This window comes from Rhizobium sp. IY2 (assembly GCF_047532935.1).
GTDB classification, from domain to species: Bacteria; Pseudomonadota; Alphaproteobacteria; order Rhizobiales; family Rhizobiaceae; genus Rhizobium; species Rhizobium anhuiense.
The window spans coordinates 111,569-572,941 of record NZ_JBLKNU010000002.1 but is presented as its reverse complement, the minus strand read 5'-3'; the positions used below and the strand labels follow the sequence as shown (position 1 = coordinate 572,941).

Below are 461,373 nucleotides of genomic sequence, written 5' to 3'. Positions count from 1 at the left end.
CCATCTGGCGCTGCAAGGCCGGCGGTCGCCGCGGCGGTGAAAGGGCCGCCACGGCGACCGACAGGCCGTCGTTACTGGCAATCTCCGGTGGCCCGGCGGTGAACGTCGTCGTCGCCAAAAACCGGCGCGGTTCTTCGTAACCTGGCTGGCGGAATGCCAATGGCTGGGAATAGCGACGGGCGAGCCGTAGCGGCGGGGCCTGATTTTGATGTGCCTTCGATCGGGCTGCTGCACGTTCAAGGAAAGGCGATGCAATGCGGCACGCCCATCTGGCCATCCCTTGAACGCCAAACTGTCCAATCTCACGCGAAGGAAAAGATGGCGGGCCCGAAGCAATATGGCGGGGGCACGCGCATGCGTCGCGGTGAAAAGAGGGCAGCCCATGATCAGGACGCAGGCCGCATAACGGATATATTGGCACCGCCGCACGAAAAGCTTGCATGCAAGCTATAAATCGGATGTCCTGAAAAAGGCTTCTGTGATGTTGGGCGACTCCGAATGAAAACCCTCGACGCGCGAATTCGGTTTACAGGTGAGCGGCGACAGGTCACTGCCCTTTTCTATGACATTGTCGGCTCGACGGAGCTCTTATTGCGGAGCGAGCCGGAGAAATTCTTTCGTTCCGTTTCGGCATTACATCAGAATGCCGAAACGATCATAAAAAAGCATGGAGGTTTTCTTCATCAACGGCTCGGTGATGGGGGATGCTGTTTCTTCGGATATCCCGACCAATCCGAAGATGCGGCTGAAAGTGCGGTGCAGGCTTCTTTGGAATTGTTAGGCATTGCAGCGAGCACCAAGGGCAAGGCGCGCACAGCTTTCAGGCTGCGGATCGGGGTTGCCACCGGTCTTGTCGTCTTCTCCGCGCAAGGAGACGAGATTGTTGGCACAGCACCGGTGCTGGCGGCTCGCTTGCAGGCAGAGGCCGAACCGAATTCCGTTCTGGTCGCAGATTCGACCGTTCAGCTCACCCGACACAATTTCGACTATAGCCTGGTGCGGAAGGCCAAACTCAAAGGCTTCGAAGAGCCGGTTGCGCTCTGGCGTCCGCAGGAACGTGATCGCTCAACGTCTGCGCTGTCGCCATTCAGCGAATGGGATCGGCCGATAAGAGGCAGGGAAAGAGAACTTGCCGCTCTTTCGAGCGCCTGGAATTCAGCTCTCGACGGCAGGGGCAGTTCAATCACCGTGGTCGGAGAGGCGGGCATCGGCAAATCCAGACTGATCGGCGAATTCGCCCGCAGCCTGTCCCATACTTCGCACGAGACCCTGATCTTTCAGTGCGGCAGGCGCCTGGAGAGCCAGCCGCTGCACCCCTTTATGTCGTTTCTCGAGAGGCTTGTGGCCGAACCCTCTGTTCTGAAGAATGGCGATAGCGGGGCTTTCATGCAGGCCCTTCAAACATCCGGCCGAGCCTTAGGGGCAGACATCGTCGACACCATTCTCTCATTTACATCAGACCGATCGCCGGCGACCTCGCGCAATATTCGCGTGTCGGATCTGTCGGGGCGGGCATTCAGGCGGAAGGTCATCGAAGCCGCTGCCGACATCCTGACCTGCAAGGCGACTGGCGTTCCGACGCTCCTCGTCTTCGAGGATGTCCACTGGGCTGACGGCATGACGTTGGAGCTGATCGATCGGCTTGAATCACTCGCAGGCACGTTGCCGATCCTCGTGGTTCAGACATCGAGGATCAGACGATCCCTGGCACTGGCGACCGAGATAGAATTATCCGGATTGGCCTCTGCGGCGGTTCGCGATCTCGTCGCCTCGGTCTGGCGTGAGCGCCCCCCGCCGGGCCTGTCCGATTTCATTCTGGATCAATGCGATGGCATGCCGCTCTACGCCGAAGAACTGGCCAACTTCTTCCTGGAAAGGCAACCCTTGGGCAAGGCCTTATCCGAATGGAAAGGGCTGCTTCTGGAAGGTGGCGTCAGCTCGCTGAATGATCTGCTTTCCGCCAGACTCGCGGCGACCGGTTCCGCACGACGGGCAGCGCAATTTGCGAGCGTCATCGGTCGCGAATTCAACATCTCGCTGCTCGCCTACCTTCTCGAAGGGGTCAGCCGGCAGACGGTGGAGATCGCGGTCGAGCGGCTTGTTTCCCAAGGCATCATCGAGCCTTCTGCCGACACGCCCGGCTCCTTTCAGTTCCGGCACGTACTCACCCAGGAAGCAGCCTACAGCAGCCTTCTCAAAAGCGACAGACGACGCATACACAAGCGGATCGCCGAACTCCTGATCGGAGAAGCAAAGCCCAGTCTGCCGGCTGCCATCGCTGCCTGGCAGTGCGCCGAAGCAGGCTTGCACGACGCCGCGGCCAGGTTTGGCCTGGCCGCGGCGGAGGCGAGCGTTCTGCGCTCCGCCATGCACGAGGCGAACGTGTCGCTCGAACTCTGCGCCGAGGAGGTCGACAGCCTTTCCCGGCGCCATCCCGATCGCACCGAACTGGCATTGGGCCTGCTCGAACTTCAGGGGGTCGTTGCGACCGCGCTCGAGGGAGAGGGCTCGGAAAGCGCGCGCCGGGTCTATTCCCGCGCAATGCAGCTTCTGAGGAAACAGGCCTCGGCTGTCCGGTCGAAACATTTCCCGGTCTATTGGGGATGGTGGTTCACGGCACCCAACATTCTGACGCAGCAGTCTCGCGCGCGCATCCTCGTCGGCGACATGCAAACCGTCGAAGATCAGGAGACGCGGCTTCAATCCTATCACTGCGGATGGGCGACGAGCTTTCACGCCGGCGAGCACGAATTCTGCCTCGATTGCGTCGCCAGAGGCCTTGATCTTTACGATCCGGAAAGAGCGGTCAGAAATCGCGCCTTTTTCGGCGGACATGACGCCAAGGTCTGCGGCTTGGGCGAGAGCGCCTTGTCCTACCTGCTTCTCGACAATGCCGACGCCAGTGAACATGCGATCGGACAGTGCCTGGACTGGGCGGCCTCGACCGATCACGCCGGAAGCATGGTTCACGCGCTTTATTACGCCATCGTCCTGCGCCGCTGCCAAAGCCGATATGACGATGTCCATGACCTCGGCGAACAAATGCTGGCGCTTGCCGAGCGACACGGCCTCGCCGCCAGCCAGGCGCGCGCCAACATGTATTGCGGCTGGGCGGAGCTGATGACGTCGTTTGCCGAACGGGGCGAAGAGCGATTCCAACACGGTCTGCTGCTCCAGCAGCAATTGGGCACCGACGATAATTTTTCCATGCACAGCGACATGCATGCGCAGGTGCTGCAGCGGCTCGGCAAACCTGCTGAAGCCCTGGCGACCATTCACAATGCGATCAACGTTGGCCGCAACAGCGGTCAACGGTTCTGGCTGGCCGAACTCTACCGCCTCAGCGCAAGACTGAGACGAGATCTGGACGACCCTCCATCCTTGATAAGAAGAGACCTGACGAGGGCGGTGCAGATTGCCGAAGGACAAAAGGCCGCCTGGCTGGCCGAAAGAGCAAAGCGCGCCTTGGACGGCCTGCCAAGGTCGTAGGGCCAGGAGGAGGCGATGGAGAACGGGGTGCTCGACAACATCTTTGATGCCCCTAACCTCTCGCCCCCTGATCCCTGGCAGACGGTGCAGCGCATCCTGGCCAGCAAGCACGAATACGGGATCACCAGGCTGGGCTCGGTCACGGAACTCGACCGGATCGGGATCCCCGTCGTCCAGGTTGTCAGGCCGCGGTCCCTTTCCGTCGCCGTCAGCCAAGGCAAGGGTTTGAGCTTGCCGCTTGCGGCGATATCGGGCCTGATGGAATCCCTGGAGGGATGGGCCTCGGAGCGGATTGCCCCGGAGCGCGTCTTCGGAGCGCCTTTCCGCGGGATGAACGAGCAGAAATTCTGGTCGCACCTCGGCGTCGGACGAGAGGCGGAGAGGCTTTCCTGGATCGAGGGGCTGGATCTCTTTTCAGGCCGGAGAACCCCTGTCCCGCTTGCCCTTGTCGACTCCGCCTACACCCTCCCCTCGCCTCATCCGCATTGGATGCCGAGAGACACAACGGGTCTGGCGGCCGGCACCAGCCTGCAAAGCGCGGCCTTGCATGCCTGCCTGGAGATTCTGGAGCGGCAGGCGCGATGCACGGCGATGAAGACGCCCCATTTCTTCGACCGCTTCCAGATCGACTCGCGCTCCGTCCGCTCAGGCAGCGCCGGGGAGATCATGCAACGGCTGGCCAAGGCGGGTTTCGTCGTCGGCATCTGGAAAATCCCGGCGTCGCATGCGCTGCCGATCTACTGGTGCCACGTGATGGAAGATGCCGGCCGCGCCCCCTTTGCGCCCTTGCCGGCCGAAGGCTTCGGCTGCGACTTCAGCCACGATCGGGCGCTGACGAGCGCATTGCTCGAAGCGTGTCAATCGCGGCTGGGGGTGATTTCGGCTGCGCGCGACGATATCAGCAGCGAAGTCTACGCATATGCCGATGCTTCGGAGCTCGCCGCTTGGCGCGCGCAACTCGTAAAGGGCGGCAGCTCCTACCTTCCCGATGAAGGTCATGGCGCCAGCGGCCGCCCCATCCTGGCGATCGTCGAGGCGTTGAGGCTGGCCGGCGCGAAGGCGGCGATCCTTGTGGTTCTTCATTCCGACGATCGCGTCCCTCTTCACGTCGTCCGGGTGGTTGCCCCTCCGCTAGAAACAAATCCGGAGGCGGATCTTGCGTGACGATATCGTGGTCTTTCTCGGCCCCACCCTCTCCGCGACGGAAGCGCACAAATATCTGGAGGCGATCTATCTGCCTCCCGTCGGCTGCGGCGATGTCGTGCGCGCCGTGGCGGACTACGCGCCATCGGCGGTCGTGCTGATCGACGGCGTCTTCGCGCAGCGCCCCGCCGTTCGCCACCAGGAAATTCTCTGGGCGATGGCCCGAGGGCTCCGCCTATACGGTGCGGCCAGCATAGGCGCGCTCAGAGCAGCGGAGCTCGCTCCCCAGGGAATGATCGGGCATGGACTGATCTACCGGTGGTACAGACGGCACTCGCTCGCCGACGATGCCGACGTCACGGTGCCGATGGCTCCCGTCGAACTGGGCTCGCGCGCATTGGGTGATGCTCTCATGGACATCAGGCTCAGCCTGAAAAAAGCGGAACGCGTCGGGGTCATCGAAAGACGACTGAGACATCAGCTTGAGTCACTGGCACGCTCGCTCCACTTCAGCGAAAGGTCGTTCGCCAGGCTTTTCGCAGCGGCAGAAAACAATCTCAGCGCTGCCAACCAGATCGCAGTTCTAAAGGCGTGGCTGAAAGCCGGAGCCATAAACCAGAAGCGAACCGACGCTGTAAATCTCCTGAGATATCTGGCCGATCACAAGATAAATGGTCTGAAAAAATCTCCTTCTTTCGAATTTGAACTTACGGAATCATTCGCCAATGACATGGAGTACTGTGGAATGCTCGACACGCTATTGTCGAAATGCCCGTAGTACTGGTATAGTGAAAGATCGCTCGGCGTTGGGCAGAGAGCGGTGGGGGCAGCTTTGGATGCCATCACACATTCGCAGGGAGCAGGCGACGGGTCGGCTTTGGAGCGGCCGCTCGGAACGCGTTTCCTTGTCTTTCCGCAGCCATCCTTCATTCCCGGTTATGAAAAGCCCGAAGTGGTGTGGATCGGACCTTCGGGGGGACCCATCCTGGCAGGGCCGTCCGACAGCCGGATCTATGTGGCAAATCCCATCGAACCGAAATCGCCCTATGCCGCGCCTTATATCCCTCCCTATCCCGGCCTTTTGCAGCCGCCCGCAGAGCCCGGCCCCGACGGGCATTTCGATCACATAGGGCCTGGCTCGCCGGCATTTCTTTCAACCCACAGCTATGCCTGCGCCCGCCGGGTTCTCGATATCTGCGAGGGCTATGCCGGGCGCCCGATCAACTGGTTCTTCGAGCCGACGCTGGAACGGCTGGAAATCGTTCCCCGCATTCCCCATTGGCAGAATGCGCAATCCGGCTTCGGCTTTCTGGAGCTCGGCGAAAGCGAACCGGAAGGCCCGACATCCTGTTTCGCGCTGAATTTCGACGCGGTTGCCCATGAAATGGGACATCTCATTTTGCTGAGCGAACTTGGGATCCTCGAAGGCGACGGATCCGGCAGCGACTTCTTTTCCTACCACGAAGCGATCGCCGATTTCATATCGCTCCTGGGATTGCTGCAATTCGATACCGCGCTGGACCGGCTGCTTCGCCGCACAAGAGGCAACCTGCTCCTGCACAACGAACTCGACAAATTTGCCGAGCTCAGCGACGAAAAGCAGCTCAGATCGCTCAACAACTCGCTTCGTGTCAGTGATGTCAGCCAGGAAGTGCACGACCAGTCGAAGCCCTTTGCGGCAGGCCTCTTCGACTGCCTGATCGAGGTCTACCAATCACTGCTGTTCGAGCGCGGACTGTCGAAGATCAATCCCAGGAAGTTCAGCGACCTTCGCCAGCAGATGGCGCCGGCGCTGATAGAAGAAGGATTTCGGGCATCGGCGACATCCTATGAGCTGACGCATTTCGCCGCGAAAGCCGCCCTGCAGGAGGCGCGCGACGTGATCGGCGAGGCGGTCACCCGTTCCTGGACATATCTCGACCCGGATAGTCTGACCTTCGAGGCTGCGGCTTCGGCCTTTCTCGAGGCCGCCTGGCGGGGGCGCGGGCGCGCTTATATCGACCAGCTCGAAGATTGCATGAGGTGGCGCGGCATTCTTTAACCAAAGACGGGAGGCATCGATGATAGACGACAGCGTTCCAGCACCTTCACTTCCTGGACTCCCCTACGTGGCGGGCCAGATCATACTCTACGGCGTAGACTTAAACGACACCAATCGCATTACGCACCTGGATGTCGGGATGGCGGGAAAGGCGGAACTGCAGATAAAACTCGCAAGCGGAGTCGGCATAACGGGATCGACGGTCCTCGCTTACGGCTATGCGTTCGAGGGTCACTGCTACAGGCTGGATTCCAACCGCATTTTCGTTGTCACAGGTCCGCATGCCGAGCCTGCAGCCGGCTGCGGCTTTGACCCCGCGTTGGGGTACAAAATGTGGCGGCTGACGGCATCCACACAAATCCTGGAGATCTCGACGGCTTTCGGCGACGCCAGGACGCTTATTCTGGATGCCCAGTTGCCCGGCAAGAGGTCTCCGAGCTCCTACGCTATCACACTCAGAATGGCCCATCGCAACGGTCGCCTCAGCAACGATTAAACTTCCAACGGGGGAGAACAATCATGCCATGTGACGTGACAATAGATGTGACGGAAGCGCTCACCGCTTTCACAGTGGACGATGGGCTTAGTCCCTACGTGGACAAAAACAATCAAAAGCTTGAGAACTTAGCTGTGGGGGCCGCAACCTTCGACATATCGGTTGCGCTCGATAGCAACAATGAAGCTATGGTCTTCGTCCGGGCGACGGATACCAAATCCACAAAGTGGATCTTCAAATACAGCATTCCCGATGAACTCGATGGCGGGGGTAAGATCTATGTTCCCAAGAGAGTGCCGACATCGCAAGCCGCATCGCAGGCGGACCTCGATAAGCTTGCGCAAGAGGTCGAGAGCTTGAAGGAGAGTATTGCAGGCGGTCCAAGGTAGCGAGTTACACATCCCCGCCGTCCCGCCAATTATACGCAAAAACCCCGCGGTGTGTTGCCACCGCGGGGCTCTTTGACGCCCGACCCGGGAGAGAGGGTCAGGCAGCCTGAACCTTGCGGCTGGTGCGCGCCCATTCGGGCAGCCAGTCGCCGTGGGTGGCGAGCAGATCGTCGACCAGCGACCAGATTTGGTCGAGGTCGAGTTCGGCTGCCGTATGCGGGTCCATCATCGCGGCGTGGTAGATGTGCTCGCGATTTTCCGTCATCAGCGCCTGCACCGTCAGTTCCTGCACGTTGATATTGGTGCGGATCAGCGCCGTGAGCTGCGGCGGCAGGTCGCCGATGAAGGTCGGCTGGATGCCGGAGGCATCGACCAGGCACGGCACTTCGGCGGCGCAGTTGGTCGGCAGCGAGGTGATGCAGCCGTTGTTGCGGACATTGCCGTAGATCACCGAGGGTTCGCCGGTCCAGACCGAGTTGATGATCGAGGAGGCATATTCCTTCGACGGCTGAACCTCGATCTTGTCGGCCGAACGATAGGCCTCCGCCTGCCCCTTCCAGCGCTCGATCTGCTCGATGCAGCGTTTGGGATATTCATCGAGCGGGATGCCGAATTTCTCGATCAGGTCCTCGCGGCCCTCCTTGATGAAATAGGGCGTGTATTCGGCGAAATGCTCCGAGCTTTCGGTGACGAAATAGCCGAGCCGGGTCAGCATCTCATAGCGCACCTTGTTCGGGCAGCGCGGGTTCCAGCCGGGCTTCGGCGCCCTGCCCTCGCGATAGCCGCGCAGGAGATCGGGATAGAGGTTGCGATAGGACCCGTCCGGCTGGCGATGCTCGAATTTGAGATAGAAGGCCATGTGGTTGATGCCGGCCGCGCGGTAGCGGATCTCCTCGTAGGGAATGTCGAGGTCGTGGGCCAGCTCCATCGCCGTGCCCTGCACCGAATGGCAGAGACCGACCTGGCGAATTGTCGGGTATTTCTCCGATATCGCCCAGGTGTTGATCGCCATCGGGTTGACATATTGCAGCATGATCGCCTCGGGGCAGACGGCGAGCATGTCCTCGCAGACCTTCCAGAGATGCGGCACGGTGCGAAGCCCGCGCATGATGCCGCCGACGCCGAGCGTATCGGCGATCGTCTGGCGCAGGCCGTATTTCTTCGGCACCTCGAAATCGGTGACCGTGCAGGGCTCATAGCCGCCGATCTGGAAGGCGACGACGACGAAATCGGCGCCGGCAAGCGCCTTGCGCTGGTCGGAATAGGTCTCGGCCTTCGCCTTCACGCCGAGCGTCGAGATCAGCTTGTTGACGACGATGGCGCTTTCTTCCAGCCGCTGCGGGTTGAGATCCATCAAGGCGATCGTCGCGCCCGACAGGGCCGGACGCTGAAGCACGTCGCCGACGATGTTCTTCATGAAGACGGTGGAGCCAGCTCCGATGAACGTGATTTTGGGATTTGCTGCCATTATAACCTCCGGCATTCGGCAATCATGCTACCTCGAAAGCGGCTTTGACGAGCCGTTCGGTGTAGGCGGTCTTGGGATGGGATAGAACTTCGTTGACGGGGCCCTCTTCGACGATCTTGCCATGCTGCATGACGATGACGCGATGGCAAAGAGCCCTGACGACCTTGAGATCGTGGGAAATGAACAGGTAGCTTAGGCCCCGCTCGTCCTGCAGCTTGCGCAGGAGTTCGATGATCTGCGCCTGGACGGAAAGGTCGAGCGCTGATGTCGGCTCGTCGAGCAGAATGAATTCCGGCTCGAGCGCGATGGCGCGGGCAATGGCGATGCGCTGGCGCTGGCCGCCGGAAAATTCGTGCGGGAAACGCGACAGGATATTGCCGGGCATGCCGGCGGCAATCAGTGCTTCGCGCACCCGGTCCTGCCGTTCGGCCTTGGTCGCCCCCAGCCTGTTGACGACGAGACCTTCCTCGATGATCTGGCCGATCGTCATGCGCGGGTTGAGCGATGAGAAGGGATCCTGGAACACCACCTGCATGCGGGCGCGCAACGGCCGCATCTCGGCTCGGGAAAGGCCGTGGATCGGCTGATGGTCGAAATGGATCTCGCCGCTCTCGGGCGTGTTCAACCGCAGGATCGCCTGGCCGAAGGTCGTCTTGCCGGAGCCGGATTCGCCGACGAGACCGAGCGTCTCGTGACGGCGCAGCGTCAGGTCGAGGCTGTCGACGGCGACAAGCTCACGCATCGCCGGCTTGAGAAAGGTACCGTGACGCATCATGAAGGCGACGCGCACGCCCTTGGCATCGAGGATGACATCCGATCCCTCCGGCAGCGGATTGGCCTGGCCGCGCGGCTCTGAGGCAAGCAGATGCTTGGTATAGGCGTCCTGCGGATTGGCAAACAGAGCTTCGGTGGTGTTGTGCTCGCGCACTTCGCCAAGCTGCATCACATAGACGTAATCCGAGAACTGCCGCACCACGGTCAGATCGTGAGTGATGAGGATGACGGCCATCCCCAACTCCTTCTGCAGGTTGCGGATCAGGTTCAGGATCTGCGCCTGCACGGTGACGTCGAGCGCCGTCGTCGGCTCGTCGGCAATCAGCACGTCCGGATCGTTGGCAAGCGCCATGGCGATCATCACGCGCTGGCGCTGCCCGCCGGAGAGCTGATGCGGATATTGCATGAGCCGCGCGGCAGGATCAGGGATCTGCACATGTTCGAGCAGTTCGAGCGCACGCTTTTGCGCATCCCTCTTGCTGATCCGGCGATGGACGCGGATCGCTTCGACGATCTGGCTACCGATCGTATAGATCGGGTTCAGCGAGCTCATCGGCTCCTGGAAGATCATCGAGATGCGATCGCCGCGCAGCTTGCGGCGCGCCCGCTCGGAGAACTTCAGGATATTGCTGCCGTCATAGGCGACCGTCGATGCCTCGGAGACGACGGCGCGCTTCGACAAGAGCCCCATCACCGTTCGCGCCGTCACCGATTTGCCCGAACCGGATTCGCCGACGATCGCGATCGTCTCGCCGCGATAGAGCTGGAAGGAGACGTCCTTGACGGCTTCGACCATGCCGTCTTCGACCTTGAAATTCACCGCCACATTGCGGGCGTCGATGATGGGCGTGTCCGAACGGCCATCATGGTCGTGGCGGACGGGCGGGGCGAAGGAATTGACCAGTGCAAGAGCCATATCAATCACCTCAATAAGGATCGACCGCGTCGCGCAGTCCGTCGCCAAGCGCATTGAATGCGAAGACGGTGACGAGCACGAAGCCGACGGGGGAGAGAATCCAGGGATAGGAGCCGATCACCGAATAGGTCGCCGTATCCTGCAGCATCAGCCCCCAGGAAATCAGTGGCGGCTTGACCGCGAAGCCGAGGAAACCCAGGAAGGATTCCAAGAGCACGACGCTCGGTATGGCGAGCGTCACCGCGACGATGACATGGCTCATCACGTTCGGGAAGATGTGCTGCATGATGATGCGCATGTCGGTGGCGCCGACGGCCATCGCCGCCCGGACATAGTCGATACGGGCGAGCGCCAGCGTCTTGCCGCGCACCTCGCGCGACATCTGCGCCCAGCCGAGCGCCGACATGACGGCGATGACGAAGGCAAGGAAGACGTTGGTCGGCGCCGTCACCGGGATGAGCGAGGTCAGCGCCAGATAGAGCGGCAGTTGCGGGAAGGCGAGCACCAGTTCGACGAAACGCTGCAACCAGATATCGAATGTGCCGCCGAAATAGCCGGACACCATTCCGACGGTCGTGCCGATGATGGTGACGATGAAGACCACCGTCAGGGCGATCGTCAGCGAAATGCGCGAGCCGATGATGGCGCGCGACAGCACGTCGCGGCCGAACTTGTCGGTGCCAAGAAAATGCACCGGCTGGCCGTCAGTCGAGCCGAAGAAATGCCGGTTGGCCGGGATCAGGCCGAAAAGCCGGTATTCAGCGCCCTTGACGAAGAAGCCGAGCAGCCGCGGGTTGTCGTAATCCACGCCAACGATCGGCTGGAAGGTGACCGGGTCGAGCTCCTCGGAATCCGACAGCGCATAGACACGCGGCTGGAAGACGAAACCTCCGTCCTTGTCGTGGAAGCTGATCATCTGCGGCGGCGCGAAGCCGACATCGGTTGCCTTCGGGTCCATCGGCGCAAAGAAATCGGCAAAGATCGCCATGACGATCAGGAGCACGACGAGCACCAGCCCTGCCATGCCGGTCCAGGAGCGTCTCAGCCGGCGCCAGACAAGTGCGATGTAGCTTTCATGCCCACGCGATGGCTTGTTGATGGAAAGTTCTGTCGTCGGCGGAGGCGGCGCGGAGTCGAAAGCCAGCATCTCAGGCTCCTCCATACTGGCGGACACGGGGATCGAGCAAAGCGAGCAGCATGTCGGCGATGATGTTGCCGACGATCAGCGTCGCCGACAGCACCATCATGAAGGTGGCGGTGACATAGACGTCGCCGACCGCCATCGAGCCGACGATCGCCGGGCCGACGGTGGGCAATGCGAAAATGATCGCGGTTTCGATCTCGCCGGTCAGCATGTAGGGCAGCACGACGCCCTGGTACATCACCAGCGGGTGCAGCGCGTTCGGCACCGCATGGCGCATCACCACGGCGGCGCCGGAAAGCCCCTTGGCCTTGGCCGTCTCGACATATTGGGCATTCAGCGTATCGAGCAGATTGCCGCGCATGACGCGCATATTGTAGGCGAGCCCGCCGAAGGTGGCGATCGCCACGACCGGCCAGACATGGCGAACCAGATCAGCGAATTTCGCCCAGGACCAGGGCGCCCCGCCATATTGCGGCGAGAAGAAGCTGCCGATTTCGGAGACGTTAAGCTGGAAGACCAGCAGATAGACGATGATCAGCGCCATCAGGAAGCGCGGCACCGTCATGCCGAGGAAGGAAATCGCCGAAAGCGTGCTGTCGATCCAGCTATACTGTCGCGTCGCCGCCCAGATGCCGAAGCCGATGCCGAGCACCGAGGCAAAGAGATGGCAGACGAGCGCCAGAAGCAATGTCCGCGGCAGGCGTTCACCGACGACATCGGCGACCGGCTTGTTGTAAAACATGCTGTAGCCGAAATCACCGCGGGTCACTATACCGCCGATCCAGTTGACGTATTGGATGACCAGCGGCTTATCGAGGCCGTGCTCGACCCTGTAGAGCTGTGCCTGCGCTTCGGCCTGGGCATAAGATGCGCCGCCCTGGTTGATCAGCTGGGATCTTATATAATCGGCGTAGTCGCCGGGCGGTGCCTGGATGATCGCGAAAGTCACCACGCTCAGGATGAAGAGAATGGGGATCGCAGAGGCTATGCGCACGAGCAGGAATCGTAACATCGAACGGTTCGCTTCTCCTTGCCGCCAGTCGCTGCTTGTCAGCGCGGCCGGCTTGTTGGTCATATCAGGCCGCGCGCCACGCGCGGCCTGAATCTCACTTCAGCTGGGAGGGAACTCTCCGGCGTCGCATCACACGCGACGCGCTCTAGCTCTTTGTGTCCTGATGACACGCATCAGTTGATCGGGCCCTTGTCGCCGGGCTTGCCGGGCAGCTGCTCGGGGAACAGCTCGTATTTGCCCTGCTTGTCGGCAGCCACCCACACGCGTTCGCGGATGATGGAGTCTTCAGCCCAGTTGAACATGAAGATCGGCGTACCCTGGGGCACGTTGGAGAACCGCTTGTTGATGATCAGCGCGCCCGGATATTCTGTCAGGCCGACGGTGTTGACGTGCTCCGTCGAGATCTTCTGATACTGCTTCATCAGATCGACGCGCTCGTCATTACTCTGGCTCGTCGTGAACTTGTTGACGACATCGACAAGTTCCTTTTCGAACGGCATCAGATCGAGCTGATCGTCCTTGCCGGCACGATGGTGCCAGCTGGTGCGCGGACCGACAGGGGCAAGCTGTTCGGTATTCTGCACCACCGACGACAGTTCCGTCGTATTGCGCTGGATCAGCCAATCAAAGCGGCCGGCATAATGCGCTTCGTCGCGCTTTGCACCGTCGAGCCCATTGAGGATGACCTTCAATCCGAGCTTTTCCATCTGGCCGACGACACCTTCGGCGAGGCTCTTGTCTGTCGTGTAGTCGTTGTTGACGAGCATGACGATTTCGACATTCTTGCCGCCTTGCGTGCCGGACGGGAAGTTCACGATGCCGTCGCCATCCGTATCCTTGAGGCCGGCCTTGGCGAGTTCCGCCTTGGCACCCTTAAGATCATAGGGGTAGTAAACGGTCGAGTTGCGGTCGTAGAAGCTGGTGCCGGAGGAGAGCCCACCGGGATAGATCGCGGTAAACGGTCCCTTGACCAGCGAGTCGCCGATTGCCTTGCGGTCGAGCGCCATGGTGACGGCCTTGCGGAAGTCCTCGTTGCGGTTCAACTCGCGGATCGCCTCACCGCGCTCGTCCGGGTTGCCCCAGCCGTTGGCGGAGAAGTTCATGCGCAGATTGTAGCCGATTAGGCGCGGGCCGAAGGCAAGGCGGGCGGGTGCGGTCTTTTCGGCGGCTCGCTTCAGCGACGCGACGAAGTTTTCCGGCTGCTCGAGGTTCGAGATGTCGGCGGATCCGGCCACGGCCTGAACGTCACGGTCGGCCCAGGTCGAGAGCTTGTAGTGCAGCTCATTCAGATAGGGCAGTTGATCGCCCTTCTCGTCGACCTTCCAGTAATAGGGGTTGCGGCGCATGACGATGATGTCGTCCGGGCGATATTCGACCGGTACCCAGGCGCCCATCACCGGCATGTTCATGAACTCGGGCGGGAAGGCGTTCTTGAACTGGTCGTAGGTGTTCTTCGAATATTTCGGATGCTTCGACTTCAGGATGTGCGACGGACCCGGGCAGAAATTCGGGTAGGACATCGTGTAGAGATATTGCTTCGGGAAGGCCTCCTTGAAGGTCCATTCGACGGTGTAATCGTCGACCTTCTTCAGCGTCGTGCCGACGCCGAAGGCTTCCGGCGAGGCGCCGCCGCCGAGCGGCGAAACGTTCGGGTCGATGACTTCGTCATCCCAGTAGAACATGATGTCGTCGGCATTGAATGGCGCGCCGTCAGACCATTTGGCGCCTTCGATCAGGTGCATGGTCAGCTTATGGCCGTCTTCGGACCAATCCCAGCTCTTGGCGAGGTTCGGCAGCGGCTCGGTGTCTGAGGCCTGTACCTGGAACAGCGGCGCGGTGCGCGTCAGGCATTCGGAAAGGCCGATATCGATGCCGCCCCAGCCCTGCGTCTGGCCGGCGCCGTAGTTCCAGCCTTCCGGCCGGCCGCCGATGACGTGGCGCATCGTATCGCCGTAGACACCGATGCCGTCGGGCATATTGCCCGTCTTGAAGACCAGCGGCTCCTTCGGCAGCCGGTCCTTGACCGGCGGCAGCTTGCCGGTGGCGACGAAATTTTTCGTGACCCAATCCGGCTCATGATATTCGGGCAGCGCCTTGAACTCCAGGATGGAGTCGCGCGCCACATATTTGATCTTGCCTTCGGCCGGAAAGTCCGCCGGCGCCGGCGGGATGGTTGCCTCGGAAGCATATGCATTCAGCGCCGCGGCCGAGACGCTGAGCGCCAGCCCGGCAAGAATGCCCAGATTGCGGAAATTCATCATCGTTTCTCCCTCTGTTCCGGAGCGCGGGTCACACGGCTCCTTTTCCTCGCACGACATGAAAGCGGGCTTGATGTCATGGATTTCCCTCCCGGAAACCCATGACGACCCAACCTTCACAAAACTTAGACGGCCTGCTTCAGCGCCGCCTTTTCGGCGCGCAACTCCTCGATCGAGCGGACGTTGCGGCGCGCAGCCCCCGCCCAGTCGCGGGTCTGCACCTTCGATTTGGACAGCCGCTCCTTGGCGGCCGGCACGGCATCGGCATATTGCGGCAGCCAACGTGCCTGGGCAACGACCATCTCGTCGACCATCTGCCAGACTTCCTCAGGCGTCGAGACGGCGCCGACCAGCGGATCGTGCAGCACGGCGAGCTTCAGGAGATCGATGTCGCCTGAAACAGCCGCATGCACCGACATGCGCTGGACGTTGATCGAGGCAATGCAGGTGGCGGCACAAGCTTCCGGCAGGGTGACGCCGGAAACCATGTTGATGCCGAAGCGGTCGACGAAGCCGGGCGATTCGATGATCGCATCGGACGGCAGGTTGGTGATGACGCCATTGTTCTTGACGTTGAAATGGCCGCGATAGACCCGGTTCGTCTCCAGCGCCTCCAGGATGTGGCTGGCGTGTTCGTTCGAGCGCTTGGCAGGATCGATCGGCTTGGCGGCCGATTCCAGGAATTGCGGATATTCCGTCTCGAACCAGTTACGCGTTTCGGTGGAGTGGCGGAGATAGCCGCCGGTCTCGCCGTGGATCCAGTCGGACATATCGATCCAGCGGGTGATTTCGTCCGGCCGTTTGCGATACCAGGGCAGGTATTCCGAGAGATGGCCGTTGCTTTCCGTGGAATAGACGCCGAAACGCTTCAGCACGTCGATGCGCAGCTTCTCCTGCTGCGAATAGACGGGGTGCGCCTCGAAGGCGGCAACCAGCTCGTCCTTGCCGATCTTGCGGCCGTTGAGGCGCAGGTCGATGAACCAGGTCTGGTGGTTGATGCCGGAGCAGATGTAATCGAGTTCGCTCACCGACTTGGCGCCCAGCACCTCGGCGATCTGTTCGGCGCCGTGCTGGACACCGTGGCAGAGGCCGACCGTGTCGACCTTGCCGTATTCGATCGCCGCCCAGGTGTTCATCGCCATCGGGTTGGCATAGTTCAGGAACTTGGCACCCGGCTCGGCGACTTCCCTGATGTCCTTGCAGAAGTCGAGGATCACAGGGATGTTGCGCTGGCCATAAAGGATGCCGCCGGCGCAGATCGTATCGCCGACGCACTGGTCGATGCCGTATTTCAACGGGATGCGGATATCGTCGGCATAGGCTTCGAGGCCGCCGACCCGGACGCAGCTGATGATGTAACGTGCGCCTTCCAGCGCCTTGCGCCGGTCGGTCGTCGCCGTGACTTTCGTCGGCAGTCCGTTCGCCTCGACGACACGATCGAGGATCGCCTTGATCATTTCGAGATTGTGCTCGCTGAGATCCGTCAGCGCGAATTCGATGTCGCGAAACTCGGGAACGCACAATATGTCGGTAAACAGCTTCTTGGTGAAGCCAACGCTGCCCGCACCGATGATAGCGATTTTGAAACTCATGATCTTCACCTCGACCCAATCGAATGCTAGAGAAAAGATGGCTATGGAGGATCAGGCCGCATGCCGGCGCATGTGGTTGAAAAAGCCGTAAAACTGCCTGTTTTCCTCCCGGCCGCTCTAATCGGCCGTGGTCTCTTCCTTCTTGTCGACCGGGATTATGCCCGAAATCGTCGGGGCGACCAGAGAAGGATTATGCTTTCAGGGGTAATTTTGTGCTGCAGGATTTAATTGCCAATGGACAGTCGATGAGGACGGTTTCGCTGCCCCGCGGCCGCCAGCGATTGCACGCCATGCCGACCAGTACCGGCTATGAGGTGCGCGAGAACGAGACCTATGACTGGGATGGCCGACGGCGCGGCCAGACGCCCTTCACGGTGCTGCAGCACACGATCAGCGGCAGCGGTCGGCTGCGCTACCAGAACCGCAATTATCGGCTTCAGGGCGGCGATACGCTGCTGGTGCTCGTCCCGCACAATCACCGCTACTGGCTGGAGAAGGGCGACCGCTGGGAATATTTCTGGATCTCGATGAATGGCGAGGAGACGCTGCGCATCCATCAGCTGGTGCTTTCCACGTCAGGCCCGGTGTTGAAGCTGCAGCCCTCGACCATCGATCATCTCGCCGATTGCAGCCTGCGCCTCGTCAGAGGCGCGACGTCGCCAGGTGCTGCCTCGGCGATCGCCTATGAGGCGGCCATGGCGCTCTACGACGACGTCTTCGGCTCGCCGGCCTTTGCCGCCGAGCTCAGCCTGATGCAGCCGGTGATCGACCATATCAACGCCAATCTCGACAAGCCGCTGCCGGTCAGCGAACTCGCCGGCATCGTCGGCCTCAGCCGCGCGCATTTCTCGCGCAGCTTCGCCGAAAGCGAGGGCATGCCGCCCGCCGAATTCGTGCTGCAGCAACGCCTGCAGCGTGCCGTCAAGCTTCTGACCAAGGCCGACTTCCTGCCGGTCAAGGAAGTCGCCATCATGTGCGGCTTCGAGGACGCCAACTATTTCTCGAAAGTCTTCCGCCGCGTCTACGGCACCAATCCGACGGAATTCCGCACGACGGGCATGTATGCCAGCATCGGCAAGCTGAAATAGCGGATCATCCCAAATCGCGTCAGGCCCGCACCTCGAACACCATGTTGAATGGTGTTTCCGTCGCCCGCCGGAAATGTGTGAACCCGGCGTCGAGCGCCACCTTTCGAAGCTTCATTTCTCCCGCCTGTGCGCCGAGCCCGAGCCCGACCTCCTGGGAGAGCGATGCTGGCGTGCAGATCATCGTCGATGCTCCATAAAAGACGCGGCCGACCGGGTTGAGATTGTCCTTGAGATGGTCATGGGCAAAGGGCTCGACGATCAGCCACGTGCCGTTCGGCCCAAGTGTTTCCTTGACATGCCGGCCGGCGCCGACCGGATCGCCCATGTCATGCAGGCAGTCGAACATGGCAACCATATCATAGCCGCCGCCTGGAAATTCCGCAGCCGAGCCCTGCTTGAACGTCACGCGGTCGGCGACACCCGCATCTTCCGCGGCGGCCTTTGCCCTTTCGATCGATGGGCCGTGATAGTCGAAGCCGGTAAAGCGGGACGCGGGATAGGCCTGTGCCATCAGGATGGTCGAGGCGCCATGACCGCAGCCGACATCGGCGACGCTGGCGCCGGCCTTGAGCTTTTCTTCGACCCCCGCAAGCGCCGGAATCCATTCGTTGACGAGATGGCTGTTGTAGCCCGGGCGGAAGAAGCGCTCGGTGCCCCGGAAAAGGCAGGTGCTGTGCTCATGCCAGCCAAGGCCCTTGCCGGTGCGGAAGGCATCGGCGACCTTCGGCTCGTCCATCCACATGGATTGCACGACCTCGAAGGCCCCCACGAAAAAGGCCGGGCTGTTTTCCTCGGCAAACACCATCGCCTGTTCCGGCGTCAGGCTGAAACGATCGGTTTTTTCATCGTAAGCGACATAGTCCGCAGCCGCCTGGGCGCTCAGCCATTCCCTGAGATAACGCTCCTTCACCCCCGTTTTCGCTGAGAGTTGCTGGACGGTCATCGCCGTTCCGTCGGCCATCGCCTTGAACAACCCAACCTTGTCGCCAAGCACGACCAAGGCCCCTGACATGGCCGCGCCGACGTCCCCAACCAGACGACCGACGAGTGCATCGAGTTTTTGCATATCTGGCTCACGCATTGTTACCTCCCGGGTGCGTGATGAAGATAATCTAAATTAGCCTTTAATAATATTCAGTCAATCAACCTTCCCGTTTCACCAGATGAGCGCGGAGTATTGACGATCGAGGGAATGTAAAAGGCGGCGTCAAGGCGCGGCTCCATTCCGGCGCAATTTACGCGTGACTACACAATCCGGGGAGATTGCCATTCTACGAGAAGACCAACGTCAACCGCTCAAAACATCTTGTGTCGTCATGCGCTTGCTCTCATCATCGCTTGTATCGAGATTACATTTTTCATATCATCCGCGGGAAGCAGCGCTGCACTTTTGATGCAAGGTTATTGTTTTGAGCCTATCTTCCGCCCAATGCCGCGCCGCGCGTGCCCTGCTGGCTTGGTCTCAGGACGACCTCTCATCGGCCTCAAAAGTCGCCAAAGCGACGATTGCCAATTTCGAGGCCGGGAAGCGTTCACCCTATGAGCGCACCCTTCAGGATATGAAGCACGCCCTGGAAGGCGGCGGGGTTGTTTTCATCCCGGAAAACGGCGGCGGCGCCGGTGTCCGCCTGGCAAAACGCGCAAGCCCCTCGATCGACACGAATGAGACCGAAACGGTTCAATATGAAGAATATCTCGAAAACGACGCACCGCCCGGTGCGGGTGGCTGAATGATGGCAAAAAAAGAGAAGCTCGAACATTCCGAACTGGCGGGAGAATTCACCGATGACGGGATCACCGTGCTCGTCGATATCTTCCGCACATCGGGCAGCAATGAAGACTGGACGATGGAAGTGGTCACGCAGGCGGAGGATCTGATCCGCTGGGACGAGCCGTTTGCGACCGACCGGGAGGCTTTCGACGAATTCCTGGCCGTCGTCGCCAAGGACGGCATTCGATCGTTTCTCGAAGATGAAGAGCCATCCGTGCATTGAGGAAGATTCGTGAAGAGCATCAATGATCTAGTCGCATCGGCGAAAACCGTCTGCGATCGATACCGGGCCGGTCGGATGGAGCGCGAGACCGTGCGGGAATGGGTTCTCGGACTCGGCGCCTATCCGCCGCCGCATGGCGAGCGTGTACGGGAAGCGGCGGAATGGTTCCGATTGCACAATCGTGAGCCCGTTTCCGAAGATATCGTGCTCGCGGACATCGACCGGCTCAAGGCGATTTCAGCGCCGTGATCCCGGGGCGTGCGAACGACAGGCGGCCGGCTCAGCTCCTGCTTCGCATTTTCCTGGAATAGCTCCAGCCTCGCGGGCTGGCGCAATCACGCCGGTACTCGGCGGCGTAGGACCAATGACGATCATGAGCATGATGCATAATACCGCCATCGCAGCTTTCATGCGAAGAGGTCTGGAGGTTCCGCAGCAGAGCGGTATGGCGCTTCCGTTGAAAGCTGAGCCGCTCTAGCCGCGAAGCGCAGGTCGAGCGCGGCTACTGCAATTCAAGGTGTTGCAGCGTCCTTTGCGCGTCCTATCAGACTCGCGGCGCTGCAGGTAAATTTTAATTCGTCCGATAGGCAGAAGGGACAGTACGTGGCCACATTTCCGGAAAAGGCAAAGGTCGTCATCATCGGGCTCGGCGGTATCGTCGGCGCCTCCATCGCGCATCATCTCGTCGAGCGCGGATGGGACGATATCGTCGGCATCGATAAGTCGGGCATCCCAACCGACATCGGCTCCACAGCCCATGCCTCGGACTTCTGTTACACCACGAGCCACGACTATCTGTCGGTCTGGACCACACAATATTCGATCGATTTCTACGAGAAGATGGGCCACTACGCCCGCATCGGCGGCCTCGAAGTGGCGCGGACCGGCGACCATGCCTGGATGGAGGAAATCAAGCGCAAGCTTTCCTCGGCACGCGCTTTCGGCACGCGCGCCCATTATGTCAGCCCTTCCGAGATCAAGGAAAAGTTCCCGCTGATCGAGGAGGATCAGGTAATGGGCGGCCTTTACGATCCGGATGCCGGCCTCGTCATTCCGCGCTCACAGACCGTTGCCGGCAAGCTGGTCGACGCCGCCGAAAAGGCAGGCAAGCTGCAGGTATTCGGCAACACGCCGGCAAAGTCGCTGATCGTCGAAGGCGGCCGCATCAAGGGCGTCGTCACCCATCGCGGCACGATTATGGCCGACCACGTCATCGTCTGTGCCGGCCTCTGGGGGCGCCTGATCGCGGAGATGGTCGGCGAAGACCTGCCGGTCATGCCGGTCGACCACCCGCTCACCTTCTTCGGTCCCTATAACGAGTTTGAAGGCACAGGCAAGGAAATCGGCTTCCCGCTGCTGCGCGACCAGGGCAACTCCGCCTATATGCGCGATACCGGCGACCCGGCGACGACGGAGGGCGGTCAGATCGAGTGGGGCTATTACGAAGCCACCAATCCGCGCATGTGCCATCCGCGCGATCTTCTCGAAAAACACGAAGCACGCCTTTCGCCTTCGCAGCGCGACCTCGAGATGGAACAGATCATCGAGCCGCTCGAGCGCGCCATGGAACTGACGCCGATCCTCGGCGAACTCGGCTATAACGAAGGTCACTCCTTCAACGGCCTGCTGCAGGTGTCCGCCGGCGGCGGCGCATCCTGCGGCGAGAGCCAGAAGGTGCGTGGTCTCTGGTATTGCGTTGCCATCTGGGTCAAGGACGGCCCAGGCTACGGCAAGCTGATCGCCGACTGGATGACCGATGGCCGGACTGAAATCGATCACAACAGCATCGATTACGCCCGCTTCTATCCGCATCAGTTGACGGAAGAGTTCATCGAAGGCCGCTGCTACGAAGCCGCCCAGAAGATCTATTTCCCGGCCGTTCACACCCGCGAACCCTATGCATCCGGCCGCAACGCCAAGCGCTCGCCCTTCTACGAGCGCGAAAAGGAGCTTGGCGGCTACTTCATGGAACTTGGCGGCTGGGAGCGCGCGCACGGCTACGCCGCCAACGAGCACCTGCTGGAGAAATATGCCGACCGCGTCCCGCTTCGCGAGAATGAATGGGACAGCCGCCATTTCTGGCGCGTGTCGAATGCCGAGCATCTGGCGATGAGCGAGGATTGCGGGATCGTCAATCTCAGCCATTTCCACATGGTCGATATCGAAGGACCCGACCATGTCGAACTGATGGAATGGCTGTGCGCCGCCAAGGTCGGCGGCGATGCAAACATCGGCAAGGGCATTTACACCCACTTCCTCGACGACGAAGGCATGGTGCGCGCCGACTTCACCGTCTTCCGCATGGCCGACCGCTGCCGTCTCGTCAACGGCGCCGATGCCGGCCCGCGCGACCTGCACTACATGAAGCGCGTGGCCCAGGACCGTGGCCTTGACGTCACCATCACGGACGTCTCGGAAAAATTCGTGACGATCGGCATCTGGGGTCCGAACGCGCGCGACACGCTGAAGAAGGCTGTCGCCGATCCGGCCGGGCTCGACCAGGAAAACTTCGCCTTTGCGGCGATCAAGCCGATCGAAATCGCCGGTAAGCCTGTCACCGCCTTTCGCATCTCCTATGTCGGCGAGCAGGGCTGGGAACTGCACATGAAGTATGAAGACGGCCTCGCCGTCTGGGATGCGCTGCGCTCGACCGGCGTGATGGCCTTCGGCGTCGAGACCTATGCAAACTCGCGCCGCATGGAAAAGAGCCTGCGCCTGCAGAATGCCGACCTCCTGACCCAGTACAATCTGATCGAAGCCGATCTCGCCCGTCCGAAGGTCAAGGAAGCCGATTTTCGCGGCAAGGCAAAACATCTGGAATACAAGGCGCGCGAGCACCAGCCGGCCATGCTCTGCACGCTTGTCATGACCGAGAATACCGACAAGTCGGGCGTGAAGCGTTATCCCCTCGGCAACCTGCCGGTTATCGATCCCGCCACGGGAGAGGTTCTGGTCGACGAGCTTGGCCGTCGGTCCTACACGACCTCGATCGCCTACGGCCCGACGGTCGGAAAGAACATTGCCTTGGCCTATTTGCCTTGGTCGCATTGCCAGGTCGGACGCAGGCTGAATATCGAGTATTTCGCCGAGAGTTATCCGGTGGAGGTTGTCGGCGTCGGGTACAAGCCGATCTACGACCCAGAAAATCTGAAGCCGCGCAGCTAGAGCAGCTCAGCTTTTAACGGAGCACCGAACCGCTCTATCATTTTGTTCTTACGCAATTCCGGGCAAATCCGCTTCGCGCTTTGCCTGGAATTGCTCAAAGCACCTCTAGGCAGATGTGGCGCCACAACGGCGGCTTGATAGGCTCGCTCGAAACGCAGATCCGTCATCTGTTCCCGGCGCCCGCAAAAACTTGCTTGGAATTTCGCTGAAACACCGTCGCTGTCACCGTTTCCCAACGTCCATCGCATCGTCAGGGGCGGCTCGGAACGCGCCGCTTTGAGACCAGCCAGCAGCCAATCGCCCAGAGCGTGCCGTGCGCCGCCGAGTGACGTCCGCACCCGTTTCCGACGCTGTCGGCGCTGGCGCTATTTTAAGGTTGCCTCGCAGCCGGATTGGAAGTCAGGATGCGGCGAAGCCGTCTAGACGCGCTTTGGAATTCAATAGCGAGCCATGATGTTGCACGAAAACCGCTCACACTCTTCGGCATCATGCTCCGGCAAATGGACGGTCGATGCTTGATACTCTCACTTGGTCCGCAGTGCTTGCCGATCCCATCGTCCAGGCCGGGACCCTGGCAGTGGTCGGCGCGGTCGTTACGCGCATAGCGCTTCGGCCCTTCCCGAGCTGGAAGCTTGCCGGCCAGGTGTTTTTTTTCGCGGTACTGACCGTCCTGCTGCTCTATCACGACATCGTGCCCTACGAAGTTGGGCCGACGCCCGCATCGACCTTCGAACGCGTCTTCATCGCCCTTGCCAAGGTGGTCTGGTGGATCAATGCCGCCTGGGCACTGATCGCCTTCGTTCGCGTCTTCCTGATCTTCGAGCGGCAACCGCGCGAAGGTCGCCTCGTTCAGGATCTGGTCATCGGCCTGATCTATCTCGGCGCGATCCTCTCGGTGGTCGCTTACGTCTTCAGCTTTCCCGTCGGCACGCTAATCGCCACCTCGGGTGTCTTTGCCATCATCCTCGGCCTTGCGATGCAAAGCACCCTGAGCGACGTCTTTTCGGGCATCGCGCTCAATCTCGGCCGGCCATATACGATCGGCGACTGGATCGTGCTGAATGATGGCATCGAAGGCCGTGTCGTCGAAACCAACTGGCGTTCCACCCATCTGCTGAACGGCTCGAACGACCTCGTCGTCCTACCCAACAGCTTCCTCGCCAAGGTCGGGCTGACCAATCTCAGCAGTCCCGACCGCAGCCACGGGGCGACGCTGATGGTCCGCGTCGTGCCGACGATCGGGCCGTCGGCGATCGTCGACGTCATGCGCACAGTCCTTTTGAGCAGCAACTCGATCCTGACCGAACCGAAACCCGGCGTGCAGATCAAATCGCTTACATCGGATGCAATGGAACTGGAACTCTCCTTCCGCGTCAGGGATATCGGCCAGGTCGGGCCAGCGAAGAACGAGATTTTTGACCTCATCTACCGTCACATCAAGGCCGCAGGCCTCACCTTGGCCCGACCGATCGATGCCGCGGGGCCGCTGCCCGACCGCCTGCAGTCGGAGGAGATGGCGAAGCCGCACCGGCCGACGCCGCTCAAGCTTCTCGACGCCATCCCGCTCTTTTTCTCGCTGACCGAAGACGAGAAGGAAACGCTCGCAGCATCGATGACGCGACGCACCTACAAGAAGGATGCCATCCTCATCGAACAGGGCGATACGGTCGCATCGCTGATGATCGTGCGCAGCGGCGCCCTTGTCGCCACGCGGCGGGAAGGCCACAAGGAAATCGAACTCGGCCGGCTGGCGCCGGGCGACTATTTCGGCGAAAGCGGACTGCTGATCGGCCTCGGCGAAGCCGCCAGCCTGCGGGCGCTGACCTTCGTCGTCGTCTATGAGATCGCCCAAGCAAGCCTGACGCCGCTGTTACACGACCGGCCAGGCATCGCCGAAGAACTTGCCGCCACCCTGTCGCGCCGAATCGAGACGGGCCAGCACTCCTTCGCAACTGAAGGCGCCACGCTGAACGGCGGCTCGGTGAGCTCGCTGGTGACGCGGATCCGCCATCTGTTCAAGGTGCCGCAGTAGCTCCCTAAATCAAAGAAACGGAGCATGACGTCGTCCGAAACCGCTTCACACTTTTCGGTATCATCATCCAGGCTATTTCCGCTGAAACTTCTTCCGCGCCGCGCGCATCACACTCTCGGCGAGGATCAGCAGGCAGCCGAGGAGAAGCAGAGCGGCGGCGAGCAACGCGTCGGTATGGGCGAATTTCACCAGCACGCCGACGACGGCGATCAGCAGCAGCGCCGCCAGCGCCAGCGCGCCGTCGTCGACGAACATGCCGAAGAATTCCTTGAACGCGACTTTAAGAATATTCGTCATGCGGCGACCTCGGCCTGGGCGTTGAAATACTGGCGCAGCACCCGGACCGCGGCGAAGGAAAAGACGGCGAGCACGGCAAGGATCGCCAGGAGCGAAAGGTCGGCGCCCGGCCACTCTGCACCGATGCCCTCGCCGACCCAGAATATGCCGAAGGCGCTGAGCAGCAGCCCGACGACGAATTTGAGGCTGTTCTCCGGAACCGCTGAAAGCGGTTTGTGCACGAAGAGGCCGATGATCAGCACCAGCAGGCAAGCCGCGGCAGCCCCAAGGCTGGCATAACCGATCATGCCATGTCTGGCGCCGGTGGCGATGACGATGAACACCACTTCGATCCCCTCGAGCAGCACGGCCTTGAAGGCCGCAATGCCCGCCAGCAAATTCGCGCGACGCTCTGCGGATTGGCGCCTCAGGCTATCCGTCTCGGCCGCAAAGGCTTTGTCCTCGTCGTGCAGCGCGATGAAGCCAGAAGCCCTGAGGATCGCCTTGCGCAACCAGCGCAGGCCGAAGAGAACGAGCAGTGTTCCGATGACGAACTGCATCAGTTCGACCGGAATGAGGCCGAGCAACGGACCGAGCGCCAGCACAAGAATGGCCAGAACGCCGAGCGCAAGACCGGTGCCGATGAAGGCCGGTCGCCAGCTTTGCGTGACGCCGACGGCAAGGATGATGGTGAAGGCTTCGACGACTTCGACGAAGGAGCCGAGAAATGCGGCCGTGACCGTCGAGGTGATCGTTGTCAGAGTGGCCATGGTTTTTGTCCATTATGCCGGCGGAGATCAAAGTGCTGTTGATGCCGCAACACTGTGCAACAGCTGCATGAAGGGGAAAAGGCATGCGCTGCCAAAGATTGTGCATGAAGGGCATTGAAGCACGACATCGAAAATCTGAAAGCGGATCGGCCCTGATCGACATCCCCTGTCTCTCCGCCACCTACGCGATGGACGAGACTGGGAGGACTACCTGCTGTCACCATTTTCAGCCTTGGCGGCATCGTCAGGGGCACGGCTTGGAACAAACTGCTTCGAGATCAGCCAACAGCCAAGCGCCCAGAGCGCGCCGGCGCACCATCCGGCGAAGACGTCCGTGGGGTAATGAACACCGAGATAGATGCGGCTCAAACCGACGATGACGGCGAGGAAGACGCCGGCGCCCATGACAAAGATCCGCGTCGACCGGTAACGCTGTGTCCGCGCCAGCAGCGCCCCAAGCGTCAGATAGGTCACTGCCGAAACCATCGCATGCCCGGAGGGAAAACTGAGATCGCTCACTTCGACCAGGTGCGGCACGATATCGGGCCGCGGTCGGGCCACAAGGATCTTCAGCAGCGTGCTTGCCAGCCAGCCTGTCAGCACCGAGGAAAAGACGAAGATCGCAATCGGCCAGCGCCGATCAAGCAGAAGATAGACGGTGACGAGAACCGTCATCAGCGAGAGAATAGTAACGCCGCCGAGGCTGGTGATATCGTCGACGGCATGTGTCAGCCAGGCGGGCCCGATCGGCACGGCAAGTTCGCCTGGTCGTCGCAACGCCAGCAGGATCGCTTCGTCGAAGCGGAATGTCTCGCCCTCCAGGACTTCGCTCGTCAATCGCTGGAGCACGAATAGCCCACCCGCAACGGATGCCAGCACAATGAGCGTCAGCGGCTCATAGGCGGTAAGCCGTGCCAAAAATCCGCGTCGTTGAACCTCGGACATACCTGTCATCAAACTCCGTTCACATGTTGTCGTCCCCCGCCAGATTGGCAATGCAAACCCAGGATTCAAGACCTTGCGGCATTCAAAGACGTTCCCACGGACCGCCGCCGCCGGATCTCCGAGCACTTGGTAGCAAAAGCTCAACCTTCTTTTGCTATCGCTGGAGCCGATTGCGTTGGAGATGGTTCGGCGATGAAAATTCTCACTGCGATGATCCTGATGGCCGCCGCCCTGCAGCCGGTTTCTGCCTTGGGCGAGACCGAATGGATGGGCGGCGCGAGACAATGGTCGGTGGGTTTTGCAAGCGAGAGCCCGCCCTATTGCCGCCTGCGGTGGGACAGCGAACTCGGCAAAACGATGGAATTCCGCCAGAGCGCCACCGAGACCTTCTGGCTGGTGGCAAAGAACAGCTGGGACATTCCGGCCGACACCAAGACCGAGGTGACGCTGACCGATCGCAATTTGACGAAAGTCGTCGCCGCCGAATTCTTCGACAAGACCACGCTCCGCCTCTGGCCTCCGGCGAGCAAAGGAATCGGCGGACTGAAGAAGATCATCAAGAATTCCTTTGCCGGAACCCCTGACGTGCAGCTGACCTTTGCCGGCGACGAAGGCGACTGGACGCTGCCGCTATCGCGTGTGGACCAGCTCTATCCGACCTATCTCCAATGCCTCAAACGCCTCGAGGCGGGCGGAAAGCCCAAACAGGATTCAGAAACCAGCAAGCCGTTCTGACGAGATCAGTCGAGCGGCGGCGCTGTCTCGCGGATCAGGCCGCGCACCGCCTCGATATCGCCGTTGAGCGGCCGCTCGTCGCCATAATGGGAAACATGCTGCCGCACCGCCTGGTAGACAAGGTCAGTGCCGGCCGCCCGCGGCGCCGTCGCCGCCAGGAAATCATGCGCCTGGGCCGCCGCCATCAGCTCGATCGCCAGGATATATTCGGCATTGTCGATGACGGCGAGCAGCTTGCCGGCGGCAGCTGTGGGATGCGCCAGGAAATCCTCCTGCAGGCCGGAGGTCAGCCCGCCGTCCATCGCCGCGGGTGCGGCAAGCCGGCGGTTTTCGTTGCTGAGTGCCGCCGCAGTATATTGGGCGATCATGAAGCCGGAATGGCTGCCGGCATCACTCGCCAAAAAGGGCGGCAGACCGCTGACCAGCGGATTGACGAGCCGATCCATGCGCCGTTCGCTGATCGCGCCGATCTGCGCGAGCGCAATCGCCAGGCTGTCAGCCGCCTGACCGAGCGCCGGGGCGACCGCATGCGCCTCGGAGGAGACGATTGGCTGTTCCGGCGTGCCTGACACAGCCGGGTTGTCGGTCACCGAGGCAAGCTCCTGATCGGCGATGCGGGCGGAACTGTCGAAAACGTCACGGGCGGCGCCATGGGCATGCGGCACCGAACGGAGGCTGAGCGCATCCTGGGTGCGCCGGCCGAAAGCGGCGGCGACAAGGCCGCTGCCGTGGAGCCGCGCACGCAGCGTCGCTCCCACCTTCTCTATGCCGGCCGATGGGCGCAAAGCCAGCACCGCTGCGTCGAAGGCGGCGATCTGGCAGCCTGCCGCTTCCAGCGTCAGCGCCGCGATCGCATCGGCCCAGTCGAGCAGCCGTTCGGCGCGGGAAAGTGCAACGGCCGTCAAGCCGGTGGCGCAGGCCGTACCGTTGACCAGGCTCAAGCCCTCCTTGGCGCCGAGCACCAATGGTTCGAGGCCGATCGCGGCAAGCGCCTCGCGGCCGCTCAGGCGCCGGCCGTCCAGGTGAGCGCTGCCTTCGCCGATCAGAACCAGCGCGGTATGGGCATTGTGGGTGAGGTAACCCGCCGAGCCTTTCGACGGCACGTCGGGAATGCAATCATGTTCCAGCATGGCCGTGAGATGCGCGACAATCTCGCGCCGCACGCCGGAATGGCCATGGGCAAAATTGGCAATCTGGGCTGCGATGATGGCGCGCACCTCGCGGGCATCAAGCAATGGCCCGACGCCGCAGGCATGGCTGAGCACGATGCTGCGCGACAACAGGCTCTGCGAGGCACGATCGACCACCGTATCGGCGAGTGCCCCGACGCCGGTGTTGACGCCATAGGCGCGCACGCCCGTCTCGACGATGCGCGCGACGATGCGGCTTGCCTGCTCGACCCGCGCCCAGGCGGCGGGCGACAGCGACAGCGCCTCCCCTGCCCCGACGCGCGCGACATCGCGCCAGGTCAGCAATGCATCGATGGTGATCGTCATTGACCGCTTCCGAAATGGCCGATGAACTGGCGGAAAGCGGGTGTGGCGCCGCCGGTGAACATGTCGTCCGGCTTGCCGCTGCTTTCGATCAACCCTTCGCGCATGAAGACGACGCGGTTCGAGACGTTGCGGGCAAAGCTCATCTCATGGGTGACGACGAGCATGGTCATGCCCTCCTCGGCCAGCGCGCGCATGACACGCAGCACCTCGCCGACAAGCTCCGGATCCAGCGCCGAGGTCGGCTCGTCGAACAGCATGACCTTCGGTTTCATCGCCAGCGCCCGGGCGATGGCGGCGCGCTGCTGCTGGCCGCCGGAGAGATGGGCGGGATAGGCGTGGCGTTTGTCGGCGATCCCAACCTTTTCGAGCAGCGCTTCGGCCTCGGCGATGCAATCGGCCCGCGGCCGCTTCAGAACGTGGATCGGTCCTTCGATGACGTTCTGCAGGATCGTCATGTGGGACCAGAGATTGAAGGACTGGAACACCATGCCGAGTTCGGAGCGGATATGGTCCACCTGCTTCTGGCTGGCGGGTTTGCTCTTCCCGTTCTGGTGAACCATTTGAATATGCTCGCCGTCGACCCAGATCTCGCCGTCGCTGGCGGTTTCGAGCAGGTTGATGCAGCGCAGGAAGGTCGATTTGCCGGAGCCGGAAGCGCCGAGCAGCGAAATCACATCGCCGTCTTCGGCATCGAGGGAAATGCCGCGCAGGACCTCGTGCGTACCGAAGCTCTTGCGGATATTGCGGACCGAAAGTCGGGTGACGCCTGGCATGAGTGCTCCAATGGTTAGGCCGCTTACGCCTTCAGCGCCTGCGGAATGGCGCGGCGATGTCGGGACAGCGAATATTCGAGCAAGGCCATGCCCTGCAGGATGATGAAGTTCAGGACGAGATAGATGATCGCCGCGCAGAGGAAGACTTCCATCGTGCGGTAGGTCTGCGAGATCAGCCGCTGGGCCACACCGGTGACCTCCCAGACGGTGACGAGGCTTGCGAGCGCCGTCGACTTCATCATCAGCACGATCTCGGTGGAATAGGCCGGCAGCGCATGGCGGAAGGCAATCGGCGCCAGGATGCGGCGCACCAGCAGGAAGCCAGACATGCCGATCGAGCGCGCCGCCTCTATCTCCTTCGGCGAGACGGCACGGATGCCGCCGCGGAAGATCTCGGCCGTGTAGCCGGCCGTGCAGAGCGCCAGCGACAGCACGGCGCAGACCATCGGCTCACGCAGGAACGGCCAGAGGAAGGAGTAACGGATGACGCCGAACTGGCCGAGGCCGTAGAACACCAGGAACATCTGGATCAAGAGCGGCGAGCCACGGAAGACGAAGATGTAACCCTTGGCGAAGCCCGAAAGCACCGGATTGCCGCTGACCCGCATCCAGACGATGACGAGCGCCAGCAGGCCGCCGCAGAGGATCGACAGGGAAAACAGGATGAGCGTTGTCGGTACGGCCTTGAGCAGGGTGACCATGGTCGAGGCGATGAAGGTGAAATCCATCATTCCCTCCTTACGCCTGGCCCATGGCGGATGCCGGCATGCTGCGGTTGGCGCGGCGCTCCGCCCCGTTGAAGATGCGGTCCGAAAGGCTGGTCAGGATCAGGTAGAGGCAGCCGCCGGCGATGAAGAACAGGAAATATTGCCGGGTCGAGCCCGCCGCCACCTGGCTGGTGCGCATCAATTCGGCAAGGCCGGTGACGGAGACCAGCGCCGAATCCTTGAGACTGAGCTGCCAGACATTGCCGAGGCCGGGAATGGCCAGGCGAAGCACCTGCGGCATGATGATGCGGCGAAAGCGCAGGCCGCGATGCATGCCGATCGCCGAGGCCGCTTCGAGTTCGCCCTTGGAGATGGCGAGGAAGGCGCCGCGGAATACCTCCGCCTGGTAGGAGCCGGAAATGATGCCGACGGCAAGCGCGCCGGCGATGAATGAAGGCAGACCGAGGAAGCCCTCGTAACCCATCGCCTGGCCGATTGAGGTGACGGCCGAGGAGCCGCCGAAATAGATGAGATAGATGATCAGCAGTTCGGGAACGCCGCGAAATACGGTCGTATAGACGTTGCCGAGCGTGACGAGAACAAGATTGCCGGAGAGTTTTGCCACCGCGACGGTGGCGCCGAGCACGGCGCCAATCGCCAGCGCCGTCGCCGTCACAGCCAGCGTCATCAAGGCGGCGGCAATGAGCAGCGCGCCCCATCCGGTCGAGCCGAAGCCGAGCAGTTCCAAGCTTGCCATATCGTCCGTTCCCCGTCCGTGGCAGTGTTTTGCGGATTGACAATAACATGCTGTCTCCGGCGATAAAGCCGGAGACAGATGTTTGCGGCCCAAAGGCCGAAACGCTTATTCCTGCGGGCTGACGTCGACCTGGAACCACTTCATCGACAGGTTCTTGACCGTACCGTCGGCAAGCGTCGACTTGATCGCTTCGTTGAACTTGTCGCGCAGGTCCGTATCGGCCTTGCGGATGCCGAGGCCTTCGCCCTCGCCCCAGATCGAGCCGACGATCTCGGGGCCGGTGAAGGCGAGCGTGTCGTTGGCGGTCTTGAACGCGTTGGCGAAATAGACGGCATCGTCGAAGCCGAGGTCGATGCGACCGTTCTGCAGGTCGAGGTCGCGGTCGGCGCCGGTCTTGTATTCGCGGATTTCGGCAATATCGCCGAAATTGTCATAGACGAACTTGGCGTAGACGGTCGCCGCTTGGATGCCGATCGTCTTGCCCTTGAAGGCTGCCTTCAGCGCGTCGATCTCCTTCACGCCGGTCTGGCCGGGCGTCATCTTGATCGTGGCGCCGGTGCCGGCGGCCTTTGCCAGCGGGCTGTCCTTGGCGGTTGCGAAGGCGGCAGGGGTGGCGGCATAGGGAATGGTGAAATCGATCACCTGTTTGCGCTCTTCGGTGATCGACAGCGCATCCATGATGACGTCGAACTTGCCGGCGTTGAGCGCCGGGATCATGCCGTCCCAGTCTGAAGCAACCAACGTGCACTCAATCTTGGCGCGCTCGCACAGCACCTTGGCGAGTTCGGGCTCGAAACCGCCGAGCGTGCCGTCGGCATTGGTGAGGTTCCAGGGCGCATAGGCACCTTCGAGCGTGATGGTCGCCTTCGTCCAGTCCTTGGAAAAGGCAGGCACGGCAAAAGCGGAAAAAGCCGCCACGCCGCAAAACAGGATTGCGCTAAATTTCATTTGTGAATTCTCCTCTGGAGTTGAAACAGACCTTGCGGCACCACGGCCGATCTGCGCCGGCTTGCCCTTTCCCGTCCTATTTCTGTTTTAAGGACCGATTGGGAGGTTGTATATGGTACCATATGAGATATTTTGTGATATGCAAGAGGAAAGTCGCTTTATGCGGCGAATTCCCTTCGTGCAAAAGGAATAGGCAATGAAGCGTTCCGGCGAGATGAAGCGCGAACTGGCGGAAAATGACAGCACGCCGCTCTATGCCGGCGTCAAGCAGGTGATCCTCGACCGCATCCACAGCGGCGAGTGGCCGCCGAAATACCGCGTGCCGTCGGAAAACGAGCTGGTCGTCGAGCTGGGCGTCAGCAAAATGACCGCCAACCGGGCGCTGCGCGAACTTGCCAACGAGGGCGAACTCGTCCGCATCCAGGGCGTCGGCTCCTTCGTCGCCGAGCGCAAGGGTTATTCGGCGCTGTTCGAGGTCCGCAACATCGCCGAGGAAATCGCCGAACGCGGTCATGTCCACGAAGCCTCCGTCGTCGTTCTCGCCCAGGAAACAGCCTCTCCCGAGGTTGCCGACGCGCTGGAACTGCCGATTGGCGCTGCGGTTTTCCACTCGCTGATCGTCCACAGCGAAAACGGCGTTCCGGTGCAGATCGAGGACCGTTTCGTTCATCCGGAGGCGGCCCCGGAATATCTCGACCAGGATTTTTCGACACTGACGCCGAACGCCTATCTGACGGCCGCAGCCCCGCTCAGCGGTTCAGAGCATGTCGTCGAGGCGGCGATGCCGCAGGCCTGGGAATGCAAGTTGCTTACCATCATGAAGAGCGAACCCTGCCTGACGATCCGCCGGCGCACATGGTCGGCAAAACAGGTAGTATCGACCGCCCGCCTCGTCTATCCCGGCCACCGCTACCGGCTGGAAGCGCGCAGCGGCAAGATGTTCGAGGAATGAAAGCAGCGGCCATGTTGTATATGGAACATGGCCCTTATTGTGACGCCGGCGTGAACCGTGCCACCAGCGCGTGACGATCGCCCGGATAGGTGAAGCGCACATGCGTCACCGGCCCGGCGCCGCTCCAGGTGCGGCGTTCGACCACGAGACAGGCGGTGTTGCGTGCTATATCGAGCGCTGCGGCCACTTCGGCATTGGCGGAGACGGCATGGATCCGGTGTTCGGCCGTACTCCAGGGCACCTGGTTGAGCAGCCAGGGACCCGGCGCCATCGCCAGGAAATCGGCATTGGCCGCCTCCGGCACCGTCGCAAGGCTGATCAGTCGCTCCTCCAGGCAAAAGGGCCGCGCGCCGGCATTGTGGATGCAGACGACCTCGACGACCGAGGACGCCACAGGCAGTTCCAGCCGGCGGCTGTCGTCCGCCTTGGCCTTGCGGCTCGTCTTCTTCGATACCGCATAGGAGTAGGGCAGGTTCAGCGACTGCACCTCGGCCTTGATGTCGTGGATTTCGAGAACGGCCGATTGCGCCTGCGGCTGGGTGACGAAGCTGCCGGACTTCTTGCGCCGCTCGATGAGGCCGGCCTTGGCAAGCTGGGTCAGCACCTTGTTCACCGTCATGCGCGAACAGTCGTAGTGCGTGGCGAGATCGACCTCGAAGGGAATACGGTGCCCCGGCGGCCATTCGCCTGAGACGATATGGCCCTCGATGTCGCTCAGGATGCGCTGATGCAAGGTGGGATCCCTGCTTTGGTCCATTACCACGCTCCGGTTGGCTCCCGCTATCTCTTTGTTTTAGCGCAATTCCGGACGCAAACCGCTACGCACTTTTGCTGGAATTGCTCTAATTCGAATATCGGGATGGGAAAAGCTCTTTTTCAGGCGGCAAGCAATTCGCCCATTGCGGCCAGGAACCGCCGGTCGATAGCGTCGCGTTCACGGTGGCGACCGCCTTCCACTTGCTTGCGGCCGCGCGCCCAGACGCAATCGACGGAAACGCCGCCGGCAAACAGCCAGTGGTCGAGGATCTGATCACCCGCGAGATAGGGAACGGCTGAAATATCGAGCGAAACGATATCGGCGTGATGGCCCTTGGCGAGACCTGCCGGCGCTTTCAGCGCGGCACCGCCGCCGGCAAGCGCGTGTGTGAACAGCGAAAGCGCCGTCGAACCGCCGGGGGCTGCGACGACATTGCGGGCGCGAAGCGCCAGGCGCTGCGAATATTCGAGCTGGCGCAGTTCCTCCGGCACGGAGATCAGCACGTTGGAATCCGAGCCGATGCCGTAACGCCCGCCCTCTTGGAGGAAGAGTGGCGCGGCAAAGGCGCCGTCGCCGAGATTGGCTTCGGTGATCGGGCAGAGGCCGGCGATTGCGCCGCTTTTCGCCATTCGCCGCGTTTCGTCTTCGGTCATGTGCGTTGCATGGATCAGGCACCAGCGTTCATCCACGGGCGCATGATCGAGCAGCCATTCCACCGGCCGCGCGCCGGACCAGGCGATGCAGTCCTCGACCTCCTTCACCTGTTCGGCGACATGGATATGGATGGGACCGTCGCCAGCCATCGGCACGAGCCTCGTGAGCTCCTCGGGTGTCGCGGCGCGCAGGCTGTGCGGCGCCAGTCCGAGCTCGGCGCCATCGAGCCGGCCGGTCACTGCCCGGCATCCCTCCATCAGCCTTTCGAAGCTTTCGAGCGAATTGATGAAACGCCGCTGGCCGTCGATCGGCGCAGCGCCGCCAAAGCCGGAATGGGCGTAGAAGACCGGCAGCAATGTCAGGCCGATGCCGGTCTCTGCGCTGGCAGCGCCGATGCGTTCGGCAAGCTCGGCGATATTGTCGTAAGCGCTGCCATCCCTGTCATGGTGGAGATAGTGGAACTCGCCGACGCGGGAAAAGCCGGCTTCCAGCATTTCCGCATAAAGCTTGGCCGCGACGGCCTCGACATGCTCGGGCGTCATCGCCAGGGCAAACTTGTACATAACAGTGCGCCAGCTCCAGAAGCTGTCGTTGGCCGGGCCGCGCACTTCCGCAAGGCCGGCCATCGCCCGCTGGAAAGCATGGCTGTGCAGGTTCGCCATAGCGGGAACGAGCAGCGTGTGGCGTTCATCGCCCTGCTCGGGAGAAACGCCGATTTCGACCCGCGCGATGCGCCCGGCCTCGAGCGTCAGCCGTACATTCTTCTGCCAGCCTTCCGGCGTCAGCGCCGTGTCTGCGTGAAGCGTGGTCATCGCCTTCCCTCTCCTCTTGCCGCGCCGCCGATCTTTCTTTTCCAGAAAAGCGCGCAAAATTTCACTTGTCACCTGTTGATTATGTATATACATGTTTTGGCATAAGGAAAGGCGCAAAGCTGATGACCGGGAACAATTTTTCAGAGGAAGCCTCATCCGCCGACGTCAGGCCGGCGCTTTGGCGCAATGCGCGGCTCGCCACGCTTGCGCCTGGTAAAGAAGGGCTCGGCATCGTCGAAAAGGGCGCCGTGCTGATCGAGAATGGCCGCATCACCTTTGCCGGCGCCGAAAGCGATCTGTCCGCATCGGCCATCGAACATTCCGAGATCGTCGATCTCGAAGGCCGCTGGGTGACGCCCGGCCTCGTCGACTGCCACACCCATATCGTCCACGGCGGCAACCGCGCCCGCGAATTCGAAATGCGCCTTGCAGGCGCCACCTATGAAGAAGTCGCGCGCGCCGGCGGCGGCATCGTCTCCTCGGTGAAGGCGACCAATGCGCTGTCGGTCGAGGAGCTCGTCGCCGAGGCCCTGCCGCGACTCGACACACTGCTTGCCGAAGGCGTGACGACGATCGAGGTCAAGTCCGGTTACGGGCTGAACCGAACCGGCGAAGTGAAGATGCTGCAGAGCGCCCGCCTGCTCGGCCATATCAGACCGGTGCGCGTCGCCACCAGCTATCTCGGCGCCCATGCGACGCCGGTGGAATATAAGGGCCGCAACGGCGATTATCTCGATGATGTCGTCCTGCCAGGTCTCGACGATATGTTTAATCTCGGTCTCGCCGATGCCGTCGACGGCTTCTGCGAGGGCATCGCCTTTTCCACGACCGAGATCGCCCGCGTCTTCGACAAGGCCAAGGCGCTTGGCCTGCCGGTCAAGCTGCATGCCGAACAGCTCTCCAATCTCGGCGGCGCCAAGCTCGCTGCATCCTACGGCGCGCTTTCGGCCGATCACCTCGAATATCTCGACGAAGACGGCGTTGCGGCGATGGCCGCAGCCGGCACCGTCGCCGTGCTGCTGCCCGGCGCCTTCTACGCCATCCATGAGAAGCAGAAGCCGCCGATCGAAGCATTGCGGCGGGCAGGCGTGCCGATCGCAATCGCCACCGACTGCAATCCCGGCACCTCACCGCTCACCTCGATGCTGCTCACCATGAACATGTCGGCGACGCTCTTCGGCCTCACCGTCGAGGAATGCATCGCCGGCGCCACCCGCGAAGGCGCCCGTGCGCTCGGCCTGCTCGACAAGACAGGAACGATCGAGCCCGGCAAGTCCGCCGATCTCGCCGTCTGGAATACCGAAAGCCTCGCCGAACTCGTCTACCGCATCGGCTTCAACCCGCTTCACGCGCGTATCTTCAAGGGCGAAAGGAACGGTCGATGACCATCACGCTCCACCCGGGCTCCGTCTCGTTCAAGGATTTGGAAATCATCTATTGGACCGGCGAGCCGGCAAGGCTCGATCCCGCCTTCGATGCCGGCATCGCCAAGGCCGCCGCCCGCATCGCCGAGATCGCCGCCGGCAATGCCCCGGTCTACGGCATCAATACCGGCTTCGGCAAACTTGCCTCGATCAAGATCGACAGCGCCGATGTCGCGACGTTGCAGCGCAATCTCATCCTGTCGCACTGCTGCGGCGTCGGCGCGCCGCTGCCCGACAATATCGTCCGGCTGATCATGGCGCTGAAGCTGGTCTCGCTTGGCCGCGGCGCCTCCGGCGTGCGGCTGGAGCTGGTACGGCTAATCGAAGGCATGTTGGAAAAAGGCGTCATCCCGCTGATCCCGGAAAAAGGCTCGGTCGGCGCCTCCGGCGATCTTGCCCCGCTTGCCCATATGGCGGCGGTGATGATGGGCGAGGCCGAAGCCTTCTTCGCCGGCGAACGCCTCCCGGGCGCGCAAGCCCTCGAAAGGGCCGGGCTGAAACCGGTGGTGCTCGCCGCCAAGGAAGGCCTGGCGCTCATCAACGGCACCCAGACCTCGACGGCGCTGGCGCTGGCCGGCCTGTTCCGCACCCATCGCGCCGCACAATCGGCCTTGATCACCGGCGCTATGTCCACCGATGCCGCCATGGGCTCTTCGGCACCCTTCCATCCCGATATTCATACTTTGCGTGGCCACAAGGGCCAGATCGATACGGCATCCGCCCTTCGCGCCCTGCTCGAAAACTCCATCATTCGCCAGAGCCATATCGAGGGCGACGAGCGCGTGCAGGATCCCTATTGCATCCGCTGCCAGCCACAGGTCGACGGCGCCTGCCTCGATCTGCTGCGCTCGGTCGCCCGCACGCTCGAAATCGAGGCCAACGCGGTCACCGACAATCCGCTGGTGCTGTCGGACAATTCCGTTGTATCCGGCGGCAATTTCCACGCCGAACCCGTCGCCTTCGCCGCCGACCAGATTGCGCTCGCCGTCTGCGAGATCGGCGCGATTTCGCAGCGCCGCATCGCGCTGCTGGTCGATCCCACCCTCTCCTACGGCCTGCCGGCCTTCCTCGCCAAGAAGCCGGGCTTGAACTCCGGCCTGATGATCGCCGAGGTCACCTCGGCGGCTTTGATGTCCGAGAACAAGCAGATGTCGCACCCGGCCTCAGTCGATTCGACGCCGACCTCGGCCAATCAGGAAGACCATGTCTCCATGGCCTGCCACGGCGCCCGCCGCCTGCTTGGGATGACCGAAAACCTGTTCGCCATCATCGGCATCGAGGCGCTGACCGCCGCCCAAGGCGTCGAACTGCGCGCGCCGCTGTCGACGAGCCCGGAACTGAGCAAGGCGATCGCCGCCATCCGCAGCAAGGTCCCGACCCTCGATACCGACCGCTACATGGCAAACGACCTCGCCGCCGCTGCCGAACTGGTGGCGACGGGCGCGCTGAACGCCTCGGTTTCAACAGGCATATTGCCGGTATTGGAGGGTTGATCGTGATGTATGTGCATTTGGGTATCGCCCGAGACACCGGAGCACTTTGCCCATGACCACACCATACGAAATCCGTCAGGGCACCTCGCCCGTCATCCTCGGCTTCCCCCACACCGGCACGTCAGTGCCGGCTGAGATCGCCGACCGTCTCAACGACAATGGCAGGATTCTCGCCGATACCGACTGGCACATCCACCACCTCTATGACGGGCTGCTCGACGACGTCACGGTCGTGCGGGCCACATTCCACCGCTACGTCATCGATGCCAACCGAGATCCGGCGGGCGTCAGCCTCTATCCCGGCCAGAACACCACCGGCCTCATTCCCGAAACGGATTTTGACGGCAAGGCGATCTGGAAGGATGGAAAGGGACCTGACGAGGCCGATATTGCGGCGCGGCTGCGGGATTTTCATGCGCCCTATCATGCAGCCCTTGCCGCCGAGATCGAGCGCGTGAGAGCGATCCATGGCGTCGCGATCCTTTACGATTGCCACTCGATCCGGTCCCACATTCCTTTCCTGTTCGAAGGAAAGCTGCCGGATTTCAATATCGGGACCGATATGGGCAAGACCTGCGACAGCGCCATCGAACAGGCGACGCTCACCGTCGTCGAAGCCGCCGAGGGGTACGACCGCGCGCTCAACGGCCGCTTCAAGGGCGGCTGGACGACACGCCATTATGGAAAGCCGGAAACCGGTGTGCACGCGATCCAGATGGAGCTTGCGCAATCGACGCATCTCCAGACCGAGGCACCGCCCTTTGCCTATGACGCCGCCAAGGCGGACAGGCTTCGCGTGCATCTCAAAGACATTCTGGTGCGCCTCGAACAGATCGCACCAGGCCTGAAACGCTGACGCCCGAAACCTGACGATTGAAACCTGAGAACAGGGGAACCGCCATGACCAATCCACGCCACAATATCCGTGAAATCCGCGCGCCCCGCGGCAACGATCTCAATGCCAAGAGCTGGATGACCGAAGCGCCGCTGCGCATGCTGATGAACAATCTCGATCCCGACGTCGCCGAAAATCCGAACGAACTCGTCGTCTATGGCGGCATCGGCCGCGCCGCCCGCACCTGGGAGGATTTCGACCGCATCGTCGCGACTCTGAAGACGCTGACGGAAGAAGAAACCCTGATCGTGCAATCCGGCAAGCCGGTCGGCGTCTTCCGCACCCACAAGGATGCGCCGCGCGTGCTGATCGCCAACTCCAACCTGGTGCCGCATTGGGCGACCTGGGATCATTTCAACGAGCTGGATAAGAAGGGCCTTGCCATGTACGGCCAGATGACGGCCGGCTCGTGGATCTATATCGGCACGCAGGGCATCGTCCAGGGCACCTACGAGACCTTCGTCGAGGCCGGCCGCCAGCACTACGGCGGCAATCTCAAGGGCAAATGGATCCTGACCGGCGGCCTCGGCGGCATGGGCGGCGCCCAGCCGCTCGCCGCCGTCATGGCCGGCGCCTGCTGCCTCGCCGTCGAATGCAATCCGGATTCGATCGATTTCCGGCTGCGCACCCGCTATGTCGACGCCAAAGCCGAGACGCTCGACGAAGCGCTTGCGATGATCGACCGCTGGACCAAGGCGGGCGAAGCCAAATCCGTCGGCCTGCTCGGCAACGCCGCCGAAATCCTGCCGGAAATGGTCCGCCGCGGCATTCGACCCGATATCGTCACCGACCAGACCTCGGCGCACGACCCGATCAACGGCTACCTGCCGAAGGGCTGGACGATGGCCGAATGGAAGGCCAAGCGCGAAAGCGATCCGAAGGCTGTCGAAAAAGCAGCGCGCGCCTCGATGCGCGAGCATGTCGAAGCGATGATCGCCTTCTGGAGCGCCGGTATTCCGACGCTCGACTACGGCAATAACATCCGCCAGGTCGCCAAGGAAGAAGGCTTGGAAAACGCCTTCGCCTTCCCGGGCTTCGTGCCGGCCTATATAAGACCGCTGTTTTGCCGCGGCATCGGTCCCTTCCGCTGGGCAGCCCTGTCAGGCGACCCGGAAGATATCTACAAGACAGATGCCAAGGTAAGGGAGCTGACGCCCGGGAATACCCACCTGCACAACTGGCTCGACATGGCCAGGGAACGCATCGCCTTTCAGGGTCTGCCAGCGCGCATCTGCTGGGTCGGGCTCGGCGACCGTCATCGCCTCGCTTTGGCCTTCAATGAAATGGTCAAGAACGGCGAGCTTTCCGCTCCGATCGTCATCGGCCGCGACCACCTCGATTCCGGCTCCGTCGCCTCGCCGAACCGCGAAACGGAAGCGATGAAGGACGGCTCCGATGCCGTCTCCGACTGGCCGCTTTTGAACGCCCTGCTCAACACCGCGTCGGGCGCCACCTGGGTATCCCTGCATCATGGCGGCGGCGTTGGCATGGGCTTCTCCCAGCACTCCGGCGTCGTCATTTGCGCGGATGGCACGGATGATGCGGCAAAGCGTCTCGAACGCGTGCTCTGGAACGATCCGGCGACCGGAGTCATGCGCCATGCCGATGCCGGCTATGAGATCGCCCTCGACTGCGCCCGGGAAAAGGGACTGCGCCTGCCCGGCATTCTCGGGAACTGATCCTCGTGAGGATCCTGCGCGCCGGTGATTGTAAACGCATGCCCTGGAAGAACGGCGGCGGCGAAACGGTGGAAATCGCCGTTTCGCCTGAGAATGCCGGTCTTGCCGGTTTCGACTGGCGCGTCAGTATGGCGACCGTCGCAACCGACGGCCCGTTTTCGATTTTTCCCGGCATCGACCGCACGCTGGCGATCCTCGATGGCAACGGCATGGTGCTCGATATCGAAGGCAGCACGCCGGTGCTGCTGACGACGGCAAGCGATCCCCTGGCCTTCCCGGCGGATATCCCCGTCGCGGCCAGGCTCCAGGACGGCGCCATCACCGATCTCAACGTCATGACCCGCCGCGACGGGCTCGCCCACAGGCTGGTCCGGATCGACGTCGATGGCAGCAGCACCCTGCCGCTGCCGCCCTCGACATGCCTGTTCCTCTGCCATGGCGGCGCGCTCTCCTTCCGGCGGGGCGGCGAGACCGGCGCGCTTGCGGCCGGCGATGCGCTGCTGATTGAGGATGCGGCCGCGATCGCGCTTGAGGTCGATGGTGAAGCCAAATGTTATCTCGCATCGATCACCACAGGCTGACTTTCAAATAACGATTTGAAAAGATTGAACAATCGAGAATTTGGCTAAGCATGCGCATCGACTATCCTGATCTCGGGCCATGGACGTCATTCCTGCTTTCGGTCTAAACTTTGCCCTTCTGATGCAGAAGAAGACCTAGACTGCCCGCAACATGCGGGGAGCAAGGGAGCAGGCGTGACGGATCCATACGATATTCTCGGCGTTGAACGCGATGCGGACGAGGCGCAGCTGAAGGCCGCCTACCGGCGTCTGGCGAAAGTTGCCCACCCCGATTCGGGCGGTGATTCGGACGCCTTTGCCAATTTGCAGAAAGCCTATGGGCTGCTTCTCGATCCGGTCCGGCGCAAGGTCTACGACGATACCGGTTACGACGTTGAATTCGCCGATGCCGCCGAGCTGCAGGCGCTCGTGATGATCGAGAAGCTCGTCACCGACGCCGTGCTCGACGAGCGCGCGCCGGGAAGTTTCGATCCCGTCGCTGTCATGCAGGAAAGCCTTTCCGAAGAACTGCGCAAGGCCCGTTTCAGCAAGAGCGAATTGGAGCGCCACGCCTCGCGCATCGGCCTGCATCTGGAACGGCTCGAAAAGCAGTCCGGCCGCGATGTGCTTGCCCACATGTTCCGTGCCCGCATCGAAGCCATCGCCAAAGCGGTCGCGGAAACCGAGGCGAAGATCAAGGCGACCGAACGCGCCGCCGATATGCTCAGCGGCTATGTCTACGAGATCGATCCGCCGCCGCTGCCGGATGCCGCGGTCACCAACATCGAATGGGTCGAGACCTCCAGAAACCGCTCCACCGGCTGACGGACGACGCGGCCGATCTTAATAGGACAGTTTCGGATACCAGTCCGGCGCCCGGCCTTCGGGCGTCGCATCGAGCACGGTCCAGAGCGGCATCAGATCAGGTGCGCCGCGCGGATCCTCGCCGGGATCGGCCGTCGCTTCGCCCATCTCCTCGCTCCAGAAATGGCGGATGGTGCCGTCGCGCCGCGTGAAGACGTTGAAGGCGGCGCCATCGCTGCCGTCGCTGCCGATCGCGCGATAGTCGCGACTGTAATCGTCCGTCATGTCGGAGTAGAGCGGCAGGTGGTGCCAGCCGCGTTCCTTCTTGAAGGCGAGCAGCCTTTCGATCGGCGAGCGGGCGACGATCGCAAGGGCGGCGCGCTGCTGGATGTCAGGTACCTCGCCGTCCCAGGCCGACAGCAGCGAGGTGCACATTGGGCATGGGCGCTCGCGTTGTGGGCCGAACATGTAGCTGTAGACGATCAGCGTATCCTTGTCGGCGAAGAACTCGGCAAAGGAGATCGGCCCATCGCTGCCTTCGAAGCGGTATTCTTTTGTCACCTCGCCGCCCGGCGGCAGCGCCCGGCGCTGTCTTGCCACGCGCTCGATATGACGGCGCAATTCGATCTCTTCGGCCAGCAGCGCATCGCGGGCGCTGCGATAGGCCTCGCTCTCATTCGGGAAGCGGGCGCCGTTCTTGGCCGCAAGCACTGCGGCGGGTACCAGATGCCGATTATCCATGACGATATCCTCCTTCTGTTGCCGCGCGCCTCAGACGCGCAAAGGACGTGCTGAAGCCACGACCGGGTCGCAGCACATCATTACAAGGACGATCGGCTGATGCGAAAATCGACAGAAGCCGACGGAAAATATTCGCCCCGCGCTTTGGCCGGCCCGGTGCCCGGATCGCCAAAGCCAAGCAGATCAAGATCGCGCGTTCCGAAATGCGGATCATCGAACCAGATCATGATCAGCATTGCGCCCTTCCTAGAGGACGCCGCCCCGAACTCATTTCACCGTCGGCTGCGAAACTCAGTGAACGGTGATCACCGGAATGCCAGCTTCGTCGGCGGCACGGATAAGCGCTGCTCGCGCGTCCTGCGCCGGAATTTCCCCATGAATTGCATGTCGGCACGCGCTAATCGCTATAAGGTACTCTTCTCCGTCGTCGATCGGCCAACCAACTGTCAGCATCTCGGCAGCCTGGAAAAGAGTTGCGACAATCTTGTATTTTTCCGACCCACTCACAACGAACATCAGAGGGGCGAACTCTGCGGATGTGCACCACTTCATGACATTAGGTCTCCCCACAGTAAACATATTAGTAACCGTGCAAGAACCGTTCCGTGATCTTCGCTCGCATGCCGAAGCTCGTTTTGGAGGCCGAATAAAGGAAAGGAGAATATTTCTTAAGGGGCGCTTTAGCCGCCTCGGCATCGCCAGCATCAGCATGGGCACCAGTTGGCAGGGAAACGGTCGCCGGCCTCATTGCCCGCCATGCTGAAGCCACCAAAGCCGCCGACATGCTTATACCAGGCGCCCTTCCCGGTCTTCTGCCTCCTCAGCAAACTCAAACTGCTCCGCGGCGGCATCAGCGAGCGCGGTGTGCCTCTGCAACCGGAAACATTTCATCAGCAGAGCGGCAGAAAGAGATCCCGTAGTCGCCTCCGACTCCGGCACGACAGACGCGGGACTTCCCGCTCTGTTGCCAACGCATGAGTCTCTGTTGCCAACCTACCGGAAGATTGCCTTTGACACATCGCGATAAGTAATATATCTATGCGGTTATATAGCCATGTGGTGATATATGAAAAGCAGCCTCGATGCGATTTTCTCCGCACTTTCAGATCCAACAAGGAGAGCAATTCTTGGGCGGCTTGCTCACGGCAAGGCGACCGTGGCCGAACTCGCAGATCCCTTCGAGCTGTCTCAGCCTGCCATTTCAAAGCATCTCAAGGTCCTGGAACAGGCCGGATTGATCCGCTCCGGCCGTGAAGCGACTTCGCGTCCCCGCGAACTTGAGCCGGACGCATTGAAGAAAATCTCTGATTGGATTGGCGATTACAGACGCTTCTGGGATCAGAGCTTTGATCGTCTCGATGGCTATTTGTCCAAGGTACAAGGATACGAAGATGACAAATCCGGAGACTGATACTAACAACGCCCGCGATCTGGTTTTTGTACGAAGGTTCGATGCCCCATGCGATCTCGTTTTCAGAGCATGGACCGACCCCAAAGCGCTAGCGCAATGGAGCGGTCCTCACGGCTTCAAGGCGGTGGGCGACCAGCTTGAAGTGTGGCCCGGCGGTAGACACCGCGCCTGTCTGATAGCGCCAGATGGAGAGGAGCACTGGGTTAGCGGAAAATACCTTGAAGTCAACCCTCCGCACAGGCTTGTCTTCACACATGCCTGGGAGATCGGAACCGGCGAAAAAAGCCCGGAAACAGTCGTCACCATCACGTTAAAGGAAAGCGACGGAGGAACGGAAATGACATTTCGGCAAAGTGGATTTGAAGACGCATCATCACTTAAGGGTCATGAAGGTGGTTGGTCGCAAAGCTTCGAGCGACTGGGCGTTTTTCTGGGGGCTACGTCCGAAAGGCCGGATCATGAGTAAGGCGGCGATGAAGCTTTACTATTGCGAGACGCTCAATCCTCGGAAGGCCTGCGCCGCCGCCCGTTTTCTTAAAGCCGACGTGGAGTTCATAAGGATTGACCTAGCCAGCGGAGAGCAGCGTACCACGGAATTCCTGGCTCTCAACCCGAACGGGAAAGTCCCTGTGCTGCAGGATGATGCCGGAACCTTGTGGGAAGCGAATGCCATCATGTGCCGATTGTCTGACAGAGTTGGCTCGGATTTCTGGCCGCATGACCACAGGCAGATCGACGTCCTCCGGTGGCTGAGCTGGGACGCGAGTCATTTCACCCGGCACGCGGCAGCCTTGTGGTTTGAATACTTGATCAAACCTTTGTTCGGCGGGGAGCCTGACGTCGCCGTGATCGAAGATGCGAAGACGAGCTTCCGACTACATGCTCGCGTGCTCGACGACCATTTGGCCACTAACAGCGTCGCGGTCGGGAAGACGCTGACTGTCGCAGATTTCGCATTGGCCGCTGCACTTCCTTATGCGACTTCTGCTGAGATTCCACTTTCCGAGTTTACGCATATTCAGGCGTGGTACGAACGGCTTGAACAACTAGATGCGTGGAGAAACCCTTTCCCGGCGTAACAAGGTGCGGCCGCTGTTCCGTGGTTATTATTTCCGCCCACGTTTCTACAAGTCTTGCCGGTAATTCGCGCCACAGGGCCTCGCTTCTCCGTCGCTGGAATCCCTTCCGCCATCAAACGACAAGACGAAAGCGGTGATATGCGCAAGGGCTGTAAAGCAAAAAGGGCGCTCGACCCTTGCGGGGAGCGCCCTTATCCTGTCGGACAACGAACAGTTCGACGACGTCGATACCGCGCGCATCCATTTTTCAGGCAGGGCCGGTATATGGACCTTTTGCGCCCCGGTTTCAAGGGCTATTCGGCAGGACATTGACAAGGTCCGTCAGATGGCAACTCCACTGACGGGATTGACCACCGGTCGTTCGCTCTTGTCCCCGACCCCGGCCGGCTGCACCGCCGGCGGCGCCATCGATTCTGCGTCGGCGGGCTCCGGCTTGTCGGGAACGGCGCCGACATCTTTGGGGCGCCGCTGCTCGGGCTTTACGTTTTGATCATTCGTCGACATTGTCAGTCTCCTTTCAGTGAAGAAGTCACGGCCGTCGACATGGTTCCGACGATGGCATGGAGGATTACCGATGCTTGACAGGTTTCTGCTGCAGGGGCCTCAGGATGCGCGCTTCACGATCCTTCTGGCCCATGGCGCCGGCGCGCCGATGGATTCGGCGTCGATGACAGCAGCGGCAAATGCGCTTGCCGGCGTTGGCTTCCGTGTGGCCCGCTTCGAATTCGCCTATATGGCCGCCCGCCGCACCTCGGAAGGCCGCAAGCCGCCGCCGCGCGCCGAAACGCTCAATCCCGAATATGAGGCGGCCATTGCCACGCTCGGTGCCAGCGGCCCGCTTATCATCGGCGGCAAGTCGATGGGCGGCCGGGTTGCCAGCATGATCGCCGACGATCTTTATCACAGGGGGAAGATCGCCGGCCTGCTCTGCCTCGGCTATCCCTTCCATCCGCCCGGCCAGCCGGAGAAGCTGCGCACCGCCCACCTTACCGGGCTGACGACGCCCGCCTTGATCTGCCAGGGAACGCGCGACGAATTCGGCACACGAGACGAGGTGCCGGGCTATGATCTCTCCGACAGGATCGAGATCCTCTGGCTCGAGGATGGCGACCACGACCTCAAGCCGCGCAAGACGATCTCCGGCTTCTCCAGCGCCGATCACCTCGCCACGATGGCCAAGGCGGCAAAGGCCTGGGCCGAACGATTGCCGGTTTGAGGCTCACCTTGCGATTGCCGATATCAGGCGGCAAGCTTCCTGATATCGATGCGCCGGTCAGTGGCGGAAACGGTGATTTCGAAATGGTCGGCCTGCACGACGTCCCGGATGTTGCGCGGTCTATGCGCGACGATGACCACCCCGCCCCTCAGCCGGACACTGTCATAGAGGATGCCGGCGCCACCGCTCGAGCGGACCTCTTCCCCCAGCACCTGCGACGCCGCATAGCTGGCGCCGTCATAGACATCGGGCCGCAGCAACTCTTCGCCGCGAATGTCGAGGTAATCGCCAATCAGGGTGGCCGCATAGCTTCGATAGGTGCGCGCCATCATCGCCACCCCGCGTGCGACAGCCTCGCGCCGAAGATGGTGGCCGACCTCGGCAGCGGCTGTCCTGAGATCATCGGCGGCATACCAGGCGCCGAGATCAGAGCCGTTGAACCGCATTCCTCCCGGCGCAACATGCAGGAAAGCCGCCATCACGATGCTGGCGTTTGGCGTGCCATAAACCCATTCAGCCTGGGGAAGCCGTTGGATGCGATCGGCGACGAGACGGTCGTTGGTCCAGCCGACGAGTTCCATCACCGCTTCAAGGTCGGACACCCGCGTCACCGTCTCGAAAAGCCCGATCGGTGGAAATTGCGACGGGATCAGCCGGTGTGACGGACGCGGCGCCTCTGCAAAACGATCCCTCACCGGAAGACGATGTCCGCATCTTCGTAAGGCGTGAAGGCTTCGTCGAGCCTGTTCGGCTGCATGTAGAGACCACCGCGCGCGCCGTCGAGAAACCGGCGGACGGTCATCAGCCCGTCCTGGGTTCCGCTGGTCACGATATCAAGCGGTGGATGCCCGCCGAAAACCGGCGCCTGATGCGGCGTGCGCAGCCAGGCGACGCCGGCGCGCTCATCGGCAAAAAGCACGCCGAGTGCCTGATGGATGCCGAGCACCGCCGAGATCCGGGTCAGCGTATCGACGTCAAGCGTGAAAGCGCCGTGCTCGCGCGCCTGTTTGGCCCAATTGTGGTAGGTCGACCGGGAGGGGTAACCGAGTACGAGCAGACGCTGCTCTTCCGTCAGCCCCCAGAGATCGGCGATCGCCAGGAAGGTCCGCAAGGCCGGTGCGCTTAGCCTCTTGCGATTTGCCGGCGCAAAGCGATCCATGTCCAGCCGCTGTGGCCCCTGGTCTTCCCGGTGCTCGGTGCGTCGCGCATGCTGCATAACAGCCTCCTGTCTTGAATTAGACATAGTCCAAATCTAGGCATTCGGCAACAGATTTCAAGAATTGCTCCAATGGAGCCGTCACCATAGCCCAGGCAGCAGCCGGTCGCGGACCTTGCGGCGGTATTCGGCGTAACCCGGCAGGTCTCTTGTCAGATGTTTCTCCTCGTCCAGCAGCCGCGCGACAAGTCCGGCAAAGGCAGGAGGGATGGCCAGCAGGCCCCAATAGGAACCGAGCGACAGCGGTATGCCGACGAAGAGCACCAGCGCCGCCGCATACATCGGATGGCGCACGACGCTGTAGAGCCCGCTTGAAATGACCCGCTGATCCCGGCGGATCTCGACCGTTGCCGAAGCGAAGCTGTTTTGCCGCAGCACGAGGAAGCAGCCGTAAAAGCCGGCCGCCATCAGAACATTGCCGAAAATCACGATCGGCGCCGGAACGGCCGACCAGCCGAACCGGTAATCGAGCGCCGAACCGATGAAGAGCGCGATCAGCACGATGCCGTTGAAAAGCTGAATGCGCTTCTGGGCCGGTTCCCGCTCCGCAGCCGGCCCGACATGCAGCCGCTGTTCCAGCAAGGCGCGGTCATATTTCAGGAAATAGGCCGTCGTCGCGACAATCCAGCCGCCAAAATTGAAAAGGAACAGCCAGCCCTGCCAATAGGACAGCGAGCCCGCCGCGATGAAGATCATCGCCGCAAGCACTGCGACGAATTTCACCGTCGCTTCCGTCGCCCGCCTGCCGAGACTCCTCTTCTGATCCTCCATCGGTCCGTCCTCCATTACCTCAGGAAACCTCGCCTGCCGCCTCCCGGATCGTCTGCATCAGGATCGATTGCGGCAGCGACGGCACGGCATCGGCGCGCATCGTCAATCCGACCGGCCCCTTGGTCTCGCCGGTATCGATCGGCAGAAGCGCCAGCCGCCCGTCGGCGACATCGTCGGCCACCACGCCGTGGGAAATGATCCAGATCGCGTCGTTTGCCCGGAGGAAAGCGCGGCCGAAGGAATCCGATACCGTCTCGATCTGGTTGGGCAGGCTGGCGACGCCATTGGCGATGAGAAAATTTTCGACCACCGGCCGGATGATCGAACCCCGCGTCGGCATCAGCACCGTGTAGTTGCCGAAACCTGAAAACAGCGATTGCCGGCCGTCGAGCAGCGGATGGCCGGGGCGCACGGCAAACACTACCTGTTCGGAATAAAGATGCTCGAAGGAAAAGCCGGCCATCTTCTCGGCGCCTGCCAGACGCCCGACGACGACATCGAGATCGCCGACACGAAGCTGCTCCAAGAGCACCGCATTCTCGCCGGTGACGATCTTCACCCGACTCCAGGTATTCTCCTTGAGGAAGAGCTCCATCGCCCGCGGCATGATTCGCGATGACACCGTCGGCAGCGCGCCGATCCGGATCGGCGGCGCTTCGGAAAACTGCTCCTGCGAGACGGAATCGAGACCCTGGCGCAGCGCCGTCAGCGCCGCACCAGCGTGCCGCAGGAAGACCTCGCCGTAACGGGTGATCTTGATGCCGCGGCCGTCGCGCTCGAAGACATCGACACCCAGCACCTGTTCCAGTTCGCGGATCGTCTTGGTGACCGCCGGCTGGCTGACATGCAGCAATTCGGCGGCCTTCATGACGCTCTTCTGCCGCGCCACCTCGACAAAGGTCTGCAGATGGCGAAACTTGACGCGGCTGTCGATCATCGCTCACATAACTCCGAAGTTATCGAAAAGCCTAAAAATATCATTTTACTTAACCGGATCAAACATTCAATTTCGCCTTCAGGAGGAGAATGACGTGCAATTCGCCCGCATAAACGACGTGACGATCCATTATCAGGTCATCGGTGCACCAGCCGACAGGCCGGTGATCGTCTTTACCAATTCGCTCGGGACGGATTTCCGCATCTGGCGCGACGTCGTGGTGCGGCTTGCCGGCGAATTCCCCATCGTGCTTTACGACAAGCGCGGCCACGGCCTGTCCGATGTCGGCCAGCTCCCCTCATCGATTGCGGATCATGCGACGGATCTCGCCGGCCTGCTCGATCTCTTGTCGGTCAAGAAGGCCGTCATCTGCGGCCTCTCCGTCGGCGGCCTCATCGCCCAGTCGCTCTATCAGCGCCGGCCGGACCTGGTCAGTGCCCTGATCCTGTGCGACACCGCCCATAAGATCGGCACAGCAGAGAGCTGGAACACCCGCATTGCCGCCGTCGAGAAAAACGGCATCGGCAGCATCGTCGACGCCATCATGGAGCGCTGGTTCACGCCGGCCTTCCGCCGGCCCGAAAACACCGCCTATTTAGGCTATTGCAACATGCTGACGCGTCAGCCGGTCGAAGGTTATGTCGCTGCCTGCGCCGCGATCCGCGACGCCGATTTTACCGAAACTGCAAAGACGATCACTGTCCCGACAATCTGCGTCGTCGGCGACCAGGATGGCTCGACGCCGCCCGATCTGGTGCTCTCGACCGCCAAGCTTATCCCCGACGCGCGTTATGAGGTCATCCCCAATTGCGCGCACATTCCCTGCGTCGAGCAGCCGGAAGCGCTAACGGCGGTCATCCGCGCCTTCCTCACATCCATTACGCCTGGAGAAAACAGCCCATGAACGAAACCGCGTCCTCCTCCGAGCGCTATCGCCAAGGCATGGCGACCCGCCGCACCGTGCTCGGCGACGCCCATGTCGACCGAGCCGCCGCCGCATCGACGGAGTTCGACCGTCCCTTCCAGGAATTGATCACCGAAGCCGCCTGGGGCCATGTCTGGTCGCGCCCGGCGCTGACGAAGCGCGAACGCTCGATCGTCACCATCGCTCTGCTCGCGGCGCTCGGCCAGGACGACGAGGTCGCCATGCATGTGCGCGCCACCGTCAATACGGGTGCCTCCCGTGAGGATATCTGCGAGGCGCTGCTGCATGTGGCGATCTATGCCGGCGTTCCCGCCGCCAATCACGCGATCAAGATCGCAAAGCAGACCTTCGCACAGATGGACGCCGACAAGGCGGCCTGAGGGGGAAAAATGTCCGAACGAGCAAATCGCAAACCCGAGACCGGCGCCTTCTTCGGCCGCGACCGTGCCTGGCATGCGCCGGCGCTGACCCCCGGCTACAAGACCTCCCTGCTGCGCGCGCCGCAGCGTGCGCTGCTGTCGCTCGACGGCACGGTTTCCGAAACCACCGGGCCGGTCTTCGGCCATTCGATGATCGGCGAACTCGACAACGACCTGATCCTGAATTATGCGCGCCCCGGCGAAAGCGCTATCGGCGAACGCATCATCGTCCATGGCCGGGTGCTCGACGAGCGTGCCAAGCCGGTTGCCGGCGCCCTGGTCGAGTTCTGGCAGGCCAATGCCGGCGGCCGCTATCGCCACAAGAAGGAAACCTATCTTGCGGCGATCGACCCGAATTTCGGCGGCTGCGGCCGCGCCATCACCGACGAGGAAGGCCGTTACTCTTTTCGCACCGTCCGCCCCGGCGCCTATCCCTGGCCGAACGGCGTCAATGATTGGCGGCCGGCCCATATCCATTTCTCGATCTTCGGCCACGGCTTTGCCCAGCGCCTGATCACCCAGATGTATTTCGAGGGCGATCCGATGATCTGGAAATGTCCGATCGTCGGCACGATCCCCGACAAGGCGGCGATCGAGCAGCTGATCGCGCCGCTCGACTGGGGCAACACGATCCCGATGGATTCACGCGCCTATAAATTCGATATCGTGCTGCGCGGCCGCCGCTCGACGATGTTCGAAAACAGGCTGGAGGGCAACTGACCATGCAGCAGCTCGGCTATCTCAAGGAAACCCCGTCGCAGACGGCAGGCCCCTATGTCCATATCGGCCTGACGCCGAATTTCTGCGACATAAAGGGCGTCTACGACACCGATCTCGGCATCGAGATGGTCAATGACAAGACGCTCGGCGAACGCATCACCGTCACCGGCCGAATCTTCGATGGGGCCGGCGCATTGGTGCGCGATGCCGTTATCGAGATCTGGCAGGCCGACAGCGCCGGCCTCTACAACAGCCCTTCGGAAATGCGCGGAACCGCCGATCCGAATTTCACCGGCTGGGGCCGCTGCCCGACCCGCGCCGAGGATGGCGTCTACAGCTTCGAGACCGTCAAGCCCGGCCGTGTCCCCTTCAAGGACGGCCGTAGACAAGCCCCGCACATCACCTTCTGGATCGTCGCCCGCGGCATCAATATCGGCCTGCATACGCGTATGTATTTCCCGGAAGAGACGGAGGCCAACGCCGCCGACCCGCTGCTGTCCCGCATCGAACATCGCGAGCGCGTCGCAACGATGGTCGCCACCCGCGACGGCGCAACCTGCCATTTCGACATCCATCTGCAGGGTCCCAAGGAAACGGTATTTCTCGATATCTGAGGGTCGGCATGCCGGTGGCTTGTTCGGACAGCCCTGTGCAAGTAGCCTCCCCCTCACCGGACCCTCTCCCCGAGGGGAGAGGGACGTGCCCACGCGAGATTACCTGCCCATAAAGCGCGGACGCCACCGCAGTCCCGTCCCCCCAATAGGGAGAAGGTGGCGGCAGCCGGATGAGGGGCCAGCAAAGCGAGACAATCATGACCGCATCGCCCTTCGACCACCCCTTCCTTTCCGGCCTGCTCGGCGACGGTGAAATCGCCTCCTATTTTTCCGCCGAGGCCGATATCCGCGCCATGCTCTCCTTCGAGGCCGCGCTCGCCAGGGCCGAAGCCGGCCATGGCCTCATCCCCGCCGAAGCAGCAAGGCGCATCACCGAAATCTGCGCCGCCTTCTCGCCCGATCTGGCCAGCCTTCGATCGGCAACGGCAAGGGACGGTGTCGTCATCCCCGAACTCATCAAGCAGCTGCGCACCGCTGTCGGCGAGGAGGCAGCCAAGAGTCTCCATCTCGGCGCCACCAGCCAGGATGTCATCGATACCAGCCTGATGGTCCGCCTGAAGGCCGTCGTCTTCCTGTTTGCCGGCCGGCTTTCCGCCATCCTCAAGAGGCTCGATGCGCTCGACGGCCAGTTCGGCCAAAACGGGCTGATGGGCCGTACCCGCATGCAGGCGGCGATCCCCATCACCGTCACCGATCGCCTCGAAGCCTGGCGCACGCCGCTTGCGACCTATCGCGACCGCCTGACCGAGCAGAGTTTTCCCGTCCAGTTCGGCGGTGCGGCCGGCACGCTTGATAAGCTCGGGTCGCAGGCCGCAGCCGTTCGCGCCTCGCTCGCCCAGGAGCTCGGCCTTACCGACGCAACGCAATGGCAGAGCGGGCGTCTGCCGATCGCCGATATCGCCGGCCTGTTCGCGTCGATATCGGGCAGCCTCGGTAAGATAGGCCAGGATATCGCGCTGCTCGCCCAGGCCGGCGGCGAAATCGAAATTGCCGGCGGCGGCACCTCGTCGGCGATGGCGCACAAGCAGAACCCGGTTTCCGCCGAAGTCCTGATCTCGCTCGCCCGCTTCAATGCCACTGTTCTCTCGGGCATCCACCAGTCCCTCGTCCACGAGCAGGAACGCTCAGGCGCTGCCTGGACGCTCGAATGGCTGCTGCTGCCGCAAATGACCATGGCAACCGCCGCCTCGTTGCGTCTCGCCGCGGACCTCATGGGAAATATCAACAGGCTTGGAACTGCCTGACGCCGCGCTGGCGTGCCACGATCTTGACAAAGGCATGCAGTGGATCTGGGCCTGAGGAGGCAGCAATTGTTTTTTCAATCGCGCGCAACCATCTAATAGGCATGACTTGCGGAAAACGCCCCGCCCCAGCAGCCCGTTTACCGAAAACCAACCAAACCGGCTTGCTTTCCGAAGCGAAAGCCGATTGCTTAGGAAAATCTACTTCTTCTTCCGCTAGCGGTTAGGAGAATGAAAGGGGGCGCAGGCAAACCCGTGGAATTCTACTGCTTCGCATCGGGATAAACAATGACTACGATGGCGACGCGGGAAGGCCGGTTTGAAGAACGATGACGACAGAACTGTTTCAGGTAAAATTTTGGGGCGTCCGTGGCAGTATTCCAGTGTCGGGCCCCGAGTTCGATCGCTACGGCGGTAACACTTCCTGCATCGAAATTCGCTGCGGAAAACATCGGATGATCTTCGACGCGGGCTCCGGCCTGCGCGAGGCGGGGCTTTCGTTGCTCGCCGACGGCGTCAGCGACGTGGACCTGTTCTTCAGCCACTGCCACTATGACCACATCATCGGCCTGCCCTTCTTCAAGGCGATCTATTACCCCTCGATCAACGTCAACATCTGGTCCGGCCACCTCGACGGCAAGATGAGCACGCGGGAAATGGTCGATCAGTTCATCAGCCCGCCCTGGTTTCCCGTCAAGACCGACATCTGTCAGGCGACGATGAACTTCCGCGACTTCCATCCCGGTCAGGTTCTGACCCCCCACGAAGGCATCGCGATCAAGACCTTCATGCTGAACCATCCGGGCGGCGCCATCGGCTACCGCGTCGAATGGCAGGGCCGTTCGATCGCTCTCGTCTATGACATCGAACATATTCCGGGCGCTTATGATCCGGTCTCACTGGAGATGATGCAGGACGCCGATCTCGTCGTCTACGACTGCACCTACAATGAAGACGAGATGCAGCGTTTCAAGGGCTTCGGCCATTCGACCTGGCAGCACGGCACCGAGCTTGCGAAGATGGCGGGCGCCAAGCGCTTCGCGCTCTTCCACCACGCCCCCTCGCGCACCGACGAACAGCTGGCTGAGATGGAAGCGCAGGCGCAGGCCGCCTTCCCCGAATCCTTTGCCGCCCGCGACAATCAGACCGTGGTGATCTAGCAACCCGCGAAACCTCAGCTTGCTGACGGAACAGATGTTGGATCAGGCCGTTTCCCGGCAGGTAAACCATTACGCGGGGACCAGCTATGACCGTGTTTTCCGGAAAGTGCCTTTGCGGGCAGGTGCAGATCTCTGTTCGGGGCGAACCTTTGCGCGTCGGGATCTGTCATTGCACCGACTGCAGGAAAGAAAGCGGTTCGGCCTTTACCTTTTACGGGATCTGGCCAGCCGGCCAATTCGAACATTCTGGGGAAACCGCCGAGTTCCGAGGTCGCCATTTCTGCACCGGCTGTGGTTCGCGGCTGTTTTCCGCCGATGACGAAGAGGCGGAAATCAAGCTCGGTATCCTGTCCGATGCCCCGACGCCCCTCGTGCCGCGCTACGAACTCTGGATCAAGCGCCGCGAGCCCTGGCTGCGGCCGGTAGAGGGCGCCGAGCAGCATGAGGAGGACCGAAAGTGAGCGGCGGCGGCGGAAGCTTCCCGATGTCCGCTCTCGTCCGGCATCGCTCGATCACGGTCGCAGGCATCGAGACTTTTTACCGCGAGGCCGGTCGGCCGGATGCTCCGGTCTTGCTGCTGCCGCACGGTTACCCCTGCTCGTCCTATGAATTTCGCAATCTCATGCCGCGCCTTGCCGACCGCTGGCGCCTGATTGCACCGGATTTCCCTGGCGCGGGCTATAGTGGCACGCCTGACGATTTCGACTACAGTTTCGATGGTTATGCCGCCTGGCTGCGGGCTTTTATCGACGCGGTCAATATCGACCGCTTCGTCCTCTACCTGCACGATTTCGGGTCGCCTATCGGCGCGCGGCTGGCAATCAAAGAGCCTCGGCGCATCGTGGCGCTCATCATCCAGAATGGCGACATCCCCTATGAGGATGCCCTCGGACCCAAGTATGCCGATATCGAGGCGACGTGGACGCTTCCACTATCGGAGATGAGGACGGCGCTGGCGGAAGCGGTCAGCGAGGACACCTTCAGGGATGAATTCCTCAACGATCTGCCGCCGGCTCTGGCCGGTACCATCCCGCCCGATCTCTGGACGCTGCATTGGTCGCTGACCACGCCGCGGCGCAAGGAAATCGCCATCGACCTGATCGCCGGATTGAAGGAGAACCGGGCCTGGTTTCCGGAACACCGGAAATACCTGCGGGAATACCAGCCTGCGACCTTGATCGTCTGGGGTCCCAACGACCACTACATGCCGGAAAAATCGGCGCGAGCCTATCTGCGCGATCTGCCGGATGCCGAACTGCATCTGCTGGGCGGCGGCCACTGGCTGCTCGAGACGCATCTCGATGACGTCGTCGCACTCATGCGAGACTTCCTCGGGCGCGTTCACGCCGCCTGATCTTGTTTTTACGCATGTCGTTATCGCAAAACCGCGGCACACTATTGCGCGACATGCTCAAGCAGCTCCGACGCCGATGACCAGCGGACGGCCGGATGCCGGCCCGTCACTGCAAACAAGGCCGACAGGAAGTCCCATGCGGCCGCATCGTGCACCAGATGGTGAGTGAGCACGCCGACAGGTTCCTCGCTGCCGGCAAACCGATCGCGGAGCTCCGCTACCAGGTCGGCCACCAATTCCGCCTCGCCCCGTCCGCCGCGCGTGCCGTGCCAGTCGATGATGTCGACATGGGTGTTGAGCAGCGGCACCGGGCCATCCTGCCTTGCCCGCCCATAAACCGAAAGGGCGGTAAATCCGAGGCCCGGCAGCGCCGGGATAAGACTAGCGTCGATCCGGTTCCAAGGCGGCACCAGCATCGGCAGGAAGCGGGCCGGATGCAACAGCTGCAACAGCCGGAAGCCTTCCCGCAACTCGCCGAGCACGACATCCGCCGGGCGTTCGCCGCCGAGTTCCTGCTTCTTTTTTTCCGGCCCCACATGGTTCGTATGAGACCAGCCATGCACCGCAACCGTTATGGCTGTTTCCTCCCCTAGGCGCGCGGCCAAGGCCTCGCCGGTCAGGGCGGGAATAACCGCGAGCGTCAGCGGAACGTTGCTTTCGCCCGCGAGCGCCGTCAGTGTCTCCAGTGCCGGCGTCGGTTCGACGGCATCGTCATCCCGCAGCCAGAACCGCGCCACGCGGCCGGCCGCCTGCCAGCGGTCAAGCTCGCGCCGCAAAGGCTCCCAGGCCATCTTGTCGGTCATCCCGTCGCTCCCATTCCCAGATTGTCCTGCAAAATTCCGTTCAACACTCGCGCCGCGTTGGGAAGCGAACGCTCCCTGAGCACGAAGCGCCGTGCCGCCTGCCCCATGGCGTCGCGCCTTTGCCTGTCGTCAAGCAGGGCGGCCACGGCGCCGGCATAGGCCACGACATCACCGTCCGGTGTCAGCAGGCCGGTCACGCCAGCCTCGACCACCGCGGGCACGCCCGCCGTTTCTTGCGCGACGATAGGCAGGCCGGCGGCCTGGGCTTCCAGATAGGCAAGGCCATAGGCCTCGCCGCAGCCGGGCCAGACATAGAGGCCGCCGTGTCCGAGCAACTCGGCGATCTCGACGGCATTCCGCTCGCCCAGCCATTCGACGCGGCCGGGAAGATCGGCAAACAGCGCCTGCACCTCGTGGCGCATCGGACCATCGCCGATGACGGCAAGCGTCCAGGGCCGGTCTTCGATCAGCCGCAATGCTTTTGCGAGCATCGCATAACTGTCTATCTTGTCGCCGGCCCGCATCATCGCGACCGTCATCAGCCGGCGCCGATCGGGCTCCGGCGAAATCGTTTCAAACAGCGTCGTATCGATGAAGGGTTTCAGACGAGCAAGGCGCGCCTGCGGAAAGGCGGAGGCAAGTCCTGCCTGGTCACGCTCGGTGAAGCTGATATTGACCGCCGCCTGCATGATCGCCGCGCCCACGCGCTTCTGCGACGCGGCCCAGCCGCTCGCGTTGCGTTTTGCCGCATAGGAGGCTTCGGCGGTGACATAGGGAATGGCGAATTCGGCAGAGAGGACAGGCCCGAAGGGATCGGGCGATTTGTAATAGGGGTGGTAGCAGAACCAGAGATCCGGCCGCGGCGCGGATTTCCATGCCAACCGCAGCCGCTCCAGTTCGGTGTGGACGGCGGGTTCGAGCTCCGCTGCGGCTTCCGGTGTCGAGGCATAGGCGCGGAATTCGGAAGCGACCTCGACCTCGTGTCCGGCAAGTTCCAGCGCCCGGATCAACAGCCGTGCCATCAGCCGGTCGCCTGACGGCACCGGATGGTTCGGCGATTTCATCGGCGCGTAGAAAGCCACCCGCATTGACACCTCACATAAGACAGACTGTTTACAACCGGCACTCGTGCTATCACGAAAAATTCCGCTATTGTCCCCTTCATTAAAACTTGCGCATAAGCATATGGAATGTGATCGCGATCGAAGCAATTCCGCCTCTTTCTCAATCTCTATGGGCCTGCGGTTACATCGACAAGAACGGGAATGAATGACGACGGTCTCGGCCACAGGGATTTTTTCGGAGCGTGCGATCAGAAGGGCGAGGCTCGGTTCCGGCCTCGTCATTTTCATCTTCGTCCTGCTGCATTTGTCAAACCATGCGATCGGCCTGATTTCGGTCTCCGCCGCCGATAAAGCCGCCCATCTTTTCCTGATGATCTGGCGCAATCCTCTGGGGACGACCATCTTCTATTCGGCGGTCCTCATCCATATCGCGCTGGTGCTGCGCGCCATCTATGTCAGACGCAGCCTCGTGATGCCGAAGGGGGAAATGGCGCAGATCGTGCTCGGCTTGATGATCCCGCTGCTGCTCCTCGATCATGTCATCGGCACGCGTATCGCCCACGAGTTCTACGGCTACATCGATGACTATGAGGCGGTCGTCAGCATGCTCTGGATCAGGAATCCGGCGAACGGATTGCGGCAGGGCTTCGCTGTCGTCGCCGTCTGGATCCATGGCTGCATCGGCATCCATTTCTGGTTGCGCTATCGGCCCTGGTATCCGGATTTTGCGCCCCTTCTGCTGGCGCTTGCGATCCTCGTGCCGGTGCTTTCGTTGCTCGGCTTCGTCGAAATGGGCCGAACGCTCGCCGACCCATCCTACCAACAGGCAATGACGATCAGCGCCTACAAGGAGGGCGTCAACACCCGTTACATCTCAAATCCGGAAGTTCACCGTCAGGTCGCCATGATCCGTGCCGGGCTCTACGGCGCCTTCTCGGCCTCGCTTCTGATCGTCGTCGTCGCCCGCGCCCGGCGCAAGCTGAAGGAGCGGCTTGACCAGGTCGCCGTGAATTATCCGGGCGGCGAGGTGATCCGTGTGCCGCGCGGCTTCTCGGTGCTGGAAGCAAGCCGGCTCGGCGGCTTGCCGCATTATGCCGTCTGCGGCGGCAAGGGGCAGTGCTCCACCTGCCGGGTGCAGATCCTTGGCGATTACGAAAACCTTCCGGCCCCCGACAAGATGGAACAGACGACATTGAGGCGCATCAATGCCGGCCCGGATGTCCGGCTCGCCTGCCAGCTTCGTCCGAACCACAACGTCGCGGTTGCGCCGCTTCTCGTGCCGGCGACCGAGGCCGCTCTTCCCGCCAACAGTCAGGAAACGAGCCCCGGCCGCGAGCGCGAGATCGCCGTACTCTTCGTCGATATCCGCCATTTCACCACGCTGACGGAAACCCGCCTGCCCTTCGACGTCGTCTTCCTGCTGAACCGCTATTTCGCCATAATCGGCAAGGCAGTGGAGCAGGCGGGCGGACGGCTGGACAAGTTCATCGGCGACGGCGCCATGGCGCTGTTCGGCCTCAACACCGCGCCGGAGGAAGCCTGCCGCCAGGCGCTCAACGCAGCAGCAGCGATCGTCGCCGAGATCGAGAAACTCGCCGCAGAGCTCGCCGACGAACTGGCGCTGCCGCTGCGCATCGCCATCGGCATTCACACCGGCCCGGCCGTCGTCGGCACGATGGGATATGGGCGGGTGCGCAGCATGACGGCGATCGGCGATACCGTGAATGTGGCGAGCCGGCTCGAGACCGCCGCCAAGGAATTCGAAGCGGCAATCGTCATCTCCGAGCCGGTGGCGAACCTTTCGGGTGCTGATCTCGCCGGCATCGAAAGCCGTGAAATCAGCGTGCGCGGCCGGGCCTTGCCCTTGAAAGTCTACGTCATTCCGAGAGAGAAAGCGGCAGAACCGCTCGAAGGAAAAGACTGATGCCCGGCAAGCCCTGGCTGACCGCCAAATATTGGAGCCGTCGCCTGCGCAAGGCGCGCAATGCCGCCGCTTCGCGCTTCTTCGACACCCGCTTCGGCCGTCGCCTGCTGATCGAGAATATCGGCCCGCGCGTCGTCTCGATGACGGTCGACGCCGGCGACCATCGGATGACCTTCTCGCCCGCCGACTATATCGGCCGCAAGGTCTTCCGGAAGGGCCATTTCGAGCGCGAGGCCGTCGACCGGCTCATCGTCATCTTGCGCGAGCGCGGCCTGCTCAGAAAGGATGCGACGCTGCTGGAGATCGGCGGCAACATCGGCACCCAGACCGTCTATTTCGCGTTGAGCGATACTTACAGCAAGATCGTCAGCATCGAGCCCGACCCGCGCAATTTCCCGCTGCTTGCCCTCAACATTCGCCAGAACCGGCTGGAGGAGAAGGTCCGGCTCGTCAATTGCGCCGCCGGCGAGAGCGAAGGCGAGATCGACTTTTTTCTCAACCTCAACAATCACGGCAAGAGCAGCGCCATCCGCCAGAGCCCGACGGACAAGAAGATCAGCGTGCCGGTAAAGCCGGTTTCCGAGATCCTTGCCGGCCTTTCGATCGACCCGGCCGCGATCGGCCTCGTCTGGATGGATATCGAGGGTTACGAGCCGGTCGCCTGCCGGTCGATGCAACCTCTGCTTGCCCGCCGCGTTCCGCTCTACATGGAGTTCACGCCGCTCTTCTACGGCCCGGAAGGAACGAAAGCCTTCGTATCAATGCTGTCGGGATTCTACGAGGATTGCCTCGTCCTCTTCGAGGACCGTGAGGAGGAGATGAAGGTGCGGGATCTGCCGGGCGAGTTCGATCAGTACAACGTGCTGTTCTTGCCGTAGGCTTCCTTCCGGAAAACTGATCGTTGGCGCCTACCGTGCGGCCCCCTCATCCGACCCTGCGGGCCACCTTCTCCCCGTTGGGGAGAAGGGATAGCAAGTCGTTCCGACACTGCCAAACGAACCCGCCTGCTCAATCGCACTCCGTCCAATGGGGCGATGACGAAGCGGCATTCTCCCGTTCATTGCCCTTTGCTCCCGCTGTTGCGGATGGTCATGCTCTAGGCAAAGACCTCTGCGCTTCGTTCCGGACGCAGCGGATCCGTCCCGAACTTGTTCGGACCTTCCGTGCCCGGAAGCACGGAAATAACAATGATCGCCGGGACTGTGACCAGAGCGGCATAGGGAACAAAGCTCAGGACAACCAGCGCAAGATACCACCAACCGGAAATGTTGCGGTCATGGAACCGGCGCACCTGCAGGGATATCACCGACAAAAGGATTGCAAGCGTAAACAACAACCAGGCGACCACGGCAAATGAAGCCGGTGACGCGGCGCCCAAGCCCCCACTGAAAAGGATGGCGAGGATACCCGCCAGAATTGCAATAGGGAACAGCGCCAACACATAAAACAGCACGAACCACCAATATTCCGACCGAGAAGCCCTGCCGGAAAAGGTTGCGTATTTCTGCTTCAGAACAGTCCGAACAGCTTCAGTAAAACCCATTGAAATGCCCCCATTTCTGCTTGGTGCAAGCACGGTGATCCACTGTCTCACCATCGTCTTGCTTGATAGTCATTCAGATGAAAACAGCTACAATTCAAACGTAGAAATTGCACTAAGTGGGTTGCATCCGCTCCTTATTTTAAAAGCAATGATTAACGCGTTGAGATTTTCACCGCGAGGATTACGAGGTGGACGAAGGTCCTTGATCTGCTGGGGGAAATTCCACCCTGCGTGCTGTTTCTGCCTTACGCGACCGACTGCATGACCAGCGATTGATGGCAGTGCACGCCGGCGAGCACGCCTGAGGCGGAGGCGAGGGTGGCGTTGTGCATGGCGCTTGCCGCATCGCCGGCGGCAAAGACACCCTTGACGGTGGTTTCCTTGTTATCGGCGATCCGGATGATCGGCCCAAACGGGCCGTCGTCGAAGGCGCAGTCGAGCTGTTCGGCAACAGGGCTCGCCATCGTCGTTTTCGGCGCGACGAACAGGGCGTCCAGCGGCACGACGCGGCCATCGGCGAGGCGAACCGCCTCAAGCTTCGGATTGTCGCCCAACAATTCCACGATAGGGCTGCGTTCGATCCGGACACCCCGGGCAGTCAGCCGCACCAGTTGCTCTTCGTCGGGTTCAAAGAGCGCCTGGGTGAAAAAGGTCGTTGCTCCCCAGTCGGGAATCATCATGGCCGAATGGGCCGAATGCGGATGGTTTGCGAGAACGCCGAGCTTGCCGCCGCTGACCTCATAACCGTGGCAATAGGGGCAGTGCAGCGCGGAGCGGCCCCACCGATCCCGCAGTCCGGAGATCTCGGGCAGCGTGTCGCTGACGCCGGTTGCGAGCACGATGCGCGCAGCTCGTTCTTCGCCGCTGTCTTCGGTGCCGACGATGAATGCGTCACCATCCCTCTGTGCCCGGACGACTTTCCCGTCGCGGATGGTGATGGTCGCATAGAGTGAAAGCTGCCGTTTTCCCTCCCGCATGATCGCTGCCGGCGTCTGGCCGTCCTGGCCGAGGAAACCATGCGATGCTTCAGAAAACCGGTTGCGCGGCGCGCCGGCGTCGACGAGCAGCACGCGCCGCCGCGCCCTGGCAAGCTGCATGGCTGCCGACAGGCCGGCAAAATTTCCGCCGATGACGATGACTTCGTAGGACATGAAACTCTCCTTTGGCTCTACCGATCATGGATCATCATAAGTTACATGAAGAGGCGCGGTCAAGTATCACGTCACTTGTCTTGTTACGATTGATTTGTCATAATGCCCCGTCCGACCGACAGGAAGAAAACCATGCGCAATGACAGCCGCCTTTCACGCATGCTGCACGTGCTGATCCACATGGATAGGCACCAGCACTCGGCGACCTCCGAAATGATTGCCAAAATGCTGAACACCAATCCGGTGGTCGTGCGCCGCACTATGGCCGGCCTTCGCGAACAGGGCTACGTCCGCTCCGAAAAGGGCCATGGCGGCGGCTGGACGCTGGTGCGTCCCTTATCGGAAATCACCCTGCTCGACGTCTACCGCGCCATCGGTGAGCCGCATCTCTTCGCCATCGGCCCAGCCGACGATCAGCCGCAATGCCTGGTGGAACAGGCCGTGAATATCGCCCTCGGCGACGCGATGAAGGAAGCCCAGTCCCTGCTCCTGCAGCGGCTGGGCAGCGTGACGCTGGACGAAATCGCTACCGACTTCGAGGCAAAACTCACTGCGCGCCAGGCCGCAGGCTATTCCTGCGCTTCATGAGCGGAGATCATGTCCTGCGATAGAGAAAATACCGCCCTTCCTTGATCCCCTCCGGCAGCGGCAGCGCCACCAGCTCGGGATGCTCCAGCGGCAGGCCGCTGACGGCGATGCCGTTTTGGGCGAGCACGCCGGCCATCAGTTGCGGCAGCCAGGTCAGCGTCACGGCGTCGATCTCGTCGTGGCCGGTGCCGATATCGGCATGGGCAAGGGCTGCGCCGATGCCGACAAAGGCCTGGCCGGATTCGCGGATGTTGCCGGTCACCATGTCTTCGGCCTCCGGTGTCGAGGCCGAATAGGAGCGCACCTCCCAATCGAAGGCGACGATGCGCCGGCCGGGGAAGTTTTCGCGCAGGTGATCATAGGTGCGGCCGTTGCCGAGGCCGAACTCCAGCACCGGGCCTTCGATTTCCCCGACCAGATCGACGATCGAGTTCAGAATGTCGCGTTGAGCCGTCAACCGGCGAATGAAGCTGTCGAGGCGGCTCATCTAATCCGTATCCGTCATGAAAATCGTGTGGGCGTGCTAACACATGAAACCGCGCCAAGTCGATTGCCGTATATGGGAAATGGCGTTGCAGTGGCAACATGGGTCTGTGCTAAGCTCGATGATATGAAAACAGTGACCGATGAAGATTTCTTTGCCGAAGTGCCGCTCTTCAGCGAATTCGAGGGCGTGACCGACGCCGCCAACTACCGGCCGCTGCCGGACGGATGGGTGCTGGCGCTGGCCGACATCGTCGGCTCGACGCAGGCGATCGCCAGCGGCCGTTACAAGGACGTCAACATGGCGGGCGCCAGCGTCATTTCGGCGGTCTTGAATGGCGTCGGCAAGGGCGATTATCCCTTCGTCTTCGGCGGCGACGGCGCGCTGATCGCGCTGCCCGGTTCGCTGGAGAAGGCGGCGCGCGATGCACTTGCCGCCGTGCAGGTCTGGGTTGAGGAAGATCTGAACCTGATGCTGCGCATCGCCATTGTGCCGGTCGCCGACACTCGCGCCGAGGGCCTCGACGTCCGCGTCGCGCGTTACGCCGCAAGTCCTTACGTGACCTACGCGATGTTCTGGGGCGGCGGCACCAGCTGGGCCGAAAGACAGATGAAGCTCGGCCGTTACGGCGTTGAGCGGGCAGCTGCGGGAACGCGCCCGGATCTCACCGGCCTCTCCTGTCGCTGGAGCCCGATCGACGCACGCAACGGTGAGATCGTCTCGATCATCGCGATTCCCGGCGAAGGCCGGCCGGGCGAAGAATTCCGCGATCTCGTCAACGGCATCGTCGCCATTACCACCGAGCAGAACCGGGACAGCCATCCGGTGCCGGCGGATGGCCCCAACCTTGCCTTCTCGCTGCACGGCATCAATCGCGAAGCCAAGGCCACCGCGCCGGCAGGCCGGCGACTGCGGCAGAAACTCATCATCTTCCTGCAGCTCGCGATCACGGTCGTGTTCTACAGGCTCGGAATTCCGCTCGGCAGATTCGACGCCCGCCGCTACAAACGCGACGTCGCCGGCAATTCCGATTTCCGCAAGTTCGACGACGGGCTGAAGATGACGGTCGACGTCGATGCCGAACATCTGAAACGGATCGAGACGCTGCTGGACGGGGCACGCGCCAAGGGCATTGCCCGCTACGGTCTGCATCGGCAGACGTCGGCGCTGATGACCTGCTTCGTGCCGACGCCGATTTCACGCGACCATGTGCATTTCATCGACGGGGCGGCGGGCGGTTATGCCGTGGCCGCAAGCCAGATGACCGGCAAGTCTTTTTCAAGCATTTCCGTCACGCCTTGATCACATGACCGGCCGAGAGGCCGAGCCGGTTGAAGACGTTGCGCGTGTCGACGATCAGCGCCGCGCTTTTCGACAGCGCCGCATAATCCACTTGGTCGTGGTCGGTCGCGACCAGCACCGCATCGTAGCCGGCGATGGCATCAGGCGTCAGCGCCACCGATCTGCGGCCCTTCAGCGCCTGGTATTCGCGCGTTGGCGGGATCTCGGCGACGAAGGGATCGTGGTAATCCGCCCGTCCGCCGCGCTCCTCGATGATCTCGATCAGCCGCAGCGACGGGCTCTCTCTTATATCGGCGACGTTCTTCTTGTAGGCGAGCCCGAGCACCAGCACCCGGCTGCGGCTCAGCGCCTTGCCGGCGCGGATGTCGAGCGCTTCAGCAAGCTTGCCGACGACATAACGCGGCATTGCCGAATTGATCTCGCCGGCCAGCTCGATGAAGCGGGTCGGCAGCTCGTATTCGCGCGATTTCCAGGTGAGATAGAAGGGGTCGATCGGGATGCAATGGCCGCCAAGGCCGGGGCCGGGATAGAAGGGCATATAGCCGAAGGGCTTGGTCTTGGCCGCGTCGATCACTTCCCAGACGTCGATGCCCATGGCCGCATAGACGGTCTTCAGCTCGTTGACGAGGGCGATGTTGACCGACCGGAAGATGTTCTCGGTGAGCTTCACGGCCTCGGCCGTCGCATTCGAGGAGACCGGAACGACGGTCGACACCGCCGCACCGTAGAAGGCCTTCATCAGCGCCAGCGCCTCGGCCCCGTCGCCGGCGACGACCTTCGGGATGGTGGCGGTATGATAATGCTGATTGCCGGGATCCTCGCGCTCCGGCGAGAAGCCGACGAAGAAGTCCGAGCCGGATTTCAGGCCGTCCCTTTCGAGAATGACCTTCACCACGTCATCGGTCGTGCCGGGATAGGTGGTCGATTCCAGCACGACGAGCTGACCGGGGCGCAGATGCGCGGCGATCGAGCGAGACGTCGCCTCGACGAAGGAGAGGTCGGGATCGCGATGCTTCGTCAGCGGCGTCGGCACGCAGATGATGATGACGTCGCAATCGACAAGGCCAGCGAAATCGGTCGTCGCCTTGAATCGGTCCGCATCGATCTCGGCGGACAGCGCCTCGTCGCTCACCGCGTCGATATAGGAGCGGCGGGCATCGAGCGCCACCATCTTGCCGGGATCGATGTCGAAGCCGGTGACGGCAAAGCCGCTGCGCGCCACCGCGATCGCCAGCGGCAGGCCGACATAACCGAGCCCGATAATGCCGGCGCGGGCGGTACGGGTTTCGATCTTCTGCAAAAGCATATCGAAGGGGGAGATGGCCAAGGCGGGATCTTTCAAACGGGAAATTCAAGACGCTGATCTAATGCATGATCAGGGCAAATTAAACCCGGACGTGGATCTTCCTATTATCGCTGGCGATGCTGCTGTCCGTTTTGCCCCCATGGCTACCTCCCTCACCCCGCTGCCGTTACTCACCGTCGGAGCAGGGTGTGGCCGAAATGACTCGCCCAGCCCCTTCGCTGCAACTTGAGCGCACAAAAAATTCCAGATCCCATTGTTTCGCATTTGCAGCATCCCTATTTTGACTTTTGATAATGAACCACCTGGAAAGGACTACCCGTCCGATCCCCGGCATGGGGAGCTGAGGGGCGCTGCTGCCGCGCTTCGGCAGATCGTTGACACAATAATACCGCTCGTACATCCTGATTTCCCTGTGACCTGCGCATGAAAATGTGCCGGCCGAGGGACTTTTGGCTCTTGGGGATGGCGTGCTTTATGAGGATCATACCGAGAATGAGCACGATCGAATCCAGCGTGTCCTCCATCTTGTTGGACCGGGTCGCTGAATGGCTGACGAACTCATCGCTGGCCGGAGACGAGCTTGAAAACATCGTGCGCGGTTTCTGCGAAAGGCTCACCGCTGCGGGCCTGCCGCTTGCGCGCGTGCATCTTTCCTTCTCGATGCTGCATCCGCTCTACGATGCGCTGAGCTTCACCTGGCGGCGCGCCAGCGGCGTGACCATCGAGGGCTTCCGCATGCCCGCCGGGCAAAAGCCGGACCGCTTCCTGCAGAGCCCTTATTATTACCTGCTAGACAACAATCTGCAGCACATCCGCCGCCGGCTGATGCAGGATGGGCCGAACGAATTTCCCATTTTCGAGGACCTGCGCAAGGACCTCATCACCGATTACCTGGCCTTCGTGCAGCCCTTCGGCGACGGCTCGGTGCAGGGCATGATGGGCTCCTGGTCGACGGACCATAATACCGGCTTTTCCGACGACATGATCGATGCGCTGCTCAGGATGCAGAACCATCTGGCGGTTGCCGCCAAGATGGCGGTGCTCGGCAAGCTCGCCAACAACATGCTGACCACCTATCTCGGCGGCGACGCCGGCAAACGGGTGCTGAACGGCCAGATCCGTCGCGGCGACGGTGAGACGATCCGCGCAGCCCTCGTCATGGGCGACATGCGCGAATCCACCATGTACGCCGAAAAGGAAGGCCGGCAGGCCTATATCGACACGCTGAACCAGTTCTTCGATGCCATAGCCGCCCCCTTCAACCGCAATGGCGGCGAAATCCTGAGCTTCCTTGGCGACGGCTTCCTCGCCGTCTATCCCTGCGGGCGCCACAAGGACCCATCGAAAATTGCCTGCGAAGCAGCCCTTTCGGCCGTCCATCAGGCGCAGGCGCGGGTCGCCGAACTCAACCGGGACCGCGAACAGAAAGGCCTGACCAGAGTCGGCTACGGCATCGGCCTGCATGTCGGCAACGTCATGTTCGGCAATGTTGGCCTCAAGGACCGCCTGACCTTCTCCGCCTTCGGCTCGGCGGTCAACGAGGTTCAGCGTTTGCAGATCCTGACCAAGAAATACGGCCGCGAGGTCGTCGCCAGCCAGGCGTTCGCCGGTTATTGCGGCGGCGAATGGACGACGCTTGGCGAAGAGAAGCTGCGCGGCATCCGCCAGAAAGTGACGGTGCTGCAGCCGCGCGCGCCCGCCCCTGAAATCAATGTCGACGAAAGCTTCCGCGAGGCCGTGCAGAACGGACTTTCCGAGGCCGAGCAGGTCATTCTCCTGCATCGCGACGCCAAGAAACAGGTCAAGCGCACCAGCATGGAGAAATTCATCCAGTAAAACGCCAAGACCCCGCCATGAATCTGCTTGTTTCGCCTCAGGGAACTTTGGCGGGACGCGGCAGTTTTCCTGTGATTGTCATCTGCTAGACACCCCGTTTGCGGTACGATAGTGTGCCTTAACGGGAACACAGAAGACTGGGGAATTTCATTGGTATGGCGTCTGCGGCCGATTTGTTGCGTATTGAAAATCTCGACGTCTCCTTCTCGGTTTTCGGCGACCGACTCCGTGTCGTAAAGGAAGCCAATCTTCGCATCCTTCCGGGCAAGGTCACCGCTCTCGTCGGTGAATCCGGCTCCGGTAAATCGGTGATCAGCCAGTCGATCATGGGCATCCTGCCCAATCCGGCGAAGGCCTCCGGCCGTATCCTGTTCACCGATCCGCTCGACGGCAGCACGACCGATATCCTTTCCTTTCCACGCGACAGCGAGGAAATGCGCGATCTGCGCGGCCGGCGCATGGCGACGATCTTCCAGGAGCCGATGACCTCGCTCTCGCCGCTGCATACGATCGGCAACCAGATCAGCGAGGTGCTGCTGATCCATACCGAGGTCGACAAGCAGGAAGCGCGCGAGAAGACCGAGGAGATGCTCGGCCTGGTCGGTTTTACCAATCCGCATCGCACCTACGACATGTATCCGTTCGAACTGTCCGGCGGCATGCGCCAGCGCGCGATGATCGCCATGGCGCTGATCTGCAAGCCGGCGCTCTTGATCGCCGACGAGCCGACGACGGCGCTCGACGTGACGATCCAGGCGCAGATCCTCGAATTGCTGCGCGAGCTGCAGGCCAAGCTCGGCATGGCGATGCTGCTCATCACCCATGATCTCGGCATCGTCGCCAACATGGCCGACGAGGTGGTCGTCATCTATCATGGCGAGATCATGGAGGCCGGGCCGGTCGAGGATATCTTCCGCAATCCGCAGCATCCCTATCTCAAGGGCCTGATGGCCGCCGTTCCGCATTTCGATATGAAACCCGGCGAGCGGCTGAAAGCGCTGCGCGATGTGACGGTCAATCTCGAAGCCCTCGTCGGCAAGAAGAAGCCGCTCCAGGCAGAGGCGCCGGGCATCCTGCTTTCCGTCGCCAACCTCTCGAAAACCTACAAGACACGCAAGCGCAGTTTCTTCGGCAAGCACGAAGCCACCGTCTTGCGCGCCGTCGACGACGTCAGCTTCGACATTCGCCGCGGCGAATGTCTGGGCCTCGTCGGGGAATCCGGCTGCGGCAAGACGACGCTTAGCAAGATCCTGATGCGCGCCATCACGCCGGACGGCGGCGCGGTGGTGTTCAACGACGGCAAGGAGGTCGTCGACGTCCTCTCCGTCAAGGGCGCCGAACTGCAGGACATGCGCACCAAGATCCAGATGGTGTTCCAGGATCCGGTCTCCTCGCTCTCGCCGCGCATGACGGTGCGCAACATCTTGAGCGAACCCCTCGAGATCCACGACCGCGGCGACAGCGCCGAGCGCAAGCGCAAGGTCGAAGGGCTGATGGCGGCCATCGGCCTCGACAAGCGTTATCTCAGCCGTTATCCGCACAGTTTCTCGGGCGGCCAGCGCCAGCGCATCGGTATCGCGCGCGCTCTCGCGCTCGGCCCGAAGCTCGTCATCCTCGACGAGCCGGTCTCGGCCCTCGACGTCTCCGTGCAAGCGCAGATCCTCAACCTGTTGAAGGATTTGCAGAAGGAGCTGGGGCTGACCTATCTCTTCATCTCGCACAATCTCGCCGTCGTCGATTACATGGCCGACCGCATTGCGGTGATGTGCAAGGGTCGCATCGTCGAGATCGCGCCGCGCGAGATCATCCTGCGCGATCCGGTGCACCCCTATACGAAATCGCTGCTCGCCGCCGTCCCCTTCCCCGATCTCGACCGGCCGCTCGATTTCAAGGCGCTCCGGGAAAACGGCGCCGCCGACAAGCAGAACTGGGGCAAGACCTTCACCGCCGAGCATGACGACGCTTCCGAACTTGCCTATGCCGATCTCGGCGACGGCCATCTGGTGCGCGCCCGCAAGGGCGCCGATGCCAAGGAGTTGCGCTGATGGTAACGCGTCGCACGTTTCTCGGCGGCCTCGTCGGTGCGGCGATCGCGCCCGCGGTGCTTCGGGCCGAACAGGCCGGCGAGCCGGAATTCCTGAAGGAGCGGCTCGCAGCCGGCAGCCTGCCGCCGATGGCAGAGCGCATTCCTGCCCGCCCGCGCATCGTCAATCTGAAGGAGATGGGGCTTCAACCCGGCAGCTACGGCGGCACGGTGCGCACCATCATCGGCAGCCAGCGCGACATCCGCTTCATGACGATCTACGGCTATGCCCGCCTCGTCGGCTACGACAAGCACCTGCAGTTCCAGCCGGACATCCTCGCCGCCTTCCAGTCCGAGGAGGACACAGTCTTCACCTTCACGCTGCGCGAAGGCCATAAATGGTCCGACGGCCAGCCGTTCACGGCCGACGATTTCCGCTACTGGTGGGAAGACGTCATCCTGAACGACAAGCTGACCCCGGGCGGCGGCGCTCTGGAGCTTCGCCCGCACGGCAGCCTGCCGCGCTTCGAGGTGCTCGATCCGCTGACCGTGCGCTACACCTGGGAAAAACCCAACCCGATGTTCCTGCCGACGCTGGCAGGGCCGCTGCCGCTCGTCATCTGCGGCCCCGGTCATTATCTCAAGCAATTCCACAAGAAATTCCAGCCGGACCAGGCGAAGCTGGACGAGCTGATGAAGACCTATCGCGTCAAGAAATGGCAGGATCTGCACATCAAGATGGCGCGCTCCTACCGTCCGGAAAATCCGAACCTGCCGACGCTCGATCCCTGGCGCAATACGACGGCGCTGCCGGCCGAGCAGTTCGTCTTCGAGCGCAACCCGTTCTTCCACCGCGTCGACGAGACCGGCAGGCAGCTTCCCTATCTCGACCGTTTCATCCTCAACGTCTCCTCCTCGTCGATCATCGCCGCCAAGGCCGGAGCCGGCGAAGCCGACCTGCAGGCGACCGGCATCGATTTCAACGACTACACCTTCCTGAAGGAGGCCGAGAAGCGCTTCCCGGTGAAGGTCGATCTGTGGAAGCTGGCGCGCGGCTCGCGCATCACGCTGTTGCCGAACCTCAACTGCGCCGACGAGGTGTGGCGCGGTCTCTTCCGTGACGTGCGCCTGCGCCGGGCGCTGTCGCTGGCGATCAACCGGCACGAGATCAACATGGTCGCCTTCTACGGTCTCGGTACCCCGAGCGCCGATACCGTCCTGCCCGACAGCCCGCTCTTCAAGCAGGAATATGCCGATGCCTATGTGAAATTCGATGCCGACGAGGCCAACCGCCTGCTCGACGAACTCGGCCTGAGCAAGCGTGGCGACGACGGCATCCGGCTGCTGCCGGACGGGCGGCGCGCCGAGATCACCGTCGAGACCGCCGGCGAAAGCAATCTCGACACCGACGTGCTGGAACTGGTGCACGACCACTGGGCCAATATCGGCCTGGCGCTCTATACCCGCACCTCGCAGCGCGACGTCTTCCGTAACCGCGCCATGAGCGGCTCGATCATGATGTCGATCTGGTACGGCCTCGACAATGGCGTGCCGACGGCCGACATGTCGCCCGCGGGACTTGCGCCGACGCTCGACGATCAGCTGCAATGGCCGCTCTGGGGCATGCATTACCTCTCGGCCGGCCAGGAGGGCGTCGCACCCGACCTGCCGGAGGCAGCCGAACTGGTCGACCTGCTCAGCCAATGGGGGGCGGCGCCGAAATTCGAGGAGCGTCAGGTGATCTGGCACAAGATGCTGTCGCTCTATACGCAGCAGGTGTTCTCGATCGGCCTCATCAACAGCACGCCGCAGCCGATCCTTCGTGCCGCCAAGCTGCAGAACCTGCCGGCGAGAGCGCTCTACGGCTTCGATCCCACCTCCTATCTCGGCGTCTACATGCCGGATGCATTCTGGTACAAGGAGGCCTGAGGCGTGCTCAGATACATTCTCTGGCGCATCGCCGCCATGGTGCCGACGCTCTTCGTCATTTCGGCGCTGGTTTTCACCATCATCGAGCTGCCGCCCGGCGACTTCTTCGAGAGCCAGATCGCCGAGCTGCGCGCTTCCGGCGAGACCGCCAATCTCCAGGAAATCGAGGAGATGCGCCAGCAATACGGTTTCGACAAGCCGGAAATCGTGCGCTATTTCTACTGGGTCGGCGGCATGCTGCACGGCGATTTCGGCTACTCCTTCGAATACCAGCTGCCGGTCTCCGACGTGGTCGGCGAGCGGCTCTGGCTGACGATCCTCGTCTCCTTCACGACGATCCTGCTCACCTGGCTGATCGCCTTTCCGATCGGCATCTATTCGGCCACGCATCAGTACAGCTGGGGCGATTACGGGCTGACCTTCCTCGGCCTGATGGGCATCGCCATTCCGAATTTCATGCTGGCGCTGATCCTGATGTATTTCGCCAATATCTGGTTCGGCGTCTCGATCGGCCATCTGATGGACCAGCAATATATCTCGGCGCCGATGAGCTGGGAGAAGGCACGATCGATCCTCTCTCACCTCTGGATCCCGGTCATCATCGTCGGCACGGCGGGAACGGCCGGCATGATCCGGCGGCTGCGCGCCAACCTGCTTGACGAGATGCAGAAGCAGTATGTCGTCACCGCCCGCGCCAAGGGCCTGCCGCCGCTCAAAGCGCTGGTCAAATATCCGCTGCGCATGGCGCTCAACTTTTTCGTCGCCGATATCGGCTCGATCCTGCCGTCGATCATCTCCGGCGCCGAAATCGTCGCCATCGTGCTGTCGCTGGAGACGACCGGGCCGATGCTCATCAAGGCGCTGCAGAGCCAGGACATGTATCTCGCCGGCTCCTTCCTGATGTTCCTGGCCTTCCTCAACGTCATCGGCGTGCTGATCTCCGACATCGCGCTCGGCTTCCTCGATCCCCGCATCCGTCTGCAAGGCAGGAGCACCAAATAATGTCGCCCCTTCCCGCACCCGGCGCACCGCTGCCGCACTACGTCTCGACCGCGCCCTTCGATCCGCACGCGACCGAAACTATGACGGCGGCGCAATCGCGCATCCATCTCGCCTCGCAGAAAAAGCTGATGTGGTGGAAGTTCAAGCAGCACAGGCTGGCCTTGATTTCCGGCATCTTTCTCGCCGTCATCTACCTGATGATCCTGATCGTCGAGTTCCTGGCGCCCTACGGCCTGCACACGCGCAACGTCGATTTCATCCATGCGCCGCCGCAGACCATCCACTTCTTCGACAAGGGCAGCTTCGTCGGGCCCTTCGTCTATGGCCGCAGCATGACGCTCGATATCGACACGCTGCATCGCGTCTATGCCGACAGGCCGAACGACGTGCAGCCGATCCGTTTCTTCTGCCGCGGCGATGGCTACAAGTTCTGGGGCGTCGTCGCCTCCGACTATCACCTCGTCTGCCCGGCGATCGGTGGCCAGATGTTCCTGCTCGGCACCGACCGGCTCGGCCGCGATGTGCTCTCGCGCATCCTCTACGGAGCGCGGATATCGCTGACGATCGGCCTGATCGGCATTTCGATCAGCTTCGTGCTCGGCATCGTCATCGGCGGGCTTGCCGGTTATAGGGGCGGCGTTTTCGATCTCATCGTCCAGCGCCTGATCGAAGTGCTGCAGTCGCTGCCAAGCCTGCCGCTGTGGATGGCGCTAGCCGCCATCATGCCGGTGACGTGGAGCCCGATCGTCATCTATTTCGGCATCACGGTGATCCTCGGCATCATCGACTGGACCGGGCTAGCGCGCGCCGTGCGCTCCAAACTGCTGGCGCTGCGCGAAGAGGATTACGTGCAGGCCGCACAGCTGATGGGCGCCAGCACGCCGCGCATCATCGGCCGGCATCTGGTGCCGGGTTTCATGTCGCATCTCATCGCCTCGGCGACAATTTCGATCCCCGGCATGATCCTCGGCGAAACCGCGCTCTCCTTCCTCGGCCTCGGCCTTCGTCCGCCGATCACCAGCTGGGGCATTTTGCTCACCGAAGCAAAAAGCGTCAGCGTCATCGCCTTTTATCCTTGGCTGCTCTATCCGATCATTCCTGTTGTTCTTGTCATTTTGGCGTTCAACTTTCTGGGAGACGGCTTGCGTGATGCGGCAGATCCCTACAAATAGCAGAAAGCTCGGCGGCGCCTCACGGCGCCGCCCCCGCCTTGCGGCCTCCGGACGGTGGGGGTGCTAAGTATGTTGCTCACCCCAGAAGGGATGCCCATGTCCAGACGTCTCGAAGATGCGCGCATCCTCATGTACAGCCACGACACATTCGGTCTCGGCCATCTGCGCCGCTGTCGCGCCATTGCCCATGCTCTGGTCGAGGATTATCGCGGGCTCAACATTCTGATCATTTCGGGTGCCACGATCGCCGGCGCCTTCGACTACCGCGCCCGCGTCGACTTCGTGAAGATCCCGAGCGTCATCAAGCTGCGCAACGGCGAATATACGTCGCTCGCCAGCCATATCGACCTGCACGAGACGCTGAAGATGCGCGAATCGAGCATCCGCCACACCGCCGAGACTTTCCAGCCCGATATCTTCATCGTCGACAAGGAGCCGATGGGGCTGAAGGGCGAGGTCGAGGATACGCTCGCCTATCTCAAGGCCCGCGGCACCGTCCTGGTGCTCGGCCTGCGCGAGATCATGGATGCGCCGCATCTGCTCGAGGCCGAGTGGAAGAAGAACAGCATCATGCAGAAGATCGACCAATATTACGACAGCGTCTGGGTCTATGGCCCGCCTGACTTTTACGATCCGCTGATCGGCCTCGACGTGCCGGCGAGCCTGCGCCGGAAGATGGATTTCGTCGGCTTCCTGCAGCGCAGCGTCTCCAAGGGCAAGACCTCGATCAATGCCCGCAAGGATAATTACCTCCTCGTCACCACAGGCGGCGGCGGCGACGGCTCCGATCTCGTCCACGACGTCATGAACGCCTACGAGGCCGATCCGACGCTGACGCAGAAGGCGCTCGTCGTGCTCGGGCCCTATATGCCGGCGGCCGAGCGCGCCAAGCTGGTGCAGAAGGGGGAAGCCATCCCCTATATCGAGGTGATCGAGTTCGACAATCACATGGAAGAGCTGATCGACGGCGCCACCGGTGTCGTCGCCATGGGCGGGTACAACACCTATTGCGAGATCCTCTCCTTCGACAAGCCAGCGCTCATCGTGCCGCGCGTCAAGCCGCGCGAGGAACAGCTCCTGCGCGCCAAGCGCGCCAGTGAACTCGGCCTCGTCGACATGCTGCTGCCGGACCAGTCGGTCGACCCGATCATCATGGCCGAGGCGCTGAAGCGCCTGCCCTCCCGCCAGCCGCCTTCGAAGAGCGGCGGCAATATGCGTCTCGAAGGGCTGGACCACATCTCGCAGACCGTCGCCCGCTGGATCGACGGCCGCGGCAGCCATCTTTCCCTCGTCGGCGCGGAATAGGGCACAGCCTTGCCACCACGCCGCAAGATCCTCGTCGTACTGAAAGGCTATCCCCGCCTTTCGGAAACCTTCATCGCCCAGGAGTTGCTCGGCCTCGAAAAGGCCGGCTTCGACCTCACGCTGATTTCCATGCGCCGGCCGACCGACAGGAAGCGTCATCCCGTGCATGACGAGATCAGGGCGCGCGTCGTCTATCTGCCGGAATATCTGCACGAGGAGCCGATCCGCGTGCTGAAGGGCCTGATCGCCGGCTTCTCCAAACCCGGCTTCAAGGCGCTGATCAAACGCTTCCTCGCCGATCTCAAGCGCGACATCTCCCGCAACCGCTTCCGCCGTCTCGGCCAGGCGCTGGTGCTGGGACGCGAATGGCCGGATGGCGGCGAATGGCTGCATGCGCATTTCATCCACACGCCGGCCTCGGTGACGGAATATGCGAGCATCCTGACGGGTACGCCCTGGACCTGTTCGGCGCACGCCAAGGACATCTGGACGTCGCCGGACTGGGAACTGCACGAAAAACTCGGCAGCGCCCGCTGGGCGGTCACCTGCACCAGGACGGGCTACGAACACATGCGGGAATTGACCGACCGAAAGGATGCGGTGCATCTGAGTTATCACGGTCTCGATCTTGCCCGCTTCGGCCATTTTGCCGGCGAACGGTCGGACCGCACCGGCAGCGATCCCGACGATCCGGCCTTCATCCTCAGCGTCGGCCGCGCCGTCGAGAAGAAGGGTTATGACGTACTGCTGCAGGCCCTGGCCCTGCTGCCCGCTGACCTGCACTGGCGCATGGACCATATCGGCGGCGGCGAGGAGCTCGCAAAACTGAAAGTCCTGGCCACCGAACTCGGCATCTCCGGTCGCATCGTCTGGAAAGGCGCCTTGGCGCAGGAAGAGGTGCTCGACCATTACCGCCGCGCCGACCTCTTCGCGCTGGCCTGCCGCATCGCCGCCAACGGCGACCGCGACGGCCTGCCGAACGTGCTTGTGGAAGCCTCGAGCCAGCGGCTCGTCTGCCTCTCGACCGACGTATCCGGCGTGCCGGAGCTTTTGAAGGACGGTGAAAACGGCCTCGTCGTGCCGCCCGAGGATCCGGCGAAGCTCGCCGAAGCGCTGGAAGCGGCGATCCGCGACCCGGCGCTGCGCAAGCGGCTCGGCGATGCGGCCGAACGCCAGGTGCGTCAGCATTTCGACTATCACTGCAGCATCAGACAGCTCACCGGCCTGTTCGAGGCCGAATGGCAGAAGGCCTCATGACGGCACCACGCATCTTCTTCTACGTCCAGCACCTGCTCGGCATCGGCCACATCGCCCGCGCCAGCCGTATCGCCAATGCGCTGGTCAAGGACGGCTTCGACGTGACCGTCGTGACCGGCGGCCTGCCGGTGCCGGGTTTTCCCGCCGAGGGCATCAAGACCGTCGCCTTGCCGGCGGTCGTCGCCAGCAATGCTGGCTTCTCCGGCCTCGCCGATGCCGATGGCCGGCCGGCCGGCGAGGAGTTCCTCAATGCCCGCCGCGAGCGGCTGCTCGAGGCCTTTCATGCCGCAAGGCCCGATGTCGTGATCATCGAAGCCTTCCCCTTCGGCCGGCGGCAGATGCGCTTCGAACTGCTGCCGCTGCTTGCCGCGATCGAAAAGGCCGAACCCCGGCCGAAACTTGTAAGCTCGGTGCGCGACATCCTGCAGGAAAACCGCAAGGCCGGCCGCGACGCCGAGACCGTCGCACTGGTCAAAGAGCATTTCGATGCCGTGCTCGTCCATGGCGATCCCGGCTTCGTCAGGCTTGAGGACACCTTCCCGCTGACACCCGAGATCGCCGACAGGCTGCGTTACACCGGCCTCGTCGCACCTCCGCCGGCGCCGGAACCGATCGAGACCTTCGACATCATCGCATCGGCGGGCGGCGGCGCGGTCGGCGCCGAACTGATCGGCGCGGCAAAACAGGCGGCAGCGATGCTGCCCGATGATCTTCGCTGGCTGCTGATATCAGGCCCGAACCTGCCGGAGGCCGATTTCGCCGCGCTGTCGCGGGACGCGCCCGCGAATGTGACGCTGGTGCGCTTCCGCAGGGATTTTCCCTCGCTGCTGCGCGGCGCGAAGGTGTCGATCTCGCAAGCGGGCTACAACACGGTCGGCGATCTCCTGCGCACCCAATGCCGGGCGATCCTCATCCCCTTCGTCGCCGACGGCGAGACCGAACAGACGGTGCGCGCCGAACGGCTGCAGGCGCTTGATCTTGCCGATATCCTGCCGGAAAAGGGACTGACGTCGGGCCATCTGAAGGAGGCTGTCGAAAAGGCGCTTGCAGCGCCGCGACGGCGGTCGGTATTGCTCGATCTCGCCGGGGCGGAGAAGACGGCCGGCATCATTCGCTCACTGATTGCCGAATCGCTCGCCTAATCCAAAATTCCTGTGATATAAGCAAAGTTCCGGCGAGAATCGGCGTTTCTGCAGCCGGTCGCTTCGCCTTGTTTTCATTGCGATATCGGCGGTCCGGCTGCATGGTCCTGTTCTCAAGCTTCCTCCCTGTCCCGGCGCCCGGATCGCGCCCCCGGAATGTCCCAGCAAGCTGACGGTTAGCCATGGAAAAAAGCCTCGCCCGCTACATCTGGAAGAACACGCGGCTGCAGCAGCTGTGGATTCTGGCTGTCGTCGCCGCCTCGATGGTGCCCTACTTCCTGTCCTTCGACCTGCCGAAGCAGATCGTCAACGGACCGATCCAGGGTGACGGTTTCGAAGGTCCCGGGGCAAAGCAGACCTTCATGCACATTGCCTACGACATTCCGCTGATCGGCCATGTCGAATTCTTTCAAGGGTTGCAGCTCAACCGCTTCCAGATGCTGATGGCCCTCAGCCTGGTGTTTCTGGCGCTGGTCGTGCTGAACGGCCTCTTCAAGTTCTACATCAACACCTATAAGGGCCGGCTCGGCGAGCGCATGCTGCGCCGTATCCGCTTCGAGCTGATCGACCGGGTGCTGCGTTTTCCGCCCATTCACTTCAAGCGAGTCAAATCGGCCGAAATCGCTACGATGATCAAGGATGAAGTGGAGCCGATGGGCGGCTTCACCGGCGATGCCTTCGTCTCGCCTGCCCTTCTCGGCGGCCAGGCGATCACGGCGCTCGCCTTCATCATCGTCCAGAATTTCTGGCTCGGCATGATCGCCGCCGGCATCGTCGGCGTGCAGGCCGTCGTCATTCCCCGCATGCGCAAGCGTCTGCTGGAGCTCGGCCGCCAGCGGCAGCTGACGGCACGCGAGCTTTCCGGCCGCGTCGGCGAAATCGTCGAGGGCATCGGCACGATCCACGGCAACGACACATCAAACCTCGAACGCGCCGACATCGCCTCGCGGCTCGGCCGGATCTTCTCGATCCGCTACGACCTTTACCAGTGGAAGTTCCTGGTGAAGTTCATCAACAACTTCCTCGCCCAGGTGACGCCCTTCCTGTTCTACGCGATCGGTGGCTACCTGGCGCTGCAGGGCCGGCTCGACATCGGCCAGCTCGTCGCCGTCATATCGGCCTACAAGGACCTGCCCGGCCCGCTGAAAGAACTGATCGACTGGGACCAGATGCGCCAGGACGTGCAGGTGAAATACCAGCAGGTCTATGAGCAGTTCAATGTCGAGCCGCTGATCGACAGCCGCATCCAGGAACTCGCGACCACCCCGGTCGGGGCACTGACGAGCGCGCTCGTCGTCACCAATCTGTCGCTCTCCGACGACAGCGGCGCCCGCCTCGTCGATCACGTCTCCGTCGAGATCAAACCGAACGAAACGGTGGCGATCGTCGGCCCGAACGGCAGTGGCGCGGAAGCCTTCGCCGAGGCGCTCGGACGCATGGTCTGGCCGGATTCCGGCCGCATCACCATCGACGGCCGCGATTTGCTGGACCTGCCGGAATCGATCACCGGCCGGCGGATCTCCTATGCCTCGGCCGACACCTTCTTCTTCCACGGCACGCTCGCCAGCAATCTGCTCTACGGCCTCAAGCACGCGCCGATGACCGATCCCGTCTATGACGAGAGGGAAGCGCTGGAGTATAAATGGCATTCCGCCGAGGCGGTGAAGGCCGGCAATCCGACGCTCGACCTCAACAGCGACTGGGTGGACTACAAGGCAGCCGGGGCCAGCGGGCCCGAGGACCTGCTGAAAGCGATCCGCCCGGTGCTAGACGCCGTCCTGATCTCGCAGGACATCCTCGATCTAGCGCTGCGTTCGACCGTCAACACCGACGTGCATGTCGCCGTCAGCGACCACGTCGTGGCGCTACGCGCCTCGCTGCGGGACCGGCTGCGCGACGAAGGGCTCGACACGATCGTCGTGCCTTTCGATTTCGACGCCTATAACGCTCAGGCGACGGTTGGCGAGAACCTGCTCTTCGGCACGATGAAGCGGCCTTTGATGACCAATCGCCGGCTTGCCGCCCATCCTTACTTCCAACAGTTGTTCCGCGAGACCGGCCTCAGCACCGATCTCTACGCCATGGGCCTCGAAATCGCCGAGAACGCAGTGGAACTCTTCCACGACCTGCCGCCGGACCACCCCTTCTTCCAGCAACTGACCTTCATGACGGCGGACGACATTCCGACCTATCAGGCGCTGCTGCAGAAGCTGCAAAGCCGCCGCTTCGAGGACGCAACGCCTGAGGAACGGTCGGCCATCATCCGGCTGAGCTTTGCCTATATCGAGCCGCGCCACCGCTTCGGCCTGTTGACGGACGAGCTGATGGACAAGATCGTCAGCGCCCGCAAGCAGTTCCACGAGCATATACCGGCCGATCTCGCCGAGTTGATCGAGCGCTACGACGCCGAACGTTTCACCCCGTCGGCAAGCCTGATGGACAATGTGCTCTTCGGCCGCATCGCCTATCAGCAGGCCGATGCCTCCGACCGCATCCGCGGCATCATGGGCGAACTCTTCGACGCGCTCGACCTTTACGACGACGTGCTGTCGATCGGCCTCGAATTCGACGTCGGCTCCGGCGGCAAGCGGCTGACCATGGTGCAGCGGCAGAAGCTGAACCTTGCCCGCGCGCTCCTGAAGCGCTCGGACTATTTCATCTTCAACCGGCCGCTCTCGGCGCTCGACCAGCGCGTTCAGGATCGGATCACCCGTAACATCATCGAGGATCTGCACGAGGAAGGCCAACGGCCGGCGATCATCTGGGTGCTCTCCAATGCCCGGCTGGCGGAGATGTTCGACCGGATCCTGCTCTTCGACCGCGGCGGATTGGCCGAAGCCGGAAACTATCCCGAACTTTCCGAGAAAAACGGGATGTTCAAGGAACTGTTATCGTAATATTCTATAGGGGCGGCGATAATGGGCGTTCCCGGCGGGACGCCTCGGAGTTTGAAGACGCCTGGTCCCGCGGACCCTGCGTTAGGGGGTAAAAACGCTCATGCTGTTGAGAGACGAAGTCGAAATGCTGCGACGGGTGCCGATCTTTTCCAGGATCGCACCAGCAAAGCTCAAGCTTTTGGCCTTCACCTCCGATCGCATGACCTACAAAGCCGGGCAAAACCTCTTCCATCAGGGCGATGTCGGCGACGCCGCTTATGTCATTCTTTCGGGTACCGCCGACATCATCGTCTCCTCACCGGCCGGCGAGATCAAGGTCGCCGACGTCGAGCTCAATTCCATCGTCGGCGAAATCGCCATCCTCTGCGACGTCTCGCGCACGGCAACGGTGCGCGCCACCTCGCCACTCGAGGTGTTGCGCATCAGCAAGGAGCACTTCCTGAAACTGCTCAGCGATTTCCCCGAGATGGCGGTTGAGATCATGCGGGTGCTGGCCGACCGCCTGAACCACACCACGGCGGAACTGACCGCGGCGCGGGCGGCAAAGCAGCCGCAGATGGCGCAGTAAGACGCATTCAGCGTTTCGATTGCAATGCATTTAATAATTGGAATTGCGCAGTCCGAAAAAGAAAGCCTGCATGGTTTCCCATGCAAGCCCATGCATTTAAGTCCGCCTATTCGCGCTGTTCCAGCGCCCTGCTGAAGGCGAGTGCCGCCAGCGTGCAGATGGCGCCGGACAGCAGGTAGTAGCCGACGAAGGTCAGGCCGAAGCGGCTGGAGAGGCTGAGCGCCACCAGCGGCGCAAAACCGGCGCCGACCAGCCAGGCGAGATCCGAGGTGAAGGCGGCACCCGTGTAGCGGTAGCCGCGGCCGAAGCGCGACGAGATCGAGCCCGTCGCCTGGCCGAAGGACAGGCCGAGCACGCCGAAGCCGATGATGACGAAAGCGTCGTGGCCGCTGTTGCCGGATGCGATCAAAATCGGCCCGACGAAGCTGAAGATGGCGATGATGACGGCGCAGATGGCAAGCTGGGCGCGTCGCCCGATGCGGTCGGCGATCAGGCCCGACGCGATGATGGTGACGATGCCGACCATGGCGCCGACCACCTGCACCACCATGAAGGCACCGATCGGCTGGTTGCCGTAAAGGCTCATCCAGCCGAGCGGGAAGATGGTGACGAGGTGGAACATGGCGAAGCTTGCGAGCGGCACGAAGGCGCCGATCAGGATGTCGCGGCCATGAACGCGCAGCACGTCGAGGATGGGTGCTGCTTCCAGCTCATGCTGCTCGAGCAGCGTGCCGAATTCCTTCGTCATCACGAGGCGCAACCGCGCAAACAGCGCCACGACGTTGATCGCGAAGGCGACGAAGAAGGGATAACGCCAGCCCCAGGAGAGAAAATCCTCACTGGAAAGATTGGCGACGAAATAACCGAACAGGGTGCTTGCCAGCGCAAAGCCGATCGGTGCGCCGAGCTGCGGGATCATCGCATACCAGCCGCGATGCTTGGCCGGCGCGTTGAGCGCGAGCAGCGAGGCAAGGCCGTCCCAGGCGCCGCCGAGCGCGAAGCCCTGGCCGAGACGGAAGAGCGCCAGCAGCGCGATCGACCAGACGCCGATCTCCTGGTAACCCGGCAGGAAGGCGATCGAGGCGGTGGAGCCGCCGAGCAGGAAAAGCGCGATCGTCAGCTTGGTGCCGCGGCCGTATAGCCGGTCGATCGTCATGAAGACGACGGAGCCGACGGGGCGGGCCAGGAAGGCGAGCGAGAAGATGGCGAAGGAATAGAGCGTTCCCGTCAGCCTGTCCGGCGCGAAGGGGAAGATCAGCTGTGGAAAAACCAGCACCGAGGCGAGGCCGTAGACGAAGAAATCGAAGAATTCCGACATGCGGCCGATCACCACGCCGACGGCGATGCTGCCCGGCGAAACCGGTTTGTCGTCGTGAATGCGCCGCGCGTCGCGTTCCAGCGACGACGATGACGGTCCGTAATGCGATGTTGTAGCCATGAAAACGCCTCCCTCGTTGAAGCGCTTTCGCCAAGGCGCCTCAGCCTGATCTTGATCAAACCTGCAGGCTTATCAAGTCCGTAACACGTAAATAGTTCGTCATGGCTGCTCAAAATGAGGCTTGGATGGGAAAAATAGCGTGATCGGGACCGCGATTTTCCCATTGGAACGCTGGCATGGCCGGCTGTAGCGGATATATTGGTCGAAACATGCGCTCGCGAAAAATCCTTCTTGATTTCATCAGGATTTCAAAGCTGTAGTGCGACCTGATTTGTACCGCAGTGCGGCAAGATTGCTGCACTGCGACCTTCCGCCTCATGTCGCGATCGGGTTCAGTGCTTTAGTCGCGGATCAAATGAAACAACAAGAGCTTAGAGACGTGCCAAAACTCATGAAGTTTTCCCGCCTTCTATCCGTCTTGCCGCTGCTTTTCTTGGCAGGATGCAACATGGTGGTCATGGCGCCTTCCGGCGACATCGCCATGCAACAGCGCGATCTCATTGTCATCTCGACGGTGCTGATGCTGTTGATCATCATCCCGGTGATCTTCCTGACGCTGTTCTTCGCCTGGCGCTACCGCCGCGCCAATACGGCCGCAACTTACGCGCCGGAATGGCACCATTCGACCCGCCTCGAAATCGTGATCTGGGCAGCACCGCTGGCGATCATCATCGCGCTTGGCGCCGTGACCTGGATTTCCACCCATAAGCTCGATCCCTACCGCCCGCTCGACCGCCTCGATGCCGAGCGCCCCATTCCCGCCGATACCAAGCCGCTGACCGTCGAGGTCGTGGCGCTCGACTGGAAGTGGCTGTTCTTCTATCCCGAACTCGGTATTGCCACGGTCAACGAGCTCGCGGCTCCTGTGGACATGCCGATCAATTTCAAGATCACCGCCTCCTCGGTGATGAACTCCTTCTACATCCCTGCCCTTGCCGGCCAGATCTACGCCATGCCGGGCATGGAGACGAAGCTGCACGCCGTCATCAACAGGGAAGGCGAGTATGACGGCTTCTCTGCCAACTACAGCGGCGCAGGCTTCTCCCACATGCGCTTCAAGTTCCATGGCCTGACCAAAGAGGGATTTGACGCCTGGGTGGCGCAGGTCAAGCAGCAGGGCACGATGCTCAATCGCGACGCCTATCTGAAGCTCGAAAAGCCGAGCGAGAAGGAACCGGTGCATTATTATGCCGGCGCCGATGCCGACCTTTACAACGCCATCCTCAACATGTGCGCCGCGCCGGGCAAGATGTGCATGAACGAGATGATGCACATCGACATGATGGGCGGCGGCGGCAAGGAAAGTGCGGAGAACCGCGAGAAGCTGCGCTATGACGATCGTCATGCCGACGAAGGCATCGTGGCGCCGGCGGCAACCGGGGCTCCGGCCCGAAGCGAGCCCGAGCGTCCCGACGGCAGCAGCATGCAGCACGACATGCCCGGCATGCCTAGTACGCCCGGGATGGACATGCAGCATCAGGGTCATTCCATGCCCGGCATGAGCAATGGCGCCGATCCGGCGCCGGCGCAGCTCAACAACAACAATTAACCTGGCGCTTTGCGTCGCAAGACATAATGAACGGGTTGTTCCATGTTTTCCAATCCTGACCTCCTGAAGTTCGTCTTCGGCCGGTTGACCCTCGATGCCATCCCCTATCACGAGCCGATCCTGGTCGTGACCTTCATCGGCGTCGTCATCGGCGCCATCGCGGTGCTCGGCCTTATCACCTATTTCAAGTTCTGGGGTCCGCTCTGGCGCGACTGGATCTGCAGCGTCGATCACAAGAAGATCGGCATCATGTATGTGATCCTGGCCGTCATCATGCTGCTGCGCGGCTTCTCCGACGCGATCCTGATGCGCATCCAGCAGGCGATCGCCTTCAACGGTTCGGAGGGTTATCTTCCGCCGCACCATTACGACCAGGTCTTCACCGCCCACGGCGTCATCATGATCTTCTTCGTGGCGATGCCCTTCGTCACCGGTTTGATGAACTTCGTGGTGCCGCTGCAGATCGGCGCGCGCGACGTCTCCTTCCCCTTCCTCAACAATTTCTCTTTCTGGATGACCACCGCCGGCGCGATCATCATCATGCTGTCGCTGTTCATCGGCGAGTTCGCGCAGACCGGCTGGCTCGCCTACCCGCCGCTGTCGGGGGCGGCCTACAGTCCGGGCGTCGGCGTCGACTATTATATCTGGGGGCTGCAGGTGGCCGGCGTCGGAACGACGCTGTCGGGCATCAACCTGATCGCCACCATCGTCAAGATGCGGGCTCCGGGCATGACCTTCATGAAGATGCCGGTCTTCACCTGGACGGCGCTTTGCACCAACGTGCTGATCGTCGCCTCCTTCCCGATCCTGACGGCGACGCTCGCGCTGCTGTCGCTCGACCGCTACGCCGGCACGAACTTCTTTACCAACGACCTCGGCGGCAATCCGATGATGTATATCAACCTCATCTGGATCTGGGGTCATCCGGAGGTCTACATCCTGGTGCTGCCGGCCTTCGGCATCTTCTCGGAAGTCGTCGCCACCTTCTCCGGCAAGCGCCTGTTCGGTTACGCCTCCATGGTCTACGCCACCTGTGTGATCATGATCCTGTCCTACATCGTCTGGCTGCACCACTTCTTCACGATGGGCTCGGGCGCCAGCGTCAACTCCTTCTTCGGCATCACCACGATGATCATTTCGATCCCGACGGGGGCGAAGATGTTCAACTGGCTCTTCACCATGTATCGCGGCCGCATCCGCTATGAGGTGCCGATGCTGTGGACGGTCGGCTTCATGGTCACTTTCGTCATCGGCGGTATGACCGGCGTCATGCTTGCCGTGCCGCCGGCCGATTTCGTGCTGCACAATTCACTGTTCCTGATCGCCCATTTCCACAATGTCATCATCGGCGGCGTTCTCTTCGGCATGTTCGCCGGCGTGAACTACTGGTTCCCGAAGGCCTTCGGTTTCAAGCTCGATCCCTTCTGGGGCAAGCTGAGCTTCTGGTTCTGGCAGATCGGTTTCTGGTTCGCCTTCATGCCGCTCTACGTGCTCGGCCTGATGGGCGTCACCCGCCGGGTCAGCCAGTTCGAGGACCCGTCGCTGCAGATCTGGTTCATCATCGCCGCCTTCGGCGTCGGCCTGGTCGCACTCGGCATCGCCGCCTTCCTGATCCAGATCGTCGTCAGCTTCATGAAGCGCGAGGAATTGCGCGACGACAGCGGCGACCCGTGGGACGGCCGCACGCTGGAATGGTCGACCTCCTCGCCGCCGCCGGATTACAACTTCGCCTTCACGCCCGTCGTGCACGATCATGACGGCTGGTACGACATGAAGAACCGCGGTTATGCGCGTCCGCTGCAAGGCTTCCGGCCGATCCACATGCCAAAGAACACCGGCACCGGCGCAATCCTGTCGGGCATCAGCGTCGCGCTTGCCTTCGGCCTGATCTGGTACATGTGGTGGCTGGTGGTCGTCTCCGCCGTCGCCATGCTGGCTGTGGCGATCGGCCATACCTTCAACTACAGACGCGACTTCTACATCCCCGCCGAAGAGGTAACCGAAACGGAAGGCAAGCGCACCGCGCTGCTTGCCGAGCAGGTGTAAGAGACCATGAGCGATCACACCATCGACACGGCCGAAAAGCCTGAATTCTACCTGACGGAAGATCATCATCCGGAGAACAGCACCAATCTCGGTTTCTGGCTCTACCTGATGAGCGACTGCCTGATCTTCGCGGTGCTGTTTGCAACACACGGCGTGCTTGGCCGCAACTATGCCGCCGGCCCGTCGCCGGCCGATCTGTTCGATCTGCCGATCGTTGCCCTCAACACCTCGATGCTGCTGTTCTCCTCGATCACCTATGGCTTCGCCATGTTGCAGATGGAGCGAAACGCCAAGGCGGAAACGCTGTTCTGGCTTGGTGTGACCGGCCTGTTCGGCGCAGCCTTCATCGGGCTCGAACTCTACGAGTTCATCCACCTGATCCATGAGGGAGCCGGGCCGACGCGCAGCGCCTTCCTCTCCTCCTTCTTCACGCTGGTCGGCACGCACGGGCTGCACGTCACCTTCGGCATCATCTGGCTGATCACGCTGATGGTGCAGGTGTCGATGCACGGGTTGATCGAGGCCAACCGCCGCCGCCTGATGTGCCTTTCGATGTTCTGGCACTTCCTCGACGTCGTCTGGATCGGCGTCTTTTCCTTCGTCTACCTGCTGGGAGTTCTCGGATGAGTTCGCAAGCACCTGCACATGAGGATGCCCACGAGGCTCATCACGGCCACAGCCACGGCCATCAGGCCGGCCACGGCACGTTCCGCAGCTATATGGCGGGCTTCGTGCTCTCCGTCATCCTCACCGCCATTCCCTTCTGGCTTGTGATGGCAGGCGTGTTCGAAAGCCCGGCGGTGACGGCGGTGCTGGTGATGGGCCTCGGCGCGATCCAGATCGTCGTCCATATGGTCTTCTTCCTGCACATGAACACCAGGAGCGAGGGCGGCTGGACGATCATGGCGCTGATCTTCACCCTCATCATCGTCGCCATCGCGCTCTCCGGCTCGCTCTGGGTCATGCATCATCTCAACACCAACATGATGCCGATGAGCCCCGAAATGATGAAGAACATGCCGTGACTGCTACGAAGGGGCGGCGGCAGCGTCACCCGCAGGCTCCCTCGGAAAAACGGCGTTATCAGGTAAAACGCGCGGTCTTCGCCGTCTGCCTGATCCTGCTTGCCGCAGCACTCGCGACACTCGGCACCTGGCAGGTTGAGCGCCTCGCCTGGAAACGCGACCTCATCGCCCGCGTCGACCAGCGTGTGCATGCCGCACCCGTGCCTGCCCCGACGCGCGCCGACTGGAGCAAGGTCAATGCCGCCGATGACGAATATCGGCGGGTGACCGCGGTGGGGATGCTGGCGAACGACAAGGAGACGCTGGTCTATGCCTCCACGATACTCGGTCCAGGTTATTGGGTTATGGCGCCGCTCACACTTGCCGACGGCACATCGATCCTCGTCAATCGCGGTTTCGTGCCGACCGACAGGCGCGACCCGGCCTCGCGCCGCGAGGGCGAACTGTCCGGCCCGGTCGAGATCACCGGGCTGATGCGCATGACCGAGCCGAAGGGATCGCTGCTGCAATCCAACGACGTCGCAGCCGACCGGTGGTATTCACGCGATGTCGCGGCGATCGCTGAAAAGCGCGGCATCAGTGCAGTCGCTCCCTATTTCATCGACGCCGATGCCACGGCCAATCCGGGCGGCCTGCCGGTCGGCGGCCTCACGATCATCGCTTTTCCCAACAACCATCTCCTCTACGCGATCACCTGGTACGGGCTGGCGGCGATGGTGTTGGCATTGCTGGTGTTCATTCTTCGCGGCGAGAAAGCCGCTATGAAGCGATCCGGCTGATCGCCTCGGCGAGTTGCGCTTGCGAAAACGGCTTGCCGAGGCGCGGCAGGTCAACGATGCCTGCCCCTTCGGGGATCTCGGCGTAACCGGTTGCGAGGATGATCGGCATATCGGGCCATTCCTTGCGGATCGCCTGTGCGAGCTGTGCGCCAGTCATGCGCGGCATGGCATGGTCTGAAATTACCAGGTCGACTTTCTGCTTGCGCAGGATCTCCAGCGCCTCGGAACCCGCCATCGCCTCGAACACCGTATGGCCAAGATCCTCCAGCATCAGCGTCGTGTTCATCAGCACCAGACCATCGTCATCGACGGCAACGATGCGCAGCCGGCGCGGCGCATTGTCCTCGCGTAGCGGCAGGCCGGCAGCGGCCTCGGTCACCCGCTCGACAGTGACGACCGGGAACCATATTTCGGCCGTCGTGCCTTCGCCGAGGCTGCTCTTCAGCATGAGGCGGCCGCCGGACTGGGACGCAAGGCCCTGCACCATGGAAAGGCCGAGGCCGGTGCCCTTGCCGACACCCTTGGTGGTGAAGAACGGAGTAATTGCCTGCTCCATCGTCTTTGCATCCATGCCCTCGCCTTCATCGATCACCGCGATGCGGACATAGCGGCCGGGCGGCAGCGGACCCTTGCCCGCCGGCACCGATTCCTCGGACGCGCGAAGCACGATCCGGCCCCCGGACGGCATGGCATCGCGGGCGTTGACAACGAGGTTCAGGATCGCCATCTCGAGCTGGTTCGGATCGGTCAGGATCGTCGGCAGCCTGACCGGGAAAGAGGTTTCGATCACGGTCAGTGGTCCGAGCGAACGGCTCAGCATATCCATCATGCCGCGGACCAGGCCGGAAACGTCGATCGGCTCCATCAGCAGTTCCTGCCGGCGGGAAAAGGCCAGCATACGCTGCGTCAAGGCAGCACCCCGCTGAGCACCCTGCATGGCATTGTCGACCAACGACGTCAGGGAGAGATCCTGCGGCATGCGCTTCTTGAGGATTTCGAGACTGCCGAGTACAGCCATCAGCAGATTGTTGAAGTCATGGGCGATACCGCCGGTCAATTGACCGATGGCTTCCATCTTCTGCGATTGGAAGAGTTCTTCGCGCGCCTGCTCCAGTGCCCGCTGAGTCTCCATCTTCTCGGTGATATCGCGGGTGATCTTGGCGAAACCGAGCACGCCGCCTTCGTCGTCGCGGATGACGTCGATGACGACGCTCGCCCAAAAACGGGTGCCGTCCTTGCGCATGCGCCAGCCTTCCCGCTCGAACCGGCCCTCGGCGCGCGCAATGGCGAGAGCGGCCTCCGGCACGCCGGTGGCGCGATCCTCGGGGGTGTAGAAGGTCGAGAAATGCCGGCCGATGATTTCATCAGGCCGATAGCCCTTGATACGCTCAGCGCCGAAATTCCAGCTGCTGACGTTGCCGTTGGGATCGAGCATGTAGATCGCATAGTCCGAGACGCCCTGGATCAGCCGGCGAAACTGTTCCTCGCTCTGGCGGATTGTCTGTTCCGCTGCTCTGCGTTCGGTCAGATCACGAGTGATCTTGGCAAAGCCGATGAGCTCGCCTGAGGGACGGCGGATCGGATCGATGATCACATGCGCCCAGAAGCGGCTGCCATCCTTGCGCTGGCGCCAGCCTTCCCCCTCGAACCGGCCGTGTTCCGCCGCCGTGGCGAGAGCCCTCGCCGGAACTCCCGCTGCGCGGTCCTCTTCCAGATAGAAACGGGAGAAATGCTCGCCGAGAATTTCGGAAGGCTTGTAACCCTTGAAGCGCTGAGCGCCGGTATTCCAGCTGGTGATGATGCCTTCAGGGCTCAGCATATAGATGGCGTAGTCGGTGATGGCATCGACCAGAAGGCGAAAGCGTCCCTCCTCGTTGAGAGACGTATCATGTCGATTCAGCGCTTCCATCGGCCCCTCTTAACCACCAGCGCATTATAACGCAGCGGCGGGCGGATGGTTCCGAAACAGCCTCGAATTTCAGACGGCCTTGACCTGCGGGTAGAACCGCTCACCGACGCGCTCGGCAGCCGCATAGGCCTGCGAGACGATCTCCGGCACGAGATCGATATCGGGCAGGCTGCCAAGGCCGAGCGGGCCGACGGCAAAGAGCCCGGCGACCGTCGAACCGTCCTCGAGGAAGGGCTCGCCACGCGCATTGACCGCCAGCCCCAGCGACAGCTCGTCCGGCATGGCGAGGCCGGCCGAAAGCAGGCTTTGCATCAGCGGCGCGGAAAGATCCGGCGCGTGACAGCGGCAGTCAATGATGCGCTCGGCATGGATGACTTCCTCGGCAGCGGAACCGGCCGGCGTGAAGAACAGGCCGCTCAGGCCCCGCCGACCAGCGCGGCCGCGGCGCAGCACCGTGCGACCCTCGGCGAGCTCGCGTTTCAGCCGCAGGTGCATGGCCTCCGGCAGGCGGTTGCGATGGCTGTCGTAGATCGCCCTGAGGTGCCGGTTGAACTGATGCTTGTCCCGCGCCGGCAGCGAGCGCCAAAGCGAGCGGGCGTGTTTCCTGAGGCCGTTCATCACCGATTGCCAGCTCCGGCCCTCCTCCTCCGCCTCGCGACAGGCCTGGCGGATGAAACGCACGATGTCAGGCAGGCTCTGCGGCAGCGCTTCGGCCGGGAAGACCGGATCGGCGGAATTCGGCGTATGGCTCTGGGGCAGAAAGCCGTGCCGGGAAATGATCGTCACCTGGCCGGCATAACCGGAATCGCGCAGTTGCAGCAGCTGGTCGACGACGCGGATGCCGCTGCCGAGCAGCACGGCATGCGGCCGCGCCACCAGGCGCTGGGCTCTGACCGGCGAAGCCTCCTGCTCGCCGGCATCCGGCGCAGTCAGGCCGTAGCCGGTGGCAAGCATCACGGTATCGAACAGCGGATTGGCGGGATTGGCGCTTTCGAGCAGGAAGCGGTTGCCGTGGCTCCTTCGGATCGCCACGACCGGATCGTTGCAGACCTGGACGGTGATGTCCCTGCGGGCGGCCAGCGCCTCCGAAAAGCGCTGGTAGACATAATCGCTGAAAATTTCCTTCGGCACGAAGATCTGCCGGAATCCGGGGATGGCCGCCGGCACGGCGGCGCGGAAGGCGGCGTTGCTGCAGAGCCAGTCGTTGAAATCGTCATTATCGCCGAGCGAAACCGAAAGATCGCGCACGCGGGTGTTGAGGATCGTCGAGGAGCGGGCTGAAGCCAGCGCCTGCCCGCCGCTGACCGACGAATTCGGATCAAACAGCTGCAGATGGAAGGGCGCGCGCACCGTCTTCATCAGCGCGATCGCCGTCATCATGCCCGAAAAGCCGCGCCCGACGATGGCGATGCGCGGCACGGCCGAGATCTGCGCCGCCGCATTGGCTCTCGCCGAAAAAAGTCCCTGAACCGTCATCGCAACTCCTTTGCGGCTTCATCCGCACTATGGGTCGATCGAGGTTTCAACGCATAAAACAGCGGATCATGCGTTGATGAGGTTCATGCGGCCATTCGCAACATCTGCCGCCCGCATCGGGGGTCCGAACCAGCGGCCCCGCAAGGAAACTAGGGGAGCAATCACGCTCGTCCATAGTCTATTAAACTAGTAGTGTATGAAAGCGCTAAATGGCGCATGTGGCAAGAGCTTTATTGCCACATCGTTTCAATCCATTGAAATATAAAGATAATTTACAGATATTTCGGATAAAGTCCGGCCGGGCCGCCCCTCTTCAGCTGCCCTCGCCCGGATATTGTTTGGCCTTCAGCAGGTTTGCCAGATGCACCGTGTTGCGCGCCAACATCTCGACTGATGTCGTCACGACCTTCGGCACCTTGTCTAGATCGGCGAAATTGGTGGAACCCATCGCCTCGCCGACCCAATAGGCGACCGCATTCGCGGGGATGGTGAAACCGACGTCGTTCAGCGTCTGGAAGAGCTCGGCCGACACGTGATGGGCGCCGTCCTCGTTGCCGACGACGGCGACGGCCGCGACCCGGCCATAGGAGACCATACGGCCCTGATCGTCCGCCTCATCGAGGAAGGCGTCCATGCGCTCCAGCGCCCGCTTGCAGACACTGGATGGCTGGCCGAGCCAGATCGGCGTCGCCATCAGCAGGATGTCGGCGGAGAGCAGCTTTGCGCGAATATCAGGCCAATCATCGCCGGCGCCTTCGTCCGAGGTGACGCCCGGCTTGATGTTGAAATCGGCAAGGCGCAGCACCTCGGTCACGACACCGTGCGCGGACATTGCCTTGTCTATCAGGCCGATCATCCGGTCGGTCGAGGACGCCTCCTTGGCGTCGCTGGTCTTCAGCGTGGCATTGAGGGCGAGAGCTTTGAGCGGCATGGGTCTCTCCGGTAAAGGCTGGCTGTCGGGCATTCGCCTGCTGCAACCCGTTCGCGCGCAGATTGTTCCCGCCGGGGTGGCGAGGCGACCTCACGTAAAAATAACCAACTGGTGAATTCTTTACTTGAACCCCCAAATGGAATCGGCAAAAGTGAAGATGCTATCAATCCCTTCATGGATTTGCCGTCTTTTCGGGCCAGCGTCCGACCACACATCTATTGGAAAAAATACCGTGAGCAGCGATGCGTTAACACGCGCGACGAAGCCTTCGGCTTCGATGGCGCTTGCAACTGCGGCAGGCTGGGGCCGAGGCCTCTACACATTGGTGCGCATCACCATGATGGCCTTCCGCCACCCCTGGCAATCCGGCTTTGCGATCGGCGCCACGCTTGTCGCCTCTACCTTCCAGCTGATGATCCCGCGCCTTCTCGGCCAGGCCGTCGACCACACGCAGCTGGCGATGAGCGGCGGAGCGGCGGGCCAGGTGGCGCAGGACGCGCTTCTGACCACGGCGCTGCTGCTGCTCGGGGCCAGCGTGCTGCGCGGCCTCTTCACCATGGTCCAGAACTATTACAGCGAATCGGTCGGCCATCACATCGGCTACGAGTTGCGGCTGGCCTGCTACGAAAAGATCCAGCGGCTCTCCTTCAGCTTTCATGACACCGTGCATTCCGGCGACCTGATCACCGTCGGCCTGCTCGACCTCGAAGGCGTGCGCATGTATTTTTCCACCGCGCTCGTCCGGATGATCCTGCTGTCGATCCTGATCGGAATCGGCGCCTATATGCTCCTGTCGACCGATATCGTCCTTGGCCTGCTGGCGCTCTCCTTCGTGCCCTTCGTCGGCTGGCGCTCCTCGGTGACGCAGCTCAGGCTGCGCGCCACCTGGCTCGACCTGCAGGAGCGGCTTTCGGTGCTGACCCGCATCATGGAGGAGAATCTTGGCGGCATCCGCGTCGTGCGCGCCTTTGCCGCGCAGGACCACGAAATGTCGAAATTCGAGGCGGCGTCGAAGAATGCGCTGGCGCTCGCGCATCAGCGCGTCGGCATCCGCGTCACCAATACCAGCGCCATGACCTTCTCCTTCTTCGCGGCGATGGGCCTGGTGCTCTGGGTCGGCGGCGGCAAGGTGATGTCGGGCGAGATCACCGTCGGCACGCTGGCCTCGTTCCTGACCTTCATGACCATCCTGCAGATGCCGGTGCGCCAGCTCGGCCTGATGGTCAACGCCTTTGCCCGCGCCTCCACCTGCGGCACGCGCCTCTTTGCCCTGCTCGACCTCGACATTTCAATCAAGGATGCGCCGGATGCGAAGGAATTGAAGCTCACCGATGGCGTGCTGCGCTTCGAGAATGTCAGCTTCGCCTATCCGGGTTCGGAAAAGCGCACTGTGCTCCACGATGTCTCCTTCGAAGCCAGGCGCGGCCAGACGATCGGCATCGTCGGACCTCCGGGCAGCGGCAAGTCGACGATCGCCCATCTCATCCCGCGCTTCTACGACGTCACCGGCGGCAAGATCACCATCGACGGCCAGGACATCCGCAAGGCGACGCTGCAATCGCTGCGCCGGGCGGTGGCCGTCGTGCAGCAGGATTCCTTCCTGTTCACCACGACGATCGAAAACAATATCGCCTATGGCGACCCGTGGGCGAAGGAAGGCCGCATCGAGCGCGCCAGCGAAAGCGCCCAGCTCCACAATTACGTGCTCGGCCTGCCCACCGGTTACGGCACTGTCGTCGGCGAGCGTGGCGTTTCGCTGTCCGGCGGCCAGCGGCAACGTCTTTCGATCGCCCGCGCGCTGATGCTGAAGCCGGCGGTGATGGTGTTCGACGATTCGACGGCGGCAATCGATGCGGCCACGGAGCAGCGCATCCGCGGCGCCATGCGCCGCTATGCCGCTGACCGCGTAACGATCATCGTTGCCCATCGCCTGAGCTCGCTGATGCATGCCGACCAGATCCTGTTCGTCGAAGACGGCCGGATCGTCGAGCGCGGCACGCATGCGGCGCTGCTTTCGCTCGGCGGGCGCTACAAGGCGCTCTACGACCTTCAGGTGCGGCCGGGCGACGAGGCGCTGAGCGCCTAGCAACGGATATGTTCCCCTCTGCTGCCAAGTGGAGAGGAATGTGTAGTGACTATGCAGGCCACCGGAAGTGATGGCCGCGGGAGGAATGTCATGGCCGAGGAACTGGAAACCGAGCGTCCCGACGTTCGCGAGGATGGACGCCGCCCGCCGCGGGCGGTGGTCGGTTCGCATCGCGTCGAGGAGGAGATGTTCGGCAGGGCCTTCGACGGCAACATCATCAAGCGCATCTGGGTTTTCGTTCACCCCTATCGCCGTCAGGTCCTCTGGTCCGTCGTCGCCGTTCTGACCTTCACGATGATGCAGCTCATCATCCCGCTGATCATCCGCTATGCCATCGACCATGGCATGTCGCCGGGCGGCAACCATTCGGCGCTGATCTGGTCGATCGTCGCCTTCACGATGGCCATCCTCATCAACTATGCGGCGAGCTACGCACAGGAGACGCTGGTCGGCGGCGTGGCGGAAGAGGTGCTCTTCGATATCCGCAAGGCAATGTTTTCGCATCTCCAGCGCGTCTCGCTCTCCTTCATGGACAAGACCGAAGTGGGCCGGCTGATGTCGCGCCTGCAGGGCGACGTCAACTCCATGCAGGAATTCCTCGAAACCTCGGTGCTTTCCGTCGGCGACATCGTGCTGCTCTTCGGCATCGTATTCGTGATGCTCTATCTCGATTTCAAGCTGGGACTGCTGACGCTCTCGGTGCTGCCGGTGCTGTTCATCGTCCGGCTGTTCTGGCTGCCGCTCGCCCGCAAATCTTTCATGGCCGCGCACGAGACCAATTCGGTTGCTGCCGGCGCACTCGCCGAAGCGATCCACGGCGTGCGCGCCGTCCAAAGCATGGACAGGCAGGGCGTCAACTTCACGCTCTATGACGACAAGGCGCATGCCAACCTCAAGACGCATCTGACAGCGGCGCGTTATGCGCAGGTGATGGTGCCGATCGTCGACAGCCTGACCGGCGTGGCAATGGCGCTCGTCATCGTCGTCGGCGGCGCCCGCGTGCTCAACCAGGCGCTCGATGTCGGCGTGCTCATCGCCTTCCTGTTCTATATCCAGCGCTTCTTCGACCCGATCCGTTCGCTGACCCTGCAATATTCGGTGATGCAGCGCGCCATGGCGTCAGGCCAGCGGCTGACCGAAGTGCTCGACGTGCCTGTCGACATCAAGGATGCGCCTGGTGCCACGGCGCTGTCGCGCGACATGGACGGCTCGGTCGAATTCAAGGACGTCGTCTTCGGCTACAATCCGAAACATCCGGTGCTCAAGCATGTCAGTTTCAAGGTCAATCCCGGCGAGACGGTGGCGCTGGTCGGGCCGACCGGGTCCGGCAAATCGAGCTGCATGTCGCTGATCCATCGCTTTTACGATGTGCAGCAGGGCCAGGTGCTGGTCGGCGGCCATGATGTGCGTGATCTGACCCAGGATTCGCTCGGGGCGCAGATCGCCATGGTGCTGCAGGAGCCCTTCCTCTTCACCGGCACTGTTTTCGAAAACATCCGCTACCACAAGCTGGGGGCGACGCGTGGAGAGGTGATCGAGGCGGCGAAGGCCGTCGGCGCGCACGACTTCATCATGCGACTGGCCGATGGTTACGACAGCGTTCTCGGTGAGCGCGGCGGCAATCTTTCGCTCGGTCAGCGCCAGCTTTTGAGCTTTGCCCGCGCCCTGGTGGCGGACGCGAAGATCCTCGTGCTCGACGAAGCAACGGCCAATATCGACAGTTATACCGAGATGCTGATCCAGAAGGCGCTGGTGAAGCTGCTCGAAAACCGCACCGGCCTGGTCATCGCCCACCGACTGGCGACGATCCGCGAGGCGGACCGCATCATCGTGCTGCAGAACGGCGAAATCATCGAAAACGGCGACCACCGCCTGCTGATGAAGAACGGCAAGCTCTATTCCAAGCTCTATAATCTCAACTACGCCTCCTTCGACGACATTCCCGAAGACGTGCTGGAAGAGACGACGGCGGCGCAATCGGCGACCTGACTCGGGCAGCATGCATTAATGCCTGTTGCAAAGTTTGAACGAACAAACGCCGTGCTGCCCCATTTATCTCCTATCGGGGGACCCAGTTGCCACTGAGGAGAACGTTATGAAGAGAGTTATAAGCAGCCTGTTGATCGCCACGGCCCTTGTTGGATCGGCCATTCAGCCTGCTGCCGCGCGTGATCGCCATCATCACAACGACACCGGTCGTGTCATCGCCGGCGGCGTTGCCGCAGGTGTCGTCGGCGGCCTGATCGGCGGCGCGATCGCCAATAGCGGCCCCCGTTACGTCGATGGCGGTCCCCGCTATGTCGATGGCCCTCGCTATGTCGAACCCGCGCCGAGATGCTGGTATGAGGACCGTGACGTCCGCAACCGCTATGACGGCGGCTATCATACCGAAACCGTGCAGGTCTGCGAGTAGCGGAGCTGAGCGCCTTTTAAGGCGTTGATCTCATTATTTTCGCCCATCCGCCGAGGTTGCGTCCTGCAGCCTCGGCATTTTCATCAAAAATTCTGGCTGCCCATGCGCTTCCTGTCATTCGGCTGTAAGAGACGAGCAGTAGCTGAAAGCCGATGAATGATGGTCCGGGGACCGGCGGCAAGGCGCCGAAGAAAGAACGCATGCGCTTCGTCAGCGCCGAGCAGGTCGCGCAATTGGCAGGCGTTTCGCGCTCGGCCGTGTCGCGCACGTTCACGCCGGGCGCCAGCGTGGCGCCGGCAACGCGGGAAAAGGTGCTGCGGGCAGCGCAAGAACTCGGCTATCACGTCAACGACCTGGCGCGCGGCGTGCTTGCCAACCGGAGCCGTCTCGTCGGCATCGTCGCCACGCGGCCGGAGCTGGGCTTTCGCGCGCATCTCGCCGCAGCACTGGCCAAAAGCCTGATCAAACGCGGCAGCATCCCTATCCTCATCAACACTGGCCAGACGGAAGACGAGCTGCTCGCCGCCCAGAAGATGCTGATCGGCCACCGCGCCGAAGCGATCATCATCCTCTCCGGCTCGCCGCCGGCGAGTTTTTTCGAACTCGCACAGCGAAACGGCCAGCCGCTCGTCGTGATCGGCCGCTCGGAACCCGGCGCCGACCATGTGCGCGCCGGCAATTCCGAAGCCTCCCGCAAGGCGGCGACGGCCTTTTACGAAAGCGGCAGACGGCGGCTGGCGGTCATCGGCTCGAACACGGGAACGCCTGCCATCATCGAGCGCGAAAACGCCTTCCTTTTGGCGGCCGGGTCGCTCGGTGCATCCGTCGTCGTCGGGCGCGGCGGCGATTCCGATTATGATGGCGGCGTCACTGCCGGGCGCGCGCTCTTTTCGGAAAAAATCAAGCCCGACGCCGTCTTCTGCGTCAACGACCAGCTCGCCTTCGGGCTGATGGATGTCGTGCGCCTGGAAGCGCGGCTGCGCATCCCCGAGGATGTCGCCGTCATCGGCTTCGACGACGTGCCGGAATCCGCCTGGCTGAGCTATCAGCTCACCACCTTCCGCCAGGATCCGCTGACCATGGCATTGCGCGCCGTCGAGTTGATGGAGCGGCGGCTTGAAAACCCCGATGCGCCTCCAGGGTACGAGCGCGTCATTCCGGAACTCATCATCCGCCAGAGCTTCGAACCCTAACCTCCCCAACCGCTTTTCGCGGACGCCATCCTGTGGCAAGAAGACACGTAGATCAAAGTGTTACAGCGTCGTTTGTGCGTCCTATATGACGCTCGGCGCTGTAAGGGAGGAAGATCGCCTGAGATGAAGGGAATTCGCCAGCTTGCCAAACATCTCGACATTTCGATCGGAACCGTATCCCGTGCGTTGAACGGCAAGCCCGACGTCAACGACGAAACGCGCCGACGGGTGCTTGCCGCCGCCGAGGAGCTCGGATACGTCGCCAACCAGTCGGGCCGCAGCCTTCGCCAGGGCATGACCAACGTCATCGGGCTGATGCTCGAAGTCAGCCGCGAGACGGTCGAAAACAGCGACGACTTCTTCCTCGGCGTCACCGACGGGCTGCAGAGCGTCTTTTCCCGTCACAAGCTCGATCTCGTCATGCTGCCCTGTCCCGATGACGAGGATCCGCACGAATATCTGAAGCGCATGGTGGCGCGCCGCCTGGTCGATGCGCTGATCATCTCCGCGACGCGACGCACCGACCGGCGCATCGAGCTTCTGGAAAAGGCCCGCATCCCCTTCGTGGCGCTCGGCCGCAGCGCGTCCGGCGGCAGCTATACCTGGATGGATCTCGATTTCGAGGGCGTGGCGGCGCGCGGCGTCGACCGGCTGGTCGCGAAAGGCCACCGGCGGATCGCGGTAGCCGCCCCCTCCTCCGACATCAATCTCGGCTACATCTTCCTCGACAGTTACCGCCAGGCACTGCAACGGCACGGCATTGCCTTCGATCCGGCTCTCGTCATCCGCGTCAAGTCGAGCGAACAGGGCGGCTATCAGGCTGGCCACGAATTGCTGATGATCAAAGAGCGGCCGACCGCGATCATCCTGATCCACGAGCTGATGGCGATCGGGCTTTACCGGCGGCTGGCCGAGGCCGGCATCGTGCCCGGCCGCGACCTCGCCGTCGTCGGTTTCCGCGAGGAGCCGCGCACCCATTTCCTGCAGCCGTCGCTGACCTCCTTCCGCATGTCGCTGCGCGATCTCGGGGCGCAACTTGGCGAAACCCTGCTCGCCACCATGCCGGCCTATGCCGATCATTATCCGCAGGGCGCCCGCAACCGGATCTGGCCGCTGGAACTCGTTCCCGGTGAAAGCGACGCTTTCACCCTGACAGCCTGAACCTTTCTCAGACCCGGCTCGCCGCCGCCGCATGCTCCCGTTGCGACAGCTGATGCGTGACGACGAAGACCAGCAGGGCGCCGGCAGCCAGGCAGGCGGCCAGGAAGAACATCGGCGCGATCGTGCTGCCGCTTGCTTCCTTGATCCAGGGCACGACGTTCTGGGCGACGAAGCCGCCGAGATTTCCGACCGAATTGATGGCGGCAAGGCCCGCTGCAGCACCCGCCCCCTTGAGGAAACGGGAGGGCAGGCTCCAGAAGACAGGCTGGGGTGCGAAGATGCCGGCAGCGGCGACGCAGAGGAAGGCGAATTGCAAAGCGTGGTTCGGGATCAGCGCCGAGAGCAGCAGGCAGGCAGCGCCGATGAAAGCGGGAATGACAATATAGGGCGTCTTCGATGGCGCCTTGTCGGCCATGGCGGGAACGGCATAAAGCGCGACTGCAACCAGCACCCAGGGAATGATGTTGAGGAAACCGTTCACCGTGTTGCTGACGCCGAAGGCCTGGACGATGGTCGGCAGCCAATAGCTGAGCCCATAGGCCGAAAGCGGAAAGGCGATATAGCAGAGCGCCATCAGCAGCACGCGCGGGTCGATGAGCGCCTTGAAGCCGTTTGAGGCATTCTCGCCCATGCCGGCATTTTCCGAGGCAAGCCTGCGTTCGAGCCAGGCCTTCTCCTCACCGCTGAGGAAGCTTGCGCTTTCGGGCCGGCCGGGAAGATAGAAGAAGGTGACGATGCCGGCGATGACGGCCGGAACGCCCGTCGCGAGGAAGACCCACTCCCAGCCGGCAAAGCCGTAGAGACCGTCGAGATCGAGCAGCATACCGCCGAGCGGCGCGCCGACGGCATTGGCGATCGCGCTGAAGATCATGAACAACCCGACCATCCTGCCGCGATAGGCCGAGGGAAACCAGAGCGTCAGCAGATAGAGGACGCCGGGAAAGAATCCGGCTTCGCAGACACCGAGCAGGAAGCGCAGGATGTAGAACATCGTTGCGTTCTGCGTGAAGGCGAGCGCGACCGTGACGAGGCCCCAGGAGACCAGGATGCGCGCAAACCAGACGCGGGCGCCGAGCCGGTCGAGGAAGAGATTGCTCGGCACCTCGAAGAGGAAATAACCGATGAAGAACAGCGAAGCGCCGAGGCCATAGGCATATTCGCTTATATCAAGCGCATCGACCATCTGCAGCTTGGCGAAGCTGACATTCTGCCGGTCGATATAGGCGATGAGATAGAGGATGCCGAGAAAGGGCATCAGCTTCCAGGTGATTTTCGAGATCAGCCGCTTCTCGTCGACCATGCGTATCCTCCGAAATGACAGTGCTTCGTCACGGCGTAGATAGAGCGGTCAGATGATAATCAATTGCGCGTTGCATTTTCTCACCCAAGTGCGACCAGTCATGTGGCCGCACCCGGGAGACCGGGTGCGGCCTGTCGTCGATCATTCGGCCGCGGCAACGGCGGAGCGGCGGCCGATCGTTGCCTGGGTCAGCACGAAGGCCGAGAAGGCGCAGAGCGCGATACCGGCGGCCATCGGAACGGCGGTGCCGTCGAAGAAGACGCTCGATATGACCATGGCGACGGCGGCGATCACGAAATGCAGCGTGCCCATCAGCGACGAGGCCGTGCCGGCGATCTCGCCGTGATCCTCGAGGGCGAGCACCGCGCTCGTCGGAATGACGAGGCCGAGGAAACCGTAGCCGATGAACAGGAAGGTCGCCATCACAGGCAGCTGGTTGAAGCCGGCGGCCATCACCACCGCCATGACGACCATGGCAAGGGCAAAGGCGCTGACTGCAATCCGCATGACGCGCATGAGGCCGAACCGCTCGCCGAGCCAGCCCGTCGCCTGCGATACCGCGAAGAAGGACACGGCGTTGATCGAGAAAGCGAAACTGTATTGCGTCGGCGTCAGCCCATAATGCTGGATCAGCACGAAGGGCGAGTTGGCGAGATAGACGAGGAAGCTCGAAATGCCGAGGCCGCCGATGAAGGTCAGGGTCAGGAAGTTGCGGTCGGTGAGCAGCAGCCGATAGGCGGCCATAGCGCTCTTCAGACCGCTGCCGCTGCGCTCGTTGACGGAGCGGGTTTCCTCGAGCTGGGTGGCGAGCAGGACAAGGCCGATGAAGGCGGCGATCGTCACTGCCCAGAACACGCCGCGCCAGCCGTAGAATTCGATGACGGCGCTGCCCGTCAACGGCGCCAGGATCGGCGAGATCGAGAAGACCAACATCAGCAGCGACATCAGGCGGGCGGCCTGCACGCCGGTGTGCATGTCGCGGACGATAGCGCGCGGAATGACCATGCCGGCGGCTCCGCCGATCCCCTGAACGAAGCGGAAGGCGATCAGCGTTTCGATATCGGTGGCCAGCGCACAGCCGATCGAAGCGACGGCGAAGAGGCCAATACCGAGATAGAGCGGCAGCTTGCGGCCCCACATATCCGACAGCGGACCGTAGACGAGCTGGGCGAGCGCAAAGGAGATGAAGAAGGCGAGAAGGGTGAGCTGGGTGACGTTGTTATCGGCATGCAGATCCTGGCCGATGGAGGGCAGCGCAGGCAGATACATGTCGATGGCGAAAGGCCCGATGGCCGACAAAAGGCCGAGAATGAGGGCAATGCGAAAGAAGGAAGCCGTCATAATGGTGATCTTTCTTAAAAGCGCAGCGGAGGTACCGGATCGTCGCTCCGCGACTTTGCTCTTAGAGCGCCATGCGTCCTCTCGGACGCACAAAGGGACGCTCTAATCTTTGAATTTACGCATCGTGCTTTCCGAAAATCGAACCGATTTTCGGGCCGATGCGCTAGGGTTCAATGATGATCGTTCGCGCGAAGACGAAGTTGGGAGCTCATATCTCCAGCGGCAAACCAAGAGTGTCAACAAATTTGGACACGGATGTAAAATTAGACGCCATTGTCTAAAACGTCAAGACGTCTTATCTTCGCTCTCATGAAAGATCGCATGACACCGGCAGCCCGGATTGGGGGGCATACGCAGCGCGGCCAATGCGCCAAGCGCATGTCGATCCTCGATGCCGCCGCCGACGTCTTCTGCCGCCAGGGTTTTGCCGGCGCCAGCATCGACGAGATCGCCGCAGTCGCCTGCGTATCCCGCCAAACGATCTACAATCACTATCGCGAGAAGGAAACGCTGTTCGTCGCCGTCGTCGAAGACGTCATGAACCGCGCCAACGCCATGCTCTTCTCGGTGCTGTCATCTTTCCCGGACAACGCCGACGATCTTGAGGGTGAACTGACGGCTTTCGCCGTGCGCCTCAATAAGAACTGCATCTGCAACCACGATGGAAAATTCTTGCGCAAGCTGGTGCAGACCGAAGGCGAGCGGTATCCGCACCTCTTCGAAAGCTGGCGCCAGCAGGGGCCGGGCAAGCTGATCACTGCCCTTTCCGCACTGTTCGCGCGGCTTGCCCACAAGGGAACGCTCGTCATCGACGATTTCGACGTCGCCGCCCGGCAGTTCGTCGCGCTCGGCAATGCCGACCTGCAAATGATGATCCTTCTCGGCGCCACACCCACCGATGAAGAGCTGGAAAAGGCGGCGCGCAACGCCGTCCGTACTTTTCTCAAGGCCTATGGCAGGCCGGTGGCCGAAAAGGCCGGCCAGCAGCCGCAACTCGCAGCCATCTCAGGCTGATCAGGCCTCCTCTGATCGGGGCCCTCTGATCAGGCAAAGACCGTCATCTGCGAAGGCACGACCGCGAACATGCCGACGCGGCGCGCGGCAAGATATTTCACCAGCTGTTCGACAACCGAAGGCATGACCGGCTTCTGGACCACGCCGACCGCACCCTTGACCCCATCGGCGACGATTTCTGGATTGCCGGTCATGAAGACGACCGCGATGCCATGCTCTTGCGCCAGCCGCCGGCCGATCTCAGGCCCGGTCGGGCCGTCGGCGAGATTGACGTCGACGAAAGCGATATCGGCAAGCGGCGCCAGCCGTAACGCCTGTTCGCAATCATTGGCAAGGCCGGCGACCTGCATCCCCATGCCTTCCACCGTCGCCTCGAGATCGAGCGCAATCAGGAATTCATCTTCGACGATCAATACTCTCTGTTTCATCAGATCATCTCGTTGCCAGCGCCGCACGACATTGGTGGCCATGATACGTCCCCTTGTTACGCCTATACTTCGAAAGAGGGATCCGCTCCGCCAGCCTGTCCTTCAAGCGAAACTCATGGCGGTAACGGGCAACTCGAAGATATGTTCCGCGGTGGAACGCGATTTGCCATATTTAAGATATTGTTAACGTTGATAAATTCTTAATAACAAGGAGATGGAGAAAAAGGCGGAGCCGGATCGCGCTTAAGCTCGAGGCTACATCTTATGGCTGAAGGCGCGATAAGACGGTATAACCCTTGCGTTACCTCAAACGAGAATCATATTGAGAAACACATTTATCGTTCTGGCCGCCGTGATCATCGGCTTGTTCGCTTACACCAAATTGATGGCCGGGGTCGGTTCAGGCTCGCCGCCTGCGGATGCGCCTTTCGAGCAACGGGCTGACCTCATTCGCGTTTATAAATCCGAACGCCGCATGGTCCTTCTCAGAGGCGATGCCGCCCTCTCGACATACCGGATTTCTCTTGGGTGGGCTGCCGACGAGGGTCCCAAGCAGCGAGAAGGTGACGAGAAAACACCCGAAGGACGGTATGAGATAGACTGGCGAAATCCCAAGTCCATGGCGCATCTCAGCCTGCACATTTCCTATCCAAATCCTGATGACCAGCGCAACGCTCAATCCGGCGGCTTCCCCCCCGGTGGCGCGATCATGATCCACGGCCTTCCCAATGGCTGGGGCCTGTTCGGAAACATCCATCAACTGTGGGATTGGACGGATGGGTGCATTGCGGTCACCAACGCGGAGATGCGCGATATCTGGGCTCGCGTACCCGACCATACGCCCATCGAGATTATGCCCTGAACTGTTGCCACGGCCTTTTCAGCCCTTGGCCTTCAGGACGAGGACCGGCTGGCTGCGATAGTCGGCGGGAAACAGCGACTTGAGGTTCTCGATTTTCGGCAGGTCGTTATAGACGATATAGGGATAGGTCGGATTGAGCGTCAGGAAATCCTGATGATAGGCTTCGGCGGGATAGAAGCCGGTGGCTTCGGACACCTTGGTGACGATCGGCTGGGCGAAGACATGCGCCTTGTCGAGCTGCTCGATATAGCTCTCGGCGACCTTGCGCTGCTCGGGATCGGAGACGAACAGCGCCGAGCGGTATTGCGTTCCCCGATCCGGACCCTGGAAATTCAGCTGCGTCGGGTTGTGCGCCACCGAGAAGAAGATCTGTAGCAACTTGCCGTAACTCACCTGATTCGGATCGAACTTGACCTGAACGGATTCGGCGTGACCCGTCGCGCCGGTGCTCACGGTTTCATATTGCGCCGTTTTGGCATCGCCGCCGGCATAGCCGGAGACGGCGCTCTTAACGCCCTTCACGTGTTGGAAGACGCCCTGGACGCCCCAGAAACAGCCGCCGGCGAAAATGGCCGTCTCGGTGCCGGATCCGGCCGCCTGGTCAACGGCTGGCGGCGGGATGACGACCGCCTCCTCGGCCGCGGCTACGCCACACGCACTGAGCGAGACGACGGCGGCGGCAAGGAACGCGGCAAGGCGCCGGCGATGGGAAGACGTGGACATTGCGCTACCTCCTGCGACAGCCCAAATTCTTGCGCATCCTTGCAAAACCCGCAAATCACAAGCCGGTCACTCACGCCGATGTGACAGCTGGACGAAAGCCCCTGTGCGAACATGAAACAGCGCTCAACTTGAGTTGACAATCCCGCGAGGAGTGAGGAGAGTGCCGCCGATCAGAGCCTGCATTTCCGGGGGGAACCTATGTCCGTGCGCTCGTTCTTTGCATTCGCGACAATCGCATTTTTTTCCACGATCGCCGTCAGCCTTCCCGCCGCCGCTGCGGACACCAAGCGCGACATCCAGACGATCAAGGACGCCGATTTCTTCGGTTTCGATCTTCGCACGGAGCAGAATGTCTCGCTCGATCAGTGCAAGACCTCCTGCATCGGCGACAAGAGCTGCAAGGCCTTCACCTACAATCCCAAGGTGAAATGGTGTTTCCTGAAATCCGATTTCAAGACGATGAATGCTTTCCCCGGCGCGATCGCCGGCAAGATCGTCGAAACATCAGGCAAGCAGGAGCCCGAAATCGGCGCCGCGCCGCGCCTGACCTTCCTGACCAACGACCTCATCCAGCAGGCCCATGACTTCAAGGACAATCTGGCGCTTACCGACGACCAGCAGGGCCAGGGCGTCGACAGCCTGACGGCCAATGCCCGCATCGACCTCACCGCCAACAATCTGGCCGAGGCGCTGAAGTCCTTCCATGGCGCGCTGTCGATCACCCCTGACGACGCCGATCTCTGGCTCGAAACCGCCCGCGCCGCCGCTTCGCTCGGCAACGCCGAGACCAACACATCCGGCCAGGCCGTGCTCGACGCGCTGAACGGCTACGAGCTGACGCGCACCAAGACCAAGCGCGCCGAGGCGCTCGCCGTCCTCGCCGACGCCCTGGACCGCAACGCCAATTACCGCCCGGCGCTCGACGCCTACAAAGCGAGCCTGGCGCTGGTTGCCTCCGACGATGTTCAGACCGCCTACCTGCAGCTGAAATCGACGCAGGGCTTCCGCATCACCGAACACACGGTCGATGCCGACAGCGCCACGCCGCGCGCCTGCGTCACCTTCTCCGAGGCGCTGGTCAAGACCACCGACTACACGCCCTTCGTGACGCTGAACGGGGCAGCTCCCAAGGCGCTGGAAACCAAGGACAAGCAGATCTGCGTCGAGGGGCTGACGCATGGCGAGACCTACAAGATCGCTTTCCGCACCGGCCTGCCGTCCTCCGTCGACGAGGCGCTCGAAGCACCTGTCAGCATCGACGTCTATATCAAGGACCGCAGCCAGATGGTGCGTTTCACCGGCGACAGCTTCGTGCTGCCCTCGACGGCGCGCCGCGGCATCCCGCTCGTCTCGGTCAACCTGAACTCGGCCAATCTCAAACTCTACCGCATCGGCGATCGCGCCATTGCGCCGCTCTTGACCAATTCGCAATTCCTGAGCCAGCTCGACGGCTACAGCGCCCAGAACATTCAGGACCAGAATGGCGAACTCGTCTGGCAGGGCTCGATCGACATCGCCAACGAGCTCAACAAGGACATCGTCACCAGCTTCCCGGTCGACGAGGCGCTGCCTGAGCGCAAGCCCGGCATCTACGTGCTGACGGCAACAGGCCCGAACGGCCCGGCGCAGGAGTGGGATTCACAGGCGACCCAATGGTTCCTGGTCTCCGATATCGGCGTCACCACCTATGCCGGCACCGACGGGCTCAACGTCTTCACCCGTTCGCTCGCCTCGGCCAAGCCGATCGCGGGTGTCGAACTGCAGTTGCTCGCCAAGAACAATGAAGTGCTCGGCACCGCGACGACCGACGAAAACGGCCGCGCCACCTTCACCGCCGGCCTGATCCGCGGCACGGCGGCGCTCACACCCGCCGTCATCGCCGCCAGGAACGGGACCTCGGACTACGTCTTCCTCGACATGACACGCGCCGGCTTCGACCTTTCCGACCGCGGCGTGACGGGCCGCGCCGCCCCCGGCGCGATCGACGTGCTGACCTTCACCGAACGCGGTATCTACCGCGCCGGCGAAACGGTGCATGCCCAAGCGCTCGCCCGCGACACCGACGGCAACGCCATCGAGAACCTGCCGCTCACCTTCATCTTCAGCCGCCCCGATGGCGTCGAAGACCGGCGGATCGTCAGCCAGACCAGCAATCTCGGCGGTTATTCCATCGATTTCGCGACCCAGGAAACCGCCATGCGCGGCACCTGGACGATGAACATCTATACCGATCCCAAGGGCAGCGCGATCGCCAGCAAGAGTTTCCTGGTCGACGATTTCGTCCCCGATCGCACCGACATGGAGATCAAGACCGAGGCCAAGGAAGTCGGTCCGGACACGCCGGCGACGATCACCGTTTCGGGCAAATATCTCTACGGCGCCCCGGCCGCCGGGCTGACGCTCGAAGGCGATGTCGTCGTCAAGCCGACGCGTGAGAGTGCTGCCTTTAAGGGCTTTCTGTTCGGCCTCGCCGACGAAGAAGCGAGCGAGGATTCGCGCCTGCCGATCGATGGCCTGCCGGAACTCGACGAGAACGGCGAAGCCTCGACGGATCTCACCATCAGCGACCTGCCGGCCACGACGCAGCTGCTCAACGCCACTGTCTACATACGCATGCAGGAAGCGGGCGGCCGCGCCATCGAGCGCTCTCTGACCATTCCGGTGAAGAACGAGCGGGCGTCTATCGGCATCAAGCCGGAATTTTCCGGCGACCTGCCCGAGAACTCGATCGCCAACTTCACGGTGATCGGCGTCAATGCCGCCGGGCAGAAGCAGGAGGCGAAGAGCCTGCGCTGGAAATTCTACAGCCTCAATCGCGAATACCAATGGTATCGCGAGGGAACGGCGTGGAAATACGAGCCGGTCTACACCGCCGAGCAGGTTTCCAACGGCAGCGTCGACGCGACGATGGATGGCGGCAAGATTTCCGTTCCGGTGACCTGGGGCCGATATCGTCTCGAAGTGGAAAGCCCGGATGCCGACGGCCCGACCTCCAGCGTCGAATTCGACGCCGGCTGGTTCGTCACCTCGACCTCGACCGAAACGCCCGACGGGCTGGAAATCGCCCTCGACAAGGACAGCTACAAGATCGGCGAGACCGCCAAGCTGAAAGTCACCTCGCGTTATGGCGGCGAGCTGATGGTGACGGCCGGCACCGAAAAGCTGGTCGCCGTGCAGAACGCTGCGATCGGCGAGACCGGCGGCGAGGTCGACATCCCCGTGACTGCGGACTGGGGTGCCGGCGCTTATGTCACAGCCACGCTCTTCCGTCCCGGCGATGCCCAGGACAGCCATATGCCGATGCGCTCGATCGGCATCAAATGGCTGAAGGTCGATCCCGAACAGCGTGCGCTGCAGGTGACGCTCGCAACACCCGAAAAAATGCTGCCGCGCGGACCGCTCGATATCGGCCTGCAGGTGGCGGGCGCCGGCGCCAACGAGGACGCCTATGTGACGGTTGCCGCCGTCGATGTCGGCATTCTCAACCTGACGCGCTACGAACCGCCGAACCCGGAAGACTGGTATTTCGGCCAGCGCCAACTCGGCCTTGAAATCCGCGACCTCTATGGCCGGCTGATCGACGGCTCGCTCGGTGCGACCGGCAAGCTCAGGACCGGTGGTGACGGCGGCGCCGTGGCGCTGCAGGCAAGCCCGCCGACGCAGAAGCTCGTCGCCTTCTTCTCCGGGCCGGTGAAGCTCGACGCCGAAGGCAAGGCCCATGTCTCCTTCGACATTCCGCAATTCAACGGCACGGCGCGCGTCATGGCGGTCGCCTGGTCGAAATCAGGTGTCGGCCACGGCGTCAAGGATGTCATCATCCGCGACCCTGTCGTGGTGACCGCAAGCCTGCCGAAATTCCTCGCCCCCGGCGACAAGGCCAATCTGCGCCTCGACATCGCCAACACCGACGCGCCGGCCGGCGACTACAAGCTGCAGCTGACCGGCAATGATGCCGTCGGCATCGAACAGGCTTCCGCCGCGCAGACGATCCGCCTCGAGGCCGGAGCGAAATCCGAGTTGACGCTTTCGCTCGTCGGCAAACAGCCAGGCGCCGGCAGCGTCTCGATCAACCTTTCCGATGCTTCCGGCCTGTCGCTCGACCAAACCGTCGACGTGCCGGTGCGCCCCGCATCGCTGCCGATCACCGAACGGCGGGTGCTGGCGCTGAAGCCGGGAGCAAAGCTCACCGTCGACAAGAACCTGCTGGCCGATAGCGTGCTGCCCGGCGCCTCGATCAGCGTCAACGTCACACGTTCGGCCGCCTTCGATATCCCGGCCTTGCTGATGACGCTCGACCGCTATCCCTTCGGCTGCGCCGAGCAGACCACCAGCCGGGCGCTGCCGCTGCTCTACCTCGCCGAAGTGGCAAAGCAGGCCGGCATGGCAAATGACGAGGACGTGCACCAGCGCGTGCAGGACGCGATCTACCGCGTGCTCTCCTACCAGGCCTCGGCCGGTAGCTTCGGCCTCTGGGGACCGGATTCGGGCGACGTCTGGCTCGATTCCTACGTCACCGATTTCCTGACGCGGGCCCGTGAAATGAAATATGACGTGCCGGAAAGGGCCTTCGTGCAGGCGCTGGAAAACCTGCAGAACACTCTGTCCTACACCACCGACATCAAGGGCCAGGGCGATCAGATCGCCTATGCCATCTACGTCCTTGCCCGCAACAAGAAGGCCGCGATCAGCGATCTGCGCTACTATGCCGATACGATGATCAACGACTTCCCGACGCCGCTCGCCAAGGCGCATATCGCTGCGGCACTGGCCCTCTATGGCGATGCGCAGCGTTCGAAGAATATCTTCCTCGACGCGCTGCAGATGTCGGAGCAATCGATGGTGTCGCGCGTGAACCTGTCGCGCACCGACTACGGCACGATCCTGCGCGATGGTGCTGCGATCCTGGCGCTCGCCGCCGAAAGCCGGCCGGTGCCGCCTGTCATCCCGGAACTCGCCAAGGCCGTCGGCAAGGAATGGGGGCGCAGCAAATATAAGAGCACGCAGGAAGAAACCTGGATGCTGCTTGCCGCGCGCGCCATTCAGGGCGGTGACGATGGACTGAAGGTCGATGTCAATGGCGCGCCGCATACCGGCGCCTACATGGCCCGCATGACCGGCGATGCGCTCGCCGACCATCCGCTGACGCTGACCAACCAGACGAACGACACGGTTTCGGCTGCAGTCACCACCGTTGCCGCCCCCACAGTGCCGCTGCCGGCCGGTGGCGACGGCTTCATCATCGAGCGCAGCTACTACACGCTCGACGGCGAAGAGGCGAATGTCAGCGAGGCGAAGCAGAACGAACGCTACGTCGTCGTCATCCATGTGCGCGAAACCAATGACTGGCCGTCGCGCATCGTCATCACCGATCTCCTGCCCGCCGGTTTCGAGATCGACAATCCGAATCTCGTCGACAGTGCCCAGATGACGAATTTCGATTGGATCGGCGAGATCTCGGCCGCCCATACCGAATTCCGCTATGACCGCTTCGTTGCCGCCTTCAACCGCGCAGCAGGCGACAATCGCGAATTCAACGTCGCCTATGTCGTGCGCGCCGTCACCCCCGGCACCTACGACCATCCGGCGGCAAGCGTCGAGGACATGTACCGGCCGGAGCTTTCGGCCCGCACGGCGACCGGCAAGATGGAGGTCGTGGCAGCGCAATAATGAAGCGGTGGCACAAGATCGCGATCGGATCCGCGGCCGGCATCGTTCTTGCCGGTGCGGCTCTCTTTGCGCTCGACGCTGCCGACAAGGCTTATCCGCCGCCATTGGACAGGGCGAATGCCGTCTCCGCCGAGGTGCTGGATGCCGACGGGCAATTGCTGCGTGCCTTCGCGACCTCGGAAGGCCGCTGGCGGCTGAAGACGGCGGTCTCCGACGTCGATCCGCAATTCCTGCGCATGCTGATCGCCTATGAGGACCAGCGTTTTTATGATCACGGCGGCGTCGATCCCTGGGCGCTCGGGCGTGCCGCCATGCAATTGGTCGGCAATGGCCGCATCGTTTCCGGCGCCTCGACCCTGTCGATGCAGGTAGCGCGGCTGATCGAGCCGCGCGAAGGGCGTTCGCTTTCGGCAAAGCTGCTGCAATTGGTGCGCGCCGTGCAGATCGAGCGGCGGCTGTCGAAAGAACAGATCCTCGATCTCTACCTGACGCATGCGCCTTATGGCGGCAATCTGGAAGGCGTGCGCGCCGCAAGCCTTGCCTATTTCGGCAAGGAACCGCGCCGCCTCACGGTCGCAGAGGCGGCTTTGCTCGTCGCCCTGCCGCAATTGCCGGAACGGCGCCGGCCGGACCGCAATCTCAAGACAGCCGAGGCTGCGCGCAAGCGTGTGCTTGACCGTGTGGCGGTGGCGGAAGCCGTGGGCGATGGCGAAGCGGAGCGTGCCGAGGGTGTCGCGGTCCCATCGCGGCGCATGCAATTGCCCGCACTTGCCGCCCATGTCGCGGAAGCCGCGCTGCGCAAGGAGCCTGATGTCCTCAAGCATCAGACGACCTTGAAGAAGCAGGTGCAGCAGGGGCTGGAATCGGTTGCGCGGGCAGCAGCCATGAAGCTCGGGCCGAAGCTGTCGCTCGCTATGGTGATGGCGGATGCGCAAACCGGCGCGATCGTCGGCGAGGTCGGCTCGGCCGATTATTTCGACGCCAGCCGCTCCGGCTGGATCGACATGACCCGCGTCAACCGCTCGCCGGGCTCGACGCTGAAGCCCTTCATCTATGGGCTCGCCTTCGAACAGGGCTTGGTGTCCCAGGAAACGATCATCGAAGACCGGCCCGCCGATTTCTTCGGCTACAGGCCGCGCAATTTCGACATGAGCTATCAGGGCGACGTCACCGTGCGCGAGGCGCTGCAGCTTTCGCTGAACGTGCCGGCGGTCAAGCTGCTCGATGCGGTCGGGCCGTCGCGGCTGATGGTGCGCTTCCGCCGCGCCGAGGTGCGCCCGGTCCTGCCGCCGAATGAGACGCCGGGGCTGGCGATCGGTCTTGGCGGCGTCGGCATCACCTTGAAGGATCTGGTGCAGCTCTATACGGCGCTCGCCAATCGCGGCCAGCCGGCAAGGCTCGGCGACGGTGTCACCGGCGCACCGGGCAAACTCGACGGCGAACCGCTGCTGGAGCCGGTCGCGGTCTGGAGCGTCGCCGATATTCTCTCCGGCGTCATTCCGCCCGCCGGCGCGCCGCAGCGCGGCATCGCCTACAAGACCGGCACGAGCTATGGCTATCGCGACGCCTGGTCGGTCGGCTATGACGGGCGCTATGTGCTCGGCGTCTGGGTCGGACGGCCCGACAATAGCGCCGTGCCGGGATTGACCGGCTATGGCACCGCAGCACCCATCCTATTCGAGGGCTTCGCCAAGTCCGGCATCGCAACGACGCCGCTGCCCCGCCCGCCGGCCGGCGCCGTGCGCATCGCCCAGTCTGAGCTGCCGATCAGCCAGCGCCGTTTTGCGCTGAATGCCAATGGCCTGCTCGTCGCCTCCGGTCGCGAGGCAGCACCTCAGATCATCTATCCGCCCGAGGGCGCGCATGTGGATCTCGGCGCTGGAGCAGGCAACCTGTCACCCCTGATGCTGAAGCTGCAGGGCGGCCGCGCCCCGTTCCGCTGGCTTGCCAACGGCAAGCCGCTGCCCGACCTCTCGCGTCGGCGCACCCAGCAATGGCTGCCCGATGGCGGCGGCTACTCGAAACTGACCGTCATCGACTCGGCCGGGAGGGCCGCAAGCGTGGGCGTCTTCATCGACTAACGCATCGTGCTTTGCGCGTCTGAAAAGACGCGCGGCGCTGTAAGGGAACAAAAACCCGGGCACGACCGTTGGAGAGGGTCTCCCTCCAACGTCAGACGGCCTCATGACACTTCCGACCGCGACCTACCGGATCCAATTCCGCAACGGCATGACTTTCGATCGCGCCTGCGACCTCGTCCCCTATCTCAAGACGCTTGGCATCAGCCACCTCTATACCTCGCCGATCTTTACCGCCGTCAGCGGCTCGACCCACGGCTATGACGTGACAGACGCCAACGAAATCGACCCGACGCTTGGCGGCCGGGCCGGATTCGAGCGGCTGACGGAAAGTCTCGCCGCCGCCGGCATGGGACTGATCCTCGACATCGTCCCGAACCACATGGCCGCCTCGCCGGAAAACGGCTGGTGGCGCGACGTATTGGCATTCGGCCGGCAGAGCGCTTATGCCAGCCACTTCGACATCGACTGGAGCGAGCCGCTGACCCTGCCACAGCTCGGTCAGGATTTCGATCGCGCTCTGGCTGGCGGCGAGCTGCGCATCGCGCTCGACGAAACGCATGGCAATTTCGCGCTCGGTTACTTCGAGACGCTGTTGCCGCTGAACCCCACGAGTTACGGCGCCCTCGCAAACCGGCTCGACAATCCGGTCGCCACCCGAATGGCGGAGGCTGCGGCCGAGACCTCCGGCGAGGATTTCAACCGCACGATGCGCGATATCCTCTTCGAAGGCGGCGATCGGGCCATCCTCCAGCAAAAGCTCGAAGAGGTCTCGGCCGATCTCGATTTCCTGAGAAACCTGCTTGAGGGACAGCATTGGCGGCTGACCCACTGGAAGGACGCGGCACGGCATCTGAGCTATCGCCGTTTTTTCGAGGTGACCGGCCTGGTCGGAACCCGCGTCGAAGATCCCGCGGTGTTCGAGGACGTGCACCGGCTGGTGATCGAACTGGTGCGCCATGGCAAGGTGCAAGGCCTGCGCATCGACCATGTCGACGGGCTGGCCGAACCCAAGGCCTATCTCGACAGGTTGCGGGAGGCGGTGGGACCAGACACCTATATCGTCGTCGAAAAGATCCTCGGACCCGGTGAGGTCCTGCCGGAGAACTGGCCGGTCGCCGGCACCACGGGATATGAGTTCATCGCCGCGCTCAGCGAGTTGTTCATCGAGAGCAGCGGTCTGCGCATATTGGACGGCGCCTATCGCAGCCTCGCCGGCGAGACCGGCAATCTCGAAGAGAGCCGGCAGATTGCCAAGCGACTGATGGTCGAACGCAATTTCGCCGGCGAGACCGACAGGCTGGTGTCGATCGCGGCAGGCATCTTTCCCGAGCTGAAAAGAGACGAGATCGCCACCGCGCTCTGCGAACTGCTGATCGCCTTTCCCGTCTACCGCACCTATGGCGACGGAGGCCCGCTTTCCTGGCAGGATGCAGCGGTCCTTGCCGGGACCGCGTCGCAGGTTTTGCCAAAGCTCGATGATCGCAGTGCCTGCGACCATGTGCTGAAGCTTCTCGAAGGCAAGATCGAAGGTGATGCGGCCCATGCGTTCCGGATCCGCTTCCAGCAATTGAGCGGGCCAGTGATGGCGAAGGCGACAGAGGATACGCTGTTCTATCGCTACAACAGGCTGCTTGCCGCAAACGAAGTGGGCGGCGAACCGGGCAAGGCGCCCGGCGGCATGGAGGAATTCCACCGTCGCATGGCCGAGCGGGCGCGGCTGCAGCCGCATGGGCTTTCGGCGAGCGCCACCCACGACACCAAACGCGGTGAGGATGCGCGCGCCAGGCTTTACGCGCTGAGCGAGGGCGCGGATGTCTTTGCCCAGGCGGTGGAGCGTTGGCGCGACATGAACCGGCCGTGGCTGCAGGAACTGGCGGATGGCGTTGCGCCGGAGCCGAATGTCGAATGGATGCTCTATCAGGCGCTGGCCGGCATCTGGCCGGAAGACTTCGACAGAGGACGGACGGAAGAACTGCGCGAACGCCTCGCCGACTACGCGGTCAAAGCCGTGCGCGAGGCGAAACTGCGCGGCGATTGGACGGAACAGAATGCCGTTTACGAGGAGGCGGTGACGACCTATGCCACGGCGCTGGTTGCGCCTGAGAATGACGCCTTCCTCGAAGATTTCGAAAGGGTGCTACAGCCCTTCATAGCGGCGGGTTACCTCAACAGCCTGTCGCAGACGCTGCTCAAGCTGACAGCCCCCGGCATTCCCGATATCTACCAGGGTGCGGAGGGTTTCGATTTCAGCCTCGTCGATCCCGACAACCGCCGGCCGGTCGATCATGAACGGCTGGCGGCCTGGCTTGATGAAGCCGGGCCGATCGCCAAGCTGCAGGCGGCGGCGCTGAAACAGCGCATCGTCGCGATCGGCCTGCAGCTGCGCCAACGGTATGTGGACCTCTTTGCCAGAGGCGACTATCTGCCGCTGAAGGTGACGGGCAACCGCCGCGATCATGTGCTCGCCTTTGCCCGGGTGCATAAGAGTGATTTCGCGATCGTCGCCGCGCCGCGGCTGATGTTCGGCTGGCTCGACCCTGGCGTGCTCTTTGCCGGCCCGGAATTTTGGGAGGATACGGCGATCGCCGTCCCCTCCCCGCTTCACGGGCTGAAGGCGGATCTGGTGACCGGAAAGACGATCGAGCCCGGGGGCAGCATCTCGGTCGCCGCCCTGCTCGGGAGCCAGCCGGTCGGGCTGATCACCCCACTCTGAGGTATCCAGCGCCAACGCATCGGACATTCGTCAAAATAGTGCTTGACCTTCCAGTTGCTGGAAGGTTCATAACCCTATTCAGGTGCCGCTCCCGGCGCGGAGAGAGTTATGAATATCAAGCACGAACACGATCACCATCACAGCCACGCCCATGGCGACAATCATTGCCATTGCGGCCATGATCAGGAGAAGGCTGCCGACGCCATTGTCCGTGATCCCATCTGCGGCATGACCGTCGATCCGCAGGCCGGCAAGCCCTCACTCGACCATGGCGGCCGCACCTATCATTTCTGTTCCGAGCATTGCCGAACGAAATTTGCGGCTGCACCCGAGGATTACCTGACGGCGAAGGACCCCGTCTGCGGCATGAGCGTCGATCGCTCGACGGCGAGATATTTCCCGAAAGCCGAGGGCGAGAAATTCTATTTCTGCTCGGCCGCGTGCCAGGCGAAGTTCGAAGCCGACCCTGCAGCCTACCGCGATGGCCAGCGCCCGACGACAAAACCGGCGCCGAAGGGTACGCTCTATACCTGCCCGATGCATCCTGAAGTCGTCAGCGATCGCCCCGGCGACTGCCCGAAATGCGGCATGGCGCTGGAGCCGATGGGCATCCCCCCAGCCGACGAAGGCCCGAACCCGGAACTCGTCGATTTCGTCAGGCGGCTCTGGGTCAGCGCCATCCTTGCCCTGCCGCTGCTGGCGCTCGGCATGGGGCCGATGCTCGGCCTGCCGCTCCGCGAAGCGATCGGCGAGCCGCAGGCGACCTTCATCGAACTGCTGCTGGCAACCCCGGTGGTGCTCTGGGCCGCCCTGCCCTTCTTCCGCCGCGCATGGGCGTCCGTTGTCAACCGCAGCCCGAATATGTGGACGCTGATCGGTCTCGGTGTCGGCACCGCCTATCTCTACAGCGTCGTCGCCACGCTTGCGCCCGGCATCTTCCCGATGAGTTTTCGTGGCCATGGCGCGGCCGTGCCGGTCTATTTCGAGGCAGCGGCCGTCATCGTCGCGCTCGTCTTCGTCGGCCAAGTGCTGGAATTGAAAGCGCGCGAACGCACCGGCTCGGCAATCCGCGCTTTGCTGGACCTTGCGCCGAAGACAGCACGCCGCATCGATGCCGAAGGCAACGAAAGTGACGTGCCGGTGGACGATATCAATGTCGCCGACCGGCTGCGCGTTCGCCCCGGCGAGCGGGTGCCGGTGGACGGTTCCGTCCTCGAGGGCCAGTCGACCGTCGATGAATCGATGATATCGGGCGAGCCCCTGCCCGTAGAGAAATCGAAAGGCGATCCGCTGACCGGCGGCACGATCAACAAGAACGGCACCTTCGTGATGTCCGCCGAGAAGGTCGGCGCAGACACGGTGCTGTCGCGCATCGTCGACATGGTCGCCAAGGCACAGCGCTCGCGGGCGCCGATCCAGGGGGCGGTCGATAGAGTATCGGCCGTCTTCGTGCCGGCGGTCGTCGCCGTCGCCCTCCTTGCCTTCCTCGCCTGGGCCGCGATCGGACCGGAGCCGCGCATGGCGAACGGCCTGCTTGCCGCCGTCGCCGTTCTGATCATCGCTTGCCCCTGTGCGCTCGGTCTTGCGACGCCGATGTCGATCATGATCGCAACGGGGCGCGGCGCTGGGGAAGGCGTGCTGATCAAAGATGCCGAGGCGCTTGAGCGCTTCTCCAAGGTCGATACGCTGATCGTCGACAAGACAGGCACGCTGACCGAAGGAAAGCCGAAGCTTACCGATATCGCAGCCTTCGGCGGGGTCGGGGAAGACCGGCTGCTATCGCTGGCGGCAAGCCTGGAGCGCGGCTCCGAACATCCGCTGGCCGAAGCGATCGTTTCCGGCGCCGAGGAGCGCGGTGTACCCTTCGTCGAGGTCACCGGCTTCGAGGCAAAGACCGGCAAGGGCGTTCAGGGCATTGCCGACGGCACGACGGTCGCGCTCGGCAATGCGGCGATGCTTGCCGATCTCGGCATCGATCCGGCAGCACTTAGCGAGAAGACCGAAGCTCTGCGGGGCGACGGCAAGACGGTGATGTTCGTGGTGTTCGACGGCGCGCTTGCCGGTCTTGTCGCCGTTGCCGACCGGATCAAGCCGACGACGGCTGCCGCCATCCAGGCGCTGCATGACAGTGGGCTGAAGATCATCATGGCGACGGGCGACAATGAGCGCACGGCGCGGGCGGTGGCAAAAAGCCTCGGCATCGACGAGGTGCGCGCCGATGTGCTTCCGGAAGGCAAGAAGGCGCTGATCGACGAACTGCGTAGCAAAGGCGCTATCATCGCCATGGCCGGCGACGGCGTCAATGACGCGCCGGCGCTTGCCGCCGCCGATGTCGGCATCGCCATGGGCACCGGCGCCGACGTCGCGATGGAAAGCGCCGGCATCACATTGGTGAAGGGCGATCTCACCGGCATCGTCCGGGCGCGGCGGCTGGCGGAGGCGACGATGCGCAACATCCGCCAGAATCTCGGCTTCGCCTTCGGCTATAATGCGCTCGGCGTGCCGGTCGCCGCCGGCGTGCTCTATCCGATCTTCGGGCTGCTGCTTTCGCCGATGATCGCCGCGGCAGCGATGAGCCTCTCCTCCGTCTCGGTGATTTCAAATGCGCTGAGACTGCGCTTTGCAAAACTATAGGAGATAGCGATGAATATCGGCGAAGCATCGGAACGGTCCGGCCTGCCGTCTAAGACCATCCGCTACTACGAGGATATCGGCCTGATCCGCCCCGAAAGGGGTGGAAACGGCTATCGCGACTATGCCGCGACCGACGTCCACAAGCTGCGTTTCCTGCAGCGCTCGCGCGGCCTCGGCTTTTCGGTCGAGGAATGCCGGCAATTGCTGGCGCTCTATGAGGACAAGGATCGGGCGAGCGCCGACGTTAGGGATATCGCTCAGACAAAGCTTACCGAGATCGACCGCAAGATCCGCGAGTTGACGGAACTGCGCCGGACGCTGGAGCACCTCGTGCTTGCCTGCCACGGCAACGACAGGCCCGACTGTCCGATCCTCGAAGAACTTTCGGACGGCGCCTGACCATTTCGCACGAGCAGGCCGATTCAGGCGGCCTGCATCAGGAAAGCGGCGGCATGTTCTGGTTGGCCGCCTGCGAAGTTTGAGCCCGCTCGTCGGGCTCTTCGTCTTCACCCTCGTCCAGCACGCCGTCATCCAGCCGGTGCTTGATCGCCAGCGCATAGATCACGTCGAGAATATTGCGGTCTCTGAGATGAGGATCGGTGAGCGCGAGAAGCGAAGCCCGGACGATCTTCTTGCTGGTGGCCTTCGGACAACGCGCCTTGACGAAATCATAGAGCGCCTCATCCGTCAGCCCTTCCATGGCGCCGTCCACGAGAGCTTCGTAGACCCGCTTCTTTTCCTTCATTCTTTATTTTTCCCCTGCAAATCAGCGGCGTCATGATCTGTCATGTAATTGTCATACACAATCGCCGATTTGAGGCGCCTGTCCACTGGAGAAGAATGTCCGATCGTGGTCCGGGCAGCATTCTTTTGGCTGATCAACTTTTTTGACCCGGCCGGGAATAAAATCGGCTGCACTTGCGTATACTCAATCATGGAACGCAAAGACCGCCCCTTCGATGTCATCGGACAGCTTGCAGCGCTGAGGCGCTACGCGCGCTCGCTGGTGCGCAATTCGGACGAGGCGGAGGATCTGGTGCACGATGCGCTGGTACGCGCCTTCGAGAAGCGCAAGAGCTTCCGCAGCGGCGGCAACCTGCGCACCTGGCTGCTCTCCATCCTGCACAATGCCCATATCGACCGTCTGCGCCGGAACCGGTCGCTGACGCGCCGCCACGACGAGGCGGCTGTCGAAGCCGAGCAGTCGCTGCCGGCCGGCCAGGAACATGCTGTGCGCCTGCAGCAGGTGCGCGACGCCTTCTTCGACCTGCCGGAGGAACAGCGCGAGGCGCTGCATCTCGTCGCCATCGAAGACCTTTCCTACCAGGAAGCAGCCCGGGCGCTCGGCATTCCCGTGGGGACGCTGATGTCGCGCATCTCGCGGGCTCGTGCGCAGCTGCGCGAATTCGAGGAGAAGACACCACGCGTTTCGCATCTGAGAATTATCGGAGGGAACGGCAATGAAAGCAATTGATCCGATCCTCGATGCCGATCTCGACGCCTACGTCGATGGCGAACTCGATGTCGCCCGTCGCATCCAGGTGGAATCCTATCTTTCCGAGCATCCGGCGATTGCCGCCAAGGTCATGGCCGACCTCAGCGTCAAGGGCGAACTGCGTCTGGCGCTTGCCGGCGAAAGTGCCTTCGGCCGCCCCGAGACCCGCGATGCCGCCCGCCGGCTGGAACGTGGCCTTTCCTATGGCCGCATCTTCCATTCCATGCAGCGCATTGCCGCCGTCGGTATTCTGATCGCCGCCGGCTGGGTGGCGCACAATTCCTTCGGCGCCTTCTCGGCGACGGAGGTGTCGGCTTCCGTTCCGGCGCCCGCCTATGTCGAGGATGCCGTTCGCGCTTATCAGACCGCGGCCCTGCGCCAATCGATGCCTTCGCAGACATCGGCCACCTATAACGCTGACGACATCCGCGCCGCCACCGCGATCGTGATGCCCGAACTGCCTAGGGATTGGAAAGTTGCCGACGTGCAGATCTTCCCGTCCGAATTCGGCCCCAGCGTCGAAATGGCGATCGAGCAGTCCGATGGAAAGCGGCTGTCGCTTTTCGCCGTCCGCCCGGGCGCCTTCGAAGTCAAGCCGGTCAGTCATCTCACGCTTGAGAAAGCAGAAGCCGCCTATTGGCAGATCGGCGAGGTCGCCTATGCACTCATCGCCGACGATAGCGGTCTCAATCTCGACCAGGCGGCCGAACGGCTCGCCCGCTCGCTCTATTAATTCAAACCGAGGAGATCAGCATGAACCCGATCAATCCCCGCTACGGTGCCGTCGCCGGCTCCCAGGCCCTCTTCGACGAAGGCCTGCGCCAGCATATGCTGCGCGTCTACAACTATATGGCTCTCGGCCTCGTCATTACAGGCCTCGTGGCCTTTGTCGTCGGCTCGACGCCGGCACTCTACGTCCCGATCTTCGGCTCGCCGCTGAAGTGGGTGGTGATGCTTGCTCCGCTCGCCTTCGTCTTCTTCTTCTCGTTCAAGATCCAGACGATGTCGGCCAGCACCGCTCAGATCACCTTCTGGGCCTTCTGCGCCGTGATGGGCCTGTCGCTCGCTTCCGTCTTCCTGGTCTTCACCGGGATGAGCATTGCGCGGACCTTCTTCATCACCGCCACGATGTTCGGCGCCACCAGCCTCTACGGCTATGCGACCAAGCGTGACCTCTCGCGCATGGGCTCGTTCCTGATGATGGGCCTGTTCGGCATCATCATCGCCAGCATCGTCAACATCTTCCTGGGTTCGAGCGCACTGCAGTTTGCGATCTCGGTGATCGGCATCGTCGTCTTCGTCGGCCTCACCGCCTACGACACACAGAACATCAAGGAACAATATTCGGAAAACTATGATCAGGAATCGAACCAGAAGCTCGCCGTTTTCGGTGCGCTCTCGCTCTACCTGAACTTCGTCAACATCTTCCAGCTTCTGCTCAACTTCACCGGCGAGCGGGAATAGGACTGCGCTTCTGGGGGCAAAGGAAGCGCAAGAGCGCCTGGTCTGCAGTCTGTGACAGGATGGCTGGCTGGGTGCTCACCTAAAGGAAACGGCCGGGTCAACGCCCGGCCGTTTTCGTTTCAAGCGCATCGCGTCAAATCGGACTCATGCCACGTGCTTTAAGTCTTTGTCTTATGCATGTCGTTGTCCCAAAACCGCTGCACACTTTTGGGCGACATGCATCAGATGATACCCCAGGCGCGATAGCGGCCGCGGCCGGTGATTTCGCGAATGCCGATCTCGTTGACGAGGTTGAGCGCGCCGCGCGGCGTAATGCGCAGATGACGGGCGATCATCGCCGCCGAGACCATCGGCCGCGACAGGATGAAATCGGCAAGCTCCGGCAGGCTGCTGTTCGAACGGCGGCCGCGAAAGCGCAGCTCCATCTGTGTGCGCGCCAGGGACAGGCGGTCGATTTCCTTGAGGCCGGCCGCAGCCCCGAGATGCATCGCCTCCAGAAAGGCTAGCAGCCGTGTCGCCCGATCGCGCGCCCGACGACGCTCATGGCGCACCAGTTTCAGTCCGCCGTAGAAAGAAAAGAGGTGCGAGGCAACCTTGCCGCGGGCGCGCAGCTGGCTTGCGACCAGAAGACCGCCGAGCCAGTGCTGACGCCGCAACGGCTCGATCCTCTCCCAGGCTTCGAAAAGGATGACGGCTCCGAGAACCGGCGGCAAGCTGTCGGCCAATGGCAGTACGCTCCGCCACTCCGCAAGCCGCTGTTCCTCGTCCCATTCGTCGTCACCAAGCAAGCCGAGAGGATCTTCGTTGGGCCTTGCCGGGGCAACGGCCGTCTCGCCTGCCGGCGTTTTCCCGGTATGGATATCGAGCAGCTTCTGCGAGCGCGCAAGCAGCGCATCGATCTCCGCCATTTCGGCCGCGAGCGGCCCGTCCTCATCCTCGCCCTCTTCATCGGCCTCAACCGGAGCTGCGAGGCTCTTGGCGTCCTGCGCTTTCCCCTCCCCTTCCCCGCCGGTCGCGGTCAGCGTTGCGAGGCCCGCGACGCCAAGTGCCCAGCCGGGTTCGCCGGTCCATATGCGCCGACGCGCCCGCAGCACGGAATGGGCGATCGTCAGTTCGTGGGTCGGAGCGCGGCTATCCATATGCGCATCATGCAAAACGAGATCCTCGACATGCACGAGTTCGCCGGCCACCCAAAGCGCGCCGGCGGCATCGAAGAAATGACTACGTTCGGCGAAGCCTTCGCCGACCACCGAACGCAACACCCGCTCGTCCAGCCGCGCCAGCGCATCCTCCGCCGCGGTAAGGGAGGGAAGCAGGGTTTGGAGCATTGCACCGTCAATGTCGTAGCGCATTGTTAAGCTTTACAGTTTTTCACAAATGGAAGCAAAATACGAGTTTCTTTCCGATGTATGCCATGGTTAACGGTGTATTTCAACAAAGGTCTGGGAAGGAGCCGTTAAGATGGCTGATCGAGCGGCTGCATAAGGAAGCACTCTCGGACGCGGCATGGCGTTCAGGCATGCCTGCGATTTCTCTCAGATAGACAATCGCATCCTTCGAAGTACCGCTCGCAATCCCCACCATCTCACGCCGTTCCTGGATGGTAACGATCGACGGTTCAAAAATGGGTGTCTTCGAAGTTTGTCAGCTTGTCGACCTCATTAGCTGCGCCAGCCAATTGGGAAACGAAGTCTGTTGCGGAGATGACGCCATGGATCTGGCGCATCGCCGAGGGAGAAATGCCGCCACTGCCGTCATCGCCGGCAGGAACTGCGTCGGCGCGCGCATGCTGGCGAATGGTAGGAGGACGGTTCCACATGGGCTCCGTCCCGTCTGGATGATGCGGCTCTCCCTTTTCCGCATAGCTGCACTGCATAATAAATATTTTACCAAGCGGTCAAAATATGTGCATATTGCCTTCAGTTGATGCAGCTGATGGTTTTCCTCCCAGTGCCATCGCATCAGCTGTTCCCCTCTGGAGGTTTATTGACCTTCACACCTTAAAGGGCCCTGGTTTTCCAGTGGCCCTATTTTTCTGCGTCAGCAGCGAAGCATGAGGGAAGTTTTCTTTCGCGGCAGCCTGTCTTGCCGCACTTGCCCTCTTCGACTGAGGCAAAGAGGAGATCACCTATACCGTGGCCCGTCCCCGGACCTAGTCCTGGTTGGCGACCACCGGCAGGCTGCTTTCGTTTGAAAGACGAGTTTCAGCCTGCCGGGCGGCAGAGACGAGGCGACGCCTTGCGCGGATCGCGTGCCATTGTTGGTCGATCAGGACGCCGATGAGGATCACGCCACCCATGACAGCGAAATTCAACGACGAAGGGATACCAAGGAGATTCACGAGATTCTGCAACTCCTGGAGCAGGACCGTTCCCAGCACGACGCCGACGATCGATCCCTCGCCACCGCGGAGCGAAAAGCCGCCGAGTACGGCAGCGGCAATCGCGTAGAGTTCATAGAACTGGCCGTGGCTCGCCGGCGAGATCGAGCGCGTGTACATGGCGAAGTAAATCGCCGAAAGCGCCGTCAGCAGTCCGCAAATGACATAGGCCGACATGACCATGCGGCCGGTGCGGATACCGGAATAGCGGGCCGCCTCCTCGTTCTTGCCGATCGCGTAAAGATAGCGCCCAAAGACGGAGCGATGGAGCACAACCCACATGGCCACGGCAATGATGACGAGCGCGATGAAAGTGTTGGGAACGCCATAAAACCGCCCTGCGGTCAGGAATTCGAGCTCGGGGAAATTTTGGCCAAAAGCAAAACCCGCCGTTCCGTCGGCGGTATAGAAGCGCGCCGCCCCACGATAAATCAGGAGGCCGCAGAGGGTGACGACGAAGGGCTGCAGGTTGAGCCGGGTGATCAGCCAGCCGTGGACGGCGCCTATGATCGCACCGAGCACGAGAATGAGCGGCAGCGCCAGCATCCATGACATATCCTGGACCGCGATGAAATCGACGAACAGCACGCCGAGAAGCGCGACGAGCGAGCCCACGGAAAGCTCGATACCACCTGTAATGATGACGAAGGCTTGGCCGATCGACAGGATGCCGAACAGGCCGATCAGGTTGGCCGTGTTGGCCAGGTTGATCGGCAGCAGGAAGCGCGGATTGATGATGGCGACGACGATGCCGACGACGACGATCAAAAGCAGCAGTCCGAGATCTTTTTTGATCATCCGAGATCCATCCCCGATACTTATTTGTACAGGCCGCAGCCGCTATTTTACCCGTTTGCCGACAGCAAGCAAAAGGACGCTTTCCTGGCTGATTTCGTCCTCTTCCAATATGCCGGCGATTTGGCCTTCATGCATGACGGCGATGCGGTCCGAAACGCCGATCACCTCTTCCATGTCGCTGGATATCATCAGGATCGCCACTCCCGCGTCGGCAAGCGCTCGCATCAGGCCGTAGATCTCGTTCTTCGCGCCGATATCGATGCCGCGTGTCGGCTCGTCGAAGATCATCACCTTGGGGCTCATCGATAGCCATTTGGCAAGCACCACCTTCTGCTGATTGCCGCCGGACAGAGTGCCGGTTCGCGTCGAAACGGAGGGCGCCTTGATACCGAGACGAACGCGCTGCTTTTCGGCCGCCGCCCTCTCCCGTTCAGCGGAGAGCATGAAGCGGCTGGAGAGTTTGGGGAGATCGGCAAGGGTTATGTTCTGGGCGATCGGGAAATCAAGAAGAATGCCGTTGCGCTTGCGATCCTCCGGCACGAGGAAAATGCCGCGGTCGACGGCGTCCCGGGCAGAGTTGACCGCAATTTGCCGCCCGTCCAGCAGGATGGCTCCGCCGTAGCTCCGATCAATGCCGAAGAGGACCCTTGCAAGCTCGGTGCGGCCCGACCCCACGAGGCCTGCAAGCCCCATGATTTCTCCATACCGGATTTCCAGATCAACGGGACGGCCGGGATAGGCCTCGGTGCGCACGCCGCTTGCCTTCAGCGCAACCGAGCCGGGCGAGCGCTGCGGTTTTGCGGTTCGGGCCGCAAGCACCCGACCGATCATCAGCTTGACCATCTGATCGTGGCCAATGTCTTTATTGGCGAGTGTGCCCACCAGCGTGCCGTCGCGCAGGACCACGACCCGGTCTGCGACGCGCTCAACCTCGTGGAGGCGATGCGAGATGAAAATGACACTGATGCCATCCGCTTTCAGCAATTTGATAATGCTCAGGAGCCGCTCGGTTTCGGCCAGCGGCAGGCTCGACGTGGGTTCGTCGAAAATGACGAGCCTGGCGTTGATGGATAGCGCCTTGGCGATTTCCACCATCTGCTGCTCGGCCAGGGAAAGCGATGCAACCGGTGTGTCGGCGGAAAAATGCGCCCCAACGCGCTTCAGGAGCGGCTTGACCAGGTCTCGCAGTCGATCTCGATCGACGAGCTTGAAAGGTCCGGCCTTCAGCGGTTCGCGGCCCAGGAAGATATTGGCGGCAACGTCGAGATTCTCAAAGAGATTGAGTTCCTGGTGCACGAAGGCGATGCCGGATGCGATGCTCGATTCCACGGTGAGGGAACGAAGCTCTGCCCCGTCGAGCATGATCGTTCCTCGGTCGGGGGTAATCACGCCGCCGAGAATCTTCATCAGCGTCGATTTTCCAGCCCCGTTCTCGCCAACGAGGCCGATGACCTCGCCAGGCATGATGTCGATCGACAGGCCCTCAAGGGCAACGACACCTGGATAAGTCTTGCCAACGCCGGAAAGCGAAAGGAACGGCGTTGCAAGCGCGTCCGGTGACGGGATGTCGGAACTGTGGTTCATCGCCTGTCCATGGCTGCTAAAGCTGTCGGCATGAGACGTCTTTCGCGGCGGCGGCAAGTGCCCCGCCGCGAAGGAGGGTTATTTACCAGCCATGGCCTTCAGGTTGGCGGCATATTTGTCAACGTCATCTTTACCGATGATCACGGTCGGAATGATGATCAAGCCGTTGCTGGGAACGCCGGATTTGTCGCCCTTGAGATAGGCTGCCATCAGCTTCATGCCCTGATAGGCCCACTCGAACGGCTGCTGCACGACGGTCGCCGCGATGGTGCCTTCCTTGACGCCGCCGAGCGTGATTGGATCGTCATCAAAGCCGACGACGGTAATCTGGCCGAGTTTGCCGGCGTCGCGCAGCGCCTCATAGATGCGCGGCGTGTTGTAGGAGTAGAAGCCGACCATGCAAGTGACGTCAGGGCTGGCCACCAGCGCGTCCTCGACGTTCTTCTTTGCGCGCGTTTGATCGATATCGTCGCCGCGTACATCGGTCAACTCGATCTTCGTGCCCTTCAGGCCGTCCTTCATGCCCTGGATGCGTTCCTTGGCGTTGTCGGCGCCGAGCAGGCCGACGAAGCCGATGCACTTGCCGCCGTCCGGCATCGCCTTCTTGGCGATTTCGGCTGCCTGCAGGCCAGCGTCGATGTTGGATGAACCGATATAGGCGACGCGATTGGTCTGCGGCGCGTCACTGTCGGTGGTGAAGAGAGCGGTCTGCGAGCCAATTTTATTCAGGCCGTCCGTCTGCGTCTTTGGATCGACCGCAGAGACCATGATGCCCTTCACGCCAGCACTGACCAAGTCTTCCATCAGGCGTTGCTGAACGGCGACCGATGCCTGCTCAGGGTATTTCAGCTCCATCTGGTAGTCTGGCATTTCGCCCTGCGCCTTCTTCACGCCCGCTTCTGCAGCTTTCCAGAAGTCGGACGCGCCGTTGACGACGAATGCAAGTGTCGGCTTGTCGGCAGCATGGGATACGGCAATCGGCGCCGTGCTCAGCATCAACCCGGCGAAGAACAAGGCTGCATTGCGTTTCAGCTTCTTCATAACATACCTCCCGAGGGCCGCGGTTGCGTTGGCCCGTTTGCGATGAGCGGCCGGCCGGATGCACGCCCCCTCCCTGGGGCCGTCGCGCAAGCGACGAGTGGCATATGTTCCGATCGCTCCCCGACGGTATACAATTATCTTAATTAGTAAATAGTATTATCAACCTGCATCAAAACATTTGATCATACTTTATATCATGCGCAATTTTTTTACCGGAAAATGTTGGAATATATAGCGTTATGGCAGTTCACTCCATTGTCAGCGCTTTCGAATGACTGCTAATGTTTATTAGCTGCCGCGCCCATCAACCCCGATCGGAGACAATTTCCAAGAATGCGAAAACCAACGGCCCAAAAGCGGAACAGGCATCCCGCCGAAAAGCCCGCCCGCGTGACGATGACGGACATCGCCGCGGCGGCGGGGTGCTCGCAGGCAGCTGTTTCCTTCGTCCTCAATGATACGCCCGGCACCCGTATCTCGCAGCAGACGCGCGACCGGGTTTTGGAGGCGGCGCGTGCGCTCGGCTATGTGGGGCCGACCTATACGACCACGGCCTCCTATTCGGGAACGGACAATGTGATTGGTTTTGCGGTGGATCAGCTTGCCACCAGCCCGGAAGCGATCGTCGCGATCGAAGGCGCACGGCAAGCCTCCTGGAACGCCGGCAATGTCCTCCTGGTAACACAGACGCTCGGCGATCCTGTCATGGAGCCGAAGGCAATCGAGGCGTTGACGAACGGGGGCATATCGGCCCTTATTTATATGACGATCTATACCCGCCAGATCGAGCTCCCTTCTTATATCTACAAGCTGAAAATCCCGACAGTATTGCTGAACTGCTACACGGCGGACCATGCCTTTCCTGCCGTGGTGCCGAGCGAGATCGCCGGAGGCCAAAGCTCGACGCGGCATCTGATCATGCACGGCCATCATCGCATCGCGACGATCACTGGCGAAATCTGGATGCAGGCTGCGCAGGATAGGCTGACGGGATATCGCCGGGCGCTGGCCACCGCCGATATACCCTTCGATCCGGACTCGGTGGTTGAAGGCGACTGGTCGGCCGGCGCCGGCTATGCCGCCACGATGAAACTGCTTGCCCTGACAGAGCCGCCGACCGCGATCTTCTGCCAGAACGACCGCACGGCTATCGGGTGCTACGAAGCGCTGAAAGACGCAGGGCTCCGCATTCCCCAGGACATGTCGGTGGTGGGTTACGATGACGAAGAGATTTCGCGACATCTCGTACCGCCGCTGACGACTTCGGTTCTTCCACATCTCGCCATGGGGCAATGGGCGATCGAACATCTCAACCCGGAAAGCATGCCCGGCAAGCGCTATCCGATCGCAAAGCTCGAATGCTCTCTCGTGAAGCGTCATTCCGTCGCCGCGCCGCGGACCGCAGCGCGGCTGATCCACGATGGAGCGCATGCTCAGCCGTAACTCTCGGGTCTGCGCCAACGCCAAACGCCGCCGGCTCTGGGCCGGAAAATTGACCGCTCTCCCTGGCGCGCAGCGACCACATGGCCGTGGCCGAACCGGTCACGACACCGGTTGAAAAAGTCGAAAGAGACAATGGGTGCTGCGGCGACGAAAAGTCGACGACCGACGAAGGTCGACTGCGGTACGGGGCATCGGCATCCAGCCTGCCAGGGAATTCAAGCGAACTGAGGAGAGGGCGCAAAGAGTGGTCAAACGTCCGGCCCGCCCGAGAAGGACGGACCGTTTGCTTGATCCAATACCCGCAGGGGCAACGGTTCACTGGAATTTTGTCATATTCTCAGGTGTGACCAGCGCCGCGCCGGAGTCGATCAAAGACTCGACCTTCTCTCCGCGAATCGACTTTACCAGTGCATCCACACCGAGTTCAGCCATCTTGGTGGGGAACTGCGCCACCGACGCATCCTCCACTCCACTCTTCAACGCCTCCTCTTCACCGCAGCAGAAGTCGAAACCGACCAGCACAATCTTGTCGTTGGCAGTGCCGGCGTTCTTGATGGCGCGCGCCGCTCCAGCAGCGGGCGGGCCGCAAGCGGCATAAATGGCCTTGAGGTCTGGGTTCTTCGTCAGCAGATCCTCGGCGACACTGATCCCGAGTTCCTCGCTGCAGTTTGTGGCGCCTTTCCCAACGATCTTGACATCAAGACCGTTGAGCCCTTCAAGCATACCCTTCACACGGTCATCAAGCGCCGGCACGCCGGGCACGCCCTCAAGAATCCCCATGGTGTCGCCGGCCTTAAGAACAGTTTTGAGATATTCGCCGGCGATTTTGCCTGCAGCGAAATTATCCGTCGTGGCAAGCGCCGTCCTGCCTTTCCAATCCGGAATATTGTTATCCATCAGCACGACCTTGATACCGGCCGCCACTGCCTTGTCCAGGGCTGTTGACACGGTGGGATCGACAGGCGTGAGGGCGATGCCCTGCACCCCTCGAGTCACCATTGATTCGATTTGTGCAATCTGGCCCTCGATGTCGGTTGCGGACGCACCCTGGCCGTAGATGATCTCTACCCCGGGATTTCTCTTTGCATATTCTTTGGCTGCGTTCTCCATTGTTGCAAAGAACGGTACGGGGAATTTCGTTATAAAGCCGAGTTTCACCGGCTCCTGCGCCAAGGACGGGACTGCGGCGACGGCCAGGAGCGCAAGAGCTCCCAGCAGGGATTGCGGTTTCATGATACACCTCCCACGTTTTCGACCGCCCTCCTCTAGAGCGATCTCGTTGTCCGCTGCCCCAACGAAGCAGCGATCTCCCTTAAGCCTCGGCGCCGACAATCATCGCGACAACGTCCTGCTTGTTTGCTTCCGTTGGCTTCAATTCGCCCACCTTCCGACCCTGCCGCAGCACAACCGCCCGATCGGCGATTTCGACCACATGCTCCATGTTGTGCGTGATGATGATCACGGCGTTGCCGTCGGCTTTGAGCTGTTTGATAAGGTCAAGAACCTGGCGAGACTCGCGAAGACCGAGGGCGGCCGTCGGTTCGTCAAGAATCACCAGCTTGCGCGCAAAAACTATGGCGCGCGCGACCGCGATCGCCTGTCGTTGTCCGCCGGACATCAGCGCGACCGGCGCATCGAATCTCGGCAGCTTAACCTTCAGACGATCGATGACACTCGCCGCTTCCTGCCTCATCGCGCCCGTGTTGAGGAAGCGGAGCGGACGCGGCAACCAAGAGGGAAAAGCGACTTCCCGTCCGCAATAGAAATTCTGTACGGGGGTCAGGTTGTCGAAAAGCGCCAGATCCTGATAGACGGTTTCGATGCCGGCGCGGCGGGCGGCTGCCGTCGAATGGAGCGATACGGGAGCACCATCCACGAGGATTTCTCCTTCGTCGAGGCTATGAAGCCCGCTAATGCATTTGACGAGCGTCGACTTGCCGGCGCCGTTGTCACCCAAGAGAGCGGTTACCTCACCTGAATAGGCATCAAAGCTTACATTTTTCAGGGCATGGATTGCGCCGAAGCGCTTCTGGGCGTTTCGAACCGAAAGTGCCGGTGTGATGGATGTCGGGTTCATCGTGCGCTCGCCGATTGAAGCACGCGTGCGCGCGCTTCGAGATGGTTACGGAGCACGTCAGCCTCTACGGCAATGACGATAACGAGCCCAATCGCGATCATTTGAAAGAACACGTCGACGCCGAGAAGGTTAAGGGCGTTGCGGATGACGCCGATCAGCACGGCGCCGATCAGGGCGTGGCCGAGATGACCTCGTCCGCCCAGGAAGCTAGCGCCACCGATAATCACAGCAGCAATCGTGTCGAGCTCCAAAAGATTGCCGTAGATTGGCGAGGCGGCGGCGGTCCGGCCCGCGAGCAGCACCGCGCCGAGGCCTGCACAAAAGCCGGAAATAATATAGGTCGAAAGCAGAATGCCCCTTACCGGTATACCCATGCTTCTGGCAGCATTCGGCGAGCCGCCGACCGCATAGATCCATCGGCCACAGACCATCGACTTCGTCAGGATCAGAAAAAGAAGCCCGAACATGCCGACGACAAAGAATGAATTGGGCACGCCAAGCGTCGTGCCACCGCCGATCGCCGTCACAGCATCGGGCATTCCGCGCATGGTGGTGTGGCCCGGCGCCAATGCGAGTGCCAGGCCGCGGCAGATACTCAAGCTTGCAAGTGTAATGATAAAGGGATGTGGCAGCCGCCCGTAGACAAAGACCACGCCGTTGACCGCACCGACAGCCGTACCCGCAACCAGCATGGCCATAATGACGACGGTTGAGGAATCAACCTGCTGGTAGACGAGTCCGCCGATGACTGTCGCCAGCGCAAGATTCGAGCCGACAGACAGATCGATCCCTCGCGTCAGGATAACGAGTTGCTGCCCCATCGCCACAACGGCAATCACTGCCGTCTGCGCCAAGATGTTCCCCAGGTTAACGGGCTTTAGAAAAGCCGGCGTGATCAAACTGACGACGGCGATGAGCAATATCAGGATCAACAGCGGGCCAAGGCTCAACAGCTTCAGTCCCAATGCGATGCCAGATTGTCTCGGGCGGAAGGTTGCTTGCGAACCACCAGGCCGCGACGAATTCTGAGGCAGAATCCCGGAGTCTTCCAAATTCCCCTAGCCTCCCCTGTTTTTTATACATAAGAAACATATGATACACGTACGTCAACTTGTTTTTTATGGATATCCAACCATACCTGGAGTTGCGTAATGAGAACCGATACGACCTTCAAGCGGGCATTCAATGATATGATCGAGATCATTCGAACGCTCGATCTTGGGGAGGAATTGCCGTCCGAAAATGCGCTGCGCGCCCAGCTTGGCGTGAGCAGGACAACGGTGCGAAAGGTGCTGGCAGGGATGGCCGCACGTGGGATCATCATGTCTGAAGCCCACCGACGGATTATACGCAAGCAGCCGCGGCAGAAAGAGCGCTATCCGAAGGAAGAGACCTTGGCAATTTCGGAACAGGTCGAGACGAGCTTCATGGAATGGATGCTGCGCGGTGATGCCTGTCCGGGCACAGAAATCAATGAGACGGAATTGGCCCGGAAATTCGGCGTTGCGACAACGATTATCCGTGAATTTCTCAACCGATTTCAGAAATATGGGCTGATCGAAAAGCGTCAGAATGCCGGCTGGGTTTTTAAGGGGTTCACAGCCAGTTTCGCGCTCGAACTGTTCGAGATCAGGGAGATGTTCGAAATGCGCTCCGCACGGCTGTTCGCCGCCCTGCCCGACGGGTCGCCCGTCTGGAAACAGATCCAGGCTATGCGGGCGGCACATTTGGAGCTGCTCGCAGATATCGACGCTCGATTTCAGGATTTCTCGGAGCTGGACAGCCGATTTCACCGGCTGATTGCGGCAGTCGCGCCAAACCGCTTTATCGAAAGCTTCCAAGACGTGATCGCCATGGTCTTCCACTATCATTATCAGTGGAACAAGCGCGATGAACGCGCGCGGAATGAGGTTGCCATCAAGGAACATCTCGCGTTAATCGAAGCCCTTGAAAGCCGCAACGTCGCCTCCATCGATCGCGCCTGTCGGCTGCATCTGACGTCCGCCCGCGAGACTTTGCTTCGTTCGATCATGCAATAGCCCCTGTAAGTGCGCTCTCGATTAGCACCGACTTCGAAGTCCGTTTGATTCGCCCACGCTTGGCGCTGTGCACGACGTCGTCGGCCTTGACCCTGCGTCCTCTCTTCGGTATTCCGGCTGCCGTCCTGGCAGCATCCGCCGGCTCTGCCGCAACTTCGGCTGACTGCGTTTCAAAGGCCCACTTTTTTGCGCGAGGTTTGCGCTGCTTCTTAATCGTATCGCCGCTTATCGTCGCGAGGGGACAGCATAATGATCCGGGTGACAACTAGAACCCGTCTACAATCGACTGGACGGACGCACATCACTCCGCGCTCCGTAGCAGAACCGTCAAGGGTCCTCCGTTCCACTTGAACTCGCTAATACTGGATGCTATGTGCGACACCGGGTCTGCAGTTCACCCAGGCATCGCCGTTCCCCCGAACACGCTAAACCTGCCTGTCAAGATAGATATGGACACCAATCCGTGCCATGTCGGAAGGGCGATCGCCGATGATCCTTTTGGACGGCACGACCGAAGGATAGGTCATGTCCAGAAAACTCATACCGCTCAATCTGAGCGACACTTCGACTTTCGCCAAATCTCTGAGATCGCAACTATCCCATCATGATGGGCTTCCGTCCCACCTCGAAGTCTTGAACATGCTTGCCAAAGCTGCCGGGCACCGCAACTTTCAAAGTCTGCGGGCGACCGCGGAAATCGCAGATAATCCTCCACTAAAGCCATCGGCCGAGAAACCGTTTCGGCGACCTTCTGAGGTCGATCAGAGGCAAGTCGAGCGAATTGCCCGCTGCTTTGATGGCAAAGGCCGATTGCTGCGGTGGCCGGCGCGACGCACCGACCAGATCGTTTCACTTTGGATATTGTGGACGCAGATTCCGGCAGCACGCGAGCTCTCCGAGCCAGATGTAAACATCCTGCTCAATGAGCGCCATGACTTCGGCGATTACGCACTTCTGCGCCGCGAGCTCTGTGATCTCGGGCTGATGACCCGGACGCCGAACGGACGTATTTACAGGCGCGTGGAACGTCCAATGCCCGCCGAGGCAGCAGGGACACTCCGTCTTATTTCCATGCGCTGATCAATCAATATTGAGGAACCGGAAACTCCGGCCAGAAACGATGCAGGTTATCGAAACAGGCATGTTCCTGGGTCGGATACCCTTTGCTCGAGTCGGAACTGATCCAAACCCCATTCTCATCATCAACGGCGGACAGGTGGTGCGATCCAATCGGAGGGCTGGTTGCTGTCGGCATGGGACATTGATTTCCTTCCACCTGGCGAATCGACAGCATCGAATGCAATTCGCGAGGGGACGGCCGAACGCGACCTTCTGTCGGCGCGGTTATGCCGCCCTGATCCTGAGATTGCTTCTCAACGCGGCCACATGGCCGGTGGCGCTGTCGAGATGAAATTGGTTGACGAGTTCACGCAGCCTGCTCGCCTCACTTGACAAAGACGCTGCCGCTGCAGTCGACTGCTCGACCATCGCCGCGTTCTGCTGGGTGGACTGATCCATTTGATTGACGGCGGTGTTGATTTCGGCGAGGCCCGTGGACTGCTCTCGCGCCGACGTTGCGATGGCTGCCATCAGCTGATTGATCTGAGACACATGGTCGCCGATAGACTTGAGCGACTGGCCCGTTTCGAGGACCAATTTCACGCCCGTGCCGACTTCGACTGATGACTTTTCGATGAGTCCCTTGATTTCCTTCGCCGCCGTCGCTGCGCGCTGTGCGAGCTCGCGTACCTCCTGTGCGACAACGGCAAAGCCTTTGCCGGCTTCTCCGGCGCGGGCTGCCTCGACGCCTGCATTCAGCGCCAGAAGGTTTGTCTGGAAAGCGATTTCGTCGATCACGCCGATGATATTGGAGATTTGCTCCGAGCTGTCCTCAATGCGCCTCATAGCCTGTTCGGCTTGAGACACGACGGCAGCGGAACGTTCCGCACTGACATTAGCCTCCTGCGCGACATTGCGGGCCTCGTCGGTTCGTTTGGACGCGGTGGAAACGTTGGTGGTAATCTCATCGAGAGCTGCCGCCGTCTCTTCCAAAGACGCGGCCTGCTGCTCCGTACGCTTGGAAAGATCTTGCGCACCGGACGCGATTTCGCGCGTTCCATTGTCGATGCTGTGCACCGTTTGCAGGACAGCGCCAATTGCCGTCCCGAGTTGCTTGAGGGACGTGTTGAAATCTTCCCGCAGTTGCTCGTATTCCTCGGCGAAGGGCTCCGCCAGCTGGAAAGAGACATCGCCGCCTGCAAGACGTCTCAGTCCGTCACCTAGGGTGGTCGTCGCAAACCGTAATTGTTGCGCTTCACGCTCGGCGCGCTCCTGTGCAGTTGCACGTGCGGCCTCCGACTGGCTTCGCGATGCCGACGCTTCCTGCTCCAGGCGAAGAACATGTATGGCGTTCTGTCGGAACACTTCGACCGCTGCTGCCATTGCGCCAATCTCGTCGGCGCGGCCGGCATAAGGGATCTCGCTTTGCAGATCCCCGTCGGACAAGATTTTCATGGCTGAGGCGATGCGGCGGATCGGGCTCGCGACGCCGAGCACGGCGAATATCGTTCCGGCTAAAGCGACTAGAACGGCAAGAGTTGCAATTATTGCTGTGATTATGAACGCCGTGCGTGCGGCAGCGCCGCTTGCCGCCACATAGGTCTCGCTCTGGCTCAAGATGAAGGCCACGAGATCAGAAATCTTCTGGCCGACCAGATCGGATTGCGGCTCCATACTCTCGCGGAAAAGACTGACCGCCTCGGCTCCCTTTCCACTGTCCTGTAATTTAGCCATATGTTCAGCAAGCTCGCCGTACTTCTTGAGTTCCGAGTTGACCTGAGTGATCAGTTCCCGGCCCCGCTCGGTACGCACGCCTTTCACATATTCATCGATCGCGGTCTGGACAGCGGACTTCGCGTCGTCGACCAGTTTAGCTTCAGCGGCTTGATTTTCTGGTGACGCCTCCAACAGATAGCGCGCGTAAGCAAGCTTCAAATCGGAGAAATTCCCCTTGATATCCCTCGCGGTAACCAGGCGTTTCATCCAGAAGCCACCAATTTGCTGGGTGTTGTCGTTCAAGGTCGAGATCGTGCTGAGGGAACTGTAGGACAGGACAACGAGGAAGACACAAATGACGGATAAAACCGCAACAAGGGCCTGCTTGACATTCGGGCGCTTCATTCGGATCTCCAGCTCCTGAGGACGACCGCGCGGGTCACGTAGCTGCAAGAATTCGCCCGACTGGCTAATTTAGAATTAACTTTATTTACTTCGGTCGCCGCAGGCTTGATTATTCTCGTTGCTTACAAACGACACATAGCAAAGCCGTCCGCGCGTACCATCAGGGGGTTGCATCCAGGGCCAATTGCGAATCGCGACGATGCCGATTTGGCGCCGACCATAGCAATCGCGGCGCGGCGCGGTTTCCCCTTGACCTTACCTGCGGTAGACGCCCTAGGCAGCCGGCTCGGTCGGGACCGGCTACAATCCCAAGGATGCGAGTGCCAGCGCATCGCGTTCGACAAGTCGAAGACCGGTCGGCCGGCGGAGGCTCAAGCTGGGCGGCACGAACGTCCGTCCGCCAATTCGATGATCGTGATGAGGACTTCATCCGCTTGCCACCCCGCTGCAGCGGCTCGGTCGATGAGAGCTGCGAAATCCAAATGCAAAACAACGGATTGGAATTTCGATCATGAGCCCTCTCCGACGGTGCCGGTCCCACCGCCGGCGCACCCGTGCAGCGCCCCATAGGCCAATCCACCACCCGGAAGCCGCTCGTCGATCTGCGCTACGCCGAAAGGCAAAACGCTCGCTTGCGCCGACTGGCGCTTTCCAGATGCGCGATCTGTTCGCGCAGGCCGTCGAGGACGGCGTTTGAGGCGATGGCTGGGTTCATGATCTCCTTCGACGGTAACCCGTTTCAGCTTGAGTAACAGCAATATGTTCTGTATCTGTTCCTATGGCGTAAATGAGTCAATGCGCATGTAACCCGCTGAAGTTGAGCACCGGAACAAGACAGAAAAATCGCCAGCGGGTTCACTCGGATGTTGAGGCAGGAATATTTTCGGATGCGCCGAACGCGGCTTGTGGACGATGCGATCCCGAGACTGAAAGATCACAAGGTCCCGGTGGTCGAACTCATCTGCCTCCTCTGCGATCGCCATTGTGCACATGAGCGCAAACTGTTGGCGCAAGCGTCACCTTCGCGGAAATCCGCCGGCGCATGGCCATGGGCTGCAAGCGGATGCAGACGACCAAGGGTGACAAGTGTGGAGCACACTTCCCATGTTTGAGTGATGGTCTCGCTGATGGAAGCTAGATAATGACAGGCGAAGACAACCGCGAACGGCCGCGCAAGATCGTGCATGTCGATATGGATGCCTTCTACGCATCGGTCGAGCAGCGCGACAATCCGGAGCTGCGAGGTGTGCCGGTTGCTGTCGGCAGTCCTGCTGCCCGCGGGGTCGTGGCGGCCGCCAGCTACGAGGCACGCAAATTCGGCGTCCATTCCGCCATGCCTTCGGTGACCGCCCAGCGGAAATGCCCGGACCTTGTCTTCGTCAAGCCGCGCTTTGATGTTTACAAAGCCGTGTCGTTGCAGATCCGCTCGATTTTCGCCGAATACACGCCGATGATCGAGCCACTGTCGCTCGACGAGGCCTATCTCGACGTCACCGAAAACCTGAAGGGCATGGAGATTGCGACCGAGATCGCCGAAGAGATCCGAGCGAGGATCAAGGCGGCGACGGGGCTCAACGCGTCGGCGGGAATTTCTTACAACAAGTTTCTGGCCAAGATGGCAAGCGGCCTCAACAAGCCGAACGGCCAGGCCGTCATCACCCCGAAGAACGGCCCCGCCTTCGTCGAACAGCTTCCCGTCAAGAAATTCCATGGCGTGGGACCGGCAACGGCCGAGAAGATGCATCGGCTCGGGATCGAAACAGGAGCGGACCTGAAGGAGAAAACACTCGACTTCCTCGTCGAACATTTCGGAAAGTCAGGGCCGTATTTTTATGGCATCGCCCGCGGCATTGACAATCGCCAGGTCAAGCCGGACCGGGTGCGGAAGACACTTTCTCTGCCGACATCCATTCTTATGAACCCGCGCGCGACGGGCTTCAGTCGCTGATCGAAAAGGTCTGGGGCTATTGCGAGGCCAATGAAATCGGCGCCAAGACGGTGACGCTCAAGGTCAAGTATGCCGACTTCAGCCAGATCACCCGTAGCAAGACAGTTCCGTCAGCACTGCCAGCAATTGCCGATCTTGAGGAGGTGGTCGATATGCTTCTCGCGCCAATCTTCCCGCCGCGAAAAGGCATACGCCTGCTTGGCGTGTCGCTGTCTTCGCTGGAACGGCGGAGCTCTGAAGCGAAGCCGCAGTTGCGGCTGGCGCTTTAAACGGCCATGATCGTCGACAGGAACACCATCGACAGACAACACCGAAATGGAGGCCGCCTCGAGTTCTATTGCATCAGCAGTTCGTCTTAACGCAGCGCGTCGAGGCTCGATATCGGACTGCCCCAAAGGAAGCGTGGCGGCACCTCCCTAACGCCACGGTGCCGTACGTTCGATCCATTCGCGCGTCCGCGCTTCTGGATCGACGTTCAAGGTAATGTCGGTGACAACGGCCACGGTGTCGGCGCGCGCGTCGAATACGCCCTGTAGCCTGTCGACATTCAACCCGCCGATCGCCACCAGCGGCAACGGCGCGACACGCCTCTTCCAGTCTGTGATCCGTTCCAGACCTTGAGGCGCCCATTTCATCTGCTTGAGAATGGTGGGATAGACCGGACCGAGCGCCACATAGTCGGGCCTCGCAGCCAAAGCCGTTTCGAGCTCTGACTCGTCATGCGTGGAGAGGCCGAATTTCAGGCCAGCGCTGCGAATGGCATCAAGGTCGGCTTCCACAAGATCCTCCTGGCCAAGATGGATGAAATCGCATCCCTCGTCGATTGCCAGTTTCCAGTAGTCGTTGACAACCAGCTGGCAATTCGCCGCCGCGCAAACGGCCTTTGAACGCCGGATTTCCTGGCGCAGGATCTCCTCCGGGCGATCCTTCACCCGCAGTTGCACCAGTTTGACGCCCAGCGGCACGAGACGTTCGATCCATTCGGAACTGTCGACGATGAGATAGAAGGGATCGAGTCTCATGCGAAAACGCCCTTTCCGACAACCGGGGTGGACGGTACCGCCATGTCGCGCGGCTCCAGCATGCCGGAAAGATAAGCGAGCCTTCCGGCCTCGATCGCCTTGCCAAACGCCTCAGCCATGGCAGGCGGATCGCCTGCGACGGCGACCGCCGTGTTGAGCAGCACCGCGTCGTAGCCGAATTCCATCACCGTTGCCGCATGCGACGGTCTCCCGATCCCCGCATCCACGATCAGCGGGATGTCCGGAAAGGCGCTCCGCATGGCGGTGAGCGCGGAAGGGTTGCGCGGACCGGCCGCAGAACCGATCGGCGCGCACCAGGGCATCAAGACCCGGCATCCGACGGAGACCAGCTTTTCACCCACCACCAGATCGTCCGTCGTATAGGGAAATACGCAAAACCCTTCCGCACAAAGAATGCGTGCGGCTTCGACCAGTTCGAATACATCCGGCTGGAGACTGTCGTGATGGCCGATCACCTCGAGCTTGATCCAGTCGGTACCGAATATCTCGCGCGCCATCTTGGCGGTCAGGATCGCTTCGGACGCGCTGTGACATCCCGCGGTATTTGGCAGGACGCGGACCGCGAGCTGGCGGATGAGTTCGAAGAAGGTTCCACCGGTCTTTCCGCCGGCCGTTTCGCGGCGAAGCGAGACCGTGACAATCTCCGCGCCGGACCGGCTGACCGCCTCGGCAAGGACGGCCGGCGACGGATAACGCGCGGTGCCGAGCAGAAGCCGCGAAGACAGTGCAGCATCATAAAGAGAAAGCATGGATCAACCTCCCTGCATCGGGGACAGGATTTCGATACGGTCACCATCGTCGAGCCGGTGATCGGCTCGGTCCTCGCGATGCACGAGATCTCCGTTGACGGCGGTTGCTAGCCAGTCGCCCTCGTATTCCAGAACATGAAGGAGTTCGGCCAGGGTTACCGCCTCGCAGACCTGGGTTTCGCCATTGATTATCAGTTTCATGAGGTTAGCCTTTCAGAAGTGAATGCCGCTGGAGGAGAATATCGGCGGCCCGCACCGCCATGGCGGGCGCCAGCAGGAAGCCATGCCGATGCATGCCGGCGATCGCGAGCCCCTCCTCTGTCTCGATTACTTGCGGAATGTTGTCGGCAAACGCCGGCCGTATGCCAGTCCCGGTCTCGACAACGCGTGCCTCGCCAAACGCCGGATGCAGCGCATAGGCCGCGTTCAGGAATTCCATGAGCGAACGCGCGGTAATCGGTCCGTCATCGTCAGCCTCGATCATCGTCGCCCCGACCATGAAGCGGTGATCGTCGCGGGGCACGATGTAGATAGGATGGCGGGGATGCAGCATCCTGACCGGCCTGGAAAGGGTAATATCCGCAGTTTCCAGATAGAGCATTTCGCCGCGCACGCCGCGCAGGCCGGAAAGTCGCGGTATCGCCGCTGGCCCGGTGCAATCGAGCACGCCGGCAAACCGCCGGTCCTGCGGCTGGCATCCGCCGAAATGGAAGACGACGCCACGCTCGCGGAGCCTGCCGGCTAGTCTGGCCAGTGCGCGGCGTGGATCGAGATGCGCTTCCTGCTCGAAGAAAAGAGCCTTTTCGAAGCGGCCGGCTAGTGCAGGCTCGAGGTCGGCCACACCCTTGCGATCGATCCAGACATGACCGGTCGTGCGCGCCGCAAACCGGACGAGATCGGGAAGGTCGCGCGGCTGCGCCACGACGAGAGTACCGCGGCGGCGAACCTCGCCCGGCACGGCCTCCTCCCACCATCCGGCCGCGCCCAGGCCCAATGTCAGGACAATCTCTTCGGCCGCTTCCCGTTCGCAATAGGGCGCGAGCATTCCTCCAGCAAAGTGCGAGGCGCCAAGTCCCGCCGCGCCGGCCTTTTCGATCACCTCGACCGAAAAGCCCCGCCTGACGAGCTCATGGGCTGCCGCGAGGCCGGCAACGCCGGCCCCTTTGACAAGAAACGTAGACATTATGCGTTACCCGGAAGGTTTTCGATCGGCATGTACAGGTCGCCGCCCTCCCGATATTTCGCCGCCATCGCTTCCAGCCCTTCCTTCTGCGCTTCGGCGCGGATATCGTGCGAAATCCGCATCGAGCAGAATTTCGGACCGCACATGGAGCAGAAATGCGCCACCTTATGCGCCTCCTTCGGCAGCGTTTCGTCGTGGAAGGAACGGGCGGTTTCCGGATCGAGCGAGAGGTTGAACTGGTCCTCCCATCGGAACTCGAAACGGGCGCGCGACAACGCATCGTCGCGCACCCGCGCCGCCGGATGGCCCTTGGCGAGATCGGCGGCATGTGCCGCGATCTTATAGGTGATGACGCCCACCTTGACGTCGTTGCGGTCCGGCAGACCGAGATGTTCCTTGGGCGTCACGTAGCAGAGCATGGCGGTGCCAAACCAGCCGATCATCGCAGCCCCGATGCCGGACGTGATGTGGTCATAGCCCGGCGCGATATCGGTGGTTAGCGGTCCGAGCGTATAAAAAGGCGCCTCGCCGCAGACCGCGAGCTGCTTGTCCATGTTTTCCTTGATCTTGTGCATCGGCACATGGCCGGGACCTTCGATCATCACCTGGCAATCCTTCGCCCAGGCGATTTTCGTTAACGCGCCGAGCGTTTCCAGTTCTGCGAACTGCGCCGCATCGTTGGCATCAGCGATCGAGCCTGGCCGCAGGCCATCACCGAGCGAGAAGGAAACGTCGTAAGCGCGGCAGATGTCGCAGATCTCCTCGAAATGCTCGTAAAGAAAACTCTCCCTGTGGTGGTGCAGACACCACTTGGCCATGATCGAGCCGCCGCGGGAAACGATGCCGGTGACGCGATTGACGGTCAGCGGGATATGGGCGAGCCGCACGCCCGCATGGATGGTGAAGTAATCGACGCCCTGTTCTGCCTGTTCGATCAGCGTATCGCGATAGACCTCCCAGGTGAGGTCCTCGGCAATGCCGTTCACTTTTTCGAGTGCCTGGTAGAGCGGCACGGTGCCGATCGGTACCGGCGAATTGCGGATGATCCATTCGCGGATATTGTGGATGTTGCGGCCGGTCGACAGGTCCATGACCGTGTCGGCACCCCAGCGGATCGCCCAGACCATCTTCTCCACTTCCTCCGCCATGGAGGAGGTGACGGCGGAATTGCCGATATTGGCATTGATCTTCACCAGGAAGTTCCGGCCGATGATCATCGGCTCGCTTTCCGGGTGATTGATGTTGGCAGGAATGATCGCCCGGCCGGCGGCGACCTCCTGGCGGACGAATTCCGGGCTCACATGATCGGGAATATGGGCGCCGAAGCTTTCGCCATCGCGGCTGATGGCGTCCGCCTGTGCCTTGCGGCCGAGATTTTCGCGGATGGCGATGAACTCCATTTCCGGGGTGATGATGCCGGCGCGTGCATAGGCGAGTTGGGTCACGGCATTGTCTCCCCTCGCCCGCAGCGGCTGGCGCTTGGCCGGAAATTCCGGTGTCAGCCGCTCGCCGCTGACAAAGCCGTTATCTTCGGGACGCACATGGCGGCCTTCATAGGCCTCGACATCGCCGCGGGCGAGCACCCAGCCGCGACGGAACTGTGACAGACCCTGCTCGATGCGGATATCGGCGCCCTCGACAGTATAGGGGCCAGAGCAATCGTAAACGACGACAGGCGGCTCGCCCGATGTCGGATGGACGCTGATTTCGCGCATCGGCACGCGGATGTCGGAGTGTATATCTCCGGGGATGTAGACTTTCCTCGATGCCGGCAGCGGGCCGGTGGTGACGGTGGGTGTGAGGTTCGTTGCGGCAATGGTCATGGTTTGAGGCTCCAAGTTGCAATTGGAGACCCAGTCAATCAGCCGGAATGATGGAAAGACGCCGGCATGGAATCCACGCGGGAATCCGAAGCCTTCGAGCGCTTGCACCGTCCCTACGCCAGTATGAACTGGATCAGGTTCAACGGGTCACTGCGCCACAACAGGCAAAGCCATATTGTCCAGCAGTATCTCAGCCCCTTGCCGGGACTCCCCTGGTGAATGTCGCAAAGACTATGTCCTGGGCTGAGTTCGTGTCAACCGTGGACCTCCGTCGTCCGGCTCTTGGGCGTGTTTTGATGTGGAAGCCGGGCAGATGATTGAATGTGGAAGAAGGATAGCGCGGAACTTCCAAATTCTCGCCTTGAACGGGATCGAGCGACCAGCCACCCAATCTGGTCGGCGAAGATCGCGCCATCGGTCGTCAGCGACACTTGGCGCGTGGTCCGCACGAAGAGTTGCACGCCCAGATCTTCTTCCAGGGCCGCAATCACCCGGGTGACGGCTGCGGGCGTCATATCGAGTTCGCGCGCGACCTGCGCGAAGGTCCGCTTCTCCGCGGCCAGCAGGAACGTTCGAAGCAGCTTGTAGTCGTTCATCGATTATTTCACCAACGGCAGCCCGGGCAGCAACCGTCTCGTTACGCAAGTCTGCGCAACTCGTGGTGGCAGTGCTAGGCCTGCCTCAGCCAGGTGGGTGCCGCCTTGCTATATACCCCACTACATGCAGCCGCAACGCATGCGGCAATGCCGCCGAAGTAAAAGCGCCGACCGGTTATCCCCGGCCCGTAATGGGCATATTTGCCCGAGTTCGTCAGTATGGTTTTCGCAAGGGTGGGAATAATCGGATCAGTGATCATGCACCAGCATGTGTCCGTCACGAACTCCACCCCGAAGCGTTCGAGGGCCGCTATCAGCCCGGCTTCGTTGGCCTTATCGTGCGTTGCGCGTCCGCAGGTAACCACCATCGCCACATCCACGTGCTTCTTTCGACCGCTGCACAGGGACGCGAGCCTCTCGATTTCGCTGATCGAGAAATGCGGATTGCCGAGCGAGACGAGATCGACGCGCTCGTCGTCGGCGCTGTTGAGTTCCTCCCAACTCGACGCGAGTTCCTCGAGCCGAAGATCGATCGAAGGGACGCTGATGTCTGAGGGGACAACGGCATCCAGCGTCTTTGCCTCGGGCGTCACCCCCACGATGTGAAACATCGGTGCACTGGAAACGGTCGCAAACGCGGCGCCGAAGGCCTTGAGATCGTCATTGGTTGGGCCGGCCTGATCAAGACCGGAGACGACAGGGATAAGGTTCGATGCCAGCGCACCAATGTGATAACCGAGCAGCGGATAGAAGCTATCGTCGATGTTTTCGATATTAGCGACACTGACGACCAACCCGGCTTTGCGATTGATGTCGATGTGTGGGCCTGCCAGCGGCGCGCGGCCGGTTAGTGCGATGCAAATGTCGAGAAAGTCCGGATATTTCATTGTCCGCGCACCAAGAACGCTGTTGGCGTAGATGACGGCATTCGATTCTGCCCAGGCCACCTGCTCGCCGATCTTGGGAGCCGTCTCGAGCAGATAAGGCGCGCAGGTGAAGGTCGGCCGCGCCCCCATCTCGACATAGACGTCACCCAACTGACTGGCCGGCTCGCCAAGAACGGGATCAATACCTTGCGAGCGCCAGCGTCGATGATCGACCGAAATCGAGTTGAGCGTTGTCGGCACCACAACACACCCGCCCAGGTCCCGCAGTTTTTCGGCAAACAAAAGCGAGCCCGGTCCGGTGTAAATGCAGCCGTCGACGTGGACCTGTGAGACATCCATCAATTGTGTGGCGCCCTGCAGTTTCGCCATTCGCAGGATTATGCGGATCGCCGCTTGTGCAGCCTTGCCGTGAGCACCAGCCAGATAAGCTCTATCCCGCTCCGACAATGCGACTTCACCGAAAAGATGGCCTGAGTCTTTGCTGTGCGACGGAATGGCGTCCATTGCCAGCCCGTCGGTGGAACAGGCAACAACGTTTCCGTCGATTTCGACAAATGCCGAACTCACCACCTTGCGAAAATTCTCGGGCGTGAGCGTTACAACGGGAATAGATTGACCGAATACCTCCTCGGCGATCACGACACCGAGCGTGAGGATATCCTCCTCTCGCTCGAACAACATCGCTTTGGGACCATTGCCATTGAGCAGCAGTTCCAACATCACGCCGCTGCCAGAGCAGGACCCCCTGCCCCCCGGGATCGCGAGGATATGGTCTTTGAGACAGCGTCCGCTCAAGGGGTGATGCCGATCGATCACCTCGCCGGTCCAGGGATCGACCCCGCCCCAGAAACTCAGTTCCAGATCGCTTGCAACAACATTGCCCGAAGCCTTGCCGTGCACGTACGCCGTCCCTGCGAAAATCAGTCCGTCAACAAGGTTGACCATCCGTGAGCCTTTCAAGGTGGGTGGCTTTGCAAGCAGAGTCGTTCGAATCTGGGGCTAGCGCGATCGCGCCATCGGTAATCGAGACGGGCCCCGCTCTCTACCGGATTAAGGCGGCCTTCGCAAAACGCAGAATATGCCTGAGTATGCTGCGGGTGGATATCTGTTGCCGGCCCGCCCCAGCTGTTCCAGTTCGTGCAGAAAGTGACCGAGGGCGATCTTAGGATTTCCACGACGCTTTACGCATACCGCTGACGCGCCAGCCAGACCGTGCGCCCGCCACAATCTGGGTCTTCCGCAACATGGGCAACAACGTCAAAGCCATTCCGGTCGAGCAGCAGGCGGTATTCGTCGGGATCGAGGCTGGCATGATAGAGAGGTTCCCCTTCCAGCGTGCCGATAGTTTCGCCGAAGGCGGGTCCACTCGTGAACAGCAATGGTGCTTCCGGTTCAGCATGGTCGCGGAAGATGGAGAACATCATGCGCTGATCGGGAGGAGCAAGATGAAACAGGCTGTCCCAAGCGATCAGCCCGCCATATCTCCGATCCAGTTTCAGCGAGCGCATATCCGCCGCTTGCGCTGTCTCGCCGGGAAGATTGGTCCGGAATATGGAGATCATCTCTGGCGAACTGTCCACGCCTGTAATCAGATGACCTCTGCCGGCAAGGTAACGAGCGATTGGGTCGCCTGAACCACAACCAATATCGAGCACCGCCGCCATTCGTGGCAGCATGTCTGCAAACCGGTCGATCCATGCACGCTCCAACAGTACCGTGCCGCGCGCCGTTGTCCACGCATCAGCATGGCGACGATAGAGGTCGATAATGCGGCCGGCTGCGTCGCTCACGGTCTTACTGTCGATTTCCTATCTCCAGTGCAACAATGTGTTCCCGACAGGCGATGCTCTATCATATGCGCCGGTTCGGCGACAGCTATTGGCAACTCTACCGCGCCGTCGTCCGATTGAACGAGACATTCGACAGCCTCCTGTCCTGGATCCAGGGCGCCCGCGCGCCGCGGTCAGTTGCGAGTTTCGACCGCTTGCGCCGCATCGAGCAGTCATCCGGGCGAGTGATCACGAAGTATGTCAGGCAAACCGCGTGCTCCGTCGCATCCCCTCAGAAACAAGTTCTGATCTCCGGCCATGTGAGGTATTCATCACAGATCTAAAAGCGCTGCTCTGCTTCGAAGCGTCAATCCCCGGAGTTGCATCATGAAAATTGCGCCGCAACAGCGGATCTATGTCTGCTTCTTTCTCTTCGCCGTGTCGCTGGGGGCGCTACTGTCGAGGATGCCGGATTTGCAGGATGCGCTTGGCGTCGATAAGTCCGAGCTCGGGTTGACGTTGATTGGGGCTGCGATCGGCGCCTTGATTTCGTTGACTTTGTCTTCGCCCTTGATCGCCCGGCTCGGCGCGCGGACGACGGCGTTCATTACAGTTCTCGGCACATCTGCGCTGCTGTCGCTGGTGCCATGGATCGGTGCTGCGCCGGCCGTGTTCTGTTTGCTTTTCGTCGAAGGGCTGCTCGCCGGGGCGCTGGAGATCAATCTCAATGTCGAGATCGACCGAATCGAAGCGCAGCTGGGACGCGGCGTGATGAACAGAGCCCATGGCTTCTGGAGCCTGGGCTTCTTCCTCACGGCGCTTGTGTCTTCGGTCGTCCGCCAAGCCGGTATTTCGATGCAGCTACATCTCGCCGTGACCTTTGTCGCGGTCCTCGTCATCGGAATCTGGGCAATCACCGGCATGCGCAATGCGCCAGCGCGGATTACGGAGGACGAGGGCAAGGCGCCGCCGGTAGCGCTTCCTACCTGGGGACTAATGCCGCTCTGTGTCATCGGCATCGCCGCCTTCCTCGTCGAAGGTGCCGGGATCGACTGGTCGGCGATCTATATGCGCGACGTGTTTTCAGTCGAGCCCTTCATCGGCGGACTGGGATTGACACTCTTTACCTTTTGCATGGCGCTGGCGCGCCTGTTCGTTGATCCGCTGGTCGATCGGTTTGGTGCACGCGCCGTCGCCACGATGCTGCTTGTTCTTTCGGCGATTGGCATCTGCGCCGTCTGGGGCGCACCGCATTCCTATGTCGCACTGGCGGGCTTCGCCTTGATGGGCGCCGGCTGCAGCGCGGTCTATCCCCTCGCCGTCTCGGCGGCCGCCCAGCGTACCGATCGCGCGGCATATCTCAACGTCGCCGCTCTCGGCCAGATGACCTTCGTCGTCTTCTTCCTGGCGCCGCCTCTGCTCGGTTTAATTGCCGAACATGCAGGCATCAGGACATCCTATCTCGCCTGCCTTCCGCTGATCATCTACGCGCTCTTTTCGGTCAAGGCGCTTGCCACGCGCCGGACTGCCGATGGCGGTGGCGTTGTCGTGCGGATCGAGCGAAAGCGAGCAGATCAGCCCGCGGAACAAGGGGATCGATGCCAATCGGCATCCGGTATGTCCCCGAAATGACCGACGCGAAGCCAATGTTCGCCGAGACGATTTCAGTTTGCCCGTGGCGTGCTCACCAGAACCGCCGCCGCATGGTTCGCGGCCTCGATTGCGGCACGAATTCCACTGCCACGCGCGAGTTCTGAGGCGAGGACGCCGGTGAATTCGTCGCCGGCACCATGGGTGCTCACCAGTTCCACCTTGATCGCCTCGATCGAGAACGCATCACCTTCCCGGGTCGCGCAGGCGACACCATCGCCGCCCGCCGTCACGACCACGACGGGGAATTTCGCCGCGAGCAGTTTCGCGGCATTCGCGGCACCCTCGAGTGTGTCGACAACTGGAAGCTCGGCCAACTGCTCGGCCTCGATGGCGTTGACCACCAGGACATCGACCAGTTGCTGCAAATCAGCGGAGAGAGGTCGCGCGGGCGCAGCGTTGAGAACCACCGTTCCGCCCGCGACCTTCATGGCCTTGGCCGCCGAGACGTTGGCATGATCAGGCACCTCATTCTGCAGGACCAGCAACGCTCCGTCGACGAACGCCTTCGAAGCTGAATCCACATCCACTTGCCCCAACATCAGATTGCTACCGGAAACGATGACCGCGCCGTAGTCGCCTTCACTGTCGAAGATTGCGACGCTCATGCCGCTACCGACCCCGGTCACTTTCTTGACGAAGCGATGATCGACCTTGTTGCGGGCCAGGTTGTCGGTGAGAGCATGGCCGAAATCGTCGTCCGCGACCGCACCAATCATCGACGTCGGTATCCCTGTCTTCGCTGCCGAGACTGCCTGATTGCCACCCTTGCCGCCGCATTTCGGGTGCCAGTGATCCCCCGTCACGGTTTCACCCTTCCGAGGACGTGCCGGGCCGTGCACCATGATGTCATAGTGCAGACTGCCGAAGACGACGACGGAGGGTGATGCGGAACTCATGGAAGCCTGTCCTTGCGTTTGGATGCGACGGCGGACATCGTCTTCTCGAGATTTTTCTCCGCCGTCTGATAGTTTCGCTGCGCGACGGCCATGAAGAGCGCGTCGAGGATGTTGAGCTGTGCAATCCGGGCTGCGGCGTTCTCGCCCATCAGGGGCGATCCTTGCGCGGTGGAACACAGAACGATGTCGGCGATCTGCGCAAGCGGCGATCCACCGTAATTCGTGACGGCGATCGTTCGCGCCCCCGACTTCCGCGCGAGCTGGATGGCGTCGATGACAGCGGTCGTGTTCCCGGAATGGGAGAAACCGATCGCGATGTCGTCGGCTCCGAGCAGCGACGCCGACATCAGCATCATATGCGAATCGTCCTGGACATTGGCCCGCACGCCGATCCTCAGGAACTTGTGCGCCACGTCCCTGGCAATCTGTGCCGAACCACCAACCCCGTAGAAATCACGTTGCCCCGCCTTGGCGAGTATATCGGCGGCGCGATCGAAACCGTCGACATCCAGGATCGCGAGAGTCTCCTCCAGCGCATTTATCGACGTCCGGAAGACCTTCTGAATGATCTCCCTCGAACTGTCATCGGCTGACAATTCCTGATGCATTTCAGCGGTAGGAAGCCTGTTGTAATTCGACACTGCAGTGCGGAAATCGCGATAGCCGCTGAAGCCGAGCTTCTTGGTGATCTTGACAACCATGGCCTCGGACACTCCCGCTTCCGCCGCCAGATCCTTGAGAGCGGTGTCCTCGGAAAAATCCCTCAATCCGAACACCGTCTCCACGACACGCGCCTCCAAAGGGGTGAGCTGCGGCATCATCATGCGGATGCGCGGGCCTACCGCCTTGGGATCATTTGCAGAATTCATCCTCTACCCCTTGTGACGCGATCGATCATCATCGCGACCAGGATAATAAGACCAGTGGCCAGAAGTTGGTAGAAGGCCTGGACATTCATCAGCGTCAATCCATTGCGCATTGCGCCGAGGATGATCGCACCGAGGATCGTGCCGATGACGCTGCCCTTGCCGCCCATCAGAGAGGCCCCACCAATTGCGGCGGCCGCGATCGCGTCGAGTTCCCAGAGATTGCCGAGGATCGGTTCGGCGGCACCCAAGCGGCCGACCAGGATCATCGAGGCCAGGGCAGCGAGGACGCCCGAAATCACATAGGCGGTGATCTTGGTGATGGCGATCGGTACGCCGGCGACATAGGCCGCTTCTTCATTGCCGCCGACAGCGAGCAGGTATTCGCCAAGCGGTGTCTTCTTGAGCAGCACCCAGGCGAGCAGGGCGACGACGGCGACCATGATAACCGGAATGGGAAGGCCGAGCAGGGAGCCGTTGAACAGCGAACGGAAGCCCGCGGGCACACCGAGAACCGGGTTGCCGCCCGTGTAAATCAGCGCAATGGCGCGATAGGTGCTGAGCGTGCCGAGCGTGACGATGAAGGGCTGAAGGCCCGCATAGGCCACGAGTACGCCGTTGACGAGACCGCAGATAGCACCGATCGCGAGGCCGGCCAGGATGGCGAGCGGAACGGGAACGCCGGCGACAAGCATCGTGGCCGTAATCACGGCAGAGATCGCAGCCGTCGGACCGACCGAGAGGTCGATGCCACCGGAGATGATGACGAGCGTCATGCCGAGTGCCAGGCAGGCGTTGATACTCGACTGCTGAAGGATGTTGAGCAGGTTTCTCTGCGAAAGAAAGTCGGGTGCCAGCAATCCGAAGATGACGACGATGGCGATCAATCCAATGAGGGTGCCCGCATCGCGTACCGAGAACGATCCGAACAGTTTGGAAGTGGGCGCCCCGGCATTCTGGGTCGTGTCAGACATGGATATGTTCCTGTAGGTCATGCCGCACCACGGCGGTTGTCGGCCTTCCCAACGGCGTGGGAAACGATGGTTTCTTCGGAGAGGTCTTCGTGGCCGAGTTCAGCCACAACAGCGCCGTCGCGCATGACGAGCACGCGGTCGGAGACCCGCATCACCTCGGGAAGCTCGGAGGAGACGACGATAATCGAATGTCCCTCGCGAGCGAGGTCTTCGATCAGGTGATAGATTTCGGATTTCGCGCCGACATCGATGCCGCGCGTCGGCTCGTCGAACAGCAGGATGCGCGATCCGGCCGCCAGCCAGCGTGCGATGATCGCCTTCTGCTGGTTACCGCCGGAAAACAGTCTGATCTGCCGGTCGAGCTGGAAGGGTCGCAGGTTGACGCGCTTGAGCAGGTCTTCCGCCGTCCGCTTGAGTTTCCGATGGTTGATGATCCCGGCTTTCGAGAAGCGGTTCATCGAGGGCAGCGCCATGTTCATGCTGACGGACCGGCCTGGAATGATGCCTTCGCGTTTGCGCTCCTCGGGTAGCAGCCCGATGCCGGCGGCGATCGCCGCACGCGGATTGGACAGCGTCAACGCCTTTCCATCGACGTTGACCGTGCCGGAGATAAGCTTGTCCGCGCCGGAAAGTGCGCGCAGGAGCTCGGTGCGGCCCGAGCCGACGAGCCCTGCGACGCCGAGGACTTCACCCTTGTGAAGGTCGAACGAGACGTCGCGGATACGGTGCGTCGAAAGATTGCGGACCTCGACACTGACGGTATCTGTGGTGTGGGAATGATGCTCTTCAGTCAGCAGCTCGCGGCCAACCATCATCGCGATGACGTCGTCGGGTGAGGTCGTTTTTAGATCGATGCCGACGCCCACGACCTTGCCGTCGCGCATCACCGTGGCGCGCTGGCAGACCCGGAAGACCTCGTCCATCTTGTGGGATACGTAAATGATCGAGACGCCGCTCGCTGCCAACCGCTCGATGATCTCGGCGAGCCTCTCGAATTCGCTCGGCGTCAGGCTCGAGGTGGGTTCATCCATGGCGATGATCTTCGCCTTGTCGAGAAGCGCTCTGGCGATCTCGACGACCTGCCGCCGGGCGACCTTCAACGTCGAGATGGGAACCGCCGGATCGATGGACGGATCGATCATCGCAAGCGCCTCGGCCGCGCGCCGTTCCTGCTCACGGCGATTGACGATCATGCCGCCGAAACGGGTCAGGGAATGGCCGAGGAACATGTTCTGGGCAACGCTGAGATGCGGCACTTGCTGAAGTTCCTGGTGGATCATGGCGATCCCTGCCTGGCGAGCGTTGTCGGGCTTGCGGAAGTGGTGCACGGTGCCGTCGACTTTGACTTCGCCTTCCGTTGCACGGAAGACACCGGACAGAATGCGCAGCAGGGTGGACTTGCCTGCGCCATTCTCGCCGAGCAGGGCGTGGATTTCACCCGGGGCGACGCTGAACGAAACGTCGGACAATGCCTTGACGCCCGGGAAAACCTTGGAGATGCCTTCGAACGCCAGTCTGGGATGTGCCATGACAGTCCAACCTTTGAGAGTGCGGACGGCCGGCTGGGCGGCCATCCTGCCTTGGGAGGCGTTTACTTTCCTGCGGCCTTCATCAGCACCGAGCGAACGTCGCCGCCCTGGTAGTCCTTGATGTTATCCTTGGTGATCAGGGCCTGCGGAGTTGCGACTACGCGCGGCAGCTTCTGACCGGAGACGAGCCGCAACGCGACTTCCATCGCCACCTCGCCCGTCAGGACCGGGAAGCTGTCTACGGTGCCCGTGAGTTCGCCGGCTTCGATCGACTTGTAGGCATCGGAAATGCCGTCGGTACCGAAGACGACGACCTTGTCCTGCAGGCCGGCGGCCTTCACCGCCTCGACAACACCAAGCGCCATGCCGTCATTGTTGCAGTAGAAGCCGACGAGATCAGGATGCTGCTGGAGAATGTTGGTTGCGGCGTCATAGGACATCTGGCGATCCCAGTTGCCCGGAACGCTGGCGATCACCGTGAACTTGCCGCCCTGTTCGATCGTGCTCTTGAAGCCATCGGTGCGCTGCACGGCAGCATAGACACCGGCCTGGCCCTCGATGATCGCGACCTTGCCGCCATTGGCGCGGTTTTCCATGAACCACTTGGCGACCCGAACGCCGTTGTCACGCTGGACGTTGCCGACATAGTGCTCGGCCTGCGGGATCACCGCATCGTTGACGTTGACGACCGGTACGTTGGCGGCTTTCGCCTGTTCGATGACCGGCTGCAGGTTGGCATCGGTCTGCGGCGAGACCAGCAACACCTTATAGCCCTGAGTGACCATGCCCTCGGCGATCGTCAACTGGCCGAGCTGGTCGCCCTCGCTTTGCGCCGCCTGATAGGCGACGGTCACGCCGACCTTGTCGGCGAACTTCTGATAGCCTTCGCCGAGCGAGCGCCAATATTCATTGGTGAGCGTCTTGGAGACGCCGCCGACCTTGAGGCCTTCGGGCAGCTTCGGCAGCGCACCGAGTTTAGCGTCGAGATCGGACCAGTCCATGCGGTCCGCTTCTGAATCCGAATTGAGCGGCTTCAGTTCCTGCGCTGACGCGATGCCAGCGCAAAGGGTTGCGGCGAGAGCCGCAGCAAGAATTGTCTTCATGTTTTCCTCCCGGAAAGTTGGGGTGGTTCAGTGCTCCGCGCCGAACATCAGCTCCTGAACGATGGCCTGCGTGGATACGGCGTCCTGTCGGTCAATCGCGCTCGCGAGGCGATTGTCCTGCTCGAGGCGGTCGACGACCTTCAACATCCGTTGGACGGTCTGGATGTTGACCTCGCATTCGTGAACCGGATCGAGGCCGGTCATATCGGGGAACGTGTCGAAATAGATCGCGCCGTCGTAACCATCCCGGCGTATCTGGCGGAGTAGCTCGATCGTTTGCAGCGTGTGCACCGCGCCGACCATCAGACCGTCATCGCGCTTGGCGTAGCCGTCGTTGAGATGGACGCCGAGCACGCGGCTGTGACGGGCAATCAGTGCTGCCGCAAAGGCGGGCTGCTCGTCGGCATAGAGGACATGGGCGAAGTCGAGCGTGACGCCAAGATTGGCAGCGCCGACCTCCTTGATAGCGAGCAAAGTCGTGGCCGCATCCGGCATCAGGCTGTAGGACCGCGGCTCGTTCGGCTTGTACTCAATCGAGATCAGGCAATTCGGATCATGGGCGCAAACTTCACGGATTCCATCGACTTCGTGTTGCCACATCTTCGCGTAGTTCGCCTGAAAGGCATAATCGAAGCCATCTTGCCCAAGCCAGATGGTCATCAGATTGGAACCGGCTTCGCGCGCTGCATCGATGCCCTTCTTCGTCAGGTCGATCGCTTCACGGCGGACCGTTTCGTCGGGATGGGTGAAAGCACCAAGTTTGAAGGCGGGGTTGCTGTAGTAGCGCATAGCGAAGCCGTTGATCGAAAGGCCGATATCGCCAAGTTTTCGAGCCAGTTCTGCCGGATCTTCGTTCATGTGATCCGGATAATTGAGATCGAGGTCGGTAAGGCCCTTCACCTGGGCGGCGCGCTCGGCCATCTGCATGACGGAGGGCTTCGACGACTGGCCGGGCCATGCGATATGGGAAGCGGAGGCGAACGAATTTAGCCGGGTGGCAAAGCGTGTCGGGTTCAAAGGATCATTCCAAATCTGTGAAGTTGTGCACTACTTCACAGATTAATAGGTATTTGTAAAGTCTAAAATGTAACGCTGTGCAAAAAATTGGTGCGGGCAGAATTGGAACCCACTTCGCATGAGCAACCACCTGGTCGCAGAGCCGTTCTCGAAATTGACCTCACCTTGAAGATATTCGAACCATCGACCGCGTTCTTGAAAGTTGAGGATTTGGCCAAAGGGTGCCGAGGCTGCGATCTTGCCCTTCCACTGCGGCGGAATCACTGAGCCGGCGAGAGCAATATGACTGTTGGGACGTATGACCGCGTTACCGACCACGGTCTCGCGTTAACAGCGGAAGCTGCTGAACCGCAGCATGCGCGCCGATGAACAAATCAGGCGTTTTGCACGCTTAAACGCTTCGGTATACCTCACAACGCGCCCTGCGGCGACGGCACGCCAACGCGAATGGTCTGCGAAAAATTCGACGAAAGACCGTCGTCGTGCGCCCTTGCGGCTATGTGTGCTGCCGACCGCAATTGCGACAGGGGAACCGAGGTATCGAGCGCGCCGCGGTCATAGGCGTATTCCGGCAGGTATCCGTTGACGACGAGGCGCCAGTCCGTCGGCACGGCGTCGCCTGCGACGCGCATCATCTTGACGATGGTGGTCGTGCAGTTGGTCGTCAGCGAATTGTAGAAGGCGGGCGTGACTGCGAGCGCGTTTGCGTCGGAGACATACTCGCGCAGAAGAAGCCTCGCAGCCGCCGGCGACGCCTTCAGGCGGTAGATCTGGACGTCCTCACCGCGAAAGTTGGCGCGCAGGCCGATGACATCCCTTTCGTCTGCGGCGAGGATGACCAGAGGACTGTTTTTGAAGAGGTCCGCCAGCGGTGAGAACGCACCTCCGGAAAGGCGACGCACTTCGATAGACCATGCCAGATAGCGACCGTCGTCGAAGCCGAAGCTCATAATGACGTGTGCGATGGTCGGACCTGACCAATAAGACATGAACATGTCGACGCTCTTCAGCGCGTTCAGGTCGTAACTGCGTGTCGTCCATCGTTCTGTAAAGTCGGTGGCGCTGCGCCACTCGAAATCCCGGACATTTGTCAGCGTCAACAGATCACCGTCGAATTCGCCGGTGACCTGACGAGCGACCTCCGGAGCCCACGCGCCGTCTGCCTGCGGCTTGATCGTGCTCCACCAGAAGAGGACGATGACGAATGCGGCCGCAAAAGCGAGGACCGCGCGAAAGCGCCTTCTGCCAAAGAGCGCCACGATGACCCAGGCGCCAAAAAGCCCGAACAGGATGGCGCTGGCTTGCCTGCCGACCTCGGGCAATGGCAAGCGGTACCAAAGTGCGAGCGACGACCAGGCCGCTGCAAAGGCGACAAGCAACACAAGCGCTGCAATGACGATCGCACGGCCCGGTCGAACCATTTTGCTTTTCCAAACGAGTTTGAAACGTCCGTCCTGATCATTAACACTCCTGGTGGCGGTGTCATTGAGGATCTCACGCGCGACTGCGGGTGTGCTCGGGCTGTTCGGATTTATGTGCAGCGAGCATCGCATCCGACTATCGAACCTGCCGTCGTCAGTTGCGAGGAGGGAAACGGGCGAAGCAGAAACCGGGTGGCCTGGAAGCCCGTTGTGCGTCGCCATGATGGAAGACGGTTTTGGCAGGACGGGCTGTTCAGACTTGACCTGGGCGGCTGCGGCGCCAATTGATGCCTGTTGCGGTCGCAACCTTGGTCTTCGTCCCCTCCCTCGCATCTCTTGTGGCGATATCTTGCTCGACCGTCGCGTGACCCTATTTTTCCCGGGCGGATCGAGTCAGCATATCGCTTCCTGGCCGCGGCGCAGGGGTATCGTGTGAGCTGGTTCGGTATTGCCATCATCGCGACCGTAGCGCTGGTAGCCCTATGGGCTCTGGCCGCATCAAGCTATGCCGGGTTTCTGAAGCGGGTCCAGAAAGTCGATTCCCACGTCCTCGAGATTGCCGCTGCGCACACCGAGCTTGATCGATATGGCGCCGGGCTTTGTCACAAGCAGGAGGCGGCAAGCGGCCTCGTCCTGATCACCTCCAATCTGGACGCGTTTGCAGCCAGACTTCTTGCGGCCCGTTCCGCCGGGCGCAGCCTCGATCTCATGTATTATATGTGGAACGCGGACCTGACCGGAATGCTGATCATGCGGGAGGTCGTCGCTGCGGCCGACCGTGGCGTGCGTGTGAGGATCCTTCTCGACGATCTGGGTGTCTCCATGTCCGACAAGATCTTCCATGCGATCGACTGTCACCCGAATATCGAGCTGCGGCTCTTCAATCCCACAAAGGCACGTGAGAATATCCTGCTCCGCGGTCTCGAGATGGCCTTGCGGTTTCGAAGCGTCAACCGTCGCATGCACAATAAGGCGTGGATTGCCGATGGCCGGATCGCGATGGTCGGGGGACGCAATATCGGCGATCCGTATTTCGATGCCGGGGAGAACGCTAACTTCAGGGACTTCGATCTCTTGATGGTCGGTCAAGCCGTTGCGAAGACGGAGCGTCTGTTCGATGCCTACTGGAACAGTTCGGTTGCCGTGCCCGTGCGGGCGCTGCTGTCGCGTCGAGCCAACAAGCTGCAGAAGCTTCGCCACAACATGGAACGCCTTCACTTCGAACAGCGCGCCCAGCCATATCTTGATCAGGTGCGCGATAAAACATCGCTGAAGGACGCCATAACTGAGGACCGTTACATCTGGGTCCACAAACTCGACGTTCTGGCAGACCACCCCGAAAAGGCGGCCGGGAAGCTGCGCAGTGGGCAAAACATGCTGATGGGAACGCTGCTGCCGGTCATCACGGGCACGGCCGAGTTCATCCATATCACCTCGCCGTACTTCGTTCCCGGCGAACATGGCGTCGAGGCGCTGACGAAGCTTCGCGACAAAGGAGTGAAGGTTTCCGTTCTGACGAACTCGCTTGCAGCCACCGATGTTGCCGCAGTTCACGCAGGATATTCGCGCTACCGCCCCGCCCTGCTGAAAGCCGGCATTGCGCTCTTTGAGCTGAAATCGATTGCCGACATGGGATCCTTCTCCTTGCGCGGTTCAAAGCAGGCCAGCCTTCACACGAAGGCCTTCGCCAGGGATGGCAAGTACGGCTTCATCGGATCTCTCAACCTCGATCCGAGGTCCGTATCCTTAAACACCGAAATGGGTGTCCTGTTCGAGTCACAGGATCTTGTCGAGCGAATGGACGCGATCTTTGCCGTAGAAACCGATGCCGATCTGAGCTATCCCCTAACGCTCGAAAAGGGATCCGTGCGGTGGCTTAAGGTCGTCGACGGGAAAAATACTCTCCTCCGAGACGAGCCGGATGCCGGGATTGCCCGGCGCGCGACAGCTTGGCTGATCAAGTGGTTGCCGCTCGAATCTCAGCTGTAACCGTGCCCCCGCGACCGGCTCATCTTAACCGGTTCCGCCACGACCCCACCCGTACGGTTTCAGCCAATGGATAAGTCATGAAAATTACCGCCATCAAAGTCATTGTCTGTTCACCGGACTGCAACTTCATCCGTCAAGATTTCACCGATCAGGGCTTGACGGGTGTCGGCGACGCCACGCTGAATGGCCGCGAAAAGGCCGTCGTCGCTTATCTGCAGGATCACGAAGTAAACACTCCGCCGGAGTCGACGGGATCACCGTGGACCGTGTCCGGCAAAGATAGGTGAGCAGACCTTCCGATCGGCATTGCGCTGACGCCACACTTACTGGCAAGCCTACAAAATTTCTATTTAGTATCCCCGGCGGCTGGTTTCTGTGCGTCCTGAGATTCGCGCTTCGCTTCTTGCTGTTCTTGCCCCGCAAGCGAGGCAAGAACATTGTCGCTAGATAGCTGGTTTTTCTCCGCCGATCAGGCAACTTCCTCTGATAGCCGTTCAAAGATCGGTTTCAGCCGCCGATGGCGTCCGACCGGCGGATGCTCTATTTCGACGAGGCGCCCTGATTTCTTCTGGCGCTTCAACCAGTCGCGCAGGGTCTCGGCGCTGGTATGATCAAGATAGTGCAGGCGGGCACCCGCGATCCTGATCTTACGACCCTCGGGAAGCGTTTCCAGCGTGTTGAGCAGGACAGGAACGTCCTTGCAAGTCGCCGCGCCGACGAGGCCGAGGTGGATGGTTTCCTCATCCTCCAACCTGTCGATGGCAAGTTTGCGACGGAGGTGCGGAAGGATTTCCAGTATGGACAGCGCAAGGCCGAGCGCCACGCCGACGAGCAGGTCCTGAAGCACCACCATCGCCACCGTCGCGGTCCAGATTCCCACGGGAACCCAGCCGTGATGATCGAAGAGGTGCCGGACGTGATGGAGACTGATCAGCCGCCATCCGGTCACAAGCAGCACCGCGGCAAGTGCGGTCAGCGGCACCATCGCGAGCAGCTGCGGCAGAAATGCCACCAGCCCAAGGATCCAAACGCCGTGCAGAACGGCCGACGCCCGCGTCCGTGCGCCGGCCTGAATGTTGGCGGACGATCTGACGATGACACCGGTAATCGGCAAGGCACCAAGCAGACCGCAAAGTCCGTTGCCGATGCCCTGGGCAAACAACTCCTTGTTGAAGCGGGTCCGCACGCCATCATGCATTCGATCAACGGCGGCGGATGACAGCAGCGTTTCCGCGCTGGCGATCACCGCGATGACCAGCGTCGCCACTATGATACCGGGCTCCACCATCCTGGCGAAGCCATCGAGCGTCGGCAATGTAATGCTTTCGACGAGAGAGGACGGCACCTCCACTCTTGCGATCGGCAGTTGCATCCCGACCGTCAATATCGTACCGGCCGCGACCCCCACCAGGGCACCAGGTACCAGCATCAGGGACTTCGGCCTGAACTTCTCCCAGGCGATCATGGCAAGCAAGGAAATCAACCCCACGAGGAGGGCGACCGCTTCACGCGTCAGCCCCGCGCCCCATACGCGAGCGAAGGTCTGCTCCATGGCAGTGATGTTCTCAATGCCTCCGGCAGCGGGTCTTGCCCCCATCAGCACATGGATCTGGCCAAGAATGATGAGAATGCCGATCCCGGCGAGCATGCCGTGGACGACCGCAGGCGAAATCGCCCGAAACCATGAGCCGATCCGCAGGAAACCCGCGAGGACCTGCAGCAATCCCGCCACGATGAGAACCGGCCCGAGCATGGCAGCGCCATATTGCTCGACGAAGCCGAATACGATCACGGCTAAACCCGCCGCCGGCCCCGACACCTGAAGTGGGGATCCGGCCAAAAGGCCGACAACGAGGCCGCCGACAATGCCAGATATGAGGCCCATGGCCACAGGAACTCCTGACGCCACCGCAATCCCGAGGCAAAGCGGTATGGCGACCAGGAACACGACGAGCGACGAGGCGAGGTCGCGCGAAAGAACAGAGCTGGAAATCATCGGGCTACTCCGCGGCTTGCGGAATCACATGCGGACGACCACGACCCTTAACCGCAACAGGCAAGGGCCTATCCTCAAGGATCTCGGTGAAGCGAGCGGCCGCACCGTCATAGACGAGTACCTCCCCCGTCTCGATATCGAAGAACCACCCGTGCAGGGTAATGTCGTTGGTCGCCAGCTTGGCGGCGACGGAAGGATGCGTGCGCAAGTGATCGAGCTGGACGACGACGTTTTCCATCGCGATGGCGCGAACCCTTTGACGCTCGGACAGGTCGACGGGGTAGGCTTCGCAAACAATCGAATGGGCAGCATGACTATGCTTCAGCCAGGCAGCGACGTTCGGCATCGGCTTCAGAAGATCGGGATGGCAAAGCCCTTTCATCGCACCGCAATCGGAATGCCCGCACACGATGATATCACGCACGCCGAGTGCTACGACCGCATATTCTATCGCCGATGATACACCGCCATTTGCCGTGGAAAAGGGAGGAACGATATTTCCGGCATTGCGGCAGACGAAGAGTTCGCCGGGGCCGGACTGCGTGATTGTTTCGGGCATCACCCTGCTGTCGGCGCAGGAAATCATCAGCGCTTGCGGCTGCTGTCCCTCTTCCGCCAACTTGCGATAAAGTGCCTGATGGTCGGGAAAGACGGCACCGCGAAAGCTGGAGATCCCTTTAAGCAAATCACCCATTGTCGAGTCCTTGTGTTGGGCCGGACGGCAGGCAGGGGGCGTACCCATGCCCGGCGGGTTGGCATGCGCGATCATTTCGCACTTGCGAGATAGGTAAAGTTGCCGGCAAGAAAATAGCCGACACGGAATGATTGTAATGTAATCTATAAAAATCTTGTGAGTGGATTGTGAAATGATTTTAGTCGACGCCCGCTTATCGTGATGGACGTTGAAATCTCAAATTCGTTTCGGTGAAAGCGTCTCTGGGTGAGATCCAGAGAAGCGGCAATTGTCCGCTGTTGAAAGCATCCGAACATCGACCAGCAGATCGTAAAGCGCCTGATTTCAATGTGATAGGCTGCCCCAACCCATAAGCGCGCTGTAGTTCTGGATGGAAGTAGGCGGCCATCCGCGGGCGCCGGCGACTACCCAGTGTCCGACTTCTTTGCCGTCGGGGCTGATCCCGCGTTCGACGTCGTCATCGGAAATCCTCCCTATATCCGATACCAGGACTTTACCGGGGAAGCCCGCGCCCGTGCCCGTGCCCGGGAGGCGGCCATCAGGGGCGGCATTTCTCCGACGGGCCTCGCCTCGAGTTGGGCAGCATTTACGGTGCACTCTGCATTGTTCCTGAGGAAAGGCGGTCGCCTGGCCTTCGTCTTGCCCGCCGAATGGGATCGAACCGGCGTTGGCTAATCGTGAAGCACCTGATAGATCATAGACCGCCGAGTATGAGGTGGCACCATCTTCAGAGAGAACCGCGGACCGACCGGAGAGCTTTAATGGGCTGGAAAACACCGAAGATCGAATACGTGAATGGCTACAAGATCGTTGAAGTTGAAGGGCCTTCGTTCAAAGTCTACGATAACGACCGTCAGCTCGGGGACGATTTCCCCTATCCCGGCGAAGCGGCTGCTTACGCAACCTCTTTGCCAAAACGGGATCATCCACGGAACAAGATTTGACCAGTTCCCAAATTTCTTCACCGCTGGAACGGCTTGGGTGGTCTGAATTCTTCGCAGACCAGGTCCAGCCCAGCGAAGCGGACTTGATCCCCAGACGCATCGCTTCAGTTCACCGGGCCCGCATCGAGGCGATCGATGTCACCGGGCCGGTCGGACTGGAGTTTCCATCCAATACCAATACTGGTGACTACGCGGTGGGCGACTGGGTTCTTACCGATTCACTCACTGACATGCTTATCAGACGTCTCGACCGAAAAAGCGTCCTTCAAAGACGCCCGGAAGGCGGACGTGGCCAGCAACTTGTTGCCGCCAACGTCGACACCCTGTTGATCGTGACCTCGTGCAACGCCGATTTCAATCTTGCTCGGCTGGAACGTTACCTGATCATGGCCACGCAGGCCGGGATCAATCCGGTGATTGTCCTGACGAAGGCTGACGCCGCCGACGATGCCGATATGTTCCAGGCGCAAGCCGAGGCTTTGCAGCGCGACCTGCCTGTCATTGCCTTGAATGGGCGCTCCGCGGATGCCGTTTCCCTGTTGAGGCCTTGGTGCGGCATTGGCCAGACGGTCGCGCTGGTGGGATCCTCTGGTGTTGGAAAATCAACGCTGGTGAACACCATGACTGGGCCTGAATCTGACACAAAGCAAAAGACAGGCACCATCCGGGAATACGACGCGCAGGGCCGGCACACGACCACGGCGCGATCCCTACATGCAGTTTCAGGGGGCGGGTGGGTTGTCGATACACCGGGAATAAGAACGCTTTACGTGAGCGATGTTGCCGACGGTATAGACACCCTCTTTGCTGAGATAACCGAACTGGCGCCGCTTTGCCGCTTTCGCGATTGCACCCATGCCCATGAACCGGGGTGCGCGGTGCAGGCAGCTGTCGCAAGCGGTGCCCTGCTCGCCGATCGCCTGGAACGCTGGCGGACCCTGCTTGCAGAAAACCGCGACCGGACACCGGTCGTGAGTGGACCCCGCGGCAACAAGATCGTTCGCAAGAAGAAATATTGAAAGTGTTGACGTTTGCGACGGTGCTCATCGTCGTCAACCACGATCCGCCACCAGAATTGGCTGGGCTTTGGTGATAGCGTCAGCGCTCAATGAAGGGGATTGCGGTCAAGAAGAAGACCTTGCAAGCGGCCGCTCCCGCTTGTGAGGGATAAGTCTTTGAACAACCAAGATATAAGGCGCGGTCGAAATCCTTGCCTCTCATCGATGAGGAGGAATGAGATCCTCTTTATCTCGATCGTGATCACACCTGCGGTGTCGTGGCGACGATAATTCCCCGAATCGATTGCATGGAATCCATTTTCCACCGCCCAGGCGGCTATCATGTCCGCGTTCATTAAGATCCTGCTTTAGAAGATGCGGACTTGCTTTCCCTAGCAGTCCCGCTCGTGCAAATCGGTTTGCAGTCCTACGGATACCGTAACTGAAATGCTCTAGACCAGCCAAATCCGTCCAAGATTGCAGTTGCCGCTTAGGTGTTGCGAGAAAGACTCGGAGCAGTCATTGTCAATCGGTACGACAGAGCCGGGCGCCGCCCGCTTAGCTAGTGCTCCTGAACAGAACTGAACACCCACTCGTTCGAGAGCGCCTGCGCCTCTGATCAACCGTATATGACTTCGGGCCGGACAACACCTTCGCTTCGCCCGTTCGTGAAAGTTCAGGGGCTGGCCAAGGTGCGAGGACTTCCTGCGGTGAGATCACTGAGCCGGTGAGATCAACACGACAGTTGGAAAGTGTGACGCCGATTACCTCTTCACCAGGTCTTCCATCACCAGTGCGCCGTCCCCGAGATCAAATGGATGCAGGAGCGTTCGTTGAACTCAGGACAGCCGCTTTCGATGCGAAGCGGAGGGGGCTGCGGCATCAAGGACGGGAGCAACTCAGTGGACGACGGTGATCACCGGAATGCCCGCTTCATCGGCGGCACGGATCAGCGCTTCTCGCGCGTCCTCAGCCGAAATGTCGCCATGGATGGCGTCCCGGCACGCCCTGATCGCGATAAGATATTCCTCCCCGTCGTCGATGGGCCAGCAAGCCGTCAACATATTTGCCGCCTCCCAAAGGCTCGCGACAAGCTTGTATTTTTCCGGCCCATTCACAGCGAGCAACAGAGGGGTAAACTCTCCGATTGTGTGCCACTTCATAACGTTACGCCTCCCCACGGTAAATATATTAGTAACCGTGCAAGAACCGTTCCGGGTAGGGTGGCGGGCATGATCCATGGCTCACTTCAAACGAAGCGACCTTAAGTTTGTCGAAGGATGCCGGCCTCCTTCGCCGCAGCCGCAAACGCAGATCGCGCTTCCGCATCGGGAACAACGCCACTCGCCGCATCCAGGCATACCTTCCACGCTGTCGCATAGCTCGCGCTTCTGTTGTCGGGCCAGTATTTCTTCAAGAATGCGACCGCCTCTCTAGCGTTCCTGATGACGTGAACACGATCATCTATCTTCAATTCGACGTTCGCGTCCCAGATGCTGATCATGGCGTCCTCCGTGGGGGCAGGCTTCCCAGAAACGTATATTAGGAAGATCTGTTCCAAGCGGACGATCCCGCCGAAATTTTGGAGGGCGGCAGCCCAAGAGCGTGTTGGCAGGGCTTCGAAGTGGCGCGAACGTTTCAGTGTGCGACGCCTGGTTCCTCGTGTGCCCTCACGATGGCGTTCGCTTCCTTGCCGTATAGCTCCTCGAAGTGATCGAAGGTCTTGGAAAAATAGCCAATGCCCTGCGTCGCCGAGCGCAGCGCTCGGGCCAGATCGTCAAGTGCGCCGCCCGGAATGAGTGCCCGGAAGATGTCCCATCCCTTGGCGGTTTCATCCCGGTCGAAGCCCAGAACCTGACCCTTGAGAGCGGAGACGATCTGGACAAGGCTGCCGGAATAGATCGACGGAATGTGAATTTCGCTGCGGAAGACCGGTTGCATTAAAACGGCCGCCCCTTCGGAAAGCGCCTGTCGCACTCCCATTTTCGACGCAGTTCGGAAAGCGTGTTCCGAACTGTCGACGGCATGGTGCTGACCATCGTACAGCGTTACGCCGACATCGATGACCTTGAAGCCTAGCGGCCCTTTCTCCATCGCTTCGCGCGCGCCTGCTTCGACAGCAGGGATGTAGTTGCGCGGAACGACGCCACCCTTGACGGTTTCGCTAAAGGTGAAGCCTCGGCCGCGCTCATTGGGGCGAATGTTCAGCTTCACATCCGCGAACTGTCCGGCACCGCCTGTCTGTTTGCGGTGACGGTAATGAACCTCAGATGGTTTCGCAATTGTCTCGCGGTAGATCGGGCTGGGCGTTCGATCGGTTACGTCGATATGAAACACGTCGGACAGGGTTCGGCAGAGATCGCGCAGATGCACCGGCCCCTGGACGCAGACGAGATGGGCGCCGGTGCTCTCCTCCTGCAAGACCGTTAGGCCGCGATCCGTCTCGGAAAGTTTTGCCAGCGTTTCGGAGAGCTTGTTTTCATCGCGCTCGCTGCCCGGGACTAGGATCCTTTCAAGCATCGGGGTGGGCGGCTCCGTCCACTCAGGCGGGGCGACCACCGCGCCTGATGTCAACAGCGAAGGGACGGGCAAGTGGTCGGACTTGACCGTCGCGAAGACATCCCCCAGCGCAGGCACAACCGCCGAATTGGACTTCCCGTTTGCGAGATGCTGTACGGCGCCGAGGCTGGAGCCGCCCAGTGATGCGCCCTGCCGCAGTCCCTCGCCAAGCGCGCGCACGAGCACTGTCTTACCGACATTCTGGCGATGATAGGCATGGAAGCTCACGGCGGTCAGCTTGTTTTCATCGACATTGCCCGCACGAGCCAGGCGCTGTCGAAGAACCCCCACCGGCGGCGCCTCGTGGCGCAGCGCCTTCATCAGCCTCATCATGCCGTTGCCGTGACTTGCGGCACCGATCAGGACTGGAATAATCCTGTTTTCCCTGAGAACCCGCGATGAAATGGCATAGAGCGCGTCGCTGGGCGGCTCGCGATCTTCGATCAGTTCCTCGAGAAGCCAGTCATCGAATTCGGACAGGTGTTCCAGGAGCTCGCTGCGCGCTTCGTGCTCGCGCTCGGCGGCGCTTTCGGGGATTGCGATCAGCGCCGAAGTCTGGCCTTCCCGGTAGCGCCACGCCCGTTCCGAAATCAGATCGCAACTGCCTATGATCCTATCCCCCTCGCGGATCGGGATCTGGCGAAGCAAAAGCGTGTGGTTGGCGTAGTCTTGAAGCGCGGCGATCACGTCCCTCAGCCGCCCTCTCGGTTCGTCCATCCGGTTGACGAAGAGGATGCACGGCGTCTCCGAGGCCTCGATTACGCGCAGATAGGGCGCAGCGAGCACAGCCTCCTCGGGTGCCGATGAAACGCACAGGATGCAGGCGTCGCTGGCAAGAAGCGCGTGCTGTGCATGCGCCAACGCTTCGTTGGGTCCTGGCGCATCCAGCGCACACCACGCCTCGTTTCCAAAGGTGAATTCTGTGAGGTTCAATCCATAAGGGGAGCTGGATTTTCTCGGCGCCCCCTCCAGGGAGCCGAGCTTTTCCACGACTGTTGATTTTCCGGTCTGCGAAGGTCCAAGCACGGTGAAGCAGCGCATCGGCAATCCTCCAACTGCCATAAACACAATTTTCAGCCATCATAGGATGCCCTGAACCGCTGCAAGGCGCCAGAGGTGTTCATGGCGGCGTGCTTTATCTCGACGAGCATGGTCGAAGCATACCTGGCGCGCCGGTTCAGGCGTTCTGTCCGCACAGACGATCATGGATTACCCGTTCCATGTCGGCGGCCGCACGGCGCTCATTACCTGGCGCTGGGCGCCGCCGAAAAAATCTTCCTCTACGGCGATGCGCCCCGATGGCTCGCGAACTTCCTCACCCATGGCCTTCCGGTCCTGCGCACCACGCGACTTTTCAAGTCGGCGTATCTCGGGATCGAACCGCTGGGCAAATCAGGCCCTTGCCGGCGATCGAGTGGCGGTTGACCACCCAATTCCGGTACCGATCAGTTTGATAACTACAGGTTCGCGCAAGCCAACCTCATTACACTCCTCTTTGCTGGGCAGTGAATTTTCAGAGCATTGGTTCTTTTCAGAGCCCGGCCAAACAGGCGGTGCAGGCTTCGAAACGCTGAACTTTATTGTATTGGCTAACGCAAGAGTTTTTACATATGACTTCGATTGTTTCCTCCCTTACCAGCAGTCAGATCAGGTCTCTTGCAACGTCCACGGTTGCAGCCTGGACGACGGAAGATGTGGCCTCGCTTACCACCAAGCAGATCAGCGCGCTTTCGTCGTCTCAAATCGCTGCTTTGGACACGGAAGATGTCGATGTTCTCAGCTCCCAGCAATTAAGTGCCATTTCACAAAGTGCCATTGTCGGTTTGACCGTGGATCAACTGGCTGTTTTGAACAGCACTGACATCGAAAGCCTGAGTTCGCTTCAGATTGTGGCAATCACGACCGCGCAGATTGGCGCATTGACGACAGATCAGGCGCAGGCCCTGACCTCGTCTCAGGTCGGTGCTCTCAGTTCGTTGCAGCTCGCCGCTTTAAGCGCCGCGGATGTGGCGACTTTCTCGACCACCGATCTCGCGGCGATCACCAGCAAAGCCATATCGGGCCTGTCCACGGCCGCTATCGCAACCCTCTCGACGGATCAGATCTCTGCCTTGAGCGCAAGCGCGATCGCGGGCCTCACCACCAACCAGATCGCGGCGCTGAGCACATCGCAGGTTGCCGCCTTGACGACGGCCCAGGTCGGCGCCCTCAAGGCATCGCAAATCGCGGCCATGGGCACGAAAGACATTGTGGTGCTTTCCACCGCCCAGCTTGTTGCTCTCAGTACAGGTGCGGTTGCGAGCTTGACGACCAACCAGATCGCCGCCCTGAGCACGGCACAGGCCGAGGCACTGTCGGCCACGCAGGTAAAGGCGCTGAGCTCAACCCAGATTGCGGCCCTGGGGTCAGATGATTTAGCCACCTTCTCGACCGCCGATATGGCGGCGATCACCAGTCAAGCCATATTGGGCCTGAGCACGGGCCTTGTCGCCGCCCTTTCCACCGAACAGGTCGCGGCCCTGAGCACGAGCGCGATCGCTGGTCTGACGACCAGCCAGATCGTCGCCCTGAGCACGGCGCAGTTTGCCTCCTTGACGACGAGCCAGGTCGGCGCCCTCAAGGCATCGCAAATCGCGGTCCTGAACACGAACGACATCACGGTCCTTTCCACCGCGCAGGTTGCCACCCTGAGCAAGGCTGCGATCGCCGAGCTGTCGACCAGCCAGATCGTTGCCCTCAGCACTGCGCAGATTGCCGCCTTCACGACGACCCAGGTCGGCGCCCTCAAGGCGTTGCAAATCGCGGTGATGGACACCAACGACATCACGGTGCTTTCCACCGCGCAGGTTGCGGCCCTCGGCACTTCAGGCATTGCGGGTTTGACTTCCGGCCAGATCGCCGCCCTGAGCACGGCACAGGCCGAGGCATTGACGACGATCCAGGTCGCAGCACTTGGCTCGGCCCAAATTGCGGCCCTGGGAACGGACGACATAGCCACTTTCTCGACCGCCGATATGGCGGCGATCACCAGTCAAGCCATGCCGGGCCTGAGCACGGCCGTGATCGCCTCTCTCTCGACGGATCAGATCGAGGCGCTGAGCAAGGCCGGCATTGCGGGTCTGACGACCGACCAAGTCGCCACCTTGAGCACGGCGCAGGTTGGAGCATTGACGACAAGCCAGGCCGCAGTTTTAAGCTCCAGGCAGATCGCGGCTTTGGGTACGGCTATAGTTGCATCCCTGTCCACCGCGCAGGTTGCCGCCCTCAGCACATCAGGCATCACCGGGCTGACCTCCGACCAGATCGTCGCCCTCAGCACGACACAGACCGAGATCCTCTCTGCCGCACAGGTGAAGGCGCTGAGCTCAACCCAGATCGCGGCGCTCGGAACGGACGACATAGCCACCTTCTCGACCGCCGATATGGCGGCGATTACCGGCAAGGCGGTTACCGGCTTGAGCACGGGCCTTATCGCGGCGCTTTCCACCGCGCAGGTCGCGGCCCTCAGCACGAGCGCGATCGCGGGACTGGCGACCAGTCAGGTCGAGGCCCTCTCGACGGAACAGCTTGTTGCTCTGAACACGAGCGCTGTCATTGCCCTGACGACCGGTCAGATCGCCGCCTTGAGCACATCGCAGGTTGCCGCCTTGACGACGACCCAGCTTGGCGCCCTCAAGGCATCGCAAATCGCGGTCCTGGACACGGCCGACATCGCGGCGCTTTCCACCACGCAGGTTGCCGCCCTCAGCACATCAGGCATCACGGGTCTCACCTCCGATCAGATCGTCGCCCTGAGCACGGCGCAGGCCGAGGCACTCTCCACGTCACAGGTGAAGGCACTCAGCGCCACCCAGATCGCGGCGCTCGGAACGGACGACTTAGCCACCTTCTCGATTGCAGATATGGCAGCGATCACCAGTAAAGCGGTAACCGGCTTGAGCACAGCCGGCATTGCCGCACTCTCGACGGATCGGATCGCTGCTCTGAGCACGAGCGCGGTCGTTGCCCTGACGACCAGTCAGATCGCAGCGCTCGGCACATCGCAGATTGCCGCCTTGACGACGGAACAGGTTGCCGCCCTCAAGGCATCGCAAATCGCGGTCATGAACACCAAAGACATCACGGTGCTTTCTACCGCGCAGGTTGCCGCCCTCAGCACCTCAGGTGTCACGGGTCTGACTTCCGACCAGATCGTCGCCTTGAGCACGGCGCAGGCCGAGGCACTGTCCACCTCACAGGTGAAAGTGCTGAGCTCCACCCAGATTGCGGCGCTCGGAACGGACGACTTGGCCACCTTCTCGACCGCCGATATGGCGGCGATCACCAGCAAGGCGATGGCCGGCTTGAGCCCAGACGGCATTGCCGCACTCTCGACCGATCAGATCGCCGCCCTGAGCACGAGCGCGGTCGTTGCCCTGACGACCAGCCAGATCGCCGCCTTGAGCGCCAGCCAGGCTGGCGCGTTGACGACGACCCAGGTCGCGGTCCTCAGCTCAACCCAGCTCGGCGCTCTTGGGACGGATGACATAGCCACCTTCTCGACCGCCGATATCGCGACGATCAGCAGTAAAGCCATATCGGGCTTGAGCGCAGAACAGATCGCAGAGCTTTCCACCGCACAGGTTGCGGCCCTCAGCGCGAGCGCGGTTACTGGCCTGACGACCAGCCAGATCGCAGCCCTGAACACCAGTCAGGTTGCCGCCTTGAGCACCGCACGGGTTGCGGTGCTGAGTTCAACGCAAGTCGCGGCCCTGGGGGCGAATGTCGTCGCATCCCTTTCCACTGCACAGGTTGCGGCCCTCAGCGCCGCCGGCACGGCGGGTTTGACCACCGAACAAATCTCCGCCCTGAGCACGACGCAGGCGGAGGCATTGACGACGACCCAGGCTGCAGCGCTGAGTTCAACACAGTATTCCGCCTTGGGGACGGATGATATCGCGACTTTCTCGACTGCCGATATTGCGGCGATCGGCAGCAAAGCCATTTCGGGCTTGAGCACGGCCGTCATGGCAGCCCTCTCGACGGATCAGATCGCTGCCCTGAGCGCGGCTGGGGTTGCAGGTCTTTCGAGCAGCCAGATCGCGTCCCTGAAGCCGGCGCAAATTGCCGCCTTGACGACCGCGCGGGTTGCGGTGCTGAGTTCGGCGCAAGTGGCGGCTCTCGACAAGGACGCCGTTGCTTCCCTTTCCACTGCGCAGATCGCTGCCCTGAGCGCGGCCGGCATTACGGGTCTGACCACCGAACAGATCGACACCCTGAGCACGGCCCAGGCAGCGGCATTGACGACGACGCAGGTCGCAATGTTGAGCTCGACCCAGCTTGCGGCCCTGGATGCGAACGATATCGCCGCATTCTCGACCGCCGATATTGCGGCGCTCGGCAGCAAAGCCATATCGGGCTTGAGCACGGCCGTCGTAGCAGCCCTCTCGACGGATCAGATCGCCGCACTGAGCACGGCCAGCGTCACAGGCCTGACCACCAAACAGATCGACGCACTGAGCACCGGTCAAATTGATTCCCTGCTCACCAAGCAGGTTGCGGCGCTGAGTTCAACGCAAGTCGCCACCCTCGGTACGGATGTCGTCGCTTCCCTTTCCACCGCACAGATTGCCGCCCTGAGCACATCCGGTATTGCGGGTCTGACCACCGATCAGGTCGAGGCCTTGAGCACGGCGCAGGCAGAGGCATTGACGACGGCTCAGGTCGCCGCGCTGAGCTCGACCCAGGTGGGTGCTCTGGAACCCAATGACGTCGCCACTTTCTCGACCGCCGATATCGCGGCGATCACCAGTAAAGGCATGTCGGGCTTGAGCACGGCTGTCATAGCGGCGCTTTCGACGGATCAGATCGCCGTCTTGAGCGCGTCCGCGATCGCCGGGCTGACCACCAGCCAGATCGCCGCCCTCGGCACGTCGCAGGTTGCCGCCTTGACCACCGCGCGGGTTGGGGTGCTCAGCTCAGCGCAGGTGGCTGTTTTGAGCACCGATGTCATCGCCGCCCTTTCGACTGCGCAGGTTGCCGCTCTGAGCGCATCCGGCATTGCGGGTCTGACCACCGAACAGATCGCTGCCCTTTCCACTGCACAGGCGGAGGCGTTGACGACGACTCAGGTCGCAATGCTGAGCTCAACTCAGATTGCCGCCCTGCAGACGGAGGATCTGGCCACTTTCTCGACCAAGGATATCGCGGCGATCGGCTCGAGCGCCGTATCAGGCTTGTCCACGACCGCTATGGCTGCCCTCTCGACAGATCAAATCGCGGCCCTGAGCACGTCAGGCATTGCGGGTCTGACCACCGAACAGATCAATGCGCTGAATACCAGTCAGATCGACGCCCTGCTCACCAGGCAGATTGCAGCGCTGAGTTCGACGCAAGTCGCCACCTTGAGTACGGATCTTCTCGCCGCCCTTTCCACTGAGCAGATCGCAGCCCTGAGCACATCAGGCATCGCTGGCCTTTCCACCATACAGATTGCGGCGCTGAGCACCGCCCAGGCCGAGGCCTTGACGACCACGCAGGTCGGCGCTCTCAGTTCCAAACAAATCGCAGCTTTGAGTCCGGACGACATAGCCACGTTCTCGACCAAGGATATCGCGGCCATCAGTTCCGGTATCATATCAGGATTGTCCACCGCCGTTATCGCGGCCCTCTCGACGGATCAGGTCGCGGCCCTGAGCACATCAGGCATTGCGGGCCTTTCCACCAAACAGATCGTCGCTTTGAGCACAGCACAGCTTGACGCTTTGACCACCGGTCAGATCGGCGCCCTCAGTTCGACACAGCTTGCTGTGCTGGATGCCGACGACATAGCAACGTTCTCGACCAAGGATATCGCCGCCATCAGTTCGAGCGCCGTAGCGGGATTGTCTACCGCTATTATAGCAGTCCTCTCGACAGATCAGATCGCGGCCCTGAGCACATCAGGCATCGTACAGCTTTCCACCAAACAGATCGCCGCCTTGAGCACCGCACAGGCCGAGGCATTGACGACGACCCAGGTCGGGGCGCTGAGTTCGACACAGCTTGCGGCCCTGGATACGGACGATATAGCGACTTTCTCAACCAAGGATATCGCGGCGATCGGTTCGAGCGCCATAGCCGGATTGTCCACGACGGTTATCGCCGCGCTGTCCAGTGCTCAGATCGCTGCCCTGAGCACGGCTGGGATTGCCGGCCTTTCCACCAAACAGATCGCGGCCTTGGACGCCGGGCAAATCGATGACTTGCTGACCAAGCAGGTTGCCGCGCTCAACTCGGCGCAGATCGCCGCCCTGAGCACCGCTGCGGTCGCTTCCCTTTCCAGCACGCAAGTTGCCGCGCTCAGCACCTCCGGTATTGCGGGTCTGACCACCACGCAGATCGCTGCGCTCAGCACAGTTCAGGTTGGGGCCCTGACGACGACCCAGGTCGGGGCTCTCAGCTCCAAGCAGCTTGTCGCCCTGAGCACGGATGATATCGCGGCCCTGTCGACCACGCAGATTGCGGCGCTGAGCACGGCAGCCATCGCCGGTCTGACGACCACGCAGATTGCCGCATTGAGCACCGACCAGGCCGAGGCCCTGACGACGCCTCAGGTTGCCGTGCTGAGCTCGACCCAGATTGCGGCGCTCGGAACGGACGACCTCGAGACCTTCTCGACTGCCGATATCGCGGCGATCAGTTCGAGTGCCGTATCGGGATTGAGCGCGGACACGATAGCAGCCTTTTCGACGGACCAGATCGCGGCTCTGGGTACGGCTGGCATTGCGGGCCTTTCCACTGCGCAGATCGAGGCCTTGAGCACCGATCAGCTGGAGGCCCTGACCACCGCACAGGTCGGCGCGCTTGGTTCCAAGCAGATTGCTGTCTTGGCGACCGATGATCTCGCGGCCTTGTCGACCGCGCAGATCGCGGCTCTGAGCACATCAGGTATCGCGGGTCTAAGCAGCACGCAGATTGCCGCATTGAGTACCGATCAGGCCGAGGCTCTGACGACGGCCCAGGTCGCAGTCTTGAGCTCGACCCAAATCGCGGCGCTCGGAACGGACGATCTCGAGACCTTCTCGACCGCCGATATCGCAGCGATCAGCTCGAGCGCAATATCGGGATTGACCGCAGACACGATAGCAGCCTTTTCGACGGGCCAGATCGCGGCCCTGGGCACGGCTGGCATTGCGGGCCTTTCCACCGCGCAGATCGTTGCCTTGAGCACTGGCCAGCTTGAGGCCCTGACGACCGCTCAGGTCGGCGCGCTTGGTTCCAAGCAGCTTGCTGCCTTGAGTACCGATGATATCGCGGGACTGTCGACCGCGCAGATTGCGGCTCTGAGTGCCGCTGGCATCACAGGTCTGAGCAGCGCGCAGATTGCAGCACTCAGCACAGGTCAGGTTGAGGCCTTGACGACGACCCAGGTCGGGGCTCTCAGCTCCAAGCAGACCGCGGCGCTCGGAACGGACGATCTGGAGGCGTTCTCGACCGCCGATATCGCAGCAATCAGTTCGAGCGCACTATCAGGATTGTCCACAGCCGTTATCGCGGCTCTGTCGACCACGCAGATTGCGGCGCTGAGCACGGCTGGCATCGCCGGCCTCTCGACCACGCAGATTGCCGCATTGAGCACCGACCAGGCCAAGGCCCTGACGACGACCCAGGTTGCCGTGCTGAGCTCGAACCAGATCGCGGCGCTCGGAACGGACGATCTCGAGACCTTCTCGACCGCCGATATCGCGGCGATCAGCTCGACTGCCATATCGGGATTGTCCACGGACACGATAGCGGCCTTTTCGACGGGTCAGATCGCGGCCCTGGGCACATCAGGCATTGCCGGCCTTTCCACCGCACAGATCGAGGCTTTGAGCACCGATCAGCTTGAGGCCCTGACCACCGCTCAGGTCGGCGCGCTTGGTTCCACACAGGTTGCCGTATTGACCACGGATGATCTCGCGGCCTTGTCGACCGCGCAGATCGCGGCTCTCAGCGCAGCGAGCGTCGCCGGTCTGAGCAGCGCGCAGGTCGGTGCTTTGAGCATCGAGCAGGTTGAAGTGCTTTCAACCAGCCAGATTGCCGGGTTGAGTTCGGCCGGCATCGCGGGCCTCGCCACCGACGACCTGGCAACCTTCTCAACAGCCGATATCGCAGCGATCAGCTCGGCTGCCATACAGGGATTGTCCACCGACTTTATCGCCACGCTCTCCACGGCTCAAATTGCCGGCCTGGGCACGGCAAGCATTGCCGGCCTGATCAGCACTCAGGTCGCAGCCCTCAGTATCGAACAGGTTGAAGCGCTTTCCACCACCCAGATTGCAGCATTGAGTTCGGCTGGCGTCGCAGGCCTGACCACCGAGGATCTGGAAAGCTTCTCGACAAAAGAACTGGTGGCGATCAGCTCGAGCGCCATATCGGGATTGTCCACAGACGTTGTCGCCACGCTTTCCAGCGAGCAGGTCGCCGCTTTGACAAAGAGCCAGGTCGCCTCGCTGGGTTACAAGCAGGTGGCGGCCATGAGCGCCGATCAAATCGCGGCCTTGTCGACGGCGCAGATCAGTGCCCTGAATGCAGTCCAGCTCGCCGCACTGGACACGGACGACCTCGCTCTCTTCTCCACCGACGATGTCATCGCCTTGAGTTCAAGTGCGATTTCGGGACTGACCACCAGAGCCATCGCCGCCTTGACGACAGAACAGGCGGAGGCTTTGACCTCAAGCCAGGTCACCGGCCTGACTTCGGCCCAAGTCGCGGCACTGACCACCGAGGAGCTGGCAACCTTCTCGACCGCCGATATCGCATCGTTCAGCTCGACCGGTGTGGCCGGATTGTCCACAGACGACATTGTGAGCCTGTCGAGCGAACAACTGAATGCTCTCATGGAAACCCAGATGGGGAATCTGAGTTCGGACCAGATAGCGGCGGTCATTTCGGTTTATCTGAATGCCTGATCGCACGGCGGGAGCGCGAGCGAGTAGCGCAAGGATTTCGGCCATCGCAAGGGTCGCAGTCCCACGCCGTTTTCAAGAGGCGTCTGCCCGACATGTTTAGGGCAAGCTATCGCCGTTAGCTATCGTTAGCCTTTCGCAAATGGTAGCAATGCCGGCCGTCAATTCGTGGGATGTCCATGGTCACCAATGATGCATCAGCTCCAATTCCCGTTCCGTCGCTGGCTGGGATCCTGGAGCTCGCGCGCACCCAGCGCCTTTCATTCACGGACTTGTTTCAGTTCGCCGAAAGTCGCAGCGCCGTCGGGCAGAGACTCGAGGCGGCAGAGGTCTACAAAGTCTGGATCGCCTTCAACGAGACTCATCCTTTCCTGCATCTCGTCTATTTCAATTATTCGGTCACCCTGCGGCAGTTGGGCGACGTGGCAGGCTCGATCCATGCATTGCGCGCCTGCTTGAAGCTTAATCCGCGCTTTGGACCGGCACACATCAATCTTGGACGTGCGTTGGAAGACAGCGGCGTTGCCACGCAGGCCATTCTGCAATGGCAGAGTTTCGTGGAGATGACTGCGGAGAGCACAGCCGACGGGCTGCTGCATCGCCTGCTGGCGCTTCAGCACATCGGGCGCGTCATGGAAAACGCGGGTCTTCTGGAAGACGCGGAAACCGCATTGTGGCAGGCAATGGAACTGCGGCCCGACAAGACGGAAGCCGGGCAACATTGGAGCGCGCTCCGCCAGCGCCAGTGCAAGTGGCCGACGCTGGTGCCGTCCGACCATGTCTCCATGCGTCACCTGCTCGATTCCATGTCGCCGCTGGCGCTCGCCTGCTTTTCCGATGATCCATTGTTCCAGCTCGCCAAAGCCTACCGCTACAATAAGTCCTTCGTCGGACGTCCGGATACCAGCGGCTTCTCACGCAAGGTGCCGAAGCAGAAGACGGACGGCCAGCGCCTTCGCGTCGGCTATGTCTCCTCGGATCTGCGCGACCATGCAGTCGGCTTTGCGCTCAGAGAGGTGCTGGAGCTGCATGACAAGAAGAGCCTTGAAATCTACGCCTATTATTGTGGCGAGCCCGCTGCAGGAGATGCGACCCAGGCACGCATGAAAGCTGCCGTTGATTGTTGGCGCGATATTGCCGCGCTCAGCGATGCCGACGCTGCAAGGCAGATCGCCGACGACGACATCGACATTCTTGTCGATGTCAACGGCTACACCAAACATGCACGAACGAAAATCTTTGCCTACCGGCCAGCGCCTGTAGTGGTCAACTTTTGCGGTTATCCCGGCACCATGGGCAGCCCGTTCCATCACTACATCATCGCCGACGAACACATCATCCCGCCCGAGAACGAGATCTATTATTCGGAAAAGGTGCTGAGGATTGCCTGCAACCAGCCGATCGATCGCAAGAGGGTGATCGCCGAAAGGCCGTCACGAGCAGAAGCCGGACTGCCGGAAGACGCCTTCGTCTTTGCCTGCTTCAACGGCATGCAGAAAATCACGCAGGAAACCTTTGCCGACTGGATGAAAATTCTTCTTGCGACGACCGGCAGCGTGCTCTGGCTGCTCGCTGGAAACGACGATGTAGATCAACGCCTGCGCCAGGCAGCGGAGAAAGCCGGTGTCGCGCCGGAACGGCTCATCTTCGCGCCCAAGGCGCCGAATGCGAAGCATCTCGCCCGCATCGCGCTCGCCGACCTGTTCCTCGACACATTTCCCTATGGAGCGCATTCCACCGCCGCCGACGCCCTCACCATGGGGCTGCCTATCCTGACATTCCCCGGCAAGAGCTTTGCCGCACGTTTCTGCCATAGCATCGTTGCCGCCGCCGGCGTCCCGGAACTGATCTGCTCGGGGCCGCAGAGCTACATCGAAAGAGCCATTGGCTTTGCAAACGATCCCAAGAGCCTGAGAACGATCAGGGAATCCTTGCAGGCAAAACGGGAGACCTGCGCGTTGCGCGACATTCCGGCTCTTGCTTCCCGCCTCGAGGCGCTTTTCTGGCAAATGCAAGCAGAGTGCGAAGGCGGCGAAACACCGGTGCCGGACTTGCGCAACCTCGACATTTATTACGACATCGGGGTGGAACTCGTTCAGGACAATATCGCCTTTTCGGACGATCGGGGTTACAGGCAGGCTTACCGCAACAAGCTGGCCGAATGGCACGATTATGCGCCTTTCCCCTACGACAGCCGCCTGGCGGCGGAAGGGTTCACCGCCTCGACAACAGGCGCCAGCGGAAAGAGCTGATCGGCAATGCCGCGGATTGAAAAAATTGCCGTCGTCGGCGCGGGGCTTTCAGGTGCGGTCATCGGGCGTGAACTGGCCAAGGCAGGTCACGAGGTCGACGTCTTCGAAACGCGAAACCATATTGCCGGCAATTGCCACACGGAGCGCGACGCGGCGACCGGCGTCATGGTTCATGTCTACGGGCCGCACATTTTTCACACCGATGACAAGGACGTCTGGGACTATGTGAATGTCTTTCAGAATTTCCTGCCCTATAAGAACCGCGTCAAGACGACGAGTTCAGGGCAGGTTTATTCCCTGCCCATCAATCTTCACACGATCAATCAGTTTTTTGGCAAGGTGTTCAGGCCTGACGAGGCGCGTGCCTTCATCGACAGCTGCTCGGACAAAAGCATAAGCGATCCGAAGACCTTCGAGGATCAGGCGCTGCGCTTCGTCGGCAAGGACCTGTATGATGCCTTCTTCAAGGGATATACGCAGAAGCAATGGGGATGTTCGCCGGCCGAGCTTCCGGCTTCCATCCTGAAACGGCTTCCAGTCCGTTTCAACTACGACGACAATTATTTCTTCCACAAATACCAGGGCATGCCGGAGCACGGCTATACCGAGATGATCGGGCGAATTCTCGATCACACAAATATAACAGTCCATTTGGAAACGCGCTTCGATAGCGGTCTGCGCAAGAGCTTTGACCACATATTCTATTCCGGTCCGCTCGACGGCTATTTCGAATACGAATATGGCCGTCTGGGATATCGCACGCTGGATTTCGAGCGCTTTACCTATGAGGGCGACTACCAGGGCTGCGCGGTCATGAATTATGGGGATGTCGCCGTGCCCCATACGCGGGTGACGGAACACAAGCATTTTTCCCCATGGGAAGATCATGCCGGCTCGGTCTGTTATCGCGAGTTTTCCAGGGCCTGCGGTCCGGACGACATCCCCTACTATCCGATCCGCCTGATAAAGGAAAAGGAGCAGCTTGGCCAATATGTCAGGCGCGCCTTACAGGAGGCTTCCGTCACCTTCGTTGGCCGCCTCGGGACCTACCGCTATCTCGACATGGACGTGACTATTCGCGAAGCGTTGGACACCGCACGGCTTTATCTCTCCACTAGGCCCGGTGAGACGCCCATGCCTGCATTCTTGCATCCGCCGCTCCAGATGCCTTGATTGGCGCCGGAACGAGGGCGCGAACCCGCCTTTTGACACCCGGCCGAGTCCGGCGTTGAAGTCATTTCAAAAATTTGCAGCACGCTTTTTGGCAGGGATCGTCCCCAGTCATTCGAACCCGGTGCGCCGGGCGAGCGAGGGTGGCGATACGCGTTAACGAACGTCTTTTCCGGGCACGGAAGGCCTGTTCCACTCAACCCAGGAGTGGGCCAAGAAAGCCGCCGTTCTAGAATTATTTTCTCCGATCATGGGAGTCATTTGGTATCGATCGGAATAGTCATCTCCGTTTGCCGCTTATATAGTCCATCAAATTGATAGACTATAAACATGCCCGCCGCCGAATGTGCTTCGCAAGAGGGCCGATGTACGGGTGATCGCAATGGCCAAACAGGTGATCGAATATGCCGGCGTTCCGGTCGGCATCGTCGTTCCAGACAAGGACCTGCTGAAGTTCATCGCCGTGAAGTTTCATGTGCATGACCTCGACGGCCAGCACTTCGCCGCGCCATCGGATGTGCAGCGGGCAATCCACAAATTGATGTCGGCATCACAAGCCAGCATTCATCGCGCCGCCTGATCGGAGAAACACCATGAGCAGGCTACGCCAATTCTTCCGGCTCTCTGCGTTGCGCGACGATCTCGAAACGAGGTTGCTTGCTCGAGAGTATCGCTCCCTGCTTCTCGACGACCATTTCGAAGACGGCACGGATAGGGAACTCCAATCGACATGCGCGGAGCTCACCATCGAAATCTCTTCGCGCCAGTATCGGCACCGCCATTGAAAGCGCTCCCGCTGTTCACGCCATCCTGAACAGCGCCGTCCGCCCTCAAGAAGTGACTGTCAACACCATCATCGACCTGTCGACCGCTTCCAGTATCGATCGGCTGGCGTTGCGACCCAATCCCGAGCCGGGTTTTACCGGACCTCAAATTCCGGATCCGGCGGAACCTGCATGGCCAGCGCAAGATGATTTGTCTGCGCCCCAAGCCCGATGATCGTCAGCAGCTCGCCATGCTGAGCATCCGTCATGCCGCGCGAACGGGCCGCTGCGGTATGGGATTGAATACAGTACTGGCAAGCATTCGCCGTCGACACCGCTATGTAGATCATTTCACGTGTCAATGGATCGATCGCACCTTCCACGGTCATAACCGATTTCAGCGTTTCCCATACCCGCTTGAGGTTTGCGGGATCGTTCGCAAGCGCACGCCAGAAGTTGTTGATGAAGTCGGTCTTGCGCGTCGCCCTGATGTCGTCGAACACGGCTTGCACAGCTGGAATGGCCGCAGCCTCTTGGTCAGACAGGAGCTTGACTGTTGCCATCGAAAGTTCCTCCCCGGCGGCCCTCATGACCGGCCGCATACGTGATCTTTTCTTCGGTTGTTTCCGCAGGCGAGAATTCACCGACAACAGTGAGATATCGAAGGCAGCCGTTTCGGGGAAGTCGTCAAAATTAGAATTTTTTGTCTATAGATTTTATAGAATAACCTGTTCCCTAGCCCTGTCGATTTTAGCGATGAGATTTTCGATCGCCCGGTGGATGCACATCGGGTGCATGTGACTTGCCGTCTTCTTCCAAGATCAACCAGGAGATTTCCATGAGCAATCCAGTTCTCGTCAATCAGATCATTCCCGAGTCCGATGTCGTGCCGCTGACTGGCCGTGTCGGCGCCAAAATCAGGGGTATCCGCCTTGGCGGAGAGCTTTCGGACGCGACGGTGGCCGCCATCAACCAGCTTCTCCTGAAACACAAGGTCATCTTCTTCCGCGACCAAGAACACCTTGACGATTCCGAACAGGAAGCCTTCGCACGCCGCCTGGGCGACCTTGTACCGCATCCAACCCAGGGTCCGGTGGCCGGCACGGCTTCCATCCTCAATCTCGATTCCAGCCGCGGCGGCGGCAGGGCGGACCAGTGGCACACCGATGTCACCTTCGTGGATGCCTATCCTAAATTCTCGGTCCTTCGCGGCGTCGTCATTCCGGCGGCTGGAGGCGATACGATCTGGTCCAACACGCATGCCGCATATGAAAGTCTGCCGGCACCGCTCAAATTGCTGGCGGACAATTTATGGGCCGTTCACAGCAATGCCTATGACTACGCAGCCGTGCGCCCTCGCGCCACCGCTGAAGAGAAGAAGCATTTCGAGGAGGTTTTCACCTCGACCATCTACGAGACCGAGCATCCAGTCGTGCGTGTCCATCCCGAAACCGGCGAAAGATCGCTGCTGCTCGGCAATTTCGTTCAGCGTCTGGTCGGCCTGTCGAAGAGCGACTCCGCGAAACTCTACGAGGTGTTCCAGTCCTACGTGACCGCCCCGGAAAATACCGTGCGCTGGCGCTGGAGAGCCGGAGATGTCGCAATTTGGGATAACCGCGCGACCCAGCACCATGCGGTCAACGACTACGGCGACCAGCACCGGGTCGTGCGCCGCGCCACCGTCGATGGCGACGTCCCCGTCAGTGTCGACGGTCGCCACAGCGTTACCCACGTCAAGGCCGCCCGGCCGAAAGCAAAGGCCGCGTGAGCGCGGCCGGACAGCGGAACGACCAGAAATTCCCAAGCGCTTGCCCCGCTGATCGCCTCGCCTGGCTGCGCCTTCGGAAGCCATCGGAAGTCGGTTGCCGCATAATTCCTTAAATCGGGATCGATTGAAGGATAACATCATGCAGCCATTCAAAATGCGCCAGCGCGTCCGAAAAGACGCGCCGGCGTAAGATTTCAAGCCAGCGCACTATTGATGACATCGACTTGGAAGGGAGATTAGCAATGAGGCGTTTTGCGACACGCGTTGCCATGATTTTCGGGATGACATTCTTCTCGGCCGTTGCGGCCGCTGAGGCCGACGAGCCGGGGCTCTGGAAGGTTTACAACGACGCCTTCAAGGGCGCGAAATATGTGGATCTGACCCATACCATCACTCCGAAAATCCCCGTTTGGGCGGGCTTCGGCAATTCAACCTTCGCACCGGCAAAGGCGGGTGCGAATTTGGAAGGCTTCGCCAAGCAGGGCGACGTCTACACCTACGACAAGCATGGTTTCGAAGCGACGAGCTACCTGCTGACAACAGATCAGCTCGGAACGCAGCTCGATCCGCCCGCCCATTGGGCACCGGAATATGCCGCAATCGACGAGTTGCCGGCGACCTTTGCGGTGCGTCCGCTCGTCGTCATTTCCATCGAGGACAAGGTGAAGGCCGATCCCGGCTATCACCTGCAGGTCTCCGACATCAAGAATTTCGAGGCGAAACACGGAACGATTCCCGAAGGATCGGTTGTCTTCGTCCGCTCGGGCTGGTCGAAGACATGGCCGGACCCGGCGCTTTCGACCACCACGCCTTTTCCGGGCGTCAGCCTGGATGCGCTGAAATTCCTCCATCTCGAGCGCAAGATCCTGTTTCACGGCCACGAGCCGCTCGATACCGACACCACGCCCAACCTCGAGGGCGAACATTGGCTGATGCATAACGGCTTTGCGCAGGCGGAAGGCGTTGCCAATCTCGATCAGGTCCCGGAAACGGGTGCTTTGGTGGCGATCGGTTATCCGAAATTCGGTGGTGGACTTGGCGGCTATGCCCGCTATATCGCCATCTGCCCTCCGGATTGGCCGCATGGCGTGACCATCGGCTCGGTGCCGGAAGCGCCGCTCGCAAAATTTGACAAGCCGCTTCACTACGATGAAGCGGCAGGCATGCGCATTCGATAAATCGGGCGGCGACATCAAGTCCGCTCGGAGAGGTCATTGCCTTTTCGCACACGCCGATCATCCACATAAGGAGGATGTTCGCGTTTGGCGGCCGCCGATGGCACGACATCGAGCTCGATGACAATGATCGAGCTCGTTTTGTCGTGGGATCGATGAGCGGTTCGGAGGGCGTCACGGCAAACGGGCAGTCGGCAAGCAGGCACGGCCCAGATGGCGAGGCCCAATTTTCGAAGCAAACTCCTGATACGCCAAGGAAAATCGGAAGAGGAACACATCCATGACCGCTCAACCCGTTACCACCCGCATCGTTCTTGCATCGCGCCCATCCGGAAAGCCGGTGGCGGCGAATTTCCGGCTCGAGCGGGAGACGGTCCGGGATCTTGCCGAAGGCGAGGTTCTTCTTGAGACGCTTTATCTTTCCCTGGACCCTTACATGCGGGGCCGCATGGACGACGCCAAATCCTATGCCAAGCCGGTCGACGTCGGCGGCGTGATGGAAGGGGGCACGGTCGCGCGGATCGCACGCAGCCGCAACGCGGCGTTCAAGGCGGGGGATATCGTGCTTTCGCATTCCGGCTGGCAGAGCCATGCCATTTCAGATGGTGCGGACTTGCGGAAGCTCGATCCGCAAACCGCACCAATCACGACAGCACTCGGCATTCTCGGAATGCCCGGCTTCACGGCCTATGCCGGGCTTCGCAATATCGGCAAACCCAAAGAAAGCGAAACGCTTGTGGTCGCCGCAGCGAGCGGGGCGGTAGGCTCGGCAGTCGGACAGATGGCAAAGATTTACGGTGCGCGTGTCGTCGGAATCGCGGGCGGGCCGGAGAAATGTGACTACATACGCCAGGCGCTCGGCTTCGATGTCGCCATAGACCATCATGCAAGCGATTTTCCGGCACAACTTGCAGCCGCTTGTCCGAACGGCATCGATGTCTATTTCGAGAATGTCGGTGGCCACGTCTGGAGCGCGGTGTTTCCATTGCTGAACGACTTCGCGCGCATACCGGTCTGCGGGCTGATCGCGCATTATAACGAAGGATCCTCTGCCTTGAGCGGACATGATCAGCTTCCTGCGGTGATGCGCGCAATCCTGCGCAAAAGCCTCACCATCCGCGGTTTCATCCAGCGCGAATTCGCCGATCAGCGTCCTGACTTCTATCAGCAGGCCGGAGCGTGGATCTCCGAGGGACGGCTCAAATACAAGGAGGACATTGTTGACGGACTTGAAAACGCTCCGGAGGCTTTTCTTGGTCTTCTGGAAGGGAAGAATTTCGGAAAACTGATCGTGCGCGTCGCACCCTGAAACATCGCCTTGGCGTTTTCTATTTCGCGGCGCGGTTCTTTTTGCTCGTTGTCGCAACAGAACAAAAAAGCCAATCCCGGAGAAGCGGATGCCGGAGCACGTATATTCTATGAAAAATATAGAGACGCTTTAATTTAGCCTCATCCTATTCTGGAGGCTATGATGAAGATTACGAGACGCGCTTTCACGGCGGTGGTGGCAGGCGCCATCGCGACACCTTTGACGCATGTTCGACTGGCTGGCGCAGCTGACAAGGTCGTGCGTATCGGCTACCAGAAATATGGAACTCTGGTGCTTCTCAAAGGCAAAGGCACGCTGGAGAAGAAGCTTGAATCGGTCGGCTACACGGTTGAATGGACCGAGTTTCCAGGCGGCCCTCAACTGCTCGAGGCGCTGAACGCCGGTGCCGTCGATTTCGGATCGACCGGCGAAACGCCGCCGATCTTCGCCCAGGCCGCCAACGCTCCGCTCGTCTACATCGCGCACGAGCCCCCTGCCCCGCGCGGCGAAGCCATACTTGTCCCGAAGGACAGCCCCATCAAATCGGTCGCCGAGTTGAAGGGCAAGAAAGTCGCCTTCAACAAGGGCTCGAACGTGCATTACCTGCTCGTCAAGGCGCTCGAAGAAGCCGGCTTGACCTACGAGGACGTGGAAGCATCCTTCCTCGCCCCGGCCGACGGCCGCGCCGCCTTCGAAAAGGGCGCGGTCGATGCTTGGGTCATCTGGGACCCCTTCCAGGCAGCGGCGGAAGTCGCGGTCGAAGCACGAGAACTCAGAAACGGCGAGGGCATCGTTCCCAATCACCAGTTCTATCTCGGCACCAAGGCGCTGGTTGACGGCCACGCCGAGGCGATCGATGTTTTGATCGAGGCCATTTCCGAGATCGACGAATGGACCAAGTCCGATACCGCGGCTGCGGCGGCCGAGCTGTCACCGTCGGTCGGCATCCCCGAACCTGTGCTCGTCAAGGCGCTCGAGCGTCAGTCCTACGGGGTCAAGAGCCTGGATGACACCGTCGTCGCGCAGCAGCAGAACATCGCCGACACGTTTTTCAAACTGAAGCTCATTCCCAAGCAAGTGACAATTGCGGACGTCGTCCGCAAGAGCAAGGCGTGATCCCCATCTGAGATCCTGGTTCCAGCGGGAAGGTCTGGCCAACCTTCTCGTTAGGAGCCGCGGTGCGAGCCTGCCGAGTGTAGTAGACCTCCGGCAGTGAGACGTTATGCGTCATCATCCCTGGAGCCCGAAGGAACGGAACGACTGGTGCGGTTAGTTGGCGAGGCCCCCGCGCACTACGCCTTTTGGACGGACATCGCCGTGCTCCATCCGTCGCTACAATCCTCGCGCGAAATGACGGGGATGGGGGATGCGTCGGGGTTATCGCAATCCACAGAAGCGACCGGTGCTTCTCAAGTTTCCGGGTTTGGTCATCGGCGCGCTCGCGTTTGGTGCGGCCGGCGGGCTGGACCGCGAGCGACTTGCTGGCCTCATGGAGCGCTTCTGGCGGCTCTGGACAAGCGTGCAGGATCAAGGGCAACATCTCCATCAACACGGGCGAGCGTATCTTCCACGTGCCGGGGCAGCGACGCTACGCAGAGACGAAGATCAGCCCCCAGTTCGGGGAAAGATGGTTCTGCTCAGAATTCGAAGCGTGGGCCGCCGGCTGGCGGAAATCGAAATCGTGATGCTTCGGCGTGGGGCCGGAGAAGCTTTGGCGCGGGCATGCCGCAGAGACCGGGCCGCATCGACTTAACACGTTCTCGGGGAAACGATGGTGCTACGGATCGGGGACTAACCCAGCCCCGATCCGTCAATCCAAGTTGACGTGAGAATCCTCGATAAGCCTTTAACCGCGCTCGCACCGGCGCCCGTCGTGGGACACCGCGAAGTCGCAGCAGTATCGGCTGCTACTCTCCCGTTTGGGGGTTCCTTGCAATTCGTTCGCCGGTTTGGGGGTTTCTTGCCCCTTCGCCCTGCGCTTTCCCCGAGCCTGTCGGACCACTCTCTTTGGAGCCAGGCGCTTCGGCTCCGTTTTGCGGCCCGCCCAACCAATCATCAGTCTCGCCGGTACGCTGCTCATTCCATTTAAGCTGGCCCCGAAGATCTTGAGATACTGGCTCGGGAGGCTTTCCCCTGCCAGATGAGTTGGAAGGAGCGGCTTTGGAGGGGTCTTCAATTGCAACGCCGCCGGGATGGCCAGAATTCCATGCTCCTTGGACATTTCCCCCTGCGGAATGGGCTACGTTCTCGGCGGCTGGAATCTCGGAGGGGTCTTCAATTGCTACGTTCTCGGCGATAGGAAGGGACCAAGGCGGCATTTTGTCTAACGAGTTGGAAGGAGCGGCTTGGCTGGGGTCTTCGGGCGCAGCCGCGTATTCGGGGGGGTCTTGGATTGTCTTCTTGGCGGGAGGCGTCTTAGAGCTATCGGTCATCACGATCTCCACTGTTGCGCCTTGTTGGATTGGGTAAGGCGGACCAACGAAATTATCAGACCAACGAATTGAAAACTACCGTAGGATTTAATGGTAGATTTTACTGTCTTAGGTTGTAAACTTAGATCGACCGGCGAGAGCGGCGGAGAAGATTTCCCTCGAAGATCTCACAGAGGACATAGCGCCGCGGATTGCTGACCAGCCTGAATGCTCGCCCGCAGACGCTTTTACGTGCTATGATGGGCCTGCACGGCTCAATCTCGACGTCGGCAATATGGCAGATGGCCGAAAGCTACTTTGCCCCGGCGTAGAGAGTTTGCGCCCAGCACGGGTTCGAGCCCCGGAGCGCTGGGTGTGTTGCCTTTTTTGCTGATCCGAGGCGAGGAGGTTGTTCATGTCCACGAGTAGTGTCGACCGCCCGCTGCAACCCGGCGACCGGGCACCGAATGTTGTATTCGACGCGATCTCGCGCGAAGGCAAGATCGCGCTCGATGATTTTCGAGGCCGCAGCCCGTTACTGATCGGTTTGTTTCGAGGCCTACACTGTCCGTTCTGCCGGCGTCATCTCGCGGCGATGGCGCAACTCAACCCGGCCCTGAAGGAGAAAGGCATCGAATGTCTCGCAGTGGTCAAGACGCCAGTCGAGCGGGCGCGGCTCTACTTCCGCTACCATCCGCTACCCGACCTTCTTAGCGCATCCGACCCGGTGGGGGCTTCACATCGCGCCTTCGGTTTACCCATCCTCGAGTTCACGGAGAATGAAACCGAATGGCCGCACAAGCTCGGAATGGACGCGGTCATGACAATGCGGATCGATCTGCCGGGGGAGTTGCCCGTGCCGATGAACCCGGCTGCGGCGGGCGACTTTCTTGAGAAAAAGGACTGGTATCAAATTACGGCGGCCGACCGGGAGATTATGATCGCCGGTCACATGCCGCTTATCGGCGAGTTCCTGCTCGATCGGGAAGGCACTGTGCGCTGGAGTTTCACAGAAGCCGAAGAGGAAGGCCAAAATCTATGCCGGGCGCCGAGTCCCGAAGAATTGATGTCAGCAGCTTCCCAAGTCGCACATCTATAAGCTGCTGAAAACCTCGACGACCACCGTCCTCAGACGGTCGGCAGCCTTTACCAATACTCGGCGAACTCGCAGAGCTTCCCGTTGTTGACGATGATCAGCAGGTCGAAATCCGCCCGATAGCCCTTCGTTGTGAAGGGTTCATCCACCCAGCCAGCTTTGGCGTAGAAGCCAAACAGGATGATCTTCAGGATCCGGCCACTTCCAACACCGAGCCTAACTTTAACTGTTGGCGAAATGATGTAGGGCCAAGCAGAGGTCGGATACGCGCCTAAGCTCCTCGGCCGCGTGCATCTGCCTGTGGCTGATCGGGTCCGTATGACTGCCGCCGTCTACCGGCTCGCGGCCGTAGTCGATGGCGCTTCCCATAAGGCGCGGAACCTCGTCGCAGCTGCGAGCTGAGCGGCGTCGATCCGGCCGTGCGAGGCCAGCATCGTGATGTCGCTTTCCTTGATGTTGATGATCGCTGGGACCGTGCGTGGTTCGTCGCATCTGACGGATGGGCGCGGGAGAAGTACGAATTCTCAACGAGGGTGGGGCGAGGCTTCGGGGTGAATGCCATAGCGGGGCCGAATCGTCACTAAGGTGCCGCGGTTGTTACGGCCCCAGGATGGCCCCATTTTCGACTTGGAGCTCAGATATGCAGGGCACTTCCCAAAGCTTTCAGCGCCGCCTCCATCACCGCTTCGCTGCGGGTCGGATGCGCATGGATGGTGCCGGCGATGTCTTCCAGACGCGCACCCATCTCGATGGCCAGCGCAAAAGCCGCCGAGAGCTCGGAGACCCCGGCGCCCACCGCCTGCAAGCCGAGCACGAGATTGGTGTCGGCGCGGGCCACCACGCGCACGAAGCCCTCTTCGGATAGCATCGTCATCGCCCGTCCGTTGGCGCTGAACGGAAACTGGCCGGTGCGGATCTCATAGCCTTGCGCCTTCGCCTCTGCCGGCGACAGGCCGGCGCTGACGATTTCCGGGTCGGTGAAGCAGATGGCGGGAATGCATCTTTTGTCCCAGGCCCGCTTCTTGCCTGCAATGATTTCCGCCACCATCTCGCCTTGTGCCATGGCCCGATGGGCAAGCATCGGCTCGCCGGTCACGTCGCCGATCGCATAGATGCCGCGCATCGACGTGCGGCAACGATCGTCGATCCTCAGGTAAGGGCCGGCACGATCGAGATCGAGCTCTTCGAGACCGGATCCTGCCGTTCTCGGGCGGCGGCCGACGGTGACGAGGATGCGGTCCGCCGGCAGGCTCTGCTGACGGCCATCCGGCGTTTCGACGATCAATGCGTCGCCATTGTCGGCAAGGCCGATCGCCTTGGCGCCGGTCAACACCCGGATACCGCCCTCGGTCAACTTGCGCATGACGGGCCGCACCAGCTCGGCATCATATTGCGGCAGCACCTGCGGCGTCGCCTCGACGACCGTCACATCAGATCCCATCTTGGAAAAGGCCGTCCCGAGCTCCAGCCCAATATAACCGCCGCCGACCACGACGAGTTTGTTCGGCAGCTCCGTCAGCGACAGCGCCTCTGTCGAGGACATGACGCGGCCGCCGAAAGGCAGATTGGCAAGCTCCACCGGATCGGACCCGGTGGCGATCACCACGGTCTCGGCCCGGATGATCTGCTGGCCGGTTTCCGTCTCCACCTCCACCGTCTTGCCGTCGCGGAAGCGGGCCCGACCGTGGACGATCTTGACCCGCGCCTTTTGCAGCAGTCCCGAAACACCGCCTGTGAGCCGGCCGACGATCCCGTCCTTCCAGGCAATCGTTCTGCCGAGATCGATCGAGGCGCCTTCGACGCGGATGCCCATCGGGTTCCTGCCAGCCAACATCTTTTGCGTCGCGTCGAATTCCTCGGCCGCATGGATCAGCGCTTTGGAGGGGATGCAGCCGACCGTCAGGCAGGTGCCACCCGGTTTACCGGCCTCGACGATGACGGTATCGATGCCGAGCTGTCCGGCGCGGATGGCGCAGACATAGCCGCCCGGACCGGCGCCGATGACGAGGAGCTTGCAGAGGATCTCTTTCATGGATCTCAGCCTTCGATGAAAATGAGCGCCGGCGTTTCGATCAGCGTGCGGATGCGCTGCACGAAGTTTGCCGCATCCCAGCCGTCGATGATGCGATGGTCGAAACTGGAGGAGAGGTTCATCATCTTGCGCGGCACGAATTGCGCGCCATCCCAGACCGGTCGCGTGGCGATCTTGTTGACGCCGATGATCGCCACCTCGGGATGATTGATGATGGGCGTCGAGACGATGCCGCCGAGCGAGCCGAGCGAGCTGATGGTGATGGTGGAGCCGGAAAGCTCATCGCGCGTCGCCGTCCCGGATCGTGCTGCTTCCGCCAGCCGATTCATCTCGGCGGCGCAATCCCAGATGCCGCGGGCTTCCGCATGCCGGACCACCGGCACGGTCAGGCCGGCCGGCGTCTGCGTGGCGATGCCGATATGGACGGCACCGTGGCGGGTGATGATGCCGGCATCGTCGTCGAAGGTGGCGTTGACGTCAGGCTGCTCGGAAATCGCCTTGACCAGTGCGCGCATCAGGAAGGGCAGAACAGTCAGCTTCGGGTGGCCTGGCCTGCGGTCGCCGTTCATGGTGGCGCGAAGCTCCTCAAGCGCGGTCATATCCACTTCCTCCACATAGGTGATGTGGGGGATGCGCGAGGCGGAAAGCACCATCTTCTCGGCGATGCGGCGGCGCAGGCCGGTCAGCTTGATCTCCTCGGTCGCCGTCTTCCTGGCAAAACCGTTCTTCACTGCTGCGGGAGCGGCTCCTGGGGTCAGGAATTGCTCGATATCCTCGCGCAGGATACGCCCGGCCGGTCCTGTCCCCTGCACCTGCCTGAGATCGACACCGCTTTCCCTGGCAAAAAGCCGCACCGAGGGCGCGGCAAGCGGCTTTTCCGCCGATGCAGCCGCCGGCACTGGCGCTGGCGCAGGAGTTGGCGCTGCCGGGGTAGGTTTTACAATTTCGGCCCTGGGGGCTTCGGCAATTGGCGCCTGCCCATTCACCACAGGCTGCGCCTCGCCGACATCTCCCGCCGTCTCGATCCGCACCAGCGGGGCCTTGACCGCGATCCGGTCTCCGACCTCGCCGGCAAGCCAGATGACGGTGCCATGGACGGGCGACGGAATTTCCACGGTGGCCTTGTCGGTCATGACGGCGGCGATCACCATGTCCTCGCGGACGGGATCGCCCGTCTTCACGTGCCATTCCACAATCTCGGCCTCGGCGACCCCTTCCCCGACATCGGGCATCTTGATGATGAATTCGCCCACGGCTCAGGCCTCCATGACTTCGGCAAGCGCCCGCCCGACACGGCCGGGACCGGGGAAATAGTCCCACTCCTGCGCGTGCGGATAGGGCGTGTCCCAGCCGGCGACACGTACGACCGGCGCTTCGAGATGATAGAAGCAATGTTCCTGCACCAGTGCTGCGACCTCGGCGCCGAAGCCCGACGTCAGGGTTGCCTCATGCACGACGACGCAGCGCCCGGTCTTCGTGACCGATTTGACGATCGCATCGAGATCGAGCGGCAGCAGGCTTCTCAAATCGATTACCTCGGCATCGATGCCGGCATCTTCGGCTGCGGCAAGCGCCACATGCACCATGGTGCCATAGGCAATCACGGTCACCGCCGATCCGACGCGCCGCACCTCGGCCTTGCCGATCGGGATGGTATAGTGGCCATCAGGCACCTCGCCGAGGTCATGCTTTGACCAGGGCGTCACCGGCTTCTCGTGATGGCCGTCGAAGGGACCGTTATAGAGCCGCTTCGGCTCCAGGAACATGACGGGATCGGGATCCTCGATCGCCGCGATCAGCAGGCCTTTGGCATCGTAGGGATTGGAAGGCACGATCACCTTCAGCCCGCAGACATGGGTAAAAAGCGCCTCCGGGCTCTGGCTGTGCGTCTGGCCGCCGAAGATACCGCCGCCGGTCGGCATGCGCACGACGATCGGGCAGGTGAAATCGCCGTTGGACCGGTAGCGGATGCGCGCCGCCTCCTGCGTCAGCTGGTCATAGGCCGGATACATGTAATCGGCGAACTGGATTTCGACACAGGGCTTCAGCCCGTAGGCGGCCATGCCGATCGCCGTGCCGACGATTCCGGATTCGCTGATCGGCGTATCGAAGCAGCGCGTTCTGCCGTATTTTGCCTGCAGGCCCTGCGTCGAGCGAAAGACGCCGCCGAAATAGCCGACGTCCTCGCCGAAAACGACGACATTGTCATCCTTCGCCATCGAGACGTCCATGGCGCTGCGCACCGCCTCGATCATCGTCATCCTGGCCATGTCAGTACCCCGCCTGCTGCCGCTGACGGCGGATATGCGGCGGCATCTCGGCATAGACGCCCTCGAAAATGTCGCGCACCGAGGGCCTGCCGCCGGCATGCAGGGTGCCGTGGGCCTCTGCCTGCCGCTGCGCCTCGATCACCTCATCCATGATTTCGGCTTCCGCCTGCACATGCCGCTCCTCCGACCAGACACCCTTGACGATCAGATGTTTCTTCAGCCGCAGCACGGGATCTCCGAGCGGCCAGGCCTCCGATTCCGTCTTCGGCCGGTAGGCGCTCGGATCGTCGGAGGTCGAGTGGGCGCCGACGCGGTAGGTCACATATTCGATCAGCGTCGGGCCGAGATTGCGCCGCGCGCGCTCGGCCGCCCAGCGGGCGACCGCATGGACGGCGAGATAATCGTTTCCATCGACACGCAGCGCCGGAATGCCGAAGCCTAGGCCGCGGGCGGCGAAGGTGCCGGAGCCGCCGCGGGCGATGCCCTGGAAGGTGGATATCGCCCACTGATTGTTGACGATGTTGAGGATGACCGGCGCCTTGTAGGTCGAGGCGAAGACCAGCGCCGAATGGAAATCCGATTCCGCCGTCGATCCGTCACCAATCCAGGCCGCGGCAATGCGGCTGTCGTTCTTGATCGCCGAGGCCATCGCCCAGCCGACGGCCTGCACATATTGGGTGGCGAGATTGCCCGAGATGGTGAAGAAGCCGTGCTCCTTGGAGGAATACATGATCGGCAGTTGCCGGCCGCGCAGGGGATCGCTCTCGTTCGAGTAGATCTGGTTCATCATCTCGACCATCGGATAGTCGTCCGCAATCAAGAGGCCCGCCTGGCGATAGGTCGGGAAATTCATGTCTCCCTTCTCGAGCGCCTTGCGGAAGGCGCAGCTGACGGCTTCTTCGCCGAGATGCTGCATATAGAAGGAGGTCTTGCCCTGCCGCTGCGCCATCAGCATGCGGGCGTCGAAGGCCCGCAGTTTCATCATGTTGCGAAGCCCGGTCAGCAGATCCTCATCGGAGAGCGACCCGGCCCAGGGGCCGACCGCCTCGCCGTCGCGGTTCAAAACACGGATGATGGAATAGGCAAGATCGCGGATGTCTTCCGACGCGACATCCACCTCCGGCCGCGGCACCGCGCCGGCCTTGGCAATCCTCACATTGGAAAAATCAGGCTGGCCGCCCGGGCGGACGGCGGGTTCGGGGACGTGCAGGCTCAAACGAGCAGAATCCACCATGTCGTTTCTTTCCTCCCTTGCCGGCCTCGCCCCTCTCCTCCGAGAGCCGGGCCGGATGTCGTTCTATAGATTGCGGGCGATCACCATGCGCTGCACGTCGCTCGTTCCTTCGTAGATCTGGCAGATGCGCACATCGCGGTAGATGCGCTCGACCGGATAGTCGGCCATGTAGCCATAACCGCCATGGATCTGGATCGCATCGGAGCAGACACGCTCGGCCATCTCGGAGGCAAAGAGCTTCGCCATCGAGGCTTCCGACAGACAGGGCAGCCCCGCCTCCCGGAGCGAGGCGGCATGAAAGACGAGCTGCCGCGCCGCCTCGATCCGCACCGCCATATCGGCAAGGCGGAAGGCCACGGCCTGGTGCTCAAAGATCGGTTTGCCGAAGGCCGTGCGCTCGCGGGCGTAGTCGCGCGCCGCCTCGAAGGCCGCCCGCGCCATGCCGACGGCCTGCGCCGCAATGCCGATCCGCCCGCCCTCGAGATTGGCGAGCGCGATGCGATAACCTTCACCTTCCGCACCGAGCCTCAGCTCGGCCGGGATGCGCATGTTGTTGAAGGCGATCTGGCAGGTATCGGTGGAATGCAGGCCGAGCTTCTCTTCGACGCGGATCACCTCGTAGCCCGGCGTCTTCGTCGGCACGATGAAGGCGGTAATGCCTTTCTTGCCGGCGTCGGGATCGGTGACGGCAAAGACGATGATGACATCGCCGTTCTTTCCCGAGGTGATGAATTGCTTGGAGCCGTCGAGCACATAGTGGTCATTGTCACGCCGCGCCCGGGTCTTCAGGTTCGAGGCATCGGAACCGGCCTGCGGCTCGGTCAGCGCAAAGCCGCCAATCCATTCGCCGTTGGCCAGTTTCGGCAGGAAACGCTGCCGCTGCTCCTCGGTGCCGAATTTCAGGATCGGCACACAGCCAACGGAACTATGCACGCTCATGATCGTCGAACAGGGTCCGTCGCCGGCAGCAATCTCCTCAAGTGCTGCGGCATAGGCGACCACGCCGGTATCCGAGCCGCCATAGGCTTCCGGCACCAGCATGCCGAGCAGCCCGAGTTCACCCATCTCCTTCAGTTCCTCGCGCGGAAAGAGATGCTCCCGGTCGCGTTTGGCTGCCCCCGGCGCCAGCCGGTCGCGGGCAAAGTCGCGGGCGAGATCTGAGATTTGCTGCTGGAGGTCGGAAAGGATCATCTGTTCTCTCCTCCTATTGCCGCTCGATGGCGACGGCGGTCGCCTCGCCGCCGCCGATGCAGAGCGCCGCCATGCCGCGCTTGAGACCGTAGCGCTCCAGCGCCGCAAGCAGCGTCACCAGGATCCGGGCCCCCGAAGCGCCGATCGGATGGCCGAGCGCGCAGGCGCCGCCATGCACATTGACCTTCTCATGCGGCAGGTTGAGATCGCGCATCGCCGCCATGGCGACGACGGCAAAGGCCTCGTTGATTTCGAAAAGATCGACCTTCGACAACGATAAGCCGGTGCGATCGGATAGTTTCTGCAGCGCCCCGATCGGTGCGGTGGCGAAAAGATTGGGCGCCTGCGAATGGCTGGCATGGCCAAGGATGGTGGCAAGCGGCTTGAGGCCGCGATGCTCCGCCTCGGAACGGCGCATCAGCACCAGGGCTGCCGCGCCATCGGAAATCGAACTGGAATTGGCGGCAGTCACCGTGCCGCCGTCACGGAAGGCCGGCTTTAGCGTCGGGATCTTGTCGAGCTTCGCCTTGCCGGGCTGTTCGTCGCGGCTCGCCACCCGCTCAGTCTTGCCGGATTTCACCGTGACCGGCACGATCTCGTTTTCGAAACAGCCTTCCGCGATCGCCTTCTGCGCCCGCGTCAGTGAGGCGATGGCGTAGTTGTCCTGCGCCTCGCGCGTGAACTGATAGGCCTCGGCGCAATCCTCCGCGAAGCTGCCCATCAAGCGCCCCTTGTCATAAGCATCCTCCAGCCCGTCGAGGAACATGTGATCCACGACACGCCCATGGCCGAGCCTGTAGCCGCCACGAGCCCTGTCAAGGAGATAGGGCGCATTGGTCATGCTTTCCATGCCGCCGGCGATCGCCACCGAAGCGCTGCCGGCGGCGATCAGGTCATGCGCCATCATCACGGCCTTCATGCCCGAGCCGCACATCTTGTTGACGGTGCTCGCCGCCGTCGCGAAAGGCAGGCCGGCATGGATCGCCGCCTGGCGCGCCGGCGCCTGGCCCTGCCCGGCCGGCAGGACACAACCGAAGACGACCTCCTCGATCGCCTCGGCCGCGATGCGGCTGCGCTCAAGCGCTGCGCGGATCGCCGTCGCTCCGAGCTCCGGCGCTGTCGCCTCCTTCAGTTCTCCTTGAAAGCTGCCGATCGGGGTGCGCGCTGCACCGACGATGACGATGGGGTCGTGCAAAACCATCTTTCCTCCTTGGGGCGACGCGTTCACCGCGCGCCCATCCGCAATGCGCCGTCGAGGCGGATGACCTCGCCGTTCAGCATGTTGTTTTCCAAGATATGGCGCACCAGCCCGGCAAATTCCGCCGGCCGGCCGAGCCGCGGTGGAAAGGGCACGCTCTTGCCGAGTGCGGCCTGAACCTCGGCGGGCATATCAGCCATCATCGGCGTCTCGAAAATGCCGGGCGCGATCGCGACGACGCGAATGCCGTGACGGGCAAGCTCGCGGGCGATCGGCAAGGTCATCGCCGCCACCCCACCCTTGGAGGCGGCATAGGCTGCCTGGCCGATCTGACCGTCGAAGGCGGCGACCGAGGCCGTATTGACGATGACGCCGCGTTCGCCTTCGGCATCCGGATCGGTCTTCTGGATCGCTGCGGCGGCAAGCCGGATCATGTTGAACGTACCGATGAGATTGATCCCGACCGTGCGGGCAAAACTCTCCAGCCGATGCGGCCCGTCGCGGCCGATCACCTTTTCGGCCGGTGCGACGCCGGCGCAATTCACCAAGCCGCGCAAGCCGCCGAAGGCTTCGACGGCAGCGGCAATCGCTGCTGCTCCCTGCTTCTCATCGGCCACGTCGGCCTTGACGAACTGTGCAGCGCTTGCAAATTCCCGGGCGACATGTTCGCCCGCTTCGGCATTGAGATCGGCGATCGTCACGCGCCCGCCTGCCTCGACAAGCGCGCGCACCGTGGCAGCACCGAGGCCGGAGCCACCGCCGGTGACGATGAAGCTTGCTCCATGGATCAACATGAATCTGTTCCTCCCTGCCGGCGGCGACCGCCTCCAAGCGCAACCGACGGGTACGATTCTATTCGCTCCACCTATTGCAAGCGATGACAGAAATGCTCCATTATTTCGGCCAGTTTTGCCATAGCGAGGGTGGGATGGCCGAGATTGAGCGACGCATGATCGCGCCGGGCTTCGTAGAGGAGGCGCTCGACAGCCTGCGGCGGCTCGGCAAACCGACGGCGCCGATCCTTGCCCGCGTGGGACTGCCGCCGCGGGTCGATCAACCGGTGTCGGCCGAGACCTATGGCGCGCTCTGGCTGGCCATCGCCGCCGAGCTCGACGACGAATTCTTCGGTATGGGCGGCCGACCGATGCGCAGCGGCAGCTTCACGCTGCTCTGCCATTGCGTACTGCATGCGCCGACGCTGGGTCATGCGCTTCGTCGGGCGCTGCGTTTCCTCGATATCGTGCTCGACGATCCCAGGGGACAGCTCGTCATCAGCGACGGTCTGGCCGAGGTCGAGCTTAGGGATGCCGGCGGCCCGCGTTCGGCCTTCGCCTACCGCACCTATTGGATCATCCTGCACGGCATCATCTGCTGGCTGGTCGGCCGGCGCATTCCGATCCGGCGCGTCGATTTCCGCTGCGCCGAGCCCAAACAGGGCGCCGACTACCGGCTTTTCTTCGGTGCGCCGGTGCGCTTCTCGCAAGCCATCAGCCGGCTGGGCTTTGACAGCACCCTGCTGGACCTGCCGATTTCACGCAGCGAACAGGCGCTCAAACAGTTCCTGCGCGGCGCGCCCGCCAATATTCTGGTGCGCTACCGCTATGATGCCGGCATCGCCGCAGCCGTGCGCCGCCGCTTGAACCAGGCAACACCTGCCATGTGGCGGAGCTTCGCCGAGCTCGCCGCTGATATGCGCATGCCGCCCTCCACGCTCCGCCACCGCCTGCACGACGAGGGACAAAGCTATGCCGCCATCAAGGATGACATCCGCCGGGATCTCGCCGTTGACCTGCTGCTGAACACGCCGAAGACCATTGGCGAGATCGCCGTGCAACTCGGCTATTCCGAACCGAGCGCCTTCTTCCGAGCCTTCCGGAAATGGATGGGCATGAGCCCTGAGACCTTTCGGCGGAAGGAAGTGGAGTCGCAGGAGCGCGAACGGTAGGCCGAAGTCCTCGATCACAGCGGCATCAAGGTAGAGAGGGCGTGCCGCCGCCCTCAGCATAAACCGACTTGGTGAGGGCGGCACGAGTGTAGCTATTTGAACCCGCCGCAACCCGCGCTACATATTTCAGCGGGAGGAGTGCCATGTTTGATTTTTCGCTCGGCGAAACTGCGGACGCGATCCGTGAAACGACGGCGCGGTTTGCCGCCGCTCATATTGCTCCGCTGGCTGCGGAGATCGACGAAAGCAACACGTTTCCACGCCAGCTCTGGCCCGAGATGGGCGCCCTCGGCCTGCACGGGATTACCGTGGAGGAAGAATTCGGCGGCGCCGGTCTCGGTTACCTCGATCATGTCGTCGCCATGGAGGAGATTTCCCGCGCCTCGGCTTCGGTGGGCTTGAGTTACGGCGCCCATTCCAATCTCTGCGTCAATCAGATCCGCCGGTGGGCGTCGGCGGAGCAGAAACGCCGCCATCTGCCGAAGCTGATCTCCGGCGAACATGTGGGTTCGCTTGCCATGTCGGAGGTGGGCTCAGGTTCCGATGTCGTCTCCATGCGCTTGCGGGCCGAGAAAAAAGGCGATCGCTATGTTCTGAACGGCACCAAATTCTGGATCACCAACGCGCCGCATGCCGATGTGCTGGTCGTCTATGCCAAGACCGATCCCGCAGCCGGCCCGAAAGGCATTTCCGCCTTCATCGTCGAAAAAGGCCTGCCCGGTTTCAGCGTCTCCAAGAAACTCTCCAAGCTCGGCATGCGCGGCAGCGATACCGCCGAACTGGTCTTTCAGGATTGCGAGGTGCCGGCCGAGGCGCTGATGGGCCGGGAGGGAGAAGGCGTGAAGATCCTGATGTCCGGCCTCGATTACGAGCGCGCAGTGCTCGCCGCCGGGCCGCTTGGCATCATGCAGGCCTGCCTCGACGTCGTGTTGCCCTATGTGCGCGATCGCAAACAGTTCGGCAAGCCGATCGGCGACTTCCAGCTGATGCAGGGCAAGATCGCCGACATGTATGTCGCGCTGAATTCGGCGCGCGCCTATGTCTATACCGTCGCCCGGGCCTGCGATGCCGGCCGCGCGACGCGCACGGATGCGGCCGCCGCGATCCTCTTTGCCAGCGAGAATGCCGTGAAGGTCTCGCTGGAAGCGATCCAGGCACTCGGCGGCGCCGGCTATACCAAGGAATGGCCGGTCGAACGCTTTTTGCGCGACGCCAAGCTCTACGATATCGGCGCCGGCACCAACGAGATCCGCCGCTACCTGATCGGCCGGGAGCTCATCGCATCATGACGGTGATTTCGACTGCGATCGATCGCGACAGCGACAGCTTCAAGGCCAATGCCAGCAAGAACAAGACCCTTATCGACGAGCTACACGAGCGTTCGGCGAAAGCGCGCGAGGGTGGATCGCAGGCAGCGCGCGAGCGCCATACCGGCAAGGGCAAGCTCCTGCCGCGCGACCGGATCCAGCTGCTCATCGATGCCGGCAGCCCGTTCCTGGAGATCGGCACGCTGGCGGCCAACGGCATGTATGATGATGAGGCGCCCGGCGCCGGCATCATAACAGGCATCGGCCGTGTTTGCGGCCGCGAGGTGATGATCGTCGCCAATGACGCGACGGTGAAGGGCGGCGCCTATTACCCCCTGACGGTGAAGAAACATCTGCGGGCGCAGGAGATTGCTCTGCAGAACCGGCTGCCATGCCTCTATCTGGTCGATAGCGGTGGCGCCAATCTCCCGCATCAGGCCGACGTCTTTCCCGACCGCGACCATTTCGGCGCGATCTTCTACAACCAGGCCCAGATGTCGGCCGAGGGAATCCCACAGATCGCCTGCGTCTTGGGAAGCTGCACCGCCGGCGGCGCCTATGTGCCCGCCATGTCCGACGAGACGGTCATCGTGCGCAATCAGGGCACGATCTTCCTCGCCGGTCCGCCGCTGGTGAAGGCCGCGACCGGCGAGATCATCTCGGCCGAAGAGCTCGGCGGCGCCGAGACCCATGGCCGCCGCTCCGGCGTCGTCGATCATGTCGCCGAGAATGATGAACATGCGCTGCTGCTCGTGCGCGATATCGCAGCCACCCTCAACAGTGTGAAATCAGTCGATATCGACCTCCAGCCGCCGCGACCGCCGAAACTCGATCCCGAAGATCTCTGCGGTCTCATTCCGGATGATGTGCGCTCACCCTACGACGTGCGTGAGGTCATCGGACGGATCGTCGATGGCTCGGAACTGCACGAGTTCAAGCCGCTCTACGGCACCACGCTGGTCTGCGGCTTCGCCCGCATCTGGGGCATGCCGGTCGCCGTCATCGCCAACAACGGCGTTCTCTTCTCCGAAAGTGCGCTGAAAGGAGCCCATTTCATCGAGCTCGCCTGCCAGCGCCGCGTCCCCTTGCTCTTCTTGCAGAATATTTCCGGCTTCATGGTCGGCGGCCGCTATGAGGCTGGCGGGATCGCCAAGGATGGGGCCAAGCTGGTGACGGCCGTTGCAACCGCCACCGTGCCGAAGGTCACGGTCATCATCGGCGGCAGTTTCGGTGCCGGCAATTACGGCATGTGCGGCCGCGCCTATCGCCCGCGTTTCCTCTTCACCTGGCCGAACAGCCGCATCAGCGTCATGGGCGGCGAACAGGCCGCCTCCGTGCTTGCCACCATTCGCCGAGATTCCATGGAGGCGCGCGGTGAGAATTGGCCCATGGAAGAGGAGGAAGCCTTCAAGGCGCCGATCCGCGCCGGCTACGAGGCCGAGGGCAATCCCTATTATGCCACCGCCCGCCTTTGGGACGACGGCATCATCGATCCATGCCAGACGCGCGATGTGCTGGGCCTTGCCTTTTCCGCCTGCCTGAATGCGCCGATCCCAAAAGGGCCGCGCTTCGGCCTGTTCAGGATGTGAGGCGTCGATGATGGAAAGCCTGCTCATTGCCAACCGGGGCGAAATCGCCCGCCGCATCATCCGCACGGCCAGGATGCTCGGAATCCGCACCATTGCGGTCTATTCTGAAGCCGATGCCGGCCTGCCCTTTGTCAGGGAGGCGGACGAGGCGATCGCCATCGGGCCTTCGCCGGCCCGCGAAAGCTATCTCTCGCCGCAGCGCATCCTGGAGGCTGCCCGCAAGAGCGGCGCCGCTGCGATCCATCCGGGCTACGGCTTCCTGTCGGAAAATGCCGATTTTGCCGAGGCGGTGGAGAAGGCCGGCATCGTCTGGGTCGGCGCGCCGCCCGCTGCCATCCGGGCGATGGGGCTCAAGGATGCCGCCAAGGAATTGATGCAGGCAGCCGGCGTGCCCGTGACCCCCGGTTATCTCGGATCGGACCAGGGCGAAGAGAGGCTGGCGGCGGAAGCCGAGGCCATCGGTTATCCCGTACTCATCAAGGCGGTTGCCGGCGGCGGCGGCAAAGGCATGCGCCGCGTCGACCGCGCGCAGGATTTCGCCGAACGTCTCGCCTCCTGCCGCCGTGAGGCGGCCGCCGCTTTCGGCGACGACCGCGTTCTGATCGAACGCTATATCGCCAATCCGCGCCATATCGAGGTGCAGGTTTTCGCCGACAAGCTCGGCAATTGCGTGCATCTCTTCGAACGCGATTGTTCGCTGCAACGCCGTCATCAGAAGGTGATCGAGGAGGCCCCTGCCCCCGGCCTCGATGCCGCCACCCGGGCGGTGATCTGCGAGGCAGCGGTCAAGGCCGCAAGAGCGGTCAACTATGTCGGCGCCGGCACCATCGAATTCATCGCCGATGCCTCCCAGGGCCTGCATCCTGACCGTATCTGGTTCATGGAGATGAATACGAGGCTGCAGGTAGAACACCCCGTCACCGAGGCGATTACTGGCGAGGATCTGGTGCTCTGGCAGTTGAAGGTCGCGAGCGGCGAGCCCTTGCCGAAAAGCCAGGACGAGATCGCCATGAATGGCTGGGCCTTCGAAGCCCGGCTCTATGCCGAAAATCCGGCCGCCGGTTATCTGCCTTCGACCGGCCGGCTCGACCATCTGCGCCTGCCGCAGTCCGTCCGCGTCGACAGCGGCGTCAAACAGGGCGATGAGATTACCGCCTTCTACGATCCGATGATCGCCAAGATCATCGCGCATGGACCGGACCGCGAGGCAGCCCTTTCGAAACTTGCAGCCGCCTGCGCCGGCATCGAGGTCTGGCCGGTCAGATCCAATGCCGGCCTGCTTGCCCGCATCGCCGTCGATCCGGATTTTCGCGCCGCTCGGATCGATACCGGCTTCCTCGACCGCCATGGCGATAGCCTTGTGGCGACGGAGCCGAGCGAAATCGCGATCGACACCGCAGCCGCCGTGCTTTCAAGAAATACCGATGATGATCCCTGGGCCGCGCTTGCCGGATTCCGCATCGCCGGCGCGGATGACAATCGAGTGCGCATCCGTATCGGCGATCACCTCTTCTGGGGGCAATCACGTCGGAAGCCTGAGGCAAATATCGTCACGATTGGTGAAACGACCGTGCTTTTCGACGCCGGCAATACCTGGCCGATCAGCCTGCCCGTCGCAAGCGAAATCGAGGCGAGCCAGGGTGCGGGCGATGGCGCGATCCTTTCGCCGATGCCCGGCCTCGTGATATCGGTGGATGTCGCCGAAGGCGATCATGTCGCCAAGGGGGAGCGTCTGCTGACGGTCGAAGCGATGAAAATGGAGCATTCGCTGCGCGCGCCTTTCGACGGCATCATCGGAAAACTGCAGGTTTCCACCGGCGCCAGGGTCTCGGAGAACCAGCTGGTCGTCACCGTCACGAAGGAGCAGGATTGATGGCCGGCCGCTATTTCGACGAATGGACGCTCGGCGACCGCATCGCCCACGAGATCCGCCGCACGGTCACCGAGACCGACAACCTGCTGTTTACGACGCTTTCCCACAATCCGCAGCCGCTGCATCTCGATGCCGATTATGCGGCCGGCACCGAATTCGGCCGGATCGTCGTCAACGGCACCTTCACCTTTGCGCTCACCGTCGGTCTTTCGGTCGGCGACACCACGCTCGGCACGCTCGTCGCCAATCTCGGTTACGACAAGGTGACGATGCCGAAGCCGGTCTTCATCGGCGACACGCTGCGGGTGGAAACGGAGGTGACGGAACTGCGCCGCTCGAACTCCCGCCCCGACGCCGGCATCGTCACCTTCCGGCACATCACCCTGAACCAGCGCAGCGAGATCGTCTGCCAGTGCCTGCGCACCGTCATGCTGAAGGTAAAGCCGTCATGAGACTTCGCTCGCTGCTCTTCGTGCCCGGCGATCGGCCGGAGCGTTTCGAGAAAGCACTCGCCTCGGGCGCCGATGCCGTCATTCTCGATCTCGAAGATTCGGTTGCACCCGCCAACAAGCCACGCGCCCGCCAGGCCGTCCAAGAATTCGTCCTGCGCCAGACCGGCGAAACCAATCTCCTGATCCGCATCAATCCCCTCGCCTCCCCGGAGTTCGAAAACGACCTTGCCGCTCTGAGTGGCCTCCATCCTTTCGCGATCATGCTGCCGAAGGCCGAGGGGGCGGCTTCGGTGCTGAAGCTCGCAGGCTCACTTGCACCTGAAATCCCCATCTTGCCGATCGCAACCGAAACGCCGTCCGCCATCTTCGAGATCGGCAGCTACCGGGACGTCGCGACCAGCCTCTGCGGCCTGACCTGGGGTGCTGAAGATCTGCCCGCCGCGATCGGGGCTGCGACAGCGCGGCGGACGGATGGCCGTTACACGCCGCCTTACGAGCTTGCCCGCTCGCTGACGCTATTTGCCGCCCATGCCGCCGCCGTTCCGGCCATCGACACCGTCTATCCCGATTTCCACGATCATAGCGGTCTCAGGGCCTATGTCGGCCGCGCCCGGCGCGACGGCTTTTCCGGCATGATGGCCATCCATCCGAGCCAAGTCGAAACGATCAACCACGCCTTTACGCCGGATGCATCCGAGATCGCTTGGGCGGAGAAAGTCGCCGTCGCCTTTGCCGCCAGGCCCGACGCCGGTGTCATCCAGCTTGACGGGCGCATGCTGGATCTGCCGCATCTCAAGCTCGCGCTCCGCATCCTGGAGATATCAGGACGATAGTCAGGCAACACGTCTGACCGCCTTCAGCCGATCAGCCCGACTTCGCCACTCGCTTCGAGGCGACAGGCTCTTCTTGGGTGAGGTAACCGGCGCCGACGGCGACATAGAGATCCACATAGTCCTTGGCAACCTGCTGCACGGTAGCGGTAAGGCTTGCCTCAGCATCGGAGACCGACCGCTGGGCGTCGAGGACATCGAGCAACGACGAGGCGCCGTCCTTGTAGCTTGCGGTCGACAGTGCCAGCGATTCCTCCGCCGTCTGCACCTGCCTGCGCAACGGCGCCAGTGTCTGCGTGTCGCGGCGAACCGCCGACAGCGCGTTTTCCACCTCTTCGACCCCGTTCAGCACCGCCGCTTTCCAGGCGAGATACTGCGCCCTGGCATCCGATTTCTCGATATCGACATTCGCGCGCAATTTGCCGCCGTCGAAGATCGGCAAGTTGAGCGTCGGCCCGAAGGACCAGCTGGTGAGGCTCGAGCCGCTGGCGCCCGAGGATTTGACCCAGCTCGGCGAGATCGAACCGGAGAGCGAGATCGACGGATAAAGCTGGGCTTCGGCAGCACCGATATCGGCGACGGCCGCCGCCAGCTCGCGTTCGGCCTTTCTTATATCAGGACGGTTGCGGATGAGATCGGCCGGAATGCCGGCGCGAATATCGCCGCGGAAAACCGGCTGACCGGCGCTTTTCTGCAGCTCGTCCATCAACGAGGCCGCCGGCATCCCGAGCAGCGTGGCAATGTGATGGGCCGATTCGGTGAAGCTCTGTTCGAGGCCGGGAATGTCGGACTTTGTCGACTGTACCAGGCCCTCGGCCTGAACGACGTCGAGGCGGGAGGCCGCACCTGCCTTGAGCTGCAGCTGCGTGAGTTCGTAAGTTTGCTGGCGGGATTTCAAGCTCGCCTGTGCAAGCGCGATGCGCTCCTGGTAATAGCGGGCGTCGATATAACTCTCGACCAGGTCTTTCAGGAAGGTGAGCTTTGCATTGTCGGCCGTCGCATAGGCGGCTCCCAGCGAGGCGATGGCACTCTCCTTGGAGCGAAGGTACTGGCCGAAGATGTCGAGCAGCCAGGAAAGGCTGGCCTCACCGCCTGTGGTATTCGTGGTGCCGACCGTCGTGCGCAGCCGCCCCTTTTCACCGGATACCGTGTGCGATGCGTCGACACTGAGGCTCGGCAGACCGCCGGCGCCGGCAACCGTGACATTGGCGGCAGCCGAATTGATGCTCTCGAGCGCCTGCAGCACATCGAGGTTTTCGCTGAGGCCATAGGCCACCAAGCCGTCGAGCCGCTTGTCGCGATAGGCCTTCCACCACTCAGCCGTCACGACATTGCCGTTGCTTTTGGTGGTGCCCTCTTCGAATTTGGCGGGAAGCCGCATCTCAGGGGGAACGTGATCCGGACCGCTGACGCAGCCTGCGAGCAGCAGCGTGAAGGCGGATGCGGCGTAGCGGAGGGATGATAGTCTGGTGCGGAGCGACGGACTCACTGGCAAGCTTTCTGAACCGGGATCGGAGATCCAGGCTTAGCGAGGCCAGCGTTAATGGCGGTAAAGAAACTGTAAAGTTAGGTAAAATCCCGCGATGCTTGATCGTCAGCCGAACCATAGGGCGTCGGCCGTCTCGGAAGTTCCAGCGTGATCGCCAGGCCTCCGGCGTCAGGCAACGACGCATGCGCACGCCCGCCATGGCGCTCGATGGCCTGCCGGGTGATGGCAAGACCCAGGCCGTATCCGCCTCTTGGCACCGCCTCTTTCCCGCGTGAGAACGGCTGGAAGATGCGTTCGAGTTCGTCGCGCCTCACACCTGGCCCCCGATCGGTGACGCAGATTTTGAGGCGCTCGGCCGCCGCCTCGCAAGACACGGATATGTGCGAATGTTCGGCCGTGTATTTGACAGCGTTGCGCACGACGTTTTCGAGTGCCCGGTAGAGCAGCTCGCCTTCGACCTCGGCGCGGAAGCTGCCGTCGACGCTTGTCGTGATCGACACATCTCGTGCCTGGGCTTCGAATGCGGCGTCGCCAAGGATTTCATTCAGCAGTTCGATGACATCCAGGGCCTGGGTCTTCAGCGGCAGGCCGGAGCCGGCGGTGAGCCTGGCAAGGGTCAGAACTTCGCCGACCAGCGCGTCGAGCCGTTCAACCTCCCGGTCCATTCGGTCCAGCATGGCGCCGAGTTTGGCCGGGCTCTGCCGAAGAACGCCGACGGCAGCCTGCAGGCGGGACAGGGGCGAACGCAATTCATGGGAGACATCATGGAACAACCGCTGCTGCGCATCCTGAAGCTCCTGAAGCCGCGCGGCGGTGGAATCGAAGTCATGCGCCAGCGCAGTGACTTCATCCTTTCGGCCGGCCATCTGGTCGCCGATACGGAAGTCGAAGCGGCCATGGGCGAGCGCGCTCAGGCCGTCGCGCAGATGCACGACGGGTCGAATGAGATAGCGGGCGAGTGCTGCGGCAGCGACCGTACTCGAAACGAAAATCGAAAGCCAAGGCACCAGCAGCGCCAGGTTATCCACTACGTTGAGAAGGAAGTTCGCTTCCGGCGCCACGGAGATCCGGTAGCAAATTCCGTCCTTCAGAATGGACTTCGTCTCTGCCCTACCTTCGTCTTCGCACGCAGGCGACCCCATGGTTTTCGAAAGCGTCAGGCCCAACGGCACCGTATCTTCACTTGAGCGGATGAAGCGCTCTGCGGCGTCCTCCCCATCCCTTGCGAGGACGTTCGCGGTCAGCTTCAGAATGATCGCTCGCTCCTGGTATTCCCGATCGCGGCCAGGCGGCGGGATCTGAAAGAGGTTGACGATCACGATGATAACAGTGAGCGTCATTGCAAGCGTCAACCAGATCGTCGCGAAGAATTTCCAGAAAAGCCTAGGCATGGTCAGTCCACGAGAAGTTGATAGCCCTGGCCGCGAACGGACTGGATCCAGGATTGCCCGTCCTCCCTCAGTCCGAGCTTCTGGCGCACGCTGCTGATATGGACGTCGATACGGCGATCGAACGGGGTCAGCGGCTTGCCGAAGGCCCGTTTCGAGATGTCCTGCTTCGACACGAGCTGGCCGGCGCTGCGGGCAAGCACTTCGAGCAGGCTGAACTCGGTGCCGGTCAGCTCCAGGCTTTCTCCGCGCCATTCGGCGATCCTGCTGCCCGGATGAATCACGAGCTGCCCCGCCCTGATCGTGTCGGTCGACGCGCCGGCTGCCGGCTGCCCCGCCCGGCGCAGGATGGCGCGCAGCCGCGCCGCCAGTTCACCCGGCGAGCATGGCTTCGGCACATAGTCGTCGGCACCGAGATTGAGGCCCGATATCCTGTCCACGTCATCGCCCCTTGCGGTCAGCATCAGCACCGGAACCTGGCTGAGCTTCCTGATCCTCTGCAGAACCTCGATCCCGTTCATCCGAGGCATCATGATGTCGAGCACGATGATATCGACCGTATTGCCGGCAGCAGCGGCAATGGCAGCGCGACCGTCCGTATCCGTTACGACGTCATATCCCTCTTCAACGAGATATTCCTGCAGAAGCGTCGTCAGCTCGGCATCGTCGTCGATGAGGAGAACCTTGTTCATTCACTTCGTCCGTCATTAATTCGATGAAGCCATACAGCACAAACATCGTCGCGTGAGCGAGTTTTACCTATCTTAACACTAACTTGACCGCACTTAACGTTCGCCCCGTTACTTATCCTGCCATGACATGGACGCGCGCCGAGGCCGGTTGCCGCGCATGAGTGGCAATCATCCGCCAAGTTGGCGCGGATCGGGAAAGGGCAGCGATGCCTTTGACCACAAGGAGTGCATCGTTGAGAAAACCATCTGGAATATTCGCCACCGCTCTTATTGCGGCAGCGCTTCTGCTGCCGCTGCGCAGTGCCGTGGCGGATCAAGCCGCCGCCCCCGCCCTGACCGTCTCGCTGGCGGCGCCGGCTGAGCGGGACTGGCCGGAAACCGTTCCGGCAAGCGGCTGGCTGAAACCCTGGCAGGAAGCCATCATCGCTTCCGAGACGAGCGGACTTCGCATCACCGAAATCCTGGCTGATGTCGGCTCCGTGGTTAAGAAGGGGCAGACCCTCGTCCTGATGTCGCAGGACAGTGTGCAGGCCGATCTTCGCAAGCAGGAGGCGGCCGTCGTGACCGCGAAGGCAAACCTGACAAAGGCAAAGGCCAATGCCGATCGCGCTCGCCAGCTTCAACCCTCCGGCGCCCTCTCCGACGAGAAGATCGTCGAATATCTTGCCGACGAACAGACCGCGGCGGCAAGTCTTCAATCCGAAGAGGCAGCGCTCGACAGCCAGAAGATCAAGCTCGACCAGACAACCGTCACGGCCGTCGACGACGGTCTGATAACCTCGCGCTCGGCCGAGCTCGGCGCCGTCGTTTCCTCCGGCAGCGAATTGTTTCGCATGGTCCGCCAGCAGCGGGTCGAATGGCAGGCCGAGGTTTCCGCCCGCTACCTCTCGCGCATTTCGGAAGGATTGCGCGTCGACATCGACGGGCCTAACGGACGCCGCATCCAGGGCAAGGTGAGGCTCGTCGGACCTTCGATCGACACCAATACAAGCCGGGCGATCGTCTATGTCACCCTTCCCCAGGACGTTCAGCCGCGCACCGGTCTTTATGTCACCGGCACCGTCGAACTCAGGACCACGCCGGCGCTGACGGTTCCCGAGACCGCGATCGTTTTCCGTGACGGGATCAACTACGTCTTTGCGGTCGGCGAGGACAAGCGGGTAAAACGGGTGCGGGTCGACACCGGGCGCCGCAATGACGGCGAAGTCGAGATCATCTCGGGCATTGATAAATCGGCGAGAGTGGTGACGTCGGGCGGAGCGTTTCTGTCGGACAACGATCTCGTGAAAGTCGCGGGAGAAGGCTGATGAACTTTTCCGCATTTTCAATCCGCAATCCCGTACCGGCGATCCTGCTCTTTGCGATGCTTGCCGTCGGCGGCCTGCTGGCCTTCAAGCATCTGGCGGTGCAGAACTTCCCTGATATGGATCTCCCGACCATCAAAGTGACTGCCACGCTCGACGGCGCCGCACCTTCGCAGCTGGAAACCGAGGTCGCCCGCACGATCGAGGACAATCTTGCCTCGCTGAGCTATCTCGACCACATCACGACGACGATTACCGACGGCTCGGTGTCGATCAGCGTCTCCTTCAAACTGGAGAAGGACAGCGAGACCGCCTTGAACGAAGTCCGCAATGCCGTGGACAGCGCAAAGTCGGATCTGCCGGCGCAGATGCAGACGCCGAGCGTCAGCAAAGTCACCGTGCAGAATTCGGCGCTGGTCACCTATGCTGTCCGGTCTTCCGTCCTCAACGAAACCGAGCTCTCCTGGTTCATCGACAACGATCTGACCAAGGCGCTGCTCTCGGTGCCGGGCGTTGGACAGGTCAATCGCATCGGCGGTGTCGATCGCGAGGTTCACGTCGACCTCGATCCGACGACGATGGCCGCATTCGGCGTCACGGCGACCACTGTGTCAGCGCAGTTGAAATCGGTTCAGGCCGATACCTCGGGTGGCCTCGGAGAGATTGGCGGCACCCGTCAGACCTTGCGCACGCTCGGCGCCGTTGCCTCGGTCGACGCGCTGAAGGAACTGCGAATTCCCCTGGCCAACGGGCAGCAGGTTCGCCTCGACGACGTCGCATCCGTCACCGACAGCTTCGCGGAGCGATCTTCGATGGCCTATCTCGACGGCAAACCGGTGGTGGCGGTCGAGATCAAGCGCTCGAACGGCTTTTCGGACAGTGGTGTCGCCGCGGACGTCGACAAGGCCATGAAGGAGTTTGCGGCCAAGCATTCCAACGTGCAGATCGAGGAGGCCTACAGCACGATCGGGCCGATCCTCGACAATTACGACGGTTCGATGCACATGCTGTACGAAGGCGCGATCCTGGCGATCGTCGTCGTCTGGCTCTTCCTTCGGGACTGGCGTGCGACGATCCTGTCGGCCGTGGCGCTGCCATTGTCCGTCATACCGACCTTCCTCGTCATGTACCTGGCCGGATTCAGCCTTAATATCGTCACCCTGCTTGCGCTGTCGCTCGTCGTCGGCATCCTCGTCGACGACGCCATCGTCGAAGTCGAGAACATCGCCCGCCATTTGCAGATGGGCAAGCGGCCGATCGACGCCGCTCTGGAGGCGGCCGACGAGATCGGGCTCGCCGTCATCGCCACCACCTTCACGCTGGTCGCCGTCTTCCTGCCGACGGCCTTCATGAGCGGCATACCGGGGCTCATCTTCCGCCAGTTCGGTATCACCGCCGCGGTCGCCGTCCTCGTTTCGCTCGTTGTCGCACGCCTGCTGACGCCGATGATGGCCGCCTATTTCATGAAGGCCCATCCGAAAGAGGAAAAGGACGGCCGCATCATGCGCGCCTATATGGCAATCGTGAAAGCCGCCATGAACCACAGGAAGACCACGGTGGCCGTGACCGCCGTCGTCGTCGCGCTTTCGCTGGCCACCATCCCGCTCCTGAAATCCGGCTTCCTGCCCGCTTCCGACGACGCGCGGGCCCAGATCACGCTCACCATGCAGCCGGGCGCCACCATCGAGCAGACAGACGCCACGACAAGGCAGGCCGCCGATATCATCGGCAAGCTCCAGGACGTGACGCATGTCTTTACCGCGGTCGGTTCGGCATCCTCGGGCGGCGGCCCAGATTCCAGCACCTCGAGCAGCGTCGGATCCGCGACGATCGTCGCCGTGCTCCCACCCATCGGCGAGCGCGACCGCAAACAGTCGGAAATCGAAAACGACATCCGGCAGGCTCTCTCGGTCCTTCCCGGTGTGCGGATCGCCGTTGGCGGCGGCGGCAACGGCACGAAGCTCGAGATCACCCTTGCCAGTGACGACGCCAACGCGCTCGACAGCGCCAGCACGGCGCTTGAAGAACAGCTGCGCACGCTGCAGGGCATCGGCGCGGTGACATCGACCGCGGCCAGGCAGGCGCCGGAGATCCAGATCACGCCCGATTTCGCCCGCGCAGCAGCGCTCGGGGTGACGTCGAGCGCCATCGCCGAGGCCGTGCGCGTGGCGACGGATGGAGAATATTCCGCCGATCTGCCGAAGCTCAACCTGCCGCAGCGCCAGGTTCCCATCGTCGTCCGCTTCAGCCCCGAGACGCGCACCAAACTCGACGACATCAAGAACATGCGGGTGTCTGGGACGAACGGCAATGTCGATCTCGGGTCGATTGCCGATATCCGGATCGGCGGCAGCCCGTCGGAAATCGACCGCATCGATCGTATGCGCAATGTCACTCTTTCAGTCGAGCTCAACGGCCGCATCCTGGGCGACGTCAACCGCGAGGCGCAGGCGCTGCCGGCGCTTCAGCATCTGCCGTCGGGCGTCACCCTTGTCGAACAGGGAGAACTCCAGCGCAGTTCGGAGCTGTTCCAGAGCTTTGGTCTGGCGATGGCAATCGGGGTTTTCTGCATCTACGCGATCCTCGTTCTGCTCTTCCACGACTTCCTGCAGCCCCTCACGCTTCTGATGGCTCTGCCGCTCTCGCTCGGCGGCGCGCTGGTGCCGCTGGTGGTGACCGGAACCAGCTTCTCGATGGCGGCCGTCATCGGGCTGCTCATGCTCATGGGCGTGGTGACGAAGAATTCGATCCTTCTGATCGAATACGCGATCATGTCGCGCCGCCAGGGCATGCCCCGGTTCGATGCTCTTGTGGATGCATGCCACAAACGCGCGCGACCGATCATCATGACCACCATTGCCATGGCATCCGGTATGCTGCCGGTGGCCCTCAGCCTGACAGGCGGCGATTCCAGCTTCCGGCAGCCGATGGCGATCGTGGTGATCGGCGGGGTGATGATGTCGACGCTGCTCAGCCTCGTTGTCATCCCTGTCATCTTCACCTTCGTCGACGACTTGAACGAGGCGCTCAGGCGCCTCGTTCACCGGACCGGCCCGGAAACCGCCGAGGCCGAACCGCATCCATCCAACGATCACACGACGATCACCTTCAAGCCTGAGCTTTCGAAGCGGGGGCAAGGTCAGAGATGACTGCTCTCGCCGGGTAAGGTCCCGCGCCCGATAAGGGCGACGCCTGGCGATCGTCAACCTCTTCGGTCGAGTTCCTCTCCCCCGGAACGAGACCGCGGGACGTAATGCCCCCGCAGGCGGCATCGTGCCGCCTGCGCGTCCTGCACCGTGTGGAAAGTCCAGGCACGCATCGCCTTGGTGGCAACTGCCCTCGTCTGAATCTTTACCAAACTTTACACTTCCTTAACCGCGCTTAACATCCGAACAGCTATTAGAGTTCGACCTCAGCCCAATCCGGAGTGTCGTGTGTCCAAGGCACATCGAAATATTCTGCGTTGCCGCTTCGCGGAGCGGAAAGTCATACTTGCCGAGGCTTCGCGATGCATTCTCAAGTTTAAATCAAGTTATGAGTATTGTTATATTTTCTTGAGCGCACGCGTTATTATGGTAGTTCGGTTTTGTATTTCAAATCAGTGCGACACAGCGCCTCGTTTCTTAAGATTTAGGAGCGAATCAGACCGTATGGAAAACGTTCGAAAGGAGTGTGATGCTCTGTCGGAAGACATTTCGATTGGTGGAACGGGGTGATTGATGACATGCTCCGGATTAGATCGAGTTCAATACCCTTTTGGACGCCAGCACTCCCTGGCTATGGCGATCGCGGTGACCGGTGGGCTGCTGATGTCGATGCTGCTCAGCCTCATCGTCATCCCTGTCATTTTCACACACGTCGACGACCTGAACGAGCCGGAAACCGCCGACACGGAAGCGCATTCATCCAACGATCACACGACGATCACCTTCAAGCCCGAACCTTCCAAGGGAGGGCAAGGCCAGCGATGGCTGCTTTGGCGCGCACTGCGGCAGAGAAGATGGGCGGCGTTGCAATGGCAAGAGGGTCGCAACCCGATACGGGCGATTCCTGCCGACCTCAGTGACAACCTCTTCGGTCGAGTTCCTCTCCCCGGAACAAGGCCGCGGGACGTATTCCCCCCGCAGGCGGCGTCAGCCGCCTGCGCGTCCTGCCATCGTTGACCCGGCTTTCGGGATCGACGGACGGGTCGCCGACGAATTGAAAACCACCGCCATCCCTGAAAATCGCCAGGTCTAACGACCATGCTTGGCACGCCAGGCGGCAAAATCCTCGATATTGCCCGGCTGTGTTGCCGGATAGAGGCCGATGATGGATTGACCGGCCAGCACCCGTTCTGTGACGAAATCCTCGTAAGCCGTCATTTCCACCGCCTCATCGGCAATCTCGTCGGCCAATTCGGCCGGAATGACGATCACCGCTTCATCGTCGCCTACCATGATATCGCCGGGCCACACCGCCACATCGCCGCAGCCGATCGGCACATTGATGTCGAGCGCCTGATGCAGCGTCAGATTGGTCGGCGCCGACGGCCGGTTGTGATAGGCGGGGATCGACAGCCCGGCAATTTCCGGGCTGTCGCGAAACCCGCCATCGGTGACGACGCCTGCCACGCCCCGCACCATCAGCCGCGTCACCAGAATAGAGCCGGCGGATGCGGCGCGCGGATTTTTGCGGCTGTCCATCACCAGCACGGCCCCGGACGGGCAGCTTTCGACGCAGGCGCGCTGCGGATGCTCCGGATTGCGGAAAACCTCGAGCTTGTTCAGGTCTTCGCGCGCCGGAATGTAGCGCAGCGTATAAGCCGGGCCAACCATGTTCCGGCCTTTGCCGGCGACCGGCTGCACATCCTGAATGGTCTGGTTGCGCAGGCCGCGCTTGAACAGCGCGGTGCTGATGGTGGCAACGCTGACCTTCATGAGTTTGTCGCGCGTGCTGTCCGAAAGTGTCGTCATGCCTGCATGTCCTCCTGGAAAATGTCTGGCTAGAAAATATCCGGTTCCCCTGCCGCCGGGCCAAATTCCGGCAGCAGATAGTCGAAATCGCAGCCCTTGTCGGCCTGGCTGACATGCGATGCGTACATCCAGCCGTAGCCACGACCGAAACGGTCGGCGGGCTTCACCCAGGCGGCACGGCGCCGCGCCAGTTCGACCTCGTCGACCAGCATGTCCAGCCGGCGGTTGGGAATGTCGATCCTGACGATGTCCCCATTCTGCAAAAGGGCGAGTGGACCGCCGACATGGGCTTCGGGCGCCACATGCAGCACGCAGGCGCCGTAGCTGGTGCCGCTCATGCGCGCATCCGAGAGCCGCAGCATGTCGCGATGCCCTTGTTTCAGCAGTGCCTTGGGCATCGGCAGCATGCCCCATTCCGGCATGCCGGGACCGCCGAGCGGCCCGGCGTTGCGCAGCACCATCACGTGATCGGGCGTCACATCAAGCGTCTCGTCCTCGACTGCCGCCTTCATGTCGGGATAGCTGTCGAAAACCAGGGCGGGACCTTGATGGACATGGAAGCGCGGGTCGCAGGCCACCGGCTTGATCACCGCGCCATCGGGCGCCAGATTGCCCTTGAGCACGGCCAGCGATCCCTCCGGGTAGATCGGGTTGGAAAGCGGCCGGATCACATCGTCATTATAGACCTTCGCGTCGGCCAGCGCCGCACCCAGGGTTTCGCCCGAAACCGTCATGGCGCTGAGATCCAGCCGCTCCCTGATCTGCGACATCAGCGCCACGAGGCCGCCGGCATAGTAGAAGTCTTCCATCAGATAGGTCTTTCCGGAAGGGCGGATATTGGCCACGACAGGCGTGGTGCGGCCGAGCGCGTCCAGATCATCCAGCGTCAGCGCGACCCCTGCCCTGCGCGCCATCGCCAGCAGATGGATGACCGCATTGGTCGAACAGCCGGTCGCCATGGCGACCGTCGCCGCATTGCGCACCGCCGCCGGCGTCACGATCCGGTCCGGCGTCAGATCCTCCCAGACCATGTCGACGATCCGGCGTCCTGACTGGGCCGACATGCGGATATGATTGGCATCGGGCGCGGGAATGGATGAGACCCCGGTCAGCGTCAGACCCATCGCATCGGCAATCGCGGTCATGGTCGAGGCGGTGCCCATCGTCATGCAATGGCCGTAGGAACGGGCAATGCCGGCCTCGATGCCGGCCCATTGTTTATCGGATATCGTTCCGGCGCGCCGTTCGTCCCAATATTTCCAGGCATCCGATCCCGATCCAAGCTGCTGGCCGGCATAGTTGCCGCGCAGCATCGGCCCCGCCGGCAGGTAGATCATCGGCACCCCGGCGCTGAGCGCCCCCATGATGAGGCCCGGCGTGGTCTTGTCGCATCCGCCCATCAACACCACGCCGTCGACCGGGTGGGCCCGGATCTGCTCTTCGGTCTCCATCGCCAGAAGGTTGCGATAGAGCATGGTCGTGGGCTTCATGAAATTCTCTGACAGCGCCAGCGCCGGCATTTCCACCGGAAAGCCGCCGGCCTGGAGCACGCCGCGCTTCACGTCTTCGACGCGATGCTTGAAATGGGCGTGGCAGGGATTGAGATCCGACCAGGTCGACAGGATGCCGATCAGCGGCTTGCCGGCCCAATCGCCGGCGTCGTAGCCCATCTGCATCAGGCGCGAGCGATGGCCGAAGCCGCGCAGGTCTTCGGATGCGAACCAGCGCGCCGATCGCAGGTCCTCCGGTGTCTTCGTCACTTTCAAAGACATGCCGACATGCCTCCATCCACGTAAACTATGTGACCGTTGACATAGCTTGAAGCGTCCGAGGCGAGAAAGATACAGGCGCCCGTCAATTCCTCAAGCCTGCCCCAGCGGCCGGCCGGCGTGCGCCGTTCGATCCAGCTCGAAAACTCCGCATCGGCGACGAGTGCGGCATTGAGCGGGGTATCGAAATAGCCGGGGGCTATGGCATTGACCGCCAGCCCATAACGCGCCCAGTCGGTCGCCATGCCTTTGGTGAGATTGCCGAGCGCACCCTTGCTTGCGGTATAGGGCGCAATTCCCGGCCGGGCGAGCGCCGTCTGGATCGAAGCGATGTTGATGATCTTGCCGCGCCCGCGCTTGATCATGTGGCGGGCGACGGCTTGCCCGACATTGAAGGCGCTGGAGACGTTCGTGCGCATCAGCAGCTCAAACATGTCGGGGTCGAATTCCTCCAGGGGCGCGCGATGCTGCATGCCGGCATTGTTGACCAGAATATCGATCGGCCCGCTGGCTTGCTCGAACCCGTCGATGGCGGCACGCACGGCCTTGGCGTCGGTCACATCGAACAAAAGTGTCCGCGGCGGCGTGCCGGCACCGCCCAGGCTCTCTGCCGCAGCGGCGAGCTTTCCGGCATCACGGCCATTGAGGACGATTTCGGCGCCTGCCGCAGCCAGGCCCTGAGCCAGGCTGAAGCCGATGCCCTGGCTCGATCCGGTGATAAGCGCCCGTTTGCCGGACAGATCGAACAGTTCAATACCCTTTGGCACGGCAGCACTCCTCATGACAGCGGCGTCATCGCTTCGAAATCGGGCAAGGCGCCGCTCGCATAGCCGACAGCCCCGAGCGAAGCGATGGCGATCCGGCCGTCGCGGATCGACAGCAGCGGTCCATCGGGACCCTGCTCGTAGAGATCGGTATGAGCCGCGGCAAAGCGCGCCTTCTCCGCCTGGGGCGCGCCCTGCATGCCGGCGACATAGTGATGACCGTTGCGCTCGACATGGGAGAGACCGAGCAAGGACACCAGCGCCAGATCCTGCTGCACGGCAAGCCCGGCCTGGCAGGTCAGATCCTCGCCCGAGAGGAACAGTCCCGGCACTGCTCCGGTTCTGATGCGGATCGCCTTCATCAGCGAGCGGTAAATGCCCTTGCAGGTTTTCGAGGAGACGCCGGTGTAACCGAGCCCCCGGGCGCGGGCGAAGGCCTCGTCGCCGTCGTCGCTCTCATCGATCAGGAAGGGCAATTGCGCCGCGAGAGCCCCGAGCGGCGTTTCCATCGTGATCGCGCGTGAGAACGGCTGTTCGACAAAGGCGATGGCCGCGCGCAGCCTGGCGAGCAGCGGCATGGCCTCGATCCGCGCCAGCAAGGCGGCGAACTGTTCGGCGCTGCCGAACTGTTCATTGCCGTCGACCGTCACCCGATAGTCGGACATCCTCTCCAGCACGGCGGCGATCCGCAGCAGGCGGTCGAGATCGGCCTCGATCGCGCCCGAAATCTTGATCTTGAACCAGCGATTGCCATAGCGCCTGATCACCGCCTCGAGGCTTTCCGGCAGGCCGTCGTGAACAGGATGGATGACATCGCCCTCGGTGATCGGGTCGAGAAGCCCAATCGTATGCCGGGCCGAGATCGCGCCGGCAGGGCGAAGATCGGCCAGCATCGCCGAGGCGCCGTCGGCGTCGATATCACCGGGCAGCATGGGGCCGCCGATGCCGATCCAGTTTTGACGTACCGCCTCGAAGAAGGAAATGCCGGCAACTCGGCAAGAGGCATCGAGCGCCGCGCGGGCGATCAGCGACGGGCCGAAAGCGGCGGCCAGCGGATTTCCAGGCAGGCGCCGCACCGTCTCCATCTCGTTCAGGCGGGCTGCGGCAAACAATGTCGTCGGCTGAGACGATTCGAGCGAGGCAGCGGCAGCCGCACGGATCGAGGTGCGCAACTGATCGACATTTTGCGCCGGCGTCAGCGCCGGATCCTTGTCGAACCATTTCGGCACCATCAATTCGGCGGCGCCACCAATGGCGGTTCGCCCCTTTTCATCCTCGACGCGGACCCTGAGGAAGGCTTGCGGCGCCTTTTCAAGGGTGGCCGCGCCAAAGCGGAACGGCAGACGCAGGCTGATATCGCGCTCGAAGGCGTCGATCTCGATGATCTTGATGCGTGGGGCAGTCACGGAACCTCCAATACTTCTGTCCACCGTCACGCCATCCGGTCGAGCATGGCGCGGGTCACTTCATGCCGGAGCGGTTCGCGGCGAAGCAGCCGGCCGATCTCGTCCACCATGGTCTGTCCCTGCGCGAAATGCGCCTCTTCAGTATGGCCGGCAGCATGCGGTGAAATGGTGACATTGGCCAGGGCCGGATCGCGGAACGGGCTATCCGGAGGCAGCGGCTCGTCGTCAAAGACGTCGAGCGCCGCCTCAATACGGCCGGAGCGGATCGCGGCGAGCAGCGCTGCCTCGTCGACCAGCTGCGAGCGCGCCGTATTGATGAAGAGTGTGCCGGGGCGCAGCAGCGCCAGTTCGTGGGCGCCGATCATCCGGCGCGTTTCGGGCAGGACAGGCGCATGCAGGGAAATCACGTCGCTTTGCACGAGCATATCGTTCAGCCCGGCGCTGACAACGCCGAGGGCTGCGGCCTCGCTCTCATCCAGGAACGGATCGACGACCAACACGCGGCAACCGAAGGGAACGAGCAGACGCATCACCGCCCGCCCGACATAGCCGGCGCCGACGATGCCGACCGTTCTGGCGCCCAGCAATCTCTGCGGCACGGCGGCGCGGACGTCGAGCCATTCACCGCCATTGCGCAAGTGATGATGCAGCCGATGAATGCCGCGCATGGCGAGCAGCGCTTCGGCGACGACAAATTCGGCAACCGAGGCGGCAATTTTCGAGGCGGCATGGGTCACGCGAAGGCCATCGTCGAACAGACGCGCCGGGACCAGTGTGCGGACACTGCCTGCCGAATGAGCGACAAGGGCGAGCTGCGGATGGCGGGCGCGCACGGCGGGGTCGAAGGGCGGTGTGCCCCATCCGGTGAGGCATGCGGTGGCGCCTTGCAGCAGGTAGTCGACATCGCCGGCGTCGATTGTGGCGCCGGCCGGCCAGCGCACCGCGCCAAGGGCGTTCAATTGGGTTATCGCCGCATCGTCCAGCATCATCCGGCGGGTCTTTTCGGTCAGCAATACGGCAATGACGGGAGCCTGTTCGTTCATGGTTCTACTCTTTCGCTGCGGCGACCAGGCGCCTGAGATGGGCGAGATCGGCGCGGACCTTGTCGAGCGCCTGTTGCCGGGGAACCCGGTATTGCGAATGCACCGACAACACACCGGTAAATCCTGTCGTCACCATATGCGGAACGATGTCGCTCCACGGCACCATGCCTTCGTCGAGCCCGTACCAGTCCGAATGCCATGCGCGCTGGCCGTAGGCTCCGTAAGTGCCGGGGAACCAACCGCTGTTCTTGACGCCCATGCAGCAGAACCACGGATCAAGAATATCGAGGGTCAGACGCCAGTCTTCGCTTCCCTCGCGAATGATCTGATTGGCCGGATCGACATAAGCGCCGATCCTGACGGGATCTCGCCCGGCCAGCAATTGCACCGCCAGCGCGCCCGAGCTGTGCAGGGTCCCGCCGTGGAGCTGGATGGTCAGCGTGACGGCGAAGCGTTCGGCCAGGCGCTCGAAGCCGTCGAGATCACGCCGCGCCTCATCGAGCTGAACCTGCCAGCGCCGCAACGGGTCGTAACGCCAGAAGCCAAGCCTGATCTGGCCGATGCCGGCCTCGCCGCAACAGCCGAGAAGCCGGGATGCGGCATCGTCGGGCCGTGTGGAATCGATGGTCGCCATCGGAGCACGCACCCCGGCTGCGGCAAAGAGTTTTACGGCCTTGACGATCTCGTCCGGCCTGTCTGGGGAAACGGCATGGCCATCTCGAATGAGAAGATCGGCACAATCGAATCCCAGGCCGGCAGTGATCTCGGCCGCCCTCTCGAGCGGCAGGCCCTCCAGGGTCTTGGTGAAATAGGCGATATCCATGGATCAGATCCCAGAGAGAAAGGCGCTGTTCATGAGCGGGCGATACAAAGCTCGCTGCGGCGGCCGAATGCATCGCGGGCGCAGACCGCGTAACGCACGCCCTCCGGCGGCGACATATGCAGGAATGCGGTCGAGATCAGCGGCGCGGGACTGACCTTTTCAAACGTCCCGCCATCGGCGCTGGCCAGGACATCGTAGAAGATGGCAGGGCCGGCATCGCCGGCAGCCCAGAACAGCATGCGCTCCTCCCGGCCGCCGAGACCGAGGTAGCGTTCGACGACAAGGCCGGTCGGTGCAGCCGGGGCCGCGCTGGTGTCGGGAACGACAAGCACCTGCGTCAGTGACGGCAGCGGCACATCGAGATCGACACTGATCCGGCCGTCGTCGCAGGCGACGACGCTGATTGGATGCAGCAAGGCGGGCTCCTGCGCCCGGCGCAGCTCGGCAAACTGCGCTTCACTAGGTGCCGGCGGCGCGCCGACCGGCTCGAAGGGCCCGCGCGGGTTGCTTTCGTCGCGCTGGGCCTCCCAGACCTCCATCGGATTGGTGAACTCCTCGTCGATGCGCAGCAGGCAAAGCGCATGCCGGCCGGGAACCAGGCCGCTCACCTCGAGGCGGACGGCGGTCCGGCCCGAGCGGTTGATGGCATCGACGCTGTGGATGAGACTGATGGAAACACCGCCGCCCGGCAGCCGCGTCGGCAGGATCGCCAGGCCATCCTGGTCGGGAGCAAGCGGCGGGTCGGCCGTCACCTTGCAGACGGTATCGCCAAGCGTTGCGAGCAGTTCCATCGATGTCAGGCCGGGCTTCTTGATGATGTCGAAGGGCGGCGCCCGATCGACATCCGTCACCACAGTGCTGAGATCGGTCTTGTGCTCCCATTGCGCCTTGGTGAAATTGCGCGGGCCGAAATAGGCAAAGATGGTGCGCTGGCTCCAGCCGCCGATAAAGGCGTGGTCATTGCTGAGGAAGGTGAAGTCAGCCGCTTTCGGGGCGATGATGCGGCGGTCGTGCTGTTCGATGATGCGGGCGATGATCCCGGCGTAATAGGCTTTGCCGTGCCAACTATGATGATCGCTCCAGCCGAGCTGCGGATCGCATTCGTCGTTGATCATGGGCAGGCCCGCGAGACGCGGGTGATTCTCCTTGAGATAATCGACGACGAGAAGCGTGCGGTCGACGATGCCGTTGGTTTTCGGGGTCAGATCTTCCTTGCTGCCATTGACGCCCTTTTCGTGGATCGAGATGTAGTCGAGGCGCGGCGGGCCGTTGCCGGTCAGGCAGCTCGTGCCGCTGTCGCAATGCGCCATCAGGGCGCGAAAGATCGGCGAGAGCGTCCGGGCGGTGCCAGGCCCGCCCATCGGCAGGCTGGGATCGACGGCATCGAGGCCGGCGACGCAGGCGTCGTAGTAATTGGTGTAACCCTTGATCCCATAGGTCCACCAGCCGGAATCAGCCTCGTTCGTCGTTTCGAAATACCATGTGCGCAATTCGTCCATGCCGTAACGCGCGCCATAGCGATCTGCAGTCGCCGTCACCAGATCGCGCCAGCGCCTGACCTGATCCATATCCTCATAGTCGGTGAACACACCCGACGGGTTGCCCATCAGCTCAAAGAACGGCTTCAGGCGGTGTTCGATCATCACGTCGAACGCGCGGTCGAGCAGGGACCAGTCGTAGCCGGCCCCGCCCTTTGCGCTCAGCAGATTGTAGAGATAATGCACACGCAGGAACTTGATGCCCTCATTCGGCAGGCCGCCGATATAGGCGAGCATCTGGCGCATCTCCGGTTCGAGCAGCAGCTCGGCCGGTGAAAAACCAGTGCCGCGCCAGAACCGGTTGAACGGGCGCACCGCTTCACCGGCATCAACATTTATTCGCGTACGTTCACGCATGAGTCGTCTCTCCTTGGGCGGAAGTTTGGCGGTGCGCCGCAAAGCCGGCACACGAGGCCAGGAGCCGGATTATTTGAACTTATCGCGCATCGCATCGATGCCGGGGATGGTCTTGGTCAGATGCTGATGGGCGGGGTCGAAGCGCTGGATCAGACCTCGGCGGTGCTTGCCGACCAGGATGGTGAAGATATAGCCGCGATGCCCCGGAGAGGTGACCGTCGGGTGGTAACCCCGGTCGACCAGGACGGTGTCGCCGTTGCGGGTCATCAGGATCTTGACCGGGCCGTCCTCGTCATAGGTGATCTGACTGCCGAAGCCGGTCTCCGGCTGGAAGCGGTAGTGATAGAGTTCTTCGTGCCGGGTCTCGACATCGCCGTCCTCGGTATCGTGCTTGTGAGGGGGATAGCCGGACCAGCAGCCTTCGCCGGCATAGAGTTCGCTCACCAGCAGGTTGCCGCAGCGTCCGTTCTGTCGTTGGCCGAGCAGATGGACGATCCGCCGCTGGCTGTGCGTGTCAGACGAACCGACATTGACCGCATCGACCTCATCCGGCGTCACCCGAAACGGGGCGTAGCGGGTGTCGCAGAGACCGCCGGCAATGGCGACCTCCGCCGCGGCGCCACGAGCCGATATCCGGATATTGGCGCCGACGGGCGCGTAAACCGAGTCCGCATCGCCTCCCCAGATATCGGCTCGCCGGCCCACAGCTTCGAACATGATGCCATCCACCTCGATATCCACCTGACCCGATAGCACGACGTAGAGGCTTTCGTGCGCGGGCAGCCGCCGGATGTCCTGCTCGTTGGAGGCGAGAGTGACGAGATCGAAGTAGATGAGATCGAGCGTCGCGGAGGAGGTATCCACGATGGGACGCTGCTCGGAGCGTGGAATGAATTCAGGCATCAATTGAACTCCGGAACGGTACGGTCGGCGAAAGGATTAAGCGACAGGGATTCGGCGTGGTGACAGGCCACGGCGTGCCCATCGGCGGTGACGGTGCGCAAGCCCGGCACCTCCTGCTTGCAAAGGCCGGTGGCGTAGCGGCAGCGCGGATGAAATGCGCAGCCGGGCGGCGGATGAGCGGGGTCGGCAACCTCGCCCGCCAGCCGGATGCGTTGACCGTGGCGGCGCATCCTCGGATCGGCGATCGGCACCGCCGAGAGCAGCGCTTCGGTGTAGGGGTGGAGCGGGCGCGAGAAGATCTGTTCCGTCGGCGCCTTTTCGACGACCCGGCCGACATACATGACGGCAATATTGTCCGAGATGTGCCGGACGACCGAGAGGTCGTGGGCGACGAAGAGATAGGTCAGTCCGAACTGCTCCTGCAGATCCTGCAGCAGGTTGATGGTTTGCGCCTGGACGCTGACATCGAGCGCCGAGACGGCCTCATCGGCAATCACCAGGCGCGGATTGGACGCCAGCGCCCGGGCGATGCCGATGCGCTGGCGTTCACCGCCGGAGAAAGCATGGGGATAGCGGTGCATATATTCCGGCCGCAGGCCGACGCTCTGCATCAACTCGGCGACCCGATGTTCGAGTTCACGACCCTTGGCGATGCCGTTGACAGCAAGCACCTCGCCGATGATGTCGATGACGGGCAGGCGCGGATTGAGCGAGGATTGCGGATCCTGAAACACGATGCGCAGGTCGCGATGGATTTCGTCGAGGGCGGAACCGGACAGCGTGGCGAGATCGACCGTGCCACCGCTGCGGCTGCGATAGCGGATTTCGCCGCTCGTCGGCTGATAGATGCGCAGGACCGTGCGGGCAAGCGTCGACTTGCCGCAGCCGGACTCGCCGACAATCCCCAGTGTTTCGCCATCCTCGACGCGAAGCGAAACGCCGTCGACCGCCTTGACGTGGCCGACCACACGCCGGAATGCGCCCTTGCGAATGGGGAAATGCATCCTGAGATCGTTCAGTTCGAGCAGAGGGCTTCGTTGGGTCATGGGATCGGCCATCATCGTCCTCCTTCGTAAAGCAGACAGCTGGCGACATGCCGGTCGCCGATGGCGACGGGCTGCGGATCCCTTTGGTCGCAAAGGCCGGCCCTCGCCTCTTTGCATCGAGGATGAAAGCTGCAGCCCTGGGGTCGGTTGAAACGCGAGGGCACCATGCCGTCGATGATCGCCAGCCGTTCGCTGGGTTGTCCATGCATGCGCGGCACCGATTGCAGCAGCGCCTTGGTGTAGGGGTGGGCGGGAGCGTGGAAGATCGTGTCGACATCGCCTGCCTCCACGACCCGGCCGACATACATGACGACGACTTCATCGGCGATTTCGGCCACCACGCCGAGATCATGGGTCACGAACAGCACCGAGAGCCCGAATTCGGCCTGCAGCGAGGCAAGCAGATCGAGGATATTGGCCTGGGTGGTCACATCGAGCGCCGTCGTCGGCTCGTCGGCGATCAAGAGCTTGGGGCGGCAGGCGAGCGCGAGCGCGATGCAGACGCGCTGGCGCATGCCGCCGGAAAACTGGAAGGCATAACTTTCCATACGCTCGGCCGGCCTGGGAATGCCGACCAGAGCCAATGTCTCGATGGCATGCTCGCGCGCCTCCTTCTTTCCCATCTTCAGATGCAGGCGGATCACCTCCACCATCTGGTTGCCGATCGTATGAACGGGGGAAAGGGCCGCCATCGGCTCCTGGCTGATCAGGCCGATCTGGGCACCACGGATCGCCCGCATATCGCGGCCGCGCGGATCGAGCGCCGCCAGGTCGACGGAGGGTGCTGCGGGATCCGGCCGGTAGCGGATTGCTCCCGAGACGATCCGCCCTCCGCGCGGAACCTGGTTGAGAATCGAGCGGCCGGTAATGCTCTTGCCCGAACCGGATTCGCCGACGACGCAGACCGTCTTGCCGCGCGGAATGGAAAAGGAGACGCCGTCGACCGCCCTGATCGTGCCCGCACCGCTGAAGAAATGGGTCCTGAGATCGTCGACCTCGATCAGCGGGTCGCGAGCACCGTGCCGGTCGCCGGTGGTGGCGAAATTAGGATCAGTATTCATAGGGATCTGCAGCATCGCGTAATCCATCACCGAGGAAATTGAGGGCGAGCACGGTGACGATCACCGCAAGACCGGGAAGAAACAGCCAGGGCGCGCTCGTGACCGCGAGAATGTTCTGCGCCTCCTGAAGGAGCACGCCCCAGCTCACGACAGGCGGGCGCAGTCCGATGCCGAGGAAGGAAAGCGCGGTTTCCGCGAGGATCATCGTCGGAATGGCGAGCGTCACCGAGGCGATGATGTGGCTCATGAAGGACGGCACCATGTGCCGCCAGATGATGCGCATCCGCGAGCAGCCATCGAGACGGGCGGCGATCACGAAATCCTCCGTCTTGAGCGACAGGAAGCGCCCGCGCACCACCCGTGCCAGATCGGTCCAGCCGATCAGCGACAGGATGACCGTGATCCAGAGATAGACCAGGATCGGATCGGCACTGATCGGAACGGCAGCCGCAAGGCCCATCCACAGCGGGATGGTCGGGATGGAATTGATGAGTTCGATGGAGCGCTGGATCACATCGTCGACCCAGCCGCCGTAGAGCCCCGAGATGCCGCCCAGGATGATGCCGAGGATGAGACTGATTGCGACCCCGATCAGTCCGACGGACATCGAAACGCGGGTGCCGTGGACCGTCCGGCTGAAGACGTCGCGACCCAGCCGGTCGGCGCCGAACAGGTAGAAGGGTTTGCCCATCTCGGTCGGGCCGATCAAGTGCCGGTCCAGATTAAACAGACCCCAGAGCCGGTAAGGTTCGCCTTTCACGAAGAAGCCGATGGGAATGACGACGGCCGGATCGGCCACGTAATTGCGGCTGAGCGCGATCGGGTCGACCTTCATCGAATAACCGTTGACATAGAGCGGATGAAACTGCCCCGCCGCGTCGTGGCCGGCGAATCTGATCTGCTGCGGCGGCGCATAGGTGTAGCGGGAATCATAGGTCTGCGATGAAACCGGAGCGAGAACCTCGGCAAACAGGGCGACCATGTAGATCAAAAAGATGACGACGCCAGCGGCGAGGGCCAGCCGATGGCGACAGAAGCGCCGCCAGATGAGCTTCCACTGCCCGGCGACCGCGTCGGAATTCTGGATCAGTTCAGGTGATAGCGCGATGGCTTGATCGGTCATATCTATCGTCCTTCAGCCGTTGCGAATGCGTGGATCGAGCCAGGCAAGCAGCAGGTCCGAGATCAGCGTGCCGATCAGCGTCAGCATGCTCATCAGCAGGATGAAGGTGCCGGCCAGATACATATCCTGGGCAAACAGGGCGTTGAGCAGCAGCGGCCCGGTGATCGGCAGGCTGAGAACGATGGAGACCACCACCGAGCCGGAGACGAGGTGCGGCAGCACCCAGCCGACGGTCGAGACGAACGGGTTGAGCGCCACCCGCACCGGATATTTCAACAGCAGCCGGATTTCGCTCAAACCGCGGGCACGGGCCATGTCGACATAAGGCTTGTTGAGCTCGTCGAGCAGGTTGGCGCGCATGATGCGGATCAGCGCTGCGGTGGCGCCGGTGCCGAGAACGACGACCGGGATCCACATATGCGAAATGAGATCGCCGAGCTTGGCCCAGCTCCAGACGGCGTTGATATAGGCGGGCGAAAACAGCCCGCCGGTACTTTGGCCGAAATACTGCGCCGAAACATACATCAGCACCAGCGCCAGCAGGAAGTTCGGGATGGCAAGGCCGAGAAAGCCGAAGAAGGTGGCGACGTAATCGCCCGCCGAATATTGCCGCACGGCCGAATAGATGCCGATTGGAAAGGCGACCGCCCAGACAAACAGCAGCGTGGTGACCGATACCACCATCGTCAGGCCCATGCGGGCCCAGATCAGCTCGCTGACCGGCTTGTTCCAATCGAGGGACTGGCCGAAATCGCCGCGCAGCAGGATGCCGCTGATCCATTTCCAGTATTGGACCGCCCAGGGCTGATCGAGGCCATAGCGTTCGCGCAGGCCGGCGATGACGCCGGGATCGATCGTTTCGTTCTGGGAGGCCAGACGCGCGGTCATCGCGGTCAGGAAGTCGCCGGGCGGCAACTGGATGATGATGAAGGTCACGACTGAGATCGCGAACATCATCGGGATCATATAAAGCAGACGTCTGATGATGAAGCCGGCCATGGTCAAGCTCCTTCAATCGGCGATCGCCGATCGGATGATTGGGACTGGGCTGGTATTGCTGGGATGGCGCCCGGAGACGCCATCCCTATCGGTCGCGTGCCGTTACTGCTGGTAGTAGAAGGTCTCCGGCTTTGCCGGTCCTGGCGTCATGTAGAATGACGTGCTGGGGATGACCTTCGGGACATTGCGCATATTGGTCTTGACGATGCCGACGCGGTCCGGCTCCAGGTTGGTGCCGATGACGTAGAATTCGTCACGGGTGATCGCCAGCAGTTCCTTCATCGCCGCCAGCTGCTTTTCGAGCGTCGGCGCTTCCTGTACCTGCCGGTAGAGATCCATCTGCTTCTTGGCAGCAGGGCTCGGCTCCTCAGCGTTCGGATCCTTGGGGTTCTGGTAGTAGAGGCCCCAGGCCGTCGCGAAGCTCGACTCGTATTCGTGCGGGAAATACCATTTGGGATCGAGCAGGCCGAGGAAATCGTAGCCGCCGCCGCCAACCCATCCCAAGCCGTCATTTTCATTGTTCTGCAGGCGGGAGAAGATCAGCGAACGTTCGGCCGGGCGCGGCTGCATGTCGATGCCGACGGCCCGCCAGTAGCGCTGGATCATCTCGAGCGCGTCCACCTGGATCGGGCTTCCGGTCAAAGCGTCGATCGCAAAGGTAATCCGCTTGCCGTCCTGGCCGAGGCGATAGCCTTCGGCGTCATGTTTGGTCAGGCCCGCCTTGTCGAGATACTGATTGGCGAGATCGACATTATATTCCAGATACTGCGTCGCCATCTTTTCGTCGTAGAGCGCTGTGCCTTCACGCGGCGCTGCCTGATAGGGTTTAGCCTGTCCGGCATAGATCAGCTGGTTGAGCTCTTCGCGGTTGATGGCATAGCTGAGGCCGATGCGGAAATCCTTGTTGGAGAAGACGGCGCGCAAGGCCGGATTCTTGTGGGTCTGGTTGAGGGTAATCAGCAGGGCGTTCGACCACGCCGGCCGGGCGATGAACAGGCCGTAGCCGCCCTTCTCCTGGTTTTGCACGATCACGGTGCGGGCGTCCGTCGTCTCAATAAAACGATTCTGCATGTCGATTTCGCCGCTGATCGCCTTCAGGATGATTGCCTGGGTATCCTGCATCACATCGATGGTGATCCGATCGAAGTAAGGCAGCTGGTTTCCTGCCGTATCCACCTTGGCATAATATGGATTGCGTTCGGCAACGACCTGCGTGGTCCCGTTATAGGGCGCGGTCAGCACCCAGGCATCGAGTGTCGGGCGGCCGAGATCGCGCCAGCGGCCGGGAAAGCCGATCTTGTTGTTGAAGAGCTGGACCCAGTCGGTTGCGCCGGCTGCCTTCACCAGGGCGTCGATACCGTCGGGATTGAAATCCTTGTGGAATTGCTTGAGGTAGTGCGCCGGTGCGGCGGCCAGAATATCGGAGCCGCGCACAGTGGCCATGTTCATCAGGAACAGGCCGTTCGGTGCGGCAAACTTGAAGACGACCTTGTCGTCGGCGAGCTTTTCGACCTTGACGGTCTCTCCGCCTGCGGTCAGCCAGTCGGGCGCTGCAGGCGTGATCTTGGTGTTGCGCAGCACGTTCTCGTTCCACCACACCAGATCGTCGGCGGTGAAGGGCTCGCCGTCCGACCAGCGCGTGCCTTCGCGCAAGGTGAAGGTATATTCGGTGGCATTGGCATTGACCTCGACGCTCTTGGCGATATCGGGGATCACCTCGGTCCATTCCGGATTCCAGCGGACCAGCCTCGTATAGCCGATCGAACGCTCGATCTCGCTGTCGCCACCGCCAAAGGTGGCCGTGCGCCAAGTGCCGCCATAGGTGCCGACCGAGTCAAGCGGCGTGAGCACCAGCGGCTCCTTGGGCAGCCGTTTTTCCACAGGCGGCAGCTTGCCGGCATCGACCAGCGCCTTCAGTTCCGGCGATTCTTCAAAGCCGAATGCGGCGCCGGCCCAGCCGGCGCCAATGAGGATCGCCGCGGCAACGGTTGAGACAACCTGCCGTCTTAAGATTCTGACGTGTTGCATTCTTTCCTCCCAATATTCCGCTCTAGGTTATCGTTAACGTATTCTCCTCTTTCTCGAACGTTATCGTTACCGTACAATCTTGTCAAAGAGATTCTCCCTGCCTTGCATTGAGCCGGAATTGCCTTGGCTTTCCGGGAAATTATGCTAGTTATCGTTATCGTAAGTTTCTAACCCCTCCGAGAGACCGTCCCGTTGAGCCGCCCTAAAGAGCCAGAATCCAAAATAACCATCGCCGATGTTGCCCGCGCCGCAGGAGTGTCGCCGATGACGGTGTCGCGCGTGCTCAATGACCAGGGCGGAGCCAGTGCGGAGACCAGTCAACGGATTATTCTGGCGGCGAGCGAACTCAACTACCGGCCCAATCCCTTTGCGCGCGGATTGCGGTCCGATCGATCGAAGGCCATCGGCCTTCTCGTTCCCGATATCACCAATCCGTTTTTTCCCGAAGTCATCCGGGGAGCCGAGGATGCCGCGAGCGCTGCCGGCTACAACCTGCTTCTGTCCAATGTCGTCGAGAACAGCAAGCGGGAGGAAGAGCTCATCGAAACGCTGCTCAGGCATCGGGTCGACGGGATCATCGTCTGCAGCCCGCGACTGCCCGATGCCGCCTTGCATAAGGCGCTTGCGCCCCACCGGGCCGTGGTGCTCATCAACCGCGAGGCGCCCAACGAGGTCGCTGGGACGATCGTCACCGACTACGAGACAGGAGCATCGCGCGCCATCGACCATCTGGTCGAGCGCGGACGCCGCAAGATCGCGATCATCGCCGGGCCGCGCAGTTCGTTTGGCGGCAAGAGCCGTCTTGTCGGAATTCGCAAGACGCTGGCGGCCCATGGGCTAAAGGCGCAAGGCATCGTCTATTGCGATCCGACCGCCGCCGGCGGCCAGACGGCGGCCGCGCAATTGCTGGCGGAAGCGCCCGGCATCGATGCGCTTGTCTGCTACAACGATCTTAATGCGATCGGCGCCATGAAGGCCTGCCGGGCCGCCGGCATTTCAATCCCCGGGCAGATTGCCCTGATCGGCTTCGACGACATTCCAACGGCCGAACTGCTGTCTCCGGCGCTCACCACCTTGCGGGTGCAGAAGCGGGAAATGGGAGAGGAAGCCGTGCGTCTGCTGCTCAGCCGCATCGCCACCAGAAACCGCCAGCACGGCATCGTCATCGTGCCGGAGCTCATCATCCGTGAAACGACCTGAACGCCCTGGAGCATGATGCCGAAACGTGTGAGCGGTTTTCGGACGACATCATGCTCCAATCTTAAAGTTTGGAACGGGAGGAATATCCGATGGATATCGACAATCTGCAGTCACTGGCCCTGCCTGAGGAGAAGAAGGCCTGGTTTGTTCGTGACCGGTTCGGCATGTTCGTGCATTGGGGGCTGTACGCGCTGCCGGCACGCCATGAATGGGTCAAGAGCCGCGAAGAACTGAACGACGCCGACTACCAGAAATATTTCGATCACTTCGATCCCGATCTCTACGACCCACGCGAATGGGCGAGGCGCGCAAAGGCCGCCGGCATGAAATATGTGGTGCTGACCACCAAGCACCATGAAGGCTTCTGCCTCTGGGATACCCAGGCCACTGACTTCAAGGTGACCAACACGCCTTATGGGAAAGATCTGTTGCGCCCCTTCGTCGACGCCTTCCGCGCCGAGGGCCTGAGGATCGGCTTCTACTATTCGCTGATCGACTGGCATCATCCCGACTTTACGGTCGATCCGCGCCACCCGCAGCGCAATCATCCGGATGCGCTGAAAATCAACGAAGGCCGGGATATCAGCCGCTATGCCGCCTTCATGCGCGAGCAGGTGCGCGAGTTGCTGACCGAGTTCGGCCAGATCGACATCATGTGGTTCGATTTCAGCTATCCGCAGTGGAAGCTTGGAGAACTGGTTGGAAAGGGCCACCAGGATTGGGAAAGCGAGAAACTCGTGCGCCTGGTGCGCGAACTCGCCCCTGATATCATCATCAACAACCGGCTCGACCTCGCCGGCCTGCAGCCCGATATCGTCACGCCGGAGCAATATATGCCGCGCGCCCGACCGCTACGCGACGGCAAGCGCGTCGTTTGGGAAGCGTGCCACACGCTCAGCGGCTCCTGGGGTTATCACCGCGACGAGGACACCTGGAAAAGCACGGAGCAACTGGTGCAGATGCTGGTCGGCACCGTTGCCATGGGCGGCAATCTGCTGATGAATGTCGGGCCGACGGCGCGCGGCACGCTCGACCACCGCGCGATAGCTGCCCTTGCCGCTTATGAGGAATGGATGGCGCTGCACGAGCGCAGCATTGTCGGCTGCAGCCAGTCCGACTTCACCGCGCCAGCCGATTGCCGCCTGACCCAGAATGGCGATCGTCTCTATGTCCACCTCTTCAACTGGCCCTATCGCCATCTGCATTTCGATGCGCTGGCGAGCAAGATCGAATATGCGCAATTCCTGCATGATGGCAGCGAGGTCACCTGGCTGCGCCCGTCCGCCAATACGTTATGGGCAAACACCCAGTTCCCCGTCGGCGCGGATCAACTGACATTCGTCCTGCGGGTGCGCCGGCCTCAGATCGTGGTCCCGGTCATCGAAGTCAAGCTCACGGCAGGGAGTGCCCCTGGTATTTAGCACCGCAGCGCTGCTGCGTCTTTTCAGACGCGCAAAGGACGCTGCAGCACCTTGAGTTGCTCTTGCGTAAACGCTTCCGCCCCGTTTCGCAATCCATGACCGACGCGCAGAATACTTCCTTATATTTGTCCATCTCGCAGCAATCTGCCTGTGGCTGAAATGAATGTGGATTCGTCCTGGCGGGAGCGCTGCTCGGACATGAGGAGACGTTCGGCAAGTATATGAAGGCAAACGGCAAGATATTCGGACTGGGCTATCCAGTGTTCGAAGTCTTGTCCGTATTGCGTCGCAAATGGCGCCTCCCAAAAACGAGGCCAGAATCTTGTTAACCTTTATGCGTGACTAATTGTCTCACGCCAATGCGGCGTCGGGTTTGGTCCTTCCGGGCAGATAATGCCGCCAGACTTGCATTTCCGGCCGGAATGAATCGCGGCACTCCTTCCAATTTTGAACAGCCCCAAGCGGACTCAATTGCGTCTCCGCTAACGCCCTCGCATGGAGACCGACCGTCACACCCCATTCCTCTTGCTGAAGTTTTTCACACGCCGTTTCATCCAAACAACCGGCCAGCGCCAGACCCTTCCTAGGCCATCGCCCGCAAGCAGGCCCCGGCAATGGAACCATCCCCCGGAGTAATTCATGCTGTCTTTTTTCAACAATATCAAAATTCTGGGCAAGATCGCCCTCGTATTCTTCCTGCTGCTGGCAGTCAGCACCACTGTCAACCTCGTGAGCTATAATTCTCTTGCCTCGCAGGAGAAGGCGGCCACCTGGACCGAGCATACCTATACGGTGTTGGGTACGGTCAATAGTATCGTAGCCGCCATGGTTGATCAGGAAACCGGGATGCGCGGTTATCTCGTCTCCGGCGATAACAACTTCCTCGCTCCACAGAAGGCCGGCGCCGAATCCTTTACGGCAAGTCTCCAGAAGGCGAAGCAACTCACCTCCGACAATCCAGCTCAGCAGAAGCGCTTGGACGAGTTGGAAGCCTTGGCTAATGGCTGGAGCGCGGCCGTGGTTGCACAGGAAACGAAGCTGATGGCCACAAAAGAGACTATGCAGCAGGCGCGTGACCTGGAGGCCTCCGGCGTTGGCAAGAAGTGGATGGACGGTATCCGTGCCAAGGCAGCCGAGATCATGGATGTCGAGGAGAAGCTGCTTGCAACCCGTTCTGCAGAAGCAGCGGACGCCGCGGCGAGTGCACGCTTTACCATCATTGCCGGCTCTATTGGTATGATCGTATTCGGCCTTCTCGTGCTGCTTGCGCTGAACACTGCCATGATCCGTCCGTTGGCCGCGATCACCGGCGTTATGCGCAAACTTGCCGAAGGCGATACGTCAATCGCAGTTTCCGGCGCCGAGCGCAGGGACGAAATCGGCGCAATGGCAACCGCGGTGGAGGTGTTCCGCCAGGCTGCCGTCACCAACAGCGAACTTGAGGCCGAAGCTGCCGTGACAGGCGAACGGCGGGCCAAGGAGCAAGAGGAAATCAACCGCATCAAGGAGACCGAAGCCGGACATTTGGCTTTTGCCACGCAGAACATCGCGACCGGTCTGAAGCGGCTTGCCTCGGGCGATCTCGCCTTCCAGCTCACCGAGGCCTTCGCCCCCAATTTCGAGGCTCTGCGTCACGATTTCAACCAGTCCGTACGTCAACTCAGCACCACACTTTCGGAAATTTCCAGTTCGATTTCCGCCATGGACAACGGAACCCGCGAGATTGCCGCCGGTGCGCAGGACCTTTCCAGGCGGACGGAACAGCAAGCCTCCTCACTGGAAGAAACGGCGGCTGCCCTCGATCAGATCACCACGAACGTGGCGAATTCCACAAAGCGAACCGACGAGGCCCGTGCCGTCGCGGGTCGTGCAAATCAATCTGCCGTCAGATCCGCCGAAGTCGTTTCCCATGCTGAGGAGGCTATGCGGAAGATCGAAGAATCTTCCCAGCAGATTTCCAATATTATCGGCGTCATCGACGAGATCGCCTTTCAGACGAACCTTCTGGCGCTCAATGCCGGTGTCGAAGCCGCCCGTGCAGGTGACGCCGGCAAGGGTTTCGCGGTGGTCGCGCAGGAAGTGCGTGAGCTTGCCCAGCGCTCGGCCAAGGCCGCCAAGGAAATCAAGGAACTCATTCATAACTCTTCGAGCGAAGTGGAAAACGGCGTAAAGCTGGTCCGCGATACGGGGGAGGCACTGAAGACGATCGGCGGCTTTATCGTTGAAATCAATGGTCACATGGAATCGATCACGATCTCAGCCAGGGAGCAATCAACAGGGCTTGTCGAGGTCAACACGGCCGTCAACTCAATGGACCAGACGACGCAGCAGAATGCCGCGATGGTGGAGCAGTCGACAGCCGCCTCGAACACACTCGCGCAGGAGGCTGCCAAGCTGCGCAACCTTGTCAGCGAATTCAAGCTCGAAGGCGCTCAAACGAACGCGCCGAGGGCGGCGGCACCCGACAGCAGGCCGGTTGCCTCTCCAGCCCGGGCGCTCGGCCAGAAAATTGCTGGCGCGTTCTCCGGCAGAACCGCTGCGGCCACTGCGCCCACCGCAAGGGAATGGGAGAGCTTCTGATGGAAAACTGGTCCCCGGCAACGCTCTGAACGGCGACGTTGCGCTGGAAACCGGCCTTTACCTTCGACCAACCGTTCTGCTCAAGACATCGTCAATCCGGGAAATCCCAGCATGGGCAGCGGCAACGCCGCTGCCCATGCGACATATGTATCTGGGGTCTGAGCAAGCAAAGGTCGTGCTCGTCCAGAATGGCTCGGCCGGTCCCGCCGCCGGATGCCGACAACGGGCTCAGGGATTGGCTGCGGTAGTCTCCACGAAGAACTGGTTGAGCTGCTTCATTTCAAGCGCATGAGCGCGCTTTCTAAGAGCGACGGCCTGTTTGAGCGTCTCAAGCTCATCCGTTATGTCAATGAGATGAGCCTCGGCGACGAGCATCTCGGCTTCGATTCTTCCCTGCTCTCTCAATTGCCAGGCATCCCGGATGCGGAATTGGACGATGATCGTACCGAAAAGCGCCGCGAGCGCCGAGCTCATCATAGGAAGCCATTGGGGAACGGCCGTGCCATAGGCCGAGAACAATGAAGAGAGGCCGCTCAGAACGATGATCCCCATTGTGAGAAAATTCCAGAGATACTGATTGACCCTGGAGGATCGCGCATACCAGTTTCGATGCGTCCGCAGGTCACGCAAAGCCTGCCTTTTGATCTCCACCGTATCCGATGGAAGCATCCTTTCCGCTCTCTCTCGAGCAAACTCCCGTCTTGCTGCCAAAATCACGTTAACGACAACGATCGTTATCCCGAAGGTAATCATGAACCAGGAGATGTAGCTCAAGGGAATTTGGTCGAGGATGACGTTCGGAGGAAATTCCGGCTCAAAAACCTCAATTAAAGCGCCAAGCGATATCAAGAATACAGATAAAACAACAACCGCTATGGAAAGCATCCCTAATATATTTCTATATCTTGATGGCAATGGCATTTGCTGCTGCAAAGCAGGGTCATCGTCCCTCTTCCTGAACAAATCCATCACCCTATCCTCGGGGTTGGAGGTTTGACCACAGTCAAACTTGCAACACACGAAAAATCAAGTAACGTTTACTAATGATACTTGATTAGGCGATCGCCGGCGGCTCTATCCGTTGCTTCAGGATATGCTGATTGCCATCGGCCGGTCGAGGTCGCGAGCGATATAATCCTGGATCTGGCGGACGATCTGCCCGGCGTGAGCGATCGCCAGCTGATCGGCCCGTTCGGCGTCGCCGGCCTCGATCGCGGCGATCATCTCCTCATGTTCGTCGACATATTGGCGCGGCAGGCGGTCGTCGAAGGTCGAATAATACAAGCGAAGAATGCGCCGGCCCTCGTCGAGCAGCCTGGCGAAGAAGGCCGTATAGTAGGAATTGCCGGCAAGCTCGGCGATCGCCACGTGAAATTCGCGGTTCGCCTCGATCATCGCATAGGCGTCGCGCGCGGCAACGGCATCGGCGAAGTCCTTCTGATGTAACCGGATCACCTTCATGATTTCGGAGTTACGCCGCTGGGCGGCGCCGCGCGTCGTGACCCGGTACATCAGCGTCAACGCTTCGAAATAGGTGGGCAGGCTGGCGAAATCGATCGTCGCGACGATCGTATTCCTGTTCGGCAGGGTCGTGACCAGCCCATCAGCGGCGAGCCGCAACAGCGCCTCGCGAATGGGAGTCCTCGACATCCCGAAACGTTCAGACAGCCGCACTTCATCGAGCGGACTGCCGGGCTCCAGCGCCATCGACAGGATTTCCCGGCGCAGCGTGACATAGACGCTCTGCGTGCCGGAACCGCGCACCCGCACATTCTCCGCCTCGTTCTGCATCCGCGCCTCCGCTGTCATGAGAGCCTTGTATTGCGTTTCGGCCGATTCCCGCAACGGCAGTCTTCCGCCTGCAAATTTCAGGATCGCGCCGGATTGAATCCTGTCGACAGTTTGTATATAACGCAATCAAATTCAAGGAGGTCGATCGATGACAACAGGATGGAAGGGCGTATTTCCCGCCGTAACGACACAATTCAACGAAGATCTTTCCGTGGATCTGGCTGCGACCCAGCGCGTCCAGGACGCGCTGGTGAACGACGGCGTCAACGGGCTGATCGTGATGGGCACCTGCGGCGAGAACAATTCGCTCGATCCCGATGAGAAGCGCACGATCCTGGAAGCCGCCGTCGAGGTCGTCAATGGCCGCGTTCCCGTCGTCACCGGCGTGTCCGAATTCGACACGCGCCGCGCCGTCGCCTATGCCCGCGACGCCGAAAAGCTCGGCGCCGACGGCCTGATGCTGCTGCCGGCCATGGTCTATGTGCCGAAGCCGGAAGAGCTGATCGCGCATTTCCGCACCGTCGCCGAGGCGACCTCGCTGCCGATCATGCTCTACAACAACCCGCCGGCCTACCGCGTCAATATCGGCGCCGATGTGCTGAAGGTGCTTGCCGACGTGCCGAATATCAAGGCGGTCAAGGAAAGCGCGCCGGATCCGCGCCGTTTCACCGATCTCATCAATGAATTCGGCGATCGTTTCGATATCTTCGCCGGTCTCGACGACGTCGCGCTCGAAGGCCTGATGCTCGGCGCCAAGGGCTGGGTCTCCGGCCTCACCAGCGCCTTCCCGGAGGAATCCGTGCAGCTGGTGGCCGCCGCCGAACGCGGCGACTGGGAAGAGGCCCGCAAGATCTATCGCTGGTTCATGCCGCTCCTGCATCTCGATGCCGAACACGATCTCGTGCAGTCGATCAAACTCGCCGAACAGATCATGGGCCGCGGCTCCGAACGTGTCCGCCTGCCGCGCCTGCCGCTTTCTGGCGCCCGCCGCGCTGAAGTTACTGCGATGGTGGAGAAGGCCGCGGCCACGCGCCCCTCGAAGATCCGCCAGGCTGCCTGAGACAACGGGGCCGGCAAACGCCGACAAGCGGTTGCCGGTCTTTCCATTCTCGCTACTTTTCGGGCGAGAGCCAGTTGCCGCCCGGCCGCGGCAGACTCTCTGGCTTTCGTTCCTATCTCGTGTTCTTGGAGTTTCCGGAACGGATCAGGCTGTTTCGGCTGACGAGCGACGGTATCTGGAAAATATGCTCGGCAGCGGTGCGGCCTTCTATTCTGGAAATGAGGGTTCGCGTTGCGATCTGACCGAGTTCCCTGCCCGACTGGTCGATGCTTGCGAGGTTGACGAGACCGAGGGCTGCCGTAGACGAGTTGTCGTATCCGATGACGGCGAGATCTTCGGGCACGCGCACACCCAATTCCATCGCCAGGCTCAGAAGGGTGATCGCGTCGAGATCGCTCCAGCAGAATACGGCGCGCGGCCTGTCTTTCCGCGATAGGAATTTTCGCATCGCCTCTTCCCGCTTTGGCGAAGCAATGGGAATTTTGCCGATCGCTGGCGAGGAGCCGAGCCCGCCACGCTGCATGGCCCGGCGGAACCCGATCTCACGCTGGCGCACGACGGAGACCGCGTGCCCTTGGCGCTCGCCAAGGCTCAGCATTTCGACGTCGCGATAGCCGCAGGCCAGAAGCGCTTCCACGGCGATCTCCGCACCGCGCTGATCGTCTGCATTGACGGTATCGAAAGCCGTGGCGCTGGCATCGTGGTAACCGACCGCGACGATCGGTATCTGGACTGCGAATTTAGCGAGGATCTCCGAGGGCAACCGCGGCGCAACGAGGATAAGGCCATCCATCTTGTAGTCGATCATCGACTCGATCAACGACGTTTCCAGTTGCACACGCGCATCGCTGACGCCGATCATCGCCTGATAGTGCGAGGGCGCCAGCACCCCGTTTACGCCGGCAATCACCTCCGGAAGAAAGGGATTGCGGATGTCGATCAGGAGCACACCGATGGTGAAACTCCGGCCGCGCAGCCCGCGCGCCGCCCGCGAGGGGCGATATGCGAGGGCCTCGATGGCATCCATCACCCTTGCGCGCAGTGCGTCACTGACGCCGTAGGCATTTCGCATCACCTTGGAAACCGCTGCGACCGATACGCCTGCATGAGCTGCTACGGTCCGGATCGTCACGCGATCGTTTCGTTGCGGCTTTTGTTTTTCTTCGACTGACATGAAATCTCTGACTTGCGGCTGCGGGCCGCCAACATCGCCCGCAGAACCACCATGACAGACTGGCAACGAAAATTCTATTGCGCTTCCGAAGAAAATGTAGAACGTTATATGGAGAACGTTCTACAACTCGTCGGGAGGACTTGATGAACTTTCAGCCGGCAGCCATCAGCGGCAACCTCGTTTTGCGTGCCTGGTCCGGGGATATGATCGCGCCACTATCGGATAGCGGTCAGGGAACGGCCGCAAGCTTCGTCTCCAAGACTTTTGAACATGATGGCGCCAAGCTTCCCGTCGAGCTCTTTATCTCCGCACTTGGCCTCTACCGCTGCTTCATCAACGGCGTTCGCGTCGGCGACGACCTGTTGACACCCGGCTGGACCAACTACGACGATCGCCTTGCCTATCAGCGATATGATGTCTCGAATCTGCTCAAGCCGGGCCAGAACCGCATCGAAATCTGGCTTGCCGACGGATGGTATCGGTCGCCTTTGATGTGGGGCGCCCAGGCGATCCCGAATTGCTGGGGCAACAGGATCGGCGCCATCGCCGATCTGCTCGGACCGGATGGCAACCTTCTTTCCACCGACACCACATGGCGAAGCGGTCTTCTGCCGATCCTGAAGTCCGGGATCTACTTCGGCGAAATCTATGATGCCCGCCAGGAAAATTACGCCGAGACCCATGGCACCGAGAAGCTGGACTTCGACAGGGCGCTGCTTGTCGCGCATGAAACGGCTGCAGTGCGCGAGTTGCGGCCACTCACCCCGGTTGACAGCTGGACCGACGATAACGGCAGGACCGTCTACGATTTCGGCCAGAATGTCGGCGGCTATGTCAGATATACGGTCCGCGGAACCGCCGGTGCCGAAATTCGGGTGGAGCATTCGGAGGTTCTCGGCCCCGACCGTCATTTCGACAATCGCAACTATCGCACGGCGGCCGCCCATACCGTCTACACGCTACGTGGCGACGGCGACGAAACCTATGCGCCGCATTTCACCTTCCATGGTTTCCGTTATGCCCGGGTGACCATCACAGGCGTCGCAAAGATCCTGTCGATCGCATCCGTCCCGATCTCGTCGGTCCCCGATCCGGCCGGCGGTTTCACGTCGGGCAATGCGCTGGTCAATCGCCTCGTCGAGAATACCATCTGGTCGCAGCGCGCCAATTTCGTCGAAGTACCCACCGATTGCCCGCAGCGCGACGAACGTTTGGGCTGGACGGGCGACGCCCAGGTATTTGCCGCAACCGCTTGCTGGCTGAGCGACAGCCAATCCTTCCTGAGGAAATATCTGCGCGACGTGATGGCCGACCAGCGCGAGGACGGCGCCGTCTCACACTTTTCGCCGGATCCGACACGTCTGCATCCGGCCGATTTCCCGGGCTATGCCGGCTCGACCGGCTGGGGCGATGCGATCGTCGTCATCCCCTGGGTACTCTATACCCATTACGGCGACCGGGCGGTTCTGGCGGAATGCCTGGATTCGATGGTGCGCTGGGTCGATTTCGTCTGGTCGATCTCGGATGGTCCGCTGGTGCGCCCGCCGTCGCGCTGGGGCGACCGCGGCTTCACCTTCGGCGACTGGCTGCAGCCGATCGGCGATAACCGGAAGCCCCGCCCGACGATCGCCGACGATTGCGCGGCGACGCTCTACCACTTCATCTCGACCGACCTTCTGGCAAGGATCGCAGCCACGCTCGGCGAGCATGCGCTTGAAGAGCGAATGAAAAACCGCGCCGACGAGATCCGGCGGGCATTCACCAACGAATTCATCACGCCATCGGGACGGCTCGCGCATAACGATCAGACGTCTTATGCGCTCGCCTTCCTGCACGAGTTGATACCGGCCGAGCACAAGCAAGCCGCACAGCAGCATTTCCGGCAGGTGATCATCGATGCCGACTACAAGATCGGCACCGGCTTCATCGGCACGCCCGCCCTGCTGCCGGCGCTGACGAAGCTTGGGATGGACGATCTGGCCGAAAAGGTCTTCCTGCAGGAAGATGTACCGGGCTGGCTCTATCAGGTCTCGAAGGGAGCGACGACGATCTGGGAGCGCTGGGATTCCATGGCGCCCGACGGCACCATCTACGAACCCGACATGAACAGCTACAACCACTATGCCTATGGCGCCGTCTGCCAATGGCTGTTCGAAAGCGTCGCCGGGATTTCGCCGAGCCCGCGCGCACCGGGATTTGCCGAGGTGATCGTCGATCCCGCACCGATTCCGTCCCTTTCGCCGGTTTCAGCCCATCACGACGTGAGCCAAGGGCGCATCGAGGTTGGCTGGCAGTGCGACGGCAACGAAGTCACCTATGTGCTGACGCTTCCGGAAGGCTGCATCGGTCGTTTCCGGCCCGGAAAGCGACATCAAAACCCGTCGCTCAATGGAGCGCCTGTGGCCGAGGAAGCCGTTCTTCCCGCCGGAACACACAGACTGGTCTTTTCCCTACCCGAATCTTGAGGAGCATACACGTCACACCGTTCAGAGGAGGAACGTCATGACACATCGGATAAAGCTCATTCTTGCCGGCACGTCCGCGCTTTTGGCATTGGTCGCGGCCGGTCCGTCGCATGCGGAAGTCACGCTGTCATTCCTGATCGACAATAACCCGGACACAGTCGCGGCGGCCGAGGCACTGGTTGCCGCCTATCAGGCAAAGGCACCCGACGTGACGATCGAAATCGAGCCGCGGGCCGGTGGCGGCGAAGGCGACAACATCATCAAGACGCGGCTGGCGACCGGCGAGATGTCCGATGTGTTTCTCTACAATTCTGGTTCGCTCTTACAGGCGCTGAAACCGACGCAGACGCTTGTCGATCTGAGCGGCCTGTCGTCGCAAGCGAAGGTCGACGAAAGTTTCAAAGCGGTCGTGCGTGCCGATGGCAAGCTCTATGGCGTTCCCTTCGGCACGGCAATGGCGGGCGGGATCCTCTACAACAGGAAAATCTACCAGGACCTCGGCCTCTCCGTCCCGAAGACATGGGCCGACTTCATGGCGAACAACGCGAAGGTCAAAGCTGCCGGAAAGGTCGCCGTGGCGCAGACCTATCGCGACACCTGGACCTCGCAGCTGTTCGTTCTGGCTGACTATTACAACCTGCATGCGGCCGTGCCCAACTTCGCCGCAGACTATACCGCCAACAAGGCAAAATACGCCGAGACGCCTGCGGCCCTGAAGGGCTTCGAACGTCTGAAGGACGTTCACGACGCCGGTCTGATGAATGAAGATTTTGGCGCGGCAAGCTACGACGATGGCCTGAGAATGGTCGCAACCGGCGAGGCAGCGCATTATCCGATGCTGAGCTTCGCGGTCGGCGCCCTCAAACAGAATTATCCGGACAACCTCAACGATGTCGGCTTTTTCGCGCAGCCGAGCGACGACGCCGCGACCAACGGCTTGACGGTCTGGATGCCGCCAGCCCTTTACATTCCGGTGACCAGCCAGCACGCCGAGGAAGCACGGAAATTCGTCGATTTCGCGGGAAGCGTCGAGGCCTGCAAGATCATGGTGGAAACCAACGCCGTTCAGGGGCCTTCCCTGATCGACGGCTGCGACCTGCCAGCTAGCGTACCGCCTGCGATCAAGGACATGCTCCCCTATTTCGAGGCCAAGGACAAGACGACGCCGGCGCTGGAATTCGTTTCGCCGATCAAGGGACCGGCTCTCGAGCAGATCACCGTCGAGGTCGGCTCCGGCATTCGCCAGCCCGCCGAGGCAGCGAAACTCTACGACGACGATGTCCGCAAGCAGGCCAAGCAGCTCGGCCTGCCCAACTGGTAGCGGTCTTTCGGGCCAGTTATCCTCGCTCCTGACGGAGCGAGGCTCCACCCGATCGAAGAGATTGAGATGACCGAGACACGCCGCCGCTCGCGCAAATCGCCCTACCCGCTCTGGTTTTTCATTCCCGCCGCCATCATCTACGGCGTGCTGTTTCTGTTTCCGACGATATCGTCTCTCTGGTTCAGCCTGACGCGCTGGGATCTTTCGACGGCCGAATTCATCGGGCTTGAAAACTTTCGGCAGTTCTTTTCCGAACCGTTTCTGGTCAAAGGGCTCGTCAACACGCTGATCTACGCCGTGACGACCTCCGGCCTGAAGACGGTCTGCGGACTGCTGCTGGCCGTGCTGCTCACCAGCAATATCTTCGCCCGCGGTTTTCTGCGCACGCTGGTCTTCTTCCCCGTCCTGGTCTCGACGATCGGCATTGGCATCACCTTCACGGTGATGATGCATCCGACCAAGGGCATCATCAATGTCACGCTCGAGACGCTCGGCATTCCGGGACCTGGATGGCTCACCAATCCGGCGCTCGCGCTTTTTTCGGTGGCTCTGGTCGATGTCTGGAAGGGTGTCGGCCTCGCCACCCTGATCTTCATCGCCGGACTTGCCGCGATCAGCCCCGATTATTACGAGGCGGCGAGAATTGACGGCGCCACGCGTCTCCAGCAATTTTCCCGGATCACTCTGCCGCTCGTGCGTCCGGCCACCGTCATCGTCGTGACATTGTCGCTGATCGGCGGGCTCCGTTCCTTCGATCTGATATGGGCCATGACCCGCGGCGGGCCCGGTTTCTCCTCCGACGTGATCGCCTCGGTCATCTACAAGCAATACCAGGCGGGTTTCTATGGCCTGTCGACGGCCGGAAACGTCATCCTGTTTGCGCTGATCGCGGCAATCATCCTGCCCTTCACCCTGTGGTTCAACCGGCGCGAGGTCGGGGAATGAGAAACGTCCGCCCTTATGTGACCGGCGCGATAGCCCTTGCGGTGGCGGCGATCATCTTCGTCATGCCGTTCGTCTTCGTCGCTCTCCAGGCGGTCAAATCGAAATCCGAAGCGTCCCGGCTCGATTTCGAATTGCCCGAGCATTGGCTGTTCTGGGATAATCTGGTGGCCGTCTTCAAGGCCCGCGACTATCAGCTTGCGCTTGCCTATTTCAACTCCACCCTGATCACGGTCGTCTCGGTCACCATTCTGATCCTGCTGTCGGCGATGGTCGGATATGTCATGCAGCGCCGCAAGACCGTCTGGAACAGGGTGGCCTCCATTGCCCTCTTCATGGGCCTGATGATGCCGCCGGCGGTCGTGCCCACCATCGGCCTGTTGCAGGATATCGGCCTGTTCAAGACCATGACCGGGATGATCCTGATCCAGGTCGCCTATAATCTCTCCTTTTCGATTTTGCTTTATCGGTCATTCATCTCGACCATACCGCGCGATCTCGATGAGGCGGCGCTGATCGACGGCGCCAAACCCCGGCAGATTTTTTTCAGAGTGGTCCTGCCGCTGCTGAAACCGGTGACCGTGACCAATGTCGTCGTGCAGTCAATCGCGATCTTCAACGATTTCACCAATCCGCTCTACTACCTTCCCGGCAAGGAGAACGTCACGGTGCAACTGACGCTCTATAATTTCCAGAGCATGTATACGAGCCAGTACAATCTGCTCTTCATGAACATCCTCCTCGTGACGATCCCGCCGCTGATCGTCTTCATCTTCTTCAACCGGCAGATCGTCGCGGGTATGACGGCCGGCGGCGTAAAGGGGTAGCAAAATGGCTGAGCTCACTCTGAAACAGGTTCGCAAGAGCTTCGGCGCCCTCGAAGTCATCAAAGGGGTCGATCTCGAGGTTGCCTCCGGGGAGTTCGTGGTGTTCGTCGGTCCGTCAGGATGCGGGAAGTCAACGCTGCTGCGCATCATCGCCGGCCTGGAAGACACGACCTCAGGCACGCTGACCATCGGCGGCAAGGACGTCACCTATGCCGAGCCCTCCGAGCGCGGCATTGCCATGGTGTTCCAGAGCTACGCGCTCTACCCGCATATGACCGTCGCCGAAAATATCGGCTTCGGCCTTTCGCTCGCCCGCCGTCCGAAGGCGGAAATCGCCGCCAAGGTCGCGGCGACGGCGGAAACGCTGCAGCTCACCCAGCTCTTGGAGAGAAAGCCGAAAGCCCTCTCCGGCGGCCAGAGGCAGCGCGTCGCCATCGGCCGGGCGATCATCCGCGATCCCAAGGTCTTCCTGTTCGACGAGCCGCTCTCCAATCTCGACGCTTCGCTCCGAGCCCAGATGCGCCTCGAAATATCAGATCTGCACGCCCGGCTGAAATCGACGATGATCTATGTCACCCACGACCAGGTCGAAGCCATGACGATGGCAGACAAGATCGTCGTCCTGAATGGCGGGGTGGTCGAACAGATCGGCAGTCCGATGGAGCTCTACCGTAACCCCGCGACACCCTTCGTCGCCGGCTTCATCGGCAGCCCGAAGATGAACCTGTACGGCGGCGAGACGGCACGACGATTGAACTGCACGACCTACGGTATCCGTCCCGAACATATCAGGCTGTCGGAAGGCGCCGGACAATGGCAGGGCAGGATCCGGCATTTGGAGCGGCTTGGCGCCGACGCGATCCTCTATCTCGAGGTCCCCGAACTCGGCGAGATGGTCGTGCGCGCCGAAGGCGAGACGCCGTTTACGCCTGGAATGACGGTCTGGGCAAATCCGGTCGAGGGAGCGGAGCACCGATTCTGAGGATGGCGCGGCGCGCTATCAGCGCCACACCGTGAAACATCACACGAAGGAATCGCTGGTGCTCGATCGATTCAGCATATTCATTGGACGCGTTGGCCGCTGTACGGGATTCTTGCGGCATGACCCAGGCGACCCATCCGATATTGCTTTTTCATGTAGATCCGGCGCGAAACATGGCGCGCTTCTATCTTCTGGCCGTCGAACCGACCCTGTTCGGCGGCAGCTCGCTCACGCGTTGCTGGGGACGTATGGGGACGAAGGGACAGGTGAAGATCGACCTCTTCGATACGGCGGTCGAAGCCAGGCAAGCATCCCGGAAGCTGCTGCACGGCAAGCTCAAACGCGGATATCGGCGGAATGAGGAAGATTCATAGGGCCGGTTCAGAACCGCTCGGGACGCAGCGACGTCAGATCGACAGCCGGTCTCTGGCCCGCGACCAGCTGGGAAACGAGATAGCCGGTCAAAGCCGACAGCGTCAGGCCGAGATGGCCGTGGCCGAAGGCATAGGTGACGCGGGGCAAACGGCGGGAACTGCCGATCACCGGAAGTGAATCCGGCATGGACGGGCGAAAACCCAGCCACTCGTCGCTGCCCTGTCCGGCCGCCGGCAGGAGCAGTTTCACGCCGTCACGGATCATCGCGGTCCGCTTCGGGTTCAAGGGAGCGGCAAGTCCGCCGAGTTCGACGGTTCCGGCCGCGCGCAATCCATCTGCCATCGGCACCATGTAGAAGCCGTGTTCGGGATAGCAGACCGGGCGCGACAGCAGATTGACCGCTTGCGGGAACAAGACATGATATCCGCGCTCTGTGTCGAGCAGGACGCGGTCGCCGATCGATGCCGTGAGCTTGCGTGAATGGGCGCCGGCGGCAACGACCGCATGATCCGCAAGGATCTGCTTGCCCGCGATCGGCAGACTGATGCCGTTGTCGCGCGGCTCGATGGCCGAGACTTCGCCACGGATGATCTCTCCTCCGCCGTTTACGACAGCCTGGGCGAGCGCGAAGGCGAGTTGCCTGGGGCTGGAAAACACATAGGCGTCACGAAACAGCACGCCCTTGTGGTAAAGCGGCGCAAGATTGGGCTCCATGCTCTCAATATCGGCGCGGTCCAGACGGTCCATGGCGACGCCGTGGCGTTCACGCAGCCCGTTCTCAGCATCAGCCGCCCGGAATTGCGCTTCGCTCTTGTAGAGATACAGGCAGCCATCATGCCGCTTCAGCCGTTCGGCGCCTGCCTGCGCCACAAGCGGTTGCCAGGCGGCATCAGCGTGAGCAAGCAGCATGGCCAGTGTCCCGGCGATCCGTTCAACCTCGGCTTTCCCGCTCGACGCCAGGAATGCGCGCAGCCACGGGACCAGTTGCGGCAGGTACCGCCAGACGATCGCCAGCGGACCCAGCGGATTGAGCAGCATGCCCGGCACTCGCCAGATGACGCCAGGGGTCGCGACCGGAACGACGCCGTGCGGCGCAAAGGTGCAGGCATTCCCGTAGGAACAGGCCTGGCGGTAGGACGCGTCGCCCAAGGGCGGCGCCGGATCGATGATCGTGACCCGGTGCCCCATTCTTTGCAGCCAGAGGGCCGAGCAGAGGCCGACCAGCCCGGCACCGACCACAGCCACATGCTGGCGCTCGGCGTCGGGCAAGGGCTGAAGCTCGGCAAGCGGCTTGTTCATCGTCTAGACCAGGCCTGCCAGAGCGCGGGGACGATCGTTCAGCGTCGCGGCGATGATGCGCAGGGCCGTTGCAAGTTCGTCGCGCGACGATGCGCAGCCAACATTGACGCGCACGGCATGCTCGACCGGCTGGCGGTCGCAGGCGAAGGCGGTGGCAGCCATGACGGCAACGCCGTGGGCGCGCAGATTGGCGGCAAAATCCTCGCATCGCCAAGGGGCCGGCAGCCTCAGCCAGAGAAACATGCAGCGCGGATCGGCGGAGAAGGAATGGCCGGCAAGGATCGTCGTGACGATCGCGTGGCGTGCACGCAACTCGGCAAGCTGGGCCTTCAGAATTGCTTCGGCCGTGCCGTCTTCCAGCCAGCGGGTCGCCAGCAGCAGCGGCAGCGGCGAGGGCATCCAGGCGGTGGTGCGGACCGCCTCGGCAGACAGCAGCGCCCGGCCGGGCGGGCACGTCAGGTAGCCGACGCGCAGGCCAGGGGCCAGTGCCTTGGAGAGTGCCGATATATGGTAGGTTCTGGTCGGCGCAAGCGTGATCAGGGCGCTTGCGCGGGTCCCGAGCATCGGTCCATAGACATCGTCTTCGATGATGACGAGATCGTGCTTTTCCGCGACATCGACCAGTTGCCGCCGGCGGGCCTCGCTCATGGTGACGACGGTCGGATTGTGCATCGAGGGAACCGTGAAGACGGCGCGCACGCTCTCCCGGCCGCAGATGTCGTCAAGCTCCGCGGCCGACATGCCCTGATCGTCACTTCCGATCCCGATGATGCGGAAGCGGAACATCTGCGCGAGCGCGATCAGGCCATAATAAGTCAGCCGATCGCAGACGATGGTGTCGCCGGGCTCGATCAGGCTGCTGATCACCGCCAGAAGAGCGTGCTGGGCGCCGCTGGTGACGACGATATCGTCCTCGGACGGATCGAAGCCGTTGAGCGATATCCATTTTCTCGCCGCCTGGCGCGCCCAGGCCGGGCCTTCCGGCGGCTGATATTCCTGCATCTGGCGGAAGCGCCGGTCCGACGAAAGGTCCGGCAGGGATTGGGCGAGGCGTTGCTGGAAATCGTCGACAGCCGGCCGGTTGACCGTCAGGTCTATGATACCGGACGGGTTTGCCGCCCGGTCGACCCGCGGCATGGCGCCGTCGCCCATGACGATCGTGCCGCGCCGGGTGCTGCCCATCACCAGGTTGAGGTTTTGCAATTCGCGGTAGGCGCGCGTGACGGTGGAGACGTTGAGCGATCGCTCCCGTGCCAGGTCGCGCTGCGGCGGGAGTTGGCTGCCGGGTGGCAAGGCGCCTGAGCGGATCTTCGCCTCGAGCTCGCTTGCGAGCTCCAGATAGGCCGGCATCCGCGTTTCCCGCTCCTGATTTGTCCGGGTCACTTCCGATCTTTCAGACATACAATTCCTGCAACAACGTCCAATTCCACAAGCCAAATACAGCACATTTTAAGCGATTCAGCATTGGCTTCGTGCGGCATAGCATGCTTTTCCAGCGTTTTCGAGATCCGCAGCCGCCACCATACAAAATTATTTGTGTGGCTTGACAAGCGGAAATAGACCGAGACAATATAGCCCAGCATCGAGACAAAGAGGCAGGGACCCGGCCGATGCAAAACAGGAGGACTTCATGAGCGAGCGCTTCATTGCTTTCGAAGGCGTGCGTAAATCCTATGACGGCGTCAGCTATGTCGTGCGCGGCCTGGATCTCGACGTCGCCAAAGGCGAGTTTCTGACCCTTCTCGGCCCGTCCGGATCCGGCAAGACCACGACGCTGATGATGCTGGCTGGTTTCGAGGCCCCCACCGACGGGACGATCACGCTTGCCGACAACAGGATCGACAGCGTTCCGCCGCATCGCCGCAATATCGGAGTCGTCTTCCAGAATTACGCGCTCTTCCCGCATATGACCGTCGGCGAGAACGTCGCCTTCCCGCTGAAAATGCGCCGGCTCGGCAAGGCTGAGATCACCGAGCGGGTGCGCCGCGCCCTCGACATGGTGCGCATGGCGAGCTTCGAAACGCGGCGACCCAACCAGCTCTCCGGCGGACAGCAGCAGCGCATTGCGCTTGCCCGCGCCCTCGTCTTCGAGCCGCAACTGGTGCTGATGGACGAGCCGCTCGGTGCGCTCGACAAGCAGCTTCGCGAGCATATGCAGCTCGAGATCAAGCATCTGCATGCCCGCCTCGGCATCAACGTCGTCTACGTCACCCACGACCAGAGCGAGGCGTTGACCATGTCGGATCGGGTCGGCGTATTCAATGACGGCATCCTGCAGCAGATCGCGCCGCCGCATGCGCTCTACGAGACGCCGGCGAACCCCTTCGTCGCAACCTTCATCGGCGAGAACAATGCAATATCGGGCGAAGTCGTGGCGATCGAAAATGCGACCTGCCGAATTCGCGCGCCCGATGGTTCGATCATCACCGGCCATGCCGGACAAGGATTGAAGGAAGGCGCGCGGGCAACGCTGGTCTTGCGGCCGGAGCGGATCCAGCTGGCGCCCGCGGCCGAGGTTGCGAACCGGTTCACGGCCACGCTCAAGGAAATCATCTACCACGGCGACCATATCAGGTTGCGCGTCTCAGCCTGCGGCTGCGACGATGTCTTCATCAAAGTGGCAGCCGCCCAGGACATTCCGGCTCATGCGCCAGGCGCGAATACCGTCATCGGCTGGGCGCTTGAGGATTGCCGCGTGCTGGCGCTCTCCTGACCGGACATTCATTTTTTCGCAAACGCAGCTACAAAAAGGGGAACCACCATGATGCGTTTAAACGGCATGCTTCTCAGTTCCGTCATGACTCTTGCCATCGCAGGAGCCGCATTTGCCGAGGATACGCTGACCGTCACATCCTGGGGCGGCGCCTATACGAAGAGCCAGGAGGAGGCCTTTTTCAAGCCCTTCGCCAAGGAGACCGGCACCAAGATCCTCCAGGACGAATGGGACGGCTCGACTGCCAAGCTGAAGGGCATGGTCGAGACGGGCCAGGTGACCTGGGACGTCGTCGACGTCGAACCCAGCCATGCGCTTCAGGGCTGCGACGAAGGCTGGCTTGAGCCGATCGACTATTCAAAGCTCGGCGGCAAGGACGCCTTCATCGACGGCGCTGCGATGGATTGCGCCGTCGCGACGATCGTCTTCGGCACCATCTATGCCTATGATGCCGCCAAGTTCCCGAATGGCGGACCGACGACCATGGCCGATCTGTTCGATACCGCCAAGTTCCCCGGGCCGCGCGCCTTGCGCAAATCGCCGAAGACCACGTTGGAATTCGCGCTGATTGCCGACGGTGTCAAACCCGCGGAAGTCTACGATGTGCTTGGAACGCCGGAGGGTGTCGATCGCGCCTTCAAGAAGCTCGACACCATCAAGAAGGATGTGAAGGTCTGGTGGACGGCGGGCGCGCAGCCGCCGCAGCTTCTCGCCGACGGCGAAGTCGTGATGACCACCGCATGGAACGGCCGCATCTACGATGCCGTCAAGAACAGCGGCAAGAACTTCAAGATCGTCTGGGACGGTCAGGGAATGGACTTCAACCTCTGGGCCGAGCCGAAAGGCTCGAAGAACAAGGAACTGGCGGACAAGTTCGTCGCCTTCACCGTCAATCCCGACGTGATGGCGCAGCAGTCGAAATATATTTCCTATGGTCCGACTCTGAAAGCGGCCATCGCCAAGGTCCCGGCGGATATTCTGGTCGATCTGCCGACCGCGCCTGAGAACACGAAAACCGCCTTTGTCGTCTCTTCCGAGTTCTGGGCCGATCATGATGAGGAGTTGACCGAACGCTTCAACAAGTGGCTCGCACAGTAACCTCGTCGGGCGGGCGAGTGTCCCCCTGGCCTCGTCCGCCCCTTTCCCTACCGCAGGAAGGCATGAGCGATGGTGATCGCGACAATGAATGAAGGCGACGGCTCGATGATTGCCGCCCGCAGGCGGGTGAAAAGCCGCGGCAGCGCCAAAAGCAAAGCGCAGCTGAGAGCGCTGCTACTGGTCGCGCCGCTGTTGATCTTCCTGCTGCTCGTTTTCGTCCTGCCCATTGCGCTGTTGTTGACGCGCGCGGTCGACAACAGGGCGGCTTCCGCCGCCCTGCCCTACACGATGTCGGCTCTATCAGCCTGGGATGGACAATCCCCGCCCGACGAAGCGCTGTTTGCCGCCTTCGCCGCCGATCTCAAACAATCGCCCCGCGACCAGATCGCCGAGGTGGCCAAGCGTCTCAACTATTACGAGACCGGCATGCGCTCGATGCTGTTGAAAACCGCACGCACGATCCGCGACGCCGAGCCGCCCTATAGGGCCGCTTTTGTCGCCATCGACCCCAAGTGGGAGACGCCACACTACTGGACGCTCATCAAGAATGCCTCGCCGCCCTTCACCGACTATTACTTGCTCGCCTCGCTCGACCTGGAGCGCGACGCTTCGGGCGCTATCGGCAGGGTCTCGGCGGAGAATGCGGTGCATGTCGACGTCCTGATCCGCACATTCGTCGTCAGCGCTTCGGTCACCGTGATCTGCTTGTTCCTCGGCTATCCCCTCGCCGCGCTGATCGCCCGGTCGAAAGGGGCGGTTGCCAATACGCTGCTGATCCTGGTGCTCCTGCCGTTCTGGACCTCGCTGCTGGTGCGCACCAGCGCCTGGGTTGTGTTGCTGCAGGGACGCGGCGTGATCAATTCGGCGCTGATCGGGCTGGGCCTCATCGACCCCGCCCATCCTCTCGACCTGATCTACAATCGCATCGGCGTGCTGATCGCTATGACCCATATTATGCTGCCCTTCATGGTGCTGCCGATCTACAGCGTCATGAAGAGCATCCCTCCGGTCTATCTCAGAGCCGCCTCGTCGCTTGGCGCGCCGCCGGTATCGGCCTTCCTCCGCGTATACCTGCCGATGAGCATGCCCGGCGTCAGCGCCGGCGGGTTGCTCGTCTTCATCCTGGCGCTTGGCTATTACATCACGCCGGCTCTGGTCGGCGGGCCGGGAGATCAGATGGTGAGCTATTTCATCGCCTACTACTCCAACCAGGTCACGAACTGGGGCATGGCGGCGGCTTTGAGCACGATCCTGCTGGTGGCGGTGCTGATCCTCTACGCCGTCTATAATCGCATCGTCGGCATCGACCGGCTGAGGATAGGCTGATGACGAATTTCTTGTCCTTCCCGCGACTGTTTTCGATCCTGCTGTGGCTGGTCGGCGGCCTCGTGATCCTGTTCCTGATCGCCCCGATCGTGGCGATCGTGCCGCTCTCCTTCAATGCCGAGCCGTTCTTCACCTATCCCATGCCCGGCCTGTCGCTCCGGTGGTATCGCGAATTCTTCGATTCCAACGTCTGGCAGCTGGCGCTGAAGAACAGCATCATCGTCGCCGTCTTCGCCACGCTTCTGTCGACCTTTCTCGGCACGCTTGCCGCCATCGGCCTCAGCCGGCCATCCTGCCCGGCGCGGGCAACGCTGACCGCCATTCTGATTTCGCCGATGATCGTGCCGGTCATCGTTTCGGCAGTCGGCATCTATTATGCCTTCGCCGCCGTCGGGTTGCTCAACAGCCTGACCGGCCTGGTGCTGGCGCATACGGCGATCGGCGCACCCTTCGTGGTGATCACCGTGACCGCGACGCTGGCAAGCTTCGATCACAATCTGATGCGGGCGGCATCCAGCCTCGGCGCCGCCCCGGTTGAAGCGACCTTGCGCATCATGCTGCCCGTCATTGCGCCGGGGGTGGCGTCCGGCGCCCTCTTCGCCTTCGTAACGTCGTTCGACGAAGTGGTGATTGCACTCTTCATCGCCGGTTCCGAAGAACGCACGCTGCCGCGCCAGATGTGGAGCGGCGTACGGGAAACGCTGAGCCCGACGATCGCCGCCGTCGCCACGCTCCTCATTGTGTTTTCGACACTATTCCTCGCTACGATCCAATGGCTGCAGCGCCGCGCCGAACGCCAGAAGACTGCGCATAGAGATTAATCCAAGGGGGTTGGACATGCAGATCGAACGCTACGAAACCGGAAAGCGGATGAGCCAGGCCGTGACCTATGGCGGCTTCGTCTTCCTCGCAGGCCAGGTCGCCATCGACGCACCAGGCACGTCCGTCCGCGAGCAGACCACCAACATCCTGGCGCGGATCGCGCGGCTTCTGGAAAGCGTGGGCAGCAATCCGACGCGGATCCTCAGCGCAACCATCTGGCTTGCTGATATCTCCGAGTTCGAAGAGATGAACATCGTCTGGGACGCCTGGATGCCCCCAGGTCATGCGCCGGCGCGCGCGACGGTGGAAGCGAGGCTCGCCGGGCCGGAATTCGCCGTGGAGATCGGCATTATCGCAGCGACTGGCAATTGACGGTCCGTGCCTCGACCCAGCCGTCACATCCGCGAGCGGCTCCGATGTGACATACAGTCGATGCTGACGAGAGGCATTCTGGTCCCGGCCAATTTAGGCAATGCCACCGAGGCATACGTATTTAAGCTCGGTATATTCATCCAACCCGTGCCTTGACCCTTCGCGGCCGAGGCCCGACATCTTCACGCCGCCGAACGGCGCTTCGGCGGTGGAGACGAGACCGGTATTGACGCCGACCATGCCATATTCGAGCGCTTCGGCGACGCGAAATACCCGCGACAGATCGCGCGCGTAAAAATAGGAGGCCAGTCCGAACTCGGTGTCATTTGCCTGCTCGATGACGTCCTCTTCGTCGCGGAAACGAAACAGCGGTGCAAGCGGCCCGAAGGTTTCCTCGCGGGCGACCTGCATGCCGGCAGCGACATCGCGCAGGATCGTCGGCTCGAAGAAATGGCCGCCGAGCGCGTGGCGCTTGCCGCCTAAGACGATCCCGGCACCCTTTGCAACGGCGTCGCTGATATGGCTTTCGACCTTGGCAACGGCATTGTCGTCGATCAGCGGGCCGAGCACGACGTCGCGCTCGAGACCATTGCCGACCTTCAAGCCCGAAACCGCCTTGGCAAGCTTGGCGGCAAAGGCCTCATAGACGCCGTCCTGAACATAGAGCCGGTTGGCGCAGACACATGTCTGGCCGTTGTTGCGGAACTTGGCGATGAGCGCGCCTTCGACGGCAGCGTCGAGATCGGCATCGTCGAAGACGATGAAGGGGGCATTGCCGCCAAGCTCGAGGCCGAGCTTTTTGATCGTCGGCGCGCATTGCCGGTAAAGCAGTTCGCCCGTCCGGGTGGAGCCGGTGAATGTCAGCACTCTGATGTCACGGCTTGATGTCAGCGCACCGCCAATGGCGGCTGCGTCACCGGTCACGATGTTGAGCAGCCCCGGCGGCAGGCCGGCACGCTCCGCAAGAACCGCGATTGCGATGGCGGAGAATGGCGTCTGCAGCGCCGGCTTGAGGACGACGGCACAGCCGGCGGCAAGCGCGGGACCGATCTTGCGGGTGATCATCGCGTTCGGAAAATTCCAGGGCGTGATCGCCGCCACCACGCCCGCGGGCTGGCGCAGCACCAGGATCCGCTTGTCCGGCTGATGCCCTGGGATGGTCTCGCCGTTGATGCGCCTCGCCTCTTCGGCGAACCATTCGATGAAGCTCGCACCATAGGTGATTTCGCCCTTGGCCTCGGCCAGGGGTTTTCCCTGCTCCAGCGTCAGGATCATCGCCAGATCGTCGCGGTTTTCGATCATCAGGCGGTGCCATGCCTTGAGAACGTTGGCGCGCTCCCCGGCGGTCTTCTTCGCCCAAAGCTTCTGGGCAATGACGGCGGCGCGGATCGCGTCTTCCGTTTCCGCCGCACCAAGGTCTGGGACCACCCCCAGCGTCTCGCCCGTCGCCGGATTGCGGACCGTCGCCGCCTTGCGGCCTTCGGCTTCGATCCAGCGATCGGCGATGGGGCATGCCTGGCGGAACAGCGAGGGATCATTGAGCTTCATAGGACAACTTTCAACAGAATACGTGAGCGGCGCCGGGATCGAAATCCAGATGGACTATATCTCCACGGCTGAGCCCGGCAATAGCCTCATGACCGAACGGCAAGCGGACCGAAAGCGCCTCGCCTGCCGCCGTCTCTGTCGAGACGTGGATATTGTTGCCCAGAAAGGTAATGTCGCTGACCGTCGCGGCAAGACCCGCGCCGGCCGCCCGGGCGCGCGACAATCGAATGCGCTCGGGCCTCAGCATCAGAGCTGCCCTTGCACCGGAGGTCCCTTTGCCATGCACCGGAATTTGATTGAAGATGGTCCCGCCGCCCAGGGTAATGGTGGCTTGTCCGTCGGAAGATGACACCAGGTCGCACGAAATGAAGTCGCTGTCGCCGATGAATTCGGCAACGAAGCGGGTCTTCGGATTGGCATAGAGTTCGGGGCCGGTCCCGATCTGGTCGATGACGCCCTTGGAAAAGACGGCGATGCGGTCGGAGAGCCGCAGCGCCTCCTCCTGGTCGTGCGTGACATAGAGGATCGTCACTTCGGTCTGCTGGTGGATGCGGCGGATCTCATGCTGGATTTCCTCGCGCAGCTTCTTGTCGAGCGCCGACAGCGGCTCGTCCATCAGAAGCACCGGCGGATCATAGGCGAGGGCTCTGGCAAGAGCGACGCGCTGCTGCTGGCCGCCGGACATTTGCGCGGGCTTGCGATCCTCGAAGCCTTCGAGCCGAACGAGGCGCAGCATCTCCTTCACCTTGCTGTCGACCTCGGCCTTGGACTTGCGCCGGACCTTCAGCGGGAAGGCGATGTTTTCCCCCACCGTCAGATGCGGAAACAGGGTGTAGCGCTGGAACACCATGCCGATGTTGCGCTTGTGCGACGGCGTGGCGAGCAGGGTCTTGCCCTCCAGCGTGATGTCGCCTTTCGTCGGATTTTCAAAGCCGGCCAAGATGTAGAGGGTCGTGCTCTTGCCGGATCCGGACGGTCCGAGAAAGGTGAGGAACTCCCCGCGCCGGACGTCGAGATAGACGTCGTGCACGGCGACGACAGGGCCGTATTCCTTGCGTATTCCGCGGATCTGAAGGAATGGTTCTTTCATTGTTTCAGTACCTTACGCACGACGGCAACAAGCGCCATCAAGATGATCGTCAAAAGGATGAGAAGGGTCGACGCGGCGGCGACTACAGGCGTCAGATCTTGTCGCAGCGTCGCCCATACCTTCACCGGCAGCGTCTGCAGGGTCGGACTGGACATGAAGATCGCCACCACCACCTCATCCCAGGATGTCAGGAACGAGAAGACAGCAGCCGAAAACAACCCATGGCTGATCGCCGGCAAGGTGACCCTGATCTTTGCTTCCAGAGGCGAGGCGCCGCAGAGAACCGCCGCATCCTCGATCGACTTGTCGAAGCCCTCCAGCGCACTTGATATGGAGAGGATCGAGAAGGGCAGCGCCAGAACGAGGTGCGAAATGACGAAGCCCGCCAAGGTGCCGCCCAGGCCGATCCTCAGAAAGAAGGCATAGAGGGCAACCGCAAGGACCACGACGGGAAGGATCATCGGCGTCAGGAACAGTGCTTTCAGCGCGTCGCGGAACAGGAACGAACCGCGCACCAGCCCGAAGGAGGTCACAAGCCCGAGCAGCACCGACAGGATGGTGACGATGACCGCGATCTTGAAGCTCGTCAAAGCGGATTCCAGCCAGCGCGGATCGGCAAAGAGCTCGCCGTACCATTGAAATGTCCAGCCGGGCGGCGGGAAGATCAGCCACTGGGAGGAGCCGAAGGAGAGCGCCGCGATAAAGACGATCGGCAGCAGCAGGAAGGCCGCGGTCAGAAGCGTTATCGTCAGCAGGATATATTTCCACCAGCCGAGGCGGTCGAAATTGAGCAGCATGTCAGCGCCCTCCCAGGTTCTGGTTGCCGAAGAAGCGCAGTTGCACGGCATAAAGCGACAGGGTCACCACGAGGAGAACCAGCGCCGCAGCACCGCCCATGCCCCAGTTGACCAGCGACTGCACGAATTGCGCGATCAGTTCCGCGAGCATCATGTTGGCGGTGCCGCCAAGAAGCGACGGCGTGACGAAATAACCAAGCGACATGACGAAGACCATGAGGGCGCCGGCCGCCATGCCGGGCATCGCCAGGGGCAGCAGGACACGGGTCAGGCATTGCCACCGGTTGGCGCCGCAAAGGGCGGCCGCCTGCAGGGTCGACGGATCGATCTTCTTGATCACGCCGTAGAGCGGCAGGATGACGAAGGGCAGCATGATATAGGTCATGCCGATCGTGACGCCGGTCAGGTTGTTGACGAGTGCCAGGGGCTTGTCGATCAGGCCCATTCCGATCAGCATCTTGTTGATGAGGCCCGTCCGCTGCAAAAGCACCATCCAGGCATAGGTGCGGGCCAGCAGGTTGGTCCACATCGACAGGAGCAGGATGGCAAAGATCACCGACGCCAGGCGCCCGGGCATGATGGCCAGCGCCCAGGCCACCGGGAATCCGATCAGCAGCGAGATCACCGTGACCAGACCCGAGACGATGAAGGTGTTGGCGAAAATCTTGAGATAGGTCGCGGAGCCGATCAGCTGCGCATAGTTTCCAAGGCCCGGCACGGGTTCCAGCACGCTTCGCAACAGGAGCACCGCCACCGGTGCGATGAAAAAGATCCCCACAAAGGCGAGCGCCGGAACGACCCCGCTAAAACCTGTTGGCCTGCGCACCTTTGGCAGGGGCGCTATTGCAGCGGAGGCATCGCTATACGTCGACATGACAGTCCTTCCCACCCGTCAGTTTCCACAGGCGCCGAGGCCTGACAAACGGGCACTGACGCTGCGGGAGGCACGGCGAACATTCGCCGTGCCCGTTCATCTCACGTTCCAGGCTATTTCGCCTGCCAAGCGTACCACTTCTCGCCGATGGCATCGCGGTTCTCAGCCCAGTAGTTCATATCGGCGTTGACCTGGCTTGCCGTCTGCTGGTCCGGCAGGGTCTTGGCCGTCTCCGGATCCATCAGCTTGGCCGAGTCAACGTTGATCGGCGCATATCCGGTGGCCTTTGCCAGGGCGGCCTGCGGTTCGGCCGAGGTCGCCAGTGCAATGAACTTCATCGCGGCTTCGACATTCGGCGAACCCTTCGGCACGACGAGCGCATCGGCAGCGGTGATGTTCTGTTCCCAGGACGTCTCAACCTTGATGCCGGTCGCAGCAAGTGCGGTCATGCGGCCATTCCAGACACTGCCGAAGGGAGCCTCGGCGGATGCCAGAAGCTGCTGCGACTGCGCGCCGCCCGACCACCAGATGATATCGGATTTGATCGTATCGAGCTTCTTGAAGGCACGATCGAGATCAAGCGGATAAAGCTTGTCGGCAGGCACGCCGTCGGCAAGCAGCGCCGCTTCGATCACGCCGGGAGCCGACCACTTGTAGAATGTGCGCTTTCCCGGAAACTTGGCCGTGTCGAACAGATCGGCCCAGGTCTTCGGGCAGGCGCTGACGGCGTCGGCATTGCAGCCGATCACGAAGGAATAATAGAAGCTGCCGACCGAATAGTCGGTGACGAAGCGCGGATCGAGCTTGGATTTGTCGATGACGGAGAAATCGAGCTTCTCGAGCTGGCCGTTCTTGCCGGCCTGGGCGGCATAGTCGCCTTCGACGTCGACGACGTCCCAGGTGACCTCACCGGCCTCGACCATCGCCTTGAGCTTGCCGTAGTCGGTCGGTCCGTCCTGCACGACGGTAATGCCGGTCTTCTCGGTGAACGGGCTTGCCCATGCCGCCTTCTGCGCGTCCTGGGTCGTTCCTCCCCAGCTGGAGAAGACCATGTTGTCGGCGTGTGCCGGCACGGACACAGCCACGAATGCGGCAACCGCCGCGAAAGCAAATGTTGTTTTCATGTTCCCTTATCCTTGTTCTGGTTTGTCCTACGGGTATGCCTTATGCCGTCAGCGCGCCTCGCTCCTGGGAGAAAAGTTAGCTGGCTTCATAATCTTGTTTTCCGCCACTTCGATCAGATCGCGGATCTTGGGCAGGAAGGCCTGCCACCGGAGATCGGCCATAAGCCTCTGGCGCCGCGCCTCCCGGTCGTCCAGGCTGGCAAAGGCCCAGATGTGGACGATCTCGTTGATCGTCCCTATCTCCGAAAAGAAGTAGCCGACGAGCGTGCCGAGATGGCTCTTCTGGATCTCGATCCCCTCTTCCTCGACGACCTTGAGATATTGCGGGATCGCACCGTTCTTCAGCCGATAGGTCCGGATTTCGTAAAGCATCGGCGCTACCTCATCACGAAGGGATCGGGGATCGGATCGTCCGATGTCCTGAGCCAGATCGTCTTGGTGCGGGTATAGTCGAGCACTGCTGCCATGCCGCCTTCCCTGCCATGGCCCGACAGGCCGAAACCGCCGAACGGTGCGATCGGCGATACGGCGCGGTAGGTGTTGACCCAGACGATCCCGGCGCGGATCCCCTTCATCAGTCGGTGCGCCCGGGTGAGATTCTGGGTGAAGACGCCGGAGGCCAGGCCATAACGGGTATCGTTGGCAAGGCGCAGCGCCTCGGCCTCGGTCTCGAACGACACGACGGACAAGACCGGCCCGAAGAATTCCTCGATCAGCGAGGGCGAGGCGACATCGTCGCAGTCGAGGATCGTCGGCGGGAAATAATAGCCTGCACCGTCGATCTTGCTGCCGCCCGTGACAAGGCGGGCGCCGCTTTCGATCGACCTGGCGACGAGGGCGCCGATATGGTCCTGCTGGCGCTTGGTGGCAAGCGGGCCGACTTCGGTCGCCATATCGAGCGGCGCACCGATCCGGATCGCCTCCGCCTTCTCGCGCAGCAGGGCGACGAACTTGTCCTTGACGCTGCGCTCGACGATGAGGCGCGATCCGGCAACGCAGCTCTGCCCCGTTGCCGCAAAGATGCCCGCGACCTGGGCGTTGGCGGCACTTTCGAGGTCCGCATCGGCAAAGACGATGAAGGGTGACTTGCCGCCAAGTTCAAGCGAGGTGGAAGCGAGGTTTTCGGCCGAGTTGCGAACGACGTGCCGGGCGGTTTCAGGACCGCCGGTGAAGGCGACATGCGCGACCTTCAGGTGCCGCCCGAGAGCCGCACCACAGGAGGCGCCGAAACCGGTGATGATGTTGACGACGCCTGCGGGAAAACCTGCCTCGTGCACGAGCCGCGCAAATTCGAGAAGCGGCGCCGGCCCGTCTTCGGAGGCCTTGACCACCATGGTGCAGCCGGCCGCCAGCGCCGGGCCGATCTTGACCGCCGACAGGAAAAGCTGGCTGTTCCACGGTACGACCATCGCAACGACGCCGATCGGTTCACGGCGAAGCCAGACATCCATGTCAGGCTTGTCGATCGGCAGATAGGCGCCTTCGATCTTGTCTGATATGCCGGCATAATAGCGGTAGTATTCGGCGACATAAGCGATCTGCGCCGATGTTTCGCGGATGATCTTGCCGGTGTCGCGCGTCTCCAGCTCCGCGAGGACCTGTGCGTTGGCGGCGACCAGATCGGCCAGCCTGTAAAGCAGCTTGCCGCGTTGCGTGGCCGTCATTTTCGGCCAGGGGCCTTCGTAAAGCGCCCTGTCGGCCGCGTTGACAGCCCGATCGACATCACCTTCGCGCGCTTCGGGCATCTCAGCCCAGACCGCGCCGGAGGCGGGATCGATGCTCGGATAGCTGGCCTCGCCATCGGAGAATTCGCCGTCGATATAGTACTGGAAACGCCGCATGGTCTTACTCCTGAAATGCCGGCATGACCTCGGTGATGAAGCGTTCGAGCGACGCCTTCTTGCGCTCGAAGCTCATGCCGGTGTCGATCCAGAAGGAATATTCGTCATAGCCGAGCGCTTCATACGCCTTGAGCCTGGCGATGACGGTCTCAGCGTCGCCAACCACATTGTTGGTGCGCATGACCTGATCCGAGAGCATCCCGTTTGCTCTGATCTGTTCGTCCGGAATCCGTTCGATCAGGCCCTGGCTAACCGGCTTCTCATTCTTGAACCAGGCGAAGAAATAATTGTAGTAGACGCTGAGTTCATGGGCGGCCTGGGCGACATCGTCCTCTGACGAGCCGACATAGGTATGGCGCAGCAGCATGATCTTCGGCCGCTCGACATCGGGATTCTTGGCGCAGGCGTCGTTGAAGCGCTCCATCAACGACTGGACCTCGTCGTCGCCCTGCCAGAGGGGCGTCACCTGAACGTTGCAGCCGTTGGCAACGGCAAATTCATGCGAGTTCGGATCGCGCGCCGCAACCCAGATGGGCGGGTTCGGCTGCTGCAGCGGCTTCGGCGCCGAGGTGGTCGAGGGAAACTTGAAGAACTCCCCGTCATGGGCGTAGTCGCCGGCCCATATGCCCTTGACCGCCGGAATAAGCTCGCGCATGCGCTGGCCGGCGCCCCAGGCATCGAGACCGGGCAGCAGACGTTCATATTCGAAGGAATAGGCCCCGCGCGCGATACCGATATCGAGCCTTCCGTCGCAGATGATGTCGGCCATGGCGGCCTCGCCGGCTAGCTTGATCGGGTGCCAGAAGGGAGCGATCACCGTCCCCGTCCCAAGCCGTGCCCGCGATGTACGGCGCGCCAGATCGGCAATGGTCACGAACGGGTTGGGCGCAATGGTGAAATCCATGCCATGGTGCTCACCCGTCCAGATCGCATGCATGCCGCCCTTGTCGGCGATCTCGCAGAGCGCGACGAATTCCTCATAGAGGCTCTTGTGGCTCTGGCTGGCGTCGAGCCGTTCCATATGGACGAAGAGGGAGAACTTCATGATTTTGCGCCCTTGGCTGGAATGGGGTGAACGGTGCCGCCGGTCTCGTCGCCGAAATAGACGCCGAAATTGCCGATCGAGCTTTCCATCGCAAAACGGTTGACGATATCGGCGGTCGAACTGGTCTTGAACTTTGCCGCAACCAAGGCGTCAGGTTTTACGAACCTGCCGCCGGCAGGCTCGCCCTCGCCGGCAACGGCGTGATAGACGATGTGCTGCTTGCCGTCGCTCTTGCCCTCGTAGACCGAATAGAGAAAGCCGATGCTGACCTTCAGCCCGGTGAGCGACTCCAGGTATGTTTGCAACGCCTCGGTCGGGTTGCCATCATAGGCGTCGACGCTTGGCAGGGAGAGCACATCCTTGCCGAGCAGCAGTACCTCTCCGCGGCGCTCGACGACGGCGGCCAGTTCGATATTGCCTTCGCTTGCCGCGGAAACCGCCTTGCTTGCCAGCGTCGGCGTGAAATAACCGCCGCGCGCATAGCCGAGACCGTTGCGGCCGCTATTGTCGAAAGCTTCGATGCGTCCCATCAAAATGACGTGGTCGCCGGCCTCGATGACCTGTTCCATGGCGCATTCGAACCAGGCCGCCACATTCGAGAATATCGGGCAGCCTGCCGATCCCCTCGCCCACTCGACCGCCGCAAACCGGTCTTCGACCGGGCGCGCAAAAGTGTTCGACACGTCTTTCTGCGTCTCCGAAAGCACGTTGATGGCAAAATGCGGCGCTCCGGTCATGATGGCGAAATTGCGCGACGTCTTGGCAAGGCAGACGAGCAGCAGAGGTGGATTGAGCGAGACCGAGGTGAAGGAGTTCGCCGTGAAGCCGATCGGATTTCCATCCCCGTCGCAGGCGGTGACGACGGTCACGCCTGTGGGAAAAGCGCCGAATGCATCTCGCAATGCCCTTGGGTCGACAGTCTGGATTGTCATCGTTCATCCTCCCCGAACGACAGCCACTCAGCGAGCAGCGAATTGACGATATCAGGCGCGGTCAGGTTCACCATGTGACGATGACCTTGGACGATACGGACGTAGCCCTGCGGCGCAAGCTCTGCCATCTGCGTTGCCATCAGGGGTGTCGAATTCGGATCATCGGACCCCGTCAGGAACAGGGCCGGACCGGCCACATCCTTCCAGCCATCGGCGTAGGTCTCGTCTCCGCCCGCAAAGGCAGCGTAAGCGACGGCATAGCCCTGGGGATCAACGAGGTTCAGCCATTTTCGTGTCAATTCACGCGCAACGATGCTGTCCGCATCATCGCCGAACCAGCGGGCCAGAGGCCCTTCCTTGTCGACGCCCGCCACCGGAATGGCCGCAGCCCGCGCCAAGACGGCAGCCTTGGCTTCAGGGTCGCGCCTGTAGACGCCATTGAGGTATGCGACACGGCTGATACGCTTGCCAAAGGTCGCCGCCGCCCCTCCCGATACCAATGCGCCCATCGAGTGCCCGGCAACATTTGCCGCGTCGATCGCCATCTCGTCGAGAAAGCGGCCGAACCAGGCGACGAATTCCTCGAGTCGACTGCCTGCCGGCAGCTTTGCGCTCTCACCGTGTCCCGGCATGTCGACGGCGATGACGCGATGGTCCGCAGACAGAAATGCGATCTGCGGAGCCCAGGCCTCGAGCCGCATGCCGACGCCGTGGATGAGAACCAACGGCTCACCGCTGCCGGCCTCGTGATAGGCCGTGCCGCTTGCCGTCTTCTTTCGGGGCAAGGCACCGGCGGCGTTCGTTGCTGCAGCGGTGCCTGTGGTCGATCCGGCTGTCAGCATCTCAAAGCGCTCCTTCAAACGCCCGCAGGATTGGCGACGTCCTGCCCCAGGTCCTTCAGATCCTGGTAGCGGTCGCCGATGCGGTGATGGGGGCGTCCGCCTATCGAAGCACCGAGGGCCACGATGATCTCGTCGGCGGCAGGCGCGTCGGGGATCGACGTCTGGATGGTCAGGTAGTGCGAGCGGCGACCCTCATCGTTCTTGTCCATCAGCGGGATCATGATCGGCGCATTGGCAGGACCGCGCGTGTTGCAGAAGGCGAGATAGGACTTGGCGCCGACGGCCTGGCGATAGAAATTGCCGAAGCGCAGCGTATGGATGAGCGCCGATCCGTGTTCGATCTCGCCGTCCAGGCCGACGACTGCGGACTTTCCATATGCTTCGACGGCTTCACCGGAGCCGACAGCATCGATGATCATCTTGGTCAGCAGCTCGCCGAGCACCGGAGCGCCTGCATGGATTTCAGGCTTGAGGTCATCGACGAAGCCACGGCCCGCCCAGGGATTCTTCACGACCGCGAAGGCGGTAAACAGCTTCAGCGGAACCGCCGCGGCCTTGCCGCCCTCGATCAACGTCGTTTCGATCTGCAGTCCCGTCTTGCGAATTTGAATGGCCACCAAACACCTCATTTCTCAGTTTCGTATTATGGTATACCATAATATAAGAGTGTCAAGTTCGTTCCCGCGAAGACGCGGACTTAGACAATCCTCCCAAGATACTCATTCAAAAACAAAGGCTTGTCCGCTGAACGCGATCGCCGCAGATCAGCTGCTGCCAATGTTGGCCGGCTCCGGAATCTCGACGTCGGCACGCGTGCGCATTCGACGCTCCGGAAGCACTTTCCTTCTTTCAGCCTGTGGTGAACCGCCAGAGGCCCCGCAACGGCGGCCCGCAGGCGCAACGAAGCCGGACGCCACAACCATCCCAGTTCCTATGATACCGCCTCATATATTATTTATTATGGCATACCATCACATTGAGCAAAGTTGAGTGTCAAGCGCGGAGTATGAATTGTCGTGAATTGCACGAGGTCATCATCGCGAATGCCGTCTGCATTCGGCCGGTATGTGGATTCACGTCCGTGCGGCTGCTCGCCCAACGTCCATGCTCCGCAAGGGACCTTGATACGGCTTGACTCATTTGTCTGCGGGCGCCTATCGAGCTTTGATCACTGATTTACTCGCCCGGGAAATGAGCTTGTCGCCACAAGAAAAACGCATGCGGATGATCCGTCAGGTCGTGATCTTCGGCATTGTGCTCGCCGCCTTTTTGGGCTTCGCCGCCTACCGCCTGAAGACCGGCAATTTTGGATAAATGCGCGTCCTTGCGCAGTGAATGCGTATGTTTCCCAGAAGAATTATGACCGCGGGTCGGGAGAGGGAAAAACTGTGTCGTCGATCCATCTTCTGCCGCGCGTTGCCGAAAGTGGAAATCCACATGCGTCTTGAACGTGGCGCATCGATCGAAGCGAGCTTTGCGTCGGAGAGCATCAAAGCCGGTCTGCTCGCACGCCTTGCAAGCTCGCAGGGGGTGCCTGCACTTTGACGCAAATTGCCTTGTTCGATGTGCAGAGAAGGTTGCCGGTTTGGCACGCGATGTCGGAGGTGTTCCTCGACAGCGAATTGCAGGCAAAGGACTATCGCCGGATCGCCAAGGCGCTCGACATATCCGGATACTCCCTTCCGGAGCTCCGATCCATCCTGGAGGACGAGGTGGCCCCGGCATTTGCATCAAACCTCTGCTCCGTTGCAGGAGAATGGGCCGGTTGGAGCGAGAACGATGTCCAAACCATCATGCGCCAATCGCTGTCGCGGCGACGTTTTCGTCTTCTGTCATGGCTGAAACGGGTGATGCGTCGACGCCATATCGAGCAAGAATGGGAGAAGATCGCGCAATTCCTCGAACAGGGATGAGGCCACCCTCGCAATATGCCGCAATACCGCAGCGGCCTGCGCCTCGCCTATTCGGCCGGCTTCTTGGCGGACAGTACCGCTTCGGCGATCGCGCTCGCAGCGGCGACGTGATCCATCGCCGCCCGGTAAGCCCCCTCGCCGTCGCCGCGGCGGATGGCATCGACGATCTTCGACATCTGTGCCGGTCCTTCGATGCCGCGCCCCTCCGTCTTGATCGTCATCGAACGCAAGTGGTTTATGCGCACGGTGAGGAGGTTGACGACGCCCCAGGCAACGTGCCTGTCGACCATCGTGAACAACGTTTGATAGAAGGAAGAGGTGTTGGTCAGCACACCCGCCATATCGTTGTCGCGGTAACTGCTGCGAATCCCGCTCAGGGATTCTTCCAGCGCGGCGACGATCTCGGGGCTGCGGCGCTCGGCGCATAGCCGCGCCGCCATGCCTTCAAGCGCGCCCCGGATCTCATAGATCTGTTTGGCTTCCTCGATGTCGAGCTGCGCGACGATCGGCCCCTTGTTCGGCAGATTGGCGACAAGCCCTTCCGATTCGAGATGTCTCAGAACCTCGCGCACCACTGTTCGGCTGACCCCGAGCTGGGCGCAGAGATCGCGCTCGACAAGGCGATCTCCGGGACGGAAATATCCGTTGACGATGGCCTCGCGGACCTTGTCGAGCGCCAATTCCCGCAAGGTCTTTGCAGGACGCTCGACTCTAATGGCGTCCTTCAGAGCACCGCTCATTCTGTACCTCAGTGTTGGACTGACTTCGCACGCTCAAATTCCCCAGCGGCAGCCGAATGCAAGAATCGTATTATGGCGTACCAGATACTGTAGCTGTCGGCGACCCGCAATTCAACAAGCGCCGTGCCGCCCGGAAAGAGTCAGCCTCTTGAAACGATCTCCTCGGCCACGGCCTTGGCTTGCACCCGGATATCCGGAACGGCGGTGATCTCCCAGAATTGTCCCGCCGTCAGGGCGCCGACTGCGAAAAGTCGGGCCGGCGAGATCTCGGACGGGGCTGTCACCTCGGAAGCGGCATTCACCTGGATCCCGAGACCAAGGGGATCGGGGACGATCAATTGAAACCGGCTCATCTCCTTCAGGAGCGGTGAGTGGCTGATCCCGGCGCGCTCCATTCCCGTGCAGTTGACGAGCCAGTCCGCTCTGATCCCGGCGATCTTCGGCGTTGCTCTCACCCTGTAGTTGGCAAGGAGCCTGCCCTCCTGGGCTCCGAGCGATTTCAGGAAACCCGCGTGGAAACGAACGATTCCGTCCGAGACCAGCTTCTCAAACCTGTCGAACACGTCGGGCGCGACCCGGTGGCGATGGATGTTCCACCAGGGAAGCGCATGTCTGAGGAATCGCGCCCGTTCCTTGCTGGAAAGCCGTTGCCAGAGAGCCTGGGTTGCGGGCCTCAGGCCGTCCATCACGCCTCGCCAGTCGGCAACCGTCCTGCTCTTGCCCCGCAAGCTCTTCAATATCCCGCTGATCGTATCCGGAAGCGCCTCGACGTCGATCGGCAATGGCGCCGGCAATTTCCTCGCATGTCCGAGCGGTGCGAGCCCGCGCCGAAAGCACATCGATCCTGCCGCTGTGGCCGTGGGCGCGCAACGCCAGAACCTGATCGATCATCGTCAGACCGGATCCGAGGATGCACACCGCATCCGACGATGCGACGCGCCTCAGCCACGAAAGCCGCCACGGGTTCTCGATGATCCGCGACCGCAGCGATGGCGGGACGCCATCCGGATCGACCGGAAGGCTGGCATTGCCGACACCGAGACAAAGCACCACGTTCCTGCCGGCAATCTCGTCGCCATTACCGAGATGGAAGGCCAGCGTGCTGCTGTAACGTTCCACGCATCCGGCCGCCTTGGCCTTGATGAAATCGACCCGGCAACGACCGTCCCGCTTTCGAAGCAGCCGCGCAAGTGTGTCACGGACATAAAGACCGTAATCGCTGCGCGAGGCGAAATCGCCTGCCTGCATCAGGCGTCCATGACGTTTCAGCCAGTCGACAAAGTCGTCGGGTTGATGCGGCAGCAGGCTCATGCGGCCGGCGGGAACATTGAGGCGATGGAGATAGAGCTCCGTTCGGTACGCCGTCCCGCGGCCGAAACCGGGATCGTCGCCGACGACGGCGACCTTCGCCGAGGCGGGAAGCTGCTCGATGAGATTGCAGGTCACGGCAATCGCTGAAAAACCGGAACCGACCACGATAACATCGTATATCAACGCATTCTCCCTGAAGCTCCGCAACGCCCGGCGAGACATTTCTCATTCACGCCTCGAGATCGCTCGCCGTGCCTTACGGATCGCACAAGCGGCAGAATCACGAAACAATTATCTCTATCGTCTATAAATATAGTTTGTTATTTCTCCCGCTAGCCCGTTCCGAACCATTACCCTTTTGCGGGTGAGATCAAGGGCCGTGCGGCCCTGAACAAAGGGGCTCAAAATGAATTTCAAGACTTTGGTTGCCGCGATCGCTATCGGCGTCGGCACGCTTGCAACGACTGTTATCGCCGAAGCGGCGGACAAGAAGGTGGTGGTCGGCTATCAAACCGACGCCTTGCCGTCTTCCGTGGCGATCGCCAATGGCGAATTTGCCAAGGAAACCGGGTATGACATCGACTTCCGCAGATTTAATTCGGGCGCCGAGATCTTTGCGGCGATTGCCTCCGGTGACGTTCAGGTCGGTTATGTCGGCTCCAGCCCGTTTGCGGCTGCAGTATCACGCGGGCTCGAGGTCAAGGCCTTTTACCTCGCCTCCATCTCGGGCATCGACGAGGCTCTCGTCGTCCGCAACGGTTCCGGCATCGAAAGCCTGAACGATCTGAAGGGCAAGAAGCTTGCTGCCGCGCCTGTTTCCACCGACCACTATCAGCTGTTGGCGCTGATCAAATCGTTGGGCCTCACCGAAAAGGACGTTCAGGTCTTCGCCATCCCTCAGCCCGAAATCGTCGCCAGCTATAACCGCGGCGATATCGACGGCGGCTTCGTCTGGGATCCGGCGCTCACCGAACTGAAGAAGAACGGGAAGGTTCTTGTCACCTCCAAGGACGTGGCGGACAAGGGTGCGCCGACATTCTCGGCCTGGGTCGCGACCTCGAAATTTGCCGCCGACAACCCGGCATTCCTGAAGGGCTTCGCGTCGGTCATCAACAAATACTACGCATCCTTCGCCTCGGACAAAGCCGCCTGGGGTCCCGACAGCGACAACGCCAAGTCGCTCGCCAAGCTTCTCGGCGGCACAGCCGACCAGCAAGCATCGGCCCTGAAGAACCTCACGCTTCTGACGCCTGAGGTTCAGGCATCGGATGCCTGGCTCGGCGGCGGCGAAAAGGCGGGTGCCGGCAAGATCCTCAAGGACACGGCATCATTCCTGAAGGAACAGGGCAAGGTTTCCGACGTGCTGGCCAATTACGGCGCCTTCGTCACCGCCGACGCGCTGACCGGCGTCAGCAACTGATCCTCCCCGACGCCGGCGCGGCTTGCCGCGCCGGCGTCTAACATGCGAGCAGGAATATGCTTAAAGTCGATCACGCCAGTGTTTTCTTCGCAGCCCGCGACGGGCGGACCGTTCACGCGCTTGATCGCGTGTCTTTCGATATTCCCGAACGGGGTTTCGTCGTCGCGCTCGGAGCGTCGGGATGCGGCAAATCAACTCTTCTCAATGCGATTGCCGGTTTCCTTCCGCTTTCGGAAGGCCGGATCACGCTCGACGGCCGCGCGGTCGAACGGCCGGGTGCCGATCGCGGCGTCGTCTTTCAGAAGGACTCGCTGCTGCCGTGGAAATCCGTCGTCGACAATGTCGCGCTCGGTTTGAAATTCGCCGGGGTCAAGCGCAAGGAGCGCGAAGCGCGCGCCCGGGAGCTGCTCAGGCTCGTCGGCCTCGATGAATTCGCCGGCGCGTTTCCATACGAGCTGTCTGGCGGTATGCGCCAGCGTGTCGGCATCGCGCGTGCTCTGGCGACAAATCCCGACATCCTGCTGATGGATGAGCCGTTCGGCGCGCTCGACAGCCTGACGCGTGAGCAGATGCAGGAACTGCTGGTTTCCATCTGGGATAAAACGGCAAAGAAGGTTTTCTTCATCACCCACTCGATCGAAGAGGCCCTGTTCCTGGGTACGCAGGTCCTGGTCATGTCGCCTCGACCGGGACGCGTCGTGGCGCGTTTCGATCTGGATTTCGTTCGCCGCTTCGCCGAAACCGGCGACGCCCGGTCGATCAAGGCGTCGCCGCAATTTGCCGAGCTGCGCGAGGAGATCCGCGCCATTCTGCACAGCACCGAAGATTTAAGGAGCGCCGCATGAGCGATATAGTCCAGGCATCGCCGATTGCGGCTGGTAGTGAGGACCGCCAGGTCAAGCTGGTGAAAATGGCAAGCTTCGGAGCCGGTGAGAAGTCGACGGTGGCCATCAGCATTGCCACGGCGCTTGCCATACTGCTGCTGTGGTGGGTCGTATCCGCGCTCGGCGTCGTTCCACACCTGTTCCTGCCACGTCCGGACGAGGTGCTGACACAGATCGGCGCCGTCTATCGCGACGGTTACGCCGGCGCGTCACTGTCCGAGCATATTTTTGCAAGCCTGTTCCGCATCGTGGTCGCAGCCCTCATCGCCATTTCCGCCGGCATTCCGCTCGGCTTGCTCATGGGACTGAACCGCTGGGCAAAAGGCGTGCTCGACGCACCGATCGAGTTCTACTGGCCGCTTCCGCCGCTCTCCTACCTGCCGCTGATGATCATCTGGCTCGGCATCGGCGAGACGTCGAAGATCACGCTGCTGGTGCTGGCGATGTTTGCGCCGATCTGCCTCTCGGCCCAGGCCGGCGTTCGTTCGCTGCCGATCGAGCGGGTCAATGCCGCGCGTTCGCTGGGCGCGAGCCGGCTGCAGCTCTTCCTGGACATCGTCCTGCCCTCCGCCCTGCCCGAAATTCTCACCGGCATCCGCATTGCGCTCGGTGTCGGCTGGGGCACACTGGTGGCGGCCGAATTGATCGCCTCCACGCGCGGAATCGGTTTCATGATCATGTCGGCTTCACAGTTCCTGGCGACCGACGTCGTCTTCGTCGGCATCGGCATCATCGCGATCTGCGCCTTCACCTTCTCGGCCGCCATCCGCTTTCTGGAGGCGTTCCTCGTGCCCTGGAAAGGCAAGCTCTGACCGAATGGCGGGATGGCGCGCCATCCAAACATCGGCTTGCGTACGCGATATTCGGTGCAGCTCGGGGGTTGACGTCAACCTCCGAGCTCGCCCGTGAGGGCCATCCTAGATTCACCGAGTATCGAAAATTCGCGGCACCGCTCGCGGATGTCGCGATCGGTCATCAGTGCACAGTAACCGCATCGGCCTGGCGCTGCTGCAGGCTGCGGACCAGCATCACGGCCTCCCTGACGATTGCCGAAAATGTCGCATCATCGGCCTCTGCGATCCTTCCGGTCATATTGCGAATGATCGTCGTCAAATGGATAATGGAATGGCGATGCTGCGGATCTTCCGGTCCGATTTCGGCATCGGCCATGGCAAGCAGCGTCTGAACCAACCGCTCCATGGTTTGCCGGCGCCTGGTCCTCGGGTCGGCATTCGGATCTTCGCTCAGGCGCAGGAGGTCGGCGGCAATGTCGGACATCCGATTCCACTCACATCGCAAAAGCCGGCGGCATGGCAACGACATGCCTTCGACCGCGCGTCTGCGCCTTCAAGGTCTGCAACAGGCGGTAGCCGTTGCGCCAGCGGCCGAAGCCGCTGGAAACATTGACATGGCCGGCAAGGCCGATATTCCTGGTCTCGGCATTCCAGAGGCGACCAAACAGGGTCAACCGATCGACCGTCATGTAGGCATCGTTCATGCTGCCGACGACGATGCTCGGAAAAGGCAGAGGCGCCGTCGGCATGGCGCCAAACGAGATATGCCCCGGATGCAGAATTTCCGTGGCCGGCAGATCGCATGGAGCGACGAGCAAGGCTCCTTTGACGCGGCGCGCCGCACTTCGCCCGGCCAGCCGGGCGGCAAGCAGGCATCCGAGACTATGGGCAACGAGATAGGCCTCACCGGCCTCCTCAAGCGCGCCTTCCAGTCGCAACAGCCAGCTGTCCAGATTCGGATGATCCCAATCGTCCTGAGCGACGCAACGGCTGTCCGGCTGATCCTCCAGCCAATGCTGCTGCCAATGCCCTTCTCCCGAGCCGAAAAGCCCGGGAAGAATAAGTACATCGATCATCTGGCGCCATCCTCTCCCGGGCGGCGCGCCGGTATTTTTTCCCATCGGGGCAAACATCTGGCACCATTCATCGGATCAACCCGATCACCAGAGCGAACAGGAATGTGAAAGAGCTGACGATCGTGCAGATCCCGGCCGCATGCCTGAGCTGCGACATGACGCTGCTTTCCGCCCTTCTCGCATTGTGCCGACGCAGCTCGGTCTCAACGACAATCGCCATCACACCGCTCTCCTCAATACCAAAGGCCTGGCATGGCGCCCCAATAATGGAGCTCGTATTCGCGTGCGGACCAATCGCGCTCTTCGTCGCGCGTGAACAATCCATTGGCAGGCGCGTGCGCAGCCGGCGCCTTCGGCTCGAGCAATCGGCCAATCGTCAGTTTCAGCCAGAGGTGAAAATCAAGCTTCATGCGAACCTCCTGTCAGGGACTGGTACTTTTCAGCGAGAACATTTGTTTTCACGCAATTCCGGACGCAAACCGCTGTGCACTTTTGCTGGAATTGCCCTAGGACATCAGCGAATGACGGCTCGCATTGGCGAGAAGATCGCGGAGCGATGCTGTCGGTCCGTAGAGCATCAGCAGGCGGTTCTCCTCGCGTTTGGCGAGGCGATATCGTCGGGCGAATTCGAAGACGCTCCACAATTGATCGCTTGGCCCCGGCCTTTCCGCATCATCCATTTTCGCCTCCTGAGATCGAACCATGGCGGCGCCCCTTACTCGGCCGCCGCCAGTGCAGGGTTTGCGTCCGGGAAGAAGGCAGCCAATTCGCCGATCACTTCGTTGATGCGGGCCAAAAGCGGATCGGATGAGACCGCATAGTCGGTAAAATCGCGATCGGCCGCATAAACGGCAGTCGGCAAGGTATGGGCCATGAAGAAACCGAACAGCGGCCGAAGCTGATGCTCGACCATCAAGGCATGCCGGTCACCGCCGCCTGTCGCGGTGATGATGATCGGCTTGCCACGAAGCTCGTGCGGATCGAGCAGATCGATGAGGTGCTTGAAATGGCCGGGATAAGAGCCCTTGTAGGTCGGCGAGCCGATGATCAGGGCATCGGCCTGCACGATCTCGTCGACGACATGTCTGGCCTGCTCGTCGAGGTCCTTGCGCCACAAGGCCCTGCCCAGCGATGGACCGACATCATTGAGATCATAGGTCTTGCTCGCAAATCCGTAACGAATGCTCGCGCGGTCGGCGACGTGGCGCACGAGTGCCAATGTCTTCGAAGGACGGTTGAAGCTGCCAGCAATGCCGACGAGTTTGAAACCTGACATGGTTTTTCCTCTCTTTGGATTGCCTCAACTATTGTCTACAAAATTGATAGATTAAAGGAACGTGCATCTCTCCTTATTCGGCTGGTTGAAAAAAACGTTCGCTCTCGCCCCGGCACGCACAGGCTACAGGGCGATCGTCACCGGTTCTCGCGACCGCAGGCAGAAACGGGATATCGCTCCAATGGGAAAGACGTCTTGGAACTTGGAAACACCGCGGGGGCGGCTCAATGCCGTCACCATCAAAAAGCGCCGGTGAACCGCTCGGGCTAAATGGCTTTGCCGCAAGGTTGGATATTATTGGTATAAGATTTCCGGTTCAGCGGAACGATTGGATGACACGCTCTGCCCTTTCCGTCGCAGAAAATATACATTCCTTATAGATTTTAGCGGGAGTTTTTCATGCCATTGCAGACGGCTGATGTCATCGATTTCCAGGCTTACCGGCAATCGCGCTGCAAAGATGCGGCTGATGCGTCCAAGGCGCTCGCGCCGGCATCCTTCGCGATGCAGCCCGTTCTGATGTGGGTGCCCTATTGGGGTTTCGTCCCGGTGATGGCAATGGGCATTGCCGGATATGGCGTCTGATCAAGCGCTTCTCTCCGACGTCGAAACCATAGACGCCGCCGAGCAGATCACCGTTCAGACAGGACAGAATTTGCGGCGCATTCGCACCCGCCGCGGTTACTCCCTGGACAGGCTGGCAAAGATCGCTGGCGTCAGCCGCGCCATGCTCGGCCAGATCGAAACGGGCAAAAGCAGCCCGACGCTCAGCATTCTCTCGAAGATCGCGCTTGCTCTCGGCATTCCCTGCGCAGCACTGATTGCCGAACGCGGCGAGACCTCGATCATTACGGTGCCGCGGGCAAGATCGAAAATCCTCGCCTCGTCCGAAGGGCGCTTCCGGACACGGGCTCTTTTCCCCTTCGAAGGCGAGCGAAAAGTAGAATTCTACGAGCTGAGGATCGCTCCGCACCATAGCGAAAGTGCCGATGCCCATCAGCATGGAACGGTGGAAAATCTGGTCGTTGCCCAAGGCACCGTCGAAATCATCGCCGGCAGGCAGGCGCCGCATATCCTGGGCGAAGGCGACGCCATCATCTTCGATGCCGACGTGCCCCATATCTACCGCAATATGACAGGAACGGAAGCGATCCTCTACCTGGTGACGACCTATCTCGAAGACGTTCGCGTCTAACGCAAAAAGAGCCCCCGTCTCCGGAGGCTCCTCGTCATTGCCGTGAGAGCGCCGCGCATCTTTTCAGATGCGCCGGAGATGGCTCAGGCGGCCATCGTGCAGCACATCATCATGCCGCCGCAGTTCATCATGACAGGCATGCCGCCGGACATCATAGACATCATGCGCTTGCAGCATTCCATGAACATGTCCTTGTCCATGCCTTCCATCGGCTTCATTTCACAGACCATGCCCTCGGCAGTCATGGTGCACTTCATGGCGCCCATCATCATCATCATCGGCATGGAGGCCATCATCGGCATCATGGCGCCGTTCATCATGGGCATGCCTGACATCATCGGCATCATTCCACCCATCATCGGGTTCATCATGGCGGGCATCATGTTGTTCATCATCGGCATCATGTTCATGGCGGGGTTCATTGTCTCTCTCCGATCAATATCGTGGCGTTTCGCGTTTCGATGAAATGGGAGATAAAAGAACTAATTGCAGCAAACAATGTAAAAAAATCTTCCCCTATCTTTTCCTCCAATAGAATGGAGTGGTTTCGATGGGAATGCGCAATCTTGCCAAGATAACGGAATTCCATCCGCTATGATCGCCCGAGCGGGACGATCGTTCTGAACAGTCTCTTTGAATACGCCAGGAGAATTAAGTCCCCCACGCCATTGTGAGGGACTTTCTGAAAGTCTGGCGTTTCCGAACTAAGTTTCCGATATCTCGACCGACAGATCCGGGCCGAGCGCCTGCAGGAAGTTAGCGGCATCGAAAATGGCTGCCGGCGCCTTTGCGCCGATATCGCGGATGCGTCCCGAGAGGATACGCTGGACCGCTTCACAGATGATCGGCGCCGTGACGGCGTAGATGTCTTGTCCCTGTGCGACAATCTGACGGCGCACGTCGCCCTGCGTGACGATCACTTCTACGGCAAAGCGCTGCGCCGAACGCCCGGATTCGTCGACTGCCTGCGGCGGAGGCGTCGACGAGTCGCGAACATCCCGCAGAGCGGTTGTGCTCAAGAAGGTGTGCAGTTCCTTCGTCCGGACGTGCCGGGCGATCAGCGGCACTTCCGAAAAGGGAAGCTCGACGAAAGTCTGCCGGCCGAACGGGGCCGGTAAAATCGACACCCTTTCAGCAGGCGGTTGAGGCATCGGCTCCAGCTGCCCACCGCTGACGGCCAGGCGCCGTGCAGTGTTTCTTTCTCCGGTAACGCGTGTGCCTCTCGTCGGCAGCCAGCTGTCAAGCGCAACTCGAATTTCGATGTCGTCGGCGTGCTCCCACTCGTCCATGACAGCTGCCACGAGCAGGTCGGCCAAGCCGCCATAGAAACCCATGGCCGGGATGACGGCTATGCCCGCTTCCCGGGCCGCAACCTCATGCCTCTCGAACGTGGCCTGCACACTCGGTTGCTCGGCCGTCACGTCGAGATAATGAATCCCCGCTCGCAACGCGGCACCCACCACTGCGTCGGCGGTGTCCATGAACGGGCCGGCGCAGTTGATGACCGCCGCCGCGCCGGCTAGCGCCCTGTCCAGTTCCCCGTCATCCTCGACCGCTGCTTCGCGGCATTCGATGCCGCGCTCCGCAAAGCCCGCAGCCGCCAGCCGCTCGGCATTCCGTCCAATCGCGATGGGCTTGAGACCGCGCCGCAACAGTTCGGCGACGACAAAACGACCGGTATGGCCGTTCGCTCCCAAGACCGCGATAGATTGGGACGTCTTCGTGATGTCGGCTTCGTAGATGGTCATTGTTTTCTCCTTCGCTACAGACCTGTCTGTATCCAATAAAACATACAGGTCTGTAGCGCGTCAATCCGTTTGCTGTTATGCTGGCGACATTGGAGGTACACAAATGTCGAAAAGCGCAACGAACTCCCGTGCCTCTGGCGGCAACGAGGTGCGGGATAGGATTCTCGAGACGGCGTCGGCACTCTTTTACCGGCGCGGCGTGCGTGCTGTCGGTGTCGATCTTGTGGTCGAAAAATCCGGCGTCGCCAAAACCAGCCTCTACCGCCATTTCGGCACGAAGGACGACCTCATCGCGGCCTTCCTCAAGCGCGAAGACCTGGACTTCTGGAGCACCTGGGATCGCGTGACGGAACAGCATCCGAACGATGCCGAGGCCGAGCTCGATGCACATTTTGAGTGGATCGGCGAACGGGTCGGGCGGGGAAACTACCGAGGCTGTCCGCAGATCAACACCGCAGCCGAATTTCCCGAAGCGGATCACCCTGCCCGCAAGGTCGCCGAAGCCCACATGCGCGAGATGCGGCGGCGTCTGAAGACCATCGCCGAGGGGCTTGCGGTTGCCGCGCCCGATCGGCTCGCCGGTCAACTCGCGGTTCTGATCAACGGCGCCTTTGTCAGCATGCAGCTCTTTGAACCCGGCGAGGCCACCGGTTTGCTGCGCGATGCAGCGCACGCCCTGATCGCCGCCAGCCGTAGCTGATCACACTGGACATCCGCTGAAAGTACAAATTGCTGAGCTGTGAAATGGGGGCAAAAGGAAGCCGCAAGGCAGGGCGACTGAGCAGCCCCCAAATCCCGGCTTTTCAAACAATATAGCGCCCGGTCCGGCTCAGGTAGAAATTTTAGGCATGATGAGGATGCGTGGGATCGTCGTGCGGCTTCAGGAAAAACCGGCGCGCAATATCCCAATAGCCATCATAGACAAGCCCGCCATTCGACCGGACAAGCGTTTCGCGGTTTTTGCGATAGACCGCCGGAAGGCGATACCATGAGATGCCCGGCCGGCGGTGATGGAGAACGTGCAGATTGTTGTAGAGAAACAGCAAGCCGAAGAGATGGCTGTTTTCGACGATGGCGGTGCGCTCCTCATGGCTTTCGGCATATCTGTGCTCGGCATAGGATCTCAGCCGCGTCATCGCAGCACCCGTATAGACGAAAGCAAGATAGAGCCACAGCGGCATACCGCAGACGACGGTCGACCAGAATAGGACGCCGACGACGCCGATGCCGTGCGCTGCCCATATCCGCCGCCGTCCCGGTTCGTCCACCCGTATCAGCCGCCATTCCTGCCCAAGGAAACTCAACAGCATCACCACAGGACCGATGGTCAATCGGCCGAACAGGGTGGTATTCCACCGCGCCAGCAACCGCCCGGTCGCACCGAGCTGCTCCCAGGCGGCCTTGGTGAAATAGGAAGATTCCGGATCCTCGATCGGATCGGTCAGATATTCGTCGCGATGATGCTCCAGATGGCTTTCCCGATAGATCGGATAAGGCAGCCACAGCGACAGCGGTATAGACCCGATCGCATCGTTTATCGCCTGGTTTCCCGTCGGGTGGCCGTGAATGACTTCGTGCTGAAGCGATCCGTGCCAGGCAATCAGCCAACCTCCTGCGATCATGACCACGAGCGGCGGCAATGATTGCCACCACCAGGTGAGCGCCAGAAACCCGCCATGAATGACGAGTGCAAGAATGACCGTCGGCCACTCCGTCGAACGCGTGGGAACAATGGTCCCGGCGGCCCGCAAAGTCCTGTCGAGCATGCGTGTGATTTCCCCATCAACCACACCAATTTATCGCAGGGCATCGGCAGAATGGAATAAATTCTATCTATTTTATAGACCTGCGTGAAAAAATCCGTCTCTAAGGCTTGTCGCCGTGAAGATGACGTTCGAGGAAGGACAAATTATCCTGCCCCCAATAGATCTCGCCATCATAGACATAGGTAGGAAAGCCGAAGACGCCGCTGTCGCGGGCATGCACGCGGTCCGCCGACCATTTGTTCTGGACATCCTCGTCGGCTTGTCGCCGAAGAAGTGCTGCGCCATCGAAACCTGCCGAGGTCACGATCGCCTCGCGCACATCGGGCTTGCCGATATCCTCCGCCTCGCTCCAGAAGGCATGTTGCAGAGCGCGCGAAACGCCGATCCAATCCTGTCCGTCGAGATAGGCGGCAATCACGAAGAGGGATGCAGGCGTCGGATCGCTCAAATCCGGGCGATGCTCAAGCCGCAGGTCCTTGCCGCGCACGCGCGCCCAGCGCTTGAGATCCCGCGTCCAATAAGCACGCCGGATCTCCGGGCGATTGCGAGAAAAGATACCGCCGTTTTCCTCGACCACTGTCGTCAGATAGGGTGTGATGACGACATCGTTCTTCGCCGCAAGTTCGGCAAAGGCGTCGAAGCCGATATAGGCCCAGGGCGAGCCGATCGAAAAGAAATATTCTACCGATTTGGTCACTGATGCATATTCCCTAAGAGGTGATGGTCCGGCGTCGTATGGGCGACGCCTTCAGGAAGCGGCACGGATGCCGGATTGCGCTTTCCATCCGAGCTCCGGTGCAATTGTCGTCACGAAGTCGTGGAGAATTTGGCGATATTCCGCGTGCTCGAACTCGTAAGGGAGTTCCAGCCTCAGCTCGCTGACCTCGGGCAGGATCGGATCGGCAAAAAGCTGCGCCAAAATCTCGTCCGACGTGCCGACGATATCACGGGCGAAAAGCGTGCGCCGCTCGCCCTGCGGCGAAAGGGTCCGCTCATGGCGGCCATCGGCATAGTCTCGATATCGGCGCCGCGTTATCGCATCGGCGCTGTCGAAAGGCACGATGACGCGGCCCAGCGCGACGCGGCGCCGCTTGCCGGCGGCGCGAAAGGTTTCGATCAACCGCGATTGCGCGGTGAAGAAATCATCCGTCCCCTCCCCCGTGATCACATTGCCGGTCAACAGGTTGAAGCCGTTGCGGCCGGCCCATTCGGCCGAGCGCTGCGACCCGCCGCCATACCAGATCCGGTCGATCAGGCCCTTGGCATAAGGCTGCAGTCGCGGCCGCTGCGGGCCGAACGGCGTCTTGATCAAGGTCTGCTCGTCGCCGAGATAGGTGCCGCGCAGATTGTCGGCAAAACGCAGCACGCGATCATGCGAGAAATCGTAACCCGTCCAGTCGCCGTTGAAGACGAGCGGGGCGATCAGGTCTGCGTGCAGCGGCCGGCCGGCGCTGACGCCGATATTCAGCCGCCCGCGCGACAGAATATCGACGGTGGCGAGATCTTCAGCCAGCCGATAGGGGCTTTCATAACCGATCGGAATAACGGCGGTTCCGAGCTCGATCCGGCTGGTGCGCTGTGTCGCCGCCGCCAGGAAGGCGCTCGCGGAAGAGATTCCAGGCTCCAGGTGTCGCTGGCGGACCCAGGCGCTGTCGAAACCCAGATCCTCGCCATATTGCAGCTGCTGCAGCGTCTGCTCCAATCCCGACAGCGGGTCGTCGTCGGGATAGTTGCCGGGGGTGAGGAAGCCGATATGGCTGATGGATATATTGCCCACTCGTGCCATCCCATCAATATTTCGGCAGGCCGGGCGGGTTGGTCTCCGACGCCGGCAGGGCCTCCTCGGACAGGTGCCAGTGGCCGAGGATTTTTGCGTATGTGCCATCCTTGATCAGGCCGTTGGTGGCGACAGTCAGCGCATCGGCCAGCCCGCTCCCCTTGCGGGTGGTGATCGCAACATCCGAGCGATCAGGCCAGCCGGCGCTCAGCGTGCCGACACGCCTGATATTCTTGTCGCGCGCGGCAATGAAGACGAGCTGCGCATGCGGCTGGACGATGACATCGGCCCGGCCGGACCGCAGCGCGAGAAGACTTGCTGCCTCGTCGTCGTAATATTGCAGCTCGATCGGCTTCAGGCCGGCGGCGACATCTTCCTGGCTCCACTTCACCAGGATACGCTCCTGGTTGGTGCCGGCGCCGACGATGATCCTGAGGCCGGCGGCGTCCTTCGGCTCCTTGATCGAGGTGACGGCACTGTCGGATTTCACGAAGAAACCATGCAGCCCCTGGCGGTAGGTGGAGAAATCGAATTTCTCCTTGCGCTGCTCGGTGACGCCGACATTGGAGATGACGGCGTCATATTTGCCTGAGGTCAGGCCGAGTGGCCAGTCGATCCAGGCGACGGGCACGATCTCCAGCGTCAGGCCGAGGCTGTCGGCAATGGCATAGGCATAGTCGGGATCTGCCCCGACCACTGACTTGGCGTCCGTGGCATAGGTGGCAAGTGGCGGGCCGCCGGGGCTGACGGCGATGGTGAACTTGCCGGGTGTGACGAACTTGAATTCCCTAGGAATGGCAGCGATGGCCGCATCGTTCCTGGCGGCATGAAGCCGGCCCGGCTGTTCCGGGCTCAGGTCAAAATCCTCGGCCGCGTGGGCGGAACCGAAACCAGTCAATGCTGACACCAGGGCTGCGAAGAGCAAAGTGCGAGATGTCGGATGGATCGTCACGTTCAATATGTCTCCGTTTGCGTCGAGAAGTGGGAACGGACCGGCGCGCTACCCTGTAACGCCGGTCCGCCAGACCAAGATTACGAACCGCTCTTCGGCAAGCCGGGCGGGTTGGTCTGAGCCTTGTCGATTGCCTCGGGACCGAGGTTCCACGTATCGAGGATCTTGCGATAGGCGCCACTGGCGATCAGATCGTTGACGACATCGGTCAAGGGCGCTGCCAGGCCACTGCCCTTGCGTGTGGTGACGGCAATTTCTGCCGTGATCGGCCAACCGCCGCTGACGGTGCCGACGAGCTTGGTCTTGCCGTTTATCCCGGCCGAATAGGCCTGCGTCGCGTTTACGCTGAAGACGGCATCGGCTCTGCCGGACTGGACGGCGAGATCCTTGACCGCATCGTCGTCATAATATTGCACCTCGATCGGCTTCAGGCCGGCGGCGACATTCCGGCGGTCCCATTCCAGCAGGATCTTCTCCTGGTTGGTGCCGGCATCGGTGATGACCTTCAGGCCGGCAATATCCTTCGGCTCCTTGATCGCCGCAATCGGGCTGTCGGCCTTGACGTAGAAGCCGAGCTCATCCTTGCGGTAGGTCGAGAAGTCGAATTTCTCCTTGCGCTCTTCCGTGACGGTCACGTTGGAGATCACCGCGTCGAACTTCCCCGAGGTCAGTCCCAGCGGCCAATCGGCCCAGGCGACCGAAACGAGCTCGAGCTTCAGACCCAGGCTGTCGGCAATCGCCTGCGCCAGATCGACGTCGTAACCGATAACGGTCTTGGAATCGGAGGCATAATCGTGCAGCGGCAGATTGCCGCTCGAGCTGATGCCGACGGTGAAGACGCCGTTTTCGACGAACTTGAAGTCCTTGACTTCGGCAATGCGCTTCTCGTTCTTTTCCACCCGCAGCCGGTTCGGCTGCTCGGGGCTGAGATCGAATTTCTGCTGCGCCTGAGCGGAACCGAAACCGATCGCGGCAATGGTGACGGCTCCCGTTATCAGCAGCCTTGCCCTATCTGTAAATGTCATGCCCCTTCTCCATTTCATCTTTAGGTTGTAGTTATTGTCATTCAGCCAGAGCAGCCCGTCGCGGCCCGGCATTTCACCAGCGCTATCGGGCGCTAGAGAACCTTGGCGAGGAATTCCCGTGTTCGGGGATGTTCCGCTTGCGTGAAGATGCGGGCCGGCGGGCCGGCCTCGAGAATGCGGCCGCCGTCCATGAAGACGACGGTGTCGGCGACTTCGCGGGCAAACCCGATTTCATGGGTGACGATGACGAGCGTCGTACCGGTGCGGGCAAGCTCCTTGATGACATCGAGCACTTCGCCGACGAGTTCCGGATCGAGCGCCGAGGTCGGCTCGTCGAAGAGCAGCACCTTGGGGCGGAGCGCCAGCGCGCGGGCGATCGCCACGCGCTGCTGCTGGCCGCCGGAAAGCTGGCGCGGATAGGCGTTGATCTTGTCGCTGAGCCCGATGCGGGCCAACAGCTCCTGCGCCAATTGCACCGCCTCCTCGCGGCTGACGCCGCGCACCTGGACCGGCGCCTCGATGAGGTTTTCAAGCACGGTCAGATGCGGGAACAGATTGAAGCTCTGGAAGACCATGCCGATATCGGCGCGGCGGGTGAGAATATCCTTTTCCTTGAGCTCGTAGAGCGTATCGCCCTTCCTGCTGTAGCCGACGAAATCGCCGTCGACCGAGATGAAGCCTTCATCGACACGCTCCAGATGGTTGATGGCACGCAGAAGCGTCGACTTGCCGGAGCCGGACGGGCCGAGGATCGCGGTCACGCTGCCGGCGGGAAGGCTGAGCTCGACATCATCGAGCACCTTCAGCGAGCCGAAGCTTTTGGAAATACCATGGATACGCACCGCACCACCCGTCCGCAGGGCCGCCGCATCATCGAAACCGAGCTTGCGGACTCGCTCGCTCGCCGTCTCGAGAACTGGCAGCGGACGGCGGAAGCGTTCGAAGAATGCCTGGAAGGGCAGCGGTGTCGGATTGCGTACGGCGCCCTTTGAGAAATAGCGCTCGATATAGTGCTGGGCGACCGACAGCACCGTCATGATGATCAAGTACCATACGGTCGCGACCATCAGCAGCGGAATGACTTCGAGATTGCGGCGGTAGATCACCTGAACGGTATAGAAGAGCTCCGGCAGCGCCAGCACATAAACCATGGATGTGCTCTTTGCCAGTCCGATCAGCTCGTTAAAGCCGGTCGGCAGGATCGAGCGCATGGCCTGCGGCAGCACGATGCGGAAAGCCTGGCGGCGGCGCGGCAGCCCGAGTGCGGCGGCGGCTTCCAGCTGACCATGATCGACTGAAAGGATACCGCCGCGCACGATTTCCGCAAAGAAGGCCGACTGGTTGAGCGTGAGGCCGAGAAAGGCGGCGGCAAAGGGTGTCAGCAATTGCACGGTGGGATAGTCGAGGAAGACGGTATCGGTGAAGGGGATGCCGATCTTGATCGTCTCATAGAGATAGCCGAGATTGTTCAGGATCAGCAGCAGCACGATGACCGGGATCGAGCGCAGGAGCCAGATATAGCCCCAGGAGAGACCGGAAAGCAGCGGCGACTTGGAAACGCGGGCAAGCGCCAGCGCCGTTCCGAGGATGGAACCGGATATGGCGGCAAGCGCGGTCAGGAGCAGCGTCCTGCCGAGGCCGACGAGCACCGGCTCGGCAAAGAACCATTCGGCAAAGACGTTCCAACCCCAGCGCGGATTGGTGAAGGTGGAATAGAGCACCGCGACGATGACAAAAGCGGCGAAGATCGTGCCTGCCAACCGTTCGGGATGGCGCGCCGGCACGATGCGATACCGGGAATAGTCCTTCGATTCTGCCGTCCTGCTGCCGGGGTCGATGCCGGCGAAATCCGTCGTCAGTGCCATTGTGCTTCCCTTTTATGATTGTCAGTCTTTGCCGCTTTCAGTAATTTGCGCCGGCCACGCGCAAGCGCGGCTTGGCATCGTCGAGAGCAGGCTCGGCGAGATGGGTGATGTCCTTTTCGAAAGGCAGACTCTTGTAGATCTCGGGATCGGCTGACGTGTCGAAGAGCGCGGTGTAGCCATAGTTCAGATAGAGGCCGACGGCCTCGGGTTGGCGAAAGCCTGTCGTGAGGTAGATGTGGGCATAGCCCTGGCGGGCGGCCTGGGCCTCCAGCTCCACCAGCACCTTGCGGGCAAGGCCCTGCCGGCGCAGATCGGAGCGCGTCCAGATACGTTTGAACTCGGCCGTGCGTTCGTCATAACGCTTGAAGGCGCCGCCGCCGATGGTTTCGCCATCGCGGATCAACAGGAGAAAATTGCCATCCGGCGATGCGAAGGCTTCGGGGGGATAACGGTTGAGCTCAGCGGCCGCACCTTCGGCATTGAAATAGGTGCCGTAGCGGCTGTCATATTCATAGATCAATTCATCGATCAGCGGCTTGGCGCGCGGGTCGAGAGGACTGGTATAGAGAAACGTATCGCTCATATCGTTCATCACCCGTTGTCATCAGTGAGGAAGGTTTCGGCCAGCCGCACCCAATAGCGGGCGGCGGGCGCGATGATCGCGTCGTTGAAATTGTAATGGGCGCTGTGGAGAGGGGCGCTGTCGCCATTCCCGACGAAGAGGTAGCTGCCGGGGTTCGCCTGCAGCATGAAGGCGAAATCCTCGCTCGCGGTTCTCGGTCGGAAATCCTTCTCGATCGCCGCTGGACCAAGAGCGTCATATGCGACCCGGCTGGCGAATTCGCTTTCCCCGGCATGATTGACCAGCGCCGGAAAGCCGAGGCGATAATTCACATCCGCCTCGGCGCCGAAGCTTTCGGCCTGGGCGTGGGCAAGGGCCGGAATGCGCTCTCGCAACAGTTGACGGACGATTTCGCTGTAGGCCCGCATGGTCAGCTGCATCTCGACGCTTTCCGGGATGACGTTCGAGGCGGAGCCGGCATGGATCGAGCCGACGGTGACGACCGCCATCTCCTGCGGATCGACATTGCGCGAGACGACGCTCTGCAGCGCGGTGATGAAGGCGGCCGAAGCGAGCACCGGATCGACGGTGCGGTGCGGTTCGGCGCCATGGCCGCCCTTGCCGATGATCTTGATGATCGCCTTGTCAACCGAAGCCATGGCCGGGCCGGCGACGAAGCCGAATTGGCCCGTCGGCACACCCGGCCAATTGTGCAGCCCGAACACCGCATCGACAGGAAAACGATCGAACAGACCTTCCGAAATCATCTTACGGGCGCCGGCGCCAATCTCCTCGGCGGGCTGGAAGATCAGCCGCAGCGTGCCGTTGAAATTGCCGTTCTCTGAGAGATAACGGGCGGCGGCGAGCAGGATCGCGGTATGTCCGTCATGGCCGCAGGCGTGCATGACGCCGGGATTGCTGCTGGCATAGGCAAGCCCGGTCGCCTCCTCGATCGGCAGCGCATCCATGTCGGCGCGAATGCCGATCCGCTTCTTGCCGTCGCCGCGCCGGAGGGTGGCGACGACGCCGGTGCCGGCAATGCCCGTCGCCACCTCGTAGCCCCAGGCGGAAAGGTGAGATGCCACAAGCTTGCTGGTTCTGAGCTCCTGGAAGGCAAGCTCCGGATATTGGTGCAGATCGTGGCGAAGTGCGATGATCTCGTCGAGGTAGGCAGCGATGCCCTTCTCGACCGGATCGTTGCTGCGCGGGTTTTGAGCGATGATATCCATGACGGTTCGCCGGCGCTTCAGGCGCCGACGGCCTTTCCGCGTTCGAGCTGCTCCGCATCCGCCGCATAGCGGCTTTCGCGGAAGGGCAGGCCGAGATGGTCGCGCAGCGTCTCACCCTTCAGGACCGGATCGAAATAACCGCGCTCCGTGAGGATCGGCAGAACGTATCTGGAGAAATCGTCGAAACCCTCGGCGATGACGGGAAAGCCGAGAATGAAGCCGTCGGCCGCGCCCTGATCCACCCAGCGAATGATTTCGTCGGCGATATGCTCGGCGGTGCCGATGAAGGCGGTGCGCGGCGTTGCCGAATCGAGCGCGACCTGGCGGAGCGTCAAGCCCTTCTCCCGCGCCGTCCGTTTGATGCGGTCGGTGGTGGCGCGGAAATTGTTCCTGCCGATATCGCCGAGTTCGGGGAACGGCTCGTCCAACGGATAAACACTGAAATCATGATGATCGAAGAAGCGGCCGAGATAGAGCAGCGCCTCCTCTATCGTGACGAGGTTGCGGATCGCCTGGTACTTGGCTTCCGCCTCTTCCTGCGTCGCCCCGACGATCGGCCCGATACCCGGATAGATGCCGACTTCCGCCGCCGGACGCCCATGAGCGATGACGCTGTCCTTCAACTGGCGATAAAAGGGCTGCGCCTCCTCGAACGGCCCGCCATTGGTGAAGACGGCATCGGCATGCTTGCCGGCGAGCCTGATGCCGGAATCCGAGGCGCCCGCCTGGAACACGACCGGCTGGCCCTGCTTGGAACGGCCGATATTGAGCGGTCCCTCGATACGGAAGAACCTGCCCTTGTGATTGAGGCGATGCATCTTCGTCTTGTCGGCATAGACGCCGGTCTCGCGATTGCGCACAAAAGCGTCATCGTCCCAGGAATCCCATAGACCCTTGATCGCATCGATATAGTCCTCGGCGATCTCGTAGCGCAGTTCGTGTTCGGGATGTTCGCGGCTGTAATTGCGCCCCGAACCCTCGAGCGGCGAGGTCACCGCATTCCACCCTGCCCGGCCGCCGCTGATGAGATCGATCGAGGCGAATTGGCGGGCGATGGTGAAGGGATCGCTGTAGGAGGTCGAGACCGTGCCAACGAGGCCGATTTTCGAGGTCGAGGCGGCAAGCGCCGAGAGGATGGCGATCGGCTCGAACCGATTGAGGAAATGCGGGATCGACTGCTCGTTGATATAAAGCCCGTCGGCAACGAAGGCGAAGGCGATGCCGGCCGCCTCCGCCTTACGCGCCGTCTTGACGAAGAAGTCGAAATTGACGCTGGCATCGGCCGGTCCGCTTGGATGTTTCCAGGCATTCATGTGGCCGCCGGGACCTTGCAGCATGATGCCGAACGTGACGTGTTTCTGGGCCATGGGATCAATCCTCCTTGGAAACGGTCAGGCGACGAGGGAAAGCCGCTCCGCGGCGAGCAGTTCGATGGAGGCAAGACGCTCGGCGACCGAAAGCGCCGGCGTGTCGAGCACGAACTCCTTGACCCCGTAGCTGCGGTGAAGCTCGTCCAGCTTCTTGCGGATCTGCTTCGCCGTGCCATGCAGCACGCTCGGCACCTTTTCCTCAGTGCGGTAATCGGTGACGCCGGCCTGGCGGGCGAATTCGGCCGCCTGCTCCTCGCTGCCGACATTCACGGTCTGGCCGTTCGGCAGGAACACCTTGACGATGCGCAGCTTGCCGACGCGCTCGCGGGCGTAGTCCTCGCTTTCGGCGGCAAAGGCTGCGAGCGCCAGGATCGGACGCTTGCCGCCGGATGCCCGCTCATAGGCCTCGAAGGTCCTGCGCAGATTGTCCGGATCGCCGTTGAGGTGACCGGCAAAGACAAGTTCCCAACCCTTCTCGGCGGCCAGCTCGGCGCTTTCGACGCTGGCGCCGAGCATGAAACGTTCGGGAGCCATCGGCGGGAAAGGGGTCGCCTGCGCACCATCGTAACTCGGGTCGGCGGCGAGATAGGTGTTGAGATCGGCAAGCTGGCTGGCAAAATCCGGCTTCCTGGATGGATCGACGGCTAGCTGGAGAGCGCGCGTCGACAGCGGAAAGCCGCCCGGCGCCTTGCCGACACCGAGATCGACGCGGCCGGGCGCAAGCGAAGCCAGAAGATTGAAGGTCTCCGCAACCTTATATGCGCTGTAATGCTGCAGCATGACGCCACCGGAGCCGATGCGGATTTTCGACGTCTTTGCGAGAAGGTAAGCTATCAGCGCCTCTGGCGCAGAGCTCGCCAGATTGGACATGTTATGATGCTCGGCGACCCAGAAACGGTGATAACCAAGTTCCTCGGCCCGGGCAGCAATCTTGACCGTCGCCCGCAGCGCATCTGCGGCGGTTAAACCCTGTTCGATCGGGCTTTTGTCGAGAAGACTGAGGAGGTAGGTCATGACGCCACGATCCGATCCCTGGTTGCAAAGCTTAGTCTATAAAATCAGTAGACAAACATCATTATAAGAAATGACATTCTCTTTCGAACACGCTGAGTGAAAAAAAGATGGCCGCACATAAGATGGAAATCGCCTGCCAGAACTGGGTCTCACCGGCAGCGGAGGGCTTCTTTCAATCGACCACTCAAGGATCAATTTTCCGGTCGAAAGGGCGTAAGTGAATGAAGCTGTCAGAACAGCTAAAGCCGATCAGCGACCTCAAGGCGCATGAGCCGACGATCCTTCGGACACTGAAGGATCATTCGCAGCCGGTCGTCATTACGCTTCACGGAGAAGCGAAAGCCGTACTTCAGGACGACGGCCAATATGAAGAACACAGGAGACGCTGGCGCATCCTAAAGATGCTGGCGCACCAACCGGCAGGTCGAGGAGGGCAACTGCGCCCCGCTGCGGAATCCTTCGCGCGCATCTGCAAACGTCTGGCCGACAGCCAATCCTAATTCCGTATGGTGTTCTTTTCGCTGAAGACGCGGAACGCGACATCGAGAGCCCATGCACCGAGCCTGAGGGATTTTCCAACCCGCCACTGGCCTGGGGCGCCATCAGGGGCGTGTTACCGCATAGGCGCACATTATGCGCGCGACGTCCTTGCCCCATATCGTGAAGCTGACCTGCTTCTACGAGCACGCAAGCTATACGATCCTGTAGTACCATGGCCGATGCCTGCCTGAGGACAAGCGGCCCTAACCGCCCACATCTCATAACCCATTGATGCCATGCCAAACGTACCGTTAACCAGAAGTGATATCCCATATTACTTCCGCCGCTCGGGATGGACTTGTGCATTTCTCCCTCACTTCCGAGAAGGATTCGTTATCGAAGTGAGGTCTTCAAGGTGTTCTGACGTTCCCTTAGGTCGTAGCACCGTAACCGACAGTCTTTCGCGGAGGCCGACACCAGGCAGTAGACCCAGCCACAAACTGTGAGGCTCGCAAGAATTTGCCGACCTCTTCGAACGCGCCAACCGTGGCGAGGAAATCACCATCATACGCGGCGACGCCGTCTATGCCCGCATCGGTCCAGCCGATACGACATTGTCGAAAAGGGCCTGCTGCACGCCCGTTGCAAAGCTTGGACCTCTTGCATTGGTGGCACCTCCATCCATACGACCCGCAAAACCAAAGAGCTCTTTCGAAGGCTTTTGGGATGGAACTCTTCATAGCAGCCTGCAGAGACTTTTGCCCGAGCTTAGCCACCGCCGCCGCCCGCACGGAGCCCAAGACCTATCCAAATTTCCGTCCGGCCGGCGCATTTGCCCGCAGAAGAGCCATCAGCATCGGGCCGATTGCGAATTCTCCCTTTTCGCTTCGTCGTGTCAGGCCACGAAGATAGCCACCGGCCGAATTAATGTGGCCACCGCGCTCCAGGATGCATGCCATGACGGTTGCCGCGTTTTCCGGACCCATCACATTGGCGGCCTCTTCGTAGGCCGACGGACTGACGCCGAGCATCGAGCGAACCTTGACCGCCGCGGTCATCAGATCGCGCCAGTTGCGGATGATACCGCCCGGACCATAGGCGAGAATTTCCGGGCAGGCTTGCAGAACCAAGCCGAGCGGGAAGGATTTCAGTCGGTCACCATCATTGCGGCCGCCTGTCCGTCGACTGTGTTCTTCCTCGCACCGACTCGAATGGGCTGCCTCAGCTCCACCCTCTTCTGACGTCGCGGCCCGTCGCCCGTTGTCTTGCTCCGGCATCGCGCCCTGCTTCGTGTCGAAGTCTGGTTCAAGTTCAGAATTAGATTCGGGATTCGAATTCTGTATGTGGCGCTCAATATAATTGGCATTGCCGCGCTCTTTTATTGATTCAATCCGAATTTCCAACCGGTTAAGGACATCTGCCCGCAGAGTCGTCAATTCATCCAGCAACAGTTCGAGCTGCGACGCCGTCGGGGATCGCGGCAGGCCTTCGATCAGATCTCGGAATTCGCAATACAGGCCTTGCCAGTCGCCAGCGATCTGTTCCTCGACGGCTGCTTCGATCAGTTTTGCGATGTCGCGACGGCAGAGAGTGATGCGTTCGCGCAGACGCTGGACATGCAGCCGCTCGGCGATCACTTCGGCTGCGAGTTGTTCGATCTCGCTAGCACGGGCAAGCAGTGGCGCGAGCGAGAAGCCGAACGCCTCGTTGACCTCCCCTGCCCTATTCCTGCGGACATAACGCTTGCCGTTGGGGCTGTCCTTGCGCAACAGCAGACCTGCCTGGACGAGCGCGGCGAGATGACGCCGGACGGTCTGCTCGGCCATGCCGTGCGTTCTGAGCGAAAGCTGGATGTTTGATGGGAATACGATCAAACCGTTTTCCTGCGCCAGCTCGTTCTTCGGATAAAAGCTCAAAAGAGCGTTGAGTACGGCAAGCGCTCGATCGCTGATGCCGAGAAGCGGCTTTGCTTCGCATAGCGCGCGAAACAATCTCCACTTGTCGACGGACTGATCAGTCTTGATCTCGCGTGCCATAACCTGGCTTGTGAGCATGCCAAGCGTCATTAACCGCCGCCCGAAGGGCGTCGTCACATTCCCGGTTTCCATATCTTCCACCTCAACGAGGCAAAAGAAATCCGCTCGCCAAAACGGCGCCAAAAACTCTTGACAGCGATTCTCGGAAGTGCGATTCTCGGAGGTGTTCAAGACTACGAGGAAAGCTTCCGTGACGGTGACGTTCGGGGGCTTTTTTCTTTTGCGCGTTATCTCCTATCCGGATTGTCAGCTGACAATCCGGTCTGACTGCCTCATTTTCCCTCATTCTCCTCTTCGAACTCGGCGGCGAGGCTTACCAACCGCTGAGCCAGGAATTCCGAAAACGCCGCCGATTTGACGGTGATGCGAAAGGTTTTGCCGGAGCGGGCCACCAAAGCAAGCGGAGCGCCACCCTGGGCCCGGAGCGTCTGCTCGGTCCGCTGCGGTGGGGTCTTCTCCTCCAGCGCTTTCCAGATGACATCAAAGCGGCTGTTGGTGTCCAACTCCAGGAAGCCGCGGGCACCGATTGCGGCCTGGGCCTTCTTCTGCCCGCCCGTCTCCCTGAATTTTTCGGCAAACGCCAGCCAGCGCGGGCGTCCAACCTTGGGGGCCGGCCCAATGGCGAGAATAATCTCGGGGTCGATGGTCTGAGCCACCTGCAGGAGACGTGAGGTTTCCGGCTTGTCGGTTGTCAGCGCCGTGGCAATCATGTCGCGGCTGAATCCATGTTCATCCAGGCGGCGCGCAAACAGTGCCCGCTCGATAAAACTCAAGTCGACGCGGGGGCCGTTTTCCTGGCCCTGTGCGACGATCAGCTCTTCATCCGTGAGCTTTCGCACGACGGCCTTAACGGGAACCCCGATCTCTGCCGCGGCTCGCAGGCGCCTGTGGCCATAGGCGGCCTGGTAGTGCCCAGCCCTTACCGGGTCCGGCCGTACCAGGATCGGAACCTGCTGGCCGCTGTCCCGGATCGACTGCTTCAATCGCTCGAACTCTGCATCCCTATCGACCGGGATACGGTCGCGGATAAAGGACATTTCGACGGCAGCCGGATCGATCTCCAGTACCTTGTCGCCGGAGGCCAGCGATTCACGCAGCGCCTTGGCGGCCGCCGCTTCCTCTCCCAACCGTCCAAGCGACAAATTCATCGCCTTGACCGCTCCCGATGGGCGGTGCGGCGGCTGCACGATTGGCGCCTCCGGCCTTGTCGGCTCGACGGCGCCGACCATGCTTTTCAGGATGTCGCGTCCCTTTGGGCTCATGTCCTGCTCCAGGCGCTGCGGATGAGTTGCTCGACCTCGGCATTGACGCTGTCGACGGATTCCACCCCGCGGTCATAGGTCTGACGATGCATCGTCTCGCGTCCTGCCTCGTAGATTGTCTGCTTGGAGAGTCCCGCATCCGAGACTGCCGTCGACTTGACCATCATCGCTGTCAGCACGCGCTCGCCGAACAGACTGCGCAAGAAGGCGACGATCTGCGCCTGCGGCCCATCATTGGGCTCATAGCGGGTGATGAGATAACGCATCCAGTCGTAATCCAGATTGCCGCCTGCCTGTTTGACTACGGCCAGGAGGTCGGAGGTCATCGTCAGGAACTGGTTCATCGACGCCACGTCGAGCATCTGCGGATGGACAGTGATCAGGACGGAGGTTGCGGCGCAGAGGGCAGACAGCGTCAGGAAGCCAAGGGTCGGTGGGCAATCGATGATGACGACGTCGTAGTTCTGCTCCAGCGAATGCAGCGCATTACCGACCCGCATGAAGAACATGTCCTTGTCGTCGCGGTTCGTGTCGGCAAGCGCCTTTGGAGTATCGTGTTCGAACTCGTGCAGTTCGAGATTGCCGGGGATGAGATCGAGCCCGGGGAAATAGGTCTGGCGGACGATGTCGCTAACATCGCGGCGCGTCTCGTCATATTTAATGGCGCCGTAAAGTGTCTCGTTTTCACCGACATCGAATTCGGGTTGATATCCGAGCATCGCCGACATCGACGCCTGCGGATCGAGGTCGACGGCGAGCACGCGGTAACCACGCAGAGCCAGGAACTGCGCCAGGTGGACTGATGTCGTCGTCTTGCCGGAGCCGCCCTTGAAATTGGTCACGGCGATCACCTGGAGATGGTCGCCCGGTCGGCGCATCGGCAGATAGGAGGGTTTGGTGCGCCCGAGGTGCTGGCGCATCGCATGGATTTCCTCGAGCGAGAATACCCGACGGCCAGCCGCCGTCTTTTCCGGACTGATGCTCTCGACCTGGGCGGCGAGATGGCGAACATAGCTGTCGGTGACGCCGAGCAGCTTGGCTGCCTCGGTGCTGCTGAACCGCCGCAACGATTTGCGGGCATTGGGTGAAAACAATCGCTCGAACAGCACCTGCAGCTGGCTGCCGAGCATCGTCGAGTCCTGCGCAATCGTCTCGTCGATCGAGACTGGACTCGCTCTCTTGGCTTTCTCAACAATCGCGACCTTGGTCAGCATTCACGCAAATCCTGATAAATCGAGTGATTTTGCGCAAATGATCGTGAGTCTGCTGATTCCGTCAAGCGGTTTCTTGGATGGCCAATCTATTATAAAATGGATTCTGCAAAAAAATCATGTGGAATTCCGGAATCTTAGCACCATTGTCAGCTGACAACGACAGCCTGCTCCGGGTCGATGAAAGCCAGCCTCAAAGTATCGCGGCACATAATCGATACGACTCAGCGTCGCTAGCGCTCCATCGAAGCGCACCTTCGGACGCCTGGCATAGACCGATCAGGTTGTTCGATTTCTCATTTGTAGGCGGACGAACGGTACAGGTTTTCGGCTTCCAGCCCGCGGACGGGTTCATTGCCGGAAGGCTTGTCATTTGCGTCCTGGGTTTCGACATCGCGGCGTGACGCTGCAAGGGCCAGCATTTGTTCGAGACGGCCCGCATTGAGCGGAGCGCTTATTCCCTTGAAGTTCATTGACACATCCTTCGTCATAGATTGCGTGAAGCCGCAGAGATAAGCGCAATTCGAACCCGCCGATAACCGCCAGGCAGCGTTATCACCATCTTTTCCTGGGGCCGGGAAGGGGAGGGCCTCCATCTTTCAGGTGGTTCAAAAATGCAGCGACCGGCGGCCACGATGGGGATTTCGGATCACTCTGCTTACCAAGTTGGAAAGGAGCCTCGCAGACACAGGCCGGGCGTGAAAGGAAGGCGGCCCATCTTTGATAGCAAGGGCGAGCCGGCGCTGCCGCTGATCGTGCTTCATCGCGGTGGAGGTCTTCCTGCAGAAGCGCGTTGCTGCGCAGCCTATCGGGGTGAGGGGACATTCGGCCTTGGTCTTCTCCGCCCCAATCTAAGTCGGCGAGCGGCTGGCATCAGAGGGGTGGGGCTTCGTTTGCGTCAGGATCCTGCCAATGGCCAAGCGATCACATTCCTAGTCCTGTGCCGGCGGCAGAACGGGGTCATAGCTTTCCACATGCCGGGACGACGCGGCCTCCACGTCGAAGATTGCAATAGCGCGGCTAGGCGAATCAGGCATCAGCCGATATGATCGGTAGGCCAGCGGGTTCACGCAGTGTCTCCCAGCTCCCGAGCCAGTCCCCCACCTATACGCTCCGCAAAACCACGATCCTTCCTAGCGGAACTGATTGTTAAGTTTGCTTCCGTATACCTAATTCTTCTTTGTTTACTGCATGTTTACCATAACGCCCCCGACCACCGCCAAGCCCGCATCGCGGTCCATCCGCGCGCCCTTGTCATTTGATGCTACGTGAGGAAGGGGTGAGCCTATCGCGCCTTCGTTGCCTCGCGATTGGTAAAATGCGCGTTGCCCAAACCTGTACCGATGGTCAGCACGGCCCATCTCGACACGTCGTTCATATAAGGGATCTGCGACAATCCCTGCACGACGGCATCGTTGTGCATCATCACGAATGTGCTGTCGTCGCCGATCTCGGGAATGGCCCTCATCAGCGCGGCGGGAAGGTTGAAGCTGTCGCTCTCCCAGTTTCCGCCCGGCAGGTTCTGTCCGCCGCGTTCGATGGAGCCATCGGCTTTGATGATTCCGGGGCATGCGATCCCGATGATGGGCGCGGGTTTGAGATTGGCTTTCTCAGCCTTGCCAATCAGATCCTGCAACATCGCGGCCAGTCTCTCGATGGTTGCGGTACGGCTTGGCTCGTCGTCGGCGTGGCGCCAGATGGCTGATTCCCAGACGCTCGCATCTTTAAAATTCGGCACGTCGTTCTTTCCGAATTTAACGACGCCGGCGCGAACATTCGTCCCGCCGATGTCGACGGCGAGCATCGCCTCGTGGCCTTTGAACATCCACGGCGGCATCAGATGAACCGCGCCGATCAGTCCGGCCTCATCGGGATGGTGAACGATCGGCACCACCTCGACATCGATGCCCGCCACCTTGAGAATAACCATGGTCCTGGCGATCGCCAGCTCACCGAAGCGGCTCTGCCGGAAGCCACCGCCGACGACGATGCGTTCCGTCCTGACCCAGCGTTTGTCCTTGAGGAACTTTCCGATCACGTCGGCAAAGTCCTGGGAAAAGTCCTCCACCGCCCCCATGACCAATGCCGCCGCTTCCATATCGTCGCCTTTCAGAAAGGCATCGATCTTCTTCTTGGAAAGTTTCGCCGTCGCGGTCTTGCCGATCGGGTCATCTCCGACCTTGCGGATGCGTTTTCTCCAGTCGTCGAGCTTCTGCTGGAAAGTCTTCTTGTTGGCGTTGTCGCCAACGAAACCATCCTTGTCACGCAGTTCGTTGTTGTAGTCGTCGATCGTCACCAATGGCAGATTTAAAGCGCCATGTGCCAGCGGGGCGTTGACCTCATCACGGGGATCAGAACTGCTTTTGGCCATCAATGTACCTTCTACGGCGCGAGTGCTCGAACGGGCGGCGAGATACAACGCGGACTAGCCTCAGGATGTTCCGGAGTCTGAAAAGCCACCTTGCCCTTGTTGGCCGGCGACCTAGCTTCAATCATTGCAGCGTTTGGAGAATACCGTGCAAGACGACACCGCTACCCAGGAAATGCTTTCACTGGTCTTGGAAGAGCCGGACCATTGGGCGATGTTTCTCGATATCGACGGGACGCTGCTCAATCTTGCGCCCACACCGGATGCGATCGAGGTCCCAGAAGCGCTTCCCGGACAACTTCATCGCCTGTCCAACAAGCTCGGCGGTGCCCTGGCGCTGGTCACCGGACGATCACTTTCTTATGCCGACGAGCTGTTCAAACCCTTTGAATTTCCGACAGCCGGCCTGCACGGTGCCGAGATCAGAAGCGCCACCGGCATGCAGACGGTCGAGGCGACACCTGAGTTTCAGGCACTGAAACATGCGCTGACCGCGGAAGCCGAGCACTATCCCGGTGTCTTGATCGAAGACAAGGGCGCGGCCGTTGCCGCCCATTACCGTCTCGCACCCGAATATGAAAAGGTGCTTGAAGACCGCATGCAATACTATGCCGAGCTCGCCGGACCGAACTGGGCATTGCAACTCGGCAAGAGGGTATTTGAATTGCGGCCGGCACGGTCGAGCAAGGGCGATGCACTGGAGCGATTTTTCCAGTCCGATCCCTTCAGGAACCGCTGCCCGATTACGATCGGCGATGACCTGACCGACGAGTCGATGTTTGCGATCGCCAATGCCCGCGGCGGCGTTTCCGTGCGTGTCGGCGCGATCGGCACCCCGAGCTGCGCCACGAGCCGGCTGTCCTCCTCTGCACTGGTCAGAAACGTCATTGCCGCCTTGGCAGCCTGAACTGCGTCCTCGGACGATATGCATGCGGATTGTTGCCGTCTTTCCGTCCGCTCCGCAGCGTCAATTGTCAAAAAAGTATCGGTTTTGACTGGGAATCGTGGTGGCGGGCGTGAAACGAGACCACTACACTCCCCTTAACAATAAAGCCAAAAAGGGAATTTGGCGGGGTGGCGTGGAGCCGTCCTCGGAGGAGGAAACAATGGAACCTGACTTGGAAGTCATTCAGATCAGGCCGGGCGAATCTTTCGCAACGAAGGCGCACGGCTATCCCTACCATACGGTTCGCTGGCATTTTCACCCCGAATACGAACTTCATCTGGTCGTGGCGACGACAGGACGGTATTTCGTCGGCGATTTCATCGGCGAGTTCGAGCCTGGCAATCTCGTGCTGGCGGGGCCTAACCTTCCTCACAACTGGATCAGCGATGTCCCGAAAGGATCGAGTATTCCGCTTCGCTGCCAGCTCATCCAGTTTAGCGAGAATTTCATCAGCGACACGATGAAGGTGTTCGCCGAACTCGGTCCCTTCGATGCGGTTCTCGAAGCCTCCCGCCGCGGCGTGCTCTTCGGCGCCGACACCAGCCGCCAGGTTGCTCCCCTGATGAACGAGGTGCAGCAGGCGCACGGCGTGCGTCGCATCGAACTGTTCATGATGATCGTCGGCCTGCTCAGCCGGGCGCAGGATTCCCAACTTCTCGCCAGCCCGAGCTATCTGCCCGATCCATCGGGATACATGTCGGCCGGCATCAACAAGGCGCTCGCCTATATCAGGGAAAATCTGACGAAGTCCTTCGACGAAGCCGATCTCGCAGCGATTGCCGATCAGTCGACAGGCGCCTTTTCGCGCGCCTTCCGACGCCATACCGGCATGTCGCTGGTACAGTATGTGAAACGCCTGCGCATCAATCTCGCCTGCCAGATTTTGATGAGCGATGACCATGCATCGATCACCGATATCTGCTTCGAGGTCGGCTTCAACAATCTGTCCAACTTCAACCGGCAGTTTCTCGCGGAAAAAGGCATGACGCCTTCTCGTTTCCGGCGATTGCTGGGTGACAATATCAACGTGGCAAAGGCGGCCTAGAGGAGGAGTCGAAAGGGCACAGCCCGAGGGAGGACAAAGAGGAGGAACCAAAACTGACACTGACTTGAACGTGGGCGGGCGATGAGCGCGCTCGCGATCGGAGATGCTTGTCCTCAACAACGTCAAACCGCCGGGACAGGCGCGACCGTTCATTCAGCCGAACGGCCAGAGCAGAACAGTGCAATCACGAACCTACACAATTTTACCAATGGGAGGAGATGGAAATGATGAAATTCTCGACAAAGTCGGCAGGCGCCGCGTTCTTCGTTCTGTCCTTGCTGGGCGGTACTTCCGCCTTTGCGCAAGCAGCCGTTTCGGATGCGACAGTGGCATTCCTCATGCCCGACCAGGGCTCGACCCGCTATGAGGAGCACGATCATCCGGGCTTCGTCGCGGAGATGAAGAAGCTCTGCGCGTCATGCAAGGTCCTCTATCAGAACGCCGATGCCGATATCGCAAAACAGCAGCAACAGTTCAATTCGGCGATCACCCAAGGCGCCAAGGTCATCGTGCTCGACCCGGTGGATTCGGCAGCGGCCGCATCGCTCGTCCAGCTCGCACAGAGCCAGGGCGTGAAGGTCATTGCCTATGACCGTCCGATTCCAAAAGGCAAGGCCGATTTCTACGTCTCCTTCGACAACAAAGCGATCGGCAAGGCAATTGCGGAATCGCTCGTTCAGCATCTCAAGGCTCAGAATGTGCCGACCGATGGCGGTGGCATCCTGCAGATCAACGGTTCGCCGACCGATGCGGCTGCCGGGCTGATCAAGGACGGCATTCACGAGGGGCTGGCGAGCGGCGGATATAAGACGCTTGCCGAATTCGACACACCCAACTGGCAGCCCTCGAATGCGCAGCAATGGGCAGCCGGCCAGATCACCCGTTTCGGCAAGCAGATCGTCGGCGTGGTCGCCGCCAATGACGGTACCGGCGGCGGCGCAATTGCAGCCTTCAAGGCAGCGGGCGTCGATCCCGTGCCGCCGGTGACCGGCAATGACGCGACGATCGCGGCACTACAGCTGATCATCTCAGGGGATCAGTACAATACGATCTCCAAGCCGAGCGAAATCGTTGCCGCTGCCGCTGCCGACGTCGCCGTGAAGCTCCTGGCCGGAGAAACGCCGAAGGCCGAAATGACGCTGTACGACACGCCGGCGCAACTTTTCGTCCCTGCGGTCGTCACTGCCGAAAACCTCAAGGCTGAGATCATCGACAAGAAGATCAACACCGCCGAGGAGCTGTGCACCGGCCGCTATGCTGACGGCTGCAAGAAGCTCGGCATCACGAAGTAATCCGCAACGGGAAGCGCGACCGGTTCGCCGGTTGTGCTTCCCGCTTCGCTTTCCTGAAAGGCCAGGCGATGTCTGAAACCTCTCATACCCTTCACCCCTCCCGTCAGCCTGTCCTCAGCCTGCGCGGAATATCGAAGAACTTCGGGGCTGTGTCGGCGCTCACCGATATCGAACTCGACGTGCATGCCGGCGAGGTCGTGGCGCTGGTTGGCGACAACGGCGCCGGCAAGTCGACATTGGTCAAGATCCTGGCCGGTGTGCACCAGCCAAGCTCGGGCACGATCCTGTTCGAGGGCAAACCGGTGAACCTGCCGAGCCCAAGTGCTGCTCTCGGGCTCGGCATTGCAACGGTATTCCAGGATTTGGCACTTTGCGAAAATCTCGACGTCGTCGCCAATATCTTTCTCGGCAAGGAACTCAGTCCGTTTCAGCTCGATGAGGTCGCCATGGAGATCCGCGCCTGGCAGCTCTTGAACGAGCTTTCGGCTCGCATTCCAAGTGTGCGCGAGCCGGTCGCCTCACTCTCCGGAGGGCAGCGCCAGACCGTGGCGATCGCCCGATCGTTGCTGCTTGAGCCGAAACTGATCATGCTCGATGAACCCACAGCAGCGCTTGGCGTTGCTCAGACCGCCGAAGTGCTTGACCTCATCGAGCGCGTGCGGGAACGCGGCCTCGCCGTCATCATGATCAGCCACAATATGGAGGATGTGCGCGCCGTTGCCGATCGCATCGTCGTCCTTCGTCTCGGCCGCAACAATGGCACCATGCCGCCCGACGCGTCCAACGAACAGCTGGTCAGCGCCATCACCGGCGCCGCCAACAATTCCGTCTCCCGCCGCGCGTCGCGCCGCCAGGCGCAAAGCCGAGAGAACGAGGAGGGCAGGCCATGATGAAGACCATCCAGAATGACCCGGCGGCGCCGGCGCTGCTCGACCGGCGTGACGAGAGAGTGCGCCACGATGACAGTCTGGGAGGCTCGATCCAGGCCTTTTGGGATCGCATCCGCTCCGGCGATCTCGGTTCCCTGCCGGTCATTGTCGGCCTGGCGATCATCTGGACGGTGTTCCAGGCGCTCAATCCGGTGTTTCTCTCCAGCAGCAACCTCGTCAACATGCTGTTCGACTGCTCGACGGTCGGCGTCATCTCGCTCGGTATCGTCTGCATCCTGATGGTGGGTGAGATCGACCTCTCCGTCGGCTCCGTCAGCGGCTTCGCCTCGGCGCTGGTCGGCGTCTTCTGGGTCAACCAGGGTTGGCCAGTGGTCCTGGCAATCCTCGCCGCCACGATTGTCGGCGCCCTCATCGGCTCGCTTTACGCGTTTGTCTTCAACCGCTTCGGCATGCCGAGTTTCGTGTCCACCCTGTCCGGGCTACTCGCGGTTCTCGGCCTCCAGCTCTATATCCTGGGAGCGACCGGTTCGATCAATCTCCCCTACGGTTCCTGGCTCGTCAGTTTCGGCCAGATCATGGTCATGCCGGATCCGATCGCCTATGCGCTGGTGTTACTTGCCGGCATTGCCTTTTTCTTTTCCGGCTACCGCACGGCGACACGCCGGCGGGCAGCCGGCCTGTCGGCAAAATCGACCGGCGGGCTGCTGCTGCGCGCCGTCATCATCACCGTCGCCCTGGAAGCCGTCGCATTCTATCTCAACCAGTCGCGCGGCATTCCGTGGATGTTCGGCCTTTTCGTCGGACTCGTCGCCGCAATGAACTATGCGCTGACGCGCACGAAATGGGGGCGCTCCATGCATGCCGTCGGCGGCAACAGGGAAGCGGCCCGCCGCTCCGGCATCAACGTCTCGCGCATCTATACGAGCGCCTTCGTCATGTGCGCGCTGCTGGCGGCAACCGGCGGCGTGCTGTCGGCCGCACGGCTGGCGACGGCAAGCCAGCAGGCCGGCACCGGCGACGTCAATCTCAACGCCATCGCGGCCGCCGTCATCGGCGGGACGAGCCTGTTCGGCGGGCGCGGTAGCGCCTATTCGGCCCTTCTCGGCATCATCGTCATCCAGTCGATCGCCAGCGGGCTGACGCTTCTCGATCTGTCGTCGTCGCTTCGATACATGATCACCGGCGCTGTCCTTGCCGTCGCCGTCATCGTCGACTCGTTGGCACGCCGATCGCGGATCTCGCACGGCCGGGCTTAGAGCAATTTCAGCAAAAGTGCGCAGCGGTTTTGCGTCCGGAATTGCGTGAAGACAAAGAGATAGAGCGCTTCCGTGATTCGAAGAAGAACGGAAATGCTCTCACCAACTGGGAAAACAGAGGAAGAAAATGGGACAGGATCTGTCTGGAAAAGTCGCGGCCGTCACCGGGGCGGCGTCGGGTATCGGACTTGAATGCGCCAAGGCTTTGCTTGCCGCGGGCGCTCGGGTCGTGCTGGTCGACCGCAATGAGGAAGCGTTGCGGGAAATTTGCTCGAAACTGGGCGCCAATGCCATTCCACTGGTCATCGATCTCACCGATCCGAAAAGCGTCGAACGGATGATGCCGCAGATCCTGGAAAGAGCCGGCCAGCTGGATATCTTCCACGCCAATGCAGGCTCCTATATCGGCGGTGAGGTGCTGGGTGGCGATCCTGATGCCTGGGATCGGATGCTCAATCTGAACGTCAATGCTGCCTTCCGTTCGGTGCATGCCGTTCTGCCGCATATGGTCGAGCGCAAGACCGGGGATATCATCCTGACGAGTTCCGTTGCCGGCATGATCCCTGTCGTCTGGGAGCCGATTTACACGGCGTCCAAACACGCGGTCCAGGCATTCGTCCATACGTTGAGGCGGCAGGTGGCCAAACATGGATTGCGCGTCGGCGCCGTCGCTCCAGGCCCCGTGGTCACCGCTCTTCTCAGTGATTGGCCGCAGGAGAAGCTGGATGAGGCGCTCGCCGCAGGCGGCCTGATGGAAGCGAACGAAGTGGCCGAAGCGGTGCTCTTCATGCTGACGCGCCCACGCAACATCACCATCCGCGATCTCGTCATCCTGCCGCAGAGCGCCGACATCTGACGAAAGTGCAAACGCCCACGTAAGAGGAACCGAACATGATCTTCGACAGATTTCGCCTGAACGGACAGGTGGCGCTGGTGACCGGCGGCACGCGCGGCATCGGGCTTGCCATCGCCGAGGCGCTCGGCGAGGCGGGCGCTAAAGTCATCATTACGGGCCGGGCCCGCAATGCGGCGGCGGAAGATCGGCTCTCCAAGGCCGGCGTCGAATGCGATTTCATCGCCGCCGATCTGAGGAAGGAAAGTGCTGCCGACGAGCTCGTCACCGAAACCCTTTCGCGGGCGGGCCGGCTCGACATCCTCGTCAACAATGCCGGCATCGCCATTCACGGCGACAGCGGCGAATTCTCCGATGCCATCTGGCGCGAGATCATGACCATCAACCTCGACGCCGTCTTCCGCGCCTGCCGCGCCGCGCTCGCCCCCATGCGACGCCAGGGCGGTGGCGTAATCCTCAATATCGGTTCGATGTCGGGCATCGTTTCCAATATTCCGCAAAACCAGGTCGCCTATAACACCTCCAAGGCGGCCGTCCACATGATGACCAAGAGCCTCGCCAGCGAGGTTGCCGCCGAAAACATCCGCGTCAACGCCATCGCGCCCGGCTATATCGAGACCGATCTGTCACGCGGCGGCATCGACAATCCCGACTGGTTCCCGACCTGGCGCAGCATGACCCCCATGGGACGCGTCGGGCAGCCTGAGGAGGTGGCCGGCGCTGCACTGTTTCTCTGCTCGGCCGCGGCAAGTTATGTGACCGGCGAAGTGCTTGTCATCGACGGCGGTTATACGACGCGGTGAGACGCAGGGCTCTGGGTAGGGGAGGGCGGTTCGGTGCCGCCCACGTCTGAGGCGCAATTCAGGAATCTCTCCTCAGCCCTTTGAGAACTGAACCGGGATGGTGATTTCAAACTCGGCGCCGTCGCCGGTCGTCTGCAGCGGCCGGATCGTACCGCCATGGGAGCTCAGCATGGCGCGGACGATGCCGAGACCCATACCGGTGCCGCCCTGCTCGCGGCGGGTGGAGAAGAACGGCTGAAAAATGCGGTGGCGATTTACCTCGGAAATACCGCTGCCGTCGTCGCGGACAAGAATGACGGCTGTTCGGTCGCTAGCCGATACGTTGAGTTCCAACAGGGTGGCGCCGTGCTGAAGAGCGTTTTCGGCAAGGTTGGCAAAGACGATGCCAGCGGCTTCCTGAGGAAGAGCAACCGATATTTCCGTATCGCCTCTGCCTGAGATATCCAGGGCGGGAAATTGGCCGCGCAGTGAGGATAGGATCTCCATGACGCTGCTTTTTCCCTCCGCCACAAGCGTTTCCGCTTGCGCCAGCTCCCTCAGCCGCTGCAACAACGCATCGAGCCGGACTGCGTCGGCGACGATATTGTCGAGGAAGTGCAAACGTTGCGCCTTCGTCATCGGTCGTTCGGCGTCATCGTCGCGCAAAAGCTCTGCCGCGCCCCGGATGGCCGTCAGCGGCGATTTCAGCTCGTGTGAGACATGGGCGGCAAAAGAGCTGATATATTCGGTGCGATCGACCAGTTTTCCGGCAAGATCGAGGAAGCTTTGCGACAGCACGGCGATCTCACGCGTTCCATAGCTTTCGAGCGGTCGGATGGCTCCCTTGCCGCCGCGGGCGATCTCTTCGGTACGGGCAATCAAGGCGTCGATCGGGCCGGTGATGGTGCGCGACAGCACATAGGCAACGCCGAGCGTCAGCATGAAGACGACGGCAAGCGCCCCGATTTCCGCCGGCGCCATCCGGTTCGAATTCGCCTCCACGGCGCGAAACCAGATGACGATCACGACCGGCAGCGCCATGACGGCGAGAAGCACGGCATAGACGATCAGCGCCAGCGTCGGCCGCCATTTCGTCCTGACTCTCGGTGCCGGCATCAGGCCTTCCTCCCGATTTCGGTGCCGAGTTTGAAGCCGATGCCGTGAACCGTCGCGATGATCCCTTGGCCGCCGGCCGCCAGGAACTTGGCCCTGATATTGCGGATATGGCTGTCGATCGTCCGGTCAGCGACATAGGTACCGACGCCATAGGCCGCTTCCATCAGTTGCTCACGACTGAAGACCATATCGGGACGTGACAGCAATGCGTCCAGAATGGCGAATTCGAGCGCCGTCATCGTGATATCGCCATCGCGGAAGCGCACTGTCCTGCCGCGGCGATCCAGGCTGAGTTCGCCGGCGACGAGGGTGGCGTGACGTCTGTCGGGCTCTGCCCCGTTGCCGCTGCGCTTCAAGATCGCCTTGACCCTAGCCACGAGTTCGCGCGGGCTGAAGGGTTTGGTGACATAATCGTCTCCGCCGATTTCGAGACCCAGCACCCTGTCGATCTCCTCGTCGCGCGCCGAAAGAAACAGGATCGGCAAGCCCGACGTCTTGCGGATTTGCCGGCAAACCTCCAGACCGTCCATATCGGGCATGCCGATATCGAGAACGATCAGATCGATATTGCCGCGTCGAAAGGCCGCCATCGCCTCGGCGCCGTTACGGGCGACCGTCGATGTCAGGCCGGCGCGTTCAAGGGCAAAGCAGATCACATCGCGGATGTGAGGTTCGTCATCGACGACGAGAATGCGGGGTGCCATCACCGGTCCTGCGTTGGTTTGTCGTGCCTGTTGTTATCGTTCTCGCTCTATCTTGCAATGGCTGCAGGAAGCAGAAGATGGGTCTCCAGGCGCGCTGCCCGGAAGGTCCAGTTCCGCCAGTCACGCGGACGCCGTTCAAAATCCCTGACGAGGTAGTACCGAATTGCCAGCGTCTGATTCCTCTTGTCGACCAGATGTTCCGGCAGCATCTGGAGATAGAGATCGAGCGCCGGAATGACGGAAGGACCGAGTGAGGAGAGATAATCGAGGTCGAGCGGCGGACCTTCCTGGCTGATTTCCTGGCTGTGGGCGACATTGAAGCGGGCGATCACAGCCGGGAAATCGATGAAGGCGCTGATGTAGAGAACCGCGATGAGGGAAGCGAGGTTGGCGGCGATCAGCCACTCGTTGGAGCGGTTAAGCAGAATGCGCAGCAGGATCAGGACAAGGCCGATGGCAACGAGGCCCATCCAGAGACCAGCGGCGACACGCAGTTCCGTCAGCGAATAGACCTCGACGTAAAGCCCGAGCCGCAGCATCGACGACAGGCAGAGAAGGATGTTCTGGCCGATCCAGGCGTGAACGAGGCCGCGGATCAGCGTACTGTGATCGCCAGGCCCGCCGCGCCGCATGGCGAGGAGGACGAAACCGGCAGCAAGAAGCGCCGTCGCAATCAGCGGATAGGCGCCGCGATGAGCATATTCGGCATGACTCATATGATCGGGCAGATCTGCGCCGCCCCAGAGATAGACGAGATCGAGAAGCGTCTGCACGGCAAAGACTGCGTTGAACAGGATCAGTGAGCGCAACAGCGAGGCATGGCCGAGCGGCGCATTTCTGGTGGGCACGATCACGAAGGACTTGCCGGCTTGCGGCCTCGCAACGCGACGCTTCAGGCGCGGCCGCAACATCGCCCAGATCACGATGGCGATCATCATCCAGAAGGCGATCCGCCAAGGATCGAGAAACCGCAGCAGAACAGCAAAACGAATGCTGCGCAACGCGATTTCGATAAGTGGGTTCGCCGTGGCGAAGAGAGAGACGAAGACTGCGGCGAGAACGAGCGGCATGACCCAGAGGCCGATGCTTTGGCGAACGACGGCGAAGGAGAATCGCCTGGCCGGCGTCGCAAGATATTTCCTGATATCACCGGCAAGCCGCAGGGGAATGACGAGGGCGAAACGGAGAAACACCAGCGGCAGACCGGTGAGAGTGCGAGGTATAAGCTTTGCACTGACGAGAGCGACCGCCATCAGTGCGCAGAGGCAGAGGATGACGCCGGCCAATGAGGGCGCTTCCAACAAAGGCGCCGACGCCAGAACCAAAAAGCCGAAGAGGAAGGCAGCCGTTGACGGCGTCCGGATCTTCCTGGCCGAAAGCAGAATGCCGGCGCAGACGGCGAGCGCGAACAGGAAGAGGTTTATCCCCAGACTCTCACCAAAGATCAGAAAATCTGCCAGCGCCACCAGCGCAAACAGCGCGGCGGTCCGGCCGCTACCGCGCCTGATGGGCATTGCTTCTGTCAGCGTGTCAGTTGTGTCCATTGGTGCTCCTCTCGTAAATGCCGCTTTTCGATCACGATGAGCATGGTTACGGGGATCTCGGCGGCGCGGATGCCTCGAGATTCGCCGGCCTCCGTCAGCCACCAGCCGTCATTGCGGACGCGATCCGGCAAAGCGGGCGATGTGACGAGAGGCGGGATATCGTTCTTGCTCATGGCAGAAGAATGCCGTGCCGGATTGCAGATTTTGTGCAGAAAGGGAGGAGCAATTCAGGAAAATCGGCCTGGCTCGTGAGCAGGGAGCGGCTCTTCGGATCATATCGCTTGTGATGAGAGCTGTAGTCTAAGAACCCCTCGGACGGCTCTTCCCATTCGCGCGGGACGGCGCCGCTGCGCTTTTTCCCGCGATCGGGATCGAGGCGATCAGTCTGGCGAGGGCGGCCTGGGACCGCATCCCTGTTTTGCCAAAGCATCGGCCAGTGTGTGTTTTCACCGTGTTGGACGAAATTCCAAGAACCCGGGCAATCTCAGGCAAATTCATTCCGCTGCCGATCAGCGCGGCGACCCGGGTTTCGGCTTCGGTCAGGCCAAAGATATATTGCAGTTGGTGCGCTTGCCGGCGCGTCTTGGCCTCCGGATCGACGATATGAATGAGGACGCGCGCTCCGCTGTCGATCGCATCCCATATGGAAACCGCTGTCGGTGCAAGCGGCGTGATCGTCACCAGATAAGGCGGCAAACCCGATGGCCGGGAGATCGACAAGGCCCCTTCGAAAGGCGTGTCTTCGCCATCGGCTATCAGCAGCGCCTGACGAATGGCGTTCACCAGGCGAGTGGACGTCTCCGGAATATGCGCGGCAAGCGAGGGCCTCTCGGAGCGGCTGAGGAAAATGCCGTCGGCCTGTTTCAGCAGCGCTTCGGCCGCCGCATTGAGGAGAAGGATTGCACCCCGACCATCGATCAGCGCGGCCGCATCGGCCATTGCATCGATCAGCCGTTGCGGCAATTCGGGTGCACGGGCGATCCGATTTACCTGAAAGGAAAGATCGATTGCCCGCGCCATGTGAGGGCTCAGCAGCTTCAGCCGCGCCGCCGCTTCGACAGTGCGATCGTCCTGCTCACGAGACAGGAAAAGAGCGACACCGCCGATGCCGCCGCGCTCGTGCAGGCTGGCATGGGGGAGGAAAAGCTGATTGAAGATGTTCTGAGGCTCGCAGATATCGACATAAAACGCGGAATGCCGGACGGCCGCTGCATCGACCAACCTGTTGCCGACGGCAATCTCCCCCGGTTTTACCTTCTCGAATGCGCGGGCATAGGGATTGCCCGTGTAATGCTGAAGGTAGAGGGCATTCAAATCTTCACGCATTCGGCCGGGGATCAGAAAGCTGCCGCGGCCATCTGGCGCCTGGTAGACGATGTTTCCGGCGACGGCGCCGACGTAATCAACGATGGCGCAGAGGGTATCCGGCCATAGTTCCGAACGAACCGCAGCCTGATAGACAGCGTCTATGATATCGACATGATCCATATCAGCGCCTCTCGTTTTCACGATGATGGTTCCGGCCAATTGCAAGGATCGCGACATCTCGATCCCTGCATGAATGTCTAAGGAGAGGCAAGACAGCGAGCATCACCCAATCAGGTGATGTTGCGCCGTCTCGTTCACCGAGTGGCTTGCCGGGATTTGTGAGAAGATCGTTGAAGAAAGAGAGGAAGCCTCATCGGAACCTTGGCGCACGCTTGGTATTGTGCAGCAGTTCGCAGGCGGTCGCGAACGGCCCGAAAAGTTTGAGCAACAGCGCTTGTTGCTCGGCGTCTATACGATGACGCGCGCAGAACTCGGTAACGGACCAGACTTTGGTCAGATCGTCCGTTTCGATTTGGCTGGGTTCGATATGTTCGGTCAACGGCGTATCCTCCGATACATCGAGCCTACCGCTCTCCGGCGTTTATAAGAACTAGCTAAAAAGAGTTATGCCGCTTTGCAGACCTTCTGACAAGCGGAAATGAAAACGCCCGCCGATTGCGCGGCGGGCGTCGTGTCTCACTGATCTACCGTTGTCGCTCAAGCGATATGGGAAGAATCAAAATCCGTGCCGGTGATGTTGAGCGTCACCTTGGCGGTGTCCGTGTGGCCTTCGCCGTCGGAGATCTTGTAGTAGCGCAGAACTTCCGTGTAGGTCTGACCTTCGGTCAGATCGGTCGTCAGTTCATAGGTGAATTCGCCGTTCGCCTTGACATGGAACGTGCCATACTGGCCCTGGACGTCGGTTACGGCGCCATCCTTGGCATCAACCTGGGTGCTCAGGAACTGGCGGAGGAACAGCTTGCCGTTGTCGCCGGCAATGTCGTTGTCCAGAACGTTACCGCCGATGGCGCTGCCTTCGGTGAAGTGGAAAGTATCGTCGACCGCGATCGGCTTGACCTGGGTGACGCCCTGAATGTTCAGGGTGAACAGGCCGACGTCGGTATGACCGCTGCCGTCGGAGATCTTGTAGGAAACCTTCTCCTGGTAGGATTCGCCATTGGCGAAGCCGATCTTGGCAGCGTCGCTCAGGACATAGGTGTAGCTGCCGTCCGGCTTGACGAAGAAGGTGCCGTAGTCGCCCTGGATCTCGGTGACCTGGCTGTTGCCGCTCTTGGCGCCAACGCTCGCGCCGTCGAAGGCACGCAGGAACAAGTGGCCGTTATCGGATGAATCGTTGGAAAGAAGATTTCCGGAAATTACGTCAGTTTCAAGAAAAGTTGCACTATCATCAGTTGCGTGTATCGGCGAAGCCATCGCTCTCTCCTAAAATTGTTTATCATCGGGTCAATTCGACCTCTGCGAGCCGCTCCTTTAACAACCTATTAATACTACAAGTCAATGGGCTATTTAACGGAAGGTTAATTTGGCTGATGGTCTCCACGTTGCTTCCATTCCGGCGAAATAATGTCACATTCGAGCCAAATCTTAGAAATTTCGGCCCGAACTACACCCGGATAACTTGAATAAAATCGTATGAAGTATATCTGAAGGCGACTGGCGATGCCGACGTCGTGCTATCTGGGCCATCCGTTGCAATCGCCGCCGCCGATACCTATGTTGCGGATGTGCCCGATCCAAGCAAAATCGAAGCCCGCTGCTGGCTTGATTGAGGCGCTTTATGCATCGGTGCGCCTAGGGCCAGGTGATGCGCAATCCCACAAACAATCGATGACGCGGCCACGGCCGACGAAGGATTTCATTTTGAACGACATACATACAGCCACCGCCGTTGCGGCGGCGAGCCCGCGTGAGGATGACGAAGCTGTCCGCAGCGCTGCCAAGACTTGGAAGCCGTCTCCCTGCCTTCTCACCCGCCGTGAATTGCAGGCTTTGATCGCCGAGCAGCTCGGCTGAGCGCGATTGGCGCACCATCCAAACAAGGAGAACTCGAAATGCAGGTACTCGTCAGAGACAATAATGTCGATCAAGCACTCAGGGTCTTGAAAAAGAAAATGCAGCGCGAAGGGCTGTTTCGTGAAATGAAGGAACGACGCGCTTATGAGAAGCCGTCCGAACGGCGTGTCAGGGAAAAGGCGCAGGCGATCAGCCGGCACCGCAAGGCCGCACGCAAGAAGATGCAGCGTGAAGGTCTGATCGCCGCGCCAAAACGGGCGGTGGCCGCCCGTTAGCGACCCATTCCGACCGGGTTTCGGCGGTTACATTCCCTGAAAGGAACAGACAATGGACGAACTCAATAGCCTCACCGTTTCGGAAGAACGCCTCGAGGATTGCCGCGATGTCGTGGAGCCGGATCTGCAGGATCTGATCCAGAGTGCTTTGACATCGGGCTTTTCCCGGGAAGAAATCCTCATCGCCGTCAGCGAACTGGTCGCGGAAGACTTCGCAATGGTCATGAAAACCCCAAGCGTCCATTGAGGCGCGGGCGCAGTGGCTATCAGAGCGTGGCTGCCGGCGCGGAACATCGGTCGCGGCAGATGGTTACTCCGTCTCCTTGACAGATGGAGATGATGATGGCCGAGCATGACGATGCGATGCGGGTATGGGAGCTGATCGACAAGATCGGGTTTTGCATGCTGACAACGCGCAGTGGCGACGATCTCAGAGCCCGCCCGATGTCCGCCTATACCGCGCAAATCGAGAACGCGATCTATTTTCTGACGGATGTCAGCAGCCACAAGGACGATGAGATCGTTCGCTGGCCAAATGTGTGCCTGGCCTTTGCCGACACCAAGGGACAAAAATATGTTTCCGTGTCAGGCACAGCCGAAGTGCAGAACGACCGCGACAAGATCAGGGAATTATGGGCGACGCCGGCAAAGGCGTGGTGGGACAATCCTGCTGACCCCTCCATCCGCATCCTCAAGATTACCCCTTCTTCGGCAGAATATTGGGACAGCCCGGGCACCATCATCAGCTATATCAAGATGGCGGCCGCCGCGGTCTCGAACAGCAAACCCGATATGGGCGACAATGCCGAGGTCAAACTCTGACGCTGAGATACGTTTTGCAGACGACGGGCCTTAGGCCTGGTTTGCCGATGCCTTGACGAAGTCGATGAAGGCCCGCAGCGGTGCGGGCACCAGGCGCCGACCGGGATAATAGAGGAACGGCCCGGAAAAGCTCTGCCACCACGGTTCGAGGATGGGTTCGAGCGCACCGCTGTCAAGATGCGGGCGCAGCCAGTCCTCGAAAACGGAGATGATCCCCGTGCCCGATATTGCGGCGTCGACGGCAAGATCCATTGCCCCGCCGACCCTGACGATCAATGGTCCGGTCGGTTCGACCCGTACCACCTCGCCGTCTCGCTCGAATTCCCATGGGGACGTCAGCGCACCGCTGGCAAAACGACCCAGCAGACAGGCATGGCCGAGCAACTCGCGCGGGTGTTGCGGCCGGCCACGGCGGTCGAGGTAATCGGGCGAGGCCGCGGTGGCAAAACGCTGGATGCGGGGCCCGATCGGCACTGCGATCATATCCTGCTCCAGCCGCTCGTCATAACGGATGCCTGCATCGCAGCCGGCAGCCAGCACGTCGACGAAGCTCTCCTCTGCAACGACTTCCAGCCGAATGTCGGGATAGGCGGCGAGGAATGGCGGAATGATGGCCGGCAGCACCAGCCGCGCCGCGCTGACCGGCACGTTGAGCCGCAACGCACCAGCCGGCCTGTCCCGAAATCCGTTGACCACATCGAGGGCAGACTCCACCTCGCTCAAGGCAGGGCCAAGCCGCTCCAATAGACCCTTGCCCGCTTCGGTGGGGACGACGCTGCGCGTCGTGCGGTTGAGCAGCCGAACACCGAGCTCGGCCTCCAGGCGTCGCACCGCTTCGCTGAGGAAGGAGGCGCTGCCGCCGCTGGCGCGCGCGCCCTCGCGAAAACCGCCGGCCCGCGCCACGGCAACGAAAGCATTGAGATCACCCAGGTCGACTTTCATTGTTCGCCACTCCGCACAACCCGTGCGGTTTGTACCTGATTATCCCACGCGTCGACAGCGCCTATCTTGGTGTCATCTCTTGAAAGGAGTGAGACCATGTCCATTATCGATCAGGCCGGCAGTTTCAATCTCGGCGGTCGCAGCGTGAAGCGGCTCGGCTACGGCGCCATGCAGCTTGCCGGCCCCGGCGTGTTCGGCCCGCCCAGGAATCATGGCGCGGCCCTGGCCGTGCTGCGCGAGGCGGTGGAAAGCGGCGTCAATCACATCGACACCAGCGACTTCTATGGCCCGCACGTCACCAACCAGATCATCCGTGAAGCGCTCCATCCCTATCGCGACGATCTCGTCATCGTCACCAAGATCGGCGCCCGCCGCGGCACGGACGGATCATGGATTCCGGCCTTCTCGCGGGAGGAACTGACGCAGGCAGTCCACGACAATCTCCGCAATCTCGGCCTCGATGTGCTTGATGTCGTCAATCTCAGGATCATGTTCGACGTGCACGGCCCAGCCGAAGGGTCGATCGAAGCACCGCTGACGGTCCTCGCCGACCTGCAGCGGCAAGGTCTGGTTCGTCACGTCGGGCTGAGCAACGCCACATCGAGGCAGATCGCCGAGGGCCGCGGGATCACCGAGATCGTCTGCGCGCAGAACCAGTACAATCTGGCGTATCGGGCCGACGACGAGCTGATCGACGATCTCGCCCGCGAAGGCACCGCCTATGTGCCGTTCTTCCCGCTCGGCGGGTTCACCCCGCTGCAGTCGTCCACCCTGTCCGATGTCGCCGCCCGCCTTGATGCCACGCCCATGCAGGTGGCGCTCGCCTGGCTGCTGCGTCGCGCGGAAAACATCCTGCTGATCCCGGGCACCTCGTCCGTCGGCCATCTCAGGGAGAACCTCGCCACCGCCAGCCTCGCACTGCCGGATGACGCCGTCTGGGAATTGAACCGCATGGCGGATATCGCCCCCTGACGGTATCGCAAGGTCACACGTGATCCATCGCTACGCCACATCTCGCATGGCGTAGCGGCACAATTCTGGGCCGCCGATTGCGGCTCTACTTCAATAGCGCTCCGGTACGAGCATTTCAGGCGGAACCGGCGCCCTGTTGTAATCGGCGTGACGGATGCGGTCCGGCAACTGGATCTCCGGTTTCGGAACATCCTCGTAAGGGATCTGCTCGAGAAGATGGGCGATGCAGTTCAACCGCGCCCGTTTCTTATCCACGGCCTGTACCACCCACCAGGGTGCATCCTTGGTGTGCGTGCGCGCCAGCATTTCTTCCTTGGCCTTGGTGTATTCCTCCCAATGGACACGGCTCTCCATGTCCATCGGCGAGAGCTTCCATTGCTTCAGCGGATCGTGGATGCGCATCTTGAAGCGGAATTCCTGCTCTTCGTCGGTGATCGAAAACCAGTACTTGATCAGCACGATCCCGGAACGGACCAGCATCCGCTCGAATTCAGGCACCGAGCGGAAGAATTCCTCGAGTTCATCAGGGGTGCAGAACCCCATGACGCGCTCGACACCGGCGCGATTGTACCAGCTTCGGTCGAAGAGCACCATTTCACCGGCTGTCGGAAGATGCGGGACATAACGCTGGAAATACCATTGATGCCGCTCCCGCTCGGTCGGGGCGGGCAGCGCGACCGTCCGGCATACGCGCGGATTAAGCCGCTGGGTCACGCGCTTGATCGCGCCTCCCTTGCCGGCCGAATCCCGACCTTCAAACAGTACCACCACTTTCAGCTTCTTATGCTGAACCCAGTCCTGCAGCCGCACCAGTTCATGCTGAAGCCGGAAAAGCTCCCGGAAGTAGATCTTTCGCTCGAGCGTCTGCTCCGCCGGTTCCGACATTCCTTCGGCGACCAGATCGTCCAGCCGGTCTTCTTCCATCTGCATTTCCAGCTCCTCATCGAAGCTGTCGGCGATTTCGGCCTTGATCCGGTTGAGCTGGTCCTGATGTGATTGCGACATGGCCTTTTCCTTTTGCTTCTTTTGAAAGGAGCATGTCAGTGCGAAGTTTGTGTGACGACCACTTCGCGAAGACCAAAACGGCTACTTGCCTCTCTCGTTCCACGCACTCGGCAGAAACAGGTGCCGAGTGGGATGAGTGCGTCTACAGCTGCCCTGCTCGGTATTGCTGGACAAGGTTCCGGCAGGCGCGGATCGTCAGGGCCATGACGGTGAGCGTCGTGCCGGCGATGCCGCTGCCGGGAAAGGCGCTGGCATCGGTGACGATCAGGTTCGGCGCATCCCACACCTGGTTGTAGGGATTGAGCACCGAAGCCTCCGGGGTTTCGCCCATGCGCGCGCCGCCCGTCTCATGAATGGCCGCGCCCATGCACATGGTCTTGCGGAACCATGTGCGGAACATGAAACGGCTGAAGGCATCGGCTTCGGGAAAGGCGCCTTTGCCCATCTCCTTGAGGCCGGTGGGCGAACCAATGAATTCGAGGTCGCCGCCGACCTCCTTGATCATGGCAATCAGCGTTTCTTCCTGCCTTTTGAGCAGCGCCTGCTCCTCCTCCTGCATGACGCAGCGGATATGCGGCACGGGAATGTTCCAGGCATCCCTGCGCTTGGCGTCGAGCGTGATGCGATTGTCGGCATAGGGCAGCATTCGGCCGAAACCAAAGAAGGCGAGACGCGCATCTGCGTCCGCGGAGACCGGCGCCCGGCCGACGCTTCCCTGGTAATCGAAATCGCCGCGGGCGGCGTCGCCCTCGCCGAAGCGGGGAATGAAGATCCCGCCCGACGGATTGTAGAACGGGTCGGTCGGCGCGGACTCGTCCGTCGCCCAACCCTTAGCCTTCGAAAAGGAGCCGAACGCGAGACACGGAAGCTGATCCATGAAATAGCGGCCGAGGGCGCCCGAACCGTTGCCAAGCCCGCCCGGATGTTTCGCCGAAGCCGAATTCAACAGCAATCGCACGCTCTCTATCGGCGAGGCCGAAAGCACAACCATCGCAGCCCGCGCGGTCGATACTTCGCCCGTATTGCGATCGATGAACTCCGCGCCGGTGGCGCGGCCCGTCTTCTCATCCGTGGTGATGCGACGAACGACGGCGTCGTAGCGGACGCTCAGCTGGCCGGTCGCCTTTGCTTCGCGCAGCGGTCGCGGCATGCGGTCGGCATCGGGCGCGATATAACGCCAGGAGACGACGTTCCGCTCCGGCCAGCGGCTTTCCACCGCCTGCTTAAAGGTCTGTTCGGCCGGCGTCAGGCTGGCCGGCTTCGCATAGACGCCGTCCGGCAGTGTGGCCACATTGTCCTTGTTGCCGTAGAGCCCGAGATAGCCCTCAACCTCGTCGTAGAAAGGCGTCAGCTCTTCATAGGAGACCGGCCAGTCGATGCCCTTTCCCGTGCGCGAGCGGAGCTTGAAATCGTCGTCGGTCCAGCGCAGCAGCACCCGGCCGAAACTGTGGAGGCGCCCGCCGCCCTGGCGGCCGCGGATCCACAGGAAGGGCGCGCCCTTCGGCGTCGTATAGGGGTTCTTGCGGTCGTTGACGAAGAAATGGCTGAAACGCTCGGTGAAAAACGCCGCACGCGCCTGGATCGGCTGGCCCTTGAGAGTGGCGCGCGCGCGCTCCCAGATATTGATGCTGCTTGCCGGCGCCTTCTTGCGGGCGGGATCGAAATCCTTCGGCCCGACGGCGGGACCGGCCTCGAGCAGCAGCACCGACAGTCCTTGGGCCGTCAGTTCTTTGACCGCAAATGAACCCGCGGCGCCGGAGCCGATCACCAGCGCATCATAGACGATCTCAGCCATGTCTTTTCAAATCCTGTCCTGGAGGCAATCCTCAAAACGGCGCGAAACGCGCCCGGAATTGCGGGAAAACAAAGGGACGGCACATCACAGCCGCGATCCATCGGCGCCGAAGAGGGACGCCTTGGCGATATCGAGCCCGGGAGCCAGAGCATCACCGGGCTCAAGGGTCACGTCGCCCATCAGCCGGAGCGAGAGGCTTTGGTCTGCCCAGTCGAACCAGACAACAGCATCCGGGCCCATCGGCTCGACCACAGAAACGCGGCCGGGAATGGTGGGCAGGCCACTGGTGAACCCATCGAGCACAAGGTGTTCCGGGCGAAAGCCGAGTGTAGCCGGGCCGTCCGCCGCGACGGCACGGAAAGAATAACCGGAAAGATCGATGGTCAGCCCGTTACCCCGGAAGACCGGCGCCCCGACGCTGCGCTCGATCCAACCCTCGATGAAATTCATCGCCGGAGCACCGATGAAGCCGGCAACGAACAGATTGGCCGGGCGGCGGTAGATCTCGGCCGGGGAGGCGAGCTGCTGGATCACGCCATCGCGCATGATGGCGATGCGGTCGGCAAGCGTCAGGGCCTCGACCTGGTCGTGGGTGACATAGATCATCGTGTTGCCGAGGCGCTGATGCAATTTCTTGATTTCGACGCGCAATTCGTTGCGCAGTTTGGCGTCGAGGTTCGACAGCGGTTCGTCGAACAGGAAAACATCGACTTCGCGCACCAGCGCCCGGCCGATGGCGACGCGCTGGCGCTGGCCGCCCGAAAGCGCGGCCGGGCGCCGGTCGAGCAACTTGTCGAGGTGGAGGAGAGCGGCGGTGCGGGCAACACGCGCCTCGATCTCGGCCTTCGGCAGGCCGGCGACGCGAAGTCCGAAGGAGAGGTTCTTGCGGACCGACATGCGGGGATAGAGCGCGTAGGACTGGAAGACCATGCCGATGCCGCGATCCTTCGGCTCCTCCCAGCTGACGTTCTTGCCGGAGATCCAGACCTCACCTGATGTAGTGTCCTGAAGGCCGGCAATAGCATTCAGAAGCGTGGACTTGCCGCAGCCGGAAGGGCCGAGCAGCACCAGGAACTCTCGTGGCGCGATGTCGATCGACATCTTCTCGATCACCGTATGGTCGCCATAGGCGATCTTCAGATCCTTGACGGAGACGGCAGATTGCATGGAAGCGTTACCCCTTGACGGCGCCGGCCGCGATGCCGCGCACGAACCAGCGGCCGGACAGGAAATAGATGGCGAGCGGAACAATGGCGGTGAGGATGGTCGCCGCCATGTTCACGTTGTAGGTGCGCTCGCCCATCGTGGTGTTGACGATATTGTTGAGCTGCACGGTCATCGGCAGGTTGTCGCGCCCGGCAAAGACGAGACCGAGCAGGAAGTCGTTCCAGATGCCGGTGAACTGCAGCATGGAGACCACGACGACCATCGGTACGGCAATCGGCAGCATGATCTCGAAAAAGATGCGCCAGAAGCCCGCGCCGTCGACGCGCGCCGCCTTGCAGAGCTCTTCCGGCACGCTGACGAAATAGTTGCGGAAGAGCAGCGTCACCAACGGCAGGCCGAAGATGACATGCACGAGGATGATACCCGCCAGCGAATTGTAGAGATCGATATTCGCCATCGCCCGGACCATCGGATAGAGGAAGATCTGGTAGGGGATGAGGCCGCCGGCCATCAGCAGACCGAAGAGCAGGTTTGCCCCGCGCGGCCGCCAAAGCGACAGCGCATAACCGTTGACGGCGCCGATGAAGACCGAGAGCGCGACCGAGGGAAGGGTGATCGCCACCGAATTCCAGAAGCCGCTGCGAATGCCGACGCAGACGGTTCCCATGCAGGCGCCCGACCAGGCGGTCATCCAGGCAGAGAAATCGAGCGTCGCCGGCAGGGAAAAGATCTGCCCGAGCCGGATTTCGTCCATGGACTTCAAGGAGGTGACGACCATGGTATAGAGCGGCAGAAGGAAGAACAGTGCGGCGACGACGAGGAAGGCATAGAGGCCGATGCGCCCGGCGGTGATCCGTGCCGGTTTCGGCCCGTTCGGATGAGGATCGGCCATCACGCGGCTCCCTTCGCTTTGTCGCGCATGTGCATGATGTAGCGGAATGGGGCGACGGCGATGATCACGCCGAGGACAAGCACCGTCGCGCCGGCTGTGGCGAGGCCGAGGTTCTGGCGTCCGAACAGATTGTCCATGATGAATTTCGCAGGCACCTCGGTCGCATTGCCGGGGCCGCCATTGGTCATGGCGACGACGATGTCATAGGTCTTGATCACGCCCATGGCGAGCAGCATGCCGGCGGCGGCCAGCGCCGGCCCGAGCTGCGGCAGGATGATCGAGACATAGATCCGCCAGACGGGAATGCCGTCGATCCGCGCCGCCTTCCACTGCTCGGCCTCGATGCCGCGCATGCCGGCGAGCGCAATGACCATGACCAGCCCCGCGCCCTGCCAGACGCCGGCAAGCACCAGCGCATAGATCGCCATGTCGCGGTTGACCACCCAGTCGAGGACGAAGCTTTCCCAGCCGAGCGAGCGCACGCTTGCCTGGATGCCGAGCGTCGGATTGAGCATCCATTGCCAGATCAGTCCCGTCACCACGAAGGACATGGCGTAGGGATAGAGGAATATGGTCCTAAAGGCGCTTTCGAAACGGATCTTGCGGTCCAGTGCTGCGGCCAGCAGGAAGCCGAGCAGCAGACAGCCTGCGACGTAAAGGACGCCGAAGATCAACACGTTTTGCAGCGATGCCAGCCATTTGGCGGAAGAAAACAGCTTCGAATATTGGGCGAAGCCGACATAGCTCGAGGACGGAAAGAGCGTCGAATTGGTAAAGGACAGCCGGATCGACCAGGCCATGGTGCCGATGAAGACCACGACCGCAACGAACCATGTCGGCAGCAGCGCGATGGTGGCGGAAAGATTGGGCTTGCGTTTGACGGACATCGGCCAGCTCGTTGACGGAATGGAAAGCAGGGCTGGCGCCGCCGCGCGAGGCGGCGCCCGGCAGCTGTGGCGTCGGGTCAGACCGACGCCACAGTCACTATCCTACTCGAAGATGGCGAAGAAGTTTTCGGCCGCAGCGCCTGCATCGTTCGAGCCGCCGCTCCAATATTCGTCGACGAAATCGTCGAGCGCACCGACCTGCTGGGGCGTCAGCACGATCGCCTGATCCGGCACGATGGCGCCGGCGCTCATCAGCTCGACGCCCTTCTGGGCGCAGGCGTCCAGCTTCGACTTGTCGACGTCGGCGCGCATCGGAACCGAGCCCTTCTTGAGAGCAAATTCGACCTGGATGGTCGGGTCCATGACGACTTCGGCGAGCAGTTTCTGGGCCTTGTCGGTTTCGGCCTTGCCTGTTTTGGGGAACCAGAGGGCGTCGGCGATGTAGACCATGCCCTTCGACTCCGGAACGATCATGCAGCCGTAGTCCTTGCCCGGCTCCTTGCCGGCGACGGTGAATTCGCCTTTGGCCCAGTCGCCCATGAACTGCACGCCGGCTTTGGCGGTGATCAGCATGGCGGTCGCGTCGTTCCAGTTGCGGCCGGCGGCACCCGCGTCGACATAGCCGCGCAGCTTGCCGAGGATTGCAAGGGTCTTTTTCACGCCCTCGACCGATGCCGGGCTCTTGTCCTTGTCGACATAGATCTTCAGGAATCCGTCGATGCCGACCTGCGAGAGCAGGATCATGTTGAAGACCTTGGTCTGCTGCCAGGGCTGGCCGCCCCAGGCGACCGGAACCATACCGGCAGCCTTCAGCTTGTCGAGATCGGCAAAGAGCTCGTCCCAAGTCTTGGGCTCTTGCGCGATGCCGGCCTTGCCGAAGGCTTCCTTGGAATAAAAGAGCCAGCTTTCGCCATGGGCACCGGTCGGCGCAAGGTAGACCTTGCCGTCATAGGAGATGAGATCATGGATCGATTTCGGCAGGGCGTCGGCCCATTTGCCGCCGGCGGCCACGTCGTCGATCGGATTGAACAGGCCCTGGTTGATGAAATCGGCGGCAGCCAGCCCGATGACGCCCTGCTTGGCGCCGGGCGCGTCACCGGCGACGATGCGGTTCTGGAAGGCGGCATCGGCGGCACCGAAGCCGGCGATCGAGGAATCCTTCCAGACGCCGCCGCGTTTTTCGAACTCGGTCTTGATGACGTTGAGGGCCGCCGCTTCGCCGCCCGACGTCCAGGACGACATGATCTCGATCGTCGGCTTGTCCTCGGCATGCGCCGAGGTCATGAGACCGGCGAATGCCACGCCGGCAAGAAAAAGCTTCATCATGGTCTTCATAGTTCCACCTCTTGAAAATGCCCTCTTTGCGGGGCGTTTGTTGTCGTCGGAATTGTTGTCAGCGATAGATCGGCAGGAGCGCCTGCCGGACGAGCGTGAGCCCGTTGGCGATGTCGCGGACGGGATCCGGCGCGGCATCGAGTTCGAGGATCGCCCAGCCTTCATAGGCCCGGTCGCGCAGCAGCCGGATCCAGGCCGGCCAGTCGACCCGTCCGAGGCCGAAGCTGCAGAAATAGGGCTGGTGGCGTTCATGGATATGCTTGTCGATCGGCGTGTCGGCGGGCATCGGGCCGATCGCATCCTTCCAGTGGGCGATGATCATGCGCTCTTGATGGCGATCGACGAGTTGGACGGGATCGGAGCCGGCAACGATGATGTGGGCGGTGTCCGGACACATGTGCACATAGGCCGGGTCGGTCAAAAGCATCATCAGATCGACGTCGCGCGCGGCGGCAAAGATCGAGTGCGCCTCGGTGTGCAGCGCAAGCCGTACGCCCTTGGCATGGAGGGTCGCGCCGAGCCGGTTCAGAAAATCGGCGATCACCTTGGCGCGGTCGAAATCATGGAACTGCACCGGCTGGGCGCCGAGCGTCTGGCGTAAGGGCGCGCCGATCACCATGATGTCGCTGCCGCAGGCTTTCAGGAAGTCGGCATAGCGTTCCGCCTTGTCGATCAGCGCGCGCTGGGCCGCGGGCTCGGCGAAGTCGCCGGCCGCCTCAAGTTCCGCAAAGAAACCGCTGCACAGCGTCAGACCGCGTGTTGACAGCTCGGCTGCGAAAGCATCGACGGAACCACAGGTCTTGATCGCGTCCTGCCAGTTGAAGGGAGAAAAGGTCAGCTCGACGCCGGTAACGCCGGAGGCCTGGACACTGTCGAGGATCTTGTCCCAGAAGGCCCGCGGCTTAGCGCGTGCATGGTCGACGATCGCATCGTGGCTGTCGACGCCCCAGAAGCCGGGATGGAAGAATGTCACGAGATCGACGCCGAAGCGCAGCCTATCGCCAGAAGTCATAACCTATCCATTTCTCGAGGCATGACCTACCCGCGTGCGGAAGGAGAGTTCCGCATCCAATAAGCCATGGATTTTCAACGCATTAAGAAATGGCAATCGTTTGCCATGACTAGATAATAGCCAAGCCGGTTTTTTAAGCAAGCGGTTTTTGGCAAACGTTTGCTAAAAACCGTCGCCTGTCCTAGAGTTGCAAATCGAAGCATCCGGGAGAATGAAATAAACATGAACAAAAACAAGGATGTGGCCGGAGAGGAACCATCGGGCGCTTTGATGGCCGATGTTGCCAGGCTCGCCGGTGTGGCGATATCGACGGTCAGCCGGGCGCTCGCCAATCCCGGACGGGTCAACGAAAAGACGCGCGCCAAGATCAACGCGGCGGCCAAGCAGCTCGGCTATACGCCGAACGCCATGGCGCGCGGTCTCAGGGTCGGCAAATCCAACATCATCATGATCATCCTGCCGGGATCGCTCTATTACGGCGTCTCCCAGATCATTCCGCAAGTGTTGCAGAGCATCAACAAGTCGCTGATCCAGGGTGGCTATAACCTGATGATCGCCAACCTCGATCGCGACGAGATTTCCGAACGGCATATTCTCGACCTGGCATTCGGCGGCAGCGTGCGCGGCGCCATCATCCTGTCGTCGAAGCTTCCGGAGGTGGACGGACGCTCGCTGGCGAGCTCCGGCCTGCCGATCGTGTCGATGCTGCTCGACATGAGCGATGCCGGTCTGCAGAGCGTGGTTACCAACGACCGCGAGGCGGTACGCGACGTCACGGCCGAACTGATCCGGCTGGGCCATCGACGGTTCTTCTATCTCGCCGGGCCCGAAGGCAATTATCACGATGTCGAGCGTTATGCCGGCGTGCTCGAGGCGCTCGGGGCGGCCGGCCTGTCCGAGGAGCTGGTGCGCCGCTCGGGCGGTGAACTCGGCTATCAGCGCGGCTTCGACATCGGCGTTCAGGCAGCAGACGATTTCGCGCAACTGACCGAGAAGCCGACAGCGGTGATCGCCACCAGCGACGACATGGCCATCTCATTTGTCAGCTGCATCCAGCGGGGGGGCTTGCGCATTCCCGATGATCTGTCCGTCGTCTCCTTCGACGGCTCGCCCGTCTGCGAATTCTCCTCACCGCCGCTCTCGACGATCGAGCAGCCGGTGGAAGAGATGGGACGCGCGGCGGTCGATCTCCTGCTCGACGCCATTGACCAGCGGCAAAAGACGGCCATTGACCAGCGGCAAAAGACGGCGGAGGTCCGCACCGTCATCCGCAGCAGGCTTATTCTGCGGGAGAGCATCGCCGCCCCGAAGAGCTGACGATGACGAAACCGGCCTCGCTGGCGAGATGCCCCATCGGGCGCTGATTGCACTCCATCAAAACTTCGTCTGACCCCATCAGTCTGCACGTCGTGCTACGAAAAATCACAACACCGAGCGACGTGAGATGTCAGGTCCGCGCGGTGGAATTCTGAAATTCCGAGCACGCACATGGACCTCTCGAAGATCAAGACGCTGATCGACTTTGTCGGACGATCGAACATTAGCGAGCTGACCGTGACGGAAAAGGACGTGACGGTGCGGATTTTCCGCACGTCGCCGGGTCAGGAGGCTGTTGCCGAGCCCTCGAAGGAGCCGGAATCGACGACAAATCCCGTCTCCCAAGCGCCTTCGAGCGTCGAGAAAACCTCCTATGCGGTGAAGGCGCCCGTCTTCGGCGTTCTGCACAAGGCCCCGGCGCCCGGGGAGCCGCCATTCGTCGCGATCGGTGACGCGGTGGAGGAGGGGCAGACGCTCTTCATCATCGAAGCGATGAAGGTCTTCAACACGATCGCCGCGCCGCGGTCCGGGCGCATCACGCACCTGACCCATATCGACAATGGCGAGGTCGAGACCGGCGACGTGCTCGCGGAGATTGGCTGATGCCGGAAACGCCTGAACAATCTGCGGCCGGCCGCTTCGATACCGTTCTGATCGCCAATCGCGGCGAGATCGCCGCCCGGATCCAGCGCGCCTGCCGCGAGCTCGGCCTCAAGACGGTCGCCATCTGTTCCGAGGCGGATAGGCAAGCGCCTTACGGCAGTACCGCCGACAGCTTTCTCTGCATCGGCCCGTCGAGCGCCGCCAAGAGCTATCTCAATCAGGACGCCATCCTTCTGGCGGCGCGTCTTGCCGGTGCGGGCGCCATCCATCCGGGTTACGGTTTTCTGTCGGAAAACGCCGCCTTCGCCGACGCCGTCGACAAGGCCGGGCTGATTTTCATCGGTCCGACCGCGTCATCGATTGCGATCATGGGCGATAAGATCTCGGCAAAGCGGGCGATGATGGCGGCCGGCGTACCCTGCGTTCCCGGCCCGGACACGGCGCTGCCCGACGACCCTGCCACCATCGAGCGCACAGCGCTGGAGATCGGATATCCCGTTATCATCAAGGCAGCCGGCGGTGGCGGCGGACGCGGCATGCGCGTCGTGCCAAAGGCCGATATGTTGCATGAAGCAATCGCGTTGACGCGGGAAGAGGCTCGCAAGGCCTTCGGCTCCCCCGCCCTCTACATGGAGAAATTCTTAGAGCATCCGCGCCACATCGAGATCCAGGTCATTTGCGACGATCACCGCAATGCCGTGTGGCTCGGACACCGGGATTGCTCGATGCAGCGCCGCCATCAGAAAGTGGTTGAGGAGGCGCCGGCGCCGGGGATCGCACCCGACATCATTCAGCCGGTCGGCATGGCCTGCGTGCAGGCCTGCCTTCAGATCGGCTACCGGGGGGTCGGAACTTTCGAATTTCTCTATGAGGACGGCGCCTTCTATTTCATCGAGATGAACACCCGACTTCAGGTCGAACATCCCGTCACCGAGATGACGAGCGGTGTCGATATCGTCCAGGCTCAAATCAGGGCGGCTCAGGGTCACGTTCTGGATCTCATCCAAGGCGATGTGACATGCGAAGGCCATTCCTTCGAATGCCGCATCAACGCCGAGGATCCGGAAACCTTCCTGCCGTCGGCGGGTGTCGTCACCCGTCTGGCTTTGCCCGAGGGACCAGGCATCCGTGTCGATACGCATATTCATGCCGGCTACAAGGTTTCGCCCTATTACGATTCGCTGATCGCCAAGCTGATCGTCCATGCGCCGACGCGGGTCGAAGCGATGGCAAGAATGCGCGAAGCGCTTGCCGGCACCGAGGTCGAAGGGATTTCCACCAATATCCCCTTCCTGCGCGTTTTATTCGAGGACGACGCATTCGCGCGCGGTGAGACCGACATTCACTATCTCGAACAATGGCTGAAGCTGCGGAGGGCGGCATGAGCGCGATCGATTTCAGCGATCCGGCGACCATCGCATTGCTCACCGAGGCGCTGACGGCCGCCGGCGTGGACGGCCTTGAAATCTCCCGGCCGGGCGGACAGCTTCGTATCGTCGTCGCCGGAAAAGGCGGCGCCCGTGTCAGCTCGAGTGAAGCGACGCCACGCGCTCCCGGCTCAGCATCCGCCGTCGTAAAGGCGCCGATGGCGGGCCGCTTCTGCGTCGAGCATCCGGCCGCCTCCGCCGCGCCGCAAAAACTGCCGCGCTCCGTATCCGATGCGGATATCGTCGGCTTCATCGGGGTAGGGCATATCCTGCTTCCCCTTCGCGCCGGCCGCTCCGGTGTTTTGACCAGGCTGCTCGCAGAACCCGGCGCGCCGGTCGGCTTCGGTGATCCTCTGTTCGAAATCGAGCTCCAGCCATGATCGTCACGACGAACAGACATGCATCGCAACGTGAGATCGTTCCGGCCACCAACATCCGGGCGCGAGTTTCCTCGATCGGTGCCAGATCCTTCCTGCTCGAGGCACCAGGCGATTTCGACCTCGTCGCGCAGCGGCGGATCTGGGCTCTGTCCCAGACGGTGAAGGACTGGCCGGACCTTGCGGAAAACATCCCCGGCATGACCAACCTGCTGGTGATCTTCAAGGAGACGCCCGAAGATCCCGATACGGTGGTCGCCCGGCTGCTGGAGGCATGGGAGAATGCGCGCAGCATCGATCTCAACGGCAAGACCATCGAGATCCCCGTCCATTACGGCGGCGAACATGCGACCGATCTTGCAGCCCTTTGCGATCTCTCGGGGCTCAGCGACCGCGAGGTCGTGCGCATCCATCATGAAGCGACCTACCGTGTCTTCGCCTTGGGCAGCGCTCCCGGTTTCGGTTATCTGCATGGCCTCGATCCGCGTATCTACATGCCGCGGAAGACCGTTCCCTCGCTGAAGATGCCGAAGGGCTGCGTGACCATCGGCGGCATGCAGACCGGCGTCGCCATGCTCACGGGTCCGAATGGCTGGAATTCCATCGGCTTTGCCACGCTTGAGATGTTCGACCCCACCTCGCTGAGCCCTGCCACGATGGCGCCGGGCGATACGGTGCGCTTCCTGCCGGCGAGGATCGAATTATGATCGAGATTTTGGAAAGCGGCCCGTTCAACACGGTGCAGGATCTTGGCCGCCCCGGCTATCGCGACATCGGCGTGTCGGCGAGCGGCGCCATGGATCCGCTGGCGGTCCGGATCGGAAACATTCTCGTCGGCAATGACGACAATGCGGCTGTGATCGAGGTGCAGACCTTCCCGTTCAGCCTGCGTTTCGAGCAGCGTGTGGTCTTTGCCGTGACGGGCGCCGACGGCAATCCTCATCTCAACGGATCGGAACTGCTTCGCTGGTGCGCCTATACGGCAGAGCCCGGAGAGGTTCTCGAACTGAAGCAGCCGCCGCGGCTCGCACGTGCCTATATTTCGCTCGGAGGCGGGCTGGATATTCCCGTTGTCATGGGTTCGCGCAGCACGTCGCTGCGCGGTGGTTTCGGTGGCAATGCCGGCCGGCCTCTGGCGAAGGGCGATCGGATCGCGGTCGGCGAGGATGCCGAGATCACCATGCTGCCGGCCTCGGGTCTCGCCGTCGTCGAACCGGCCGTGGCACTGCGCGATGTCTTCCCCGCACCTGTCGACGGCGCATTGCCGATCCGCGCGCTGCCGGCCGGCGAGCACGATCTTTTCGCCGGAGATGGCGAAGCCTTCTGGAGCCAGACCTGGAGGATTTCCTCTCGCAGCGACCGGACGGGCTATCGCCTGTCCGGCGAACCGATCAAGCCGACGGCGTCCATCGAGATGCGCTCCCACGGCGTCGTGCCCGGCGTGATCCAGGTTCCGCCCGGTGGCGAACCGATCGTGCAGATGAGCGATGCGAACACCGCCGGCGGCTATCCGAAGATCGCCGGCGTGATCGAATGCGATCTCTGGCGGCTCGGCCAAGCCCGCATCGGGGCCCGCCTGAGCTTCGTTCGCTCGACGCATGCGGAGGCGCGCAGGGTGGAACAGGCAGTCGCCCGCTATGTCGAGGATGTCAGGCAGACATGCCGGATGGTCAAGCGCGCCCTGAAGGCGATGGCCTAATGGGTGCCTCCCAAAAGGCCGTCAAAAGGAGGAACCGATGAAGATCGATCTGAATTCCGACATGGGCGAAGGATTTGGCCCCTACCGGCTGTGCGACGACGAAGCGATGATGAAACTCGTCTCGTCGGCCAACATCGCCTGCGGTTTCCACGGCGGCGACCCCGAGATCATGGGGCGCATGGTCCGGCTCGCGAAGCTGAACGGCGTCGGCATCGGCGCGCATCCCGGTTTGCCTGATCGGCTCGGCTTCGGCCGGCGCGAAATACCGTTTCCGGCAGACGAGCTTCGCCAGCAGATGCTCTATCAGCTCGGCGCACTGATGGCGATCGCCAAAGCCGAGGGTGTCACGGTCTCCCATATCAGCTTCCACGCGGCGATGGGCAATATGGTCAATCGCGATCCTGTGCTAGCCGACCTGATGATGGATGCAATCGCCACGGTCGATGCCGGTCTCGTCGTCTTCGTCACCCATGGCAGCGAGATACAGCGGGCGGCGAAACGCGCGCGTTTGAAGACGCTGGCGCTTTTCCTCGCCGACCGGGCCTATGACGCCGGCGGGAAACTCGTCGCGCGCGGGCTGCCTGGGGCCGTCATTAAGGATGAAGCCGCCGTACGTGCGCGTGTCCGACAATTCCTGCTCGACGGAACCGTTCAGACGATCGACGGAGCCGTAATCGCCATGCCGGCCCGCTCCATTCTCGTCCACAGCGACACGCCGGGCGCCCTGGAACTTGCCGGCATCGTGCGCGGCGAGATCGAAGCCACAGGTGCCGCGCTCGCGCCCGCCGCCGAACTCGCCGACTGACGCAATCCCGATCGCCTGCGGGCGGTCTCCCGTTCCCATCTCTCATCGAAGGACCATGTCGATGTCCGTCATCGCTGACCGCCTGAAAAACGTCTCCATCTCCGCATCCGCCGCCATGACCCAGCGCGCCAGGGAACTTGCCGCCAAGGGCATCAAGGTCGTCAGCCTGTCATCCGGCGAGCCGGATTTCCCCACCCCGGCGCACGCAATCGAAGCGGCCCATGCGGCAGCTCTTGCCGGCGATACGAAATATCCGCCGATGGACGGCACGCCGGCGCTGAAGGCCGCCATCATCCGGAAGTTCAAACGCGACAATAATCTCGACTACGATGCCAGCCAGATCGTCGTCTCCGGCGGCGGCAAGCAGGTGATCTTCAATGCCATGCTGGCCACCTGCAATCCGGGCGACGAGGTCGTTATTCCCACGCCCTCCTGGGTCAGCTATGCCGATATCGTCAAATTCGCCGGCGGCGTCCCGGTTCCGGTCCCCTGCTACGAGCAGGCCGGCTTCAAGCTGCGTCCGGAGGATCTGGAGGCGGCGATCACGCCGCGCACCAAATGGCTCTTCCTGAATTTCCCGAACAATCCCACCGGCGCGGCCTGCTCCCGTGCGGAGATGGCCGCCATCGCCGAGGTCATGCTGCGCCATCCCAACGTCTGGATCATGACCGACGACATCTACGAACACCTGGTCTATGACGACTTCCAGTTCTGCACGATCGCCGAAGTCGAGCCCAGGCTCTATCAGCGCGTTTTAACGATGAACGGCGTCTCCAAGGCTTACGCGATGACAGGCTGGCGGCTCGGCTTCTGCGCCGGGCCGAAAGACCTGATCTCCGCCGTCAGCAACGTCAACGGCCAGAATGGCGGCGGTATCGCGACGCTGACGCAGGCCGCGGCGACCGCGGCGCTTGATGGTCCTCAGGATCTCTTGAAGGAGCGTGCCGCGATCTACAAGGAAAGACGCGACTTCGTCCTCGACAGATTGTCTGAGGTGGAAGGGCTGCGGTGCCATCGGCCCGAAGGCGCCTTCTACATCTACCCCAATATCTCCGGGCTGATCGGCAAGACCAGCAAGGGCGGGCGAAAGATCGAGACCGACGTCGATTTCGTCATGGCACTCGTCGAAGAGCATCATGTCGCGACCGTGCAAGGGGCGGCTTACGGAATGAGCCCCTTCTTCCGTATTTCCTATGCGACCAGCATGGAAAAGCTCGGCGAAGGCTGCGCGCGCATAGCTCAGTTCTGCAGGGATATGCGCTGAGCGTAGCCTCCTCAGACTTTCAGCCGTGCCGTCAGCTCGAGAAGGATGTCGCGGACGGCAAGGGCCGGTTCCGACAGGGGATTCTGGTCGGAAACGCATAGCGACAGAGTTTCCTCGATCCGTGGTGAGACGAGCCGGCAGATCAGCGGCTCGCTCGATTCCGACACGATACGATCGGCAATGGCTTTCGGCATGATCGTCGCGCCGAGGCCGCTGCCGACCGCGCGGGCCAGCGTGCGGACGATTTCGACTTCGGCCACAACCTTCAGATTGGTGCGGGTGCGCGTGAAGGCGGTGTCGACTGCGCGGCGGACGAAATTATAGGCCGGCGGCAACAGCAGCGGTATTCCGTCGAGCGCATTGACCGGAACGGGTTTCGCATCCGCTTCGATCGCAAAGTCACGATGCGCGACAAGAAAAAACTCTTCGCTAAGGATCGGTTCGAACCGGACGCCCTTGATCGGTCCGGTTCCGTGGAGAAGCGCCATCTCCAGCCGGCCGTTCATGATCATCTGGCTATAGGTCTGCCCGACGCTTTCGGTCAGATGCAGCAGGATGCCGGGATGGCGTTTACGGGTCTCCGCCAGGAGGTCGACCGATAGCGTGGCGGCACTGCTGAACGGCACGAGACCGACGGAGACGCGCCCGGCAAGCGAATTGCCGGCTGCCGACGCATCCGCTTGCGCCTGCTCCATCTGCCGAAGGATGATCTGCGCATGGCGATACACCGCATGCCCCGCATCGGTCATGCTGACGCCCTGCTGGCTGCGGATCAGCAGCTTGTGGCCGAAATGTTCCTCCAGTGCCGCAAGCTGCTGGCTGAGGGCGGGTTGGGCAATGTGCAAAAGATCCGCCGCTCGCGTGATGCTGCCGCTGTCGACGATCACGATGAAAGATTTGAGGCGTCTGATGTCCATGAGGATCGGGGTACCGTTCTGATGTGCGTGGCTTACATGTTTGCAGACGCGCAATGCTTTTGCAACGCGACACGGTCGCTGACAGCCCGAGGGACCGGTGATGCCGACATCACCTGTTTCTCTTCTTCGGCAGCCGTCTCGCCTCCATAACCGTTGCTTATTGCTCCAGAGATAATCGGTCTTAGGCAAGGGGTTAAAGCTTCGCTACTGTCTCGATCAACAACAAGGGAACGACAATGCCATTCTCCGACTACAAGACCGCACTGGTGACCGGCGCATCCTCCGGTATCGGCGCAGCCGTGGTTGAGCGGCTCCGCCGGGAGAACATCGAGGTCCATGCCATAGCCCGCAGCGCCGACGCGCTGCAGCAGCTGGCCGCACGCACGGGCTGCATCGCCCATGTCATCGATGTGACCGACCGTCAGGCCATGGCCGAGCTCACCCGCCGGGTGGAGTTCGATATTCTCGTCAACAATGCCGGCGTCGATCGGCCGAAGAAGTTCCTGGAAGCCGAAGAGGGCGATATCGATCTCATCGTCGACGTCAATCTCCGCGCAGTCCTGCATCTCTGCCGCCTGGTCGTGCCCGGCATGGTGGCGCGGGATCGCGGGCATGTCATCAACATCTCGTCGATCGCCGGCGCCTATAATTTCGGTGGCAACTCGTCCTATCACGCCACCAAGGCAGGGGTGAGCATGCTGTCCAACCAGCTGCGCATCGACGCCTTCGGCAAGCGGGTGCGGGTCACGGAAATCTGCCCCGGCCGGGTCGCCACGGATATTTTCAATCACGTCCACGGCGATGACCCGAGCATCCGCGAACGGTTCATCGACGGCTTCGAACTGCCGCAGGCAGCCGATATAGCAGACGCGATTGCCTTCGCCATCGCAGCCCCCGTCGCCGTCAACATCGGACACATGGAGATCACGCCGACACTGCAGGTCATGGGTGGCCTGCAGACGGCAAAGCCCCAGACTCCGGCAAAGACGGCTCAATCCGGGGAGCCAAATCCGTGAGCGGTTTCGACCTTTCGGCAATCCTGGCAAATCCGGAATATACCGCCATGCTGCTGCATGGCATCGAGATGACCTTCATCATCTATGCCGGCTCCTGGTCGATGGCGATGGCGCTGGCGCTTCTGCTCTTGGCGTTGCGTTTGTCGCCCTTTCGCTTTGGCGATCCGTTAGTTGCTGCTTACGTTTCCTATCACCGCAACGTCCCCACCCTGGTTCAGCTCATGCTGTGGTATTTCGGGATTTTCACCCTGATGCCAAGCGGGGTGTCGTCGTGGCTCGCCATCCATAATGCCGAGGCCATTTTCGCGGTGATCGGGCTCGGCCTCTGCCAGGCGGCTTATTTCAGCGAGGATCTTCGGTCGGGCGTGCGCTCGGTCAGCCCCGGCCAGATGCAGGCGGCCCGCGCCCTCGGCCACGGTTATATCTCGGCGATGCGTTTCGTCATCATGCCGCAGGGCGTGCGCAACGCATTGCCGCCGCTCATCAATCACAGCGTTTCCCTGTTCAAGAACAGCAGTCTGGCCGTCGTCATCGGGGCCTCGGAACTGACGCATGCCGTCAAGGAAATCGAGAACCTCAGCTTCCGGACCTTCGAGATCTACCTGATCGGCACGGTTCTCTACCTTTTCTTCTCGCTCGTGATCATGAGCATCGGCGCCTATGTATCGATGCGCACCGATCCTGCCAGGAGTGCGCGCGCATGATCCACGACATGATCGCCATCGTCCGGGACTACTGGCTGCTGCTCTTGATCGGCCAATATCCGAACGGACCGCTCGGCGGGCTCGCCAACACGCTGATCCTGTCGGCGCTCAGCATCGCTCTCGCCTTTCCGGTCAGCATCCTCTTCGCATTGGCGCGGCTCTCCAAGTCGGCGCTGCTGCGCTGGCCGGTCACGGCACTCGTCTATTTCACCCGGGGCGTGCCGCTGTTAATGCTCATCCTGTGGAGCTATTTCCTGGTTCCGCTCATGACCGGCGCCGATGTGCCGAGCTTCGTCACGATGTTGACGACGCTCGTTGTCTATCAAAGCGCGTTCCTGAGCGAAGTGGTCCGTGCCGGCATCGTCGCGCTCGGACCGGGCCAGATGGATGCGGGGCGTGCGCTTGGCCACAGCTATATCGGTGCAATGCGCTTCATCATCCTGCCGCAGGCGCTCTACAACATGATCCCGAGCATCATCTCCACCTTCGTCTCGACGATCAAGGACACGACGCTCGGCTACGTGATCAACGTGCCGGACCTGACCTTTGCCGCAAGCCAGGTCAACAACCAGCTGCTGACGCAGCCTTTCCAGGTCTTCCTCATCCTGGCGATCGTCTACTTCGCCATCTGCTGGACGCTCACCCACTTCGCAAATCGCCTCGAGCGGCGCATCACGCGGCGGCGTGCGGGACTTTCCGGCCTTCCCGCCGCCTCCCTGGTCGCACCGTCGAAAATCATCTCGGAGCAGCTATGACCATGACAGTCCCAGCACAGGAACAGCAGACGATCCGGCTTTCCCAGGTCTGCAAGAGCTACGGCGACTATCCGGTCCTCAAGGATATCGATGCGCAGGTGGCGCGCGGCGAGGTCGTGGTCATCTGCGGACCGTCCGGCTCGGGGAAATCGACGCTGATCCGCACGATCAATCGCCTCGAAGAGATCAACAGCGGCTCGATCACGCTCGACGGGCAAAACATTCACGCCGCCATGCGGGCAAAGGAACTCAACGCGCTGCGCAGCCGGATCGGCTTTGTGTTTCAGAACTTCAACCTGTTTCCGCATCTTTCGGTGGTCGAAAACGTGTCGATGTCGCCGATCCGGGTGAAAGGCGTGGCGCCCGACGTCGCCGAGGAGAAGGCGCTCAAGCTTCTCGATCGGGTCGGTCTTGCCGACAAGGCCCGGGCCTATCCCGGCCAGCTGTCGGGCGGCCAGCAGCAGCGGGTGGCGATCGCTCGCGCCCTTGCCATGGAACCGCCGGTCATGCTGTTCGACGAGCCGACCAGCGCACTCGATCCTGAAATGGTCGGCGAAGTGCTCGCCGTCATGAAGAGCCTGGCGTCCGAAGGCATGACCATGCTCTGCGTCACCCATGAAATGGGTTTCGCGCGCGACGTCGCGGATCGGATCTGGTTCATCGATGCCGGCCAGATCATCGAAATGGCGACACCCGAAGAATTCTTCAACAATCCACGCCATCCCCGGGCTCAGCGTTTTCTCGCTGATCTCAGGCATTGATACCAACCACCAAAAACAAAGGAGAACAGCAATGAACTGGAAATGCCTAACCCTCACCGTCGCATTTGCCGGCATGGCGGCCGCCGTGCCCGCGAAAGCCGATCAGCTCGACAACATCATCTCGGCGAAAACCTTGCGCTGCGCGACATTCGCCGACGTTCCTCCCTTCGCCTCGCCCGATCCGAAGACCCGCGAAATGGCCGGTTTCGACGTCGACCTCTGCGGCGCCATCGCCAAAGAACTGGGCGTCAAGGCTGAAATCAAGCCGGTTTCGGTCGAGGCGCGTGTGCCCGAGGTCAAGCTCGGCCGCGTCGACATCACCGTTGCCAACCTTGCCTATACGCTCAGCCGCGCCGAGCAGATCCAGTTCAGCGATCCCTATTATCTCGCCAAGGAAATGCTGATCGTGCCGGCGGACGATGCCGGCAAGACGAAGGCCGATTTCGCCGGCCAGCGCATCGCTTCGACCAAGGGCTCGACGTCGGAAATGTCGATCAAGCTCAACAAATCCGACCCGCTGACCTTCCAGGATACCGCCTCTGCCTATCTCGCCGTCCAGCAGGGCAAGGCCCGCGGCATGGTGGCCAACACCATGACGACCACCAAATTCGTCAATGAATCGAAGAGCAAGGGCAAGCCGATGCGGATGATCGAGGAGCCGATGCTCTACCAGCCGATCGGCATCGGCATGGCCAAGGATCAGCCGGCGCTGACCGCCAAGATCAACGAGATCCTCCGCAAGCTCGACACATCGGGCGAGATCAACAAGATCTGGGACAAGTGGCTCGGCCCGGATACCGAATACAAGATGAAGCGCACCGACAAGGTCGTATCGCTCTCCGAACTGAAGTTCGACCCGATCCCTTAAGACCTCGGCATCGTCCGATGACGATATCCAAACGAAATCAGACGGCGGGACATGCCCGCCGTCGGCCAACGAAGGGAGGCATCCATGATCCATATTAAAGATATTGCCGAACGGCCAAGCAAAGCCGATATCGACGCCGTTTCCAAGTTTTCGCCCGCGACGATCCACGAAGCCCAAGGGCGCCGCGGAGCCCTTTCCTCCCGCCTGAAGCCCGTCGACTACCGCATGAAACTCTGCGGTCCGGCCTTTACGGTGAAATGCGCGCCGCGTGACAACATCATGCTGCAGCTTGCCATCAATTACGCAAAGCCGGGCGATATCATCGTCGTCTCGGCGGGCGAATATGAAGAGGCCGGATCCTTCGGCGATGTCCTCGCCAACGCCTGCCTGGCAAAGGGCATCGGTGGTCTCGTGACCGACACCGGCGTGCGCGACACGCTTCAACTGAGGGAGCTTGGCTTCCCGGTCTTCTCACTCAGCGTCTGCATCAAAGGAACAGTGAAGGAAACCATCGCGGCGGTGAACGACACGATCATCGTCGGCGGCGAAATCATCCATCCCGGCGACATCATCGCCGGCGATGCCGACGGTCTGGTGATCGTGCGTCGCCAGGAAGCGCAGGAAGTCGCCAGGCTGTCACAGGCCCGCGAAGATGCCGAGGCCGGCTATATCGCGGCATATAAGCAGGGTAAATCGGTCATCGAGGTCAGCAATCTCGAACCGGTGCTGAAAGCCAAGGGCCTCGTCGTCGACATCTGACGCGACAGCGCAATAGCTATCAGCCCTGCCACCTTATAGGGCGGCTGGTCTTTTCGGCCAGCCGCCTTATGCAAAACTAGAACGGTTCAGACACTTTCGGGCGTGATCGTTTCAAAGGGAACCACGCGCTGAAGGATGGTTGTACTGTCGCGGTGTTCGAGCGCTGCGATCATCGTGGCAATCAATTCGTCTGATATCTGATCCAAGGGATGGCACAAGGCCGCCATGATCAGGCCTTCCGTCAGGCCCTTGCGCGTTTCCGGGCCGATGTCGCGGCAGACGACCCTGACCTGATCCCGTTTTTCGGCAGGGGCTTCGCGAAGAGCACGCAGCACCCCGGAAATTCCCCCTCCAACGATGAAAATGCCTCTGAGGTCATCGAGTTCGGAAAGCAGCTGGCTCACGATCCGGTAGGCTTCCTGCGGCTCCTCATGTGTCGGTCTGCTGTCATCGACCTGAAGATGGGGCGCGTGCTCGCGCATATAGGATCGAAAGCTCGCATCGGAGACATCCTGGCACTGATAACGATGATTGCCGATGAACACGGCGATCCGGCCGGGCATCGGCGTGGTCTGAGCCAGAAACCATGCGGCGGTCCGCCCGAGTTTCCAATTGTCGGTGCCGACGAAGCCGGCGCGATCCCTGGCGGACTGATCGGTTATATAGGCAACAACCGGCTTTCCCCTTTCCTTGAGGGATTGGATGGTCTGCCCGATTAACGGGTGGTCACCCGCAATGACAGCAACTGCATCACAGCGTTTTCCGAGCGCTTCGAGCCGATCTGCGATATTTTGTGGCTCGAGGACGTCGACGAAATCGACCACTGCCACGATTTTCTCGTGCTGGCGTCTCGCGGCGGCCTCCGTGATCTTGGAGCCGAAGAGCCGGTAAAGCTCGCGGCTCGACTGCTGGAGAAGAAAGCCGAAACGATAATTCGGCAGCAGCCGCTGCCGGCGGTCCTCGATCACGCCGCGGCCATAAAATCCAATCTCTTCCGCGGCATTTTGCACCCTCTCGATCGTTTCCGCACGCACTGCGCCGGTCCCTCCGAGGATACGGTTGACCGTGGCGATGCTGACGCCGGAGGCCTGGGCAAGATCGGCAATGGTCGGTCTCTTCATGATATATTTCGTTCCATTCTTGGATGAAACGAAATGATATATTAATTTCACAAAAACGCAATAGACATTCCATTTTCAGATAGCAGTTGATACAAATATTCCAGCGAGTTGGGAGCCTTGCTTTGAGGAATTGTTACTCTCGACCGCCTTTTTGGGAGGAAATCACATGAGTTTTTCAATGCGCGCCGTACGCGGGCTGCTGGCTGGCGCTGTTTTCGTTCTTGGCGCTTCTTCTGTCCTGGCCGCGAATATTGCCGTCGTCGGCGGCAAGACCGACGACGAATTCTGGAGCCGCATCAAGAAGGGCGTCGACGACGCCCGGCTCGTCGTCGAGAAGAACGGTGGCTCCGTCAGCTATCTGCAGCTGCAGACCTACGACAATCTCGGGCCTGACGCCGCACAGCTCGTCCGCACGGCCATCAGCCAGGGCGTGACCGGCATCGTGGTGCCCGACTGGGTGCCCGAGGCCGAAGACGAGGCCATCAAGGCTGCCGTCGCTGCGGGCATCAAAGTCATCCTCATGAATGCCGGCAACATCGACAAGGCTCGCGAGCTTGGCGCGATCAACTATGTCGGCTCGGATGAATACACCGCCGGCAAGGCAGGCGGCGAATATTTCGCGTCCAAGGGTGCGAAAAATGTCATTTGCGTCAATACGCTCCCGGGTGCGGCAAACCAGGAGGCCCGTTGCAAGGGTGTCATCGACGGCATCACCGGAAAGGGCGGCACTGGCAAGCAACTGCCGTTGCCGGCGACCAGCTTCGGCGATCAGACGGCGATCGCCGAGGCCGTCAAGGCGACACTGCTCCAGGACGACACCATCGACGGCGTCCTCAATGTTGGGGCTTCCGACGCTGATGCGGCTGCGAGCGGGATCGTTCAGGCCAACAAAGTCGGCAAGGTCGCGCATGGCACCTTCGACCTCAATGCCTCGGGGCTTGCCCGCATCAAGGACGGTTCGCAGACTTTTGCGATCGACCAGCAGCCTTACCTGCAGTCGCTGCTGGGGGTTTCGCTTCTCGCCGCGCATATCGACTACGGCACCAACCTGCCGACCGCACCGGTGCTGACCGGCCCGGGCATCGTCGATGCGGCGAACATCGACGCCACCCTGGCCGGCGTCAAGGAAGGCGCTCGCTGATCGTTCGAAACGGGCTCCGGCCCGCGGAAAATCCGCGGGTCGAAGTCTATCGGGCGTGCGGACCACCGCGTCCGCACGCCTGCAGATTCACGCCCAAACTGGGGTAGGCATATGAACAATCTTTCATTCGGCAACCTGTTGCGCCGTCCCGAGGCGGGTGCATTCCTCGGACTTGTCGGCGTCCTCCTGTTCTTCGTCGTATTCGGCAGCACAAAATTCCTGGAGCCCGCCGGCGCCGCAAGTTGGCTCAACGTCGCCGCCAATCTCGGCATTATCGCTCTTCCCATCGGACTTTTGATGATCGCAGGCGATCTCGACATTTCGATTGGCGCGATGATCCCCGCCGGCTCGATGACCGTCGCGGTCCTCTCGGGCTACTACGATCTTCCCATATGGGTCGGAATGTTCGGTGCGCTTGCCTTCGGCCTCGTCGTCGGGCTGGTCAACGGCTACCTCGTCGTGCACACGGCCGTGCCTTCGCTGATCGTCACGCTCGGTACCCTCTTTGCGGTACAGGGCCTGATGCTTGGCACCTCGGTTCTCGTCACCGGCACGACGAGCGTGGCGCTGACGGCCGACCCTTGGGCAAAGTTCCTTTTCGGGCAGTTCCTGGGCGGATCGTTTCAGGTGATCATTCTGTGGTGGGTGGCCATCACCGCGATCTTCATCTTCTTCATTCACTTCTCGCCTTACGGAAACTGGATTTTTGCGATGGGCGGAGACAAGGTCAGTGCCCGCAACGCCGGCATTCCGACGACCCGCCTGACGATGGTTCTCTTCGTCCTCTCGGCGATGAGCGCGTCCTTCGTCGGCATGTGTCAGGCCATCCTGTTCAATTCCGCGCAGGTTTCGGGCGGAATGACATTCATCTTCAATTCGATCATCTCGGTCGTCGTCGGAGGTGTGCTGCTGACCGGAGGCTTCGGGTCGGTGATCGGGATCTTCTTCGGCACGATCACCTTCGCCGTCGTCAACCAGGGCATCTATTTCACGACCTTCGACCGCAATTGGTCGAGCCTGATCATCGGCGTGATGCTGCTCGTGGCCGTCCTGATGAACAATACGTTCCGCCAGATGGCGCTGACCTATTCACCCAAGAAGAAGTGAGAGCTGAGACATGGCTGGCCCAATTCTTGAACTTGAAAACGTCAACAAGTCCTTCGGCCCGATCGATGTGCTCTACGACATCACATTGAGCGTTCATCCCGGTGAAGTGCTTTGCCTGCTGGGTGATAACGGCGCGGGAAAGTCCACCCTGATCAAGACCTTTGCCGGTGTCTACAAGCCGACGAGCGGCACGGTGAAGTTCGAAGGCCGGCCGATCGTCTTCCAGAATCCGCGCGAAGCTGCAGACCTCGGCATCGCAACGGTGCATCAGTTCGGCGGCACCTTTCCGCTGATGAGCATCGGCCGTTCGTTCTTCGTGGGGCGGGAGCTGACCAAGGGCTTCGGACCGTTCAAGATCTACGACCGCAAAGCCGCAAATGAAATCGCCGTCAAGGCCGTGCGCGAGTTCGGCATCACCCGTATCGACGATGGCGATCGCCTGATCGGCGGTCTGTCGGGCGGGGAGCGGCAATCCCTGGCAATCGCCCGAGCCGTCCACTTCGGCGCCCGAGTGCTGATCCTCGACGAGCCGACCGCGGCTCTCGGCGTCAAGGAGGCGGCGCATGTGCTGCGCATTGTCCTGGAAGCGCGCCGTCGCGGCCTCGCCGTCATTTTCATCACCCACAACGTCATTCACGCCATGACGGTGGGAGACCACTTCGCGGTGCTCATCAAGGGTGCGAAGGCGGCAGATTTCCGCAAGGGCGAAAAGACACGCGAAGAGATCACCGACCTGATGGCAGGAGGCGAGGCCATGGCCGAACTCGAAGCCGAAATCGAAGCGTATTCGACGGCGCACAGCGGACATCCCCCGCCGGTCTGAGCGATCGCCGCAACGGATGAACTCCAGAAACTCTAATGAGCTCGCCTACCCCGGCGGGATGGCCCAGCACAATCATCGGACGGGTAACAGCCATGAAGATAGCAATCGACCCCTTTATGCATCGCCACCTCTCACTCGAAGAACTGCCCTCGAAAGTGGCCGAACTCGGATACGAGTGGATAGAACTCAGCCCGCGGGCCGATTTTCTCGAGTGGTTCAAGGCTCCGCGCGTGTTTCCGGCCCGCGCCAAAGCATTCAAGAAAGCACTTTCCGACGCCAATGTCGGCATTGCCTCGATCTTGCCGATGTACCGGTGGGCCTCGAACGATGAAAATGAGCGGCAAGCTGCCGTCAAGCACTGGAAGCGCGCCATTGAGATCAGTGTCGAACTCGGCGTCGACACGATGAATTCGGAATTCGGCCGCGGGCCCCACCCGGACAAGGGTTCGTGCTACTGCTGCCATACCGGTTCCATGATCGAGGCCTGCGAAGACGCCTGGTGGCGTTCGATGGAAGAGTTGGTGCCGATCTTTGAAAAGGAAGGCATAAATCTGCACGTCGAACCGCACCCCGAGGATTGGTGCGAAACCCTGCAGCCAGCACTCGATATCATCAGGACGGTCAACTCGAAGAACGTCAAGTTTCTCTATTGCGCGCCGCATACCTTCTATTTCGGTGACGACACCAAGGCGATGCTCCGGGAAGCAAAGGACGTGCTCGCCCATGTCCATGTCGGCGACACCTTCAATCACAAGGCCTCCTCCGGGCTCCGCTACATCCTCAACCCTCCGGGCACGCAGGCCAGGGTGCACCAGCACCTGAACATCGGCCAGGGCGAGGTTCCCTGGGAGGATTTCTTCAGCACGCTGGCCGAGATCGGGTTCGACGGCATCATGACCGCATGTGTTTTCGCCTGGGAGGACAAGGCCGACCACTCCGGCAAGTTCATGCGCGCCGAAATGCAGCGCTTTGTCGACAAGTACTGGACCGCGAAATAACGCGCGATGCCCCTCCAGCGCTTCGCAATGCAGCCAAGCGATTGGCGCGAGCGACCGCGACCGGGGTTCTGCCCAGAACGCTCAAACATCACAGACATTCATTCCTGGAAGGACAGAAGATGATCAACGGAGAAAGAACCATCGAGCGCCCGCTGCGCTGGGGCATGGTCGGCGGCGGCCGCACCGGGCAGGTGGGCTACAAGCACAGAACCGGCGCCCAGCGCGATGGCACATACCGGCTCGTCTGCGGCGCCTTCGATCTCGACGCCGAGCGCGGGCGCGACTTCGGCACGAAGCTCGGCGTCGCCGCCGACCGGTGCTACGATGACTATAAGGAGTTGCTCGCCAAGGAGGCCGGACGCGAGGACGGTGTCGAGGTTGTCTCGATCGCCACCCCGAACTTCACCCATTACGAGATCACCAAGGCATGCCTCGAAGCCGGCCTTCATGTGATCTGCGAAAAGCCGCTGTTCTTCACCGTCGCCGAATGTGACGAGGTCGCGAGACTCGCCGAAAAGAAGGGCCTGATCGTCGGCGTCACCTACGGCTTCACCGGCCATCCGCTGGTTCATCAGATGGCGGCGATGGTCAAGAAGGGCATGCTCGGCGATATAAGAATTGTCGACATGCAATATACCCACGGCTTCAACGCGGGCGACGATATCGGCGCCGGCGAAGCCGTGAAGTGGCGCACCAATCCCAAGACCGCCGGTCCGACCTTCGTTCTCGGCGATATCGGCACGCACCTCTACTATCTCTCCGAAGTGGTGCTGCCGCATATGAAGATCGAAAAGCTGCTCTGCGACCGCAAGGCCTTCATTCCGACCCGTGCGCCGCTCGAAGACCACGCGACCGTTCTCATGCATTACGACAACGGCGCTCGCGGCCGTCTTTGGGTGTCCTCGGTGAATGCCGGCAATATGGGATCGCAGCGCTACCGTTTCGTCGGTTCCAAGGCCTCGATCGAATGGTCCGATTCCCATCCCGACCAGCTGATTTACGAAGTGCAGGGCGAACCGAACCGCACCCTGCACCACGGCATGCCCTACCTCGAAGAGGAAAGCCTCGCCTGCGATCGCATGGGCGCGCTGCATACCGAGGGCCTCGGTGACAGCTGGGCGAACATCTACCTCTGGATCGCCCAGGCGATCGACGCAAAACGCCGCGGCGACGAGGCCCTCCTCAAGAACCATCATTATCCCGGCATCGAAGCCGGCACCGAAGGTGTGCGCTGGCTGGAAAACTGCGTCCGCTCGGCAGACGCAGGTTCGGCTTGGGTCGAGTTCAATTGATCAATCAGGGGACGTGCCGGATCTCCTCCATCCTCCTCCCAGGCGCGTCCCCAACCCCGCTTTTAGAAAGACAATGACATGAAACTATCGATCTGCACCGACGTGATGGGCGACCTTTCCTTCACCGACATGCTCGACAAATGCGTCAAACTGGGTGTCGAAGGCATTGAAATGACCGGCGGCGGCTGGTCTCGTGCGCCGCATTTCCGCGCCGACGAGCTGCTTGCCGACAAGGGTCTCTTGAAGACGAAGCTCAAGGAAATTGAAGCGCGGGGCCTGGAAATCGCTGCCCTCAATTGCTCGGCCAACCCGCTCGATCCGGGTGACATGGGCAAGCGCCACCGCAAGGAGATGGAGCAGACGATCCGTCTCGCCGGTGAAATCGGCGTGAAGACCATCGTCACCATGTCCGGACTGCCGGAAGCAGCACCCGGCGACATGGTTCCGAATTGGCTGGTCTACACGAAAAGCTGGCCGGAGGAGATGCCCGAGCGCGATCGCTACCAGTGGGAGGACCGCGCATTCCCACTCTGGCATGATCTCGTGAAGCTTGCCAAGGAAGTGGGCGTCGAGAAGTATGCGCTGGAAAACTTCTCGGCCATGCTCGTCTGGAACCCCGAGACTCTGTTCCGTCTGCGCAACGAGGTCGGCCCGACCGTCGGCATGAACCTCGACCCCAGTCACCTGTTCTGGAAGGGTGCCGACCCGATCGCCTCCGCCCGGGCGCTTGGAAACGCAATCCACCATTGCCATGGCAAGGACACGCGCATCGAACGCGGGCTTGCCGATGTCAACGGTCTCCTTGAACTCAAGGACGTCACTGATGTCGCCAACCGCACCTGGAACTACGTTGCCGTCGGTGCCGGACATGATCTGCAGTGGTGGAAGGAATTCTTCTCCGTCGTCCGCATGGTCGGTTACAACGGTTGGGTCAGCCTGGAAATGGAAGACTTCACCATGTCGACCGAGGCCGGCATCCAGTCCTCCATCGATGCGCTGCAGGCAACGATCAGCCGCTGATGGGCAGGCGCGGGCGACATTCGCCCGCGCGCCCCTGCATTCGTCGTTTGCTGCGAAGAGGCCGGCGATGTCCAAACCGATCACCATGACAGATTTCAATAGGACTGCGAGGAAACCGACATGACCAAGACATTGGACGTGATCACGATCGGGCGAGCCGGCGTCGACCTCTATGGCGCACAGGTCGGAGGACGGCTGGAGGATATGGGATCCTTCGAAAAATATATCGGCGGCAGTCCGACCAACATCGCCTGCGGCACGGCGCGACTGGGCCTCAACTCGGCGCTGATCTCCCGGGTGGGCGATGAGCATATGGGCCGGTTCATCCGCGAGGAGCTTGCCCGGCATGGTGTCGACGGTAGGGGTGTGGTGACCGATCCCGAGCGCCTGACGGCCCTCGTCATCCTCGGCATCCGCGACGAGGAACGGTTCCCGCTGATATTCTACCGGGAAAACTGCGCCGACATGGCGCTTTGCGAGGAGGATATCGACGAGGCCTTCGTTGCCAGCGCCCGCTCGGTGCTGGTGACGGGAACACACCTGTCGCATCCGCGCACGGAAGCCGCTGTGCTGAAGGCGCTCGCCTTTGCTCGCAAGCATGGCGCCCGGACGGCTCTCGACATCGACTATCGTCCGAACCTTTGGGGTGTGGCCGGTCATGGCGAGGGGGAAAGCCGCTATGTGGCTAGTGGGCAGGTGACCGAAAAACTGCAGGCGACGCTTCATCTGTTCGATTTGATCGTCGGAACCGAGGAAGAATTCCACATCGCCGGCGGGACGACCGATACCGTGGCGGCGCTCAGGGCGGTACGCGCCGTCACCGCGGCGACGCTCATCTGCAAACGCGGCGCCAAGGGGGCGGTCGCATTCGAAGATGCGATATCGGATAATCTCGACGACGGCATTTCAGGCGAGGGTTTCCCGGTCGAAGTCTTCAACGTTCTCGGCGCCGGAGACGGCTTTTTCGCCGGGCTGCTGAAAGGCTGGCTTGATGGCGAGGATTGGCCGACCGCGCTCCGATACGCCAATGCCTGCGGCGCTTTTGCCGTCTCCCGTCACGGCTGCACGCCGGCCTATCCGTCACTTGAGGAGCTGAATTTCTTCCTTAAGCGCGGCATGATGCGCCCCGACCTGCGCAATGATGCCGCGCTGGAGCAGCTGCACTGGTCGACCAACCGGCATGGCGACTGGTCCGAGATGCGCGTCTTCGCCTTCGATCACCGGATGCAGCTCGAAAGCATGACGGGTTACACGCCGTCGAAGGGCGGCGCCTTCAAGGAGCTCTGCCTTCAGGCCGCCCTGGCAGTGCAGAAGGGGCGATCCGGCTACGGGGTCCTCTGCGACGACCGGATCGGCCGGCGCGCGCTCCATGCCGCCTCCGGGACCGGCCTGTGGATCGGCAGACCCTGCGAATGGCCGGGGTCGCGGCCGCTTAGCCTGGAGCCTTCCCTCGGTCCCGATTGCGGGGGACTTTCGGAATGGGCGCGCGAGAACGTCGTCAAGGTGCTCTGCTTCTGCCACCCTGATGACGACGATGCGACCTGGGACCGGCAACTGGCGGAAGTGCGGCGGCTTTACGTGGCGTCGCGCCGCAACAGGTTGGAATTCCTGCTCGAGGTCATCCCGTCCAAGGTCGCCAGCGTCACCACGGATACGACCGCGATACTGATCCGCCGCTTCTATGCCGAAGGCATTTATCCCGATTGGTGGAAGCTCGAGCCGCTGGACGAACCCGAAGCATGGGCGCGGGTCTGCGCCGCCATCGAGGAAAACGATCGTCATACCAGAGGGATCGTCGTCCTCGGCCTGGATGCGCCGGAGGACCTCTTGAAGGCGAGCTTCGAAGTTGCCGCGCGCTTCCCGCTCGTCAAGGGATTTGCCGTCGGACGGACGATCTTCGGCTCGGTCGCCCGCGGCTGGTTCGAAGGCACGATCGGTGACGAAGAGGCCGTCGAGGAGATGGCGACACGATACTCCAGGCTCTGCGCGGTCTGGGAAGGCGCACGGGCGCGCGTACAGGAGGCAGCAGAATGAGAACGATACGACTGACCGCGGCGCAGGCCATGGTGAAATGGCTTTCGGTGCAGATGACGGAGGATGGCGAGCGCTTCATCGAAGGCGTCTGGGCGATCTTCGGTCACGGCAACGTGGCCGGTATCGGAGAGGCCCTGCATGGGATCGGCGATGCCCTTCCCACTTGGCGCGGCCAGAACGAACAGACCATGGCGCATGCGGCGATCGCTTATTCGAAGACCCTGAAGCGCAGGCGCGCCCAGGCGGTGACGTCCTCGATCGGCCCGGGCGCCACCAATCTGATCACGGCCTGCGCGCTTGCCCATGTCAACAGACTGCCCGTGCTGTTCATACCCGGCGACATCTTTTCCAACCGCCGCCCCGAGCCGGTGCTGCAGCAGATCGAGGACATCAACGACGGAACCGTCAGCGTCAATGACTGCTTCCGGCCGGTCTCGGCCTATTTCGACCGGATCGCCCGTCCCGAGCATCTCCTGACCTGCCTGCCGCGCGCCCTGGCGGTCATGACCGATCCGGGCAGTTGCGGCCCGGTCACGCTGGCATTCTGCCAGGATGTGCAGGCAGAACTCTACGACTACCCGGAAGCGTTTTTCGAACCGAAAGCTTGGCGCATCCGCCGTCCCGAACCGGACCCGCGGGAGGTCGCAGATCTTGCCGACGCCATCCGGGCCGCGCGCAGGCCGGTCATCATATCAGGCGGCGGCGTCATCTATTCTGAGGCCGAGGCCGAGCTCGCCGCATTCGCGGAGAAGCACCATATCCCCTTTGTCGAAACGCAAGCCGGGAAGGGCGCCAACAGCTGGGAGCACCCGCTGAATTTCGGATCGCCTGGCGTGACCGGATCGGCGTCCGCCAATGCGCTTTGCGCCGAGGCGGATCTCGTGATCGGCATCGGCACGCGTTTCCAGGATTTCACCACGGGCAGCTGGGCGCTTTTCCGCAATCCCACGCGGCGGCTCGCCTCGATCAACCTTGCCGGATACGACGCGACCAAGCATTCGGCATTGCCCTGCGTCGGCGATGCCCGGATCGCGCTCACGCGCTTGTCCGCAGCTCTCGAGGCCTATCGCGGGCCCGACGTCGACGCCGGGAGCAGGACCGATTGGCATAGAACGGTCGAGCGCGTGACGGCGGCACCGGATACGGACGGGCCTGGAAACCTGCCCACCGACGCACAGGTCATCGGCGCCGTGCAGCGGGCGGCGACGGAAACCTCCGTGGTCATGTGCGCGGCCGGCACCATGCCGGGCGCACTGCAGGTGCTGTGGCAGTCCGCCAAGGGCGGATACCACATGGAGTATGGTTTCTCCTGCATGGGTTACGAAGTGGCAGGCGCCATGGGCATCAAGCTCGCGCGCCCCGACAAGGACGTCATCTGCTTCGTCGGCGACGGTTCCTACATGATGGCCAATTCGGAAATTGCCACCGCCGTCATGCGGCGGGTGCCGTTCACCATCGTGTTGACCGACAATCGCGGCTACGGCTGCATCAACCGTCTCCAGATCGAGTGCGGCGGCGCCGAGTTCAACAACATGTACAAGGACTGCAATGTCGATGTGCAGCCCGAGATCGACTTTGTCGCGCACGCCGCCTCGATGGGCGCCCGTGCCGAAAAGATAGGGTCGATCGCCGAACTCGAGGCACGCATCGCCGCCGCGCGGGGGCGGAACATTCCGAGCGTTCTGGTGATCGACACCGATGCGGTTCCTGGAAGCGACGCAGGCGGCCATTGGTGGGATGTCGCCGTTCCGCAGGTCGGCGGCCCGGAGCGGCTCGAGCGAGCCCGCGCGCGTTACACCGAGAATGCCGCCAATCAACGCGTGTTCGATTGATGCAGGTCAGCCTGTCGGCCGGTTCTCGCCGGTCTCAGAGCAGAGGTTCTTTCGCGAAGCCAGGAAGTCGATGAAGGTGCGGACCTTGGCGGACAGATATTTCCTGCTGGGATAGACGGCGTGCAGGGTCGTGCTGAACATCACCTCTTCGGGGAGCACCACTTCCAGCCGGCCCTCGGCGATATCGGTCTGCGTCATCCACGCCGGCAGGAAGACCAGACCCATGCCCTCCAATGCGGCCAGGTGCAGCATGATCTCGTTTTCGCTCAGCATGACGGGGCGGAACTTCACCGTCGCCTGGCCCTTCGGTCCGTCGAGAGTCATGCTGCCGCTGGAGTTCATGCCTTTGTAGAGCAAGATCGAATGCCCGTTGAGGTCGCCGACTTTCGATGGCCGGCCGGTGCGCGTGAGATAGGCAGGGGACGCGACAAGATGAAAAGGGACGTCCATCACCGGCCGCGCGATGAGGCCGGGATCGAGCCGGTCGGGCGACGTGGCGCGGAGCGCCAGGTCAAAGCCCTCGTCGACGAGATTGACCAGCCGGCCGCTGAAATCCATGTCGAAGCACACGTCGGGATAGCGCTGATGATATTCTGCGATCACGCGGGCAATCGGGGTGTTCGCAAACCACATCGGGACACTTAGCCTCAAGGTCCCGCGCGGCGTCACCGTGACATTGCTGACGGCGTCTTCCACCTCGTCCAGGCCGTCGAGCAACAGCCTGGCCTGGTTGAAATAGAGCGTGCCGGTCTCGGTCATGCTGACAGAGCGGCTGGTACGGTTGAGCAACCGGCTTCCCAGCCGTTTCTCCAAGTGCATCACATGTTTGCTCGCCATCGCCGGCGAGAGGCCGAGGCGATCGGCGGCGGCCGTGAAATTCTTCAGTTCCGCCACAGTGCAGAAGACGCGCAGGCTCGTTAACGTATCCATCAATCATCAATCTAGAGGAAATGTTCTCTCAATGAAAGCGCGATTGATCAATTGATACGAAACGACGAATTTGGCTGCCGGAACCAAACTTCCTGTTCCAAGCCAGTATCGCTTCGAAAGAATGCAATCCTTGACCAGTCTTCGTCTTCCCACCTATTTCGTCAGTCATGGCGGCGGCCCCTGGCCCTATATGAGCGGCGAGTTCCGTCGCAACTTCGACAAGCTCGAGCAGTCGCTGATCGAGATGCGGGCCGAACTCGGCGATGCGCCCAAGGCGATCCTCATGGTGTCGGCGCATTGGGAGGAGCAGGGCTTTGCCGTCTCCTCCGGCGAAAGACCGGGGATGCTCTACGACTTTTACGGCTTCCCGGAATATCTCTACCACGTCAAGTACGGCGCTCCGGGCTCTCCCGAACTCGCGCGGCATGTCCGGGAATTGCTGAAGGCCGGCGGCATCGACGCCTGGCTCGATCCCGCCCGCGGCTTCGATCACGGCACCTACGGCATCATGCAGCCGCTCTACCCCGAAGAAGACATGCCCGTGGTCCAGCTCTCCATCCATGCCGGTTACGATCCCGCCGTCCACCTTAAGGTCGGGCGGGCGCTGGCGCCGTTGCGCGACGAGGGCGTGCTGATCATCGGCGGCGGTCTCAGCTATCACAATCTGAGGGCTTTCCAGGATGGCAGCGGACGCGAGCCGTCCCGGCAATTCGATGCCTGGCTCCATCAGACCCTGCTCCGTTCGCCGCCCGAAGAACGTGCCGAGCGGTTGTTACACTGGGAGCGGGCGCCGCTCGCCCGCGCCGCGCATCCAAGAGAAGATCATCTTATCCCGCTGATGGTCGCGGTCGGCGCCGCAGGGAGCGAACCGGGCGCCGTCACCTATCACCAGACCGACTTTGCCGGCGGGCTCACCGCATCCAGCTTCCGTTTCGGCGCAACACCACGGCCCATCCTTTCCAAGGGAGATCTGCAATGACCGACAACACCCTGAAACCGATCCTCTACTTCAAGCAGAACTGCCCGTTCTGCTTCAAGGTCCGGCTGTTCCTGCTCGAAGCAGGCTTGAACGAAGACGTCGAGATCCGCGAATTTGTCTCCGGATCGCAGCAGGAGAACGACATTCGAGCCGAGCTCAGTCCGCACTTGGACAAGGTGAGTTTCCCCGCCGCCCGGTTCGAGCTAGGCCGTTACATTGCCGAGTCGGATGACATCGTCGCCCTCCTGGCGGCGAAGGCCGGCCGCGAACCGGCTTCCATGCCGGCATTCACCAACTATGTCGAAGGCCCTCTGAAGCTCGTGATGAACCTCTGGAAAGAGAACATCGAGCTCAAGGCGGCCGCCGCTTGAACATCAAAACCATCATTCAGGAGAAATACCGATGCCAGACACGACCAAGTGGACGCCTTATATCCTCGCCATTTTGCGGATCGTCACCGCGCTGCTGTTCCTTGAACATGCCACGATGAAATTCTTTCAATTCCCGGCCGCCATCCCGGGCATACCGTCGCCTTTGCCCACGATGATCCTCGTCGCCGGTGCAATCGAGGTCATCACTGGCCTGCTGATGACGGTCGGCTACTACACCCGCGTCGCCGCCTTCATCGCTTCGGGCGAAATGGCCGCCGCTTACTGGATGGCGCATGCGCCGCAAAGCTTCTGGCCGGCGCTCAACATGGGCGAGTCCGCCATCTTGTTCTGCTTCGTCTTCCTTTATCTCGCCTTTGCCGGCCCTGGCCGCCTGGCGATCGACAACGCCGCGAAGCAGACGTCGCTCGCGAGAGCCTAAGCCCTCGACCTCCGCACTCCCGCTGTGCAGCGGGAGTGCCTTCAGATGCCTGCGCGCAAAGATCCATCTGGACACTATTATGGACACATGTTCTATAAAGTGGACAGATTTGACGGGAGCGGGCGATGCATCTTTCCATGTGGACTTATCCCTGGGACGTCCAGGATCAGGGGCTTGGTGCGTTTGCCGCCGAGCTTGACGGCCGCGCGGGCCTGAACACGGTCAGCCTGGCGACCTCCTATCATGCCGGCCGTTTCCTTCAGCCGCGCAGCCCGCAGCAGAAGGCCTATTTTCCCGAGGACGGAACGGTCTATTTCCGGCCGGATGAAAGCCTCTGGCAGGATAAGCTGATCCGGCCGCTGATGGCCGGGAATGTCACTGAGCGCGGCGACATGCTGGATGCGCTCGTCGGGGCGCGCGATGCGACGGGCCTCAAGGTCTCCTGCTGGACGGTCTGCCTGCACAATAGCCGCCTCGGCATGCTGCATCCCGATCATGTGACGCGAAACGCCTTCGGCAATGCCAACTACTACAATCTCTGCCCCTCCAGCCCGGCGACGCGGGACTATGCCGTCACCCTCGTGCGCGACATCACGACGAACTACCGGCCCGACATGGTGGAACTCGAGAGCCCGAACTTCATGGGCTTCGCGCATGAATACCACCACGAAAAAGACGGCGTCGGCCTGAACGCCGAAGACGACTTCCTGCTATCGCTCTGCTTCTGCGACCATTGCACGGCGCGCGCCGAAAAGGCAGGCGTGTCGGTCGAAGGCGCGCGCCGCTCGGTCGCGCGCTTCATCGCCGAACTCTGCGAAAGGGCTGTCCCGGAACCGCAGTTCCCGGACTTCCCGGCAGCCGGCATCGATGCCTTCCGCGACCATCCCGACCTGCATGCCTATCTCACCTGGCGCAGCGAGCCGGTGACCAGCCTGATCGGCGAAATCAAGGCGGCCGCCGACCCGGCGACACGTGTCGTGCTGATCGACCTGAAGGACGGCTGGCTCGGCGGCGTCGATCTCGCAGCCGCCGGCAAGCTCTGCGACGGGGCGATCCTATGCTGCTACGACATGGCGCCTGATGCCATCGGCGATGTCATCCGGACCGGCCGGGCGGCAATCGGGCCGGACAAGTTTCTCGGGGTGGGCCTGCGCGTCTTCTATCCCGAGGTCAGCGCGGCTGCGGTGCTGGCAGCGCGCGCCAGGGCCGCCGTCGATGCCGGCGCTGACGGCGTGAACTTCTATAATTACGGCCTGATCCCGGCCAAACGTCTCGACTGGGTCAAGGCGGCAGTCGACGCCATCACTTGAGCAGATCGGCGCTCTTCAGGATGTGATGGGTTCGGCGACCTGGATCAGGCAGTCGCCGGCCTGGCTGTCGCAATGCAGCCTGTGGGAAATGACGATGCCGCTCTCGGCGAAACGCAGCTCCTCCTCCGGCTGCTCCAGCCCTTCGAGATCATGATACCATCCGGCCAGATCGCCGGCGGCAACGGTGGCGCCGAGGGCAACAGCCGGCTCGAACCAGCCTCGGCGGTGCGCATAGATGCCTTGGCTGTGCCGCGATAGCGACAGCAACTGTAACGGCCCGGGCTCGGCGAGCGGTACGCGCGACAGGACCGGACGCTCGATAATGCCGAGTGTGACGAGCAACCGGTCGATCGCCGCCGCCGTGAAAGCCATCGTCTCGGGCGTCACGGTGCCGCCGCCGCCGAACTCGCCGGAAAGACCGACGGTTCCGGCCCTTGCCGCAGCGCCCATCGATGTCGGCGCCGTCGACCCGTTATCGGCGATGAAGGCATGCGACGCGCCCATCGCCCGCATCAGCGAAACGGACCGGTCGAAGCGGGCCGCATCGGCCTGCCGCTCGATCAGCGTGCAGGGCAGGTGCGCCATGGAGGTGCCGCCCGAATGCAGGTCGAGCACGGCGTCATGACGCGGAAAAAGTTCATGTTCGAGGAAATGCGCCATCCGCGCCGTCGGCGACCCCATGGGATCACCGGGAAAGGCCCGATTGAGATTGCCGCCGTCGAAGGGCGAGCAGCGCTTGGCCGCCATCACCGCCGGCAGGTTTGCCATCGGCAGGATGGTGACGGCGCCACGGATTTCCGCGGCATCCAACAGCCGCATGAGCCGTCCGAGCTGGAGTTCACCCTCATACTCGTCGCCATGATTGCCCGCCATCAGCAGCAAGGACGGCCCTTTGCCATTTTTCAGGCGAAGGACCGGAATGCGGATCTGATAGTAGGGCGAACGGTCGATCGAATAGGGAATGGCGAGGTGGCCGGCCTGCCGGCCCTCGCGCGAAAAGTCGATCGGATTGACGAGACCGCTATGCATGATGTCTCCAGTGCGGGCGGTTGCGATGCCGTTACAGCGCGGCGATCGCGGTCATTTCGACGCGCAGATCGGGATCGGCGAGACGAGCTTCGGTGCAGGCGCGGGCCGGCGGGTTTTCGATGTCGATCCAGCTGTCATAGACGCTGTTCATCGCCTCGAAATCGACGATTGCCGGCAGGAAGACGTTGACGGCGATGAGGCGCGAACGGTCGATCCCAGCCTCCTTCAACAGAGCGTCGATCTTGCCGAGCACATCGCGGGTCTGGTCCTCAATGCCCGCCTTGCGATTTTCCGCGACCTGGCCGGCAATATAGACGAGACCGCCGTAGCTGACGGCTTGGCTCATACGCGAGCCTTTCTGATAACGCTGGATCATAAGCAGGTTTTCCTTTTCTTGCTTTTGGAGGGAGAGTTCAGCCGAAGCTGGTCAGATAGGCCGCCGTCACCGAATGGTCCGGGTCGAGGCCGTAAAGGATGGCATGCCGGTCAAGGCAGGTGCAGGGATGCGAGATGCCATACTCGATGACGTCGCCGACCGAAACGTCGCTGCCATCGGCAAGTGCCACGAAGGCGTGCTGATCGTTGAGGCGAAACACTTCGGCGCCTTCGAGATCGGCAAGATGCGCACCATTGCGGTAGAGCGCCAGCGGCCGCGGCAGGCCCTGGTCCATCGCCACGTCGCGCATGCCCATGCCGCAGATTGCAAGCCGCGGCTCCGGTCGCGACAGCACCTCGGCCCAAACCCGCAGCGCCGGACGGAAACCCGCGGCCGCGGAAATCATCTCGCCTCCGATGCGCAAGCCGCCGCGTGCATCGAGGCCGGCAAGGCCGCGCTCGTAGATGCCGTGATCGTGGAAGAAGATCGCACCGCTGCGCAGCACCAGCCGACAGGCCGGATCGGCCGCAATGGCGGCTGAAAGCCTGGCAACCACAAGGTCGAAAAACACCGAGCCGCCTGCCGTGACGAGGAGCGGCCGCTCGTCGCCGATGCAGGCGCGCAGCTTCGGCAGGAAATCGGATGTCACCGCCATCAGCGAGTCGATGCGACGCATCGTCTCTTGCGCATCGGCGGTCGCCGCCGCGCCCTCATAGGCGGCGATGCCGGTCAGCCGGAAGGTCGGAGTCTCCACGGCAAGGATCGCCTCGAGAATTGCCTCGGCGGCGTCGGCGCTTCGGGCACCGGCGCGGCCGGCGCCGAACTCCACCAGCAGGCCGAGAGGCGGCAGATCGGCACGTTCCCGCCATGCGGCGCAAAGAGCCTCGACGAGTGCCGTCGAATCCACGAAAATATGCAGTTCCGCATCGGGATATTGGCGGAGCAGGGCCGCCAGCCGCCGGGCGGCGGCAGTTCCACCGATCTCGTTGGCGAGGATCAGCCGACGCTGTCCGGCCTTGAGCAACACGGCCGCCTGACGGATATCGGCGACCGTCGTGCCCCAGGCGCCTGCCGCCAAGAGCGCCGCCGACAGCGCCGTCGACATCGGCGTCTTGGCGTGCGGGGCGATTTCGGCGCCATGGCTCTTCACATAGATCATCATCAGTTCGGCATTGTCGGAGAAAGCCTGCTGGTCGAGCGAGATCAGCGGCAGGGCCATCCTGCCGTCATAGGGCTTCCATCCTTGCTTGCCGATGGCATCCAGCGGGAGCGGCGGATTGCCTGGCGGAAAGCCGCGCACCTGCTCGTCGATCAGTAGGTTTTCGGTCGTCGTATGAAGGTCAGACATGGCAGTCCCTGATCTCGGCCGGATCGGCGATGCCGAGGCGATAGGTGTCATTGGCGGTGGCAAAGAACAAAGCGCGCTGCTCGTCGTAAGAGAGCTGCGCGGCGACCGTGCGGAAAACCTGATAGACCTCGTCGAAAGAGGCGTGCAGGCCCGCGACCGGAAAGTCGCTTGCGAACATGGCGCGCGCCGGGCCGAAACAATCGAGACAATGCTCGATCACCGGCCGCAGGCTTTCGAGCGTCCATTGGTTGTCGTAGGCGACGAGGTCGGAGATCTTCAGGCGCACGTTCGGCTCGCTGCCGAGCGCCCGCAGGCCACCGCGCCAGAGCGTCATGCCATCCACCGTCCGGTCGGTGGGGCTACCGCCGTGGTTGAGCACGAAGAGCGTTTGCGGAAAGGCACGCACCAGGTCGAGCGCCTCGCTCATCTGCCAGGGATAGAGCATCAGGTCGAAGACCAGCCCGAGCCGTGTGGCGTGGGCCAGGCCCGCCCGCCAGGCGGGATCGCTCATGCGGTTGGCGCGCGACGCAAAACTCTTCGCCACATCGGGATGCCAGCTCAAAATATCGCGGATGCCGACGACGTTGGGATTTGCCGCTTCCGCCTCGAGCAGGCGCATGGCGTCCGGCCCGTCGAGGGGAACGCGCGCGATATAACGGTGCGCCACGCCGGAGCTGCGGTCGAGGCCATCCAGCCAGCGGCTCTCTTCCAGCGGATACGCAACGGACCAGCCGGCCTCGACATGCACTGACGCAACGACGTTCTGGCGCGCGGCATCGGCCCGATAATCGTCGATGCCGTAGTCGCGCAGGATCGGCGCCAGGCTTCCGAAAACCATCTCTTCGCCTGATGCCCGCGCCTTCTGAAGCCAGGGATGACGTTCCAGCTTAAGGTCCCAGAGGTGATGGTGCGGGTCGATCACCGGCCCGTCGTAGAGTTCCGTCATCGGCGCGCCTCCCGGCCGGAGACGAGCAGAAGGGCGAGGATCAGCGTGCCGAACATGATCGACCGCCAACCGGGCGAGGCGTTGACGACGGTGATCAGCGCCGTCGTCGTCACAAGCAGGATCGCCCCCGGAACGGTCCCGGCATAGGTGCCGCGGCCGCCGAGGATGGAGGTGCCGCCGAGCACGACGGCGGCGATCGAGGTTAGCAAATAGGGGTCGCCGATGCCGACATAGCCTTGCCGGTTCATGCCGAGCACGAGAATGCCGGCAAGCCCGGCGAAAAAGCCCGACAGGGTATGGGCGACCAGCGTGTTGCGCGTGACGCTGACGCCGGAAAGCCGGGCCGCCAGCGGGTTTGCCCCGAGCGCCAGGAAACGGGCGCCGATCGGCATGCGGTGGACGAGCAGCAGGACGACGATCGAAACGACGAGCCACAGGATGATGCCCGAGGGAATGCCGAGCGGCCGCGCCTGCCCGAGCAGGATGACCGCCGGATTGCTGACGGTGACGGCGCTGCCGCCGGCGACGATGACGAGCAGGCCCTGCAGGAAGGTCGCCATGGCGAGCGTCATGATGATCGGCGGCACGCGAAGATAGGCGGCACCCGCACCATTCATCAGGCCGATGCCGGTGGCGATGGCAAGGGCCGCCACGATGCCGGCAAGGCCGGTCGGGTCCCAGGCCGGCGAAATCAGCGGCAGCAGGATCGCCGTGACGGTGATGACCGCTCCGACGGAGAGATCGATGCCGCCCATCAGGATGACGAGCGTCTGCCCGGCGGCGGCAATGCCGATCACCGCGGCGAGTTCGAGCAGGTAGCGCAGGTGGCCATAGGCGCCGAAACCACGCAGCGAAAGGCTTGCGACGATCCAGACGAGTGCGACCAGAAGCAGGGTCAGGAGCGGCGGATTGCGGAACGCGGATCGGATCATGTTCATCGCTTTGCCCTCCATACCCCAAGAAGTTCCGGAACAGCGACCGCCCCGACGATGATCAGCCCTTGCGCGACATATTGCGCGACCGGCGGAAAGCCCAGGAAGAACATGACGTTGATCATGACCGAGAGCAGCAGGCTGCCACAGATCGCGCCGCGCATCGTGCCTTTGCCGCCGAGGAAACCCACGCCGCCGAGCACGGCGGCGGCGATCGAATTCAGCGTGAAGGGCGTGCCGATCACCGGATCACCCGAACCGGTCTGCGCGGCGACGAACAAACCGGTCAGCGTTGCAAGCAGACCGGACAGCGCGAAGGCTGCGACCTTCACCCGTTCGACCGGGACGCCGGAGCGGAATGCGCCGACCGGATTGTCGCCGGCCGCGTAGATGCCGAGGCCGAGCGGCGTTGCGAGAAAGACCTTCCAGAGCAAGAGGATGACGATGAGCAGCAGGAAGGCGACGGGCGTGTGGCCGGCCAGCGTGGTCGAAAGCCAGTCGGGAATGAACCCGCCCGGCCGCGGCAGCAGGATGAGTGCCACCCCGCCGATGATGAAGGAGCCGGCGAGCGTGACGATGATCGCAGGCAACCTCAGATACGTGACGATGGCGCCGATGACGGCGCCGATCGAAAGACCGGCGAGCGAGACCGCGAGAATGCCGCCCGGCACGCCGAGCGCCCCTTCCATCGTCGTCGCGGCGATCACCGCTCCAAGGCTGACCAGCGGGCCGATCGCCAGCGTGATGCCGCCGTTCAGCATGAGCAGCGCCTGCGCCATGGTGACGAGCGCCAGCGGGAACCAGTTCTGCGTGAACTTGGAGAAGCCGCCGATGGAAAGAATGCCGGGAAAGAGCAGTGCATAAAGGATGAGAAAGGCGGCGACGACCAGATAGAGGCCGGCAAGGCCGCGGTTGCGGCGGAGCTGGATCGAACCGTAGAGCCGGGATGATGAAATTGTGCTCATGCCGCCTCTCCCTGCGTCGTGGCGGTAATGCCCATGGCCGCGCCGACGATCGCCCCTTCGCTGATGTCGTCCTGCGACAGCACCGCCGCGACGCGCCCCTCGCGCAGAACCACGACACGGTCGCAGAGATGCACGAGTTCCGGCGTATCGGAACTGGCGAGGATGACGAGCCGCCCTTCGGCTGCGAAAGCACGGAGCATGAGGTAGATTTCCCGCTTGGTCTCGATGTCGACGCCGCGGGTGGGATCGTTGAGCAGCAGAACGGAAGGATCGAGCGGCAGCCATTTGGCGAGCGCCACCTTCTGTTGGTTGCCGCCGGAAAGCGCCTGCACCGGGCGGGCCGTGTCGCCCTTGATCGTCAGCCGGCGCGCGAGATCGGCGACCAGGCCGTTTTCCGCCGGCCGGTCGCGTAAGCCGTTACGGGCGAGCCGTCCGAGCGAGGGCAGGATGAGATTGGATGCGATGGAGTGGGGCAGCACCAGCCCCTCATGCTTGCGGTCGGCAGGGACATAGACGATGCCCGCCGCATTCGCCTCGCCGACATCGGCGGGCAGGGCGGGTTTGCCTGATACGTCCGCGCGAGCGGCTGAGGCTGGAATCGCGCCGTAGAGGCCGAGCAGCAGGTCTTCCTGCCCTTGTCCGACGAGCCCGCCAATGCCGACGATCTCGCCGGCGCGGGCGGAGAAGCCGACGTCACGCACCATGCCGGCGGAGAAACCTTCGACGCTGATGCGTGTTTCGCCGGGCTTGGTGGTGGGGCGCGGCGGGAACAGGTCGCCGGTCTCGCGGCCAACCATCAGGCGCACCAGGCCCTCGCCGTCGATGCCGGACAGCGACTGGTCGGCGGTGACCAGGCCGTCCTTCAGCACCGTGACATGCGAGCAGAGCGCCTGCACCTCGTTGAGGCGGTGGGAAATATAAAGAAGTGCCGTGCCGCGGTCCTTGAGCGTCTCGATCAGCCGGGCAAGGATACCGGCTTCGTGGGCGGAGAGCGACGAGGTCGGCTCGTCCAGGATCAGCACGCGCGGCTTGCGGAACAGCGCCTTGGCGATCTCGACCATCTGACGGCGGCCGAGCGCGAGATCGGCGACCGGCATGTCGAGCGGTTCGGTGAGCCCGACCATGTCGCAGACATCCGACACGCCGCGATGAAGCGCTTTGTAATCGATCAGACCGAACCGGCGCGGAAAGGCGCCGAGCCCAATGTTTTCGGCAATCGACAGACTGGCCGTCAGGCTCAGCTCCTGCTGAACGACGGCAATGCCTGCCGCGCGCGCAGCCGCCGGGCTGAAACGCCCGACGGGCTTGCCGTCGACGAGGATGGAACCGCTGTCCGGCTGCAGAGCACCGGACAGGAGGTTGATCAATGTGGACTTGCCGGCGCCATTTTCGCCGAGCAGGGCGTGAACCCTGCCCGGCAGAAGAGCGATATCCACGCCCTTCAAAACGGGATTGCCGAAAAATCCCCTGAACACCTGCCGGGCTTCCAGCAGGGGTGGTTCTTCCGTCATGACGGCTTTCCTCAACCCGAGTTACATGGTCGGATTATTTGGGTGGATTACTTGGCGAGCAGCTTGTCGAAGAGCGCCTGATCGTAATCGGAGTAGATATAGCCGTCAGCCGGGAACTTGTCGGCCCGGGCGAGGTAGCTGCCGATCGTGCTGTCGTCGATGACGGGCAGCGGCACCTTGACGAAGGCCGGGACATCCTTGCCTTGCAGCGCCTGCACGGCGGTATAGACGGAAAGCGCGCCGAGCCAGTTGGGCTGCATCGTCGCCCAACCCTTCAGGCCCTTCTCCTTCCAGAGTTCCAGGAACTGCCGGGCGTTTTCGCCTGTCGTCGGCACCTGCTCGCGGCCCTGGCGTTCGAAGGCGAGGACGGAGCCGGCCGACAGCGCGCCACCGAGCGACAGCACGCCGTCGATTTCGGGATTGGCAAAGAGCAGGCTGGTCATCGCTTCCTGTGCCGGCGCGACATTGTATTCCGTGTTGGTCTCAGTGATCACCTGGAGACCCGGATTGGCATCGAGGACCGGCTGGGCGCCCTTGCGGCGGTCGTCGCTCACCGAAATGCCGGCCGGGCCGTTCATGATGATGATCTTGCCCTTGCCGCCGAGCTGGCTGACCATCCACTTGGCAGCGGTCGCGCCCCATTCGTTGGAATCGGTGTTGATCTTGGCGGTCACCTTGTCGGTGTTGACAAGGCTGTCGAAATTCACGACGGCGATGCCCTTGTCGCAGGCATCCGATATGACGCGGTCGAGCGCATTGGAGGAACCGGCGATCACGACGATGGCGTCGACATTGGCGTCGATCATCGACTGGATATGCTGGATCTGCGTCTGGGCGTTGCCCTGCGCGTCCGTGATCATCAGGTCCTTGACGAGGCCTGCCTTCTTCAGCTCCTCCACTTCAGCCGTGATGGTGCCTTCGGTCTGCTTCATCCAGGTCGGCACCGAATAGATGTTCGCCCAGCCGACCGTATAGGGCGCCTTCCGGTCACCCTTGATGCAATTGGCGGCGGCCGAGGCCGTGCCGGCCGAAAAGACGACGAGGGCGGCCGCAGCGGCAGCACCCGCGAGAAGGCGGCGGCGCAGAGAAGCGGAAATGCCGTTTTCAAGATTCTTCATGTCGATCCCCTTTTTTGTGTGCGGCAGCGTTGACGGCTTGCCATCTATGTCCAATATAATGTACATATGATCTATATACCGGACGAGGCGATCTTATGCCGATTTTTCTGCCTCGCAAGAGGGGTGCAAAAATTTCATTCGCAAGGAATGACGGGATCGATTGACAGATGCGGCAGAGGGCTTGAAAAGCTTGGCCGGGTAAAAAAGGGATCGACAGCGATGGATGCACTTCAGGACGAAGCAGCCGGCAAACGCGCCCGAGGGCTCGACCGCGCCTTCGAGATCCTCGATTTCCTGCGCCAGAAGCGGCAGGCCTTGAAGCCGAACGAAATCGCCGCGCAGATCGGCGCGCCGCGCTCATCGGTTTACGAACTCGTCAACCTGTTGCTGCAGAATGGCATTCTGGAATTCACCGGCGGCGAGGGGCGTGTCTATCTCGGCCGCAAGCTGTATTTCCTCGGCGCAGCCTATGAGAACCATTTCGATTTCACCCGCGAATGCGAGGCGGCGCTGGAACAGCTTGCCGACGAGACGCGGGAAACGGCGCAGTTCTGCATGCTGGATGGAAACAGGTACACGGTCGTGCGCATGCGCGAAGGCGCACGCCCATTCCGTATTTCGACGGATGTCGGGCAGTCGGTGCCGATCCCGTGGACGGCGTCGGGCCGCCTGCTCGTCGCGCATCTGTCGGATCAGGAGATCCTGAACTTCATTCCGCCGCAGGATTTCCGCCTGCCGAACGGCGAATGGCTCGAGCCGCAAACCTTCATCGCCGAAGTGCGCCAGGCCGAGCGTGAAGGTCTCTTCACCTTCAACAGCATCGTCGACAGTTTCACCCACTGCTTTGCCGTACCGGTGCGCGGCGAAGAAGGCCATGCCGCCGCAACGCTCTGCCTCGTCACCCCACGCGACGACGGCATCGCCAACCGCGACCGCTATCTCGACTGCCTGAAGAAAGCCGCCGCCGGTCTCGACCATGCTCCGACCCGGCCAAAATGAGAAATAGCTGAGCACATCAGCATATTGATGTCAGGCTGCACGGACATTTTGACGCCGGACGCCCTCCTTATCGCCGCCTCAGCCGGCTCTTTGTCACGCCTGTAGAACGCCGCCTATCGGCCTGCCCCTATAAATCCAGGGGCGGCGATCTCGATCGTTCAATTTCGAGTTTCAAGCCGATCCCGGAAATCTATTCACGCTTCCTCCGAAACTATGAAATTAAGTTTCTCTATAAAATTTATAGAGAACGTATTTTAGCAGTCCAACAGCCAGTTTAATACTTGGCCCTGGGGAAGACCGGGCTGTTGACGGCAAACGGAGAGGACGCGAAATGACACGGAAAATCAGGCTTGGGGCATTTCTTCCCGGTGGCGGACAGCATGTTGCCTCATGGCGGCATCCCGACCAGCCGGCCGACGGCGCGACCAGTTTCGAGTTCCACAAACGCCTCGCTTTGACGGCCGAGCGCGGGCTCTTCGATGCCTATTTCCTGGCCGACGGACTGGCCGTCGGTTTCGGCGGGGCGCGTGAAGGCGGCAATGCCCGCGTCGCCAGCTTCGAACCGGTGACCCTGTTTTCCGCCCTTGCGCCTTTCACCACCCATCTCGGCTTTATCGCCACGTCCTCGACCACCTACGAGGAGCCTTACACGACCGCCCGCAAATTCGCCTCGCTGGATCTGATCTCGGATGGCCGCGCCGGCTGGAACGTCGTCACCACGACGGGCGACCTGACGGCGCAGAACTTCAACCGCGACACCCAGCTTCCGCATGCCGACCGATATCGCCGTGCCGCCGAGCATGTCGACGTCGTCCGCAAACTCTGGGAAAGCTTCGAAGACGACGCCTTCATCCGGGACAAGGATTCCGGCGTGTTCTTCGACCCGTCGAAGCTGCACGACACCGACCATCGCGGCGAACACTTCAGCGTGCGCGGTCCGCTCAACGTCTCACGGTCGCCGCAGGGGCATCCCGTCATCGTCCAGGCCGGACAATCCGAAGACGGACGCGGGCTTGCCGCAGCGACGGCCGAGGTCATCTTCACCGCCCATCAGCATATCGAAACCGCCCAGGAGTTTTATCGGGATATCAAGGCACGCGCCCGTGGTCTCGGCCGAAATCCCGATCACATCCTGGTCATGCCCGGCGTATCCGCTTTCGTCGGCAGAACCGAGGCGGAGGCGCGTGAGAAATACGACCGCCTGACCTCGCTCATCGTCGAAGAGGACGGGATCGGCCTCCTCAATGGCCTGACCGGCGGTACGCTCGACCTGCACGGTTATGACCTCGACGGGCCTCTACCGCCGGCGCCGCCGACGGAAGGCATGAAGAGCCGCCAGGCGCTCATCCGCCAGATCGCCGACGAAAACAACTTCACCATTCGCCAGCTGTATCAGTGGATCGCATCCGCCCGCGGTCACTACACCATCGTCGGAACGCCCGAAAAGATCGCCGATACGCTGCAGAAATGGTTCGAGAACGAAGCGGCCGACGGCTTCAACATTCTGCCGCCCTGGCTGCCGACGGCGCTCGACGATTTCGTCGATCTGGTCATCCCCGAACTGCAGCGCCGCGGCCTGTTCCGCACCGCTTATGAGGGCAAGACGCTGCGGGAAAACCTCGGCCTGCCTTTCCCCGTCAATCGGTTGGCTGCAGGACGTGCAGCTCTCCAGGCGGCGGAGTGAGGAGCGGTCCATGTCCTATGAAATCAACCAGACCCTTCCGAGAAGCTTCGGCCGCTCGAAAAGCAGCGAAAGCAATATTTCCCCTCTCGCCCCGCATGTGCGCAGGGTGCTCGCATCGCTTTTGCCGCGCTACGGCCTTCTCATCGGCTTCCTCCTGTTCTGGCAGGTGTCGAGCACCAGGGGCTGGGTCAATCCCGCCGTCTTCCCGCCCTTGAACGTGATCCTGTCGGCCCTTTGGACCAATCTGGCCAACGGCGCGCTGCTGGATGACATCGCCATCAGTCTGCAGCGATCGGGAACCGCTTTTGCCTTTGCCGTCGCAATCGGCATTCCGCTCGGCCTGTTCATGGGTCAGTTTCGCTTGGTCGAACAGGCGCTCGATCCGATCCTGCAGCTCTTCCGCCAGACCTCGGCGCTGGCGCTCTACCCGGTCTTCATCCTGCTGCTCGGCCTCGGCGAAACATCGAAGATCTTCGTGATCTTCTGGGCGACGCTGTTTCCGGTCCTGCTCGCCACGATCGGCGGCGTCAAGGAGGTGGACAAGAAGCTGATCGAGATGGCGCGGACCTATGGCGCCGGACCGCTGACCATCTTCCGCCGCGTCATCCTGCCGGCATCGGTGCCTGCGATCTTCGTCGGCCTGCGCCTTTCGGCGACGACTGCGCTTCTGCTGCTGATTGCCGCCGAGATGATCGGCGCCAACAAGGGCATCGGCTTCCAGGTCATGAACGCCCAGTACAATTTCCAGATCCCGCTGATGTTTGCGGCGATCCTTCTGCTCGCCTTCCTCGGGCTTGCTGCCAATGCCTTGCTCGTTCTCCTGCAGCGCCGCCTCTGCCGCTGGTTTCAGCCGGGCCGTTGACTGCTTCCACCGATTTTCCTCTTCCGAAAAGGACCACCACATGACATTCCATCCCCGCAACCTCCTTTTGCCGGCCGTGATCGCTCTCGGCCTTGCCACGCCGGCCGCAGCCACCGACACGGTGAAGCTGCGCTACCTCGCCAGCCAGGGCGGCCTTGCTGCCCATGAACTCGCCGCCGAACTCGGCTATTTCGAAGGAACCGGCATCACGCTGGAAAATGTCGGCTATGCCCAGGGCGGCCCGGCCTCTCTCATCGCTCTGGCATCCGGTGACGTCGAGATCGGCAGCGCTGCAACCTCCGCCGTCCTGAACTCGATCATCGGCGGCAATGATTTCGTCGCCGCCTATCCTTCGAACGGCATCAACGACGAGGTGCAGTCGACCTTCTACGTGCTGGAAGACAGCCCGATCAAAGGCATCAAGGACATTGCCGGCAAGAGCATCGCGGTCAATACGCTCGGCGCCCATCTCGACTATACCATCCGCGAGGCTTTGCATTCCGTCGACCTGCCGACCGACGTCGCCAATCAGGTCGTCGTCCCCGGGCCGCAGCTCGAGCAGGTGCTGCGTTCCAAGCAGGTCGATATCGCCGCCTTCGGCTATTGGCAGACGACCTTCGAGGGTGCAGCGCTGAAGAACGGCGGTCTGCGGGCGATTTTCGACGATACCGACGTGCTTGGAGACATTGCCGGCGGCTTTGTGGTACTGCGCCGCGATTTCGTTCGTCAGCATCCGGAGGCTTCGAAGATTTTCGTCGAGCAGTCGGCCCGCGCCCTCGACTATGCCCGCGAGCATCCTGAGGAAACCAAGAAGATCCTGGCCAAGGCGCTCAGCGAGCGTGGCGAGAACGCGGATATCGCGCAATACTTCCGCGGCTACGGCGTGCGCGCCGGCGGCCTGCCGGTCGAGCGCGACATCCAGTTCTGGATCGACGTCCTGGTTCGCGAAGGCAAGCTGAAGCAAGGCCAGCTGGCGGCCAAGGACATCCTCTTTGCCGCCGACGCCAAGCCGGCAAGCAACTGAGGAACCGTGATGAGCATCGCTGAGGACACGAGCCGCGGAGAGGTAACGATCCGTCACCTCTCCAAATCCTACAAGTTGAACGGGACACAGCTAGAGGTTCTCAAGGATATCAACCTCCACATCCGCTCCGGCGAAAGCCTCGCCATCGTCGGCGCCAGCGGCTCGGGCAAGACGACCCTGCTCAGGGTTCTGGCAGGTCTTGAGGATTCCGACACGGGAGAGGTTCTCGTCGACGGCAAGGCGGTGTGCGGCGTCGGCGCGGAGCGCGCCGTCATCTTCCAGGAACCGCGGCTGCTTCCCTGGCTTGATGTGCTCGACAATGTCTCCTTCGGGCTGGAAACAAGAGGTCTGTCACGTGAGCAGGCGCGGGCGCGGGCGCGCCATTATGTCAAGCTCGTCGGCCTGCAGCAATTCGAGGCGGCCTATCCCCGGCAGCTCTCCGGCGGCATGGCCCAACGCGTCGGGATCGCCCGGGCGCTTGCCGTCCAGCCGGAGATCCTGCTGCTCGACGAACCGCTTGGCGCGCTCGACGCAATGACCAAGATCGGCATGCAGCAGGAGCTCGCACGGATCTGGCGCGATGAGGATGTCACCACCATTCTCGTGACCCACGATCTCGAGGAAGCGATTTATCTCGCCGACCGGATCCTGATCCTGCCACGGGAAAAAGGCAGCGAGCCGCGCCTGATCGAAATCGATCTGCCCCGTCCTCGCGACCGCAGCGCCCCGGAATTCGTCCGACACCGCGAAGAGTTGCTGAACCTGTTCGGACTGCACTGACATCTTCAGTCGTCAGCGCGCGCCACATGGAACCTGTTCCATGTGGCGCGCCGCAGTAGCAGGAGCGAGGGAGAGAACATCAGCGGACCGCTATTGCGCCCTGCTCTTTGAGCCGGCGGTGAGATACGGCCGCCGATCCAGTTCCGCCGACCGGTAGGAACTGCGCAGCCGCAGGAGATCCTTGCGGGCGATCAGGCCGCACAATTTCCCTGAGGTCGGATCGACGATCGGAATGCGTCCGTCGCCGGTCGACAGCATCAGGTCGGCGATGAATGCGACCGTATCATCCGGATGCCCAACAGGAACGGACGCGTCTGTCACATTTTCCGCAAGCGTCTGTCCGGCGAGGTCCAAATTCCCCTGCCAGAGCAGGGCGTCAGCCCTCGATACGATGCCTGCCAATTTGCCTCCTGCATCGACCACCGGATAGATCCGGTGCGTTTTCTCCAGCGAGGCAAAGAAGTCGCACGCCTCTCCCACCGTCATGGTGACCGGAAGCGTATCGACATCGCTGATCATGATCTCCCTTGCCCGCGATAGCTCGAACGGATCGACGCCATATTCGCGGGTGATATGCTGGCCGCGGCGTGCGATCTTCTCGGTGAGGATCGAGCGGCGCAGCAGCAAAACGGTGACGGCATAGGCCGTAACCGTTGCGGCAAGCAGCGGAACGAGCGTGCTGATGTCGCCGGTGATCTCCATCGCGAAGAAGGTTCCCGTCAGCGGCGCGCGCATGGTTCCGCCCATCATCGCCGCCATGCCGAGCAGCGCCCAGAAGCCGGGATCGTTGCCCGGCATAACAAGCCCGACCAGCCATCCGAGAGCGCCGCCGAAAATCAGAAGCGGTGCAAGCACGCCGCCCGAGGTGCCCGACGACAGGGCAAACAGCCAGATGACCGTCTTCACCAGCAGGATCGACATCACAGCCGGCGCGAGCAGCCGGTTGTTGAGCAAGCCATCGATGATGTCGTAGCCGACGCCCATTGCTCGCGGTTCGATCAGGCCGCCGAGGCCGATGACGAGACCGCCGAGCATCGGCCACCACATCCAGTGGATCGGCAAGGCCTCGAACAGATCCTCGATCCGGTAGAGCAGTGTCGTCAGCAATCCCGATTGCAGGCCTGAGATGATGCCCATCGCCGCACAGGCGAAAATCCCCCACCAGGGCAAGTCTGGCTGAAAGTGGGTCGGGAACAGCGGACCGGTACCGAACAGCAGCGGACGCCAGCAGATCGATACGCAAGCGGCGACGGCGACCGGAATGAAGCTGCGCGGCTTCCATTCGAACAATAAGAGTTCGACCGCCAGCATGACCGCGGCGATCGGCGAGCCGAAGATCGCCGTCATGCCTGCGGCGGCACCCGCGACGAGCAGCGTCTTCCGCTCTGCGGCACTCATGTGGAAGAATTGGGCGAACAGCGAGCCGATCGCACCGCCGGTCATGATGATCGGCCCCTCGGCGCCGAACGGACCGCCGGTTCCGATGGAGATTGCCGATGACAGCGGCTTGAGGATCGCGACCTTCGGTGACATCCGGCTGCCGCCGATCAGGATGGCCTCGATCGCCTCCGGAATGCCGTGGCCGCGTATCTTCTCCGACCCGAAGCGGGCCATGAGCCCGATGACCAGTCCGCCGAGCGGCGGAACCAGAACCACCCATAGCGAGCGCGGCACCGCAGCCAGAGAGGCGGGCCGGATGCCGATCTGCCCGAACCAGATGGCATTCGTCACCAGCGCGATGAGGCTGACGAGACACCAGGCGGCAAACGCGCCTGCCGTGCCGACAATGATGGACATGCCAACCAGCAGGAGGACCCGCCGGTCGGTGGTGAAATCTCCGGCCTCACGCCGGGAAAGACCGCCGGTGAAATCGTGCGGCCGGTTGCTTGGTTGATGCTGCGCCATGGAAGCCTCTGCTACGCGGAACGGATACGCTTGAGAGGCGTCAATATATCGTGATACGATATAAATCAAGGGACGAAAACATGAAGACGATCATGTCTCATAAGATGCCTCCCTTGACCGGCTGGCGACTGCCCCTCTATTCGAGATGGCCGAATGGCTTCCAACCTGGGCAGCCGCTGCGGCAAAGGAGAATGGCTTTGAAGAAGACCGCGCCGCCGCTCAGACAGGAAGATTACCAGGCTCTCGCCGACCTCCGGTTCGCGCTTCGCCAGTTCATGGACTTCAGCGCCTCCGCCGCCCAGTCGGAAGGACTGCCGACGCAACAGCATCAGGCGCTGCTGGCGATCAAGGGACAACGCGGCGGTGCCGTAACCATCGGCATGTTGGCCGAGCGGCTGATCATCGCGCCGCATACGGCGACCGAACTTGTCGGGCGGCTGTCGGATGCCGGATTGGTCGAACGTCATGCCGATCCGGCCGACAGGCGCCGCCAGACGATTCTGCTGACCGACAAGGCGGACGCGCTGCTGACGCGGCTGAGCGCCGTCCATCTTTCAGAAATACGGGAGATGGCGCCCAAGCTGATCAAGCTCCTCCTCGAACTGCAGAAAACGGCGCCGAAAGCTGAATAACAGTCGCCGCGGCGCGGCCCACGTGCCGCGTCAACTCAAGAGCGTCTTCTTGAGCCGATGGATATGGGCGGCGCCGATCCCGCAGCAGCCGCCGATGATCGTCGCGCCGGCTTCGGCCCAGGAGCAGGCGTAACGCGAATAGGCATCGTCATTCAGATCGTTGCGGGTTTCATGCAGCCCTTCATTGGCGGCCGCTTCGCCTGTTTCCCCTTCGAAGGCGTTGGCATAGACGCCGATCTCGATGGAAGCGTCCATTGTCCGGAAGACGCGCGCCGCCGTCTCCACGGCCGCCTGCATGACCTCGGGCTTGCTGCAATTGAACAGGAAGGCTTCAGCGCCCGATGACACCGCCCAGGACGCCGCGTCAGCGACGGTTTCGCCGGAGCGAAGCTTCGGTTCGCCGCCTCCGATGGCTGCCTCGTCATCCGCCAATGTGAAGGAAATCCAGAACGGCTTGCCTGATGCCGCCACCGCCTTGCGGACGGCCTCCGCCTCGGCGATCAGGCTCAGCGTCTCGCCGAGCCATATATCGACGAAGGGGCCGAGGTTTTCGACGAGCACCTCGAGATAGTCCTGCACCCGCGACGGCTGAAAGTTCTGTGGCTCGTATGAGCCGAAGATCGGCGGCAGCGAGCCGGCGACCAGCACCTTGCGATGCGAGACGGCATCTGCCGCCTCGCGGGCTAACCGACCGGCGAGACGGATCAACGCCGACCCTTCCTTCCAAAACCGATCCTCGCCGATGTGAAAGGGCACCAGCGCATAGCTGTTCGTCGTCACGACCTCGGAGCCGGCGGCAATGAATTCCTGGTGGACCTTGCGAACGATATCAGGCGCGTTGATCAGCGCCAATGCCGACCATTCCGGCTGTTTCAGTTCGGCGCCCAGCCGCAGCAGCTCGCGGCTCATGCCGCCATCGAGAATTCGCGTCGTGCTCATGAAGAGGTCTCCATTCAGGCCGTCGCGCCATGACCGGCGGCGGGCTTTTCATAACAAAGTGGGCGAGATGCACGTGGTTCGTGCGCGAGGTAGTTCATGGGCCAGTCCCTTTCCGTCCGCCTAGCGGCGAACCGGCACCTGCGCTTCGAGACCTCGGAAGACGCGGGCGACCACTGCGGTCAAGGCGAGATAAAAGAGGGTGACGACCAGCAGCGGTTCATAGACGAGCAGCGTGTCCTGCCGGACCTTGTTCGCCACGGCATAGAGATCCATCACTGTCACCGTAAAGGCGAGCGGCGTCGCCTTGAGCTGCATGACGATCTCTCCGGCAATGGTCGGCAGGGCGATGCGAATGGCGCGCGGCAGCCAGATGCGGCGGGTCAGCATCCAGGGCGACAGGCCGAAGGCCCGGCCGGCTTCGAGCTCACCCTTGGGAACGGCGAGCAGCGCGCCGCGCAATACCTCCGCCTCATAGGCCGCATAGTTCAGGGTGAAACTGACGGCGGCGAAGAAGAAGCCCTCGCGCAGGATCGGCCAGAACAGGCTCTGGCGGATACCGGGGATCATCGGCAGCAGCGATCCCACCCCATAGTAGAGAAGCCACAGCTGTATCAGCAGCGGCGTGCCGCGGAAGAAGGTGCAGTAGCCCCGCGCCAGTAGCCGCGTCAGCCTGCCGCCGCTGACCTGCGCGAAGGCGAGGCCGATGGCGAGGGCAAAGCCGAACACCACAGAGATCACCAGCAGGCAAATGGTCTGCCAGGCGCCCGTCAGAAGCAGCGGCCAATAGGAAGAAATCCAGGTGAAACTCATGGGACGCTTTCTTCAGGCAAGGCGCGGCTGCCCCCGCCGTACCCGTCCCTCGATCAGTTTGAAGACGAGGTTGGAAACAAGCGTGATGGCGAGGTAGAGAAGGGCCGAAGCCAGGAAAAAGACGAAGTAATGCTTGGTGCTTGCCCCGGCAAGACGGGTGGCGAGCGCCAGTTCCTGGTAGCCGACGACGGCGACCAGCGCGCTGTCCTTGGTGACCGACATCCACAGATTGGCAAGACCCGGCAGGGCGTTCGGCAAGAGCGCCGGCAGCAGGACGCGGCGGAACCGCAGCACCGGCCCCATGCCGAAGGCCTTGGCGGCTTCGATCTGGCCGACGGGAATGGCGAGGATCGCACCGCGCAGCACCTCCGTCATGTAGGCGCCCTGGACGAAGCCCAGCACCGCGACGGCCGCGACGAAACCGTTCACATTGACCGGCGGCAGGTCGAACACGGCGAGCAGCCGGTTGAGGCCGTCGGTGCCGGCATAGTAGAGCCCGACGATCAGGATCAGTTCGGGAACGGCGCGGATCAGCGTGGTATAGAGATCGAGCAGCAGGCGGAGCAGGCGATTGCCCGAAAGCTTCCCCAGCGCGCCGCCCGTGCCGAGAAGCAGGCCGATCGCGAAGGCGCAAGCCGAGATGGCGACCGTGGAGACCGCACCTGCCAAGAGAACGCCGCCCCATCCCGGAGGATAGGGAGACAGCAGGTCCAGAATACCTTGTTGCGCGGTCGCCATTATCGGGACTGCTTACTTCGCGCCGTAGATGTCGAAATCGAAGTATTTTTTGGTGATGGCGTCATACTGGCCGTTGGCGCGAACCGCCGAGATCGCCGCGTTCAGCTTGGCCTTCAGCTCCGTATCTTCCTTGCGCAGGCCGCCCGAAACGCCGGCGCCGAGGATCTCCTTGTCGTCGGCGACGTCGCCCATCTTGGCGCAGCAATCCTTGCCGCCATCGCTTTTCAGGAAAGCGTCAAGCGCCAGTGAATCGCCGAAGACATAGTCGATACGGCCGGAGGCGAGGTCCTGAAAAGCCTCGTCGAGCGTCTGGTAGGTCTTTTCCTCGGCAGCGCCGGCGAAATACTTCTTGTAATATTCCGACTGGATCGTCGACACCTGGATGCCGATGGTCTTGCCCTTCACGTCCTCGGCGGTGGCGCCCGGCTTCTGGTCCTTGGGACCGATCAGGGTGCTTGGCGTGTTGTAATATTTGTCGGTGAAGTCGATCACCTTCGAGCGTTCCGCGGTGTTCGACATCGACGACCAGATCACGTCGAACTTCTTGCTCTGGAGCGCCGGAATGAGACCGTCCCAGGAAATGTCGACGATCGAGCATTTCTCCTTCATCTCTTCGCAGACGGCATTCATCAGGTCGATTTCCCATCCCTGCCATTGGCCCGACGCGTCCTTGGCGAAGAAGGGCGGATAGGATTCGTTCATGACGCCGAAGCGGACTTCGGCCTGTGCGGTGACAGCGGAAAGCACGAGTGCCGCGCCGGCGAAAAGCGTGGGGAGCAGTTTCATTCGCAGGATTCTCCTGGTTTGTGTTGTCGATGAGAGAGCGGTCGGCATCAGTGGGCGCTGAGACCGGTGAATTCCCGGCAGCGGGCGCTGACCGGCGCCCCGAATATCTGCTCCGGCGGACCTTCCTCCTCGATCCGTCCTTGATGCAGGAAGAGAACACGGCTCGAGACATCGCGGGCAAAGCGCATTTCATGCGTGACGATCAGCATGGTCCGGCCTTCTTCCGCGAGATCGCGGATGACTTTCAGGACCTCGCCGACCAACTCCGGATCAAGCGCCGATGTCGGTTCGTCGAACAGCATGACATCGGGATCGACGCAGAGGGCTCTGGCAATCGCCGCGCGCTGCTGCTGGCCGCCGGAGAGGAAAGCCGGATAGGCGTGACGCTTGTCGAAGAGCCCGACCTTGTGGAGCAGGGCCTCGGCTTTTTCGATGGCCTCGCGCCGCGGAATGCCCATCACGTGCACCGGCGCCTCGATGACGTTTTCCAGCACCGTCCGATGAGCCCAGAGATTGAAGCTCTGAAAGACCATCCCGAGCCCGGTCCGCAGCCGTTCGATCTGCCGCCAGCTGCGCGGCTGCAGCCGGCCGTCCCGCCCCATCTTCAGCGCGATTTCCTCGCCGTTCACGGCGATGCGCCCACGATCCGGGGTTTCCAGGAAATTGATGCATCTGAGGAAGGTGCTCTTGCCGGAGCCCGACGAGCCGATAATCGAAATCACGTCAGACTTGTGGGCCTCCGCCGAAATACCCTTGAGAACCTCTTGCGAGCCGAAGCTTTTATGAAGATCTTCGACGCGAAGAGCAGGAAAGGGTTGATCCGACATGCATGGTTCCGGCTGAACTGAATTTGCGAAGGATAATGATAAAATAACGCGGTTTTTTCGCGCAATATTCGTCTCTTCTGCATAATTTGTGCAAAATAATCTTCCTCACGCGGCGAATACGGCAGAAACCGCGAAGTGCCGCAGCGACAACTGGACTGAACAATGGAACAACTGGATCGTTTTGACCGCGACATTCTCGATATCGTTCAGCGCGACTGCCAGCTGAAAGCCGAAACGATCGCCGAACGGATCGGGCTGTCGGTCTCGGCCGTGCAGCGGCGGTTGAAACGACTGCGCGAGGAAGGGATCATCAAGGCGGAGGTGGCCGTCGTCGACCGCAAGGCGACGGGAACGGCGATGGTGTTCATCGTCGGGATGGAGATCGAGCGGGACAATTACGACGCGCTGGCGAAGTTCCGCCTCTGGGCGGAGAAGCAGGATCACATACAACAGGTCTATTACGTCACGGGCGCGGTCGATCTGATCGCGATCGTCACCGCCCGCGACGTCGAACATTATGACGATATCGCTGCGCTGATCATGGCAGACAATCCGCAGATCCGCCGCATGCACACGAATGTCGTGCTGCGCGACGTCAAGCTCGGTCTGTTCGTGCCGCTGGAATAGCGTTGGCGCGGCCGCGCGGACAAGCCGCTGGACTCGCATTCGGCAAAGGGCATAATTCCGGGCACACATTCTCGGGAGGAATGATCGTTGACGCTACGACACCAGATCATCGCATTGGCGATCGTCCCGCTCGTCATTTCGATCCTTGCGATCACCACCTTCATCACATGGCAATCGGCAAACCTCGCCAAGAACAGCATCGATACGTTCGAGCAGAACATGCTGAAGACCAAGGAAGCCGAAATCCTCAATCTGACCAACCTTGCCCTGTCCGCCATCCAGACGATCTATGACAAAGCCGGTGCCGACGACGAGGCCGCCAAGCAGCAGGTGGCTGCGATCCTGACCTCGCTCGACTACGGCAAGGACGGATATTTCTTCGTCTACGACTATGACGGCAACAATATCGTCCATCCGCGCCAGACGTTCCGGCATGGGCATAACTGGCTCGACCTGACCGATCCGGATGGCGACAAGGTCATTGCCGAACTGATCGCCACGGCAAAAGCGGGCGGCGGCCTGCATCAGTACAAATGGCAGAAGCCATCGACCGGACAGATCGCTGACAAGCTCTCCTTCGTCGTCAGTCTCGACAAATGGCACTGGGTGGTCGGCACCGGCGTTTACCTGGATGACGTCTTTGCCCAGAGTGCCGCCGCCAACGCCGGCATGCGCGCCAACATCAGGCGGACCTTCATCATCGTCGCGCTGATCGCCGTGCCTTCGGTACTCGTCGTTTTCACCACCTGCATGCTGTTGACCTTCCATGAGCGCCGCATGGCCGACAGCCGGCTCAAGGCGCTGACGCAGCGGGTCATCGACACCCAAGAAGAAGAGCGCGCGCGGCTTGCGCGCGAGCTGCATGACGGCATTTCCCAGAATCTCGTCGGCGTGCGCTATGCGATGGACCTTGCCGGCCGCAAGGTCAGGACCAATGTCGACGATGCCGCTCTTACCATCGACCGCGGCGTCGAGGCGCTGAACGGCGCCATCAAGGAGATCAGGCGGCTGTCGCACGATCTGCGGCCGCGTGTGCTCGACGATCTCGGCCTGACGGCGGCGCTGGAGGCGCTGTGTTATCATTTCGCCGAGCGGACGGGGATCGTGACGGAAATCGACGCTTCGAGCTTCACCGACACGCTGAAGGTCGAGGCGAGCACCGCGCTTTATCGCGTTGCCCAGGAAGCCTTCAACAATGTCGAACGCCACTCGGGCGCCTGCAAACTTGCGGTCAAGCTCTGGAGCGACGGCGGCCGCGCCCGCATGACCGTCACCGACAACGGCACCGGCTTCGACGGCGCCAGGGGCGACCTATCCGGCAGATCGGGTCTCGGCCTGCGCAACATGCAGGAACGGATGGCCCATTTCCGTGGTCTGTTGCTGATCAACAGCAGCGAGGCCGGCACGACGCTGACGGCGATGCTGCCGAAATCGGCCAATCGTCCCGCCGATCGGCAGGCGGAAGCCGCATGACGGAACGCCCGAAAATCAAGGTGCTGTTGATCGACAACCATCCGCTGGTGCTGGACGGGTTGAAGGCAGTGCTCGAAACATTCGACCATATCGAAGTCGCCGGTACGGCCGGGCTTGCGCAAACGGGGCTCGACATTGGCCGGCAGGTGCTGCCGCAAGTGGTGCTGATGGATATCAACATGCCGAAGCTGAGCGGCATCGATGCGATCGAATTGTTCCGGAACGAACTGCCCCAGGCGCGGGTGGTGATGCTCTCGATGCATGACAGCCGCGAATATATTTCCTCCTCGGTCATGCATGGCGCTGCCGGCTATATCCTGAAGGACGTCTCGACCGACGAGATCGTCTCGGCCATCGAGACCGTGGCAGGCGGCGGCACCTATTTCTCCTCCGGTGTCTTCGACGCGCTGATGGGCGCGCGGGTGGAGGAGGGGAGCGATCCCCTGACACCGCGCGAACGCGACATTCTCGGGCTGATCGTTGCCGGCAGGAGCAACCGGGAGATCGCCGAGGCGCTCGGGATAAGCTCCGCCACGGCGGAAACCCATCGCAAGAATCTCAAGAAAAAGCTCGGCATCGCAACCACGGCCGGCCTCATCCGCTATGCGCTCGACCACGGCATCGTTGCAAAAGTCGACGTGAATTCGCGCCTACCCACTTCTGGGTAGGCCCCGGCATTTCACCCTTGCACCCGTCTTGTGGGGATGAAACCAGCGCCCTAGGACTCCCCTCACGGCTGGCCGAGTGCGAGCCGTTGGGAGGAATTCACATGCGTTACATCAGCTTCCGATCGACCGGAAAACCGCAAGCGACCCGAACCGGGCCTGCCGCGGCCGCCGGCTGACAGACCTGCCTTCCACGCCGACAACTGGAACATGGCGACCGCCGCCCGCGGCGCCTGAAAGGGATCCCGACATGGAAAAACCACGTAGCAAGGCAGCGCTCTGGCTGCTTGTCATTCCGTTTATAGGTCTGCTCTGGCCGCCATTCTACAATCTCCGCGAGCCGGCTCTTTTCGGCTTTCCGTTCTTCTACTGGTATCAGCTTCTCTGGGTGCCGATCACCGCGACGCTGACCTGGATCGCCTATCGGAGCACCCGCCATGACGACTGACATCAACGGCACGGCGCTTGCCGTCTTCATCTTCTTTTTCGCGCTCGTCACCGTCATGGGCTTCGTCGCCAGCCGCTGGCGCAAGCCGGAGACACTCGCCCATATCGATGAATGGGGCCTTGGCGGACGCAACTTCGGCACCTGGATCACCTGGTTCCTCGTCGGCGGTGATTTCTATACCGCCTACACCGTGATCGCCGTCCCGGCGCTGGTCTATACCGTCGGCGCCTACGGCTTCTTCGCGCTGCCGTATACCATCGTCGTCTATCCCTTCGTCTTCATGGTCATGCCGGTTCTGTGGAAACGCGCCAAGGATTTCGGTTATGTGACGGCGGCCGACGTCGTTCACGGTCAATACGGATCGCGCAGTCTCGAACTCGCGGTGGCGGCAACCGGCGTCATCGCCACCATGCCCTACATCGCCCTGCAGCTCGTCGGCATGACGGCGGTGCTGAAGGCACTCGGGCTGCATGGCGAACTGCCGCTGGCGATCGCCTTCATCGTGCTGGCGCTCTACACCTATTCAGCGGGTCTGCGCGCGCCGGCTCTGATCGCCTTCGTCAAGGACATCATGATCTATATCGTCGTGATCGCAGCCGTCGCATTGATCCCGTCGAAGCTCGGAGGCTACGCCAATGTCTTTGCCTCGGCTGACGCGGCCTTCCAGGCCAAGGGTTCCGGCAGCCTGCTGCTCGGCGGCAACCAGTATGTCGCCTATGCCACGCTCGCTTTGGGTTCGGCGCTCGCGGCTTTCATGTATCCGCATACGCTGACGGGTATCTTTGCCTCCAACAGCGGCAAGACGATCCGCAAGAATGCGATCATGCTGCCCGCCTATACGCTGCTGCTCGGCCTTCTGGCGCTGCTCGGCTATATGGGCCACGCCGCCAACCTGAAGCTCGACAGCGCCAATGGCGTCGTTCCCACGCTGTTCAAGACGCTGTTTTCGGGTTGGTTCTCCGGCTTCGCCTTTGCGGCGATCGCCATCGGCGCGCTGGTGCCGGCAGCGGTGATGAGCATCGGCGCCGCCAATCTCTTCACCCGCAATTTCTGGAAAGCCTATGTCGATCCCAAAGTCAGCGATGCGGGTGAGGCCAAGGTCGCGAAGGTGACGTCGCTGGTGGTGAAGGTCGGCGCGCTTCTCGTCATCATCTTCCTGCCGACGCAATTCGCCCTCGACCTGCAGCTGCTCGGCGGCATCTGGATCCTGCAGACACTTCCGGCCCTGGTGTCCGGTCTCTATACCAACTGGTTCCGCGCACCCGGCCTGCTTGCCGGCTGGTTCGTCGGCTTCTGCGGCGGCACCTTCCTCGTCTGGGATGCCGGCTGGAAACCTCTGCACCTGATCAGCCTCGGCGGCGAACCCTTCACCGTCTACACGGGACTGCTGGCGCTTGCGGCAAACATCGGTGTTGCGGTCGTGGTCAACGCCCTGCTTCCGGCCAAGGTTCCGGCTCGGGCCTAGGATGAAAATACGAAGGGCAGCAAACGCTGCCCTTCGTAACCATTTGCTTTCCAGCACAAGCTGGAGGGGGATCAGCTCGACTTAAAACTCTTCCCAATCGCCGGCCAGCGCCGCATTGCCATTCGCCTGGAACGACTTGCCCACCTTGGCAATCATCTGGCGCGCCGGCGAGGCCACCGGTTGAGCATGCTGTGCCACGGCAGCGGGCTGCGATATGCGCTTCGGCGCTACCGCTCCGCCGATGTTGAACTGGCCCAGCAACTGGAACAGCGCGTCGGCTTCCTTGGCGAGGCTATGGGCGGCGGCTGTCGCTTCTTCCACCATGGCGGCGTTCTGCTGGGTGCCCTGATCCATCTTGTTGACGGCGGCATTGATCTCCTTCAACCCCGTCGCCTGCTCCTGCGAAGCGCCGACGATCGCCACGACATTGCCGTCGACCTGCTGTACCTGCACTGCAATTTCCTGCAGGGCTTTTCCGGTCTCGCCAACCAGGGCGACACCGCTTTTCACATGGCCATTCGACGCGTTGATCAGTTCCTTGATTTCCTTGGCCGCCTTGGCTGAACGCTGCGCCAACTCGCGCACTTCCTGGGCGACGACGGCAAAGCCCTTGCCTGCTTCGCCGGCGCGCGCCGCTTCGACGCCGGCATTCAGCGCCAGCAGGTTCGTCTGGAAGGCGATTTCATCGATGACGCCGATGATGCTGCCGATTTCGGTGGCGGAGGATTCGATCTTGCCCATGGCGTCGACCGCATCGCGAACGACGCTGCCCGAGCGTTCCGCATTTTCCTTCGTCTTACGAACGAGCTGGCCGGCTTCCTGAGCCCGGTTGCTCGAGTCGGCGACGGTGGTGGTGATCTCCTCCAGCGCAGCCGCCGTTTCCTCGACGGATGCAGCCTGCTGTTCGGTCCGCTTGGCGAGATCATCCGAGGCGGAGCGGATCTCCTGCGCGCCGCCGGCGATGGCGCTGGCGTTCTGGGCAACCTTCTGCATCGCGGCGCGGAGCTTTTCGACCGCGGAATTGAAGTCGGCTCTGAGCTTTTCCAGAGACGGAATGAACGGCGTGTCGATCTGCTGCGTGAGGTCACCGTCGGCCAGCGCCTGCAATGCGGTGCCCAGCCGGCCGACAGCCTGGTCCGTCTGCTCGGCCAGGGTGCGGCGTTCGCCGGCATCCTGCTCGAGCCGGTGCCGTTCCGCCACCGACCTCTTGGCTTCCGCATCGGCTTCCCGTTCGGCCTTTGCCGAAATGGCGTCGCGCAGCCCTGCGACCGCCCGTGCGAGCCTGCCGATCTCGTCGCCACGCGCTTCGAGGCGACGGTCGCCGTCGAGATTGCCCTCGGCCATAGCCTTCAGCGAAAGCTGAAGTTTTGCCAGCGGGCCGACGATCGTGCGTGCGGTGATGGCAGCGGCAATGATGGACAGAACAGCCGCAATGCCGAGCGCAGTCATCGCTATCGGCTTGAAGCCGCTCGCCGCGCTGCGAACCTCGCCGCCGATCGATTTGTTCAGCGCTTCCTGATAGTCGATGAATTTGTTGATGGCGCCAAGCCAGGCAACGAAGGCCGGCCTCGCCTGTTCGAGCAGGATCTTGCGGGCTGCCTCGCCGTCGCCCTTCTCCTGCAGCGCAATGATCTGGGCGACCAGCGGATTGGTCTTCGCCTGGATGTCGGCGATTTCGCTGAGAATGGTCTTTTCCTGTTCCGTCGCACCTGCCGGCGATGCAACCATCTCCGCCATGCGCTTTTCATTCTCGGCGTAAGACGCGGCCAGCTTTTCGATCAATGCCTCGGCAGTCTTCCGCTCATCGGCAGAGGTCACCAGAGTGACGTCACGGATGGCGATCGCCCGATCGTGCACGCTGCCGCGGTAGTTGATGGCAAAGCGCTGCTTGACGCTGTTGACGTCGTTGATCGTTTCAAGATTGTCGTTGATCTCAGCGACCTTGACCGCCGAATAGATAGTCAGGCCGGCCATCAGCAGAACCAGGAAGCTGAAGCCAAGGGTGAGACGCACCGCGATCCCGAAACTCTTAATGCTCTTCATTCGCACTCTCCATCGTGTGGGCGAGGTTTGTTGAAACGTGTCTGGCCGCCAGGGTCGCGCGTGATATCTCGTTCAAATGCGAGGCCCTCGATCTGTCCCCGAATGCGCCGAAAGGCGCCTTTGCGCGCCGGAACGATGCCATTTGCATGCCCTTGCGCGTTTACCCTGTGAGTGCGCGGAGCCATCGCGCCCAAGATGCGAGGCGGTGCGTCAAAGTAACAACGTCGATATTATGCGAGATTTCGGGGGCCCGGTGCGCCATCATGGCATAGGTGACGATCCTGAGACCGTCGCTCCGACATCAAAAAATTTAGGCGAATATATTTTAGAGAGTGTAAACGGAGCCGACAGGGCGTCATTCTGCTGCGCTTTTCGTATATTTTCGCGGAAATTTGCGCATCCGCTGGGCATATGCCCGCTTCAGGAGAGTATGATAAGTTGTCTGGCAGAGCTTACACAGATCTTATGTTGTGGGATTAGACCGTTGCGCTTTTCTTGCGCCCGATTCGAACAATGATCTCGGGGAATGACCAACAATAATTACGAGTCTTTCCGGATGTATTAGGACAGCGAGTCGATGCCTACCAACGGAGTTCGCCGGTTGTTAAGCCCAACTCTTTGAGAATTGTTAGAAGTTCTCATCGCCTATGCGGCGTGGAAAGAAATGGGGCAGAGGTGGCACGCCGGGCTTCTTCCGAGTCAAAGCATGACGAGAACCTGGCAGGAACTGCTCGATAGCGCCATGCACCTGGACCGGGAATGCCGCACCCGGACTGGGTCGGTTCCAGCCTGACCCATGCCGCCCTGTTATCGGTCGACATCGACCATTTCAAAAGCATCAACGACATCTTTTCATTCCATCGGCGATATCGTTCTGCGCCACGGTGCCGGCTTGCTGGGCGATGCCGGGAGGGAAGGTAGCCTGGCAATCCGCATGGGCGGCGAGGAATTCCTGCTTCTGCCTCAGCCGCGTAGCAGTGGCAGGAGCTGATTGCCCTGCCGCCTGATCTCGGAGAGATAGGGCGTGTCGGACAGCACGAAGTGGGTGATGCCGAGATCCTGGTATTTGCGCAGCGAGCGGGCGACATCCGCCGCCGAGCCGACCAGCCAGGTGGTGCCGGCACCGCCGCCGCCGAACTTGCCCGGCGCCGTATAGAGGTTGTCGTCGAGCACGTCGCCGCGCTCATGCAGCTCGAGAAGCCGCTGCTGGCCGACGGCGAGCACACGTTGGTGATCGTGCCAGCCGGTACCTTTGTTTCTCGCCATCTCGGCGACCTTCGCCTCGGCATCGGCCCAGGCCTGTTCCGTGGTGTCGCGGACCAGCGTAGTGATCCGCAGGCCGAATTCCAGCGGCGGGAGGTCGCGGTCCAGCTCCCGGCTCAGCGCCTTCAGCCGGTCGATCCGCTCGCGGACACCATCCAACGGCTCACCCCAGAAAAGCTGGACATCGGCCTCGGCCGCGGCCACCCGCTCGGCCGCCTCCGAGGCGCCGCCGAAATAGAATTTGGGGTGCCGACGGTCGCCACGAACCTCTATACGTGGCGCGACGGTGGATTCGGCGACCCGGAAGTGCTCGCCCGCCGAGGTGACGTTTTCTTCCGTCCACAATCGGCGGACCAGACGCATGAACTCCCTGGTCCTGCTATAACGATGCGCCTGATCGCCCTCGCTGTCGCCGTAGGCGGCTAAGTTGTCCTTGCCCGACACAATGTTGATCCGCACCCGGCCGCCTGTGAGGTGGTCCAGTGTCGCCGCCGCGGATGCGAAATTCGCCGGTCGCCAATAGCCAGGGCGGATCGCGATGAGCGGTTCGAAGGTGGTGGTCCGTGCGGCGAGGGAGGCCGCGACGGTGAACGTGTCGGGGCGGCCCCAACCGGTGCCAATGAGCGCCCCCTTCCAGCCATGCTCTTCGAGCGCCCGCGCATGGCTGGTCAGCGTATCCAGGCTGTTGTGGTTCTCGACGGCGGAATCGCCGCGATGACCGGGTCTGACGTCGTTGGGAATATACCAGAGAAATTCGGAATGATTGCTCATGCGATGCTGCAGTTCTGTCGGTGATCGGAACAGGGAAACCGGGAAGCCCCCGGGAGATCATACGGCGGCCTGCGCCTTTTGCTGCTGCACCTGAAGTGCGAAGCCGTTCGGCGGGCGCTGGAGGCCGAGGTTCTCCCGCAGCGTCGTGCCTTCATATTCGTGCCGGAACAGGCCGCGCTTGCGCAGGATGGGGACGACCTGATCGACGAAATCGGTCAGCGCCGTGGGCAGCACCGGCGGCATGATGTTGAAGGCGTCGGCGGCTCCGTTCTCGAACCATGTCTGCATCGCATCGGCGATCTGCTCGGGTGTTCCGACAACCGTCCGGTGGCCGCGAGCGGTGGCGACCGCCAGATAGAACTGGCGCAGTGTCAGATTGTTGCGCGACACCAGGTCGGAAACCAGCTTGAGGCGGCTTTTGTTGAGTTCGGTATTATCGGGCAGGGGCGGGGCGGGGGCGTCAAGCGAGTAGCCGGAAAGATCGACGCCCCTGTAGTGGCGGGCGAGGATATTCCAGGCAATGGAGGGATGAACCAGGGATTGGATATAGTCGTAATTCGCCTGGGCTTCGGCTTCCGTGCCGCCGAGAACGGGGAATATCCCGGGACTGATCAGCAGTTCGTCCGGCCGGCGGCCGTAGCGGGCGAGCCGGCCTTTGACGTCGGAGTAGAATTCCTGCGCATCCTCGAGAGTCTGGTTGGCGGTAAAGATCATCTCGGCCGTGCGGGCGGCAAGCTCGCGTCCCGGTTCGGATGCGCCGGCCTGCACGATGACAGGATAGCCCTGAACCGGACGGCCGACGTTGAGCGGACCGGCCACCGAGAAGAACTTGCCCTTGTGATCGACGAGATGCACCTTGTCGGGATCGAGATAGACGCCGCTTTCCTTATCGCGGATGAAGGCGTCGTCTTCATAGGAATCCCACAGGCCCTTCACCAGGTCGACGAATTCCTCGGCCCGCTCATAACGATCGGCATGGGCGGGATGGCCGGCGATCGAAAAATTCTTCGAAACATCCGCGCCCGTCGTGACGACGTTCCAGGCCGCACGGCCCTTGGAGATATAGTCCAGCGACGCAAACCTGCGGGCGAGAAGATAGGGATCCTCATAGGTCGTCGATGCGGTGGCGACGAAGCCGATATGCTTGGTGACCTGCGAGAGGGCGGCCCAGAGGGTCAGGGGCTCGAAATGCGCGCCCTGGGCGGTGCGGCGAAGCGCTTCCGGGTCCTTGGTGCGGTCCCATCCCGCAGGACTATCGGCGACGAAGACGAGATCGAATTTGCCGCGCTCGGCGGTTTGGGCGAGCTCCCGGTAGTGATCGATATTGAGGCCGGCATCGGCCTGCGCCTCCGGATGGCGCCAGGCGGCGATATGATGGCCCGTCGCCATGATGAACGCGCCAAGCCGCATTTGCCGTTTCGATGTGCTCATTGGCTTATCTCCAGATCAAATTGAGCTGCTGCCCGTTTCAGGCAGCCTTGCGGCCCGGGAGGTCGACCCCGAGCCGGCTGAGGAGGTGGGCGCGGAATTGTGCAAAGCGCGGATCGCCATGATCGCGCGGCGTCGGCAGATCGATCTTGAGATCCTCGATGAGACGGCCTTCGTCGAGGACCAGTATCCGGTCGGCCAGCGAAATCGCCTCGTCGACATCGTGGGTGACGAGCAGCACCGCAGGACGGTGCCTTGCACACAATTCCCGCAGCAGATCGTGCATCTTCAGCCGGGTCAGCGCGTCGAGCGCGCCGAACGGCTCATCGGCGAGAAGCAGGGCCGGCTCCCGCACCAGCGAACGGGCAAGGGCGACCCTCTGCTGCTCGCCGCCCGAAAGCTGGTTCGGCCACGCCGTTTCCCGCCCTTCAAGTCCCACTTCCGCCAAAGCCTTCCTTCCCTCCTCCTGACCGGAGGCGCCGGCCAGGCCGAGCGTGACGTTCTGGATGACGGAACGCCACGGCAGCAGGCGGGCGTCCTGGAAAACCACCGAAAGGCTTTCCGGCGTCTCGAGGGTGCCGGTGCCCTCGACATCGTGATCGAGACCGGCAAGAGCCCTCAAAAACGTGCTTTTGCCGGAGCCGCTTCGGCCGAGCAGGGCGACGAATTCGCCTTCCTCGATGTCGAGATCGACGCCGTCAAGGATGGTCTTTTTCGGAAACCGGCGTACGAGGTTCCGCACGTGGACGGCCTTGGTCGCGGGCTTCAGTTTGCCAGGGTGCGGCGCCATGAGAGGACCCTCCGTTCGAGCAAACGGACGAGGCCGTCCGAAACGAGACCCAGCAGCACATAGACCACCAGGCCGACGAGAATGACGTCGGTCTGCCCGTAATTGCGGGCAAGATCGATCATGTAGCCGAGCCCGCTGGTGGCGTTGATCTGCTCGACCACGACGAGAGAGACCCAGCAGAGGGTCACGGCAAACCGCAGACCCAGGAGGAAGCCCGGCAAGGCGCCCGGCAGCACCACCTGAAGGATGAAGTCCTTCTGGCTCATGCGCAGCGTCTCGGCCAGTTCGACATAACGGCTGTCGATGCTGCGGAGCGCATTATGGGTGTGGATGTAAATCGGCACGATGACGGCAAGCACGATGGTGGTGACCTTCATGCCCTCGCCGATGCCGAACCACAGGATCAGCAAGGGGATCAAGGCCAGCGTCGGGATCGCGCGTTTGATCTGGACCGGACCATCGATCAGGGCTTCGCCGATCCGGGACAGGCCGGCGACAACCGCCAGGAGCGTACCGATCAGCAATCCGATGCTCAGGCCGAGCAGGGCGCGGGTCGCCGACGTCACGAAATTGTCCTGCAGGCGGCCCTGCTCTATCAGCCTTACGAAAGCCTCGATGACCGTCCACGGCGCCGACAGGATGCGCGGGTCGATCCATCCGAGCGCCGAGCCGACAACCCAGGTCAGGACAAGCAATGCCGGCCCGATCTGCAACCCGAAAGGGATCGCGGGTCCGGGACCCAGCCTACGACGGGTGCGAGGGCCGGCGGAGCCAGTCGAGCCGGCCGGCCTTGCCGTTCGTGAACCTCGATGCGCAACTCTCCCGCCTGATGTCAGGGATAGTTTCGCCTCATCTGCATCCCAAGTGGTTGCCATGCTTCAGGTCTCCTCTCCGAAGGGATGTCGAACGTTACTGGCTCTTGGCGAGAGCCGCGGCACCGAGCTTTTCGAAACGGTTGTCGAAAATCGTTTCCACATCGAAAGATTGGTAGCCGAGCTCGTCCGCCAGCAGGTTGATGGTTTCCTGGTGGCGCTTCTTCACTTCGCTCCAATCGGCGGGAACGATCTGTTCGCCGGTCAGCTTGACGAGAAATTCCCCATCCTCCTGGCTGAGGCCCTGCTGACCGACATAATATTCCTTGATCCAGAGGTCCGGGTTCCGGTTCACCCATTCGGTGGCGCGTGCCCACAGGCCAACATATTCGGCGAGAGCTGCCGCCTTGGCTGGATCATCGAGAACCCATTGCGGCGCATAAAGATGGCTCGGATCGTCCCGCAGGCCATGCTCCACGAGGGTCGCTCCGTCCGATCCATATTGGCTAATGTAGCGCCTGATATAGACACCGCCGAGCGGCGCGATATCGACTTGCTTGCTCGCCAATGCCTTCGGATAGACGTCGCCGGTGCTCGGCAGTTCCACCAGGGTGACGTCGCTGCTCTTCAGACCTGCCGCATGCAGCGCCCGAAGGACGAGCGTGCCCTGGGCCTGGCCCGGGCTGAAGGCGATGCGTTTGCCGCGGAAATCGGCCAGCGTCTTGACGGCTGCGCCGGGTGCGATACCGAAGCGGTAGATGGGATTGGCGATCGGGTCACGGCGTTCGCGATAGGCGATATTGCGGACGGGCAGGTTGTTCCAGTTGGCGAAGATCGAGGGGATCTCGGCCACCGATCCGACATCGAGCGCATGGGCGCGGAAAGCTTCCGACGTCTGCGGCCCGCCGCTGATATTGGCCCATTTCACTTCAAAACCGAGCTCTTTGTCGAGGCCGGACACTTCGAGGGCTTTCTGGGTGACCGGATCGCCGATCGTCAGCGCCGTGCCTGGCGGCACTTTGGCAAGCAGGGGGGCATCTGCCTGGGCCGCCGCCGGACCATGAACGGCACTGAGACCAAGCAGACTGAACAACGCAATTTTGAATGTCTTTGCCAATGTCATCGTCGATCTTCCCGTTTCGAATTGTTGTTTGCAGGAACGATGCACGGTAAAATGGCGGATAATCTACTAAATCGGTAGACTATTTAGTTTAATAAAAGCGTCGCTGGTGGAAAATTGTCCCCAAAAGTCGAGCATCCGGAACGATCGCATCCGGCACCTTCGCAGGATGATCGGGGTGAGCAGGCGTAAAAAAAGCGCCTGGGACATCGTCCGCGGGCGCTTAATAGGTCTCTTCTGTTGATAAGAGCAGGCGGCGGCCGGAGTAACCGACCTTCGCCCGAACCGGCGTCGACGTCAAACTCGCCTGATGTCAGGCCGGTGCGTATTCGTTGGCCGAGAATACGTGGTGATGCACCTTGCCGGTGAAGAGTTGCAGGAGTTCGCCGGTGACTTCGCGGCTCTCGGACCGCACACCGGAAAGAAGTGCCGCCTTCACCGCATCCATATTGGGATAACGAATGGCGAGCGCCATGGCATAGATCGGGGCGCCTTCGTCTCGTTCCATTCCGTCCAGTACCCGGATTTCCTCGGCGCCCGGAAACTTCGTCCAGAGAGGGACGAGCCGCTGCCGCACGAATGCGCGGAATTCCGCTTCTCTGCCGGGATGGATTTCGCCTTCAAACAAAGCATAACGAATGATCATAGGGTCTCTTTTCCAAAACTCGCCGGAGCTGGATCGATGGTGGTGTGTTGTCGGAATATCAGGGCGTATCGGTCGATACGCCCTGACTGAAAGGCTTATTTGCCCCAGATTTTCTTGTATTGATCGCGGTAACCGTTGTCGGGATCGAAGCTGTTCTTCGGTCCGCCGTCAAACTCGACGTTTGCGCTCGTTACCACATGCAGCGGCGAGACGTAGCCCGACCAGGGAGCGCCGGCAAAGGCGCGGTTCAATTCGTCGACGAGTTGCCAGCCCTGAAGGTTGAGCGGCTCGGCGACCGTGACGGCCTGGAACTGCTTGGCGCGGATCCGCTGATAGGCGCTCTCCGAACCGTCGCCGGCGGCGACGTTCACCGGTTTTCCGTCGCCTGCAATACCGGCCGAGGCGAGCGAAGGTCCCATGAAGTCGTAGTAGAGGTCGTTGATCGCCAGGGAATGCGTCCACTTCGCGCCATATTTCTGCAGAAGCGAGGTGGTGAGCTGCGGCATGCGCTGAGAGGTTTCGGCAATCGGCGTGTCGACATATTCGAGCACCGTGCCGCCGAGATCCTCGATCTCCTTCTTCATGCGATCGGCCTTGGCGATCGCGATCGCATAGGTGGAGTCGGTGAAGATGATGACGCCGGGCTTGCCGCCGGCATCGGCAAAGGCCCAATCCGCCGCGGACTTCGATACTTCCATCGCATCGGTGGTGACGTTTGCGAAGACACCGACTTCGGGAACCGGACCGACAGCCGACGCCGCATGCCAGGAAACCATCGGAATGCCGGCAGCCTTGGCCGCTTCCATCGCCGGCTTCTGCTCGACCGCGTCAAAGCCGTTGATGATGATGCCATCCGGCTTCAGCGCCATGGCCTGGCCGAAGGCGGCGGTCCGCCCGCCGATCGAACCGGCGCCGTCGAGCGCCTTCACCGTCCAGCCCAGCGCGCCTGCCGCTTCCTGAACGCCATTGACCACGCCGAGGATGCCGCCGTTCTTCATATCGGCGGCAAGAATGACGATGTTCTTTCCGGTCGCGCCCTTGGGGCCGCTCGTCGGGCCATCCCAGGCGCTCACCTTGGAAGCATACTTGTCGACCACGGCCTTGGCGTCGGCCATGGAATCGGCCAATGCCGGGATGCTCAGCATAACGGCGACGGTTGCGACCGTTGCCTGCAATAACATTCTGCGCTTCATGTTCACTCCTCCATTTTGTTTGTTGTGAAATGCCGGGATGAGCCGGCATCCTCATTTGGATGCGGGTGTGATCCTCCTCACAGCTCCGCGTTTGCGCTGGGCGTAACCTGCTATGCCGATGGCAATCAGCAGGGTGACGCCGTTGAACAGCGGTTCGACGAAGAACGATCCGCCGAATTGCTGAATTCCGGAAATTCCGACCGCCAGGATGATGACGCCGATCAAGGTGCCCCAGACGTTCACCCGTCCGGGCTTGATCGTCGTCGATCCGAGAAATGCGCCGACAAGCGCCGGCAGCAGATATTCGAGGCCGACACTTGCCTGGCCGATCCGCAGCTTCGAGGCGAGAAGGACCCCGGTCAGGGCCGCGAGCAGCCCCGAGGTGACGAAGGCGCCGATCACGAATTTGCGGACCGGAATGCCATTGAGGGCGGCGGCCTTCGGATTGGCGCCGATGGCGTAGAGATACCGGCCGATCGGCAGGTATTCGAGCACGATCCACATGCAGATGGCGATCAGCAGCACGTAGAAGCCGGTGATCGGCAGGCCGAACAGCATGGTGCCGTTCAGCGCATAGAAACCTTCCGGCAGGACGCCGACCACCTGCCGCCCACCGGTGTGCCAGAGGGCAAGCGCGTAAAGAACCGTTCCTGTGCCGAGCGTCGCGATGAAGCTGTCGATCTTCGCGACTTCGACCAGCAGGCCGTTTATGAAGCCGGTGAAGACGCCGAGTGCGAGAACGATGAGGACAGCGACCGGCCAGGGCAGGCCGTAGGCCGTCTGCAGGCTGATGGCGAGAATGTGCCAGAGCACGATGCCATAGCCGACGGTGAGATCGATGCGGCCCGACGCCATCGGGATCATCGCGGCGAGCGACAGAAGCGCAATGATTGCCTTGTCGGAGACGATCGAGCGGATATTCAACACGGTCGGGAACGTATCGGGCAGCAGGATCGAGAAGATCACGATCAGGCCGACGGTCAGGATCACCAGCCCGTAAACCGGGATCAGGCGTCCGATCTTCTGGCCTGTGGACAGGCCGGCCATTTCGCTCTTGGTCGGCTCCAGCGCCGTGGATTCAATGGATTGCATGGCTGTTCTCCCGATGGCTCAAGCGGCTTCCGATGCGGATGCGGCTGTGATGACCGCCTCCGTCGTCAGGGCGCTTCCAATCAGTTCACTGACGATTTTGCCGCGCGAGAAGACCAGCGCGCGGTGGCAGATATGGGCGATTTCCTCGAAATCCGTCGACACCACGACAACCGCGAGACCGGCCTCGAGTGCCTGCGTGATCAGACGGTAGATCTCCGCACGCGCGCCGATGTCGACGCCGGCGGTCGGATCTTCGGCAATCAGCAGCTTGCGGCCGGTCGCCAGCCAGCGGCCGACGACCACCTTCTGCTGGTTGCCGCCCGACAGGGCCTCCACCGGCAGATCCGGGTCGTTCGGCCGCAGGCCGACGGAATGGCCGATCTTATGGGCAAGATCGGCTTCGCCGCGCGGCGACAGGAAGGACAAAAGCCCACGTCCGACGGCGCCCGGATTGAGATAGGTATTTTCCCGAATGGAAAGCGACAGCGCCACGGATTCCTCCGTCCGGTCACGGGCAATCAAGCCGATGCCCGACGCCATGGCCCGCAGCGGGCTCGAAAGGTCCGGGGCCTCGCCATGCAGCAGAACCGAGCCGTTGAAGGGCTCGCAGCCGAACAGCGCGCGGCCGATCCGTTCCTGACCGGCGCCACGCAATCCAGCCAGGCCCAGAAGCTCGCCCTCGCGAATTTCGAAGGATATCGGGCTCGTGCCGGCGCAAACGAGATCGCGAACCTCGACGATTGCCTTGCCGGGCCTGATCTCCGTCTTGGAAAAGAGGCTGTCGCCGCTGCGGCCGATGATCATCGTCACCAGCTCGTCGGGTGTCGTCTCGCTGACGGGCTTCTGTCCCACCATGCAGCCGTCGCGCAGAACGGCGACCCGATCGGCGATGCGGAAAATCTCGTCGAGCCTGTGGGAGACGTAGATCATGCCGACGCCACGGTCCTTCAGCGGGCGGATCGCATTGAACAGCCGATCGACTTCATCGGCGGGAAGGCTCGCCGTCGGCTCGTCGAGCACCAGAACGTCGGCTTCGACGGCAAGCGCACGGGCAATGGCGACAAGCGATTTTTCGGTGCGCGACAGCGCCGAGACCCGCGTGGTGGGATCAAAATCGCAGCCGACCAGTTTCAAGGCTTCCTTGGCACGCGCCTGCGTCCTGTTCCAATCGATCAGGCCGCGACGCATCGAGAAGCCCTGCGACAGGCCCATGTTCTCGCCGACCGTCATCCACTCGATCAGACCGAGATCCTGGTGGATGAAGGCAACCGGCTGCCGCTCGTTCGGCTTCGGAGGGCGGTGATGATAGCTCTGGCCGCGAAACAGGATGTCGCCGCTATCAGGCTTGTAGATGCCCGCAAGTGTCTTGATGAGCGTCGATTTGCCGGCGCCGTTTTCTCCCAGCAGCGCGAGGATTTCGCCCTCGCGCAGGTCGATCGAGACGTCCCGCAGCGCCTGCGTGCCGCCGAAGCTCTTGGTGATCGACTGGAACTCCAGCAGTCTCTTGGCTTCCACTGTGGCTCCTCCCAAAGCTGCAGTTGTCATTGACTGTATGTTATCGATAACATTTACGGATGGTCAAGCGGAAAGATGACGATCGCGAATTTCTCGAGGAATTGACGTCAGCCGGCCTGAAATCCGTCGAGAAGCCGCATCATCTCGGCCGAGTCCTTCGGCCCGAGGCCGGCAGAGCAGAGCAGGCGGTGGATCTCGACCACCGCGCCGGTCATCGGCAATGGCGTCTTCGTCTTCAGCGCAAAGGCCTGAAGCGAATCCAAGTCCTTCAACATATTGTCTATCCTGCCTGTCGGCGAGAAATCCCGGGCGGCGAATTTCGCCATGAATTCCTGCAATATGCGACTATCCGCCCTGCCGCCGGCAAGGGCTGCCGGAATGGCAGCCGGATCGACGCCGCCGGCTTCAGCGAGCTTGACCGCCTCGGCGACGGCCTGGAACAGAACGGCGCAAAACAGCTGATTGATCAGCTTCGTGGTCTGCCCGGCGCCCGATGCGCCCATCAGCGTGTAATTGGCGGCAAGATGCCGCATCACCACGCGCGCCCGCTCGAAATCCTCGGGGCTGCCGCCGGCCATGATCGTCAGGCGTCCGCTCAGCGCACCCGGCACGCCGCCGGACAATGGGCAATCCACCCATGCCATGCCGGTTTCCCGGCGCAACCGCGTCGCCATGTCGGCCGTTTCGGCCGGGTCGATCGAGGACATGTCGATCAGCACCTTGTCGGCATTGGCAGCCGCCGAAACACCTTTTTCGCCGAAGACGACGGCCCGGACGATATTTGCGTGATTGAGGCTGAGCACACAAAACGCCGACCGTGAGACCGCATCCTTCACGGAGCCTGCCGCATAGGCACCCTTGGCCTGCAAAGCCGCGACTTTTTCGGCGTCCAGGTCGAAGACCGAGACCTTGTGCCCGGTTTCGATCAATCGGCTGACGATTGCCGTTCCCATGATGCCGGCGCCGATGACGGCGACATCTGCCCTGTGATCATCCTGCATGCTAATCTCCTCCCTTGACGGCCATGCCGCTCAATCCCTTGCAAGCCAGTGCTACAATATCATCCAAGGCATTATCGATCGCCACCGTCACCACACCAGGCTCACCGGCCGGCGGCTCCAGCGTCTGCAACTGGCTGTCGAGGAGAGACGCCGGCATGAAATGGCCCTGACGCGCCTGCATCCGCGACAGCAGCAGATCGCGGGACCCCTCCAGGAAAACAAAGGCCAGGCGCCCGCCCGCCGCCTGCCGCAACCTGTCCCGATAGCTTCTCTTCAACGCCGAGCAGGAAATCACCAATCCTTGCGATGCGTCCAGCGCGGTGCTGATTTCCGCGCCGATCCGGTCGAGCCAGGGCAGGCGGTCGTCGTCGGTCAGCGGTATGCCCTGCGCCATCTTCTCGACGTTTTGAGGCGGGTGGAGCTGGTCGCCCTCTAGAAACGCCATGCCGTTTTGGGCAGCAATGCGTTCTCCGACCGAGGATTTGCCGCAGCCGCTGACGCCCATGACGACAACGGCCAGAGGCGGTGCCATTTTCGCGCGCTTCATCGTCCCGTCTCTATCAGAGGCAGGTCGTGATGCCGCCGTCGACATAAAGCGTGTGCCCGTTGATGAAGGACGAGCCGCGGCCCGAGAGGAAGACGGCAGCGCCGACCAGTTCCTCGACATTGCCCCATCGTCCGGCCGGCGTCCGCTTCTCGAGCCAGGAAGAGAATTCCGGATTGTCGACGAGCGCCTGGTTGAGCGGCGTCTTGAAATAGCCCGGCGCAATCGCGTTGATCTGCAGGCCGTACTTGGCCCAGTCGGCGCACATGCCGCGGGTCAGATTGCGCACCGCGCCCTTGGTCGCCGTGTAGGGAGCAATGCCGGGGCGCGCCAGTTCGCTTTGCACGGAGGCAATGTTGATGATCTTGCCCTGGCCGCGGGCGATCATGGGTTTGGCCGCCGCCTGGCCGACGTAAAACACGCTCGAAATATTGGTGGTCAGCAGCAGCTCCCATTTGTCCGCCGGGAAGTCTTCCAGCGGCGTGCGAAACTGCATGCCGGCATTGTTGATCAGGATGTCGAGCGGCCCGATATCGGCTTCGATCGCATCTATGCCTTCTTTGGCGGCGTCCTTGCTGGTGACGTCGAAGATCGCCGCATGGGCCGACAGGCCTTGATCCTTGAGGCTCGCGACCGCGCGTTTGACACTTTCGGGCGTGCGGCCGTTGATGATGACCTCGGCGCCATGCTGCGCCAGCCCTTCGGCCAGGGCATAACCGATCCCCTGGCTCGAGCCGGTGATCAGGGCAAGGCGTCCGGTAAGATCAAACAAGTTCTTCATCTCATAACTCCTCCGGTCTCGCCGCGGGCGACGGCTGACGCTGCCGCTGGCGGTGAAACTCACTTGACATCCCTTTTTCGAATTATATGTTATCGATAACATAATCAACTGTCAAAATGCGGGATGGAAACGGAATGCCTGAGGTAGAAATCTTGATGGCCGGAGCTTATCCGGAATGGGACATGGTGGATCTGGAGGCGAACTACCGCATCCATCGCCTGTGGGAAGCAACCGACCGGCAGGAACTGATTGCAAGAGTCGGCAAGGATATCCGCGCCATAGCAACGCGCGGCGAACTCGGCGCGTCCGCAGAGCTGATGGCGCAATTGCCGAAGCTGGAGATCGTCTCCTGTTATGGCGTCGGCACCGACGCTATCGACCTGTCCTATGCCCGCGCCAACGGCATTCGCGTCACCAACACGCCTGACGTGCTGACCGAAGATGTCGCCGATATCGCCATCGGACTGCTGCTTGCCACGGCAAGGCAGATCCCGCAGGCCGACGTGCTCGTCCGCTCCGGCCAGTGGGGCAGCGTCGCCATGCCGCTGGTGACGAGGGTCTCCGGCAAGAAAGTCGGGGTCGCCGGCATGGGGCGGATCGGCAAGGCGATCGCCAAGCGGGCCGCCGCTTTCGGTTGTGAGATCTCCTACTTCGCCCGCAACGAGCACAAGGATGTTGCCTATGCCTACCAGCCGGACTTGGTCGCACTTGCCGATTGGGCCGATTTTCTGATCGTCATCGTCCCCGGCGGGCAGGCGACCATGAAGATCATCAACGCCGATGTGCTCAAAGCGCTCGGTCCCAACGGCATGTTGATCAATGTTTCGCGCGGAACGACCGTCGACGAAGAGGCGCTGATCGCAGCCCTTCGGGATGGCACGATCAAGGCCGCCGGCCTTGATGTCTTCCTGAACGAACCGAGGATCGACGCGCGTTTCCTGACGCTCCAAAACGTGGTGTTGCAGCCCCATCATGGCTCGGGTACCGTCGAGACACGTAAGGCCATGGGCCAGTTGGTCAGAGACAATCTCGCCGCGCATTTTGCCGGCAACCCGCTTCCAACTCCCGTCGTGTGAGGGTCCCGATATGAAAGCCATCGTCATCCATGCCGCCAAGGATCTGAGGATCGAGGAGCGCGAGCCGGAGGTTGCGGGCGTCGGGCAGGTGGAGATTGCCATCGAAGCTGGCGGTATCTGCGGTTCCGACCTGCATTATTACAATCATGGCGGTTTCGGCACCGTTCGCCTGCGCGAACCGATGATCCTCGGCCATGAGATCGCCGGCACGGTCAAGGCGCTGGGCGCCGGCGTCGCCGACCTTGCCGTCGGAGACCGCGTTGCGGTTTCGCCGAGCCGGCCGTGCAACCATTGCCAATATTGCCTGAAGGGACAGCAGAACCACTGCCTCAACATGCGGTTTTACGGCAGTGCCATGCCGATGCCGCATATTCAGGGCGGCTTTCGCCAGCGGCTGGTGGCGGAACGTTGGCAATGCCACAAGGTCGCCGATGGCATTTCCATCCACGAGGCCGCCTTTGCCGAACCCTTTGCCGTGACGCTGCATGCGGCAAACCGCGCCGGATCGCTGCTGGGCAAACGGGTGCTCGTCACCGGGTGCGGCCCCATCGGCATGCTAGCGATCGTTGCAGCCCGCGTTCTCGGCGCCCGCGAGATCGTCGCGACCGACGTGACCGACAGCGTTCTGGCGATTGCGCGCACCAGCGGCGCCGACAGAACGATCAACGTTGCCACGCATGCCGCCGACCTCGCCGCTTATAGCGCCGACAAGGGATATTTCGACGTCATGTTCGAGGCGTCAGGCAATGAACGGGCGGTGCGCGCGGGCCTGGAGACGCTCAGGCCCCGCGCCGTTCTCGTTCAGCTCGGCCTTGGCGGCGATGTCTCGATTCCGCAGAACATGATCGTTGCGAAAGAGATCGAGATGCGCGGGACATTCCGTTTTCACGAGGAATTTGCGCTCGCCGTCGAACTGATCAACGCGCGTCGCGTCGATCTGAAGCCGCTGCTGACAGGTGTCTTCGGAATCGACGAGGCCGTCGCCGCTTTCGAATTGGCCGGCGATCGCAGCAAGTCGATGAAAGTCCAGATCGCCTTCTGAACCTGCTGGATCATTCCTTAAATCGGAATCGATTCAGAAATAGATGTTCAAAAATTCAAACTGTTGCGACGCCGCGCATCTGAAAGAGGCGCGGCGTTGTGGTGCTCAAGCTGTCGGCGTGCCGTTCCTGTCCGTGCTTTCGCGCAGGACAACCCTATAGCCGGTCAATGTGATCTCATCGCCGGTCGCCTCGCCACTTTGCAGGGCGTGCAGCAGGCGACCGGCCGCCTGGCGACCGATGCCATAACAGTCCACATTGATGGTGGTGATGCGCGGATGACAGATGGAGGAGATCTCATAATCGCCGAAACCGGCAACGGCGATGTCCCGAGGAACCTTCATTCCCCTGCGCGTGCATTCCATGATGGCGCCGAAGGCGGAGAGGTCGGAAACGCAGAGAACCACTTCCGTGTCCGGCCAGCGCTCCAGCAGGCTGACGATTGCCTGGCCACCCTGTTCCATGGTGATGGGCGGAACGCCGAAGGAAATCATCCGTCCCGGTCCGAGGCCGAGTTCTTCAACCGTCTTTTGGAAACCGCTGCGCCGCTGGCTGCCGCGCGTATCGCGCGCCGTCGTTCCGCCGATATAACCGAACTTCCGATATCCCTGGCCGGCAAGCGTCCGCACCAGCAAGGACATCGCCTCGCTGTTGGAGAAGCCGACGACCTGATTGATCGGATCTTCCGGAAGTTCCCACGTCTCGACAACGGGAATGCCGGCTTTTGCGAGCATCCGCCGTGCGCGCGCCGTGTGCGAACCACCGGTCAGGATGATGCCTTCCGGGCGGCGGCGCAGCATCGCTTCGATCAGCTCTTCTTCTTTCTCCGCCGAATAGTCGGTATAGCCGAGAAGAAGCTGAAGGCCGGTATTTTCCAGCGCATCGGTAATGCCGCGTGCGGTGTCGGAAAAATTCGAATTGTTGATCGACGGCACCAGGGCGGCGATGAAGCCGCTGCGCCGCGACGACAGGCTGCCGGCCGACAGATCGAGCACGTAGCCGAGCGCATCGACGGCTTCCATGATGCGCTTGCGGGTCTCCTCGGAAACACTCGCATCCTGGCGAAAGGCACGCGAAACGGTCATGGCGGAGACGCCGACATATTTGGCGACCTCCGCCATCGTCAGCTTTTGAGCCTCTCCCGGCTTGAGACGCTTGTCTTTCGGCACATCCTCGTTCTTCACTGGTCTCCGCTTTCACAAAGCTTCCGAGTTGGGCAATTCAACACAGGATAAAGTTATCGCTATCATCGCACAATCGATTTTATTGCAGTGATGCACCGTTCCGCAGTCGAAAAACCAGGATTCTCGGCGCATCGATACCTGTACGACAGCTTCAAAACACGACAATATGATATCGATAACAATTGATGAAACGGAGGAGCATCATGTTCGGGCAAATTGACGGTACGGGGTTCGAGGTTCTCGACCCGCGTTTCGAAAGCTGCTTCGTCGGCCACGCCCGCGTCGAGCGGCTTTGGACGGGTGGTCGCTGGCTGGAGGGACCGGCCTGGTTTGCCGCCGGGCGGTATCTGGTTTTCTCGGATATCCCCAACAACCGGATGATGCGCTACGACGATACCAGCGGGCATACGTCGGTCTTCCGCGCGCCCAGCAACAACTCGAACGGCAACACGGTCGACAATCAGGGCCGGCTCATCACCTGCGAGCACCTGACGCGCCGTGTCACCCGCACCGAATTCGACGGCAGGATTACCGTCCTGGCCGATCGGATTGCAGGCAAACGGCTGAATTCCCCGAACGACGTCGCCGTCAAATCCGATGGGACCGTCTGGTTCACCGACCCGAGCTACGGTATTCTTCACGACTACGAGGGCGACTACTGCGAGGAGGAAATCGGCGGATGCCACGTCTACCGGCATGACCCGGCAACAGGCACGACCGATCAGGTCACTTCCGATTTCGTCAAGCCGAACGGACTGGCTTTTTCCCCGGATGAGAGCGTGCTCTACGTCGCCGATACCGGGGCAACGCACCAGCCCGGCGGCCCGCGTCACATCCGGAAGCTCGCAGTCTCGAATGAGGGACGACTGAGCGATCTCGGCGTTTTCGCGGAATGTACCTCAGGCCTGTTCGATGGTTTTCGCGTGGACCGGAATGGCCGGATATGGACGAGCGCCGGCGATGGCGTCCACACCTATGACCCGGATGGAACGTTGATCGGCAAGATCCATATTCCCGAGGGCGTCTCCAACGTCACCTTCGGCGGAGAGAAATTGAACCGTCTCTTCATCACCGCAAGCACGTCCCTTTATGCTGTCTATCTCACTGCCAACGGGTCGAGACCGGGGTAATCACTAAGCCGAGGCCGCCCTTTTGGGACGGCCTCTCGTTTGGGACGGCATTTACGTCTTACCTCACCGCTGGCTGAGGCCGTCCGCCAGCCGGACCAGGCCGAGGAAATCCGACCTGTAGCCGAAGCTATCCGTTCCCCGCGATGCCGCGGCGAGATCGGCAATCGCCTGATAGGAATAGGAATCGAGGGCGGCGATGCGGCTCAGTTTCTGGCCGAAGGCGGCGACGGCCACGGAGAAACGGACATCCTGCGGCGCGGCATCGACGGCGGCGACCGCGTTGCTGTCATTGACAGGCGTGGTGATGAGCGTACTCTTGTCCTCGCCCGGCCTTTTGTAGCGCATCTTGACGAAGGCAAGCTCGTCTTCACGCGCGGCATCGGCGGTCTCGGCCGGCGCCTTGTCGCCATAACGCAGGTCGTCATTCATGACCGCGGGGCTTCCCTTGGGCGTAATTTCGTAAATCGCCGTGACGCTGTGGCCGGAGCCGATATCGCCGGCATCGACACGATCGTTGTTGAAATCTTCGCGATTCAGTGCCCGCGTCTCGTAGCCGATCAAGCGGTATTCGGCGATCCTTTCCGGGTTGAACTCGACCTGGAACTTGACGTCGCTGGCGATCGGAAACAGCGTCGATCCGGCCTCTTCGACCAGCGTCTTCTGTGCCTCCGCCAAGGTGTCGATATAGGCCGCACTGCCATTGCCGTTCTGGGCCAGCGTTTGCATCAGGGAATCGTTGAGATTGCCCCGCCCGAAGCCGAGAACGGTCAGGAAGATGCCGTCCTTGCGCTTCTCTTCGATGATGCGCTTCAAGTCCTCGTCGCTCGACGGGCCGACATTGAAATCGCCGTCCGTCGCCAGCATCACCCGGTTGACGCCGTCCTTGACGAAGGCCTGTTTGGCAAGGTCATAGGCGGCCTCGATACCTTCGGCGCCGCCGGTCGAGCCGCCGGGCTCCAGTCCGTCGATCGCCGACAGGATCTTCGATTTCTCCGCCACCCGCGTCGGCGCCAGCACGGTGCCGGCATTGCCGGCATAGGTGACGATCGAGACGGTGTCGTCGGCCTTCAGCCGGTTGACCAGAAGACGGAAAGCGCTCTTGAGAAGCGGCAGCTTGTCCGGCTCGTCCATCGAGCCCGAGACGTCGATCAGGAAGACCAGATTGGCACGCGGCGTGGTTGCCGGTGCGATGTCATAGCCCTTGATCGCCACATGCATCAATTCCGTGTCGCGGTTCCACGGGGTCGGCATGACAGTCACCGTCGCCTTGAACGGCTGGTCGGCATTGTCGGGACCCGGCCAGTCATAGGGGAAATAATTGATCATCTCCTCGACGCGAACCGATTGCGGATCGGGCATCGCCCCACCCGTCAACGACCGGCGGACGAAGGAATAGGAGGCGCTGTCGACATCGGCGGAGAAGGTCGAAACCGGATCCGTCGCGACACTCTTGATCGGATTTGCCGCGGCATTGGCAAACCGCTCGCGGCCGGGATCGCGCTGGATCTGGATAGGTCCGTCCGCCGGCGGCGCAGGCGAGGGGGCGACGGCCATCGGTTCGGCCAGTTGCTGTTGGGGGGCGATGCCGGGTGCGGCCGGCGCGGAGCGTTTGGCCGCCCCGAGGGCCGCGGCAGAACTCTCCGACTTGTTCGTAAGGGCGGCGATGTCGTCGGCATCGAATTCGGACGTCCGTCCCGCATCGGGCTTTGCGAGGATTTGAGACTCCTTGTCCTGCAGGCCTTGCGCGTCAGCGACTGATTGCTCAGTCAGGGGGCCGTTCTCGGCCGGTGCTTGCGGCGGAATCTCCGGCGTGACCGTGACGGGTTGGCCCGCAGTTGCGACCGGTTGTTTCGACGCCTCACCTCGCGACAGGTTGCCGGCGATCTCGGTCTGGTCGACGATCGGCGATCCGTTGCGGGTCAGCTCGATCGTGAGATAACCGGCGGCCGGAATGACGAGCAGCGTCGCAAGGGCTGAACCGGCGAGGAATTTCTTGTTCATGGCAGGACTCCATATCCAGTTGATGATGGAGCTTTGACGCCAGCCTTTCGCATTTCCTTGGGGCGCCTGCGCATTATTTTCGGCGGTGTCGAAGGCCTGCATCGCTGCGGCAAGCGCACGCGCGCGCGCCTCCGGATCGGGTGCCGGCGGTGTGAGGCGGGAGAGCTTTTCCAGTTCCTTGTCCACGGTCATACCTCTTCCTTGCCGAGCACGGTTTTCAGCCTCTTACGCGCCTCGTGAACCTGCCAGGACACGGTCGCCTCCGAGCAGCCCATGACATCGGCGGCAGCAGAATGGCTGAGGCCTTCGCCATAGACGAGCAGCACGGCGTCGCATTGCCTTTCCGGCAAGGCGCGCACGGCGGCCCATAATTCGCCCGATAGCTCGTCGTCATTTCCATCAGGCGCATCCGGCTGCGGTTCGGCGGCATAAGCGCGGAATGTCTGCTCCTCTCGGGCAAGCTTGCGTCTGTGGTCGCGGGCGGCGTTGAGCGTCAGCGTATAGAGCCAGGTTCTGAAGCGACTGGCGCCGCGAAAGCTGCCGATGGCCGCGCCGAGCTTGACGCAGACCTCCTGTGCGATGTCGTCGGCATCCGTGGAACTGCCCGACCAGCGCCACGCCGTCGCGTGGACGAAATCATAATGACGCGAGACCAGTTGCCCGAAGGCCTCCCGGTCGCCGCCCTGCGCTCGTTCTATGAGCTCCGCATCCAATTCCGCACCTACCCCAAACCGACCAGCAAGATGCTATTTCGAGATTGAGACGTTTCTCGGATGGCTTTCCTTGGGTCGGCGCTGAAAAAATTATCGCGAATTTTGAAAGTCGCGACATTCATGGGTCGCGGCCAGACAGATCGGCTCGGTCACAAAGGCGCATGATGAGGATAAAGTCGGCCAGGGACATGATCTGTCATGCCCCAAATCGCGAAAGGACCTCCATGTCCGCTCAACCGCCTGTCCCCACCGAAAAGGGCATCCTGCAGTTTCTGGCGATTTGCGATTCCTTCTATCCGCCGGACGCCGTTCAAGCATCGATCGAGCAGCAACGCCATTGGTATGATGCTCTTTGCGCGCGTTTCGACCGGCCGCTGCCCCCGGAGATGATCTTTGCCGACGGCATGCTGCAGCGCATACCGATCCGGCGCTACCGTCCGCGCAAAATCAGCACGCGCACCATTCTGCTCTATCTTCATGGCGGCGGCTTCGTCGTCGGTTCGCTCGAAAGCCATCATGCCATCTGCGCCGAGATCGCCGATTTCGCCGGAGCGGAACTCGTTTCCGTCGATTACCGGCTGGCGCCTGAGTATCGCTGGCCGGCACAGACGGATGACGGCTTTGCAGTGTTGAAGCATCTGCTGTCCGCCAACAGCAAGGTCGTGCTGATCGGGGACAGCGCCGGCGCCAATCTTGCCGCCGGTCTTGCATTGCGGGCGCGCGACGAGGGCCTGTCCGGTGTCGTCGGCCAGGTCCTGATCTACCCGGCGCTCGGTGGCGATCTTGCCGCAGGCTCCTATATCGAAATGGCCGCAGCCCCCGGCCTGACGACGGCGGATGTCGCCTATTACCGCGAGATCCTGCAGGCGCCGGCAGGCAATGAGATCGCCGAGCCGCTGCAGGCAGCTTCGCTTGCAGGGCTGCCGCCGGCCTTCATCACGGTCGCGCATTTCGATCCGCTTCGGGACGACGGCCGGCACTATGCCGCCCGGCTCACCGAAGAGGGCGTCGACGTCTGGTTCCGGGAGGAGCCGCAGATGGTGCATGCATGGCTGCGCGCCCGCCATATGAGCGAGGGCGCCCGCGACGGCTTCCGCGCCGTCTGCGAGGCCATAAGGCGTTTTGCGCAGACCTGACGATCACATCAGGTCGCGCGCGATCCGCTTTTCCGCAAAGACCTTTTCGAAGATCTGCACGTCGTCCTCGAATGCCGTGACGACGGCGCTGATGATCCATTCGGTTCCGGTGCAGGCAATCCGCGCAGTCGCGACCGTACGGGCAAACCAGCCGGGGCGGCGCATGTCGCAGGTCCAGGTCGACGTCCCGGTCATCGACTGGGGATTATCGGGTGAAATCGACCAGATCTCCTCCCGCAATTGCCGGGTCGAGAGACCTGTCTCAGGGTGTTCGGTGAGCCCGGTATCCTCGTCAATGTGATACTCCGTCCGGTTGGCCGAGAGATCGCGGACGACCTGCCGTTTCGTCGCGGCCGCCGCGTGCTCGATGTATTTCGGCAGCGGATCGGGATTGGCCGGTTCCTTGATGTCGATCCGCTGGTGCTCGCCGAGCATCGGCAGCCCCAGGCCGAGTGCCGCGATATCGACCTCGATGCCCTCGTCATCAGGCGGCGGCAGGATCATCGGCCAATAGGCGGTGGAAAGCGAAAGGCGGATGCGATGTCCCCTACGGAAGCGATAACCGCAGGCATCGAGCACGAGACGGATCGACACCCTTTCGCCTGGTGCCAGCGGCTTGGGATCGGCATTGCCGTCGCGGTGGGTGAGGTTGACGACGCCGAAGGCGACACGCGTTGCCGTGCCATCCGGATGGACGTCGATGAGCCGGGCGCAGAGATTGCCGCCCGCCGTCCGGGAACGCAGCGCAAGCGTCAGCACGGGCCGGCCGAGATAGTCATGATCGCCGGCAAGCGGCATCGTATCGAAGACCAGCGAGCCGGCATCGTCCGAACGCTGATCGATCGCCATTTCGGCGTCGGGTTTCAGCGTGAAATATTCGCCGGAGGCCGTCCCGGTATCGAGGGGAGAATGGAGATAGACGGGATGCTCGGGCGCATGCGGGATCGGCATGCCTTCCGTCAGCCTGCCGAATTGTTCGACGTAAAAACACTGCATCCGCGGCGGCGACCAGACGTCCTTGGCAACCCAGAAGCCGGGATCAGTGTCGCGTCGCGGGGCAGGGCGGATGGCATCGAGAATATAGGCGCGGGCCTGCGGCAAGGTGTCGATCCCGTTATCCTCGCCGCGCAGCCATTTGTTCCACCAGGCGATTGCTTCACCATGGAAATCTGTGCGCGGCTTCGGCCAGGCGAAATGCGGATATTTATGCACCCAGGGGCCGATCAGCGCCTTCGCTTTGCGGCCCAAACCTTCGACCGCCATCAGAGGCGTATTGCGGTAGCCGTCCGCCCAGCCGGCGATGACAAGTGCCGGGATCTCGACGCTCGAAAAATCCTCTGAGATCGAACCGTGACGCCAGAAATCGTCGCGCCGCTGGTGGGCCAGCCAAGCCTCCATGAAGAAGGGTTCGCCTGCCAGGCGTTCCAGCCACATCTCCTTCCAGCGCTCGCCGACAAGTGCCGGATCGGCCGGGCGCGACTGGTAGCCGAGCATCGTCGCCGCCCATGAGAGCTGGGCGGAGAGATGGCAGCCGTTCTTGTAGTGGATGTCGTCATTGTAGCGGTCGACGGTCGAGGCGATCGAGATAACGGCCTTGAGCGCCGGCGGACGCAATGCCGCAATCTGCAGGCTGTTGAAGCCGCCCCAGGAGATGCCCATCATGCCGACCGCGCCGTTCGACCATGGCTGCGCGGCAATCCAGGCAATCAGCTCGCAGGCATTGGCAAGCTCGCATTCTGTATATTCGCCGTCGATGACCCCGTCGGATTCGCCGGAACCGCGGATATCGACGCGCACGCCGGCAATACCGGCTGCAGCAAAGACCGGGTAGGTCGACTCGTCCCTGAGGCAGGTTCCGTCCCGCTTGCGGTAGGGTAGGAATTCGAAGACGGCGGGAACGGGATCTTCGTCCGCGCCGTCCGGCATCCAGATGCGCGCGGCAAGCCGCGTCCCATCCTTCAGCATGATCCATTCATTCTCGATGGTGGTAAAGCCGCGCGAGGTCATGCTCATTCCTTGATGCACATTGCATGCGGCGAGGGTTCCGCCCCTCGTCAAGTTCACCTAGTCAAGTCAGTTACCGGCGCTCTCCATGCGACGCGTGGCGAGCACCCGTTCCAGCCAGCCGATTTCCATTTCCGGTACGGATTTCAACAGCAGATCGGTGTAGTCGTCAAAGGGCGGCGACAGCGCCGTCGATTTCGGGCCGAATCGCACCAGCTTGCCGCGATGCATCACCGCCACGCTGTCGGCGATCGCCCGGACGATCGCGATATCGTGGGTGATGAAGACATAGGACAGCTGCTCTTCTTCCTGCAGCCGCAGGAGCAGCTTGAGGATACCCTCCGCCACCAGCGGATCGAGCGCCGAGGTCGGCTCGTCGCAGAGGATGAGTTCGGGCTTGGCGGCCAGCGCTCTGGCGATCGCCACACGCTGCTTCTGGCCGCCGGAGAGTTCGGCCGGGTAGCGATCGACGAAGCCCTTGCCCATTTCGATCTGGTCGAGCAATTCCTTGACCCGGGCGGTCTTCTCGGCACCTCTCAGACCATAGTAGAAGGTCAGCGGGCGGCCGATGATGTCGCGGACGGTCTGGCGCGGGTTCATCGCCGTATCGGCCATCTGGTAGATCAGCTGGATGCGCCTCAGATCGTCATTCGGCCGGCTCTTGAGGCCCGGCATCAGCGGTTTGCCATCAAAGACGATGCGCCCGCTGCTCGGCGGCAGCAGGCCGGCAATGACGCGCGCCAGGGTCGACTTGCCCGAGCCGGACTCGCCGACGACCGCGAGCGTCTGGCCCTTTGGCACGTGCAGCGAGACATCGTGCAGCACCTTGAAGCCGTTGGAATATTCGGCGCTGACATTTTCCACCTTAAGGAGTGCCGTGGACTGATCGGCGGCTTCCTCGCGATAGGCCTGTCTGACATTGACGAGGGCGCGGGTATAATCCTCCCGCGGCGCCTCGATGATCTGCTGGACGCTGCCGTATTCGACCTGCTTGCCATAGCGCAGAACCATGATGTCGTCCGAGATCTGGGCGACGACGGCGAGATCGTGGGTGATGTAGAGGGCAGCGGTGTGCGTTTCCTCGATCGCATGCTTGATCGCCGCCAGCACGTCGATCTGCGTGGTGACGTCGAGCGCCGTGGTCGGTTCGTCGAAGACGATGAGTTCGGGGTTGGAGCAGAGCGCCATTGCCGTCATCGCCCGCTGCAGCTGGCCGCCGGAGACCTGGTGGGGAAAGCGCTCGCCGAAGGTTTCGGGATTGGGCAGGCCGAGAACCCCGAACAGATAAAGCGCACGCTTGCGCGCCTCGTCCTTCGTCATCAAACCATGCTTGACAGAGGCTTCGATCACCTGATCGCCGAGCCGATGGGCGGGATTGAAGGCGGCGGCGGCCGATTGCGCCACATAGCAGACCCGTGCGCCGCGGATTTTTCGAATGCCGTTCTTGCCGAGCGTCAGGATATCGGCGCCGTCGAGCCGCACTTCACCGCCGGTGATTTCGGCTCCACCCCGGCCATAGGCGAGTGCGGAAAGGCCGATCGTCGACTTGCCGGCGCCCGATTCCCCGATGAGGCCGAGAACCTTGCCCTTTTGCAGATCGAAGGAAACGCCGTCGACGATCGTCACCCGCCTGGGCGGTTCGCCCGGCGGGTAGCTGGTTGCTTCGATCTTCAGATTACGAACGGAAAGAAGCTCAGGCATCGCCGCGCCCTCCCTTGAGGCTGGATGTGCGTTTCAGGAGCCAGTCGACGACGAGGTTGACACAGACGGCAAGCACGGCGATCGCCGTGCCCGGCACCAGCGCTGCCGATATGCCGAAAATGATGCCGTCCTTGTTGTCCTTGACCATGCCGCCCCAATCGGCCGCCGGCGGCTGAATGCCGAGGCCGAGGAAGGACAGCGTCGAGAGGAACAGGATCGAGAAGGCGAAGCGCAGCCCGAACTCGGCAAGCAGCGGCGACAGCGTGTTCGGCAGGATTTCGCGGAAGATGATCCAGAGCTTGCCTTCGCCGCGCAGCTTGGCCGCCTCGACGAATTCCATCACCGCGACATCGAGCGCCACAGCGCGGCCGAGACGGTAGACGCGGGTGGAATCGAGGATCGCCATGACAAGGATCAGCACGACGATATTTTGCGGCAGGACCGCCAGAACGACCAGCGCGAAGATCAGCGTCGGGATCGACATCATCAGATCGTTGAAGCGGGAAAACACCGTGTCGATGATGCCGCGCGAGACGGCAGCGGTGAAGCTCAGGATAATGCCGAGCGAGAAGGAGATGACGGTGGCGGCGGACGAGACCAGCAGCGTCGTGCGCGCGCCGTAGATCAGGCGCGAGAGGATATCGCGGCCGAGATTGTCGAGGCCGAAGATATATTGATTATCCGGCAGCTGCCAGACGTCGCCGACGACCTGCGTCTCGCCATAGGGGGCGAGCCAGGGTGCAAAGATAGCGAAGATGAAGGCGATGGCGATACCGCCCATGCCGATCCAGGCGGTGATGGGGATGTCTCTCAATCTCATCGCGGATGCCTCAGCCGGGGATTGGCGATAATCGCAAGGATATCGGCCGTCATGTTGAGGAAGATGTAGACGGCCGCGAAGATCAGGCCGCAGGCCTGCACGACGGGCATATCGCGCACGGTGACCGCATCGACCATATATTGCCCCATGCCGGGATAGACGAAGACCACTTCGACAACGACAACGCCGACCACGAGATAGGCAAGGTTCAGCGCGATGACATTGATGATCGGGGCGAGCGCATTGGGAGCGGCATGCTTGACGATCGCGCGGAAGGCGCTGAGGCCCTTCAGCTCTGCCGTCTCCATATAGGCCGACGACATGACGGAGAGAATCGCCGCCCGCGTCATGCGCATCATGTGCGCAAGCACGACGAGCACGAGCGTCGCCGTCGGCAGCGCGATCGCCTTCAACCGCTCGCCGAAACCCATGCTGTCATAGACCGTCGCCGGGAAAGTCGCCATGCCAAGGTTCACCGCAAAGAAGAGGATCAGCAGGTAGCCGATGAAGAATTCCGGCAGCGAGATCGCCGCAAGCGAGACCACGTTGATGATCTTATCCGGTAGCCGATTGCGGAAATGCACCGACAGCATGCCAAGGCCGACGGCGAGCGGCACGGAGATCACGGCTGCGAAACCCGCCAGGAAAAGCGAATTGCCAAGGCGTTTGCCGATCTGCTCGCTCACCGAATTCTTGCTGGCCCAGGAGGTGCCGAAGTCCCCCTGGACTGCATTGCCGAGCCACTCGACGTAGCGCGTCGTGACCGGACGGTTCAGCCCGAGATCCTGACGAATATTGGCAACCGCCTGCGGCGTCGCCGACTGGCCGAGATAGGTGGTGGCAAAATCGCCGGGCAGGGCTTCCAGGCCGCCGAAGATCAGGATGGAAACGGCAAAAAGCAGGACGAGACTGAGCACGAAGCGCTCGAGGATGAGGGCCAGCAGCGGAAAACGCTGCCGCAACCCGAGGCCGGGCAAGATGCTGGGGGCAGGATTGGTCATGGCGAGGACCTCGCGCTAAAACGGCGGGAGGACCGCGGGTTTCATCCCACGGTCCCGGCTTCGTTGGAGATCGGAGGGGGCAAACGCCCCTTTATCCTCAGGCGTCCAGCCAGACGCGGGTTGCGACGTAGCCGTTCGACATGTCGTTGCCGATGTCGTGGACATAACCCTTCACCTGCTTGGTGGAGGCGTTCACGAAATCGTTGAACATCGGCAGGATCACCCCGCCCTCGTCGCGCACCATCATCGCCATGGTGCGGTACATGTCCTTGCGCTTGGCTTCGTCCAATTCGGAGCGGGCCTGCAGCAGCAGCTTGTCGAAGTCAGGACGCTTGAACTTGGTGTCGTTCCAATCCGCCGTCGAGAGATAGGCGGTGGAATACATCTGGTCCTGCGTCGGACGGCCACCCCAATAGGAGGTCGAGAAGGGCTGAACGTTCCAGACGTTGGTCCAGTAGCCGTCGCCCGGCTCGCGCTTGACCTCGATCTCGATGCCGGCCTTCTTGCAGCTTTCCTGATAGAGGACGGCCGCATCGACGGCGCCGGGGAAGGCGACTTCGGAGGTGCGCAGGAGGACCGAGCCGCTATGGCCGGACTTCTTGTAGTGGAAGGCGGCCTTGTCGGGATCGTAAACGCGCTGCTCGATGCCCTCGGGGAACAGCGCATAGGTGCTGTTGATCGGGAAGTCGTTGCCGACCTTGCCGTAGCCGCCGAGGATCTTCTGCACCATGGTCTCGCGGTCCATGGCGTATTTGAGAGCCAGGCGCAGGTCGTTATTGTCGAACGGCGCCTTGTCGCAATGCATGATGAAGACATAATGGCCACGGCCGGCGGTCGAGAGGATCTCGACATTCGGCGCGCGCTTCAGCAGGTTGACGGTCTTCGGGTCGACGCGGTTGATGTAGTGCACCTGACCGGACGAAAGCGCCGCGATGCGGGCAGTGGCATCGTTCATGCCGATGATTTCGATCGAATCGACATAACCCCGGTCGGTGCGCCAGTCGTCCTTGTTCCTTTCGAAGGTGGCGCGGACGCCGGGCTCGAAGCTCGTCATCTTGTAGGGGCCGGTGCCGATCGAGGCCAGCGGATCGTCGACGCCGCCGTTCGGCTGGATGACCAGGTGGTAGTCCGACAGCAGAAGCGGCATGTCGGCATTGCCTTCGCTGAGCGTCAGCACGAGATTGCCGCCGTCGGCCTTGATCTCCTTGATCGAGCCGAGAACACCGAGCGCACCGGATTCCGACTTTGCGTCGGTGTGGCGCTTCAGCGTCGCAACGACGTCGTCGATCGTCAGTTCCTTGCCATCGTGGAACTTGACGCCCTTGCGGATCTTGAAGGTCCAGGTGACAGCGTCCTTCGAGGGCTCCCAGGATTCGGCAAGCGAGGGCACGGCGGCACCCGTCAGCGGGTCGGACTCGACCAGCATGTCACCCCAGCAGCGGCCGATACAGAACATGACCTGCGACAGGAACTTTGCCGGATCCTTCGAATCGGTGGCTGCACCTCCTTCGAGGCCGAGCTTCAAGTGGCCACCGCGTTTCGGTTCGGCGGCTTGCGCACTTTCGGTGAAGAGCTTGTCGGCGACGGCAAGTGTGATGCCCGCCGCCATGGCGCGTCCCATGAATTCGCGGCGGCTGAGCCCGCCGGCGGTGACACGGCTTGCGAGATATTTGGTGTAGTCGTTCATTCCCCAGTTCCTTCTTTATGGTGCGTTGACAGAACTTCCGGGCAGATCCGCAGGCGGTTTCCTCTCCACCTCCGGTGCCCGCATCATGCGGGAAAACAGTGCGGTTGCCGCCGCCTGGTCATTTTCCTTTCCAAATGGGGCTTCGCTTCTCGGCGAAGGCCCGCGCGCCTTCCAATTGGTCCTCGCTCGAATAGAGTTTGTCGACCGTCGCAAACTGCCGCTTGGTGACCTTGTTCATGGCAGTCTGGAACGTCGAACCCTCCGCTTCGCGCACGATTTCCTTGATGGCCGCATAGACGAGCGGCGGCCCGCTTTCGAGCAGCCGGGCAAGCTCCCATGCTCTTTCCATAAGCCTGTCGGCCGGCAGGACCTCGTTGACGAAACCCCAGCGATGTGCCTCGTGAACGTCGAGCCAGCGCCCCGTCAAAAGCATGTCCATGGCGATGTGATAGGGGATGCGCTTCGGCAGCTTGATCGAGGCCGCATCGGCAACCGTGCCCGAGCGGATTTCCGGCAGGGCGAAGGTGGCATGCTCGGCGGCGAGGATCAGGTCGGCAGAAAGCGCGATCTCCAGCCCGCCGCCGCAACAGATCCCATTGACCGCACAAATGACCGGCTTGTTGAGGTCGCGCAGCTCCTGCAGCCCGCCGAAGCCGCCGACACCGTAATCCCCGTCCACCGCATCGCCCGATGCCGCCGCCTTGAGATCCCATCCGGCGCAGAAAAACTTCTCGCCCGCACCCGAGACGATGGCGACACGTAGCGTTGGATCATCGCGGAAATCCCGGAAGATCAACCCCAGGGCGCGGCTGGTCGAAAGGTCGATGGCGTTCGCCTTCGGCCGGTCGATGACGACTTCGAGGACACCGCTGTCCTGTCGTGTGCGAATGGGATCGCTCAACTTATGCTACCTCCTCCGCCGTATCAGGGCATCGACTGCGACAACGCCGCCCCCTTCGGGAAGAACCATCAACGGATTAATGTCCAGTTCCTCCAGGCGTGCCGCGTTCATTACGACATAATCTGCCGCTGCTGAGACAGCATCGACAACAGCCTCGAGGTCGCCTTTTGGTCTCCCGCGATAGCCATAGATCAATTTTGCAAGTTTAAGACGCGAAATCGCCGCGCGAATCTCGATTTTCGTCACTGGAAGCGGCAAAATGATCGAATCTTCAAGCAATTCAACGAAGATTCCCCCCGCTCCAAGGGTCAGCGACAATCCGAAGACGGGATCGCGGATGGCGCCGACAATGAGCTCGGCAACCGGCGGATTGATCATCTTCTCGACGAGATAACCTGAATTCGGCGGCATGGCCGCCGCCGCATCCGACACTGCCTCACTATCCCTAAGGTTGAGTGCGATGGCCCCGGCCTCGGTCTTGTGGGCAATACCGAGCGCTTTCAGCACAACGGGGAAACCGAGCCGCTCGGCCTGCTCGGCAGCTTCCCGGGACGAAAAAGCCTGCAGCCCCCGAGGAACAGGGAGGCCGCAGGCAGCAAGTTCCGTCTTTGCATCGGCTTCCGTCAGCGTTTCGATCTCGCCGCCCATGGACGGCACGTCGAGCAGCGGCAAGGGAGGCGGCGCTTCCCAGACCTTGCCAATACCGGCGGCGATTTCCGCCGCAATGATGGTTTCGTCGATGCCCGAGAAGGCGACGATGCCATTCGCCATCAGCCGATCTGCGATCGGCTCGGGCATGTTTTCCGGAAGGGTCGCCAGCACGCCGGCCAGCGCACCGGTTGCGGCGGCGGCCGCAATGACCGCATCCGCCGTCATCGCCCATTCGGAGGCATCGCAGCGGTCGCCACGCGGGAAGTCGAGGACGACGAGATTGAGGGCATAGCCGCCTTCGAACATGGCGCCGAAGGCTTCGGTCTGGCGTGCGAGATCGCCCCAGACGAAGGTGTGGTAGTCGAGCGGATTGGAAAGCGTCACCATCTCGCCCAGCACCCGCCGCAGACGCGGTAGCTGTTGCGGCTGCAGCGCCGGGAATTCCACCTTGCGACCGACGGCGGCATCCGCCATCAGCGAGGCTTCGCCCCCCGAGCAGCTCATCGACGAGATCGAATGGCTTGCAAGCGGGCCGGCGACATGCAGCAGCTTCAGGGTTTCGAGCAGTGCCGGCAAGGTCTGGACACGGCCAAGGCCGAGACGGGCCAGTACGGCATCGGCGACGGCATCGCTGCCGGCAAGCGAGGCGGTGTGTGATACGGCCGCACGTTTTGCCTGTTCCGATCTGCCGACCTTCAGCACGACGACCGGCTTCCTCGACCACCGGGCGATGGCGGCCAGGCGTTCGAGAGCAGCGAGATCGCCGAAGCCTTCGACATGAAGGCCGACCGCGGTAACGCGTGGGTCGTCGATCAATGCGCAGGCGACATCGGCAAGCGATGTCTGCGCCTGGTTGCCGGCCGTGACCACATAGGCGATCGGCAGCCCACGGGTCTGCATGGTCAGGTTGATGGCGATATTCGAGGACTGCGTGAGAATCGCGACGCCACGTTCGATGCGCTGCATGCCATGCTGATCGGGCCAGAGCAGCGCGCCGTCCAGACCGTTGATCAGCCCGTAGCAATTCGGCCCGAGGATCGGCATATCGCCCGCTGCCTCCAGCAGGGCCCGCTGCAGCTCGGCGCCATCCTCAAGTTCACCCGTCGCCTCGCTGAAACCCGATGCATAACAGACCGCCCCGCCGGCATCGGCTTCAGAAAGGCTGCGGACGATCTCGACGGTCAGCGTCCTGTTGACGCCGACGAAGGCGGCATCCGGCGCTGACGGCAGATCCGAGACCGAGCGATAGCAGCGCCGTCCGAGCACCTCGTCGAGCTTCGGATGGACAGGCCAGATCTCGCCGGCAAAACCCATACGATCACACTGCTCGATCACCCTGCGCGCCTCGCGGCCACCGAAGACGGCGATCGTTTGCGGTCTGAGCAGGCGGTCGAGCGGGCGAGATGTCATCGGCTCACGCTCCCAAAGGTCTAAGCAGGTCGCGGCTGATGATATGCCGCTGGATTTCGGAGGTGCCGTCCCAGATGCGCTCGACGCGCGCATCGCGCCAGAAGCGGGCGAGCGGCAGGTCGTCCATCAGGCCCATGCCGCCGAAGATCTGGATCGCCTCATCGGTGACCCGGGCGAGCATTTCCGAGGAGTAAAGCTTGGCCGAGGCGATCTGCCGGTCTGCAGGCAGCCCGGCATCAAGCCGCCAGGCGGCGGCAAGTGTCAGCCAATCGGCTGCGTCGATCTCGGTGATCATATCGGCGAGCTTGAACGACACGCCCTGATTGGCGCCGATCGGCTTGCCGAACTGCTTGCGCTCGGCGGCATAGGGCAGCGTCATGTCGAAGACGCGCCGTGCCCGGCCGACGCAGGTGGCGGCGACCGTCAGCCGCGTGCCGTAGAGCCATTGATTGGCTATGTCGAAGCCGCGATGCACCTCGCCCAGCACCTGGGCTTCGGGTATCCGGCAATCTTCGAAGCTGAGCGTCGAGTTGTGGTAGCCACGATGCGAAACGGAATCATAGCCCTTGCGGATTTCGAAGCCCGGCGTGCCGCGATCCACCAGGAAGGCGGTGATCTTCTTCTTGATGCCTTTCGGCGTTTCTTCCTCACCCGTCGCGGCAAAGACAATGACGAAATCGGCGACATCGGCATGCGAAATAAAGTGTTTCGTGCCGTTGAGGACGAAGTCGCCGCCGTCGCGGCGGGCGGCGCATTTCATCCCGCGCATATCGGAACCGGCGTCCGGCTCGGTGATCGCGAGCGCGTCGATCTTCTCGCCGCGCACGGCGGGCAGGAGGTAGCGCTCTCGCTGCTCGCCCTCGCAGGCCATCAGGATGCCGGAGGGCCGGCCGAAGAAAACCGTCAGCCCGAGGGAACCGCGCCCGAGCTCCCGCTCGACCAGCGTGAAGGTGACGTGATCGAGGCCGGCGCCACCGACCTCCTCCGGGAAATTGCAGGCGTAGAAGCCGAGATCGACGCATTTGCGCCGGATCTCGTCTCCGAGCTCCGGCGGCACGATGCCTGTGCGCTCGACCTCGTTTTCGTGCGGATAAATTTCGGTCTCGACGAAGGCGCGGACCGTCTCGACGATCATTTTCTGTTCTTCGCTCAATCCGAAATCCATGCCGATCCTCCTACCGTTTCTGGCCGACGTGACGGCCGACGCCTTCAGGCGCGGCAAAATTCGCATGCGCTTCGGCGATCGCCTTGACCTTGTCGACAATGACGGCCGGCGCCGGCGTGGCCTTGCCGGCCTTGCTGTCGACATGCAGCAACATGTGCTCGGCGGTGGCAATGGCCTCGCCCGTCGCCGTATCGTGCAACGTATGGAAGACATGCAGCCGCTTGTCGTCGACGGAGAGGACCCGGCAGGTCGAATGGATCGTCTGGCCGAGCTTTGCCTCGCCGAGATGGCGGATGTGGGTTTCCACCGTATAGTAGCTGTGCCCCGCCTCAACATAGGCGACATCGACGCCGATGAGGCGCAGCAGCGCATCCGAAGTATCGCCGAAAACCTGCAGGTAGCGGTGCTCGGTCATATGGCCGTTATAGTCGACCCAGGCAGGGCTGACTTTCGTCTCGATGAGCCTCAGCGGTTTCGACAGGTCGACAGACGTTGTCGTCCCGCCGCAGGCTGCCCAGAGCGATTGCTCGAAGTCCTTCAAGAGCTTGCCGGCGCCCCAGCCCTTGCCGCCATCGCCGCCCTTGAGGGCCTGCAGGATGCCGACGAGGTTTTCGTCGCGGATGCGTTCAAGCTCGCGGATCGACACGCCGGCCGCCTGTTCGTCGGATTGCTGGCCGATCTTTTCGATCAGCGCATCGTCGAGATCGACGACATCGGTGAGCTTGGTCCAGGGCCAGGCGAGGCAGGGACCGAACTGGGCGAGGAAGTGGCGCATGCCGGCCTCGCCGCCGGCGATGCGGTAGGTCTGGAACAGGCCCATCTGCGCCCAGCGCAGGCCGAAAGAGTAGCGGATGACGTCATCGAGCGTCTCGACGGTGCAGATATCGTCGTGGATCAGCCACAAGGCCTCGCGCCAGAGCGCTTCGAGCAGCCGATCGCCGACAAAGGCCTCGATCTCCTTGGCGATGTGGACGCCCTTCATGCCGATCGGCGCCAGTCTTTCCATTGCCGCCTGGATGGTCGCCGCCGAGGTCTTTTCGCCGCCGACGATTTCGACGAGCGGCAAGAGATAGACGGGGTTATAGGGATGGGCGACGAAGAGGCGCTCGGGATGCTTCATGTCGCGCTGCAGATCGGTCGGCAGCAGACCCGAAGTGGAAGAGCCGATCAGGGCGTCCGGGCGCGCTGCGGCATCGATCTCGGTCAGGACGCCGCGCTTGAGGTCGAGCCGTTCCGGCACGCTTTCCTGAATCCAGTCGGCGCCGGCGACGGCTTCCGCGAGCGTCGTGCAGAAGGTCAGCCTGCCGCGCGGCGGCAGGGGCGCGCCGGTCAGCATGGCATAGGCTTTTTCGGCGTTGGCGAGCACCTCGCCGACGATACGGCTCGCTTCCGGATGTGGGTCGAACACATCGACGTCGATGCCGGCCAGCAGGAAACGCGCGATCCATCCGCCGCCGATGACGCCGCCGCCGATACAGGCCGCCTTGTTGATCCGTGTCATGCCGTCCTCAGCGCTTCGTCAGTTTGAGTTTCTTGCGAACGTCTTCCGGACCGATGATCCGGGCACCCATGCCTTCGACCACCTGCACGGCCTTTTCGACGAGCTGGGCATTGGTGGCGAGCTGGCCCTTGCCGACGAAAAGGTTGTCCTCCAGGCCGACGCGCACGTTGCCGCCGGCGAGAACCGCGGCCGCCGGATAGGCCATGGCGTTACGGCCGATCGAAAAGGCCGAGAAGGTCCAACTCTGCGGAACGTTGTTGACCATCGCCATGAAGGTATTGAGATCGTCCGGCGCGCCCCAGGGAATGCCCATGCAGAGCTGGATCAGCACCGGGTCTTCGATCAGGCCTTCCTCGGCAAGCTGCTTGGCAAACCAGAGATGGCCGGTGTCGAAGGCCTCGATCTCCGGCCGCACGCCGAGATCGGTCATCTTCTTCGCCATCGCCCGCAGCATGGCTGGCGTATTGGTCATGACATAGTCGCCGAGGTTGAAGTTCATCGTGCCGCAGTCGAGCGTGCAGATCTCAGGCAGGCATTCGGCGACATGGCTGATGCGCTCGGTGGCGCCGGCCATATCGGTGCCCTTCGGATTGAGGGGAAGGGGGCTTTCGACATCGCCGAAGATCAGGTCCCCGCCCATGCCGGCGGTGAGGTTGAGGACGACGTCGATATCGGCCGAGCGGATGCGGTCGGTGACTTCCCTGTAGAGGTCGTTGCGGCGGCTGGCGGCACCCGTGTCCGGATCCCGGACATGGCAGTGGACCACCGCAGCCCCGGCCTTTGCCGCGTCGATGGCGGACTCGGCGATCTGCTTGGGCGTGATCGGCACGTGGCTGGATTTGGAAACCGTATCGCCGGCGCCGGTGACGGCACAGGTGATGAAAACATCGCGGTTCATCGCAAGAGGCATGTTTTTGTTCTCCCTCGTCTTGTCAGCATTACGCGACAGGATGGATGGCGATGCGTTGCACTTTCGGAAGTAATCGATACATTATCGGAACTCGACGGAGGCGACCTTGCTGCAGCGATCGACGGAACGGCTCGACATTGACCTTCTCGTCCTGCCGGACGCGAATTTGATCCTGATCGCCTCGGTCATCGAGCCGCTGCGCGGCGCCAACCGCATTTCCGGCAGCGAGCTCTATCGCTGGCGGCTGCTGACGCCGGATGGAGCACCGGTCCCGACCACCAGCGATATTGCCGTGCCCGCCCAAGGCGCTTTCAAGGCGACGACCGAGGATACGCCGCTTTTCGTGCTTGCTAGCTACAACTGGCGCCGAAGTGCTACGCCGGCGCTGAAGATGCAGCTCTCCCAGGCTGCCCGCTACCGTACGGTGATTGCCGGCATCGAATCCGGCACATGGCTGCTGGCGGAAGCAAGCCTGCTCGACGGACTGCCGGCGACCGTTCATTGGGAGGACTACGAGGATTTTGCGCTGGCCTATCCGCAAGTGCGAGCGGTCAAGGATCGCTTCGTCATCGACGGCAAGCGGCTGACGACCTCAGGTTCGCTTCCAACCGTCGACCTGATGCTGGAGGTGATCCGGCAGCGGCAGGGTTATTCGCTGGCGCTCGAAGTCAGCCGGCTGTTTCGCTACGAGCAGCCGTCCTTCCATGCCGATGAGCCGCTTTCGGCAGCCTCGGCGGGATTGCGCATGCACGATCCCCGCGTGGCGCAGGCAGTAAAGCTCATGGAGGAGCATATCGAGCAGCCTCTGATTCTCACGCGGCTCGCCCGCAGGGTGGGCATCAGCGCCCGGCATCTGCAGGATCTTTTCCAACAGAACATCGGCGCGCCGCCGCATGTGCATTATCTCGCGCTGCGCCTGAACGCGGCGCGCCGCAAGGTGATCGAGACGACCGCCTCCTTCGCCGACATCGCGGCGGCGACCGGCTTCAACTCGGCCTCGGCATTTGCGAGAAGCTACCGCGCGAGTTTTTCAGAAAGCCCGTCCGAGACCCGGCGCCGTCTGCGCCGCCGCATCACACCGACGTAGGCTGGAAGGCGTCTCGTAACATATCCGCGAGTTCGCGAACTGCCTCACTGGATCGGTAGGGATTGCGCCGGAGCACGACTTTCGAGGAATCGACCGGTGGGAAGCCGTCTTCGGCAGTCAACTCGCGGCAGCCGGGCGGAATGTTGCTGCGACACAGCGTGGTGACGGCAAGGCCCGCGGTCACGGCATTCTTCAGCCCCGAGCCGGTATCGGCGATGAAGGCGATCCGGTAATGGCGGCCGATCTGCTCCAGCGACCGGAGCGCATAATCGCGCGACCAGGTGGAGTTACGATAGGTCGCAATCGGCAGGGGATCGATATCGTGCAGCCGGTGAACCATGGATGTGACCCAGACGGTCGGGTCGATACAGAGGACCTCGCCTTTCGTCTGGTCGCTCCAGTCGAAGACCACGGCCAGATCGAGTTCGTCCCGCTCGAGGGCGGCGAGGTTGCGGACGGTATAGTCACAGGACACCGTGACCTCGACGGCCGGATGGCGTACGGCGAAAGCCGCAAGGGCCGCCGGCAGCACCGTCTGGCTGTATTCCTCGGGAATTCCGATGCGCACCGGCCCATCCAGCGGTTTGCTGCGGATCGTCGCGGCGGCCTCGCTTAGGAGGTCGATGATCCGGCGGGCATAGGGCACGAGTTGTATGCCCTGGCGTGTAAGCAGCACACCGCGGGCGCCGCGCTCGAACAGAGCTTCGCCGATCGTCTGCTCGAGCCTCTTGATCTGGGTGCTGACAGCCGACTGCGTCCGCCCGATGCGCTGGGCAGCCGCGGAGAAATTCGAGGTCTCGGCGACGACAAGAAAGGTCCTCAGCAGGTCGCTCTCAATCGGCTCGTGCATGGGAATAGCCATAGAAAAAATCGATGATAGCTATCTCTACTATTCGTTTGTCTAATGTCAATTCTTGAGGCAGAAAAGAGCCGCGTTCGACTTCCTTCTTTGAGAATATCCGCGTGACCATTGAAAATCCGGCCAGACACCTCGCAGGCAGCGAGCACGAGAAGGGTGTGCTTCTCATCATTGCCGCGACGCTTGCCTGGAGCGCGAGCGGCGTCTATTCGCGGCTGCTCACCACCGACGTATGGACGGCGATCGCCTGGCGTTCGTTGTTCGGCGGCCTGTTCCTGCTGATCCCCTGCCTTTTCCTCGAGGGGGGTATTTCACGGCAGCAATGGCGTTCCGTCTTCCATCCGTCCGGACTTGCGATGATCGCATGCCAGACCTTCAGTCAGGGATGCTTCATCGGGTCGCTTTACATGACCACCGTCGCCAATGTGACGATGATCTATGCGACCGCGCCGTTCATCGCGGCTCTGCTCGGCTGGCTCATCCTCAAGGAGAGGGTCGCCAGGCGGACGCTGATTGCCGGCGGCGTCTCGCTGCTCGGCGTCGCGGTCATCGTCGCCTCGTCGATCGGCGGCGGGACGGGGTGGGGCGATCTGCTGGCGCTCGGCATGACGGCGTCCTTCGCGCTCGTCATCATCATTCCGCGCATCAGTCCGGAGGTGCCGAGCCTGCCGCCGACCGTGGTCAGCGCTTTCCTGACCCTCGTTCTCTTCGCGCCGTTCGGTTCGGTCGGCTCACTCGACCTGCACAACTGGATCGTCCTTGCCGCCTTCGGCGCCACCAATTTTTCCCTGGCGCTGGTGCTCTTTCTTGCCGGGGCGAAGCGGATGCCGCCGGCGGAGGCGGCGCTGATCGGCACGATGGAAATCGTGCTCACGCCCTTCTGGGTCTGGCTGCTGTTTTCCGAACAGCCGCCCGTCGCCACCTTTTTCGGCGGTGCGATCATCCTCGGCGCCGTGCTCTGGCATACGGCCATCGACGTCAACCGCAGCCGGCGGCCACATCGCGCCTAAGTCTCCCATATCAAATCGTCCCCGACGATCCGGAAAACCGCCGTATTCGCGGGATCAATTATTTCCGCTACGCAGCGAGCCATTGCGACCTTGCCGACTGTCGTCTTTGAGTTGCGCCCATGTCGTTTTCTTGATCGCTGTTTTCCGTCAGTCGTGGTTTGCTTGTGGTGTTCAAAGCGCTATCTCGCAAACTGGCGAAATGGACCTTGGGACACCGGCCTGACGCCGGCGCTGTTCCGCAGCGGTAGAAGAACTGAAATCCTCAAGGAAATCGCCGGATAGAGATCCGGAGAGATATCGAGACGGATCGAAAGGAGATTCTGGAGCCGGAAACCAGCTCTTGGCACAGCAAATCGACGGATTGCGGCGGGCGATCGCGAGCAGAACGACAGGCAAAACCCGGGCGTTCACTTCTCTTCTCCATCCAATCTGTTTTTGCAAAATCCGAATATCGCCCGATGCGGCGGTATCCTGTGTTGTAGACCGGGCTGCAGAGGAGGCAGGCCGGAGGGAAGGTTGCCATCGGCTGCATCGGTTGCAGATCGAGGCATTCAAACAAGTGGGAGGAATCCATGAGCAAGAATAGAGGCGTCGTCTATCTCCGGCCGGGCAAGGTCGAAGTTCGCGACATCGACGACCCGAAGCTGGAAGCGCCCGACGGCCGCCGCATCGAGCACGGTGTGATCCTGAAGGTGATCTCGACCAATATCTGCGGCTCCGACCAGCACATGGTCCGCGGCCGCACGACGGCGATGCCGGGCCTGGTCCTCGGTCATGAAATCACCGGCGAAATCATCGAGAAAGGCATCGACGTCGAGATGCTCGACGTCGGCGATATCGTCTCGGTGCCGTTCAATGTCGCCTGCGGCCGTTGCCGCTGCTGCAAGTCTCAAGACACCGGTGTCTGCCTGACGGTGAACCCGGCTCGCGCCGGCGGTGCTTACGGTTATGTCGACATGGGCGGCTGGATCGGCGGGCAGGCACGCTACGTCACCATTCCCTACGCGGATTTCAACCTGCTGAAAATCCCCGATCGGGACAAGGCGATGGCGAAGATCCGCGATCTCACCATGCTCTCCGACATTCTGCCCACCGGCTTCCATGGCGCCGTGCGGGCAGGCGTCGGTGTCGGCTCGACCGTCTATGTCGCAGGCGCCGGCCCTGTCGGCCTTGCGGCTGCAGCTTCGGCTCGCATTCTCGGCGCTGCTGTCGTGATGATCGGCGATTTCAACAAGGATCGTCTGGCGCATGCGGCCAAGGTCGGTTTCGAGCCGATCGACCTGTCGAAGAGCGACCGTCTTGGCGATATGATCGCGCAGGTCGTCGGCACCAACGAGGTGGACAGCGCCATTGATGCGGTCGGCTTCGAGGCCCGCGGCCACTCGGGCGGCGAACAGCCGGCGATCGTGCTCAACCAGATGATGGAGATTACCCGCGCCGCAGGTTCGATCGGTATTCCCGGCCTCTACGTCACTGAAGACCCGGGCGCCGTCGACAATGCCGCCAAACACGGCAATCTGTCGCTGCGTTTCGGTCTCGGATGGGCCAAGGCGCAGTCGTTCCACACCGGCCAGACCCCGGTGCTCAAGTACAATCGCCAGCTCATGCAGGCGATCCTCCATGACCGGCTGCCGATTGCCGATATCGTCAACGCCAAGGTCATCCCGCTCGACGATGCCGCCAGTGGATATGAGAGCTTCGACCAGGGCGCGGCGACGAAATATGTCCTCGATCCGCACGGCGAGGTCGCGAAAGCCGCCTAGCGATTGCGACCGAGGAACTTTACCTGACAGGGATGGCCGGCGGAAAACCGGCCATTCCGCATTTGTCACATGACAATTTGAGTGACGAACTACTGAATGCTGAACGGAAAATATTTTGCGTTGATCATGTCGTAGGTCCCGTCCGCCTTGATGCTCTTCAACGCTTCGTTCAGGCGCGCAAGGCGCTCCTTGTCATCGAGGCGCAGCGCGATCCCGGCACCTTCGCCAAAATAGGTGATATCGACCAGATCCGGCCCCTTGAACTCGCAGCAGCTTCCCGCCTTCGTGTTGGCAATCCAGTCGTAGATGGCGAGCTTATCCTCGAGAATAATGTCCACGCTCCCATCCGCCAGGCCTTTGTATAATTCCGGCGAAGACCGAAACACCGTCTTTTTCATGTCCGGATAAAGATGGTTGGCATAGGATTCCTGCGCCGTCGACGACGTCACGCCAAGAATTTTGTCGCTGAGAGCGGCGGGGCTGACATCGCTGATTGCGGAATCCTTCCGGGCAATAAATACCGACGGACTGTTGTAGTATTTTTCAGTGAAGGCAACCTTTTGACGCCGCTCAAGGCTCATCGACATGGATGAGATGATCGAGTCGTATTTCCCGGCAACGAGATTGGGAATGATGTCGTCCCACTTCTCGATGATGAATTCGCATTCGAACTTGCCGACCTCGCAGAGGGCATTGGCTATATCGATGTCGAAGCCTTGCAGCTTGTTATTCGCATCGAGATAATTGAAGGGCGGAAATGCACCTTCGACGGCAATTCTCATCGGCATGCGATCTTGCGCAGCCACCTCGAGCGGCGAGATCGCCAGAAAGACACCCACCGCGCCCGTCATCAGCGCGCCGCGCACGATAGTCTGAATGGATATGCGCATCGTCGGGAGCTCCTTGGGGCGTATCGATCTCGCCCATAGTGCGCCGCAGCTTTTAATTCTACGTGAACGCTTCTTTGTTAGCCTCGGCCAATGCGCCCGTGTCGTGGTGTTCAGGGGTCCAGGCTTGCACATCGTTCTTCCTTCCAGCTCCAACACGTTTCAGCAGTCCTGGATTGCTTCGGGGAGAATTCTGTTTCTGATTGCCGTCAGCGGGCTTGGAGCGATCGGACTGGTCGTGCTGTCGGCACTGTGGGCGGGAACCGAGAGCGATGCTGCCGCCCTTGATCGACAGCGCCACCTTGTCAATGCCCGCTTGCGCGAACAGGTCGATCAAGTCGCGCATGTCATCGGCCAGTTTGGCAACGGCTATCTCACCCGTGTTTATCCCGCCGCCCGTTCGGCCGGAGGTTCCTCCAGCCTCGATGCGGTTCTGACGGCGGCGGCCGGCAGCGCGATCAGCCAGACCGCGATGTCCGCCTTCGGTTATGATCAGGCCTTCGTCGTCGACGAGAAGGCGCAGCTGCTCATGCTGGCGGACGCCCAAACGGAAAAGCGTTATCGCTGGATGAAGCCTCTGTTTTTGCCGCTGCTTCAGGATGCCCGCCTTGGGTTGAGACAAGGCACCGTTTCCAACGAGAGAACACCGTCCTCAATGGAAAGCCGCCTTGCAAGCACTGGCAGCTCCAACCCAGCGCTCGCCAATCTGATGCGGCTGGAAGGTCGGCCGACGATCGTCGGCGTCGTCGCCATCAACGAACCCGATGAGGGGCAACGGCAGACGATGCGGCAATTCCTGATCGTCGTGCGGTTTATCGACGGTGCGGCGCTGGACGAATTGAGCCGGCAACAGGGCCTCAACGGCGCGCGCTTCGCGCGCACGGCCGACGCAGACGAAAACGAAGTTGCCTTCCAGATCGACGCCACGGCAAACGGCGAGCCGATCGGCTTCATCGTATGGCGGCCCGATCTTCCGGGTTCGAGGGTGATCGGCCGGTTGATGCCGGCGCTTTCGATTGCCGCCCTGGTGATCGCGATCCTGTTCTCGGTCCTGCTGGTGCGCCTGCGAAGCAGTCTCGGCGAGTTGAAGAAAAGCGAGCTGCACGCAAGGCAGCTCGCCTTGCATGATGTGCTGACCAACCTTCCCAATCGCGCCTTGTTCGCGATGCGGTTTGAGGAGTGCCTGGCCGAGACGCAGAATTCGACCGAGCGCTCGGCGGTCGCACTTCTCGACCTCGACCGCTTCAAGGCCGTGAACGACACGTTCGGCCATGCCGCCGGCGATGAACTCATCAGGATGGCTGCGGAACGGATTCGCGCCCTGCTTCGTCCGGGCGACACGCTTGCCCGGCTCGGAGGGGACGAGTTCGCCCTGCTTCTGCGTGATATCAAGGATGATGATCAGGTTTTGCCGGCAATATGCGACGCGATCGTTGCCGAACTCGGCAAGCCCTTCCCGCTTTTGCGGGGCGAGGCCGTCGCACGGGTCGGCGGCTCGATCGGCGTGACCGTCGTGCCGGACGCCGGGCGGAATGCCGATGACATCATGCGCTACGCCGATGTCGCGCTATACGAGGCAAAGATGGGCGGGAGAGGCCAGTGGCGCATCTATTCCCCATCCATGGACGGCGGCAGGAATGCGCGCGACATTCTCAAGAACGAATTGCGGGACGTTCTGGCCAAAAGTGCGGCCTCCTCCGCGGACGGTTCACCATCCGAACCGCTTGCGAACAGGCCGGACTACGGATCGCTCGAGGTCTACTACCAGACGGTACATCGTGCAGAGCCGGGATATACGGCGTCTGGCGCGGAGGCTCTGGTGCGCTGGCGTCACAGTCAGCGCGGATTGTTGACGCCTGCGAGCTTCATCCCTGTCGCCGAGGAAGGCGGCCTCATCGACGCCCTCGGTTTCTGGGTATTGCGCGAAGCCTGCAGGGCTGCCCGCAAATGGCCGGAAGGCACATTTGTTGCGGTCAACGTGTCTCCCGCCCAGTTGAGAAGGCCGAATTTTGCCGAGGAAGTCTTCGCCGTGCTGCAGGAGAGCGGCCTGCCGCCGTCCCGGCTCGAGTTGGAGCTCACCGAGTCCTCGCTCATCGAGGATAATTCGGATGTCTATACCGTGCTGAGGTCGCTGCGCAGCCGAGGTGTTCAGATTTCGCTGGATGATTTCGGAACCGGCTTTTCCTGCCTCAGCCATCTGGTGCGTTTCGATATCGACCGTATCAAGATCGATCGATCCTTCGTCTCGCAACTCGGCACAAAAGCCAACGGAGCGGCCATCATCGGCGCCATCGTCGCGCTCAGCCGCAACCTCGGGATCTCGACGACGGCGGAAGGCGTCGAAACCGAATATCAACGCGACTTTCTAGCCGCCCTCGGCTGCACCGATCTCCAAGGCTATTTCTTCTCCAAACCGGTTCCTGTTGGCGACCTCGATTGTTTTCGCAAAGCCGAGAGCGCCGTCGCCTGAGAGGCTTTTGATCTTCCGCCAGGAACTTTCGCCGCGCACGGCGGTTGACGCCCGAAGACCGGATGGAGGATCTGATGGGCGAGGTCGGGGAGTGGCGGCACCTTTGCGTCGACATGCAGCGGATGTTTGCCGAGGACACGCCGTGGCACGTTCCCTGGATGGTGCGGATCTCTCCGCAGATCGAAGAACTGGCCGGGCGGCATCCGTCCCGAACGATCTTCACCCGCTTCCTGCCACCCGAGCGCGCCGACGACATGCCGGGGAAATGGCGGGATTATTACCGCAAATGGTGGATGATGACGGGCGAACATCTTCCCCGCGGCTTCATCGATCTGGCCTCGTCGCTGGCAGCACTGGTTCCGCCGGCAAGGCACTTCGACAAACGCACCTATTCCCCCTGGATCGACGGCCGCCTGCATCCGATCCTTCAATCGGAGCAAGTCGACACGCTTGTCATAACAGGCGGTGAAACCGATGTCTGCGTGCTGGCCACGACGCTCGGTGCGATCGATCTCGCCTATCGTGTCATCGTGCTGAAGGACGCCGTCTGCAGCGGCGCCGACGATACGCATGACGCGTCACTGGAACTCCTGCACGATCGGTTTTCCGTGCAGCTCGAACTCATGGAGACCGAAGAATTTTTGGGGGTCGTTACATAGGGCGCTTGGGCGCCCACGGTTGCCCGGCGAGGCTGTTCGCCGGGCTTGAGGTTTGAAGGATCAGCCGTTCACTTCGGTGTCACGTCGAAGCCGAACCACTTTTCCGACAGCGTCTTGATCGTGCCGTCGGCCTTTGCCGCGCCAATCGCGTCGTTGAACATCGCCTTCAGCTTGGTGTCGTCCTTGCGCAGGCCGACGGAGCTGCCGCGGCCGAGGAAACCACCCTGGAAGCGCGGACCGGCCGTCGTCATGTCTTCATTGCCCGGCTTCTGCGAAGCGGTGGTGAGATAGGCCATGGATGCCATCACCAGATCGACGCGGCCGGCCTTGAGGTCGAGGTCGTGCTCCTCGGTCGTCTTGTATTCGCGCACCTCAAGCACACCCTTGAGATATTTATCGACGAAGGCGGCGCCGGTGGAGGCGGTCTGCACGCCGATCGTCTTGCCCTGCAGCATCGGCTTGATCTTGTCGATCTCGGCGATCGCCCCGGCTTCGTTGCTGCCAAGCGAAAAGACCTCGCCCTTTTCCGGCAGGTTGACAAGGTCGCTTTCCCTGGAGGTTGCGAAGGCCTGGCCGGTGGAGCCGTAGGAATCGCTGAAGGCGATCACTTCCTCGCGCTTGGCCGTTGCCGACATGCCGGAGATGATGGCATCGAACTTGCCGGCATTGAGCGCCGGGATCATACCGTCGAAGTTCTGCACGACGATCTTGCACTCGACCTTCATATGGTCGCAAAGATATTTCGTCAGCTCGATCTCGTAACCGTCGAGCGTGCCGTCCGGCTTGGTGAAGTTGTAGGGCTTGAAGGCGCCTTCGGTGGCGATCGTCACCGTCTTCCAGGTCTTGTCTTCCGCATGCGCCGTGCCTGACAGGGCCAGTACCGCGGTAGCCGACAGGGCGGTCAGAACCCGTGAAATGAATGTCATGTTTTGCTCCCCTTTTCTTCGTTTGAGCTGATGGAATTATTGGCTGATGAACTGCCGGAAACGATCCGACTGCGAATGGGCGAAGACATCCTGCGGCCTGCCGTCTTCCTCGACGACGCCTTTGTGCAGAAAGACGACGCGGCTGGAGACATCGCGGGCAAAGCCCATTTCATGGGTGACGACCAGCATGGTGCGGCCTTCTTCTGCCAGCGCGCGCATGACCCGCAGCACTTCGCCGACGAGCTCCGGATCCAGCGCCGAGGTCGGTTCGTCGAACAGCATCACCTTCGGCCGCATCGCCAGGGCGCGGGCGATTGCAGCGCGCTGTTGCTGGCCGCCGGAAAGATGCGAGGGATAGAAATTGCGCTTCTCGGCAATGCCCACCTTGGCAAGCAGGGCTTCCGCCTCTTCGATGCATTCGCTCCGGGAGCGGCCGAGCACATGAACCGGCGCCTCGACGACATTTTCGAGCACGGTCTTGTGGGACCAGAGATTGAAGCTCTGGAAGACCATGCCGAGCTGCGAACGGATGCGGTCCACCTGTCTGCGGTCGGCCGGCCGACTGCCGCCTCTCGCGTCGGGAAGCATGCGGATCGTTTCGCCGGCGACGGTGACTTCCCCGGAATTCGGTGTCTCCAGCAGGTTGATGCAGCGCAGGAAAGTGGATTTTCCCGAACCCGAGGAGCCGAGGATCGACACCACATCGCCTTCACGAGCGTCGAGCGAGATGCCCTTGAGGACTTCGACCGGGCCGAAGCTCTTGTGCAGATCCTTGACGCTGAGCGCGATCGGGGAAGGGGAAGCATTCGCCGCTATCATCGGGCGTTTCCTTCAAGTGGAGATACGGATGTCGCAACCGGATGGTATGGAGCGGGCTGGCGCAAATGCGGGCTCAGCCAATATTCGGCGAGATGGACGAGACGCGTCAGCAGGAAATTGATCGTGAGATAGATGGCGCCAGCGACGATGAACACTTCGATCGCCCGATAGCTTTCCGAAATGATCCTGGCGGCAACGCCGGTGACTTCCATCAGCGTGATGATCGAGGCGAGCGAGGTGGCCTTTACCATGGCGATCATTTCGTTGCTGTAGCCTGGCAGTGCCTGGCGGATGGCAAGTGGCAGGACGATGCGCCGGAACTGCATCAATTGCGGCATGCCGCAGGCGCGCGCGGCTTCGATCTGGCCGAAGGGCACCGACAAAAGCCCGCCGCGGATGATCTCGCCGGCATAGGCGGCGGTATTCAGGGTGAGCGCCAGGACCGCGCACCAGTAGGGCTCGCGCAGGAATGGCCAGAGGAAACTGTGGCGCACCTCCGGAAACTGGCCAAGCCCGTAATAGATCAGGAAGATCTGGACGAGCAGCGGCGTTCCGCGGAACACGAAGACATAGGCACGGGCGAACCATTCGAGCACGATGATGCCGGAAAGCCGGCAGAGGGCGAGGCTAAGCGCCAGAACGGCGCCGAGCGCAATCGAGGTGGCGGCAAGTTCCAGCGTCAGCGGAATGGCGGAGATGAGGCTTACGAAGGTTTCGAACAGGAATTGCCAGTCCATCAGCCCCTCCTGACGCCGCGCGAGAAGTGCCTTTCGGCGCGCCTGAGAAAGAGGCCGGAACCGGTGGAGATCATCAGATAGATCGCCCCGGCAATGACGTAGAAGTCGAAGGGAAGGCCCGTCGAGCCGGCCGCCACCTGCGTCTGCCGCAGCAGCTCGGCAACGCCGGTGATCGAGACGAGGGCGGATTCCTTCAGCACCACCTGCCAGACATTGCCCATCCCCGGCAGTGCGTGGCGAAGCGTCAACGGCGCAATGATGCGACGAAAGCGCAGCAACCGGCCCATGCCGCAGGCAATCGCCGCCTCGATCTCACCCGCATGCACGGCCTTGAAGGCGCCGCGAAAGATTTCGGTGAACTGCGCGCCCGAGGTGACGCCGACGGCGAGCGACCCGGCAAGAAAACCCGGAAAACCGAGAAAACCCTCGGCGCCCAACAGCCGGCCGACAGCCGTGACGACGGCGCTGCCGCCGAAATAGAAGAGGTAGATGACCAGGAGATCGGGGATGCCGCGCAGTACCGTCGTATAGGCATCGGCGGCGATCCGAAGGCTGCGACCGCCCGAAATTTTCGCCCAGGCGCCGAATGAGCCGATCACGGCGCCGATCGTATAGCCGGCCAGAGCAATCAGTATCGTCATCCACGCGCCGGCAAGCAGCGCCTTGCCCCAACCATCGGAGCCGAAGCTGATGAGCTCGAGGATGCCGGGCTGGCTCATGGCACCTGCCTTTCCGGCAGCGGCGGGTGGACATCGTCCGGGATCGGATTGACGAAGGGCATGCCGTCGAGGCGCTCCTTGAGATCGGCCTTGGCGGCCTCGATGAGGCCGGGATTGCAAATCAGCTCTATGGCCGTGCTTGCCATGACCTTGGCCGCATGTTCGGTGCCCTTGTGCGCCGCCGGAAGTTTGCCCTGGGCAACCAGCTGCCAGGAGTGGCCGGAGGTGCCGATGGCATAGGTCGCGCCACGCATCTGCACGGTTGGCACGACCCAGCTGACGCTGCCGACATCGGTCGAGCCGACGATCGTGCTGTCACCGGCATAGAGCGGGAAGATCTCTTCGCAGAGCGATTGATCCTTCTTCCGCCTCAGGCCGAAGCGCGCATAGGAAGAGGCGATGTCTTCAGCGCTCATCGTCGCCTGAAACTGGCGGGCGGTGGCGCGGTCGGCGTCGTCGAAAACAGGGGGGCCGAGGCGCTGAAGGTTGGCAAACATCAGTTCTTCGAGCGGTGCGTTGCCGACCAGATTTGCATCGCCGCTGATGACTTCGCTGCGCACTGACGTCTCGGTCATCAGCGCAGCGCCTTCGGCGACCTTCTTCACGCGGGAAACGAGCGACAGCAATTCCGGCAGGTTGCGCGCACGGATGAGATACCGGACGGTGGCGCGCGCCTGCACGACATTCGGCGCCGAACCGCCGGTGTCGGTGACGGCATAGTGGATGCGGGCGGTCGACGGCATATGCTCGCGCATATAGTTCACGCCGACATTCATCAGTTCGACGGCATCGAGCGCGCTGCGGCCAAGATGAGGTGTCGCCGAAGCATGCGAGGCGCGCCCGGTGAAATGGAAATTGAGCTCGTTGCAGGCGAGCGAAACAGGAGTGTTGACGCCGGCAAAGGCCGCCGGATGCCAGGAAATGGCAATGTCGACATCGTCGAAAACGCCTGATCGAACCATGAAGCCCTTCGAGGAGCCGCCTTCTTCCGCCGGGCAACCGTAATAACGAATGCGGCCCTTCAGGCCGTTTGCTGCCAGGAAATCCTTGACCGCGGCTGCCGCCAGCATCGAGCCGGCGCCGAGCATATTGTGTCCGCAGCCATGGCCATTGCCATTCGCCGTGACTTCGCGCTTTTCCGCGACACCCGCCTCCTGGCTCAAGCCCGGCAGGGCATCGAATTCCCCGAGGATGGCGATAACAGGACCGCCTTCGCCGGCTTCACCCATGACGGCGGTCGGCAGGCCGGCAATACCGCGCTCGACGCGAAAACCTTCGGCTTCGAGCTGGCGCGCATGCTCCGCGACGGAGCGGTACTCCTCGTAATTCGTCTCCGGCATGTCCCAGATCCGATCGCTCAGCGCAAAGAAGGTCTCGCGCTTAGCCTCGACGATATCCCAGACGGCTTCGGTGTTTTTCATGGCTTTCAAAACGGCTTCGATTCGCATAGTATCCAAAATTGGCGCCAATTTAGGATACAAAATTTTTCTGCGCAATCCGTATGCATGAATAAATTTTGGACATTTTTCTAAGACGTTCGAACGCCTACAGAAATTCGATCGGGCGTGTTAACGGTGATGCGAAACAGGGGATTTGGAATGGCAGACGTCGTGATGGACCAGCAGCAGGCGGCTTCCGACACGCGCGATGTGACGGACCTTGTCCTTCAGGACATTCTGGCCGGCGTGCTGTTGCCGGGAACCTGGCTGAAGCAGATCGATCTGGAGCGGCGCTACAATTGCACCCGCCCGGAAGTGCGCCGCGCGCTCGATCGCCTCGCACAGAAGCGGCTGGTCGAACATGTGCCGAACCGTGGCTACCATGTCTACGAGCCGGATGGCCGCCGCGCCCGCGAGGTCAGCGAGATCCGCATCATCCTCGAAACGGCCATTGCCGGAACGATCGTGCAGAATGCCTCGCCCGAGGACATCGACACGCTCAGGACGCTTGCCGAGCATTTCGACCAGATGGTGCTGAACGGCACGATGTTGGAGCTCTACGAGGCAAACCTCGCCTTCCACCGCCACCTGCTTGTCCTCGGCGGCAATCTGGAACTGGTCGACCTGATCACCGAAATCCGCCAGCGCACCTCGTCTGCCCCGGTATCCCAATGGCGCACCCGCGCCCGTATCGAGCAATCCGGCCGCCAACATCACATGATGATCGACGCCATCGCCGCTGGCGAAGCCGAGCGGTTGCAGGAACTCGTCCGGCAGCATATCCTTCAGAATTGAAAGGGCTTTTCTGACTGCTGCAGAGAACGGTTTACCGGGGTCGAAAATCGACGCCGTGGTACACAATGGGCCGCTTCCCTCACGCCCCGCGCTACCAAAGATCGCTATTGCAATTGGGTAGCTTCTTATTTATAGTACCTAAAGGTTCTGTAATGCGTTCACACCTCCCTTATCCATCATAGAGGAGCGCCCGTGATCACAAGCACGTCAACATCCGCCGCCACGTCATATCTTTGGTCGTCCATCTCATTTCGTCTTGAACACCGGATCGAGGGCGGAAGCTGCAGCGTGAACGCCATCATGGCAAACGTAACGCCTGCAATTTCATTCTGATCGACCGATGGCCAATCTGACTGTCGGCGCCGCTATGATCGATCTTTCCCTGCGTCGAACGGAAAATATTCGTTGGCAGGCGCTTGAGGTTAGCCGCAAGTCGCGTGCGGCCCTGCTGAATCAGCGACCAGCCGTCGTTTGGCTTACCGGGCTTTCAGGATCCGGCAAGTCGACCATTGCCAATAGTGTCGAGAAACTGCTCCACGGCAAAGGGCGCTCGACTTATGTGCTGGATGGCGACAATATTCGCCACGGTCTCAACCGCGACCTTGGCTTCACCAATGAGGACCGCATCGAAAACATCCGCCGCGTTGCGGAAGTGGCCAAGCTGATGGCCGATGCAGGCCTCATTGTGCTCGTCTCCTTCATCTCGCCGTTCCGTGCAGAACGGCAGCTTGCCCGCGAGATGATGGAAAAAGGCGAGTTCTTCGAAGTGTTCATCGACACACCGATAGAGGAATGCGCCAAGCGCGATCCGAAGGGACTCTATAAGCGCGCGATCGCCGGCGAGATCAGACACTTCACCGGAATCAGCTCCCCCTATGAGCCGCCAGAGAATCCGGAGCTCTGTCTTCGCACGGTGGGTTCCGATCCCGATCAGCTTGCCATCCAGATCGAGACATTGCTCGACGCCCGCCCTCAGCGGAGCGATTGCACAGGAGATGTTTTTTGAACAATTTATTAGCAAGGCATATTGCTGAAGCTCGAAGCGCCCTTGCATCCAGACGGAGTTTCAACAAGGTATTCGGGATAGGCGGTCACAAGACCGGGACGACGACTCTGGCCGACGTTTTTACGCTCTGCGGCCTGAAAGTCGGAAATCAGGTTGAGGGCGAGTTGACAAGCTACTCGGCTCGCCGGGGAGATTACAGTAAGCTCATTGCTTATGTGCAAAATGCCGATGCTTTTCAGGACAGTCCGTTTGCCGAAAGCGAAGTTTTCATCGCCCTCGACGCGCTCTTCCCCAACTCGCGTTTCATCCTGACGGTCCGAGATCCGGAAGACTGGTTTCGCTCCCAAATGCGTTTTACGGCCAAGCGCTTTGGCCTCGCCGACGGCAGCCAGATAACCAAGGAACATATCCAGCAAGACCAATATATTTTTAGGGGGTACTGTGCGGAAGCCCATGCCTACGCCTTCCTGATGCGTACGCCTGACTACAAGTTTCATTCACTTTTCGACATCGGCGAGGATGCGATAGAATGGGAGAAACTCTTCGATAAAGACGAGTATATCCGGGCCTATCTGACCAGAAACGAGTTGATCAGACGGTTTTTTCGCGGCCGGCCACATCAACTGCTTGAAATTGACATGACCACGGCCGAGACGATCGAAAATATCGCCGAGTTCCTGGGGCTTCCGGAAAGCCTGTCCAAGCTGCCGATGCCACATGCAAACAAGACGTGACATTCCCGAGATATGAATGCTGTATGGCAGAGAGGAAGCGGCGGTCACGTTTTGATCTGCGTTGTGGGGCAAATGCCAGGCAAATGACTGACAAAGCCCCGCCTCGCCGACCGCTATTCGTTCCTTTGTCGTTCACGGCGTCGCCAACTGCGCCACTGCAAGCAGCGTGTCGGCGCTGGTTGTCGAGGAGATCGGTAAGGATTGATGTCGACAGATAGGTGTTCGGAACGCCGAGCGTGCGCATTAAAGCCGCTTGACAAAACGCGTCCGCCGCCACTATTGGGTAATCGATCACCCAAGGAGGATGGTGAGGATCGTGGCAGTATCGCTTTCTGACATCGCGGAACGTGCGGGCGTCTCGGTGAAGACGGTTTCCGGCGCATTGCACGGCGGCTCCGCCCGCATGTCGGACGATACGCGCCAGAAGATCAAGGCCATCGCGGAAGAACTCGGCTACGTGACCAACTTTGCGGCGCGTGGCGTGCGTCAGGGCTGGCTGCCGCTGGTCGGCGTCGTCTCCGACGGCCTCATCACTTCGCCCTTCGCCACCGAGATCGTGCGCGGCCTCGACGGAGCGGCCCGCGGCGCCGGCATGGCGGTCTTTGCAGTCAACCACAGCAGCGGCCAGTCTATCGGCTCGGTGCTCGACGAGGTGCAGCAGTTTCGGCCGCGCGCCATTGCTTATGCCGCCATGTACCACAAGGAGGTGGCGCTGTCGGACAGGTTGGCGGGCACGGTCGGCGTCATGATCAACTGCCGCGAGGCGGCCGGCCGCGTCACCGCGCTGGTGCCGGACGAAGAGGGCGGCGCGCGGGAGATCGTGCGTTATCTCCTCGCCGCCGGCCGACGGCGCATCGCCTTCATCAACCTGCCGGGCATTCTCGCCGGCACGCTGCGCGAGATGGGGTTTCGCGCGGCGCTTGAGGAGGGGGGCATCGACCCCGTCGGCGTGTTGCCGGCAGTGCGCCGCAGCGTCTACAGCGACCGCGCGCCCAGCCTTGTTGCCTCTCATGTGGAGGCGCTTCTGAAATCCGGTCAACGGCCTGATGCCATCCTGTGCGGCAATGACCGCGTGGCGATGGAAGTCTATGCGGCGCTTGCCCGCGCCGGCCTTCGCATTCCGGATGATATCGCGGTGGCAAGCTTCGACAACCAGGTCGAGCTTGCCTCGCGGCTGGACCCGCCATTGACGACGATGGCCCTGCCGCACCGCGCAATGGGCCGCCTTGCCATGGAGATCCTCCTGGCCGAGCAGCCCGAACCGCCGCATCTGCGGAAACTGCCGTTCCATCTGGTCGAACGGGCATCCGTCTGAACATCGAATAGTGTCTAACAGGAGGAGAATATCAATGAAGACTTCGATGGGTAATCGTTTACTTTCCGCGCTCTTCGCGTCCGCCGCGCTGGTCGCAACCGCCGGTTTTGCCGAGGCGAAGACCGTCATCCACGTTATGCACCAGGGCGATCCCGGCTGGGTGAAGGCCTATGGCGACGTTGCCGCCCGCTTCGAGGCCGCCAATCCCGATGTCGACATCGAGATGATCTACGCGCCGCATGATGCCTATAACGAAAAGTTCAGCGCCGCCGTCATGGCCAAGCAGCTGCCCGATATCATGGAGCTCGATGCTCCGTTCCTCGCCAACTATGTCTGGTCCGGCTATCTGCAGCCCGTCAAGCCGCTCATTGACAAGGATCTGCTCGATGACATGACGGATTCGAATATCGCCCAGGGCACCTATCCGATCGACAAGGACCTCTATGCGCTCGGCCTCACCGACTCCTCGGTCGTGCTCTACGGCAACAAGAAATATCTAGAAGCCATTGGCGCCCGCATTCCGAAATCGGTCGACGATGCCTGGACCCGCGAGGAGTTCGAAGGCTATCTCGAGAAGCTTTCCAAGCTCGAAGGCGTGAAGTGGCCGATCGACACCTTCCGGGGTTACGGCATCAAGACCGAGTGGATCACCTATGCCTACGGCCCCCTGCTCGAAAGCGCCGGCTGCGACCTGATCGACCGCAAGACCTGGAAGGCCAGCGGCACGCTCGATGGCGAGGCCTGCGTCAAGGCGCTGACGATGATGCAGGACTGGGTGAAGAAGGGCTGGGTGGTACCGTCGTCGTCGGGCACCAACCAGTTCTACGCCGAGGGACAGCCGGCCGCACTCGCCATGGGCGGCCACTGGTTCTACGCCGAGGCATCGGCAGCGATGAAGGACAATATCGTCGTCATGCCGCTGCCGAAGATCGGCGACAAGGGCGTGAGCCCGAACGGAACCTGGATCTGGGGCATTTCCGCAACCTCGGAAAACCCTGAGATCGCCGGCAAGTTCCTGAGCTTCCTGCTGAAGGACAAGGAGTACCGGGAGTACGCCAAAACCCAGTCCGCCTATCCGGGCCTGAAGAGCTTCGCCGCCGCATCCCCGCTCTATGCGGAAGGCGGTCCGCTCGCCATCGCCTTTGAGCAGGCTTCCAAGACCGCGATCGCCCGTCCGCCGCACCCGGCCTATCCGACGATCACCTCGGCCTTCATGCAGGCCGTCGACAAGATCTTCAACGGTGGTGACGCGCAGGAAGCGCTGACGGCCGCTGCCAAGAAGATCGACGAGGATATCGAGGACAACGCCGGCTACCCGCCCTTCGACGAGCAGCAGTAAGAGGTTTTGACGGGGCCGGTTCTCGGGCCGGCCCTACACCATCTCCGGACGATACCGATGAGGAGGAAACAGTGACTTTGCAACAGACCTCCACGCCCGCTTTGCGGCGTCCGGCAAGACGCCGCGACACGCAGCGGCTCTGGCAGGAAATGGCGATGATCGCGCCTGCCGTTCTGCTTCTGACGATATTCCTGATTACGCCGTTCCTCTTGTCCTTCTGGACGGCGATGACCAACCAGCCGCTCGTGCCGCGCCCGACGCCGGTGCGCTTCGTCGGCCTCCTGAATTTCCAGCGCGTCTTCACCGATCCGTTGTTCTGGACCGCGCTGTGGAACGTTACGCGCTTCACCATCTGGGTGCTGCCGGTGCAGTGCGGCCTCGCCTTCCTGACCGCGCTGCTCTTGCATCAGAAGCTGCCGATGCAGAACCTGCTGCGCGGCCTGTTCTTCCTGCCGGCGATCACCTCCATGGTGGTGGTCTGCGTCATCTGGGGCACGCTGTTTCAGTATCCGAGCGGCCCGCTCAACCAGATCGTCGGGTTCCTTTCCGGCGGCACGATCCAGCCGATCGACTGGCTCGGCGACCCCAACTGGGCGATGTTCTCCATCGTGTTGCTTTCGGCCTGGCAGGCCTATGGCTTTCAGATGATCATCTATCTCGCCGGCCTGCAGGGCATTCCCGAAGAACTATACGATGCCGCCCGCATCGACGGGGCAAGCGCGCTGCGCCGCTTCTGGCACGTCACCATGCCCGGCCTTCGCCCGACCCATGTCTTCGTGCTTGTTATCACCACCATCCAGGCCTTCAAGCTCTATACGCAGGTGGCGATCCTCACCCAGGGTGGCCCGAAGGAAAGCACCGAAACCGTTGTCCACTACATGGTGCGCGCCGGCTTCGAGGAGCAGAAACTCGGCTACGCATCGGCCGTTTCCGTCATCCTCTTCGTCATCGTTCTTCTGATCGCGCTCCTGCAACGCAAACTCCTGAGGCGCTTCGATGTCTGATATCGCTTTGAGCCAGCCAGCCCCGCTGGCAATCGCAACGGGCAGCGGCAAGAGAAGCCTGCGCATCGTGCAGAGCCTCTGCATCCTGGTCATCGCGCTGGTGATGATCTCGCCGCTGTTCATGTTGCTGATCGCCAGCCTGAAGGACGACCGCTTCCGCATCCTCGCCGACATGGGCAGTTTCCGCGCCTTCTGGGTCAGCGACCCGACGCTGTCGAACTACAAGGAGATCGCCCATTTCTCCGGCGAGCTGGCCTATGGCCGATATCTCTTCAATTCGCTGGTGATCCTCGTCGCCACAGTCGTCTCGGGTCTGGTCATCAATTCCATGGCGGGCTTCGTTCTGGCCTGGGGCTCGCTGCGCGGCAAGGCGGTCCTCTTGGCGCTGGTCGTCGCGCTCTATGTCATCCCGCAGGAAAGCATCATCATGCCGCTCGTCGTCATGATGTCGCGGGCGGGGCTGACGGATACCTTCGCGGTGCAGATCCTGCCCTGGGTGGCAAGCCCGCTCTATGTCTTCCTCTTCTACCAGTTCTTCGCGCAGCTGCCGAAGGAACTCTATGAAGCGGCGGAAATGGATGGCGCATCGGCCTTCCGCATCTACCGGTCGATCTACATGCCGCTCAGCCTGCCGGCGCTCGCCACGGTTTCGATCCTCATGGGCATCGAAAGCTGGAACCAGTATCTCTGGCCGACGCTGGTCACCCAGACCGACTATGCTCGGCCAATCGCCGTCGCCATCGCCACCTTCTTCGGACAGGACAGCATCTACTGGGACCGCGCCATGGCCGCCTCGGTGCTGATGATGATCCCGGTCCTCATTCTCTATCTGGCTTTCCAGCGCTGGTTCGTCAGTTCATTCGTCGGCTCCGCCGTGAAAGGTTGATTATGTCTCTGCAGGCCAAGTCCGAAACGTCAGCACCTGAAACCATCGAAGCGGCGCTCCCCGAAGGCACGGTGCTGCATCTCTGGCTGAAGGCGCGCCATGCCGGCGGCGAGGCGAAGCTCTTCGTCGCCGCTGATGGCAACGACATCGGCGAGCCCTCGACCCGCCACACGGGGGAATTTGAATTCTTCGCTGTGACGCTCGCGAAAGGCGGTTGGGCTACGCTGTCCTATGATGCGGCAACCACAGCGCTCTCCGTCGCTTATGCCTTCCGGCCGGAAACCGTGATGAAGGAGGGCATCAGCGTCCTGCACAGCGATGCCCGCACCACCGCCCCCGACGTGCCTGACAGCTATCACTTCCGCCCGCCCTTCGGTTGGATGAACGATCCGAACGGTTTTGGACGGTTCGGCGGAAACGCTCACCTCTTCTACCAGCATTATCCGCATGAGCCGCGCTGGAACACCATGCACTGGGGCCATGCCGTCTCGAAGGATTTCGTCCGCTGGACGCATCTGCCCATCTTCCTCTTCCCGGCGGCGCATCTATCGGAAAAGGACGATGGCCGTGGCGGCGCCTTCTCCGGCTCGGCGATCCCCTGCACCGGCCCGGAAGGCGCGGAAATCCGCGTCTTCTACACCGAGCATGTGCGTGACCGGCAACCGGAAGAGCAAGTCCAGCTTTCCGCCGTCAGCCGCGACGGCATCGTCGCCGGCCTGCCGGAAACCGTACTGCCGCTGCGCCCGGAAGGCTTGAACCTCACTACCGATTTCCGCGACCCCTATGTCTTCAAAGGCCCGGACGGCCGCTGGAAGATGCTGCTCGGCAGCCGCGACCGGCAGGGCGGCGTCGTGCTGCTCTATGAAACCGCCGACGCGCAAGGCGCCGTTGGCTGGACCTTCCTCGGCATCATCCATCGCGAGGACGGTTTCGGCATGACGGCGGCGGAATGCCCCTGCATGGTGCCGCTTTCCGGCAAAAACGGACAAACCCGCTGGGCGCTGATCTTCGGTCTGCTCACCAGCCGCGACCCGGCTACCGGCCGCCGCAACCTCACCTCCGTCACCGTCGGCAGTTTCGATGGCCGCACCTTCACGGCGGAGTTCGAGCAGGAGTTGGATTTCGGTTCGGATGCCTATGCCTTCCAGGCCTTCGTTGACGACGACGAGCCGGTCGGCATCGCCTGGCTCGCCAACTGGACGGATTTTTCCAAGAAGGACGATTTCCCGACGGCCATGACCCTGCCGCGCCGCGTCCTTCTCGACGGCGACACCGTACTGACCCCGCCGGTCGCAGCCGTCGACAGCCTGCGCCATCAGTTGCTGGACGACAGCGCGCTTGCCGCCGGCAAGACCGTGCCGCTCGGCACCGGCGCCGTCGAGATCACACTTGATCTCACCGAGCCGGGCGCCGCCTTCAACCTCACCTTCGATCATCCGGATGTCGATCTCGGTGTGAAACTCGATGCCGATGGTCTGGCGATTGTCTTCGACGCTCGCACCGATAAGCCGCCGCCACGTTACATCGCCACCGGCGCCAAACCGTCGAGCCTGCGCATCTTCCTCGATGCCGGCTCCATCGAGGTCTTCGCTGACAACGGCCGCTGGACGGGGGCCAAACGCATTCCGGGCTTTGCCGCCGCACGTTCGGCAACGCTCACCGGCGCCGTCGCCGAGGCCGGCGTCTGGCAATTGAAACTGTGAGGGAGGACAGACAATGGCATCGGTAGCAATCGACCGGGTTCTGAAGCAATACGGCGCGGCCTCCGTTATCCACGGGGTTTCCGCGGATATCGAGGATGGTCAGTTCGTCACGCTCGTCGGGCCGTCCGGCTGCGGCAAGTCCACGCTTCTGCGCATGCTGGCGGGGCTAGAGGATATCAGCGGCGGTGAAATCCGCATCGACGGCCGCGTCGTCAACGACGTCGCGCCGAAGGAGCGCGATATCGCCATGGTGTTCCAGTCCTACGCGCTCTATCCGCACATGACGGTGCGCGAAAATATGGGCTTTGCCCTCAAGCTGCAGGGGCGCGACAAGGCGACCATTAACAAGCTGGTGAGCGAAGCCGCCGGCATTCTCGCACTTGAACCCCTGCTGGAGCGCCTGCCGAAACAGCTTTCCGGCGGCCAGCGCCAGCGCGTCGCCATGGGCCGCGCCATCGTACGCCATCCGAAAGTCTTCCTGTTTGACGAGCCGCTGTCCAACCTCGACGCCAAGCTGCGGGTGACCATGCGCAGCGAGATCAAGGAGCTGCATCAGCGCCTTGGCACGACCATCGTTTACGTCACCCACGACCAGATCGAGGCGATGACAATGGCCGACAAGATCGTCGTCATGCGCGCCGGCCGCATCGAGCAGATCGGCAAGCCGCTCGATCTCTACGACCGTCCGAATAACACCTTCGTCGCCGCCTTCATCGGCTCGCCGTCGATGAACCTCTTCGAGGGTGGCGTCAGCGACGGCGGCTTCCGTATCGAAGGCGGCGTTTCCCTGCCGCTTCCGCCGCAATTGAGCCAAAGCGCGGCGCGCACCTACGGCATCCGCCCGGAAGACCTCGACATTGCTGAGACAGGCATTCCGGCCACCGTGCTGACTGTCGAGCCGACTGGTGCGGAGACCCATCTTTCGGTGCGTGTCGGCACGCAGACGGCAACCATCGTGCTGCACCAGCGGGTCGATTTAAAGCCCGACCAGCAAATTCACCTCGCGCCCAAATCCGAGAAAATCCACCTCTTCTCCGCCGAAGGCAATCGGATAGACTGATCCTCCGGCGCCTCCCGCTGAGCCGCGTCCGTCATTTGACGGGCGCGGTTCGGTTCCGGTACCATCCAGCCTTGCGTCTTGGTTTTGGGTGTTCGGCCCTTCAGTTGATCGAATGGACCAATTGCACGGCGATCTGTTGCCACAGTTCGAATCTCTTCAAGAGCGACGATGTCGGGTTCAAGGTAAAGCGCTCGCGGGTCTCGCGCGCCATCGCGCAGCGGCGCGAACTGGTAGGCTCACGGTGCAGGATAGGCCATCGCTGGCGACCGATAAGTTACCCGCCGCCACCGCTTGACAATTACCGGCACAAAAACCATCTGACGCCCGGTTTCTGCGAAATGGGGATTATCGATGACCACGGTACAAGAACGGCAGCCTGAGCAACATGCATTCGAAGCTGACGTCAGCCGGCTGCTGCACATGATGGTGCACTCGGTTTATTCGGACAAGGACGTCTTCCTCCGAGAGCTGATTTCCAACGCGGCGGACGCCTGCGAAAAGCTGCGTTACGAGTCGATTTCCCGGCCGCAGCTCTCGACAGATGGAGCTCAGCCGGAAATTCGGGTCACGCTCAATGATGAGGCTTCGACCCTTGTGGTCGAGGATAATGGCATCGGAATGAGCCGTGACGAGATGATCGACGCGCTCGGCACGATCGCGCGGTCTGGAACTCGCGCTTTCATGGAGCGGCTGGAGGCGGCCAAAGCGGGTGAGAAAGCCGAGTTGATCGGCCAGTTCGGCGTTGGTTTCTATTCTTCGTTCATGGTTGCCGACAAGGTCGATGTAATCTCCCGGCGCGCCGGGGAGGAGCAAGCCTGGAAATGGTCGTCCGATGGCAAGGGCAGCTATGAGATCGTGGCTGTTGACCTCAGCGAAGCGCCCGTCACGGGAACGCGTGTCGTGCTGCATCTGATGGACGACGCAAAAAAATATACCAGCAAATGGACGGTCGAAAAGATCATCCGCGACCAGTCCGGCCATGTGCCGGTTCCCATCCGCCTCGCGGAGAAGGAAGGTGCCGAGGCTTCTCAAGTCACCGATGGTGCGGCGCTGTGGACCAAGCCCAAGAGCGAGATATCAAAGCAGGATTACGACGATTTTTATCGCGGTGTATCCGGCCAGTACGACGAGCCGCTGACCAATATCCATTTCCGCGCCGAGGGCCGCCATGAATATACGGCGCTTGCCTTTATACCCGGCTCGCAGCCGTTCGATCTTTTCGATGCAGATCGTCACGGTCGCATGAAACTCTACGTGAAGCGCGTCTTCATCACCGATGAAGCAGAGTTGCTGCCACGCTATCTGCGGTTCGTGCGAGGTATCGTCGATACGTCGGATCTGCCGCTGAACATCTCGCGCGAGATGATCCAGGATAGCCCGATCCTTGCCGCCATCCGCAAAGGTGTCACCAGTCGCGTGCTAACGGCGCTGGAAAAGATGGCCGAGGGTGATGCCGAGACGTTCGGCAAATTCTGGGATCTATTTGGGGCAATCGTCAAGGAGGGGATCTACGACGATTTTGAACGCCGCTCCCAGCTGCTCAAGCTGTCTCGTTTCCGCAGCACCGCGTCGAGCGAGGCAACGCGCAGTCTGGCCGACTACCTGCGTGACATGAAAGAAGGGCAATCGGCGATCTACTACATCACGGGCCTTTCCCTTGATCAACTGAATGCATCGCCACAGCTCGAAGGCTTCCGCGCCAAGGGGATCGAAGTCCTCCTGCTCACAGATTCCGTCGATAGCTTCTGGACAACAAATGCCCGGGACTTTGAAGGCAAGCCATTCAAATCGATCACGCAGGGCCTGTCCGATCTGGACGACATAGCCGGCAACGATGAGGGCGGCGACAGCAAGCATGAAGCCTCTCCGGAAGTTGCCGCGTTTATCGACTTTGCTCGAGGTTTCCTTGGGCAGGAAGTCGCCGATGTCCGCGTCTCTGGCCGATTGACCGAGAGTGCGGTTTGCCTTGTCGCCTCTGAACATGGCCCGGATCGACAACTCGAGAAAATACTCCAGGGGGCAGGCAGGCTACAGACCGCATCGAAACCGGTCCTCGAGGTCAATGCGCAGAGTAGTCTGGTGAAGGCCATCGCCGCGATGAAAGATCAGGCCTTTCGGGAAGATGCTGCCTGGCTTCTCCTCGATGAAGCGCGAATCTTGGACGGCGACAGGCCGACCAACCCGCGCGCGTTTGCTGAGAGACAAGCCAGGCTTTTCGCATTAGCGATGGCGCAGAACACATAGTCGCCTGATATTATCGGGCCTCGGGCGATCGCCTGAGGCCTCGTCATATGCTGGTGAGGTTAGAGATAAGGTAGTAGCCTAAAACAAAGAACTGGCTAGCCGCGAACGTTGTCACTGAGGGTCCGCGGTTCGAATACGGTCGAGGCCAAACCCTCACGGCATCTGAGCCCCACTCACAGCAACGTACACCGCATAAACAGACCGTGTTGCCGCAATAAACAGCCGGTTGCGTCTCGGCCCGCCGAAGGTGAGGTTGGCGACGGTTTGGGGGATGCGGATCTTGCCGATCAGTTTGCCTGTGGGGTCGAAGCAATGGACGCCATCGGCGGCACTCGACCAGAGGTTCCCGTTCATATCGGTGCGGATGCCGTCCGGGATGCCGGTGTCGATCTGGCAGAAGACGCGGCCGTTGGCGAGGCTTGCGCCGTCGACCACGTCGAAGGCGCGGATGTGGCGCGGCAGGTTTTCGTCGTGGCTGGCTGCCGAATCCGCGACGTAGAGGATCGTCTCGTCGGGCGAGAAGGCAAGGCCGTTCGGCTGGGTAAAATCGGTGACGACGGCGGAAAGCGCGCCGGTCGCCGGGTCGAGCCGGTAGACGTTGCGGGTCGGCTGCTCCGGCACGGCGCGATAGCCTTCATAGTCCGACATGATGCCGTAGGTGGGATCGGTGAACCAGATCGAGCCGTCCGATTTCACCACCACGTCGTTCGGCGAATTGAGCCTGGCGCCCTCGAAACGATCGGCGAGCACGGTGATCGAGCCGTCGACCTCGGTGCGGGTGACGCGGCGCGTCCCATGTTCGCAGGAAATCAGCCGTCCCTGCCGGTCGCGTGTATGGCCGTTGGTGAAGTTGGAGGGCTGGCGGTAGACGGAGACGCCGGCCTCCGGCGTCCATCGCAGCATGCGCTGGTTGGGAATATCGCTCCATAAGAGCTGGTTCGCATCATTGAACCAGACGGGCCCCTCCGCCCACCGGCAGCCGGAATAGAGTTCGTCGAGACCGGCGCTTGTGACGATCAACTGCCGGAAGCGCGGGTCGTGAATTTCGTAGATGCTGGCCTCGGCCATGGCGGTCTTCCCAATTATCGCATGCCGGCCCGGCGGCCGCCGGCGAGCATGATGACGCTGATGATGATGAGGCCGGTCATGATCAGGCGGATGCCCGCGCCGAGCCCGTAGGTGTTGAGCATGGAGACGACCAGGAACATGAAGAGCGATGCGCCCCAGATGCCCGGAACGTTGGAATCGCCGCCGGCGACCGCCGTGCCGCCGATCACGACGACGGCGATCGACATCAAGAGATATTCCGAGCCCATGTTGAGCGCCGCGCCGCCGGAAAAGCAGGCGAGCAGATAGCCCGCGACCGAGGCAAGAACGGCGCAGAAGAGGTAGGTGACGAAACGCGTGCCGTCGACCGGAATGCCGGCCATGCGGGCTGCCGGCATGCTCTGGCCAATCGCCGAGATCCAGCGCCCATAGATGGTCTTCTCGAGCAGGAACCAGGCCAGCAGCGAGATGAGGAGTGCGACGATCGCCACATTCGGCACGCCGAGCGTGTGCGACGTGGTGAATTCCGCCAGCATGCTCGGCGGCTTGATGCGCAGTCCCCGGTTCGTCCAGATCGCGGCGGACTGCACGATGAAGCTCATGGACAGCGTGGCGATGATCGGCGGAATGCGCAGCGCCTTGATGAGCGCATAGTTGCCGAGGCCGACCACGAGGCCGATGACGATGGCGACGAGAAGACCGGGCAGGATCATGCCGTTTTCGACGTTCATCAGCTTCAGCGCCACCGTGCCGGCAAGCGTCATGGTGGCGGGAACCGAGAGGTCGATATTGCCGGGGCCGAGCGTGATGACGAACATCTGGCCGATGCCGACGATGACCGAGAAGGCCGCGAAGGTGAGGGCTGCCTGCGACAGGCCGAGCGTGCTGGCGCCGAGCGTCACCATGATCGTCAGGAACCAGACGATGAAGGCGGCAAGCCACGACCAGATCCAGGGTTTGCGAAAGAGGCGAAGGAGAGGGGTCATCGGCGCTTCTCCCGCTTTTCCAGGCGGTTCAGCATCAGACGAAGTGCGAGCACGATGATCAGGATTGCGCCCTGAGCCCCGATCTGCCAGTCCGGCGAGATCCGCAGGAAGGACAGGAACGAGCCGGCGAGCGTCAGCGTCAGCGCGCCGATGACGGCGCCGATCGGGGAGACGCGGCCGCCGATGAACTCACCGCCGCCGAGGATCACGCCGGCGATCGACAGCAGCGTGTAGCGCAGCGCGATATTGGCATCGGCCGAGGTGGTCAGGCCGACAAGGGCAATGCCAGCGAGCACCGCAAAGAGGCCGGCAAGCCCATAGGCGGCAGCGCGCGCCACGACGATCGACCAGCCGGCGCGCTCGACCGAGCGCTGGTTGCCGCCGATGCCGCGCATCAGCACGCCGAGCGAGGAGCGCATGACGAGGAGATGGGCAACCACGGCGATGACGATGCTGGCGACGATCGCCATCGGCGCCAGCGGCGGCTTGACGGTCATTAGCCAGCGTACCCAATCGGGCGCCTGTCCGCCCGGCGCCGGCAGCAGCAGTACGGCAAGGCCGCCCCAGACGAAGCTCATGCCGAGGGTCACGACGATGGAGGGCAGGTCGCGCAGATAGATGACGACGCCAAGCGCCGCATAGGTTGCGATCGCCCCGGCAAGAATCAGCACGCCCATCAGAGGCGCATCCCGCAGGAAGGTCGCGGTGACGCAGGCGACGAAGCTGACGAATGTGCCCATCGAGAGATCGAGATCGTTCACCGCCATCACGATCATCTGGGCGATCGTCGCCAGCGCGATCGGCACAGCCAGGTTGAACAGCAGGTTGAGTCCGACATAGCTCATGGCGCGCGGCTGCAGCCAGAAGACGGCGGCAAGCAGTAGCGTCAGCGACAAGGCGGGAATGGCAAGACGCATGGCGTCGGACGACAGCCGGACCGTCATGCGGCGACCCCTTCGAAGGAGGCGGCGATGATATTCTTCTCGTTGACGGCGTCGCCGGCGAGTTCGGCCGTGATGCGGCCTTCGCGGAAGACATAGACACGGTCGCAGAGGCGGACCTCGTCCATTTCGGTCGAGTACCAGATGAAGGTCCGGCCATGCGCCGCTTCCTCGCGGATAATCGCGTAGACCTCCTGCTTGGTGCCTACGTCGACGCCGCGCATCGGATCGTCCATCAAGACGACAGGCGCGCGTGTCGCCAGCGCCCGGGCAAAGAGCACCTTCTGCTGGTTGCCGCCGGAAAGCGACAGGATGCGATTGTCCATATCGGGCGTGCGGATCTCGATCCGCCGCTTCCAGTCAGCGCCCTTCGTCTCCTCTTCGCCCGCGCGGATGAGGCCGCGCCGGGAGAGGTCACCGAGCGAGGCGATGGAGAAATTACGCAGGATGCTCCACAGCTCGAAGACGCCGTTGAGGCGTCGGTCGCCGGCGACAAAGGTGACGAGCGGATCGCGCTCCGGCAGCCAATTGCCGGATTGGGCGGCATGCAGGGCGAGCAGCAGCTCGGTCTGCCCGTGGCCGGCCAGACCCGCCAGTCCGATGATCTCACCCTTGCGCGCCGCAAAGGGCAGGCCTTTCGCCTGATGGGAGAGAATGAGCGGGGCGGTGGATTGTTCGCGCGCCGAGCGCTGCTTGGTCTCCTCCTTCGCAACGGTGCCCATCGCTTCCACCAGGCCGTGATGGTCGAAGCCCTGCGCCGGGCGCTCGGCGACGACACGGCCGTCCTTCATGACGACGATGCGATCGGATGTTTCGAGGATCTCGTGCAGGATATGCGAGATGAAGATGACGGACCCGCCCGTGGCGATGAAGCGGCGGACATGATCGAGCATCTGCCGGGCAAGGCTTGCATCGAGCGACGAAGTGGGTTCGTCGAGGATCACCAGACGCGGCGCAATGCCGGCGTCGGAAAAGGCCATTGATATCTCGACCATCTGCCGCTCGGCGATCGAAAGATCGCCCACAGTCCGGCTGCTGTCGATGCCGTGGCCGGGAAAGACGGCATCGAGGCTTTTCTCGATGATCTCTGCGGCGCGCCTGCGCCAGCCGAAGCCGCCGAGATGGCGATGCATGATACGCGTGTTCTCGACGATCGAAAGATTTGGGCAGAGCGATAGCTCCTGGAAGACGCAGCGCACGCCGCGGGCACGCGCCGCGTTGATACCGTAGCGCTCCAGCCGCTCGCCGTCGCTCGCCACGCTTCCTTCGTGCGGCGTGAGGCCGCCGTTGATCACGCTGACGATGGTGGACTTGCCGGCGCCATTGTGTCCCACCAGCCCGACGCATTCGCCCGGCATGACGCGGAGGGTCACGCCGTCGAGTGCCCTGACCGCGCCGAAGCTCACCTTGGCGCCCTCGACGGCGATCACCGCCTTCAAAACCTCATCCATGCTGCCCGCCATGCCTGCTTCGCAAAGAATGCCGCGCGGCCAATTGCGGCCGCGCGGCAGTCGCCGGGAGATTTACTTTGCCGACTCGATGACCTTGATTGCGTCCGCCTGCGTGTATTCCACATTGGCGACGCCGCCGGCCTGGGTATTGGCGAGGTTGGTTTCGAGATTGTCCTGGTCGATGCGCAGGAAGGGCACGACGAGGTCCTTCTTCACCTCTTTGCCGTCGAGGATCTGCTGCGCCACCCAGAATGCGAGCGTCGAGACGCCGGGCGCGATCGACACAGACATGGTCTCGTAGCCCTTCGCGTCCTTCTGCTCCTTCCACCATTTCAGCTCGTCTTCGCGGTTGCCCATGATGATGATCGGCATCTTCCGATCGGTCGCGGCAATCGCCTGTGCGGCGCCATAACCGTCGCCGCCCTGCGTCACCACGCCGGCGATGTCGGGCAGGCTCGGCAGAATGCCGGCAACAGCCTTCTGCGCCACGTCCTGCGCCCAGTCGCCGTGAACGGAGCCAACAATCTTGAACTGCGGGAATTGCTTGACGCCCTCGTGAATGCCGGCCGAGATCTCGTCATCGACGAAGACACCGGCAAGGCCGCGGATCTCGAGCAGGTTGCCGCCGTCCGGAATCTTCTTCGACAGGTACTCGACTTCGCTGCGGCCCATTTCCTTGAAGTTGACGGCGATCCGCCAGGCGCAGGGTTCGGTCACGATGCCGTCGAAGGAAACGACGGTGATGCCGGCGTCGCAGGCTTCCTTGACCGCACCGTTCAGCGCCGTCGGCGAGGCGGCGTTCAGCACGATGGCGTCATAGCCCTGCAGGATCATGTTCTGGATCTGCGCGGCCTGCTCCGTCGCCTGGTTCTCGGCGGTGGTGAAGGGGTCGGCTGCGGCAACGGTGCCGGCCTTCACGGCCTCGCCCGTCACCTTGCCCCAGCTCGTCAGCATGGCCTGGCGCCACGAGTTGCCGGCATAGTTGTTGGAAAGGGCGATTTTCTTGGCCGACGTGTCGGCAAAGGCGGAAACGGGCATCGCGGCGCAAGCAATAGCGGCCGATGCCAGAAGCATCTTGCGGATTGTCATGTCTTCCTCCCTGATGATCGCGCCGGCGGCGGATCGCTTCACTCCTGCCGGCCCAATCGGGCCCGAGTGAAAATTGTTCTTGCACTGAGCTTCCTCCTCTCAGTAAGGGCAGGATGCGGGAGATCGACCGGCCTGTACAGTGGCAAGGCGGCAAGTCGTTTGCGGGTTTTGCGCAACAAGCTGCGGGTTTACGCAAGACGGCGGCCCTTCCGCGGGCGCTTACTGGGAAGGGATCGCTGCGGGTCGAGGAGCCTGCTGCCATCTCGGGGAGGAACTGACGATGCTGCATCTTTCACCCGCAGTCATGTTCGACCACTATCTCGGCATTTCCCGGCTGCTCGCGGGCCAGCTCGACTTCCGCTCGGCTATCCGTTCCGTCGCCGCCGAGGTCGCCCATATCATCCCGCACGACCATCTCGATGTCTGCGTGCTGCTGGAGGGCGGCAATTACCACACGGCCTACGAGACGGGGATCGAGACCGCCTGGGGCGATCTGGCCGGCGCGCCCGTCGTCAACAGCCCCATCCGCTCGCTGCTCCGGGGCGAGGTGGACTTTCTGCTGGCGGACGACGCCATGACGGATCCGCGTTTCCACTTCGAGGGTGCGTTCAAGCGGCCGATCGTCGAACAATCGCTGAGGAGCCGCCTGCATGTGCCTATGAAGGTGCAGGGCACGATCATCGCGGCACTGTCCTGTTCGTCGCACCGGGCGGGCGTCTATACGATGGAGGATATTGAACGCGCCCGCATCATCGCCGACCTGCTGACGCCCTATTTCTTCGCGCTGCAGGCGGCCGAGCAGGCGCAACGCTCGGCCATCGTCGAGGCCGAAGCCCGCGCCCGCGAGGAGGGATTGCGGCAAGGTGCGCTGAAGCTTACCGAAGCCCTGGAGCAGGAACGCCAACGCATCGGCATGGACCTGCACGACCAGACGCTTGCCGACCTGACGCGGCTTGCCCGGCGGATCGATCGGCTGTCGCGCAACGGCGAAGTGGCGTCCGAGGCACTGGAGCCCGTTTCCCGTTCGCTCCAGCATTGCATGCAGGATCTGCGGCAGATCATCGAGCAGGCGAAACCCTCGGTGCTCCAGCTCTTCGGCCTCGCCCAGGCGATCGAGCATCATCTCGACCGGTCGACCCGCGACACCGGATCGGCCATCGAATGGGGCCTCGTCGACGAGACCCACGGCGCGTTGGAACGACTGGAGCCGACCGTCAGCGTCGCGCTGTTTCGCATCGCCCAGGAAGCGATCAACAATGCGGTGCGCCATGCAGCTCCGCTCACCGTCACGGTGCGGCTCGAGGCCGACGACGAACGGCTGTCGATCGAAATCTTTGACGACGGAACCGGGCTCGCCAAGGCGCGGGGACGGATCGGCGGCGGCATCGACAATATGAAGACCCGGGCGCGGCTGATTTCGGCGCGCTTCACGACCGGGCCTGGCCACAACAATCGCGGCACCGTGGTGCGTGTCGTGCTGCCGCTTGGCCCACATGACCCGGCGAACGGGCCAAACTGAGGAGAAGGGCACGATGAAAGTTCTGATCGTCGAGGACGACCCGCTGCACCGGTCCTATCTGCACGAGGCCGTCAACGCGGCCCTGCCGGAATGCGACACGGTGATCGAGGCGGAGAACGGAACCGTCGGCGAGAAGCTCGCCCGCGACCACAAGTCTGCGCATATCGTCATGGACCTGCAGATGGCGAACCGCAACGGCATCGAGGCGGCGCGCACCATCTGGAAGGAGCGGCCGGAGACCCGCATCCTGTTCTGGTCGAATTATTCGGACGAAGCCTATGTGCGCGGCGTCTCGCGCATCGTGCCGGATGGCGCCGCCTATGGCTATGTGCTGAAGTCCGCCTCCGACGAACGGCTGAAGCTTGCGCTGCGCTCGATCTTCATCGAGAGCCAATGCGTCATCGACCGCGAGGTGCGGGGCCTGCAGCAGAAGAGCCTCGGCCAGACGAACGGCTTCACCGACTCCGAATATGAGATCCTCGTTGATATCGCGCTCGGCCTCACCGACCGGGCCATCGCCAAACGCCGGGGTCTGTCGCTGCGCAGCGTCCAGAACCGCCTGCAACAGCTCTACGACAAGCTCGACGTCTACCAGAGCGCCGGCGACGACCACGAGGACGGCCGCTTCAATCTGCGCGCCCGCGCCGTCACCGTCGCTTTCCTGCGCAAACTGCTGAATTACAGCGCGCTGGAGCGGGCGGAGGCAGAGCTGCAGGAGTGGCTTGACGGAAAGTAGTGTCCCCGCGGCGTCTGCCTTTCACGGCGCATGCGCCAGCGCGATCGCGTCGGCAGCTTCCTCGCAACGATCCACAAGCGTGCTGGTTGCAACGCGAATATGACTGCTGGGCAGGACGGAGAATTTGCTGCCCGGATTGACGGCGATATTGCGTGCGGCGAGCGTCACCATCGCGAATGGTTCGGAGACGACGGGCACCCACAGGCACAGGCCCTGGCCTGGGGGTATCGCCATTCCCCGTTCGCAGAGTGCGTCGGCAAGAGCGTCGCGCCTCTGCTGATAGATCGCGCGCGCCTCGCCGATGAGGCGCCAGGTTGCCGGATCGCGCAACAGCCAGGCGGCGGCACTCTGCAGGATGCGGCTGGTCCAGCCGGCGCTGAAGGAACGGTAGGACTGGATCTGGTCGACGATCGGCGCGGAGCTCGACAGGACGGCGAGCCGCAGATCCGGACCGAGGCTTTTCGAGAGTGAGACGATATGGATCGTCCGCTCCGCAAATCGGCCGCCGAGCGAATGCGGAGGTGCCGCCGACACGTCGCCGACGCCGTCGTCCTCGATGACAAGCGTGTCGCTGCCTTCCAGCACATCTCCGAGCTGATGGAGGCGGGATGCACTGACCGTCGTGCCGGTCACGGAATGCAGCCGCGGCTGGAACAGGAAGGCCGCCGGACGTTGCTGCAACGCCTCGCGCAGCGAATCCGGCAAGGGGCCGTCGCTGTCGCAGGCGACGGGGATGATTTTTACCCCGAGATCTTCCAGGATATCGAGCAGCCGCATCGCGGTCGGATGTTCGATCGCGACTGACGAACCCGGAGAGACCAGCGCATGCAATACCGTATAGACGGCGTTGTAGCCGCCATTGGTGGCCAGAAAGGCTTGCGCCTCATGGGGCCATCGCACAGAAACGGCGTCCTTCAGCTCCGGCACGATACGACTGCGCTCATAGCTGTTGAGGTCGGCGGCTGACGCGCCATAGGCCATGGCTTCGGAAAGGCGGGGAAGAAGTGCAGCATCCGGCCCGGCCAAGGTGAGGTCGAGCACACCTGCGGCATAATTTCCCGAGCTCGCAAGACGCTCCGGCCTGGCGACAAAGCGGTCGCCGCTGACCCAGGTGCCGTTTCGCCCCCGGCCGCTGATAATTTTCTGTCGCCGCAATTCACTCCAGGCCTGGGAGATCGTCGCCGGGCTGACACGCAATTCGTAGGCGATATCGCGGATCGCCGGCATGCGCGTGCCGACCGGCAGGGTGCCGGCGCGGATCAGCGCACTCGTTTCGAGGGCGATCCCCCGGATGCTGCGATCGGCTATTTTTTCGGCAAACCAGGAAGCCTCGACCGTGTCGCCCATTTTTCTCTCACTTTAAATGTTCAATAACGTAATAACATTTGTACTCACCATTTTGAACATTTAATTTCCCGCTCGTCGAGCCATTTCAGTGAGTTTTTGCATGCCTGTGACGCTTCGCATCGCCCTCAGAGACTGGGATTACATGACGCCGCTTGTTCTCGGAGATGTCAGTTCGTCCCGTCTCGACATCAAAGTGGATCGCGTCGGCACGCTGGTCTCCAGCCTTGGCGATGACGAGGCTCATGACGCCGCGGAAATGTCCTTCAGCCGCTATTCGCAGATGCGTCATGACGGCGATGATCGGATATTCGGCATGCCGAACTTCATCATGCGCGGCTTCCGCCATCGCTGCATCATCACCGCCAAGGGCAGCCCGATCCGCACGCTGTCCGATTTGGCCGGCAAGAAGATCGGCGTGACTGGCTGGCGCGATTCCGGAAATACATGGACCCGGGCCGCGCTGCGCCGCGAAGGCGTCGGAGTCGAGGATGCCATGTGGTATGCCGGACGCCTGACGGAGGCCCATCCGATCGCCGACCGGCTCGATGGCTTTGGACGGCCCGGCCGCATCGAGGCGGCCCCCGGCGAGCGCCCGATGGTCGATCTCTTGCTGGATGGCGGGCTGGATGCCGTCTTCACGCCTTTCATGCCGAAGGGTTTTTTCGATCAGGAATCGCCCCTGCGCCAGGTGCTGGATGATTTCCGCGCCGCTGAAGTCGCCTACTTCCACGAGGTCGGTTACGTCCCGGGCATGCATCTGATCGGCTTCAAGGCTGATATCGTCAGGGAGCATCCCTGGATCATGGATGAACTCAGCGGGCTGATCGACGAGTCCCAGCGTCTCTGGCTGGAGAAGCGTGAGAAATATGCCGACACCACGCCCTGGATGATCGACGAATTGCGCCGCTGCGCGGCCGACCTGCCGCCAAGCTGGAACGTCAGCGGGTTTGCCGAGAACGAGGCGATGATCGCCGACTTTGCCGAGGAACTTTACGAACAGAAGATCATGCCGCGCCGTTTGACGCCGGCCGAGCTGTTTCCGTGGCACGCCAAGGTCCGGTGAACGAGGCCAGCGAAACTCCTCACAGGCCTCGACGTTGAATCACTATTTTCGCAAAACCAAAAAGGGGAATGACATGCATTCGAAACTGATCGCTTCCGCCGCCCTGATGGGCTTGATGATGACGACGTCGGTCTTCGCCGAGGAGTCCGCCGTTGCCAAGCAGACCGTCAACGACGCGCTTCGCGCCCGCCTGCCGGAGAAGATCCGCACGGACGGCAAGATGATCTCCGTCAACAACGGTTCCTTTCCTCCCTATGAGATCGTCACCGGCACGGAACTGACCGGCGCCAGCGCCGATCTGACCGATGCGATCGGCCAGATGCTCGGCGTCACGATCGAGCACGAAACCGTCAGCGGACTGACCGCATTGCTCGCCGGCATCAATTCCGGCCGATACCAGTTCGCCTTCGGCCCGATCGGTGACTTCAAGACCCGTGAAGAGGCCAATGACTTCGTCGACTGGGTTCAGGAATACGTGGTCTTCTCCGTCCAGAAAGGCAATCCGAAGGCCATCGCTTCGCTCGACAGCGCCTGCGGCAATCGCATCGCCGTCATGGCCGGCGGCTCCGCCGAAAAGGTGATCCAGGCTCAGGTCGAAAAGTGCAAGACGGCGGGCAAACCCGCGCCCGAAGTGCAGTCCTATACGGACCAGCCGAGCTCGATCCTGGCGGTCCGCTCCAAACGCGCCGATGCCTTCTTCTCGTCGCAGGCACCATTGACCTATTTCGTGTCTCAGGCAAACGGCCAGCTGGAACTGAGCGGCGTCGGCCAGAAGAACGGCTTCGACGATCTCTACCAGGGTGCCGTCGTGCCGAAAGGCTCGCCGCTCGGCCCCGTTCTGCTCGACTCGATCAAGGCGTTGATGGATAACGGCACCTATGCCGCCATCATGAAGAAGTGGGGTCTTGAGAACAACATGATCAAGCAGCCCGGCCTCAATCTTGGTGGAGCCCTGCCGAAATGAGCAATCACGGCGTGACTGCCGCATCGCCTTCGGGCGGTGCGGACTTCCGGGACGTTGCGCACGCCCACAAGCCCTTTCGAACGGGTCGGCTCGTCCTATGGATGGCCGTGCTCCTCATTGCCGCGAACTTCCTGTGGATCGTCGCCCATAACGAGAATTTCGGCTGGCCCGTCGTCGCGGCCTACTTCTTCGATCCGACTGTCATCAGTGGCCTCTACGTCAGCCTGGGCCTGACTGTGATCGCAATGGCCATCGGCATCGTTCTCGGCCTCGGGCTGGCGATCGCCCGGCTGTCGAACGACCGGCTCGCAAGGTCGCTGGCATCGCTGTTCATCTGGTTCTTTCGCGGCACGCCGCTCTTGGTGCAGCTGATCTTCTGGTACAATCTCTCGACCCTTTTTCCCGAACTTTCGATCGCCATTCCATTCGGCCCGACGCTGGCGAGCTGGGAGACGAACTCGGTGATCACGCCGATGACGGCGGCGATCGTCGGTCTTGCCTTGAACGAAGCGGCCTATATGGCCGAGATCATTCGCGGCGGCCTGCTCTCGGTCGATCGCGGCCAGTTCGAGACGGCGGAAGCCTTCGGCATGACCAAGGGCAGGGCGCTGTGGCGGATCATCATTCCGCAGGCGATGCGCTCGATCGTGCCGCCGACGGGCAACCAGCTGATCAGCATGATCAAGGCGACCTCGCTCGTCAGCGTCATCGCCATGGCCGATCTGCTCTATTCCGTCCAGTCGATCTACAATCGCACCTTCGAGATCGTGCCGATGCTGCTCGTCGCGGTCCTCTGGTACCTGTTCATCACCTCGATCCTCAATCTCGGCCAGAGCTATATCGAGGCCTATTACGGCCGTAGCGAACGGCGCAACAATGCCGTCACCGCCAAATCCGAGACCCTTGTCGAGGAGGCAAGCCATTGACCGCCGCCGCGATTGCAAAGCCGCTCGTCAGAGCCCGCAACGTCCACAAGTCCTTCGACCAGCTCGAAGTGTTGAAGGGGATCGACCTCGACGTCATGCCGGGTGAAGTGGTCGTCGTGCTCGGCCCGTCCGGCTCGGGAAAATCGACCTTCCTGCGCTGCATCAACCATCTCGAAGCGATCAATAAGGGGTTCATCGAAGTCGATGGCGAACAGATCGGCTATCGCCTGCGCAAGGACCGGCTGGAAAAGCTGTCCAGCAACAGGATCGCTCATCAGCGGCGCAAGATCGGCATGGTGTTCCAGCAGTTCAATCTCTATCCGCATATGACGGTGCTGCAGAACATCATCGAGGCCCCGGTCGGCGTGCACGGAGAAAGCCGCAAGGCCGCGACCGAGAACGCCATGCGGCTTTTGGAGCGGGTCGGCCTGGCGGAAAAGGCGGGGAGCTATCCCCGCCAGCTCTCCGGCGGTCAGCAGCAGCGCGTCGCCATCGCCCGCGCCCTTGCGATCAAGCCGAAGCTGATGCTGTTCGACGAACCCACCTCTGCGCTCGACCCGGAGCTCGTCGGCGAAGTCCTGTCCACCATGCGCGATCTCGCCAAACAGGGCCTGACCATGATCGTCGTTACCCACGAGATCGGTTTCGCCCGCGAGGCGGCCGATCGGGTGGTGTTCATGGACGGCGGCAATGTCGTCGAGATGGGCAACCCCGAGGATGTCATCGGCAATCCGCAACATCCCCGGACCCAGGCCTTTCTCGCCCGTTTTCTCTGAGCGATATCAGTCGGTTGCTTCGACCCTCGGGCCGGAGCAACGGTTCTTTCGATCAATACTGGATGTTTTCATGCCCACGCTCGACAATGCCTATGCCCGCCTTTCCGATTTCGAAGCCATGGAAGCGGAGTTGAAGGCGACCCGCCAGTACCTGCATGCCCATCCGGAACTCTCCTTCGAAGAGGCGGAAACGGCGCGTTATGTCGCGGAAAAGCTGGAAGGCTGGGGTTATGATGTGACCCGCAATGTCGGTGGCCATGGCGTCGTCGCGCGGCTCAGCGCCGGCCGGGGTAACAAGGGCATCGCCATTCGCGCCGATATGGATGCATTGCCGATCATCGAGGCAACCGGACTTCCCTATGCCAGCAGCACGCCAGGCAAGATGCATGCCTGCGGCCATGACGGCCACACCACCGTGCTGCTTGGGGCCGCCGAATATCTTGCCCGCACCCGTCGCTTCAACGGCACGGTGACGCTGATTTTCCAGCCGGCAGAAGAGGCGGGCAAGAATAGCGGCGCCCAGGCGATGATCGCCGACGGCCTGTTCGAGCGGTTTCCGTTCGACGCCATCTTTGGCCTGCACAACCACCCCGGCGCTCCTGAAGGCACCATCCTGCTGCGATCCGGCCCGATGATGGCGGCGTCCGATACCGTCGAGATTACCATCAAGGGCAAAGGCGGCCATGCCTCACGGCCGCACCTGACCATCGATCCGGTGGTCGTGGCGTGCAACCTCGTCGTCTCGCTGCAGACGGTCATCTCGCGCAACCTCGATCCAACCCAGACGGCGGTCATCACCGTCGGCACCATCCATGCCGGCGATGCCGTCAACGTCATTCCGGAATATGCCAAGCTCGCCTTGAGCGTGCGCTCCTTCGAGCCTGGCATTCGCGATCTCTTACAGGAGCGCATCACCAAGCTTGCCCACTCGGTGGCCGAGGGTCACGGTGCTTCGATCGACATCGACTATGATCGCGGCAATCCTGTCGTCGTCAACTCGCCTGCCGAGACGGATTTTGCCCGCATCGTCGCTGGAGAATTGATCGGCGAAGACAAGGTCGCGACCTGCCCGCTCATTCCCGGCAGCGAGGATTTTTCACACTTTCTCGAGCACAAGCCGGGCAGCTTCCTGCGCCTCGGCAACGGCATGAATTCCGCCATTCTGCATAGCCCCAAATATGACTTCGCCGATGCCAGCCTGACGGTCGGTGCGGCAATGTGGGCAAGGCTCGCGGAGCGTTACCTCCGGGACGACACCTGAAATCCCGGATGCCCAGCTTTTACGGCGTCCCATTTGGAGCTTGCACTTTTTTGTAGCGCGAAAGGATTTCCTAGTCCCTTTTCATGCGAGAACTTCCCTTCAGGATCTCTCGTCGCAATCCAGGATGCGCAGCATGATTGCCAACTATCACGACGCCGGACTCGACTTGTCCTGCGATCTCGAATTTTACGCCCTGATGGCGGAAAGCTTCGAACGAAGCGTGGGACGCCGCCTGGCGCCGGAGGGCCAAGGGGCCGAATGGCTTTACCACACGTCGCCGGCCGTGGTCCTTGCTCACAACACCGAAGCCGATCCACGCTTCATCTACGCCAACCGTGCGGCCCAGGCCTGCTTTGAATATTCATGGGACGAGTTCATCACTTTGCCGTCGCGTCTTTCCGCAGAGGCGCCGGACCGTGCGGAGCGCGAGAGATTGCTGAATGTCGTGGCAGCCAACGGCTTTATCGCCGACTACCGCGGACTTCGCATCGCCAAGTCAGGGCGGCGTTTCTATATCGAGAAAGCCATCGTCTGGAATCTCGTCGACCGCAACGGACGCCGTCACGGTCAGGCGGCAACGTTCGATTCCTGGCAGGACGAGCAGGTGAGCTGAGCGCTGGTGGTGTTCGACCAGGTTCCTCAACGCCGGCATTCCGTCGCTGTTGGCAGCTGACAATAGCGGACAAGGGACGGTGGCGGCTGGGCAATGCGATGTCGTATATCGCTGAGAGTTAGACAAGCATTGGATAACAGTGCGTTTGTCCAGGATAAGCTTGCCTCGCCAGTTATCGGGAGGCATGGTCTGTCCCTGAACAACGGAATCACGACGCTGCGGGCGAAGCCCTTGGCCATGCTCGGAAGCTCGCGGCACATCGTAGACATGGCTGGCTAATGTTTTCCTTTCTGCACAGTTCGGACCTTCATATTGGCAAGCGATTTGGCAATCTTCCGGAGGATTTGAGAGGGCGCCTGCGTGAGGCCCGGCATGGCGTGATCACCAGGCTTGCCAATGCGGCGCGAGAGCATGGGGCGGGCGTTGTCCTGCTGGCGGGCGATACATTCGATACCGAGACGCCGACACCCGCCGTGCTTCGGCAGGCGCTTGGCGAGATGGCCCGGAATACGCCGCTGCGCTGGGTCCTGCTTCCGGGCAATCACGATTCGCTGCTGGCGGACCAGCTCTGGAGCGCGGCGCGCGGCGTGTTGCCCGACAATGTCATTCTGGCGACGGAAGCAGCACCCCTTGCGCTTGGACCTGACGCCGTCCTGCTGCCGGCGCCTTGCACGACCAGGAGGCCGGGCCGCGACCTGACCGAATGGATGACGGGTGCCGCCACGCCGGACGGCGCTATCCGCATCGGCCTCGCCCATGGCCCTATCCAGGAATTTTCGGAGGATGCCACGGCCACGAACGTGATTGCGCCGAACCGCGCGGCGCTGGCCGGCCTCGACTATATGGCGCTTGGCGATTGGCACGGATCGGTAACGGTGGACGCCAGAACATACTACAGCGGCGCTCCCGAGCCGGACCGTTTCAAGCATGACCGGCCAGGGCAGGCGATGGTCGTTTCCATTGCCGGACAGGGGGCGATGCCGACAACGACGGCGGTGACGACCGCCAGCTTTTCCTGGCAGACATTGCACCTTCCTCTGCTGGCATCGGAAGACGGTGTTGAAGCGCTGAAGGCCGCATTGCCGGAACCGTTCGCGCGGCGACAAACCCTGTTGCGCGTCGCGCTGTCTGGCCGTGCCCGGTTGAACGGGCGGACGGCAATGATCAGCCTGCTGGAGCAGGTCGCGCCGGAATTTGCACATCTGGAGATCGATACCGACCTCCTAGGGACCGATTGCGAGAGCGATGATCTCGAGACTATCGACCGAGCCGGTGCGCTGCGCGATGCTGCGGACTTGCTGCTTGCCGAGAGCCTCGACGAGGCCCGTTCCGGCGACGACAGGGCCGTGGCGCGTCAAGCATTGATCCGGCTGTTTTCTTATTGCGAGGCGATCGATCGATGAAACTGACCGCCCTTCGCCTCCACAATGTCAAACGCTTTGCCGGCCGCGGCATATCAGTCGAAGGAATCACCGACGGCGTCAATGTGCTGAGCGCCGCCAACGAACATGGCAAATCAACCTGTTTCGAGGCGCTGCATGCCCTGTTTTTCCAGCCGCACAGCGGCACGCCAAAGAACGTGCAGATGCTGCGTCCCTATAGCGGCGGCAATCCGATCGTCGAGGCCGATATCACGATCGACGCCGGCCGCTACCGCCTGACCAAGCAATTCTATGGCGGACGGCGCGCCAGCGTCACCGATCTCGGCAGCGGTCGGCTCGTCGCCCAGGCCGACGAAGCCGAGGCTTTCATCGGCGATCTCATTTCCGGCGGAACGTCGGGTCCGGCAGGTCTGCTCTGGGTGCGCCAGGGTGTCACTGGCATCGAAAATCGCAGCAAGAGCGAGGAAGAGAACGACAAGCGGGTCCGCGAAAGCCTGCTGTCGTCGGTGCAGGGCGAAGTGGAGGCGCTGACCGGCGGACGGCGCATGTCGGCGGTGCTTGAAGCCTGTGAGGAAGAACTCAATCGCCTGGTCACCGCGACGCTCCGGCCGAAGACCGGAGGCCGCTTTGCCGCCGCTCTCGAGGAGCGTGACCGGCTGCAGGAGGAGGAGGCGCGGCTGGCCAAGGAGGTGGAGATGCTGCACGGCGCGCTCGACCGCCGCCGCTCAGTGCAGGCGAGACTGAACGAGCTGGAAAATCCGGACGAGGAGGCCGGCCGGAAGGCGGCGATTGCCAATGCCGAGGCGGTGCTTGAAGCCGCCAAGCTGCACGAGAGGGAACTCAAGGCGCTCGATGCCGAGGCTGCCTTGGCCGCCAGCCGCCGCGAGGAGGCGCAGCAGGCATATGAGCGCTTCCAGGCCGCATTGAACCGCAGCGGCGAACTCGCGCGGCGTTTCGCCTTGGCGGAGAACGAGCTTTCCAGTGCAGCCGAGCGACGCACGGCATCGCTAGTTGAAAGCGAGGCCGCAACGGCGGAGGTGCAGGCGGCCGAAGAAGACGAGCGGGTCAACCGCGAATTACTCGCGCGGCTGGAGGCGGCGCTGCGTTCGCGCCACGCCGCCGAGCGTCTGGCCGAGGTTCGTCTGCGTCTCGAACAGGCGGAAGCGGCGCGGCAGCAGATCGAGGACGGGGAGGCGGCGCATGCCTTGCTCGCCATTCCAGCCGATGGGATCGAACGGCTCGAAGCGCTGGATCTCAAGATCGTTGGCCTGCGCGCAGCCGCCGAAGTCGACCTTCCCACGCTCCGGATCGACTACCTGAAAGACGCCTCCGGATCGGTGAGCATGGACCACCAGCCTTTGCCTGGGGGCGAGGATAAAAGCTTTGCCGGAATGGCGAGGCTCGACATAGCAGGCGTCGGCACCCTGACCATTCATTCCAGCCGGCAGGTTGAGCAGGACGGAGCGCTGGAGACCGCGCAATCCGCCCGCCAAACATTGCTTGCCAAGCTCGGTGTCGACAGTCTGCTCGCGGCGCGGCAGCGCGACATTGCCGCGCGGAGCAAACACGAGGAGCTGGTGCGGGCGCGCCAGCGGCTCGCCGATCTCGCCCCGAAGGGCATCGACGCCCTTCACCTCGACGCCGCCCGATTTGCCGAACTCAGCCAGGGTCCGATCGAACTCGACGCCGACCCGGAAGAGGTGCGCGCCCGTCTCGCGGATGCGACGCGGCGCATCGAACTGGCGCGGAACCGGGCGCGGGAGGCATCGGTGATGCGCGCCGAGGCCGGCGAGGCGATATTGCGCGCGCAGACAGAGCACGCCAGGCTTGGTCAGGAACTCGAGGCCATCGAGGCGATCATCGGTCCCGAAGCCGGCCGAAATGCCGTGCAACAGGACCTTGCCGTAAAATTGTCCAGCGCCAAAGAGCAGTTCGATGCGGTCGAGCTCCGGGCCGGACCTTTGCGCCGGACAGCGCGGGACCTCGCAGGCGCAGAGGCCGCCCTTGCCCGGGCGCGCTCGGTTGCCGACGCCGCAGGACGCGAAATTGCCAGGCTTCGCGAGGAGCTTGCCGATCTCGGCGGTCAGATCCGCACCCGCTCGGACAGCGCGGTGGAAGAAAACTGGTTGGAAAGCCGGGATTTGCTTGCAGCGGCGCGCGAACAGGTGAAGCGTTTCGAGACGGAGGTCGGGGTGCTCGATCGCCTGCGCAAGGCGCTGACGGCGACGCGGGCGGCGGCGCGCGACCTCTATCTCAAGCCGGTCATGAACGAACTCGCCCCGCTGCTCGGCCTGCTGTTCGACGATATCTCGATCACCTTCGACGGCGACACGCTGCTACCGCAGATCGTGCGCCGCAACGGCCAGGACGAGGATGTCGATCGGTTGAGCGGCGGCATGCGGGAGCAGCTCTCGGTGCTGACCCGCCTTGCATTCGCCCGGCTGCTTGCCCGCGACGGCCGGCCGGCGCCTGTCATCCTCGACGATGCGCTTGTTTATTCCGACGACGACCGGATCGAGCGGATGTTCGATGCGCTGCACCGCCAATCCCGCGACCAGCAGATCCTCGTCTTCTCCTGTCGCCAACGCGCCTTCGCCAAGCTTGGCGGAAACGTGCTGACCATGCAGCCATGGCAGCCGGATTGATCGAGATCGATGCTCAGGCGACGTCGACGCGTCGCTCAAGCCACAGATAGGCGGCAGCCGTCCAGGAAAAGCCGAGGCCACCGCAGCCTTGGCCGGTGACCGGGTCGAAATATTCGGCAAAACCTTCCGTTTCGATCGCTGTGATCGTGGATTGCCGCAGCTTTTCGGCGACAGCCGTGTGGCCGTTGCGCTTCAGTCCGTCGATCAGAAGCCAGTTGATGATTGCCCAGGCGGGACCGCGCCAGTAACGCTTCGGCTCCCAGCTGGCGATGCCCGGCTTCGTCGTCGGAAAGGCGACCTTGAGATCCTTCGACCAGGCCTTCATTTCCGCAACCAGCGCGTCGGCAATCTGCTTGTCGAGATCCAGCGAGAGGAGGGGGATGAAACCGGCTTGCGTCGCCGCTTCGACATCTTCTCCCGAGATCAAGTCTCGAGAGACGAAGCGCGCGAGGTCCGGCCGCCATTGGGCCATGATCGCCTTGCGAGTGCGGTTGTTGAAGGCAGCGATCTCGATCGCATCCTCGGTCCGGTCGAACAGCCGGGCAAGGTGCTCGAGGTCTTCGCCGGCCTTGAGCAGGATAGCGGTCGTCTGGATCTCGGCGACCTTGAAGGACGCCTTTTCCCATTGTTTCGCCGGATCCCAGCCGCAGGCGGCATAGGTATCGACCAGATGAATGAAGCGGCGGTAATCCTCGTCGCGCGGACGCATGTCGGCATCGACATGGCCGGTATCCTTGCGCACGACAGGGGTATCGGTGGTGGTGGGTACACGAGCGAGCGCGATGTCCCAGGCGGGAGAATTGTCGCTGCCGCTTTCCCAGGGATGCAGCAGCGCGACCAGGCCGGTGCCATCGGGATCGCGGGCGGAATACCACCAGCGGTGCCATTTCAGCGCCGCTTCGTAAAGTGGCAGGGTACGGGCTTCGGCACCCTTGCCGGCGGCTTCATGCAGTTTGCGCAGTGCGATCGCAAAGACCGGCGGCTGGGTTATGCCGGAGGTCGCGATCGTGTGCTTCGTGCGCCAGACATCCGGTCCGGGAAAATAGGTTTCGCTTGGCGCGTGGAAGACGATATGCGGGATCATCCCGTCCGCCCACTGGCCCTCGACCAGCCGCTCCAGCTCGCGATAGGCGCGGTCGGTGTCGTAGAGCGCGAAGCCCATGGCGACGAAGGCGGAATCCCAGTTCCACTGGAAAGGGTAGAGCCGGTCGGTCGGCACCGTATAGCCGCCGCGATCGTTGGCGGCGAGGATGCGCTTGGCTTGGTCGACATGCATGTTCATTTCGGGAACTCCGGTATTCTCAGGCCAATAAGGCCGGAAACGACTTGCCGCTTTCGGGCGAAAGCCAGGTGATGCGCTTCTGGTCGAGCTTCAGGCCAATCGTCTCGCCGCTCTTTACGGATTCAGAGGCCGGCAGGATGACGCGGACCGGCTGATCGTGGATCGAACCGGTCAGAAGCAGGTGCGAGCCCATCGGCTCGGCAACGCGCACTCTCATTTCGAGACCCTGCGGCAACGGCGCGAGTTCGACGGCCTCGCCACGCAGACCAAGGATGACTTCATTGCCGGATTCCCCCGGCGCCGCAAGCCGATCGGACCCTGCTGCCACCTGGCCGTTCGAAACCGGCACCTTGATGAAGTTCATCGGCGGATTGCCGATAAAACCGCCGACGAAACGTGTTGCCGGGTGATTGTAGATCTCGACCGGATGGCCGACCTGTTCGACCACGCCGCCATGCATGACGGCGATGCGGTCGGAAAGGCCCATGGCTTCGGTCTGGTCGTGGGTGACGTAGATCGTCGTGGTTCCCGCCGATTGCAGCACGGTCTTGAGTTCCGTGCGCATTTCGAGGCGGAGCAGCGCATCGAGGTTCGAAAGCGGTTCGTCCATCAGGAGAACCTTCGGTTCGACGGCAACGGCACGAGCGACCGCGACGCGCTGGCGCTGGCCGCCGGAAAGCTTGTTCGGGTAGCGGTCGAGATATTGCTCGATATGCAACAGGCCGGCGGCCTTTTCGACCTGCGCCTTCACCCTGGTGTCGTCGGCCTTCTGCATCCGCAGCCCGAAGGCGACGTTCTCATAGACCGTCATATGCGGAAAGACGGCGTAGTTCTGGAAGACCATCGCCAGGCCGCGATCCTTGGGAGGCAAGCCGATCACCGACTTGTCGCCGATACGGACATCGCCTGAGGTTGCGGTCTCGAGGCCGGCGATGATGCGCAGCAGCGTGGTCTTGCCGCAGCCGGACGGACCGAGCAGCGAGACGAATTCGCCGTCGTTGATCGTCAGCGAGACCTCTTTCAGCGCCTGGAAGGCTCCGAAGCTTTTGCGGATGCGGTCGATGACAATATTGGCCATGTCGATGGTCCCGTTATTTGGAGGAAATGCCCCAGATCGCGAAGAGGTAACGCCTGACCGCGAAGATGAAGACAACCGAGGGAAGGATGAGCATCAGGCCGCCGGCAAAGCGGTAGTGCATCGGGCTTTCCGAGAGCACCGTCAGCAGGTAGGCGGTCAGCGTGCGGTTGCGCACCGTCAGCACCGACGCGGCAAAGACCTCGTTCCACGAGATGACGAAGGCAAAGACCGCTGTCGCGACGATGCCGGGCAAAGCCAGGGGCGCGACCACCTTGAAGAAGGCCTGGATGCGGGTGCAGCCGAACACCCAGGCGGCTTCTTCCAACTCTCTGGACACGCCGAGGAAAATGCCCTGGGTGACGAGCGCGGCGAACGGAAGCGCCAGGACCGTATGAATGAGGCCGACGCCGATGATCGTATCGTAGAGGCCGAGCCGGATGAAGGAGACGGTCAGCGGCAGCGCCAGGATTGCCAGCGGGAAGGCGCGGGTCAGCAGCACCAGAAGGCGGTAACTGTCCTTGCCGCGGAAATCGTAGCGGGCGAGGGCGTAACCGGCCGGCGCGCCGAGCAGGATCGAAAGCGCCACCGTAATGCCGGCCGCACCCAACGAATTGAGGAAGGACTGGACGACGCCTTCGGTCTTCAGGAAGAGAAAAAAGGGCTCGAGGGATAGACCGGTGGGAAGGCCGGTCTTCGGCCAGACATAGACGCCCTGGCGACCGCCGAGTGCGCCGAGCGCCACCAGATAGATCGGCACCAGCACCCAGGCGCAGAGTGCGGCAATGCCGCTCCAGAGCAGCCAGCGGCGTGAAGAGATGAAGCCGGCGGCTTTGGGTGTGTCTGCGGCCGCGCTGATGGTGTCCGTGGTCATGGCAGGCGCTCCGGATCGACCTTCAAGGCCTTCAGATAGATGAGCGTGGCGGCGAGCGAGATGATCATGATCAGCACCGCATAGGCGGCAGCGACGCTGTAGTTCTGGTTCTGGTTCTGCCAGTTGTAGGCCTCACCGACGAGGACCGGGAAATTGCGCCCGCCGAGCGCATAGACCACCGCGAAGACCTCGAAGGCGAGCACGGTGCGCAGGATCAGCGCCGATTGCAGGGCGGGGCGGATCAGCGGCAGGGTGATGCGCCAGAAGCGCGTCCACGGACCAGCCCCGAAGATTTCGGCGGCTTCTTTGAATTCCTTCGGCACCTGGTTCAGGCCGGCGACGATGATGACCATGACGATGGCCGTGCCGCGCCAGATTTCGGCAACCGCAATGGCGATGAAGAGCGCGACCGGCGTCTGGTAGGAAAGCCAGCTTGCCTGCCTGCCGATGATGCCGAGGCCGAAGAGCAGCGAATTCAGATAGCCGGTATTCTGCAGGATCGACAGCCAGACGAGACCGGCGGCGAGATCGGAAATGCCGAGCGGGATTGTCCAGATCCAGAGGATCGTCTCGCGGCCGCGGCCGACTTTGGCGACCATCGTGCCCATGGCAAGCGCAATGGCGATCTGCACCGGCACGACCGCGATCGTCAGCAGGAAGGTGTTCTTCACGGAGCGGGTGAAATTGATGTCGGTGACCATGCGCTCGGCATTCGCCAGCGACGGCGCGCCATTGTCCGAAACCGCCAGCCAGATCGTCTGCACCAGCGGCACGACGAACAGCAGCGCCAGAAAGGCGACGGATGGCAGGATCAGCAGATAGGGGATCCAAGGTCGGCTATTGGTCATCGGCTTCCGCCTCGACGAGCAGAGGGTTGAAAGAGCGCCCGGGCATTTCGCCCGGACGCGTCGCGGGCGGATTTATTCGACCGGGCAGGGGCCGTCGCTCTTGGCATCGGGAGCCCAGCAGGCAGCCTTTGTGTCGGTCATCAGCTTGGCCATCGTGGCGCCCTGGGCCTTCAGCACGTCTGCGACGGGCTCGTTCTGCAGCACGATGCGCTGAAAACTGTCCATGTAGACCTTGTTGAATTCGCCGCCCTTGTCGCCGAGGCCGACCGGCAGCAGCGAGATGACCGCGTCCTTGGAAGCCTGGGTGGCCGTGACCGCCCCGGCGAGCAGCGCGACGCCGGCATCGAGATCCGGCGGCAGCTTGACGCTGAGGGTTGGGAAGAAGCCGACCTTGGAGGCGGTCAGCAACTGCGTCTCCGGCATGGAAAGGTGCTCGATGATTTTTTCTGCGCCGGCCTTGTCAGGCGCGCCCTTCGGAATGGCGAGACCAGCAACGACTGGCATGTAGCCGCGGCCCTTGGGACCCGCGGGAGCGGGGAAGACCACATAATCATCCGGTGCGGCGGAAATGGCATTCTTCAGTCGGGCGATATGGTCCCAGGCGACCATGACTTCGCCGGCAGCCAGCGGCTCCTGCATGAAGTCGTAGCTGGTCGAGTTCGGTGTCACATAGGTCCATAGCGCCTTCAGCTTCTCCCAGCCGGCCGCGGCGTCCGCACTTTGGAAGGTGCGCACGACACCCCCTGTGAAGGATGGATAGAAATAGCCCTGGAAGTAACGCGCCATCAGCCCCTTCGGGCCGGCCGGGAAGCCGATCTGCGGCTGGCCGGTCGCCTCCTGCATATTCTTGCCCCACGCGATCAGCTGATCGTAGTTCAGCGCGTTTACGTCGGCGCCATCAGGCAGGTATTGCAGCGCCTCCTTTTTGGCGGCCATCACATAGGTCGCCTGCATCCACGGAATGTACTGCTGGGTGGACTTGCCGAGCTTGCCGAGATCGAGCAGCGACTGCGGCATGCCGCTCGCTGCCAGCTTCTTGGCGAGATCGTCGAGCGGTTCGAGCGTGTCCTTGTCGGCGAGCGGCGAAAGCTCGCCATGCAGCGCGCCGACGAGGCTGACGGCGCGCTTGCCGGCCTGGCGCTCGGCTTCCATGCGGACAGCAAACTGCGGCGGCTCTTCGACCACGTAATCAACCGCGCCGACGTCCTTCAGGAGTTCCTCGCGCACAACCGTCGCCTCCTCGATCGGGCGAAGCTGGGTGGACACGAACACCGTCTGGGCAAGCACCGGCGAGGCGAAGGCCAGCACGGTGGAAGCCAGAATTCCAAATGACATGATATGTTTCATCTTCTCCTCCTTCATTGTTTTTGTTTGAGATGCACTGCTGCCTATGCCGCCTTCAGGGGACGGCGATGGCTGTCGCGATCGACGAATTCGATCGCATGAAGCTCCTGGAGTTCTTCGGCGGGTTCCCCGGCAATGGCGCGCAACAGCAGCGAGGCGAAGCTCGCGCCGAGGTTTTCGCCGGTCATGCGCATGGTCGAGAGCGGCGGACTGGTAAAGGCGCCCATCGGCAGGTCATCATGGCCGACGATGCTGATCTGATTGCCGCCATCGACCTCGCGCAACGCCCTCAGCGCCCCGATCGCCATTTCGTCGGTGGCGCAGACGAGCGCGGTCGGGCGCGACGGCTGGCGCAGAAGTTCGAGCGCCGCGAGGTAACCGCCCTGTTCCAACGGCGCACCTTCGGCGCAGAGGTCGGTGGCAAGGCCGCATTCCTCCATCGCCGCCCGCCAGCCACGGCAGCGGTCATGTGCGAAGTAATATTCCTGCGGGCCGGCGATATGGCCGATACGGCGGTGGCCGGCCGCATGAAAACGCAGCGTCGCGGCCCGAAAACCGGCAAAGCCGTCACCGTCGATAAACGGATGTGGCAGCACGCTTTCGGTGCGGCCATTGGTGACGAAGGGAATACCGCGAGACTGCAGGAATTCGACGCGCTCGTCCTTCCGTTTGGTGCGGACGAGAAGCATGGCGTCGACGCGCCGGCCATCGACGAAGCGGCGGCAGATATCGAGTTCGCTCTCGCCGCGCGGCACCGGCGCAATCACCAGATTGAGGCCGGCAGCAGCAAGATGTTCGGCGCAGCCCGACAACATATCGAGGAAATGCGGAGGGCCGATATGGCCGGGATCGCTCGGCAGCGTGACGGCGACCAGTTCGGCGCGCTGCCTGCGTAGACGGCGGGCCGAAGCATTCGGCCGGTAACCAACCTTGTCGGCAGCCTCGCGAACCCGCTCGCGCGTGGCCGCCGACACATCGGCATAACCGTCAAGCGCACGCGACACAGTGGTGATCGACAGTCCCAGCGATTGCGCGAGTTGTTTGAGATTGGCCAAGGTCTTCCTCCCGAAGTGAGAAAAAGATTCTCTAAAACGTTTTGGGAGTCAAGCCAAAACGTTTTGGATTTCTTGGCGACGTCACGCGTATGATCTTCCAATATGAGCAGAGACGTCACGGAGATGTGCGAAGGGCGGGGTCTTCTCAGCGCAGCCTAGGCGGAACCACTATCTTGTGTATCTGGATACGCTCGGGAAGTTCGCAAAGTAGTTCTGCGTCCCGCTCTAAATGGTGAACCTGCTGTGGATCGCCTTTCGTAAACGCGGTCATCGATTCCATGTCGGCCCAATACGAAATTGTCGTGAACCACGTCTCATCCTCACGGTCTTCGCGCAGCAGTTGAACGCCAAGCGCTGTCTTTAACAGGGGAGGAATTCCCACTGCTCGGTTGTAGGCTTCATATTCGTCAGCGAATTCCGGCTTCGTGCGGCCGCGCCAGATGCGCGCTATGGTTGGAACATTCGTCATGTCTTTCTCCCGGTGACATCTGACAAGCTGCGGTCGAGGAAATCGCGCACCAGCGGCAGTGCATTCTGGAAGATGGGTCGCCCAAGCGCGACGAAAAGTGTTCCCCGATGCAGCAGGCATAGAAGGCCTGCATTGCGCAGGGACGCAGGCATCGAGTTGATGCTCGCTCAATCAGTGAGCTTGAGTGTCGCCGTAAACTGCGTCCCGTCCTCGCGGTAGTATTCCGCCTCGCCATGCAGTTGATTTACAAAGGCTTTAATCAGCCTTGTCCCCATTCCGGGTTCGTCCGATCGACCGTCGAATCCGATCCCGTTATCTGCGACGGTCAGCCTGGATTGCTCTCCCTCTGTCGCGTGCAGCATGACGCGAATATTTCCGGATTCTCGGCCCTCGAACGCGTATTTCATGCTGTTGGCAATCAACTCGTTGAGCAGGAGGGCAAACGGCGTTGCCTTGTCAGCAGCAATGACGATGTCGTCGATTTCAAAGGCGACGGACACGGCGCGACCATGGACGTCGACCAGCGTCTTGACGAAGGATGGAATGAAATCGCGCGCGGATATCCCGCTAAACTGGTCGAAGCCGTACATCTGCTCGTGAACGGCGGACATCGCAGAAATGCGCTGATTTAGTTTTTGAACGGCTTCCTGCTCAAAACCCTGTAAGCGCAACAGGGCCATCACCGTCTGCAGGTTGTTCTTCACTCGGTGATGTATCTCCCGCATGAGCGTTTCATTTGACCGCAACGCATCCGCAAGCTGCCTGGTGTGCAATGTGTCGACCTTGATGAGATTCTGGATCCACAAAGCGGCTGCCAAAGCTCCGATGAGGGCGAAGGCGATCAACGAAGCCGCAATTTTGGCATCCTCCCAGAAGGGCTGCATGATTACATGGATGTCTGCCGACGCAATGGCCACAAAAGGGGTGCGTTCGAGGATCCGGTATGCGACCAAGCGATCCTCATGGTCGACTGGCGACACGGAGCGGTAGGTGCCTGATGTCGCCTTCCTCATATAGTCGGTAAACAGCTTGTGGTTTCGCATATCGACCGGTCCGTCGGGTTCCGGGTATCGGGCGATAAGTTGCCCGTCGCGTCTGATGAGGCTGACGATCGAGTTCTCGCCTAACGCGACTGCGTCCCATATTGGCCTTAGAATGCTCGCGTCGAAGGCAATCACGGCGACGCCGGCGAACACGCCGTTTCGTTCTAGCCTGCGGCTGAAGACGAATATCTGCCGCTGGCTAAGGCGGCTGATGATCAACGAAGATGTATATTCGTCGGCACCGTTTCTCAGCCGGACGAAGTAGTCGCGGTCTCTAACGTCGATCGGCTTGATATCGCGATCATTCGAGAAGAGCGTTTTTCCGTCGGCCCCGATGACATAGGCAGTCGCCAGAGGCGGGAGGTCGTTGACGGCAGCGGCAAGATCGCGCAGGCGATCCGGGCCGGGCAAAGATGTGCTCGGCCCCAGAGTATCATCGATCCGGTGCAGGGTCTCACGAGCAAGGGAATTCAACCAGTTCGCGTTGGCTGCAACGATTTTGGAAGCGGCGCTGACACGCTCGTCGCCACGGCGCACAGTTGTCTCGTAGCTGGATACCAGCCAGAGCGACAAGAGGGTGATCAGCGACAGAAACATCAGCGCGATGATCGCGAGCGATGCTTTTCCTACGGAGCCAACATATTTATCGCCACCGATCATCTCTTACGCCAAATTCCATTGTGCGGCGACGGCCAGATGGGGACATTGCAACGCATTCCGAACCATATCCGATAAGCTGATTTCTTACTCTCGAAAATTATGCGGCTCACGCTCCGGCGCTCTCAAGGGTACGACTTAGGATTGTATGTTCACAGTCTTTAGAGAATGACGTGACATCAGGTCAATCTCACTGCTTTCGAAAAGGAGTCAGAATGGTGGAGAAAACCTTTCATACGCGAAGCTCGGCTTCCGGCGTCCATTCGATCAAAATCTAATCAACCTCGTAACCTGATCTGAAAGTCGGTTTGGTAGGGAGCATGGACAGCGGCTCAGCAACAATAACACCTCTGCGAGAGCCTTCAGCCCCTCTTGACCCCGGATGGCGGGATTTCCGCGCCAGGACCATCCGATACCCGACACTACGCTGATACCAAGGTCATTCTGAATCGGATTAGAAATGCGAAAAAGAATACATGTGAGTCAATTGCGGGTGGGAATGTATGTCGAGGATGTTGAAATTCATGGAGAAGATACGACACGCCGGTTCAAACCGTTCCTGATCTCATCGGCCGGTCAGGTTGAGAGCTTGATGGCACGTCGCCTGATGACTGTCGTCATTGACGTCGCAAAAGGCTCGGATGTCGAACCAGGTGGGCCACAGGAAATCGATCGGGTTGCGTTTGACGCCCAGCTCCGCGCCGTGTTTTCGGCGCGGGAAATCAAGCAGGCGAGACAATGCGTAGAGGATACGAGACCGCAAATTCGCCACATGCTGGCTGACGCCAGGATCAAAGCCACTTTTGCCAGTGATGCGGCAAGCTCTGCTGTGGAGAGGATCATGTCTGCAGCCCTCGACAACGCCGGTGCACTCATCGCAATCGCGAGGCTGAAGGACAAGGATGAGTTGACGTTCCTCCACTCGCTGGCGGTTAGCGCGTTGATGATCACTCTCGGGCGCGGCCTCGGTCATGGTGAAGAGGAGGTACGGGTACTGGGACTTGGCGGCCTG

The 461,373-nt window shown here is 61.8% G+C and carries 407 protein-coding genes, 13 pseudogenes and 1 riboswitch (1 of these 421 running past the window's edge); of the genes and pseudogenes, 202 read left to right on the top strand and 218 right to left on the bottom strand.

The window, feature by feature from the left end; translation table 11 throughout:
- Positions 1–498: 498 nt before the first annotated feature.
- The 6 genes from ACMUVN_RS11355 to ACMUVN_RS11330 are packed head-to-tail and all read left to right on the top strand — an operon-like array spanning position 499 to position 7,558.
- Positions 499–3,489: an ATP-binding protein gene (locus ACMUVN_RS11355; protein WP_183844790.1), complete on the top strand. Its 2,991-nt coding sequence runs from the start codon at positions 499–501 to the stop codon at positions 3,487–3,489.
- Positions 3,490–3,504: 15 nt separating this feature from the next.
- The gene (locus ACMUVN_RS11350) at positions 3,505–4,653 is read left to right on the top strand and encodes a YcaO-like family protein (protein ID WP_183844789.1); all 1,149 of its coding nucleotides are present in this window, start codon (positions 3,505–3,507) and stop codon (positions 4,651–4,653) included.
- Positions 4,646–5,410, top strand: coding sequence for a TfuA-like protein (locus ACMUVN_RS11345; RefSeq protein ID WP_183844788.1), 765 nt, complete (start codon positions 4,646–4,648; stop codon positions 5,408–5,410). Before ACMUVN_RS11350 ends, ACMUVN_RS11345 begins: the two co-directional genes overlap by 8 nt.
- A 54-nt stretch (positions 5,411–5,464) precedes the next feature.
- Positions 5,465–6,673, top strand: coding sequence for a hypothetical protein (locus ACMUVN_RS11340; RefSeq protein ID WP_254956245.1), 1,209 nt, complete (start codon positions 5,465–5,467; stop codon positions 6,671–6,673).
- Between the two features lie 19 nt (positions 6,674–6,692).
- The gene (locus tag ACMUVN_RS11335; protein WP_047612795.1) at positions 6,693–7,169 is read left to right on the top strand and encodes a hypothetical protein; all 477 of its coding nucleotides are present in this window, start codon (positions 6,693–6,695) and stop codon (positions 7,167–7,169) included.
- 23 nt (positions 7,170–7,192) lie between these two features.
- A complete protein-coding gene (locus tag ACMUVN_RS11330; RefSeq protein WP_097595652.1) occupies positions 7,193–7,558 on the top strand; it encodes a hypothetical protein in 366 nt (121 codons plus the stop codon).
- A gap of 97 nt (positions 7,559–7,655) precedes the next feature.
- Here the strand turns inward: ACMUVN_RS11330 and ACMUVN_RS11325 are convergent, their stop codons facing one another.
- The 6 genes from ACMUVN_RS11325 to ACMUVN_RS11300 form a co-directional block, all read right to left on the bottom strand.
- Complete coding sequence (locus ACMUVN_RS11325; RefSeq protein ID WP_047614861.1) at positions 7,656–9,026, bottom strand: alpha-glucosidase/alpha-galactosidase; 1,371 nt, start codon at positions 9,024–9,026, stop codon at positions 7,656–7,658.
- 22 nt (positions 9,027–9,048) lie between these two features.
- A complete protein-coding gene (locus ACMUVN_RS11320) occupies positions 9,049–10,716 on the bottom strand; it encodes an ABC transporter ATP-binding protein (protein WP_047612786.1) in 1,668 nt (555 codons plus the stop codon).
- A gap of 10 nt (positions 10,717–10,726) precedes the next feature.
- Positions 10,727–11,863, bottom strand: a complete 1,137-nt coding sequence (locus ACMUVN_RS11315) for an ABC transporter permease (RefSeq protein ID WP_047613456.1) — start codon at positions 11,861–11,863, stop codon at positions 10,727–10,729.
- A 1-nt stretch (position 11,864) separates the two neighbouring features.
- On the bottom strand, positions 11,865–12,872 hold the full coding sequence (locus ACMUVN_RS11310; RefSeq protein WP_047613455.1) for an ABC transporter permease: 1,008 nt from the start codon (positions 12,870–12,872) through the stop codon (positions 11,865–11,867).
- Between the two features lie 173 nt (positions 12,873–13,045).
- Positions 13,046–15,133, bottom strand: coding sequence for an ABC transporter substrate-binding protein (locus tag ACMUVN_RS11305; RefSeq protein ID WP_047612783.1), 2,088 nt, complete (start codon positions 15,131–15,133; stop codon positions 13,046–13,048).
- 122 nt (positions 15,134–15,255) lie between these two features.
- Positions 15,256–16,722, bottom strand: coding sequence for an alpha-glucosidase/alpha-galactosidase (locus tag ACMUVN_RS11300; protein ID WP_047612781.1), 1,467 nt, complete (start codon positions 16,720–16,722; stop codon positions 15,256–15,258).
- Between the two features lie 245 nt (positions 16,723–16,967).
- Here ACMUVN_RS11300 and ACMUVN_RS11295 point away from each other — a divergent pair, with 245 nt between their 5' ends.
- Positions 16,968–17,810: an AraC family transcriptional regulator gene (locus ACMUVN_RS11295; RefSeq protein WP_047612778.1), complete on the top strand. Its 843-nt coding sequence runs from the start codon at positions 16,968–16,970 to the stop codon at positions 17,808–17,810.
- A 19-nt stretch (positions 17,811–17,829) separates the two neighbouring features.
- Here ACMUVN_RS11295 and ACMUVN_RS11290 read toward each other — a convergent pair whose 3' ends face one another.
- Positions 17,830–18,891 carry a class I SAM-dependent methyltransferase gene (locus ACMUVN_RS11290; RefSeq protein ID WP_047612777.1) on the bottom strand — a complete coding sequence of 354 codons (1,062 nt, stop codon included), beginning with the start codon at positions 18,889–18,891 and terminating at the stop codon, positions 17,830–17,832.
- 328 nt (positions 18,892–19,219) lie between these two features.
- Here ACMUVN_RS11290 and ACMUVN_RS11285 point away from each other — a divergent pair, with 328 nt between their 5' ends.
- The 6 genes from ACMUVN_RS11285 to ACMUVN_RS11260 all read left to right on the top strand — a co-directional run bounded on the left by ACMUVN_RS11285 (position 19,220) and on the right by ACMUVN_RS11260 (position 25,001).
- Positions 19,220–19,540 (top strand): helix-turn-helix domain-containing protein, encoded by a 321-nt coding sequence (locus tag ACMUVN_RS11285; protein WP_047612775.1) that lies wholly within the window; start codon positions 19,220–19,222, stop codon positions 19,538–19,540.
- 3 nt (positions 19,541–19,543) lie between these two features.
- Positions 19,544–19,804 carry a hypothetical protein gene (locus ACMUVN_RS11280; RefSeq protein WP_047613454.1) on the top strand — a complete coding sequence of 87 codons (261 nt, stop codon included), beginning with the start codon at positions 19,544–19,546 and terminating at the stop codon, positions 19,802–19,804.
- Between the two features lie 9 nt (positions 19,805–19,813).
- On the top strand, positions 19,814–20,053 hold the full coding sequence (locus ACMUVN_RS11275; protein ID WP_047612774.1) for a hypothetical protein: 240 nt from the start codon (positions 19,814–19,816) through the stop codon (positions 20,051–20,053).
- Entirely contained in the window at positions 19,938–20,282 is a 345-nt protein-coding gene (locus tag ACMUVN_RS11270) for a hypothetical protein (RefSeq protein WP_080759866.1), read from the top strand. The genes ACMUVN_RS11275 and ACMUVN_RS11270 overlap by 116 nt, the downstream gene beginning before the upstream one ends.
- Before the next feature lie 125 nt (positions 20,283–20,407).
- Complete coding sequence (locus ACMUVN_RS11265; protein WP_097622684.1) at positions 20,408–22,969, top strand: GcvT family protein; 2,562 nt, start codon at positions 20,408–20,410, stop codon at positions 22,967–22,969.
- A gap of 511 nt (positions 22,970–23,480) precedes the next feature.
- Entirely contained in the window at positions 23,481–25,001 is a 1,521-nt protein-coding gene (locus ACMUVN_RS11260; RefSeq protein ID WP_063475985.1) for a cyclic nucleotide-binding domain-containing protein, read from the top strand.
- A 72-nt stretch (positions 25,002–25,073) separates the two neighbouring features.
- On the opposite strand, the gene ACMUVN_RS11255 is transcribed toward ACMUVN_RS11260, so the two are convergent.
- The 3 genes from ACMUVN_RS11255 to ACMUVN_RS11245 all read right to left on the bottom strand — a co-directional run bounded on the left by ACMUVN_RS11255 (position 25,074) and on the right by ACMUVN_RS11245 (position 26,992).
- Positions 25,074–25,298 (bottom strand): hypothetical protein, encoded by a 225-nt coding sequence (locus ACMUVN_RS11255; protein WP_063475984.1) that lies wholly within the window; start codon positions 25,296–25,298, stop codon positions 25,074–25,076.
- A complete protein-coding gene (locus tag ACMUVN_RS11250) occupies positions 25,295–26,047 on the bottom strand; it encodes a COG4280 domain-containing protein (protein WP_414815135.1) in 753 nt (250 codons plus the stop codon). The genes ACMUVN_RS11255 and ACMUVN_RS11250 overlap by 4 nt, the downstream gene beginning before the upstream one ends.
- Positions 26,048–26,254: 207 nt before the next feature.
- On the bottom strand, positions 26,255–26,992 hold the full coding sequence (locus ACMUVN_RS11245; RefSeq protein ID WP_183844858.1) for a phosphatase PAP2 family protein: 738 nt from the start codon (positions 26,990–26,992) through the stop codon (positions 26,255–26,257).
- A 192-nt stretch (positions 26,993–27,184) separates the two neighbouring features.
- Here ACMUVN_RS11245 and ACMUVN_RS11240 point away from each other — a divergent pair, with 192 nt between their 5' ends.
- Positions 27,185–27,727 carry a hypothetical protein gene (locus ACMUVN_RS11240; protein ID WP_183844785.1) on the top strand — a complete coding sequence of 181 codons (543 nt, stop codon included), beginning with the start codon at positions 27,185–27,187 and terminating at the stop codon, positions 27,725–27,727.
- 5 nt (positions 27,728–27,732) lie between these two features.
- Here the strand turns inward: ACMUVN_RS11240 and ACMUVN_RS11235 are convergent, their stop codons facing one another.
- From ACMUVN_RS11235 to ACMUVN_RS11215, 5 genes are all read right to left on the bottom strand, one after another.
- Positions 27,733–29,223 (bottom strand): HAL/PAL/TAL family ammonia-lyase, encoded by a 1,491-nt coding sequence (locus tag ACMUVN_RS11235; RefSeq protein WP_183844784.1) that lies wholly within the window; start codon positions 29,221–29,223, stop codon positions 27,733–27,735.
- Positions 29,220–29,996, bottom strand: a complete 777-nt coding sequence (locus ACMUVN_RS11230; RefSeq protein ID WP_183844783.1) for an ABC transporter ATP-binding protein — start codon at positions 29,994–29,996, stop codon at positions 29,220–29,222. The genes ACMUVN_RS11235 and ACMUVN_RS11230 overlap by 4 nt, the downstream gene beginning before the upstream one ends.
- Positions 29,997–30,019: 23 nt before the next feature.
- Complete coding sequence (locus ACMUVN_RS11225; RefSeq protein WP_028759049.1) at positions 30,020–30,724, bottom strand: ABC transporter permease; 705 nt, start codon at positions 30,722–30,724, stop codon at positions 30,020–30,022.
- Positions 30,725–30,734: 10 nt separating this feature from the next.
- On the bottom strand, positions 30,735–31,460 hold the full coding sequence (locus tag ACMUVN_RS11220; protein ID WP_183844782.1) for an ABC transporter permease: 726 nt from the start codon (positions 31,458–31,460) through the stop codon (positions 30,735–30,737).
- 105 nt (positions 31,461–31,565) lie between these two features.
- Positions 31,566–32,408, bottom strand: coding sequence for a transporter substrate-binding domain-containing protein (locus ACMUVN_RS11215; protein ID WP_127430027.1), 843 nt, complete (start codon positions 32,406–32,408; stop codon positions 31,566–31,568).
- A 196-nt stretch (positions 32,409–32,604) separates the two neighbouring features.
- On the opposite strand from ACMUVN_RS11215, the gene hutC (ACMUVN_RS11210) reads away from it, so the two are divergent.
- Positions 32,605–33,360 (top strand): histidine utilization repressor, encoded by a 756-nt coding sequence (gene hutC / locus ACMUVN_RS11210; RefSeq protein WP_028757215.1) that lies wholly within the window; start codon positions 32,605–32,607, stop codon positions 33,358–33,360.
- A gap of 34 nt (positions 33,361–33,394) precedes the next feature.
- On the opposite strand, the gene hutC (ACMUVN_RS11205) is transcribed toward hutC (ACMUVN_RS11210), so the two are convergent.
- Positions 33,395–34,117 (bottom strand): histidine utilization repressor, encoded by a 723-nt coding sequence (hutC, locus tag ACMUVN_RS11205; protein WP_028757214.1) that lies wholly within the window; start codon positions 34,115–34,117, stop codon positions 33,395–33,397.
- Positions 34,118–34,236: 119 nt separating this feature from the next.
- Positions 34,237–35,583, bottom strand: a complete 1,347-nt coding sequence (locus tag ACMUVN_RS11200; protein ID WP_183844781.1) for a formimidoylglutamate deiminase — start codon at positions 35,581–35,583, stop codon at positions 34,237–34,239.
- Between the two features lie 122 nt (positions 35,584–35,705).
- Between ACMUVN_RS11200 and hutI the strand changes: the two genes are divergently transcribed.
- From hutI to ACMUVN_RS11170, 6 genes are all read left to right on the top strand, one after another.
- Entirely contained in the window at positions 35,706–36,968 is a 1,263-nt protein-coding gene (gene hutI, locus ACMUVN_RS11195) for an imidazolonepropionase (RefSeq protein WP_183844780.1), read from the top strand.
- Complete coding sequence (gene hutH, locus ACMUVN_RS11190) at positions 36,965–38,500, top strand: histidine ammonia-lyase (RefSeq protein ID WP_414815134.1); 1,536 nt, start codon at positions 36,965–36,967, stop codon at positions 38,498–38,500. The genes hutI and hutH overlap by 4 nt, the downstream gene beginning before the upstream one ends.
- 52 nt (positions 38,501–38,552) lie before the next feature.
- Complete coding sequence (gene hutG, locus ACMUVN_RS11185; protein WP_028757210.1) at positions 38,553–39,356, top strand: N-formylglutamate deformylase; 804 nt, start codon at positions 38,553–38,555, stop codon at positions 39,354–39,356.
- 44 nt (positions 39,357–39,400) lie between these two features.
- Positions 39,401–41,074: a urocanate hydratase gene (hutU, locus tag ACMUVN_RS11180; RefSeq protein ID WP_183844778.1), complete on the top strand. Its 1,674-nt coding sequence runs from the start codon at positions 39,401–39,403 to the stop codon at positions 41,072–41,074.
- A gap of 5 nt (positions 41,075–41,079) precedes the next feature.
- The gene (locus ACMUVN_RS11175) at positions 41,080–41,655 is read left to right on the top strand and encodes a HutD family protein (RefSeq protein ID WP_028757208.1); all 576 of its coding nucleotides are present in this window, start codon (positions 41,080–41,082) and stop codon (positions 41,653–41,655) included.
- A gap of 174 nt (positions 41,656–41,829) precedes the next feature.
- Entirely contained in the window at positions 41,830–42,459 is a 630-nt protein-coding gene (locus ACMUVN_RS11170) for a J domain-containing protein (RefSeq protein WP_183844777.1), read from the top strand.
- 18 nt (positions 42,460–42,477) lie between these two features.
- Here the strand turns inward: ACMUVN_RS11170 and ACMUVN_RS11165 are convergent, their stop codons facing one another.
- The 3 genes from ACMUVN_RS11165 to ACMUVN_RS11155 all read right to left on the bottom strand — a co-directional run bounded on the left by ACMUVN_RS11165 (position 42,478) and on the right by ACMUVN_RS11155 (position 43,731).
- Entirely contained in the window at positions 42,478–43,179 is a 702-nt protein-coding gene (locus ACMUVN_RS11165; RefSeq protein ID WP_097595640.1) for a DUF899 family protein, read from the bottom strand.
- Between the two features lie 80 nt (positions 43,180–43,259).
- A complete protein-coding gene (locus ACMUVN_RS11160) occupies positions 43,260–43,415 on the bottom strand; it encodes a hypothetical protein (protein WP_174824428.1) in 156 nt (51 codons plus the stop codon).
- Positions 43,416–43,470: 55 nt separating this feature from the next.
- The gene (locus tag ACMUVN_RS11155) at positions 43,471–43,731 is read right to left on the bottom strand and encodes a DUF982 domain-containing protein (RefSeq protein WP_183844776.1); all 261 of its coding nucleotides are present in this window, start codon (positions 43,729–43,731) and stop codon (positions 43,471–43,473) included.
- A gap of 514 nt (positions 43,732–44,245) precedes the next feature.
- On the opposite strand from ACMUVN_RS11155, the gene ACMUVN_RS11150 reads away from it, so the two are divergent.
- Genes ACMUVN_RS11150 through ACMUVN_RS11140 form a run of 3 tightly spaced genes read left to right on the top strand, consistent with a single transcriptional unit; the run spans position 44,246 to position 45,669 of the window.
- Positions 44,246–44,590, top strand: a complete 345-nt coding sequence (locus ACMUVN_RS11150) for an ArsR/SmtB family transcription factor (RefSeq protein WP_028756051.1) — start codon at positions 44,246–44,248, stop codon at positions 44,588–44,590.
- Positions 44,571–45,056, top strand: a complete 486-nt coding sequence (locus ACMUVN_RS11145) for an SRPBCC family protein (protein WP_183844775.1) — start codon at positions 44,571–44,573, stop codon at positions 45,054–45,056. The genes ACMUVN_RS11150 and ACMUVN_RS11145 overlap by 20 nt, the downstream gene beginning before the upstream one ends.
- Positions 45,049–45,669: a glutathione S-transferase family protein gene (locus ACMUVN_RS11140; protein WP_028757559.1), complete on the top strand. Its 621-nt coding sequence runs from the start codon at positions 45,049–45,051 to the stop codon at positions 45,667–45,669. Before ACMUVN_RS11145 ends, ACMUVN_RS11140 begins: the two co-directional genes overlap by 8 nt.
- Before the next feature lie 321 nt (positions 45,670–45,990).
- Here the strand turns inward: ACMUVN_RS11140 and ACMUVN_RS11135 are convergent, their stop codons facing one another.
- Positions 45,991–46,173 (bottom strand): hypothetical protein, encoded by a 183-nt coding sequence (locus tag ACMUVN_RS11135; RefSeq protein ID WP_028756053.1) that lies wholly within the window; start codon positions 46,171–46,173, stop codon positions 45,991–45,993.
- A gap of 70 nt (positions 46,174–46,243) precedes the next feature.
- Between ACMUVN_RS11135 and ACMUVN_RS11130 the strand changes: the two genes are divergently transcribed.
- The gene (locus ACMUVN_RS11130) at positions 46,244–46,885 is read left to right on the top strand and encodes an alpha/beta family hydrolase (RefSeq protein WP_028756054.1); all 642 of its coding nucleotides are present in this window, start codon (positions 46,244–46,246) and stop codon (positions 46,883–46,885) included.
- Positions 46,886–46,908: 23 nt separating this feature from the next.
- Here the strand turns inward: ACMUVN_RS11130 and ACMUVN_RS11125 are convergent, their stop codons facing one another.
- The 4 genes from ACMUVN_RS11125 to pcaQ form a co-directional block, all read right to left on the bottom strand.
- Positions 46,909–47,580, bottom strand: coding sequence for an RES family NAD+ phosphorylase (locus ACMUVN_RS11125; protein WP_028757560.1), 672 nt, complete (start codon positions 47,578–47,580; stop codon positions 46,909–46,911).
- Positions 47,577–48,101, bottom strand: a complete 525-nt coding sequence (locus tag ACMUVN_RS11120; RefSeq protein ID WP_183844774.1) for an MbcA/ParS/Xre antitoxin family protein — start codon at positions 48,099–48,101, stop codon at positions 47,577–47,579. Before ACMUVN_RS11120 ends, ACMUVN_RS11125 begins: the two co-directional genes overlap by 4 nt.
- 81 nt (positions 48,102–48,182) lie before the next feature.
- Positions 48,183–48,872, bottom strand: a complete 690-nt coding sequence (locus ACMUVN_RS11115; RefSeq protein ID WP_047614815.1) for a methyltransferase family protein — start codon at positions 48,870–48,872, stop codon at positions 48,183–48,185.
- A gap of 19 nt (positions 48,873–48,891) precedes the next feature.
- The gene (pcaQ, locus tag ACMUVN_RS11110; RefSeq protein ID WP_028757563.1) at positions 48,892–49,809 is read right to left on the bottom strand and encodes a pca operon transcription factor PcaQ; all 918 of its coding nucleotides are present in this window, start codon (positions 49,807–49,809) and stop codon (positions 48,892–48,894) included.
- A gap of 94 nt (positions 49,810–49,903) precedes the next feature.
- Here pcaQ and pcaD point away from each other — a divergent pair, with 94 nt between their 5' ends.
- From pcaD to ACMUVN_RS11070, 8 genes are all read left to right on the top strand, one after another.
- Positions 49,904–50,713, top strand: coding sequence for a 3-oxoadipate enol-lactonase (pcaD, locus tag ACMUVN_RS11105; protein WP_183844773.1), 810 nt, complete (start codon positions 49,904–49,906; stop codon positions 50,711–50,713).
- Positions 50,710–51,114, top strand: a complete 405-nt coding sequence (gene pcaC, locus ACMUVN_RS11100) for a 4-carboxymuconolactone decarboxylase (RefSeq protein WP_028757479.1) — start codon at positions 50,710–50,712, stop codon at positions 51,112–51,114. The genes pcaD and pcaC overlap by 4 nt, the downstream gene beginning before the upstream one ends.
- A 9-nt stretch (positions 51,115–51,123) precedes the next feature.
- On the top strand, positions 51,124–51,873 hold the full coding sequence (gene pcaH, locus ACMUVN_RS11095; protein WP_028757480.1) for a protocatechuate 3,4-dioxygenase subunit beta: 750 nt from the start codon (positions 51,124–51,126) through the stop codon (positions 51,871–51,873).
- A gap of 2 nt (positions 51,874–51,875) precedes the next feature.
- Positions 51,876–52,487 carry a protocatechuate 3,4-dioxygenase subunit alpha gene (gene pcaG / locus ACMUVN_RS11090; protein ID WP_028756260.1) on the top strand — a complete coding sequence of 204 codons (612 nt, stop codon included), beginning with the start codon at positions 51,876–51,878 and terminating at the stop codon, positions 52,485–52,487.
- A 197-nt stretch (positions 52,488–52,684) separates the two neighbouring features.
- A complete protein-coding gene (locus ACMUVN_RS11085; protein ID WP_183844772.1) occupies positions 52,685–53,731 on the top strand; it encodes a 3-carboxy-cis,cis-muconate cycloisomerase in 1,047 nt (348 codons plus the stop codon).
- A 326-nt stretch (positions 53,732–54,057) separates the two neighbouring features.
- Entirely contained in the window at positions 54,058–54,888 is an 831-nt protein-coding gene (locus ACMUVN_RS11080) for an MBL fold metallo-hydrolase (RefSeq protein WP_028756262.1), read from the top strand.
- 86 nt (positions 54,889–54,974) lie between these two features.
- The gene (locus tag ACMUVN_RS11075) at positions 54,975–55,349 is read left to right on the top strand and encodes a GFA family protein (RefSeq protein WP_168332386.1); all 375 of its coding nucleotides are present in this window, start codon (positions 54,975–54,977) and stop codon (positions 55,347–55,349) included.
- A gap of 23 nt (positions 55,350–55,372) precedes the next feature.
- Positions 55,373–56,242: an alpha/beta fold hydrolase gene (locus ACMUVN_RS11070; protein WP_168332385.1), complete on the top strand. Its 870-nt coding sequence runs from the start codon at positions 55,373–55,375 to the stop codon at positions 56,240–56,242.
- 41 nt (positions 56,243–56,283) lie between these two features.
- On the opposite strand, the gene ACMUVN_RS11065 is transcribed toward ACMUVN_RS11070, so the two are convergent.
- Together ACMUVN_RS11065 and ACMUVN_RS11060 are read right to left on the bottom strand one after the other, a co-directional pair.
- The gene (locus tag ACMUVN_RS11065) at positions 56,284–57,045 is read right to left on the bottom strand and encodes a polysaccharide deacetylase family protein (RefSeq protein WP_183844771.1); all 762 of its coding nucleotides are present in this window, start codon (positions 57,043–57,045) and stop codon (positions 56,284–56,286) included.
- Complete coding sequence (locus tag ACMUVN_RS11060; protein WP_168332383.1) at positions 57,042–58,133, bottom strand: glycosyltransferase family 4 protein; 1,092 nt, start codon at positions 58,131–58,133, stop codon at positions 57,042–57,044. The genes ACMUVN_RS11065 and ACMUVN_RS11060 overlap by 4 nt, the downstream gene beginning before the upstream one ends.
- 181 nt (positions 58,134–58,314) lie before the next feature.
- Between ACMUVN_RS11060 and ACMUVN_RS11055 the strand changes: the two genes are divergently transcribed.
- The gene (locus ACMUVN_RS11055) at positions 58,315–60,033 is read left to right on the top strand and encodes an adenylate/guanylate cyclase domain-containing protein (protein WP_063475966.1); all 1,719 of its coding nucleotides are present in this window, start codon (positions 58,315–58,317) and stop codon (positions 60,031–60,033) included.
- Entirely contained in the window at positions 60,033–60,911 is an 879-nt protein-coding gene (locus ACMUVN_RS11050; RefSeq protein ID WP_168332382.1) for an FkbM family methyltransferase, read from the top strand. The genes ACMUVN_RS11055 and ACMUVN_RS11050 overlap by 1 nt, the downstream gene beginning before the upstream one ends.
- Positions 60,912–61,129: 218 nt before the next feature.
- On the opposite strand, the gene ACMUVN_RS11045 is transcribed toward ACMUVN_RS11050, so the two are convergent.
- Both ACMUVN_RS11045 and ACMUVN_RS11040 read right to left on the bottom strand, forming a co-directional pair.
- Positions 61,130–61,576 carry a DUF805 domain-containing protein gene (locus tag ACMUVN_RS11045; protein ID WP_168332381.1) on the bottom strand — a complete coding sequence of 149 codons (447 nt, stop codon included), beginning with the start codon at positions 61,574–61,576 and terminating at the stop codon, positions 61,130–61,132.
- A gap of 245 nt (positions 61,577–61,821) precedes the next feature.
- Positions 61,822–62,727 (bottom strand): NAD(P)/FAD-dependent oxidoreductase, encoded by a 906-nt coding sequence (locus ACMUVN_RS11040; RefSeq protein ID WP_168332380.1) that lies wholly within the window; start codon positions 62,725–62,727, stop codon positions 61,822–61,824.
- A 132-nt stretch (positions 62,728–62,859) separates the two neighbouring features.
- Here ACMUVN_RS11040 and ACMUVN_RS11035 point away from each other — a divergent pair, with 132 nt between their 5' ends.
- Positions 62,860–63,315 (top strand): Rrf2 family transcriptional regulator, encoded by a 456-nt coding sequence (locus tag ACMUVN_RS11035; protein WP_183844770.1) that lies wholly within the window; start codon positions 62,860–62,862, stop codon positions 63,313–63,315.
- Positions 63,316–63,322: 7 nt separating this feature from the next.
- On the opposite strand, the gene ACMUVN_RS11030 is transcribed toward ACMUVN_RS11035, so the two are convergent.
- Positions 63,323–63,802, bottom strand: a complete 480-nt coding sequence (locus ACMUVN_RS11030; RefSeq protein ID WP_028755871.1) for a class I SAM-dependent methyltransferase — start codon at positions 63,800–63,802, stop codon at positions 63,323–63,325.
- Between the two features lie 72 nt (positions 63,803–63,874).
- Between ACMUVN_RS11030 and ACMUVN_RS11025 the strand changes: the two genes are divergently transcribed.
- Positions 63,875–65,101, top strand: a complete 1,227-nt coding sequence (locus ACMUVN_RS11025) for a DUF3095 domain-containing protein (protein WP_183844769.1) — start codon at positions 63,875–63,877, stop codon at positions 65,099–65,101.
- Here the strand turns inward: ACMUVN_RS11025 and ACMUVN_RS11020 are convergent.
- Positions 65,091–66,428, bottom strand: coding sequence for a nucleotide sugar dehydrogenase (locus tag ACMUVN_RS11020; RefSeq protein WP_168332378.1), 1,338 nt, complete (start codon positions 66,426–66,428; stop codon positions 65,091–65,093). The two genes, ACMUVN_RS11025 and ACMUVN_RS11020, sit on opposite strands and share 11 nt — an antisense overlap.
- A gap of 471 nt (positions 66,429–66,899) precedes the next feature.
- Here ACMUVN_RS11020 and ACMUVN_RS11015 point away from each other — a divergent pair, with 471 nt between their 5' ends.
- The 10 genes from ACMUVN_RS11015 (at position 66,900) to ACMUVN_RS10970 (ending at position 81,538) form a co-directional block, all read left to right on the top strand.
- Positions 66,900–68,243 (top strand): adenylate/guanylate cyclase domain-containing protein, encoded by a 1,344-nt coding sequence (locus ACMUVN_RS11015; RefSeq protein ID WP_183844768.1) that lies wholly within the window; start codon positions 66,900–66,902, stop codon positions 68,241–68,243.
- Between the two features lie 155 nt (positions 68,244–68,398).
- Positions 68,399–70,288, top strand: coding sequence for an ABC transporter ATP-binding protein (locus ACMUVN_RS11010; RefSeq protein WP_047612666.1), 1,890 nt, complete (start codon positions 68,399–68,401; stop codon positions 70,286–70,288).
- On the top strand, positions 70,288–72,195 hold the full coding sequence (locus ACMUVN_RS11005; protein ID WP_028755866.1) for an ABC transporter substrate-binding protein: 1,908 nt from the start codon (positions 70,288–70,290) through the stop codon (positions 72,193–72,195). Before ACMUVN_RS11010 ends, ACMUVN_RS11005 begins: the two co-directional genes overlap by 1 nt.
- 3 nt (positions 72,196–72,198) lie before the next feature.
- Complete coding sequence (locus tag ACMUVN_RS11000; RefSeq protein ID WP_028755865.1) at positions 72,199–73,197, top strand: ABC transporter permease; 999 nt, start codon at positions 72,199–72,201, stop codon at positions 73,195–73,197.
- Positions 73,197–74,369 (top strand): ABC transporter permease, encoded by a 1,173-nt coding sequence (locus ACMUVN_RS10995; protein WP_028755864.1) that lies wholly within the window; start codon positions 73,197–73,199, stop codon positions 74,367–74,369. The genes ACMUVN_RS11000 and ACMUVN_RS10995 overlap by 1 nt, the downstream gene beginning before the upstream one ends.
- Before the next feature lie 96 nt (positions 74,370–74,465).
- A complete protein-coding gene (locus ACMUVN_RS10990) occupies positions 74,466–75,674 on the top strand; it encodes a glycosyltransferase family protein (RefSeq protein WP_028755863.1) in 1,209 nt (402 codons plus the stop codon).
- A gap of 9 nt (positions 75,675–75,683) precedes the next feature.
- Positions 75,684–76,931 (top strand): glycosyltransferase, encoded by a 1,248-nt coding sequence (locus tag ACMUVN_RS10985; RefSeq protein ID WP_047612654.1) that lies wholly within the window; start codon positions 75,684–75,686, stop codon positions 76,929–76,931.
- Positions 76,928–78,073, top strand: a complete 1,146-nt coding sequence (locus ACMUVN_RS10980; RefSeq protein ID WP_047613441.1) for a glycosyltransferase family protein — start codon at positions 76,928–76,930, stop codon at positions 78,071–78,073. The genes ACMUVN_RS10985 and ACMUVN_RS10980 overlap by 4 nt, the downstream gene beginning before the upstream one ends.
- A 182-nt stretch (positions 78,074–78,255) precedes the next feature.
- Complete coding sequence (locus ACMUVN_RS10975; RefSeq protein WP_047612651.1) at positions 78,256–80,970, top strand: ABC transporter ATP-binding protein; 2,715 nt, start codon at positions 78,256–78,258, stop codon at positions 80,968–80,970.
- 100 nt (positions 80,971–81,070) lie between these two features.
- On the top strand, positions 81,071–81,538 hold the full coding sequence (locus ACMUVN_RS10970; RefSeq protein WP_003563501.1) for a cyclic nucleotide-binding domain-containing protein: 468 nt from the start codon (positions 81,071–81,073) through the stop codon (positions 81,536–81,538).
- A gap of 106 nt (positions 81,539–81,644) precedes the next feature.
- Here ACMUVN_RS10970 and ACMUVN_RS10965 read toward each other — a convergent pair whose 3' ends face one another.
- Positions 81,645–82,976 carry an MFS transporter gene (locus tag ACMUVN_RS10965; RefSeq protein WP_047612644.1) on the bottom strand — a complete coding sequence of 444 codons (1,332 nt, stop codon included), beginning with the start codon at positions 82,974–82,976 and terminating at the stop codon, positions 81,645–81,647.
- A gap of 379 nt (positions 82,977–83,355) precedes the next feature.
- Here ACMUVN_RS10965 and cyoA point away from each other — a divergent pair, with 379 nt between their 5' ends.
- From cyoA to ACMUVN_RS10940, 5 genes are read left to right on the top strand one after another with little or no spacing between them, the layout of a single operon-like run.
- A complete protein-coding gene (gene cyoA, locus ACMUVN_RS10960) occupies positions 83,356–84,525 on the top strand; it encodes a ubiquinol oxidase subunit II (RefSeq protein WP_063475959.1) in 1,170 nt (389 codons plus the stop codon).
- Positions 84,526–84,567: 42 nt separating this feature from the next.
- Positions 84,568–86,571 (top strand): cytochrome o ubiquinol oxidase subunit I, encoded by a 2,004-nt coding sequence (gene cyoB, locus ACMUVN_RS10955; RefSeq protein ID WP_028758834.1) that lies wholly within the window; start codon positions 84,568–84,570, stop codon positions 86,569–86,571.
- A gap of 6 nt (positions 86,572–86,577) precedes the next feature.
- The gene (gene cyoC, locus ACMUVN_RS10950) at positions 86,578–87,198 is read left to right on the top strand and encodes a cytochrome o ubiquinol oxidase subunit III (RefSeq protein ID WP_028756183.1); all 621 of its coding nucleotides are present in this window, start codon (positions 86,578–86,580) and stop codon (positions 87,196–87,198) included.
- Positions 87,195–87,596 (top strand): cytochrome o ubiquinol oxidase subunit IV, encoded by a 402-nt coding sequence (gene cyoD, locus ACMUVN_RS10945; protein WP_028756182.1) that lies wholly within the window; start codon positions 87,195–87,197, stop codon positions 87,594–87,596. The genes cyoC and cyoD overlap by 4 nt, the downstream gene beginning before the upstream one ends.
- The gene (locus ACMUVN_RS10940; protein ID WP_183844767.1) at positions 87,593–88,375 is read left to right on the top strand and encodes an SURF1 family protein; all 783 of its coding nucleotides are present in this window, start codon (positions 87,593–87,595) and stop codon (positions 88,373–88,375) included. The genes cyoD and ACMUVN_RS10940 overlap by 4 nt, the downstream gene beginning before the upstream one ends.
- Here ACMUVN_RS10940 and ACMUVN_RS10935 read toward each other — a convergent pair.
- From ACMUVN_RS10935 to ACMUVN_RS10925, 3 genes are all read right to left on the bottom strand, one after another.
- A complete protein-coding gene (locus ACMUVN_RS10935) occupies positions 88,356–90,284 on the bottom strand; it encodes a PAS domain-containing sensor histidine kinase (RefSeq protein WP_047612633.1) in 1,929 nt (642 codons plus the stop codon). The two genes, ACMUVN_RS10940 and ACMUVN_RS10935, sit on opposite strands and share 20 nt — an antisense overlap.
- Before the next feature lie 69 nt (positions 90,285–90,353).
- A complete protein-coding gene (locus ACMUVN_RS10930) occupies positions 90,354–91,760 on the bottom strand; it encodes an FAD/NAD(P)-binding protein (RefSeq protein WP_183844766.1) in 1,407 nt (468 codons plus the stop codon).
- A 313-nt stretch (positions 91,761–92,073) separates the two neighbouring features.
- A complete protein-coding gene (locus tag ACMUVN_RS10925; RefSeq protein ID WP_183844765.1) occupies positions 92,074–92,691 on the bottom strand; it encodes a flavodoxin family protein in 618 nt (205 codons plus the stop codon).
- Between the two features lie 124 nt (positions 92,692–92,815).
- Here ACMUVN_RS10925 and ACMUVN_RS10920 point away from each other — a divergent pair, with 124 nt between their 5' ends.
- From ACMUVN_RS10920 to ACMUVN_RS10900, 5 genes are all read left to right on the top strand, one after another.
- A complete protein-coding gene (locus ACMUVN_RS10920) occupies positions 92,816–94,777 on the top strand; it encodes an ABC transporter ATP-binding protein (RefSeq protein WP_183844764.1) in 1,962 nt (653 codons plus the stop codon).
- Positions 94,778–94,867: 90 nt separating this feature from the next.
- Positions 94,868–96,766: an ABC transporter ATP-binding protein gene (locus ACMUVN_RS10915; RefSeq protein ID WP_047612622.1), complete on the top strand. Its 1,899-nt coding sequence runs from the start codon at positions 94,868–94,870 to the stop codon at positions 96,764–96,766.
- A 106-nt stretch (positions 96,767–96,872) separates the two neighbouring features.
- On the top strand, positions 96,873–97,190 hold the full coding sequence (locus ACMUVN_RS10910; RefSeq protein WP_047612619.1) for a hypothetical protein: 318 nt from the start codon (positions 96,873–96,875) through the stop codon (positions 97,188–97,190).
- Between the two features lie 152 nt (positions 97,191–97,342).
- Complete coding sequence (locus ACMUVN_RS10905; protein ID WP_097595619.1) at positions 97,343–98,383, top strand: LacI family DNA-binding transcriptional regulator; 1,041 nt, start codon at positions 97,343–97,345, stop codon at positions 98,381–98,383.
- Between the two features lie 123 nt (positions 98,384–98,506).
- Complete coding sequence (locus ACMUVN_RS10900) at positions 98,507–99,544, top strand: LacI family DNA-binding transcriptional regulator (RefSeq protein WP_183844762.1); 1,038 nt, start codon at positions 98,507–98,509, stop codon at positions 99,542–99,544.
- 7 nt (positions 99,545–99,551) lie between these two features.
- On the opposite strand, the gene ACMUVN_RS10895 is transcribed toward ACMUVN_RS10900, so the two are convergent.
- A complete protein-coding gene (locus ACMUVN_RS10895; protein ID WP_183844761.1) occupies positions 99,552–100,844 on the bottom strand; it encodes an MFS transporter in 1,293 nt (430 codons plus the stop codon).
- Between the two features lie 141 nt (positions 100,845–100,985).
- The gene (locus tag ACMUVN_RS10890; protein ID WP_183844760.1) at positions 100,986–102,185 is read right to left on the bottom strand and encodes a multidrug effflux MFS transporter; all 1,200 of its coding nucleotides are present in this window, start codon (positions 102,183–102,185) and stop codon (positions 100,986–100,988) included.
- A gap of 273 nt (positions 102,186–102,458) precedes the next feature.
- On the opposite strand from ACMUVN_RS10890, the gene ACMUVN_RS10885 reads away from it, so the two are divergent.
- The gene (locus ACMUVN_RS10885) at positions 102,459–103,199 is read left to right on the top strand and encodes a TetR/AcrR family transcriptional regulator (RefSeq protein ID WP_063475951.1); all 741 of its coding nucleotides are present in this window, start codon (positions 102,459–102,461) and stop codon (positions 103,197–103,199) included.
- A 29-nt stretch (positions 103,200–103,228) separates the two neighbouring features.
- On the opposite strand, the gene ACMUVN_RS10880 is transcribed toward ACMUVN_RS10885, so the two are convergent.
- The gene (locus ACMUVN_RS10880) at positions 103,229–103,669 is read right to left on the bottom strand and encodes a response regulator (RefSeq protein ID WP_028756285.1); all 441 of its coding nucleotides are present in this window, start codon (positions 103,667–103,669) and stop codon (positions 103,229–103,231) included.
- Positions 103,670–103,949: 280 nt separating this feature from the next.
- Between ACMUVN_RS10880 and ACMUVN_RS10875 the strand changes: the two genes are divergently transcribed.
- The gene (locus ACMUVN_RS10875; protein WP_183844759.1) at positions 103,950–104,489 is read left to right on the top strand and encodes a L,D-transpeptidase family protein; all 540 of its coding nucleotides are present in this window, start codon (positions 103,950–103,952) and stop codon (positions 104,487–104,489) included.
- An 18-nt stretch (positions 104,490–104,507) separates the two neighbouring features.
- Here the strand turns inward: ACMUVN_RS10875 and msrA are convergent, their stop codons facing one another.
- Positions 104,508–105,212 carry a peptide-methionine (S)-S-oxide reductase MsrA gene (gene msrA, locus ACMUVN_RS10870; protein ID WP_183844758.1) on the bottom strand — a complete coding sequence of 235 codons (705 nt, stop codon included), beginning with the start codon at positions 105,210–105,212 and terminating at the stop codon, positions 104,508–104,510.
- 198 nt (positions 105,213–105,410) lie between these two features.
- Here msrA and ACMUVN_RS10865 point away from each other — a divergent pair, with 198 nt between their 5' ends.
- The 5 genes from ACMUVN_RS10865 to cueR all read left to right on the top strand — a co-directional run bounded on the left by ACMUVN_RS10865 (position 105,411) and on the right by cueR (position 118,706).
- Positions 105,411–110,879, top strand: coding sequence for an alpha-2-macroglobulin family protein (locus tag ACMUVN_RS10865; protein WP_183844757.1), 5,469 nt, complete (start codon positions 105,411–105,413; stop codon positions 110,877–110,879).
- Positions 110,879–112,960 (top strand): penicillin-binding protein 1C, encoded by a 2,082-nt coding sequence (gene pbpC / locus ACMUVN_RS10860; protein WP_097595611.1) that lies wholly within the window; start codon positions 110,879–110,881, stop codon positions 112,958–112,960. Before ACMUVN_RS10865 ends, pbpC begins: the two co-directional genes overlap by 1 nt.
- Before the next feature lie 103 nt (positions 112,961–113,063).
- On the top strand, positions 113,064–115,673 hold the full coding sequence (treY, locus tag ACMUVN_RS10855; RefSeq protein WP_414815133.1) for a malto-oligosyltrehalose synthase: 2,610 nt from the start codon (positions 113,064–113,066) through the stop codon (positions 115,671–115,673).
- A 108-nt stretch (positions 115,674–115,781) separates the two neighbouring features.
- Positions 115,782–118,307 (top strand): heavy metal translocating P-type ATPase, encoded by a 2,526-nt coding sequence (locus tag ACMUVN_RS10850; protein ID WP_414815132.1) that lies wholly within the window; start codon positions 115,782–115,784, stop codon positions 118,305–118,307.
- A gap of 9 nt (positions 118,308–118,316) precedes the next feature.
- On the top strand, positions 118,317–118,706 hold the full coding sequence (gene cueR, locus ACMUVN_RS10845) for a Cu(I)-responsive transcriptional regulator (RefSeq protein ID WP_029868146.1): 390 nt from the start codon (positions 118,317–118,319) through the stop codon (positions 118,704–118,706).
- A gap of 37 nt (positions 118,707–118,743) precedes the next feature.
- Here cueR and ACMUVN_RS10840 read toward each other — a convergent pair whose 3' ends face one another.
- The gene (locus ACMUVN_RS10840) at positions 118,744–119,052 is read right to left on the bottom strand and encodes a hypothetical protein (protein ID WP_097595608.1); all 309 of its coding nucleotides are present in this window, start codon (positions 119,050–119,052) and stop codon (positions 118,744–118,746) included.
- Between the two features lie 189 nt (positions 119,053–119,241).
- On the opposite strand from ACMUVN_RS10840, the gene ACMUVN_RS10835 reads away from it, so the two are divergent.
- Genes ACMUVN_RS10835 through ACMUVN_RS10825 form a run of 3 tightly spaced genes read left to right on the top strand, consistent with a single transcriptional unit; the run spans position 119,242 to position 121,266 of the window.
- Complete coding sequence (locus ACMUVN_RS10835; RefSeq protein WP_097595606.1) at positions 119,242–119,781, top strand: sigma-70 family RNA polymerase sigma factor; 540 nt, start codon at positions 119,242–119,244, stop codon at positions 119,779–119,781.
- The gene (locus tag ACMUVN_RS10830) at positions 119,768–120,535 is read left to right on the top strand and encodes an anti-sigma factor family protein (protein ID WP_097595605.1); all 768 of its coding nucleotides are present in this window, start codon (positions 119,768–119,770) and stop codon (positions 120,533–120,535) included. The genes ACMUVN_RS10835 and ACMUVN_RS10830 overlap by 14 nt, the downstream gene beginning before the upstream one ends.
- Before the next feature lie 20 nt (positions 120,536–120,555).
- The gene (locus tag ACMUVN_RS10825) at positions 120,556–121,266 is read left to right on the top strand and encodes a Bax inhibitor-1/YccA family protein (protein ID WP_063475943.1); all 711 of its coding nucleotides are present in this window, start codon (positions 120,556–120,558) and stop codon (positions 121,264–121,266) included.
- 221 nt (positions 121,267–121,487) lie between these two features.
- On the opposite strand, the gene ACMUVN_RS10820 is transcribed toward ACMUVN_RS10825, so the two are convergent.
- The 5 genes from ACMUVN_RS10820 to ACMUVN_RS10800 all read right to left on the bottom strand — a co-directional run bounded on the left by ACMUVN_RS10820 (position 121,488) and on the right by ACMUVN_RS10800 (position 127,069).
- On the bottom strand, positions 121,488–122,618 hold the full coding sequence (locus tag ACMUVN_RS10820) for an RHE_PE00001 family protein (RefSeq protein ID WP_097595603.1): 1,131 nt from the start codon (positions 122,616–122,618) through the stop codon (positions 121,488–121,490).
- A 266-nt stretch (positions 122,619–122,884) separates the two neighbouring features.
- Positions 122,885–123,085: a hypothetical protein gene (locus tag ACMUVN_RS10815; protein ID WP_414815131.1), complete on the bottom strand. Its 201-nt coding sequence runs from the start codon at positions 123,083–123,085 to the stop codon at positions 122,885–122,887.
- Between the two features lie 333 nt (positions 123,086–123,418).
- Positions 123,419–124,444 carry an ABC transporter permease gene (locus ACMUVN_RS10810; RefSeq protein ID WP_047612583.1) on the bottom strand — a complete coding sequence of 342 codons (1,026 nt, stop codon included), beginning with the start codon at positions 124,442–124,444 and terminating at the stop codon, positions 123,419–123,421.
- Positions 124,445–124,486: 42 nt separating this feature from the next.
- A complete protein-coding gene (locus ACMUVN_RS10805) occupies positions 124,487–126,028 on the bottom strand; it encodes a sugar ABC transporter ATP-binding protein (protein WP_414815130.1) in 1,542 nt (513 codons plus the stop codon).
- Between the two features lie 78 nt (positions 126,029–126,106).
- The gene (locus tag ACMUVN_RS10800) at positions 126,107–127,069 is read right to left on the bottom strand and encodes a sugar-binding protein (RefSeq protein ID WP_028756645.1); all 963 of its coding nucleotides are present in this window, start codon (positions 127,067–127,069) and stop codon (positions 126,107–126,109) included.
- 333 nt (positions 127,070–127,402) lie between these two features.
- Here ACMUVN_RS10800 and ACMUVN_RS10795 point away from each other — a divergent pair, with 333 nt between their 5' ends.
- Positions 127,403–128,512 (top strand): LacI family DNA-binding transcriptional regulator, encoded by a 1,110-nt coding sequence (locus ACMUVN_RS10795; protein ID WP_414815129.1) that lies wholly within the window; start codon positions 127,403–127,405, stop codon positions 128,510–128,512.
- Positions 128,513–128,827: 315 nt separating this feature from the next.
- On the opposite strand, the gene ACMUVN_RS10790 is transcribed toward ACMUVN_RS10795, so the two are convergent.
- The 3 genes from ACMUVN_RS10790 to ACMUVN_RS10780 all read right to left on the bottom strand — a co-directional run bounded on the left by ACMUVN_RS10790 (position 128,828) and on the right by ACMUVN_RS10780 (position 131,641).
- Positions 128,828–129,745, bottom strand: coding sequence for a sugar ABC transporter substrate-binding protein (locus tag ACMUVN_RS10790; protein ID WP_063475938.1), 918 nt, complete (start codon positions 129,743–129,745; stop codon positions 128,828–128,830).
- 79 nt (positions 129,746–129,824) lie between these two features.
- Positions 129,825–130,589, bottom strand: coding sequence for an ATP-binding cassette domain-containing protein (locus ACMUVN_RS10785; RefSeq protein WP_047612577.1), 765 nt, complete (start codon positions 130,587–130,589; stop codon positions 129,825–129,827).
- Complete coding sequence (locus tag ACMUVN_RS10780; protein ID WP_176707396.1) at positions 130,586–131,641, bottom strand: ABC transporter permease; 1,056 nt, start codon at positions 131,639–131,641, stop codon at positions 130,586–130,588. The genes ACMUVN_RS10785 and ACMUVN_RS10780 overlap by 4 nt, the downstream gene beginning before the upstream one ends.
- Positions 131,642–131,740: 99 nt before the next feature.
- Between ACMUVN_RS10780 and ACMUVN_RS10775 the strand changes: the two genes are divergently transcribed.
- Together ACMUVN_RS10775 and ACMUVN_RS10770 are read left to right on the top strand one after the other, a co-directional pair.
- A complete protein-coding gene (locus ACMUVN_RS10775; RefSeq protein ID WP_047612575.1) occupies positions 131,741–132,628 on the top strand; it encodes a GntR family transcriptional regulator in 888 nt (295 codons plus the stop codon).
- Positions 132,629–133,153: 525 nt separating this feature from the next.
- Positions 133,154–133,708, top strand: a complete 555-nt coding sequence (locus ACMUVN_RS10770) for a DUF2087 domain-containing protein (protein ID WP_047612574.1) — start codon at positions 133,154–133,156, stop codon at positions 133,706–133,708.
- Between the two features lie 264 nt (positions 133,709–133,972).
- On the opposite strand, the gene ACMUVN_RS10765 is transcribed toward ACMUVN_RS10770, so the two are convergent.
- Together ACMUVN_RS10765 and ACMUVN_RS10760 are read right to left on the bottom strand one after the other, a co-directional pair.
- A complete protein-coding gene (locus ACMUVN_RS10765) occupies positions 133,973–135,808 on the bottom strand; it encodes a methyl-accepting chemotaxis protein (RefSeq protein ID WP_047613437.1) in 1,836 nt (611 codons plus the stop codon).
- Between the two features lie 524 nt (positions 135,809–136,332).
- Positions 136,333–136,523: pseudogene (locus tag ACMUVN_RS10760) on the bottom strand (damage-inducible mutagenesis protein); the annotation flags it as partial.
- A gap of 426 nt (positions 136,524–136,949) precedes the next feature.
- On the opposite strand from ACMUVN_RS10760, the pseudogene dinB reads away from it, so the two are divergent.
- Positions 136,950–138,025: pseudogene (gene dinB / locus ACMUVN_RS10755) on the top strand (DNA polymerase IV).
- 147 nt (positions 138,026–138,172) lie between these two features.
- Here dinB and ACMUVN_RS10750 read toward each other — a convergent pair.
- From ACMUVN_RS10750 to ACMUVN_RS10715, 8 genes and pseudogenes are all read right to left on the bottom strand, one after another.
- Positions 138,173–138,778 (bottom strand): thiamine phosphate synthase, encoded by a 606-nt coding sequence (locus ACMUVN_RS10750; RefSeq protein WP_063475934.1) that lies wholly within the window; start codon positions 138,776–138,778, stop codon positions 138,173–138,175.
- A complete protein-coding gene (locus ACMUVN_RS10745; protein ID WP_063475933.1) occupies positions 138,775–139,548 on the bottom strand; it encodes a thiazole synthase in 774 nt (257 codons plus the stop codon). Before ACMUVN_RS10745 ends, ACMUVN_RS10750 begins: the two co-directional genes overlap by 4 nt.
- A gap of 3 nt (positions 139,549–139,551) precedes the next feature.
- The gene (gene thiS, locus ACMUVN_RS10740; protein WP_018245349.1) at positions 139,552–139,749 is read right to left on the bottom strand and encodes a sulfur carrier protein ThiS; all 198 of its coding nucleotides are present in this window, start codon (positions 139,747–139,749) and stop codon (positions 139,552–139,554) included.
- Between the two features lie 4 nt (positions 139,750–139,753).
- On the bottom strand, positions 139,754–140,731 hold the full coding sequence (thiO, locus tag ACMUVN_RS10735) for a glycine oxidase ThiO (RefSeq protein ID WP_063475932.1): 978 nt from the start codon (positions 140,729–140,731) through the stop codon (positions 139,754–139,756).
- Positions 140,731–142,554, bottom strand: a complete 1,824-nt coding sequence (gene thiC, locus ACMUVN_RS10730) for a phosphomethylpyrimidine synthase ThiC (RefSeq protein WP_414815128.1) — start codon at positions 142,552–142,554, stop codon at positions 140,731–140,733. The genes thiO and thiC overlap by 1 nt, the downstream gene beginning before the upstream one ends.
- A 92-nt stretch (positions 142,555–142,646) precedes the next feature.
- Positions 142,647–142,778, bottom strand: a riboswitch (TPP riboswitch).
- 165 nt (positions 142,779–142,943) lie between these two features.
- Positions 142,944–143,150 (bottom strand): annotated as a pseudogene (locus ACMUVN_RS10725) (LysR family transcriptional regulator); the annotation flags it as partial.
- Positions 143,151–143,224: 74 nt separating this feature from the next.
- Positions 143,225–144,982 (bottom strand): aconitase X, encoded by a 1,758-nt coding sequence (locus ACMUVN_RS10720; protein ID WP_414815127.1) that lies wholly within the window; start codon positions 144,980–144,982, stop codon positions 143,225–143,227.
- Positions 144,983–145,218: 236 nt separating this feature from the next.
- Positions 145,219–145,827 (bottom strand): class I SAM-dependent DNA methyltransferase, encoded by a 609-nt coding sequence (locus ACMUVN_RS10715; RefSeq protein ID WP_047612547.1) that lies wholly within the window; start codon positions 145,825–145,827, stop codon positions 145,219–145,221.
- A gap of 366 nt (positions 145,828–146,193) precedes the next feature.
- Here ACMUVN_RS10715 and ACMUVN_RS10710 point away from each other — a divergent pair, with 366 nt between their 5' ends.
- A complete protein-coding gene (locus ACMUVN_RS10710; RefSeq protein WP_414815126.1) occupies positions 146,194–147,438 on the top strand; it encodes an MFS transporter in 1,245 nt (414 codons plus the stop codon).
- Between the two features lie 32 nt (positions 147,439–147,470).
- On the opposite strand, the gene ACMUVN_RS10705 is transcribed toward ACMUVN_RS10710, so the two are convergent.
- The 8 genes and pseudogenes from ACMUVN_RS10705 to ACMUVN_RS10670 all read right to left on the bottom strand — a co-directional run bounded on the left by ACMUVN_RS10705 (position 147,471) and on the right by ACMUVN_RS10670 (position 155,265).
- The gene (locus tag ACMUVN_RS10705; protein ID WP_047612542.1) at positions 147,471–148,355 is read right to left on the bottom strand and encodes a ribokinase; all 885 of its coding nucleotides are present in this window, start codon (positions 148,353–148,355) and stop codon (positions 147,471–147,473) included.
- Positions 148,352–149,224 carry a MurR/RpiR family transcriptional regulator gene (locus tag ACMUVN_RS10700; protein WP_028757177.1) on the bottom strand — a complete coding sequence of 291 codons (873 nt, stop codon included), beginning with the start codon at positions 149,222–149,224 and terminating at the stop codon, positions 148,352–148,354. The genes ACMUVN_RS10705 and ACMUVN_RS10700 overlap by 4 nt, the downstream gene beginning before the upstream one ends.
- The gene (locus ACMUVN_RS10695) at positions 149,221–150,195 is read right to left on the bottom strand and encodes an ABC transporter permease (protein ID WP_063475926.1); all 975 of its coding nucleotides are present in this window, start codon (positions 150,193–150,195) and stop codon (positions 149,221–149,223) included. The genes ACMUVN_RS10700 and ACMUVN_RS10695 overlap by 4 nt, the downstream gene beginning before the upstream one ends.
- Before the next feature lie 17 nt (positions 150,196–150,212).
- Positions 150,213–151,724, bottom strand: a complete 1,512-nt coding sequence (locus ACMUVN_RS10690) for a sugar ABC transporter ATP-binding protein (RefSeq protein ID WP_414815125.1) — start codon at positions 151,722–151,724, stop codon at positions 150,213–150,215.
- 62 nt (positions 151,725–151,786) lie between these two features.
- The gene (locus ACMUVN_RS10685) at positions 151,787–152,827 is read right to left on the bottom strand and encodes a substrate-binding domain-containing protein (protein WP_028757180.1); all 1,041 of its coding nucleotides are present in this window, start codon (positions 152,825–152,827) and stop codon (positions 151,787–151,789) included.
- 27 nt (positions 152,828–152,854) lie between these two features.
- Positions 152,855–153,844: a sugar phosphate isomerase/epimerase family protein gene (locus ACMUVN_RS10680; protein ID WP_047612538.1), complete on the bottom strand. Its 990-nt coding sequence runs from the start codon at positions 153,842–153,844 to the stop codon at positions 152,855–152,857.
- A 260-nt stretch (positions 153,845–154,104) separates the two neighbouring features.
- Positions 154,105–154,223: pseudogene (locus tag ACMUVN_RS10675) on the bottom strand (DNA-binding protein); the annotation flags it as partial.
- A gap of 31 nt (positions 154,224–154,254) precedes the next feature.
- Positions 154,255–155,265, bottom strand: coding sequence for a DUF4105 domain-containing protein (locus tag ACMUVN_RS10670; protein WP_047612534.1), 1,011 nt, complete (start codon positions 155,263–155,265; stop codon positions 154,255–154,257).
- 432 nt (positions 155,266–155,697) lie between these two features.
- On the opposite strand from ACMUVN_RS10670, the gene ACMUVN_RS10665 reads away from it, so the two are divergent.
- Together ACMUVN_RS10665 and ACMUVN_RS10660 are read left to right on the top strand one after the other, a co-directional pair.
- The gene (locus ACMUVN_RS10665) at positions 155,698–157,254 is read left to right on the top strand and encodes a phospholipase D family protein (RefSeq protein WP_414815170.1); all 1,557 of its coding nucleotides are present in this window, start codon (positions 155,698–155,700) and stop codon (positions 157,252–157,254) included.
- Positions 157,255–157,331: 77 nt separating this feature from the next.
- Positions 157,332–157,541 carry a hypothetical protein gene (locus ACMUVN_RS10660; RefSeq protein WP_414815124.1) on the top strand — a complete coding sequence of 70 codons (210 nt, stop codon included), beginning with the start codon at positions 157,332–157,334 and terminating at the stop codon, positions 157,539–157,541.
- Between the two features lie 182 nt (positions 157,542–157,723).
- Here the strand turns inward: ACMUVN_RS10660 and ACMUVN_RS10655 are convergent, their stop codons facing one another.
- Complete coding sequence (locus ACMUVN_RS10655; protein ID WP_414815123.1) at positions 157,724–159,250, bottom strand: SulP family inorganic anion transporter; 1,527 nt, start codon at positions 159,248–159,250, stop codon at positions 157,724–157,726.
- A gap of 4 nt (positions 159,251–159,254) precedes the next feature.
- Complete coding sequence (locus ACMUVN_RS10650; RefSeq protein WP_028757993.1) at positions 159,255–159,944, bottom strand: carbonic anhydrase; 690 nt, start codon at positions 159,942–159,944, stop codon at positions 159,255–159,257.
- Between the two features lie 411 nt (positions 159,945–160,355).
- On the opposite strand from ACMUVN_RS10650, the gene ACMUVN_RS10645 reads away from it, so the two are divergent.
- The 3 genes from ACMUVN_RS10645 to rsgA all read left to right on the top strand — a co-directional run bounded on the left by ACMUVN_RS10645 (position 160,356) and on the right by rsgA (position 161,907).
- Entirely contained in the window at positions 160,356–160,619 is a 264-nt protein-coding gene (locus ACMUVN_RS10645; protein WP_414815122.1) for an Eco57I restriction-modification methylase domain-containing protein, read from the top strand.
- A gap of 86 nt (positions 160,620–160,705) precedes the next feature.
- Positions 160,706–160,888 (top strand): hypothetical protein, encoded by a 183-nt coding sequence (locus tag ACMUVN_RS10640; RefSeq protein WP_028757995.1) that lies wholly within the window; start codon positions 160,706–160,708, stop codon positions 160,886–160,888.
- On the top strand, positions 160,885–161,907 hold the full coding sequence (gene rsgA, locus ACMUVN_RS10635) for a ribosome small subunit-dependent GTPase A (protein ID WP_414815121.1): 1,023 nt from the start codon (positions 160,885–160,887) through the stop codon (positions 161,905–161,907). Before ACMUVN_RS10640 ends, rsgA begins: the two co-directional genes overlap by 4 nt.
- 86 nt (positions 161,908–161,993) lie before the next feature.
- Here the strand turns inward: rsgA and ACMUVN_RS10630 are convergent, their stop codons facing one another.
- The 4 genes from ACMUVN_RS10630 to ACMUVN_RS10615 all read right to left on the bottom strand — a co-directional run bounded on the left by ACMUVN_RS10630 (position 161,994) and on the right by ACMUVN_RS10615 (position 165,486).
- Positions 161,994–162,242: a hypothetical protein gene (locus ACMUVN_RS10630; protein ID WP_063475913.1), complete on the bottom strand. Its 249-nt coding sequence runs from the start codon at positions 162,240–162,242 to the stop codon at positions 161,994–161,996.
- 543 nt (positions 162,243–162,785) lie between these two features.
- Positions 162,786–163,049 carry a DUF982 domain-containing protein gene (locus ACMUVN_RS10625; protein WP_414815120.1) on the bottom strand — a complete coding sequence of 88 codons (264 nt, stop codon included), beginning with the start codon at positions 163,047–163,049 and terminating at the stop codon, positions 162,786–162,788.
- Between the two features lie 101 nt (positions 163,050–163,150).
- The gene (locus ACMUVN_RS10620; RefSeq protein WP_063476242.1) at positions 163,151–163,390 is read right to left on the bottom strand and encodes a DUF982 domain-containing protein; all 240 of its coding nucleotides are present in this window, start codon (positions 163,388–163,390) and stop codon (positions 163,151–163,153) included.
- Positions 163,391–163,524: 134 nt separating this feature from the next.
- A complete protein-coding gene (locus ACMUVN_RS10615; RefSeq protein ID WP_063475911.1) occupies positions 163,525–165,486 on the bottom strand; it encodes an elongation factor G in 1,962 nt (653 codons plus the stop codon).
- A gap of 569 nt (positions 165,487–166,055) precedes the next feature.
- Here ACMUVN_RS10615 and ACMUVN_RS10610 point away from each other — a divergent pair.
- From ACMUVN_RS10610 to ACMUVN_RS10590, 5 genes are all read left to right on the top strand, one after another.
- On the top strand, positions 166,056–174,359 hold the full coding sequence (locus tag ACMUVN_RS10610) for a hypothetical protein (protein WP_414815119.1): 8,304 nt from the start codon (positions 166,056–166,058) through the stop codon (positions 174,357–174,359).
- 176 nt (positions 174,360–174,535) lie between these two features.
- Positions 174,536–176,608 carry a glycosyl transferase gene (locus tag ACMUVN_RS10605; protein ID WP_414815118.1) on the top strand — a complete coding sequence of 691 codons (2,073 nt, stop codon included), beginning with the start codon at positions 174,536–174,538 and terminating at the stop codon, positions 176,606–176,608.
- A gap of 6 nt (positions 176,609–176,614) precedes the next feature.
- The gene (locus tag ACMUVN_RS10600; RefSeq protein WP_063475909.1) at positions 176,615–177,781 is read left to right on the top strand and encodes a UDP-galactopyranose mutase; all 1,167 of its coding nucleotides are present in this window, start codon (positions 176,615–176,617) and stop codon (positions 177,779–177,781) included.
- Between the two features lie 379 nt (positions 177,782–178,160).
- A complete protein-coding gene (locus tag ACMUVN_RS10595) occupies positions 178,161–178,358 on the top strand; it encodes a hypothetical protein (RefSeq protein WP_047612509.1) in 198 nt (65 codons plus the stop codon).
- A 13-nt stretch (positions 178,359–178,371) separates the two neighbouring features.
- Entirely contained in the window at positions 178,372–178,563 is a 192-nt protein-coding gene (locus ACMUVN_RS10590; protein WP_414815117.1) for a hypothetical protein, read from the top strand.
- Between the two features lie 134 nt (positions 178,564–178,697).
- Here ACMUVN_RS10590 and ACMUVN_RS10585 read toward each other — a convergent pair whose 3' ends face one another.
- Positions 178,698–179,105 (bottom strand): carboxymuconolactone decarboxylase family protein, encoded by a 408-nt coding sequence (locus ACMUVN_RS10585; protein WP_414815116.1) that lies wholly within the window; start codon positions 179,103–179,105, stop codon positions 178,698–178,700.
- A 275-nt stretch (positions 179,106–179,380) separates the two neighbouring features.
- On the opposite strand from ACMUVN_RS10585, the gene ACMUVN_RS10580 reads away from it, so the two are divergent.
- The 6 genes and pseudogenes from ACMUVN_RS10580 (at position 179,381) to ACMUVN_RS10555 (ending at position 186,304) form a co-directional block, all read left to right on the top strand.
- On the top strand, positions 179,381–180,310 hold the full coding sequence (locus ACMUVN_RS10580; RefSeq protein WP_063475907.1) for a TauD/TfdA dioxygenase family protein: 930 nt from the start codon (positions 179,381–179,383) through the stop codon (positions 180,308–180,310).
- Positions 180,311–180,552: 242 nt separating this feature from the next.
- Complete coding sequence (locus ACMUVN_RS10575) at positions 180,553–181,488, top strand: cyclase family protein (protein WP_063475906.1); 936 nt, start codon at positions 180,553–180,555, stop codon at positions 181,486–181,488.
- A 277-nt stretch (positions 181,489–181,765) separates the two neighbouring features.
- Positions 181,766–182,794, top strand: a complete 1,029-nt coding sequence (locus tag ACMUVN_RS10570; RefSeq protein ID WP_047612497.1) for an NADP-dependent oxidoreductase — start codon at positions 181,766–181,768, stop codon at positions 182,792–182,794.
- A gap of 162 nt (positions 182,795–182,956) precedes the next feature.
- Positions 182,957–183,910: a sulfonate ABC transporter substrate-binding protein gene (locus ACMUVN_RS10565; protein WP_414815115.1), complete on the top strand. Its 954-nt coding sequence runs from the start codon at positions 182,957–182,959 to the stop codon at positions 183,908–183,910.
- A 250-nt stretch (positions 183,911–184,160) separates the two neighbouring features.
- A pseudogene (locus tag ACMUVN_RS10560) lies at positions 184,161–184,479 on the top strand (succinoglycan biosynthesis protein exoi).
- Positions 184,480–185,620: 1,141 nt separating this feature from the next.
- Positions 185,621–186,304, top strand: coding sequence for a redoxin family protein (locus ACMUVN_RS10555; RefSeq protein WP_414815114.1), 684 nt, complete (start codon positions 185,621–185,623; stop codon positions 186,302–186,304).
- 30 nt (positions 186,305–186,334) lie between these two features.
- On the opposite strand, the pseudogene ACMUVN_RS10550 reads toward ACMUVN_RS10555, so the two are convergent.
- The 8 genes and pseudogenes from ACMUVN_RS10550 to ACMUVN_RS10515 all read right to left on the bottom strand — a co-directional run.
- A pseudogene (locus ACMUVN_RS10550) lies at positions 186,335–186,501 on the bottom strand (nucleotidyltransferase); the annotation flags it as partial.
- A gap of 434 nt (positions 186,502–186,935) precedes the next feature.
- A complete protein-coding gene (lpdA, locus tag ACMUVN_RS10545) occupies positions 186,936–188,333 on the bottom strand; it encodes a dihydrolipoyl dehydrogenase (protein WP_414815113.1) in 1,398 nt (465 codons plus the stop codon).
- Between the two features lie 5 nt (positions 188,334–188,338).
- The gene (locus ACMUVN_RS10540) at positions 188,339–189,586 is read right to left on the bottom strand and encodes a dihydrolipoamide acetyltransferase family protein (protein WP_414815112.1); all 1,248 of its coding nucleotides are present in this window, start codon (positions 189,584–189,586) and stop codon (positions 188,339–188,341) included.
- A 3-nt stretch (positions 189,587–189,589) separates the two neighbouring features.
- Positions 189,590–190,603, bottom strand: a complete 1,014-nt coding sequence (locus ACMUVN_RS10535) for an alpha-ketoacid dehydrogenase subunit beta (RefSeq protein ID WP_063475900.1) — start codon at positions 190,601–190,603, stop codon at positions 189,590–189,592.
- A gap of 1 nt (position 190,604) precedes the next feature.
- Complete coding sequence (locus ACMUVN_RS10530) at positions 190,605–191,837, bottom strand: 3-methyl-2-oxobutanoate dehydrogenase (2-methylpropanoyl-transferring) subunit alpha (protein WP_414815111.1); 1,233 nt, start codon at positions 191,835–191,837, stop codon at positions 190,605–190,607.
- Positions 191,838–191,900: 63 nt separating this feature from the next.
- Positions 191,901–193,028, bottom strand: a complete 1,128-nt coding sequence (locus tag ACMUVN_RS10525; protein WP_414815110.1) for an acyl-CoA dehydrogenase family protein — start codon at positions 193,026–193,028, stop codon at positions 191,901–191,903.
- Positions 193,029–193,041: 13 nt separating this feature from the next.
- Positions 193,042–194,229 (bottom strand): acetyl-CoA C-acyltransferase, encoded by a 1,188-nt coding sequence (locus ACMUVN_RS10520; protein ID WP_414815109.1) that lies wholly within the window; start codon positions 194,227–194,229, stop codon positions 193,042–193,044.
- Positions 194,230–194,252: 23 nt separating this feature from the next.
- Positions 194,253–195,020 (bottom strand): 3-hydroxyacyl-CoA dehydrogenase, encoded by a 768-nt coding sequence (locus ACMUVN_RS10515; RefSeq protein ID WP_414815108.1) that lies wholly within the window; start codon positions 195,018–195,020, stop codon positions 194,253–194,255.
- 83 nt (positions 195,021–195,103) lie between these two features.
- Between ACMUVN_RS10515 and ACMUVN_RS10510 the strand changes: the two genes are divergently transcribed.
- From ACMUVN_RS10510 to ACMUVN_RS10485, 6 genes are all read left to right on the top strand, one after another.
- The gene (locus tag ACMUVN_RS10510; protein WP_414815107.1) at positions 195,104–196,171 is read left to right on the top strand and encodes an AraC family transcriptional regulator; all 1,068 of its coding nucleotides are present in this window, start codon (positions 195,104–195,106) and stop codon (positions 196,169–196,171) included.
- A gap of 143 nt (positions 196,172–196,314) precedes the next feature.
- Positions 196,315–197,460 carry an isovaleryl-CoA dehydrogenase gene (locus tag ACMUVN_RS10505; protein WP_414815106.1) on the top strand — a complete coding sequence of 382 codons (1,146 nt, stop codon included), beginning with the start codon at positions 196,315–196,317 and terminating at the stop codon, positions 197,458–197,460.
- Positions 197,457–199,067 (top strand): carboxyl transferase domain-containing protein, encoded by a 1,611-nt coding sequence (locus ACMUVN_RS10500; RefSeq protein ID WP_414815105.1) that lies wholly within the window; start codon positions 197,457–197,459, stop codon positions 199,065–199,067. Before ACMUVN_RS10505 ends, ACMUVN_RS10500 begins: the two co-directional genes overlap by 4 nt.
- A 7-nt stretch (positions 199,068–199,074) precedes the next feature.
- Entirely contained in the window at positions 199,075–200,940 is a 1,866-nt protein-coding gene (locus ACMUVN_RS10495) for an acetyl/propionyl/methylcrotonyl-CoA carboxylase subunit alpha (protein WP_414815104.1), read from the top strand.
- Positions 200,940–201,392 (top strand): MaoC family dehydratase, encoded by a 453-nt coding sequence (locus ACMUVN_RS10490; RefSeq protein ID WP_047612454.1) that lies wholly within the window; start codon positions 200,940–200,942, stop codon positions 201,390–201,392. Before ACMUVN_RS10495 ends, ACMUVN_RS10490 begins: the two co-directional genes overlap by 1 nt.
- Complete coding sequence (locus tag ACMUVN_RS10485) at positions 201,389–202,225, top strand: HpcH/HpaI aldolase/citrate lyase family protein (protein WP_414815103.1); 837 nt, start codon at positions 201,389–201,391, stop codon at positions 202,223–202,225. The genes ACMUVN_RS10490 and ACMUVN_RS10485 overlap by 4 nt, the downstream gene beginning before the upstream one ends.
- Positions 202,226–202,256: 31 nt before the next feature.
- On the opposite strand, the gene ACMUVN_RS10480 is transcribed toward ACMUVN_RS10485, so the two are convergent.
- The 3 genes from ACMUVN_RS10480 to ACMUVN_RS10470 form a co-directional block, all read right to left on the bottom strand.
- Positions 202,257–203,711, bottom strand: coding sequence for an efflux transporter outer membrane subunit (locus tag ACMUVN_RS10480; RefSeq protein WP_414815102.1), 1,455 nt, complete (start codon positions 203,709–203,711; stop codon positions 202,257–202,259).
- A 77-nt stretch (positions 203,712–203,788) separates the two neighbouring features.
- Positions 203,789–205,102 (bottom strand): ATP-binding protein, encoded by a 1,314-nt coding sequence (locus ACMUVN_RS10475; protein WP_414815101.1) that lies wholly within the window; start codon positions 205,100–205,102, stop codon positions 203,789–203,791.
- 2 nt (positions 205,103–205,104) lie between these two features.
- On the bottom strand, positions 205,105–205,791 hold the full coding sequence (locus tag ACMUVN_RS10470) for a response regulator (protein WP_414815100.1): 687 nt from the start codon (positions 205,789–205,791) through the stop codon (positions 205,105–205,107).
- Between the two features lie 206 nt (positions 205,792–205,997).
- Between ACMUVN_RS10470 and ACMUVN_RS10465 the strand changes: the two genes are divergently transcribed.
- From ACMUVN_RS10465 to ACMUVN_RS10455, 3 genes and pseudogenes are all read left to right on the top strand, one after another.
- On the top strand, positions 205,998–207,098 hold the full coding sequence (locus tag ACMUVN_RS10465) for an efflux RND transporter periplasmic adaptor subunit (protein WP_414815099.1): 1,101 nt from the start codon (positions 205,998–206,000) through the stop codon (positions 207,096–207,098).
- Positions 207,098–210,244 (top strand): efflux RND transporter permease subunit, encoded by a 3,147-nt coding sequence (locus tag ACMUVN_RS10460; protein WP_414815098.1) that lies wholly within the window; start codon positions 207,098–207,100, stop codon positions 210,242–210,244. Before ACMUVN_RS10465 ends, ACMUVN_RS10460 begins: the two co-directional genes overlap by 1 nt.
- Before the next feature lie 630 nt (positions 210,245–210,874).
- Positions 210,875–211,063: pseudogene (locus tag ACMUVN_RS10455) on the top strand (hypothetical protein); the annotation flags it as partial.
- A 267-nt stretch (positions 211,064–211,330) separates the two neighbouring features.
- Here the strand turns inward: ACMUVN_RS10455 and ACMUVN_RS10450 are convergent.
- From ACMUVN_RS10450 to ACMUVN_RS10390, 13 genes are all read right to left on the bottom strand, one after another.
- Complete coding sequence (locus ACMUVN_RS10450) at positions 211,331–212,050, bottom strand: ribonuclease activity regulator RraA (RefSeq protein WP_414815097.1); 720 nt, start codon at positions 212,048–212,050, stop codon at positions 211,331–211,333.
- 29 nt (positions 212,051–212,079) lie between these two features.
- Positions 212,080–213,822 carry an L-arabinonate dehydratase gene (gene araD / locus ACMUVN_RS10445; protein WP_414815096.1) on the bottom strand — a complete coding sequence of 581 codons (1,743 nt, stop codon included), beginning with the start codon at positions 213,820–213,822 and terminating at the stop codon, positions 212,080–212,082.
- Positions 213,813–214,601 carry an SDR family oxidoreductase gene (locus ACMUVN_RS10440; protein ID WP_414815095.1) on the bottom strand — a complete coding sequence of 263 codons (789 nt, stop codon included), beginning with the start codon at positions 214,599–214,601 and terminating at the stop codon, positions 213,813–213,815. Before ACMUVN_RS10440 ends, araD begins: the two co-directional genes overlap by 10 nt.
- Positions 214,598–216,019: a mandelate racemase gene (locus ACMUVN_RS10435; protein WP_414815094.1), complete on the bottom strand. Its 1,422-nt coding sequence runs from the start codon at positions 216,017–216,019 to the stop codon at positions 214,598–214,600. Before ACMUVN_RS10435 ends, ACMUVN_RS10440 begins: the two co-directional genes overlap by 4 nt.
- Entirely contained in the window at positions 216,016–217,032 is a 1,017-nt protein-coding gene (locus tag ACMUVN_RS10430) for a hydroxyacid dehydrogenase (protein ID WP_063475882.1), read from the bottom strand. Before ACMUVN_RS10430 ends, ACMUVN_RS10435 begins: the two co-directional genes overlap by 4 nt.
- Positions 217,033–217,036: 4 nt before the next feature.
- A complete protein-coding gene (locus tag ACMUVN_RS10425; RefSeq protein ID WP_414815093.1) occupies positions 217,037–217,855 on the bottom strand; it encodes a sugar phosphate isomerase/epimerase family protein in 819 nt (272 codons plus the stop codon).
- A gap of 29 nt (positions 217,856–217,884) precedes the next feature.
- Complete coding sequence (locus ACMUVN_RS10420; RefSeq protein WP_414815092.1) at positions 217,885–219,750, bottom strand: GH39 family glycosyl hydrolase; 1,866 nt, start codon at positions 219,748–219,750, stop codon at positions 217,885–217,887.
- A gap of 69 nt (positions 219,751–219,819) precedes the next feature.
- On the bottom strand, positions 219,820–220,653 hold the full coding sequence (locus tag ACMUVN_RS10415) for a 5-deoxy-glucuronate isomerase (protein ID WP_047612405.1): 834 nt from the start codon (positions 220,651–220,653) through the stop codon (positions 219,820–219,822).
- Entirely contained in the window at positions 220,653–221,711 is a 1,059-nt protein-coding gene (locus tag ACMUVN_RS10410) for an oligopeptide/dipeptide ABC transporter ATP-binding protein (RefSeq protein WP_196251258.1), read from the bottom strand. The genes ACMUVN_RS10415 and ACMUVN_RS10410 overlap by 1 nt, the downstream gene beginning before the upstream one ends.
- A complete protein-coding gene (locus ACMUVN_RS10405; protein WP_414815091.1) occupies positions 221,711–222,760 on the bottom strand; it encodes an ABC transporter ATP-binding protein in 1,050 nt (349 codons plus the stop codon). The genes ACMUVN_RS10410 and ACMUVN_RS10405 overlap by 1 nt, the downstream gene beginning before the upstream one ends.
- On the bottom strand, positions 222,750–223,883 hold the full coding sequence (locus ACMUVN_RS10400; RefSeq protein WP_047612395.1) for an ABC transporter permease: 1,134 nt from the start codon (positions 223,881–223,883) through the stop codon (positions 222,750–222,752). Before ACMUVN_RS10400 ends, ACMUVN_RS10405 begins: the two co-directional genes overlap by 11 nt.
- Before the next feature lie 12 nt (positions 223,884–223,895).
- A complete protein-coding gene (locus ACMUVN_RS10395; protein WP_063475876.1) occupies positions 223,896–224,882 on the bottom strand; it encodes an ABC transporter permease in 987 nt (328 codons plus the stop codon).
- A gap of 102 nt (positions 224,883–224,984) precedes the next feature.
- The gene (locus ACMUVN_RS10390) at positions 224,985–226,910 is read right to left on the bottom strand and encodes an ABC transporter substrate-binding protein (RefSeq protein WP_047612390.1); all 1,926 of its coding nucleotides are present in this window, start codon (positions 226,908–226,910) and stop codon (positions 224,985–224,987) included.
- Positions 226,911–227,102: 192 nt separating this feature from the next.
- On the opposite strand from ACMUVN_RS10390, the gene ACMUVN_RS10385 reads away from it, so the two are divergent.
- The 3 genes from ACMUVN_RS10385 to ACMUVN_RS10375 all read left to right on the top strand — a co-directional run bounded on the left by ACMUVN_RS10385 (position 227,103) and on the right by ACMUVN_RS10375 (position 232,111).
- Positions 227,103–228,110 (top strand): LacI family DNA-binding transcriptional regulator, encoded by a 1,008-nt coding sequence (locus ACMUVN_RS10385; RefSeq protein ID WP_080759860.1) that lies wholly within the window; start codon positions 227,103–227,105, stop codon positions 228,108–228,110.
- 89 nt (positions 228,111–228,199) lie between these two features.
- On the top strand, positions 228,200–229,531 hold the full coding sequence (locus ACMUVN_RS10380; protein ID WP_414815090.1) for an alpha-L-fucosidase: 1,332 nt from the start codon (positions 228,200–228,202) through the stop codon (positions 229,529–229,531).
- 639 nt (positions 229,532–230,170) lie between these two features.
- Entirely contained in the window at positions 230,171–232,111 is a 1,941-nt protein-coding gene (locus ACMUVN_RS10375) for a methyl-accepting chemotaxis protein (RefSeq protein WP_414815089.1), read from the top strand.
- Positions 232,112–232,339: 228 nt separating this feature from the next.
- Here the strand turns inward: ACMUVN_RS10375 and ACMUVN_RS10370 are convergent, their stop codons facing one another.
- Both ACMUVN_RS10370 and ACMUVN_RS10365 read right to left on the bottom strand, forming a co-directional pair.
- A complete protein-coding gene (locus tag ACMUVN_RS10370) occupies positions 232,340–233,080 on the bottom strand; it encodes a hypothetical protein (protein ID WP_414815088.1) in 741 nt (246 codons plus the stop codon).
- 117 nt (positions 233,081–233,197) lie between these two features.
- Positions 233,198–233,902: a GntR family transcriptional regulator gene (locus ACMUVN_RS10365; RefSeq protein WP_414815087.1), complete on the bottom strand. Its 705-nt coding sequence runs from the start codon at positions 233,900–233,902 to the stop codon at positions 233,198–233,200.
- 148 nt (positions 233,903–234,050) lie between these two features.
- On the opposite strand from ACMUVN_RS10365, the gene ACMUVN_RS10360 reads away from it, so the two are divergent.
- Entirely contained in the window at positions 234,051–234,962 is a 912-nt protein-coding gene (locus tag ACMUVN_RS10360; RefSeq protein WP_414815086.1) for a dihydrodipicolinate synthase family protein, read from the top strand.
- Between the two features lie 112 nt (positions 234,963–235,074).
- Here the strand turns inward: ACMUVN_RS10360 and ACMUVN_RS10355 are convergent, their stop codons facing one another.
- Positions 235,075–236,136, bottom strand: a complete 1,062-nt coding sequence (locus tag ACMUVN_RS10355; RefSeq protein WP_097595481.1) for a LacI family DNA-binding transcriptional regulator — start codon at positions 236,134–236,136, stop codon at positions 235,075–235,077.
- Between the two features lie 143 nt (positions 236,137–236,279).
- On the opposite strand from ACMUVN_RS10355, the gene ACMUVN_RS10350 reads away from it, so the two are divergent.
- The 6 genes from ACMUVN_RS10350 (at position 236,280) to ACMUVN_RS10325 (ending at position 243,047) form a co-directional block, all read left to right on the top strand.
- Positions 236,280–238,601 (top strand): family 78 glycoside hydrolase catalytic domain, encoded by a 2,322-nt coding sequence (locus ACMUVN_RS10350; protein ID WP_414815085.1) that lies wholly within the window; start codon positions 236,280–236,282, stop codon positions 238,599–238,601.
- Between the two features lie 37 nt (positions 238,602–238,638).
- Positions 238,639–239,922: an ABC transporter substrate-binding protein gene (locus ACMUVN_RS10345; protein WP_047612371.1), complete on the top strand. Its 1,284-nt coding sequence runs from the start codon at positions 238,639–238,641 to the stop codon at positions 239,920–239,922.
- Positions 239,923–239,988: 66 nt separating this feature from the next.
- Positions 239,989–240,867: a carbohydrate ABC transporter permease gene (locus ACMUVN_RS10340; RefSeq protein WP_047612369.1), complete on the top strand. Its 879-nt coding sequence runs from the start codon at positions 239,989–239,991 to the stop codon at positions 240,865–240,867.
- On the top strand, positions 240,864–241,691 hold the full coding sequence (locus ACMUVN_RS10335) for a carbohydrate ABC transporter permease (protein WP_047612366.1): 828 nt from the start codon (positions 240,864–240,866) through the stop codon (positions 241,689–241,691). Before ACMUVN_RS10340 ends, ACMUVN_RS10335 begins: the two co-directional genes overlap by 4 nt.
- 4 nt (positions 241,692–241,695) lie before the next feature.
- The gene (locus ACMUVN_RS10330; protein ID WP_063475867.1) at positions 241,696–242,673 is read left to right on the top strand and encodes an ABC transporter ATP-binding protein; all 978 of its coding nucleotides are present in this window, start codon (positions 241,696–241,698) and stop codon (positions 242,671–242,673) included.
- A gap of 119 nt (positions 242,674–242,792) precedes the next feature.
- Positions 242,793–243,047: a WGR domain-containing protein gene (locus tag ACMUVN_RS10325; protein ID WP_047612360.1), complete on the top strand. Its 255-nt coding sequence runs from the start codon at positions 242,793–242,795 to the stop codon at positions 243,045–243,047.
- Positions 243,048–243,054: 7 nt separating this feature from the next.
- Here the strand turns inward: ACMUVN_RS10325 and ACMUVN_RS10320 are convergent, their stop codons facing one another.
- Together ACMUVN_RS10320 and ACMUVN_RS10315 are read right to left on the bottom strand one after the other, a co-directional pair.
- The gene (locus ACMUVN_RS10320) at positions 243,055–244,347 is read right to left on the bottom strand and encodes an NAD(P)/FAD-dependent oxidoreductase (protein ID WP_414815084.1); all 1,293 of its coding nucleotides are present in this window, start codon (positions 244,345–244,347) and stop codon (positions 243,055–243,057) included.
- A gap of 3 nt (positions 244,348–244,350) precedes the next feature.
- Positions 244,351–245,748, bottom strand: a complete 1,398-nt coding sequence (locus tag ACMUVN_RS10315; protein WP_063475865.1) for a PLP-dependent aminotransferase family protein — start codon at positions 245,746–245,748, stop codon at positions 244,351–244,353.
- Positions 245,749–245,977: 229 nt separating this feature from the next.
- Between ACMUVN_RS10315 and ACMUVN_RS10310 the strand changes: the two genes are divergently transcribed.
- The 5 genes from ACMUVN_RS10310 (at position 245,978) to ACMUVN_RS10290 (ending at position 250,678) form a co-directional block, all read left to right on the top strand.
- Entirely contained in the window at positions 245,978–247,060 is a 1,083-nt protein-coding gene (locus ACMUVN_RS10310; protein WP_047612356.1) for an ABC transporter ATP-binding protein, read from the top strand.
- 48 nt (positions 247,061–247,108) lie between these two features.
- Positions 247,109–248,158, top strand: coding sequence for an ABC transporter substrate-binding protein (locus tag ACMUVN_RS10305; protein ID WP_047612353.1), 1,050 nt, complete (start codon positions 247,109–247,111; stop codon positions 248,156–248,158).
- Positions 248,159–248,227: 69 nt separating this feature from the next.
- Entirely contained in the window at positions 248,228–249,484 is a 1,257-nt protein-coding gene (locus ACMUVN_RS10300) for an ABC transporter permease (RefSeq protein ID WP_414815083.1), read from the top strand.
- On the top strand, positions 249,484–250,305 hold the full coding sequence (locus ACMUVN_RS10295) for an ABC transporter permease (protein WP_047612347.1): 822 nt from the start codon (positions 249,484–249,486) through the stop codon (positions 250,303–250,305). Before ACMUVN_RS10300 ends, ACMUVN_RS10295 begins: the two co-directional genes overlap by 1 nt.
- A 16-nt stretch (positions 250,306–250,321) precedes the next feature.
- Positions 250,322–250,678, top strand: a complete 357-nt coding sequence (locus tag ACMUVN_RS10290) for a RidA family protein (RefSeq protein WP_063475863.1) — start codon at positions 250,322–250,324, stop codon at positions 250,676–250,678.
- 93 nt (positions 250,679–250,771) lie between these two features.
- Here the strand turns inward: ACMUVN_RS10290 and ACMUVN_RS10285 are convergent, their stop codons facing one another.
- From ACMUVN_RS10285 to ACMUVN_RS10235, 11 genes are all read right to left on the bottom strand, one after another.
- Positions 250,772–252,226, bottom strand: coding sequence for an NAD-dependent succinate-semialdehyde dehydrogenase (locus ACMUVN_RS10285; protein ID WP_047612343.1), 1,455 nt, complete (start codon positions 252,224–252,226; stop codon positions 250,772–250,774).
- A 10-nt stretch (positions 252,227–252,236) separates the two neighbouring features.
- A complete protein-coding gene (locus ACMUVN_RS10280) occupies positions 252,237–253,316 on the bottom strand; it encodes an ABC transporter ATP-binding protein (protein ID WP_414815082.1) in 1,080 nt (359 codons plus the stop codon).
- Positions 253,313–254,113 (bottom strand): ABC transporter permease, encoded by an 801-nt coding sequence (locus ACMUVN_RS10275; RefSeq protein ID WP_047612339.1) that lies wholly within the window; start codon positions 254,111–254,113, stop codon positions 253,313–253,315. Before ACMUVN_RS10275 ends, ACMUVN_RS10280 begins: the two co-directional genes overlap by 4 nt.
- Position 254,114: 1 nt before the next feature.
- Positions 254,115–254,987 (bottom strand): ABC transporter permease, encoded by an 873-nt coding sequence (locus ACMUVN_RS10270; RefSeq protein ID WP_063475861.1) that lies wholly within the window; start codon positions 254,985–254,987, stop codon positions 254,115–254,117.
- A gap of 113 nt (positions 254,988–255,100) precedes the next feature.
- Positions 255,101–256,111 carry an ABC transporter substrate-binding protein gene (locus tag ACMUVN_RS10265; RefSeq protein WP_047612336.1) on the bottom strand — a complete coding sequence of 337 codons (1,011 nt, stop codon included), beginning with the start codon at positions 256,109–256,111 and terminating at the stop codon, positions 255,101–255,103.
- Positions 256,112–256,159: 48 nt separating this feature from the next.
- The gene (locus ACMUVN_RS10260) at positions 256,160–256,483 is read right to left on the bottom strand and encodes an NIPSNAP family protein (RefSeq protein WP_063475860.1); all 324 of its coding nucleotides are present in this window, start codon (positions 256,481–256,483) and stop codon (positions 256,160–256,162) included.
- A gap of 5 nt (positions 256,484–256,488) precedes the next feature.
- Positions 256,489–257,952 (bottom strand): aldehyde dehydrogenase, encoded by a 1,464-nt coding sequence (locus ACMUVN_RS10255; protein WP_063475859.1) that lies wholly within the window; start codon positions 257,950–257,952, stop codon positions 256,489–256,491.
- A gap of 4 nt (positions 257,953–257,956) precedes the next feature.
- Positions 257,957–258,997, bottom strand: coding sequence for an LLM class flavin-dependent oxidoreductase (locus ACMUVN_RS10250; RefSeq protein WP_063475858.1), 1,041 nt, complete (start codon positions 258,995–258,997; stop codon positions 257,957–257,959).
- Entirely contained in the window at positions 258,994–259,929 is a 936-nt protein-coding gene (locus ACMUVN_RS10245) for a flavin reductase family protein (protein WP_063475857.1), read from the bottom strand. Before ACMUVN_RS10245 ends, ACMUVN_RS10250 begins: the two co-directional genes overlap by 4 nt.
- Positions 259,926–260,771, bottom strand: a complete 846-nt coding sequence (locus ACMUVN_RS10240) for an alpha/beta fold hydrolase (protein ID WP_063475856.1) — start codon at positions 260,769–260,771, stop codon at positions 259,926–259,928. Before ACMUVN_RS10240 ends, ACMUVN_RS10245 begins: the two co-directional genes overlap by 4 nt.
- Positions 260,772–260,785: 14 nt before the next feature.
- A complete protein-coding gene (locus ACMUVN_RS10235) occupies positions 260,786–261,388 on the bottom strand; it encodes an amino acid synthesis family protein (protein WP_063475855.1) in 603 nt (200 codons plus the stop codon).
- 514 nt (positions 261,389–261,902) lie between these two features.
- On the opposite strand from ACMUVN_RS10235, the gene ACMUVN_RS10230 reads away from it, so the two are divergent.
- Both ACMUVN_RS10230 and ACMUVN_RS10225 read left to right on the top strand, forming a co-directional pair.
- The gene (locus tag ACMUVN_RS10230) at positions 261,903–262,085 is read left to right on the top strand and encodes a hypothetical protein (protein ID WP_125853765.1); all 183 of its coding nucleotides are present in this window, start codon (positions 261,903–261,905) and stop codon (positions 262,083–262,085) included.
- A gap of 281 nt (positions 262,086–262,366) precedes the next feature.
- A complete protein-coding gene (locus ACMUVN_RS10225) occupies positions 262,367–262,684 on the top strand; it encodes a hypothetical protein (RefSeq protein WP_063475854.1) in 318 nt (105 codons plus the stop codon).
- A gap of 47 nt (positions 262,685–262,731) precedes the next feature.
- Here the strand turns inward: ACMUVN_RS10225 and ACMUVN_RS10220 are convergent, their stop codons facing one another.
- Positions 262,732–263,424 carry a GntR family transcriptional regulator gene (locus ACMUVN_RS10220; RefSeq protein ID WP_063475853.1) on the bottom strand — a complete coding sequence of 231 codons (693 nt, stop codon included), beginning with the start codon at positions 263,422–263,424 and terminating at the stop codon, positions 262,732–262,734.
- Between the two features lie 140 nt (positions 263,425–263,564).
- A pseudogene (locus ACMUVN_RS10215) lies at positions 263,565–264,957 on the bottom strand (FAD/NAD(P)-binding protein).
- Positions 264,958–265,141: 184 nt separating this feature from the next.
- On the opposite strand from ACMUVN_RS10215, the gene tauA reads away from it, so the two are divergent.
- From tauA to ACMUVN_RS10200, 3 genes are read left to right on the top strand one after another with little or no spacing between them, the layout of a single operon-like run.
- The gene (gene tauA / locus ACMUVN_RS10210) at positions 265,142–266,155 is read left to right on the top strand and encodes a taurine ABC transporter substrate-binding protein (protein WP_028759147.1); all 1,014 of its coding nucleotides are present in this window, start codon (positions 265,142–265,144) and stop codon (positions 266,153–266,155) included.
- Between the two features lie 56 nt (positions 266,156–266,211).
- Positions 266,212–267,000, top strand: a complete 789-nt coding sequence (locus tag ACMUVN_RS10205; RefSeq protein WP_028756777.1) for a taurine ABC transporter ATP-binding protein — start codon at positions 266,212–266,214, stop codon at positions 266,998–267,000.
- The gene (locus tag ACMUVN_RS10200) at positions 266,997–267,851 is read left to right on the top strand and encodes an ABC transporter permease subunit (protein ID WP_047612316.1); all 855 of its coding nucleotides are present in this window, start codon (positions 266,997–266,999) and stop codon (positions 267,849–267,851) included. Before ACMUVN_RS10205 ends, ACMUVN_RS10200 begins: the two co-directional genes overlap by 4 nt.
- A 163-nt stretch (positions 267,852–268,014) precedes the next feature.
- Here ACMUVN_RS10200 and ACMUVN_RS10195 read toward each other — a convergent pair whose 3' ends face one another.
- From ACMUVN_RS10195 to msuE, 6 genes are all read right to left on the bottom strand, one after another.
- Positions 268,015–268,317, bottom strand: coding sequence for a hypothetical protein (locus ACMUVN_RS10195; RefSeq protein WP_063475851.1), 303 nt, complete (start codon positions 268,315–268,317; stop codon positions 268,015–268,017).
- A gap of 10 nt (positions 268,318–268,327) precedes the next feature.
- Positions 268,328–268,909 carry an RBBP9/YdeN family alpha/beta hydrolase gene (locus ACMUVN_RS10190; RefSeq protein ID WP_063475850.1) on the bottom strand — a complete coding sequence of 194 codons (582 nt, stop codon included), beginning with the start codon at positions 268,907–268,909 and terminating at the stop codon, positions 268,328–268,330.
- 67 nt (positions 268,910–268,976) lie between these two features.
- Entirely contained in the window at positions 268,977–269,129 is a 153-nt protein-coding gene (locus ACMUVN_RS10185; protein ID WP_164735887.1) for a hypothetical protein, read from the bottom strand.
- 13 nt (positions 269,130–269,142) lie between these two features.
- Positions 269,143–269,319 (bottom strand): hypothetical protein, encoded by a 177-nt coding sequence (locus ACMUVN_RS10180; protein WP_164735886.1) that lies wholly within the window; start codon positions 269,317–269,319, stop codon positions 269,143–269,145.
- Between the two features lie 96 nt (positions 269,320–269,415).
- Entirely contained in the window at positions 269,416–269,613 is a 198-nt protein-coding gene (locus ACMUVN_RS10175) for a hypothetical protein (RefSeq protein WP_028756773.1), read from the bottom strand.
- 11 nt (positions 269,614–269,624) lie between these two features.
- Complete coding sequence (gene msuE / locus ACMUVN_RS10170; RefSeq protein ID WP_028756772.1) at positions 269,625–270,185, bottom strand: FMN reductase; 561 nt, start codon at positions 270,183–270,185, stop codon at positions 269,625–269,627.
- Between the two features lie 399 nt (positions 270,186–270,584).
- On the opposite strand from msuE, the gene ACMUVN_RS10165 reads away from it, so the two are divergent.
- Both ACMUVN_RS10165 and ACMUVN_RS10160 read left to right on the top strand, forming a co-directional pair.
- Complete coding sequence (locus ACMUVN_RS10165; protein ID WP_063475849.1) at positions 270,585–270,770, top strand: hypothetical protein; 186 nt, start codon at positions 270,585–270,587, stop codon at positions 270,768–270,770.
- Positions 270,760–271,380: a helix-turn-helix domain-containing protein gene (locus ACMUVN_RS10160; RefSeq protein ID WP_028756770.1), complete on the top strand. Its 621-nt coding sequence runs from the start codon at positions 270,760–270,762 to the stop codon at positions 271,378–271,380. Before ACMUVN_RS10165 ends, ACMUVN_RS10160 begins: the two co-directional genes overlap by 11 nt.
- An 83-nt stretch (positions 271,381–271,463) precedes the next feature.
- On the opposite strand, the gene ACMUVN_RS10155 is transcribed toward ACMUVN_RS10160, so the two are convergent.
- Entirely contained in the window at positions 271,464–271,802 is a 339-nt protein-coding gene (locus ACMUVN_RS10155) for a hypothetical protein (protein ID WP_164735884.1), read from the bottom strand.
- A gap of 282 nt (positions 271,803–272,084) precedes the next feature.
- Positions 272,085–273,128, bottom strand: coding sequence for a saccharopine dehydrogenase family protein (locus ACMUVN_RS10150; RefSeq protein ID WP_414815081.1), 1,044 nt, complete (start codon positions 273,126–273,128; stop codon positions 272,085–272,087).
- A gap of 103 nt (positions 273,129–273,231) precedes the next feature.
- Here ACMUVN_RS10150 and ACMUVN_RS10145 point away from each other — a divergent pair, with 103 nt between their 5' ends.
- A complete protein-coding gene (locus ACMUVN_RS10145) occupies positions 273,232–273,828 on the top strand; it encodes a TetR/AcrR family transcriptional regulator (RefSeq protein WP_414815169.1) in 597 nt (198 codons plus the stop codon).
- A 142-nt stretch (positions 273,829–273,970) separates the two neighbouring features.
- Here the strand turns inward: ACMUVN_RS10145 and ACMUVN_RS10140 are convergent, their stop codons facing one another.
- From ACMUVN_RS10140 to ACMUVN_RS10095, 10 genes are all read right to left on the bottom strand, one after another.
- Positions 273,971–274,894, bottom strand: a complete 924-nt coding sequence (locus ACMUVN_RS10140; RefSeq protein WP_063475845.1) for a fatty acid desaturase — start codon at positions 274,892–274,894, stop codon at positions 273,971–273,973.
- Positions 274,895–274,994: 100 nt separating this feature from the next.
- Positions 274,995–275,591: a 2-hydroxychromene-2-carboxylate isomerase gene (locus tag ACMUVN_RS10135; RefSeq protein ID WP_047612301.1), complete on the bottom strand. Its 597-nt coding sequence runs from the start codon at positions 275,589–275,591 to the stop codon at positions 274,995–274,997.
- A 51-nt stretch (positions 275,592–275,642) separates the two neighbouring features.
- The gene (locus ACMUVN_RS10130; protein WP_414815080.1) at positions 275,643–276,680 is read right to left on the bottom strand and encodes an LLM class flavin-dependent oxidoreductase; all 1,038 of its coding nucleotides are present in this window, start codon (positions 276,678–276,680) and stop codon (positions 275,643–275,645) included.
- A 4-nt stretch (positions 276,681–276,684) separates the two neighbouring features.
- Complete coding sequence (locus ACMUVN_RS10125) at positions 276,685–277,623, bottom strand: ABC transporter substrate-binding protein (RefSeq protein ID WP_028758371.1); 939 nt, start codon at positions 277,621–277,623, stop codon at positions 276,685–276,687.
- 80 nt (positions 277,624–277,703) lie between these two features.
- A complete protein-coding gene (locus ACMUVN_RS10120) occupies positions 277,704–278,648 on the bottom strand; it encodes an ABC transporter substrate-binding protein (RefSeq protein ID WP_028756189.1) in 945 nt (314 codons plus the stop codon).
- Between the two features lie 92 nt (positions 278,649–278,740).
- Positions 278,741–280,513, bottom strand: a complete 1,773-nt coding sequence (locus ACMUVN_RS10115) for an amino acid ABC transporter permease/ATP-binding protein (RefSeq protein ID WP_414815079.1) — start codon at positions 280,511–280,513, stop codon at positions 278,741–278,743.
- A gap of 37 nt (positions 280,514–280,550) precedes the next feature.
- Entirely contained in the window at positions 280,551–281,108 is a 558-nt protein-coding gene (locus ACMUVN_RS10110; RefSeq protein WP_414815078.1) for a GNAT family N-acetyltransferase, read from the bottom strand.
- Positions 281,105–282,304, bottom strand: coding sequence for a M20 aminoacylase family protein (locus ACMUVN_RS10105; RefSeq protein WP_127429909.1), 1,200 nt, complete (start codon positions 282,302–282,304; stop codon positions 281,105–281,107). Before ACMUVN_RS10105 ends, ACMUVN_RS10110 begins: the two co-directional genes overlap by 4 nt.
- 17 nt (positions 282,305–282,321) lie before the next feature.
- On the bottom strand, positions 282,322–283,671 hold the full coding sequence (locus tag ACMUVN_RS10100; RefSeq protein ID WP_063475842.1) for an LLM class flavin-dependent oxidoreductase: 1,350 nt from the start codon (positions 283,669–283,671) through the stop codon (positions 282,322–282,324).
- A 24-nt stretch (positions 283,672–283,695) separates the two neighbouring features.
- Positions 283,696–284,688, bottom strand: coding sequence for an LLM class flavin-dependent oxidoreductase (locus ACMUVN_RS10095; RefSeq protein WP_063475841.1), 993 nt, complete (start codon positions 284,686–284,688; stop codon positions 283,696–283,698).
- Positions 284,689–284,909: 221 nt separating this feature from the next.
- Here ACMUVN_RS10095 and ACMUVN_RS10090 point away from each other — a divergent pair.
- Positions 284,910–285,188, top strand: a pseudogene (locus ACMUVN_RS10090) (prevent-host-death protein).
- Between the two features lie 498 nt (positions 285,189–285,686).
- Positions 285,687–285,776 (top strand): annotated as a pseudogene (locus ACMUVN_RS10085) (prevent-host-death protein); the annotation flags it as partial.
- A 195-nt stretch (positions 285,777–285,971) separates the two neighbouring features.
- Here ACMUVN_RS10085 and repC read toward each other — a convergent pair.
- The 5 genes from repC to ACMUVN_RS10060 form a co-directional block, all read right to left on the bottom strand.
- On the bottom strand, positions 285,972–287,276 hold the full coding sequence (gene repC, locus ACMUVN_RS10080; RefSeq protein ID WP_063475839.1) for a plasmid replication protein RepC: 1,305 nt from the start codon (positions 287,274–287,276) through the stop codon (positions 285,972–285,974).
- Positions 287,277–287,476: 200 nt separating this feature from the next.
- Positions 287,477–288,466 (bottom strand): plasmid partitioning protein RepB, encoded by a 990-nt coding sequence (gene repB / locus ACMUVN_RS10075; protein ID WP_063475838.1) that lies wholly within the window; start codon positions 288,464–288,466, stop codon positions 287,477–287,479.
- Positions 288,463–289,680, bottom strand: a complete 1,218-nt coding sequence (gene repA, locus ACMUVN_RS10070; RefSeq protein ID WP_414815077.1) for a plasmid partitioning protein RepA — start codon at positions 289,678–289,680, stop codon at positions 288,463–288,465. Before repA ends, repB begins: the two co-directional genes overlap by 4 nt.
- A 293-nt stretch (positions 289,681–289,973) precedes the next feature.
- Entirely contained in the window at positions 289,974–290,150 is a 177-nt protein-coding gene (locus ACMUVN_RS10065) for a hypothetical protein (RefSeq protein WP_176707391.1), read from the bottom strand.
- An 812-nt stretch (positions 290,151–290,962) separates the two neighbouring features.
- Entirely contained in the window at positions 290,963–292,048 is a 1,086-nt protein-coding gene (locus ACMUVN_RS10060; protein WP_063475837.1) for an ROK family protein, read from the bottom strand.
- A 124-nt stretch (positions 292,049–292,172) separates the two neighbouring features.
- On the opposite strand from ACMUVN_RS10060, the gene otsB reads away from it, so the two are divergent.
- The 7 genes from otsB (at position 292,173) to ACMUVN_RS10025 (ending at position 299,130) form a co-directional block, all read left to right on the top strand.
- Positions 292,173–292,952, top strand: a complete 780-nt coding sequence (otsB, locus tag ACMUVN_RS10055; protein ID WP_176707390.1) for a trehalose-phosphatase — start codon at positions 292,173–292,175, stop codon at positions 292,950–292,952.
- Positions 292,953–293,151: 199 nt separating this feature from the next.
- Positions 293,152–294,036 carry a helix-turn-helix domain-containing protein gene (locus tag ACMUVN_RS10050; protein ID WP_047613403.1) on the top strand — a complete coding sequence of 295 codons (885 nt, stop codon included), beginning with the start codon at positions 293,152–293,154 and terminating at the stop codon, positions 294,034–294,036.
- 218 nt (positions 294,037–294,254) lie between these two features.
- Complete coding sequence (locus tag ACMUVN_RS10045; protein WP_176707389.1) at positions 294,255–295,328, top strand: sugar ABC transporter substrate-binding protein; 1,074 nt, start codon at positions 294,255–294,257, stop codon at positions 295,326–295,328.
- 68 nt (positions 295,329–295,396) lie between these two features.
- Entirely contained in the window at positions 295,397–296,218 is an 822-nt protein-coding gene (locus tag ACMUVN_RS10040) for an ATP-binding cassette domain-containing protein (RefSeq protein WP_047612287.1), read from the top strand.
- Positions 296,215–297,474, top strand: coding sequence for a sugar ABC transporter permease (locus ACMUVN_RS10035; protein WP_063475836.1), 1,260 nt, complete (start codon positions 296,215–296,217; stop codon positions 297,472–297,474). The genes ACMUVN_RS10040 and ACMUVN_RS10035 overlap by 4 nt, the downstream gene beginning before the upstream one ends.
- A gap of 127 nt (positions 297,475–297,601) precedes the next feature.
- A complete protein-coding gene (locus tag ACMUVN_RS10030; RefSeq protein WP_047612283.1) occupies positions 297,602–298,330 on the top strand; it encodes an SDR family oxidoreductase in 729 nt (242 codons plus the stop codon).
- Between the two features lie 35 nt (positions 298,331–298,365).
- Entirely contained in the window at positions 298,366–299,130 is a 765-nt protein-coding gene (locus tag ACMUVN_RS10025) for an SDR family NAD(P)-dependent oxidoreductase (protein WP_047612281.1), read from the top strand.
- Between the two features lie 72 nt (positions 299,131–299,202).
- Here the strand turns inward: ACMUVN_RS10025 and ACMUVN_RS10020 are convergent, their stop codons facing one another.
- The 7 genes and pseudogenes from ACMUVN_RS10020 to ACMUVN_RS09990 form a co-directional block, all read right to left on the bottom strand.
- A complete protein-coding gene (locus tag ACMUVN_RS10020; protein ID WP_063475835.1) occupies positions 299,203–300,225 on the bottom strand; it encodes a sensor histidine kinase in 1,023 nt (340 codons plus the stop codon).
- Positions 300,225–300,929: a response regulator transcription factor gene (locus ACMUVN_RS10015; protein WP_063475834.1), complete on the bottom strand. Its 705-nt coding sequence runs from the start codon at positions 300,927–300,929 to the stop codon at positions 300,225–300,227. Before ACMUVN_RS10015 ends, ACMUVN_RS10020 begins: the two co-directional genes overlap by 1 nt.
- A 47-nt stretch (positions 300,930–300,976) precedes the next feature.
- On the bottom strand, positions 300,977–302,473 hold the full coding sequence (locus ACMUVN_RS10010; protein ID WP_063475833.1) for a DUF4173 domain-containing protein: 1,497 nt from the start codon (positions 302,471–302,473) through the stop codon (positions 300,977–300,979).
- Positions 302,452–302,646, bottom strand: coding sequence for a hypothetical protein (locus ACMUVN_RS10005; RefSeq protein ID WP_063475832.1), 195 nt, complete (start codon positions 302,644–302,646; stop codon positions 302,452–302,454). The genes ACMUVN_RS10010 and ACMUVN_RS10005 overlap by 22 nt, the downstream gene beginning before the upstream one ends.
- 127 nt (positions 302,647–302,773) lie before the next feature.
- Positions 302,774–304,067 (bottom strand): annotated as a pseudogene (locus ACMUVN_RS10000) (helix-turn-helix transcriptional regulator).
- Positions 304,068–304,151: 84 nt separating this feature from the next.
- Complete coding sequence (locus tag ACMUVN_RS09995) at positions 304,152–304,340, bottom strand: hypothetical protein (RefSeq protein ID WP_063475830.1); 189 nt, start codon at positions 304,338–304,340, stop codon at positions 304,152–304,154.
- A gap of 158 nt (positions 304,341–304,498) precedes the next feature.
- The gene (locus ACMUVN_RS09990; RefSeq protein ID WP_063475829.1) at positions 304,499–305,215 is read right to left on the bottom strand and encodes an Ig-like domain-containing protein; all 717 of its coding nucleotides are present in this window, start codon (positions 305,213–305,215) and stop codon (positions 304,499–304,501) included.
- Positions 305,216–305,461: 246 nt separating this feature from the next.
- Here ACMUVN_RS09990 and ACMUVN_RS09985 point away from each other — a divergent pair, with 246 nt between their 5' ends.
- From ACMUVN_RS09985 to ACMUVN_RS09970, 4 genes are all read left to right on the top strand, one after another.
- Positions 305,462–305,815: a hypothetical protein gene (locus ACMUVN_RS09985; RefSeq protein WP_125853763.1), complete on the top strand. Its 354-nt coding sequence runs from the start codon at positions 305,462–305,464 to the stop codon at positions 305,813–305,815.
- Between the two features lie 38 nt (positions 305,816–305,853).
- Entirely contained in the window at positions 305,854–306,090 is a 237-nt protein-coding gene (gene rpsU, locus ACMUVN_RS09980) for a 30S ribosomal protein S21 (protein ID WP_028755950.1), read from the top strand.
- Between the two features lie 52 nt (positions 306,091–306,142).
- Positions 306,143–306,337, top strand: a complete 195-nt coding sequence (locus ACMUVN_RS09975; protein ID WP_028755951.1) for a hypothetical protein — start codon at positions 306,143–306,145, stop codon at positions 306,335–306,337.
- 95 nt (positions 306,338–306,432) lie between these two features.
- Positions 306,433–306,912: a pyridoxamine 5'-phosphate oxidase family protein gene (locus ACMUVN_RS09970; RefSeq protein WP_063475827.1), complete on the top strand. Its 480-nt coding sequence runs from the start codon at positions 306,433–306,435 to the stop codon at positions 306,910–306,912.
- Between the two features lie 30 nt (positions 306,913–306,942).
- Here ACMUVN_RS09970 and ACMUVN_RS09965 read toward each other — a convergent pair whose 3' ends face one another.
- Positions 306,943–307,854 (bottom strand): LysR family transcriptional regulator, encoded by a 912-nt coding sequence (locus ACMUVN_RS09965; RefSeq protein ID WP_028758240.1) that lies wholly within the window; start codon positions 307,852–307,854, stop codon positions 306,943–306,945.
- Positions 307,855–307,950: 96 nt separating this feature from the next.
- Between ACMUVN_RS09965 and ACMUVN_RS09960 the strand changes: the two genes are divergently transcribed.
- Positions 307,951–308,826, top strand: coding sequence for an aldo/keto reductase family oxidoreductase (locus ACMUVN_RS09960; protein WP_414815076.1), 876 nt, complete (start codon positions 307,951–307,953; stop codon positions 308,824–308,826).
- Between the two features lie 90 nt (positions 308,827–308,916).
- Here ACMUVN_RS09960 and ppk2 read toward each other — a convergent pair whose 3' ends face one another.
- From ppk2 to ACMUVN_RS09925, 7 genes are all read right to left on the bottom strand, one after another.
- Positions 308,917–309,831, bottom strand: coding sequence for a polyphosphate kinase 2 (gene ppk2, locus ACMUVN_RS09955; RefSeq protein ID WP_063475825.1), 915 nt, complete (start codon positions 309,829–309,831; stop codon positions 308,917–308,919).
- A 142-nt stretch (positions 309,832–309,973) separates the two neighbouring features.
- A complete protein-coding gene (locus ACMUVN_RS09950; protein WP_047614675.1) occupies positions 309,974–311,626 on the bottom strand; it encodes a GMC family oxidoreductase in 1,653 nt (550 codons plus the stop codon).
- A gap of 84 nt (positions 311,627–311,710) precedes the next feature.
- Positions 311,711–312,793, bottom strand: a complete 1,083-nt coding sequence (locus tag ACMUVN_RS09945) for an ABC transporter ATP-binding protein (RefSeq protein ID WP_414815075.1) — start codon at positions 312,791–312,793, stop codon at positions 311,711–311,713.
- Positions 312,794–312,800: 7 nt separating this feature from the next.
- Positions 312,801–313,685 carry a carbohydrate ABC transporter permease gene (locus tag ACMUVN_RS09940; RefSeq protein ID WP_028756034.1) on the bottom strand — a complete coding sequence of 295 codons (885 nt, stop codon included), beginning with the start codon at positions 313,683–313,685 and terminating at the stop codon, positions 312,801–312,803.
- The gene (locus tag ACMUVN_RS09935) at positions 313,685–314,572 is read right to left on the bottom strand and encodes a carbohydrate ABC transporter permease (protein ID WP_028756035.1); all 888 of its coding nucleotides are present in this window, start codon (positions 314,570–314,572) and stop codon (positions 313,685–313,687) included. The genes ACMUVN_RS09940 and ACMUVN_RS09935 overlap by 1 nt, the downstream gene beginning before the upstream one ends.
- Before the next feature lie 102 nt (positions 314,573–314,674).
- The gene (locus ACMUVN_RS09930; RefSeq protein WP_028758237.1) at positions 314,675–315,907 is read right to left on the bottom strand and encodes an ABC transporter substrate-binding protein; all 1,233 of its coding nucleotides are present in this window, start codon (positions 315,905–315,907) and stop codon (positions 314,675–314,677) included.
- A gap of 58 nt (positions 315,908–315,965) precedes the next feature.
- Positions 315,966–316,919, bottom strand: coding sequence for a sugar phosphate isomerase/epimerase family protein (locus tag ACMUVN_RS09925; RefSeq protein ID WP_414815074.1), 954 nt, complete (start codon positions 316,917–316,919; stop codon positions 315,966–315,968).
- A 222-nt stretch (positions 316,920–317,141) separates the two neighbouring features.
- On the opposite strand from ACMUVN_RS09925, the gene ACMUVN_RS09920 reads away from it, so the two are divergent.
- The 8 genes from ACMUVN_RS09920 (at position 317,142) to ACMUVN_RS09885 (ending at position 324,411) form a co-directional block, all read left to right on the top strand.
- Positions 317,142–318,236, top strand: a complete 1,095-nt coding sequence (locus ACMUVN_RS09920) for a LacI family DNA-binding transcriptional regulator (protein ID WP_063475821.1) — start codon at positions 317,142–317,144, stop codon at positions 318,234–318,236.
- Between the two features lie 171 nt (positions 318,237–318,407).
- Complete coding sequence (locus tag ACMUVN_RS09915) at positions 318,408–318,839, top strand: acetyl-CoA carboxylase biotin carboxyl carrier protein (protein ID WP_047612258.1); 432 nt, start codon at positions 318,408–318,410, stop codon at positions 318,837–318,839.
- Positions 318,839–320,224: an acetyl/propionyl/methylcrotonyl-CoA carboxylase subunit alpha gene (locus ACMUVN_RS09910; RefSeq protein WP_047612257.1), complete on the top strand. Its 1,386-nt coding sequence runs from the start codon at positions 318,839–318,841 to the stop codon at positions 320,222–320,224. The genes ACMUVN_RS09915 and ACMUVN_RS09910 overlap by 1 nt, the downstream gene beginning before the upstream one ends.
- Entirely contained in the window at positions 320,221–320,646 is a 426-nt protein-coding gene (locus tag ACMUVN_RS09905; protein WP_047613396.1) for an acetyl-CoA carboxylase biotin carboxyl carrier protein, read from the top strand. Before ACMUVN_RS09910 ends, ACMUVN_RS09905 begins: the two co-directional genes overlap by 4 nt.
- Positions 320,643–321,350 (top strand): 5-oxoprolinase subunit PxpB, encoded by a 708-nt coding sequence (gene pxpB / locus ACMUVN_RS09900; protein ID WP_047612255.1) that lies wholly within the window; start codon positions 320,643–320,645, stop codon positions 321,348–321,350. Before ACMUVN_RS09905 ends, pxpB begins: the two co-directional genes overlap by 4 nt.
- The gene (locus ACMUVN_RS09895) at positions 321,347–322,342 is read left to right on the top strand and encodes a biotin-dependent carboxyltransferase family protein (RefSeq protein WP_047614663.1); all 996 of its coding nucleotides are present in this window, start codon (positions 321,347–321,349) and stop codon (positions 322,340–322,342) included. The genes pxpB and ACMUVN_RS09895 overlap by 4 nt, the downstream gene beginning before the upstream one ends.
- Positions 322,343–322,379: 37 nt before the next feature.
- Complete coding sequence (locus ACMUVN_RS09890; protein WP_028758231.1) at positions 322,380–323,147, top strand: 5-oxoprolinase subunit PxpA; 768 nt, start codon at positions 322,380–322,382, stop codon at positions 323,145–323,147.
- Positions 323,148–323,208: 61 nt separating this feature from the next.
- Positions 323,209–324,411 carry a pyridoxal phosphate-dependent aminotransferase gene (locus ACMUVN_RS09885; RefSeq protein WP_047613394.1) on the top strand — a complete coding sequence of 401 codons (1,203 nt, stop codon included), beginning with the start codon at positions 323,209–323,211 and terminating at the stop codon, positions 324,409–324,411.
- An 11-nt stretch (positions 324,412–324,422) separates the two neighbouring features.
- On the opposite strand, the gene nac is transcribed toward ACMUVN_RS09885, so the two are convergent.
- Positions 324,423–325,382, bottom strand: coding sequence for a nitrogen assimilation transcriptional regulator NAC (nac, locus tag ACMUVN_RS09880; RefSeq protein WP_028759096.1), 960 nt, complete (start codon positions 325,380–325,382; stop codon positions 324,423–324,425).
- A gap of 182 nt (positions 325,383–325,564) precedes the next feature.
- Between nac and ACMUVN_RS09875 the strand changes: the two genes are divergently transcribed.
- The 6 genes from ACMUVN_RS09875 to ACMUVN_RS09850 all read left to right on the top strand — a co-directional run bounded on the left by ACMUVN_RS09875 (position 325,565) and on the right by ACMUVN_RS09850 (position 330,191).
- The gene (locus tag ACMUVN_RS09875) at positions 325,565–326,344 is read left to right on the top strand and encodes an SDR family oxidoreductase (RefSeq protein ID WP_028759095.1); all 780 of its coding nucleotides are present in this window, start codon (positions 325,565–325,567) and stop codon (positions 326,342–326,344) included.
- Entirely contained in the window at positions 326,341–327,048 is a 708-nt protein-coding gene (locus ACMUVN_RS09870; protein ID WP_028759094.1) for an amino acid ABC transporter permease, read from the top strand. The genes ACMUVN_RS09875 and ACMUVN_RS09870 overlap by 4 nt, the downstream gene beginning before the upstream one ends.
- Entirely contained in the window at positions 327,045–327,803 is a 759-nt protein-coding gene (locus ACMUVN_RS09865; RefSeq protein ID WP_028755771.1) for an amino acid ABC transporter permease, read from the top strand. Before ACMUVN_RS09870 ends, ACMUVN_RS09865 begins: the two co-directional genes overlap by 4 nt.
- A complete protein-coding gene (locus ACMUVN_RS09860; protein WP_028755772.1) occupies positions 327,800–328,564 on the top strand; it encodes an amino acid ABC transporter ATP-binding protein in 765 nt (254 codons plus the stop codon). Before ACMUVN_RS09865 ends, ACMUVN_RS09860 begins: the two co-directional genes overlap by 4 nt.
- A 31-nt stretch (positions 328,565–328,595) precedes the next feature.
- Complete coding sequence (locus tag ACMUVN_RS09855) at positions 328,596–329,432, top strand: ABC transporter substrate-binding protein (protein ID WP_028755773.1); 837 nt, start codon at positions 328,596–328,598, stop codon at positions 329,430–329,432.
- An 84-nt stretch (positions 329,433–329,516) separates the two neighbouring features.
- On the top strand, positions 329,517–330,191 hold the full coding sequence (locus ACMUVN_RS09850; RefSeq protein ID WP_028755774.1) for a 4-carboxy-4-hydroxy-2-oxoadipate aldolase/oxaloacetate decarboxylase: 675 nt from the start codon (positions 329,517–329,519) through the stop codon (positions 330,189–330,191).
- A gap of 86 nt (positions 330,192–330,277) precedes the next feature.
- Here ACMUVN_RS09850 and ACMUVN_RS09845 read toward each other — a convergent pair whose 3' ends face one another.
- Positions 330,278–331,312, bottom strand: a complete 1,035-nt coding sequence (locus ACMUVN_RS09845) for a LacI family DNA-binding transcriptional regulator (protein WP_047612244.1) — start codon at positions 331,310–331,312, stop codon at positions 330,278–330,280.
- Between the two features lie 166 nt (positions 331,313–331,478).
- Here ACMUVN_RS09845 and ACMUVN_RS09840 point away from each other — a divergent pair, with 166 nt between their 5' ends.
- The 8 genes from ACMUVN_RS09840 to iolD all read left to right on the top strand — a co-directional run bounded on the left by ACMUVN_RS09840 (position 331,479) and on the right by iolD (position 341,559).
- Positions 331,479–332,453 carry a substrate-binding domain-containing protein gene (locus tag ACMUVN_RS09840; RefSeq protein WP_047614656.1) on the top strand — a complete coding sequence of 325 codons (975 nt, stop codon included), beginning with the start codon at positions 331,479–331,481 and terminating at the stop codon, positions 332,451–332,453.
- Between the two features lie 111 nt (positions 332,454–332,564).
- Positions 332,565–333,560, top strand: coding sequence for an ABC transporter permease (locus ACMUVN_RS09835; protein WP_414815073.1), 996 nt, complete (start codon positions 332,565–332,567; stop codon positions 333,558–333,560).
- 10 nt (positions 333,561–333,570) lie between these two features.
- Positions 333,571–334,383 (top strand): ATP-binding cassette domain-containing protein, encoded by an 813-nt coding sequence (locus ACMUVN_RS09830; protein ID WP_028755778.1) that lies wholly within the window; start codon positions 333,571–333,573, stop codon positions 334,381–334,383.
- Positions 334,384–334,475: 92 nt separating this feature from the next.
- Complete coding sequence (locus tag ACMUVN_RS09825) at positions 334,476–335,381, top strand: sugar phosphate isomerase/epimerase family protein (protein ID WP_047612241.1); 906 nt, start codon at positions 334,476–334,478, stop codon at positions 335,379–335,381.
- Between the two features lie 119 nt (positions 335,382–335,500).
- Positions 335,501–336,673 (top strand): Gfo/Idh/MocA family protein, encoded by a 1,173-nt coding sequence (locus tag ACMUVN_RS09820; RefSeq protein WP_414815072.1) that lies wholly within the window; start codon positions 335,501–335,503, stop codon positions 336,671–336,673.
- 78 nt (positions 336,674–336,751) lie between these two features.
- A complete protein-coding gene (locus tag ACMUVN_RS09815) occupies positions 336,752–337,693 on the top strand; it encodes a sugar phosphate isomerase/epimerase family protein (protein ID WP_028755781.1) in 942 nt (313 codons plus the stop codon).
- Between the two features lie 120 nt (positions 337,694–337,813).
- Positions 337,814–339,727, top strand: coding sequence for a bifunctional 5-dehydro-2-deoxygluconokinase/5-dehydro-2-deoxyphosphogluconate aldolase (locus ACMUVN_RS09810; protein ID WP_414815071.1), 1,914 nt, complete (start codon positions 337,814–337,816; stop codon positions 339,725–339,727).
- Positions 339,724–341,559 (top strand): 3D-(3,5/4)-trihydroxycyclohexane-1,2-dione acylhydrolase (decyclizing), encoded by a 1,836-nt coding sequence (gene iolD / locus ACMUVN_RS09805; RefSeq protein WP_414815070.1) that lies wholly within the window; start codon positions 339,724–339,726, stop codon positions 341,557–341,559. The genes ACMUVN_RS09810 and iolD overlap by 4 nt, the downstream gene beginning before the upstream one ends.
- 6 nt (positions 341,560–341,565) lie before the next feature.
- Here the strand turns inward: iolD and ACMUVN_RS09800 are convergent, their stop codons facing one another.
- Complete coding sequence (locus tag ACMUVN_RS09800; RefSeq protein ID WP_127429900.1) at positions 341,566–342,489, bottom strand: LysR family transcriptional regulator; 924 nt, start codon at positions 342,487–342,489, stop codon at positions 341,566–341,568.
- Between the two features lie 130 nt (positions 342,490–342,619).
- Between ACMUVN_RS09800 and ACMUVN_RS09795 the strand changes: the two genes are divergently transcribed.
- From ACMUVN_RS09795 to ACMUVN_RS09780, 4 genes are all read left to right on the top strand, one after another.
- Positions 342,620–343,468 (top strand): DODA-type extradiol aromatic ring-opening family dioxygenase, encoded by an 849-nt coding sequence (locus tag ACMUVN_RS09795; RefSeq protein ID WP_414815069.1) that lies wholly within the window; start codon positions 342,620–342,622, stop codon positions 343,466–343,468.
- Positions 343,465–343,839 carry a glutathione S-transferase N-terminal domain-containing protein gene (locus ACMUVN_RS09790; RefSeq protein WP_414815068.1) on the top strand — a complete coding sequence of 125 codons (375 nt, stop codon included), beginning with the start codon at positions 343,465–343,467 and terminating at the stop codon, positions 343,837–343,839. The genes ACMUVN_RS09795 and ACMUVN_RS09790 overlap by 4 nt, the downstream gene beginning before the upstream one ends.
- A gap of 31 nt (positions 343,840–343,870) precedes the next feature.
- Positions 343,871–344,278: a DoxX family protein gene (locus ACMUVN_RS09785; protein WP_028755787.1), complete on the top strand. Its 408-nt coding sequence runs from the start codon at positions 343,871–343,873 to the stop codon at positions 344,276–344,278.
- A gap of 125 nt (positions 344,279–344,403) precedes the next feature.
- On the top strand, positions 344,404–345,588 hold the full coding sequence (locus ACMUVN_RS09780; protein ID WP_414815067.1) for a hypothetical protein: 1,185 nt from the start codon (positions 344,404–344,406) through the stop codon (positions 345,586–345,588).
- Positions 345,589–345,603: 15 nt separating this feature from the next.
- On the opposite strand, the gene ACMUVN_RS09775 is transcribed toward ACMUVN_RS09780, so the two are convergent.
- Genes ACMUVN_RS09775 through ACMUVN_RS09740 form a run of 8 tightly spaced genes read right to left on the bottom strand, consistent with a single transcriptional unit; the run spans position 345,604 to position 353,813 of the window.
- Positions 345,604–346,617 carry a succinylglutamate desuccinylase/aspartoacylase family protein gene (locus ACMUVN_RS09775; RefSeq protein ID WP_414815066.1) on the bottom strand — a complete coding sequence of 338 codons (1,014 nt, stop codon included), beginning with the start codon at positions 346,615–346,617 and terminating at the stop codon, positions 345,604–345,606.
- 31 nt (positions 346,618–346,648) lie between these two features.
- Complete coding sequence (locus tag ACMUVN_RS09770) at positions 346,649–346,993, bottom strand: RidA family protein (protein WP_028755790.1); 345 nt, start codon at positions 346,991–346,993, stop codon at positions 346,649–346,651.
- A 37-nt stretch (positions 346,994–347,030) separates the two neighbouring features.
- Complete coding sequence (locus ACMUVN_RS09765; protein ID WP_414815065.1) at positions 347,031–348,341, bottom strand: alanine racemase; 1,311 nt, start codon at positions 348,339–348,341, stop codon at positions 347,031–347,033.
- Positions 348,334–349,287, bottom strand: coding sequence for an amidohydrolase family protein (locus ACMUVN_RS09760; RefSeq protein ID WP_414815064.1), 954 nt, complete (start codon positions 349,285–349,287; stop codon positions 348,334–348,336). The genes ACMUVN_RS09765 and ACMUVN_RS09760 overlap by 8 nt, the downstream gene beginning before the upstream one ends.
- The gene (locus ACMUVN_RS09755) at positions 349,284–350,225 is read right to left on the bottom strand and encodes an ABC transporter permease (protein ID WP_063476237.1); all 942 of its coding nucleotides are present in this window, start codon (positions 350,223–350,225) and stop codon (positions 349,284–349,286) included. Before ACMUVN_RS09755 ends, ACMUVN_RS09760 begins: the two co-directional genes overlap by 4 nt.
- Positions 350,222–351,184 (bottom strand): ABC transporter permease, encoded by a 963-nt coding sequence (locus tag ACMUVN_RS09750; protein WP_414815063.1) that lies wholly within the window; start codon positions 351,182–351,184, stop codon positions 350,222–350,224. The genes ACMUVN_RS09755 and ACMUVN_RS09750 overlap by 4 nt, the downstream gene beginning before the upstream one ends.
- Positions 351,181–352,695, bottom strand: coding sequence for a sugar ABC transporter ATP-binding protein (locus ACMUVN_RS09745; protein WP_414815062.1), 1,515 nt, complete (start codon positions 352,693–352,695; stop codon positions 351,181–351,183). The genes ACMUVN_RS09750 and ACMUVN_RS09745 overlap by 4 nt, the downstream gene beginning before the upstream one ends.
- 47 nt (positions 352,696–352,742) lie before the next feature.
- Entirely contained in the window at positions 352,743–353,813 is a 1,071-nt protein-coding gene (locus tag ACMUVN_RS09740) for an ABC transporter substrate-binding protein (protein WP_414815061.1), read from the bottom strand.
- Between the two features lie 219 nt (positions 353,814–354,032).
- Here ACMUVN_RS09740 and ACMUVN_RS09735 point away from each other — a divergent pair, with 219 nt between their 5' ends.
- The 5 genes from ACMUVN_RS09735 to ACMUVN_RS09715 all read left to right on the top strand — a co-directional run bounded on the left by ACMUVN_RS09735 (position 354,033) and on the right by ACMUVN_RS09715 (position 359,162).
- Positions 354,033–354,812, top strand: coding sequence for an IclR family transcriptional regulator (locus ACMUVN_RS09735; RefSeq protein WP_414815060.1), 780 nt, complete (start codon positions 354,033–354,035; stop codon positions 354,810–354,812).
- 331 nt (positions 354,813–355,143) lie between these two features.
- A complete protein-coding gene (locus ACMUVN_RS09730; RefSeq protein WP_414815059.1) occupies positions 355,144–356,496 on the top strand; it encodes an LLM class flavin-dependent oxidoreductase in 1,353 nt (450 codons plus the stop codon).
- Between the two features lie 10 nt (positions 356,497–356,506).
- Positions 356,507–357,358 (top strand): ABC transporter permease, encoded by an 852-nt coding sequence (locus tag ACMUVN_RS09725; RefSeq protein WP_414815058.1) that lies wholly within the window; start codon positions 356,507–356,509, stop codon positions 357,356–357,358.
- A gap of 40 nt (positions 357,359–357,398) precedes the next feature.
- Positions 357,399–358,382, top strand: coding sequence for an ABC transporter substrate-binding protein (locus ACMUVN_RS09720; protein ID WP_414815057.1), 984 nt, complete (start codon positions 357,399–357,401; stop codon positions 358,380–358,382).
- A gap of 9 nt (positions 358,383–358,391) precedes the next feature.
- On the top strand, positions 358,392–359,162 hold the full coding sequence (locus tag ACMUVN_RS09715; RefSeq protein WP_028755801.1) for an ABC transporter ATP-binding protein: 771 nt from the start codon (positions 358,392–358,394) through the stop codon (positions 359,160–359,162).
- Between the two features lie 90 nt (positions 359,163–359,252).
- On the opposite strand, the gene ACMUVN_RS09710 is transcribed toward ACMUVN_RS09715, so the two are convergent.
- Positions 359,253–361,067 carry a chloride channel protein gene (locus tag ACMUVN_RS09710; RefSeq protein ID WP_028755802.1) on the bottom strand — a complete coding sequence of 605 codons (1,815 nt, stop codon included), beginning with the start codon at positions 361,065–361,067 and terminating at the stop codon, positions 359,253–359,255.
- Positions 361,068–361,264: 197 nt separating this feature from the next.
- On the opposite strand from ACMUVN_RS09710, the gene ACMUVN_RS09705 reads away from it, so the two are divergent.
- On the top strand, positions 361,265–361,699 hold the full coding sequence (locus ACMUVN_RS09705) for a MarR family winged helix-turn-helix transcriptional regulator (protein ID WP_028757039.1): 435 nt from the start codon (positions 361,265–361,267) through the stop codon (positions 361,697–361,699).
- 30 nt (positions 361,700–361,729) lie between these two features.
- Here the strand turns inward: ACMUVN_RS09705 and ACMUVN_RS09700 are convergent, their stop codons facing one another.
- The 5 genes from ACMUVN_RS09700 to ACMUVN_RS09680 all read right to left on the bottom strand — a co-directional run bounded on the left by ACMUVN_RS09700 (position 361,730) and on the right by ACMUVN_RS09680 (position 365,799).
- On the bottom strand, positions 361,730–362,638 hold the full coding sequence (locus ACMUVN_RS09700) for a homocysteine S-methyltransferase family protein (protein ID WP_414815056.1): 909 nt from the start codon (positions 362,636–362,638) through the stop codon (positions 361,730–361,732).
- Between the two features lie 120 nt (positions 362,639–362,758).
- Entirely contained in the window at positions 362,759–363,448 is a 690-nt protein-coding gene (locus tag ACMUVN_RS09695; RefSeq protein ID WP_028756212.1) for an ABC transporter permease, read from the bottom strand.
- A gap of 12 nt (positions 363,449–363,460) precedes the next feature.
- A complete protein-coding gene (locus tag ACMUVN_RS09690; RefSeq protein ID WP_028756211.1) occupies positions 363,461–364,186 on the bottom strand; it encodes an ABC transporter permease in 726 nt (241 codons plus the stop codon).
- A 12-nt stretch (positions 364,187–364,198) separates the two neighbouring features.
- Positions 364,199–364,972, bottom strand: a complete 774-nt coding sequence (locus ACMUVN_RS09685; RefSeq protein WP_063475801.1) for a transporter substrate-binding domain-containing protein — start codon at positions 364,970–364,972, stop codon at positions 364,199–364,201.
- A 47-nt stretch (positions 364,973–365,019) separates the two neighbouring features.
- Positions 365,020–365,799: an ABC transporter ATP-binding protein gene (locus ACMUVN_RS09680; RefSeq protein WP_414815055.1), complete on the bottom strand. Its 780-nt coding sequence runs from the start codon at positions 365,797–365,799 to the stop codon at positions 365,020–365,022.
- A gap of 162 nt (positions 365,800–365,961) precedes the next feature.
- On the opposite strand from ACMUVN_RS09680, the gene ACMUVN_RS09675 reads away from it, so the two are divergent.
- The 5 genes from ACMUVN_RS09675 to mctP all read left to right on the top strand — a co-directional run bounded on the left by ACMUVN_RS09675 (position 365,962) and on the right by mctP (position 370,477).
- Positions 365,962–366,426, top strand: a complete 465-nt coding sequence (locus tag ACMUVN_RS09675) for an Lrp/AsnC family transcriptional regulator (RefSeq protein WP_018246856.1) — start codon at positions 365,962–365,964, stop codon at positions 366,424–366,426.
- A gap of 87 nt (positions 366,427–366,513) precedes the next feature.
- Positions 366,514–367,899: a sensor histidine kinase MctS gene (gene mctS / locus ACMUVN_RS09670; RefSeq protein WP_063475799.1), complete on the top strand. Its 1,386-nt coding sequence runs from the start codon at positions 366,514–366,516 to the stop codon at positions 367,897–367,899.
- A complete protein-coding gene (gene mctR, locus ACMUVN_RS09665; RefSeq protein ID WP_063475798.1) occupies positions 367,896–368,567 on the top strand; it encodes a two-component system response regulator MctR in 672 nt (223 codons plus the stop codon). Before mctS ends, mctR begins: the two co-directional genes overlap by 4 nt.
- A gap of 247 nt (positions 368,568–368,814) precedes the next feature.
- The gene (locus ACMUVN_RS09660) at positions 368,815–369,012 is read left to right on the top strand and encodes a DUF3311 domain-containing protein (protein ID WP_028756206.1); all 198 of its coding nucleotides are present in this window, start codon (positions 368,815–368,817) and stop codon (positions 369,010–369,012) included.
- Positions 369,002–370,477, top strand: coding sequence for a sodium:solute symporter family monocarboxylate transporter (gene mctP, locus ACMUVN_RS09655; protein WP_414815054.1), 1,476 nt, complete (start codon positions 369,002–369,004; stop codon positions 370,475–370,477). The genes ACMUVN_RS09660 and mctP overlap by 11 nt, the downstream gene beginning before the upstream one ends.
- Before the next feature lie 81 nt (positions 370,478–370,558).
- On the opposite strand, the gene ACMUVN_RS09650 is transcribed toward mctP, so the two are convergent.
- Together ACMUVN_RS09650 and ACMUVN_RS09645 are read right to left on the bottom strand one after the other, a co-directional pair.
- On the bottom strand, positions 370,559–372,520 hold the full coding sequence (locus ACMUVN_RS09650; RefSeq protein ID WP_047612195.1) for a methyl-accepting chemotaxis protein: 1,962 nt from the start codon (positions 372,518–372,520) through the stop codon (positions 370,559–370,561).
- Between the two features lie 645 nt (positions 372,521–373,165).
- Positions 373,166–373,213 (bottom strand): annotated as a pseudogene (locus ACMUVN_RS09645) (hypothetical protein); the annotation flags it as partial.
- A 103-nt stretch (positions 373,214–373,316) separates the two neighbouring features.
- Here ACMUVN_RS09645 and ACMUVN_RS09640 point away from each other — a divergent pair.
- Positions 373,317–373,511 (top strand): diguanylate cyclase domain-containing protein, encoded by a 195-nt coding sequence (locus tag ACMUVN_RS09640; RefSeq protein ID WP_245434951.1) that lies wholly within the window; start codon positions 373,317–373,319, stop codon positions 373,509–373,511.
- Here the strand turns inward: ACMUVN_RS09640 and ACMUVN_RS09635 are convergent.
- The 12 genes from ACMUVN_RS09635 to ACMUVN_RS09580 all read right to left on the bottom strand — a co-directional run bounded on the left by ACMUVN_RS09635 (position 373,484) and on the right by ACMUVN_RS09580 (position 385,476).
- Positions 373,484–374,554, bottom strand: coding sequence for an LLM class flavin-dependent oxidoreductase (locus ACMUVN_RS09635; protein WP_414815053.1), 1,071 nt, complete (start codon positions 374,552–374,554; stop codon positions 373,484–373,486). The two genes, ACMUVN_RS09640 and ACMUVN_RS09635, sit on opposite strands and share 28 nt — an antisense overlap.
- Before the next feature lie 57 nt (positions 374,555–374,611).
- A complete protein-coding gene (locus ACMUVN_RS09630) occupies positions 374,612–375,985 on the bottom strand; it encodes an LLM class flavin-dependent oxidoreductase (RefSeq protein WP_414815052.1) in 1,374 nt (457 codons plus the stop codon).
- Positions 375,986–376,022: 37 nt separating this feature from the next.
- Complete coding sequence (locus tag ACMUVN_RS09625; protein ID WP_414815051.1) at positions 376,023–376,772, bottom strand: ABC transporter ATP-binding protein; 750 nt, start codon at positions 376,770–376,772, stop codon at positions 376,023–376,025.
- A complete protein-coding gene (locus ACMUVN_RS09620; protein WP_414815050.1) occupies positions 376,748–377,647 on the bottom strand; it encodes an ABC transporter permease in 900 nt (299 codons plus the stop codon). The genes ACMUVN_RS09625 and ACMUVN_RS09620 overlap by 25 nt, the downstream gene beginning before the upstream one ends.
- Before the next feature lie 34 nt (positions 377,648–377,681).
- The gene (locus tag ACMUVN_RS09615; RefSeq protein WP_414815049.1) at positions 377,682–378,707 is read right to left on the bottom strand and encodes an ABC transporter substrate-binding protein; all 1,026 of its coding nucleotides are present in this window, start codon (positions 378,705–378,707) and stop codon (positions 377,682–377,684) included.
- Between the two features lie 310 nt (positions 378,708–379,017).
- Complete coding sequence (locus ACMUVN_RS09610; protein ID WP_414815048.1) at positions 379,018–379,350, bottom strand: hypothetical protein; 333 nt, start codon at positions 379,348–379,350, stop codon at positions 379,018–379,020.
- Between the two features lie 95 nt (positions 379,351–379,445).
- Positions 379,446–380,543, bottom strand: a complete 1,098-nt coding sequence (locus tag ACMUVN_RS09605; protein ID WP_047612187.1) for a substrate-binding domain-containing protein — start codon at positions 380,541–380,543, stop codon at positions 379,446–379,448.
- Between the two features lie 51 nt (positions 380,544–380,594).
- Positions 380,595–381,635 (bottom strand): ABC transporter permease, encoded by a 1,041-nt coding sequence (locus tag ACMUVN_RS09600; RefSeq protein ID WP_028757289.1) that lies wholly within the window; start codon positions 381,633–381,635, stop codon positions 380,595–380,597.
- Positions 381,636–381,653: 18 nt separating this feature from the next.
- The gene (locus ACMUVN_RS09595) at positions 381,654–383,150 is read right to left on the bottom strand and encodes a sugar ABC transporter ATP-binding protein (RefSeq protein ID WP_047612182.1); all 1,497 of its coding nucleotides are present in this window, start codon (positions 383,148–383,150) and stop codon (positions 381,654–381,656) included.
- Positions 383,151–383,257: 107 nt separating this feature from the next.
- Positions 383,258–384,151, bottom strand: coding sequence for an NAD(P)-dependent oxidoreductase (locus ACMUVN_RS09590; protein ID WP_097622460.1), 894 nt, complete (start codon positions 384,149–384,151; stop codon positions 383,258–383,260).
- A 1-nt stretch (position 384,152) separates the two neighbouring features.
- Positions 384,153–384,698 carry a gluconokinase gene (locus tag ACMUVN_RS09585; protein WP_063475788.1) on the bottom strand — a complete coding sequence of 182 codons (546 nt, stop codon included), beginning with the start codon at positions 384,696–384,698 and terminating at the stop codon, positions 384,153–384,155.
- 13 nt (positions 384,699–384,711) lie between these two features.
- A complete protein-coding gene (locus ACMUVN_RS09580; RefSeq protein WP_047612176.1) occupies positions 384,712–385,476 on the bottom strand; it encodes an SDR family oxidoreductase in 765 nt (254 codons plus the stop codon).
- Between the two features lie 134 nt (positions 385,477–385,610).
- On the opposite strand from ACMUVN_RS09580, the gene ACMUVN_RS09575 reads away from it, so the two are divergent.
- Entirely contained in the window at positions 385,611–386,552 is a 942-nt protein-coding gene (locus ACMUVN_RS09575; RefSeq protein WP_097622459.1) for a 2-hydroxyacid dehydrogenase, read from the top strand.
- A gap of 10 nt (positions 386,553–386,562) precedes the next feature.
- A complete protein-coding gene (locus ACMUVN_RS09570) occupies positions 386,563–387,594 on the top strand; it encodes an L-idonate 5-dehydrogenase (RefSeq protein WP_063475786.1) in 1,032 nt (343 codons plus the stop codon).
- 105 nt (positions 387,595–387,699) lie between these two features.
- On the opposite strand, the gene ACMUVN_RS09565 is transcribed toward ACMUVN_RS09570, so the two are convergent.
- Complete coding sequence (locus tag ACMUVN_RS09565) at positions 387,700–388,776, bottom strand: LacI family DNA-binding transcriptional regulator (protein WP_047612170.1); 1,077 nt, start codon at positions 388,774–388,776, stop codon at positions 387,700–387,702.
- A gap of 203 nt (positions 388,777–388,979) precedes the next feature.
- Here ACMUVN_RS09565 and ACMUVN_RS09560 point away from each other — a divergent pair, with 203 nt between their 5' ends.
- Complete coding sequence (locus ACMUVN_RS09560; protein WP_414815047.1) at positions 388,980–389,906, top strand: SMP-30/gluconolactonase/LRE family protein; 927 nt, start codon at positions 388,980–388,982, stop codon at positions 389,904–389,906.
- A 63-nt stretch (positions 389,907–389,969) separates the two neighbouring features.
- Here ACMUVN_RS09560 and ACMUVN_RS09555 read toward each other — a convergent pair whose 3' ends face one another.
- Both ACMUVN_RS09555 and ACMUVN_RS09550 read right to left on the bottom strand, forming a co-directional pair.
- On the bottom strand, positions 389,970–392,099 hold the full coding sequence (locus ACMUVN_RS09555; protein WP_414815046.1) for a vWA domain-containing protein: 2,130 nt from the start codon (positions 392,097–392,099) through the stop codon (positions 389,970–389,972).
- Positions 392,096–392,620: an RNA polymerase sigma factor gene (locus ACMUVN_RS09550; RefSeq protein ID WP_047612165.1), complete on the bottom strand. Its 525-nt coding sequence runs from the start codon at positions 392,618–392,620 to the stop codon at positions 392,096–392,098. Before ACMUVN_RS09550 ends, ACMUVN_RS09555 begins: the two co-directional genes overlap by 4 nt.
- 224 nt (positions 392,621–392,844) lie before the next feature.
- Between ACMUVN_RS09550 and ACMUVN_RS09545 the strand changes: the two genes are divergently transcribed.
- Positions 392,845–393,756: an alpha/beta hydrolase gene (locus ACMUVN_RS09545; RefSeq protein WP_414815045.1), complete on the top strand. Its 912-nt coding sequence runs from the start codon at positions 392,845–392,847 to the stop codon at positions 393,754–393,756.
- A gap of 3 nt (positions 393,757–393,759) precedes the next feature.
- On the opposite strand, the gene ACMUVN_RS09540 is transcribed toward ACMUVN_RS09545, so the two are convergent.
- The 10 genes from ACMUVN_RS09540 to ACMUVN_RS09495 form a co-directional block, all read right to left on the bottom strand.
- Entirely contained in the window at positions 393,760–395,763 is a 2,004-nt protein-coding gene (locus ACMUVN_RS09540) for a CocE/NonD family hydrolase (protein ID WP_414815044.1), read from the bottom strand.
- A 66-nt stretch (positions 395,764–395,829) separates the two neighbouring features.
- Positions 395,830–397,461: an ABC transporter ATP-binding protein gene (locus tag ACMUVN_RS09535; protein WP_414815043.1), complete on the bottom strand. Its 1,632-nt coding sequence runs from the start codon at positions 397,459–397,461 to the stop codon at positions 395,830–395,832.
- On the bottom strand, positions 397,454–398,281 hold the full coding sequence (locus tag ACMUVN_RS09530) for an ABC transporter permease (protein WP_414815042.1): 828 nt from the start codon (positions 398,279–398,281) through the stop codon (positions 397,454–397,456). Before ACMUVN_RS09530 ends, ACMUVN_RS09535 begins: the two co-directional genes overlap by 8 nt.
- Complete coding sequence (locus ACMUVN_RS09525) at positions 398,278–399,282, bottom strand: ABC transporter permease (protein WP_414815041.1); 1,005 nt, start codon at positions 399,280–399,282, stop codon at positions 398,278–398,280. The genes ACMUVN_RS09530 and ACMUVN_RS09525 overlap by 4 nt, the downstream gene beginning before the upstream one ends.
- Positions 399,283–399,379: 97 nt before the next feature.
- Positions 399,380–400,969 (bottom strand): ABC transporter substrate-binding protein, encoded by a 1,590-nt coding sequence (locus ACMUVN_RS09520; protein ID WP_047612155.1) that lies wholly within the window; start codon positions 400,967–400,969, stop codon positions 399,380–399,382.
- Positions 400,970–401,087: 118 nt separating this feature from the next.
- Positions 401,088–401,870 (bottom strand): carnitinyl-CoA dehydratase, encoded by a 783-nt coding sequence (locus ACMUVN_RS09515; protein ID WP_414815040.1) that lies wholly within the window; start codon positions 401,868–401,870, stop codon positions 401,088–401,090.
- A gap of 6 nt (positions 401,871–401,876) precedes the next feature.
- Positions 401,877–403,931, bottom strand: a complete 2,055-nt coding sequence (locus ACMUVN_RS09510; protein ID WP_414815039.1) for an acetate--CoA ligase family protein — start codon at positions 403,929–403,931, stop codon at positions 401,877–401,879.
- Positions 403,932–403,935: 4 nt separating this feature from the next.
- Complete coding sequence (locus ACMUVN_RS09505) at positions 403,936–405,096, bottom strand: acyl-CoA dehydrogenase family protein (RefSeq protein WP_414815038.1); 1,161 nt, start codon at positions 405,094–405,096, stop codon at positions 403,936–403,938.
- A gap of 10 nt (positions 405,097–405,106) precedes the next feature.
- A complete protein-coding gene (locus tag ACMUVN_RS09500; protein ID WP_414815037.1) occupies positions 405,107–406,597 on the bottom strand; it encodes a carnitine 3-dehydrogenase in 1,491 nt (496 codons plus the stop codon).
- 7 nt (positions 406,598–406,604) lie between these two features.
- Complete coding sequence (locus ACMUVN_RS09495; RefSeq protein WP_414815036.1) at positions 406,605–407,507, bottom strand: 3-keto-5-aminohexanoate cleavage protein; 903 nt, start codon at positions 407,505–407,507, stop codon at positions 406,605–406,607.
- A gap of 76 nt (positions 407,508–407,583) precedes the next feature.
- On the opposite strand from ACMUVN_RS09495, the gene ACMUVN_RS09490 reads away from it, so the two are divergent.
- On the top strand, positions 407,584–408,594 hold the full coding sequence (locus ACMUVN_RS09490) for a GlxA family transcriptional regulator (RefSeq protein WP_244604761.1): 1,011 nt from the start codon (positions 407,584–407,586) through the stop codon (positions 408,592–408,594).
- On the opposite strand, the gene ACMUVN_RS09485 is transcribed toward ACMUVN_RS09490, so the two are convergent.
- Complete coding sequence (locus ACMUVN_RS09485) at positions 408,581–409,444, bottom strand: LysR substrate-binding domain-containing protein (RefSeq protein ID WP_097542547.1); 864 nt, start codon at positions 409,442–409,444, stop codon at positions 408,581–408,583. The genes ACMUVN_RS09490 and ACMUVN_RS09485 overlap by 14 nt on opposite strands.
- A gap of 113 nt (positions 409,445–409,557) precedes the next feature.
- Here ACMUVN_RS09485 and ACMUVN_RS09480 point away from each other — a divergent pair, with 113 nt between their 5' ends.
- Both ACMUVN_RS09480 and fdhA read left to right on the top strand, forming a co-directional pair.
- Positions 409,558–410,463 carry a DMT family transporter gene (locus ACMUVN_RS09480; RefSeq protein ID WP_414815035.1) on the top strand — a complete coding sequence of 302 codons (906 nt, stop codon included), beginning with the start codon at positions 409,558–409,560 and terminating at the stop codon, positions 410,461–410,463.
- A 572-nt stretch (positions 410,464–411,035) separates the two neighbouring features.
- Positions 411,036–412,226, top strand: coding sequence for a formaldehyde dehydrogenase, glutathione-independent (gene fdhA / locus ACMUVN_RS09475; RefSeq protein WP_028757431.1), 1,191 nt, complete (start codon positions 411,036–411,038; stop codon positions 412,224–412,226).
- Between the two features lie 89 nt (positions 412,227–412,315).
- Here the strand turns inward: fdhA and ACMUVN_RS09470 are convergent, their stop codons facing one another.
- Complete coding sequence (locus ACMUVN_RS09470) at positions 412,316–413,116, bottom strand: transporter substrate-binding domain-containing protein (protein ID WP_047612136.1); 801 nt, start codon at positions 413,114–413,116, stop codon at positions 412,316–412,318.
- 103 nt (positions 413,117–413,219) lie between these two features.
- Between ACMUVN_RS09470 and ACMUVN_RS09465 the strand changes: the two genes are divergently transcribed.
- Positions 413,220–415,583, top strand: a complete 2,364-nt coding sequence (locus ACMUVN_RS09465; RefSeq protein ID WP_028757429.1) for a putative bifunctional diguanylate cyclase/phosphodiesterase — start codon at positions 413,220–413,222, stop codon at positions 415,581–415,583.
- A gap of 74 nt (positions 415,584–415,657) precedes the next feature.
- Positions 415,658–416,242, top strand: a complete 585-nt coding sequence (locus tag ACMUVN_RS09460) for a cysteine hydrolase family protein (RefSeq protein ID WP_028757428.1) — start codon at positions 415,658–415,660, stop codon at positions 416,240–416,242.
- 68 nt (positions 416,243–416,310) lie between these two features.
- Here the strand turns inward: ACMUVN_RS09460 and ACMUVN_RS09455 are convergent, their stop codons facing one another.
- Genes ACMUVN_RS09455 through ACMUVN_RS09435 form a run of 5 tightly spaced genes read right to left on the bottom strand, consistent with a single transcriptional unit; the run spans position 416,311 to position 420,864 of the window.
- Positions 416,311–417,168, bottom strand: a complete 858-nt coding sequence (locus ACMUVN_RS09455) for a transporter substrate-binding domain-containing protein (protein ID WP_028757427.1) — start codon at positions 417,166–417,168, stop codon at positions 416,311–416,313.
- Positions 417,169–417,204: 36 nt separating this feature from the next.
- Positions 417,205–417,987: an ABC transporter ATP-binding protein gene (locus tag ACMUVN_RS09450; protein ID WP_047612131.1), complete on the bottom strand. Its 783-nt coding sequence runs from the start codon at positions 417,985–417,987 to the stop codon at positions 417,205–417,207.
- A complete protein-coding gene (locus ACMUVN_RS09445) occupies positions 417,984–418,724 on the bottom strand; it encodes an ABC transporter permease (RefSeq protein WP_097622449.1) in 741 nt (246 codons plus the stop codon). Before ACMUVN_RS09445 ends, ACMUVN_RS09450 begins: the two co-directional genes overlap by 4 nt.
- A complete protein-coding gene (locus tag ACMUVN_RS09440; protein ID WP_028757250.1) occupies positions 418,724–419,443 on the bottom strand; it encodes an ABC transporter permease in 720 nt (239 codons plus the stop codon). The genes ACMUVN_RS09445 and ACMUVN_RS09440 overlap by 1 nt, the downstream gene beginning before the upstream one ends.
- Positions 419,440–420,864, bottom strand: coding sequence for a M20 family metallopeptidase (locus ACMUVN_RS09435; protein WP_097622652.1), 1,425 nt, complete (start codon positions 420,862–420,864; stop codon positions 419,440–419,442). The genes ACMUVN_RS09440 and ACMUVN_RS09435 overlap by 4 nt, the downstream gene beginning before the upstream one ends.
- 177 nt (positions 420,865–421,041) lie before the next feature.
- Here ACMUVN_RS09435 and ACMUVN_RS09430 point away from each other — a divergent pair, with 177 nt between their 5' ends.
- The 10 genes and pseudogenes from ACMUVN_RS09430 to htpG all read left to right on the top strand — a co-directional run bounded on the left by ACMUVN_RS09430 (position 421,042) and on the right by htpG (position 432,968).
- Entirely contained in the window at positions 421,042–421,677 is a 636-nt protein-coding gene (locus ACMUVN_RS09430; protein ID WP_028757248.1) for a GntR family transcriptional regulator, read from the top strand.
- Positions 421,678–421,991: 314 nt separating this feature from the next.
- Positions 421,992–422,683, top strand: a pseudogene (gene cysC / locus ACMUVN_RS09425) (adenylyl-sulfate kinase); the annotation flags it as partial.
- Positions 422,680–423,417 carry a sulfotransferase gene (locus ACMUVN_RS09420; protein WP_047612118.1) on the top strand — a complete coding sequence of 246 codons (738 nt, stop codon included), beginning with the start codon at positions 422,680–422,682 and terminating at the stop codon, positions 423,415–423,417. The pseudogene cysC and the gene ACMUVN_RS09420, both read left to right, overlap by 4 nt.
- Before the next feature lie 304 nt (positions 423,418–423,721).
- Positions 423,722–424,732 (top strand): LacI family DNA-binding transcriptional regulator, encoded by a 1,011-nt coding sequence (locus tag ACMUVN_RS09415; protein ID WP_183902872.1) that lies wholly within the window; start codon positions 423,722–423,724, stop codon positions 424,730–424,732.
- 46 nt (positions 424,733–424,778) lie between these two features.
- A complete protein-coding gene (locus ACMUVN_RS09410; RefSeq protein ID WP_414815168.1) occupies positions 424,779–426,071 on the top strand; it encodes an ABC transporter substrate-binding protein in 1,293 nt (430 codons plus the stop codon).
- A 71-nt stretch (positions 426,072–426,142) separates the two neighbouring features.
- On the top strand, positions 426,143–427,075 hold the full coding sequence (locus tag ACMUVN_RS09405) for a carbohydrate ABC transporter permease (RefSeq protein ID WP_414815034.1): 933 nt from the start codon (positions 426,143–426,145) through the stop codon (positions 427,073–427,075).
- Positions 427,068–427,961, top strand: a complete 894-nt coding sequence (locus ACMUVN_RS09400) for a carbohydrate ABC transporter permease (RefSeq protein ID WP_028757242.1) — start codon at positions 427,068–427,070, stop codon at positions 427,959–427,961. The genes ACMUVN_RS09405 and ACMUVN_RS09400 overlap by 8 nt, the downstream gene beginning before the upstream one ends.
- A gap of 2 nt (positions 427,962–427,963) precedes the next feature.
- Complete coding sequence (locus ACMUVN_RS09395; RefSeq protein WP_063475771.1) at positions 427,964–429,664, top strand: beta-fructofuranosidase; 1,701 nt, start codon at positions 427,964–427,966, stop codon at positions 429,662–429,664.
- Between the two features lie 13 nt (positions 429,665–429,677).
- Positions 429,678–430,724 (top strand): ABC transporter ATP-binding protein, encoded by a 1,047-nt coding sequence (locus ACMUVN_RS09390; protein WP_063475770.1) that lies wholly within the window; start codon positions 429,678–429,680, stop codon positions 430,722–430,724.
- A gap of 351 nt (positions 430,725–431,075) precedes the next feature.
- Complete coding sequence (gene htpG / locus ACMUVN_RS09385; RefSeq protein ID WP_097622445.1) at positions 431,076–432,968, top strand: molecular chaperone HtpG; 1,893 nt, start codon at positions 431,076–431,078, stop codon at positions 432,966–432,968.
- 153 nt (positions 432,969–433,121) lie between these two features.
- Here htpG and ACMUVN_RS09380 read toward each other — a convergent pair whose 3' ends face one another.
- The 5 genes from ACMUVN_RS09380 to ACMUVN_RS09360 form a co-directional block, all read right to left on the bottom strand.
- The gene (locus ACMUVN_RS09380; protein WP_097622444.1) at positions 433,122–434,036 is read right to left on the bottom strand and encodes an SMP-30/gluconolactonase/LRE family protein; all 915 of its coding nucleotides are present in this window, start codon (positions 434,034–434,036) and stop codon (positions 433,122–433,124) included.
- A gap of 14 nt (positions 434,037–434,050) precedes the next feature.
- Positions 434,051–435,001, bottom strand: a complete 951-nt coding sequence (locus ACMUVN_RS09375) for an ABC transporter permease (RefSeq protein ID WP_047612104.1) — start codon at positions 434,999–435,001, stop codon at positions 434,051–434,053.
- Positions 434,998–435,945: an ABC transporter permease gene (locus ACMUVN_RS09370; protein ID WP_414815033.1), complete on the bottom strand. Its 948-nt coding sequence runs from the start codon at positions 435,943–435,945 to the stop codon at positions 434,998–435,000. The genes ACMUVN_RS09375 and ACMUVN_RS09370 overlap by 4 nt, the downstream gene beginning before the upstream one ends.
- A complete protein-coding gene (locus ACMUVN_RS09365; RefSeq protein ID WP_063476234.1) occupies positions 435,942–437,393 on the bottom strand; it encodes a sugar ABC transporter ATP-binding protein in 1,452 nt (483 codons plus the stop codon). The genes ACMUVN_RS09370 and ACMUVN_RS09365 overlap by 4 nt, the downstream gene beginning before the upstream one ends.
- A gap of 72 nt (positions 437,394–437,465) precedes the next feature.
- Complete coding sequence (locus tag ACMUVN_RS09360; RefSeq protein WP_063475766.1) at positions 437,466–438,482, bottom strand: ABC transporter substrate-binding protein; 1,017 nt, start codon at positions 438,480–438,482, stop codon at positions 437,466–437,468.
- Positions 438,483–438,762: 280 nt separating this feature from the next.
- Between ACMUVN_RS09360 and ACMUVN_RS09355 the strand changes: the two genes are divergently transcribed.
- Both ACMUVN_RS09355 and ACMUVN_RS09350 read left to right on the top strand, forming a co-directional pair.
- On the top strand, positions 438,763–440,001 hold the full coding sequence (locus tag ACMUVN_RS09355) for a sensor histidine kinase (protein WP_028758885.1): 1,239 nt from the start codon (positions 438,763–438,765) through the stop codon (positions 439,999–440,001).
- 13 nt (positions 440,002–440,014) lie between these two features.
- A complete protein-coding gene (locus ACMUVN_RS09350; protein ID WP_008536437.1) occupies positions 440,015–440,737 on the top strand; it encodes a response regulator transcription factor in 723 nt (240 codons plus the stop codon).
- A gap of 21 nt (positions 440,738–440,758) precedes the next feature.
- Here ACMUVN_RS09350 and ACMUVN_RS09345 read toward each other — a convergent pair whose 3' ends face one another.
- Positions 440,759–442,084, bottom strand: coding sequence for a PLP-dependent aminotransferase family protein (locus ACMUVN_RS09345; RefSeq protein ID WP_028758886.1), 1,326 nt, complete (start codon positions 442,082–442,084; stop codon positions 440,759–440,761).
- A 100-nt stretch (positions 442,085–442,184) separates the two neighbouring features.
- On the opposite strand from ACMUVN_RS09345, the gene ACMUVN_RS09340 reads away from it, so the two are divergent.
- From ACMUVN_RS09340 to ACMUVN_RS09305, 8 genes are all read left to right on the top strand, one after another.
- The gene (locus tag ACMUVN_RS09340) at positions 442,185–443,147 is read left to right on the top strand and encodes a nitrate ABC transporter substrate-binding protein (protein ID WP_028758887.1); all 963 of its coding nucleotides are present in this window, start codon (positions 442,185–442,187) and stop codon (positions 443,145–443,147) included.
- 73 nt (positions 443,148–443,220) lie between these two features.
- Positions 443,221–444,111 (top strand): ABC transporter substrate-binding protein, encoded by an 891-nt coding sequence (locus ACMUVN_RS09335; RefSeq protein WP_047612092.1) that lies wholly within the window; start codon positions 443,221–443,223, stop codon positions 444,109–444,111.
- Positions 444,108–445,037: an amino acid ABC transporter permease gene (locus ACMUVN_RS09330; RefSeq protein ID WP_097542564.1), complete on the top strand. Its 930-nt coding sequence runs from the start codon at positions 444,108–444,110 to the stop codon at positions 445,035–445,037. The genes ACMUVN_RS09335 and ACMUVN_RS09330 overlap by 4 nt, the downstream gene beginning before the upstream one ends.
- A complete protein-coding gene (locus ACMUVN_RS09325) occupies positions 445,034–445,813 on the top strand; it encodes an amino acid ABC transporter ATP-binding protein (RefSeq protein ID WP_097542565.1) in 780 nt (259 codons plus the stop codon). The genes ACMUVN_RS09330 and ACMUVN_RS09325 overlap by 4 nt, the downstream gene beginning before the upstream one ends.
- A gap of 70 nt (positions 445,814–445,883) precedes the next feature.
- Positions 445,884–447,074, top strand: coding sequence for a M20 aminoacylase family protein (locus ACMUVN_RS09320; protein ID WP_028757909.1), 1,191 nt, complete (start codon positions 445,884–445,886; stop codon positions 447,072–447,074).
- Positions 447,075–447,207: 133 nt separating this feature from the next.
- The gene (locus ACMUVN_RS09315) at positions 447,208–447,687 is read left to right on the top strand and encodes an MEKHLA domain-containing protein (protein WP_028757908.1); all 480 of its coding nucleotides are present in this window, start codon (positions 447,208–447,210) and stop codon (positions 447,685–447,687) included.
- 278 nt (positions 447,688–447,965) lie between these two features.
- A complete protein-coding gene (locus ACMUVN_RS09310) occupies positions 447,966–449,090 on the top strand; it encodes a metallophosphoesterase family protein (RefSeq protein WP_028757907.1) in 1,125 nt (374 codons plus the stop codon).
- The gene (locus tag ACMUVN_RS09305; RefSeq protein ID WP_028757906.1) at positions 449,087–451,714 is read left to right on the top strand and encodes an AAA family ATPase; all 2,628 of its coding nucleotides are present in this window, start codon (positions 449,087–449,089) and stop codon (positions 451,712–451,714) included. Before ACMUVN_RS09310 ends, ACMUVN_RS09305 begins: the two co-directional genes overlap by 4 nt.
- A gap of 13 nt (positions 451,715–451,727) precedes the next feature.
- Here ACMUVN_RS09305 and ACMUVN_RS09300 read toward each other — a convergent pair whose 3' ends face one another.
- The 8 genes from ACMUVN_RS09300 to ACMUVN_RS09265 all read right to left on the bottom strand — a co-directional run bounded on the left by ACMUVN_RS09300 (position 451,728) and on the right by ACMUVN_RS09265 (position 460,364).
- Complete coding sequence (locus ACMUVN_RS09300; protein WP_025570072.1) at positions 451,728–452,996, bottom strand: MGH1-like glycoside hydrolase domain-containing protein; 1,269 nt, start codon at positions 452,994–452,996, stop codon at positions 451,728–451,730.
- 19 nt (positions 452,997–453,015) lie between these two features.
- A complete protein-coding gene (locus ACMUVN_RS09295; RefSeq protein ID WP_414815032.1) occupies positions 453,016–454,074 on the bottom strand; it encodes an ABC transporter ATP-binding protein in 1,059 nt (352 codons plus the stop codon).
- Positions 454,075–454,087: 13 nt separating this feature from the next.
- Positions 454,088–454,945, bottom strand: coding sequence for an ABC transporter permease subunit (locus ACMUVN_RS09290; protein ID WP_025570076.1), 858 nt, complete (start codon positions 454,943–454,945; stop codon positions 454,088–454,090).
- Positions 454,942–455,793: a carbohydrate ABC transporter permease gene (locus ACMUVN_RS09285; protein WP_063475756.1), complete on the bottom strand. Its 852-nt coding sequence runs from the start codon at positions 455,791–455,793 to the stop codon at positions 454,942–454,944. Before ACMUVN_RS09285 ends, ACMUVN_RS09290 begins: the two co-directional genes overlap by 4 nt.
- A 72-nt stretch (positions 455,794–455,865) precedes the next feature.
- Positions 455,866–457,140, bottom strand: a complete 1,275-nt coding sequence (locus ACMUVN_RS09280) for an extracellular solute-binding protein (RefSeq protein WP_025570079.1) — start codon at positions 457,138–457,140, stop codon at positions 455,866–455,868.
- Between the two features lie 41 nt (positions 457,141–457,181).
- Positions 457,182–458,192, bottom strand: coding sequence for a LacI family DNA-binding transcriptional regulator (locus ACMUVN_RS09275; protein WP_025570081.1), 1,011 nt, complete (start codon positions 458,190–458,192; stop codon positions 457,182–457,184).
- Positions 458,193–458,337: 145 nt separating this feature from the next.
- The gene (locus ACMUVN_RS09270; RefSeq protein ID WP_025570083.1) at positions 458,338–458,661 is read right to left on the bottom strand and encodes an antibiotic biosynthesis monooxygenase family protein; all 324 of its coding nucleotides are present in this window, start codon (positions 458,659–458,661) and stop codon (positions 458,338–458,340) included.
- Positions 458,662–458,828: 167 nt separating this feature from the next.
- A complete protein-coding gene (locus ACMUVN_RS09265) occupies positions 458,829–460,364 on the bottom strand; it encodes a histidine kinase dimerization/phosphoacceptor domain -containing protein (RefSeq protein WP_025570085.1) in 1,536 nt (511 codons plus the stop codon).
- A gap of 457 nt (positions 460,365–460,821) precedes the next feature.
- Between ACMUVN_RS09265 and ACMUVN_RS09260 the strand changes: the two genes are divergently transcribed.
- Positions 460,822–461,373 carry the 5' portion of an HD-GYP domain-containing protein gene (locus ACMUVN_RS09260; RefSeq protein ID WP_025570087.1) on the top strand. 408 nt of this gene lie beyond the right edge of the window, so 552 of the gene's 960 nt are visible here — the first part of the coding sequence; it begins with the start codon at positions 460,822–460,824; the stop codon falls past the right edge of the window.

Coding starts and splice junctions, on each gene's coding strand:
- ACMUVN_RS11355 (WP_183844790.1), top strand. CDS start 499: ATGAAAACCCTCGACGCGCGAATTCGGTTTACAGGTGAGCGGCGACAG.
- ACMUVN_RS11350 (WP_183844789.1), top strand. CDS start 3,505: ATGGAGAACGGGGTGCTCGACAACATCTTTGATGCCCCTAACCTCTCG.
- ACMUVN_RS11335 (WP_047612795.1), top strand. CDS start 6,693: ATGATAGACGACAGCGTTCCAGCACCTTCACTTCCTGGACTCCCCTAC.
- ACMUVN_RS11330 (WP_097595652.1), top strand. CDS start 7,193: ATGCCATGTGACGTGACAATAGATGTGACGGAAGCGCTCACCGCTTTC.
- ACMUVN_RS11325 (WP_047614861.1), bottom strand. CDS start 9,026: ATGGCAGCAAATCCCAAAATCACGTTCATCGGAGCTGGCTCCACCGTC.
- ACMUVN_RS11320 (WP_047612786.1), bottom strand. CDS start 10,716: ATGGCTCTTGCACTGGTCAATTCCTTCGCCCCGCCCGTCCGCCACGAC.
- ACMUVN_RS11315 (WP_047613456.1), bottom strand. CDS start 11,863: ATGCTGGCTTTCGACTCCGCGCCGCCTCCGCCGACGACAGAACTTTCC.
- ACMUVN_RS11310 (WP_047613455.1), bottom strand. CDS start 12,872: ATGTTACGATTCCTGCTCGTGCGCATAGCCTCTGCGATCCCCATTCTC.
- ACMUVN_RS11305 (WP_047612783.1), bottom strand. CDS start 15,133: ATGATGAATTTCCGCAATCTGGGCATTCTTGCCGGGCTGGCGCTCAGC.
- ACMUVN_RS11300 (WP_047612781.1), bottom strand. CDS start 16,722: ATGAGTTTCAAAATCGCTATCATCGGTGCGGGCAGCGTTGGCTTCACC.
- ACMUVN_RS11295 (WP_047612778.1), top strand. CDS start 16,968: ATGAGGACGGTTTCGCTGCCCCGCGGCCGCCAGCGATTGCACGCCATG.
- ACMUVN_RS11290 (WP_047612777.1), bottom strand. CDS start 18,891: ATGCGTGAGCCAGATATGCAAAAACTCGATGCACTCGTCGGTCGTCTG.
- ACMUVN_RS11280 (WP_047613454.1), top strand. CDS start 19,544: ATGGCAAAAAAAGAGAAGCTCGAACATTCCGAACTGGCGGGAGAATTC.
- ACMUVN_RS11270 (WP_080759866.1), top strand. CDS start 19,938: ATGGCGAGCGTGTACGGGAAGCGGCGGAATGGTTCCGATTGCACAATC.
- ACMUVN_RS11260 (WP_063475985.1), top strand. CDS start 23,481: ATGCTTGATACTCTCACTTGGTCCGCAGTGCTTGCCGATCCCATCGTC.
- ACMUVN_RS11255 (WP_063475984.1), bottom strand. CDS start 25,298: ATGACGAATATTCTTAAAGTCGCGTTCAAGGAATTCTTCGGCATGTTC.
- ACMUVN_RS11250 (WP_414815135.1), bottom strand. CDS start 26,047: ATGGCCACTCTGACAACGATCACCTCGACGGTCACGGCCGCATTTCTC.
- ACMUVN_RS11245 (WP_183844858.1), bottom strand. CDS start 26,992: ATGTCCGAGGTTCAACGACGCGGATTTTTGGCACGGCTTACCGCCTAT.
- ACMUVN_RS11240 (WP_183844785.1), top strand. CDS start 27,185: ATGAAAATTCTCACTGCGATGATCCTGATGGCCGCCGCCCTGCAGCCG.
- ACMUVN_RS11235 (WP_183844784.1), bottom strand. CDS start 29,223: ATGACGATCACCATCGATGCATTGCTGACCTGGCGCGATGTCGCGCGC.
- ACMUVN_RS11230 (WP_183844783.1), bottom strand. CDS start 29,996: ATGCCAGGCGTCACCCGACTTTCGGTCCGCAATATCCGCAAGAGCTTC.
- ACMUVN_RS11225 (WP_028759049.1), bottom strand. CDS start 30,724: ATGGATTTCACCTTCATCGCCTCGACCATGGTCACCCTGCTCAAGGCC.
- ACMUVN_RS11220 (WP_183844782.1), bottom strand. CDS start 31,460: ATGGCAAGCTTGGAACTGCTCGGCTTCGGCTCGACCGGATGGGGCGCG.
- ACMUVN_RS11215 (WP_127430027.1), bottom strand. CDS start 32,408: ATGAAATTTAGCGCAATCCTGTTTTGCGGCGTGGCGGCTTTTTCCGCT.
- hutC (WP_028757215.1), top strand. CDS start 32,605: ATGAAGCGTTCCGGCGAGATGAAGCGCGAACTGGCGGAAAATGACAGC.
- hutC (WP_028757214.1), bottom strand. CDS start 34,117: ATGGACCAAAGCAGGGATCCCACCTTGCATCAGCGCATCCTGAGCGAC.
- ACMUVN_RS11200 (WP_183844781.1), bottom strand. CDS start 35,583: ATGACCACGCTTCACGCAGACACGGCGCTGACGCCGGAAGGCTGGCAG.
- hutI (WP_183844780.1), top strand. CDS start 35,706: ATGACCGGGAACAATTTTTCAGAGGAAGCCTCATCCGCCGACGTCAGG.
- hutH (WP_414815134.1), top strand. CDS start 36,965: ATGACCATCACGCTCCACCCGGGCTCCGTCTCGTTCAAGGATTTGGAA.
- hutG (WP_028757210.1), top strand. CDS start 38,553: ATGACCACACCATACGAAATCCGTCAGGGCACCTCGCCCGTCATCCTC.
- hutU (WP_183844778.1), top strand. CDS start 39,401: ATGACCAATCCACGCCACAATATCCGTGAAATCCGCGCGCCCCGCGGC.
- ACMUVN_RS11165 (WP_097595640.1), bottom strand. CDS start 43,179: ATGGATAATCGGCATCTGGTACCCGCCGCAGTGCTTGCGGCCAAGAAC.
- ACMUVN_RS11160 (WP_174824428.1), bottom strand. CDS start 43,415: ATGCTGATCATGATCTGGTTCGATGATCCGCATTTCGGAACGCGCGAT.
- ACMUVN_RS11155 (WP_183844776.1), bottom strand. CDS start 43,731: ATGAAGTGGTGCACATCCGCAGAGTTCGCCCCTCTGATGTTCGTTGTG.
- ACMUVN_RS11150 (WP_028756051.1), top strand. CDS start 44,246: ATGAAAAGCAGCCTCGATGCGATTTTCTCCGCACTTTCAGATCCAACA.
- ACMUVN_RS11145 (WP_183844775.1), top strand. CDS start 44,571: ATGACAAATCCGGAGACTGATACTAACAACGCCCGCGATCTGGTTTTT.
- ACMUVN_RS11140 (WP_028757559.1), top strand. CDS start 45,049: ATGAGTAAGGCGGCGATGAAGCTTTACTATTGCGAGACGCTCAATCCT.
- ACMUVN_RS11135 (WP_028756053.1), bottom strand. CDS start 46,173: ATGTCGACGAATGATCAAAACGTAAAGCCCGAGCAGCGGCGCCCCAAA.
- ACMUVN_RS11130 (WP_028756054.1), top strand. CDS start 46,244: ATGCTTGACAGGTTTCTGCTGCAGGGGCCTCAGGATGCGCGCTTCACG.
- ACMUVN_RS11120 (WP_183844774.1), bottom strand. CDS start 48,101: ATGCAGCATGCGCGACGCACCGAGCACCGGGAAGACCAGGGGCCACAG.
- ACMUVN_RS11115 (WP_047614815.1), bottom strand. CDS start 48,872: ATGGAGGATCAGAAGAGGAGTCTCGGCAGGCGGGCGACGGAAGCGACG.
- pcaQ (WP_028757563.1), bottom strand. CDS start 49,809: ATGATCGACAGCCGCGTCAAGTTTCGCCATCTGCAGACCTTTGTCGAG.
- pcaC (WP_028757479.1), top strand. CDS start 50,710: ATGAACGAAACCGCGTCCTCCTCCGAGCGCTATCGCCAAGGCATGGCG.
- pcaH (WP_028757480.1), top strand. CDS start 51,124: ATGTCCGAACGAGCAAATCGCAAACCCGAGACCGGCGCCTTCTTCGGC.
- pcaG (WP_028756260.1), top strand. CDS start 51,876: ATGCAGCAGCTCGGCTATCTCAAGGAAACCCCGTCGCAGACGGCAGGC.
- ACMUVN_RS11085 (WP_183844772.1), top strand. CDS start 52,685: ATGACCGCATCGCCCTTCGACCACCCCTTCCTTTCCGGCCTGCTCGGC.
- ACMUVN_RS11080 (WP_028756262.1), top strand. CDS start 54,058: ATGACGACAGAACTGTTTCAGGTAAAATTTTGGGGCGTCCGTGGCAGT.
- ACMUVN_RS11075 (WP_168332386.1), top strand. CDS start 54,975: ATGACCGTGTTTTCCGGAAAGTGCCTTTGCGGGCAGGTGCAGATCTCT.
- ACMUVN_RS11070 (WP_168332385.1), top strand. CDS start 55,373: ATGTCCGCTCTCGTCCGGCATCGCTCGATCACGGTCGCAGGCATCGAG.
- ACMUVN_RS11065 (WP_183844771.1), bottom strand. CDS start 57,045: ATGACCGACAAGATGGCCTGGGAGCCTTTGCGGCGCGAGCTTGACCGC.
- ACMUVN_RS11060 (WP_168332383.1), bottom strand. CDS start 58,133: ATGCGGGTGGCTTTCTACGCGCCGATGAAATCGCCGAACCATCCGGTG.
- ACMUVN_RS11055 (WP_063475966.1), top strand. CDS start 58,315: ATGACGACGGTCTCGGCCACAGGGATTTTTTCGGAGCGTGCGATCAGA.
- ACMUVN_RS11050 (WP_168332382.1), top strand. CDS start 60,033: ATGCCCGGCAAGCCCTGGCTGACCGCCAAATATTGGAGCCGTCGCCTG.
- ACMUVN_RS11045 (WP_168332381.1), bottom strand. CDS start 61,576: ATGGGTTTTACTGAAGCTGTTCGGACTGTTCTGAAGCAGAAATACGCA.
- ACMUVN_RS11040 (WP_168332380.1), bottom strand. CDS start 62,727: ATGTCCTACGAAGTCATCGTCATCGGCGGAAATTTTGCCGGCCTGTCG.
- ACMUVN_RS11035 (WP_183844770.1), top strand. CDS start 62,860: ATGCGCAATGACAGCCGCCTTTCACGCATGCTGCACGTGCTGATCCAC.
- ACMUVN_RS11030 (WP_028755871.1), bottom strand. CDS start 63,802: ATGAGCCGCCTCGACAGCTTCATTCGCCGGTTGACGGCTCAACGCGAC.
- ACMUVN_RS11025 (WP_183844769.1), top strand. CDS start 63,875: ATGGGAAATGGCGTTGCAGTGGCAACATGGGTCTGTGCTAAGCTCGAT.
- ACMUVN_RS11015 (WP_183844768.1), top strand. CDS start 66,900: ATGAGCACGATCGAATCCAGCGTGTCCTCCATCTTGTTGGACCGGGTC.
- ACMUVN_RS11010 (WP_047612666.1), top strand. CDS start 68,399: ATGGCGTCTGCGGCCGATTTGTTGCGTATTGAAAATCTCGACGTCTCC.
- ACMUVN_RS11005 (WP_028755866.1), top strand. CDS start 70,288: ATGGTAACGCGTCGCACGTTTCTCGGCGGCCTCGTCGGTGCGGCGATC.
- ACMUVN_RS10995 (WP_028755864.1), top strand. CDS start 73,197: ATGTCGCCCCTTCCCGCACCCGGCGCACCGCTGCCGCACTACGTCTCG.
- ACMUVN_RS10990 (WP_028755863.1), top strand. CDS start 74,466: ATGTCCAGACGTCTCGAAGATGCGCGCATCCTCATGTACAGCCACGAC.
- ACMUVN_RS10980 (WP_047613441.1), top strand. CDS start 76,928: ATGACGGCACCACGCATCTTCTTCTACGTCCAGCACCTGCTCGGCATC.
- ACMUVN_RS10975 (WP_047612651.1), top strand. CDS start 78,256: ATGGAAAAAAGCCTCGCCCGCTACATCTGGAAGAACACGCGGCTGCAG.
- ACMUVN_RS10970 (WP_003563501.1), top strand. CDS start 81,071: ATGCTGTTGAGAGACGAAGTCGAAATGCTGCGACGGGTGCCGATCTTT.
- ACMUVN_RS10965 (WP_047612644.1), bottom strand. CDS start 82,976: ATGGCTACAACATCGCATTACGGACCGTCATCGTCGTCGCTGGAACGC.
- cyoB (WP_028758834.1), top strand. CDS start 84,568: ATGTTTTCCAATCCTGACCTCCTGAAGTTCGTCTTCGGCCGGTTGACC.
- cyoC (WP_028756183.1), top strand. CDS start 86,578: ATGAGCGATCACACCATCGACACGGCCGAAAAGCCTGAATTCTACCTG.
- cyoD (WP_028756182.1), top strand. CDS start 87,195: ATGAGTTCGCAAGCACCTGCACATGAGGATGCCCACGAGGCTCATCAC.
- ACMUVN_RS10935 (WP_047612633.1), bottom strand. CDS start 90,284: ATGGAAGCGCTGAATCGACATGATACGTCTCTCAACGAGGAGGGACGC.
- ACMUVN_RS10930 (WP_183844766.1), bottom strand. CDS start 91,760: ATGACGGTTCAGGGACTTTTTTCGGCGAGAGCCAATGCGGCGGCGCAG.
- ACMUVN_RS10925 (WP_183844765.1), bottom strand. CDS start 92,691: ATGCCGCTCAAAGCTCTCGCCCTCAATGCCACGCTGAAGACCAGCGAC.
- ACMUVN_RS10915 (WP_047612622.1), top strand. CDS start 94,868: ATGGCCGAGGAACTGGAAACCGAGCGTCCCGACGTTCGCGAGGATGGA.
- ACMUVN_RS10910 (WP_047612619.1), top strand. CDS start 96,873: ATGAAGAGAGTTATAAGCAGCCTGTTGATCGCCACGGCCCTTGTTGGA.
- ACMUVN_RS10905 (WP_097595619.1), top strand. CDS start 97,343: ATGAATGATGGTCCGGGGACCGGCGGCAAGGCGCCGAAGAAAGAACGC.
- ACMUVN_RS10900 (WP_183844762.1), top strand. CDS start 98,507: ATGAAGGGAATTCGCCAGCTTGCCAAACATCTCGACATTTCGATCGGA.
- ACMUVN_RS10895 (WP_183844761.1), bottom strand. CDS start 100,844: ATGGTCGACGAGAAGCGGCTGATCTCGAAAATCACCTGGAAGCTGATG.
- ACMUVN_RS10890 (WP_183844760.1), bottom strand. CDS start 102,185: ATGACGGCTTCCTTCTTTCGCATTGCCCTCATTCTCGGCCTTTTGTCG.
- ACMUVN_RS10880 (WP_028756285.1), bottom strand. CDS start 103,669: ATGGCCACCAATGTCGTGCGGCGCTGGCAACGAGATGATCTGATGAAA.
- msrA (WP_183844758.1), bottom strand. CDS start 105,212: ATGTCCACGTCTTCCCATCGCCGGCGCCTTGCCGCGTTCCTTGCCGCC.
- ACMUVN_RS10865 (WP_183844757.1), top strand. CDS start 105,411: ATGTCCGTGCGCTCGTTCTTTGCATTCGCGACAATCGCATTTTTTTCC.
- pbpC (WP_097595611.1), top strand. CDS start 110,879: ATGAAGCGGTGGCACAAGATCGCGATCGGATCCGCGGCCGGCATCGTT.
- treY (WP_414815133.1), top strand. CDS start 113,064: ATGACACTTCCGACCGCGACCTACCGGATCCAATTCCGCAACGGCATG.
- ACMUVN_RS10850 (WP_414815132.1), top strand. CDS start 115,782: ATGAATATCAAGCACGAACACGATCACCATCACAGCCACGCCCATGGC.
- cueR (WP_029868146.1), top strand. CDS start 118,317: ATGAATATCGGCGAAGCATCGGAACGGTCCGGCCTGCCGTCTAAGACC.
- ACMUVN_RS10840 (WP_097595608.1), bottom strand. CDS start 119,052: ATGAAGGAAAAGAAGCGGGTCTACGAAGCTCTCGTGGACGGCGCCATG.
- ACMUVN_RS10835 (WP_097595606.1), top strand. CDS start 119,242: ATGGAACGCAAAGACCGCCCCTTCGATGTCATCGGACAGCTTGCAGCG.
- ACMUVN_RS10830 (WP_097595605.1), top strand. CDS start 119,768: ATGAAAGCAATTGATCCGATCCTCGATGCCGATCTCGACGCCTACGTC.
- ACMUVN_RS10825 (WP_063475943.1), top strand. CDS start 120,556: ATGAACCCGATCAATCCCCGCTACGGTGCCGTCGCCGGCTCCCAGGCC.
- ACMUVN_RS10820 (WP_097595603.1), bottom strand. CDS start 122,618: ATGCGCTACGACATTGACGGTGCAATGCTCCAAACCCTGCTTCCCTCC.
- ACMUVN_RS10815 (WP_414815131.1), bottom strand. CDS start 123,085: ATGTGGAACCGTCCTCCTACCATTCGCCAGCATGCGCGCGCCGACGCA.
- ACMUVN_RS10810 (WP_047612583.1), bottom strand. CDS start 124,444: ATGATCAAAAAAGATCTCGGACTGCTGCTTTTGATCGTCGTCGTCGGC.
- ACMUVN_RS10805 (WP_414815130.1), bottom strand. CDS start 126,028: ATGAACCACAGTTCCGACATCCCGTCACCGGACGCGCTTGCAACGCCG.
- ACMUVN_RS10800 (WP_028756645.1), bottom strand. CDS start 127,069: ATGAAGAAGCTGAAACGCAATGCAGCCTTGTTCTTCGCCGGGTTGATG.
- ACMUVN_RS10795 (WP_414815129.1), top strand. CDS start 127,403: ATGCGAAAACCAACGGCCCAAAAGCGGAACAGGCATCCCGCCGAAAAG.
- ACMUVN_RS10790 (WP_063475938.1), bottom strand. CDS start 129,745: ATGAAACCGCAATCCCTGCTGGGAGCTCTTGCGCTCCTGGCCGTCGCC.
- ACMUVN_RS10785 (WP_047612577.1), bottom strand. CDS start 130,589: ATGAACCCGACATCCATCACACCGGCACTTTCGGTTCGAAACGCCCAG.
- ACMUVN_RS10775 (WP_047612575.1), top strand. CDS start 131,741: ATGAGAACCGATACGACCTTCAAGCGGGCATTCAATGATATGATCGAG.
- ACMUVN_RS10770 (WP_047612574.1), top strand. CDS start 133,154: ATGTCCAGAAAACTCATACCGCTCAATCTGAGCGACACTTCGACTTTC.
- ACMUVN_RS10765 (WP_047613437.1), bottom strand. CDS start 135,808: ATGAAGCGCCCGAATGTCAAGCAGGCCCTTGTTGCGGTTTTATCCGTC.
- ACMUVN_RS10750 (WP_063475934.1), bottom strand. CDS start 138,778: ATGAGACTCGATCCCTTCTATCTCATCGTCGACAGTTCCGAATGGATC.
- ACMUVN_RS10745 (WP_063475933.1), bottom strand. CDS start 139,548: ATGCTTTCTCTTTATGATGCTGCACTGTCTTCGCGGCTTCTGCTCGGC.
- thiS (WP_018245349.1), bottom strand. CDS start 139,749: ATGAAACTGATAATCAATGGCGAAACCCAGGTCTGCGAGGCGGTAACC.
- thiO (WP_063475932.1), bottom strand. CDS start 140,731: ATGTCTACGTTTCTTGTCAAAGGGGCCGGCGTTGCCGGCCTCGCGGCA.
- thiC (WP_414815128.1), bottom strand. CDS start 142,554: ATGACCATTGCCGCAACGAACCTCACACCCACCGTCACCACCGGCCCG.
- ACMUVN_RS10720 (WP_414815127.1), bottom strand. CDS start 144,982: ATGGTCAACCTTGTTGACGGACTGATTTTCGCAGGGACGGCGTACGTG.
- ACMUVN_RS10710 (WP_414815126.1), top strand. CDS start 146,194: ATGAAAATTGCGCCGCAACAGCGGATCTATGTCTGCTTCTTTCTCTTC.
- ACMUVN_RS10705 (WP_047612542.1), bottom strand. CDS start 148,355: ATGAGTTCCGCATCACCCTCCGTCGTCGTCTTCGGCAGTCTGCACTAT.
- ACMUVN_RS10700 (WP_028757177.1), bottom strand. CDS start 149,224: ATGAATTCTGCAAATGATCCCAAGGCGGTAGGCCCGCGCATCCGCATG.
- ACMUVN_RS10695 (WP_063475926.1), bottom strand. CDS start 150,195: ATGTCTGACACGACCCAGAATGCCGGGGCGCCCACTTCCAAACTGTTC.
- ACMUVN_RS10690 (WP_414815125.1), bottom strand. CDS start 151,724: ATGGCACATCCCAGACTGGCGTTCGAAGGCATCTCCAAGGTTTTCCCG.
- ACMUVN_RS10685 (WP_028757180.1), bottom strand. CDS start 152,827: ATGAAGACAATTCTTGCTGCGGCTCTCGCCGCAACCCTTTGCGCTGGC.
- ACMUVN_RS10670 (WP_047612534.1), bottom strand. CDS start 155,265: ATGGTTCGACCGGGCCGTGCGATCGTCATTGCAGCGCTTGTGTTGCTT.
- ACMUVN_RS10660 (WP_414815124.1), top strand. CDS start 157,332: ATGAAAATTACCGCCATCAAAGTCATTGTCTGTTCACCGGACTGCAAC.
- ACMUVN_RS10655 (WP_414815123.1), bottom strand. CDS start 159,250: ATGATTTCCAGCTCTGTTCTTTCGCGCGACCTCGCCTCGTCGCTCGTC.
- ACMUVN_RS10650 (WP_028757993.1), bottom strand. CDS start 159,944: ATGGGTGATTTGCTTAAAGGGATCTCCAGCTTTCGCGGTGCCGTCTTT.
- ACMUVN_RS10640 (WP_028757995.1), top strand. CDS start 160,706: ATGGGCTGGAAAACACCGAAGATCGAATACGTGAATGGCTACAAGATC.
- ACMUVN_RS10630 (WP_063475913.1), bottom strand. CDS start 162,242: ATGAACGCGGACATGATAGCCGCCTGGGCGGTGGAAAATGGATTCCAT.
- ACMUVN_RS10625 (WP_414815120.1), bottom strand. CDS start 163,049: ATGAAGTGGCACACAATCGGAGAGTTTACCCCTCTGTTGCTCGCTGTG.
- ACMUVN_RS10620 (WP_063476242.1), bottom strand. CDS start 163,390: ATGATCAGCATCTGGGACGCGAACGTCGAATTGAAGATAGATGATCGT.
- ACMUVN_RS10615 (WP_063475911.1), bottom strand. CDS start 165,486: ATGCGCTGCTTCACCGTGCTTGGACCTTCGCAGACCGGAAAATCAACA.
- ACMUVN_RS10610 (WP_414815119.1), top strand. CDS start 166,056: ATGACTTCGATTGTTTCCTCCCTTACCAGCAGTCAGATCAGGTCTCTT.
- ACMUVN_RS10605 (WP_414815118.1), top strand. CDS start 174,536: ATGGTCACCAATGATGCATCAGCTCCAATTCCCGTTCCGTCGCTGGCT.
- ACMUVN_RS10600 (WP_063475909.1), top strand. CDS start 176,615: ATGCCGCGGATTGAAAAAATTGCCGTCGTCGGCGCGGGGCTTTCAGGT.
- ACMUVN_RS10595 (WP_047612509.1), top strand. CDS start 178,161: ATGGCCAAACAGGTGATCGAATATGCCGGCGTTCCGGTCGGCATCGTC.
- ACMUVN_RS10590 (WP_414815117.1), top strand. CDS start 178,372: ATGAGCAGGCTACGCCAATTCTTCCGGCTCTCTGCGTTGCGCGACGAT.
- ACMUVN_RS10585 (WP_414815116.1), bottom strand. CDS start 179,105: ATGGCAACAGTCAAGCTCCTGTCTGACCAAGAGGCTGCGGCCATTCCA.
- ACMUVN_RS10580 (WP_063475907.1), top strand. CDS start 179,381: ATGAGCAATCCAGTTCTCGTCAATCAGATCATTCCCGAGTCCGATGTC.
- ACMUVN_RS10575 (WP_063475906.1), top strand. CDS start 180,553: ATGAGGCGTTTTGCGACACGCGTTGCCATGATTTTCGGGATGACATTC.
- ACMUVN_RS10570 (WP_047612497.1), top strand. CDS start 181,766: ATGACCGCTCAACCCGTTACCACCCGCATCGTTCTTGCATCGCGCCCA.
- ACMUVN_RS10565 (WP_414815115.1), top strand. CDS start 182,957: ATGAAGATTACGAGACGCGCTTTCACGGCGGTGGTGGCAGGCGCCATC.
- ACMUVN_RS10555 (WP_414815114.1), top strand. CDS start 185,621: ATGTCCACGAGTAGTGTCGACCGCCCGCTGCAACCCGGCGACCGGGCA.
- lpdA (WP_414815113.1), bottom strand. CDS start 188,333: ATGAAAGAGATCCTCTGCAAGCTCCTCGTCATCGGCGCCGGTCCGGGC.
- ACMUVN_RS10535 (WP_063475900.1), bottom strand. CDS start 190,603: ATGGCCAGGATGACGATGATCGAGGCGGTGCGCAGCGCCATGGACGTC.
- ACMUVN_RS10530 (WP_414815111.1), bottom strand. CDS start 191,837: ATGGTGGATTCTGCTCGTTTGAGCCTGCACGTCCCCGAACCCGCCGTC.
- ACMUVN_RS10525 (WP_414815110.1), bottom strand. CDS start 193,028: ATGATCCTTTCCGACCTCCAGCAGCAAATCTCAGATCTCGCCCGCGAC.
- ACMUVN_RS10520 (WP_414815109.1), bottom strand. CDS start 194,229: ATGGTTTTGCACGACCCCATCGTCATCGTCGGTGCAGCGCGCACCCCG.
- ACMUVN_RS10515 (WP_414815108.1), bottom strand. CDS start 195,020: ATGTTGATCCATGGAGCAAGCTTCATCGTCACCGGCGGTGGCTCCGGC.
- ACMUVN_RS10510 (WP_414815107.1), top strand. CDS start 195,104: ATGACAGAAATGCTCCATTATTTCGGCCAGTTTTGCCATAGCGAGGGT.
- ACMUVN_RS10505 (WP_414815106.1), top strand. CDS start 196,315: ATGTTTGATTTTTCGCTCGGCGAAACTGCGGACGCGATCCGTGAAACG.
- ACMUVN_RS10500 (WP_414815105.1), top strand. CDS start 197,457: ATGACGGTGATTTCGACTGCGATCGATCGCGACAGCGACAGCTTCAAG.
- ACMUVN_RS10495 (WP_414815104.1), top strand. CDS start 199,075: ATGATGGAAAGCCTGCTCATTGCCAACCGGGGCGAAATCGCCCGCCGC.
- ACMUVN_RS10490 (WP_047612454.1), top strand. CDS start 200,940: ATGGCCGGCCGCTATTTCGACGAATGGACGCTCGGCGACCGCATCGCC.
- ACMUVN_RS10485 (WP_414815103.1), top strand. CDS start 201,389: ATGAGACTTCGCTCGCTGCTCTTCGTGCCCGGCGATCGGCCGGAGCGT.
- ACMUVN_RS10475 (WP_414815101.1), bottom strand. CDS start 205,102: ATGCCTAGGCTTTTCTGGAAATTCTTCGCGACGATCTGGTTGACGCTT.
- ACMUVN_RS10470 (WP_414815100.1), bottom strand. CDS start 205,791: ATGAACAAGGTTCTCCTCATCGACGACGATGCCGAGCTGACGACGCTT.
- ACMUVN_RS10465 (WP_414815099.1), top strand. CDS start 205,998: ATGCCTTTGACCACAAGGAGTGCATCGTTGAGAAAACCATCTGGAATA.
- ACMUVN_RS10460 (WP_414815098.1), top strand. CDS start 207,098: ATGAACTTTTCCGCATTTTCAATCCGCAATCCCGTACCGGCGATCCTG.
- ACMUVN_RS10450 (WP_414815097.1), bottom strand. CDS start 212,050: ATGACGACACTTTCGGACAGCACGCGCGACAAACTCATGAAGGTCAGC.
- araD (WP_414815096.1), bottom strand. CDS start 213,822: ATGTCTTTGAAAGTGACGAAGACACCGGAGGACCTGCGATCGGCGCGC.
- ACMUVN_RS10440 (WP_414815095.1), bottom strand. CDS start 214,601: ATGAGGAGTGCTGCCGTGCCAAAGGGTATTGAACTGTTCGATCTGTCC.
- ACMUVN_RS10430 (WP_063475882.1), bottom strand. CDS start 217,032: ATGAACGAACAGGCTCCCGTCATTGCCGTATTGCTGACCGAAAAGACC.
- ACMUVN_RS10425 (WP_414815093.1), bottom strand. CDS start 217,855: ATGGATATCGCCTATTTCACCAAGACCCTGGAGGGCCTGCCGCTCGAG.
- ACMUVN_RS10420 (WP_414815092.1), bottom strand. CDS start 219,750: ATGCGTGAACGTACGCGAATAAATGTTGATGCCGGTGAAGCGGTGCGC.
- ACMUVN_RS10415 (WP_047612405.1), bottom strand. CDS start 220,653: ATGCCTGAATTCATTCCACGCTCCGAGCAGCGTCCCATCGTGGATACC.
- ACMUVN_RS10410 (WP_196251258.1), bottom strand. CDS start 221,711: ATGGCCGATCCCATGACCCAACGAAGCCCTCTGCTCGAACTGAACGAT.
- ACMUVN_RS10405 (WP_414815091.1), bottom strand. CDS start 222,760: ATGAATACTGATCCTAATTTCGCCACCACCGGCGACCGGCACGGTGCT.
- ACMUVN_RS10400 (WP_047612395.1), bottom strand. CDS start 223,883: ATGACCGATCAAGCCATCGCGCTATCACCTGAACTGATCCAGAATTCC.
- ACMUVN_RS10395 (WP_063475876.1), bottom strand. CDS start 224,882: ATGGCCGGCTTCATCATCAGACGTCTGCTTTATATGATCCCGATGATG.
- ACMUVN_RS10390 (WP_047612390.1), bottom strand. CDS start 226,910: ATGCAACACGTCAGAATCTTAAGACGGCAGGTTGTCTCAACCGTTGCC.
- ACMUVN_RS10380 (WP_414815090.1), top strand. CDS start 228,200: ATGGATATCGACAATCTGCAGTCACTGGCCCTGCCTGAGGAGAAGAAG.
- ACMUVN_RS10375 (WP_414815089.1), top strand. CDS start 230,171: ATGCTGTCTTTTTTCAACAATATCAAAATTCTGGGCAAGATCGCCCTC.
- ACMUVN_RS10370 (WP_414815088.1), bottom strand. CDS start 233,080: ATGGATTTGTTCAGGAAGAGGGACGATGACCCTGCTTTGCAGCAGCAA.
- ACMUVN_RS10365 (WP_414815087.1), bottom strand. CDS start 233,902: ATGCAGAACGAGGCGGAGAATGTGCGGGTGCGCGGTTCCGGCACGCAG.
- ACMUVN_RS10360 (WP_414815086.1), top strand. CDS start 234,051: ATGACAACAGGATGGAAGGGCGTATTTCCCGCCGTAACGACACAATTC.
- ACMUVN_RS10355 (WP_097595481.1), bottom strand. CDS start 236,136: ATGTCAGTCGAAGAAAAACAAAAGCCGCAACGAAACGATCGCGTGACG.
- ACMUVN_RS10350 (WP_414815085.1), top strand. CDS start 236,280: ATGAACTTTCAGCCGGCAGCCATCAGCGGCAACCTCGTTTTGCGTGCC.
- ACMUVN_RS10345 (WP_047612371.1), top strand. CDS start 238,639: ATGACACATCGGATAAAGCTCATTCTTGCCGGCACGTCCGCGCTTTTG.
- ACMUVN_RS10340 (WP_047612369.1), top strand. CDS start 239,989: ATGACCGAGACACGCCGCCGCTCGCGCAAATCGCCCTACCCGCTCTGG.
- ACMUVN_RS10335 (WP_047612366.1), top strand. CDS start 240,864: ATGAGAAACGTCCGCCCTTATGTGACCGGCGCGATAGCCCTTGCGGTG.
- ACMUVN_RS10330 (WP_063475867.1), top strand. CDS start 241,696: ATGGCTGAGCTCACTCTGAAACAGGTTCGCAAGAGCTTCGGCGCCCTC.
- ACMUVN_RS10325 (WP_047612360.1), top strand. CDS start 242,793: ATGACCCAGGCGACCCATCCGATATTGCTTTTTCATGTAGATCCGGCG.
- ACMUVN_RS10320 (WP_414815084.1), bottom strand. CDS start 244,347: ATGAACAAGCCGCTTGCCGAGCTTCAGCCCTTGCCCGACGCCGAGCGC.
- ACMUVN_RS10315 (WP_063475865.1), bottom strand. CDS start 245,748: ATGTCTGAAAGATCGGAAGTGACCCGGACAAATCAGGAGCGGGAAACG.
- ACMUVN_RS10310 (WP_047612356.1), top strand. CDS start 245,978: ATGAGCGAGCGCTTCATTGCTTTCGAAGGCGTGCGTAAATCCTATGAC.
- ACMUVN_RS10305 (WP_047612353.1), top strand. CDS start 247,109: ATGATGCGTTTAAACGGCATGCTTCTCAGTTCCGTCATGACTCTTGCC.
- ACMUVN_RS10300 (WP_414815083.1), top strand. CDS start 248,228: ATGGTGATCGCGACAATGAATGAAGGCGACGGCTCGATGATTGCCGCC.
- ACMUVN_RS10295 (WP_047612347.1), top strand. CDS start 249,484: ATGACGAATTTCTTGTCCTTCCCGCGACTGTTTTCGATCCTGCTGTGG.
- ACMUVN_RS10290 (WP_063475863.1), top strand. CDS start 250,322: ATGCAGATCGAACGCTACGAAACCGGAAAGCGGATGAGCCAGGCCGTG.
- ACMUVN_RS10285 (WP_047612343.1), bottom strand. CDS start 252,226: ATGAAGCTCAATGATCCCTCGCTGTTCCGCCAGGCATGCCCCATCGCC.
- ACMUVN_RS10280 (WP_414815082.1), bottom strand. CDS start 253,316: ATGAAAGAACCATTCCTTCAGATCCGCGGAATACGCAAGGAATACGGC.
- ACMUVN_RS10275 (WP_047612339.1), bottom strand. CDS start 254,113: ATGCTGCTCAATTTCGACCGCCTCGGCTGGTGGAAATATATCCTGCTG.
- ACMUVN_RS10270 (WP_063475861.1), bottom strand. CDS start 254,987: ATGTCGACGTATAGCGATGCCTCCGCTGCAATAGCGCCCCTGCCAAAG.
- ACMUVN_RS10265 (WP_047612336.1), bottom strand. CDS start 256,111: ATGAAAACAACATTTGCTTTCGCGGCGGTTGCCGCATTCGTGGCTGTG.
- ACMUVN_RS10260 (WP_063475860.1), bottom strand. CDS start 256,483: ATGCTTTACGAAATCCGGACCTATCGGCTGAAGAACGGTGCGATCCCG.
- ACMUVN_RS10255 (WP_063475859.1), bottom strand. CDS start 257,952: ATGCGGCGTTTCCAGTACTATATCGACGGCGAATTCTCCGATGGCGAG.
- ACMUVN_RS10250 (WP_063475858.1), bottom strand. CDS start 258,997: ATGAAGTTCTCCCTCTTCGTCCATATGGAACGGCTCGACGCCAGCCAG.
- ACMUVN_RS10245 (WP_063475857.1), bottom strand. CDS start 259,929: ATGACAATCCAGACTGTCGACCCAAGGGCATTGCGAGATGCATTCGGC.
- ACMUVN_RS10240 (WP_063475856.1), bottom strand. CDS start 260,771: ATGCTGACAGCCGGATCGACCACAGGCACCGCTGCAGCAACGAACGCC.
- ACMUVN_RS10225 (WP_063475854.1), top strand. CDS start 262,367: ATGTCGGAGGTGTTCCTCGACAGCGAATTGCAGGCAAAGGACTATCGC.
- ACMUVN_RS10220 (WP_063475853.1), bottom strand. CDS start 263,424: ATGAGCGGTGCTCTGAAGGACGCCATTAGAGTCGAGCGTCCTGCAAAG.
- tauA (WP_028759147.1), top strand. CDS start 265,142: ATGAATTTCAAGACTTTGGTTGCCGCGATCGCTATCGGCGTCGGCACG.
- ACMUVN_RS10205 (WP_028756777.1), top strand. CDS start 266,212: ATGCTTAAAGTCGATCACGCCAGTGTTTTCTTCGCAGCCCGCGACGGG.
- ACMUVN_RS10200 (WP_047612316.1), top strand. CDS start 266,997: ATGAGCGATATAGTCCAGGCATCGCCGATTGCGGCTGGTAGTGAGGAC.
- ACMUVN_RS10195 (WP_063475851.1), bottom strand. CDS start 268,317: ATGTCCGACATTGCCGCCGACCTCCTGCGCCTGAGCGAAGATCCGAAT.
- ACMUVN_RS10190 (WP_063475850.1), bottom strand. CDS start 268,909: ATGATCGATGTACTTATTCTTCCCGGGCTTTTCGGCTCGGGAGAAGGG.
- ACMUVN_RS10185 (WP_164735887.1), bottom strand. CDS start 269,129: ATGGCGATTGTCGTTGAGACCGAGCTGCGTCGGCACAATGCGAGAAGG.
- ACMUVN_RS10180 (WP_164735886.1), bottom strand. CDS start 269,319: ATGAAGCTTGATTTTCACCTCTGGCTGAAACTGACGATTGGCCGATTG.
- ACMUVN_RS10175 (WP_028756773.1), bottom strand. CDS start 269,613: ATGGTTCGATCTCAGGAGGCGAAAATGGATGATGCGGAAAGGCCGGGG.
- msuE (WP_028756772.1), bottom strand. CDS start 270,185: ATGTCAGGTTTCAAACTCGTCGGCATTGCTGGCAGCTTCAACCGTCCT.
- ACMUVN_RS10165 (WP_063475849.1), top strand. CDS start 270,585: ATGCCATTGCAGACGGCTGATGTCATCGATTTCCAGGCTTACCGGCAA.
- ACMUVN_RS10160 (WP_028756770.1), top strand. CDS start 270,760: ATGGCGTCTGATCAAGCGCTTCTCTCCGACGTCGAAACCATAGACGCC.
- ACMUVN_RS10155 (WP_164735884.1), bottom strand. CDS start 271,802: ATGAACCCCGCCATGAACATGATGCCGATGATGAACAACATGATGCCC.
- ACMUVN_RS10150 (WP_414815081.1), bottom strand. CDS start 273,128: ATGACCATCTACGAAGCCGACATCACGAAGACGTCCCAATCTATCGCG.
- ACMUVN_RS10145 (WP_414815169.1), top strand. CDS start 273,232: ATGTCGAAAAGCGCAACGAACTCCCGTGCCTCTGGCGGCAACGAGGTG.
- ACMUVN_RS10140 (WP_063475845.1), bottom strand. CDS start 274,894: ATGCTCGACAGGACTTTGCGGGCCGCCGGGACCATTGTTCCCACGCGT.
- ACMUVN_RS10130 (WP_414815080.1), bottom strand. CDS start 276,680: ATGGCACGAGTGGGCAATATATCCATCAGCCATATCGGCTTCCTCACC.
- ACMUVN_RS10120 (WP_028756189.1), bottom strand. CDS start 278,648: ATGACATTTACAGATAGGGCAAGGCTGCTGATAACGGGAGCCGTCACC.
- ACMUVN_RS10115 (WP_414815079.1), bottom strand. CDS start 280,513: ATGGCACTGACGACGGATTTCGCCGGCATCGACCCCGGCAGCAGGACG.
- ACMUVN_RS10105 (WP_127429909.1), bottom strand. CDS start 282,304: ATGGATATCATCGCTCAAAACCCGCGCAGCAACGATCCGGTCGAGAAG.
- ACMUVN_RS10100 (WP_063475842.1), bottom strand. CDS start 283,671: ATGGCCCAGAAACACGTCACGTTCGGCATCATGCTGCAAGGTCCCGGC.
- ACMUVN_RS10095 (WP_063475841.1), bottom strand. CDS start 284,688: ATGACCTACCTCCTCAGTCTTCTCGACAAAAGCCCGATCGAACAGGGT.
- repC (WP_063475839.1), bottom strand. CDS start 287,276: ATGGAAACCGGGAATGTGACGACGCCCTTCGGGCGGCGGTTAATGACG.
- repB (WP_063475838.1), bottom strand. CDS start 288,466: ATGAGCCCAAAGGGACGCGACATCCTGAAAAGCATGGTCGGCGCCGTC.
- repA (WP_414815077.1), bottom strand. CDS start 289,680: ATGCTGACCAAGGTCGCGATTGTTGAGAAAGCCAAGAGAGCGAGTCCA.
- ACMUVN_RS10065 (WP_176707391.1), bottom strand. CDS start 290,150: ATGAACTTCAAGGGAATAAGCGCTCCGCTCAATGCGGGCCGTCTCGAA.
- ACMUVN_RS10060 (WP_063475837.1), bottom strand. CDS start 292,048: ATGGCCAAAAGCAGTTCTGATCCCCGTGATGAGGTCAACGCCCCGCTG.
- ACMUVN_RS10050 (WP_047613403.1), top strand. CDS start 293,152: ATGGAACCTGACTTGGAAGTCATTCAGATCAGGCCGGGCGAATCTTTC.
- ACMUVN_RS10045 (WP_176707389.1), top strand. CDS start 294,255: ATGGAAATGATGAAATTCTCGACAAAGTCGGCAGGCGCCGCGTTCTTC.
- ACMUVN_RS10040 (WP_047612287.1), top strand. CDS start 295,397: ATGTCTGAAACCTCTCATACCCTTCACCCCTCCCGTCAGCCTGTCCTC.
- ACMUVN_RS10035 (WP_063475836.1), top strand. CDS start 296,215: ATGATGAAGACCATCCAGAATGACCCGGCGGCGCCGGCGCTGCTCGAC.
- ACMUVN_RS10030 (WP_047612283.1), top strand. CDS start 297,602: ATGGGACAGGATCTGTCTGGAAAAGTCGCGGCCGTCACCGGGGCGGCG.
- ACMUVN_RS10025 (WP_047612281.1), top strand. CDS start 298,366: ATGATCTTCGACAGATTTCGCCTGAACGGACAGGTGGCGCTGGTGACC.
- ACMUVN_RS10020 (WP_063475835.1), bottom strand. CDS start 300,225: ATGCCGGCACCGAGAGTCAGGACGAAATGGCGGCCGACGCTGGCGCTG.
- ACMUVN_RS10015 (WP_063475834.1), bottom strand. CDS start 300,929: ATGGCACCCCGCATTCTCGTCGTCGATGACGAACCTCACATCCGCGAT.
- ACMUVN_RS10010 (WP_063475833.1), bottom strand. CDS start 302,473: ATGGACACAACTGACACGCTGACAGAAGCAATGCCCATCAGGCGCGGT.
- ACMUVN_RS10005 (WP_063475832.1), bottom strand. CDS start 302,646: ATGAGCAAGAACGATATCCCGCCTCTCGTCACATCGCCCGCTTTGCCG.
- ACMUVN_RS09990 (WP_063475829.1), bottom strand. CDS start 305,215: ATGGCTTCGCCGATACACGCAACTGATGATAGTGCAACTTTTCTTGAA.
- ACMUVN_RS09985 (WP_125853763.1), top strand. CDS start 305,462: ATGCCGACGTCGTGCTATCTGGGCCATCCGTTGCAATCGCCGCCGCCG.
- rpsU (WP_028755950.1), top strand. CDS start 305,854: ATGCAGGTACTCGTCAGAGACAATAATGTCGATCAAGCACTCAGGGTC.
- ACMUVN_RS09975 (WP_028755951.1), top strand. CDS start 306,143: ATGGACGAACTCAATAGCCTCACCGTTTCGGAAGAACGCCTCGAGGAT.
- ACMUVN_RS09970 (WP_063475827.1), top strand. CDS start 306,433: ATGGCCGAGCATGACGATGCGATGCGGGTATGGGAGCTGATCGACAAG.
- ACMUVN_RS09965 (WP_028758240.1), bottom strand. CDS start 307,854: ATGAAAGTCGACCTGGGTGATCTCAATGCTTTCGTTGCCGTGGCGCGG.
- ACMUVN_RS09960 (WP_414815076.1), top strand. CDS start 307,951: ATGTCCATTATCGATCAGGCCGGCAGTTTCAATCTCGGCGGTCGCAGC.
- ppk2 (WP_063475825.1), bottom strand. CDS start 309,831: ATGTCGCAATCACATCAGGACCAGCTCAACCGGATCAAGGCCGAAATC.
- ACMUVN_RS09950 (WP_047614675.1), bottom strand. CDS start 311,626: ATGGCTGAGATCGTCTATGATGCGCTGGTGATCGGCTCCGGCGCCGCG.
- ACMUVN_RS09945 (WP_414815075.1), bottom strand. CDS start 312,793: ATGCAATCTGCCGTCTCCGTCAAGGATCTGAAGATCGCCTATGGCGAC.
- ACMUVN_RS09940 (WP_028756034.1), bottom strand. CDS start 313,685: ATGGCCGATCCTCATCCGAACGGGCCGAAACCGGCACGGATCACCGCC.
- ACMUVN_RS09935 (WP_028756035.1), bottom strand. CDS start 314,572: ATGTCCGTCAAACGCAAGCCCAATCTTTCCGCCACCATCGCGCTGCTG.
- ACMUVN_RS09930 (WP_028758237.1), bottom strand. CDS start 315,907: ATGAAGACCATGATGAAGCTTTTTCTTGCCGGCGTGGCATTCGCCGGT.
- ACMUVN_RS09925 (WP_414815074.1), bottom strand. CDS start 316,919: ATGACTTCTGGCGATAGGCTGCGCTTCGGCGTCGATCTCGTGACATTC.
- ACMUVN_RS09920 (WP_063475821.1), top strand. CDS start 317,142: ATGAACAAAAACAAGGATGTGGCCGGAGAGGAACCATCGGGCGCTTTG.
- ACMUVN_RS09915 (WP_047612258.1), top strand. CDS start 318,408: ATGGACCTCTCGAAGATCAAGACGCTGATCGACTTTGTCGGACGATCG.
- ACMUVN_RS09910 (WP_047612257.1), top strand. CDS start 318,839: ATGCCGGAAACGCCTGAACAATCTGCGGCCGGCCGCTTCGATACCGTT.
- ACMUVN_RS09905 (WP_047613396.1), top strand. CDS start 320,221: ATGAGCGCGATCGATTTCAGCGATCCGGCGACCATCGCATTGCTCACC.
- pxpB (WP_047612255.1), top strand. CDS start 320,643: ATGATCGTCACGACGAACAGACATGCATCGCAACGTGAGATCGTTCCG.
- ACMUVN_RS09895 (WP_047614663.1), top strand. CDS start 321,347: ATGATCGAGATTTTGGAAAGCGGCCCGTTCAACACGGTGCAGGATCTT.
- ACMUVN_RS09890 (WP_028758231.1), top strand. CDS start 322,380: ATGAAGATCGATCTGAATTCCGACATGGGCGAAGGATTTGGCCCCTAC.
- ACMUVN_RS09885 (WP_047613394.1), top strand. CDS start 323,209: ATGTCCGTCATCGCTGACCGCCTGAAAAACGTCTCCATCTCCGCATCC.
- ACMUVN_RS09875 (WP_028759095.1), top strand. CDS start 325,565: ATGCCATTCTCCGACTACAAGACCGCACTGGTGACCGGCGCATCCTCC.
- ACMUVN_RS09865 (WP_028755771.1), top strand. CDS start 327,045: ATGATCCACGACATGATCGCCATCGTCCGGGACTACTGGCTGCTGCTC.
- ACMUVN_RS09860 (WP_028755772.1), top strand. CDS start 327,800: ATGACCATGACAGTCCCAGCACAGGAACAGCAGACGATCCGGCTTTCC.
- ACMUVN_RS09855 (WP_028755773.1), top strand. CDS start 328,596: ATGAACTGGAAATGCCTAACCCTCACCGTCGCATTTGCCGGCATGGCG.
- ACMUVN_RS09850 (WP_028755774.1), top strand. CDS start 329,517: ATGATCCATATTAAAGATATTGCCGAACGGCCAAGCAAAGCCGATATC.
- ACMUVN_RS09845 (WP_047612244.1), bottom strand. CDS start 331,312: ATGAAGAGACCGACCATTGCCGATCTTGCCCAGGCCTCCGGCGTCAGC.
- ACMUVN_RS09840 (WP_047614656.1), top strand. CDS start 331,479: ATGAGTTTTTCAATGCGCGCCGTACGCGGGCTGCTGGCTGGCGCTGTT.
- ACMUVN_RS09835 (WP_414815073.1), top strand. CDS start 332,565: ATGAACAATCTTTCATTCGGCAACCTGTTGCGCCGTCCCGAGGCGGGT.
- ACMUVN_RS09830 (WP_028755778.1), top strand. CDS start 333,571: ATGGCTGGCCCAATTCTTGAACTTGAAAACGTCAACAAGTCCTTCGGC.
- ACMUVN_RS09825 (WP_047612241.1), top strand. CDS start 334,476: ATGAAGATAGCAATCGACCCCTTTATGCATCGCCACCTCTCACTCGAA.
- ACMUVN_RS09820 (WP_414815072.1), top strand. CDS start 335,501: ATGATCAACGGAGAAAGAACCATCGAGCGCCCGCTGCGCTGGGGCATG.
- ACMUVN_RS09815 (WP_028755781.1), top strand. CDS start 336,752: ATGAAACTATCGATCTGCACCGACGTGATGGGCGACCTTTCCTTCACC.
- ACMUVN_RS09810 (WP_414815071.1), top strand. CDS start 337,814: ATGACCAAGACATTGGACGTGATCACGATCGGGCGAGCCGGCGTCGAC.
- iolD (WP_414815070.1), top strand. CDS start 339,724: ATGAGAACGATACGACTGACCGCGGCGCAGGCCATGGTGAAATGGCTT.
- ACMUVN_RS09800 (WP_127429900.1), bottom strand. CDS start 342,489: ATGGATACGTTAACGAGCCTGCGCGTCTTCTGCACTGTGGCGGAACTG.
- ACMUVN_RS09790 (WP_414815068.1), top strand. CDS start 343,465: ATGACCGACAACACCCTGAAACCGATCCTCTACTTCAAGCAGAACTGC.
- ACMUVN_RS09785 (WP_028755787.1), top strand. CDS start 343,871: ATGCCAGACACGACCAAGTGGACGCCTTATATCCTCGCCATTTTGCGG.
- ACMUVN_RS09780 (WP_414815067.1), top strand. CDS start 344,404: ATGCATCTTTCCATGTGGACTTATCCCTGGGACGTCCAGGATCAGGGG.
- ACMUVN_RS09775 (WP_414815066.1), bottom strand. CDS start 346,617: ATGCATAGCGGTCTCGTCAATCCGATCGACTTTTCGCGCGAGGGCCGG.
- ACMUVN_RS09770 (WP_028755790.1), bottom strand. CDS start 346,993: ATGATCCAGCGTTATCAGAAAGGCTCGCGTATGAGCCAAGCCGTCAGC.
- ACMUVN_RS09765 (WP_414815065.1), bottom strand. CDS start 348,341: ATGTCTGACCTTCATACGACGACCGAAAACCTACTGATCGACGAGCAG.
- ACMUVN_RS09760 (WP_414815064.1), bottom strand. CDS start 349,287: ATGACGGAACTCTACGACGGGCCGGTGATCGACCCGCACCATCACCTC.
- ACMUVN_RS09755 (WP_063476237.1), bottom strand. CDS start 350,225: ATGAACATGATCCGATCCGCGTTCCGCAATCCGCCGCTCCTGACCCTG.
- ACMUVN_RS09750 (WP_414815063.1), bottom strand. CDS start 351,184: ATGAGCACAATTTCATCATCCCGGCTCTACGGTTCGATCCAGCTCCGC.
- ACMUVN_RS09745 (WP_414815062.1), bottom strand. CDS start 352,695: ATGACGGAAGAACCACCCCTGCTGGAAGCCCGGCAGGTGTTCAGGGGA.
- ACMUVN_RS09740 (WP_414815061.1), bottom strand. CDS start 353,813: ATGAAGAATCTTGAAAACGGCATTTCCGCTTCTCTGCGCCGCCGCCTT.
- ACMUVN_RS09735 (WP_414815060.1), top strand. CDS start 354,033: ATGGATGCACTTCAGGACGAAGCAGCCGGCAAACGCGCCCGAGGGCTC.
- ACMUVN_RS09730 (WP_414815059.1), top strand. CDS start 355,144: ATGACACGGAAAATCAGGCTTGGGGCATTTCTTCCCGGTGGCGGACAG.
- ACMUVN_RS09725 (WP_414815058.1), top strand. CDS start 356,507: ATGTCCTATGAAATCAACCAGACCCTTCCGAGAAGCTTCGGCCGCTCG.
- ACMUVN_RS09720 (WP_414815057.1), top strand. CDS start 357,399: ATGACATTCCATCCCCGCAACCTCCTTTTGCCGGCCGTGATCGCTCTC.
- ACMUVN_RS09715 (WP_028755801.1), top strand. CDS start 358,392: ATGAGCATCGCTGAGGACACGAGCCGCGGAGAGGTAACGATCCGTCAC.
- ACMUVN_RS09710 (WP_028755802.1), bottom strand. CDS start 361,067: ATGGCGCAGCATCAACCAAGCAACCGGCCGCACGATTTCACCGGCGGT.
- ACMUVN_RS09700 (WP_414815056.1), bottom strand. CDS start 362,638: ATGAGCACGACGCGAATTCTCGATGGCGGCATGAGCCGCGAGCTGCTG.
- ACMUVN_RS09695 (WP_028756212.1), bottom strand. CDS start 363,448: ATGAGTTTCACCTGGATTTCTTCCTATTGGCCGCTGCTTCTGACGGGC.
- ACMUVN_RS09690 (WP_028756211.1), bottom strand. CDS start 364,186: ATGGCGACCGCGCAACAAGGTATTCTGGACCTGCTGTCTCCCTATCCT.
- ACMUVN_RS09685 (WP_063475801.1), bottom strand. CDS start 364,972: ATGAAACTGCTCCCCACGCTTTTCGCCGGCGCGGCACTCGTGCTTTCC.
- ACMUVN_RS09680 (WP_414815055.1), bottom strand. CDS start 365,799: ATGTCGGATCAACCCTTTCCTGCTCTTCGCGTCGAAGATCTTCATAAA.
- ACMUVN_RS09675 (WP_018246856.1), top strand. CDS start 365,962: ATGGAACAACTGGATCGTTTTGACCGCGACATTCTCGATATCGTTCAG.
- mctR (WP_063475798.1), top strand. CDS start 367,896: ATGACGGAACGCCCGAAAATCAAGGTGCTGTTGATCGACAACCATCCG.
- ACMUVN_RS09660 (WP_028756206.1), top strand. CDS start 368,815: ATGGAAAAACCACGTAGCAAGGCAGCGCTCTGGCTGCTTGTCATTCCG.
- mctP (WP_414815054.1), top strand. CDS start 369,002: ATGACGACTGACATCAACGGCACGGCGCTTGCCGTCTTCATCTTCTTT.
- ACMUVN_RS09650 (WP_047612195.1), bottom strand. CDS start 372,520: ATGAAGAGCATTAAGAGTTTCGGGATCGCGGTGCGTCTCACCCTTGGC.
- ACMUVN_RS09640 (WP_245434951.1), top strand. CDS start 373,317: ATGCCGCCCTGTTATCGGTCGACATCGACCATTTCAAAAGCATCAACG.
- ACMUVN_RS09635 (WP_414815053.1), bottom strand. CDS start 374,554: ATGAGCAATCATTCCGAATTTCTCTGGTATATTCCCAACGACGTCAGA.
- ACMUVN_RS09630 (WP_414815052.1), bottom strand. CDS start 375,985: ATGAGCACATCGAAACGGCAAATGCGGCTTGGCGCGTTCATCATGGCG.
- ACMUVN_RS09625 (WP_414815051.1), bottom strand. CDS start 376,772: ATGGCGCCGCACCCTGGCAAACTGAAGCCCGCGACCAAGGCCGTCCAC.
- ACMUVN_RS09620 (WP_414815050.1), bottom strand. CDS start 377,647: ATGGCAACCACTTGGGATGCAGATGAGGCGAAACTATCCCTGACATCA.
- ACMUVN_RS09615 (WP_414815049.1), bottom strand. CDS start 378,707: ATGACATTGGCAAAGACATTCAAAATTGCGTTGTTCAGTCTGCTTGGT.
- ACMUVN_RS09610 (WP_414815048.1), bottom strand. CDS start 379,350: ATGATCATTCGTTATGCTTTGTTTGAAGGCGAAATCCATCCCGGCAGA.
- ACMUVN_RS09605 (WP_047612187.1), bottom strand. CDS start 380,543: ATGAAGCGCAGAATGTTATTGCAGGCAACGGTCGCAACCGTCGCCGTT.
- ACMUVN_RS09600 (WP_028757289.1), bottom strand. CDS start 381,635: ATGCAATCCATTGAATCCACGGCGCTGGAGCCGACCAAGAGCGAAATG.
- ACMUVN_RS09590 (WP_097622460.1), bottom strand. CDS start 384,151: ATGCAGGATGATCACAGGGCAGATGTCGCCGTCATCGGCGCCGGCATC.
- ACMUVN_RS09585 (WP_063475788.1), bottom strand. CDS start 384,698: ATGAAGCGCGCGAAAATGGCACCGCCTCTGGCCGTTGTCGTCATGGGC.
- ACMUVN_RS09580 (WP_047612176.1), bottom strand. CDS start 385,476: ATGAAGAACTTGTTTGATCTTACCGGACGCCTTGCCCTGATCACCGGC.
- ACMUVN_RS09575 (WP_097622459.1), top strand. CDS start 385,611: ATGCCTGAGGTAGAAATCTTGATGGCCGGAGCTTATCCGGAATGGGAC.
- ACMUVN_RS09570 (WP_063475786.1), top strand. CDS start 386,563: ATGAAAGCCATCGTCATCCATGCCGCCAAGGATCTGAGGATCGAGGAG.
- ACMUVN_RS09560 (WP_414815047.1), top strand. CDS start 388,980: ATGTTCGGGCAAATTGACGGTACGGGGTTCGAGGTTCTCGACCCGCGT.
- ACMUVN_RS09555 (WP_414815046.1), bottom strand. CDS start 392,099: ATGACCGTGGACAAGGAACTGGAAAAGCTCTCCCGCCTCACACCGCCG.
- ACMUVN_RS09545 (WP_414815045.1), top strand. CDS start 392,845: ATGTCCGCTCAACCGCCTGTCCCCACCGAAAAGGGCATCCTGCAGTTT.
- ACMUVN_RS09540 (WP_414815044.1), bottom strand. CDS start 395,763: ATGACCTCGCGCGGCTTTACCACCATCGAGAATGAATGGATCATGCTG.
- ACMUVN_RS09535 (WP_414815043.1), bottom strand. CDS start 397,461: ATGCCTGAGCTTCTTTCCGTTCGTAATCTGAAGATCGAAGCAACCAGC.
- ACMUVN_RS09530 (WP_414815042.1), bottom strand. CDS start 398,281: ATGAGATTGAGAGACATCCCCATCACCGCCTGGATCGGCATGGGCGGT.
- ACMUVN_RS09525 (WP_414815041.1), bottom strand. CDS start 399,282: ATGACCAATCCTGCCCCCAGCATCTTGCCCGGCCTCGGGTTGCGGCAG.
- ACMUVN_RS09520 (WP_047612155.1), bottom strand. CDS start 400,969: ATGAACGACTACACCAAATATCTCGCAAGCCGTGTCACCGCCGGCGGG.
- ACMUVN_RS09510 (WP_414815039.1), bottom strand. CDS start 403,931: ATGACATCTCGCCCGCTCGACCGCCTGCTCAGACCGCAAACGATCGCC.
- ACMUVN_RS09505 (WP_414815038.1), bottom strand. CDS start 405,096: ATGGATTTCGGATTGAGCGAAGAACAGAAAATGATCGTCGAGACGGTC.
- ACMUVN_RS09500 (WP_414815037.1), bottom strand. CDS start 406,597: ATGACACGGATCAACAAGGCGGCCTGTATCGGCGGCGGCGTCATCGGC.
- ACMUVN_RS09495 (WP_414815036.1), bottom strand. CDS start 407,507: ATGCCTCTTGCGATGAACCGCGATGTTTTCATCACCTGTGCCGTCACC.
- ACMUVN_RS09485 (WP_097542547.1), bottom strand. CDS start 409,444: ATGCACGAGCCGATTGAGAGCGACCTGCTGAGGACCTTTCTTGTCGTC.
- fdhA (WP_028757431.1), top strand. CDS start 411,036: ATGAGCAAGAATAGAGGCGTCGTCTATCTCCGGCCGGGCAAGGTCGAA.
- ACMUVN_RS09470 (WP_047612136.1), bottom strand. CDS start 413,116: ATGCGCATATCCATTCAGACTATCGTGCGCGGCGCGCTGATGACGGGC.
- ACMUVN_RS09460 (WP_028757428.1), top strand. CDS start 415,658: ATGGGCGAGGTCGGGGAGTGGCGGCACCTTTGCGTCGACATGCAGCGG.
- ACMUVN_RS09455 (WP_028757427.1), bottom strand. CDS start 417,168: ATGACATTCATTTCACGGGTTCTGACCGCCCTGTCGGCTACCGCGGTA.
- ACMUVN_RS09450 (WP_047612131.1), bottom strand. CDS start 417,987: ATGATAGCGGCGAATGCTTCCCCTTCCCCGATCGCGCTCAGCGTCAAG.
- ACMUVN_RS09445 (WP_097622449.1), bottom strand. CDS start 418,724: ATGGACTGGCAATTCCTGTTCGAAACCTTCGTAAGCCTCATCTCCGCC.
- ACMUVN_RS09440 (WP_028757250.1), bottom strand. CDS start 419,443: ATGAGCCAGCCCGGCATCCTCGAGCTCATCAGCTTCGGCTCCGATGGT.
- ACMUVN_RS09435 (WP_097622652.1), bottom strand. CDS start 420,864: ATGAAAAACACCGAAGCCGTCTGGGATATCGTCGAGGCTAAGCGCGAG.
- ACMUVN_RS09430 (WP_028757248.1), top strand. CDS start 421,042: ATGGCAGACGTCGTGATGGACCAGCAGCAGGCGGCTTCCGACACGCGC.
- ACMUVN_RS09415 (WP_183902872.1), top strand. CDS start 423,722: ATGGTGAGGATCGTGGCAGTATCGCTTTCTGACATCGCGGAACGTGCG.
- ACMUVN_RS09410 (WP_414815168.1), top strand. CDS start 424,779: ATGGGTAATCGTTTACTTTCCGCGCTCTTCGCGTCCGCCGCGCTGGTC.
- ACMUVN_RS09400 (WP_028757242.1), top strand. CDS start 427,068: ATGTCTGATATCGCTTTGAGCCAGCCAGCCCCGCTGGCAATCGCAACG.
- ACMUVN_RS09395 (WP_063475771.1), top strand. CDS start 427,964: ATGTCTCTGCAGGCCAAGTCCGAAACGTCAGCACCTGAAACCATCGAA.
- ACMUVN_RS09390 (WP_063475770.1), top strand. CDS start 429,678: ATGGCATCGGTAGCAATCGACCGGGTTCTGAAGCAATACGGCGCGGCC.
- htpG (WP_097622445.1), top strand. CDS start 431,076: ATGACCACGGTACAAGAACGGCAGCCTGAGCAACATGCATTCGAAGCT.
- ACMUVN_RS09380 (WP_097622444.1), bottom strand. CDS start 434,036: ATGGCCGAGGCCAGCATCTACGAAATTCACGACCCGCGCTTCCGGCAG.
- ACMUVN_RS09375 (WP_047612104.1), bottom strand. CDS start 435,001: ATGACCCCTCTCCTTCGCCTCTTTCGCAAACCCTGGATCTGGTCGTGG.
- ACMUVN_RS09370 (WP_414815033.1), bottom strand. CDS start 435,945: ATGACGGTCCGGCTGTCGTCCGACGCCATGCGTCTTGCCATTCCCGCC.
- ACMUVN_RS09365 (WP_063476234.1), bottom strand. CDS start 437,393: ATGGATGAGGTTTTGAAGGCGGTGATCGCCGTCGAGGGCGCCAAGGTG.
- ACMUVN_RS09360 (WP_063475766.1), bottom strand. CDS start 438,482: ATGACAATCCGCAAGATGCTTCTGGCATCGGCCGCTATTGCTTGCGCC.
- ACMUVN_RS09355 (WP_028758885.1), top strand. CDS start 438,763: ATGCTGCATCTTTCACCCGCAGTCATGTTCGACCACTATCTCGGCATT.
- ACMUVN_RS09350 (WP_008536437.1), top strand. CDS start 440,015: ATGAAAGTTCTGATCGTCGAGGACGACCCGCTGCACCGGTCCTATCTG.
- ACMUVN_RS09345 (WP_028758886.1), bottom strand. CDS start 442,084: ATGGGCGACACGGTCGAGGCTTCCTGGTTTGCCGAAAAAATAGCCGAT.
- ACMUVN_RS09340 (WP_028758887.1), top strand. CDS start 442,185: ATGCCTGTGACGCTTCGCATCGCCCTCAGAGACTGGGATTACATGACG.
- ACMUVN_RS09335 (WP_047612092.1), top strand. CDS start 443,221: ATGCATTCGAAACTGATCGCTTCCGCCGCCCTGATGGGCTTGATGATG.
- ACMUVN_RS09330 (WP_097542564.1), top strand. CDS start 444,108: ATGAGCAATCACGGCGTGACTGCCGCATCGCCTTCGGGCGGTGCGGAC.
- ACMUVN_RS09320 (WP_028757909.1), top strand. CDS start 445,884: ATGCCCACGCTCGACAATGCCTATGCCCGCCTTTCCGATTTCGAAGCC.
- ACMUVN_RS09315 (WP_028757908.1), top strand. CDS start 447,208: ATGATTGCCAACTATCACGACGCCGGACTCGACTTGTCCTGCGATCTC.
- ACMUVN_RS09310 (WP_028757907.1), top strand. CDS start 447,966: ATGTTTTCCTTTCTGCACAGTTCGGACCTTCATATTGGCAAGCGATTT.
- ACMUVN_RS09305 (WP_028757906.1), top strand. CDS start 449,087: ATGAAACTGACCGCCCTTCGCCTCCACAATGTCAAACGCTTTGCCGGC.
- ACMUVN_RS09300 (WP_025570072.1), bottom strand. CDS start 452,996: ATGAACATGCATGTCGACCAAGCCAAGCGCATCCTCGCCGCCAACGAT.
- ACMUVN_RS09295 (WP_414815032.1), bottom strand. CDS start 454,074: ATGGCCAATATTGTCATCGACCGCATCCGCAAAAGCTTCGGAGCCTTC.
- ACMUVN_RS09290 (WP_025570076.1), bottom strand. CDS start 454,945: ATGACCACGGACACCATCAGCGCGGCCGCAGACACACCCAAAGCCGCC.
- ACMUVN_RS09285 (WP_063475756.1), bottom strand. CDS start 455,793: ATGACCAATAGCCGACCTTGGATCCCCTATCTGCTGATCCTGCCATCC.
- ACMUVN_RS09280 (WP_025570079.1), bottom strand. CDS start 457,140: ATGAAACATATCATGTCATTTGGAATTCTGGCTTCCACCGTGCTGGCC.
- ACMUVN_RS09270 (WP_025570083.1), bottom strand. CDS start 458,661: ATGACGAATGTTCCAACCATAGCGCGCATCTGGCGCGGCCGCACGAAG.
- ACMUVN_RS09265 (WP_025570085.1), bottom strand. CDS start 460,364: ATGATCGGTGGCGATAAATATGTTGGCTCCGTAGGAAAAGCATCGCTC.